The organism is Streptomyces sp. NPDC091209, from assembly GCF_044757755.1.
Taxonomy (GTDB): domain Bacteria; phylum Actinomycetota; class Actinomycetes; order Streptomycetales; family Streptomycetaceae; genus Streptomyces.
The window spans coordinates 194,191-624,096 of record NZ_JBIVVR010000003.1; the positions used below are offsets into that span (position 1 = coordinate 194,191).

A 429,906-nucleotide genomic window follows, 5' to 3' on the forward strand; every position below is an offset into this window, starting at 1 on the left:
ACGCCGTGCAGTTCGCGGGCCGCCTTCTCCAAGTCCTCGCTCACGCGGGTGAATCCGGCGCGGGCGATCACCCGCTGGGACGCGGCGTTGTCCCGGTGGATGGCGGCGAACAGGAGCTTGACGTCGTCGCGGGCCAGGGCCTGTTCGGAGAGGGCGCGCAGGGCCTCGGTCGCGTAGCCCCGGCCCCGGGCGTCCTCCGCGAGGTCGTAGCCGACCTCGGCGCGTCCCTCCTCGTCGGGCACGCCGTGGAAGCCGATCCCGCCGACCGCCCGGCCGTCCTCGCGCCGTACGAGCACGAACATCCCCCATTCAGGCCGGTGCGCCCCCTCCTCGTACGCGCTCACGATCATCCCCGCGGCGTCCCGCGTGCCCTGGAACGGACCGCCCTCGATCCACTCGAAGCCCCCCGTGCCGCCCGCGCGCAGATCGGCGGCGGCGGCCGGGGTGACCCCCTGGAGGGTGAGCCGCTCGGTGTCGATCACCAGGTTGTTGTTCCAGCGCCACTCGGCGAGGGGTTCCCGGCCCGGCAGGTCACCGCGCCCGGTGGCCCACAGGAGCGTGCCCCACGGGGCGTCGGGTTCGGGCCTGACGTGCGGGAAGATCCGGGTGAGGACCCAGGCGCACAGCTCGTCCGGCGGGCTGTACGGCAGGCCCAGTCCCTCGGCGATGTCGTGCGTGTGCAGCAGCACCTCGGTGACCCCCATCGCGGCGAAGCCCTCGCGGTTCGCGCTGCGGAAGGGGTACGGGTGGAAGGCCCGCACCTCGCGCGGTGTCGTCCGGACGGCGGCGGCGAGCAGTCCGCCGGTCGCCTCGATCACGTCGACGACTCCCGCGTTGCCGGTGCCCTCGTCCAGCGTGATGCCGAACGGCACGTACGCGGTGGTGGCCCGCCCGGCCAACTGCCCGGCGTACGCGATGAGATCACTGGCGATGTGCTCGGCGGTCCGCCGGCAGCTCCACGCCAGCCGTCCCGCCCGCACGCCGTCCCAGTCCCGCCCGGCCGCCGGCCGCAGCAGCCCGGCACAGCTCGCGACGGCTTCTTCCACCCGGTCCCCACCCATGTCTGTCATGCGGCCGAGAATAGGACGGATCACGCCTTGGAACGTACGGGATTCCTCGCCGATCCCCCCTTGCCCACGACCCTTGAGCCCGGCGTACGGCGGTCCGGTCGCAGCGCGACGAGGGCCAGGCCGATGGCGGCCACGTTCAGCGCCGCGCCCGCCCAGGCGGTGGCCGGGTAGCCGAGCCCGGCGTCGATGACGGTGCCGCCGAGCCAGGGACCCGCGGCGTTGCCCAGGTTGAAGGCGGCGGTCGTGGTGGCGGCGGCCAGGGTGGGGGCGGCCCCGGCGACGTCGAACATCCGGGCGTTCAGGGCGGGGGCGGTACTGAAGCAGGCGACCCCGAGCAGGAAGGAGAGCAGGACGGCGGCGACGGCGTACCGCCCGAGGAAGGCGAACGCGACGAGGACGGCGGTGTCCGCCGCCATGCCGGTGATCAGCATCCTGAACAGGTGGGCGTCGGTGAACCGGCCGCCGAGCGTCGTCCCGATGACCGCGCCCACGCCGAACAGCGCCAGCACGGTCGGGACCCAGCCCTTGTCCAGGTGGGCGACGTCGGTGAGCAGCGGGGCGAGATAACTGAACGCGCAGAAGACACCGGCCGCGGTGAGCGCGATCGTGCCGATGGCCAGCCAGACCCGCCGGTCGCGGTAGATGAGCAGTTCCCTGCGGAGCCGCGGCCGTTCGGCGGGGGGCGGAATGGGCGGGACGAGGGTCACGATGCCGACGAGCGCGACGGCGGAGGCCGCCCCGACGGCCCAGAACGCGGCCCGCCAGCCGAGCCCCTCGCCGAGGAAGGCGCCCGCGGGCACGCCCAGCACGTTCGCGATCGACAGGCCGCCGATCATCACGGCCAGCGCCCGCGCCCGTGAGGTCACCGGCACCATCGCGATGGCCACGGCCGCGCCGACCGCCCAGAAACCCGCGCAGGCCAGGGCGCTGACGACCCGGGACACGAAGAGCACGGCGTAGCCCGGCGCCAGGGCTCCGGCCACCTGGCCGAGCCCGAAGACCGCGATCAGGGCGACGAGGGTGGTCCGCCGGGGCAGGCGGAGCGTGGCCACGGCGAGCAGCGGCGCACCGACGACCATGCCGATCGCGAACGCCGAGATCAGCAGACCCGCCCGCGGGATCGTCACGCCCATGTCGTGCGCGATGGGCTGCAGCAGCCCGGACAGCATGAACTCACTGGTGCCGAGGGCGAAGACGGACAGGGCGAGGATGTAGACGGACAGGGGCATGCGGGGGCGGTCGGCCGCGGGCGTCGCGGAGGGGCCGGAGGCGGAGGGGCCGGGGGCGACGGATGGTATGTCCGGCTTCAGAGGTCCAGGACTCGGGGGCATACCTCCTTCGTACGGGGTCCGGAGCCCGCCGTCGAACCCTTTCCGTCAGGGCCGGCCTCAGACCTCGGTCAGACCCGCCAGCTCGTCGCCCATGTTCCGGTGCGCCGGCCGCGCCCACTCGCGTTCTCCGTACGGTGTCCTGAACAGCCTCGGCAGGTCGAGGAGTTGACGCAGCACGGCCGCCCGGCCCGCGCGGAAGGCGTCGTCGGGGACGAACGCGTACTCCTCGCGGACGGCGGCGGTGTAGGCGGCGTACGCGGCCGGGGGCGACGCCAGGATCGCCAGGTCCGCGTCGCACAGGACGGCGCCATTGGTGTCGTCGTCGGCCGGGTCGTGGGAGACGGTGAGCCGGACGAGCCGGGCGACCTCGGCCGTCCGGTCCGCGCGGACACCCAGCTCGGCCAGCGCGCGTTCGGCGAGCCGGGCCGAGCGTTCCTCGTTCTCCGAGCGGTCCGGGAGGTACACGGCGTCGTGGAACCAGGCGGCCAGACGCACGGCGGCCGGATCCTCGGCACGCTCGCCGTGCGCCTGCAGGAGGTCGATGTGGTCGAGGACCGCGAGGAGATGGCCGGTGGTGTGGTACCGGCGCTGCGGTTCGGCCCAGCGGTCCAGGAGGTTCGCCGCGTAGGGTCCGGGCGCGGGGCCGGACCCGGCGTCGCCGTCACGGGCGGCCAGCACGGTGTCCGCCCAGCGCTTCGTCAGCTCCGCGTGGGCCGGGTGGCGGTTGCTCTCTGCTGCCATGCCGCCATTGTCCCCGCCCCGGGACGGCCGCCGACGCCGGCTCAGGGGCGAACGGGGTGTGGTGCCCCGCTGTCGTCCGGGCCGGGGCGGGTCCGTGAGCGGAAGGTGCGGCGGTAGGCGTCCGGAGGAACGCCGACCGTACGGTTGAAGTGCCGGCGCAGCGTCGTGGCGGTGCCCATGCCGGTGGCCGCCGCGATGGTGTCGACCCCGGCGTCGGTGGTCTCCAGCAACTCCTGGGCGTGGCGGATCCGTTGGGTCAGCAGCCATTGCAGCGGGGTGGTGCCGGTCACCGACCTGAAGTGGCGGCCCAGGTTGCGTGAGCTCATCCGTGCCCGGCGGGCCAGGTCCTCCACGGTCAGCGGACGGTCCAGCCGCTCGATGACCCAGGGGAACAGTTCGGCGAGCGGGTGGTGGTCCGGGGCGGGCACCGGGGTGGTGACGAACTGGGCCTGGCCGCCGTCCCGATGGGGTGGCACGACCAGATGGCGGGCGACGGTGTTGGCGACCGACGAGCCGTGGTCGAGGCGGACGAGGTGAAGGCACAGATCCATGGCGGCGGCCTTGCCCGCGGAGGTGAGCACACGGCCGTCGTCCACGTAGAGGACGTCCGGATCCACCGTCACCCGGGGATGGCGGGCGGCCAGCTCACGGGTGTGCGCCCAGTGCGTGGTCGCGCGCCTGCCGTCCAGCAGACCGGCGGCGGCCAGGACGAACGCGCCGGTGCACAGGGAGGCCACGCGCGCGCCCGCCTCGTGGGCCGCGCGCACCGCGTCGACCAGGGCGGCGGGCGGCTCCCGGTCGATGTCGGCCCAGCCCGGGACGATCACCGTGTCGGCGCGCGGGAGTTCGTCGAAGCCGTGGTCGGGCTCCAGCCGGAACCGGCCGGCCCGCACGGACTTCGGCCCGCACAGCGCGAGGTCGTACCAGGGTCCCGTCACGGCGGCCGGGGCGGAGCCGAAGACCTCGCAGGCCAGGGCCAGTTCGAAGTGCAGCATCCCGTCGGTGACGGCCAGCGCGACAGAGGTCATGTCCGGAATTGTACGGGGCATGTCGTTCCGGACACTCGTGCGGGACGACCGCCCTCGACAGGATGTCCGTGACGGATCAAGGCAGTTCACTTCGAGCACGGGGGAGAACCCATGGAGTCGGGGCAGGCGGTGACGGTGTTCGGCGCGTACGGGCACACCGGACGGTTCGTCGTGGCGGAACTGCTGGAGCGCGGGTTCGTCCCGGTCCTCTCCGGCCGCGACGCCGGGAAGCTGAAGGAACTGGCGGCCTCGCACCCCGGACTCGACGTCCGTCCGGCGTCGGTCGACGATCCGGCCTCGCTCGACCACGCGCTCGCCGGTGCGGCGGCTGTCGTCAACTGCGCCGGACCGTTCGCCACCACGGCCGCCCCGGTGATCGAGGCGGCCCTGCGCGCGGGGATCCCGTACGTGGACGTGGCGGCCGAGATCGAGGCCAACCTCGACACGTTCACGCGGTTCACGGAACGCGCCCGTGCCGCGGGAACGGTGATCGTCCCGGCCATGGCCTTCTACGGCGGCCTCGGCGACCTGCTGGCCACCGCCGCGATGGGCGAGTGGACGGCGGCCGACGAGGCGCACATCGCGTACGGGCTGAGCGGCTGGCACCCCACCGCCGGGACGCGCGCGGCGGGCGCGGTCTCCCGAGAACGGCGCGGCGGCCGGCGCGTCCGTTACAGCAACGGGCAGTTGGAGTACCGCCGGGACGCCCCGCCCACCCTGGAGTGGCCGTTCCCCGAACCGACGGGTCCGCGGGCCGTCATCGGGGAGTTCTCGATGGCCGACGTGGTCACCGTGCCCAGCCACCTCGCCGTCCCCGAGGTGCGCACCTACATGACCGTCGAGGCGGCCGGGGAACTGGCGGCCCCGGACACCCCGGCGCCGCGTGCGGTCGACGAGCGCGGGCGGTCCGGGCAGACCTTCGTCGTCGATGTCGTCGTGCGCTCCGGGGGCGCCGAACGGCGGGCCGTGGCCCGGGGCCGGGACATCTACGCCGTCACCGCGCCGCTCGTGGTGGAAGCGGTCGGCCGTGTCCTCACGGGCCGGACCAGGACGGTCGGTGTCGCCTCCGCCGGGAAGATCTTCGACGCCCCCGACTTCCTCCGCGCCCTGTCCCCGCACATCTCCTTCGAACCGCGCCCGTAGCGGGCACACACCTCTCACTCTTCTCACGCCCGACGGTCGGATCCGAACAAGCGCCTCGGGCGACGACAGGTCCTAGCGTGGAGTCATGATTCCTGGAGACGCACACGATGTACGGGACCCGGAACTGCCCGGTCTGCTCCTGCGCACCGAGCGCGACGCGCTGATCCCGCTGTTGCGGGCCAGGCCGGAGGGCGACTTCGCGCGTCCGACGGCCGGGTGTCCGGCGTGGACGGTACGGGACGTACTGGCGCACTGCTCGGCCGCGCTGACGCGGGTCGTCGAGAGCCGCTTCGAACCCGGGGCCTTCTCGCCCGAGGCCAACGACCGCGACATCGCCGAGCGCGGCGACTGGCCGACGGCGAGGGTCGTCGACGAGCTGGAACGCGGGATGACCGAGGCGGGCCCGGCGATCGCCCGCGCCGGGGGTGTCCTCGACGCGGTCGCGTTCGGTGAGTGGGTCCATGCCGGGGACGTGCGCGAGGCGTTCGGGGAACCGGGCGCCTACGAGGGCGCGGGACTTCCGCACGCCCTCACGCTCCTGGTCCGGGTCAGCCGGGAACGCGACCATGTGCCGCTGCACGCGGACCTCGACGACCTCGACGACCCCCTGCGCCTGGGCGGCGTCCCCGGCGACCGGCCCCCGGCCCGCTACATCGGCGGCGCCGCGACCCTCGTACGCCTCTGCTCGGGGCGGCCGGTCGCGAAGACGACGGCGTACGAACTGGTGGGGGCGCGGCAGGAAGAGCTCAACCTGTTCGGCTGAACGGCGAAGCCGCCTCGGTGGGCCGGAGGGGAAAACCCTCGACGGCCCCTCCACTCGTCGTGATCTTCTCGCGCCCCCGCTGCCGCCCGCGTACTCTTGGATTGGACTAGACCTATAGCGGCCCAAGGGAAGAGGTCCGATGAGCGAGCGGAAGAGCGCAGTCCTGGAGGTGATCGCCCTCGGCGTGGAGGACGCGGTCGCCGCTCAGGCCGGCGGTGCGGACCGGCTGGAGCTGGTCACCGACATGGCGGCCGACGGGCTGACCCCGTCGGTGGAGACGTTCGCCGGGATCCGTGCCTCCGTCGACATCGCCCTGCGGGTGATGCTGCGTCTGTCGGACGGCTTCGCGGCGGGCGGCGCGCGGGGCGTCGACACGCTCGTACGGGTCGCGGGGGAGCTGCGGGACGCGGGCGCGGACGAGTTCGTGCTCGGCTTCCTGGACGAGCAGGGCGGACCCGACCTGGCCGCCGTGGAGCGGATCGTCGACGGACTGGACGGTTGCCGCTGGACGTTCCACCGCGCGATCGACCGCGCCGCCGACCGCGACGCCCTGCGCAAGCAGCTCGCGGACCTGCCCGGCCTCGACGCCTATCTGACCGCCGGGTCCCCGACGGGCGTCGACGACGGGCTGTCCGTCCTCGCGGCCGAGTCCGCCCGCCGCGGCGAACCGGGATACGAGCCGCGGATCATGGTCGGCGGCGGTCTGCGCCTCGACCATGTGCCGGGGCTGCGCGCCGCGGGCCTGGACGCCTTCCACATCGGCGGTGCGGCACGTCCGGGCGGCTGGACGGGTCCTGTCTCGGCGGCGGCCGTACGGGAGTGGCGGACCGCCCTGGACGCGTAGGCCCCCGGCCCCCCTTCGACGTGTTGGGGCGTCTGCCCCTTTCGACGCGTAGGGCGTCGGCCTCTTTCGACGGGTAGAGCGGCGCCCCCTCGACGCGTGGGGCGCCGACTCCCTGTGACGCGTGGGGCGGCGGGGCCCCCGGCGTGTGGGACGGCATCCCCTTGTGCCGCCGTTCCCCGGTGCGCCGTCCGTCCAGCCGCCCGGCCGCCCGCCCGCCGGCCCGTCAGGCCGGATCGGTCGCTCGGGTCGGCGCGGCTCTGCCGGTCGGGTCGGCGCGGCTCTGCCGGTCAGGTCGGGCCGGTCGGGCCGGTCGGGCTCGGGCGGCTCAGGTCAGCTCGGCCGGGAGCGGCGCCGCGTGTGTCACGATCAGCCCCGAGACGGCACGGGTGAGCGCCACGTACAGGCGGCGCAGGCCGGTGCGCTCGTCCGGTTCGCCGTCGACGACGGCCCGCGGCTCGTCCAGGACCACATAGTCGTACTCCAGGCCCTTGGCGAGCGAGGCCGGCACCAGGGTCAGCCGGGTCTCGGCCGTCGTCTCCTCGCCGGGGCCGAGATACGTCCGGCCGGCCGCCGTCAGCGCCTCGGCGAGCACCGGGATCCGGGCGTCCGCGGCGATCAGCCCGACCGACCCCTCGTGGCCCAGCAACTCCTCCACCGCGCCCACCACTTCGGCGTCCGCCGTGCTCGCGCGGACCTCGAAGAAGCCCGGGTTCTCCCGCACCGACGCGACCGGCGTGAGACCGGGCGCGATGTGCGGCAGCAGCCGGGACGCGTAGGTGATGACGTCCGTGGGGACGCGGAAACCCGCCGTCAGCTCCTCGACGACGGCGTCTCCCTTGCCCAGGTGACCGAGGGCCTCCTCCCAGCTCCGGGTCGCCCACGGGGTCGTCCCCTGCGCCAGGTCCCCGAGCACGGTCGCCGACCCCGTCGTGCAGCGCCGTCCCACCGCGCGGTACTGCATCGGGGAGAGGTCCTGCGCCTCGTCGAGCACCACATGGCCGAGGGAGTGCGTGCGCTGGACCAGGTCCGTGGCCTCGTCGATCAGCACGGCGTCGGCGGCCGACCACTTGGCGGACTTCACGCCGCGCACCGGCTTCGCCCACAGGATCAGCTTCTGCTCGCCCTCGTCGAGCAGCTCCTCCGCGTGCTCGGCGAGGAACTCCGCGTCGGTCAGCAGCCGGAGCACCAGCTTCGCCGGGTCGACCGGCGGCCAGATCGCCTTGACGGCGGCCTTCACGGCGGCGTTGCGGGCGACGGCGTCCTGCACCCGGTCGTCCGGGGCCTCACCGGAGCGCTCCATCTGGACCAGCACGGCGTGCGCGATCCGCTGCGGAAGGGCCTGGTGGGCGGCGCCGTACCGGATGTCCCGGTCGAGCAACTCCCTGACGATCTCCTCCAGTTCGTACGCCGGGACGCGCCAGCGCCGCGATCCCCTGATCACCATGACCGGCTCGGTCGGGAGGGTCACGTGCGAGCGGACGGCCCGGCGCAGCAGCTCGGCCATCCGGGCGTCGCCCTTGAGCACGGCCGCGGGCGCCTCGTCGCTGCCGCGCACCTCGACATGCGCGACCAGATCGTCGACGGTCGCCTGCTTGACCTCCAACTCGCCCAGGGCGGGCAGGACTTGCTCGATGTAGTGCAGGAAGGACTTGTTCGGCCCGATGACCAGGGTGCCGGTGCGGGCGAGCCGCTCCCGGTGCGCGTACAGCAGATACGCGACGCGGTGCAGGCCCACGGCGGTCTTCCCGGTGCCGGGGCCTCCCTGCACACAGACCGAACCGGACAGCCCGGACCGTACGATCTCGTCCTGCTCCGGCTGGATGGTCGCCACGATGTCGCGCATCGGACCGACGCGCGGGCGCTCGATCTCCTGCTGGAGCAGCTTGCTGGTGGCCGCGGCCTCGGCCGGGTCGGAGAGGTGCTCGTCCTCGTAGGCCGTGAGGTCGCCGCCGGTGTAGCCGAAGCGGCGGCGCAGCCCGACGTCCATCGGGTCCTTCTTCGAGGCCCGGTAGAACGGCTGCGACACCGGCGCGCGCCAGTCGATGACCATCGGGTCGCCGCCGGCGTCGTGGACATGCCGACGCCCGATGTAGAACCGCTCGCCCTCCGCGCCCTCCGCCCGGTCGGAGCCCGGGGCGTGCAGATAGTCGAGCCGTCCGAAGAACAGCGGGGTGTGGCTGAGGTCGGCGAGGGCCTTGATGCGCTCGCCGATCTGCCGGTGCAGCACCTCGGCGTTCACCCAGTTCGCGGTGACGTCGCGGATGTCGAGGTTCTCCGCGTCCTCGCGCATCGCGCGGAGCGCCGAACGGGAGTGGGAGAGGTGGGCGCGCTCGCGGGACAGGGGATCGTCGGACTCGGACGGGGCACCGGACGGGCGGCCGTCGGACAGGGTGGACACGGGGAATTGCCTCCGGGGAAACCTGCTGCGGGAGTGCTTCGAGTGCTTCGGGAGTGCTCGTGGTGACGCCGATCGTGGATCTCTGCGGATTTCGTTGGGAATCCGTACAGAATCCGTGCGGAATCCGGTGTGATTCCAGGTGCCGTCCGGTTTCCGGCCGGGCGGCGGCACTCCGTGAAGGGAGGCGGGCAAGAGCGAAGATTCTAGGCGACGGGTGGAAGCCGGGGCCAACGGATTTTCCGCTGGATGACTGCCCTGTCGGGGTCGGGCATCCGGGGACCCTAGGGGTCGGTGTCCGTCGTGGGGTGTACGGCGGGGGGCCCGGAGCCGTACCTGGGGGGTGGCGAGGTTCGGTCCGAAGACCGACGCCATTCGGAGTATCGGTGCGCACCATGGAGATATGAGTGCAGCCACTTTCACCCAAGGTCCTGCCCATCCCGGGCCTGTCGCGCGTGGCGCGACGGCCGTCACCTCTGTCCACCATCGTCACCGCCTCGGCGACGCCGTGCGCGCCGTCAAGGTGTTCGCGCGAGCGGCTCTCGGGGTCGTCCTGCTCGGCGAATACGGCGAAGAAGCAGGTGTCCGCCGCCACTGACGCGTACGCCCGCTTCTTCTCGCCGGTGCCCTGACGCCGGTGCCCTGACCCTCGCTACGGGACCGCCCCTGTCCCCACCTGACGCCGATCCCCGCACACCTCTCGGGGCACTCGCGGCCCCGGCCCGCCCAGCACGGCTGAACCGCCCTCCCGCCGCATACGCCGGTGACCTGCCCTCGAACCCCCGCCCCGGTGAGCCGTAGCCCGGTCCAGAGCCGGTGGGCCGCATCTCGCCGTACGCCGGTCCAGAGCCGGGGGCCGCATCTCGCCGTTCTCCGGTGAGCGGCCTCGGGCCCCGCGCCGGTGGGCCCCAGGCCGGTCCAGTGTCGGTGGGCCGCCTTCCCGGTATCCGGGGCTTAGTCCGCCCCGCGCCTCGCTGGGCCGTAGGCCCGTCCAGTGCGGCTGAGCGGCATCCCGGCCGGTACGACGGTGACCTGGTCCCGGGGCCTCGTGCCGACGCCCGGTGCGCCCGCTCAGCGCCGCCGGGCGGGCCCCGCGGAACGCCGGCGCCCGCCCCTCCGCCTCCCGGTGGTGAGCCGTACGCCGGGAGACGGAGGGGCGGGCGGCGTCACCGGCTCACGGTCGCAGCACCCCGCCCGGGGTTGTGGGCCGGCCACCCCTGGGGGCTAATCCGTGTCGGTCAGGAGTTCGTCGGCGTCCAGGATCCGGTAGGCGTAGCCCTGTTCCGCCAGGAAGCGCTGGCGGTGGGCGGCGAAGTCCTGGTCGATCGTGTCGCGGGCGACCACGGAGTAGAAGTGGGCCTGGTGGCCGTCGGCCTTGGGGCGCAGAACGCGGCCCAGGCGCTGGGCCTCCTCCTGGCGGGAGCCGAAGGTGCCCGAGACCTGGATGGCCACCGTGGCCTCCGGCAGGTCGATGGAGAAGTTGGCGACCTTCGACACGACGAGGACGCTGATCTCGCCCTCCCGGAAGGCGTCGAACAGCTTCTCCCGCTGGGCGTTGCTGGTCTCGCCCTTGATGACGGGCGCGTTCAGATGCTCGCCCAGCTCGTCGAGCTGGTCGATGTACTGGCCGATCACGAGGATCTGCTGACCCGCGAACCTGCGGACCAGCGCCTCGGTCACCTTCCGCTTGGTCGCGGTCGTCGCGCAGAAGCGGTACTTCTCCTCGGCCTCGGCGGTGGCGTACGCGATCCGCTCGGAGTCGGTGAGGTTCACCCGCACCTCGACACAGTCGGCGGGCGCGATGTAGCCCTGCGCCTCGATCTCCTTCCAGGGCGCGTCGAACCGCTTGGGCCCGATGAGCGAGAAGACGTCCGACTCGCGCCCGTCCTCCCGCACCAGCGTGGCGGTCAGCCCCAGCCGGCGCCGGGCCTGGAGGTCGGCGGTGAACTTGAAGACGGGAGCGGGCAGCAGATGGACCTCGTCGTAGAGGATGAGGCCCCAGTCGCGGGAGTCGAAGAGTTCCAGGTGCGGGTAGACGCCCTTCCGGCGGGTCGTCAGCACCTGGTAGGTGGCGATCGTGACCGGGCGGATCTCCTTGCGCGTACCGCTGTACTCGCCGATCTCCTCCTCGGTCAGCGAGGTCCGCTTCACCAGCTCGTGCTTCCACTGCCGGGCGGAGACGGTGTTCGTGACGAGGATGAGCGTGGTCGCCTTGGCCTGCGCCATGGCACCGGCCCCGACGAGCGTCTTGCCCGCGCCGCAGGGCAGCACGACCACACCGGAGCCGCCGTGCCAGAAGTTCTCCACGGCCTGCCGCTGGTAGGGCCGCAGCGCCCAGCCGTTCTCGTCGAGCTCGATGGCGTGCGCCTCGCCGTCGACGTACCCGGCGAGGTCCTCGGCCGGCCAGCCCAGCTTCAGCAGGGTCTGCTTGATCTGGCCGCGCTCGGAGGGGTGCACCGCCACGGTGTCGGCGTCGATCCGGTTGCCGACGAGCGGGGCGACGCGCTTGGAGCGCAGCACCTCTTCGAGGACGGGCCGGTCGGTGGTGGTGAGGACGAGGCCGTGGGCCGGATGCTTGCTCAGCGTGAGCCGTCCGTAGCGGTCCATCGTCTCGGCGATGTCCACCAGCAGCGCGTGCGGGACCGGATAGCGGCTGAACTCCACCAGCGCGTCCACGACCTGCTCGGCGTCGTGCCCGGCGGCCCGCGCGTTCCACAGGCCGAGCGGCGTCACCCGGTAGGTGTGGATGTGTTCGGGCGCCCGCTCCAGCTCGGCGAAGGGGGCGATGACCCGACGGCAGGCGTCGGCCAGCTCGTGATCGACTTCGAGCAGAAGCGTTTTGTCGGACTGGACGATGAGGGGTCCGTTCACACCCGTCCCTTTCTGCGTGGCGGCACCCGGCGCGGATGCTCGGCCAAACGTCCAGTGTGCCCTACCGGCGGGTGATCACGGCTGGTCGTCGGCCAGCTCCGCCACCCCCGTGACCCGGTGCAGCGGATAGGTGCGGACCTCGTCCGCCGTGTGGTCGTACGCCGTGACGAAGCCGCCCTCGACCCGGATGGGGGCGATGACGCGCTGGCTGGCGGCGCCCTCGGCGTTCACATAGCCGATCCACACCGCCTCGCCCGTCATGACGGCGGCCTGCATCGTCGCGAGGGTCTCGGCGGAGCTGGTGCGGGGCAGCCCGCCGTCGCCGGGACGGCCGGCGGCCGGGTCCTCCTTGCGCGGGGCGGTGGAGGCGAGGTCCCCGGCCCGGATCGCGCGGACCGCGGCGCCGAGGAGGGTGGCGTCGGGCACCGGCGGGCCGTCCGGGACGGGCTCCGGGGCGGTGCGCGGCGGGGTGCGGTGGGCGTGCGCCCGGCTGATCAGGACGTCACCCTCCGCCGACTCGGCGGCGGGCGCGAACCCCATCGACCTGAGCCCGGTGAGCAGGCTCGCCGGATCGGTCTGCCCGGCCAGCACCGTCGGAGCGATCCGCCGCAGCCCGAACTCCTGCGACCGCTTGTCGGCGAGGATCTCGTTGAGCACGGCCTCGTCGTCGCAGCGGACGTACGCCGACGCCGCCCCGATCCGCAGATGGCCGTGCCGGCGCGCCATGTCGTCGATCAGATAGGCGAGCGGCTGCGGGACCGGCGTACGGGAGTGGGCGGCGAGGAAGGCGTGCAGGTCGGACGCCGAACGGCCCGCGTCGAGCGCCCGGCGCACCGAGCCCGGCGTGAAGCGGTAGACCGTCGCCCCGCCCTTGGACTCGATGTCCGCGAGCACCCCGAGCGTGTCGGCCAGCGGGCGCTCCAGGGGGCCGGGCGCGACCGCCGTCAGGTCCGCCTGCAGCAGGACGTGGTCGAGCGGCTCGGGCAGCAGCGGAGCCAGCAGCCCGGCGGCTCGGGCGGCCGCCGCGGCCCGCTCGGCGGGGGAGTGCGGCACGGGGGCGGTCACGGGGTGGTGCCGCTTGTGGGCGGGGAGCCTGTCACCCGGTCCGGACGGCTCCGTGCCCTTCGCGGCCGTCGTCGACGGCAGACCCAGCAGCGCCCGCCCCTGCGCGGACAGCGCGCCCCGGCCGGTCACCCCGAGCAGCTCCGACTCGGACAGCGTCCAGCGGGCCAGCCGGGCGCGCAGGTCGTCCGGCGAGGGCCGGGCAGCGCGCGAGGGCCGTTCCCAGTGCAGCCGGGCGAGGAGGGAGTCCGTGGCGGGCGAGGACCCCTCGGGCAGTTCGGCGAGCAGGGCGAGGACGCGGTGGCGGACCTCCGGCGCCGCGGAACGGTCGAGACCGGGGCCGAGCGCCGAGAGCGTACGGTCCTTCGCGTCCCGGCCGCCGATCAGACCCGTCGTGCGGGTCGCCGCGAGCCACGCCGAGGCGAGCCGCGCCCAGCGCTCCGCTGCGGGCAGCTCCAGCCACGCGTCGTAGGCCGGCGTGGCCGCGTACCGTTCCTCGGCCTCGCCGTCCGACGCCACCAGGCCCGCCGCGTAGGCGAGTTCCACCCAGAACGCGGCGATCGGCTCGGAGACGTCGAGCGCCACCGCCGTCCGCTTCAGGTCCCGCACACTCAGCCCGCCCGCGCGCAGCACCGGGGGACCGCCCTCGTGCCAGTCCTTCAGCAGTTCCTCGACGGTCGCCAGGGTCGTGTACGCCTGACCGGCCGCGGCGGCGTCCACAACCTGTGGACGGTGGGGCGCGGCGGCCTCGACCGCGGGCGCCAGCGGCTCCGTCACCCGGTGCGCGCGGCCGGCCCGCAGATGCAGGGCGACCTCCCGGGGCAGCACGACCGTGCCAGGACCCGTCGACAGCAGCAGCCCCCGCCCGATCAGCCAGCGCAGATGCGCCGCGGGTTCGGCCGTCACCTGCCCGTACGGCGGCCCCCACACCAGCCGGGACAGCACCTCGATCGCCTCGGCGGGCGCCTCGTCGAGCAGCGCCGACATCCGGATCCGGTCGGCGAACAGGGCGCTCAGCGAGGCCACCGCCGACACGGAGTCATGGGTGGACGCCAGGCCGGCCGTGGCCACGATCTCCTGGATGCGTCCCGGCGACATGCCCGCCGTGGCCTCGCCGACCGTCGGCCCGAGCCCCGTCGGGGACGGGTGCTGCGGCGACGGGGCGAGCAGCTCGCGTGCCGTCCGCACGAGCCGGAGGCGGTCGTCGCCACCCCAGAGGAGCGCCTGCTCGCGCAGGGTCCCGAGGGCGTGCGGGAAGGCCGCCGTGACCGTGGGGTCGGCGTCGTCGCCGGCCAGCAGCCCGAGCAGTTCGTCGTACGTCGCCGGTTCCCCCGCCACCGCCAGCGCCTCCGCCGTGTGCAGCGTGAAACGGTCCAGACGCTCCAGGGCACGGACGACCGACGCTCGCGTGCCCGCCCGGGTGGCGAGCTGGGTGAGATCCGTGGGCACGGGGGTGATCAGGTCCGGCCGGGACCGCAGCAGGGCGGACAGCGAGGCGTCGTCCCGCGCGCGGAGGGCTTCCGCCAGGGACCGCGGGGCGGTCGTCTCGGGGCTCATCCTGTCAACGGTAGCGGGTGGCACCCTCCCCGGGCCCGGCCCCCGGCCCGTGGAGCGTCCGACGGCCCCGCGGCCGGGGCGGGCGGTGACGGTCGTACGGCTGCCCGAGCCCCGGGCGGGTCGCTCCCGCACACGGAAAAACCGGTACCTTCGTCACCGCGGGGTATCCAACGCACCGGCCCCGGAGGGGACTTCGTGGGGATCGAGAGCGACCAGCTGGTCTTCGACTATCTGAGCCGGGTCGGCGACCTGGCCCAGCAGCGGCAGTTGCCGTCGGGCACCCGGATGCGCCTGGTTTCCGAACTGCGCGGCGAGATCGACCGCCGCCGGGCGAAGGCCGCCGTCGACAGCCCGGCCGCCGTCCGCCGCATCCTCGACCGCCTCGGCAGCCCCGACGAGATCGTCGCGGCGGCCGGACAGGGCGTCGGCGGCACCGCGGCCGGTACCCGGACCTGGGCCGAGGTGCCCGCCCAGCGCGCCGCCGCCGAACCGGAGGAGCGTCCCAAGGGACTGCGCCGCGTCGTCCCCCGCCCGCGCCCTTCGCAGGAGCGGCCCGCCGAGGGCGCGGGGGCCGACACGCCGTCCCCGCCCCACCTGGCGAGCGCCCGCGAACTGGGCGACAGCGCGACCCGGCCGGACTGGTGGCGCTCGACCGACAGCCCCTTCGGGCTCGGCGACAGCGTGCCCGGGTTCGTCGGCGGCGTGGAGATCCCCGAACTGCTCAGGCCGCCCCCGGGGGACAAGGACCGCGCGGCCGAGGAGGACGCGAACCCGGCCAAGGAGACGGCGGCACCGGGCCCCGAGGACGAACCGGCGGCCGAGGCCGCCGTCGGGCGCCGCTTGCGCCGCCGCCTCCCGCGCCTGAGCGGCTACACCAACCCGCTGCTCCTGCTCGCCGCCGCCCTCCTCGTCGCGGGCGCCGTCCTCGGCAACTGGTTCGCGCTCGGCCTCGGCTGGCTGATCGCCTACGGCTCGCGCCGGCTGAGCCGCGCGGAATCGAAGTGGGCCGTCCTCGTCCTGCCGGGGCTGTCCGCCACGGCCGGCCTCGTCTGGCTCTGGGGCCGTACGAACGGCCGCTGGGGCACCCCGATCGCCGAGGGCCACATGAACGACGCGATGGCCCAGACCTGGCCCTGGGTCGTCCGCGGCGCGGCTGTCACCTCGGCCCTGTACGTGGTCTGGCGCTCCCAGCGGGGCCGCTGACGCCCGGCGCCCCGGAACGGCCGGACCGGCGCCGCGGAAAAGCGCTGGACCGGGCGCCCGGCGGCCTGGGCACAATGGCCCATATGACGTCTCCCGCGCTGACCGTCGGCTTCGACCTCGACATGACCCTGATCGACTCCCGGCCCGGGATCCACGCCTGCTACGAGGCGATCTCGGCGCGGACCGGGACGTACATCGACGCGGATCTCGTGGTCACGCGGCTCGGGCCGCCGCTGGAGGACGAGCTCGTCAACTGGTTCCCCGCCGAGGAGGTCCCGGCGATGGCCGACCTCTACCGCGGGATGTACCCCACGTACGCGATCACCGGCACGCTCGCGATGCCCGGCGCGCGCGAGGCCGTCGCGGCGGTACGGGCGGCGGGCGGCCGCACGGTCGTCGTGACCGCGAAGTGGGAGCCCAACGCCAGGCTGCACCTGGATCACCTGGGCATCGACGCGGACGAACTCGTCGGCAACCTGTGGGCCGAGCAGAAGGCGGTGGCCCTGCGCGAGCACGGCGCGAGCGTGTACGTCGGCGACCACACCGGCGACGTACGCGGCGCGCACACGGCGCGGGCGTACGCCGTGGGCGTGGCGACCGGGCCGTGCGACGCCGAGGAACTGCGCGCGGCGGGCGCGGACGTCGTCCTCGGCGATCTCACGGAGTTCCCGGCCTGGCTGGAGAACTACCGGTGAGGGCATGACGGCGCCGACACCGGTCCGTCGGAACGACCGCTGTCGGGGGCGCGCCGGGAACCCGCAGGGCGCGGGCCGGGCGGGTGCCGGGAACGAGCGCCGTCAGGAACGGGCGGCGCGGGCCCGGCGGCGGCCCTGCGCGGCGGACTGGAGCACGCCCGCCGCGGCCAGCAGGAATCCGACGCCCATGAGCATGCTCAAGCCGAACATGTAGAACGGGAAAGGTTTCGTACCGAGCAACAGCGGTGCCACGGTGACCAGTGTGGCCAACGCTCCGATGAAGAACACGATGGCACCGGCACGGATCAGCCGGTCACCGGCTTCGGGGGAATTCGCTTGGGTTTTGTCACGCACCCGACCAGGGTAGTTCCCTGCGCGAAGGAACAATCCAGCGACGTCTTGTCACGAGCCGACGGACCATTAGCCTTGGTACCGGCGGGTCGGCTGACCCGCTCTAGTGCTATCCAGAGGCGTTTTACGGGCGGTTGCCCCCGCAACCACCCGAGCCGTTCCAGAGAAGTTCCCGACGAGTACGAGGACGAGGACAGACGTGCCCACCGGCAAAGTCAAGTGGTTCAATTCCGAGAAGGGCTTCGGCTTTCTCTCCCGTGACGACGGCGGCGACGTCTTCGTCCATTCCTCGGTCCTGCCCGCCGGAGTAGACGCCCTCAAGCCCGGCCAGCGCGTCGAGTTCGGCGTCGTGGCCGGTCAGCGCGGCGATCAGGCGCTTTCGGTGACCCTTCTGGAGCCGGCTCCCTCGGTCGCGGCGGCCCAGCGCCGCAAGCCGGACGAACTGGCCTCCATCGTCCAGGACCTGACGACCCTGCTGGAGAACATCACGCCTTCCCTGGAGGGGGGCCGCTACCCCGACAAGGCCTCCGGCAAGAAGATCGCCGGACTGCTGCGCGCGGTCGCCGACCAGCTCGACGTGTGACCCTCCGTCAGCGGCCCCCGACCGGCCGCTGAGGAGAATTCGGAAAGGTCCGGAAGGGAAATCAGGGGAAGTCCAGCGCGTTCGGGCCGAGGGGTGGCACCAGTCCCTCGGCCGCCGCGCGCGTGAGCAGTCCGCGGACCGCCGCGTATCCGTCGTCGCCCAGATCGGCCGTGAACTCGTTGACGTACAGGCCGATGTGCTGGTCCGCGACGCTCGGGTCCATTTCCTGCGCGTGTTCCAGGACGTAGCCGCGGGACGCCTCGGGATCGTCCCAGGCGGCGCGGACCGAGGTCCGGGCGGCGTCGGCGAGCTCCCGGAGCCGCTCCGCGCCCAGCGACCGCCTGGCGATGATCGCGCCCAGCGGGATCGGCAGCCCGGTGGTCCGCTCCCAGTGCTCGCCCAGGTCGGCGAGCTTGTGCAGCCCGTAGTTCTGGTACGTGAAACGCGCCTCGTGGATGACGAGCCCCGCGTCGACCTTCCCGTCCCGTACGGCCGGCATGATCTCGTGGAACGGCATGACCACGATCTCACCGACCCCGCCGGGAACCGTCTCCGCCGCCCACAGCCGGAACAGCAGATACGCCGTCGACTTCTCGCTCGGCACGGCGACGGTACGACCCGTCAAGTCGGCACCGGCCTCCCTCGTCAGCACGAGCGGCCCGCAGCCCCGCCCCAGCGCGCCGCCGCACGGCAGCAGCGCGTAGTCGTCGAGGACGTACGGCAGCACGGCGTACGACACCTTCAGCACGTCGAACTCGCCGCGCTCGGCCATGCCGTTGGTGATGTCGATGTCCGCGAAGGTCACGTCCAGGGCGGGCGCGCCCGGGACCCGGCCGTGTGCCCAGGCGTCGAAGACGAAGGTGTCGTTGGGGCAGGGCGAATAGGCGATCCGCAGGGCTTCGGCGGATTCAGTGGGTGCGCTCATGCGGGTTCCAACTCTCCAGGACGGGCCACAGCTTCCCGAATGCCTCGGTGAGGGCCGCGAGGGCGTCACCGATGCGCCACGCGGCGCGGTCGCGCGGGCCGACGGGATTGGACACCGCGCGGATCTCCAGCACCGGCACGCCGTGCGCGCCGGCCGCCTCGGCGACCCCGAACCCTTCCATCGCCTCGGCGAGGGCCCGGGGATGCCGGGCGCGCAGTTCGGCGGCGCGGGCGGCGCTGCCGGTCACGGTCGACACCGTGAGGACGGTTCCGACCCGTCCACCCGTGACGGCCGCGACCCCTCGTACGAGTGAGGCCGGTGGGCGATGGCTGACGGTCCCGAAGCCGAGCTCGGTGACCGGGAGGAAGCCTTCCGGCGCCTCGGCGCCCAGGTCCGCCGCCACGATGTCGTCGGCGATCACGAGCGATCCCACGGGCGCGCCGGGCTGGAATCCGCCGGCGATGCCCGCGCAGACGACGAGGCCGTAGGGCGCGCCGTCGAGGGCGGCGGCGGTCAGCGCCGCGGACACGGAGGCGGCGGCGAGGCCGGGGCCGACACCGGCGGCGAGCAGATCGAGCCCACCGAGCCGGTGGAGCGTCGCCCCCGGAAGCCGTATCGCGTGCGCCGTGCCGGACGAGGCCGCGGCCACCGCTTCCCTCTCCACGGAGACGGCGGTGGCCACGAGCACCCTCGGCCCGGCGGCGGTGATCAGTTGTCCGAGTCCTTCTTGAACTTGAACGACCACAGGCCGGTGACGGTCTTGTCGCCCTCCTTGACGGAGACGAGCGTCGAGCTGCCGGTGGCGCCGTACTGCTGGTTGAAGAACACGCTGCCCGGAATGGTCAGGTACGTCTTCTTGGTGCTCTCGGGCAGGAGCTGCTGCCCGTTCATCAGGATCGTCCAGCCGTTGTCCGCGATCTTCGGGTCCACGCCGAACCGCACGGTCGCGTCGGGGTCGACGTCGATGGACTTGATGTCCTTGGACCGCAGGCAGGTCGTCAGGTCCGCGGTCTTCACGGCGTTGCCGTCGTTGTAGCAGTCGGCCTCGGAGCTCACCGACTTCGTTCCGACCGTGACGGTGGCCATCGGTGTCGGCTTGTCACAGGCGGACAGGGCGAGGAGTCCGGCGGAAACGGCGCCGACCGTGGCGACGGCGCGGCGACGGCGCGCAGCGCGTTGTCCATTAGCGGCTCTGCCGCGGGGCAGGGAGGTCATGGCCGAAGGCTATCGGGCGCGCCCACCCGTGCCCCCACGTGGGGTGCGGCGTGCCGTGTGAGGCCCCCGCGCGGCTCAGGAGGCGCGCTGCCGGGCCGATCCGCCGCGTCGTGCCACGGAGAGCAGCCCCCGCACGGTCGTCAGCCACCCGACGGCGACGATCCCGGCGGCCACGGAGAGGCCGAGCGGGCCGTTGAGCGGCATCGCGATACCGATGGCCCCGCCGAGGACCCAGGCCATCTGGAGCAGTGTCTCGGAGCGGGCGAAGGCCGAGTTCCGGACAAGTTCGGGGACGTCGCGCTGGATCAGTGCGTCCAGGGACAGCTTGGCGAGGGCCTGCCCGAACCCGGCGACCGCGGCGAGGCACGCCACCATCAGAGTGCCGAAGAAGAGCGCCGCCAAGATCGCGGCGGCCAGTACGAACGCCACCACCGTCACGATGATGATCTCGGGGGCGCGCTGTTTCAGCCAGGCTCCGACGGCCGTGCCGAGCGCGTTGCCCACGCCCGCCGAGACGACCACCAGGCCGAGCGAGACCGCCGCGCTCTTGCCGCTGAGCGGGTGCTCGCGCAGCAGGAAGGCGAGGAAGAAGATCAGGAAGCCGGACAGACAGCGCAGCGAGGAGTTGGCGCCGAGGGCGTGGGTGACGGCCGTCCCCACGGTCCGCAGTCCGGGGCGCGGGGGTTTCTTCAGGTGCGGGCCGTGCAGATGCTCCTCGTCGGCGGCGAGCAGCGCCTTGTCCTCGCCCTTGGCCGAGTCGACCTTGGGCGGCAGCGAGAACGACAGGAACGTGCCCCCGATGAAGATCGTGAAGGCGCCGTAGAGCGGATAGCGGGCCCCCAGCGTCTGGAGCAAGGCGGCGATCGGCCCGGCCACACCGGTGGCCAGCAGCCCGCCCAGAGTGACCCGTGAGTTGGCCTTGACCAGGGAGAACGTCGGTGGCAGAAGCCGGGGCACGACCGCACTGCGCACCACGCCGTACGCCTTGGAGGCGACGAGCACGCCGAGTGCGGCGGGGTACAGCTCGAAGGTTCCGCTGACGACGGCCCCCGCCAGCATCAGCGCGAGCATCGCCCGGGCGAGCATCGAGCCCGCCATCGCGGCCCGACGGCCGTGCGGCAGACGGTCCAGCAGCGGGCCGATCACCGGGGCGAGGAGGGCGAAGGGCGCCATCGTGATGCCCAGGTAGAGGGCGACCCGGCCGCGGGCCTCGTCGGTCGGAACCGAGAAGAACACGGTGGACGCCAGCGCCACCGTGATCATGACGTCGCCCGCGCCGTTCACCGCGTGCAGCTCGATCAGTTTCCCGAGGCCCGACTCGCCCGCGCCGTGCGCGTGGGTCGCCTTGCGGATGCCGCGCGCCGTCCGGGTGACCGGGAAGTGCAGGGCACGTCCCACCGCACGGACGGACCCGGTCACCCGGCCCGATCCGCCACTCCGGTTACTCCCCTTGGCGCCACCGATACCGGTTGCTCCCTGGGGCGACCTTGCGGATGCCACTCCGTCATAGTGCCCCGAGTTCGGGGTGCGTAGTGCGGTTACCGCGCGTATGGGGGCCGAGTGGGCGCCGAGCGGATCACTTTTCGGCGGGGGGAGACGGGCGGGGGTCGAGGCGGATCACTTTTCGGCGGGGGGAGACGGGCGGGGGTCGAGGCGGATCACTTTTCGGCGGGGGGAGACGGGCGGGGGTTGAGGCGGACCGCTCTTTGGCGGCGGGGGAAGACGGGTGGGGGGTTAGGCGGACCACTTTTCGACGGGGCGAGACGGGGCGGGGCTGGGCGGATCACTTTTCGACGGGGTGAGACGGGTGGTGTGGGTGGGAAACTTTTGGCGCGGAGCGCCGGAGAAATCGCCGCGGAGCGGCAAAGATCCCGGCGCGGAGCGCCGAAGACGCCCGCCGGTGTGGGCCCAGGGGCCAGGAGAAGGTAGCGTGCGTAAAGCGCCTGCGGCGATTGTTCTCGGCCGCGCGCCTCTCGGCCATCCCGCAGAATGGATGGCGTAGGTGCGCCCGAGTGCGATCGGGCGCGGACGTCGACGCGGCCCACCGGTCCGCTCCGTCCGCACCCCCGCTGAGGATGGGCGCACCCGTGAGACGGCGTAGGAGAGAAGCGATACCTGTGAGCGCAGCGACAACGCGAAGCCGCACCCCGGACCGTCTGTGCGCCGAGGCCGTCGACCTCGCCCGCGCGGCGGCCGAGGAAGCCGCCCATCCCGGCATCGTCGGCGAGCACCTCGGTCTGGTCTCCGAGGGGGACCGCGTTGTCACGCACTACTTCGAGTGCAAGGAACCCGGGTACCGCGGCTGGCGCTGGGCGTCGACCGTGGCCCGCGCCTCCCGGGCGAAGCTCGTCACCCTCGACGAGACGGTGCTGCTGCCCGGCACGGACGCGCTGCTGGCCCCGGAGTGGGTGCCGTGGAGCGAGCGGCTCCGCCCCGGCGACATGGGCCCCGGGGACCTGCTGCCCACGGACGCCGAGGATCTCCGGCTGGAGCCGGGCTACTCCGGCGAGGACGAGCCCGCGCCGAACTCCGCGGTCTCCGAGGACATGGCCGAGCTGGTGGAGGCGGAGGACGCGGAGGTGACCGCGGGTACGCCCGCGAACCTGCCGATGGCCCCGCGCCGGGGCTCGATCGCGTCCGTGGCCGAGGAATTGGGGCTGCGCCGGGCCCGGGTGCTCTCCCGGTACGGGCTGCATGTCGCGGCCGACCGCTGGGAGGACTCGTACGGACCCAAGACGGCGATGGCGCAGGCCGCGCCGGCCTCGTGCGTGAGCTGTGGCTTCCTGAATCGCATCGGGGGCTCGCTCGGACAGGCGTTCGGTGTCTGTGCGAACGAGTTCTCGCCGGCGGACGGGCGTGTGGTGTCCCTGGCGTACGGGTGCGGGGGGCATTCCGAGGCTGCGGTCATGCCGACGCCTCCACGGCCGCCGCTTCCCGTGATCGACGAGACCCAGGTGGACCCGTTCCCGCTGCGTCCGTCCCCGGACTCGGGCTCGGTCCCCGTGACCCCGGACGAGTCCACAGCGGAGCTCGGCCACTCGTAGCCCCCGAGGCGGCGGCCCTCCCTGCCCGGGCCTTTCCCTCCCGGGGGCCGCACCTCGGCACAGCCACAGCCTTCTTTCGCCCCCTCCGCCCCCAAGGTCTCGGCTTCGCTCGACCAGGGGGGACCCCCGTCGCACCTGGGGCTCCGCCCCAGACCCCGCTCCTCGAACGCCGGAGGGGCTGAATCTTGCCCCGCGCCCGAGGATTGGGCCGGAGGGGCTGGATCTTGCGCCCGAGGGGTGGGCCGGCGGGGCTGAATCTTGCGCCCGAGGTGTGGGGCGGCGAGGTCGGACCCTGGCCCTGCGGCCGAGGGGCGGCACGCGGCGGCGGGAGCCAGGGAGAGCGCGCGGTACCTTCGTGCCGCGACCCGGTGCAGCATTCGCGGTCGCGTCAGGCGAGAGGGAGAGTGAACCCGTGAGTAAGTTCGTGCGGCCGGCTGCCGAGGGTGCGGACCCGTTCGGTACGGCGCGCCTGCGCCGCGGCGTACTGGACGCCTGGGCGACCAGCCCGGCCCGGTTCCGCGAGGACGCCAACGCCGAGGAGGACCTCGTCCTCGGCGGGTACCGCGACCGGCTCGTCGTGGAGCTCGCCCAGAACGCCGCCGACGCGGCGGCCCGCGCCGGCACCCCGGGCCGGCTGCGCCTCACCCTGCGCGACGGCGTCCTGGTGGCGGCCAACACCGGCGCCCCCCTCGACGCGGCCGGTGTCGAGTCACTCGCCACCCTCCGTGCCTCCGCGAAGCGGGACGCGGCCGACACGGCCGTGGGCCGTTTCGGTGTCGGCTTCGCCGCGGTCCTCGCCGTCACGGACGAGCCCGCCGTCGTCGGACGCCACGGCGGTGTCCGCTGGGCGCTCGCCGAGGCCCGCGATCTCGCCGCCGGCACCGCCGGGAGCAGCGCCGGCCTCGGTGACGAGATCCGCCGGCGGGACGGCCATGTGCCGCTGCTGCGGCTGCCGTTCGCGGCCGAGGGCACCGCCCCGGACCCGTACGACACCGCCGTGATCCTGCCGCTGCGCGACACCGCCGCCGAGGACCTGGCCGAGCGTCTCCTGCGCACCATCGACGACGCTCTCCTGCTCGCCCTTCCCGGCCTGGAGGAAGTGGTCGTCGAGATCGGCGACGCCGAGATCCGCACCCTGCGCCGCGCCGCCGCCGAGCACGGGGCCGTCATCGACGACTCCCGCGACGGCGTGACCCGCTACCGCACCCTCGACCGGCACGGCCCCCTCGACCCCGCCCTGCTCGCCGACCGTCCGGTCGAGGAGCGGCTGCGCCCGCACTGGTCCGTGACCTGGGCCGTCCCGGTCGACACCGAGGGAGCCCCGGCCCGCCCGCGGACCAGCCCCGTCGTGCACGCGCCGACACCCAGCGACGAGGCCCTCGGCGTGCCCGCGCTCCTCATCGCCTCCCTCCCGCTCGACACCACCCGGCGGCACGCCGCCCCCGGCCCGCTGACCGACTTCCTGGTGGAGCGCGCGGCGGACGCCTACGCCGAACTCCTCGCCGACTGGCGGCCGGTGGACACCGGGATCATCGACCTGGTGCCCGGCCCGCTCGGCAAGGGCGAGCTGGACGGCGCCCTGCGCCAGGCGATCCTGGACCGGCTGCCGCGCACCGCGTTCCTGCCGCCGGCGGTCCCCCCGGAGCGGATGCCGGCCGCCGACACCCCGGACGACTGGCCCGACAGCAGCCCCGCGGAGAACCCCGTCGCCCTGCGGCCACGTGACGCCGAGGTGGTGGAGGGCGCGGGCGCCGACACCGTCCGGGTGCTCGCCGAGGTGCTGCCCAGCCTGCTGCCCGCCGGGCTGGAGCGGCGGGTGGAACTGCGCACGCTGGGCGTCGCCCGGGTTCCGCTCACCGAGGCCGTGGACCGGCTGGCCGGTCTGGAGAAGGACCCGGAGTGGTGGTACCGCCTGTACGACAGCCTGGCCGGGGCCGACCCGGACCGGCTGTCCGGACTGCCGGTCCCGCTGGCCGACGGCCGTACGACGATCGGGCCCCGCCAGATCCTGCTGCCCACCGCCGACGGGTCCCTGGTGGCCCCCGACACCCTCGCCCGGCTCGGCCTCAAGGTCGCGCACCCGGACGCCGCCCACCCGCTCCTGGAGAAGCTCGGCGCTCTCCCGGCCTCGCCCCGCGCGGTGCTCACCACCCCGCAGGTGCGGGCCGCGGTGGCCGCCTCGCTCGACGACGAGGGCGGGGCGTGGGACGAGGACACCCCGGACGCGGAGGAACTGGCGGACACCGTTCTCGCCCTGGTCCGTGACGCCGCGCTCGAACCCGGCGACGAGCCCTGGCTCGGCGCGCTCGCGCTGCCGGACGACGAGGGCGAACTCGTGCCCGCCGGTGAACTCGTGCTGCCCGGCAGCCCGTTCGCCCGGGTCATGCGCGAGGACGAACTCGCCTTCGTCGAACCCGAGTTGGCCGACCGCTGGGGTGAGCAGCCGCTCGCCGCCTGTGGCGTCCTCGCGGGCTTCGCCCTGGTGCGTGCCACCGACGTCGTCCTCGATCCGGACGAACTGGAGCCGCGCGACGGGGACTTCGCCGAGCCCGACGACGCGGGTCTGCTGGACGCGGTGGACGTGTGGTGCGAGGACGTCCTGGACCGGCTGCCCGATTCGCCGGTGCCGCCCGTCGCCACCGAGATCGTCGCCGTACGGGATCTGGACCTCGTCGACGACGACCGGTGGCCCGAGGCGCTCGCGCTGCTGGCCCAGCCGCCGCTGCGGGACGCCATCACCCAGCAGGTGCGCATTCTGCTGCCGGACGGCACGCACGAGATCGTCCGGCCGTACACGGCTTGGTGGCTGCGCGGACATCCGGTGCTCGACGGGCGCCGGCCGGCCGGTCTGCTCGCCGCCGGCGGTGATCCGCTGCTGCGCGGTCTGTACGACGAGGCCGACGCGACCGGCTTCGACGACGAACAGGTGCTGCGGGCACTCGGCGTCCGTACGTCCGTGGCCGCCCTCCTCGACGAGCCCGGCGGCGCCGCCGAACTCCTCGACCGGCTCGCCGACCCGGACCGCGAGGTCTCCGGCTCCCAACTGCACGCTCTTTACGGCGCGTTGGCCTATCTGGACCCCGAGCAGGTGACACTGCCGGACGAGCTGCGGGCCGTCGTGGACGGCGAGGTGCGGGTCGTGGACGCGGCCGACGCGATGGTCGTGGACTCACCGGATCTGCTGGCCTTCACCGACGGGGTGCCGCTGCTGCCGGTGCCGCCGTCGCGGGCCGCCGAACTCGCCGAGCTGTTCCAGGTGCGGCGGCTCAGCGAGTCGGTCACCGGAGAGGTGACCTCCGAGGGCACCGAGCACGACGTACCGGAGTCCGTACGGGTCCTGCTGGGCCCCGCGACCCCCGCCTCGTACGTCGAGCACGAGGAGCTCGTGGTCGACGGCACCGAACTCGACTGGCGCCGCACCCGCGACGGGGTGCTGCACGCGGCCACCCTGGAGGGCGTCGCCGCCGGTCTCGCCTGGTCGGCGGGCCAGTGGCCGCGCCGCTTCGAGGTCGCGGCGCTGCTGGAGGACCCGTCGCGCACCGAGGAACTGGCCCGGGACCGCTGGTTCGACTGATCGAGGTTTTGGCACGTTTGTCCGGCCCTGGGGCGTCCGGGGCCGGGCTTTTCCCTTGGTTGCGTCATCGGTATGCAACGCAAACCTAAAAACTACGACTCGTTCGCAACATCCGTACAACCAGTCGCACCTCTCGCGAATCTCACTCCGTGAGTCAACAGACTCAGTGATCACTTGGGTCCCGTGCTGACGACGAGCCGTGAGGAACGACCACCGCCGGGACCCCCTTTCTCCACTTGGGGAACCCCATGCGTATACGAGCCACCGTGGCCGCCGTCACCGGCGCCCTGGCCCTCTCCGCTCTCGCCGTGCCGGCCGCGCAGGCCGCAGGCAACCCGGTGTCCGGCGTCACCTTCTCCAGCGTCGTGATCAACAGTGGCAAGAACATCGTGGTCGGCGCCTCCGCGCAGGTCACGGTCAGCGCGACCTACACCGTGACGCACCCTTCGAGCGTCAGCGCGAGCTCGTTCGACAGCGGTCCGGTGCTCTACCGCGGTACCACGATCACCTCGCCGACCGACCTCATCATCGGCGACGACGCCGGCGTCTGCACCGCCTCGTCCACCACCGTGCTCAAGTGCACGGCCAAGCTCCAGTTCCGTCCGGCCGCCTCTGACGACACCGATGATCTGTTCGACGCCCAGGCCGGTGCCTGGAAGGTCGGTGCGCTCGCCGTCGACAAGGCCGGCAGCAACGCCAAGTGGCAGGGTGACCTGGGCGCCAAGAACGTCCAGCGTCTGTCGAAGCTGACGGTCAACGCCGCGCCCGAGCCGGTCAAGAAGGGCAAGACCATCACGGTCACCGGCGCCCTGACCCGCGCGAACTGGGACAACGCCAAGTACCAGGGCTACGGCACCCAGTCGGTGAGCCTGCAGTTCCGCAAGGCGGGCAGCAGCACCTACACCACGATCAAGACGATCAAGACGGACAGCTCCGGCAACCTGAAGACGACCACGACGGCCACCGCCGACGGTTACTTCCGCTACAGCTTCGCGGGCACCACGACCACCCCGGCCGTCAGCGCCGCGGGTGACTACGTCGACGTGCAGTAGTCCATGAGGTGACCAGAAATCCCCGGCCCGAGGGCCGGGGATTTCTGGTTTCTCACCCCGCCGCGACGCCGGGGCATCGGCCGCGGAAAGAATTCATCTCCCGTACAACCTTTTGTGCGCCCGGGTGATCTTCTCTTCCGAGTCAACAGACTCCACCATCACTTGGCCCCGCGTGAAGACGAGCCGTAAGGAACGACCACCTCCGGGGCCCCTTTCTCCACTTGGGGATCGCATGCGCATACGTGCCACTGTGGCCGCCGTCTCCGGCGCCCTGGCTCTCTCCGCCTTCGTTGCGCCGGGCGCCCACGCCGTCGGCTCCGCCGACCACCGCGCGGACATCGCCAAGGTGCAGGAAGCCGCCCGCGCCGCCTCCGGCAAGACCCCGTTCACGGCTTCCACGGGCGCCACCACCGGCACGCCCTACGCGCTCGACCTCTCCTTCTCGAACGTGAAGGTCAACAACGGCAAGCCGATCGTCGTCGGCACCACCAACAAGGTCACCGCTCCGGTCACCTTCAGCGTCAAGCACGGCGCCGACGTCGACATCACCGCCGACGACTTCCTCCTGGACGTCGAGCTCTACCGCGGCAGCTACGACAACCCGGTCAACATCCTGGTCGGTGACGACTTCCCGTCCTGCACCGAGACCTCGACGACCACCGCCACCTGCAAGTCCACCATCGACGTCTACCCGGACTACGACCTGGTGTCCAACGCCGACGCCACCACCTGGAAGGCCATCGGTCTCGGCATCGCCTTCAACGGCGTGGACCCGAGCGACCCGAACGCCGACCTGAGCAAGGTCGGCTACATCGACCAGGACGCGCTTCTCACCACCCGGCTCCAGCGCTACTCCAAGCTGACCGTCAACGCCGCGCCGGAGCCCGTGAAGAAGGGCAGGACCGTCACGGTGACCGGCAAGCTGTCCCGCGCCAACTGGGAGGACCTCGCGTACCACGGCTACACCGGCCAGTCGGTGAAGCTGCAGTTCCGCAAGAAGACCAGCAGCACCTACACCACGATCAAGACGATCAAGACGGACGGCACGGGCAACCTGAAGACGACCACGACGGCCACCGTCGACGGTTACTTCCGGTACAGCTTCGCGGGCACCGTGAGCACCCCGGCCGTCAACGCCGTGGGTGACTACGTCGACGTGCAGTAACCCCTGAAGCAAGCCCCCGCGCGGGAGCTGAGGCACCCCCGTCCGGGGAGCTGACGCAGCTCCCCGCGCGGGGGCCGACACACCCCCTATGCGGGAACGCGGCGGTCGACCCACCTCCACAGGAACTCCAGGACGGCCGCCGCCACCACCGAGATCAGTACCGCGACCCACGGCATCGCCTCGCCGACCAGCTTCAGCGCGAAGAAGTGCTGCAGCTTCGGCACCACGAGCACCAGCACGAACGCCCCGCCCATCGAGGCGACGAGGCAGATCCGCCACCAGGTGTAGGGCCGGGCGATGATCGCCAGCACCCACATCGAGACCAGGAAGAGCGTCAGCGTCGCGGCGCTCGTCTCCGCCTCCAGTGATCCGCCTCCCGTGTAGTGGTGGCGCGCGATCAGATACGTCACGAAGGTGGCCACGCCCGCGACGACCCCGCCCGGGATCGAGTACCGCATCACCCGCCGCACGAAGTGGGGCTGGGCCCGCTCCGTGTTGGGGGCGAGCGCGAGGAAAAACGCCGGGATACCGATCGTCAGCGTGGACAGCAGGGTCAAGTGGCGTGGCAGGAAGGGGTATTCGACCTGCCAGCACGCCACCAGGACGGCCAGCAGCACCGAGTAGACCGTCTTCACCAGGAAGAGCGTCGCGACCCGGGTGATGTTCCCGATGACCCGGCGGCCCTCCCCGACCACCGAGGGCAGTGTCGAGAAGCTGTTGTTGAGCAGCACGATCTGGGCCACCGCGCGGGTCGCCTCGGACCCCGAGCCCATGCTCACCCCGATGTCGGCGTCCTTCAGGGCCAGGACGTCGTTCACGCCGTCGCCGGTCATCGCCACCGTGTGCCCGCGCGACTGCAGGGCGCCGACCATGTCCCGCTTCTGCTGCGGGGTGACCCGCCCGAAGACCGTGCCCTGCTCCAGGGACTCCGCCATCTCCTCCGGCCCGTCCGGCAGCCGGCGGGCGTCCACGACCTCGCCGGTGAGCCCGAGCTTGGCGGCCACCGCGCCCACCGACACCGCGTTGTCGCCGGAGATCACCTTGGCCTTGACGCCCTGCTCGGCGAAGTAGCGCAGGGTGTCGGCCGCGTCCGGGCGCAGCCGCTGCTCCAGCACGACCAGCGCGGCGGGCCGAGCGGCCTCCGCGACGCCGGGGTCGTCGAGGTCCTTGGTGGTCTTCGCGAGCAGCAGCACCCGCAGCCCGGCCTCGTTCAGCCGCTCCGTTTCGGCCAGCGACGCGTCCCCGTCGGGCAGCAGCACGTCGGGAGCGCCGAGCAGCCAGGTGCTCGACTCGCCGTTGCCCTCGCTGAAGCCGGCGCCGCTGTACTTGCGGGCGGAGGAGAAGGGCAGAGACTGGGTGCAGCGCCACTCCTCGCTGTCCGGATAGGCGGCGATGATCGCCTGGAGGGAGGCGTTCGGCCGCGGATCCGACTCGCCGAGCGCGCCGAGGACCCTGCGCAGATACGACTCGTCGGCGCCCTGGAGCGGCCGTAGCTCGGTGACGTCCATGCCGCCCTCGGTGAGGGTGCCGGTCTTGTCGAGGCAGACGGTGTCGATGCGGGCGAGGCCCTCGATGGCGGGGAGTTCCTGCACGAGGCACTGTTTTCGGCCGAGGCGGATGACGCCGATCGCGAAGGCGACGGAGGTGAGCAGGACCAGCCCCTCGGGGACCATCGGCACGATCCCGCCGACGGTCCGCGCTATGGAGTCCTTGAAGCCGTGCTGCTTGACGACGAGCTGGCTGATGACGAGGCCGATGGCCGTCGGGATCATCATCCACGTCACGTACTTGAGGATCGTGGAGATACCGCTGCGCAGCTCGGAGTGGACCAGCGTGAACCGGGAGGCCTCCTCCGCGAGTTGTGCCGCGTACGCCTCCCGGCCCACCTTGGTCACCGTGAAGGCGCCGGTGCCCGCGACCACGAAGCTGCCGGACATCACCGCGTCGCCCACGTGCTTGACCACGGGGTCGGCCTCACCGGTCAGCAGCGATTCGTCGATCTCCAGCCCGTCGGCCTCCGCGCAGGTGCCGTCGACGGCGACCTTGTCGCCCGGACCGATCTCGATGAGGTCCCCGAGGACGATCTCCGACGCTCTGACCTCGGCGGCGACCCCGTCCCTGCGGACGGTCGGTTTCACCTCGCCGATCACCGCGAGCGAGTCCAGGGTCTTCTTGGCGCGCCACTCCTGGACGATGCCGATCCCGGTGTTGGCGATGATCACGTAGCCGAACAGGCTGTCCTGGAACGGCGCCACGAACAGCATGATCAGCCAGAGCACGCCGATGATCGCGTTGAACCGGGTGAACACGTTCGCCCGGACGATCTCGCCCACCGTGCGGCTGCTGCGCACCGGGACGTCGTTCACCTCTCCGCGCGCGACCCGCTCGGCCACCTCGGCGGCCGACAACCCCTCGGCCCGCCGGGAGGCGGGTATGGGCACGGGGTGCACAGGATCGAGTTCGGCGCCCGCGTCGATGTGGGTCATGCATTCGACGGTACGTGCGGATATGCGGCTTCACCCGCCGAGTGCGCCAAAGTTCCGACCTGGGGAGGACCGAGGGCGGCGGGGAATGCTGCCGTGGGTGGAGACGAGGCCCCTTTACTCCGTCACGGGGGCGGTGCTGGAGCCGGCGGCGTGGGCGCGCTTGATCGCGGCGTCCCGCCTGCGGACGTACCAGATACCGATCAGTCCGAGGCCCGCGCCGGCCAGACAGGTCCACAGCCACCACAGGTGTCCGTGGTCGTCGAACCAGCCGTAGAACGGGAGCTGCACCAGGAAGAGGACGAACCAGAGGATCGTGCCGCCCGTGATGGTGGCGACGACGGGGCCCTCCAGGGGCTCCGGCGCCTCGTGCTTGGGGGTCCACTTCGCCATGTGCACAGCTTACGAGGGTCGGCGACCGGTTGTGTCCGCACCCGCTCTCCCTTGTGCGGCATGGGTCTACGCGCATGTACGGCATGGGTCTACGCGCGGAGATAGCGATTTCTTACTCATATGTTCATACTGAAACCGTCCGAGTCTGGCCAGTTGTATTCGTAGAAAACACCAACAGCGACCTGGGGGAACCTGCTGGTGAGCGACCACTGACCGGGCTCGATCACGTTCCCCGTCCCCCTGCACGCTTGAGGACCCGCATGTCCACCTCGGCCGCCACCAAGGCCCCCGCCCCGCAGGAGCCGGAGTCCCGGCCCACGCAGAGCACCCTCGACCGCTACTTCAAGATCTCCGAGCGGGGCTCCAGCCTCCCGCGCGAGATCCGCGGCGGTTTCGCCACCTTCTTCGCGATGGCGTACATCATCGTGCTGAACCCGATCATCCTGGGCAGCGCGAAGGACATGTACGGGCACCACCTCGACAACGGGCAGCTCGTCACCGCGACCGCGCTGACCGCCGCCTTCACCACGCTGCTCATGGGCGTCATCGGCAACGTGCCGATCGCGCTCGCGGCGGGCCTCGGCGTGAACACGGTCGTCGCCCTCCAGCTCGCGCCCCGGATGTCCTGGCCGGACGCCATGGGCATGGTGGTCCTCGCGGGCTTCATCGTGATGCTCCTGGTCGCCACCGGTCTGCGCGAGCGCGTCATGAACGCGGTGCCGCTCGGCCTGCGCAAGGGCATCGCGATCGGCATCGGCCTGTTCATCATGCTGATCGGCCTGGTGGACTCCGGCTTCGTCACGCGCATCCCGGACATCGCCCAGACGACGGTCCCGCTCCAGCTCGGCACCGACGGTCACCTGCACGGCTGGCCCGTCCTGGTCTTCGTCCTCGGCACGCTGCTCACCCTCGCGCTGATCGTGCGCAAGGTGCCCGGCGCCATCCTCATCTCGATCGTCACCATGACGGTCGTCTCGGTGATCATCAACGCCGTCACCACCGTCCCGTCCTGGGGTCTGACCACCCCGAAGTGGCCCGGCAACCCGGTCGCGAGCCCGGACTTCGGGCTCATCGGCCAGTTCAGCCTCTTCGGAGGCTTCGCCAAGGTCGGCGTGCTGACCGGCATCCTCTTCGTCTTCACCGTGCTGCTGTCGTGCTTCTTCGACGCGATGGGCACGATCATGGGCATCAGCGACGAGGCCAAGCTGACGGACGCGCAGGGCAACATGCCCGGCATCAACAGGGTCCTGTTCGTCGACGGCATCGCCGTCGCCGCGGGCGGCGCCTCCTCCTCGTCGGCCACCACCTGCTTCGTGGAGTCCACGGCCGGCGTCGGCGAGGGTGCCCGCACGGGCTTCGCGAACGTGATCACCGGCGCGCTCTTCGCCGTCGCCCTCTTCCTGACCCCCGTCGCCACGATGGTCCCGTCCCAGGCCGCCACTCCCGCGCTGATCGCGGTCGGCTTCCTGATCATGTCCCACTCGGTCAAGGAGATCGACTGGGCGGACTACACGATCGCCATCCCGGCCTTCGTGACGATGATGTTGATGCCGTTCACCTACTCGATCACGAACGGCATCGGGATGGGCTTCATCACCTTCGTCGTGCTGCGCCTGGCGGCGGGCCGCGGCCGTGACATCCCGGTCGCCATGTACGTGGTGTCGGCGGTGTTCACCTTCTACTACCTCATGCCGGCCCTCGGCCTGACCTGATCGGTGGCAGCGGTACGGGTACGCGGTCTCACGTGACCCCGTAGAACTTCTCCGTCTCCTCGACGGCGGTCTGGAACCGCTCGTCGAAGTCGTCGCGAATGAGCGTCCGGACCACATAGTCCTGGACGCTCATTCCGCGTTTCGCGGCATGTTGTCGGAGCCGGTCGAGCAGCTCCCCGTCGATGCGCAGGCTGAGCACGCTGGTCCCCATGGAGTCGAGGGTCGCCGCTTCCCGACCGGATCCGGGTCACTTTCCGGCGCGATCTCACTCATATGAGTGATCCCGAGGGTGGATGGCGCAATTCACCGGCACCCCATTGTTCTTTAGCGAGGGTAATGAGTTACGCTAAAGAACATGCCTGACCTCACCCATGGCGACGACGAGGCCGCCGTGAACGCCTTGCGCTCCGCAGTGATGCGGTTGTCGCGTCGACTCAAGCACCAGCGGGTCGACGAGTCCTTGAGCCCCACCGAGATGTCGGTGCTCGGCACCCTCGCCCGCTGCGGCAGTGCCACGCCCGGCGAGCTCGCCCGCAAGGAACACGTGCAGCCGCCGTCGATGACCCGCATCGTCGCGCTGCTCGAAGCCAAGGGGCTCGTCAGGCTGGAGCCACACGCCGAGGACCGGCGCCAGAAGGTCGTGACGCAGACCGACAAGGCGGAGGCGATGCTCGAAGAGAGCCGCCGCAAGCGGAACGCGTTCCTGGCCGGACTGGTCGAGGCCCTAGACGAGGACGAATGGGCCAAGCTCCGCGAAGCCGCCCCCGTCCTGGAAAAGCTCGCGCACATCTGACCGACGGCGGCCCTCTTTCGCTCCCCGATCCCGATCCCGGTCCGGATCACCGGTCACGACTCTGATCGCTGATCTCGGTCCGGATCACTGCTCTCGGTCCGGATCGCCGATCTCGGTCCGGATTACCGGTCACTGGCCGGATCACCGGTCTCGGCCGGGATCACTGCTCTCGGTTCGGATCACCGGTCTCGGCCCGGATCACTGCTCTCGGCCCGGATCACCGGTCTCGGAGCAACGGAGGGTCCGCCCTTCCCCGCAAGCGCCGACGCCCCCCCATGACGCCGACGTCCACGATCGCACTGGAGGCGAGCCCTTTTGAGTACGGGACCCGGAGCACACTCCGCCCCCGCACCAGCCACCCACGACCCCACAGCCGCCCGCGACTCCCCCCGCTCCTCCTCGATGTTCAGCTCGCTGAGGATCCGTAACTACCGACTGTTCTTCCTGGGCCAGGTCGTCTCCAACACCGGCACCTGGATGCAGCGCATCGCCCAGGACTGGCTGGTGCTGAGCCTGACCGGCTCCTCCGCCGCGGTCGGCATCACCACCGCGCTCCAGTTCCTGCCGATGCTGCTCTTCGGGCTGTACGGCGGTGTCCTCGTCGACCGTCTCCCCAAGCGCCCCACGCTGCTGGTGACCCAGACGGCGATGGCCCTGACCGGCCTCGCGCTCGCCTTCCTCACCCTCTCCGGCCATGTCCAGGTCTGGCACGTCTATCTCGCCGCCTTCGCCGTCGGTATGGCCACCGTCGTCGACAACCCGGCACGCCAGTCCTTCGTCTCCGAGATGGTCGGCCCCGGCCAGCTTCAGAACGCGGTCAGCCTGAACTCGGCCAACTTCCAGTCCGCGCGGCTGGTCGGCCCCGCCGTCGCGGGCCTGCTGATCACAGGCGTCGGCACCGGCTGGGCCTTCCTCCTGAACGGCCTGTCGTTCGTGGCACCCATGGCGGGCCTGCTGCTGATGCGGGCCCGTGAACTGCACGTCGTCGAGCGGGCGCCGCGCGCCAAGGGCCAGCTCCGCGAGGGCCTCCACTACGTCGCGGGCCGCCCCGAACTGATCTGGCCGATCGTCCTCGTCGGCTTCATCGGTACCTTCGGCTTCAACTTCCCCGTCTGGCTGTCGGCGTACGCGGACGACATCTTCCACTCGGGCGCGGGGGGCTACAGCCTCTTCAACACGCTGATGGCGCTCGGCTCGCTGGCCGGCGCGCTGCTCGCCGCCCGGCGCGGCACGGCCCGGTTGCGGGTCCTGATCGCGGCGGCGGTGGCCTTCGGCGCGCTGGAGGTGGTGGCGGCGATGGCCCCCACGCTCTGGCTGTTCGCGCTCCTGATGGTCCCGATCGGCATCTTCGGACTGACGGTGAACGTCACCGCGAACACCTCGGTCCAGATGGCCACCGACCCGGCCATGCGCGGCCGTGTCATGGCGCTGTTCATGATGGTCTTCGTGGGCGGCACACCGTTGGGCGCGCCGCTGATCGGCTGGGTCACCGACGTCTACGGCCCCCGGGTGGGCTTCGCGCTCGGCGGGCTGGTCTCGATGGCCGCGGCGACGACGATCGGTCTCGTCCTGGCCCGCCTGGGCGGCCTGCGGGTCTCCCTCGGCTGGCACCACGGACGGCCCCGGATCCGCTTCGTCCCGCGCGTACCGAGCGAGGAGCAGCTCGTCACCGCCGTATGACAGGCATGACAGGCACCGCCCCGGAGGCGGTCGGTCCGCTCACGCGGCCGACCGCCTCACGCGTACCCGGGGCTGCCTCACGCGTGCCCGGAGCCGTCTCACGCGTCCCCGGGGAAACGACCGGGGCGGCGGCCGGCCGGGTCGCATACTCCCGTGTGCTGATCGCCGTTCCCTGGAAGGCTGGCCCCATGAGACTCTTCGCGGCGGTACTGCCCCCTGTCGACGCGGTGCGTGAACTCGCCCCGGAAGTGGACGCGTTGCAGCGGATGCCGGGTGCGGACGCGTTGCGCTGGACGGGCCGCCCCGGCTGGCACTTCACCCTCGCGTTCTACGGGGAGGTGGCCGACGACATCGTCCCGGACCTCGCGGAACGGCTGCTGCGGGCCGCCCACCGCACCGCCGCGTTCCCGCTGTCCCTGCACGGCGGCGGGCACTTCGGCGGGCGTGCCCTGTGGGTGGGGGCGGCGGGGGACCTGGAGACCATGCGGCTGCTGGCCGACCGGGCCGAGGCCGCGGGCCGCAAGGCGGGCGTCGAGATGGAGGAGCACCGCCGTTACCGGCCGCATCTGACCGTGGCCCGCAGCCGCGACTCCGCGGACTTCAAGCCGTATGTCGCCGCCCTGGACACCTTCGCCGGAAAGCCCTGGACGGTGGGTGAGCTGTGTCTCGTCCGCAGCAACCTGCCGGTGTCGGGAGTGCCCGGTGAGCAGCCCCGATACGAAACGGTGGTGAGCCGGCCGCTGGGGGCGGGCGACGGGACCGCCCCGGCGGCCGGTTAACCTCGATGACGTGAACCCGAAGACCCGTAACCGGATCATGGCCTGCGTGCTCGTGCTGATGTTCTTCGTCGTGGCCATGGCGGCGGCGGTCAGATAACGACCGCCACCGCCGGACGCCGATAGCGGTCGGACAGACGACCGCCGGATGCCTGCAGCGGTCGGACGGACGACCGCCGGATGCCTGCAGGTCGGACAGTGACCGCCTCCGCCGCCGGACGCCGGGGAGCGGTCGGACGGACGACCGCCGCCGCCGGACGCCGGGAGTGTTGCCTGGTTACCAGGCGAACGCCTCGGGGGACGGTCCCGGTCCCGGGAAGATCTCGTCGAGCTCCTCCAGGACCTCCTCCGACAGCTCCAGCTCCACCGCGCGCAGCGCCGACGCGAGCTGCTCCGCGGTGCGCGGGCCCACGATGGGACCGGTGACACCGGGACGGGTCAGCAGCCAGGCCAGGGCGGCCTCTCCGGGCTCCAGACCGTGCTTCTCCAGCAGATCCTCGTACGCCTGGATCTGGGCGCGTACGGTCGTGTTGGCGAGCGCGTCGGCGGCCCGGCCGCTCGCCCGTCGGCCGCCCTCGACCTCCTTCTTGATCACACCGCCCAGCAGCCCGCCGTGCAGCGGGGACCAGGGGATGACACCGAGCCCGTACTCCTGGGCGGCCGGGATGACCTCCATCTCGGCGCGGCGCTCGGCGAGGTTGTAGAGGCACTGCTCGCTGACCAGGCCGATGGTGCCGCCGCGGCGGGCGGCGATCTCGTTGGCCTGGGCGATCTTGTAGCCGGGGAAGTTGCTGGACCCCACGTAGAGGATCTTCCCCTGCCGTACCAGGACGTCGATCGCCTGCCAGATCTCCTCGAAGGGAGTGGACCGGTCGACGTGGTGGAACTGGTAGACGTCGATGTAGTCGGTCTGCAGGCGCTTCAGGCTCGCGTCGACCGCCCGCCGGATGTTCAGGGCGGAGAGCTTGTCCTGGTTGGGCCACGGAGCACCCTCGGCGCCCATGTTCCCGTACACCTTGGTGGCGAGGACCGTCCGCTCCCGGCGGTCGCCGCCCTGCGCGAACCAGTTCCCGATGATCGATTCCGTACGGCCCTTGTTCTCGCCCCAGCCGTACACGTTCGCCGTGTCGAAATAGTTGATGCCGGCGTCCAGCGCCGCGTCCATGATGGCGTGGCTGTCGGCCTCGTCGGTCTGCGGCCCGAAGTTCATCGTGCCGAGGACGAGCCGGCTGACCTTGAGCCCCGTGCGTCCGAGCTGTGTGTACTTCATGGCTCACCAGCCAACGGCGTGGAGTGCGCTCTAGGCAAGAGCGGGGCGGGTGACGGCACGGGAGGGGACAGCCCTCAGCCGCGGGGAAACGCGCCGGTCTCGACGGTCAGGCCGACCGACGTATCGGTGAGGTCCACGGCGTCACCGAAGGCGATCTTCGTCTCGGTCGTGTAGTCCCCGTCCTTGGGCTGGGTGAACAGGTGGCACCTGCCCTGGTAGGGGTCGATGATCAGATAGACGGGGATCCCGGCGAGGGCGTAAGTGAGCCTTTTGGGGCCGTAGTCATTGTCGGCGGTCTTCTTGGAGATCACTTCGGCGACGAATTCCACGTCTTCGTACCGCCAGCGCCCCTGGGGGTTCCTCTCCGCTCCGTCGCGGACCTTCGCCACGTCCGGGGCGAAGCCGTTCAGCTCGCCGGGGAAGTCGATGCGTACGTCCGAGAGGACGTTCACATCCATACCGAACCCGTCCTCCAGAAGCCGCACGATCCGGCGGATGATCTGCCAGTGGGTGTCCCGCTGAGGCGTCATGAAAATGTTTCCCCCGACGATCTCGACCTTGTAACCCTCGGGGACGGGCATCTTCTCCAGAGCCTCGAACATGACGTCGAGCGTGAGCCCGGGAAGGCTGTCGATGCTGTCGGCCATCTCGATCCTGTCTTCAAGGACGGTCATCGTGGCACTCCTCCCCGGCCGCGACCCGGTCGAGTGCAGCCGTGCGGAACAACGATACGCACGGTGACCGGGCAACGCCCTTTTTCGGTCAGGCCTGTTGGGCCGTGTACGGCTCGCCCAGGTCCCAGGCCTGGTACATCGCCTCCGCGAAGCCCTCCGCGATCTTGTGCTCGCCGCTCGCGCTGGGGTGGGTGCCGTCGTACGTGTCGAAGGTGACGTCGTACGAGGCGGGCGGGGACGCGAGCAGCAGCGGGGAGCGCGGCTCGTCGAGGTCGGCGACCGTCTTGGCGAGCAGTTCGTTGAACGCGGCGACCTCGGCGGCGAAGGGCGCGTCGGACTCGGCGCGGACGTTCGGTATCACCGGCAGCAGGACCATGCGGACGCGCGGGTTCGCGGCGCGCGCCTCCGCGACGAAGGCGCGGGCGTTGTCGGCGGTCTGGACGGCGTTCGTGTAGAAGCCGAGGTCGATGAGACCGAGGGAGACCAGCAGGACGTCGGCGCGCTGCGCGCGGACCGCCTCGCGGATCAGCGGGGCCATGTGCAGCCAGCCCTCGCCCCAGCCGGCCAGGTGGGCGCGGGGGAACTCCGGGTCCGCGTACTCGTACGAGTCGGGGGACTCCGTCGCCTTGTCGTAGAGCGTCTCGCGCGGGCCGACGATCTTGAACGGGCCCTGATACGTCGCGCGCAGGTGCTGCCACATCCGGTAACGCCATGTGTGTTCGCCCGCGCTACCGATCGTCATGGAGTCGCCGACGGGCATGAACCTGAGCATCCGCTCATCATGGACGATCGGCCGGGGTGCCATGAGCCGTGAGGGTGTGAGGCTGGACACTCCCTCGGGGGGCCGGCCGGTGGGGTCCGAGAGGCCCCGGGGCGACCGAACGGGCCGGTGGGACGGCGGGCTTGGGGCGGGCGCCGACGTGAACGGACCGGCGGGATGGCAGGCTTGGGCCATGCGCCGATCGCCCTCGTTCGTGTCCGGAGCCGCCGCCGGAGCCCTTGCCGGAGCCGCCCTCGCCGTCGCCCTCGCGGCGCCCGCCCTCGCCGACGGCGGGGACGGGGGATTCACCATCAAGGACCCCCGGATCAAGGAGTCCAGCGGCCTCGCCGCCTCGCGCATCCACCCGGGCGTCTACTGGACCCACAACGACAGCGACGACGGGCCCTACCTGTACGCCGTCGACAGCAGGACCGGCCGGACCGTCGCCACGATCACCATGAGCGGGGTCGGCAGGCCCCGCGACGTCGAGGCGATCTCCCTCGGCCCCGACGGCGACCTGTACGCCGGCGACATCGGCGACAACCTCGGCGGCAAGTGGGACCACGTGTGGATCTACAAGCTCCCCGAGCCCAAGGTGCTCAAGGACCAGACGATCCGTGCCACCCAGTACGTCGTGAAGTACTCCGACGGCCCCCGCAACGCGGAGGCGCTGATGGTGCATCCCAAGACCGGGCGCGTCTACATCGCCGACAAGAACGAGGACGGCGGCCACCTCTACGAAGGCCCCGCCCAGCTCTCCGCGAGCGGCACGAACATCTTCAAGCCCGTCGCCACCATCGACCTCTGGGTCACCGACGGCGCCTTCTCCCCCGACGGCCGCCAACTCGCCGTACGCGGCTATTTCGGCGGCATCGCGTACGCCTGGAACGACGGCCGGATCAAACGCCAGGGCCGCCTGAACGTGCCCCTCCAGGGCCAGGGCGAGTCCATCACGTACACCCCCGACGGAACGAAGCTCATGTACGGCAGCGAGGGCACGGACAGCCCCGTACAGCCGGAGGACGCTCCCGGTGCCGCCGGTTCCGGCTCCAAGTCGCCCTCCGCGAGCGGCGGTTCCGCCGCCGGGGACGGGGGCGGCGGAGTCGGCGGCGGGCTGAAGGTCGGTGCCATCGCGGTCGCGGCCCTCTTCGCCGTGGTCTTCGGCCTCAAGAGGCTGCTGCGCCGCGACCGATAGGCGCACCTACGGCTGAGGGGCGTCCGGCACGCTCGCGCGCCGGACGCCCCTCAACTCGTGGGAAGGGAACGGTTACAGCTTCTCGATCACGTAGTCGACGCACCGCGTCAGCGCCTCGACGTCCGCCGGGTCGATCGCCGGGAACATGGCGACGCGGAGCTGGTTGCGGCCGAGCTTGCGGTAGGGCTCGGTGTCGACGATGCCGTTGGCGCGCAGGACCTTGGCGACGGCGGCGGCGTCGATCTCGGCGGCGAAGTCGATCGTGCCGATGACCTGGGAGCGCTTCGCCGCGTCCGTCACGAACGGGGTGGCGTACTTGCTGTCCTCGGCCCAGCGGTACAGGCGGGTCGAGGAGTCCTTCGTCCGGGCCGCCGACCAGGCGAGGCCGCCCTGGCCGTTGATCCACTCGAGCTGCTCGTTGAGCAGGAAGAGCGTGGCGAGGGCCGGGGTGTTGTACGTCTGGTTCTTGCGGGAGTTGTCGATCGCCGTGGGCAGCGAGAAGAACTCCGGGATGTGCCGGCCGGAGGCGTGGATCCGCTCGGCGCGCTCGATCGCGGCCGGGGAGAACACGCCGATCCACAGGCCGCCGTCGGAGGCGAAGGACTTCTGCGGGGCGAAGTAGTAGACGTCGGTCTCGGCGATGTCGACGGGCAGGCCGCCGGCGCCGGAGGTGGCGTCCACCAGGACGAGGGAGCCCTCGTCGGCGCCCGCGACCCGCTTGATCGGGGCGGCGACACCGGTCGAGGTCTCGTTGTGGGTGAAGGCGTAGACGTCGACGCCCGCCTCGGCGACCGGCTCGGGGTGCGTGCCCGGGTCGGAGGAGACCACGGTCGGCGCGGCGAGCCACGGGGCGAGCTTGGCCGCCTTCGCGAACTTGGAGGAGAACTCGCCGAACGTGAGGTGCTGCGACTTGTTCTCGATCAGGCCGTGCGTCGCGACGTCCCAGAACGCGGTGGAGCCGCCGTTGCCGAGGACCACCTCGTACCCGTCGGGCAGGGAGAACAGCTCGCTCACGCCCTCGCGCACCTTGCCGACCAGGTTCTTGACCGGGGCCTGGCGGTGGGATGTGCCGAGCAGGGAGCTACCGGTCGCGGCGAGCGCGTCCAGTGCCTCCGTCCGCACCTTGGAGGGGCCGGCGCCGAATCGTCCGTCGGCGGGCTTGAGGTCAGCGGGGATCTGGATATCAGCCACGTCGGGAGCCTAGCCGTTCCGGGAAACCTGGGCGAAACGTCGTCCGTCGGCTGAGACGGCGCGTTGACGCGGGTTGACGGTCACCGTCGCCGGAGGGACCGCGGCGGGCCCCTCCGGCGAGCTGCCGCTCCGTCAGGTCACTTCGTCAGGCGATCGGCCGCACGGGCGGCGCACGGGTGCCTCACGGGTGGCCGGCGGGCGGCTCACCTCATTCGGCGGTCAGCCGGACCGGCAGCTCGAACAGGTCGTTCTGCGTCACCACCGGCTTGTTGCGGAGCTCCGACACCGGGACGGCCAGGTCCAGGGACGGGAAGCGCTCGTACAGGGCCGGCAGGGCGACGCCCGCTTCCAGCCGGGACAGGGCCGCGCCGGGGCAGACGTGCGGGCCGTGACCGAAGGAGATGTGCCGGTTCTGGCCGGTGCGGCTGATGTCGAACTCGCCCGCGGTGGGACCGTGGGCGTTCTCGTCGCGGCCGATCGCGCCGTACGACACGATGAGCGCGTCGCCCGCCGGGATCACCTTGTCCCCGACCGGGACGTCCTCCGTCGCGAAGCGGATGAGGACGTGGGAGGTCGGGGTGGAGTGGCGCAGGGTCTCCTCGACGACCGCGGACCAGTCGGCCTCGCCGGACAGGACGAGGGCCCGCTGGTCGGGGTGGGCGGACAGGTTGACGACCGCGTTGACGATCAGGGAGATCGTCGTCTCGTGGCCCGCCGCGACCATGAGCTGCAGGGTGGAGACGATCTCCGCGTCGGTGAGGTGGTCGCCGTCCTCGGAGGCCAGGATCAGCGCGCTGGTCAGGTCGTCGCCCGGCTCGGCGCGCTTCGCCGCCACCGTCTCCGCCATGATCCCGGCCAGTTCGGTGAGCGTCGCGATGACCTCCGCGGGCGGGGTCTGCGTCGAGAAGAACTTCTCGAAGAGCACCTTGAGGCGCGGCAGGTGCGACTCCTCGATGCCCATGAGGTCGGCGATGACGTACATGGGCAGCGGGTAGGCGAAGTCGGCCTTCAGGTCGACGACTTCGCCGGTGAGGTTGTCGAGCAGACTCTCCGTCAGCTTCGCGATGCGCTCCCGCATCTGCTCCACCCGGCGCGGTGTCAGCGCCTGCGCCACGAGGGTGCGCATCCGCCGGTGGTCCGCGCCGTCCACGGTGAGCATGGAGCGGCCCGGGTTGGCGAGTCCGATCAGCGGCCAGTCGGGGGCGATCTCGCCGCGCTGCCAGGCACCCCAGACGTTGATGTCCTTCACCAGACGGGGGTCGGTGAGCAGCGCGCGCGCCTCGGCGTGGTGGGTGACCGCCCACACCGGCACACCGCCGGGCAGTTCGACGGCGGCGAGCGGCCCGGCGGCACGCAGCGCGGCGCTCTCGCCGTCCAGGTCGGTGACGAAGGGGTCCAGGACTATGCGGGTCTCTTCGGTACCGGTGGTCATGCGGGGGTGCCTCCAAGGGCTGAGGTGGGGGTGGTGCGGCATCCCGAGGGCAGGGGAAAGCCCCGGGCCCCGGCCGAACAGCGCGTCGGCCGGGCGCGACGGCGTCTCAGAGGACGGGTACGGGCGTGAACCGTACGGGCAGTTCGCTCAGGCCTCGCAGCCACGGGGAGGGGCGCCGGGCCAGCGACTCGGCGGGTACGGCCAGGTCGATGTCCGGCAGCCGGTCGAGCACGACCTCGATCCCGGTCCGCGCGATGACCTCCGCGACCTCCTGCGCCGGGAACGGGCAGCGGTGCTCCCCGTGGCCGAAGGAGAAGTGGGCGTTGTTGCCCCCGGTGAGCGCGGAACTGTCGGTGCGGACCTGGGGGTCGGAGTTGGCGCCCTGGAGGCCGAGCAGCAGCAGGTCGCCGGACCGGATGCGGCGGCCGCCGAGCTGGGTGTCGCGGGAGGCCCAGCGACCGGCCACGTTCTGGGTGGGGGTGTCCTCCCACAGCACCTCGTTCATGGCCTCGGGGACACTGTGCCGGCCGCCGAACAGCGAGGCGGCGAACCGCTCGTCGGTGAGCATCAGGCGCAACGAGTTGCCGATCCAGTCGGCGGTCGGCTGGTGACCGGCGGCCATCATGACCATCAGGTCCTGGACGATCTCCTCGTCGGTGAAGCCCGCGGTGTTCGCGAGCATGCGCGAGACCACGTCGTTGGCCGGGCGCTCCTTGCGGTCGGCGATCAGCTTGGCCATCGAGCCGGCGAGATGCTGCTGTCCGGCCAGCGCGCCCTCGCGCCCGTTGATCATGTCGTTCAGGGCGGTCACCAGCCCCGGACCCTGCTCGTCCGCGAAGCCGTAGAGCGTCGCGAGGACCCGTACGGGCAGCAGGGCCGCGTAGTCGCCGACGAGGTCCGTCTCGCCCTTGGAGCAGACCGCGTCGATCAGTTCGTCGGCGAACTTCTCGGCCTGGGAACGCAGTTCGAAGGCGTCCACGGCTTCGAGGGCGTCGCTGATCATCGCGGCGCGCTCGCGGTGGCGCTCGCCCACGGTGTAGAGGATGGAGGGCTGCTTGCGGCCGATCATCGGCAGCAGCGGCCAGTCGTCGGGGACGCGGTCCCACTGGCTCCACAGCTCCGAGTCCCGGCTGAACAACTGGGGATCGCCGGTCACTTGGTGCAGTTCGCGATAGCCGAGGACCAGCCACGCCGGGATGTCGCCGTCGAGGACGACCGGCACGACGGAACCGTGGTCGCGCCGCATCTCCCGGTACAGCTCGGCGGGTTCGGTCTGGAACCGCGGCCCGCCGAGGGGGACGGGCGCGGATGCGGTGGCGGGGGTCACAGCGCCAACTCCGGTGATTGAAGGGCGCCTTCCGCGGCTGCGGCGCCGTGACGGGCGTAGCGGGACTGGAGGTGCTCCACCAGCGTGATCAGCACCCGCTTGCTGGACTCCCGGGATCGGGCGTCGCAGTCGATGAGCGGCACGTGGGGGTCGAGGTCGAGGGCCTCGCGGATCTGCGCGGGGGTGTGCGGGGGCCCGCCGAAGTCGTTGCAGGCCACGATGAAGGGCGTGCCGTGGTGCTCCAGCCGGTCGATGGCGTACCAGGAGTCGTCGATACGACGGGTGTCGACCAGGACGATCGCCCCGAGCGTTCCGGAGAACAGCCGGTCCCACAGGAACCAGAACCGCTCCTGCCCGGGTGCGCCGAACAGGTACAGGATGTTGTGCGTGTCCAGCGTGATGCGTCCGAAGTCGAAGGCGACGGTGGTCGCGGACTTGCCGCGCACCTCGCTGATGTCGTCGACGGCCTCGCCGGCCTGCGTCATCGTCTCCTCGGTGTTGAGGGGACGTATCTCGCTGACCGAGCGGACCAGGGTCGTCTTGCCGACACCGAAGCCACCCACGATCACGATCTTGAGGCCGTTGTCGGCCGACGCGGACAGGGGCGCACGAGCGTCAGAGGTTACGGAGTCCAACGAGCACCTGCTCCAGGATGTCGGGATCGGGAAGACCGGAAGGAACAGTGGTGTGCGGGTGACGGGCGCTGACGCGGCCCGTGGAGAGCAGGTCGGAGAGCAGGACGCGGGTGATCGACACCGGCAGCCTCAGCTCCGCCGCGATCTCCACGACCGCCGTCGGCCGTTCGCACATCCGCAGGATGGCGGCGTGCTCGGACTGCATGCCCGCCGTCGGATCGCACTCGGCGACCACCAGGGTCACCAGGTCGAAGGGGGTGTCGGGCCCGGACCGGGTGCGCCCTCCGGTGAGGGTGTACAGCCGGTCGGGCGCGTCGTCCCTGCCAGGACGGCTCATGACGACCGGGGCGGCGAGGTCAGGTGCTCGCCGAGCTGTTCCACGAGTTCGCTCATGTTGTGCCCGACGAGCCCGGCGTCGGCGTCCTCGGAGGTGACGACGGCGAGATGCGCGCCGTCACCGGCCTCCACGATGAACAGCACCCCTCCGTAGAACTCGGCCATCGCCGAGCGCACGCCCCCGCTGCCGTCGCCGAACTCCACGGACGCGCCGTGGGACAGCGACTGGATGCCGGCGGCGATAGCGGCGAGCTGGTCGGCCTGGTCGACGGACAGCTCCGGAGTGCGGCACAGCTTCAGGCCGTCGCGGGAGAGCACGAGTGCGTGCCGGGCGCCCGGGGTGCGCTCGAGGAGGCCCTCGATGAGCCAGGTGAGCTTCTCGTCGGCGGTGATGGTGCCGGTCATGGGGTGGTGTCGCCTTCCGGGAGCGAGTGTGCGGTGGGGGTGGTGGAACGGGGGGAGGCGGCGGCGCCCTGCACGGCGGCGGCTTCTTCGCGGACGCCGTCCGTGTCCCGTACGGGATGCGCGTCCTCGGCTCGTACGCGGCCTTCGGCCCGAACGGGCTCCTCGGCTCGCGGGAGCTCCTCGGTTCGTACGCGGTCCTCGGCCCGCGTGCGGTCCTCGGGGCGTACGCGCTCTTCGTCCTGGGAGGGATCGTCGGCCGCCACGGGTTCGGGAGCGCTCGGCGCCGTGCCGCGCACCGCCTGGCGGAAGGTGCCGAAGCGGGCGGCCGACCGGGACTTGGGGTCGTCGCCGGTACGGGGTTCCGGGGCGGCCGGGGGCGTTGCGTGCGAGCGGCTGCGCTCGGCGTGGGCGAGGGTGCGTCCGCGGCGCCGCTTGGGAAGGCCGCCGGTGGACGCGGGACCCTGCTCGTGCCGGGGCGAGTCATGGGTCGGGACGGGGTCCGGGTCGAGGTCGTCGGCCGCGCGGGCGGCGGCGTACGACACGGGGGACGCGGAGGATTCCCGGGGCGACCGGGACTCCTGCGAGCCCTGCGAGCCGTGTGGGTCGTGCGACCACGGGGACTCCGGCGAGTCCTGGCCGGCCGGGGACCGCGGCGCGGAGGTGCGGCCGTCGACGGCCGCCGGGGCCGACACGACGGGCTCGGGCCCGGCCGGCAGCGGGGTCGTGCCGTGCGGGGCGTTCGCCGGGGTGAGGAGGTCCTGCGGGATCAGGACGAGAACGCCGGTGCCGCCGCGGGCGGAGGGCCGGAAGGACACCTTCAGGCCGTACTTGCCGGCCAGCCGGCCGACCACCGCGAGGCCGAGGCGGGTGCCGGTGAGTCCGCCGAGGTCGGACGCGTTGACGATGCCCCCGGTGACGGCGCGTTCGGCGCGCCGGAGCTGGACGTCGCCCATCACCAGTCCGCTGTCCTCGACGGAGACGATGACACCCGCCGGGACCTCCTCGACGTACACATGCACTTCGGCGGTGGGCGGCGAGAAGTTGGCGGCGTTGTCGAGGAGTTCGGCGAGTGCGTGCATGACGCCCTCGGCGGCGTGTCCGGCGACGGCCGCCCCGCTGGTGGAGTGGACGCGCACGCGCTGGTAGCCGCCGATGCGGCCCATGGCGCCGCGCAGGATCGACTCCATGACGATCGGGCGGGCCCAGCGGCGTCCCGAGCGCGCACTCGTCAGGACGGCGACGGAGTCGGCGAGGCGGCCCGCCTGCGCGGTGCGGTGGTCGAGATGCAGGAGGTCGGCGAGGACGTCCTCGTCGGAGTGCCGCTCCTCCATGGCCCGCAGGTCGGCGAGCATGCCGGTGGACAGCGCCTGCATGCGTGCGGCCGCGTTGGCGGTCGCCGCGACCGCGGCGGTCCGGTTGCTGTCGGCGTGCCGGGCGCGCTCGGAGAGTTCGGTGTTGAGCTCGGTGAGCCGGGTGCGCTCACCGATGAGCAGCTCCCGTTCCTCGGCGAACTCCTCGGTGAGGCGCGCGCGTTCGCGGGCCGCGGTCTCGGCCAGGCGGATCCGCTCCTGGGCCGCGGCCTCGGCCGCGCGGGCGCGGTCGCGGGCGGCCTCGTCGGCGATCCGGGCCCGTTCCTGGCCGAACTCCTCGGTCAGCCGGGCGCGTTCCTGCACGAGGCGGGCGGCGTCCTTGGTCACGTTGTCGAGGCGACGGAGCAGCAGTCGCTTGGTCTGTACGGCGCGGGCGGCCACCATGACGGCCGTGCACAGCAGCACCGCGGCGGCGCCGGTTCCCCAGGCGAGGGGAACGCGGGCCGGCTCGGGGGCCAGCAGGACGGCGGCCACCACCGCGACCGCGGCCGGGACGGCGACGGTCAGCGCGGCTATTGCCGTGGCGCGCGGGGTGGGTCGTTCGCCGGAGGGCAGGGGCGGGGTCATCAATCGGTCCTCGGTCGTGTTCCTGGGGGGAGAACGTGTCCTCGGTCGTGTCCTCGGTCGGTCCTGGGCGAGAAGCGACACCTGATGCTCAACTCGTCGTCACTATATGAGAGTTCGTGATCCGATTGGGAAGCTTCGGGAAGCGGTTTCATGATCGCCCCGGCATATCGGGGCCTTTCGGGTGCGCGGCCGAGCGGCCGGCGCGGGTGCCCGGCGGCATCCTGGAGACATGACGGATCTGGGTGGACGGCCGGAGGAACAGCCGGAGGGACGGCCGGAGGGATCGGCGGAGGAACCACCGCCGGGATCGGCGGAGGGACGGGCCGAAGGGCGGCCTGGGGGACGGGTCGAGGGGCGGCCTGAGGGGCGAGCCGAAGGGGGATCTGGGGGACGGGTCGAGGGGCGGCCTGGGGGACGGGTCGAGGGGCGGCCTGGGGGACGGGCCGAAGGGGGACCTGGGGGACGAGCCGAGGGGCGAGCCCGGGGGCGAACCGGTGGACGCCCGGGCGGACGGCTCGGCGGACCGTCCCGGGGTGGGCCGGAGTGGCTTCCCGAAGGCGCGCCGGAAGGGCTCGCCGGGGAACTGCGGTCCGAGCTGGCGAGAGCCGTGCGCGGTGAGGTCTCGTTCGGCGTGACCGCGCGGGCGCTGACCACCATGGACGCCTCCAACTACCGGCGCGTACCGCTCGGTGTGGTGGCCCCGCGCGACGCCGACGACGTCGCCGCGGCCCTCGCCGTGTGCCGCGCCCACGCGGTGCCCGTCGTGGCCCGCGGCGGCGGCACGTCGATCGCCGGACAGGCCACCGGCACCGGCGTCGTCCTGGACTTCACCCGCCACCTGAACCGGATCGTCTCGCTCGACCCGGACGCCCGTACGGCCGTCGTCCAGCCCGGTGCCGTCCTCGACCGGCTCCAGGAAGCCGCCGCCCCGCACGGCCTGCGCTTCGGCCCCGACCCCTCCACCCACGGCCGCTGCACCCTCGGCGGAATGATCGGCAACAACTCCTGCGGCTCCCACTCGGTCGCCTGGGGCACCACGGCGGACAACGTCCGGGAACTGTCGGTCGTCGGCGCGCGCGGCGCCACGCGCCGCCTCGGCCGGGACGGGCAGGGCGCCCCGGACGGCCTGCGGGCCCTGGTCGAGAGCGAGTTGGCGCTGCTGCGGACCGGCTTCCCGGACCTCCCGCGGCGGATCTCCGGGTACGCCCTCGACGCGCTCCTGCCCGAGCGGGGCGCGGACGTGGCCCGCGCCTTCTGCGGCTCCGAGGGCACCTGGGGCATCCTCACCGAGGCGGTCGTACGCCTGGTCGAGGCACCCCGCGCGCGGGCGCTGGCCGTCCTCGCCTACCCCGACGAGAGCGCCGCCGCGGACGCCGCCGCCGGTCTGCTGCCGCTGGGGCCGCTGACCGTCGAGGGGATGGCCGCCGATCTCGTACCCGCCGACGCCGGGCTGCCGCGCGGCGGGGCCTGGCTGTTCGTGGAGACGGGCGGCGGATCGCCCGCGGAGGCACGCGCGCACGCCGACACGATCGTGCGGGCGGCGGACGTACAGGACGCCCTGGTGGTCACCGACCCGGCGGGACAGCGGGCGCTGTGGCGGCTGCGGGAGGACGCGAGCGGCACGGCGACCCGGATCCCGGACGCCGGGGGCGGCCCGCCGCCGGGCCCGGGCCGCGGGCTCGGCGGCGAGGCCTGGCCCGGCTGGGAGGACTGCGCGGTGCCGCCCGCCCGGCTCGGCGCCTACCTGCGGGACTTCCGGGCCCTGCTCGTGGCCCATGGCCTGCGCGGAACGCCGTACGGGCACTTCGGCGACGGCTGCATCCACGTCCGGATCGACTTCGACCTGATCTCCACGGCGGGCGTCGCCCGCTTCCGGCGCTTCTCCGAGGAGGCCGCCCACCTCGTCGTCTCGCACGGCGGCTCCCTGTCCGGCGAGCACGGCGACGGGCAGGCGCGCGCGGAACTGCTGCCGGCGATGTACGGCACCGAGATGGTCCGCGTCTTCGAACGGGCCAAGGACCTCTGGGACCCGGACGGCCTGCTCAACCCCGGCATGCTCGTCCGCCCGGACCGGCTGGACGAGAACCTGCGGTTCGCGGTCCTGCCGCACCGACCGGTGGACGTGGAGTTCGGCTATCCGGCGGACGGCGGCGACTTCTCGGCCGCGGTGCGCCGCTGCGTGGGTGTCGCCAAATGCCGTACGGCGTCGGTGCCGGGCGGCGCGGACGTCATGTGCCCCTCCTTCCGGGCGACCGGCGAGGAGGAGCACTCCACGCGCGGGCGGGCCCGGCTGCTGCACGAGATGCTCGCCGGCGAGATCGTCACCGACGGATGGCGCTCGACGGAGGTCCGCGACGCGCTGGACCTGTGCCTGTCGTGCAAGGGATGCAGGTCCGACTGCCCGGTCGGCGTGGACATGGCCACGTACAAGGCCGAGTTCCTCCACCACCACTACGCTGGCCGCCGCCGGCCCGCCGCGCACTACGCCCTGGGCCGGCTGCCCTTCTGGCTCTCGGCGGTGGCCCGCACCCGCTCGGCACGGCTCGTCAACTCCCTCGCTTCCGTGCCTCCGTTGGCAACCCTCGCCAAGCGCCTGGCCGGTATCGCGCCCGAACGGGAGATCCCGCGGCTGGCACCGGAGACGTTCAGCCAGTGGTGGTCGACCCGGTTCCGGGACCGGGTGCGGACGTACGTACGCCAGAGGCGGCGGGCCGGGGCGGACGGTCCCGGCGAGAGCGGCCGGCGGGGCGGCGGGAACGGGGAGCGGCGGGACGCGGACGAACTGTTCCCGGGCTTCGGCGGGAGGACGGTCCTCCTGTGGCCGGACACCTTCACCGAACACCTCGAACCCTCCGTCGGACGCGCGGCCGTCCGGGTCCTGGAGGCCGCGGGACTGGCCGTGCTGCTGCCGCCGAGGACGGTGATGCGGCACGGACCCATCGGCGACGGCGTCACCCGGGGACCCCTCCGCGTCAGCACGCTGCTGCCGCGCCGCCGCCACCGCGTCTGCTGCGGACTGACGTACGTCTCGACCGGCCAGCTCGCCCGCGCCCGCGCCGTGCTGCGCCGCACGCTCGACCTCATGGAGCCCTACCTCGCCATGGACGATCTCCCGGTCGTCGTCCTGGAGCCGAGCTGTGCCGCCGCGCTGCGCACGGACCTGCCCGGGCTGCTGCCCGACGACCCGCGCGCGGCGCGGCTGGCGGCGGCCGTGGCGACCTTCGCGGAGGCCCTGGAACGGTACGCGCCGGGCTGGACCCCGCCCCGGCTGGACCGCCCGGCCGTCGGCCAGACGCACTGCCACCAGCACGCGGTCCTCGGCGACGCGGCGGAACGCCGGCTGCGCGACGCGGCGGGCCTGACCGGCACCCTCGCCGGGGGCTGCTGCGGCCTCGCGGGCGACTTCGGCTTCACGAAGGGCCACCAGGAGGTGTCACGGGCCTGCGCGGAGGAACAACTCCTCCCGGCGGTGCGGGACGCCGACGACTCCGCGGTGATCCTGGCCGACGGCTTCTCCTGCCGCACCCAGTTGGCCCACCTGAGCGACCGGCGGGGCCGCCACTTGGCGGAGGTACTGGCACAAGCGCTGGAGACCGGTCCGCGGGACGGCGGGCCCGCGGGACCCGCGTAAGTACGCTGGCGATTCCACCGGCTTGAGGACTTCGAGGAGCAACGAGTATGACCCTCCGCCTGCAGGCGATCACCCGTGACGAGCACCTCGCGTTCGTCCGCTCGCGGCCCTCGGCCAGCCATATGCAGGTGCCGTCGTGGGGCGACGTGAAGCCGGACTGGCGGGCGGAGAGCCTCGGCTGGTTCGACGGGGACGGACGGCTGCAGGGGGCCGGTCTCGTGCTGCTGCGCCCGCTGCCGAAGGTCAAGCGGTACCTCGCGTATCTGCCCGAGGGTCCCGTCATCGACTGGCACGACCCGGACCTCGCCGAGCGCTGGCTCCGGCCGATGCTGGCGCATCTCAAGTCACGGGGCGCGTTCACCGTGAAGATGGGCCCGCCCGTGATCGCGCGCCGCTGGAGCGCGGACGCGGTCAAGACGGCCATCGCCGATCCGGCGGCACGGCGGCTCGGCGAGGTGACGGCGACCTCGTACGAGCCGGGTGCCGCCGAGATCGCCGACCGGCTGCGGGGCATGGGCTGGCGGCGGACCGAGCCGGGCGGCGAGGACGGCTTCGCCGCCGGACAGCCGCGCTACGTCTTCCAGGTCCCCTTCGCCGGACGGTCCCTGGACGAGATCCACAAGGGGCTCAACCAGCAGTGGCGGCGCAACATCAAGAAGGCCGACAAGGCCGGCGTCGAGGTGGTCCGGGGCGGCTACGACGACCTGCCCGCGTTCTACGAGCTCTACGCGGAGACGGCGGAACGCGACCGTTTCATCCCGCGCCCGCTGCCCTACTTCCAGCGGATGTGGACCTCGCTGACCGCCGAGGACCCCGACCGCATGCGGCTCTATCTCGCCTGCCACGACGGCGACGTCCTCGCCGCCGCCACCATGCTCACCGTCGGCGGCCACGTCTGGTACTCCTACGGTGCGTCCACCGGCCGCAAGCGCGAGGTGCAGCCCAACAACGCCATCCAGTGGCGCATGATGACCGACGCCCACGCGCTGGGCGCCGCCGTCTACGACTTCCGGGGGATCACCGACACCCTCGACGAGACCGACCACCTCGTCGGCCTCCTCCGCTTCAAGGCGGGCGCGGGCGGCGAGGCCGCGGAGTACCTCGGGGAGTGGGACTTCCCCATCAACAGGGTGCTGCACAAGGCACTCGACCTGTACATGGCCCGCCGCTGACCGCCTGACCGCCTGACCGCCCGACCGGGTGACCCGCCGTCGCCCGCCGGGCGGGGCGAGGGGCCGCTAAGCGTCCAGGTCCGCTTCGAGCGGCTTGGCCTTCCCGCGGCCCACCTGCGTACGCACCGCGCCCATGCTCGCCGCGATGACCAGGGCGATCGCGAGGGACTCGGTGAGGGAGAGGGCCTGGTCCAGGACGAGGAAGCCGGCGACGGCGGCCACGGCCGGTTCCAGGCTCATCATGATGGCGAAGGTCGCGGCGGGCAGGCGGCGCAGGGCGAGGAGTTCCAGGGTGTACGGGAGCACCGAGGAGAGCATGGCCACCGCCGCGCCCAGGGCGACCGTCGCCGGGACGAGGAGCCTCGAACCCGACTCGACGATCCCGAGGGGCAGGAACGCCACCGCCGCGACCACCATGGCCAGGGCGAGACCGTCGGCCTGGGGGAAGCGCCGGCCCGTGCGCGCGCTGAAGACGATGTACGCCGCCCACATGGCGCCCGCGCCCAGGGCGAAGGCGACACCCAGGGGGTCGAGGCTGCTGAAGCCTCCGCCGCCGCCGAGCAGGAAGACACCGCCCAGGGCGAGGCCCGCCCAGAGCAGGTTCACGGCGCGGCGGGAGCTGAGGACGGAGAGCGCGAGCGGGCCGAGGACTTCGAGCGTGACGGCCGTGCCGAGCGGGATGCGGGCGACCGACTGGTAGAAGAGGCCGTTCATCGCGGCCATGGTGAGGCCGAAGACGACCACCGTGCTCCAGTCGGCGCGCGAGTGCCCGCGCGCCTTCGGGCGGCAGACCAGCAGCAGCACGATCGCGGCCACCAGCAGCCGCAGTGTCACCACGCCGAGGGCGCCCACCCGGGGCATCAGGCTCACCGCGAGAGCCCCGCCGAACTGCACCGAGATCCCGCCGGCGAGCACCAGGCCCACCGGCCCGAGGGCACCACGTCGGCCGGGAGCGCCCGTGGTGGCCGCGGGCGCGCCGGCCGCGGGTGCGAGGGCCGGGGCGGCCGAGGCCGGGGAGGACGGGGCGGCGCTGGGGGTGTTCACGGGGCCTGCCAGGGGGATCGACTCGGATTCGTTCATCGTGCTGCACCTGTCAGTCCAGAGTAATGGACTTGGTCAGGCGTGTGAACTTGTTATGCAACTGTCCCAGAGAAACGCGCGGAGCGCCCGGGTGTACTGCGGGCACGCCCGGGTGCACTGCGGGCGGGACGCCTCAGTGCGCTGCGTCGAACCCCGCGCCAGGAGTCGGCCCGAATTAATGCAAGCATGCTTGCTTGTTTCTTCGGGCACTGTCATGCTCCGAGCCACACACCGTCGTGTCCCGAGGGGAGCGCATCGTGTCCGACGCGTCGTCCGTGGTCGCCGTGATCGACGATCTGCACCGGGAGAGTGAGGAACTCGACCGGCTGGTAGGGGAGTTGAGCGAGAAGCAGTGGGCGCTCGGCACGCCCGCCGCGGGCTGGACCGTCGCCCACCAGATCGCGCATCTCGCCTGGACCGACCGGTCGGCCCTGCTCGCCGTCACCGACGCCGGGGCCTTCGCGAAGGAGGTCGAGAAGGCGCTCGCCTCACCCGACGGCTTCGTGGACGAGGGCGCGGAGACGGGCGCCGCCCAGCCGCCCGCCCTGCTGCTCGCCGGCTGGCGCGCGGGGCGGACCGCCCTGGAGACGGCCCTGCGCGCGGCACCCACGGGAACCAAGTTCCCCTGGTACGGCCCGCCCATGTCGGTCGCCTCCATGGCCACCGGGCGCCTGATGGAGACCTGGGCCCACGGACAGGACGTCGCCGACGCGCTGGGTGTGGTGCGCGAACCCACCGACCGGCTGAGGCATGTGGTCCGCATCGGGGTGCGCGCCCGTGACTTCGCCTTCGCCGTGCACGGCCTCGCCGCACCCGCCGAAGAGTTCCGCGTGGAGCTGGAGAGCCCCTCCGGAGAGGTGTGGGCCCATGGTCCGGCCGACGCCCCGCAGCGCGTCACCGGCCCCGCCCTCGACTTCTGCCTGCTGGTGACCCAGCGCGCCCATCGCGCCGACCTGGCCGTACGGGCGACCGGTCCCGACGCCGACCGCTGGCTCGACATCGCCCAGTCCTTCGCCGGCCCGCCCGGCGCCGGGCGCGAGCCCAAGGAGACCGACCGGTGACCGCGGGAGCCGCGAAGCGCCCCCTGCGCGTCGGAAACGCCTCCGGCTTCTACGGCGACCGCTTCGACGCGATGCGCGAGATGCTCACCGGCGGCCCGCTCGACGTCCTCACCGGCGACTACCTCGCCGAACTGACCATGCTCATCCTCGGCCGCGACCGGCTGAAGGACCCCGGACGCGGCTACGCCAAGACCTTCCTGCGCCAGCTGGAGGAGTGCCTCGGCCTCGCCCACGAGCGCGGTGTCCGCCTCGTCACCAACGCGGGCGGTCTCAATCCGGCCGGACTCGCCGACGCCGTGCGCGAGATGGCCGGGCGGCTCGGCATCCCGGTCCGCGTCGCCCATGTCGAGGGCGACGACCTCACGCACCGGTACCCCGGCAGCCTCGCCGCCCACGCCTATCTGGGCGGAGCCGGCATCGCCGCCTGTCTGCGCGAGGGCGCGGACATCGTCGTCACCGGGCGCGTCACCGACGCGGCGCTCGTCACCGGGCCCGCCGTGGCCCACTTCGGCTGGGGGCCGGACGACCACGACCGGCTCGCGGGGGCCGTCGTCGCCGGGCACGTCCTGGAGTGCGGCACCCAGGCCACCGGCGGCAACTACGCCTTCTTCGCCGACCACGATCCCGCGCGGCTGCGCCACCCCGGCTTCCCGCTCGCCGAACTCCACGAGGACGGGTCGAGCGTCATCACCAAGCACGACGGCACCGGCGGCCTCGTCGACATCGGCACGGTCACCGCGCAGCTCCTCTACGAGACGCAGGGCGCCCGGTACGCGGGACCCGACGTCACCGCCCGCCTCGACACGGTCGTCCTCACCCAGGAGGGCCCGGACCGGGTACGGATCGGGGGTGTGCGCGGCGAGGCCCCGCCGCCCACCCTCAAGGTCGGCCTCAACAAGCTGGGCGGCTTCCGCAACGAGGTCGTCTTCGTGCTGACCGGCCTCGACATCGAGCGCAAGGCGGAGCTCGTACGGACCCAGCTGGAGGCAGCCTTCGACACGGCGAGGTCCCGTCCGGCGGAGATCCGCTGGGACCTCGCCCGCACCGATCACCCCGACGCGCCCACCGAGGAGACCGCGAGCGCCCTGCTCCGGCTCGTCGTGCGCGACCAGGACCAGAGGGCGGTCGGCCGGGCCCTGAGCGGTGCCGCCGTGGAACTGGCGCTGGCGAGCTACCCCGGATTCCATGTGATGGCGCCACCTGGAGCGGGCTCACCCTATGGGGTCTTCGAGGATGTGTACGTCCCCCATGGCGCCGTGGACCACATGGCCGTCCTCCATGACGGACGCCGGATCGCCGTGCCCCCGGCCCAGGACACGCTCGTACTGGAAACGCCCGAGGACCCGCCCCTGCCCGAACCGCTGTCCGCGGGGCCGACCCGTCGGGCGCCGCTCGGGCTGGTCGCGGGGGCGCGCAGCGGGGACAAGGGCGGGAACGCCAACGTCGGCGTCTGGGCGCGCACGGACGACGCCTGGCGGTGGCTGGCCCATCACCTCACGACGGACACGTTCCGGGGTCTGCTGCCGGAGACCCGTGATCTGAAGGTCGTCCGTCACGTCCTGCCCAACCTGCGCGCCCTGAACTTCGTGGTCGAGGGCGTCCTCGGCGAGGGCGTCGCCTCCCAGGCCCGCTTCGACCCCCAGGCCAAGGCCCTCGGCGAATGGCTCCGCTCCCGTCACCTCGATATTCCGGAGGTCCTGCTGTGACCGTGCTTTCCTCCGCGCTGGACCTCAGGAGTCCCGAGTACGCGTCCCACCGCGCGACCATGCTCGGCAAGCTCGCCGACCTGGAGACCGAGCACGCCAAGGCGCTGGCGGGCGGCGGCGAGAAGTACGTCGCCCGGCACCGGAAGCGCGGCAAGCTCCTGGCCCGTGAGCGCATCGAGCTGCTGCTCGACCCCGACACGCCCTTCCTGGAGCTGTCACCGCTCGCGGCCTGGGGCAGCGACTACGCGGTGGGCGCCTCGCTCGTCACCGGTATCGGCGTGGTCGAGGGCGTCGAGTGCCTGATCACCGCGAACGACCCGACCGTGCGCGGCGGTGCCAGCAACCCCTGGAGCCTGAAGAAGGCGCTGCGGGCGAACGACATCGCGCTCGCCAACCGGCTGCCCTGCATCAGCCTGGTCGAGTCGGGCGGCGCGGACCTGCCCTCGCAGAAGGAGATCTTCATCCCCGGAGGCGCGATCTTCCGCGACCTCACCCGGCTGTCGGCGGCCGGAATCCCCACGGTGGCCGTGGTCTTCGGGAACTCGACGGCCGGCGGCGCGTACGTCCCCGGAATGTCCGACCACGTGATCATGGTCAAGGAGAAGGCGAAGGTCTTCCTCGGCGGGCCGCCCCTGGTGAAGATGGCCACGGGCGAGGAGAGCGACGACGAGTCGCTGGGCGGCGCCGAGATGCACGCGCGCGTGTCGGGCCTCGCGGACTACTTCGCCGTCGACGAGCGGGACGCGCTCCGGCAGGCGCGCCGGGTCGTCGCCCGGCTCAACCACCGCAAGGCGTACGGCGATCCGGCTCCGGCGGCGCCCCCCAAGTACGACGAGGACGAGCTCCTGGGGATCGTCCCGGGCGACCTCAAGCATCCGTTCGACCCGCGCGAGGTGATCGCCCGGATCGTCGACGGCTCGGACTTCGACGAGTTCAAGCCGCTCTACGGGACGAGCCTGACCACCGGCTGGGCGAGCCTGCACGGCTATCCGGTCGGCATCCTCGCCAACGCCCAGGGCGTGCTGTTCAGCGCCGAGTCCCAGAAGGCCGCCCAGTTCATCCAGCTCGCCAACCAGCGCGACATCCCGCTGCTCTTCCTGCACAACACCACCGGCTACATGGTCGGCAAGGAGTACGAGCAGGGCGGCATCATCAAGCACGGCGCGATGATGATCAACGCGGTGAGCAACTCGCGGGTCCCGCACCTGTCGGTGCTGATGGGCGCCTCCTACGGAGCCGGCCACTACGGGATGTGCGGGCGCGCCTACGACCCCCGGTTCCTGTTCGCGTGGCCCAGCGCCAAGTCGGCCGTGATGGGCCCGCAGCAGCTCGCGGGCGTCCTGTCGATCGTGGCCCGGCAGTCGGCCGCCGCGAAGGGGCACCCGTACGACGACGAGGCCGACGCGGCGCTGCGCGCCATGGTGGAGCAGCAGATCGAGTCCGAGTCGCTGCCGATGTTCCTTTCCGGGCGGCTGTACGACGACGGGGTCATCGACCCGCGCGACACCCGCACCGTCCTCGGCCTGTGCCTGTCCGCGATCCACACGGCGCCCTTCGAGGGCGCGCGCGGTGGCTTCGGCGTCTTCCGGATGTGAGGGATCTCGTGATTTCGAGTCTGCTGGTCGCCAACCGGGGCGAGATCGCCTGCCGGGTCTTCCGTACCTGCCGCGAGGCGGGGGTGCGCACCGTCGCCGTCCATTCGGACGCCGACGAGAACGCCCTGCACACACGTGTGGCGGACGCCGCGGTGCGGCTGCCGGGCGCGACGCCTTCGGAGACCTATCTGCGGGGCGATCTGATCGTGCGGGCCGCGCTGGAGGCGGGCGCGGACGCCGTGCACCCGGGGTACGGCTTCCTGTCGGAGAACGCCGGGTTCGCGCGGGCGGTGATCGACGCGGGTCTTGTGTGGGTCGGTCCTTCGCCGGAGGCGATCGAGGCGATGGCCTCCAAGACCCGGGCGAAGAAGCTGATGGGACTCGCGCCCCTGGAGCGCGTCACCGCCGGGGACCTTCCGGTCCTGGTCAAGGCCGCCGCGGGCGGTGGTGGGCGCGGGATGCGGATCGTCCGCGAACTGGAGCACCTGGACGCCGAGTTGGAGGCGGCCCGCGCGGAGGCGCTGAGCGCTTTCGGGGACGGGGAGGTGTTCGTCGAGCCGTACGTGGAGGGCGGCCGGCACGTCGAGGTGCAGATCCTGGCCGACGCGCACGGCACGGTCTGGCCGCTCGGCACCCGGGACTGTTCCCTCCAGCGGCGCCACCAGAAGGTCATCGAGGAGGCGCCCGCTCCCGGGCTCGGGGACGAACTCACGCGCACGCTGTACGAGTTGTCGGTGCGCGCCGCCCGCGCCGTGGACTACGTCGGCGCCGGAACGGTCGAGTTCCTGGTCGCCGACGGCACCGCGCACTTCCTGGAGATGAACACCCGCCTCCAGGTCGAACACCCGGTCACGGAGGCCGTGTTCGGGGTCGACCTGGTGGCCCTGCAGCTCCGGGTCGCGGAAGGGGAGCGGCTGGAGAGCGAGCCGCCGCCCGCACGCGGTCACGCCGTGGAGGCCCGGCTGTACGCGGAGGACCCGGCGGGCGCGTGGGCGCCGCAGACGGGCACCCTGCACCGGATCGCCGTCCCGGACGGCGTCCGCCTCGACACCGGGTTCACCGACGGGGACACGGTCTCCGTCCACTACGACCCGATGCTCGCGAAGGTCGTCGCACACGGCGCCACGCGCGCGGAGGCCGTGCGGAAACTGGCCGGTGCCCTGGAGCGGGCCACGATCCACGGTCCGGTCACCAACCGGGATCTCCTCGTCCGGTCGCTGCGGCACGAGGAGTTCACCGGGGCCCGGATGGACACGGGGTTCTACGACCGTCACCTCGCCGTGCTCACCGCGCCCGCCCCGGACCCGTACGCCCCGCTCGCCGCCGCCCTGGCCGACGCGCACGGCCGGTCCCGGTTCGGCGGCTGGCGGAACCTCGCGTCGCAGCCGCAGACCAAGCGCTACCGGATGCACGGCGAGGAGCACGAGGCCGCCTACCGGCACACGCGCGAGGGGCTCGCGGCCGACGGGGTGCGCGTGGTGCGCGCCGACGCGGGCCGGGTCGTCCTCGAAGTGGCCGGTGTGCGGCGGACGTTCGAGGTCACGCGGTACGCCGACGGCCAGGTCTTCGTGAACGCCACCGCGCTGACCGAACTCCCCCGCTTCCCCGATCCGGCCGCCGACCGGGCCCCGGGGTCGCTGCTCGCGCCGATGCCCGGCACCGTGGTCCGGGTGGCCGAGGGGCTGGCCGAGGGCGCCGCGGTGCGGGCCGGAGAGCCCCTGCTGTGGCTGGAGGCGATGAAGATGGAGCACAGGATCTCCGCGCCGACGGCGGGGACGCTCACCGCCCTGCACGCCGTGGTCGGGCAGCAGGTGGAGGTGGGCGCGCTGCTGGCCGTCGTGACGGAGGAGACGGCCCCGGGGGAGACGCCGGGCGAGGTGCCGGGCGACGACGCCCGGTGAGCGCGCGCCTCGCCGCCGGACCGCCGGGGCGCCGCACCGCACCACCGCGCGGGTGTCCGCCGCGCGGGCGCGAACAGCTACGTACAGCGACAGTCAGCCGAGTTCAGCCGCAGTTTTCCGTACCGAACCTCCGTACCGAGGAGCCGTCATGAGCCCTGTCACAGAGACCGATGAACACAAGGCGCTCCGTTCCGCGGTCGCCGCTCTCGGCAAGCGGTACGGCCGCGAGTACATGACCAAGGTCGTCGCCGAGGGCGGCCACCCCGACGAGCTCTGGTCCGAGGCGGGCAAGCTCGGCTACCTCGGGGTGAACCTCCCGGAGGAGTACGGCGGCGGAGGCGGCGGCATCGCGGAACTGTCCATCGTGCTGGAGGAGTTGGGCGCGGCCGGCTGCCCGCTGCTGATGCTCGTCGTCTCGCCCGCCATCTGCGGCACGGTCATCGCCCGCTTCGGCACCGAGGAGCAGAAGCGGCAGTGGCTGCCGGGTCTGTCGGACGGCACCCGCACCATGGCGTTCGGCATCACCGAGCCCGACGCCGGCTCCAACTCGCACCGGATCACCACCACGGCCCGCCGCGACGGCACCGACTGGGTCCTGACCGGCCGCAAGGTGTTCATCTCCGGCGTCGACATCGCCGACGCGACGCTCATCGTGGGCCGCACGGAGGACGCGCGCACCGGCAGCCTCAAGCCCTGCCTGTTCATCGTCCCGCGCGACACCGAGGGGTTCGGGCGGCGCCAGATCGACATGGAACTGGCCAGTGCCGAGAAGCAGTTCGAGCTGACGCTGGACGAGGTGCGGCTGCCGGCCGGCGCGCTCGTCGGTGGGGGAGAGGACGCGGGTCTGCTGCAACTGTTCGCCGGGCTCAACCCGGAGCGGGTGATGACGGCCGCGTTCGCGATCGGCATGGGCCGTTTCGCGCTCGCCCGGGCCGTCGAGTACGCGCGGGAGCGCACCGTCTGGAAGGCCCCGATCGGCGCCCACCAGGCCATCGCCCACCCGCTCGCGCAGGCCCACATCGAACTCGAACTGGCCCGGCTGATGATGCAGAAGGCGGCCTTCCTGTACGACTCGGGGGACGACATCGCGGCGGGAGAGGCGGCCAACATGGCCAAGTACGCGGCCGGAGAGGCCTGTGTACGGGCCGTCGACCAGGCGGTCCACACCCTCGGCGGCAACGGCCTCACGCGGGAGTTCGGCCTCGCCTCCCTGATTACGGCGGCGCGTGTGTCTCGTATCGCACCGGTCAGCAGGGAGATGATTCTCAACTACGTCTCCCACCAGACCCTGGGCCTGCCCAAGTCGTACTGAGCGCTCTAGGAGAAACCGTGTTCCGCAGCGAGTACGCAGATGTACCGGCCGTCGAGGAACCCATCCACGACGCCGTTCTGGGCCGCGCCGCCGAGCGCGGCGAGACACCCGCGCTCGTCGACGGCGTCGACGGCACCACGATCACCTACGGCCAACTCGACCTGTACCACCGGCGGCTGGCCGCCGCGTTCGCCGACGCGGGGCTGGTCAAGGGCGATGTGCTCGCCCTGCACAGTCCCAACACCATCGCCTTCCCGACCGTCTTCTACGGGGCCACGCGCGCGGGGGCGTCGGTCACGACCGTGCACCCGCTCGCCACGCCCGAGGAGTTCGCCAAGCAGCTGAAGGACTCGTCCGCCCGCTGGATCGTGACCGTCTCGCCCCTGCTGGAGGCGGCCCGGCGGGCCGCCGAACTCGCGGGCGGCGTACGGGAGATCTTCGTCTGCGACCAGGCGCCGGGGCACCGGTCGCTGGCCGAGCTGCTCGGCGGCACCGCGCCCGAACCGAGCGTCGACATCGACCCCGTCCAGGACGTGGCGGCGCTCCCGTACTCCTCGGGCACCACGGGCGTCCCCAAGGGAGTGATGCTCACCCACCGCTCCATAGCCACCAACCTCGCCCAGCTCGCACCGGTCATGCCGATGAACCCGGGCGACCGCATCCTCGCCGTGCTGCCGTTCTTCCACATCTACGGGCTGACCGCCCTGATGAACGCGCCCCTGCGGCAGGGCGCCACCGTCGTCGTGCTGCCCCGCTTCGACCTGGAAACCTTCCTCGGCGCCATCCAGGAACACCGCATCACCGGCCTGTACGTGGCACCGCCGATCGTCCTGGCCCTCGCCAAGCACCCGGCCGTCGCGGAGTACGACCTGTCGTCCCTGGAGTACATCGTCAGCTCGGCCGCACCCCTGGACGCCGCGCTGGCGGCAGCCTGTTCGGCCCGGCTGGGGCTCCCGCCGGTGAGCCAGGCGTACGGCATGACCGAACTGTCGCCCGGCACGCACGTCGTCCCGCTGGACGCCGAGAACCCGCCCCCGGGCTCGGTCGGCAAGCTCATCGCGGGCACCGAGATGCGCATCGTCTCCCTCGACGACCCGGACAAGGACCTCGGGGTCGCAGAGCCCGGCGAGATCGTCGTGCGGGGGCCCCAGGTCATGAAGGGCTACCTGGGCCGGCCCGACGCGACCGCCGCGATGATCGACCCGGACGGCTGGCTGCACACCGGCGACGTCGGGCACGTGGACGAGGACGGCTGGCTGTTCGTCGTGGACCGGGTCAAGGAGCTCATCAAGTACAAGGGCTTCCAGGTCGCCCCCGCCGAACTGGAGGCGCTGCTGCTCACCCACCCCGGCATCGCCGACGCCGCCGTCATCGGCTCCTACAACGAGGACAACAACGAGGTCCCGCACGCCTTCGTGGTGCGCCAGCCCTCCGCCGCGGGCCTCTCCGCGAACGAGGTCATGATGTACGTCGCCGAGCGCGTCGCCCCGTACAAGCGGGTCCGTCTCGTCACCTTCATCGACGCGATCCCGAGGGCGGTCTCCGGGAAGATCCTGCGCCGCGAACTGCGAGGCCTGTCATGACCGTCGTCCGCACGGCGCACGAGCGCGGCGTCACCACCCTCACCCTGGACTCGCCGGACACCCGCAACGCCCTGTCGGCCGTCCTGGTGGGCGAGCTGGCCGACGCGCTCACCCGCTGCGGCAAGGACGCCGACGTACGCGCGGTCGTCCTGACCCACACCGGGAACACCTTCTGCGCGGGCGCCGACCTGCGCGACCCCCCGCCCCCGGAGGCCTTCGTCGGTCTGCTGCGGCGGATCGTCGAGCTGCGCAAGCCCGTCGTGGCCCGGGTGGAGGGACACGTCCGGGCGGGCGGCCTCGGCCTGCTCGGGGCCTGTGACATCGCGGTGGCGGGCCCGGCGGCGAGCTTCGCCTTCACCGAGGTGCGGATCGGGGTCGCCCCCGCCGTCATCTCGCTGCCGCTGCTGCCCCGCGCCGACCCGCGCGCCCTCGCCCGCTACTACCTCACCGGCGAGCGGTTCGACGCCGCCGAGGCGGTCCGCACCGGGCTCCTGACGGTGGCCGGCGTCGACGTGGACGCCGTACTCGCGCCCGTTCTGGACGGGCTGCGCCGGGCCGCCCCTGAGGCTCTCGCCGAGACGAAAGCGCTGCTCACGGCTAAGGTGCTGGAGACCTTCGACCGGGACGCGGCGGACCTGACCGCGCTCTCGGCCCGGCTGTTCTCCTCCGCGCAGGCCCGCGAGGGGATGACGGCCTTCCTCGAACGACGGGATCCCGCATGGGTGGTGTGAGCGCGACGGACCACGCGGCACGTCCTCCGCACGTCCCCAAACAGGACCGCAGCCGGGCCACCCGGCAGCGGCTCCTGGCCGCCGCGGTGGCCTGCCTCGCCGAACACGGCTGGGCGGGCTCCACCGTCTCCGTCGTCGCCGAGCGCGCCGGGGTGTCCCGGGGCGCCGCCCAGCACCACTTCCCCACCCGCGAGGACCTCTTCACGGCGGCGGTCGAGTACGTCGCCGAGGAACGCTCCACCGCCCTGCGCGCCCTCTTCCCCGACGGCCCCGCCGACCGGCGTGTCGTCGTCGCGGCCCTCGTCGGCCTGTACACCGGGCCGCTGTTCCGCGCCGCCCTGCACCTGTGGGTCGCGGCCTCCAACGAGGACCAGCTCCGTTCCCGGGTGACCGAGCTCGAAGCCCGTGTCGGCCGCGAGAGCCACCGCATCGCGGTGGACCTGCTGGCCGCGGACGAATCCCGGCCCGGGGTGCGCGAGACCGTGCAGGGCCTGCTCGACATGGCACGCGGCCTCGGTCTCGCGAACCTGCTCACCGACGACGCGGCACGCCGGGAGCGGGTCGTGGCCCAGTGGGGAGCGATCGTGGAGGAGGCACTCGGCTGAGCGGCAGCGGGCTCCCGGGCTCGTCCGGCCATCAGGGGCGGAGGGGTTGTCCGGCGGTCAGGGGCTGAGGCGGCGGGGGCCTCGTCCGGTGGTCAGGGGCTGAGGCGCTCGATCCGCCAGCTCCCGTCGGGCTCGGCCGTGTAGCGGAGCCGGTCGTGCAGGCGGTTCTCGCGGCCCTGCCAGAACTCGACCGTCTGCGGGGCGATCCGGAACCCGCCCCAGTGCGGCGGCACCGGCACCTGCTCCCCCTCCGGGTAGCGAGCGCTCAACTCCGCGTACGAGACGTCCAGTTCGGTGCGCGAGGAGATGACCGTGGACTGCGTGCTCGCCCAGGCGCCGAGCTGGGAGCCGTGCGGGCGGGTGCGGAAGTACGCGGCGGTCTCGTCCCGGCCGGTGCGCCGCGCCGTCCCGGTGACGATGACCTGCCGGGCCATCGGGTGCCATGGGAAGAGCAGCGAGATGTACGGGTTGCGGGCCAGCTCCTGGGCCTTGCGGGAGTCGTAGTTGGTGTAGAAGACGAAGCCCTGCTCGTCGTACTGCTTGAGCAGCACCGTGCGGGAGCTGGGCCGGCCCTCGGCGTCCGCCGTGGAGACGACCATCGCGTTCGGCTCGTGCACGAAACCGTGCACCGCGGCCTGCGCCGCCTGCTTGAACCAGCGGGAGAACTGCTCCATGGGGTGCGCGGCGAGATCGCCCTCGTCGAGGCCCTCGGCGCGATAGTGCGCCCGCATGGCCGCGGGGTCTGCGGCGATCTCCTCGTCCGCGGCCTCGGCGGCCTCGGCCGCGGCCTGGATGATGGGCTCGGTCGTGGATTCGTCCGGGAAACGATCGTTCACGCGGTCATCCTGCCGTATCGCGGCTCGCTTCCGGGGGCGGGTGTGCTTCATCACGCCATGGCACTCAGTGCCGCGTGCTCTCCCCAAAGGTGGCACTCGGAGATATCGTGCTGGTGCCGTTCCGGTTGGAGGACCAGCCGTACGGGGCATCACCGGGGTGACCGCTTTCGGACCGCGAGTCGGCGGAGACTGTCCGAAGAGCATTCGGGAGTCTTCGTGGAACGACCGTGGAACCGGCCGGCGAAGCGCCTGAACGTCGACCGTCGCCCCTGCAAGGGCACAGGGTCCAAGGGCACAGGGTCACCCCTGCGAGAACACGGGGTCACCCCCACCCCGACAACACCATCCGTCGCACACATCACGAGGAGCCGCCTGATGTCCGACTTCGTACCCGGACTCGAAGGAGTCGTCGCGTTCGAGACGGAGATCGCCGAACCGGATAAGGAGGGCGGCGCTCTCCGGTACCGGGGCGTCGACATCGAGGACCTCGTCGGCCATGTCTCCTTCGGCAACGTCTGGGGACTCCTCGTCGACGGAGCCTTCAACCCCGGTCTGCCGCCCGCCGAGCCGTTCCCGATCCCCGTCCACTCCGGCGACATCCGTGTCGACGTGCAGTCCGCGCTCGCCATGCTCGCCCCCGTCTGGGGACTCAAACCCCTCCTCGACATCGACGAGCGGCAGGCCCGCCACGACCTCGCCCGCGCCGCCGTCATGGCCCTGTCGTACGTCGCCCAGTCCGCCCGCGGCCAGGGCCTGCCGATGGTCCCGCAGCACGAGATCGACAAGGCCCACTCCGTCGTCGAGCGCTTCATGATCCGCTGGCGGGGCGAGCCCGACCCCAAGCACGTCGCCGCCGTCGACGCCTACTGGACCTCGGCCGCCGAGCACGGCATGAACGCCTCCACCTTCACCGCGCGCGTGATCGCCTCGACGGGCGCGGACGTGGCCGCCGCGCTCTCCGGCGCCGTGGGAGCCATGTCGGGTCCCCTGCACGGTGGCGCCCCCTCCCGCGTCCTCGGCATGATCGAGGAGATCGAGCGCACCGGGGACGCCGACGCCTACGTCCGGCACGCCCTCGACAAGGGCGAACGCCTGATGGGTTTCGGCCACCGCGTGTACCGCGCCGAGGACCCGCGCGCGCGGGTGCTGCGCCGTACCGCCCGCGAGCTCGGCGCCCCCCGCTTCGAGATCGCCGAGGCCCTGGAGAAGGCCGCCCTCGCCGAGCTCCACGCCCGCCGCCCGGACCGTGTCCTCGCGACGAACGTCGAGTTCTGGGCGGCCATCGTCCTCGACTTCGCCGAGGTCCCGGCGCACATGTTCACATCCATGTTCACGTGCGCCCGTACCGCGGGCTGGTCGGCGCACATCCTGGAGCAGAAGCGCACCGGCCGCCTGGTGCGCCCCTCCGCGCACTACGTGGGACCGGGCACCCGGAGCCCCCAGGAGATCGAGGGATACGGGGACATCGCGCACTGACCCGCGACCGACCCGACCGAGCGCACCGGCCGGGGGCGACTCCGCGCACCGGCACCGCGTCCGCCGCCGCTCATCACGCGGGAGCGAGCAGCTCCGCGTGGTGGCGGGCGGCGACGAGCGGGTGCGCCCGCAGCTTGCCCTTCAGTTCGTTGAAGCCGTACTCGGCGAAGAGCGGATTCGACGGATCGTCGGTGACGCCGGGCGCGGCAGAGGCATGCGGGAAGGGCAGCGGCTCGATCCGCGCGTCGAGGCGCGGGTTGTAGAAGAACGGCACCGAGAACCGCTCCGTGGCCCCGGCCGGGCTCACCACCCGGTGGTTGGTCGCCACGAGATATCCGTTGGTGGCGACCTCCAGGAGCTCGCCCAGGTTGACCACGAAGGCGCCCGGCAGCGGCGGCACGTCGTGGAAGAGACCGTCCTCGCGCTGCACCTGAAGGCCGCCCACCCGATCCTGGAGCAGCAGCGTCAGGAACCCGTAGTCCTTGTGCGCGCCCACGCCCTGGTCGGCGCCGTCGCCCGCGTTCCCCGGATACCGGACCAGCTTCAGATGCGGATGCGCCCGCTCGCCGAAGACCGGGTCGTAGAAACCGGCGGGGCCCCCGACGGCGGTCAGCAGCTCACGCAGCAGCCGCTCGGCGACCGCGCTCAGCCGCTCGATCCAGGCCAGCGCCGCCGTCCGCAGCTCCGGCAGCGCGGCCGGCCACTGGTTCGGCCCCTGGAGCCACCAGTACGCGGGCTCACCGGGACCGGGTGTCCGCGCGGGCCGCTCGGCGCCTATGTCGAGCTGGTCCCGCCAGTCCCGGCTGCCGCCGGTCCGCTCGTCACCCGTCCGTGTGTACCCGCGGAAGTGCGGCGAGCCGGTGTTGTCGAGGGCCAGCCGGTCGGCCTCGGGGAGCGCGAAGAACCGGTGCGCGGCCCGCAGCAGCGCGTTGGTCTCGGTCTCGCTCACCCCGTGCCCGATGAGCTGGAAGAACCCCACGTCGTGGGCGGCGCTGTGCAACTGGGCGTGCAACAGCGCCCGCGCCTGCGGGCCGCGGTCGGCCGCGGAGAGATCGATGATCGGCAGCTGCTGGTACGAGGGGAAGTGCCGCCCGTTCGGGGCAGGCGTGGAAGACGTGTTCGTCGTCATGAGATGCGTCCGCGGGGTGTACGGGTGCCCGGACGGCCGCCAGGGGTGGGGCGGGGGCCACGGGTGCCAGGTGAAGGAGAGCGGTGCGAAGGGGGCTGGGTCAGGCGGAGCGCCGACAGCCCATGCTCGTGACGCGCAGGAAATCCACGTGGCGGCGTCGGACGAGCATCGGAAGCATGGCCACAGCGTACTGCCGCCCCCGCGATCCCTCTGTGACCTGGGTCACTCTCGCCGGGGATCCGTCCGTCGAACGCGAACGACCCGCGAGCTCGGGTCCCTCCGCCTGGCGGCGACGGGGCCGGCCGGACGCACCGGCGAGCTCGCGGGTCGGGTGACTGCGTTGGATTGGGCCGGCTGCATGCACATCACACATGCTGGTCCGGCGCCGAACCGAGTCCGACAACGGGCCGCTAGCCCGCAGCCACCTCGTATGTCCGGGTTTCCGTCATGAGCCGAACCACCTCCTCTCCTACGTGAGGAGCACTCTAGGAAGACATCCCCGGGAGCCTCAAGCGATTTATCGAGGGTGATTTCCGGAGAGCGGTTCTCGGCGAGGCGATGTGCCGAGACGTGTGGGGCGGGGGGCTCCTGGGGCGGGCGGGGCGGAAATCCGGCGTACAGCGATTTCCTCCCATCTTCGGGGAACGAGGTGTGGGCTCGGTCACGTTCGAGTTGAATGGTGACGAGTGAGTGAACTGTCGCGTCGTACACGCGGACGCAGCCTGCAGGGGGTCCAGGTGAGTGCTTCCCGGCGTAGTGGGACCACCGACGAGCTGGGGCCGGACGAGCCCGAGCGGGACGGCTCGGATCTGCTTGCCGCGCTGCTGGACGGCATGGACGCGGCGCTGTGCGCCTTCGACGCCGACAGGGTCCTCACCCACTGGAACCGCGAGGCCGAGCGCATTCTCGGATGGACCGCGGCCGAGGCCGTGGGGCGCCGCGGATTCGCCGGCTGGGCCGTGCGGACCGCGGACGCCGAGGAGGTCGAGGCCCGGCTGATGTCCGCCATGGCGGCCCCCGGCCGCCAGGTCCACGAGTTCGCGCTCCTCACCAAGGACGGCGGCCGGGTGCTCGTCCGCACCCAGTCCGCCGCCGTCCGCGGCCCGGACGGCAAGCCGGCCGGGGTGTACTGCGCCTTCAGCGAGGTGCACACACAGATCGACCTGGAACGCTCGATCGCCCTGAGCGAGGCACTCTTCGAGGACGCCGCCTGGGGCGTGGTGCTGGTCGACGCCGACCTGCGGCCCGCCGTGGTCAACGCGCACGCCGCCCAGGCCCTCGGGACGGGCCGCACCTCCGTCCTCGGCCGGCCCCTGGGCGAGCTGCTCTCCCAGGGCGTCGAGGAACTGGAGAGCGCCCTCACCCACGTCCTGTCCGAAGGCGCGCCGCCGGCTCCCGCGGAGATGTGGGTGAGCGTGCGCACGCCGGAGGGCGAGAAGCGGCGCTGCTGGCTCAGCGGCTTCCTGCGGCTCGCCTCGCCGCTCGCGGAGGAACCCGTACCGCTCGGCGTCGGCTGGCTCTTCCAGGACGTGACCGAGGCCAAGCAGACCGAGCAGGAGGCGGCGCTGCTGCGCTTCCGCGCCAACCAGCTCCACCGCGCCGCGCGGGCCGCGGCCGAGTGCGAGGACCCGGGCGAGGCCGCCGCCGTCCACCTCGACTTCGCCCTCGCCGGCTTCGCCGATCACGCCTTGGTCGACCGGGTGGCCGGGGGCCCGCTCGCGGACGGGGAGCGGCCCGCGCGGCTCGTCCGGACGGTCGCCACGCCCGCCGGGTCGCCCGGACCGAGCCACATCACCGGGAAGGCCGGACTGCCCCTGCGCTACGGGGAGGGGCACCCCGCGCTCCAGTGCGTGGAACGCGCCGGTTCGGTACGGGCCGACGCGGCCGCCGCCGACGCCGAGCAGGCGCGCGAATGGGCCCTCGCCCGTCAGTGGCCGCGGGACTCCGTGCACGCCCTGTGCGCGGTGCTGCGCAGCCGAGGGCGGACGCTGGGAGTCGTGACGTTCCTGCGGAGCGCGGGCCGCAACCGGTTCGAGCGCATGGACGCGATGTACGCGGAGGACGTGGCCGTACGGATCGCGATGGCCCTGGACCTGGAGGAGCTGACGGGGAAGCCCTGAGGACGTCCCCGCGGCCCCCGGAGCCGGTGGACGATCGAGACCACCGGCGCCGGTAGAAGCTCGGTGCGGGTGGGCGGTCGGGATCCTCGGGGCCGGTAGAAGCTCGGTGCGGGTGGGCGGTCGGGTCCCTCGGTGCGGGTGGAGCCTCGGGGCCGGTGGGCGGTCGGGATCCACGGGGCCGGTGGACCCTCCGTGCAGGTGCCGCAGCGCGGTCCTCAGCGCCGGTAGAAGATCCGGTCCCCGTACTCCGTCATGACCCGGCCGTTCCACTCGTGGCCGCCGTCGACGTTGCCCGAGCGGAGCAGGGGCGGTTCGATGCCGCGGTCCGCCAGGGCGCCGGCGGCGGTGGCCATCACGGCCTGCAGCAGGGCCGAGGTGACGACGGTCGAGGCGGGGGCGAAGGGTGCCTCGATGGAGTCCACGGTGAGTTCCGCGTCGCCGACCGGGATCCGCGAGTCGAGAACGAGGTCGCAGTGGTCCTTGAGGTAGGTGCCCGACACATGCCGGGAGGTCGTCTCGGTGGTGTAGGCGACGGAGGTGACGCCGATGACCTTCACCCCCAGGGCGTGGGCGTTCATGGCCATCTCCACCGGGAGCGCGTTGCGCCCGGAGAGCGAGATGATCACCAGCAGATCGCCGGAGCGCAGCGGGCTGGAGTCGAGGACCGCGCTCGCCAGACCGTCGACCCGCTCCAGGGCGGACCCCAGCGTCGCGGGCATGACGTCGACGCCCACCACCCCCGGCACGGCGAGCAGGTTCATCAGGGCGAGGCCGCCCGCACGGTAGACGATGTCCTGCGCGGCGAGAGAGGAGTGCCCGGCGCCGAAGGCGAAGAGCCTCCCGCCGTCGACGACGGTGTCGGCGATCAGGGTCCCGGCCGCCTCGATCTCCCCGGCGTCCTCGTCCCGTACCTGCCGCAGCAGGCCGATCGCGGCGTCGAAGAACTGCCCGGCCAGCTTGCTGTCGCTCATCGGCGAAGCCCCTTAGAAGTCACGTCGGCGTGGACGTCTCGTCGGCGTCGGATCGGTGCGGGGCGGGGGGACGGCTGAACCGGTCGCCCCGGTGCGGCCGTACTCCCGTCGTGTCGCGGATCACGTTGCGGTCTGGACCAGTGCCCTGTCAATACGGCCTCCGGAGGCACCGCCGAACACGGCGGCCGGGGAGCGTGCGGGCCGGTCGGGCCCCGTGTCCGCGGGGATTCCAGGGCAATCGGCACCAAGCGGTTTCAACGGCTAGGCACGGTTGTCAGTGCTATGCGTCAGAATTGAGTTCAGGGCCAGCGCACACGCCGGTGGGCCATCGAGTCTCCGGCAGAGCTAATCGAGGGGCACGAATGTCCGGACTGATCGACACCACGGAGATGTATCTCCGCACCATCCTCGAGCTGGAGGAGGAAGGCGTTGTCCCGATGCGCGCCCGGATCGCGGAGCGGCTCGACCAGAGTGGCCCGACGGTGAGCCAGACCGTGGCGAGGATGGAGCGCGACGGTCTGGTGGCGGTGGCGAGCGACCGGCATCTGGAACTCACCGACGAGGGGCGGCGGCTGGCCACGCGTGTCATGCGCAAGCACCGCCTCGCCGAGTGTCTGCTCGTCGACGTGATCGGCCTGGAGTGGGAGCAGGTGCACGCGGAGGCCTGCCGCTGGGAGCACGTGATGAGCGAGGCGGTGGAGCGGCGCGTGCTGGAGCTGCTGCGCCACCCGACCGAGTCGCCGTACGGAAACCCGATCCCGGGCCTGGAGGAGCTGGGTGAGAAGGACGGCGCGGACCCGTTCCTGGACGAGGGCATGGTGTCGCTGGCCGAGCTGGACCCGGGTCTGGACGGCAAGACCGTGGTCGTACGGCGCATCGGTGAGCCGATCCAGACGGACGCGCAGTTGATGTACACGCTGCGGCGGGCGGGAGTGCAGCCCGGCTCCGTGGTCAGCGTGACCGAGTCGGCCGGCGGGGTCCTCGTGGGCAGCGGCGGCGAGGCCGCGGAGCTGGAGGCCGACGTTGCCTCCCACGTGTTCGTCGCCAAGCGCTGACACCACCGGCGGCCGTACCGGCGGCCACGCCACCGGCAACCCCGCCTCCGGGGACGCGTCCGGTACGGCCACTTCCGGCAAGGCCACTTCCGGTGCGGGCGCTTCCGGCAAGGACACTTCCGCTGCGGGCGCGTCCGGTGCGGCCACTTCCGGTGCGGGCGCGTCCGGTGCGGGCGCGTCCGGTAGGGCCACTTCCGGTGTGGGCGCTTCCGGTACGGCCACTTCCGGTACGGCCACTTCCGGTGCGGGCGCTTCCGGTGCGGGCGCGTCCGGTACGGGCGCTTCCGGTACCGGTTCCTCCGGTATCAGTGCTTCCGGTGGCCGGGCCTCCGGAAGGTGTGCTTCCGTTGGTCGCAGCATCGGTAGTCGCGATTCCGGTAGCCACACTTCCGGAAGGCGCACTTCCGGTAGCCGCGCTTCCGGATTCTGAGCTCTTTCTCCGTCCGCGCTTCCGGTGCCCGCGAGGGGCAGCTCCCGGACGCCGGCCGAGGGGTCGGCGGTCGCTGACCTCGACGTCGGCGTCCGGGCGCTCGCCGGACACCGTGGGGCGCACCCGGTCCGCCGCACCCCAGGCGTGTCAACTGCTGTGACGGCAGAGGCAGTTGTGATGCTTTCGCGACCTGGCCGATACGAAGATTCAGTGTGCGGAATCGCAGCGCCCGGACCGTTTGCGTGCGAGGCTGTCGCGTGAGGCATATGACCTGAGGGCTCTTGACCGTGTCCGAGAGCGATGGTGCGCGGTCGGGGAGGGGGCGTAAGGATGTGCCGCAGATGTGGAGAGGGCCCCGGCGCCATTCGGCGCCGGGGCCTGTCCTCCCCTGTGCTGACCCGGAGCCCCGAGCTCCCAGGGTCATTCCCCTCGGACCGTTTTCCCCGAGCGGTCCGCCTCCCGCAGAAGATCTCCCCCCGCCGACGGCGGTCAATCCTTGCGGGCGGTCACTCGAACGAGGGGTGTTGCGGGCAGAAAGGCCAGTTTCGAAACCCCATTCGATAACGTGGCGATGTGGCGGGAGTACATATAGGGACACCGGGCAGCACAGCAGGAGCAGCGGCAGGAAGCGGTACGAGTGGACCGGCCGGTACGAGCGGGAGCGAGCCGGTCCGAGCGAGCTAGGGGGGTGCCATTACCGATGGTGCGGCGCATCGACGTGACGGGAGCGGGCGGTGTTCGCCTCGCTGCCTGGGAGTTCGCCGATCCTCCCAAGAGCGACCAGCCGAGGGCCTCCGAGGCGCCCGGCGTGCTGTTACTGCACGGTCTCATGGGCCGCGCCTCCCACTGGGCGTCCACCGCCCGCTGGCTCTCCGAGCGGCACCGCGCCGTCGCCCTCGACCAGCGAGGACACGGCCAGAGCGACAAGGCCCCGGAGGCCGAGTACACCCGTGAGGCCTATGTCGAGGACGCCGAGGCGGCCCTCGACCAGCTCGGTCTCGGACCGGCCGTCCTCGTCGGGCACGCCATGGGCGCGCTGACCGGCTGGCAGCTCGCCGCCAAGCGTCCCGATCTCGTCCGCGCCCTGATCATCTGCGACATGCGGGCCTCGGCGCTGGGTGCCGCCTCGCAGCGCGAGTGGGAGGACTGGTTCAAGGCCTGGCCCGTCCCCTTCGCCACCCTCGCCGACGTACGGAAGTGGTTCGGCGAGGACGACCCCTGGGTGGAGCGCCGCAACTCCTCCCGCGGCGAGTTCTACGCCGAGGTGATGCACGAGTCCTCCGACGGCTGGCGCCCGGTCTTCGAGCCGGAACAGATGCTCAAGTCCCGCCAGACATGGGTGTACGACGCCCACTGGGAGGAGCTCGCCCAGGTCCAGTGCCCCGCTCTGGTCGTACGGGGCCTCGACGGCGAGCTCGGCCGGGCGGAGTCCCAGGAGATGGTCCGGGTCCTGCCGCGCGGCCAGTACGCGGAGGTCGCCGACGCCGGCCATCTCGTCCACTACGACCAGCCCGAGGCGTGGCGCGCCGCCATCGAGCCCTTCCTGGACGGCGTGCTCACCGGCTAGGACCCGTCCTGGAACCGGCGCGGCCGGTGCGCGTTCAACCCTTGCTGACCGCCGCCAGGATCTCCGGCAGCCGCTGGGCCGTCCGCGGGGCCGCCAGCCGGAGCCCGAGCAGCGTGATCAGCGCCCCGTAGACGGCCCCCACGGGCAGCAGCAGCCAGCTCCACCGGTCCCCGTCCGCGCTCACGTTCAGCCAGATCGTGAGGGCGATGACGGGGGCGGCGAGCAGGGCGGCCGAGACCATGCCGCCGAAGATGGCGATCCAGGCGAGCCCGGCCTGACCGGGGGCCACGTTCTTGTAGCCCTCCTGGGGGATGGAGTACGGGAAGCGCGCGGAGGACCAGGCGCCGGTCGCCAGCATCGCTCCGAGCAGCGCGAAGGACAGGCCGAGCACCTCGGGCAGCTTCTCCCACGCGCCGAGCAGCCCGCTCGTCACGACGGTCACCAGCGTCGCGTACGGCAGGGTGATCACCAGCAGGGCCAGAGCCCGCCCGCGCAGTTCGACGTACGCGTCGCGGGTCGAGGAGATCGTCAGCGCGACCATCCAGAACGCGGACGTGTCCTGCCCGAACTGGTTGTACATCTGGATCCCGAGCATCCCCGCGGCGAAGCACGCGAAGTAGACCGAGCCGGTGCCCTGGAGCGCGTTGAACACCGGCACGATCAGCCCGATGGCCAGCGAGGTCACCCACGCCGCCTTGGTCTTCGGATCGCGCCACACGTACCGCAGGCTGCGCTCCATGACCGTGCCGGTGCGCCCGGCCGGCAGCAGCCGCGCGAACCCCGACGAGCCGCGCTCCCGGCCGGCGGGCTCCGCGGCCTGCAGCGTGGACCCGTCGGGCGAGGTCATCAGCCGGGTCAGATGACGGGACCAGAGCGCCAGCAGCCCCGCCAGGGCGGCCGCGCACAGCGCGAGCTGGACGATCCCGGCCCCGTACGATCCGCCGCTCACCGAGTCCACGGCGCCGATCGCCGACGCGGGCGGGATCCAGCGCAGGACGTCCGTGACCGGGTCCAGCTTCGACAGTCCGCCCGCCGAACCGAGCCGCTGCGCGCCGAAGTTGACCAGCTGCGCGCCGACCGCGACGACCAGTCCGCTGAGCACCGCCAGATCGCGGCCCTTGCGGCTGGACAGCAGCCGGATGTTGGCGGCCGCGACGGCCCGTGCGAGGGCCACACAGACCAGCAGGGCGAGCGCGAGGGCGACCACCGCCGTCGCGTACGCCGCCGCCCCGTGCGCGACCGCGATCACCGAACCGAGCAGCAGACAGAACGTGAAGAGCGGTCCGACGCCGACCAGCGAGGCGGTCAGCAGCGCCCGGACGAGCGGCCGCGGCCGCAGGGGCAGCATCACCAGCCGCGTCGGATCGAGTGTCTCGTCGCCGCTGGGGAAGAACAGCGGCATCACGGCCCAGCCGAGCGCCAGGACCGCCACGAGCAGGACGCCGACGGCGGTGGCGTGCGCGTTGCCGCGCAGCGCGATCAGACCGATCAACTGGAGCGCGGCGAAGAGCAGGACGAGCACCGTGGACACGATGAACGCGGCCCGCCGCCCGGCCGACTGCCGCAGGCCGTTGCGCAGGAGCGACAGCTTCAGACGTACGACGACGGGGGTGATCGACGCGGCGGAGACGCCGGTGCCGGCGCTCACCGGGGAGCCCCGCCGCCCAGCCAGTCCAGGTCGGCCGTGGTGCCGCGGCCGTGCGCGCCGACCAGTTCCAGGAAGGCCTGCTGGAGCGAGGGCGCGCCGCCGCGTACGTCGGCGAGCGGGCCGTGCGCGCGGATGCGTCCGGCGGCCATGACGGCGACCCAGTCGCACAGCGACTCGACCAGCTCCATCACATGGGAGGAGAAGACGACGGTGGCGCCGGACGCGGTGTACCGCTCCAGGACACCACGGATGATCTGCGCGGAGACCGGGTCGACGCCCTCGAACGGCTCGTCGAGGAAGAGGACTTCGGGGTTGTGGAGGAGTGCGCAGGCCAGACCGATCTTCTTGCGCATGCCGGTCGAGTAGTCGACGACGAGTTTGTGCTGCGCGCCCGCGAGGTCGAGGACGTCGAGGAGCTGGGCGGCCCGCTTGTCGACCTCGGCACCCGGCAGACCCCGCAACCGGCCGGTGTACCCGAGCAGTTCGCGCCCGGAGAGCCGCTCGAAGAGCCGGAGCCCCTCGGGCAGCACGCCGATCCGCGCCTTCACCTCCACCGGGTCGCGCCACACGTCGTGGCCGACGACCTCGACGGTGCCGTCATCGGGCCTGAGCAGCCCGGTCACCATCGAGAGGGTGGTGGTCTTGCCGGCCCCGTTCGGCCCGACCAGCCCGATGAACTGCCCAGCGGGCAGCTCCAGATCGATCCCGGCCACGGCGACCTGCTCCCCGAACCGCTTCCAGAGCCCCCGCACACGTACGGCGGGCACGCCGCCGTCCTTCGCTCCCTCGCTCATACAGGCACCCTAAGCGCCTACGGCCGCCCGCTACCTGTCCCTGCCGGTCTCCGCCGATCTCCACGGAGCCCCGCAGATCGCTGTGCGGCCCTCCGCGGACCTCCACAGATCACCGCGGACCCCCGCGGACCTCCACAGATCACTGCGGACCCCCGCGGCCCTCCACCGATCTCTGCGGACCCTGCGGATCTCTGCGGACCTCCCCGAACCCCCGCGTACCTCTACCGATCCCGTCCGCAGGCGTAGGCCAGCGGCGAGATCAGCTCCTCCGCGTCCGGCAGCCAGCGGTTGGCGGGTGTCGGACGGCAGGCCCACTGCACGGCGCCCCGGGAGCCGAACCGGGTCGGCGGCGCGGCGACGTAGGCTCCCTCGCCGAGCGCGACCAGATCGAGCGAGGCGGGCGTCCAGCCCAGCGTCCTTACCAGATCGGGGACCTTCGCCGCGCCGCCGGGAAGCACGAAGAAGTGCATGCGCCGGTCCGGTGTGCAGGTCACAGGACCGAGGGTGAGCTCCATCCGCTCCATGCGGGCGAGCGCCAGGAACCCGGCCGTCTCGGGCACGTCGATCGCGTCGAACGTACGCCCGGTGGGCAGCAGGATCGACGCCGTCGGCCGCATCGACCAGAGCCGGCGCGCGACGGTCGCGCTGCCCGTCGCCCGGGTCGCCCAGTCCTCGTGCGCAGGATGAGCGCCGGGCGCGGCACAGGCGGGCTCACCGCAGGAGCAGAGCTGCACCCCGCCGACCGATTCCAGCCAGGTGCCGGGGAACACGTCCCAGTGGCGTTCCTCGGCATAGCGCACGGCGGCTTCCTGCAGCGATTCGCCACGCTGCCGGGGGATCTGCGCGAACTCGGTGCCTGCGATGGTCTCTTCCACGTGGATCTCAACTCCGGCGTCCACCTCGGGTTACGGGGGACACGCGCGCGGGGGAGGAGCATCGTTTCCCCGCCTGGGGCGCATGGATGCACGTGTGGGGGCGCGCAGGGGGAACGGCAGCCGGTCATGGGTAATCAGGGGTGGGGTCGGGCAACCGCCCTTACCCCGGCAATCCTCACATGTCCCGCATCTTCGGCATGTCTGCGGGGCATTGATCTTCCTGGCCGGCTTCTTTCGGTGTTCGGCCGTGAGGACACGTCAACTCGGTGCGTGGGCAGGCACCGCAGCCACAGGGGGTACGCCATGGCCGCAAGGTCTCTCATCGCCAGGCAGCCGAACGAGCGACTGCAGGCACTCATCGCGGAAGCGGGCTGCTCGAACGCCGGGCTGGCCCGCCGGGTCAACATGTGCGGAGCCGAGCACGGACTCGATCTGCGCTACGACAAGACCTCCGTCGCGCGCTGGCTGCGCGGTCAGCAGCCGCGGGGACGGGCTCCGGCGATCATCGCCGAGGCGCTCGGCCGCAAGCTCGGCCGGACGGTCACGATCGACGAGATCGGCATGGCCAACGGCAAGAACCTGGCGTCCGGCGTCGGTCTCCAGTTCTCGCCGACGATACTGGGCGCCATCGAGCAGGTCTGCGAGCTGTGGCGCAGCGACGTGGGGCGACGGGACTTCCTGTCCGGGTCGTCCGTCGCCGCCTCCGCCCTCGTCGAGCCGAGCCGCGACTGGCTGATCTCGTCGCCGGACTCGCAGGTCGCCCGTTCGGCGGGCCCGCGCGTCGGGCTCTCGGACGTGGCGGCGGTCCGCGCGATGACCCAGGCCCTCGTCGGCCTCGACCACCAGTACGGCAGCGGGCATGTGCGCCCGGTCGTCGTGCACTACCTGAACAGCGTGGTCTCCGGGCTGCTCGCCGGCTCCTACCGGGAGGCGGTCGGACGCGAACTGTTCGCCGCCGTCTCCCGGCTGACGGAACTCGCGGGCTACATGGCCATCGACACCGGTCAGCCCGGGCTCGCCCAGCGGTACTACATCCAGGCGCTGCGGCTCGCGCAGGCGGCCGGCGACCGCGGGTACGGCGGCTACGTCCTCGCCGCGTCCATGAGCCACCTGGCCGCCCAGCTCGGCAACCCGCGCGAGATCGCGCAGTTGGCGCGCGCGGCCCAGGAAGGGGCGCGCGGGCGGGTGACACCGCGGGCGGAGTCGATGTTCCACGCCGCGGAGGCACGCGGGCACGCGCTGATGGGCGACGCGCGCGCCGCGCAGGTGGCGTCCGGGCGGGCCGTCACGGCGCTGGAGAACGCCGACGAGGCCTCCGGGGACGACCCGACGTGGATCGCGCACTTCGACGAGGCCTATCTGGCCGACGAGTTGGCCCACTGCCACCGGGACCTCGGCCAGGCCGAGGCCGCCGCGCGGTGCGCCGAGGAGTCCCTGGCCGGCCATCCCGAGTCGCGGGCCCGACGCCGGGCGATCGGCTACGTCCTGCTGGCCACGGCACAGGTCCAGCAGCGCGAGGTGGAGCAGGCCTGCCACACCGGCCTGCGCGCCGTCGAACTCCTCGGCACCCTCCGTTCCAACCGCGGCGCCGAGTACCTGGAGGACCTGCAGCAGCGACTGGAGCCGTTCCAGGACGAGGCCGTGGTGCGGGAGTTCGGGGCGCGCATGGAGTTGCAGGCGGCGGCGTGAACGTACGCGTGGGACACGTGGGTTGAGCGTGTGCCGCCCGGAGCGGCCGGACCGGTGCGCGTCCCGCTGGGGGGCGCACACCGCGTGCGCCCCACGCGGACCGGGCTCCGTGCGCGCCAGGCGCGTGCGCTCCGGCGTGAGAGCTTGGCGTGAGGGGCCGGGGAGTCGTCCGGGAGCGGTGACGCGAGCGCGGGGTCCCGGCGCGGGTGTGATCATTTCTGTTCCGCGCCTTCGGGACCCGTGCGTATGAACATATGACCCCTGACGGTGTGAACACCCGGAAAACGAGGGCACTCTGAGCGAGGGAAGTGAAATACAGCGCATTCGGGGGCGGTTTCGTTACCCGTGTCACACGGTGCGAAGGTCACCGCAGGTGCTGCGTAGCAGTGGGTTGTGGGGACCCGGTAGCGTGAGCCGATGATTCCGAAGGTCCCCCATTCGTAGGAGTCCCGGTGACGCAGAGTGGACAGGGCGAGGAGCCCTCGGCGCGGCCCGCGCGCGAAGGCATCGTGCTGCCCTCCGACGGTGGCGAACCGCTGCTGCCGGGTACGACGGGTGACCGCGTGACCCCGGCGGGCGCTCCCGCCTGGGGCGGGCAGTGGGGCCCCGACCGGTCGGCCGCCCCGGCCCCGCAGCCCGGTGACGGCTGGGGTGCGCCGGTGAACGGCACCCAGTCGTGGGGCGCCTCGGCGTCCTCCGAGTCCCAGGGCTGGCCGGCCCCGGACCCGCACGGCGCACAGCAGGCGCAGGGCTTCGCCCAGCAGGGCTCCGGATCCGGACCGCTGCCGCCCGAGAGCGCGCAGTCCTCGGCGTACGGCGCCCAGAACGGCTATGCGCCGGGGGCGCACGGCTCCCACGCGGCCGCCGGATACGAGGGCTACGGCACCTACGGGGCCCCGGAGCAGCAGGGCGTGCCGCTGCCGCCCGGCGGCGAGGACGGGGCGACCCAGTACATTCCTTACATACCGGCCGCGCCGGGTGGCGACGACGGGGCGACCCAGTTCATCCCGCCCGTGGCCGCCGCGCCGGACGACGGTGCGACCCAGTACATACCGCCGGTGGGACCGGGCGCGCTGCCGCCGGAGATCCGGCCCGAGGCCGCTCAGTACCTCGGGCAGACGCCGCAGGGCGGTTCCGGCGGATCGCTGCCGCCCGCCACCGCGTCGGACGCCGACGCCACGCAGTACATCCCGCCCGTGCCCGCGCAGCCCTCCGGGGCCTACGGGATGCAGGCAGGCGGCCCGGAGGAGCGGCAGCCCCCGGCGGAGTTCGACAATCTCTTCCGCAGTGAGCCGGAAATCGCCGGGTCGACGCAGATGCTGCCGCGTATCGACGCGGCCGCGCCGCAGGCCCCGCGCGGGGCGGGCGACATGTACGGCGCGCAGTCCGCGCCGGGTGCGCCCGGCGGCAGGGCCGCCGCACGGCGTGGTGGCCCGTCCGACGGTGACGGGGCGGGCGGGGGCGGCGGCGGGCGCTCACGCGTCCCGGTGATCGCGGCCGTCGGCATCGGCATCATCGTGCTCGGTGTCGGCGCCGGCGCCCTGCTCAGCGGCGGCGGAGGCGGCGGCAACGGCGACACCGGCAAGACGGTGGCCGCGACCGCGCCCGCCACGCAGGGTTCGTCGGCGGCCGCCGGTGACCCGGTGAAGGCGCAGGCCGTCGAGCTGGACAAGCTCCTCGCGGACAGCACCAGCAGCCGTGACTCGGTGATCAGCGCCGTGGCGGACGTGAAGGTGTGCAACAACCTCGACCAGGCGGCCGGCGATCTGCGGGACGCGGCCAAGCAGCGCGGTGAGCTGGTCACCCGGCTCTCCTCCCTCGCGGTCGACAAGCTGCCGAACCACGACGAGCTGGCCGCCGCCCTCACCGACGCCTGGAAGGCCTCCGCGGCCGCGGACAACCACTACGCGGCCTGGGCCGACCAGGTCAAGAACGACAAGAAGGGCTGCCACAAGGGTCACGGCCGCACCACCGGGCAGACCCAGGCGGGGAACGTGGCCAGTGGCACGGCCTCCGCGCAGAAGGAGAAGGCCGCGAGGCTGTGGAACTCCATCGCGTCCAGGTACGGACTGACGCAGCGGACCCGCACCCAGCTCTGACCCGCCCGGCTGTGACCGCCCGGCTGTGTGACCCGCCCGGCTGTGACGCGTACGCGGCTGTGAACCACCCGGCTGTGACCCGCGCCTGGCTGTGACGGCACGAAAGCCCGGCTCCCTCGCTGAACGGCGGGGGAGCCGGGCTTTGTCGTGGTCGCTGTCCTGGTTCCGGGTGGCCGGGGCGGGAGGAGCCCGCCCCGACCGTGGGCGGGTCCGCCCGCGATGTCCGTCCGGCCGACCGGCCGGCTATCCCGCTTGCGCCAGCGTCTTCTCCATATTGATGAACCCGCCTCGCTGCGCCGTCAGTTGACCGTCGCGAATGACCTGGAAGGTGACATCGGTGTTGACGAGGCGCGCGAAGTCGCCGGTCGAGGTCAGGTCGTCGAAGCGCCAACTGAGCGTCGGTGTGAGCCCGCCCGTGGTCACCTTGAGACCGTTGTCGAGCTCGTGTCGGATGGTGAGCGACGAGACCTCGCCCGCGCCGAGCGACTCGATGACCTTCTTCAGCACGGTGTAGGCGATCCAGGTGGTCTGCACTCCGGCGTCGGCCGGATCGATCCGGTTGTCGCCGAAGGCCTGCTCCTTGATCACCTTGCGCATCTCGTTCCAGCGCGCGTCGTTCACGGTCGGGTACCAGCCGGTGACGTACGAGCCCTCGTAGGGGCCCGACTTGCCGCCGGCGGCGTCGATCTGCGACTGGTCGATGCTGCTGATGACGGTGCCGGTGTGCACCTTCGGGTAGTCCGTGCTGTCGCGCCGGAAGGAGTCCATGAAGGTGTTGGTGTGTTCACCGAGCGCGGGGACCACGCAGCCCTGCTCGGTCGCGTCGGAGGTCGCGTGCTGGAGCGCCAGGCGCGTCGGCACGGAGTACTCGGTGGCGTCCTCGGCCGCCCGCTGGTCGGCGACCGGGGCGTGGCCCAGCACCTTCAGGCCGGAGTTGAGCAGCACCGGCAGCTCATCGCCGGCGATGGTGTCGGGACGGATGAGCGAGACAGGACCGCAGTTCTTGCCGAGCTGCTCGCCGAGGCCCGCCAGCAGGGCGGGCTGGCCGCCGTTGACGGGATAGGAGACGGGGCTCGTGAACTCGTCGTCGGTGACGCCGAAGCCCCCGATGTAGGGGATGCCCGCGCTTTCCAGCGGGGACAGGAACGAGCGGCTGTGCTGGCTGTAGGAACCCACGACCGCGACGACCTTCTCGTCGGCCGCCCGCTCGGCGCAGTGCGCGGCGGCGACCGAGTCGTTGTGGTCGTTGCAGGTGAGGACCTCCAGCTTGCGGCCGTTGATGCCGCCGTGGGCGTTGACCCAGCGCGCGTAGGCCTTGGCCAGCGCCGGCATCCCGGGCTTGTTCGTTGCGTTGGTCTTCTCCGGTGCCCAGGTCATTACTTTGACGGGGCCATCCCCGGAGCCCCCCGTGGCACCAGGGATGACCCCGCATCCGACGGCAACCGACGCGCACGCGACCAGCGCGCTCGCGTACAGCAGCTTGGCCTTGCGGGGCCGGGGCGTGGGGGAGGTGGTGCGAGTACGTCGCCTACCGGTCATGGACATGCACGATTCCCCCACACGAAAAACCTTTGTGTGACCCGTGGTCGACACCGGGTGACGTAGAGGTGAATTGCAGGGGCCGATGAACTGTTTTTCACAGGGAACGTACGATCGGTGACCGTGCAAGACTCGGAGAACTCTTCCCGTCGCGGTCGTCGCTCATCCACCATGGGCGGCATGCCACTGAACGACATGCCTTGGTGGCGCTGGCGCAGCAATGTGCGCTCCGCGCTGCACATGCTTTCCGACCCGGCCTTCCAGCGAGACGTCTGGCTCGCCGGCGTCGACGGATACGGCGACGTCACCGACGCGGTGTACCGCCTGGTGGAGGACACCTGGCTGGACAACTGGTCGGCCGAGAAGTACGTGGGCACGATCTTCCGGGACTCCCAGGAGGCGGCCCTCGTGGACAGCGCCGTCCTGCGGGTCCTGCGGATCATGCACCAGGTCGGACCCGACGCGCCCGTCTCCGCCTATCTCGACCACCAGGCGTGGCCCGACGCCCTGCAGGCCGCGCGCGCCGCGCACGTACGGCTGGCGTCGAGCGACGGCGAGGACCCGGACGCGCCGCCGCGCACCCTCGAGGTCCTGCGCATCCTGACGCGGTCGGCCTAGCGGTTCGACCGGCGGCTCGACCCGTGGTTCGACTGACGCGTGGTCCGGTGATCGACCGCGTGGTCGGTCCGGTGATCGGCGCGGCCCTCGGCGACCCTCGGTCCTGCGGTGGCCGGGGCCGTCCGTGGCGCGCTCGTGCAGTGCTCCCGGGACGTGGGCGCGGCACCGGCCGGGCGGCCGGGGGTGCCCCCGGGGCGTCCGCGTGGCGGGACGGCACTCCGCCGCGGGCGCCTGGTATGGGACCCTGTCCCGCATGAATGAGCCGTCCGTCCGCGGGACCGCGCCCGCCTCCGAGCAGTACGTCCTGACGCTCTCCTGCCCCGACAAGCAGGGCATCGTGCACGCCGTGTCGAGCTACCTGTTCATGACCGGCTGCAACATCGAGGACAGTCAGCAGTTCGGCGACCACGACACGGGTCTGTTCTTCATGCGCGTCCACTTCTCCGCCGAATCCCCGGTGACTGTGGAGAAACTGCGTGCGAGTTTCACAGCGATCGGCGACGCCTTCCACATGGAGTGGCAGATCCACCGGGCCGAGGACCGGATGCGGGTCGTCCTCATGGTCAGCAAGTTCGGCCACTGCCTGAACGACCTGCTCTTCCGCGCGCGGATCGGTGCGCTGCCCGTCGACATCGCCGCAGTGGTCTCCAACCACACGGACTTCGCGGAGCTCGTGGGGTCGTACGACGTGCCCTTCCACCACATCGCGGTGACGAGGGACACCAAGGCCGAGGCCGAGGCGCAGCTCCTGGAGCTGGTGCGCGAGAAGGGCGTCGAGCTGGTCGTCCTCGCCCGCTATATGCAGGTCCTCTCGGACGACCTGTGCAAGCAGCTCAGCGGCCGCATCATCAACATCCATCACTCCTTCCTGCCGAGCTTCAAGGGCGCCAAGCCGTATCACCAGGCGCACGCCCGAGGGGTCAAGCTCATCGGCGCCACCGCGCACTACGTGACCGCCGACCTGGACGAGGGCCCGATCATCGAGCAGGAGGTCGAGCGGGTCGGCCACGACGTCACCCCCGACCAACTGGTCGCGATCGGCCGTGACGTGGAGTGCCAGGCGCTGGCCCGCGCGGTGAAGTGGCACGCGGAACGCCGCATCCTGCTGAACGGGCGCCGGACGGTCATCTTCGCGTGACGCCGTGACGCCGTGACCGCGTGACCGCGTGGTCGTCCGGCCGTCCCGGACCCGCCTGACGGCGTACGGCCGCAAGGGCATGCGGGCATGCGGGCATACGGGCACTCAGGCGTACGAGCCCAGAGGTGTCGGGCGGTCGTGGCGTCGCCGCCGCCGCGGCCGCGTTACATCCGGCTCAGTGACGCCGCCGCGAACAGCACGTCCCTGATGGCCTCGCGGTCGCCGTCCTGTCCGGCGGCCGCCTCCTCCGGGGACACGTGGCCCGCGGCCAGGCGGCAGAATTCCACCCCGTCCAGCGCGACATGGGCCACCTCGCGCTCGGCGGAACCGACGGCGCCGGGCGAGTCGAGCGGGATGAGCCACTCCCCGCCCCCGGACCCCTCGATCTCCAGGCGCAGGCTCCGCCCGGGAGCGCCCGCCGCGACGAGATGCCGGGCCGGCGGGACCGACAGCCCGGCACGGCGCCGCTCGGCGAGCGATACGGGCAGCATCCGCGCGGCCAGGTCGATCATCCGGTGGAGATGCCGGGGAGCGGGCGGTTCGTACGGGTAGTCCACGGCGTCGGCGATGTCCCCCGCGTGCACCCAGCACTCGAAGGCGCGGTCCAGCATCGAGTCGCTGAGCGGCAGTTCGAACCCGCCGTACGCCACGGTGAGTCCTCCGGAGGCCTCTTTGTCATCGGCCGCGCCCGCGTGGGAGGTGCCTCCCTCCACGAAGGACACCGTCCGGACGATGGTGTGGCTCTGCTCCCGCCAGGGCCCGCGCACGGACCGGGTGGGCGGGACGCGCGAGGCACGCCAGTACGCCTCGGTGCGATCCTGCGGTGTCGGCCGCCGGGCGTCGGCCCCGCCGAGCGGGTCGTCCAGACCGAGCGCGACGGCGACCAGTCCGTCGACGCTCAGCAGATGGGCGATGACCCCCGCGACCGTCGTACGGCGGCTCACCGGCCCGTCGCCCTCGAACCAGCGCAGCCGCACGGGCGCGTGCCATTCGGAGCCCCCGATGTCCTGGAGCAGGGCGTCGAGGCGGGCGGTCTCCGCGTCGTACGGAGCGGCCCACTCGGGCACCGGGATGCGCGGTGGGCGCCGGCCCAGGCAGCTCGTCAGGACGCGGGTGCGCAGCGTCGGGTCCAGGTCGAGGCTCTCCGCCGGGTGCAGCAGGCCGACCGCCTCGCGCAGGCGCAGCGCCTCTTCCGCGCACGAACCGCAGTGTCCGAGGTGCTCCTCGACGGCCGTCGTCTCGTCCGCCGAGCAGGCGGCCAGCGCCCACGCGCCCAGCAGTGACTTCAGGACACGGTGTTCGAGGAGGAGCGGCGCCGGGCCGGGGGCGGCGGCCGGTTCGGGCAGCGGCAGTCCGGTGTCCTCCACGGAGGCCCGTGGCGGCGGTATGCGCGGGGGACCGCCCGGCCGTGGGTCGGCGGCACCGCCGCCGCCCACGTCCTCATGCCCGTCCTCATGCATCCCGCTGTGCCCGTCCTCGTCCACGTCCTCATGCACGCTTCCGTGCCCGTGCCCGTGCCCGTGCCCGTGCCGGTCCTCGTGCCCGTGCCCGTCCATGTCCTCGTGCACGCCCTCGCGGTCCTCGTGCACGTTCTCGCGCCCGTCCTCGTCGTCGGACGACGCGAACCGGTCCGTTCCCTCGGTCACCGCGCGCCCCCGTACTCCGGCGGCGCGCCGGTGGGCCCGGTGTCATGGGCGGTGGACAGGAGCTGCAGGCCGAGGCGGAGCCGGCGGCGGGCCTCGTCCTCGGTGACGCCGAGATCGGCGGCGGCCTGGCGGTAGTCGCGGCGCTGGAAATACGCCAGTTCCAGGGCCGTCCGCAGCGGGGTGGGCATGGACGTGACGATGTAGTCGGCGCGGGCGGCGACGGACGCGCTGCGCACCTTGCGCTCCAGCTCCTCGGCGGTGCCGTCGCCGCCCTGGGCGAGCGCGGCGGTCTCGGTGGCGCGCAGGCGCTGCACGGCCAGGCGGTGCGTCAGCGCGGCCACCCAGGAGCGCAGGGGACCCTGCTTCGGGTCGTACGTCTCCGGGTTCTCCCAGACGTGGGCGAACACCTCACGGGTGATCCCGTCGGCGGCACGCTCGTCCCCGAGCACGCGATGGGCCAGACCGTGCACGAGCGACGCGAATCGGTCGTAGAGCTCACCGAGCGCGGCCGCCTCCCCGCGCGAGAGCCGCTGTTGCATCTTGCGGTCCCAGCGGGGCGGTGCGTCCTGCGTCGCCATACGGCCCCCTCACCCCTGGTCGTGCCCGGCGCCCGTCCGTGTGTCTGCGTGTCCGTGTATCCGTGTATCCGTGTGTCTCTGTGTCCGGCCGGTGTCCTGTCCGTGTCCCCTGCCGCTGTCCGGTCATGCGGTGCCGCTGTCCAGCCTGTGCTCGACTGCTGTCTTGAATGTAGTCGGCACGTCCGACAACGCACGCCCCTTTGCGTCAATGTGCGCCCCTGGGCAGGCCATGAATGGTAGGGGTGCGTCACTTCCACCCCTGGATCTGACCGCAAGTGGTCGTACGCGACCGAAAGAGAACCCTCGTGAAGCATTTTCGACCGTAGACAGTCGTTTCTTCCTGGCGGGATCCGTGTTTCATGGAACTACGGCGGGGCAGCCGCGCTGGAAGGAAGCGTACGGAGTGCTTCCGTTTCTGCTGGGCGAGGCGAGCGAGAGGCGTGGCGGTGACGCTCAAGGTGACCGACGTGACCGACGTGACCGACGGCGAAGGCGGCGCGGGCGGCACGGGGAGAGGGAGTACGGGTCCGGGCGCGGTGGGCCGCCTGGAGGACGCGTGGGCCGTGCTGCGGGTGTCGGGCGAGCTCGACCTCGTGACGTCGCCGGCGCTGCGCCAGAGCGTGCACGACGTGGTGGCCGCGGGCCGGCACAGCATCGTCCTGGACCTCTCCGAGGTGGTCTTCTGTGATTCCAGCGGTGTAGGCGTCCTGATCGCCGCCCGCCGTCTGATGAGGTCCTGCCGGGGGCGGCTGCGGCTGATCCTGCCCGCCCAGGGCGCGGCCGACGGCTCCCACGTCAACCGCGTCCTCGGGGCCCTCGGCGTGCGCCGTCTCTTCGACGTGTACCCGGACGTCGACGCGGCCGTCGACGAGGAGTCCCGCCCGCTGTCGGCCTGACGGGCCGGTCCCCCTCGCCCCGCCCTTGCCCGGAGTGACGTCCCCTGTTCACTGCGCGACGCACCGCCACGCTGTTGTTCCAGAATTTTTGCGGTCTTGGTACAACCGTCGTTTCCGGCTCCCCGGGCCGCCCGGGCGTCGTACGCTCCGTCCCAGATGAAGTGCAGTCCGGCCGAGGCCGGCTGAGTAGTGAGGCGGTCCGAAGACACCATGGTCAGTACCGAGTACGAGCGCAGGATTGCCGCCCGGTTCGCCGGCTTCGACCAGGACGGCAACGGCTACATCGACCGGGAGGACTTCAACGCCGCGACCAAGGCGCTTCTCGCCGAGTTCGGTACGACGGCCCGGTCGGACAAGGGCCAGGCCCTGTACATCGGAGCCGAGGCGTTCTGGCAGGGCATGGCCGGAATAGCGGACCGGGACGGCGATCAGCGGATCACCCGCGAGGAGTTCGTGAGCGGCGCCGTGAAGCGGCTGCGCGACAACCCGGACCGGTTCGCCGAGATCGCCCGCCCCTTCCTGCACGCGGCCCTCGCGGTGGCGGACACCGACGGGGACGGCGCGGCCACGGTCGAGGAGACCGCCCGCGTTCTCAGGGCCCTCGGAGTGGGTGACGACATCGCCGCCACCGCGGCCGCCGCCCTGGACGCGGACGCCGACGGACGGATCGGCGAGACGGAGGTCGTGAGCGCGTTCGCCCGCTACTTCACGGTCCCGGAGTAGGACAGCCGCTCGGTCCGGTCCGGCTGACCGCTGACTCCGGCGGACCGCTCGCCCGAACCGGCCACTGATCCGGTCCGGCGGTCCGCTGACCCCGGGGCGGTCCGCTGACCCCGGGCCGATCACTGGCCCCGGGCCGATCGCCGACCCCGGGCCAGCCGCCCACCAGGGCCGGCCGTTCACCCGGGCCGACCCCGTGAGGACCGGCCCGGCTGCTCGGCCGGCCGGGTCTCACCCCGAGAAGCGCTCCCTGAGCCGGTACTTGAGCACCTTCCGTAGCGTCTCGTTGCGCGGAAGGGCGTCCACGACCTCCAGTTGCTCCGGCAGCTTGTGCACGGACAGCCCTTCCCCGCGCAGATACGAGGTCACCGCGGCCAGCGTCAACTCCGCTGCCCCCGGTGGCTGTTCGACCACCGCGCAGACGCGTTCCCCGCGCTCGGCGTCGGGCAGTCCGATCACGGCCGCGTCCCCGACCGCCGGGTGCCGGTGCAGCAGGTCCTCGATCTCCTTGGCGGAGATGTTCTCGCCCTTGCGGATGATGATGTCCTTCACCCGCCCGCTGAGGACGAGGTGCCCTGTTTCGGTCAGATGCCCGACGTCCCCGGTGATCAGGAACCCGTCCCCGTCGAACGCCTCCGCCGTCTGCGCGGGGTCCAGATACCCCCGGCACACGGCCTCACCCCTGAGCCGTACGTCCCCGTCGACACCGCACGGCCGGGAGGCTCCCGCCGCGTCCACGATCCGTATCTCCATGCCCCGCGGGGGCCTGCCCTCCGTGGTCGCGAGGTTCTCCGCCGAGTCGTCCGGCGCGCCCATCGTGATCATCGGGACCTCGGTCATCCCGTACCCGTGGGTGAGCTGCACGCCCATCTCCCGGACGACGGAGTGATAGACCTCGGGCGGCTTCGGGGCTCCGCCGCCCGCGAGCAGCCGCAGGGTGGGAATGACCGGCTCGCCGGGCCGCTTGCGCTGTTCGGCGAGGAACATCGAGTAGAACGCGGTCGACCCGCCCGCCACCGTGACGCCGTGCCTGCGGTAGTCCTCCAGCGCGGCGGGCAGCGCGAAGTGCTCGAACAGCACGGCCGGGAAGCCGTACAGCAGCAGCATCACCGTGTAGTCGGGGCCGGCGATGTGCGCGTAGGGGAAGGCCATCGAGCCCACGTCGTCGGCGGACAGCCGCAGCGCGTGGGCGAGGCACGATCCGCCCGCGATCAGTGAACGGTCCGTGTGCAGCACGCCCTTGGGGTCGGAGGTGGTGCCCGAGGTCCAGTAGATCCAGCGGACGGAGGTGCCGTCGGCGGGTGGGGCGGGCAGCACGGCGGGATCGCCGTCCGGCAGCGTGCCGTACGCCTCGAAGACGTTCTTCGCGCCGAGCCGGCGCGCCATCGCGGTGTGGTCGAAGCCACGCCACTCGCCCGGCACGGCGAAGTACTCGGCCTTCGACTCCCGCAGCGCGAAGCCGACTTCACGGTCGCGGTAGAAGGGGATGACGGGCGACTGGACGGCGCCGATACGGGCCAGCGCGAAGGACAGCAGGGCGGTCTCGATCCGGGTGGGGAGCTGCCAGGCGACCACCGTGCCGGGGCGTACGCCCTTGTCGTGGAGGCCCGCCGCCACCCGCTCGGAGCGGTCGCGCAGCTCGCCGAAGGTCAGGGAGCGGTCGTCCTGGAGCAGGACGGGCCGGTCGGGGGTGAGGTCGGCCCGGCGGGCGACCAGTTCCCACAGCGTGCGCGCGGAACTCAGGGCGTGTGCGGTGTCGTTCACTTCGCCCCCTTGTGGTCGTTCACATCAACCCCCTGTGGTCGTGCACTTCGGCGCCCGAAGCTGACGGGCAGTCAGATCGTGCGCAGAGCGTAGGGCCCGCCGCCTTGTCGGTCCATAGGCGCGGAGCTAGCCTGCTTCCGAACAGAGATCTGACGACCCATCAGATACGTCGTGGGGGAACCCGCGGACGGACCCGTACGCAGGCGGAGGGGACCATGACCGAACTGCCCCGCATCATCAGCGTCGACGACCATGTGATCGAGCCCGCGCACCTCTTCGAGACCTGGCTGCCGCGAAAGCACCGGGAGCGCGGTCCGCGGCCGCTCACCGCCGGGATCGGCGAACTCGCCTACGTCGCGGGCAAGTACCAGATCACCATGGACCCCGACGGCCCGCCGACCGACTGGTGGATCTACGAGGACCTCAAGTTCCCGTACAAGCGCAACATCGCCGCCGTCGGCTTCGACCGCGACGAGATGACACTGGAGGGCATCACCCGCGCCGAGATGCGGCCCGGCTGCTGGGACCCCGTCGAACGCCTCAAGGACATGGACCTCAACCATGTCGAGGCCAGCCTCTGCTTCCCCACCTTCCCGCGCTTCTGCGGCCAGACCTTCGCCGAGGCCCACGACAAGGAAGTCGCCCTGGCCTGCGTGCGGGCGTACAACGACTGGATGGTCGAGGAGTGGTGCGGCGACAGCGGCGGCCGGCTGATCCCGCTGTGCCTGATCCCCCTGTGGGACATCGACCTCGCGGTCGCCGAGATCCGCCGCAACGCCGCCCGGGGCGTGAAGGCCGTCACCTTCTCCGAGATCCCCACCCACCTGGGCCTTCCGTCCATCCACTCCGGCCACTGGGACCCGTTCTTCGCGGTCTGCCAGGAGACGGGGACGGTCGTGAACATGCACATCGGCTCGTCCTCGCAGATGCCCGCCGCGTCCCCCGACGCGCCCCCCGCCGTCCAGGCCTCCCTGTCCTTCAACAACGCGATGGCCTCGATGATGGACTTCCTGTTCAGCGGCGTCCTGGTGAAGTTCCCGCGCCTCAAACTCGCCTACTCCGAGGGCCAGATGGGCTGGATCCCGTACGCCCTGGAGCGCGCCGACGACGTCTGGTCGGAGCACCGCGCCTGGGGCGGGGTCAGGGACCTGATCCCGGAGCCGCCGTCGACGTACTACTACCGGCAGATCTTCTGCTGCTTCTTCCGTGACAAGCACGGTGTGGCGTCCCTGGACGTCGTGGGCCGCGACAACGCCACCTTCGAGACCGACTACCCGCACGTCGACTCGACCTTCCCGCACACCAAGGAGGTCGCCCTCGACCATGTGAAGGGCCTCGACGACGAGACGATCCACAAGCTGATGCGCGGCAACGCCATCCGCATGCTCGACCTGGACCTGTAGTGGACCTGGCGTACACGCCCGAGGAGGAGGAGTTCCGCGCGCGTCTGCGAACGTGGCTCGCCGGGGTCCTGCCGACGCTGCCGCCGAAACCGTCCCCGGACGACTGGCCCGCGCGACGGGCGTACGACCTCGGCTGGCAGCGCAGGCTGTACGACGCCGGGTACGCGGGTCTGCACTGGCCCGTCGACGCCGGCGGCCGGGGTGCCACCCCGACCCAGCACCTCATCTACCTGGAGGAGACGGAGAGGGCGGGTGCCCCCTATGTGGGGGCCAACTTCGTCGGGCTGCTGCACGCCGGACCGACCATCGCCTCCGAGGGGAGCGCGGAGCAGCGGGCGCGCTGGCTGCCGCCCGTGCTGCGCGGCGAGGAGGTCTGGTGCCAGGGCTTCAGCGAACCGGACGCCGGCTCGGACCTCGCGGCGCTGCGCACGCGCGCGTGGCGGGACGGCGACGACTACGTGGTGAGCGGGTCCAAGATCTGGACCTCCCACGCCGAGGTCGCCGACTGGTGCGAGCTGCTGGTGCGGACGGACCCCGCCGCCCGCAAGCACCGGGGCATCACCTGGCTCGCGATGCCCATGGACGCGCCCGGGATCACCGTCCGGCCGCTGCGGACGCTCGCGGGCTCCACCGAGTTCGCGGAGGTCTTCCTCGACGAGGTGCGCGTCCCGGTCGCCCACCGCGTCGGCGCCGAGAACGACGGCTGGCGCGTGACCATGGTGACGCTGTCCTACGAGCGCGGCACCGCCTTCGTGGGCGAAGTGGTCGCCTGCCGACGCGTCCTGGCCGAGGTCGCGCGCGAGGCCCGGAAGAACGGCCGCTGGGACGACACCGTGCTGCGCCGCCGCCTCGGCCGTCTGAACGCCGAGTTCCGCGCGCTGTGGCGGCTCACCCAGTGGAACGTCAGCGAGGCCCAGGGAACCGGGGGAGTGCCCGGCGTCGGCGGTTCGGTCTTCAAACTGAGCTACTCGCACGCCCGCCAGGAGCTGTTCGACGCCGCCGCCGAGGTCCTCGGCCCCGAAGCCCTGGACCTGGGACGGGAATGGACCCTGGACCGGCTGTCGTCCCTGTCGTACACGATCGCGGCCGGCACCTCGCAGATCCAGCGGAACATCGTGGCCGAGCGGATCCTCGGCCTTCCCAGGGGGAGGTGAGTTCGGAAAATGGACTTCCGACTCACGGACGATCAACGGGCGTTGCGGCAGGGGATACGGGAGCTGCTGGAGGGCCGGTTCGGGCGGGAGGCGCTGCGCGCGGCCGTCGACCGCGCGGACGGGAGGGTCGGGAGCGGCCGGACGGCGGACGGGAAGCGCGCGGCGGAGGGCCTCCCGGCCGTCGACCGTGGGGACGGGAAGGCCCGCACGACGGAAGGGAAGCGCGCCGGGGGCGGCGCCCGTGTCCTCGACCGGGACCTGTGGCGCGAGCTGGGTGCGGCGGGGTTCTTCGCGCTGCGCCTGCCCGAGGCCGAGGGCGGCGTCGGACAGGGTCTCCCGGAGGCCGTGCTGGCCTTCGAGGAGGCGGGGCGGGTGCTGCTGCCGGGCCCGTTGATCGCCACGCATCTCGCCGCGGGCGCCGTCGCCGGGGCGGCCACCGGCGAGACGGTCGTGACGTCCGTCGACGGCGGACTCGTGGAATGGCTGGACGACGCCGACGTCGTCCGCGGGAACGCCGGTGGAGCCGAGCCGCTGGCCTCGGTGGACCCGCTGACCCCGCTGCACCGGCTGCCCGTCGGCACCGGACGGCGGCCCGAGGACGGAGCACTCCGCGCCCCCCGGACGCCGGACGCGCCGCTCGTGTCCCTCCTGACCGCCGCCGAGCAGCTCGGCAGTGCCGCCCGAACCTGCGGGACGGCCGTGCAACACGCCCGGACGCGGGAGCAGTTCGGGCAGCCGATCGGGGCCTTCCAGGCGGTGCAGCATCTGTGCGCGGACATGCTCGTACGGGTCGAGGTGGCCCGTGCGGCCGTCTACGCCGCCTCGGTCACCGCCGACCCGGTGGACATCGCGGCGGCCCGGCTGCTCGCCGACGAGGCCGCCGTGCGCGGCGCCCGCGACTGCCTTCAGGTGTATGGCGGCATGGGTTTCACCTGGGAGTCCGATGTCCACCTGCATCTGAAGAGGGCGTGGATCCGCGCCTGTCGCGCCGGTGGCGCCGCGCGGAGCGAGGAGGAGTTGGCGGACGACCTGACGGCCGGGACGGCCTAGCGGCCGCTGTCCTGGGATGTCACGGGAGGAACGGGGGCGGATGTCACGGATCGTGGCAGACCGGAATCACGGAGCGTTGAGACCGGGTTGTGTCCTAGGCGTGACTTGTCACGGCCTGGAGTCGGCGCCGGGCTCCGGTACCTTGTGTGGGATGCGAGTGGTTCTGAGGCTGAGCCATCCCGGTGTTGCCCCAGAGGCCGCGCCGAACCCGGCGATGCGCGCCGCTCGCACGGCAGGGCGGACCCCCGCACCTGCCTGTTCGACTCCCCGTGGCGAGCGTCGCACAGTATGCCGCACGCGTACTCCTTCGCGCTGGAATATGCCCGAAGCGCTTGTTGGGGTGACTGTACGTCAACCATGCTGTCTCGCAAGGGAATCACGTTCCGTGATCCTTGTTCTGGCCATGCAGAAAATGGCTACGATCGTGGCCCTTGTGAGGCGCGAGGCGATGTGTCCGCCGGTTCGGATGGTGTGAGCGGTGCAGGTGCTTCAAGTGCAGCTGGAGATCCGGCCCGACCCCGCAGAGGTGGGGCGAGCCCGGCAGTGGGCCCGTTCAAGGCTCGCGGGGTCCGGGATAGAAGCCGATGAACCACTCGCCGAGACGCTGATCCTGCTCGTCTCCGAGCTTGTCACGAACGCCGTGGTGCACACCGGGTGTCCGGCCGTGCTGCGCCTTTGTCTGCCGGGTGGTGCCGGGGCTGCCACCGTGCGCCTCGAAGTGGCCGACTCCAGCGCCCGGCCGCCCGTCCCCCGCCACGCCGAGGGCGACGAGACCAACGGCCGCGGCCTGGAACTGGTCGACGGGCTCGCGGACCGCTGGGGCTGGAATCCCGAGGGCGCCGGCAAACGCATCTGGTGCGAGGTGGACCGCTGCGCCTCGGGCGCCGCGCAGGACGCCCCGTACGGCGCTTACGGGGGTTTCGCGTACGAGGCGGTCTAGTGGCGCCCGGTCGGCCACTCCCGCGTGCGTGCCGTGCCTGCCGTCCGGCACTCCCGTGTGCGTGCCGTGCCTGCCGTCCAACACTCCCGTGTGCGTGCCGTGCCTGCCGTCCAACACTCCCGTGTGCGTGCCGTCCATGCCGTCCGGCGCTCCTGTGTTCGTGCCGTGCCTGCCGTCCGAAGCGGCCGGGGCCGGTCCGGTCGCCCAGGTGATGCCGCCTCCGTCGTGACAGTGCCCTGTGAGGGGCGGTCGGGGTCGATTCGGTCCGGCCGCTGACGGATTCCGCCCTTGTCGGCGCGCGTAGGTCGCGCCGGGCGGACCGACTCTTCCCGCGCGCGTGGCGCGCCGGGCGTCTTCCGCCCCCTGCGGCGCGACGCGTTCGCGTGTGTCCCCCTGTGTCCGGCGCAGCCCAGCCCAGCCCGGCCAGCCCAGCCCGGCCCGGGTCGTGGACGACGGGCGCGCGGTTTTGTGCATGTATGCACGAAACCTCTGTACACGGCCGCGGTAGTGGCCGAATGCGCCGTGCCGCGCTTCCGTACGCGCTGTCTCAAATGGTGTGAAGCGCCATAAATCCCCGAGCGGGTGTTGACGTGGCGTGTCCGTTTGATCACGCTTGTGTTCAGCGATTCGCCGCGAGGGGACGACGAGGGTTCCGGTGACGGGGGCCCTCGGCGAGTGTGGGTCGCGATTCGGCGTCGGCTCCCCCACGGCCAGGGGGGGCGGGGCGGGTACGCCGGAGGCGGATGGCGGCGCGCGGTGCCGTGCCCGGGGTGAGGTCGGGGGACCTCCCGGCCGGGCGCAGTCGAGAGTGGGGGAGGCGCGCCGCCAGCCGGCCCTCGGAGAAGCGTCCCCTGGATGACCCTAGAGAAGTGCCACGGGGGCCACGGGTGTGCCGGTGCCGCCGACGAAGGGTTCCGGCATCGCCGACAGCAGGAACGCGTACCGGCTTTCTTGTCCACAGGCTGTGGACAACTCTTCGAGATTCCAGTTCTGGCCCTGCAACATCCCCATTTCGACCAGATCGAGTGCATGTACGGGCAGCCACAGGTCCTCGATCTCGGGCGGGAAGATCTCGAACGTCAGGGTGTCGTTGGCGACCGCCGCGACATCGCGCGCATGGAACCACTCCGGGGTACGCACCGACAGGCCGGGCGACGGATACCCGTACCCGTGCTTGTCGCCCGCCAGGTACACCTGGATCTGCCCCGTCCGTACGAGCACGATGTCGCCCGCCCGGACCCGCGTGCCCGCCAACTCCTCCGCCGCGTCCAGATCTTCGGGGGTGACCGCGTGTCCGCCGGCCAGGCGGTGTTCGCCGCGCGCCCGCGCCACGTCGAGCAGGACGCCGCGCGAGACGATGTGCCGCGGCTTGTCGATCCCGCTGAACTCGGCGCCGCCGTGCGGGGTGACGGTGGAGGCGGGGCGCCCGTTGTAGAGCTTGCCGGAGTGCGAGACATGGGTCAGCGCGTCCCAGTGGGTGCCCGCCTGGAGGCCCATGGTCACGGAGTCGTCGCTGCACGCCACCGTTCCGGGGCCGAAGATCTCCTGGTTGATCTGCACCATCGCGTGCAGCGGATTGACCCGCCCCGGGATCATCCCGGTCTGCACGCCGTCCTGCTGGAGCGGGAGGGCGAGCGGCACGCGGCGCCCGGTCCGCACGGCCGCCGCGGCTTCCCGGACCACCTCGTCGGTGATGAGGTTCAGTGTTCCGATCTCGTCGTCGGCCCCCCAGCGCCCCCAGTTGTTCACGCGCTTGGCGATCTCGTGGAACTCCGGATGAAGCGTCGGCAGCGACATGAGTCCTCCCCGGGGGCTTGTCTCCAGGTATCTGACGGGTCGTAGAATCCGAGTTGAATCTAACGGACCGTCAGAAACTGCGGGAAGGGGCCGGGCGTGGGGAACTTCTTGGCGGGCAAGGTCATCGCCGTCACGGGCGCGGGACGGGGGATAGGCCGGGCGGTCGCCCTCGCCGCGGCGGCCGAGGGCGCGCGCGTCGTCGTCAACGACTACGGCGTGTCCGTCGAGGGCGCCGAACCCACGAGTTCGGTCGCCGACACCGTCGTCAAGGAGATCGAGGCGGCCGGCGGGGAAGCGGTCGCGGTGGCCGACGACATCTCGACGATGGCGGGCGGGCAGCACGTCGTCGACACCGCCCTCGCGGCGTACGGGCGGCTCGACGGCGTGGTCTGTGTGGCCGGCATCCTGCGCGAACGCATGCTCTTCAACATGTCCGAGCAGGAGTGGGACCCGGTGATCGCCACCCACCTCAAGGGCACGTTCACACTCTTCCGGGCCGCCTCGGCGGTGATGCGCAAACAGGGCTCGGGCACACTGATCGGCTTCACCAGCGGCAATCATCAGGGGTCGGTCGCGCAGGCCAACTACAGCGCGGCGAAGGGCGGAATCATCTCGCTCGTGCGCAGCGCGGCCCTCGGACTGCACAAGTACGGGGTCACCGCGAACGCGGTCGCGCCCGTCGCCCGTACCCGCATGTCGGCGAACGTGCCCATGGAGCTGAAGGAGATCGGCGAGCCGGAGGACGTGGCCGCGCTCGTGGTCTACCTGCTGTCGGACCGGGCCCGCGAGGAACGCGTCACCGGGCAGGTCTACACGATCGCCGGACCAAAGATCGCCGTATGGGCCCAGCCCCGTGAACTGCGCGCCGCATACGCCGAGGGCCCCTGGACCCCGGAGAGGATCGCCGACTTCCTGCCCGGCACGGTGGGCGTCGATCCGATGCCGCTGCTGGAACAACTGGAGTCGATGGCACGGGCGGCGGCGCAGAAGACACGCCCCAACGCGTGAGTCCGGCCCATGAGTCCGGCCCATGAGTCCGTCGTATGAGTCTGGCCCATGAGTCCGTCGTATGAGTTCGGTGCATGAGTCCGTCGTCGGGTCCGGTGGGAGGAGAGCGCGTGGATTTCGCATTCGGTCCGCAGGACCAGGCCTTCCGGCGCGAGGCGCGGGCCTGGCTGGAGGAGCGCCTGGCCGGCACACCCGCGTGCCGCGACTGGGAGCGGGAGCTCGGGCGGGGCGGCTGGATCGGGCTCGGCTGGAACGAGGACGGGTACGGGAACCGGCGCGCGGACCTGACCCAACAGGTCGTGTGGGCCGAGGAGTACGCCCGCTCGAAGGCGCCGGCCAGGTCCGGCCACATCGGTGAGAACCTGCTCGCCCCGACGCTCATCGCGCACGGGACGCCGGAACAGAAACGCCGCTTCCTGCCGCCGATCGCCCAAGGCCGTGAGCTGTGGTGCCAGGGGTACAGCGAACCCGGCGCGGGCTCGGACCTGGCGGGCATCCGGACGAGTGCCGTACAGGAAGCGGGAGTTGGCCCCTCCGGGGCGTTCCGGGTCACGGGGCAGAAGATCTGGACCTCGCTCGCCCACGAGGCGGACTGGTGCTTCGTGCTCGCCCGTACGGAACCGGGGTCCGCCCGCCACCATGGCCTCTCCTTCCTGCTCCTCCCCATGGACCAGCCGGGCCGCGTCGAGGTCCGTCCGATCCGTCAGTTGACCGGCACGAGCGAGTTCAACGAGGTGTTCTTCGACGGGGCGGTGGCGCGGGCCGAGCACGTGGTCGGCGGCGCTGGGAACGGCTGGCGGGTCGCCATGAGCCTGCTCGGATTCGAGCGCGGGGTCTCCACGCTCGCCCAGCAGATCGGCTTCGCCGAGGAGTTGGGGCGCGTGCTGCGGACGGCCGTCGAGACGGGAGCGGCCGCGGATCCCGTCGTACGTGACCGGCTGGTGCGTCTGTGGGCCGAGTTGCGCACGATGCGATGGAACGCCCTGCGCACACTGGGCAGTTCGGGAAGCCCGGGGGATGCCGCGGCGCCGAGTGTGGCGAAGTTGCTGTGGGGCGGCTGGCATCGGCGGCTCGGTGAGCTGGCGATGCAGGTGCGGGGGGCCGGCGCGGCGGTGGGCCCGGCGGACTGGTCGGCCGCGCTGTCGTACGAACTCGACGCCGCCCAGCACCTGTTCCTCTTCAGCCGGGCCGACACGATCTACGGCGGCTCGGACGAGATCCAGCGCACGATCATCGCCGAGCGCACGCTCGGCCTGCCGAAGGAACCACGGGGCTAGCCGCGACCCGCCCGGGGTACGGCCCCGGGTCAGGGCCCCGGTACGGCCTCGGTAGGGCCAAGGAACGGCCCGACAGAGTGCAGGTCAGTTCGGTACAGCCCAAAGAAGGGCCCAGAAGGGCCTGGAAGGGCCCGAAACAGCCCGGTACAGCTCAGCAACTGCCCGGTACGGCCCAGGAACAGCCCGGGGTGGCCCGGGAAGAGGGGAGCTGGCGCGATGCGAGGCGTGATCTTCGACGGGAAGCGGACCCAGGTCGTGGACGATCTGGAGACCGGGGACCCAGGACCCGGAGAGGTCCGGGTGGCGATCTCCGCGGCGGGGCTCTGCCACAGCGATCTCTCCGTGGTGGACGGGACCATCCCCTTCCCCGTCCCTGTGGTGCTCGGCCATGAGGGCGCGGGCGTGGTGGAGGCCGTGGGCGTGGGAGTCACCCATGTCGAACCCGGCGACCATGTGGCGCTGTCCACCCTCGCCAACTGCGGGACCTGCGCCGAGTGCGACCGGGGGCGGCCCACGATGTGCCGCAAGGCGATCGGCATGCCGCGGCGGCCGTTCACACGGTCCGGGGAGCCGCTCTACCAGTTCGCCTCCAACTCGGCCTTCGCGGAACGCACGGTGGTGAAGGCGGTGCAGGCGGTCCGGATACCGAAGGACATCCCGCTGACGTCCGCCGCGCTGATCGGCTGCGGGGTCCTCACGGGCGTCGGAGCGGTCCTGAACCGGGCCCGGGTCGACCGCGGCGACACCGTCCTCGTCATCGGCACGGGCGGGATCGGCCTGAACGTCATCCAGGGCGCGCGGCTCGCGGGCGCCCTGCGGATCGTCGCCGTCGACTCCAATCCGGCCAAGGAGGCCGTGGCCCGTCAGTTCGGCGCGACGCACTTCCTCACCTCGACCGACGGGGTCAAGGACATCCTCCCCACCGGCGCCCAGCACGCCTTCGAATGCGTCGGACGCGTCGAACTCATCCGCCAGGCCGTCGACCTGCTCGACCGGCACGGCCAGGCGATCCTGCTCGGCGTCCCCCCGGCCACGGCCGAGGCGTCCTTCCTCGTCTCCTCGATGTACCTCGACAAGTCCATCCTCGGCTGCCGCTACGGCTCGTCCCGTCCTCAGCGGGACATCGCCCTGTACGCCGAGCTGTACCGCGAAGGCCGGTTGCTCCTGGACGAGTTGGTGACGGCCACGTACCCGGTCGAGGACTTCGAGAGGGCGGCCGAGGACGCGCACGCGGGGAAGGTCGCGAGGGCGGTGCTGACCTTCTAGGGCGGCGGTTCGGGCAGCGCTCAGGGGGGCCGTCGGGACGTGCGCCCGGGAGCCGGCAGGAGAATCGGCAGGGGAGTCGGCAGGGGAATCCGCCGGGACGTCATGTCCGCGCGGAGGTGAGGGAGTTCCCTCCGTCGGCTCCGTCGGCTCCGTCGGCTCCGTCGGCTCCGTCGGCTCCGTCGGTCCTCTCGGCCGCCTCGGACCCGGTGCCGGACCTGAAAGTGCGCCGGTAGGTGGTCGGGGTGACGCCGAGGGTCGCCTGCAGGTGCTGGCGCATCGACTGGGCCGTGCCGAAACCGGCGTCGCGGGCCACCTGGTCGACGGACAGGTCGCTGGACTCCAGCAGGTGGCGGGCGTGTTCGACACGCTGCTGGGTGAGCCACTGCCCCGGGCTGACACCGACCTCCTCGCGGAAGCGCCGGGTGAAGGTGCGCACCGACATGGACTCCTGCTCGGCCATGTCACGGAGCTGGATCGGCTCGTGGAGACGGCCGAGCGCCCAGGCGCGGGCCGCGGTCGTGCCGGCCGACTGCGCCTCCGGCACCGGGCGCCGGATGTACTGAGCCTGGCCGCCGTCGCGGTGCGGCGGTACGACCGTACGGCGGGCCACCTCGTTGGCGACGGCGGCGCCGTGATCGCGTCGTACGAGATGCAGACACAGGTCGATCCCGGCCGCGACCCCGGCGGAGGTGAGGACGTCGCCGTCGTCGATGAAGAGCACGTCGGCGTCGACCTGGATCTGCGGGAAGAGCTGCTGGAAGTGCTCGGCGTGCATCCAGTGCGTGGTGGCCGGGCGGCCGTCCAGATACCCGGCGGCGGCGAGGACGTAGCTGCCGGTGCAGATGGAGACCAGACGGGTGCCGGGGCGGATGTGCGCGAGGGCGGCGACCAGCTCGGGGGTCAGTATGCCGTCCTGCTGGACGGGCCCCAGTTCGTACGACGCCGGGACGACGACGGTGTCCGCCGTGGCCAGCGCATCGGGTCCGTTGGCGACGAGGACGGCGTAGTCCGCGTCCGTCTCCACGGGGCCGGGCGGCCGGACCGAGCAGGTGACGACCTCGTACAGCGGCCGTCCGTCGGCGGTCCGCGCCTTGCCGAAGATGCGGTGCGGAATGCCCAGCTCGAAGGGGAGCAGTCCGTCGAGGGCGAGGACGACGACGCGGTGCGGACGGAACGTACCCGAAGTGGCCATGGTTCGATCCTATGGCCCGATCCTAATGAATGCTGTCCTACGGGCCAGTGGTTCGGTGGGGTCCGTTCCTCGAAGCTCTATGGCGTGACCCAGACAACCGAAGCCGCTCCGGCCCCGGAGGACTCCCGGCCCACCCGCCCCGCGGCCGCCCACCGCATCCACCGCGCCTGGTTCGTCGCCGCCGTCACCTTCGTGACGATCATCGGCGCCGCGGCCTTCCGGTCGTTGCCCGGACTGCTGATCGACCCGCTGCACCAGGAGTTCCACTGGTCGCGCGGCACGATCGGCGCGGCGGTCTCGCTCAACCTCGCGCTGTACGGACTCACGGCGCCGTTCGCGGCGGCGCTCATGGACCGCTTCGGCATCCGGCGTGTGGTGGCGTTCGCCCTGACCGTGATCGCGGTCGGCTCCGGGCTGACCGTGTGGATGACGGCGGCCTGGCAACTGCTGCTCTGCTGGGGCCTGTTGGTGGGTCTGGGCTCCGGTTCGATGGCGCTCGCCTTCGCGGCGACGGTCACCAACCGCTGGTTCACCGCGCGCAAGGGCCTGGTGACGGGCATCCTGACGGCGGCCTCGGCCTCGGGTCAGCTGATCTTCCTGCCGCTGCTGTCCTGGATCGTCACGGAGCACAGTTGGCGCCCGGCCGCGGTGACCGTGTCCCTCGCCGCCCTCGCGGTCGTCCCTTTCGTCTGGCTGCTGCTGCGCGACCATCCGGCCGACGTGGGCCAGATGCCGTACGGGGCGACGGAGTTCGTACCCAAGCCCGCGCCGGTGCGGGGCGCCGCCCGGCGCGCGGTGACCGTGCTGTCCTCCGCCGTCCGCACGGGCCCCTTCTGGCTGCTGGCCGGGACCTTCGCGATCTGCGGCGCCTCGACGAACGGCCTGGTCCAGACGCACTTCGTCCCCGCGGCCCACGACCACGGCATGCCCATCACCGCGGCCGCCTCACTCCTGGCGGTGATCGGTGTCTTCGACGTGGTCGGCACGGTCGCCTCGGGCTGGTTCACCGACCGCTTCGAGCCGCGCCGCCTGCTGGCGGTGTACTACGCCCTGCGCGGTGTCTCGCTGCTGTTCCTTCCCATGCTCCTCGCCCCGACCGTGCACCCGCCGATGATCTTCTTCATCGTCTTCTACGGTCTCGACTGGGTCGCCACCGTCCCACCCACCCTGGCCCTGTGCCGTGAGCAGTACGGCGAGGACAGCGCCATCGTCTTCGGCTGGGTCCTCGCCTCCCACCAGGTCGGCGCCGCGCTCGTCGCCTTCCTCGGCGGCTTCGCCCGCGACCACTTCGGCTCGTACGACGTGGTCTGGTACGCCTCGGGTGCCCTGTGCGCGGCGGCCGCGCTGATGGCCCTGGTGATCCGCCGCCGGCGGCCGACGGTCCCGTCGACCGGGACGGTGTCGCCGGCCACCGCCTGACGGGACCGACCGGGCGGCCGGGCGGCTCGATTCTTCCGGTCGGCTCGATTCTTCCGATCGTGTGGGAGGTGGCCGTGTCTCAGGCGGGGTGGGGGCGGCTGGCCGGGTCGCTGGTCGGGTGGGGCGGCCGACCGTGTCGCTGGGCGGATGAGGAGCCGGCCGTGTCTCTCGTCAGGTCAGGAATCGGCCCTTGTGGAAGAGCAGGGGCGGCACGTCCTCGTCGCCGCTCGTGCCCAGCGCGTCCACCCGGCCTACCACGATCAGGTGGTCCCCTCCGGTGTGCACCGCGTGGATCGTGCAGTCGATCCAGGCCGCGGTGCCCGCGAGACGGGGGGAGCCGGAGACCGGAGCGGCGTCGTGGACCACCCCGGCGAACTTGTCCGCGCCGCTCACCGCGAAGCCGCGGCACAGTTCGCCCTGGTGCGCGCCGAGGACGTTGACGCAGAAGACACCGGCGCGGGCGATGTGCGGCCAAGTGGTCGACGTACGGCCGACCATGAAGCAGATCAGCGGAGGGTCCAGCGAGAGCGAGGCGAACGACTGGCAGGCGAAGCCGGCCGGGCCCGACGGGTCCTCCGCGCCGGTGGCCGGTGCCGTCACCACGGTCACACCGGTCGCGAAGTGGCCCAGCACATGCCGGAATCGGGCCGGATCGACCGGCGCCCGCTCGTCCTCGCCGACCGCGCGCAGATCCGGGCGCGGCAACGCCTCGACGGGCCCCGCGACGGTGGGGGCCCCGGCCGACCTGAGGTAGCGGACGGCAGCGGCGGCCATCCCTGCGTGTCCCATCACGCCTCCCATTGAAGCTGACGGCATGTCAGATAGGAAGGGGTTCGCGAGACCGGGAGCGCGGCCGGGCGACAGGTCAGGAGGGGCGGACGCGTGCGGCCCGCCGAAGTGGAGGGGGCGGGGCCCGCCGGAACAGTTGAGCGGGAACCCCTGGCAACGGATCGTGATTCCCCCGCGTATCTTTCGCCCCATGGGGTCGGGAAGCTCCGGGAGGCGCACGCGCCCCCGGTCGACATGGACCGGCGTGGAGGTGAACCTCGCCGCGGCGATCTGCGCGGCGCAGTTCGCCGTCGCCGTCACCGTCCGGTGGGTCGGGACGTTCGACGACGACGACCATGGCGCGGGGACGGGCGGTGGCTTCGCCGCCGTCGGGCTGCTGTGCCTGCTCCTCTTCGGGCCGGCCCTGCTCACCGCCCTCGGGCTGCTGCACACGGTGACGTTCACGATGCCGGCGGCCACGCTCGCCCGGCTGGTGACCCGGCGCGCACCCGGCCCCGAGGGCGCCTGGCATCTGGCCTTCGTGCTGGCGCTCGGCACGCTCTGGGCAGCGCTCGCGGTCGTGGGCCTGGGCTTCGCGCCCGTCGGCGCCACGGTCCTGCTGATCGCCGTGTCCGGTGTCCCGCCGGCGTTGGGTGTCACCCGGATGCGGTGGCGCGAGCGCGTCACCGGACGCCCGTCGGACGGCGGGCGCGTCTGGCTCCGCCCGGCGCTCGCGGCTCTGGGGGTGTGCCTACTGGTCGTGGTGGCGGGCACGGTGGGCCTGGCCACCGGACTCATCCAGGAGTACGAGCCGCCGAAGCTCGGCACCGACCGGCTCACCGGCGTCTGGCGCGGCGATCACGGGTCCGTGCTGCGGCTGCGCGCCGACGGCCGGGCCGAGCTCACTTCGCTGCCCGCCCAGCCCGAGTTCGAGGATGTGGCCACCAAGGAGTTCACGCGCTGCGACGGCATCGGCACGTGGTTCCTCGACACGGGCGGCCGTTACGACCCGTACGCCGACGGGCCCGCGTCCGGGCGGCGGGACGGTGTCGTCGTCAGCGTCGGCGACTGCGGTCACGACACGTACTGGACCATCGGCGGCACCGAGGCCCACCCGGAACTCTTCGTCCTCTTCGGCGACCCCGACGCGGGCGACCTCCGCATACTGAAACAGCACTGAACGGGCGGCTTTTGCTCCGGCGGCCACCCCAGCTTCTGTGAGGCTCTCCCCGCTTCGTGCGGCCACTCTCACTTCTGTGAGGCTCTCCCCGCTTCGTGCGGCCACTCTCACTTCCGTGAGGCTATCCCCGCTTCCGTGCGGCCACTCTCACTTCTGTGAGGCTATCCCCGCTTCCGCGCGGTCGCTCCCGCTTCCGCTCTTCGTGAGGCCAAGTCCGGTGCTGTCCGGGCGTGTTCGTTCAGCGGCCCTCGTAGCGGGGGCTCCGTCGTTCCAGGAAGCTCGCCACCCCCTCGGTGGCGTCCCCCGTCGTCATGTTGATCTCCTGCGCCGCCGCCTCCGCCGCGAAGGCGGTGCCGCGGTCGGCGTCGAGAGAGGCGTTGACCAACTGTTTGGTGAGGGCGAGGGCGCGGGTCGGCCCGGCGGCCAGCCGCTCGGACCACTCACGCGCCGTCTTCTCCAACTCCTCCGGCGGTACGACCCTGTTGACGAGCCCGATCCGCTCGGCGTCCGCGGCGCTCAGCGCGTCGCCGAAGAACATCAGCTCCTTGGCCCGTTGCGGACCGACGAGCCGGGTCAGCAGATAGGCTCCTCCGCCGTCCGGTACGAGACCGCGTCGCACGAACACCTCGATGAACCGGGCGGGTTCGGCCGCCAGGACGAGATCGCACGCGAAGGCGAGATGCGCGCCGATCCCGGCCGCCGTGCCGTTGACCGCCGCGATCACCGGTTTCTCGCAGTCGAGGACGGCGGCGATCAGGCGCTGCGCGCCCAGCCGGATGGTGCGGGCGACGTCGCCGGCCACCCGCTCCCCGGCGGGCGGACCGCCCCGCAGATCGGCGCCCGCGCAGAACCCGCGGCCGGTCGCCGTGATGACCACGGCCCGCACACCGGGGTCGGCGGACGCCGCCGCGAGCAGCTCGATCACGCGCTCCCGCTGGTTCCAGGTGAGCGCGTTCATCGCCTCGGGGCGGTCGAGGGTGATCCACGAGACGGCGTTGTCAGTGGCGTGCCGTATCAATGAGTCGATGGACTTTTCGGTTGATTCATGGGATTCGGGAGCTTCACGGGACGCACGGGGGGAGTCGGTCATGGGGGTGCTCCGTTTCGTACGGGGTTGCGGGCGGGTCTGCCAGGCCGTGCGCATGGCCTGGTCGGCGCGTCTCCGCGGGCCGGTGCGTGCTCGTCCCGGAGTCGGAGTGGGGGTCGGAGCGCGTGTTCGCGGCGGCTCAGCGGCACATCACCAGTGCGTCCAGCGCCACCGCGCCCTGCCCGCGCGGCAGCACCATCAGGGGATTGATGTCGAGCTCCGAGATGTCGTCCCCGAGTTCGAGCGCCATGCGCTGGACCCGGATCACGACCTCGACCAGCGCGTCCACGTCCACCGGCGGACCCCCGCGCACCCCGTCGAGGAGTGCCCGCCCCCGCAGCTCGGACAGCATGGCCCGCGCCTGGTCGTCGCCGAACGGCGGCACGCGGACGGCGGCGTCGCGCAGCACCTCGACGAGGACCCCGCCGAGCCCGACGGTCACGGTCGGCCCGAAGAGATGGTCGTGCGTGACGCCGACGACCATCTCGACGCCCCGCTCGACCATCTGGCACACGAGGACGCCGTCGAGGGTGATGCCCTCGTAGCGGGCGATGTCGGTCAGCTCGCGATAGGCGTCGCGGACCTGGCTGGCGGAGGTCAGGCCGATCTTGACCAGGCCGAGTTCGGTCTTGTGGGCGATCTGGGCGCCGGAGGCCTTCATGACGACCGGGTAGCCGACCTGGCTCGCCGCCCGAACGGCCGCCGCCGCGCTGGTCACCAACTGCTCGCGCGGTACGCGGATCCCGTACGCGCGCAGCAGCTGCTTGGCCCCGTGTTCGCTGAGCTGCTGACCGGGGCGCATCAGGGCCTGTGCCTTGCGGAAGGAGGGCGACGGGGTGCGCGGGGCCTCGTCGAAGGGCGAGCGGTAGGCGGCGGTGAACCGCGCGTGTTCGAGGTGGGCGCGGACGGCGGTGATGCAGTTGGAGAACGTACGGAAGGTGGCGACCCGGGACGACCCGAGCAGCGTCTCGCGATACGCCGTCTCCGTGCCGACCGGCGATCCCCACACCACGCACACCAGCTTGTCCGTCTGTTCCGCCGCGTCCACCAGATCCTGCGCCAGCTTGTCGCTCATGGGCGGGAAGGGCCCGGTGATCGGGCAGATCAGCACGCCGACGGCGGGGTCGGCGAGCATCGCGTCGATGATCTTCCGGCCGCGCCAGTCGCCGACCGGGTGACCGCCGTTGTCGACCGGGTTGGCGACGTTCAGGTAGTCGGGTATCCAGGTGTGCAGTTCGGCCTGCTTGGCGTCCGAGAGGACCGGCAGGTCAAGACCCGCCGCGCTCGCCAGGTCCGCGAAGTGCGCGCCCGTGCCGCCCGAGATCGAATAGACGACGACACCGTCGGCCCGCGGTGCGCGGGCCCGCGCCAACAGGGCAGCGGTGTCCTGGAGTTCGTCGAGTCCGTCGACGCGGATCACGCCGTACTGCCGCATCGCCGCGTCCACCACGGTGTCGGCGCCGGTCAGCTTTCCGGTGTGCGACGCGGCGGTGCGGGCGCCGGTCTCGGTGCGGCCGACCTTGACGGCGACGACGGGCACTCCGCGGCGGGCGGCGCGGTCGGCCGCTAGCAGGAAGGAGCGGCCGTCCTTGAGCCCCTCGACGTAGCAGGCGATGGCGCCGACCTCGGGCCGTTCGGAGAAGTAGGAGATGAAGTCGGCGGTCTCCAGGTCGGCCTCGTTGCCGGTGGGTGCCCAGTGGGAGAGGCGGACGCCCAGTTGCTGCATCGCGAACACGGGCCGCCCTTGGTGGCCGGACTGGGTGATGAGGGCGACCGCGGGGCCGTCGAGGTCGTCGCGGAAGTTCTCGAAGGCGTTGAGGTTGGTGTTGGGGCCGAGCAGCCGCAGACCGGAGCGGCGCACGGCGGCGGCGAGCCGGGTCTGTGCGGCGGCGCCCTCGGTCCCGGTCTCGGCGAACCCGGACGCGAACGCGACCGCGAACTTGACCTTGGCCTCGGCCAGTTCCCCGATCACCGGAAGGGGGTCGCCGACGAGGAGCACCGCCAGATCCACCTGCTCCGGCAGGTCCGCCACGGAAGGGAGGCACGGCAGGCCGAAGACGGACCGGCGGGTGGGATGGACCGGGTGCAGCCGGGCGCCGACCCGGTCGGCCCAGCCGATCAGTTGCCGGGTGATCCCGGTGTTCGGCCGCCCCTCGGCGTCCGAGGCACCGATCACTGCCACGGACTCGGGGCGGAAGAAGCGGTCCAGATCGGGTACGGCGGCGTACAGCGGGCGACCGCTGACGTCCAGGTCGTCGACCTCGGCCGGCCGTCCGTGCACGACCGGGGAGGGCTGCTCGCCGCAGGCGATGACCCGGGCCCGGCGGGAGTCGGTGGTGAGGGTGCCGTGGGTTGATCCAAGCATCGGTCCGCCCGCTCCTGTGTGACAGCCAACTGTTAACTGACGCAGTGTCAGATTACGCAACTGACGCCGTGTCAGGAACCGTTGTGCAGGGGTGGGCTTCTGTTAGGTACCCGGCGGGGGGTCTGGCCTACCGTGATCCCGTCCGGTGGGTGGGCCCGTGCCGGTACATCCGCGGTCCCGTCCGGTGGGGGGTCGGGGCCGCGCCGGTACATCCGCCCGCATCCGGACGGATCCCGGCGGCGTTGCGAAGTGGGCGTGGGTGCTGATCCGTCCGGCCTGCGGGCATGTGATGTACCGGCACGTCCCCTCCCGTGCGCTCCCGGGTGCGGGTGCGTCGTGGTGGCCCACCACTTCAGCCTCGGCCGGGGCGAGATTCAGCCCCTCCGGACCGCCTTTCGGGTGTGGGGAGGTCCCAGTTCCTGGGGCTGCCTTCGGGGGAAGGGAAGTCCCAGCCCTCCGGCGTCTGAGGAGCGGGGGCTGGGGCGGAGCACCAGGGGTGATGGGGGTCCCCCTGGTCGAGCGGAGCCGAGGACTTGGGGGAGGGCTGGGGCGGAGGGGGTGAGGGAACCCGTGTGGGTCTCAGCGGGTGGGCTGGGGGGTGGGTTCGGTCTTCGAGGTGTGGCGGGATACGGCCTTCGCGATCTTCTCGGCGTCGAGGGCGAGTTCGCGGAACATGCCGCTGATGGGGTTGGTGAAGCCGGTGAAGTACAGGCCGGGCGCGTTCTTCGGGGTGTGTCCGCCGTGCACGACCGGGTGCCCGCGGCCGTCGAGCACGTCGAGGTGGCCGACCATGCCTTCCAGGGCTCGCAGGTATCCCGTCGCGGCGATCACCACGTCGGGGTCGATCCGGCTCCCGTCGGCGAGGACGGCCTTGTCGTCCTCGAACCCCTCCACCGCGGCCACGATCTCGACCTTCCCCTTGCGGACGGCGTCGATGAGGCCGACGTCCTGGACGGGGATGGAGCCCTCGTTGACGCGGGAGTAGAGCCCGGTGCCGGGGCGGGGCAGCCCCTGCGCCGCCAGGTCGGGCACGCTCAGCCTCGCCATCGGCCCGGCCAGCCCGTCCACGAGGCGCACCGGCAGCCGCCGTACGACAATGCCCGTGAACTGCGCGGCCCAGCCGGCCGTCGAGCGGCGCACGATGTGCGGCGCGGTGCGCACGGACAGCCGGACGCGCGAGGCACCGCCCTCGACCAGGTCCACGGCGATCTCGGCGCCCGTGTTGCCGACGCCGACGACGAGGACGTCACGGCCCGCGTAGGGGGCGGGGTTGCGGTATGCGCCGGCGTGCAGCAGCTCGCCGGTGTAGGCGTCGCGGCCGGGCCAGTCGGGGACGCGCGGGGTGTGGTTGTAGCCGGTCGCGACGACCACCGCGCTGCCGGTCAGTTCACGGCCGCCGGTGGCGTGCAGCAGCCAGCCGTCACCGCCCGGGGCGGGCTCGATGCGCGAGACCTCGACACCCGTGACGATCTCCAGCTCGTGGTGCTCGGCGTACTTCTCCAGATAGCGCACCACGTTGTCGCGGGACACCCATCGCCCGAACGAGCGCGGCATCGACAGCCCCGGCAGCGCGGACAGCCGCCGGGTGGTGTGCAGGTGCAGCCGGTCGTAGTGGCCCCGCCAGGACGCGCCGACCTGGTCCGCCTTCTCCAGTACGACAGCTCGTACGCCCCGGGCGCGCAGCGCGTACGCCGCCGCGAGCCCCCCGGGGCCGCCTCCGATCACGTACACGGGGCGGTCCTCGTGGGACGGCACCGTGCGGGGGGTCGTGGAAGCAGTCGAGTCGGCCATAGCGCGAGCGTAATCACGACTTTGCTTGATAGGTCTCGGTCAAGACCGGAATCGGTTGCGAACTGGTCACGACTGTGGGAGGGCTGCGTGCGACTGGTGGCGTAGGTCACTTCAGTGTGGTGGAGGTGTGCGAAAAGCGCGTTATCGCCGCAGGTGAGCGCCGGGGTGTACGCCTTGTGCGGGAGCGCGGAAGCGGACCCGCGTGACCCTCTGGAGGGTTCGAACGGGGGTGGGCCGATGGAGGGCCCGAGGGGTACTGCCCGCCTGCGGGCGCCGGCCTCTTGCGCGGGGGCCCCGGGGGGTCGAAACTGACGTTCCGTCAGATTCGGCGGCTCTGCGGGAGGTTCGGCCATGGACACGATCTGGCTCGGCGGGGCGGAATGGCTGGCCGTGCTCCGTATCGGGCTCGGGCTGTGGTGGCTGGAGAGCTGGCGCCACAAGGACAAGAAGGGCTGGTTCGAGCGCGGGACCGGGATCGCCTGGGCTGCGGATGTCGCGTCCAAGCACCGGTGGAACGCCGTACGGTCCGGTTTCGACGCGGTCGTCGCACCGCGCCCGCGGACGATGGCGTACGTCGTCGTGTACGCGGAGCTGGCCCTCGGCCTCGGGCTGGTGGCCGGACTGCTGACACCCGTCGCCCTGGTCGCGGGCCTGCTCCTCAACGTCCTCTACTTCACCCTCATGATCCACGACTGGGCGGAACAGGGGCAGAACGCGATGATGGCGCTGGTCTCCGCGGTCTGCCTGTTCGCGATGTCCTGGCAGACGTGGTCCCTGGACGACGCGCTGGGACTCTTCCGGTGAGCTCCGCGGGGGCGATGGGGGCCGGCGACGGGTTCGACGTGCCCGAGGGTGACGCCTTCACCCGGCCGTACTGGGACGCGGCGGCCGAAGGGCGGCTGCTGATCCGGCACTGCGCGGCCTGCGACCGCGTCCACCACTACCCACGGGAGTTCTGCCCGCACTGCTGGAGCGAGGACGTGGGCTGGCGCCCCGCGAGCGGGCGCGCCGCGCTCTACACCTGGTCCGTCGTCCACCGCAACGATCTGCCGCCGTTCGGCGAGCGGGTGCCGTACGTCGCCGCCGTCGTCGACCTGGCGGAGGGTCCCCGGATGATGACCGAGGTGGTCGGGTGCGAGGAGACGGCCCTGCGGATCGGGATGAGGCTGTGGGTGGCGTTCCGGGCGGGCGTCCCCGTGTTCCGGCCCGAACCGCGTCACGCGCCGGAGACCGACTCCGTCCGGTTCGGACGCTGACCGGGAGCCGGGCCGCCGCGGGGTTCTTCCGGGAGCCCGGTCCGTCAGGGGAGTGACCTCCGGGCGTGAACGGGTTTGAATGGCGGGATGTCCGACGTCCATGAACAGTTCGCCGTCCATCCCTTCCCCGAGCTGGCAGGCCTCGGTCTGCTGCTGCGCCCCTGGGACCCGGAGTCCGACGCCGATGTCTCGGCGTATCTGCGCGGGCTGGCCGATCCGGAGTTCCAGCGCTGGAACACCCCGCTCACGTTCGTCCGGGACATCGACACGGCCCGTGCGGCGCTCGGGAGGCGCGTCGCCGCCGCGACGAGCGGCACCGGGGTCTCCTTCTGCGTCACCGACGCCGAGAGCGGCGAGACGCTGGGCCACATCGGTGTCAACGAGATCGACCACGTGATGGGCTGCGCCCGCGTCGGCTACTGGGTCCTGCCGGACGCCCGCGGCCGTGGGGTCGCCACCCGCGCCCTCACCCTCGCGGCCCGCTACGGCTTCGTCGACCTCGCCCTGCACCGCCTCGACCTCGGCCACGCCGTGGGCCACGAGGTGTCCTGCCGGGTCGCCGAGCGCTGCGGATTCCGGTACGAGGGGACCCTGCGCGGCGCGATGTTCGAGGCGGGGCGCCATGACGCGTTCCGCGACGTCCACCTGCACGGCCGGCTGGCGACGGATCCGGACCCGGCGCCGGCTCGTTGAGGCCGGGGAGCGGGCCGAAGGGCAGCGGAAAAATCGGAGGCACGGCGCGGTGGGCGCACGGGATCATCGGACATGACCTCCACCTTGGCGTACGACTGGCAGCTCACCCGTGACCTCGACGCGTTTCTCGGCCGGGCCGGAGACTTCCTCCGGTCACGGCCGGCGCAGCACACCGTCGCGCTGACCGTGACGGACGCGCTGCGCCGGCGGGGCATGGACGGGTTCGGAGGGAGCGCGCCGGTCTTCGGGTTCCTGGAGCGGGACGGGGCGGTCACGGCGGCCTTCTTCCGTACGCCGCCGTACCGGCTGAACCTCACGCCGCTGGACGAGCGGGACGCGGACACGCTCGCCGCGCTGCTCGCGGACGCGGAGATCGAGGTGCCCGGTGTCTCCGCCGACACCGACACCGCGGCGGCCTTCGCGGCGGCCTGGCGGCGGCGGACCGGAGCGACGGCCGCGCTGCTGCGCGGCGAGCGGCTGTACCGGCTCGGCGACCTGACGGCGCCCGAGCCCGCGCCGGCCGGCCGGGCCAGGGTCGCGGGCGAAACCGACCGGGACCTGCTCGCCCGCTGGTACACGGAGTTCGCCGAGGCGATCGGTGAGGGCGCGCACCGTGACGGCGGCGCCTGGGCCGACGAGCGGATCTCCTACGGCGGCATCACCCTCTGGGAGACCCCCGACGGCACCCCTGTCGCCATGGCGGGCGCGACACCCCCGATCGCCGGACAGCTCCGCGTCGCTCCCGTCTACACCCCGGCCCATCTGCGCGGACGGGGGTACGCCGGTGCCGTCACCGCCGAGGTGAGCCGCGCCGCGGTCGCCGCCGGCCTCCAGGAGGTGCTGCTCTTCACCGACCTCGCCAATCCGACCAGCAACGGCCTCTACCAGCGCATCGGCTACCGCCCTGTCTCGGACTTCGCGGCGTACGACTTCACGTAGGACCAGACGTACGACTTCACCTTCACCTTCGCCTACACCTTCACGTACGACGGCGGGTGCGAGGGCGCGTGTCACGGCCACAGCAGCTCTGTGTCCCAGCCGGTGTCCGCGCGGCGGTAGACGAGCCGGGCGTGGCGTCGGCGGGCGTCACCCTGGAAGAACTCGACTTCGTCCGGGTGCAGGCGGTAGAGGGTCCAGGTGGGGGCGGGGGAGTGCGGGGCGCGTTCGGCCCGTTCCCAGGCTGCGTCCGACGCCCGGTCCAACGCCGCCCGGGACGGCAGGACGTCGCTCTGGTGACCCACCAGGGCGGCGGCCAGAGCCCCGGTGGACCGGGCGTGCAGGTCCGCCTGGCCCTCCTCGGGCGGCGCGACCGTGACGGGGCCCCGGAGCCGGATCTGGCGACCCTGCGCGGGCCAGTAGAAGCCGAGGGCGGCGTACGGCCGTACGGCGAGCTGGCGTCCCTTGCGGCTCGTCACGTGCGAGGCGAACGCCCAGCCCCGGTCGTCCGCGCCGTGCAGCATCACCGTCCGGACGTCGGGCAGCCCGTCCTCGCCGGCCGTCGCCAGCGACATCGTGTGCGGCTCGGTCTGCCCGGCCGCCACCGCCTCCGCGAACCACCGGGTGAACAGGGCCAGCGGGTCCGCGGGCGCCTCCTCCGGCGCGAAGCCGGGCAGCTCCGTGTCCCACACCCGCAGCGATCTCAGCAGCTCATGAAGATCCGGTTCCATGGCTTCGAGTATCACCCCCGCCCCAGCACCACCGTCCCCGAGGAGCAGAACCAGCCCCCCGTGCCGGACGCCACCGCCAGCTCGGGCAGGGTGCCGTCGGGGCGCCGTACCTGCCGTTCCTCCGGCACCTCGCCGCGCAGCTGACGTACGGCCTCCACCAGCAGGAACAGGCCGCGCATTCCGGGGTGCTGGGCCGACAGGCCGCCCCCGTCGGTGTTCACCGGCAGTTCCCCGCCCACCAGGAGCCGCCCCTTCGCCGCGTCCACGAAGGCGCCGCCCTCGCCCTTGGCGCAGAAGCCGAGGTCCTCCAGGGTCACGAGGGTCATGTAGGTGAAGGCGTCGTAGATCTCGGCGAGGTCGATCTCGGCCGGGCGGACGCCGGCGCGTTCGAAGGCGAGCCGGCCGCTCACCGCCGCCGGGGAGACGGTGAAGTCCGCCCACTCGGACATGGTGGTGTGGGAGGCGTGCTCGCCGGTGCCGAGCACCCACACCGGGGTCGTACGGCAGTCGCGTACGTACTCCTCGGCCGCCAGCAGCACCGCCGCGCCGCCGTCGGAGCGGATGCAGCAGTGCAGCTTGGTGAAGGGGTCCGCGATCATCGGCCCCGACAGGACGTCGTCGACGGTGACCGGGGCGCGGAACATCGCCTCCGGGTTGTGGGCCGCGTTCGCGCGGGCCTGGACGGCGACCGAGGCGAGCTGTTCGAGCGTGGTGCCGTAGGTGTGCATGTGGCGGCGGGCGGCCATCGCGTACTTGGCGACGAGCGTGTGGCCGTACGGCACCTCGAACTGGAGCGGGCCCCGGGCGCCGAAGGACAGGTTGCCGGTGCGGCGCCCCGCCTTGATGTCGGCGCGGGCGGTGGAGCCGTAGACGAGCAGGACGGCGTCGGCGTGGCCCGCCGCGATGGCGTCGGCCGCATGGGCCGCCATGACCTCCCAGGTGGAGCCGCCGACGGAGGTCGAGTCGACCCATGTGGGCCGCAGCCCCAGGTACTCGGCCACCTCGACGGGTGCGAGGGTGCCGAGACCCGCCGACGCGAAGCCGTCGATCACCGAACGGTCGAGACCGGAGTCGGCCAGCGCGCGGCGCGCGGCCTGGGCGTGCAGCGCGTACGGGGTCGCCTCGTCCACGCGGCCGCAGTCGGACAGGGCTGTGCCGACGACGGCGACCTTTCGACGGCTGTGGCTCCGGGTGGCGTGCGTCATGAATCTGACGGTACATCAGACAACTGCCCCGCCGGGAGGTGGTCGCACCCCTGTGCATCTGGAACCCGGCGACCTAACATGACGGCCCGTCAGATCGTGGCTCCGCCGCCTGGCTGTCCGGCCGCACGGCTGTCCCACCCGGCTGTCCCACCGCCCAGCCGTCCCACTGTCCGACGAGGGAGGAGCCCGCCCATGGATGCCCGTCTCACCGCGGAGCAGGAGGAAATCCGCCGCACGCTGCGGGAGTTGCTGGTGAAGCGGTGCGGTCCGGAGGAACTGAGGGCCGCCGAGCGGACCCCGGCCGGTTACGACCCGGCGCTGTGGGAAACCCTCGCGCGACAGCTCGGGCTGCCCGGACTCGCCCTCCCCGAGGTGTACGGCGGTGTCGGTTGCTCGGTGACCGAACTCGCCCTCGCCTGCGAGGAGTCGGGCCGGGTCCTCGCCCCCTCGCCGCTGCTGTCCACCGCCGTTCTCGCCGCCCCGCTGATCCTGGACCTCGGCACCGAGGCCCAGCGTGCCGCCCTGTTGCCGCCGCTGGCCTCGGGCGCGCTGACCGCCGCCCTCGCGGTGCCCGGCACGGGCCTGGCCACCGCTCTCGGGTTGGTCGGCGACAACCGTGGCGACTGGGCCGGCGGCGGACGTGCCGGGGGCGTCCAGGCGCGCCGTGCGGAGGGTGCGTGGCGGCTCTACGGGCAGGCGGCGCAGGTGCTCGACGGACACAGCGCCGGGCTGCTGGTGGTGGCCGCGCACACCGGCGGGTTCGCGCGGTCGCGGACGCTGCTGTTCCTGGTGAGAGCGGGCGCCGACGGGATCGTCCGCGTACGGCAGACGTCCTTGGACGCGACCCGGCCACAGGCCCGGATAGAACTACGGAATGTGGAAGCCGAGTTGCTCGGCGAGGAACAGGCCGACGTGCCCGCCGCGCTGGCCGGCGTCGGGGACGCCGCCGCCGCCGTCCTCGCCGTGGAAGCGGTGGGCGCCGCCGACCGCGCGCTGGAACGGACCGTCGAACACGTACGCCGTCGTGAGCAGTTCGGGCGGCCGATCGGTTCCTTCCAGGCGGTCAAGCACCGGCTCGCCGACGTGTACGTGGGCGTGCGGTCGGCGCGCTCGGCGGCTTACTACGCGGCGTGGGCCACCGGGACGGGCGGCGAGCGGGTGGGCGGGCTCGCGCTCGCCCAGGCACTGGAGTCGCTGCGCGTGGCCGCCTCCGAGGGCATCCAACTGCACGGCGGCATCGGCTTCACCTGGGAGCACGACGCCCATCTCGCCTTCAAGCGAGCGTCCGGCGACGAACTGCTCTTCGGCCCCGTGCACCGGCTGCGCGCGCACGCCGCCGATGTCGCGCGTCTCTTCGACGGCGGAGAGGTGAGGGTCTGATGGCGGCGGCCAGGCGTTCGCGTACGAGGGGCGGCGCGAGGAGGGGCGCGGGGAGCGACACGGGGAGTGACGCGGGGACCGGTACGGGATCGGGTACCGGATCCGGTACGGGGTCCGGCGCCGGCGGGAGGGCGGGTACGGGGACCGGGGCGAGAAGGATGCCCGGTGTGCGGCTGGTGCAGAGGGTGTCCTCCACCCGGACCTTCGCCAGGGTGGCCCCTCATCTCATCCCGGCGCTCGACCGCGCCGTGCACCGGCTCACGCGCGGCAAGGTGCTGCTCAGCGCCCAGATGCTGCCGGGGGTCGTCCTCACCGCGCGCGGCGCCAAGAGCGGCCTGGAGCGCCGTACCCCCCTGGCGTGCATGCCGGAGCGCGAGGCGTCGGGTGCGGTGCGGGGGACCGGCTCGGGTGAGGCGGCGGGGGTCGGCTCGGGTGGGGCGGCGGGGACCGGCTCGGGTGAGGTGCCGGGGACCGGCTCGGGTGTGGTGCCGGGGGTCGGGTGGATTCTCGTCGGGTCCAATTTCGGGCGTACGGACCATCCCGCCTGGACCGCGAACCTGCTCGCGCATCCCGACGCCGTCATCAACTGGAAGGGCGAGGACATCCCCGTGACCGCCCGGCTCCTCACGGGAGAGGAACGGGCCGCCGTCTGGAAGACGGCCCTGGCGTTCTGGCCGCCGTACGCCGCCTATCAGGCCCGGGTGGACCGGGAGATACGGCTCTTCAGGCTCGTGCGCCGACCGGTGCCAGCCGATGCCGCGGAAGGCCGGTTCCGGTCCGGCTGAACGCACGGTTCGCACGGTTCGGCCGGTTTGCCTGGTCGGCCCGGTCGGTCCTCCTCGCCCGTACAGCGCAGCGGGCGGCAGTTCACCGGAGTGTTCCTCCGGAGTGAACTGCCGCCCGCATGACAGGAGCTGGGGCGTTCGGATGCGGGAATCTACTTCGTCGGCTTCTTCCCGGTCACGCCCAGATACACCAACAGCGCGAGATTCGGCTTGAGTTCCGCCTGTTTGACGCCCCAGGACTGGAACCCCTTCTGGTGCGAGGCCACCGCCGCGAGCATGGCGACAAGGGAACCGGCCATCGCGGCCGGGTTCACGTCCTTGTCGACCTTGCCCTTGGCCTGGAGGTCGGTGACCGAGTCCGTAAGGGAGTTGTTCACGGAGTTCAGGATCTTCATGCGGATCTTGTAGAACCGCTTGTCGCCCTCGGCGGCACCGAGATCGACGACTCGAAGGATCGCGTCGTTCTTCCGCCAGAACTCCAGGAAGCCGTCGACGAGTTCCTGCGCGGTCTGCCAACCGGCCTTGCCGACCCAGGAGCGGCCTTCGAGCAACTGGGTCAACCCAGCGCCCTCGGCGGCCATTTGCTCGGCAATCTCCAGGACGGCGCCTTCGACGTCCGGGAAGTACTGGTAGAAGGTCGCCGGTGAAGTGCCTGCCTTCCGGGCGACGTCAATGACTTTGACATCCCGGTAGGGCGAGGAGCTCAGCATCTCGCTGAGGCAGTCGAGCAGCTTCTGCCGGGTCGCCTGCCCACGTCGTCCGGCCACGCGGCCGTCGACGGTACGCACTTGTCCTGTCATGCCGTCAGCTTACCGAGGGGTGATCGGAGCGCGATTCGGCCGACTGCAAATGGGGTGCGGCCGTACGGCGCGGGGGTTCAACGGGGTTCAACGAGGGGTTCACCAGGGCCCCGGAGGGGTTCTCCGGTGCCCCCGGCGGAGGACCGCGCGCACCCACGTGAACCCCCGGCAACGGTTCACGTGTTCCGGTGCGATGCCCATCGACGGTTCGAGTGCTGCCACGCGGCCCCCGGAAAAGGCCGCTCGCCTTCCCGGGAGCCGCGCGGGAGGAGACGCTCGCCTTCCCGGGGCCGCCAGGGAAGGCCGCTCGCGTTCCCGCCCGCTCCGAGGGGACGGTTTCCCGGACTTCGCGCCCGCTCCCCGGGGAAGGCGGCCCGCGTTCCCGCCTGCTCCGGGGGAACGATTCCTGGACTTTCCGCCCGGCCCCGACGAGGGGTTCCCGGACTTTCCCGCCCCGCTTCCGGCCCCCCGGCTCCCTGCCCCGGCCCCTGCCCCGGCCCCGAGAACCGGTCCCTGGACTTTCCGCCCGGCCCGGAAAGGGTGGCTCACGCTCCCGTGCACCCCCCCCGGAAATGGCGCGCGTGTTCCCCCGCGGGCCCCTGAGCAGGGGCGGGGCGTCACCGGAGCAGGTGCGCATGCCCTGCGGGATGCGGAAAGGGCCGTTAGCTTGGCCGCATGGCCGAATCAGCCGTTGTCGCCGCGTTCTCCGAGGGTGTGCCCTGCTGGGTCGACGCACAGCTCCCCGACGTCGAGGCGGGCAAGCGCTTCTACGGCGAGCTCTTCGGCTGGACGTTCCCCGAGGAGTCCGGCCCGGAGGGCTGGGCGGAGCTGGACGGCGAGCCGGTCGCGGCGCTCACGCCCAAGCGGGACGGGCGGATGCCCACCGTGTGGACGGTGTACTTCGCGACCCCGGACGCCGTGGCGCTCGTCCGGCGGATCAGGGAGGCGGGCGGCCAGATCATCACCGCGCCCGCGCCGGCCGGACCGTCGGGCGCGCTGGGCACGGCCGCCCTCGCCACCGACCCGGAGGGCGCCGTCTTCGGGCTGTGGCAGCCCGGCACCCACGCCGGCTTCGCCAAGCGTCACGAGCCGCGCACGTTCTGCTGGGCCGAGCTGTACGCGCGCGACACCGCGGCCGTCGACCGTTTCTACGGAGCCCTGTTCCACGACGCCCTGTTCGGACCCGACGCGACCCCGGATTTCGGCCGCGTCCCCGTGTCGGGTGTCTTTCCGGCCGAGATGCCTCCCCACTTCCTCGTCCATTTCGGGGTCGAGGACTGCGAGGAGACACTCGGGACGGTGAACCGGCTCGGCGGCCGGGTCCAGGTGACACCCTTCGACACGTCGTACGGGCGGGTGGCCGTCGTCACGGACAATCAGGGTGCGTCGTTCGCGGTACTCGAACGATGAAGACGCCCCGGCCGGCCGTGACATCGCTTCGGCGGTGACGACGCTTCACCGTTGACGTCGCTTCGACGGTGCAGGTGGAAACGCTTCTGCGGCGGGGTGCGGCCCATCGAGGCCCGGGGGCGTGTCCGATGGAAGTGAGGGACGGCACTTCCGGGGGTGCGGGGCGGGGTACTTCTGGGGTGAGGGGCGCATTTCCGCCCTGAACCGTCGAGCCCCGGCGGGCGTACTTCTGCCGGGACGGTTGTTTTGTCACGAGACACCCCGATCCGCCCCCGGGTTCGCAACAGGCGGCTCGGCCAGGAAGAATCGGGGTGCGTGCCGCCATGGCGGTGCGGTGGTGAGACGCTGCACTGGGCCGCGTTCATACGTGGATGACGCGACCCGTACGGGGAGGTGGCAGGCAAGTGGTGGATCAGCTGACGCAGCACGATCCGCGCCGGATCGGGCCGTTCGAGGTGCTGGGACGGCTGGGTGCCGGCGGCATGGGGCTGGTCTATCTCGCGCGCTCGGCTTCCGGCCGGCGCGTGGCGATCAAGACGGTCAGAACGGAGCTCGCCGAGGACCAGTTGTTCCGGGTCCGCTTCTCGCGCGAGGTCGAGGCGGCCCGCGCCGTGTCGGGCTTCTACACGGCCGCCGTGGTCGACGCCGACGCCCGCGCCGCGGTGCCGTGGCTGGCCACCGCCTACGTGCCCGCGCCCTCACTCGAGGAGATAGTGAATGAGTGCGGGCCGCTCCCGGCCCAGGCCGTGCGCTGGCTGGCGGCGGGTGTCGCGGAGGCGCTGCAGTCGATCCACGGAGCGGGACTCGTCCACCGCGACCTGAAGCCCTCGAACGTCCTGGTGGTCGAGGACGGGCCGCGTGTGATCGACTTCGGTATCGCGTCCGGCGTCTCGAACACCCGCCTGACCATGACCAATGTCGCCGTCGGCACCCCCGCCTACATGTCGCCCGAGCAGGCGAAGGACTCGCGCAGTGTCACCGGTGCGAGTGACGTCTTCTCGCTCGGCTCGATGCTCGTCTTCGCGGCCACCGGGCACGCCCCCTTCCACGGCGCCAACCCCGTCGAGACGGTCTTCATGCTGCTCCGCGAGGGCCCGGACCTCGAAGGTCTCCCGGACGAGCTGCGCCCGCTCATCGAGTCCTGCATGCAGATGGACGCCACGGCCCGCCCCAACCCCGCCGACCTCCAGGCGCAACTCGCACCCCATCTCTTCGGCTCCGGCTCCGACGACAGCGGTACGGCGTCGGCGTGGCTGCCCGAGCGGGCGGTGGGCCTGATCGAGACGCGCCGAGGCGGCCGTCCCCCGGTCAAGCCGCCGACCGGGGGGAGCGGACGCAGCGGCGGGGGCCGCCCGGTGGTCCCTCCGCCCCCTTCGCACGCCCCGGTGCCCGTGGGCGCGCCCGACACCGGCCCCGTGCGCCTCGCGGGCGCCCCGGTGCCCATCGGTCCCGGCCCGCGGGTCCTGGACGCCCGCGCGGCGGCCGTGAAGGCGCCGCCCCCGGAGGCCGGGCTCGCGGCGTCCTGGTCCCGGCCGCGCATCGGCGTGAACGGAGCCGAACCGGCGCCCGCGCCCCCGGCGCTCGACGCGTCGGCCGGCTGGCGCCCCTGGCGCTTCCGTATGTCGAACGACGTCTGGGGCACTCCCTCGGTCGCCGGCGACCTCGTCTACGTCACCTCCTTCGAAGTCCACGCCCTCGACGTGGCGACCGGCCGCCGCCGTTTCAAGACCCGTGACGTGGCGTGGTCCATGGCGGTGGCGGACGGCCGCATCCACGCCTCCGACGGGCCGACGCTGTTCGCGCTCGAAGCCAGGGAGGGCGCCGATCTCTGGCGCCTGTCCACCGACGCCTGGGTCTACTCCCTGCAGGCCGACCGCGGAACGGTCGTCACCGGCACACGCGGGGGCGGCATCCAGGCGTGGGAGGCCTCCAACGGCCAGAAGCTCTGGGAGATCAGCGGCGGCCAGACCGACTTCGAGTCCCCGGAGTCCGGTCCGGTGATCCACGACGGCACGGTGTACGTCTGGAAGGACGCGCGGCTGCGCGCGCTGGAGGCCCGTACGGGCGAGGAACGCTGGTCGTACCCGATCGGCGACGCGGCCTCCTGCGGCGGCGTACCGGTCCGCATGACCCACGCGCCCGACGGCTACGTCTACATCGCCGCCGGCACCCGCGTCCTCGCCGTCGACGTGGCCAGCGGTCACGTCCGCTGGCACTTCGAGGCCCCGGCCGTCTTCCTCTGCCCGCCCACCTTCGCCCCGGGCCCGGCGGTGACGGGCGGCGGTGTCTACCTCGCCGACTACCTCGGCACGGTGTACGCCCTCGACGCGACCGACGGCCGCGACCGCTGGCGCATCGCGACCGAGTCCCGCGCCTCCACTGAGCCGGTCCTCGTGGCCGCCGGACACGTCCATGTGGGCAGCGGCAAGGGCCTGTACACGCTGGACGCCGTCACCGGCACCCCGAAGTGGCGCTTCCAGGCCGGGGGCGACCTGGTCGGCGCGCCCGCGGTGGCCGAGGGCCGTATCCACTTCGGCTCCACGGACCATCTCCTGTACACCCTGAAGGCCGACGACGGACGGCTGCGCTGGAAGCTGGCCACCGGAGGCGAGATCACCGGGGCGCCCGTGGTCAAGGACGGCGTCGTGTACGCCTGCAGCAAGGACCGCTGCGTGTACGCGCTGGACGCGGAGAAGGGGACCGGGACGGCCCGCACGACGTGAGAGGGGCCGTTCGGCCCTGGTCGGAGCGCGTGCGGCGGTCGTGAGTAAGGTGACGGCATGTACACGCGGGGGCGCAGGCTCAGATTCACAGTGGTGTCGGCGATGGTCGTGCTGGCCCTGACCGGCTTCTCGTCGGGCCGGGGCCACAAGATCCGCAGCCACGACAGCGGCGGCGGGGGCGGTTGCAGCAGTTCCCGCCAGGACCACGACAGTTCGTCGTCGTCGACGTCGGGCGGCAGCTCGTACGGCAGCGGTTCGTCCGGCAGCGACCTGTACGGCGGCTCGTCCGGCTCCTCCAGTTCGCCCGGCGGTGACGCGTACGGCTCCGGTACGAGTACCAGTGGCAGCGGCGGCGGTACGTACCGTTCGCGGCCCACCCACCGTTCGACCCCCACGGCGTCCTCCTCCGCCACCGCCGAGGCCCCGAAGGACGGGACCGCGGTGCTCGTGCACTGCGCGAGCGAGGAGGACCCGTACACGACCGTCGAGGTCAGGAATCCGAACGGGCGCGAGGTTCTCTTCACCGTGAAGGTCGGCTACAAGGACGAGACCGGCTTCACCATGGCCGACTCCACCAGCCAGGTGTCGGTGCCCGCGAAAGGCAAGGCGACCGTCCGGATGGCCGCTGCCGGCACGGGGGTCGTGGACCGGATCGATCACTGCGAGGTCGATCCCCGGGCCACTGCCGACCGGTGACCTTCCGCGGGGCTCACCGCGTCCGGAACCCGCCCGGGCGCCGCGCCGCGAAGAGCTCCGCCTGACGGTCGCCCGGCAGGTTGCCGAGGGAGACGAGCTGCGGGGCGTGCGCGAGGGCTGCCGCTCGGGTGGCCTCCTGTGCCTGCCAGAGCGCCCGTACGGTCCCCTGGACGGCCTCGGACGGGTAGGACGCGATGACGGCCGCACACGCTATGGCCGCCGCCAACGCCTCCCCCGGCGCCGTGAGTTCGGACACCAGCCCGACCTCGTACGCCCGCCGCGCCGAGATCCGTTCGGCGGTCCCCATGAGCGCCATCCGCGCCACCTCCCCGGACGGCATCCGCTGTGCGAGGTAGACGGACTCGTACGCGCTGACCATGCCGTACGTCGTGTGCGGGTCGAAGAAGGTCGCCTCCTCGTCGGCCACCACGAACTCCGACTCGCCCAGCAGATAGAAGGCGCCACCGCAGGCGATCCCGTTCACGGCGGCGATCACCGGCTTCCACAGGTCGTTCGCCTTCGGCCCGATCGCGGCGAGCGGATCGTCCACCATGTACGGGGAGCCGGGCTGCGGCACCTGGGCGCTCCGGTCGATGCCGGTGCAGAAGGCCCGCCGTCCCGCGCCGGTGACGACGAGCGCCCGTACGGTGTCGTCGAACCGGAACTCGCGCCAGGCGGCGACCAGTTCGGCGGCCGTCGCGAGGTCGATGGCATTGAGCCGGTCCGGCCGGTCGAGCGTGAGGACGGCGACACCGGCGTCCTTGTCGACGCTCACGCGGAGCCCCTCGCCTCCGGTCCCGCCGCCCGGCCCGCCTCCCGCCCCTCCCGCGCCGGCACGGGCCTCGCCCGCGCGGTCCGGGCGAGCTCCTGACCCGTTGCTGTTTCCGTTCCCGTTCCCGTTCGCGTCCTCGGTCACGCCCGCTCCAGGACCCAGCGCGGGACGGTGACGCCGTTCACCTCGGTGAACACCGCCTGCACCCGCGATCCGATCCGAATCCGTTCCGGTGCGACGGAGTCGATGGGTTCGTCCGGGCCGCTCACCAGATTTCCGACCAGCCGGATCCGTGGCGCGTCGGCCAGCTCCACCACGATCGCGTTGTACGGGGCCAGCTCCGCGTAGGCGGGAAGGAGCGGCGGATGGGGGACGACGTACGACCAGATCCGGCCCCGCCCGCTCATCCTTCGCCACTCGTTCGCGAAGGAGTGGCAGTGCGGGCAGCAGGGGCGTGGCGGAAAGCGGAGCTCACCGCAGGCGGCGCAGGACTGGACGCGCAGTTCACCCCGGGCGGCGTACCGCCAGAAGGGCCTGCCGTCGTCGTCGAGGACGGGCGACAGAAGGGACTCGTCCGGCCCGGCGTCCTCGGCCCTCCCGGCCTTCTCCGTGATCCCGGCCACCTCGGTCATCCCAGCCACCTTCGTCGTCCCGGTCACCTTGGTCACCTTGGTCATCTCGGTCGGCTCGGCCATCTCGGCTCCTCAACTCCTCAGCAGGAGCGCGGAGGTGGGGACCCCTTCCCCCGCTGTGACCAGGCAGGTGGCCGCTCCCGGCACCTGCGCCGTGCTCGTGCCCCGCAACTGCTTCACGCCCTCGTTGATGAGGTTGAAGCCGTGCACATAGGCCTCGCTGAGTCCGCCGCCCCCGGTGTTGACGGGCAGCCGTCCGCCGATCTCCAGCGCGCCGCCCTCCGTGAAGGCCGCACCCTCGCCCCGCCCGCAGAAGCCGTATCCCTCCAGCGAGAGGGGGATGAGAGGGGTGAACGCGTCGTAGATCTGGGCCACGTCGACGTCCTCGGGCGTGAAGTCGGCGTGTTTCCACAGGTGTCGGGCGGCGGTCCAGGCGGGGCCGGTGAGCGGGTCGTCGTTCCAGTAGTTGACCATGCCGTGGTGCTGGGCGGGCAGGCCCTGGGCCGCGGAGTGGACGTACACGGGCCGCCGCCGGCAGTCGCGGGCCCGCTCGGCGGAGACGATCACACAGGCCAGCGCGCCGTCCGTCTCCAGGCAGTTGTCGAAGAGGCACAGGGGCTCGCTGATCCAGCGGGAGGTCATGTACATCTCGCGGGTCAGCGGGCGCTCGTACATCATCGCGGCCGGGTTCTGGTTGGCCCGGTTGCGGCAGGCCAGCGCCACGTTGAAGAGATGGTCGCGGGTCGCCCCGTACTCGTGCATGTACCGGCGGGCGAGCATCCCTATCTCGTCGGCGGGCCGCAGCAGCCCGAAGGGGCGCGTCCACTGGGCCGGGGTGGGGAGCTGGACGGCCGTGTTCTTCCAGGGGCGCGGCCCGCTGCCCCGCTTGCGCGAGCGCCAGGCCACGCCCACCGTCGCCTGACCGGTGGCGACGGCGGCGGCGAGGTGCGCGACGGTGGCGCAGGAACCGCCGCCCCCGTAACCGACCTTGCTGAAGAAGGTGAGGTCGCCGAGCCCGACGGCCTTGGCGACCTCGACCTCGTCGGTCTCCTCCATGGTGTAGGAGGCGAGCCCGTCGACCTCGGCGGGCGCGATGCCGGCGTCGTCCAGGGCGGCGAGGATCGCACGGCAGGCCAAGGTCTTCTCGGACTCGGGGAGTTGCCTGGCGAAGGGGGTCTGCCCGATTCCGACGACGGCTGTGGCGTCCTTGATCCCTGGCATGGGTGACCTCCGCGCACATTCCCGGCTGCTGACAGGTCGTCAGGCTACAGCTAATCTGACGGTCAGTCAGCTAGTGGTGCTCGGGCGGGAGGTGCGCGATGCGCGGTGACCTGGAGTGGGGCGGCGTCCCGGGACTTGTACGGTTTGCGGCGGCCCGTTTCGCGGACCGCGAGGCGGTCGTCGAGGGCCGGACGCGCATCTCCTACGAGGAGTTGGGCGCCCGTGTGGAGCGTGCCGCGGCGGCCTGCGTGGCGGGCGGCGTCGGGGTCGGCGACCGCGTGGCCGTCTGGGCCCCGAACACCCTCGACTGGATCGTCTCCGCCCTCGGCGCGGTGTCCGCGGGCGCGGTCCTCGTCCCCCTCAACACCCGCTTCAAGGGCGCCGAGGCGGTGTACGTACTGGCCCGGAGCCGGGCGAAGCTGCTGTTCGTGACGGGAACGTTCCTCGGCACGTCGTACGTGGCGTCGCTGCGCCGGGCGGCGGGGGAGCCCCGGGAAACGGGTTCCGGCGAAGGCCCCGGCGCCGGGGCTGACACCGGCCCCGACCGCGGAACCGGCCCGCTCCCCGGCCTGCCGCACCTGGAACAGGTGGTGGTGCTCGCGGACGACGCCCCGGCCGACTTCCGTGCCTGGAAGGACTTCCTGGCGGACGGGGAGGGCGTGGGCGCGGACGACGTGCGTCGTCGCGGCGCGGCCGTGTCCGGCGCCTCCCCCTCGGACATCATCTTCACCTCGGGCACCACGGGCCGGCCGAAGGGCGCCCTGATCACCCACGCGCAGACGCTGCGCGGCTACGGGATCTGGAGCGACCTCGCCGGGCTGCGCGAGGGCGACCGCTATCTGATCGTGAACCCGTTCTTCCACACCTTCGGCTACAAGGCCGGGATCATCGCCTGTCTGATGCGCGGGGCGACGATGGTGCCGCAGCCCGTGTTCGACGTGGACACGGTGCTCGCGAACGTGGCCGCGGAACGCATCTCCGTCCTCCCCGGCCCGCCCACCCTCCACCAGTCGCTGCTGGACCACCCGTCCCGGGACACGTACGACCTCTCGGCTCTGCGCCTGGTCGTCACGGGCGCGGCGGTGGTGCCGCTGCGTCTGGTGGAACGCCTGCGCACGGAACTCGGCGTGGACACGGTCCTGACGGCGTACGGGCTCTCCGAGGCGAGCGGCATCGTCACGATGTGCCGCAGGGGGGATCCGCCGGCGGTGATCGCCTCGACCTCGGGCCGGGCGATCCCGGACACCGAGGTACGGGTGGTGGACGCCTCGGGAGCCCCGGCGGCCCCCGGCTCCCCCGGCGAGGTCCTGGTCCGCGGTTTCAACGTGATGAGCGGCTACTTCGAGGACCCCGAGGCGACCGCGGCGGTCATCTCCGAGGACGGCTGGCTGCGCACCGGCGACGTGGGCGTCCTCGACCCCGGGGGCAACCTCCGCATCACCGACCGGATCAAGGACATGTTCATCGTCGGCGGCTTCAACGCCTACCCGGCGGAGATCGAGCAACTGCTCGGCCTGCACCCCGAGGTCGCCGACGTGGCGGTCATCGGCGTACCGGACAGCCGGCTCGGCGAGGTCGGCAGGGCCTACGTCGTCCGCCGCCCGCACTCCACGCTCACGGCCGGCGACCTGATCACCTGGTCCCGCCGCGAAATGGCCAACTACAAGGTCCCCCGCACGATCGAGTTCGTCCCCGAACTGCCACGGAACGCGAGCGGGAAGGTGGTGAAGGGGGAGCTGCGGCAAGGGAGTTCATGAGACCGGGGCGTTTCCCCCGGCCCGGCCGGGGGCGAGAGGTCCCCCCGCCCCCGGCGTCATGACCTCGGACACACGGCGGCCGCGACGGCTCCCCCTCCGCGCCGCCGCGGCCGATCCCCGTGTGGTGTAAGTCCGCCCCCCCCGGGATGGGACTTAGACCGGCTCGTCCGTCACGTGGGTGTTGTCCGGAGTGGCGTCGCCGTCGGTCGCGCTCAGCGGCCTGATCGGGCTGCTCGTCACGTGGGTGTTCATCGGCGTGATCTCCTCGCCGTCCTCACCGCCCGTGACGTGCGTGTTGTCCGGCTCGGCGATCGGCTTCTCGGTCTCGCTCATGGTGCTGCCTCCCCTGTGGTGGTTCTTTTCTGGGACTGTGGGGCCCGCCCGGCCATTCCCCCGAGGACGGCCGGACGGGCCACTCGGGTCGCCAACCCTAGACTGTGGGTCCGGCGACCACTCCGGCGGTCCGTGTGCCCCCCGACGCGACGGATCGACAACAGAGAGACTGCCGGGCGGCGATAAACGAACGATGAACGACCGCCGCACCTATGCGGCGACGGGAGTCAGGAGCGCGCGCACCTCGGCGGTCTCCGGCGAATCCAGCTTCTCGTAGATCTCCAGGGCTTCGCGCCAGCAGACCTGGGCCCTGCCGGACTGGCCGATTCCGTTCAGTGCTTTGCCCAGTACGGTCAGTACGTTGCCCCGGCGCCATTCACCGCCGATGCCGCGCAGGACCGTGAGCGCCATCTCGGCGTTGCCGGCCGCCCGGGCCGACTGGCGGGCATCCAGGTCGACCTCCGCCAGCCGGCAGAGGGCCATGCCCTCCCACAGGCGCTGACGGCTGTCGCGGAAGACCCGCAGTGCTTCTTCGAGTTCGGCCGTGGCGTCGGTGTGGCGGCCGCTCTTGCCGAGGGCCATCCCGAGCGCATAGCGGCCGTTGGCCACGCGAAGGGAGTGGCCCAGCGTCTCGTAGATCTCGGTCCCCTGGCGGGCGAGCACGACAGCGGTGTCGGCGCGCCCCGTCGCGAGGTGGAGCCGCGACAGGTTGCACAGGGGGCTCGCCGACCCCGCCAGGTCACCGCAGCCGCGGAACTCCTCGATGGCTCGGCTGAAGTACCCCTCGGCGTCGGTGTAGCGCTTCTGGTAGAACGCGATGCTCCCGAGGATGTTCGCCGCCCAGCAGCAGGGCAGCGGATCGGCGGACGCCTCGGCGAGCCGGAGTGCCTCCTTGGCCTCCCGGTACGCCTGGTCGAACACCCCTGAGAACAACAGCGCGTTGCTCAGGACGACGCCCGCCCTGCCCACCGCGTGGGTGTCCGAGGCCGCGCGGGCAGCGTCCCGCAGAGCGGTGGCCGCCGCCTCGTACTCCTTCGAGTTGGCCCCCGACTCGGCGAGGTCGACCGCCGCCCACAGGAGATCGATCGCGCGACGGAGCGTCGGCGCCCCCGCCGACTGCCGTACACAGGCGAGAAGGGGTACGGCCTCCGAATACAGCCAGTCCCACGATGCCTGCCGGTTCGCGAAGGACAGGCCCGGGTGGGCCGTCGGCTCCAGATGGTCCACCAGCCGGTCCCCGGGCCGTTCGATCGCGTACACCCCCGCCGCCGTGCTCAGGTAGAAGTCCAGCAGCCGCGACATGGCCGCGGCCCGCTCGCTGGGGGGCTGCTCGTCGCGTTCGGCGCAGGAGCGCGCGTAGAGGCGTACGAGGTCGTGGTAGCGGTAGCGGCCGGGGGCCGCCGACTCCAGGAGGGAGGTGTCCACGAGGGACTCCAGGAGGTCCTCGGTGGCCTCGGCCGGGAGGTCCAGCACCGCCGCCGCGGCCGCCAGCGAGATGTCCGGGCCGTCGGCGAGGCCCAGCAGGCGGAAGGCGCGGGCCTGGGCCGGCTCCAGCTGGCCGTAGCCGAGCTCGAAGGTGGCCTTGACGGCCAGGTCGCCGGCCTGGAGTTCGTCCAGCCGGCGGCGCTCGTCGCCGAGCTTCGCCGCGAGCACCGACACCGTCCAGGTGCGGCGGGCGGCGAGCCGGGACGCCGCGATACGGATGGCGAGCGGCAGGAAACCGCACGCCGCGACCACGTCGAGGGCGGCCTCCCGCTCGGAGGCGACCCGCTCCTGGCCCACGATTTTCGTGAAGAGCTGCAGCGCCTCCTCGGGAGACATCACGTCGAGGTCCACCAGATGGGCTCCCGCCAGGTCCACCATCCGTATGCGCGAGGTCACCAGGGCGGCGCAGCCCTCGGTGCCGGGCAGCAGCGGGCGTACCTGGGCGGCGTCGCGGGCGTTGTCCAGCAGGACCAGGACGCGGCGGCCGTCGAGGACGGAGCGGTAGAGGGCCGAGCGTTCCTCCAGTGAGTCCGGGATGGCCGAGTCCGCCGTTCCCAGGGCCCGCAGGAAGGCGCCGAGGACCGTCTCCGGCTCGGCCGCCCGCGATCCGGCGCCCTGCAGGTCGACGTACAACTGCCCGTCGGGGAACGCCCCGCGGGACTGGTGGGCGACATGCACCGCGAGTGTCGTCTTGCCCACGCCCCCGATGCCCGCCAGCGCCGAGACGGCCATGACCCGGCCCGCGTCGGACGATGCCGAGGCGAGGACGTCGCTCAGTTCCTGCACGAAGGACGCCCGGCCGGTGAAGTCGGTGACCGTCGCGGGGAGTTGGGCCGGGCGGACGGGGGCGACGGTGGGCTCCGCCTTCGGGGCGGAGGGTTCCGCGAGGCCCGGGTCCGCCTGGAGTATGCGCTGCTGGAGCTCCTTCAGGCCCTGCCGCGGGTCCACCCCCAGCTCGTCGGCGAGCAGCCGCCGGGTGTCCGCGTACACGGCGAGGGCTTCCGCCTGGCGGCCGGAGCGGTACAGCGCCAGCATCAGGAGTTCACGCAGGCGTTCGCGCAGCGGGTGCGCGGCGGTGAGCGCCGTGAGTTCGGAGACCGCCTCCGCGTGGCAGCCCTGCTCCAGGTCCATGTCGAGGCAGGATTCGAGGAGTTGCAGCCGCCATTCCTCCAGGCGGGCCCGCTGTGTCTCGGCGTGGGGGCCGGGGATGCTGGCGAGCGGTTCGCCGTCCCACAGGGCGAGGGCGTCCCGGAGCAGGTCGCGGGCGCGCGCCAGATCGCCCGAGCCGCGCGCCTTCTCGGCGTCCGCGGCGAGTTCCTGGGCGTTTACGTGGTCGAGCGCACCCTCGCGCAGGGAGCGGATCGCGTAGCCGCCGGACTCGCTCACCAGGACTTCGGCGCCGAGCGTCTTGCGCAGGCGTGAGGCGTACGTACGCAGGGCGGCCAGCGCCTGGGACGGCGGCTCGTCGCCCCACAGGGCGTCGATGAGCTCGGATGCCGTGGCCGTGCGGCCGTCGCGGAGCAGCAGCGCGGCCAGCAGGGCGCGTTGCTGCGGGGACCCCGCCGGAAGCGGGTCGTCCCCGAGCCAGGCGCGCACCGGTCCGAGCACGCTGAAGCGCAACGCCGCGGGCTCCTCCGAGCCCGGGTGCCACTGCTTCGGTACTCGCGGCACACCGTCCATCGCTGTCCCCCTGCCGAACTGTCAGTACAACGAGGCCAGTTTGCCTTGTTCATGGCGGATGCGTCAGCCGTGCGAGACAGCGATCACAGGGTGCCGCCGGACAGGGCACACGGTCCTCACACAGACCCCTCACACATCGGCGGGAATTCCTCCGTCCGCCACCGCCGACGGTACCGGCCGGCGAGGAGCCGGCGAAGCTCCGACGGGGAGTCGACGGAGAGCGGACAGAGAGCTGACGGGGCGTCAGATCGGCGCTACCGTGGCCCGTATGGAGACCACGGAAACCGCGCAGAGCCCCTCGGTGGACGCCGGGACCGCCTTCCCGAGGATCATCTCGGTGGACGACCACACGGTCGAACCCCCCGGCGTCTGGCGGGACCGGCTGCCCGCGAACTACCAGGACGCCGGGCCCCGCATCGTCCGCGCGCCCCTGAAGGAAATGACCTTCCTGGGCGGGAGGTTCGCCCCCGTCATGGGCGCACCGGGCGACGACGGTCCCGTCGGGGACTGGTGGGTCTACGAGGACCTGCACCGGCCCCTCACCCGCCTCGACACGGCCGTCGGCTACGACCGCGACGAGATCAGGCTCGAGATCATCACGTACGAGCAGATGCGCCCCGGCTCGTACGACGTACCGCAACGGCTGGCCGACATGGACGTCAACCATGTCCAGTCCGCCCTGTGTTTCCCCACCTTCCCCCGTTTCTGCGGGCAGACGTTCACCGAGGCGACCGACCGTGAGCTGGGCCTTCTCGGGGTGCGTGCCTACAACGACTGGATGGTGGAGGAGTGGTGCGGGCCCGAGGCCCAAGGGCGCCTGATACCCCTCACGCTCGTACCGTTGTGGGACGCCCGGCTTGCGGCGGACGAAGTACGGCGCAATGCCGCCCGTGGCGTACGCGCGGTGGCCTTCTCCGAGATCCCGCCGCATCTGGGGCTCCCGTCCGTGCACACCGACGACTGGGACCCCTTCCTCGCCGCGTGCGACGAGACGGGCACCGTCATCGCCATGCACATCGGCTCCAGCAGCAGGATGCCGTCGACCTCCGCGGACGCGCCGCCCGCGGTCGGTTCCACGATCACCTTCGCCAACTGCTGCTTCTCGATGGTCGACTGGCTGATGAGCGGCAAGTTCGAGCGCTTCCCGAACCTCAAGGTGATGTACGCGGAGGGGCAGATCGGCTGGATCCCCTACATCCTCGAACGCGCCGACGTGGTGTGGCAGGAGAACCGCGGCTGGGGCGGGGTCGCCGACAAGGTCCACCGGCCGCCGTCCGAGCTCTTCACCGACCACGTGTACGGCTGCTTCTTCGACGACGCGTTCGGGCTGAGGAACCTCGACGCGATCGGCGTCGGCAACGTCCTCTACGAGACCGACTACCCGCACTCCGACTCGACCTGGCCGAAGTCGAAGGAGGTCGGCGAGGCCCAGATGGGGCACCTGGCCCCGGACGTCGTCGAGCGGATCGTGCGGGGGAACGCGATCGAGCTGCTCGGGCTGACGGCGGACGGGCTGTGGCCCGGGGGTGGCGCCGGTTGACGATTCGGGAACCCCCGCCGTGTTCCAGGGCAACCCTGCTGCCCTCGCGGGAGTCGTACTGGCGGCGGAGTGAGGATCTTGGCCTCTCCGTCGGGCAGTTGTTCCCTCACCGCAGGAGTTGGGTTCCCCATGAGAAGACGCACGTTCCGTTCTCGCCTCGGGCTCGTGGCCGCCGTGGCCGTCGCCGGAGCCGTCGTCGGCCCGGTGGGCGCGCACGCGGCCGGCACGGCGAGCGCCGGGGCGACGGGCGTGCGTGCCGACTTCAACGGCGACGGGTACGCGGACCTCGCCGTCGCCGCCCCCTGGGGCATGACCGGCGGGTACGGCAGTTCGGGATACGTGAGCGTCGTGTACGGCTCCTCGAAGGGGCTGGACACCCGGCACCGGCAGCTCATCAGCCAGGACACGCCCGGCATACCCGACACCGCCGAGACGGGGGACTCGTTCGGCTGGGGCCTGACCTTCGGCGACCTGGACGGCGACGGTTACACGGACCTGGTCGTCGGCGCCCCCGGCGAGGGGGTCGGGTCCGTGCGGCAGGCGGGCAGCCTGACCGTCGTCTGGGGCGGGAAGACGGGGCTGTCCGGCGGCAAGGTCGTGGCGACCGGCACCATGTTCGACCAGGTCGAGCCCCGACACGCCACCGTCGGCGACTTCAATGGCGACGGTCACCTCGACGTGGCCGCGGACAACCACCTGCTGTCCGGTCCGTTCACCCGCACCTCCGGTGCCGCGGCGACCGGGACCCTCACCTTCGACACCGACTACGAGACCGACAACCCCTACGCCATCGACGACGTCGCCGCCGGGGACGTCGACCACGACGGCATCACCGACCTCGTCGGGCTCGTCCACACCCCCGACGAGGAGGGGCCGGGTGTCGGCTACCGCGTCGAATACCTCCGCGGTACCCGGCAGGGGCCGAGCGCCCCGGTCGAACTGACGCGGGCCGACGGCACCCTGGTGCCCGGCGGCTCCAGCCTCGGCATCGGCGACGTGAACAAGGACGGGTACGCCGACCTCGTCATCGGGCGACCCGTCGGCGCCCGCGGTGAGGAATCCGTCGAGCCGGCGCGACTCGGCGGGCAGGTCGGCGTGGTGTACGGCTCGGCGAAGGGGCCCGACACCTCCCGTACGACGGTGATCAACCAGAACACGGTGGGCGTACCCGGAGTGTCGGAGAAGGGCGACGACTTCGGCCTGGGCATCTCGATCGGGGACGTCAACGGCGACGGGTACGCGGACGTCGCCGTCGGCACCCCGGGCGAGGCCATCGGCACGGTCGCCTCGGCGGGCGCGGTGGCAGTGCTGCGCGGCGGCGCGTCCGGTCTCACCGGCAGCGGCGCCGTGTCGTTCAGCCAGAACACCACGGGTGTGCCCGGTACCGCCGAGAAGGGCGACCTCTTCGGCGGATACACCGCGCTGGCCGACACCGACCACGACGGCCGTGCCGAGCTGTACGTCTCCGCGTACGGCGAGAACACCCTCACCGGCGTGGTCTGGGCCTTCCGCTCCACCAGCACCGGCCCGACCGCCTCCGGCTCGGTCTCCTTCGGGCCCGTGGGCTTCGGCGCGCCCTACAACAACGCTCACTTCGGCTACGGCTTCGCCCGCTGACGCACCCCACGGGCCCCCTCCCGGACAGCAGCCCCGGCGGACGTGTTCCGCCGGGGCTGCCCCTTGTCTGATGGGGCGTCAGCGACGACTATGTGCGAGTCCCATTCGATCTGACGGACCGTCAGTCACGGGCCGTCAGTCAGGCAAGGGGGTCGTCGTGCCCGTCCCGTCCGAGGAACGCCTCTCCTACGGCATCCAGCTCCCCGTCCAGTCGCAGAGCACCATCTACGCCGAGCCCTGGGAGGCGGACGCGGGCCCCGCCGACCTCGTCGGGATCGCCCGCGCCGCCGACCGCGCCGGGTTCGCCTACATCGCCGCCTGTGACCACGTCGCCATCCCGCGCCGTCTGGCAGCCGCGATGAGCACGGTCTGGTACGACCCCGTCGCCACCCTCGCCCATCTCGCGGCCGTCACCGAGCGCGTACGGCTGCTCAGTCATGTGGCGATCGTCGGGCTCAGGCATCCGCTCGTCACGGCCAAGCAGTACGCCACCCTCGACCACCTGTCGGGCGGCCGTCTGGTCCTCGGGGTGGGCGCCGGGCATGTGCGGGAGGAGTTCGAGGCGGTCGGGGCCGACTTCGAGCGCCGGGGCGCCGTCCTCGACGAGACGATCGACGCGCTGCGCGCCGCGCTCGGCCCGGACGAGTTCCCCGCCCACCACGGCAAGACGTACGACTTCGAAGGGCTCGGGCAGCGGCCGAGGCCCGCCCAGGAACGGATCCCCGTGTGGGTGGGCGGGTCCTCGCCCGCCGCCGTGCGCCGGGCCGCCCTGCGCGGCGACGGCTGGCTGCCGCAGGGCGATCCGCGCGACCGGCTGCCGGGCCAGATCGCCCGGCTCACGGCCCTGCGCGCCGAGGCGGGCATCGAGGAACCCCTGACGATCGGCGCCATCACCGAGCCGCTGTACGTGGGTGAGCCCGGCTGGGAGGTCGGGCGGCGCACGCTGAGCGGGCCGCCCGAGGCGCTGGCCGAGTCGCTGCGGGAGTACGGCGCGATGGGTGTGCACCAGATACAGGTGCGGTTCCGCAGCCGGAGCCGCGCCGAACTCCTCGACCAGATCACGGCGTTCGGTGCGGACGTCGCGCCCCACCTCACCTAGGGAGTCAGCGCATGGGCAAGCTGGACGGGCGGGTCGTCCTCATCACCGGAGCGGCGCGCGGGCAGGGCGAGCAGGAGGCGCGGCTCTTCGTGGAGGAGGGCGCGCGGGTGGTCGTCGCGGACGTGCTCGACGACCAGGGGGAGGCGCTCGCCAAGGAGATCGGCGCGCACTACGTCCACCTGGATGTGAGCCAGGAGGACGACTGGGCCGCCGCGGTGCGGTCCGCGCGGGCGGCCTACGGGCGGATCGACGGGCTGGTCAACAACGCCGGCATCCTGCGCTTCAACGAACTGGTCGACACCCCGCTGGCCGAGTTCATGCGGATCGTGCAGGTCAACCAGGTCGGGGTGTTCCTCGGGATCAAGACCCTCGCGCCCGAGCTCGCGTCGGCTGGCGGCGGCACGATCGTGAACACGGCCTCGTACACGGGGCTCACGGGCATGGCCTACGTAGGCGCCTACGCGGCGACCAAGCACGCCATCGTCGGCCTCACGCGGGTGGCGGCGCTCGAACTCGCGGCCAAGAAGATCCGTGTCAACGCCGTCTGCCCGGGAGCCGTCGACACGGCGATGAGCAACCCGGCGCAGCTCGACCCGGGCGCGAACACCGAGGAGGCTTCGGAGGCGCTCGACGAGCTCTACCGCAAGCTGGTGCCGCTCGGCCGGATCGGGCGCCCGGAGGAGGTGGCCCGGCTGGTCCTGTTCCTGACCGGCGAGGACTCCTCGTACATCACCGGGCAGCCGTTCGTGATCGACGGCGGCTGGCTCGCGGGCGTGAGTGTTCTCTGACGGTGCATCAGCTATTGACGCTCCATGCGCACGGTGGAACAGTCGGCTCAATCGATCTGACGGTACGTCAGATAACTGGATGGGGACGGTGAACCTCCTTGGAATTCGGGCTCTTTGTACAGGGATACGTGGGCAAGCGCGCCGAGACCGACCCGCTCGCGGAGCACAAGGCGCTGATGGAGGAGACCGAGTACGTCATCCAGGCGGACCAGTCCGGCTTCAAGTACGCCTGGGCGTCCGAACACCACTTCCTTGAGGAGTACTCGCACCTCTCGGCCAACGACGTCTACCTCGGCTATCTGGCGCACGCCACCGACCGCATCCACCTCGGCTCCGGCATCTTCAACCCGCTCGCCCAGGTCAACCACCCGGTGAAGGTCGCCGAGAAGGTCGCCATGCTCGACCATCTCACCGAGAACCGCTTCGAGTTCGGGTCCGGGCGCGGCGCCGGCTCGCACGAGATCCTCGGCTTCCTTCCCGGCATCACCGACATGAACTACACCAAGGAGATCTGGGAAGAGACCATCGCCGAGTTCCCGAAGATGTGGCTCCAGGACGAGTACGTCGGGTTCCAGGGCAAGCACTGGTCGCTCCCGCCGCGCAAGATCCTGCCCAAGCCGTACGGGAAGTCGCACCCCGCCATGTGGTACGCCGCCGGGTCGCCGCCCTCGTACTCCATGGCCGCCCGCAAGGGCCTCGGGGTGCTCGGCTTCAGCGTGCAGAAGGTCTCCGACATGGAGTGGGTCCTGGAGCAGTACAAGACCGCCGTCGTGAACGCCGAACCCATCGGGGACTTCGTCAACGACAACGTGATGGTGACCACCACCGCCATCTGCGCGCCCACCCACGACGAGGCGATCCGGATCGCGGTCGCGGGCGGGCTGCACTACCTGCCCTCCCTCGTCTTCCGCTACCACGACACCTTCCCGCGCCCCGAGGGCTTCCCCGTCTGGCCCGAGACGCTCCCCGAGTACAACGCCGAGTTCGTCGAACTCCTCATCGAGGAAGAGCTGTTGATCTGCGGAGACCCCGGCGAGGTGCTCACCCAGTGCAAGCGCTGGGAGCAGGCCGGTGCCGACCAGCTCAGCTTCGGACTGCCCGTCGGGGTCCCCAAGGAGGAGACGCTCCAGACGATCCGGCTGATCGGCGAGCACGTCATTCCGAAGATCGACACGGACCCGGTGCACCGCACGACCCGGTTCCGCCAAGCCGTCTAGGGGGTGCCTCCGCGATGCTCGACCACCTGATCAAGGGCGCGACCGTCGTGGACGGGACGGGCGCGCCCGCGTACACCGCTGACGTGGGGCTTCGGGACGGCCGTATCGCCGTGATCGGCACGGTCACCGAGCCGTCCCGGACGAGCGAGGACGCGCACGGGCTCGTCCTCGCCCCCGGATTCGTGGACCCGCACACCCACTACGACGCCCAGCTCTTCTGGGACCCGTACGCCACCCCGTCCCTCAACCACGGCGTCACCACGGTCGCGGGCGGCAACTGCGGGTTCACGCTGGCCCCGCTGAACCCCGCGCGTCCCGAGGACGCCGACTACACCCGCCGCATGCTGTCCAAGGTCGAGGGCATGTCCCTGGTCGCCCTGGAGGAGGGAGCGCCCTGGAACTGGCACAGCTTCGGGGACTACCTCGACGCCCTGGAAGGCCGGATCGCCGTCAACGCGGGCTTCATGGTGGGCCATTGCGCGCTGCGCCGCTACGTGATGGGCCCCGACGCGGTGGGCGGACAGCCCACCCCGGAACAACTCGCGGACATGCTGCGGGTGTTCCACGAGGCCATGGACGCCGGGGCCTGGGGCCTGTCCACCACCCAGTCCTCCACGCACTCCGACGGCGACGGCAGGCCGGTCGCCTCCCGGCATGCCGGACCCGCCGAACTGCTCGCCCTCGCCCAGGCCGTGGGGGAGCACGAGGGCACCCAGATCGAGGCGATCGTGGCCGGCTGCCTCGACCAGTTCAGCGACGCCGAGATCGATCTGTTCGTGGAGATGAGCGCGGCGGCGGGCCGCCCGCTCAACTGGAACGTCCTGACGATCGACGCCGCCGTCCCCGAACGCGTCCCGCGCCAGCTGGAGGCGAGCGAACGCGCCCGCAAGTCCGGCGGCCGCGTCGTCGCGCTCACCATGCCGATCCTCACCCCGATGAACATGTCGCTCGGCACCTTCTGCGCGTTGAACCTGATCCCGGGATGGGGCCCGATTCTCGGCCTGCCCGTACCGGAACGCATCGCGAAGCTCGGCGACCCGGAGGTCCGCGCCGAGATGCTGCGCCGCGCGGACAGCAAGGAGGCGGGCGTCTTCCGGCGGCTCGCCGACTTCGGCCGGTACGTCATCGGCGACACCTACAGCGCCGCGAACGAGGGCCTGACCGGGCGCGTGGTGCGCGACATCGCCGCCGAGCGCGGCCAGGAGCCCTTCGCCTGCCTGGTGGAGATCTGCGCGGCCGACGAACTGCGGACGGTCCTGTGGCCCATGCCCACCGACAACGACCCGGACTCCTGGGCGCTGCGCGCCGAGACCTGGCGGCACGAGGACGTCCTGCTCGGCGGCTCCGACGCGGGCGCCCATCTGGACCGCATGTGCGGGGCCCCGTACACCACCCGGTTCCTCGGCGACTGTCTGCGCGGACGCCGGCTCGCCTCCCTGGAACAGGCGGTGAAGATGCTGACGGACGACCCGGCGCGGCTGTTCGGGCTGCGCGACCGCGGCCGTGTCGAGGTGGGATTCCATGCGGACCTGGTGCTCTTCGACCCGGAGCGGATCGACGCCGGCAAGGCCGTCCTGGTGCACGACCTGCCGGGTGACAGTCCGCGCCTCGACTCCCGGGCGATCGGGGTGCGGGCCGTGTGGGTCAACGGGGTCGAGTCGATCCGGGACGACGTCGTGACCGGCGCCGTACCGGGCAAGGTGCTGCGGTCGGGCCGCGACACCCGGACGGTGAGCACCCGGTGACCGGCCTCGACGGGAAGGGCTCGGAGAGCACCGGGCAGCGGCTGTTCATCGGCGGATCATGGGTGCCGCCGGACAACGGGTTCTACGAGGTGATCGACCCGGCGACCGAGGGGGTCGTCGGACTCGCACCCGAAGCCTCGCGGGCCCAGGTGCACGCGGCTGCGGCAGCGGCCCGCGAGGCCTTCGGTTCCTGGTCGGGCACACCCGCCGAGGAGCGGGCCGCCGTCCTCGCGCGGGCGGCGGACCTCATCCAGCGCGACTTCGTGCCGTACGCCGCCCTCGCGCAGGCGGAGAGCGGCGCCACCACCGGGACGGCGCGCGGCATGCAGGTCGGGGTCGGGGTGGCCCGCTTCCGACGCTACGCGCGGCCCGAGCCGGTCGAGAGTCCGCTGCCGCCGCAGATCAACGAGGCGGGCCCGTTCGGCGGGGCCGCCGTGATGGGCGCGCTCGCCGTGCGCCAGCCCGTCGGCGTGGTCACCTGCATCACCTCGTACAACAACCCGTGGGCCAATCCGGCCGGGAAGATCGCCCCCGCCCTCGCGATGGGCAACACGGTGGTGGTGAAACCGGCCCCGCAGGACCCGCTGTCCGTGTACCGGATGGCGGAGGCGCTTCAGGCGGCGGGTGTGCCGCCGGGCGTGGTCAACGTGGTCAGCGGCTCGACGGCGGAGTCCGGCGAGGCCGCGGTCGACTCCCCGGACGTCGACATGGTGAGCTTCACCGGCTCGACGGCGGTCGGGCAGCGGATCGCCGAGGTGTGCGGGCGCGGCATGAAGCGCCAGCTCATGGAACTGGGCGGCAAGGGTGCGGCGATCGTCTTCGACGACGCGGATCTGGCCTCGGCCGTGTCGGGCATCGGCACGACCTTCTCCTTCTACAGCGGACAGATCTGCACGGCGCCGACGCGGGTGCTGGTTCAGCGGGGTGCGCACGACCGGCTGGTACAGCAACTGGCCGCCTACGCCGGGCACCTGAAGGTGGGCGATCCGCGCGAGCAGGGCACGGTGGTCGGTCCGGTCATCTCGGCGGCCCACCGCGACCGCGTCGAGTCCTATGTCGAACTCGGCCGCAAGGAAGGCGCGCGGGTGGTGTCAGGCGGCGAACGGCCGTCCCTCCCAACCGGGTTCTACGTCGCCCCCACCCTCCTCTCCGACTGCACACCGGACATGAGGGTCGTCCGCGAGGAGATCTTCGGCCCGGTCGTCGTCGTCCTGCCCTTCGACGACGAGGAGGAGGCGGTCGCCCTCGCCAACGACTCCGACTACGGCCTCATCGACTACGTCTGGTCCGGCGACGTGGCCCGCGCCTTCCGCGTCGCCCGCCGGCTCCGCGCGGGCGGAGTCGGCGTCAACACCGTCGGCCGCAACATGGAGGCCCCCTTCGGCGGCTTCAAGAGGAGCGGCGTCGGCCGGGACGTGGGTTCGTACGCCCTGCACGCGTACAGCGAGGTGCAGGCGATCGTCTGGCCGGGGTGAGGTGTTCAGCCGTGTGGCCGGGGTGAGGTGTTCAGCAGCCTTCTACGTGTTCGCCAGTCCGAGGAAGCGCAGGACCGCGAGCACCCGGCGGTGGTCGGCGTCCGCCCTGGGCAGGTCGAGCTTGGTGAAGATGCTGTTGATGTGCTTGGCGACCGCGCTCTCGCCGATCACGAGTTCGGCCGCGATCCCGGAGTTGGACCGGCCGCCCGCCATGAGCTCCAGCACCTCGCGTTCGCGCGGCGTCAGCCGGTCGAGGGGATCGCTGTGGCGGCGCGTCAACAGCTGTGAGACGACCTGCGGGTCCAACGCGGTGCCTCCCGCTGCCACCGTGCGTGCCCACAGCGCCGCCGGCACGAAGTAGATCCATGGCAGCGCCAGGACCAGCAGCACTCCGAACTGGATCGCGATGCCGACGGAGTGAAACGCGATGGCGCGCCCCATGCCCCCGAACGGCCTTCGCAGGAAGCCCGGTTGCCACGTCCTGAAGTGCATGACCGAACAGTAGAACCGCTGGTTGCCGCCAGGCCATGACGTTTCTGCCCGGAGCCGGGGTGCACTTTTCTTCACCTCAGGTCGGGGTACCTGGGTGACTGACGACGCCTGGGTGCACGGCGGAGGCTGGAGACCGTGAAGGGGAGAGCGCGGCGCGGGAAGGGGAGCGAGAGCATGCGACAACTTGCCTTGCAGGCGGAGGAGTTCGCAACCGAAGGCAGCGAGGGCGCGGAGTGCTTTCCGCTGCACGGCCATGCCGGGCCGGACTTGTCGGACCCGTCGGATCTGTTGAATCCCTCGGACCCGTCGGAGCGGGAGGCGGCCGGGGCTGAGCTTGGTTCGCGGCTGGTCGGTTGGGCCGGGTGGCTGCTGGTCGTGTGCGGGCTCGCTCTGCTGCCCTGGCTGTACGTGCTGGCGACCGGGCTGCCGGACACCGCGAGCGCGGCACACTGGCCGGTCACCTGGGTGGGTCTCGACACGCTGGAAGCGGCCAGTCTGATCGTCACCGGCGTCCTCGCTGTCCGCGACGACCGGCGGCACCCTTTGGCGGCCACCATGACCGCCACGCTGCTCGTGATCGACGCCTGGTTCGACACCACGACCGCGGCGGCGGGGAGCGACCTCGCCGCGGCGGCAACGATGGCGCTCTGTGCCGAGCTTCCGCTGGCCGCGCTGTGCGTGTGGCTGGCGGTCCGGGTGATGGGGCAGCGGGCATGAGACCTGAACGCCGTGCCGGACCCGGATCGACGATCGGCCTCGGCCGACGATCGTTCGAAGAAGACCGATGCGCCGCGTAACAACCAGCCCGACCATCCCTGGCACTCTGTGCGGTCGAGGCTTGCGTGGGAGCCCCCTGGCTGCCGCCTGGTGGCTATCGCGACCCCGGCGAACCTGTGCGGTCGCAGCGCTAGAGATCGAAGACGGCTCGGAGGCCGATCTCGACGGCTTCCATGACCCGTTCGTCGACCGGGCCCAGGTCGTCGGTGAAGCGTGGGGCCGAGAGGGTGCGGAACTCGCCGAGCACGACGGTGCCCGAGGAGGGGGCGCCGACCGGGATGTCGACAAGGGTCGCTTCGCGTACCTGCTGCGGGTAGACGAGTACGCAAGTGGCCGTCTTGTTCTGCGCGTTGAGGGCATCGGAGGAGATCACCAAGACGTGCGCGGGACCTCCGGCGAACGACAGCTCGTAGACGTGGCCGCGCTTCACCTGCCCGCCACCCGCGCCCAGCGCTCCAGCGTGTCGTCCTCGCTCTCGGCCGGCTCCGCGGCGGTGGTCACTATGCCCGCCTCGGCCCGCAGCCGCGCGGACTTCTCCAACTCCTCGGCGAGCATCTCCCGGCGCAGTATCCGCGCGGTGTACGCGGAGGCGTTGCCCTTGGCCTTCACGAAGGTGGCCACTTCGTCGGGCAGACTCATCGTCATGTTGACCGTCATGCCGACATCATACGGCGAATATGACGGTGGGTACGGGGATCGCGTCGACGCGATCAACCCGAGCGATTCCGGGGTGCGTCCACGCCGGTAGCGTCGCTACGGTGTGAGTGTTAGCGTTGCTCTCATCGGGATGGTGAACGCCGCTGCCCCGGCCGAGACAAGGAGCAACGCCATGAGTGAGCAGCCGAGCACCTCCCCGCGCGTCGCGATCGTCACCGGAGGGTCCCGCGGCATCGGCCGTGAGAGCGCCGAGCGGCTGGCCCGTGAGGGATACGCCGTCGTCGTGAACTACGCGGGCAACGAGGCCGAGGCCGACAAGGCGGTCGCGGCGATCGGCGAGGCGGGCGGGAAGGCCGTCGCCTTCCGCGCCGACGTCGCCGAGGAGGCGGAGGTCGCCGCCCTCTTCGACACCGCCGAGAAGGCCTTCGGCGGCGTCGACGTCGTCGTCCACGCGGCCGGTGTCATGACCCTGGCCCCGCTCGTCGACCTCGACCTCGACGCCCTGGACCGGATGCACCGCACCAACATCCGCGGCACGTTCGTCGTCGACCAGCAGGCCGCGCGCCGGCTGCGCCCGGGCGGCGCGATCATCAACTTCTCCAGCTCCGTACTGGCTCTCGCGATCCCCGGCTACACCGCGTACGCCGCCACCAAGGGCGCCGTCGAGGCCATGACCCTGATCCTCGCCCGCGAGATGCGCGGCCGGGACATCACCGTCAACGCGGTGGCACCCGGCCCGACCGCCACCGCCCTCTTCCTGGACGGCAAGGACGAGGAGACCATCGCGCGGATGGCCGCCCAGTCGCCCCTGGAGCGGCTCGGCACCCCCGAGGACATCGCCTCCGTCGTCGCCTTCCTCGCGGGCCCCGGAGGCCGCTGGGTCAACGGCCAGGTGCTGCGCGCCAACGGCGGCATCGCCTGACGCCGCCCGTTCCGCCCGCAGCGCCGAAGATGTCAGGATCACCGCCATGAGCGACAGCACGAACCCCGGCGCAGCCCCCGTGACCACCCGGGCGCGCATCCTCGCCGTGGCCGCCGAACTGGTCGCGAAATCCCCGGACGGAGACGTCTCGACCCGGGCCGTGTGCGAGGCCGCCGGAGTCGGCGCACCCGCGCTCTACCGCCACTTCGGCGACAAGGAGGGCCTGCTGTCGGCCGTCGTCGACCACGGCTGGGAGCGCTACCTCGCGGTCAAGCGGGAGCGCCATCCCGGCACGGACCCGGTCCAGGACCTGCGTGACGGCTGGGACGGTCACACCGAGTTCGCCCTGCGGAACCCGAACCTCTACCGCCTGATGCACTCCCCGGCGATGCGCACCCCGCCCGCCGCGGCCCTGGAGGCCCACCGGATCCTCACCGCCGACCTGCGCCGCGCCGCCGAACAGGGCAAGCTGCGGCTCGCCCCCGAACTCGCCGCGCAGATGATCATGTCCGCCAACGTCGGCGTCTGCCTGATGCTGGTCTCCCGCCCGGCGACCTTCACGGACGAGACCCTGTCGCGCCGCGTACGGGACGCGGTGCACGTCTCCGTCTTCACCCCGGACGCGACCGCTCCCGAGCCGCGGACGGCCGGCTCCGCGACCTCCACCGTCCCGGCCACCGCGACCCGCCTCGGCGCACAGTTCCGCCAGAACCCGAGCCCCGCCTTCACCCCCGGCGAGGCGACCCTGCTCACCGAATGGCTGGACCGCCTGTCCAACTCGGGCTGAGGCCCCGGTCGAGGTCCGTCACTTGGACATGATGAAGCGCAGGGCGAAGCCGGAAGCGGTCGTCCAGTAGGTGACGAGCTGACTCCTGTCCGCGTACAGCGTGCTGACGGGCATGGGGACGTCGATCGGGTTGCCCGCACTGCTGCCGGGCCGGCTGCCCTGGAGGCCGAGGGTGATGCTCTTCGCCTCGTACTCGCCCGTGGTGCCGCTGCTGACGAGCAGAGCGGCGTATGCCTCCTGACCCGGGGAGAGGGTGACGGGCACTCCCGGGGTCCCGTCGCTGTCCTTGATCACGGGGGCCGTGAACCGGGCATCGGCACCCAGCCGCACGAGGGGGTAGCGGTAGAGGTTGCACTTCTTGTCGCTCGCGTTCTGCACGGTGAGGACCAGGTGCCTGGCATCCCTCTCCTCCACGACGGACACCCCGAGCTCCTTCTGGGAGCAGGCGACGATCGCCTCCTTGCCGCCACCGCCAGCGCCCGCGGTGCCACCACTGAGGCCGGTGCCGCTGCTGCCCGTTGTGCTGGTGCTGCCCGCGGTGCCGGTGCTGCTCGCGCCCCCACCGCTGCCCGTGCCGCCCCCACCGCTGCCGGGCCCATTACTGCCCGCGTCGCTCGAAGCACCGACCGGCTCCGCCGAAGCCGTCGCACTCGGCTGGGCCGAGGGCTCGGAGCTGTCCGAACCCCCGGCCGCGCCCGCGCCGCACGCCGTGGTCGCGAGCAGCGCCGCTGCCGCCGCGGCCCCGAGGGCGTAGGGCTTCCAGCCCCTGGGGCTCTTGTGGTTCCTGCGGGCAGGGGTATTCATGGTGTCCCGTTCCCTTGTCGATCCGTAGAAGAGGTCGCGTGCGCCGGCGGTCGGCACTCCGGACCGACGGACAGGGGTGTCCCCTGTGGACGGGCGGGCCGGGGTGGTGTGGCGCTGCCGGGCGGACGACCTGCTCGGCCGGTGCGACAGCCACAGCATGGGATTCCTCGTGGGCCTGGGACAACAGCAGCCCGTCAACCTGCGACGATGGGACCATCCCACCCCCGATGACCTGCGGAAACGCGGAAGCCTGGGATGCCTTTCCGGGATGCGAGGACCCCAGCCGCCTCACCCCCGCAGATCCACCCGCACCGTCAGCAGCCCCGCCCCGATGAGCCGTACCGCCGCGCTGTTGCCCCGGGGCAGGGTGCGCAGCCGGGCCACCGGGTCGTCGTCCGGGAGGAGGTGCGCCGTGCCCTCGTGCCAGCGGCCGTGGAGGCGGACCCGCACCCTCGGGTCCGCCTGGATGTTGCGTACGTACTGCGACCGTTCCCCGAACTCCGAGACCAGCCAGAAGGTGTCACCGACGCGGCGGCCACCGAGTGGGGTGCGCCGGGGCCGGCCGGAGACACGGCCGGTGGTCTCCAGCAGCGTCTGGAACGGCATCCGGCGCGCGAGCGGGTTGACGAGGTGCCGCTGAAGGGCGGTCGTGCCGCGGAATCTGAGATCGGTGAGACGGGCCATGGTCGGTGGGGCTCCTGTCCGGGCTGGTGTGTGGCACAAGGGAGTTGTTTCAATGGTCCCCGATGTCGCGCGACAGGAGCAGGTGGCTGCGGATGCGGGTTGTGACCTGGAACCTCTGGTGGCGGTTCGGGCCATGGGAGGAACGGCAGAAAGCCATCCTGGCCGTGCTGCGCGAACTGCAACCCGACGTCGTCGGGCTGCAGGAGGTGTGGGAGTGCGGCGGCCAGAACCTCGCCGGGTGGCTCGCGGACGAGCTCGGAATGCACTGGACCTGGGCGGCTTCCGATGCCTCGGACCGCTGGCAGCGGCGGATCGGGGACCCCACGGTCGACGTCGGCAACGCCGTGCTGAGCCGCTGGCCCGTGGTGGGACAGGAGGTGCTGCGGCTGCCCGCCCCCGAGGAGTTGTACGACGGACGGCTCGCCCTGCACGCCCGCCTGGCCACGCCCACCCACGAGGTGCCCTTCTTCACCACCCACCTCACCTCGGCCATCCACGCCTCGGGCGTACGCCGCGAACAGGTCACCGCCCTCGCGGAGTTCGTCGCCGCGCACCGGGGCGGCACCGACTTCCCCCCGGTCGTCACGGGTGACTTCAACGCCTGGCCGGACTCCGACGAGATCCGCCTGTTCGGGGGATACAAGACGGCCCCCGTGGTTCCCGGACAGGTCTTCCTCGACGCCTGGGAGTACGCCGACCCGACGGCACCCTGGGCCACCTGGGACCCGGCGAACGCCCATGTCGGCCCGTACAGTCCCGCCGCACGTATCGACTACGTCCACGTCGGCCCGCCCGGCCCCGGCGGCCTCGGGCACGTCCGGTCCGTACGGCGGGCCGGGGACGGGCCGGTAGGCGGGGTATGGCCCTCGGACCACACGGCCGTCGTGGCCGACCTGTCCCTCCCCCCGGGCGGTCGGGACACGACCTGAGGCCCTTCAGCAGCGGTTGTTGCTCTTGAGTGCTCGCAGAAGGGCGTCGAAGGCGGCCGGGGTGGTCGAGAGTATGGAGTGGGCGGGGTCGGCGCTTTCGGTGAGGTGGACCGTTTCTGCGGTGGTGGTCGCGGAGAGGCCGACATGGAGGCAGGCGTCGCCTTCCTGGCAATGAGACGACTTCTGCCAGGTGGTGGCGACGTGCAGGCACGCCTCGCCCTGGGCGCAGTAGGTCGACTTCTGCCAGTCCTGAATTGACATGGGTGGCTCCTCTAGAGGTCTTGGGCGATGGCGTGGATGAGATCGCGGGACTTCTCGGGGCTCAGGGCGGCGTCCTCGACGACGTCGAGCAGGTTCCGGTATTTCTCCAAGAGTGCCTCGGCGTCCAGCAACACGGGACCGTGGAACTGGTCGAGTTGTGCTGTGTCGAGCTGAGAGACGGGCCCGTACAGGTAGTTGATGGACTGGCCCGACCCAGGAAACGCTCCGACCTCGAAGGGAAGCACCCGCACGGTGATGTGCTCGCGCTCGCTCATGTAGAGCAGGTGCTGTAGCTGGGCGCGAGTCACCTCCCGTCCGCCGACACGGATGCGCAGGGCCGCTTCGTGGATGACGGTCCGGTACGAAATCGGGTCGGGACGGTAGATGACGTCCTGCCGCATGATGCGGTGCGCGACGCGGTGTTCGATCTCCGGGGGAGTGGGGGCGGGGATCACGTGGCGGAAGATCTCGCGAGCGTGCTCACGAGTCTGGAGCAGCCCCGAGATGTGGGTGGTGTAAGCCGTGCGAACGGCAGTGGCGTGATATTCCAGTTCGGCGAGGTCGAGCAGTCCTGAAGGCAGGGTCTCGCGGAACGCCTCCCACCAGCCTCGCGTCTTGTCCGTCGCCATCTCGACCAGGGCTTCGACGAAGGCCTGATCGGGGCACGAGTACAAGCGGGCCAGGGACCTGATGCGGTCGGGGCTCACGCCGAACCGTGCCACTTCGACGTTGGAGAGCTGTCCTTGGCTCGTCCCGAGGGCGCGCGCCGCCTCGGTTGACGTCATGCCCGCGCGCTCGCGCATCTTGCGCAGCTCTACGGCCAGGCGAATTCGCCGTGCCGTGGGGGCAGGCCGTGCGGTCATGCGAACTCCTCAGGCACGCAAGTCCAGTTGAGCCGTCACCCACACGAGGGAAGTCGGGCAGGATCATCTCGAACTCGCGCAAATTTCATTTGCGGGAGCCGTATCTTCGTATGCAGGCGCCCCGCCCAGAAGCACCCCGTTCGACGGAGCGGCCAGGTCACTGGGCACCGGAAACGAAGAGTCAAACCCCTCTCGTGATCGGAGACTTCCGATGGCCACCGTATCGCCGCCCTGGGCCTACACCCTCCAACTCCCGCACGATCCCCGCGCCCCCGGTATCGCCCGAGCCACCCTCCGTACCGTCCTCGCCGCCAGCGACCTCACGGCGCTCACCCCCACCGCGGAACTCCTGGCGTCCGAACTGCTCACCAACGCCCATCTGCACACCCGGGGTCCGTACGCCCTTCGCGTCCTCTCGACCGAGCCCGACCGGCTGACGGTCGCCGTCTGGGACACCGACCCGAGAGTCCCGCCCGGCTACGGCGACACCCGCGTCCCCGTAGCCCCGGCGGAAGCCGAACACGGGCGCGGCCTGCACCTCGTACGGGCCTGCGCCGACACGTGGGGGGTGTCCGTGCTGCGCGAGATGGGCGCGTCGAGAGGCGGGAAGCTGTTGTGGGCGGAGTGCGGGGGCGGGCCGGGCACCCGGTGAACTGAAGCCAAGACCGCAGGCCGGTGTCCGGTCGGTTAAGAGCAGGGAAATCAAGGTCGCCCGCGAGAACTGAGTGGAATTCCGCTACAACCCCCGCCCGGGGCGCGGTGTCCAAACGTGTGAACCAGAAACAACAGCAGCCCCGCACGTAGACGCGGGCTCACGACTTGGTCACCGATCACCGATCACCGACCGCTGACCGCCGTGACGACGGTGGCAGCGGTGACGGTGAATTCACCGGCGCTTTCTTCGTCGGGCCTGAACATCACTGATTCCGCGAAGGGTTATTTCCGCATGCGCACGTTAAGGACTATTGCCTCCGCCGCCTCCCTCGCCCTCGCCCTCGGCGGAGGCCTGTTCGCGGCGTCCACCGCCCAGGCGGCCACGGCGAGTTCGGCCTCGCTCACTGCCTCCGGCGGCGCGGTCTGGTACTCGGCCGGCGCCGGACAGGCCAACAACCTGACGGTCACCGCGAAGTACGTCGACCTCGACCCCTCGGCATACGGTGACGACGTCGTCCTCACCTTCCGCGACAAGTTCGACATCACGATCTCCACGAACGTGTGCAGATATCCGTCGGCAGCCAACCACAAGGTCGCCGAGTGCACGGTGGACGCCGACGACTCGGACCGATACGGCGCCGATCTCGGGGACGGCAACGACACCGCGACGGTCACCGACGCGTTGGCCACGATCTACGGCGGCAAGGGCAACGACGTCATCAAGGGCGACTCCGGCGCCGTGCTCTTCGGGGGCGACGGCAACGACCGCATCGACGGCGGTGGGGGCCTGTACGGCGAGGGCTCGTTCGGCGGGGCGGGCAACGACACGATGACCAACTGCGAGACCGGGTGCGCGGGAGGGTCCGGCAACGACAGTCTCACCGGCACCGCGACGGGGCAGGACTCGAACGGCCTGTTCGGGGAGGACGGCGACGACGTCATCCACGGCGCCGCCGGTGCCGATGTCCTCGACGGCGGTAACGGCAACGACAAGCTGTACGGCGGCAGCGGCAACGACAAGATCTCCGGCGGTAGGGGCAACGACACGGTCTACGGCGACAGCGGCAACGACAAGATCTACGGCAACAGCGGCAACGACCTGCTGCACGGCGGCACGGGTACCGACACGCTCTCCGGCGGCCCGGGAACCGACAGGGTCTACCAGAACTAGAACCAGAGCCGGCACCAGCACAGCGCCGGAGCCCGAACCAGCCCCAGCCCCAGATCAACGAGAACTCAGGGCCCGCAGGGGCGGGCGTGAGGGAGCACGGTCTCCCTCACGCTCCCCTTGGGCTACGCCCCCAGGAAGATCGGGTTGGTGAACGCCGCCAGTGCCCCGGGCACCGGTCCCGCCGCCGTCTCGTGGCGCAGCTCCGCCCGTACGTACGCCGCGTACTGCGCCGTCGTACGCCATTCGACCGTGCCGGAGCCCGCGACCGGCAGGGGGTCGCTGGTGAACAGCAGGCCCTGGTCGGTGACGAAGCGGACCGTGCAGCGCGGGGCGCCGGCGGCCTCCAGGCGGACGGTGACCGGGGTGTCCGGGGCGACCCTCAACCGCTCCCCGATGCCCGCGTGTTCGCCCTTGGCGCCGGACACCGTGAAGGAGACGGAGACGAGCTTCGACTCGGCGACGTAGGAGCGGCCCGCGCGGATTCCGTCCTGGATGGCCTCGCGGGTCAGGTCGTCGGCGAGGACGACCGTCTGCGGGCTGCCGACCGGGTCGGGGGCGCGGTGCGCGTCGCTGTTGCCCATCGCCGGGAGCCAGTCGTGGCCCCCGCGCACGGAGGCGACCAGCATGTTGTCCCAGTCGGCGAGGGCGACCTCGTCGTCGGGGGTGTACGGGCCGTTCCACACCTCGACCGCGTCCGCCTCGCCGAAGCCGAACTTCCAGCCGCAGCCGACGCAGGTGGCGTGCGGATGCGCGGGCACCACGAGACCGCCGGCAGCGCGGATACGGCGCGCGAACCGGCCGAACCGGTTGTCGCGGGCCCGGTAGCGCCAGTCGACGAAGGTGCCGGGCTCCGTGCCGAGCGCCAGCACGTGCCCGTTGCGCGTGGTGACCTCCTCACCCAGCATGATCAGCAGATCGTCGCCCGCCTGGTCCGCCCAGTACGGGTGCGAGGCATGCGTGTTGTGGTCCGAGGAGTTGATGAAGTCCAGGCCCGCCGCCCGCGCCAGTTCCGCGATCTCGGCGGGGGTGCGGCGGCCGTCCGAGTACCAGGAGTGCAGATGGCAGTCGCCGCGGTACCAGGCACGGCCGCGGCCCTTGGCGCGCGAGGGCGGGTACACCGGCTCCGGGGTCGCGGCCCCCTTGCCGTACGTCAGCGTGATGGTGCCCTCGTACGCCAGTCCCTGCGGTGCCACCGTGTACGGGCCGAGCGCGATGTGCCAGGTGCCGGGGCGGACCGGGCCGCGGATGTAACCGGGGGTCGCGTCGTCGGAGCGGATGAAGAACTCCGTGCGCGCGCCACCCGACCAGCCCCGGAAGCCCCGGCCGCCCAGTTCGGTGCCGTGCTCGTCGAAGATGCCGATGTCCAGGGCGTTGCCCGCGGTGCCGGCCGGCACGGACGGCCTCTCGTAGGTGTAGGAGACCTTGATCTCCGCGACCCCGGCCGGTACTTCGACCGGGAGGTACACGAAGTCGGGGGAGCCGGTGGGGAGGGTGCCGCGCACCGTCCTCGTCTCCTGGTTGTCCGCCGCTTCCGCGTTCGCACCGCTGGGGAAGGTCACGCTCCCCAACGTAAGCGCGGCAGCCGCTCCCGTCACGAACAGCGCGCGTCTGCCGATGCCGTGGTCGTCCTCGCACATTCCGATACTCCCGGGGGTGTCGAGCGTGACAGTGACATGAGGGGTGACACGAGTGGTGCGAAGTGCCACGGACCACCATGGGAGAAGGCTGTGAACGGCGGTGCACACCAGGGGAATCGGCGGCTTTCGGGGAGAACGACAGATGCCGCTCCGCGCGCCGTCGACGCCGTGCCCTCGCGAAGGCCGTGCGGTCCGAATGGGGCAGGCCCGGCGATACCTGATCACCTCGACCGTATGCTCGAAGGATGACGACCTCCGCTACGGGCGCGACTCCCGGATCCGGGCCGACGGCGAACTCCATGCGGCGTGCGCTCAGGCGTGCGCGGGACGGCGTCGCGCTCGACGTGACCGAGGCGGCGGTGCTGCTCCAGGCCCGCGGCACGGACCTCGACGACCTGACCGCCTCCGCCGCGCGGGTGCGGGACGCGGGCCTGGAGGCGGCCGGCCGGCCCGGCGTCATCACGTACTCCAAGAGCGTCTTCATCCCGCTGACCCGGCTGTGCCGCGACAAGTGCCACTACTGCACCTTCGTCACCGTCCCCGGCAAGCTGCGCCGGGCCGGCCACGGGATGTTCATGTCCCCGGACGAGGTCCTCGACATCGCCCGCCGGGGTGCCGAACTCGGCTGCAAGGAAGCCCTGATCACCCTCGGCGACAAGCCGGAGGACCGCTGGCCCGAGGCCCGCGAGTGGCTGGACGCGCACGGGTACGACGACACGATCGCGTACGTACGGGCCATCTCGATCCGCATCCTGGAGGAGACGGGCCTGCTGCCGCACCTCAACCCGGGTGTGATGTCGTGGACCGACTTCCAGCGGCTGAAGCCGGTCGCCCCGTCGATGGGCATGATGCTGGAGACCACGGCGACCCGCCTGTGGTCCGAGCCCGGCGGCCCGCACCACGGCTCCCCGGACAAGGAGCCCGCCGTCCGGCTGCGGGTCCTGGAGGACGCCGGCCGTTCCTCGGTCCCCTTCACCAGCGGACTGCTCATCGGCATCGGCGAGACCTACGAGGAGCGCGCCGACTCCCTGTTCGCGCTGCGCCGGATCTCCCGGGCCTACCACGGCATCCAGGAACTGATCATCCAGAACTTCCGCGCCAAGCCGGACACCGCGATGCGCGGGATGCCGGACGCGGAGCTGGACGAACTGATCGCCACCGTGGCCGTCGCCCGGCACATCATGGGGCCGGCCGCCTGCCTCCAGGCGCCGCCCAACCTGGTCGACAGCGAGTACGGGCGGCTCATCGGCGCGGGGATCGACGACTGGGGCGGGGTCTCGCCGCTGACCATCGACCACGTCAACCCGGAGCGCCCCTGGCCGCAGATCGAGCTGCTGCGCGAGCGGTCGGCCGAGGCGGGCTTCGAACTCCGTGAACGCCTGTGTGTCTACCCGGAGTTCGTGCAGCGCGGCGAGCCCTGGCTGGACCCGCGCCTGCTCCCGCACGTACGGGCCCTGGCGGACCCGGAGACGGGCCTCGCGCTCCCGGACGCGGTCGTGGAGGGCCACCCCTGGCAGGAGCCCGAGGAGGCCTTCACGTCCTCGGGGCGCACCGACCTGCACCGCACCATCGACACCGAGGGCCGCACCGGCGACCGCCGCGACGACTTCGACGCGGTGTACGGGGACTGGGAGGCGCTGCGGGAGGCCGCCGCCCCCGGCATGGTGCCGTCCCGCATCGACACCGACGTCCGTTCGGCGCTGGCGACTGCGGCCGACGACCCGACGAAGCTGACCGACGACGAGGCGCTCGCGCTGCTGCACGCCGACGGCCCGGCGCTGGACGCCCTGTGCCGGATCGCCGACGACGTCCGCAGGGCGGCGGTCGGCGACGACGTCACGTACATCGTCACCCGCAACATCAACTTCACCAACGTCTGTTACACCGGCTGCCGTTTCTGCGCCTTCGCCCAGCGCCGCACCGACGCCGACGCGTACACGCTCTCCCTGGACCAGGTCGCGGACCGCGCGGCCCAGGCCTGGGACCTCGGCGCGGTCGAGGTGTGCATGCAGGGCGGCATCCACCCGGACCTGCCCGGCACCGCGTACTTCGACATTGCCAAGGCGGTGAAGGAACGCGTCCCCGGCATGCACGTCCACGCCTTCTCCCCGATGGAGGTGGTGAACGGCGCGACCCGCACCGGCCTGTCCATCCGCGAGTGGCTGACGGCGGCCAAGGAGGCGGGCCTGGACACCATTCCCGGCACCGCCGCGGAGATCCTGGACGACGAGGTGCGCTGGGTCCTGACGAAGGGCAAACTGCCCGCGGCGACCTGGATCGAGGTCGTCACCACGGCCCACGAACTCGGCATCCGCTCCTCCTCCACCATGATGTACGGCCATGTCGACCAGCCGCGCCACTGGCTCGGCCACTTCCGCACGCTCTCCCGCATCCAGCAACAGACCGGCGGTTTCACGGAGTTCGTGACCCTCCCCTTCATCCACACCAACGCTCCCGTCTACCTGGCCGGCATCGCCCGCCCCGGCCCGACGACCCGCGACAACCGGGCGGTCATGGCGATGGCCCGCCTCCTGCTGCACCCGCACATCCCCAACATCCAGACGAGCTGGGTCAAGCTCGGCACCGAGGGCGCCGCCGAAATGCTCCGCTCCGGCGCCAACGACCTCGGCGGCACCCTGATGGAAGAGACCATCTCCCGCATGGCGGGCTCCAGTTACGGCTCCTACAAGTCCGTCAAGGAACTGATCGCGGTAGCCGAAGCCGCAGGCCGCCCGGCCAAGCCCCGCACGACGGTCTACGGCGAGGTCCCGGAGGAACGCCAACGGGCGGCGGCCGCCTCGGACGGCCACCTGCCGGAGCTGCTGCCGGTGCTGGAGTAGCCGACGCCGACGCACCGGACCGACTCGCCTGTCTTTTCGAGTGAGTTGAGCCAGACTGGTGAGGCCGGAGCGTGGTGCGCCGGGAGATCGGAGAAGGTGGCGGATGCCTGGGGCGCGGTCGTCGGTGCCGTCGATGCAGGAGTTGATCGAGGCGCGCAGGCGGCTCGCGTTCGTGGGGCGGGGGGCCGAACGGGCCGCGTTCGTGGCGAACTTCGACGTGCCGCCGCAGGACCCGGGGCGCCGGTTCCTGTTCCATGTCCACGGAAACGCGGGCGTCGGAAAGACCTTTCTCGTCAGGGAGTTGGCGCAGCTCGCCCGGGAGGCCGGGGCGCTGACCGCGTACGTCGACGAGAGCACCAGCAGTGTGCCCGAGGCGATGGAGGTGATCTGTGCGCAGTTCGCCCGCCAAGGACGCCGGTTCAAGGATCTGGAGCGGTTGCTCGCCCACCATCGCGAGCGGCGCCGTGAAGCCGACTCGGTGACGGCCGACGCCCCGCCCGGGGAGCCCTCCGCCGCCGGGACGGCCCTGGCGCGGGCGGGCCTCGTGGGGATCGGCATGGTGCCCGGCATCGGCCCGTTCGCAGGAGCCGTCGACCCGGCCCGGCTCGCGGGCGCGGCCGACCAGGTACGGGCCGGGCTCGGCGCGCATCTGCGCGGCGGGGACGACGTGCGTCTCGTCCTGTCGCCCGAACTCGTCCTCACTCCGGTCCTGTTGGAGGAACTGGCCAGGGCCGCCACCCGCTTCCCGCGCCAGGTCCTGTTCTTCGACACTTACGAGCGCACCGGTCCGTTCCTGGACGCCTGGCTGCACGCGACGATGGCCCGCCACGACCACGGCGCCATGCCCGCGAACGTCGTGGTCGTGACCGCGGGCCGGAACCCGCTGGACCGCCACCGCTGGGGAAGCTGCGGCGGCTCCGTGGCCGAGCTGCCGCTGCTGCCGTTCACGGAGGAGGAGGCGCGGCAAGTGCTCGCGGACCGGGGCGTGGTGGCCGAACCGGTCGTCGAGGAGATCCTGCGCCTCACCGGGCGGCTGCCGGTCCTCGTCTCGACGCTCGCCCAGACCCGCCCGGCCGATCCGGACGACGTCGGCGACCCGAGCGCGACAGCAGTCGACCGCTTCCTGAAGTGGGAACACGACCCGGTGCACCGGGCCGTCGCCCTGAACTGCGCGTTCCCCCGGCGTCTTGACGCCGATGTCTTCCGGGCGGCGGCGGACCGCCCGGACGAGGAGGCCGACGCCCTGTTCGACTGGCTGCGCGGGCTGCCCTTCGTCACCGAACGCGGCGGCGGGATCCAGTACCACGACGTCGTACGGGCGCCGATGCTGCGCTCGCAGCGGCTCCGTTCGCCACGCGGCTGGACCGAACGGCACAACCGGCTCGCCGGGACCTTCGCCCGGTGGCGGCGGGAGGCCGAAGGCGGACGGGACGGCGACGCGTTGTGGGCGGACGACGGATGGCGGGGACTGCGGCTCGCCGAGTCGTACCACCTGCTCTGCGCGGCGCCCCGGACCGCGCTGCCGCTGGTGCTGCGCGATGCGGTGGACGCCTGCGACACGGGTGACGTTCCCGCCCGGCAGTGGGCGCAGGCGCTGGCGGAAGCGGGGCGGGACACCGACGCGGAGGCACCGGCCCGGTGGGGGAGCGAGCTGGCGCGGGCGCTGGAAGAGGGTGGGCGGGCCGCGGCCCTGGAGCTGTTGCTGAACCGCGCCGGGTTCGACGCGCCCGCCGAGGCATACGCCCGCTCGGTGCGCGGCAGCGTCCTGCGGCACAGCGGGGCGTACGAGCGGGCGCTCGCGGAGTTCGACCGGGCGATCGGGCTCGACCCCGGGCAGGCCCGCGCCTACCGCAGCCGCGGCATGACCCGTGCCGAGTCGGGCGACTACCCGGCCGGGATCGCCGATCTGGACCGGGCGCTCGCCCTGGACCCGGACGACGGCCGGTCCTACGCCGTCAGGGGCGAGTACCACCGGGTCCTCGGCGCGTACGACGCCGCCCTCGCCGACCTGGACCGGGGGATAGCGCTCGATCCCGCGCGGGACTTCGCCTGGGCCTCCCGGGGCGCCACCCGGCTGAGCCGGGGCGACCTCGACGCCGCCCTCGCCGATCTGGGCCGGGCGCTGGAACTCAAACCGGACTACGGATGGGCGCTGGCCCGCCGCGCCCGGGTGTGGCGGGCCCTGGGGGAGGACGCCCGCCAGATGGCGGATCTCGACCGGGCCGTCGCCCTCCAGCCCGACTGGGCGTGGGGAGCCTGCGAGCGAGGAGACGCCCTCCGCGCGGCGGGCCGTCACGCGGAGGCCCTGGCCGCCTACGACCGGGCCGTGGAACTCGACCCGGCGTACGCGTCGGCGTACGCGAGCCGCGCCGTCTCCCGCAGCGAACTGGGCCGCCACGAGGAGGCCCTCGCGGACCTGGACCGGGCCCTGGAACTCCGGCCCGGCTACGCGTGGGCGACGAGCCGGCGGCCGGAGATCCTGGCCCGCGCCCGTGCCAGCCGTCCCGGCGATCACCCCCAGGGCTGAACCTCACCGACTCCGACGGCGCCCGGGGTTCCGGCGGTGGAGCGTCAGCCGCCTACGGCAGAGGCCCCCGGCCCGACGACCGCACCCATGGAGCCGGGTCCCACGAGGATGCCCGTCTCCTCGCGACGGCCCGACCCCGCGGCGGGGAATCGGGGAATGCCTCCGCAGAGCGCCCAAACCTGACCACTTGGGGCTACTGGGACCACAATCCGTATATGGATCCGCACCCTCAACCGACCGTTCCTGTTCGATTACAGTGCTGAGCTGTCGGTCGTAGGGACGGTGCCTCAGGAGGTCTCGGTGGGTACGACAGCCGGTGCCGTCTGGGGCCGTGGGGAGCAGCAGGACTTCCGCAGCCGGGTCCGCGGGACGCTCCTCGGCGCGGCCGTCGGCGACGCCCTGGGCGCCCCGCTCGACGGGCTCTCCCTGGACGCGATCCGGGAGGCGCACGGCGCGCAGGGCCTGCTCGACCTGACCCCCGCGTACGGCCGGCGCGGCGCCGTCACGCACCTCACCCAGCTCGCCCTGTTCAGCGTCGACGGGCTCGTCCGCGCCCAGGTGCGCCGTGACACCGGCGCCTGGCATCCGCCGTCCGACGTGCACCGCGCCTACCGCCGCTGGGCGGCCACCCAGAGCGACTGGGGGCCCGACGAACGCCGCAAGGACGACGGCTGGCTGGCCCGCGAGGAGTGGCTCTACGCCCGCCGCGACCCGGCCACGGCCTGTCTGCTCGGCCTCGCCGACGAGATCATGGGCACGCTGGACGCGCCCAAGAACCCCGGCGAGCGGGGCCCCGGGGCCGCCGCCCGCTCCGCGCCCTTCGGGCTGCTCGTGGGCTGGGAGCCGCAGCTCGTGATGCAGCTCGCCGTCGAGTGCGCCGCGCAGACCCACGGCCACCCCTCGGCCTACCTGACGGCGGGCGCGTACGCCGCGATCGTGCACGCGCTCGCTCGCGGCGAGACCCTCGACGCGGCCGTGCAGCAGGCCCTCGCGCTGCTCGCGACCCGCCCCGGGCACCAGCCGGTCGCCGACGCGCTCCAGCACGCGCTGGGCGCCGTACGGCAGGGAATGCCCTCACCGGCCCGGGTTCAGGAACTCGCGGGGGACGGTTCCGCCGAGGGCGCGCTCGCCGTCGCGGTGTACTGCGTACTGGTCGGCGAGGACATTCGCCACGGGCTGTGCCTCGCGGTGAACCACGGTGGGCCCTCCGCCGTCACCGGCGCCCTCGCCGGCGGTCTGCTGGGCGCCCTGCACGGCGAGACGGCCCTCCCGCCGGCCTGGCTGGCCGAACTGGAGGGCCGTCCCACGATGCTGGTCCTCGCGGACGACTTCGCGATGGAGATGACCCAGGGACCCGCGCTGCACGGGCCCGCGGGCTCCTCCCCGGGCTGGCTCGCCCGCTACCCACGCGCCTGAGCCGTCCCGGTCCCGATCCGTACGCCCTGGCCGTACGCCCGATCCGTACGGCCCCGCCCTTACAGTCCTTCCAGTCCGTCCAGTCCGGCTAGTCCGTCACCGGAGTGCCCACCACCTCGTCCGGGGCGCCCGCCGGGGCCGGGACCGCCGCGGCGGCCGATCCGTCGTCGTCCGTGTTGATCATTTCGATGATCGCGTCCCGCTCCGGGGTGTCCTCGGGCTTCAGCAGGCCGATGAGGATGTACAGGACGAGCGAGATGGCCATCGGGACGGAGACCTGGTACTCCAGCTTCACGTCCGTGCGCTGGGAGAAGTCCAGGTTGTAGTTGACGAGGAAGAAGGCGAGCAGACCGCAGGCCCAGCTCGTCAGCGCCGCCGTCGGGCCGGACTTACGGAACGGCCGCAGCAGGCCCAGGATGAACGGGATCGCGATCGGTCCCATGAGCCCCGCCACCCACTTGATGACGATGGTGATGATGTCCTTGAACGTGGGGGAGTTGACCTGGGTCGCCACCGCCATGGAGAAGCCGAGGAAGGCGACGGTGGTGACACGGGCCGCGATGAGCCCCGCCCGGGTGTCCCAGGCGCGCGCGGTCCTGGAGAGCACCGGCGCCACGTCCCGCGTGAACACGGCCGCGATGGCGTTCGCGTCCGAGGAGCACATGGCCATCGTGTGCGAGAAGAACCCGACGACGACCAGGCCCAAAAGCCCGTGCGGCAGGAGCTGGTCGGCCATCAGGCCGTACGCGTCCGAGCCGTCCGGCTTCTGCGCCGTGACGAGGAGCGGCGAGAGCCACATCGGGATGAACAGGACGACCGGCCACACGAACCACAGTCCGGCGGAAAGGAACGCCGACCGGGTGGCCTCCTTGGCGTTCTTGGTGGCCATGTAGCGCTGGGCCTGGTTCCACATGCCGCCGTTGTACTCGAAGAGCTTGATGAACAGGTACGCGATGAAGAACACCGTCAGGTACGGGCCGGCGAACCCGTTCGCGTGACCGTGCAGCTTCGGCGAGTCCAGCGCCTTGGAGAGACCGCCCTGGTCGGAGATCTTGTTCAGCGCGATGATCAGCATCGACAGGCCGGCCAGCAACTGGATGACGAACTGGCCGAGTTCGGTCAGCGCGTCCGCCCACAGCCCGCCGATCGTGCAGTACACCGCCGTGATGCCACCGGTGATGATGATGCCCTGGGTGAGCGACACGCCCGTGAAGACGCTGAGCAGGGTGGCGATGGCCGCCCACTTCGCTCCGACGTCCACGATCTTCAGCAGGATGCCGGACCACGCCAGCGCCTGCTGGGTCTGCACGTTGTAGCGGTCCTTGAGGTATTCCAGCGGTGAGGCGACGTGCAGCCGCGAGCGCAGCCGGTTGAGCCGGGGCGCGAAGGCCTTGGCGCCGATGGCGACGCCGATGGCGATGGGCAGTGCCCAGGTCACGTACGAGGTGATGCCGTAGGTGTACGCGATGCCGGCGTAGCCGGTGAACATCACCGCGCTGTAGCCCGACATGTGGTGCGAGATGCCGGACAGCCACCACGGCATCTTGCCGCCCGCGGTGAAGAAGTCGCTGACATCGTCCACACGCTTGTGGGACCAGAAACCGATCGCGGTCATCACACCGAAATACGCGACCAGGACGGCCCAGTCGAGACCGTTCATGTTGCCCCCTCCAGGGGTCCGCCTTGTGAACCTGCAGATACCGGACGGCACTTCGCCAGTACGCGTGGTTCCCCCTGCCCGAGCGAAGCCGGGAGTTCGGGGGGAGGGCGGCGCCCCCGTGCGGGCGCGGGGACTTCGGGGATTGAACCGCTGGTCCGACCGGCCGGTCAAGACCTCGCGCGGTCATAGATATGAACACAGATCAGAAAGCAGAACGATTTTGCTTCTACTTTACCGGTCGGGCGGTTGTCGCGCCCGTGACGTGGACCACACCATGAGCGGGCACTTCGTCAGACCCACAACAGCAACGACACGTCGACAGCCGTACGGGATGCGGGTCCCGTGCGCCTGGGAAAGGAGTCGCGCCGGCCGTACCGCCTACCGCATGAGTTCGCCCGCGTTCACGAGCAGGGACTGCCCCGTGATCGCCCGCGCCCGGTCGGACGCCAGGAACACCGCGGCGTCCGCGACGTCCCCGTCGGTGGCCAGCTCGGGCAGCGCCATCCGCTCGGTGAGCCGCTTCAGGACGTCCGCCTCGGGCACCTGCTCGGTGTACGCCGTGAACTGCACGTACGCCTCGACGGGAGGGCCCCACATCCAGCCGGGCAGCACGGTGTTGACCCGGATCCGGTGCGGACCGAGCTCCCGCGCCAGGGAGTACATGGCGCTCGTCAGCGCCCCCTTCGAGGCCGCGTACGCCGCCTGCCGCACCTGGCTCGGCGCGGCGACCGACGACTGGGTGCCGATGATGACGACCGAACCGCCGCGCTCCTTCAGTGCGGGCAGGCAGGCGCGGGTCATCCGGAGCGTGCCGAGCAGGTTCACATCGATGACCGACTGCCAGGTCGCGAAGTCGGCGTCCTCCAGGCCGCCGAAGTAGCTGTCCCAGGCGGCGACATGGACCGCCGCGTCGATCCGCCCGAAGCGTTCCACCGCGAGGGCCGCCAGCGCCTCGCACTGCCCCTCGTCGGTGATGTCCGTCGCGCGGAACGCCGTGTGCGCGCCGTCCGGGTCCAGTTCGGCCGCCGACTTGGCGAGATTCGCCTCCGTGCGAGCCCCCAGCGCCGCGTTGCCCCCGTCGCGCACCACGGCCGCCGCGACCTGATGACCGAGTCCGGCTCCGACGCCCGAGACGACGACGGTCTTTCCCGCGAGCAGTGACATGTGAGGCCTCCCCCTGTGTGCGGCCCGGTCCGCCTCCGGCGCGCCTTTCGGCCCACTCGCCCCGACGCGACTCTGGCGCATTGTCTGACGGAGCGTCAGAGTATGGGCGTCCGGCGGAGGAAGGAAGTCCCGCGCACGTTCCACCGAGGAAGGGGTTCGTCATGTCGGAGGAGACCCGCAGCGAGACCTACGCGGAACTGGCCGCCCTCGGCCCGTACGGCGTCCACCCGGGCCATGCCCTGATCACCATGGTCGAACCGCACCCGGGCCACGAGTACGCCTACAACCGTTGGTACGAGGACGATCACTACTACGCCGGCGCGATGGCCATGCCCTGGATGTACGCCGGACGCCGCTGGGTGGCCACCCGCGATCTCCAACTGCTGCGCTACCCGGAGAAGTCGGCGGTCGCCCAGCCGGTCACCGCGGGCTGCTACCTCTCCACCTACTGGGTCACCGACGGCCGCTACGACGACCACATGAAGTGGACCGTCGGCATCAACAGGCGGCTGAACCGCGACGGCCGCGTCTACCAGGACCGTACGCACGTCTTCACGGCCTTCCAGGACCACGAGGCCACCGTCTACCGTGACGGCGCCGCCGGACCCCGGGACTTCCATGCCCTCGACCATCCCTACGCGGGGCTGGTGGTCGAGGTCGTCGACGCTGAATCCGCCTCCCGGCGAACCGAGTTGCTGGAGTGGCTGCGCTCGCGCCATCTTCCCGGGCGACTGGCAGGCTCGCCCGCCGCCCTCGTGACCCTCTTCCGGCCGACCCCGCTCCCCGGCGACCGGATGACCTACGTCAAGCAGGTCGAAGGTGTGGATACGCGGCTGACCCTGCTGTGGTTCCTGGAGGCGGACCCGCGCGACTGCTGGGAGGCGTGCTTCACGGGCCTGGACGGGGCCGTGGCCGAATCGGGTCTGGGGCGGGTGGAGTTGGTGGCCCCGTTCATCCCCACGGTGCCGGGAACGGACATCTACGTGGACCGGCTGCGCTAGAAGGGTGCCGAACGGCGAGTGAGCCGAAGGGGCGCGCCGGTGTCGAGAAGCCGAGCGCGCGGAGGCCCCGACGAAGGAGGGGTCGAGCACGGTCGGCTTCTCGACACCGGCTTCTGCGCCCCGGAGGCGAACCGAGCCTCAAAGAAAAAGGGCCGAGCCCCCTCGGCCAGGACGGCGGGCCGGTCGAGAGGGCTCTGTTTGTGGAGCGTATGAAGTTGTTTCGGGTCATGGTGGGGTCAGACGAGGTCGGAGGACCCTCGGCTCACCTCGGCCACGAAGGTGTTCCACGCATCCGCGGGAAACGCGAGCGTGGGCCCGGCGGGGACCTTGGAGTCCCGTACGGCCATCGCCGAGAGGACCGGGGACTTGACCTCGACGCAGGCGCCGTTGCCGGTGGAGTAGGAAGACTTGGTCCACGTGTCGGTGGCACCCTGCTGAATTGCCATGATCGCTCCAGAAAACAGTCGTTCTTCGGTGAGTTGCCGCCAACGAAGCCGTCGGCGGACTGTCACCGGACTGCGGATCCGTCAGGAGACCCGCGGTCCGGATCGCGCCAACGTTGTTGCTCGGTGGCGTGATCGACGCTACTCGCCAACATCGGCTGGCGAAGCGACTATTCACTCGACTGGATGGCATATTCCATAGGGGTCTTCCATGCCGGGGCGGCGACAGTGTAAAGTCCGGCCGCTCATCGGCGGGGGTGGCCTCGCGAGGCCACCCTCCCCGGCACCTCAGCGCGCGTAGTCCTTCGCGATGTCCGCGATGAACTGGCGTGACTGCTCCACGTTCAGGGCCTGTGCCCGCAGGTGCTCGTACATCACGCTGTACTTCTGGACGTCGTTCGCCTTCTCCAGGTACAGGTCGCTGGTCACTCCCTCGATGTAGACGACGCTGGAGTCGGCCGCGTCGGGGAACTCCAGGATCGCGTACTGGCCGTTCAGACCCGGGTGCGCGCCCATGTCGAAGGGGATCACCTGCACGGTGACGTGCGGCAGTTGGGACTGCTCGACGAGGTACTCCAACTGCTCGCGCATCAGGGAGCGGTTGCCGACGGCGCGGCGCAGGGCGGACTCGTCGAGGACGGTCCACAGGCGCAGCGGGTTGTCCGGGGCGGAGATTCGTTCCTGCCGCTTCAGCCGCACCTGGACGCGCTTGTCGATGTCGGCGGGCGCGGTCTCCGGCAGCGCCCCCGCGATCAGCGCCTCGGCGTACTGCCGCGTCTGCAGCAGACCGGGGACGACCTGCGGGTCGTACACGCGCAGGCTCGCCGCGTCGGTCTCCAGGCCGATGTAGACGCTGTACGGGATGTCGCCGAAGGAGTGCCACCAGCCCTGCTGGCGCGAGTCCTTGGCCATCTGCATCAGGGAGTCGACGATCCGGTGGTCCTCGACCTCGTAGACCCCGCACAGATCGCGGACGTCGCGCTGGCTGATACTGCGCCTGCCGTTCTCCAGGCGGCTGATCTTCGACTGCGAGACCAGCAGACGCTCGGCGACCTCTTCGGCCGTCATGCCTTTGAGTTCGCGGAGCCGGCGCAGCTCCTGGCCCAGCCGGCGCCGCCGGACGGTGGGATTGACACTTGACGCCACGGGACGTGCACCTCCGGCTGCGGGCCTGTACTTTGCGTATCTGCTGTTGAGCAGATTGCCACCAAGGTGCTTTCTACCGCTGGGAAACGGCGTATATGCGCCGGGTGGGCGCAAGTTCGCGGATTCGGCGTGTATATGCGGCCGTGCGTCGCGCTCGTGAGGCCCGTGAACTCCCGGTAGAAACCCGGGAGATCGCCGATGGAGCCCAGCGGTTGCCGAGGCGGGCGCGGTCTCCCCGGAGTCGGGCCGTCCTGGAATGCGGTCGCGCGGGGCGCTGGGGCCGTGTCGTCGTCCGGACGTACGGTCTCAGCCACCCCGCGCGAGCCGGCGGCTCCCGAACCGGATCATGGGGACTGCGGTGCGGCGCTCATGTCGTGCGGCGGTGCGGGTGCTGCGGGTACTGCCGGCAGTGCGGTGGTGCGGGCCGCCGTCGGGCTGCGGCTCAGTGCACCACGGCGCGCGCCATCGAACCATGACGCGGTTGCATCGGAACACCGCGCGCGGTCTCCGGTGCGGACCTGACTCCGGCGGTGGCCGGACGGCCTGCCGGTGCCGGGTTGCGGCGTGGCTGTGCGGCCACACCGTTCTGAACGTCCATCACGGCGTGCGCCACGAGGCCGCCCATCGGGTCGTGCCTGATCAGGTCCCGCAGCCGGGAGCGGGACGAACGTCCCTCGTTCCCCGGATACAGGTGCTTGCCGAGACCGACCGCATGGGCCAGCGCGGCGAGCGCCGCGGTCCGCGGGTCCGGCGGGACGCCGGTGCGGATCGCGTTGTCCAGCCGGGTTCTGATCTCCCGGCTGATATCCGTGTCCGTCGCTTGATAGCGAGTCGTCGGAAGCACCCCGCACATCTGACCGGCCACGGCATGGACCATGCCGCACCTCTCCAGATGCGAAAGGTAGGTCTGGCGAAGCCCCAGGCGGGGTCCGCCAATCCAGTTGACCGCGCGTACGGGTGCTCCGCGTCGGCGAAGCAGTTCCAACGCACAGTCCAGTGTTGGATCTCCGGTCGGCCGTGGCACCACCACGGCGATACGATCCCCGTCTGGGGCTATCCGTCCGGCCAGCGCCAGCTCCACTAGCTGTGCTCCGGCCAGACCGAGGTCGAGCGACTGCGGCTGCGCGGTGGTACCCGTGGTCGGGTCCAACGCCAACAGCAGAAGCTCCTCCGGAATTGTTCTGCGGCTCTTGCCCATCCATGCCTCCCCGCGTGGATGAATGACAGGGTGACCCCTCTCACATTGGTCTGTCGAGGGCGCGTGACCGGTATATGAGGGAACCGGCAGGTATGTCGTTCTCGTCTACCGCAGGGGTCAAGCCCGCACACAGGACACTGGTACATGGTTCGGACAGCGGCGTCCGGGCGGCGGTTCAAGGGTTTGACGGTTCGTTTCGGCGCGCGGAGGGCGTGCGCCGCATGGAGGAGGCATCGGTGGCGGGCGAGTCCCCCGACAGGTCGAAGCAGCACGAGTCGTCGGCGTCGTCGGCGGAAGCGACGCCGGTGACCCCGGCGTCGGTTCCGAGTCCGGCGCGGGCGGGCGCTCCGGCGTCGACCCAGAGCTCGGCTTCGGCCGACCCCCGCATGGCGATGGCCCGTGAAAGGGCCGCCACGGTACGGGTGGATCAGGCGACGGCGGTGTTCTCCACGAAGGCGCTGTCGGCGGAGGCCTCACGCACGGCGGACGTCTCCCGTCCGGCGGAGGCGTCCCGCACGGCGGAGTCCGAGCGGACCCCGGAGTCCGCCGACGACGCGGGCGCGGTCGGCGGCGGGAGCGCCGAGCGTGACACCCGGCTGCGCGCGGCGGTGGCCGCGTGGGTCGCCGGATCGGACGAGCCCGCTCCGGCGGACGCGACCGACACCGACACCGACGCCGGCACCGGATCCGCGGGCGGTGACGGACCCGAGGGTGACGACGGGGCCACGAACGACGCCGAGGACACCGGCGACGTCGACGCGGTCGACGCGGCCACGGACGACACGGTCACGGACGCGGTCACGGACGACGCCGAACCGACCGGGGACGCCGAGGACGGCGACGCCGAGGTGGAGTCCGCCGAGACCGTGACATTCAAGAGGGCCGAGGGCACCTCCGACGCCTCTGAGCCCTCCGACGCCTCAGACAAGGCCGACGAGGCGTCCGTGGCGGCCGACACGGACGAGGAGGCCGCCGCCGAACCCGCCGCCGACCTCGACAGCGACACCGACGAGGAGCCCGAGGCCCGCCAGGAGCCGGAAGCCGCTCCCGGCGAGGCTCCCGCGGCGTACGAGCCCGAGGACGAGCCGGAGCCCCGGGACGAGCCCGTCACGGCGTCCACGCAGGACGCCGCCCCCGTGTCCGAGCCCGAGGGCAAGTCCAAGACCGCGCCCAAGAGCCTGCCCGGCAGCGGCAGCGGCAGCGACTCTGACTCCGTCGACGAGACCTCGGACACGGTGACCGAGGAGACCTCGGACCCCGGGACGGACGAGATCTCCGACACGGTGACGGACGAGATCTCGGACACGGTCTCCGACGAGACCGCCGACGAGACCGCCGACGCGGCGACCGACCCGGACCCCGCCCCCGAACCCTCCGTCGATCAGCCCACCGCCGTCTTCAAGGCTCCGCGGCCCCCGGCCGTGGACCAGCCCACCACCATGCTCAAGCTGGGCGACGCCGCCCGGCGTCCGGCCGGCGGAAAGCCCGCCACCCGACCGGCGGACGAGGCAGCCGCCAAGACCGGTGAGAAGTCCGCCGACGAGCCCGGTGCCAAGCCCGCCGGTACCCCCGCGCGCACCAGCAAGTTCGTCCCCCTCAACCGGCTCGACGACTTCGCCCCTCCGACGCGGCCGAAGCCCACGCCAGGGGCCGCCGAGAAGCCCACGCCCGCCGAGAAGCCCACGCCCGCCGCGAAGCCCGAGCCCGCCGCGAAGCCCACGCCCGCCGTAAAGCCCACGCCCGCCGTAAAGCCCGAGCCCGCCGCGAAGTCGGCTTCCGCTCCCGCGCCGGGGACCACCAAGCCCGCGCCGGGGACCACCAAGCCCACCCCGGGGAGCACCGACAAGCCCGCCCCGGGGAGCACCGACAGGCCCGCGGCGGCCACCGCGGCGATCCGGCAGGTCGGCCCCGAGCGCACCACCCAGCTTCCGCTTCCGCCGAAGCCCCCGCTGGACCTGCTGGCCGAGCTGACCAACACGCCGCCGCCGCCGCAGACTCCGGTCCGGACGCTCGTGCGGCGGGTCAAGATCTGGACGCCGCTGGTCCTGCTGCTCGCGGTGATCTTTGCAGTCGCGCAGGCCTTCCGTCCGCTGCCGACGCCGGGTCTCACGCTCAGCGCCGACCCCACGTACACCTTCGGCGGCGGCACCCTCGACCTGCCCTGGCCCGGCCAGGGCCAGTCCGCGATCGAGGTGGACGGCGTGGGCAGCCTCGGGACCGACGGCAAGCAGACCCCGTCCCCCACGGCGAGCGTCGCCAAGATCATGACGGCGTACGTGATCCTTCAGGAGCACCCGCTGAAGGGGAACGAGGACGGCGAGAAGATCACCGTCGACCAGCAGGCCGAGGACGAGTCGAAGCTCCCGGACGAGTCGACGGCGGCGATGTCGAAGGGCCAGCAGTTCACCGAGCGCCAGATGCTCCAGATGCTGATGATCCCCTCCGGCAACAACGTGGCGCGGCTGCTGGCCCGCTGGGACTCCGACAACGCGGGCTTCGTCGCCAAGATGAACGCCGCGGCCAAGGACCTCGGCATGACGAACTCGACGTACACGGACCCGAGCGGTCTGCAGAAGACGACGGTCAGCACGGCCACCGACCAGATCAAGCTGGCCAAGAAGGTCATGAAGAACGACGTGTTCCGCAGCATCGTCGGGATGGCCAGCGCGACGATCCCCGGTCTGGACAAGCAGATCTACAACAACAACGACCTGCTGGTGCAGCAGGTCGGCGTGATCGGTCTGAAGACCGGTTCGTCGACGCCCGCGGGCGGCAACCTGGTGTGGGCCGCGACCAAGACCGTGGACGGCAAGACGCAGACGATCTACGGCGCGGTGATGAACCAGAACGCCGGCACCGGCAAGGTCTGGGACAGCCTCCACCTGGCGCTCGTCAACAGCCAGAAGCTGATCGACAAGGTCCAGAAGAGCCTGATCTCCGCCACGGTGGTGAAGAAGGGCCAGGTCGTCGGTTACGTGGACGACCAGCTCGGCGGCCGGACCCCGGTCGTCGCCACCAAGAACATGACGGCGGTCGGCTGGCCCGGTCTGAAGACCGAGCTGAGGATCGGCGAAGGCGGGACGGCGGTCCCGCACACCGGCAAGGCGGGCACGGTCGTCGGCGAGCTGAAGGTCGGCGACGGTTCCAGCGACGCCGTGACGATCCCCGTCGCGCTCCAGTCCGACCTCGCCGAGCCCGGCCTCGGAGCGAAGCTGACCCGGGTCGGCTGAGCGGACACGCACACCAACGCACACCGATGACGTACGCGCGCACGCATCGGTGACGTACAGCGGGGAGCGGCACCCGCACCGCACTCCGCCGGACGGCGGCCCACTCGGGCGCCGTCCGGCGGAGTGCGTGCTAGCGTCGCGCTCATCGGGGCTGCTCGCGAGCCGCGGGTCCCGGCCCAGAACGGACAACGGGACACGGAGTACCTTGCAGTGGCGACAGCGGAGCCGACACACGCCGACGACGCCGATCCGGACCCGGGGACGGGCCCGCGAATACCGCTGCACGGCAGCACGCGCGAGGCGGTCCGTGACGTAGGAACGGACGGAGCCGGTCCCGGTGGCGACGCCGAGGGGCCTGGTGGCGACGCCCAGCGTCCCGGTGGTGCCGGGCCGATCGCGTCGGGCGCCGCCGAGCCGCTGGACCTCTTCCACCGCTATCCCGTCCTTCTCTGCACCGCCCTCGCCGGCGTGCTCCACATCGTGTGGTTCTTCACTTTCGCGAACAGTGGTGGTGACCTGGCGGCGCAGGACGCCTGGGCGGAGTTCGTCGGCCGGCACCCGGATTCGGCGTACAACCTCGCCTGGTACGGCGGAATGCACCCGGTCTCGTACAGCGTGGTGTCGCCGTACCTGATGTCGGTCCTCGGCGTCCGCACGACGATGATGATCGCCGGGACGCTCTCGGCCGGCCTGCTGACGCTGATCCTCGTCCGCAGCCGAGCCGTCCGTAACCCGGCGGCTCCGGCGGTCGCGGGTGTCTTCGCCCTGCTCTGCAACGCCATCTCGGGCCGTGTGACGTACGGCCTCGGCACGATGTTCGCGCTCGGGGCGGTCGCCGTCGTGTTCTGCTGGCCGCACCGCTGGCGCTACAAACGCTGGGCGAAGGCCCTGTGCGCGGCGCCGCTCGCCGCGCTCGCGACGGCCGCCTCGCCGGTCGCCGGACTGTTCGTGGGCCTGCTGGCGGTGGCCCTGTTCCTCGAGAAGCGCCGCCCCGGCGCTTACGCCCTCGGCATCGCTCCGGCGGTCGTGGTCGCGCTCTCGGCCTGGCTGTTCCCCTTCTCGGGCACCCAGCCGATGACCTTCTTCTCGGTACTCGGGCCGCTCGCCTGCGCCGTCTCGGTCTGCTTCCTGGTCCCCAAGGAGTGGACGACGGTACGGATCACGTCGGCGGTGTACGGCCTCGCGGTGCTCCTCGTCTGGCTGATCAGCTCCCAGATCGGCTCGAACATCACCCGCCTGGCCATGCTCTTCGCGGGCGTCGCGCTGATCGCCGCACTGCCCTTCGCCGTGCCGAAGTCACGCAAGTGGTACGCCATCGTCGTCGCCTTCGTCGGATTCACCGGATGGATCGGCTTCAAGACGGTCGACGACATCGTGCACACGACCCCGGCGGCGTCCTGGGCGCGTGAGCTGGCCCCGCTCGTCAACCAGCTCCAGCAGGTGAACGCCGAGAAGGGCCGCGTCGAGGTGGTCCCCGCCCGCTCGCACCGCGAGGCGTCCGCCCTCGCCCCGTACGTCAACCTGGCCCGCGGCTGGAACCGTCAGGCCGACATGGAGCGCAACCCGCTCTTCTACGACGACACGCTCAACTCCGCGAACTACCACGAGTGGCTGCAACGCTGGGCCGTCCACTACGTCGTGCTGCCCAAGGGCGAACCGGACGGCGACGGCGGCCAGCGCGAACGCGAGCTCGTCCAGCGGGGCATGCCCTATCTCCGGCAGATCTGGGGCGACGCCAACTGGCAGCTCTTCACCGTCACCGACCCCACCCCGCTCGCCGAGCCGCACGCCGTGGTCGACCTGGCCGAACAGGGCGAGCTGACCATCGAGGTGAAGGAGGCGGGCCGCATCCTCATCCGCATCCCGTACTCGCCGTGGCTGAGCATCGTCGACGCGGACGGCAAGAGCCTGAAGCCGCCGCAGGAGACGAAGGCGTCGAAGGGCCGTCCGGACGGCACCCCGAAGACGTACGAGAACCTCAACGGCTGTCTGATGCCGACGCAGGAGACCGCGGCGGGCGACACGTGGACGGAGCTGCTCGCCCCGAAGCCGGGCACCTACCGGCTCGCGGCGCCGTACCAGCTCCCCCGGGGAACCCCCTGCCCGGAGGAGCTCCGCTGAGCCCCACGCCAGTGCCGTAACGAGCCCTAGAACCGCTCGAACGGCCCGCAGTACGACAGGCCGGCTCCCTCGGGACACCCGTCGCGGAAGAACCGGACGAGCAGGTCGCAGAAGTCCTCGGGCCGCTGAAGATGGGCCAGATGGCCGCACTCCGCGATCGTGGTGAAGCACGCGCCCGGCAGGTCCGCCGCCACGGAGCGGACCAGGTCGGGCGTGGTGAGCGTGTCGTGCTCGCCGGTGAACACGAGATACGGAACGGTCGGGACGGGCGCCCGCCGGTACCACTCGTGGGCCAGCAGCCGCCGGTTCCGCTCGACCGTCACCGCGACATCGCGCGGGGTCTGCGCCGCGAACTGCTGGTACATCAGCCGGGTCAGCGCGGCGTGCTTGCGTACGGTGCGGTCGCCGGGCGGCGGCACGAAGCACCGTACGAACTCCTCGGCGGTCTCCTCGACGCGCCCCTCCTCCAGGAGCCGCACCCAGCCCACCAGCGCCTCGGCGAACCAGGCGGGAATGTGGTCCGACATCCCCTGTACGGCGACCCGGCGCAGCAGCTCCGGATACCGCTGGGCGAGCCGGAGCCCGACCGCCCCGCCGTAGCACCCCGCGTAGAGGTTCACCGGGCCGAGCGCCAGCTCGCGCAGCATGTGTCCCGCGCACTCGGCGAGGAAGTCGATCCCGTGCTCGGCGGGCAGGAAGTCCGCGTCCCCGAACCCGGGCAGATCCACCGTGACGAGGGTCCCGAGCTCCCCGAGCCACCGTTCGTGCCGCATCCACGAGTAGCGCGTCTGGTCCGACCCGCCGAGCACGAGCAGCGGCTCCGTGACGGGGGTGCCGTGCCGGGCGACCCGGGCGGTGTACGCGTAACCCTCCCACCGGAGCCGGTGCTCCGCCACTTCCGTGGCTGCCCCGCCTTCCGGCGCCGGGGCGAGAACGTTGACCGAGGAAGCGACAGAAGGCACAGCGAACTCCCGAGAGGGGACGAGACCACCGAAACTCCCACTCGTACACGGCCACCCGGTGCGGAGCCCGCAATGTCATACGAAGGTGGGCGCTGCACCACACGAAGGTGGGCGCGGCGCGGCAGACGCGCCACGCCGTCGCCTCAGGTCACGTCACTTCGGTTCGCTTCACTTCGCCGAGAACGTCTCTTCCGCAACACCGGGAGCGTCACTTCACGTCACCGGGAGCGTCACCTCACTTCACGGGGAACGCCACATCGCACACCGCGTCCTCGGGCCCGGCCGCGTCCCAGTCGGCGAAGTAGATCTCCCGGCACGGGCCGTCGACGGACAGCCCCCGCTCGGTGACCCAGCTCTCGACCGCCTCGAAGGCGGCGAGGATCTGCGGGTGGGCGACCTGGGCCTTGGTGATGCGGACATAGGCGATCCGCCGGGCCGGCTCGACCCTGACCTCGGCCCCGGTGGCCCGACCCCGCCGCTCGGCCCAGGCCCGCGCGGCGGCCTCGTCGGCGACCGGCACACACGCCTCCGCCGGCCCGTCGCTCTCCACGCCGACCTCGGCGTAGTACACGACGAAGGGCGGCCCCGTGACACCCCCGGCCTCCCGGGCGCCCTCCTCCAGCCGCCCCAGCGAGCCGGGGATCCACACCGGCAGCTCGGGCGCCAGGACGTGCCGCTTCTCGGCCAGCACGACCCGCTCGGGCACCTCGGCGGTCTCGACGACGAACTTCTCGTACATATCGGAACTCCTCCCGGAAAGACGTCCACGGAGGAAGTCGGCGAGCGCCCGCTGCGAGGCGAACCGCGCCTCGGCACCGTCCCAGTACGCGGCGAGCAGCGCGGCCGCGTCGGCACCTGGCGCCTCCACCACGTCCGCGATCCGCGCCAGCGGCATGTCGAGCTGGCGCAGCAGCGCGACGAGCCGGGCCCGTTCGGTCTGCTCGGCGCGGTAGTAGCGGTAACCGCTGACCTCGTCGACGTACGCCGGGGGCAGCAGCCCCAGCCGGTCGTACAGCCGCAGGGCCTTCGCCGAGAGCCGCGCCCGCGAGGCGAACGCGCCGATGGTGAGCAGGTCCTTGTCCACCCTGTCATCCTCCGTCACCGGGCGCCTTCCGCCCGGTGACAGGGACGCTGCCCCTTGCCCCAGGGGCAAGGTCAACCGCAGGGCTCGGCCGACGGCCTTCCCTGCCGTGGAGACGAGCTCAGCCGATCGCCTTCTCGACCGCGGAGACGACCTCCGCGGACTCGGGCTCGGTCTGCGGGGAGAAACGGCCGACGACCGTGCCGTCCCGGCCGATCAGGAACTTCTCGAAGTTCCAGCGGATGTCGCCGGAGTGCCCCTCCGCATCGGCGGTGCCCACCAGACGCTCGTACAGCCCGTGCCGCGCGTCGCCGTTCACCTCGACCTTCTCGGTCATCGGGAAGGTCACGCCGTAGGTCGCGGAGCAGAACTCGGCGATGTCCTCGGAGCTGCCGGGCTCCTGGCCGAGGAACTGGTTGCAGGGCACGCCGAGGACGGTGAAGCCCTGGTCGGCGTAGCGCGCGTGGAGCTGCTCAAGGCCGGCGTACTGCGGGGTCAGACCGCACTTGGAGGCCACGTTCACGATGAGGACGGCCTTGCCCGCGTACTGGGACAGATCGGCGGAGCCCCCCTGGAGGGCCCCGATCTCGACGTCGAGCACAGAGTTGTCAGTAGTCATGAGCGGATGCTAACTCCGGTAGGTGACGGGTCCGCCGGTCCCGTCGTTCCGTCCGTCCCGCTGCGCTGTGACAAGCACCTCACCGGCGGCCGTCCGCGAGTAGAGCACCGACCGTCCCGCCCGCCGCCGCTCCACGAGCCGCGCGTCCAGCAGCACCCGCAGATGCCGTCCGACCGACCCCAGCCCCTGCCCGGTCACGGCGACGAGCTGACTGGTGGACAGGGGGGAGTCGAGGAGGACGAGGACACTGGCGCGGGCGGTCCCGAGGAGCGTCCCGAGACTCTCCGGTACGACCGCGGCCCGCACGTCGGCCAGCGCTCCCGCGCAGGGGTAGACCACGGCGTAGCGGCGGGACTCCTCCCAGCACACCCATCCGGCCTTCGGCGTGACGGGCACGAAGACCAGCCGGGCGCCGGAGATCTCGCGCGGCGGGTACTCGTGGAGGTTGACCTGCAGCCGGTTGTCGCCGAGCCAGCGGGTCCCCGGCCGCAGCCCGTCCAGCGCCGCCGCCCAGCCGCCCTGGCTGAGCTGCGCGGTCCGCGCCACCACATCGGCCTCCAGGACGCGCCGCCGCCGTTCCCAGTCGAGACGTACGGACTCCTCCCAGACGGCGGTGAGCAGCACGGCGGCCCGCTCGGGCAGATCGTCGCGGTCCGCGAGGCCGGCGGGCAGCGGTCCGCCCACCGAGCGGGCGAGATGGGCACGGGCGTCGTGGGGCGAGGTCTCCCGCACCCGGGCGACCTCGGCCTCGAAGGTCTCGTCGCCGTACGGGGTGGGGGTCAGGAAGTCGGCGATCCAGGCCCGTCCGAGCCCGCAGCGCACGAGCAGCGCGGTGACGGGGTCGGCGGCCAGCCGTTTGCGGTACGCGGGCAGGTGGACGCCGAGCCAGGCGCGCTCGCCGGGGTGTGTGGCGGTTCCCGCGTGCAGCATCTTCAGACAGGCGAACGTCTCGGCGAGCGGCGACAGCACGAAACGGCTCCCGGCGAGCGTGTCGGCGTTCACCTGCCACCAGCCCATCCCCGCACCCCTTTCCCGGCCCCCTGCTTTCCCGGCCCTCTGCGCGATCCTCCGCCCGGACCCTGCTCGGGCGTCACGCCCAGGTTTCAGGTCGCCAGGCCTCAGGTCGGGCCCCACGCCGGGTCCGCCACCGGACGCCTCGCCGGACTGCTTCCGCACCCCGTCCGCCGGGTTCACCGGACGGCTCGCGGGACCTCACGTACGCGCACCCGGTCTTCCGGCCACCCGGTTCACGGGCCGCTCGCCGGATGTCCCGCACCCCGTCCGCGGGATTCACCGGACGTTTCGCTCCTGCGCGAAACAATATCGACCGCCCGTGCGGCCCTCCAGACTCCGCGCATGCGCAGCTACTCCGAGCTCTTCCGCACGCGGGAGTTCACCCCGCTGTTCCTGTCCTCCTGTTTCAGAACCGCCGCCTCGACGGTGAGCGGTCTGGCCCTCGGCACCCTGGTGTTCCGGGCGACCGGCTCGCCGCTGCTCACCGCGCTGAGCATGTTCGGTCCCTCGCTCGCCCAGATGGTCGGCGCGACCACCCTGCTCTCGGCCGCCGACCGGCTGCCGCCGCGCGCGACGGTGGCGGGCATCGCGCTGGCCTTCGGGCTCGGCACGGCGGCCCTGGCGACCCCCGGCCTCCCGGTCTGGGCGATCTTCGCCGTACTCCTGCTCCTCGGGCTGATCCAGTCCCTCGGTGGCGGGGTCCTGTGGGGCCTGCTGAACGAGATCCTCGCCAAGGAGGGCTATCTGCTGGGGCGTTCGGTGTTCAACATGATGAGCGGGATCGCCCAGATCACCGGATACGCGACCGGTGGCGTCCTGGTGGCCCTGCTGTCCCCACGCGTCACGCTCCTCCTGGCGGCCGGGCTGTACCTGGCGGCGGCCCTGACCGCCCGGCTCGGCCTGACACCCCGCGCACCCCGCGCCCTGGGCCGCCCGTCCATCGCCCGGACCTGGAGCACGAACGCGCGCCTCTTCTCCTCACCGGAACGCCGCACCCTCTATCTCCTGCTCTGGGTGCCCAACGGCCTGGTCGTCGGCTGCGAATCGCTGTACGTGTCGTACGCGCCGAGCCGGGCCGGCGCCCTGTTCGCCTTCGCGGCACTCGGCATGTTCGCCGGGGACGTGACGACCGGCCGTCTGCTGCCGCCCCGGGTGCGCGCCCGGCTGGGCATCCCGTTCCTGCTGCTCCTCGCGACCCCGTACCTGCTCTTCGCCCTCCGCCCGAGCGTGACCGTGGCGGCCGTCCTCGTCGCCGGCGCCTCGATCGGCTTCGGTTCGAGCCTGATCCAGCAGGAACGCCTGGTGGCCCTGATCCCCGACGAACTCAGCGGCCACGCACTGGGACTTCATACGGCGGGCATGCTCACCATGCAGGGCGTGAGCGCGGCTCTGGCGGGCGGAATCGCCCAACTCGCCTCGCCCGGAACGGCGATGACGGTGATGGCCGCCGCCTCGATCACCGTGACGCTGTCCCTGGCCCCCTTGCCGCTCCGCCATCGAGCCGCCCCTCCGGAACGTCAACGACCGGAGCCGTCCGCACCAAGAGGACGGCAATCAGAGGTGAACTCTCCCTGAATCGAAGAAAGTTGTACGACAGGGGTCACAACTACCCCTCCCTCACCGGTGTCGAACGGGACGCCTGGGCGCACACGCACATCCAGCGCTCAGAACTCCATAGGTCCAGGACTCCAGGACTCCAGAACTCCTGAAGTCCTGAAGTCCTGAAGTCCTGAACCGCAGGGCCGCCAGGCAGCCGAGCAGCGGTACCGAACCCACCGATCCCACCGAGGGGAACCATGTTCAGTCGTCGTACCACCACCGTCCCGAAAGTACTGGCGCTCACCGCAGTCACGGTTGCCGTGGCCGCGGCGCTCGCCGCCCCGACGGCGAGCGCCGCTACCACTTCGAGCGCCACGGCGGTCTCCACCGGCAAGAAGCTGTACTACACGGCAGCCGTCGGCCAGACGAACCACCTGAAGATCTTCTGGAGGTTCGGCACGACCGACCCGGACACCCACCTGACGAACTACACCTTCACGTTCGACGACACCGTGCGGATCTCCCTCGGCACGGGCTGCGTCCGTCCCTCCTCGGGCGACACCACCCAGGCGGTGTGCACGGTCACCGGGTCCGGCAGCGGGCCTTCCGATGATCCCTACGGCCTGATCGTCAATCTCGGAGACGGCAACGACACGGCGAGGGTCGACTACGACAACCTCGTGTACTCCCGCATCTACGGCGGGACCGGCAACGATACCCTGACCGGCGGCCTCCGGGATGTCCTCTACGGCGAGGACGGGAACGACCACCTGTTCGGGGGTGGCGGCGCCAGCGCCCACAGCGACGGCGCGTTCGGCGGTGCGGGCAACGACATCCTCAGCTCCTGCGGCTACATCTGCCACGGCGGCACCGGCAACGATGTCCTGTACGGCGGAACCGAGGACGAGGGCATCTACAGCTACGACGGCAACAGCCTGTACGGCGACGACGGCAACGACACGATCTACGGCAACTCGGGCACCGACCTCCTCCAGGGCGGCCGCGGCAACGACAGCCTGCACGGCGGCACCGGCGCCGACAAGATCTACGGCAACAGCGGCAACGACCTCCTGCACGGAGACGCCGGCAGGGACACCCTCTCCGGCGGCCCGGGAAGCGACCGGGTCTACCAGAACTGAGGAGGCGGGGGCTGGGCGGGCGTCGGCGGGGGCGATGCCCTCCGCGCGGCGCGGACCCCAGCCCCTGTCCCGCGCGGAGGCGGGTCTCGGCGGAACCGGGGGCGTATCTCCCGCGCGGAGGCGGGTCTTGGCGGGACCGAGGGGCGTATCTCCTGTGCGGAGGCGGGTCTTGGCGGGTCTGGGTGGGGCCTAGGGGCTTGCTCCCGCGGAGACGGGTCTCGGCGGAGCCGAGGAGCGACGGGAACCGTCAGCGGTACAGCCTCTTACGCACCCACGGAAGCCCCGCCGCGCCACCCAAGACAGCCATGTACGCCGTGAGCGGCCCGTCGTTCAGCAGGAGCCCCGGCGAGGCGATGACGGCGACGATGAGCAGCCATCCACAGCCCGCCACCACAAGATCCGCCGCGTCATGACGACGCCCCCCGTCCTCCATCGCAGCCCAACTCCCTTGTGTCCGCACGCCGGAAACCCCTCCCGCGCCGCGGAGGACGACGCCCGATCCCTCCTGGGCGGGGCCAACCTCTGTGCCGGTGACTGTAGATGACCTCAACGACAGTGACCCGGTGGTCGGCCGGTGGCCGGAGGTATCGAGCCAGCGTACGAGGCCTTCCGCAGGCGCCGGTGTGCCTCCGCGCGCTCTGTCCGGCACGACGCGGCGAGTGGAACGATCTCGATGCTCGGCACCGGCAGGGGAACGCCTTTGGCCGTCGTGGAGAGGTGTGCGGCAGCGAGTGGATGTTTGCTGGTCCGAGAAGGGCGTACACCACTACGAACGGTAAGGGGCTGGACATGGCGATGGTGATGTCGATGCACTGGGCGGGAGTCACACCGGAGCAGTACGACACGGTGCGGGACGCGGTCGACTGGGAAAAGGTCCCGGCGGCCGGCGGTCAGATGCACGTGGCCTGGTTCGACGCCCAGGGGCTGCACGTCACCGACGTCTGGGAATCACAGGAGGCGTTCGAGGCATTCTTCGCCGAACGGCTCGCCCCCGCGATCCAGAAGGCCGGTATGACCGGCGCACCCGACACCGCCTTCAGTCCGCTCCACCGGCGCTTCATCGCCCCTGACATCAGCGGTGCCGCGTAGGGAGCGCGGCGAGCACGACCCCGGAGCGCAGGACGCGTTCCGTCGGAACGAGGGTTCCGGTCGGCCGCGGGACCCGAGACCCGCGGCCGATCCTGTGCTGAACCGCCCGCACCCCGTTTTGGCACAACTCCGGATCGGTGTGCCACGGTTCGACCATGAGCAACGACTACGACCGCATCCGCACAGGCATCGAGTTCATGACCGCCTACGTCTCCGGAAACGACATGATGACGGCCTACGTCGTCGAGCGGCGACGGGAAGACCCCATGGCGGCCGAGACGTTGATGGACGGCTCGGCGGCGTTGTGCGCGCTGCTGCTGCGGAAGATGGCGAAGGACACCGGCCAGACCGAGCACGCCATTCTGCAGGAGCTGGCGCGTGGCATCTACCGGCACGAGCAGAAGTCCGAGGACTGACCGGACGGCTGCCGCACACCGGTGGGGGAGGGCCGGTGCTCGGCCCTACGGCGCTACGGCCCTTCGGCGGCCTGCGGTGACAGCGGGAGACGGGCGACGACGCGGGCGCCGTACGGGTGGGGCTCGGCGGTGAGGGTGCCGTTGTGGTGGGCGGCGATGTCACGGGCGATGGCCAGGCCCAGGCCGGCCCCGCCGAGGTCGCGGCTGCGGGCGTCGTCCAGACGTGTGAAGCGCTCGAAGATCCGGTCGAGGTCTGCCTCCGGAATGCCGGGTCCGTCGTCGCTCACCTCCAGCACGGCCGTGTCCGTGGCCTGATCGGCGCGCAGGGTCAGCTCGATGCGCCGGTCCGCATGGCGCTGCGCGTTGTCGAGCAGGTTGGTGAGGAGTCGGGTGAGCCGGCTGCTGTTGCCCTCGATGGTGACGCCGGTCTGCAGTCCGGCGTCGACCGGGATCCGGTCGCCGTGCCGAGCGGCGAGGGTCGTACGGCACAGGTCGGCCAGATCCAGCGGACCGCTCTCGACGGGCTCGGCCGCGTCCAGCCGGGCCAGGAACAGCAGGTCGGCCGCCAGATCCTGGAGCCGTACGGTGTCCTCCAGGACCTCGCTGACCAGATCCGGCCACAGCGCCGGGTCCGGGTGGGCGAGGGCGACCTCCAACTGGGTCCGCAGGACCGTGATGGGGCTGCGCAGTTCGTGCGAGGCGTCGGCGATGAACCGGCGCTGGCGTACGACCGCCTCCTCCAGCCGGTCGAGGGTGACGTTCATGGTGCGGGCGAGGCGGGCGACCTCGTCCTGGGAGTCCGGCACCGGCACCCGGCGGTGCAGCGCGTGCCCGGTGATCTCGGCGACCTCGGACCGTATGGCCTCCACCGGACGCAGCGCCCGGCCGGTCACCCACCAGGTGACCAGGGCGACCGTGGCCAGCAGCAGCGGGGCGCCGATGCCCAGCGCGACGGAGGTGGTCTCGTCCGCCTGGTCCGCGTCCCGCAGCGAGGTGCCCGCGTACACGGTGAGCGTGCCGCCGGGGGCTCTGGTGGTGACCGCGACGATCCGCTGACGGTGTTCGTCGTGGAACGGCTCGCCGGACCAGGTGGCGCGCAGTGTGCCCTCGTCCGGGCGGACATGGCCGACGGGCGGCCGCCCGGTGAGGTTCTGGCTGGCGGCCACCACGCGGCCTTCGGCGTCCACGACCTGGATGAAGTCGGCGCCGTGGGTGAGGGGCAGCAGGTCCGGGAGCTTGCCCTGGGCGGCCAGCCGCCCCACGGTGTCCGCCTGCTGGGCGGCGGCGTCCTTGGCGGTGCGCTGGAGGTTGGCGTGCACGATGCCCAGGAGCGCGAAGGAGGCCGCGGTCAGCGCGAGGGCGACGACCGCGGTCGCCCCGAGCGTCGCCCGGGCACGTACCGATCCGGGCCACAGGCGTCGTGCGAGCCGCGTCGCGTCGCGGCGCAGGCGCAGCCCTCGGCGCCGGGCCGAGGCCAGGATCTCGCCGCGGCGGGGGAGGAAGCGCCTAGCCACCGTTGGCCGCCAGCCGGTATCCGGCGCCTCGGACGGTCTCCAGGGCGGATCGGCCGAACGGGGCGTCGATCTTGCGGCGTACGGCGCTGACGTGGACCTCGACGAGATTGAGGTCCGCCTCGAAGGCGGAGTCCCAGACGTGCTGGAGGATCTCGCGCTTCGTCACCACCTCGCCCGCGCGCCGGGCGAGGTACTCCAGGATGGCGAACTCCCGCGTGGTGAGCCGTATCTCGTTGCCGTCGCGGCTGCAGGTGCGGCGCGCCGGGTCGATCACCAGGTCGCCGAGCTCCAGGGTCGGAGGGAGCCGGCGGCCGGTGCGACGGTGGAGCGCGCGGAGCCGGGCGACCAGGACGACGTAGGAGAACGGCTTGGACAGGAAGTCGTCGGCACCGGTGTCCAGCGCCTCGGCCTCGTCGTACTCGCCGTCCTTGGCGGTGAGCATCAGGATCGGCGTCTCGCTCCCGACCGCGCGCAGCTTGGCGCAGACCCGGTAGCCGTTGAGGCCGGGCAGCATGATGTCGAGCACGATCACGTCGTAGCTCTGCTCCAGGGCGAGCCACAGCCCGTGGTTCCCGTCGTGGGCGACATCGACGGTGAAACCCTCGGCTGTGAGACCTCGCTGCAGGGCGGCGGCCAACCGCCTCTCGTCCTCCACCACCAGTACACGCACGGAGTACAGCCTCGCATGCCGCCCGGGCGGTGGCTGAAGACGCCTTCAGCCACCTTCAGCCTGGCTTCAGCAACGATGTTCCAAGCTGACCGCAGAAGCCGGTATCAGGCCGGCCGACGCGATCAGGAGCCCGAGCATGTCCCAGCCCGTCCCACCGGAGCAGTCCGAGTCCACGCCGGCCGAGCCGTCCCGCAAGCGCCTGCCGCGCCTGCCGAAGCTCGGGCGGAGCCGCTGGCTGGCACTCGGCGTCGGGGTCGTCCTGCTGGGCGGAGCCGTGGTCGGCGCCGCCGCGGTCGCCGAGCACGACCGCGGCGAAAGGGGCGACCGCATGCGCGTCGAGGCGGTGCCCGGCTGGAAGGGCGGCGGCGAGCGCCGCGTTCGCGGCGAGGGCGGTTTCAAGATCGAGGATTCCAGGACGCGTCAGAACTCCGAGAGCGGCCAGGACGACCAGAACGGCGAAAGCGGTCTCGCGCCCGCGCCGGTGCCGGCGGTGTCGGCCGCCAAGGCGATCGACGCGGCCGGCAAGGCCGTACCCGGTGGCAAGCCGGACGCGCTGCGCGTGGTGGTGCAGCAGGGCGGTGGAAGCGGCTGGGAGGTCGAGGTGCTGGGCACCGACGGCGTGCGGCACCTGGTGACCCTCGACGGCGCGACCGGCACGGTGACCGGCAACACCGTCGCGTCCGCCGCCCAGACCGCCGGACGCTGAACAGCCCGACTCCGCTGACACCCCGGTGAGTCCGGCCACGACTCCACCCGGACGCAGTGCGACGCGAGTGGCCCGGACCCGAAACCGCCGAAGGGCCGCCCCAGGAGGAACCCCTCCCGGGCCGGCCCTTCGGCTTGCGCCCCACCAGGATCCGAACCCGCGCCCCACCAGGATCCGAACCCGCGCCCCACCAGGATCCGAACCCGCGCCCCACCAGGATCCGAACCCGCGCCGTGGCGCCACCGCCACCGCCACCGCGCCCCGGCGCCACGGCGTCGCCGGGGACACCTCCGCAGCGATCGGCGCGTGGATGAACAGCCGCTTGGCAAGGGGCAGTTCCTGTATTCGTCGGAACGACCAGCACCGTGGTCTGCGCCACCGCCCACCTGAGCGGCGTACGTCTACCGCTCTTTCCCCCGCATCGCCGACTCCACCGGAATCCGCGTCGTCCGACTCCACGACGCTCGGCACAGCGACCCTGCTCACGGAGGCCGGAGCCGCACCCCGCGCGGTGACGGAGATTCTCGGGCACTCGCAGATCAGCATCACCATGGACGTGTACGTACACGCACGTCGTGCAGGACACCCAGCGCGAGGCCATGAGCCACATGGACCGGCTGCTCAGGAATCGGCCCGGTCGTCAGGAACCGTGCCCGTTGATGTCAGTACAGGATGCCGAAGGGCACCTACGGAGATCCGTAGGGCTGATGTACGCCTCTGTCTGGCGTCGTTGATGTCGGCTGTGGATGTCAGACTCAGTTTGCTGACGCCTGCCCACGGTTCTGAAATTCCTCGCGGCCGACGTCGGGCCGGGAGCCTTCCCGGCGCTGCACCTGCCTGGCCGCATTCCGCACCGCAAGAGAGTTGAGTACGCGTACTCATGTGCATCACCACCGGTCTCGGAACCATGCAGCCATGACGAAGACCGCTTTAGCGCCGGAACGCCGACGCCCCTGGTCGCACCGAACACCCCTGGGCCCGGACCTTGCTCTCGCGATCCCGCTGTTCCTGGTGGGGACCGCGTGGCTGGTGATGGACTGGGTGCTTGGTCTCGGCATGGAGGTATGGGCCGCGCAGGGCGACCAAGCGCAGATCGACACTGCCAGCCTCGCGTTCATGGGTAGGCTGCGGGTGCTGCTGATCACCGTACTTGTTTTGGCAGTTCTCGCGGGACTCTTCCGTGCCCCTTGGACGGTGATCGCGCACCTGACGGTGGCTCTCCTGGCCGCCGGGGTGCTCGGGGATGTGCAGCAACAGTGGGATCACGACCATGCTCCGCCAGCTGGGTGCATCCGCTACAGCTCGAACTGCTGAAACAGCCAGCGGCTCGGGCCACGCTGTTGCCTGTTACTGACGCACTCGATATCCAATGCACCAGTTTGACCCACCGAGATTCACGCGGGCGCTACCGCCGAACGTGGACTTGTGAGCCTGGACCGGCCACTGCCGTCAATCGGTGCCGTCAAAGGCCCCGGACCATGATCGGTCCGGGGCCTCTTCCCTGGTGCCCCCGGCAGGATTCGAACCTGCGACACCCGCTTTAGGAGAGCGGTGCTCTATCCCCTGAGCTACGAAGGCCGGGATCTGTCGGAATGCGTGTCTGGAAGTCTGCCGAGATGGACGGACTGCTCAGGCCTGCTTGGCGACAGGTCGTGGTGGCAGCCCGTGAGGGCGTAGCCACCGCAGTCAGTGTAGCGGGTGGTACCTGATCCGAGGGCGGAGAGATATGCGCGCTGGCTCGGGCGGCGAGCGCGTGGGTGATCTTGGCTCGGGTGACGGAGTCGCTCAGTGGGGCGTAGCCGATGTAGATCGGCAGGGGCCGCGTCGGCCCGTAGGCGGGGACTCTCCGCCAAGGCTCCTGCAACAGTCCGATCGTCGGATACGCGAAGGCGTCCCGGGGTGATATGTCACTGTGCGCCCGCGTGTTCGGCCGGACGGAAGGACCGTGGCGGAGTCGAAAACCGGCCATACTTTGCCGGACGAACACAGACCGCACTCCACCTCCTGGGCGCAGGGGCACCTAGAAGATCCATGCGCCGCCGGGCCACCGGGACCCCGACTGCGGACTGTTGGGCGACAGGAGGTTTCACGCCAGCGCCCTCGTCGGCGTATCGAATCTCTGTACGGATCCGGTTATGTCTGCATAAGGTGGCGCCGCGCATGGCGCGGAACCTGACCAGTTCCGTGTTCGCGCACGTCATTCAGCGACCGGGGGAACACTGTCGCTCACGGGGATGAGTTGCGTCGCCATGCCGCTATGCCGGCTCGGCGCGTGTATCGATGCGGTTGGTCCAGCCTGCTTCTGAGCACCCCTCAGGAGCAGATCACCGCTCTCAAGCCGTTCGGCCGTTCCTCGGGTTCGTACCCCCCAGTGAACGCAGAAAGGGATGCCTTCTTGCACCCCAGACCATGGTTCCGGCTGCCCGCAGCACGAAGATCGCGAAAGGTCACCTTCGCCGTCACCTCGGCAGCCGCGCTGGCCGTCCTGGCCGCTCTCGCGGTACAGCCCGGCTCGATCGGGCCGAACACCGAGCCGGTGGCCGACTCCTACCCCTGGTACGACGACACCGCCGCTGAGCAACTGCGCCAGGACCAGTGCCTCATGGCCGACGTACTGCGCCTCGGTGGCCCGTCGATGGCCGCGGCCGCGCAGGACGGCCTCAACCAGACTTCGGACAAACTCCACGTCCTGGCCGACCGCAAGAACTGGGAACGAACACCGCTCGCCGTCGCGTACAACAACGACCGCGACGCGGCGGCCAAGGAGATGGACACCCTTTCGGCTCAGCGGGATGCCTGGCAGAAGCCTCTGGACGGTCTTGCTACTCCCGGCGGATTCACCGACACCGACTTCCACTGGCCGCCCGACGGCGACAAGAGCTTCTACTCCCAGACCGGTCTGTCCGCCTGGGTCGCCGACCGGTTCTGGAAGACCGACTCCGACTTCTACGACGACGCCACCCCGAAGGCCGACGACAAGACCCTCAAGGCCGTCGATCACGTGGGCGACCCCCTCTACGGGAAGGACCCCGATCCCACCGGGACGACGTCGGCGGAGTGGAATCGCGCGCTCGCCGAGCGCAGTGCCTTTCAGTGGATGCACGGGGGCCCGGCGACGAACGCCGGCGCGGACGACGCCCGTCTCTTCCTGTCCTCCGGCGGGTTTCCGCACACCGCGCCGCAGCCGGGCACGCCGGAGTACCGCATCGCCGTCGAGGATGTGAAGTCCCGCTTCGCCGCGTGTGGTTGGCGGGATCCGATCGACCCGGACGGCGTGCTGGGCGACGTCACCTCCACGGCGGCCGACGAGTGGCAGCGGGAGGTCACTTCGCAGGCCGCGCAGCGCAACCAGATCCTGGGCGCGAACAAGGACGTGGTCAACGCCCTTTCCAAGGGCGCGAAGGCTTTGAGCGACATGCTGGGCCAGTCCTGGGACGCCGACCGTCTCACCCGGTGGCAGGACTACTGGATGCCGGGCGGTCTGGGCTGGGTGGGCGACAGCCCCACCGTCATCGAGGTGCACGCCGCGAAGGACAAGTGCCTCGACGTCCAGGGCGCCAAGAAGGACAACGGCACGCCGGTCCAGGTGTATACGTGCAACGGCACCGCAGCGCAGAAGTGGGTGCTCCTGGGCAGTGAGGACAAGCTGCACCTGCAGAACGTCAACTCGCTCAAGTGCCTGGACGTGGCGGGGAACAACACGGCGAACGGCACGACCATCCAGATCTCGTCGTGCAAGGAGTCCACGTCGCAGACCTGGTCGTCCGAACTGCGCGGTGCCACCAGCCTGAAGAGTGTCGGTACGGGCAAGTGCCTGGACCTGCACACCTTCGACAACGGCAACGACGCCAAGCTCTACACCTGCAACGACACCCCTGCGCAGCAGTTCGACATCAAGCCGTCCGGCCACAACGGCACCGGACAGCTGGACTACCCGGACAAGGCGCAGTTCACCAAGGCGACGGCCGGTATCGCCGCCGCGCAGGTCGCCGCGAAGAAGCAACTGGCTGTCCTGAAGGCGCAGCTCGCTGCCGCGCAGAAGGCCTCGACCACCTCGGACACGGCGGTCCAGGCCGCCTACGGCGTCGCCGACACCAACGGCGCGCCGCGTGGTCGTGGTCTGCTGGTCGGGCAGCAGAAGGACCAGGTCACGCAGGGTGCCGCCGCCGCTCTGGCGGCGTTGGAGAAGGCCGGTGAGACCGCCGAGGCGGCCACCCGCGCCTCCGCCGGGGACAGCGCGACCATCGCGCAGCGTGCGCTGGCGCAGGCGGCGCAGTCGAAGGCGGAGTTCCGCAAGAAGGCCGCCGAGACGGCCGAGTTGCAGGCCAAGGCCGCCGCCGACGCGGCCAAGGTGCACCGGGACAACGCCAAGAAGGACAAGGAGACCGCGCAGGCCCAGCTCACCGACGCGCTGAAGGCCGAGGGCGACGCCAAGGCGGCCGCCGCCGACGCGCACGCCAAGCGGCTCGCGGCCGAGGCCGAGGAGAAGACGGCCAAGGCGGAGAAGGAGACGGCCGCCGTCAAGCGGGCCGAGGCCGCCGAGCACCGCAAAAACGCCGAGTCCCAGGCGACGACGGCGAAGGACGCCAAGGACAGGGCGGAGGCCGCGGAGAAGACCGCCGGGGACCGGCGCGACGACGCGGTCAAGGCGAAGGACCACGCCAAGTCCCTGCGGGACGACGCCTGGGACGCCGAACAGAAGGCTGACGCGACCCGCGCCAAGGCCGACGCCAAAGAGGCGTACGCCGACTCCCTGGATTCCGGTGACGCGGCGACCGCCGCCCGCGCCGCAGCGAACGACGCCGACAAGGCGGCCGACGACGCCGAAACCGCCGCGGGCAAGGCGCGCTCCGAGGCCGACGCCGCCACCCAGGCGGCAGCCGACGCGGACGCCGCGGCCACCCGCGCCGAGGCCGCCGCCAAACGCGCCCGCTCCGACGCCGACGCCGCCCAGGCCGACAAACTGAAGGCCGACGCGGCGGTCAAGACCGCCACCAGCGCGGTCGCCGACGCCATCAAGGCATCCCAGGACGCCTCGACCGAGGCCAAGACCGCGGTCAAGCTCGCCGACGAAGCCGAACAGCACGCCAAGGACGCCAAGACCCAGGCGGACACCGCCAACACGGAGGCCGCCAAGGCACTCGCGGCGTCCGCCAAAGCCGCCGGCTACGCCTACGTCACCGCCCAGGCCGCAGTCGACGCCGGCGCAGCCGCCAAACGGGTCGCCGACCCGGCCAACGACGCCATCCAGCTCGGCTCCCCCTACGCCGACAACGACTCCGCCGCCGCCCTGGTCGTCCTGACCGGACAGGGCTCGAAGACGATCGCCGACCAGCAGCAGGCCGTCGCCGACGCCCACGCCAAGAACGCCGCCGCCGAGGCCCAGGCCGCCAAGAACCTCGCCGACCAGGCCAAGGGCGACACCAAGGAGGCCTACCAGCACGCGGCCAACGCCGCCGGCCACGCCGCCGACGCCCGCACCTACTCCAAGGACGCCCTCGGCTACGCAGCCGGCGCCGCCAAGGCCGCAGCGGCAGCCTCAGCGTCCCTGGCCCGCACCATCGACTACGACCAGCAGGCCACCACCGACGCAGCCGCCGCCGACAAAGCCGCCGGCAACGCCGAGGGCTACGCCAAGGACGCCCGCGACAGCGCCGACGCCGCCGAACTCGACGCCGCAGCCGCCCGCTCCGCCGCCACCCAGGCCGAACAGGACGCCAAGGACGCCCGAGCCGCCGCCACCCGCGCCGACACGGCCGCGACCGAGGCCGAACAGGCGGCGAAGGACGCCGACAAGTACGCCAAAGAAGCGCAGGAGGCCGCCGATAGGGCCGAGAAGGCGGAGAAGGCGAAGCAGATCAACGACGGAACCGTTCCCGACGAGAACGGCCACTTGATCGGCAACGTGTTCTACGTCGTCGACCACATCGAGAAGACCGCCGATCCGGAGGTCATCAGCAAGACCGACGGCTGCGACGGCTGGATCGACAAGCTCTTCTACAAGGGTGACTGCACGATCACCTCGAAGATCAAGTACAAAGAGGTCGTCGACCTGTATCTGTGCAGTGCCCAGGGCATCGACCCGCAGAAGCTCATGTGTCCGACCGAGGCCACGACGTATCTCGGCGAGGTGCGGACCAAGGAACTGTCCCAGAAGGTCACACACACCATCACGATGGCGGAGTTCCAGGCGAACATCGATCCGGTCGACATCCTCTTCGGCAGCTGGATCAAGTGCGCCCAGCTCATGCCCGGTGGTGAGAGAGGAAGCGTGGGCGGCTGCGCCTGGGCCGCCTTGGACGTCGCAAGCCTGTTCGCCGGAAAGATCATCAGGCCCATCGCGGACGCCGTCAAAGCAGCCGACGCCGCTGCGAGGACCGGCATCGGATTCGCCGACGCGTGGAAAGCCCTGCGCGCGCTCCCCTTGACCGAAGAGGCCATCGAGGGCATCGGGGCGAAAATCCTCAACGAGGTCATCGGATGGTGCACCAAGAAGAAGCCTCTCCGCGCGGCGGTCGCGAGCAGCAACGATCCCTGTGTGGGGATGATCTCTTACGGAAGCACCGATATTGCCCACATGGCATACGAGGCCAGAAAGGCAGCCGGAATCACCACTGGCCGAAATGTGGCGGTCGCCAGGGTTCCAGGGTGGAACAACCCTAAAACCGGTGACTTTGTCGTCGGCTTCAGTAAGGGGGGTGGTTACCACTCAGAGAACCATATCCTGGACCAGTTGACGGCCAAGAATTTCAAGCCGACCCAGATTACGGAGCTGTACAGCGAACGAACCCCCTGTCCGGCGTGCGGACCCATGCTGGATGATGTGCTCACCCCGGGAACCCCAATAACCTGGTCCATCCCTGACGGACCAGGTTCCGGGGACCTCCTGTGGGAGATGATGAGGAAGTTCGAGGGGAAGGCATTCCTTCGATCCGCAGAACAGTCCGACGAAAAGTAGGAAAGTAGTTGGGTGTGGCGGGCGCCCTTGCGATGCCTGCCACACCCCGCTGAACAGAGAAGAAGGGTCATGTCCGAGTACGGTTTTACTCGCGCACCCAACACGGTTCTCGTTGTCCGGAATGAGTTGGCGAGACAGGTGGTTGGGGCGCTCCAGCGCGCTGGCCTGCCCGCCTTCCTCGAAGAAGAAGCCGGGACAACGGATCGGTCGGGCGCTGTAGTCCGTGTAGATCCCGACGCTGAAACGGCTTCGGCTTCTGTATCCGTAGGCTGGAGATGCGACCCTGGCATGGTCCGGGCGGCTGTGGACAGTCTTACCACCGGTGGCCCTGATGCGCCGGCCGTCCGTTACCCCGGAACGATCGGGCAGCACATGCAGAGTGCGCTGATCAAGATTCTGCTGTCGGCGGGCATCATCGCAACGTTGGAGAACGACGCTATGAACCCAGAACACGTCCTCGTGTTCGGAAGGATGTCCGACCTGCCAACTGCGTTGAGACCCACCTTCGTTCCACCGGGGACTTAGACCGACCGGCAAATGGTGAGGCCGCTCGTCGGCTGAGGGGCGACGTGAGACAGGCACGGACTCTGCGTGATCATGGAGTTCTCTACGCTCAGTGATCACACGGAGGACCCGTGCCTGCGGTGCCATCTTGCCTGCTCGAACCCCTGTGGGACCAGTTCGCCGTTCTCCTGCCGGTGCGGGAGGGGTTCTCGGTGAGCCATCCGCTGGAGTGCCATCGCCGCCGGGTCCCGGATCGCGTCGTGTTCGAACATGTCGTTCTGGCTCTGGTCCACGGCTCGGGATACGAACGGATCGCGAGCCCGGGATGTTCGGACCGCACCAAATACGCCGAAGAAGCCCAGGAAGCCGCCGACAGAGCCGAGAAGGCGGAGAAGGCCAAACAGATCAACACCGGAACCGTCCCCGACGGGAACGGCGGCACGATCGGCAAGATGTTCTACGTCGTCGACCACATTCAGAAGGTCGGCGATCCGGAGGTCACCAAGAAGACCGACGGCTGCGACGGCTTCATCGACAAGCTCTTCTACAACGGCGACTGCACGATCACCGTGAAGATCCGGTACATCCAGTTCCTCGACCTCTACATGTGCACCGCGGAGGACCTGGATCCGCAGAAGTATAAATGCCCCTCCGAAGCGACGCTGTACCTGGGCAAGACCCAGACCAAGGAACAGTCGCAGACGGTCACGCACACCATCACGATGGAGGAGTACCAGAGGGGCGTCGACCCCGTCGACATCCTCTTCGGCAGCTGGATCAAGTGCGCCGAGAAATTCAGCTCTGGTTTCCAGGCCGGCAGCTGGACCGGATGCGCCTGGGCGGGCCTGGACGTCGCGAGCCTGTTCGCGGGCAAGATCCTCGCGCCCCTCGCCAAGGCGTTGCGCGCCGTGGACGCCTCGCTCGTCACCGGCGTCGGCATCCGGGACACCTTCAACGCCCTGAGGGCCCTGGACGAGCTCGACCCGGCGGCCCTCAACCGCATCGAGAAGACGGCCAAGATCAGCGCCACCTTCGCGCACGACACGGACCACTTGGTGCGGATCGTCCTCGCCGGCGGCAGCAGCATCACCAGCACCCCTGGTCACCGTGTCCATGTCGTCGGTCTCGGCTGGACCCACGTGAACGAGTTGCACCAGGGTGACCGGCTGCGCTCACCCGACGGCGAGACGCACTCCGTCACCGCTCTGCGGGACCTGACCGATACGGCACCGCGCCAGGTGTACGACCTGACCGTCGACGGACTGCACACGTTCTACGTGCGCTCCGAGGGACGGCACGCCGCTGACCTGCTGGTCCACAACTGCGTGAACCTCGCCGACGAGACGCGCTTCCCGGAATCGCAGGCGCACACGCTCTCGAAGCACGTCAACCGGACTGCCGGGCAGGCCGTCGCCGACGCTCAGGAGAACCTGCGCAACAACTTGGCCCCGATCAGCACGGTGTGGACCAACGCCGAGATCGCCCAGCAGGCCGTGGACCGGGTCGTCTCCCAGTACTTCTTCCCCAACGGCACGCGGAGGGCGGCCAGTTTCGAGGCACTGGACAACTTCCTGAACAAGCGGGGACAGCGGCGTTCCTCTCCAGGAGCACATCGGCGAGGAACGCCGTCCCGGGACGTATTCGTCCACAACTGCCTGAACCTGGTGATGGGTGAGGGACCCCATGCCGCCACTGAAGGGGGCAGCTGAAGCAACTCGGGGTGCTCGGGGCGAGGGCAGGCCTCGGGGCAAGAGGGTGATCCGGGTGGGGAGTCCTGGTATTTTTCGCTCACGACGGGCGGTCCGCTGGCCGGTCGGTGCGCACAAGCCGACGCGTTTTGAAAACCAGGGTGGGCCGTTTGGTGGCTCTGCGCGCTAAGGCGCTGACCTGGGCCTCAACGGTTTTCGACACATCCCACGAAGGCGGGGATCTGTCGGAAAACGTGTCTGAAAGTCTGCCGGGATCGGCGGACCGCTCAGGCTTGCTTGGCGACAGGTCGTGGTGGCAGCCCGTGAGGGCGTAGCCACCGCGGTCATTGTAGCGGGTGGTGCCTGATCCAAGGGCGGAGAGATGCGCGCACTGGTTCAGGCGGCGAGCGTGTGGGTGATCTTGGCTCGGGCGACGGAGTTGCTCAGTCAGGCGTAGCCGATGTGGATCAGCAGGACCGCGTCGGGCCCGTAGGCAGCGACTCTCCTCCGAGGCCCCTCCAACGGCCCGATCGCCGGATACGCGAAGGCGTCTCGGGGTGATCTGTCACTTCGTGCCTGCGTGTTCAGCCGGACGGACAGACCGTTCCGAACGCTCACGAATGGGCCGGGCGACTCAGTCCGTCAGACCTCGGTGCCGAGGTGAGCTCCGTCCGTGATCACCGTCGTGCCTGCCGCCACGGCCGGCAGGTCTGACTCGCGCCAGACATGCGCGTCCGCCTTGTTGCCCGAGAGGGCCGGGCGTCTGACGTCTCAACCATGCTGTTCAGGGGCCTCGTTGGTCATCTGTCCTGCCGCACTCGACCTGCCCCATTCGCTCGTGGAGTGGGTCACCGTGCTCGTCCGGGCTGCCGAGGCGTGCCCCGGCACGGGCTGAGGGCCGGGCGGGTCAGGTGGAGCATGCGGGTCAGCCACTGGTCCCCTGTTTCGCGGAGGGAGTGGGGGCCGGACCGGCGTGGCTGGTGGGGGAGCGGTGGGGTGCTGGAGGAAGAGGGGTCGGTGGGGAGGCGGGGCAGGGCCGTGGTGCCGGTGATCATCGACAGCATCAGGACGGCGGCCGCGCGGACATCGACGTCGGGGAGCAGGGAGCCGTCGTTCCGTGCCCGGCTCAGGGTTCTGTGCAGCGCGCCGAGCCAGTTCAGGCGACAGTGGATCGACGGGTCGTCGGGGGTTCGTATCTCCTGGGTCAGACGGGCGCCCGCGCGGACGGTCACGTCGGTCTCGAGGAGGCCTACGAGGGTGTGGGCCATGGCGGTGGCGATCTCGAAGGCCGGAGTCTCGCGCCGCGCCAGCCTCACGAGTGCGGCGGCCGACGTGGCGCAGGCCTCCGCCTGGACGGCGCGGGCGAGATCCGACTTGGCCGCGAAGTGGAAGAACAGGGCGCCCTTGGTGACCTGCGCGCGTTCACTGATCGAGGACAGGGTGGCGCGTTCGTAACCGGACTGGTCGAACACGGTCGAGGCGGCCCGGATCAGGTTGCGCCTGGTCCGCTCGGATCTCTCCTGCTTCACCACGACGCGACCACCCGGACGCTCCTTGTCGTTCGGCTGCTGTTTGTCCTGCCGCAAGCGACGCTAGGAACCTGCTTTTGGATCTGTCAACGGGGCCGGGTCGCGCAGATCATCTTCACGCCATGCTGGCAGTTCCCCTATGAGCGCTGCTGGTTGGCGGGAAAAGGTGGGCGGGAAGGGGGAGGGGCAGAGGAGTTGAGGTAGGAGCCGAGCAGGAGCAGGAGCAGGAGCAGGAGGGGGAGTTGGAGTTGGAGTTGGGGCAGGGGCCGGTCGGAGTGGGAGGCTTGAGAACTCGGTCGCTCCGGCGGTCCGTTCAGCTCAACTGCACCCGTCCGAAACGGTCCGCGATGTGCAGGTCCGCCTCGATGCGGGTCGCCGTCGCGTGAAGTTCGGGCAGCACGTCGCTGACGCAGGCCTCGGCGGTACGGCGACTGCTGTGCATGGCGACGTTCACCGCGGCCACGACCCGTCCGCCGCGGTCGCGCACCGGAACGGCGATGGACCGCAGACCCTGCTCCAACTCCCCCTCGACCATGGCGTATCCGGCCTTCCGCACCCGGTCCAGTTCGGCCCTGAACCGCTCCGGGTCCGTGATGGTCCGCGGGGTCAACGAGGGCAAGGGGATCGATGCGGTCGATGCGGTCGATGCGGTCGAAGGGGCCAGGGGTGTCGACGGCGGCAACCGGTTGGGCGCACCGTCGTCCAGTACGGCTGCCGCGCGGGTCTCCGGAAGATCGGCCAGGATCACCCGGCCCAGAGAGGTGGCGTACGCGGGCAGCCGGGTGCCGACAGCGACGTTGACGCTCATGATCCGACGGGTGGAGACGCGCGCGGTGTACTGGATCTCGTCGCCCGTCAGCACCGCGAGCGACACCGAGTCGTGCAGCCGCTGGGAGAGTTCGGTCAGATGCGGGGCCGCGATCTCGGGGAGCGAGGTCCGTGAGAGTGGCGGGAAGCCGAGCCCCAGGACGCGCGGGGTGAGCCGGAAGACGCGGTCGTGCGTGGTGACGTATCCGAGGTGTTCCAGCGTGATGAGGGCGCGGCGAGCGGTCGCGCGGGCGAGTCCGGTCGCCTGGGCGACCGCGGTGAGGGTCAGTTCCGCGCGGCCCTCGCCGAAAGCGGTGATCACCGTCAGCCCCCGGGCCAGCGACTCGATGAACTCCCGCCCCAGTTCCTGCTTGGAGGCGCCGGTCCAGTCGGCGAGCCCGGAGGGGGTGGCGATGGTCCCCGCCGTCCCCGCGCCGACTCGCCCGTCACCCTCCGCGAACGGCTCGGCGCGTTCCGGCGTCGGCTCCCGGTCCAGGGCCAACGCCCGTTCCATCTCGGCCACGGCCGTCCGCAGACGCGGCAGCAGCGCCTCCCGAAGGCCGTCGGCGTCGTGCCGGCTGGTGTGGCTCACCACGTTCACCACGCAGGCGATCCGCCCGGCCTGCCGTACGGGCATCGACACGGCGACCAGGCCCGGTTCGATCAGCTGGTCGTCCAACGCCCAGCCCACTCTGCCCGCTTCGGCCGTCCGCTGTTCGAAGTCGTCGCCGAGGGTGGGGAGTTGGGCGGCCGGAAGGGCGGTGGTGTCCGCCCCTCCCTCGTACGGTCTGCTCCGGGCCGGTACGGCGGGGAAGCCGCGGTCCTCCGGATCGGCCGCGCGGCGCTCCCGCCAGTGCGTCCACTCCCGCTCGCTCCACTCGGAGGCGAACAGGGGTCCCGGAGCGGTGCGTTCGGCGGGGAGCAGGTCGCCGATGCGGAAGCTCAGGGACATCGCGCGGCGCCGGGTCGCCTGGTGGATGAAGCGGATGCCGTCCCGGTCGCCGACGGCGAGGGACACCGACTCGTCGAGTTCGTCGGCCAGCGCGTCGGCGTGCGCGTCCAGGAGCCGGGGAAGCCGGAGCGCGGCGAGATAGGCGTTGCCGAGTTCCATGAGACGGGGGGCCAGTACGGCGTCCCGGCCGTCGAGGCGTACGTAGCCCATGCGCGCGAGGGTCACCGTGATCCGGTCGACCGTGGACCGCGCGAGCCCCGTGGCCCGTTCGAGGCCGCTCAGACTGGACACCCCGTCCGCCTCGGTCAGCCGCCGCAGTACGGCGATCCCGCGGATGAACGGCGTGACCGCCTCGTCGGGCACCCCGGCCCCGGCGGCCGTGAGCCCCCCACGCGACGACGTGACGTTCGGGGGCGCGACGTTCGACGGTGTGGGACTCGACGGTGTGGGGCTCGATGGCATGGGCTCTCCGATGCGGCTCTCAGAAGAGTCACCGTTCGGCGGATCTCGGATGAGCCACCGTGTGGCGGGTCTCAGATGAGCCACGTTAGTGCTTGCCCGGCCGCCGAAGCAGGTCGGCCGCTTCCCGGCACGCGGCACGGGCACCGGTACGCCGCGCCTACGCCTTTTCGTCCGACGATCGCCCGGCCGCCAGTCCGGCGGTCAGCGGACGGTGCGGCGGTCAGCGGCGCGTCACGTACACCCGGTACTTCCCCCCGGCGTCCGCCGACGCGACCTGGACGGTGACCCCGGCCTTCGCGTCCTTGAAAGTCTCACCGGGGGAGTAGGGCGCGTCGGAGAGCTCGGCCTGGACGTTGGGAGAACGGGTGCAGCCTCCGCTGTCGCGATGGGAGTCGAACACCGTGATGGGCCCGTTCCCGGTGTCCACGTCCGCGTCGACCTTGTAGACGAGGATGCCGGGATGGCAGACCGCGGAGTCGTTGCCGGCGTGGGTGCGCAGCTCCAGGACGTACCCGCTTCGGACGCTGGTGGGTATGACGACCAGTTTGGGGCCGCCGCGCACGGCCAGCGGGGTCAGCGTGTACTCGCTGGTGCCGTGCGCCGCCGCGCAGCTGACCTGGGAGGTGTCGAGCCAGCCGAGTTTCCACTTGTGCCAGCCCAGGAGGTCGTTGTCGGCCCCCCAGTCCTCGCTCATGATGTCCCAGTGCCCCACCGCGCCGCCGCCGTCCTGGGTGTAGAGGTCGGGCAGGCCGAAGGTGTGGCCGTTCTCGTGCGGCAGAACGCGGTAGCCCGTGTCGGCGTAGGAGCCCGAGCCGTCGTCCTGGCGGCTGTAGACGAAGGACGCGTTGGCGACCGGGACGCCGTCGGCGACCGGCGCCTCGGTGTTGCCGGCGAAGGTCACGGACAGCACGGTGTCCAGTGCGGAGGGCCCGGCGTTCGGTGTGACCAGCACGTTCAGGATGTCGTACGAGCGGAAGTCGACCTCGGGATCGGCCGCGGCCACGATGTCCTGGACCAGTTCGCGGTACCCGGGGTCGAAGGGCGCGCCGCGTTCTATGCCGTACGCCCTGAAGGGCTTGGGCATGCGCAGCCAGTGCCGGACGGGGGCCTCGGGCCGGTAGTCGAGGCGGCCGTAGGAGGCGGTGCGGAACCATTCCTGCGTCTTCGGGAAGAACTCGTCGTACCGGTCGAGAGCGCTGCCCCTGCCGGGCGCGTCGGAGAAGTCGACCATCAGGGTCAGGGCCCGGAGAGTGCCGGTGGAGCGGGCGTAGCCGGGGGCGGTCGGGATGCCTTCCCCCATCTGGACCCCGGACGGGCCGTTGATCATGCAGGGGCCGAGCGCCGTGGAGCGGGCCAGCGCGGTGGAGCCCGCCGTGGCGGAGCCGACCGTCAGGTGTCCGGTGCCGGCGGAGGTGCTGACCGCCAGCGTCAGAACGGTCACCGTGGCGAGCGCGGCCACACGGCGCGGGCGTATCCGGCGGCTGGACGGCTGCATGCGGGGCCCTTCGCTCCACGGCAGCCACCGGTCTCCGACTGCACCCTTTCGATCACCCTGAGTCGCCGACGCGCCGGGCGCGCGCTGGATGGGCCCGATCGGGTTTATCTCCGGGAGGCCCTGAAACGGGTTCCGCCGGGAGGGCGTGACGGGGTCACTCGGGCTCCGGGAGACAGGACGGGAGCCTTGTGGAAGCCGGGACAGCGACGCCCGGAGATGCGCAGGGCGACGCCCGGAGAGACGTGGAACCACTATCCGGAGAAGCGCGGAACCGCTGCCCGGAGAAGCGCGGAGCCGCCGTCCGGAGGAACGCGGAGCCGCCGTCCGGGGGAGCGTGGAACCACCGTCCGGAGCACCCCGGGACAACCCCGGGGCGACCGGACCACCGACTCCCCAGTAATGTGATGCAGGTCACACAATTCTCGTCCGGGCCGGGAAATAACCGGGGATCGTTTCCCCGTTTAGCCATACGTCCGAGCGAAACGGGGAGCGAATCCCCGGATCGCACTCAAGCTCCGAGATGCTTCGAGGAGTACGCCGTGGAGACCGCAACCCCCGTGCAGCGTCGAGTGGCCCGGCCCCGTGCCGATGCCCTGCGCAACCGGGAGCGGATCGTCGCCGCCGCCCGCGAGATGTTCGTCGAGTTCGGTGCCGAGGTGCCGTTCGACGAGATCGCCCGCAGGGCAGGTGTCGGCAACGCCACGGTGTACCGCAACTTCCCCGACCGCGACGCCCTCGCCCGCGAGGTCGTGTGCTCGGTGATGGACCGCACCTCGGAGTGGGTCGAGGAGGCGCTCGCCGCAGGCGGTGACGCCTTCGAGTCGCTGAGCGGCTTCGTGCACTTCGCCGCCGACGAGCGCATCGGTGCCCTGTGCCCGATGCTCTCCGAGAGCTTCGACCAGAACCATCCCGACCTGGTCGCCGCGCGCGACCGGATCACCGATCTGCTGCAGCAGCTGATGGCCCGCGCGCGCGAGGCCGGACAGCTGCGCCCCGACGTCGAGCTGGGCGATGTGATGATCGCCGTCAGTCAGCTCACCAGGCCGCTGCCCGGCACCGCGTGCCAGGGCATCGACCGCTTCGTGCACCGTCATCTGCAGCTGTTCCTGGACGGTATGCGGGCTCCGGCCCGCTCCGAACTGCCCGGAGTGGCCGCCAACCTGGAGGAACTGCGACGAGTGTGACCGGTGCCGGAGCGGCAGCCGAAGCGATCGGTCGATGGGCGACCGATGAGCCCGGCGCCCGGCGACAGTCAGAACTCGTAACCCGAACTCGTACTCGATAACGCACAACTCGACGCCCGTGCAGCCCGTACGCCTCGTACGGCCCGTACGTGTCACACGCGAGGCGCACTCGTCATCAGGGACGAGCCGCGCCGAGGCGCTCCCGGCCGTCACCGTCGACGAGCCGTCCCCTTTTCACTGAATTTTTCGCTACGAAGTCCCGGAGTGGGTACCCCCATGTCTGAAACACGAACCGCCAAGGCTGTCCCGGACCCAGCGTCCGACGCGCACAGCAACCGCTGGAAGGCGCTCGTCTTCATCGCGCTGGCCCAGCTGATGGTGGTGCTCGACGCCACCATCGTGAACATCGCGCTGCCCTCCGCCCAGCAGGACCTGGGTATTTCGGACGGCAACCGGCAGTGGGTCGTCACGGCCTATGCCCTCGCCTTCGGCGGTCTGCTCCTCTTCGGCGGCCGTATCGCCGACCTGTGGGGCCGTAAGCGGGCGTTCGTCGTGGGCCTGATCGGCTTTGCCGGGGCCTCCGCGCTCGGTGGCGCGGCGCAGAGCGGCGGGATGATGTTCGGCGCCCGCGCGCTTCAGGGTGCGTTCGGCGCGCTGCTCGCGCCCGCCGCGCTCTCGCTGCTGGCCGTGATGTTCACCGACGCCAAGGAGCGCGCCAAGGCCTTCGGCATCTACGGTGCGATCGCCGGTGGCGGCGGCGCCGTCGGCTTCATCCTCGGTGGTGTCCTCACCGAGTACCTGAACTGGCGCTGGACCTTCTTCGTCAACATCCCGTTCGCGATCATCGCGGCCGCGGGCGCGTACTTCGTCATCCGTGAGCCGAAGGGCGGACGCAACCGTTCGCCGCTCGACATCCCCGGTGTCGTCCTGTCCACCCTCGGTCTGGTCTCCCTCGTCTACGGCTTCACCCGCGCCGCGTCCGACGGCTGGGGCGACTCCATGACGATCGGCCTGTTCGTGGCCTCGGCCCTGCTGCTGGCCGCGTTCGTCCTCACCGAGTCCAAGGTCAAGGCCCCGCTGCTGCCCCTGCGCGTCATCACCGAGCGCAACCGCGGCGGCGTCTACCTCTCCCTCGGTCTCGCGATCATCGCGATGTTCGGCACCTTCCTCTTCCTCACGTACTACCTGCAGATCGTGAAGGGCTACTCGCCGATCTCGACCGGCTTCGCCTTCCTGCCGATGATCGCGGGCATGATCACGGGCTCCACACAGATCGGCGCCCGTCTGATGACCCGGGTCGCGCCGCGGCTGCTGATGGGCCCCGGCTTCCTGGTCGCCGCGGTCGGCATGCTGCTGCTCGCGCAGCTGGAGATCGGCTCGTCTTACGCGGCCCTGGTGCTGCCGGCGATGCTGCTGCTCGGCCTCGGCATGGGTACGGCGTTCATGCCCGCCATGTCGCTGGCCACGCACGGCATCGAGCCGCGTGACGCCGGTGTCGCCTCCGCGATGGTCAACACCTCGCAGCAGGTCGGCGGTGCGATCGGTACGGCCCTGCTGAACACGATCGCCGCCTCCGCGACCACCGCCTACATCAAGGACCACATGGCGGGCGCCGGCACCAAGGCGCAGCAGCAGCTCGTCCAGGCGGAGGGCATGGTGCACGGCTACAGCAACGCGATCTGGTTCGCCGTCGGCATCCTCGTGGTCGCCGCGGCAGTCGCCTTCACCCTGATCAACACCGGCCGTCCGGACGCCTCCGTGGTCGTCGGCTCCGGCACGGGCGAAGGCGCGCAGGACGAGCTGAAGGTGCCGGTCATCGCGCACTGACGGCTCTCGCTCACTCCGGGCACTTCGCGTACGGACGCGGGGTGGGGACGCCTGGTCCGTACGAGTCCGGGGACTGCCCCGGCTCCCAGCACAGGGAGCCGGGGCAGTCCCTTGTCCGGGTGTCCGGGCTCCCTGGGCGATCGGGGGTCTCGCGCAGCCGCTTCCCGCGTGAAGCGAGGGCCTAGCGCAGCCAGGGAAGATCCGCGCCCGCGTCCTTCGGCTGGAGTCCCTCGGCGATGATCCGCATGGCCTCGCCGAAGGCCTTCTGCTGGTCCGGGCCGAGCCGGTCGAACAGGGCCTGACGTACGGCGGCCACATGGCCCGGCGCCGTGCGCCGCAGGACTTCGTGACCGTCGTCGGTCAGGACGGCGAACTGCCCCCGCTTGTCGGACGGGCAGTCCTCCCGGCGCACCCAGCCGCTCTTCTCCAGACGGGCGATGGCGTGCGAGAGCCGGGAGCGGGTGATCTTCGCGTTCATGGCCAGTTCGGTCATCCGCAGCCGGCGGTGCGGTGCCTCGGCGAGCTGCACGAGCAGCCCGTAGTAGATGTGCGGCATGCCCGCGTCGCGCTGGAGCTGGCGGTCGAGGTGGTCCTCCAGGAGGGTCGTCGCGTGCATGTACGCGCGCCAGATGCGCTGTTCCTCGTCGGTGAGCCAGCGCGGCTCTTCAGCGGGAGCGGGTGCCGTGTTCATGTACTCCACTGTACGAGCCCATCCTTGAAACTTAAACGAACCAGTCGTAGTCTCGTATTCAAGAACTTGAGACTTTAAGCAACTGCTTCAAAGGTCAAGCACTGCCGCCGTACGATGGAACCCTCTGGAGGGAGCCGCCATGTCCGCAGCCACCGAGGGGCGCCCCGCACCGGAGCGCATGCCCGCCCTCTATCTCAGTCATGGTGCCCCGCCGCTCGCCGACGACCCGGTCTGGCCCGGACAGCTCGCCGCCTGGTCCGCCGACCTGCCCCGCCCCAAGGCGATCCTCATGGTCTCCGCCCACTGGGAGGAGGCCCCGCTCGCGCTCGGCGCGACCGAGTCGGTCCCCCTCGTGTACGACTTCTGGGGCTTCCCCGAGCACTACTACCAGGTGACGTACGCCGCCCCGGGTGCTCCGCGGCTCGCCGAATCCGTACGGAAACTGCTGCGTACGCCCGGTACGCCGGTGCAGGACATCCCGGACCGCGGACTCGATCACGGCGCCTACGTCCCCCTCGTGGAGATGTTCCCCGAGGCCGACATCCCGGTGCTCCAGATCTCCCTGCCCACGCTCGATCCGGTCCGGCTGTTCGACATCGGCCGGAAGCTGGCGCCGCTGCGCGACGAGGGCGTGCTGATCGTCGGCTCCGGCTTCTTCACCCACAATCTCGCGGCCCTGCGGCACATCGGCGAGGGCGTCCCCACCTGGTCGAGCGAGTTCGACGACTGGGGGCACCGCGCCCTTGAGGCCGGTGACGTGGACGCGCTGCTCGACTTCGAGCGCAAGTCCCCGGCGGGCCGTCTCGCTCACCCGCGGACCGAGCACTTCGCCCCGCTCTTCGTGACCATGGGTGCCGCGGACGCCTCCGGCGAGCTGGACGCGCAGCGGTCCGTGATCGACGGATTCTGGCTGGGGATGGCGAAGCGGTCGGTGCAGTTCGGCTGAGTGCCTTGCCTTCCTGAATCAGGGGCGACCCGAGTGTCAGCGGGTGAGTTCCTTCTCGTACCAGGCGACGTCCCAGTAGCGGCCGAACTTGCGGCCGACCTCCCGGTAGGTACCGACGTGCTGGAACCCGAAGCGTTCGTGCAGCCGCACGGACGCTTCGTTGGGCAGGGCGATGCCCGCGTAGGCCCGGTGCAGGTCCTCGGTCGCGAGCGCCGCGAACAGGGCTTCGTAGAGGAGCGTGCCGACGCCCCGGGCCACGGCGTCCGGGGCGACGTAGACCGTGACCTCGACGGAGGTCGCGTAGGCGGGCTTCACGCGAAAAGCGCTGGATGTGGCGTACCCGAGAATCCCCTGTGAATCCGTGTCCGTGGCAACCATCAGGCGGTGCGGTCCGTCTTCAGGGTGGGAGAGCAGCCAAGGACGACGTTCTTCCGGCGTGAAGACGCCGGTGTCGAATGTGATGGGTGTCTCACGTACGTAGTGGTTGTAGAGGTCCGTGAGCGCGTCGAGGTCGGCTGCGGTTCCCGGCCTGACCTGCACATCTGTACGTTCTGACCTCATCAGCCCTCCCGTGTGGTGCGACAGGGTACTGCATGATCAGAAAAATCAAGGTGCGGGTTGGGAATTCTGTCCTGATTCCAGTCGTTGTTTCCATCAGATGCCGGGCACCCGGGAGGGTGAAACCCGATGTCCAGGACCACCCGACAGCCCACCACGCAAGGGAGCACGCATGGCAACCCGTGCCGTCGCCCGTCGTAAGTCCGCCACCGGCGGGACCGCCGACGCGGCACGCAGTGTTCGCGCCGGAGGCGGCGAAATCGCCGACCGCGACCTGGTCGGCATGTACCTCGACGAGATCGCGCGAACACCGCTGCTCGACGCCGCCAAGGAAGTCGAGTTGTCCCAGGTCATCGAGGCGGGTGTGTTCGCACGGCAGATCCTCGACGGCGAGGCGGAGGCCAAGGTGGACGCGTCCCGCGAGGAGCTGGAGGCGCTGGTCGCCGACAGCGAGCGCGCGAAGGACGTCTTCATCCGCTCGAACCTCCGGCTGGTCGTGGCCGTGGCGCGCCGTTACCCGCGCAGCGGCCTGCCCCTGCTCGACCTGATCCAGGAGGGGAACGCCGGCCTGGTGCGCGCGGTCGAGAAGTTCGACTACCGCAAGGGCTTCAAGTTCTCGACGTACGCCACCTGGTGGATCCGGCAGGCCATCACCCGTTCCATCGCCGACCAGTCGCGCACGATCCGCCTCCCCGTCCACCTGGTCGAGGAACTGGGCAGGATCCGCCGCGTGCAGCGCGAGTTCAACCGTGAGAACGGGCGGGAGCCCGAGCACACGGAGATAGCCACCGAGCTCGGTTCGACGCCGGAGCGCGTGGGCGACGTGCTGGACTGGGCCCGCGACCCGGTCTCGCTGAACATGGCGGTGGACGACGAGGGCGAGACCCAGTTCGGCGACCTGCTGGAGGACACCTCGGCCGTGTCGCCCGAGCAGTCGGTTCTCACGCTGCTGCGCAGCGAGGAACTGGACGACCTGATCGGCCACCTCGACCAGCGCACCGCCTCCATCATCAAGATGCGGTACGGCATCGAGGACGGCCGGGAGCGCACGCTCACGGAGGTCGGCAAGGAGCACGGGCTCACGCGCGAGCGCATCCGCCAGATCGAGAAGCACGCCCTGCTCGAACTGAAGAAGCTGGCACGCGACACCGGATTCGACGCGGCGGCGTAGCGACAAAGACGCGGCGGCCCGGCGACGGAGGGACAGCGCGGGGACGTACGGGGCGAGGCGGGTGAGCGGGGTGAGTGGGCCGTACGGGTTCATTCACCGGGAAGGCTCGAAACCCGCCCTGCCCGGTCCGCGCACGGGCACGCCCGCCACGTTGGCCACAAGTCGACCAGACATGGCCATGTAAGGCCGCTTCAACCTGCTGGGCTCTGGGAACAAAACTTCCGGGTCCACGCTTCAGGACCCCGTCCGGGCGGAGGTACACCGCCCCATAGAGCCGAGTCCCGACGCACACCCCCCCCCGCGCCGGGACTCTCCCAGAGCCGAGCTTCGGCGCCTCCCCCCCTGGCGCCGAAGCTCGGCTCCACTTCTGTGTCGGGGGGCGGGTTCCGCTCCGGGGCGAGCCGACGGTTCGAGTCGACCCGATCCACCCGATCCAGCCGAGGACGCGCGCGGTGGGGTTTTCCGGGCAGGACAGGGGCGGGCCACCCCGAACCTGAACCCCGGGGTGACCCGGATGGCAGATTCTGCCACAGCGGCATAATCTGCCGTCCCCGACAGACCGGGCGGTGTCACCGGCCCGCGGAGCCCCGCCGGCCGTCACGTTCCGTCAGTCTGCGGCACTCCCCCCGCCCGGCTCAGTCGTGCACCCAAGTCCCTTACGTAATCCACCAGTTCTCTCGGCTCCCGGACCGTGAACTCGCAGCCGACCATCGCGATCCGTACCGCCAGCCATTCCACCGAGTCACTGGCGGAGGCGCGCAGGCGGCAGCGGTGCTCGTCGATCGGCTCGGGTGCGCCGACCCATGAGGGCACCCGAGCCGCGACGAACTCGGCCGGTGCGCCGAAGGTGACTTCGAACGCGTACGTCTCCTGACGCCGGTACATCGACTGCCGCAGGAATTCGGCGGCGTTCCCGGTGGGCAGGTCGCGGGGTGCGAACCTGGCCCCCGTCGCGAAGGGCTCGGTCACCCGGTCGACGCGGAAGGTCCGCCAGTCCTCACGGTCGAGGTCGTACGCGACGAGGTACCACCGCCTGCCGGTGGAGACCAGCCGGTAGGGCTCGGTCAGCCGCCGCGAGGGCGTTCCGTCCCCCGAGCGGTACGCGAACCGCAGCCGCTCCCCTCCGGCGATGCTCGACGCCATCACGGTCAGCGTCTCGGGCGCGATGCTCGCCCCGTCTCCGCTGGTCAGCGGTGTGGTCGCGGCCTGGAGCGTGGACACGCGATGACGCAGCCGGGACGGCAGCACCTGCTCCAGCTTGGCGAGGGCCCGTACGGAGGCCTCGTCCACGCCCGCGACGGCGTGCCCGGCGCCGGCCCGCAGGCCCACCGCGATGGCCACGGCCTCCTCGTCGTCCAGGACGAGCGGCGGCATCGCCTTGCCCGCCACCAGCCGGTAGCCGCCGTCCGCGCCCTTGGTCGCCTGCACCGGATAGCCCAGCTCGCGGAGCCGGTCGACGTCGCGGCGGACCGTGCGACGGGACACCCCGAGGCGCTCGGACAGCTCGCCGCCAGGCCATTCGCGGGGCGTCTGGAGGAGGGAGAGGAGCTGGAGAAGCCTGGCCGGTGTATCGGTCGTCATGTTGTCCAGGGTGCCGCACAACTAGGACATGATCTGACCTAATGGGGCCTTACCTTTACGGCATGACCTCCACCGACACCTCTGAGACAGCTCTCAGCAGCCCGACACCCGGCGCGGCGGCCGACCGGCGGCGCTGGTTCGCCCTCGCCATCGTGATGACCGCGGCCTTCATGGACCTGGTCGACGTCACGATCGTCAACATCGCGATCCCGTCGATCCAGCGGGACGCGGGCGCCACGTTCAGCCAGATCCAGTGGATCACCGCCGGCTATGCGCTGGCCTTCGCCGCGGGACTCATCACCGGTGGGCGGCTCGGCGACATCTACGGCCGCAAGCGGCTCTTCCTCCTCGGCATTGCCGGTTTCACGGTCGCGTCGGCGCTGTGCGGCTTCGCGGCGAACCCGGAGATGCTCGTCGCCTCGCGCATTCTGCAGGGCGCCATGGCCGCGATGATGGTGCCGCAGGTGCTGTCGATCGTGCACGCGACCTTCCCTGCGCACGAGCGCGGCAAGGTCTTCGGCCTCTTCGGCGCGATCGTCGGTCTGGGCGCGGTCTCGGGTCCGCTCCTCGGCGCACTGCTCATCGAGTGGAACCTCTTCGGCCTGGAGTGGCGGCCGATCTTCCTCATCAACCTGCCGGTCGGCATCGTCGCGCTGATCCTGGGCCGCCGCTTCATCAGCGAGTCCAAGGCCCCGCGGGCCCTCAAGCTCGACCTCGTCGGCGTCGCCCTCGTCACGCTCGGTCTGCTGATGCTGCTCTACCCGCTGACCCGCGGCCGTGAGCTGGGCTGGCCGCTGTGGGGATACGCGTCGATGGCCGGCTCCCTCGTCGTCTTCGCGGCGCTGGTGGCGTACGAGAAGCGGAAGACGGCGCGGGACGGTTCGCCGCTGGTCGAGCTGTCGCTGTTCAAGGTGAAGAGTTTCGCGGCGGGCATCGCCGTGCAGACCGTCTTCGGTATCGCCCTCGGCATCTTCTTCCTGGTCTGGACGATGTACATGCAGTTCGGGCTGGGCTGGAGCGCGCTGCGGGCGGGGCTGACCGGCGTGCCGTTCTCGATCGCCGTCTCGGCCGCGGCGGGCATGTCCGTGCAGCTGCTGGTTCCGCGTTTCGGACGCAAGGTGCTCCAGGCGGGCGCCCTGCTCATGGCGCTCGGAGTCCTGCTCTACATCTGGGAGTCCGACCGGTACGGCATGTCCATCGCCTCCTGGCAGATGGCCCTTCCGCTGGTGGTCATGGGCGCGGGCATGGGCTTCATCGTCGCACCGCTGACGGACGCGGTGCTCTCGGAGGTCCCGCGTGAGCACGCGGGCTCGGCGTCGGGCCTGATCAACACCGTGCAGCAGATGGGCAACGCGCTCGGCCTCGGCCTGGTCTCGGTCGTCTTCTTCGGCGAGATCAGCGACCACCTGACCCGCGCCCAGGTGGGACCGGCCTTCGCCAACGCCTTCGAGCACGCGCTGGGCTGGGTGGCCGCGGTGCTGGCCGTCATCTTCCTGCTGATGTTCGCCCTGCCGAAGCGGCCGGCACAGCACGTGGAGGGCGCGCAGGACGAGACGGACACCCAAGTCCAAGACCAGAACCAGGATCAGGATCAGAGCCAGAACCGGAACCAGAATCCGGACCAGGGCTCGAACGACGGCCCGAACGAGGGTCCGAACCAGGACCGGAAGCCGGAATTCGTCGGCTGATCCCTGGCCGGTCCGCCATCACCCGCGCGACGCGGAGGTCCGAACCGGAAGGGGCCCCGGCACCTCAGGTGCCGGGGCCCCTTCCGGTGTCAGCCCAGTCGTGCCGCGCGTCGTTCCATCGCGTTCCGGGCCGCGTCCTCCGTCGCGTACACCTCGCACATGTGCCGCCGGTCGGGCGTCGCCGTGTGCTCGACCTCCCACAGGGAGATCTCCTGCCCGTCGCGCAGCAGGAACGCGTGCTCGTAGAGCGAGAAGCACAGCCCGGCCTGACCGGCGCGGCAGGGGCGTCCGAAGGCCTGGGTGATCTGGTGCGCGAACGCCTCCCGGAGCAGGAGGGTCGTGAGGTCGGCGTCCGGCCGGTCCGGATTCTCCGCGCGCCGCAGAAGCCGGCGCGCGTGATCGGCGGAGTCGTCGGGCACGTAGGTGTGGCGCGGCTCGGGGATCGACGACAACTGCACGAACACGGGCAGCTCGAAGTCCGGCGCGTCCGGCGGGAGAGGGAGCCGGGCCGTGGCGGCGCGCAACTCCTCCTCGTCGACGTAGACCTCGTGCTGTGCGTCACGCCCGGTCGCCGTGTTGTGCACAAGCTCCCACAGCGTGACGGCGGAACCGTCGGCGAGCAGCCATGTGTGCCGGTACGTCTCCCGGTGCAGCCCCGCGCTGTGGTGCGCGGAGTGCAGCGAACTGTCGTGCGCCAGCGCGCAGTCGAGTCGCCGTATCGCCTCGTCGGGCAGCTCGAACGAGTTCAGGGCGCGGCCCAGAAGTCGTTCGAGATGCTCCTCCGGAGACTCGGGCGACTCGGGTGGTTCGTACGCTGCCGTCTCGTACGGAACGCTCAAGGTTTCTCCCGGCGTTGCTGCATGTCACCTTGTGGGTGCATACCGTAGCCCCTCGGTCGGACATCATGTCCGCGAACCGAGAAAACGTACGGACGGAAAACGGGCGGGCCGAGCGGCGAGTTCCCGCGCCGCTCGCACGGACGTCAAAAGACCCTCGTCAGACGGCACTTCCGGCGGTGCGCGCGCTCCGCGAAAGGATCCAGCCGCGGAGCACATTGTCCGGCACGACGGTCTTGTCGGACCGGTCCCCGACCGCTACGACGCCCCCGGCGGGCGAGTCGCGATCCGTGCCGGTGCGCGGAGAGCGCGAACGGCGGCACAACGGCTTCCCGCCGCCGCAAGCCGAACGCCCTCCCCCCTGAGCACCCTCCCTCGTCGAACACCGTCACCCATCCGAACACCCTCACCCATCCGATGCCATCACCCATCCGAACGCCATCACGTGGAGGAACCGGGACGATCATCCAACTGGCCTTCCCCGTAGAGCTCTTCGTAGGACGGCCAGGTCCCGCCCGGCCCGTCCACCGACTCCGCGGCGCGTACGGCGCGCACGATCGCGCGCGTCACCAGGTCCGCGCCCGCCGCGAGGATCTCGTTGAGCGCCAGGGGATTCCCGGCGGCGAGCTGCCGGGCGCCCGTGGCCAGCGCGAACACCGTGTCCCCGTCGTTCAGCAGATGCACCGGCCGTACGGCCCGCGCGATGCCGTCGTGCGCGGTCCCCGCGAGCTTCTGCGCCTGCGCCCGCGTCAGATCGGCGTCGGTGGCGACGACGGCGAGCGTGGTGTTCAACGGCGGCGGCGCGTTCCTCGCGGCGGCCTCCGCGAGCCGCAACCGGGCGGCCTCGCGCACCGGAGCGGACGGACCCGCGGTCCGTCCTCGCGTCAACTCCCCGTACAGCGCCCCCGTTTCCGGTTCGACCACCGAACCCGCCGCGTTGGCCACCACCAGCGCGGCCACCGTGATGCCCGACTCCAGTACGGCACCAGCCGTCCCGACCCCGCCCTTGAGCTGTCCGACCACCGCCCCGGTGCCGGCGCCCACACCTCCCTCCCGCACCGGCGCGCCCAGGGCGCTCGCGTCGGCCGCCTCGACCGCGGCGCGCCCGGTGCCGGCGTCCGGCCGTGACCGGAAGTCACCACCACGCCCGAGATCGAAGACGCAGGCGGCCGGCACGACGGGCACGACGTGCGCCGGGTCCGGACCCACCCGCACTCCGCGCCCCCGCTCCTCCAGCCACGCCATCACACCGGACGCCGAGTCCAGCCCGTACGCGCTGCCGCCGGTCAGCACGACCGCCTCGATCCTCTGCACGAGGTTGCGCGGATCGAGCGCGTCCGTCTCCTTGGTGCCGGGCCCGCCGCCGCGCACGTCCACGGCGGCGATCACCCCTCCCTCGGGAGCGAGCACCACCGTCGTCCCAGTGAGCCAACCGTCCCCGGTACGCGTCGCGTGTCCCACCCGCAGACCCGCGACATCTGTCAGAGCCTCAACTGTCATGCGCCCAGTGTTCCCCGGCCGCGGACCCCGGCAGCGACAGCGTGTATGCCCTGGCGCCGACTAGGACGGCGTGCCGCCCTTCCCACGCGCCGACTCGGACGGTGTGCCGCCCCTTCCGCGCGTCCGTGTCGGCTTCCTACGTGCCTCTTGTGACGCCACCCGCGGCTTCCCGCGGCACCATCCGCGTCCTCATCACCACCCCGACCGCCACGGCCAGTGCCGAGACGATGCCCGCGGCGAGTACGGCCCAGTCGCCCAGGAAGGTGCACAGGATCACGAGCAGCGCGGTGGTCGGCAGAACGAGCTGCTGGGCGATGCCGACCTTGAAGTGCCGGGAGTGCAGCGCCCAGACGGCGAGGAAGTACAGCGCGGTCGGCAGCGTCACCGCGGCGGACGCCGAGAGCGCGGAGATGTGCGCCGTGCCGACCGTCTGCTCCACCGCGACCTCCAGACCCGCCCCGATCGCGGCAGCCGAAGCGAAGATCAGATAGTGGCCGTATCCCCACAGGAAGGCCTGCCCGTTGGACCGCAGATGCCCGTGGATCGGCACCGCGAAGTAGATCCACCAGGCGGAGAACACGATCAGCAGCCCACCCGCGGCGATGGGCAGCAGCTCGCCCAGCGCGTCGTGCTCGTCGACGGCCGACTTGACCGCGACGGTGGCGGCGGCGACGGTCTCGCCCAGCACGATGATCGTGAACAGTCCGTACCGTTCGGAGATGTGGTGCGGATGCCAGGACGTGGTGAAAGCCTTCTCCGCGAACACCGGGACGCACAGCTCCGCGACAGCCACCACGAGGAACACCCAAGGGCGGCCCGGCTCCGGCACGAACAGCAGGCCGAGCCAGCCGACCTGGCACAGCAGTACACCGCCCGCGTACCGCAGGGCCATGGTTCTCTCGGCTCCCTCGGTGGACCGCGCCACCCGAAGCCATTGCGCGATCATCGCGAACCGCATGATCGCGTAGCCCAGCCAGACGACCAGGAAGTCGTGGCTCTCGAACGCTTTGGACACCCCGGCCGCGAGCACCAGGACACCCGAGATCTGCACCAGCGTGACGATCCGGTAGAGAACGTCGTCATTGTCGTAGGCCGACGCGAACCAACTGAAGTTCATCCAGGCCCACCAAATGGCGAAGAAGATCATCGCGTAGTCGAGGATGCCCTCGCCCGCGTGCCCTTCCGCCACGGCGTGCACCAGCTCTGCGCCCGCCTGGGCGATGGCCACCACGAAACACAGGTCGAACAGGAGCTCCAGCGGCGACGCGACCCGGTGCGCCTCGTCGCGGCCGCGGGCGGTCATTCTGCGCAGCGGCCGGTGGCCCGCGGGCCGTGGTGTCGCGGCGGGTTCCGGAGTGGGACGGGACGTCATACGGCCAAGCACAGCAGAAAAGCGCCGCACATTCTTGTGGATGCGTTCACAAGCGCTTCTGGGGTCCGAGGTCCGACGAGATGCCAGGTCAGAGGTGTCACGGGAATCCGAACCCGCCGGACCGGAGGGCCTTCGGCGCTGCTCGCGGCGATCCGGTGCCGGGTCCCTCGTGGAGGCCCCGGGCCGCCCACCCGAGCCCGGTGGTCGCGCGTCCGCCGTGGCGGCGAGTCGCCCGACCGGATCCGGGTGGGCCGTAGGGCTCGCGGCGTACCCTTGGGGCATGAGTCCCGCCCCCGCCCCCGAACCGCGCGATCCGAAGTCGGCACTGGTCTTCGACGATCCGCTGAGCCAGCAGTCCTCGGACGATACGGACCGTGGGTGGGGTGAGCGGGCCGACAGCACCGGTGACAGTGCCGCCGACCTGAAGCGCTTCCTCGACGAGAAGCCGCCCCACCACCTCTGAGTCCGGCCCCCGGATTCACGGCTCCTGGATTCCAGTCTCCCGCTTGCCCGGATTTCGGTCCGGCTCCCGGATCCCATCTCTCCGGTCTCGCGACCCCTGGAATCCCGGCCCCTGGAATCCGGCCCCCCGGTCCTCTGACCGCTGGGCTCCGGGCCCCCGGTCTCCCGGCGTCGGCGCTCCCCTGGTTTCCGGGTTGGCGCCCACGGCTTCGCCGTCAGTACTCGCGGCGTCCCGGACCGCGCTGGGCGACCAGCGCGTCGCGGATCTCCTTCAGCACCTCCAGCTCGGACACCTCGATCACCTCGTGCGTGCCTTCCTTCGCCTTCTGGCGAGCCGCCTGCCGGGCCAGGAACTTGGCCATCGGCAGCACCATCAGGAAGTAGACGACGGCCGCGGTGATCACGAAGCTGAGCGTGGCGCCCAGCACCGAGCCCCACATGAGGCTGATGCCGGTGGCGGTCGTGCCGCTGCCTCGGCACGGGCTCTCCAAGCAGGAGCTGTAACTGTCGAGGTTCTTCGTACCGACAGCACCGACCAGCGGGTTGATGATCCCCTTCACCACGGAGTTGACGATGTTGGTGAAGGCAGCGCCGATGACCACGGCGACGGCCAGGTCGATGACGTTGCCACGCATCAGGAAGGCCTTGAAGCCCTCCCACACGCCGGGCTGCTTGTTTACGCTCACTAGGAGGCCCCTCCGCACAGGTTGTGGAACAAACAGCTCCGCAACCTACGGCAGGGCCTGTCGGGCCAATCCAACTGGGTCGCTCGAACGAGGGACTTGACACAGTTTCGGCACTCATCGCAGCGTCACCGCCAGCCGTGATGTGGTGCCGGCACCGGCCAGCCGTGCGGCCGTCGCGCGTGGGACGGAGAGGACGACCAGCGCTCCGGTGTCGGTGGCGCCGACGTCTGGAACACCCGTGACCCGCGCCCCGTTCGCGACCACCCGTACCTTGCCGTCGCTGTCCGCTGCGACCACGTCGACCCGGTCACCGGGACGCAACAGGCTCACCGTGGCGCCGTCCGCGATCCGGACCGGCGCCCTCACCGTCTCGACCGCGCCCGGGCCCCGTACCGGCGCCGAATCGGGGGTTGGGGCGGACGCGGATGCGGCAGGGGTCGCGGACGTCGGATGTCCGCGCGCCGGCTCGGCGTCACCCGGGCCGGCCGCCACGAGGGCGGCCGCCGTCGTCGCCAGGCAGGCGGCGACCGCCCGCCTCCTGTGCCGGGCGAGAAGGCGTGGCCGGTAGCGCCCGCCCCGCACACGGACGGGCGCGAAGTGCGGCACCTCGCAAGTAGGAGGCGCGTCCGCGCCGGGCGGGCGGATGAGGGGAGAGAGCTGTGCCATGGTGACCACCACCTGCGACGAGGAATCGGCTTGCGATCCCACGATGAGGTCTCGCGGCGAAGCCCGTCGGCGTCCGTGGATCACCGAGGGATTGTGGACAACTCCCTCACCCGAACGGGAGGCTCCGCCCGTGTTCCGGGCCGAGGATCCCCGCCGCCACGACGGCGGGGCCAGGGCGACGGCGAGTGTCACAGGTCCGGCCAGGGTCACCGCGACGGCGAGGACCACCGCGGTGGCAGGGTCACGGCGACCGCCCCAAGGCCCAGGTGCCTGCCGCCTGCCGCCTGCCGCCTGCCGCCTGCCGCCTGCCGCCCTCCGGGATCGGGATCGGGATCCGGATCGGACGCGGCAGGACGGGACGGGGCGGGACGAGAGTCCGGTCAGGGCCCGGTGGTCGTAGTGGCGGCCGTCGTCACGGCAGCTCGAAGCCCGGATCCATCCCGCCCAGGGCCGTCGTGCACAGGCAGTCCCGCGCTCCGTTCGTCGGCAGTGCCGCGACCGCGTCGAAGAGCACGCCCCGCAGCCGGTCCACGTTCGCCGCGAACACCTTCAGCACCTCGTCGTGGGAGACGCCCTCGCCGGTTTCGGCCCCGGCGTCGAGGTCGGTGACCAGCGTCAACGACGTGTAGCAGAGCTCCAGTTCACGGGCGAGAGCGGCCTCGGGGTGCCCGGTCATGCCGACCACCGACCAGCCCTGCGCCTGATGCCAGAGCGATTCGGCCCGGGTGGAGAACCGCGGACCCTCTATGACCACGAGGGCGCCGCCGTCCACCGGCTCCCAGTCCCGTCCGCGCGCCGCTTCCAGGGCGGCCGCGCGTCCGACCGGGCAGTACGGGTCGGCCAGCGACACGTGCACCACGTTCGGCACCGAGCCGTCCGGCAGCGGCAGCCCGTCGAAGTAGGACTGCGGCCGTGACTTCGTGCGGTCCACGAACTGGTCCGGAACGAGCAGGGTTCCGGGCCCGTACTCCGGCCGCAGTCCGCCGACGGCGCAGGGGCCGAGGATCTGGCGGGCGCCGACGGAGCGCAGGGCCCACAGGTTGGCCCGGTAGTTGATGCGGTGCGGCGGCAGATGGTGGCCGCGGCCGTGGCGGGGGAGGAAGGCGACCCGCCGGCCGGCGATCTCGCCGAGGAACAGGGAGTCGCTGGGCGGCCCGTAAGGGGTGTCCACCTGCAGCTCGGTCACGTCGTCGAGGAAGGAGTAGAAGCCCGAGCCGCCGATGACACCGATCTCGGCCAGAGCCGTCGACTGCTCCCCGGCCGGGGTCTGTGGGTTCTCCGTGTTCGCCATGAACGGCACCCTAGCCGGACGGGGGAACGCCGAGGACCCCGTCGTCGTACGACGACGGGGTCCTCGGGAAACGAGCTGGTGGGGCCTCACGGAGACGGCCGCCCGGAACGGGTGTCCCGGCGGACCGAGGAGGCCCTAAGCGGCGGAGCTGCTGGACGAGCCGGTGCCCGAGGACTTCGCGTCCGAGGACGACGACGTGGACGTCGACGACGAGGACTTCGAGTCCGACGAGGACGTGGACGTCGACGGCTTCGAGGCCGGCGAGCTGCTCGACGAGGAGCCGCGGCTGTCATTGCGGTAGAAGCCGGAGCCCTTGAAGACAATGCCGACGGCCGAGAACACCTTCTTCAGGCGGCCGCTGCAGTCCGGGCATTCGGTCAGGGCGTCATCGGTGAACTTCTGCACCGCCTCGAGGCCCTCGCCGCACGCGGTGCACTGGTACTGGTAGGTCGGCACTTGTCTTCCTCCTGGCACTCTCACTCAGTGAGTGCTAACGACGGTCCATACTGACGTATTCCGCGAGATCAGTCCACTGTCACCGGCACGCGGTGACCGACGCCACGTGCGACGGCACGGGTCGGGGCCTGTGTGGCGAGGCGTGAACGAAGTGACACCAGGGTCGCCAGAGCCAGTGCCGTACCGGCCATCGGCACCAGGAATCCGGCACCGTCCCAGAGCCTGTCCTCCAGTTGTCCGGCGACCGTGACGGCCGCGGCCTGGCCGAGCGCGACGGCGCCGGTGAGCCAGGTGAAGGCCTCGGTGCGAGCGCCCTGCGGAACCAGGCTCTCGACCAGGGTGTAGCCGGTGATCAGGGTCGGGGCGATGCACATACCGACGACGAGACCGAGGCCGGCGAGCACGATCACCGAGTTGGCCGCCCACAGTCCGGAGGCGGCCAGTGCGAGGGCGGCGTACCCGAGGACGAGCCGTCGCTGCGGGGCCACCTTCCAGGCGACGGCGCCGCAGACGATGCCCGAGAGCATGTTGCCCGCCGCGAAGACGCCGTACAGGACACCGTTCAGGCCGGGCTCGCCGATCGACTCGCTGTACGCGGCCAGTGAGACCTGCATGCCGCCGAAGACCGAGCCGATGCCCAGGAAGGTCATGATCAGGACGCGCACTCCGGGGATCCGCAGAGCGGAACCGTGTTCCACGCGCGCGTGCCCGTCGAGGGCGACCGAGGGCTGTGTGCTCTTCTGCGCGGCGAACAGCAGTCCGCCGATCAGGGTCAGCGAGGCCTCCGTCAGCAGGCCTGCGGCGGGGTCGACGGCCGTGCACAGCGCCGTGGCGAGCAGGGGGCCGAAGACGAAGGTCAGCTCGTCCGTGACGGACTCGAAGGCCGCCGCGGTCGGCATCAGGGGTGAGCCCTGAAGCTTCACGCCCCAGCGGGCGCGCACCATGGGGCCGACCTGCGGCACCGAGGCGCCGGTCGGTACGGCGGCAACGAAGAGCGCCCACAAGGGGGCGCCCGTCAGCGCGAGCACGGTCAGGGAGAAGCCGGACACGGCGTGCACGAGGACGCCGGGCAGCAGGACGGCCCGCTGTCCGTGCCGGTCGGCCAGGCGCCCGGTGAACGGCGCGAACAGTGCCATGGAGACACCGGTGACGGCGGCGACCGCGCCGGCCGCACCGTACGAACCGGTGGTGTGCTGCACGAGCAGCACGATGGAGATCGTCAGCATGGCGAACGGCTGGCGTGCGGCGAAGCCGGGGAGCAGGAACGTCCAAGCGCCGCGGGTGCGCAGCAGCTGTCCGTATCCAGGACGGGAGGTGACCGTGGATGCCACGGCCCGTGCCTTTCTGCCGCCTGGTAGCGCGCCCGTGCGGGGGGCGCCGAGAGCTGTCCTCTTGCGCGGATCTGCGGTAGATACCGGCGTCTCCTGCGGGAGGACGTCACGGCCGCCATACGGTCGCGCCAGCTCTGCGTCAGGCAGAGTTGGTTCGATCAAGGTGTGCCTTCATCGTACAGGGGGCGGGTGTCGCCGCACCTGTGAAAATGAGCACCACGAGATCGCGCGCCTGTGAATGCCCCGCCGCGCTTCGTAAGGTCTCGTTCGTTATCTCGTAAGAAGCGCGTCCGGTGTCCCGTGGCAGACCGTCCGGCGTCGCGTCACAGGCCTGTTCGGTGCCTCGTCCGGTGTTCCGTCCCGCCGTCACCGCTGCCGAGCCAGTCGGCGAGCTTGCCGCCCTGGCCCACCGCGCGCAGTCGCCTCTCGGCCGCGTCCCGGACCGGGTCGGTCGCCACCACCAGTAGTTCGTCGCCGAGCCGCAGCACGGTCGTGGGCATCGGTACGAAGGACTTCGCGTCGCGGACGACGAGGGTGACCGCCGCGCCCGGGGGCAGTCGCAGCTCGCCCACCTCGACACCGTGCATCCGTGACCCCATGGGGATCGCGACGGACAGCAGATGGCCGCGCAGCCGTTCCAGGGGCGCCGATTCGATGCCCAGGTCGGCGGCTCCGGGGGACTCTCCGAGACGGAGTTTGCGGGCCAGCCAGGGCAGGGTCGGGCCCTGGACGAGGGTGTAGACGACGACCAGGACGAAGACGATGTTGAAGATCCGCTTGCTCTCGGCGATGCCGCTCACCATCGGGATCGTCGCCAGGATGATGGGTACGGCGCCGCGCAGCCCGGCCCAGGACAGCAGCACCTGCTCCTGCCACGGGATGCGGAAGGGCAGCAGTGCGGCGACGACGCTCAGCGGCCGGGCCACCATGGTCAGCACCAGGCCGATGACGAGCGCGGGCCAGACGTCGTCGCCCATCTCGTGCGGGGTGACCAGCAGGCCGAGCAGCACGAACATGCCGATCTGGGCGATCCAGCCGAGCCCCTCGGCGAAGCCGCGCGTGGCGGGCCAGTGCGGCAGCTTCGCGTTGCCGAGCAGCACGGAGGCGAGGTAGACGGCGAGGAAGCCACTGCCGTGCGCGAGCGCCCCGGCGGCGTACGCCACGACCGCGATCGCCATCACGGCGATGGGGTAGAGGCCGGAGGCCGGCAGCGCCACGTGCCGCAGCGCGTACGCGCCCAGCCAGCCGACCGCGAGGCCGACGGCGGCGCCGATGGCCAGCTCCAGCGCTATCTCGCCGAGCAGCACGTACCAGTGCTCGACCGGTCCCGCGGTGGAGAACGCGACGACGAGGATGACCACCGGGGCGTCGTTGAAGCCCGACTCGGCCTCCAGGATGCCCGTCACGCGCGCGGGGAGGGGGATCTTCCGCAGCACCGAGAAGACCGCGGCGGCGTCCGTCGACGAGACGACCGCCCCGATGATGAGCGCCTGCCGCCACTCGAGACCGATCAGGTAGTGCGCGGCCGAGGCCGTGACACCGACGCTCACCGCGACGCCCACCACCGCCAGCGAGGAGGCCGCCGGCAGGGCCGGTCTGATCTCCTTCCACTTCGTGCCGAGACCGCCCTCGGCCAGGATCACGACCAGGGCCGCGTACCCGATGACCTGGGTCAGCTCGGCGTTGCTGAAGTGGATGTCGCCGACTCCGTCCTGGCCGATCGCGACGCCGATCCCCAAGTAGACGAGCAGCGTGGGAAGCCCGCTGCGTGAGGAGATCCGGACCGCCGCCACCGCGAAGAGCAGGACGAGCGAGCACACGAGCAGGAGCTGGTTGAGGTGGTGGACAGTCAGGGGCTGTTCCTTTCTCGCCGATCCGGTCGCGCCGAGGGCGGTCTCCGGATCCGAGCACCGGAAGCCGGCCACTTCAGTGCAAGTACTTCGTTACCTTACCTAACTCTTGACGCTTTCTTGACGTTCCCGGAGGCAAGATCGAACGGTCGTGCTTCCCGGTTTCCTACTCCGCGTCAAGGCGCGGTTGGCCCTGCGCCTATGGTTGCCCCAGCACTCCAGGACCGCCTGCCGCTCGCGTTAGGACAGCAAGGACAGCGATGCCCCCCAACACCACCGCCTCTTCCGGCCAACAGCCCGGCAAGCCCGGCAGGAAGAAGGGGCGCAAAGCCCGACTGTTCTTGATTGTCCTGGTTCTCGCCATCATCGGAGGCATCGCCTTCGGCGCGTACTGGAGCATCAGCACGGTGCGCGCCTCCTTCCCGCAGACCAAGGGCTCCATCCAGCTCGACGGCCTGTCGGGGCCGGTGACCGTGCAGCGCGACGGCAACGGGATCCCGCAGATCTACGCCTCGTCCGACGAGGACCTGTTCATGGCCCAGGGCTTCGTCCAGGCGCAGGACCGGTTCTACGAGATGGACGTGCGCCGTCACATGACCTCGGGCCGGCTGTCCGAGATGTTCGGCGAGGGGCAGGTCAAGAACGACGAGTTCCTGCGCACGCTGGGCTGGGACCGGATCGCGAAGCAGGAGTACGACACCAAGCTGTCGGCCTCCACGAAGAAGTACCTGCAGTCGTACGCCAAGGGAGTCAACGCCTATCTGAAGGGCAAGAGCGGCGAGGACATCTCCCTGGAGTACGCGGCCCTCGGCTTCACCAACGACTACACGCCGACCCAGTGGACCCCGGTCGACTCGGTGGCCTGGCTCAAGGCGATGGCCTGGGACCTGCGCGGCAACATGCAGGAAGAGATCGACCGTTCCCTGATGACGAGCAGGCTCGGCCCGAAGCAGATCGCCGACCTGTACCCGGAGTACCCGTACAGCCGGAACAAGCCGATCGTCCGGACGGGCTCGTACGACAGTGCCACCGGCACGTACAGCCCGACCGGCAGCACCTCGGCGACTGCGGCGGGCACGGGGCTCACGGGCAACACCGCGGCACCCACCGGGTTCCAGAGCCAGCTCTCGGGGCTCTACAAGGTCCTCGACGGCCTGCCCACGGCGGTCGGCGTGAACGGCAACGGCATCGGCTCCAACTCCTGGGTCGTCGCGGGAAGCCACACCATCACCGGCAAGCCGCTGCTGGCCAACGACCCGCACCTGTCGGCGTCACTGCCGTCGGTCTGGTACCAGATGGGCCTGCACTGCACCGCCGTCTCCGCCAAGTGCCAGTACGACGTCACCGGCTACACCTTCGCGGGCATGCCCGGAGTGGTCATCGGCCACAACGCGGACATGGCCTGGGGCATGACCAACTCCGGGGTCGACGTCACCGACCTCTACCTGGAGAAGATCACCGGCGCGGGCTACGAGTACGACGGCAAGGTGCTCCCCTTCACGACCCGCAAGGAAACGATCAAGGTCGCGGGCGGCACGCCCAAGACGATCGTCGTCCGGCAGACCGACGACGGAATGCCGCTGCTGTCCGACCGTGACGACGAACTCGTCCAGGTGGGCAAGAAGGCCACGGTCGACGCCGGGGCGCCCGACCGCGGCGACGGCTACGCGATAGCGCTGCGCTGGACCGCGCTGGACGCGGGCAACACCATGGACGCCGTGTTCGAGATGGACAAGGCGTCGAACTGGAACGAGTTCCGCAAGGCGGCCGCGTCCTTCGAGGTGCCGTCCCAGAACCTGGTCTACGCGGACGGCGCCGGCGCGAGCGGCAACATCGGCTACCAACTGCCGGGCAAGATCCCCACCCGCGCCAAGGGCGACGACGGCTCGCTCCCGTCGCCCGGCTGGGAATCCAAGTACCGCTGGACCGGCTACATCAAGCAGGCCGAGCTGCCCTACGAGTACAACCCCAAGCGCGGCTACATCGTCACCGCCAACCAGGCGGTCGTCGACCCGGGCAAGTACCCGTACACGCTCACCACGGACTGGGGCTACGGCACCCGCAGCCAGCGGATCACCGACCTGATCGAGACGAAGACCAAGGGCGGCGCCAAGCTCTCGACCGACGACATGCGCCAGATGCAGCTCGACAACAGCAGCGAGATCGCCAAGCTGATCGTGCCCAAGCTGCTCAAGATCGACGTGGCCGACAAGGACGTCCGCGACGCGCAGAAGCTCCTGGAGGGCTGGGACTACACCCAGGACTCCGACTCCGCCGCGGCCGCCTACTTCAACGCCACCTGGCGCAACATCCTCAAGCTCGCCTTCGGCAACAAGCTGCCCAAGGAGCTGCGGGTCAAGGGCCAGTGCCTGTGGGTCGACCGGGTCGACACCACCGGTCCCGCGGACGAGGACCAGAAGGTGCGCGAGTGCGGCGAGCGCGACGCGGACCAGGCGCAGCCGGACGGCGGCGACCGCTGGTTCGAGGTCGTCCGCAAGATCCTCGACGACGAGAACAACGACTGGTGGAAGTCGCCCGCCACCCGCACCGACAAACCGACCCAGACCCGGGACGAGCTGTTCGCGCGGGCCATGACGGACGCCCGCTGGGAGCTGACCGCCAAGCTCGGCAAGGACATCGACACCTGGAGCTGGGGCCGGCTGCACCGCCTGTTCCTGAAGAACCAGACCCTCGGTACCGAAGGCCCCGGCTTCCTGCAGTACATGCTCAACCGGGGCCCCTGGAACCTCAGCGGCGGCGAGGCGACGGTCAACGCGACCGGCTGGAACGCGGCGGGCGGCTACGGAGTGGTCTGGGTCCCCTCGATGCGGATGGTCGTCAACCTCCAGGACCTCGACAAGTCCAAGTGGATCAACCTCTCGGGTGCCTCGGGGCACGCCTACAGCGCTCACTACACCGACCAGACGGAGATGTGGGCCAAGGGCGAACTCCTGCCGTGGGCCTTCACCAAGAAGGCCGTCGACAAGAAGACCGCCGACACCCTGGTCCTGAAACCGTGACCCTCCGACGGGCGTCGAGGTCCTGACCCCCTGAAGCCGGTGCCTGACGGAAGTGGGGCGCCCCCCCCCCCGGGGGGGCCCCCCCCCCGCCCCCGGCCCCCCCCCCCCCCCCCGCCCCGCCCCCCGCCCCCCCCGGGGGGGGGGGCCCCCCCCCGGCCGGGGCGCGGGGGGGGCGGGGGGCCCCCCCCCGGCGGGGGGGGCGCCCCACTTCCGTTCTCCGTTCCCCGGCCCGCCGTCCGTCAGCGGAAGCGGCGCACGCCGGAGGGGGTCACCACCGCGTGGACGGGCCGGTCGTGCGCCTCCGCCGGGACCCGCTGGACGACCTCGGTGTCGTACAGGAGCACCACCAGCGCGGGATCGGCGCCCGAGCGCTCCAGGCGGGCCAGCACGCGGTCGTACGAGCCTCCGCCGCGACCCAGCCGCATCCCGCGCGCGTCGACGGCGAGACCGGGCAGCAGAACGGCGTCCGCGTCCTGGACGGCCGCCGGCCCCAGCCGCTCGCCGGCCGGTTCCAAGAGGGCCATCTTCCCGCCGTGTTGGATCCGCACGAGGCAGTCCGCCCCGGTGTACGCCCCCCAGTCCAGATCGTTGTCCGGCAGCAGGACCGGCAGGAGGACGCGCACCCCGCGTGCGCGGAGCGCGTCAAGGAGCGCGAGGGTGCCCGGTTCGCTCCCCACGGAGACGTAGGCGGCCACCGTCCGGGCGTGCGCCAGTTCGGGCAGCTCCAGGGCGCGGGCGGCGAGAGCGGCGGCCGTTTCCCGTACGTCATCGGCCGTCAACCCATTTCTCACCAAGAGGAACCCTCGCCGCAACATTCGCTTGTCAGGCTCTGGTTCAGGTCGGACGTGTCTCACAGGTGACTCCTGTAGTTCTCTTAATCCGCTCATATGACAGCGAATTAACCGGAGCCACAGATTCTTCACATAGCCACCGGTTATGGTTGCGGACATGACTGAGTCACACCCCAGGATCACCAAGGCTGTCATTCCGGCGGCAGGCCTCGGCACCCGGTTTCTGCCGGCTACCAAAGCCACTCCCAAGGAGATGCTTCCGGTCGTCGACAAGCCGGCGATCCAGTACGTGGTCGAAGAGGCCGCGTCGGCGGGTCTTGACGACGTCCTGATGATCACGGGCCGCAACAAGCGCCCCCTCGAAGACCACTTCGACCGCAACTACGAGCTCGAATCGGCACTTCAGAAGAAGGGCGACGCGAGCCGCCTCGCCAAGGTCCAGGAGTCCAGCGACCTCGCGACCATGCACTACGTGCGCCAGGGCGACCCCAAGGGCCTCGGCCACGCCGTCCTGTGCGCCGCCCCGCACGTCGGCCACGAGCCCTTCGCCGTCCTCCTCGGTGACGACCTGATCGACCCCCGCGACCCCCTGCTCGCCCGCATGGTCGAGGTCCAGGAGCGGCACGGCGGCAGCGTCATCGCGCTCATGGAGGTCGCGCCCGAGCAGATCCACCTCTACGGATGCGCCGCCGTCGAGGCCACCGACGAGGACGACCTGGTCAAGGTGACCGGACTGGTCGAGAAGCCGGACGCGGCGGACGCGCCCAGCGGCTACGCCATCATCGGCCGCTACGTCCTCGACCCGCACATCTTCGACATACTGCGCAAGACCGAGCCCGGCCGCGGCGGCGAGATCCAGCTCACCGACGCCCTCCAGCAGCTCGCCTCGGACGAGAAGGTCGGCGGCCCCGTGCACGGCGTCGTCTTCAAGGGCCGCCGCTATGACACCGGGGACCGAGGCGACTACCTGCGTGCCATTGTCAGACTCGCATGCGAACGTGAAGACCTGGGCCCGGACTTCCGGACCTGGCTTCGCAGTTACGTAGCCGAGGAGATGTAGGGACTTTGAGCAGCGCCGTGACCCGCACCACCGGCCAGGATCACCTCTGGTCGGTGGACGACCACCTGGAGGACATCCTCACGACCGTCCGTCCCCTCGAACCCATCGAGCTGCAACTCCTCGACGCCCAGGGCTGCGTCCTGGTCGAGGACGTCACGGTGCCGGTCTCCCTGCCGCCGTTCGACAACAGCTCGATGGACGGGTACGCGGTCCGGGTCGCGGATGTGGCGGGCGCGAGCGAGGAATACCCGGCGGTCCTGACCGTCGTCGGCGATGTCGCGGCAGGCCAGGCCGAGCAGCCCTACGTGGGCCCCGGCCAGGCCGCCCGCATCATGACCGGCGCCCCGCTGCCGCCCGGGGCCGAAGCCGTCGTCCCCGTCGAATGGACGGACGGCGGACTCGGCGAGGGCCCGGTCTCCGGGATGCGCGCGCACAGCGCCTCCCCCGAGGGCTCCTACGGACAGGTCCACGTCCACCGCCAGGCCGAGGCACGCGCGCACGTCCGCGCGAGGGGCAGCGACGTGAAGGCGGGCGACCGCGCCCTCGAAGCGGGCACCGTCCTCGGGCCGCCGCAGATCGGCCTGCTCGCCGCGATCGGCCGCGGCACCGTGCGGGTTCACCCCCGCCCGCGCGTTGTCGTCCTGTCCACCGGCAGCGAACTCGTCCAGCCCGACGAGGAGTTGAGCGCCGGCCAGATCTACGACTCCAACAGCTTCGCCCTGTGCGCGGCCGCGCGCGACGCGGGAGCCATCGCCTACCGGGTCGGCGCGGTCGCGGACGACGCCGAGACGCTGCGCTCGACCATCGAGGACCAGCTCGTCCGCGCGGACCTGCTGGTCACGACCGGCGGAGTGAGCGTCGGCGCCTACGACGTCGTCAAGGAAGCGCTCTCCTCGGTCGGCGACGAGGACGAGGCGGGCAGCGGCATCGACTTCCGCACCCTCGCCATGCAGCCCGGCAAACCCCAGGGCTTCGGCTCCATCGGCCCCGACCACACACCGCTGCTCGCCCTCCCGGGCAACCCCGTGTCGTCGTACGTGTCCTTCGAACTCTTCGTGCGCCCCGCGATCCGCACCCTGATGGGGCTGCAGGACGTCCACCGGCCCACGACCAGGGCCACCCTTTCCACGGACAAGGCACTGACCTCTCCGAAAGGCCGCCGCCAGTTCCTGCGCGGGACGTACGCGGACGGCGCCGTGACGCCCGTCGGCGGAGCGGGATCCCACCTGGTCGCGGCCCTCGCGCACGCCGACGCGCTGATCGTCGTCCCCGAGGACACCACCTCGGTCGAACCCGGCGCCGAGGTCGAGGTCGTCCTGCTCGGCTGAGCGGCCGGACGGTGCCGACGTCCGCCGGCGGACCCCCGGATCGTGCAGGGGGCGCACAGCTCCTTACTGAGGCGTAGCGGTGGACGGACGGGCGGTAACGTGTCGCGCACACCAGGCCCACGCGCCGCACCGCGACGGGCCCTGACCGGGAGCGCCCACGCACATGACTGTTCCGTCCCGGGGGGAGACCTCCGGACCCCCTGTGCAGGACCGACTGACACACCTCGACGAGGTCGGCGCCGCCCGCATGGTCGACGTGTCCGGGAAGGACGTGACCGCCCGCACCGCGCGCGCGAGCGGCCGTGTCCTGGTCTCGCCGCACGTCGTGGAGCTGCTGCGCGGCGAGGGGGTCCCCAAGGGTGACGCCCTCGCCACCGCGCGCATCGCGGGGATCATGGGAGCCAAGCGCACGCCCGACCTGATCCCGCTGTGCCACCCGTTGTCGGTGTCCGGTGTCACGATTGACCTGTCGGTCGCGGACGACGCCGTCGAGATCCTCGCCACCGTGAAGACCACCGACCGCACGGGCGTCGAGATGGAAGCCCTCACCGCGGTCAGCGTGGCGGCCCTCACCGTGATCGACATGGTCAAGGCTGTCGACAAGGGGGCGGTCATCACGGACGTACGGGTGGAAGAGAAGACAGGCGGGAAGTCGGGCCACTGGAGCCGGGCATGAGCGGCGACACCGTCCTCGGCGGTGCCCTCCCGGCGCCCTACAGCGCCCTGGTGGTCACGGCCTCCAACCGCGCCGCCGCCGGCGTCTACGAGGACAAGGGCGGACCCCTGATCACCGCCGGCCTCGCGGGGTTCGGGTTCGCGGTCGACGGGCCGTGGGTCGTCCCCGACGGGGACCCCGTGGAGGCGGCGCTGCGCGCCGGAGCCGAGGCGGGCTACGACGTCATCGTGACCACCGGCGGCACGGGCATCTCGCCCACCGACCGCACCCCCGAGGCGACCTCGCGGGTGCTCGACCACGAGATCCCGGGCATCGCGGAGGCCATCAGGGCGTTCGGAAGGGACAAGGTGCCGACGGCGGCGCTCTCGCGCGGGCTCGCCGGAGTCGCCGGAGGGACACTGATCGTCAACCTGCCGGGCTCCACCGGCGGGGTGAAGGACGGACTGGCCGTTCTCGAACCCCTCCTGATCCACGCCGTCGACCAGATCCGCGGCGGCGACCACCAGAGACCCAGCGGCAGTGGGGGTGCGAGCTGAACAGCCCATCCTGGCCGGTCGAGCTGGTGGACGGCGATGTCGTCCTCCGGCCGATAAGGCTGCGCGACCAGCGGGCCTGGCGCGAGGTGAACCGGCGCAACCGTGACTGGCTGCGCCCCTGGGAGGCGACCATCCCGCCGCCCACCCCGAGCGGTCCGATCGCGCACCGGCCGACGTACCGGCAGATGGTCCGGCACCTGCGCGCCGAGGCCAACGCGGGCCGGATGCTGCCCTTCGTGATCGAGTACCAGGGGCGGCTGGTCGGCCAGTTGACCGTGGCCGGGATCACCTGGGGCTCGATGTGCTCCGGGCACGTCGGCTACTGGGTGGACCAGTCGGTGGCGGGCCGCGGAGTGATGCCGACGGCCGTGGCGCTGGCGAGCGACCACTGCTTCCGCACCGTCGGACTGCACCGCATCGAAGTCTGCATTCGCCCCGAGAACGGGCCCAGCCGCAGGGTCGTGGAAAAACTCGGATTCCGCGAGGAAGGGCTGCGCCCGCGCTATCTCCACATCGACGGCGCCTGGCGGGACCATCTCGTCTTCGCGCTCACCGCGGAGGAAGTGCCCGAGGGGCTGCTCGCGCGCTGGCGCCGGACGCGTTCGGTGCCGAACCGTCCGGGTCAAGAGGGATCGGAGCAGGCCGGTTCGCAGAACTCGGGCAAGCCCGGCAACACCGGGAAATGAAATAGGTGTTCGAAAATGATCGGCGGACGATCGCGTCAGGGCATTAAATTCGCGCTCGCGGCGGCCTGCTGATCGCATCGGTCACAAAAAAAGCTCGAAATATCAGCCGGATCGGGCGACACACCGGCTCAATTGGCAGATGGCCTCACACAAACCCCTCTACCGTGTGAGGCGTGAGCAGCAGCGGCCTGATCTACGCAGTCATCGTCGGGGCCTGGGCCGCCTACTTGGTGCCGATGTGGCTCCGTAGGCAGGACGAGCTCAACGAAGCCCGTCCGACGGAACGCTTCAGCACCGCCATCCGGCTGCTGTCCGGACGGGCGGGCATGGAGCGTCGATACGCCAAGGACCTGCGCGCGCGCTCCGCCGAGGAGGAGGAGCCCAGCGCCGACCCGGACGACGTCACCGATTCGGTGGACGTCCGGGCCTTCGCCGTGCCTCCGGCCCGGCCCCAGGCGGCGGCCCAGCACCGTCCGCACGCACAGGAACGGGTTCAGGTGCCGGAGCCGGCCCAGACGGAGCAGAAGCCGGGGGCACGCGCCGGCCGGGAGAGCGGCACCTTCGAGACCTCGGGTGCCGCCCGGTCCGTACCGCACCAGTCCGGCCCGTCCGCGTCCGCGCCGAGACCCCCGGCCAAGTCCGCGCCCCAGCAGGCCGCGTCGTCCACGCCGGGCGCACGCCGGGCGGTCTCGGCAGAGGCCGCAGCGCGGGCCCGGCGTACGAAGGTCCTCGCGCGCCGTCGGCGTACGACGGTCCTGCTGTTCCTCGCGTTCACATTCGGCGCGATCGTGGCGGCCGTCGGCGGGCTCGCGTTCCTGTGGGCGCCCGGCGTACCGGCCGTGATGCTGAGCTCGTACATCGTGCATCTGCGCGCCCAGGAGCGACGGCGCTTCACCTACACCATGGACCGCCGCCGGGCCGAGGCCGCGGCGCAGCGGCTCCGGGAGCGGCAGCCTCGCCGGCGGACGTCCGTCGAACCCGGGGCGGACGCACCGGAGGAGGGCCCGGGGTCCGACACCGACCCCGGCCTCTCGGCGCTCGCCGCCGACCGCCGCGCCCTCGTCGAGCAGACCGACCACGCCGAGTGGGTCGACCAGCAGCGCGAGCGCCAGTGCGGGCCGGCTCAGGGGGACAGCTGGGACCCGGTGCCGGTTCCGCTGCCGACCTATGTCACCGCGCCGGTCGCGCCCCGGGCCACGTCCAGCGTCGACCTCGGGGCGCCGGACGCCTGGAGCTCCGCGCGGTCCAGCGCGGTCGAGCCGAGCGTGTCCGAGACCGAGCTTGCCGACGAGGAACTCTCGGACGGTTCGGACGGCGCCGAGGCCGCGGACGACACGCGCAGCGACGCCCGCCGCGCGGCGTCCGCGCGGCGCGCCCGCGAGCGCGGCCGTACGCCGCTGTTCGACCAGTACGAGGACGGGGAACGGCCCCGCGCGGCCAACGAGTGACGGGTGTGCCGACGGGTGCTCGCGAGGGCCTGGCTGACCAGCCCGGAACGGATTTCCGAGCACCTCGATCGGGATGCTAGAGTTTCACTCGTTGCAAGGGCCTGTGGCGCAGTCTGGTAGCGCACCTCGTTCGCATCGAGGGGGTCTGGGGTTCAAATCCCCACAGGTCCACCGCAGCCAAGAGGCCCGTTCCCATCACTGGGAGCGGGCCTCTTGCCTTGCCCTGGAGCCGACGGTGACAACTCCCGTCGGTGGCCCCGGAACCGGTGGTTCGGTCGGTCAGTGTCCGACGGTGAGGGCCCAGCGAACGCCGGACGGGGCCGTCACGGTCACCGTCCCGGGGGCGTGGCGGTGCCCGCGCTCGAGATCCAGTCGGTTGAGGACGCCGCTGACCTTTCCGGCGGCGCACGCGACCGGGAAGCTCAACCCGCCCGGTTCCGCCGAGACCTTCAGCGTTCCCCGGCCCTCGCAGTTCACGGCGATCCACAGGGTTCCGGGCCCGATTCCGCCCGGTACGTCGATCTCCTCGTTGCCGTGGCCGTTCGCGACCTTCGCGACGACCCCGCCGTCGTGTAGGTCCGGAGCCTCGGTGACGGACTCGCCGGGCAGGTACTGGACGGGGTCGGAGGCCGGAGACTGCCTCGGGGAGGACGTCGGCGAGGAAGCGGGCGACGAGGCCGGCGGCGGCGACAGTTCGGGGTCGGGCTCAGCGGAGCCGCCCTGGCCGCCGGTGCAGCCGGTCAGGGCCAGCGCGGCGGCCAGCCCTCCCGCCGCCGCGCTCGCTCTCAGCCGTACGTTCCGTAAGGGTCGGGTCGTCGACATCGGGTCGGCCTCCAGGCGCGCTCGGTCCGTCGGGGCGCCTCCGGATGAACACCGCCCCGATGACTAGAGGGCTTTGGCGTAACAAAGGCTCAGTTCGTGGAAGCGGTAGTAGCCGAATTTGGCGCACGGCTCGTAGCCGCTCGACGCGTAGAGGGCGACCGCCTCGGGCTGCTTGGTGCCGGTCTCCAGGACCATGCGGACGCGGCCGGCCGCGCGGGCGTCGTCCTCCAGCGCCGCCAGCATGCGCCGGGCGAGGCCGAGGCCGCGGGCCTCGGGGACCACGTACATGCGCTTGAGCTCGGCGTCTCCGTCCGAGTAACCCTCGTCGTTCTCGTCCTGCGTGCGCCAGCCGCCCGTGGCCACCGGGCGGTCCCACTCGTCGTACGCGATCAGATAGAGGCCCAGCGGCGGGTCGAACATCCGCGCGTCCAGATGCGTGGCGTCGCCGTCGTCGCCGTAGCGCTCGGCGTATTCGGCCTGAACCTGGTCGTTGAGCTTGATCGCGTCGGGGTGGTCGAAAGGGACCGGGCGAAAATTCATGCGATTTACCGTACATCTATGCGGTGAATGATCGAGTTCGGGCCGGTGGCACCGATTAAGTATGGTGCCCGGGTGCCGACCGCGACCTCCGTCAACCTGCCCGAAGGGCGAGTGCTTTGCTAACGGTGACCTCTGTGAATGTGAACGGACTCCGGGCCGCCGCGAAGAAGGGCTTCGTGGAGTGGCTCGCGGGGACCTCCGCGGACGTGCTGTGTCTCCAGGAGGTGCGGGCCGAGCCGGGCCAGCTCTCCGCGGAGGTCCGCGCGCCCGAGGGCTGGCATGTCGTGCACGCCCCAGCCGCCGCCAAGGGGCGCGCGGGTGTGTCCCTTTACACACGCCGCGAGCCCGACCGCGTCCGGATCGGCTTCGGCTCCGAGGAGTTCGACTCCTCCGGACGGTACGTCGAGGCGGACCTGCCCGGTGTCACCGTCGCGAGCCTCTATCTGCCCTCGGGCGAGGTCGGGACCGGGCGGCAGGAAGAGAAGGTCCGGTTCATGGGGGAGTTCCTCGCCCACCTGAAGGGACTCAGGGAGCGGGCCGCCGCCGACGGGCGCGAGGTCGTCGTCTGCGGCGACTGGAACATCGCCCACCAGGAGGCCGACCTCAAGAACTGGCGCGCCAACAAGAAGAACTCCGGCTTCCTGCCCGAGGAGCGGGAGTGGCTGGGGCAGGTCCTCGACGCGGGTGACGGCGGGTACGTCGACGTCGTACGGGCCCTGCACCCGGACGGCGAGGGACCGTACACGTGGTGGTCGTACCGGGGGCGGGCCTTCGACAACGATTCGGGATGGAGGATCGACCTCCACGTCACCACCCCCGGGCTCGCGGGCAAGGCGGTCAAGGGCTTCGTGGAGCGCGCGGCGACACACGAGGAGCGCTGGTCCGACCATGCGCCGGTCACGGTGGTCTACGACCTCTGAGTCGCCGCCCGTCCATTGCCTCCGGGCGGATCCGGTCGCGGTGACGGTGTCGCCTAGGCCTGGGGGTCCTGGTGGTCCGGTGGGCCCTCAGGGTCCCGAGGAGCCCGGAGTCGTCGGTCCAGGGCCATCGACAGTTCCGCTTCCACCACGCTCTTCGCCAGCGGGCGCAGGCGTTGGAGGTCGTCGGGGGTGCGGTTCTCGGTGAGGACCAGGGTGGTGAAGAGCTCGGCGAGTGCCTCGGTGTGGTCGCGTACGCGGCGGGCCGCCGTCAGGACGTCGGCGAGCGGTATGCCCTCGCGGACGAGGGCGGCCGAGACGTCGAGCAGGCGGCGGCTGATGTGCACGATCTCGCCGCCGTCCGTGCCGAGATAGCCGAGGTCGAGCGCCGCGGCGAGGTTCTCCGGGGTCGCCTGGCCGGCGAACACGTCGGCCAGTTCCTCGGGGGAGAGGCGGACCGGGGTCTCCTCGGTGGGCTCGCCGAGACCGAGCAGTTCGCCCACGTCGCGGCCGTGGTCGAAGGCCTCGGCCAGTTCCGCGATGCCGTTCAGGGTGTGGCCGCGTTCCAGCAGCGCCGAGATGGTGCGCAGGCGGGCCAGGTGGGTGTCGTCGTACCAGGCGATACGGCCCTCGCGCCGGGGCGGAGGTATGAGCTTGCGCTCCCGGTAGAAGCGCAGGGTGCGCACGGTGATGCCGGCCGCCTCGGCCAGTTCCTCCATGCGGTACTCGCGGCGGCCGGGTTCCGGCGCGGACCGGTCGGCGCTCGCGAGCGGGCCGGAGCCGGGCTCCGGGGCCTCGCGCGGGCGCCCGTCCCGTGGTCGCGTGCCGGACGCGTCCGGTGGTCGCGTGCCGGTCGTCCGCGTCTCGGGGTCCCGTGCTCGCGCCCCGGCGCCCCGCTTTCCTGATCCCTCGGCCACGTCCGCACCCTACGTCGTACCCCCGGTAACTTTCCCGGTCGCGACCCCTACCCATGAGTACGAAGCTGCTCTACCCTCCCGATTGTGCCAGTGTTCACTGGCAGGGTCCTGCGGGCTAGGGAGGCGCCGGGATGACCGAGCACGAGCATGTACGGGTGGCGGTGATCGGGTCCGGGTTCGGCGGGCTCGGGGCCGCCGTGCGACTGCGCCGCGAAGGGATCACCGACTTCGTGGTCCTGGAGCGGGCCGGCGGTGTGGGCGGCACCTGGCGCGACAACAGCTATCCCGGGTGCGCCTGTGACGTCCCGTCGCACCTGTACTCGTTCTCGTTCGCGCCCAACCCCGCATGGCCGCGCACCTTCTCCGGACAGGAGCACATCCGCGCGTACCTGGAGCACGTGGCGGACGTCTTCCGGCTGCGGCCGCACCTGCGGTTCGACTCCGAGGTCAAGATGATGACCTGGGACACGGAGACGCTGCGCTGGCGGATCGAGACGAGCGGCGGCTTCCTGACGGCGGACGTCGTGGTGTCCGCGACGGGCCCGCTCTCCGACCCCAAGATCCCGCACATCCCGGGCATCGACACCTTCACCGGCAAGGTGTTCCACTCCGCCCGCTGGGACCACGACTACGACCTGAGCGGCAAGCGCGTCGCCATGGTCGGCACCGGGGCCTCGGCCATCCAGATCGTGCCCGCGATCCAGCCGGACGTCGCCCGGCTGACCCTCTTCCAGCGCACCCCGCCCTGGGTGATGCCGCGGGTCGACCGGGCCATCAGCGGAGCGGAGCGGTGGCTGCACCGGCGGCTTCCGTTCACGACGCAGGCCAGGCGCGGACTCCTGTGGGGCATCCGGGAACTCCAGGTGCAGGCGTTCACCAAGCGGCCCGATCAGCTGGGCGTGGTCGAGCGGCTCGCCAGGCGGAACATCGCGCGCGCCGTCAAGGACCCGGCGCTGCGGACGAAGCTGACGCCCGACTACCGGATCGGCTGCAAGCGGATCCTGCTGTCGAACGCCTACTATCCGGCGCTCACCCGGCCGAACGTGGACGTCGTGGCCTCCGGACTCGCCGAGATCGACGGCTCCACGCTGATCGCCGCCGACGGCACCAGGGCCGAGGCCGACGCGATCGTGTTCGGGACCGGGTTCCACGTCACCGACATGCCGATCGCCGAGCGGGTCGTCGGGGCGGACGGCAGGACGCTCGCGCAGGCGTGGGAGACCGGCATGAAGTCGCTGCGCGGTGCCACCGCCGCCGGGTTCCCCAACTGGATGACGATCATCGGACCGAACACCGGGCTCGGGAACTCCTCGATGATCCTGATGATCGAGTCCCAGCTGAACTACATGGCCGACTTCGTACGGCAGTTGGACGTGCTCGGGGGCCGCGTGGCGCTCGACGCGCGGCCCGCCGCCGTGGACGCGTGGAACGACCGTGTGCAGGAACGCATGAAGCGCACGGTGTGGAACACCGGTGGCTGCACGAGCTGGTACCTCGACGCCAACGGCGTCAACACCACCGTATGGCCCGGTACGACGACCGAGTTCCGGGGCGCCACGCGCCGCGTCGACCTCGGGGAGTACGACGTGCTGCGCGTGGCCGGAGCGGAGCCGGCGGCCGCACCCGGCGTCGCGCCCGAGCCCCGGACGAAGAGCACCCGTGAGAAGAAGGTCGAGGCAGACGCGTGAGCCGACTGACGCACGAGGCGCTCGGGGCGTACGCGCCTCCCGTGCCGGCACGGGAACTGATCGCGCACTCCGCGGACGGCGCGCGACTGCACGTCGAGGTGCACGGCCCCGAGGACGCGCCCGCCGTCGTCCTCGCGCACGGCTGGACCTGCTCGACCGCCTTCTGGGCGGCCCAGATCCGGGACCTCGCAGCCGACCACCGGGTCATCGCGTACGACCAGCGGGGGCACGGGCGCAGTCCGGCGAGTGAGGCGTGCAGCACGAAGGCGCTCGCCGACGATCTGGAGGCGGTGCTCGCGGCCACGCTCGCGCCGGGCGAGAAGGCCGTGCTCGCGGGGCACTCCATGGGCGGCATGACCTTGATGGCGGCCTCGGCGCGGCCGCGGTTCAGGGAGCACGCGGCGGCGGCGCTGTTGTGCAGCACGGGGAGCACCCGGCTGGTCGAGGAGTCGCGGGTGCTGCCGTTGCGCGCCGGGCCGCTCCGGACGCGGGTGACCGGGGCCGTGCTCGGCTCGCGCGCGCCACTCGGACCCGTCACACCGCTCGCCAGGCGGATCCTCAAGTACGCGACCATGGGCCCCGGTTCGTCTCCCGTCATGGTGGACGCGTGCGCGCGGATCGTGCACGCCTGTCCGCGCGCCGTGCGCCACGCCTGGTCGGCCGTGCTCGCCACCCTCGATCTCGAGGCGGGGGTACGGGAGTTGAGGGTGCCGACGGCGGTGATCGCGGGCGCGGTGGACCGGTTGACACCGGTGGTGCACGCGCGGGCCCTGGTCGCGACGCTGCCGAACTGCGTCGGCAGTACCGAAATGCCGGGGCTCGGCCATATGACTCCGGTGGAGGCGCCGGAGCTGGTGACCGCCCGGATACGGGAACTCGTCACCACGTACATGCAGGCCGCCGGGGGACAAAAGGCCGCAGCCGACGCGGAGATCGCCGCAGAGATCGCCGTAGAGGGCGCGGAGAACGCAGGAATCGCGGAGACCGCAGAGATCAAGGAGGGCGCATGAGCAAGGTGAGCCTGGAAGGGCAGGTCGCCGTCGTCACGGGGGCCGCGCGCGGCGTCGGCGAGCTCCTCGCGCGCAAGCTCTCCGCGCGCGGGGCGAAGGTCGCGCTGGTCGGTCTGGAGGCGGACGAGCTGAAGCGGGTCTCGGAGCGGCTGCACAGCGAGAGCGACCACTGGTACGCCGATGTCACCGACCACGAGGCGATGGCGCGGGTGGCCCAGGAGGTCGAGCAGCGGTTCGGCACGGTGGACATCGTCGTCGCGAACGCCGGTGTCGCGAGCGGGGGTCCGTTCGTGGACTCCGACCCCGTCGCCTGGCGGCGGGTGATCGAGGTGAACCTGATCGGATCGGCGGTCACCGCGCGGGCGTTCCTGCCGGCACTGCTGGAGAGCCGGGGGTACCTGCTGCAGATCGCGTCGCTGGCCGCGATCACTCCCGCTCCCATGATGTCGGCCTACTGCGCCTCCAAGTCGGGTGTGGAGGCGTACGCGCACAGTCTGCGCGCCGAGGTCGGCCACCGGGGCGTACGCGTCGGCGTGGGGTATCTGTCGTGGACCGACACGGACATGGTGCGGGGCGCCGACCAGGACGAGGTGATGCGGGAGTTGCGGCAGCGGCTGCCGTGGCCGTCCAACAAGACGTATCCGCTGGGTCCGGCCGTCGACCGGATCGTGGCCGGGATCGAGCGCCGCTCCAGCCATGTGTACGCCCAGTGGTGGCTGCGGGGGATGCAGGGGATCCGGGGGTATCTGCCCGGGGTCATCGGGGCGGTCGGACAGCGCGAGATGCGGCGGTTCGAGCCGCGCCTCGGCAGCGTGCGGACGGGGCTGGTCGGGGCGGGCGGGGCGGCCGACGAGGAGGAGCGGAAATCGTCGGCTCCGTAGGCCGGCCGGAGGCGCTCCGGGGGATCCGGGGCGTCTCCGGGATGTGTCCCACCGGCGCTTCTCACGGTGAGTGACTGACCGAAATGCGTGCTCTGTTCCTGCGTGTCAGTCTGGTCGAGGCCCGGACTTCCCCACTCACAAGGGGGGTCGAGGGCCGAATCCCTCACCCGCAACAGGAGTGAATCTCATGAGCATGCAGGACCAGTTCAAGGACAAGGCCGAGCGGATGAAGCAGCAGGGCAAGAAGAAGACGCGCCCCGAGGGCCGGCAGGACGAGGCGAGCCGCCGTGCCCCGGCCGGCCGCGACGGTGCCCCGGCTCGTGACGGCGCGATGCCGGACGCGGAGCGTGCTCAGCGGGAGGCTCAGGACCGCTTCGACCAGGACTACGACGCCTGATCGTCGCACCTGCTCGGCCTGAATGGGGTGCCCCTTTCCGAGGGGCACCCCATTCGCGCGTCCGCCGCCCGCCCGGCACCCGCCTGGCAGGAACGCGGCCCGAGCCGCGGGTGGTCGGTCCGTTCGTTCCGGTCCGTTCGTTCAGGTCGGTTCGGGTGCACGTCAGTTCGCTCGCGGGGGGAGCTTCGGTCGTGTTCTGTCGGGCACGTTCGAGTGGTCCGGCGGGGAGGCCGCGGGATGGGTGCGGAGCAGGTCCAGGGCGAGCTGGATGGCGTCGTCCAACTGGGCGTGACGGCCCTCCGCCCAGTCGAGCGGGGTGCGCAGGATCTCCAAGTCGGGGGCGACGCCGTGGTTTTCGACGGACCAGCCGTACGCGTCGAACCAGGCGGCGTTCATCGGCACGGTGATGACGGTGCCGTCGCCGAGGCGGTGCCGGCCGGTCATGCCGACGACTCCGCCCCAGGTGCGCTGCCCCACCACCGGGCCCAGTTTGAGCAGTTTGAAGGCGGCGGTGATCATGTCGCCGTCGGACGACGTCGCCTCGTCGGCCAGGGCCACCACCGGGCCGCGCGGGGCGTTGGAGGCGTACGACACCGGCTGCGCGTCACGTGTGAGGTCCCAGCCGAGAATCGTGCGGGTCAGCTTCTCGACGACCAGTTCGCTGATGTGGCCGCCCGCGTTGCCCCGCACGTCGACGATGAGGGCCGGGCGTGAGACCTCCATGCGCAGGTCGCGGTTGAACTGGGCCCAGCCCGAGCCGCCCATGTCCGGGATGTGCAGATAGCCGCAGTGGCCGCCGCTCAACTCCCGTACGACCTGGCGGCGTTTGGCCACCCAGTCCTGGTAGCGCAGCGGGCGTTCGTCGATCAGCGGGACCACGGCCACCCGGCGTGAGCGGCCCTCGCCCTCCGCCGGGGTGAAGGTCAGCTCCACCGTCGTACCGCCCGCGCCCGCGAGCAGCGGATACGGGCCGGCGACCGGGTCCACCCGGCGCCCGTCGACATGGGTCAGGACCGCGCCCTCGCGGATACCGGTGCCGGCCAGCGGTGAGCGTGCCTTGGAGTCGGACGAGTCCCCGGGCAGAATCCGCTTGAGCATCCAACTGCCGTCACGGCAGACGAAGTTGGCGCCGAGCAGGCCCTGCCAGCGCTGGTAGTGGGGCGGACCCTCGTTGCGGCGCGCGGCGGTGACGTAGGCGTGCGAGGTGGCCAGTTCGCCGAGGACCTCGCGCAGCAGGTCCGCGAACTCGTCCGGGGAGGCGACCCGTTCGACCAGCGGGCGGTACTGCTCCAGGATCGCGTCCCAGTCGAGGCCGCACATGTTCGGGTCCCAGTAGTAGGCGCGGATGATGCGGCCGGCCTCCGCGTACGCCTGGCGCCATTCGGCGGGCGGGTCCACCTCGTGCAGGATGCGGCGCAGGTCGATCCAGACGGTCGAGTCGCTGTCGCCGGACTCGGTGGAGGGGACGGCGCGCAGATCGCCCTCGTCGACGACGACGAGCCGGGAACCGTCGCCGCTCACCGCGAACCAGTCCAGATGGTCGACGAGTTCGGACTTCTTCGCCTTGGTGATGTTGAAGAACTCCAGGGTCGGACGGCCGGTCGTGTCGTCCGGGTTGGCGAACGTCTCGCCCAGCGCGCCGGAGATCGGCCAGCGCAGCCAGACCAGGCCGCCGCCCGAGACGGGGCGCAGCGCCGAGTACTTGGAGGCGGTGACCGGGAAGGGCGTCACCCGGCTTTCCAGGCCTTCGAGTTCGACGGTGGTCGTGCTGCCGTCGCCCGACCCGTCCTCGACCGGGTCGAGGCCCCCGGCGACCGGCCGCCCGTCCGGGTTCAGCGCGAACGGGGAAGGCGTGGCGGAGGACAGCGGGACGAGGTAGGGACGGCAGCCGAGGGGGAAGGACAGGTCCCCGGTGTGGACGTCGTACACCGGGTCGAAGCCGCGCCAGGACAGGAAGGCCAGATAGCGGCCGTCCCACGTGAAGACCGGATTCTCGTCCTCGAAGCGGCCGTTGGTGACGTCGACGATCAGGCGGTCCTTTATGCGGGCCATCTTGATCTGCCGCAGCGAGCGCCCGATCCCGGGGTGGGACCAGGTCAGCCACGCGCCGTCCGGAGAGAAGGCGAGGTCCGTCACCGGGCCGTTGATGGAACGGATGAGCTCGGTGACCTCGGCTTCCCCGGATTTCGTGCTGGAGGCGTCTTCGGTCTCCGTCTCGGAGGTGTCGCGGGACTTCGTGCTGGAGGGGTCTTCGGTGTCCGTTTCGGAGGTGTCGCGGGACTTCGTGGCGGAGGGGTCTTCGGTGTCCGTTTCGGAGGTGTCGCCGGACTTCGCGGCGGAGGCGTCTTCGGTCTCCGTGCCCGAGGCGTCCTCGGACTCCGTGCCGGAGTTGTCGGCGGACTCCGTGTCGGAGATGCCGGCCGATTCCTCCGTCGCGTCGAGCAGGAGCAGGCGTCCGTCGTTCGAGGCGATGGCGAGACGCTCGCCCTGCGGGTCCGACACCAGCTCCTGTACGCGGCCCAGCCGCCCGGAGGCGAGGCGGCGCGGCTCGCGGGCGCCGGTCGCGCGCGGCAGGTAGGCGATCTCGACGGCGTCCTCGCCCTCCGCGTCGGTGACATAGGCGATCTGGCCGCCCGAGCCGAGCATCTCCGGGAGCCGGACCCGTACGCCCGGGGTGTCCGCGATGGTGCGCGCGGGGCCGTCGCGGTGGGTGAGCCAGTACAGGCTGCCGCGTACGACGACGGCGCTGGCCCGTCCTGTCTCGTCGACGGAGATGCTGTCCACGTGCTGGGCGGCGGGCACCGGGTACGTACGCCGCCCCGCCCGCGGACCGCCCAGGACGACGTCGAGACGGCGGGGGACCGACTCGGGGGACAGGTTGTCGACGATCCACAGATCGCCCGCGCACTGGTAGACGACCCGGGTGCCGTCCGACGACGCGTGCCGGGCGTAGAAGGCGTCGTGGTCGGTGTGCCGGCGCAGGTCGGAGCCGTCGTACGCGCAGGAGTAGAGGTTGCCGACGCCCTCGTGGTCGGAGAGGAACGCGATGCGCCCGCCGACGAACATCGGGCAGGCGAGATGGCCTTCGAGGCCGGAGACCAGTTGCCGGCCGTGCAGCCAGATACGGCCCGTGGCCCCGCCCCGGTAGCGCTTCCAGGCGGCCGGTTCGTGCGGCGGGGTGCCGGTGAGCAGCAGGGTCCTGCGCTCGCCCTCGACGTCGGCGACCCCGATGTCCGAGACCGGGCCCCAGGGCAGCTTGCGGCCGGGGTCGCCGTCGGTGGCGACGGAGTAGGCCCAGGTGAAGTACGAGAAGGGCTGGCCGTGCGAGGCGACGGCGAGGATGTCGCCGTCGGGGGACCAGCCGCACACCTGGGTGTCGGCGCTGCCCCAGTAGGTGAGCCGGCGGCCCGGTCCGCCGTCCACCGGCACCAGATGGATCTCCGGGACGAAACTGCGCCAGCTCGTGTACGCGATGTGCCGGCCGTCGGGGGAGAACCGGGGGTGGCCGACCTTGGTGCGGTCGACGGTGAGCCGCCAGGCGCGCCCCCGGCCGTCGAGCGGGGCCAGCCACAGATCGTCCTCGGTGACGAAGCACAGCCGGTCGCCGCTCAGGTGCGGGAAACGCAGATAGCCGGGGGAGTTCTCGTCCGTGGTCGCGTTCTCGTACTCGTCGCTCACCTCCCCATGCTTTTCCGCTGGACGGGCCCCGGCAACTCGTGGAACCGGGGGCGCGTTGTGGGGCAGGGGCGCTCCCGGGAATACGGGAGGTGTACGCGGGGCGCGTTCAGGAACACATGCGCCCCACCTGCCCCGGCCGCCGGCATGCCGTAACCACCCGCTCCCCGGCGTGACCCAGCACACGTACGAAACGGTTTCGTTTCGCTGGTGTGGGGAGGTATCTTCAGAGGCATACGAAGCATGGCTCCCAAGCGGGATCCGAAGCGGGAGAGGTGAGTGGGATGGCTGAAGCCGCAACGGCGCGTCGCAGTCGGATCACACCCGAGCGTGAGGCCGAGCTGTACACGGCCGTGCTCGACCTGCTTCGGGAGGTCGGGTACGACGCCCTCACGATGGACGCCGTCGCGGCCCGTACCCGTTCCAGCAAGGCCACCCTCTACCGCCAGTGGGGCGGCAAGGCCGAGCTCGTCGTGAAAGCGCTGCGGCACCAGAAGCCGCTGAAGTTCTCCGACATGGACACCGGGAGCCTGCGGGGCGACTTCCACGCGCTCGCCCTCCGGCAGGACGACTGCCAGATGGAGCAGGACTCCGCGCTGATGCGGGGCCTGGCCATGGCGGCGCACTCGAATCCGGATCTGCTGAAGGCGTTCCGGGAGTGGCTGATCGAGCCGGAGCTGGAAGAGCTGCGCAGGGTCCTCCAGCGCGGTGTCGACCGAGGCGAGATCCGTGCCGACAACCCGGCGATGCAGTACGTGATGCACATGCTGATCGGCGCCTTCGCCGCCCGAACCATGATCGACGAACTCCCGCCGACGCAGGCCTTCCTGCATTCGTATGTCGACGCCGTGGTCCTCCCCGCTCTCGGCGCCTGACGTCCCACGCCCTCATCTCCTTCCCTCTTCCACCCCCACGGACCCACCCCCTACGGAGTCATCTCTGTAGTCGCACCTGACGCGCCGCTCACGTCGTCGGGCTGATCCCCCCTGCCCCCACTCGGGTGATCACACCAGCCCCTGTCCTTCCACGACCTGACCGGGAGTACGCCCTCGTGGCCACATTCCTCTACAAACTCGGCCGACTCGCCTTCCGGCGACGGCATTTCGCCGCCCTGATCTGGGTGGCACTGCTGACGCTCGCGGGTGTCGGCGCCGCCTCCGCGCCCGTCGCGGGATCGTCCTCCTTCTCGATCCCCGGCACCGAGGCGCAGAAGGCCTTCGACCTGCTGGAGAGCCGCTTCCCCGGGATGAGCGCCGACGGAGCGACCGCTCGGGTCGTCTTCAAGGCGCCCTCCGGCGAGAAGATGGCGGACAAGGAGAACAAGGCGACGGTCGAGAAGGCCGTCGAGGTGCTCGGCACCGGCTCCGAGGTCACCTCCGTCACCGACCCGTTCAAGGTCCACGCCGTCAGCAAGGACGGATCGATCGCGTACGCGTCGGTGAAGTACAAGGTCTCCGGCATGGAGCTGAAGGACGCCTCGAAGGACGCGCTGAAGGCGGCCGCGCAGGACGCGCGGCACTCCGGACTCACCGTCGAGGTGGGCGGTGACGCGCTCCAGGCGACGCCCGAGACCGGTTCCAGCGAGGTCATCGGCATCGCGATAGCCGCGGTCGTCCTCGTCATCACCTTCGGTTCCCTGATCGCGGCCGGGCTGCCGCTGCTGACCGCGCTGATCGGCGTCGGCATCGGCGTCTCGACGATCACCGCGCTCGCCAGCGCGCTCGACCTCGGCTCCACCACCTCCACCCTCGCGATGATGATCGGCCTCGCGGTCGGCATCGACTACGCCCTCTTCATCGTCTCCCGCTACCGGGCGGAGCTGGCCGAGGGCCGCGAACGCGAGGAAGCGGCCGGACGGGCCGTCGGCACGGCGGGCTCGGCGGTGGTCTTCGCGGGACTGACCGTCGTGATCGCGCTGGTCGGGCTGTCGGTCGTCAACATCCCGATGCTGACGAAGATGGGTGTCGCGGCGGCGGGCACGGTCGCCGTCGCCGTCCTCATCGCGCTGACCATGATCCCGGCGTTGCTCGGGTACGCGGGCCGCAGGGTCCAGCCGGCCGGCAAGAAGAGCAGGCTCCTCGGCGGCGGCCGAGCCGCCAAGAAGGCGGGCAAGCCCAACATGGGCACCCGCTGGGCGAGCTTCGTCGTCCGCCGCCCGCTCGCCGTGCTGCTGCTCGGTGTGGTCGGCCTCGGCGCGGCGGCGGTCCCGGCGGCCTCGCTCCAGCTGGGCCTGCCCGACGACGGTTCGCAGCCGACGTCCACCACGCAGCGGCGCGCCTACGACCTGCTCTCCGACGGCTTCGGGCCCGGCTTCAACGGCCCGCTGATGGTTGTCGTGGACGCGAAGGCGAGCGACGCGCCCAAGACGGCGTTCAGCACGGTGCACGACGAGATCAAGGGCCTCAAGGGTGTCGTGAGCGTGAGCCCGGCGGCGCCCAACAGGGCCGGTGACACCGCGATGATCACGGTGATCCCCGACTCGAAGCCGTCCTCCGTCACGACCGAGGACCTGGTCCACACCATCCGCGGCGGCGGCGCCGGCATCAAGGCCGAGACGGGCGCGACGGTGCTGGTCACCGGCTCCACGGCCATGAACATCGACTTCTCGCAGAAGCTCAACGACGCGCTGATCCCGTATCTCGCGCTCGTGGTCGGTCTCGCCTTCCTGCTGCTGATCGTGGTGTTCCGCTCGATCCTCGTCCCGCTGAAGGCGGCCCTCGGCTTCCTGCTCAGCGTGATGGCGGCCCTCGGCGCGGTCGTCGCGGTCTTCCAGTGGGGCTGGCTGTCCTCTCTGATGGGCGTCCAGGAGACCGGCCCGATCATGTCGATGATGCCGATCTTCATGGTGGGCGTCGTCTTCGGACTGGCCATGGACTACGAGGTGTTCCTCGTGACGCGTATGCGAGAGGCCTACGTCCACGGGGAGAAGCCCGGCCAGGCGATCGTGACCGGGTTCAAGCACGGCGCACGGGTCGTCACGGCGGCCGCGGTCATCATGATCGCCGTGTTCTCCGGATTCATCGGGTCGAGCGAGTCGATGATCAAGATGATCGGCTTCGGCCTCGCCATCGCCGTCTTCTTCGACGCGTTCATCGTGCGGATGGCGCTCGTCCCGGCGGTGCTCGCGCTGCTGGGCAAGAGGGCCTGGTGGCTGCCGAGGTGGCTGGACCGCGCGCTGCCGAACGTGGACGTCGAGGGCGAGGGCCTGCGCGCGCTCGACGAGAAGTCGCGCGAAGAGGACCGCGAACGGGAGCTCGCCGGAGTCTGAGCCTCGGCCCGGAGACCTCCGGGACCTCTGCTTCCGGGACCGCTTCGAGGCCTCCGAAACCTCGGAGGCCCCGGAGTCGGGAGGGCCTCCACGAGGACATCGGTGAGACCTCGCCGGTCCTGCGGCGAGGCACCGACGAGTGATCAGTGAGCCACCGGGGTGGCGGCCGTGTACGTACGACGGAGAAAGCGCATGAGCGCCTTCGTGTCGAGCTGCACGACCGCCACCCCTTGCGCCGAGTGGAATTCCAGGACGGCTTGGACGCGGCCGCACGGCCAGATGCGGATGTCGCCGTCGCTGACGGGGACGCGCAGTCCCTGCTCAAGGAGTTCGCGCTCGAAGACCCACTCGTGGGGGCCGGGCAGCGTGATGTGCACCTGGCGGGGGTCGGTCTCCGGGTCGTACCGGAGAGCCACCGGGACGGCCCGGTGTTCGTCGTCGGCGGAGTCGGCGGTGTCGGTCACGATATGAGCGCGTGCGTATTGTTCGACGGCGTGCATGAACCGACTCCTTACGCTGCGTTACATGTGCGGAAGCTGTGAATTCCGTCACCATTCCAATGTCGCACATCTCGCGGAAACCGCTCTCCGGCCCCCGGTGACCGCTCTTCGGGGAACGCCTGCCCAGTCGTGGCGGGTGCATGTGTGCGGCGGGTGCATGCGTGGGGCGGCGGTCGCACGCCCCCGCGATCGGTTCGCGCCGTCGCGTCCGTCGGCTCGTCCTCGTGAACTGCTCCTGCCCGCACGGCCGTCGGCAGTTGTCGGCGCGGCTATTCGTGAGCACTTCGCTCTTGCAAGTCGTTCGCAACAAGGCACTATCATCGAACGGTGCATGTGCCTGACGGATTCATCAACGCCCCGGTCTCCGCCGCCACAGGCGTGGTCGCCGCCGGCGCCATCGCCGTGAGCCTGCGGGGTGCCCGCCGTGAACTCGACGAGCGGACCGCGCCGCTCGCCGGCCTGGTCGCCGCCTTCATCTTCGCCGTGCAGATGCTGAACTTCCCGGTCGCCGCCGGGACCAGCGGACATCTGCTCGGCGGTGCCCTGGCGGCGATTCTCGTCGGCCCCTACACAGGTGTCCTCTGCGTCTCCGTCGTCCTGCTCATGCAGGGCATCCTCTTCGCCGACGGGGGCCTCACCGCGCTCGGCGTCAACATCACCGACATGGCGATCGTCACCACGGTCGTGTCGTACGCCCTCTTCCGCGGCCTGGTGAAGGTGCTGCCCCGCAAACGGCGTTCGGTCACCGTGGCGTCCTTCGTCGCCGCGCTGCTGTCCGTTCCGGCGGCCGCCGTCGCCTTCACCCTGATCTACGCGGTCGGCGGCACCACCGACGTCGCCATCTCCAAGGTCGCCACGGCGATGATCGGCGTCCACGTCCTCATCGGCATCGGCGAGGCCGTGATCACCGCGCTCACCGTCGGCGCCGTCATCGCCGTACGACCCGATCTCGTGTACGGCGCCCGCGGCCTCCAGCAGCGGCTCAAGCTGCGGGTCGGCGGCGAACTGGTCGACGCTCCCACGGCCGCCGCCCCCGTCGCGGCCCGCTCCTCGCACCGCAGGGTGTGGATCACCGGCCTGGTGACCTCCCTCGTCCTCGCCGGATTCGTCAGCTTCTACGCCTCCGCGAGCCCCGACGGCCTGGAGAAGGTCGCCAAGGACAAGGGCATCGACACCCGGACCGGGAAGCACGCCACGGGTGACTCGCCGCTCGCCGGATACGGGGTCAAGGACATCTCCGACGCCCGGGTCTCCGGCGGTCTCGCGGGGGTGATCGGCGTCGGCGTCACCGTCGTGGCGGGCAGCGGCGTCTTCTGGGCGGTCCGCAGACGACGTACGTCCGACACCTCGCCCACGTCCGTGCCGGAAGGCGTCTGAGGTGGGGGCGGGGCACACGCACCGGCTCTACCGGCACGGGCACTCGCCCGTCCACGCGCTTCCGCCGCACACCAAGCTCGCCGCGGCCTTCGCCTTCGTGGTCGTGGTCGTGTCCACCCCGCGCGAGGCGATGTGGGCGTTCGCGCTGTACGCCGTCCTGCTCGCGGCGGTCGCCCGTCAGGCCCGGGTGCCTGCGGGCGTCCTGCTGAAGCGGCTGCTGATCGAGATCCCGTTCGTCGCGTTCGCGGTGCTGATGCCGTTCGTGGCGGAGGGCGAGCGGGTGGACGTGCTGGGACTGTCCCTGAGCGTCAACGGCCTGTGGGGCGCCTGGAACGTCCTCGCCAAGGGCACCCTCGGCGTCGCCGCCTCCGTCCTGCTCGCCTCCACCACCGAACTGCGGGAACTGCTCCTCGGCCTGCAACGGCTGAAGCTCCCGCCGCTCCTCGTGCAGATCGCCTCCTTCATGATCCGCTACGGCGATGTCATCACCGACGAGATGCGGCGCATGCGGATCGCGCGGGAGTCGCGCGGCTTCGAGGCGAGCGGAATGCGGCACTGGGGGGTGCTCGCGAAGTCGGCGGGCGCCCTGTTCATCCGCTCCTACGAGCGCGGCGAGCGCGTGCATCTCGCCATGGTGAGCCGGGGCTACACCGGTTCGATGCCCGTCATCGACGAGGTGACCGCGTCCCGGGCGCAGTGGTCGTACGCCCTCGCCCTTCCGTTCGCCGCCCTTGTCGTATGTCTGTTGGGATGGACGCTGTGATGTCTGCTGGAACGACGGGGGAGACGGCTGTGGGGACGCCGGGGGAGACGGACGGTGTGCCGGCCTCGCTGGAGGTCTCCGGGCTCGCCTTCGCCTACCCGGACGGGCACCAGGCCCTGTTCGGCGTCGACTTCGCCATCGGGCGCGGCGAGCGCGTCGCGCTGCTCGGCCCGAACGGCGCCGGCAAGACCACCCTCGTCCTGCACCTCAACGGCATCCTGACCGGCGGCGCCGGCACGGTGACGGTCGCCGGACTCCCGGTCGGCAAGCGGCACATGGCGGAGATCCGGCGCAAGGTCGGCATCGTCTTCCAGGACCCGGACGACCAGCTGTTCATGCCGACCGTGCGCGAGGACGTCGCCTTCGGTCCGGCCGCAGCGGGCATGAAGGGCGCCGAACTGGAGGCCCGCGTCCGTACGGCACTGGAGCAGGTCGGCATGGAGGCCTTCGCCGACCGTCCGCCGCACCATCTGTCCTTCGGGCAGCGGCGCCGGGTCGCCGTCGCGACGGTGCTGGCGATGGAGCCGGAGATCCTCGTCCTCGACGAGCCCTCCTCCAACCTCGACCCCGCCTCCCGGCGTGAACTCGCCGACATCCTGCGCTCGTTGGACGTCACCGTCCTCATGGTCACCCACGATCTGCCGTACGCCCTCGAACTGTGCCCCCGCTCCCTCGTCCTCAGCGACGGAGTGATCGTCGCCGACGGCGGGACCGGCGCCCTCCTCTCGGACGGCGAGCTCATGCGCACCCACCGTCTGGAGCTGCCCTTCGGGTTCGACCCGCGCTCCGTGACAATGGGGGCGTGACGAAACAAGAGGACGTCGGGCCGCCGGCCGGGTCGCTGCTGCTCGACGACCAGCTGTGCTTCGCGCTGTACGCCGCCCAGCGTGCCGTGACCGCCGCGTACCGCCCGCTGCTGGAGGAGCTCGGCCTCACCTACCCGCAGTACCTCGTGCTGCTGGTCCTCTGGGAGCGCGGCGAGACCACGGTCAAGGAACTGGGCACCGCCCTGCACCTCGACTACGGCACGATGTCGCCGTTGCTCAAGCGGCTGGAGTCGGCGGGGCTCGTACGCCGTGAGCGCTCGGCGCACGACGAACGCTCCGTGCGTGTCGCCCTCACCGGGCGCGGCGAAGTGCTCAGGGAGCGCGCGGAGGAGGTGCCGCAGGCACTGCTGACGGCGACCGGCCTGAGCGAGGCCGAGGTCACGCGCCTCCGCTGGGAGCTGCGGCGGCTGACGGAACGCGCGGAGGACGCGGCGGCGCGGGGCCGCTGACCCGCGCGGGAGATCGCGGCGGCGCGGGGCCGCCACTCCTTGCCGAGCCACGGACGGCCCCGTTCGCCGTTCGCCCGGACTTTCCACCCTGTTCGCCCAGGCTTCCCGTCCCTGGTCACCCGGGTTCCCGGCCTCCGGTCACCCTGGCTTCCCGCCCCTGGGCATTCCGGACTCCCATACCAGCCGGTACCTTGTGCACGATGTACTTGTGTACTCCTGTGTTGTCCGCCCTGGGGGAGGTCCTGCCGTGATCGACGGCGCCGTTGTCGACACCCGTCCGACGAAGATCATGTATGTCGCCGAGGCCACCGCGCACGGCGGCCGGAACGGCTTTGTGACCAGCCAGGACGGGCAGCTCGACCTGAAGGTCGCGATGCCGCCCGCCCTCGGCGGCGACGGGAACGGGACGAACCCGGAGCAGTTGTTCGCGGCCGGGTACAGCGCCTGCTTCCACAACGCGCTGGTGCTGGTGGGCCGCCGCGCCGGCCTCGACCTCTCCGGCTCCACGGTCGCGGCGAAGGTCGGGATCGGCCCCAACAAGCAGCGCGGCTACGGACTGGCGGTCGCGCTGAGCGTCTCGCTGCCCGTCGTCGACGAGGACGTGGCCACGAAGCTCGTGGACGCGGCGCACGAGGTCTGTCCGTACTCGAACGCCACCCGCGGCAACATCGAGGTCACGATCCTGCTGGGCTAGGGGGCCTAGGAATCGGAGGCCGCGGACGCGTGTTCCACTCACTGCTGGAACTTTGACAGCGGTGAGGCGACAGGGAGCGCGGGCGTGGACGTGAACGGCACAGTGGCCGAGGGCTTCGAGCCGGTCAGGGAGGCGTTCGCGGCCAACTTCGCGACGCCGGGGGACCGGGGCGCCGCCGTCACCGTGTACCGCGACGGGCACAAGGTCGTCGACCTGTGGGGCGGCGCCCGTGACGTCGACGGCAGCGGGCCCTGGGAGCGCGGCACCGCGCAGATCGTGCGCTCCGCGACGAAGGGCGTCGCCGCCGCCGTACTCCTGCTGCTCGCCCAGCGGGGACAGCTCGACCTGGACGCGCCGGTCGGCGCCTACTGGCCCGAGTACAAGGCGCACGGAAAGGAGCACACACGGGTCCGGCATCTGCTCGCGCACCGGGCCGGAGTGCCCGTCCTCGACCGTCCGCTCAGCCCCGCCGAGGCCGCCGACCTCGACCTCGCGGCCGCGGCGGTGGCCGCCCAGACGCCGGCGTGGCAGCCCGGGGCCGAGCACGGGTACCACGCGCAGACGTACAGCTGGCTGACGGGCGAGCTGGTCCGGCGGGTGACCGGGCGCACGATCGGCCGGTGGATCGCGGACGAGATCGCCCGGCCGCTGGGCCTGGACCTGTGGGTCGGGCTTCCGGAGACGGCGGCCGGCCGGGTGGGGCGGGTCGCGCAGGTCGAGGCGCCGTCGGCACCCGGTGTCCTCAAGACCCGCCCGAAGCGGGCGGTCTCCGAGGCGTACGCCGACCGGGACAGCCTGACCCGGCGCGCCTTCGGCGCGATCACCCCGATGCCCGACGAGAACGATCCCGCCTACCGCGCGGCCGAACTCCCCGCCTCGAACGGCATCGCCACGGCCGACGGCCTCGCCCGCTTCTACGCCGCGCTGATCGGCGAGGTGGACGGCGTACGGCTGTTCACGCCGGAGACGGTGTCGGCCGCGCGGACGGAACAGTCCGCCGGACCCGACCGGATCCTGGTCGTCAACACCCGGTTCGGCCTCGGCTACATGCTCCACGGCGGAGCCTCGCCGCTGCTGTCCCCGGGCTCCTTCGGCCACCCCGGCCGCGGCGGCGCCCTCGGCTTCGCCGACCCCGAGTCGGGCATCGCCTTCGGATACGTCACCAACACCTTCCGTACGAGCGTGACGGCGGACGCGCGGGCGCAGGCGCTGGTCCGGGCGGTGCGGACGGCCGTCACCGCGTAACCGCCGCACCACGTCCCGCCGCCCGATGCCGTCGGCCCCGGTCGAGGCTCAGGAGCGGAAGTCGGTCATGGCGGTGGCAAGGATGCCGGTGAGGCGGCCGGCGAGCCGAGGCCGACGTACTCCGTTGCCGCGTCGGCAGCTTCACTCCGGTCGGCGATGCGCGTCATCGCCCCACGGCGGTGGAAAAGGTCGCAGGGCAAACCGAGACGATCAGCTCTCGAAGCTTCTCGATATACAGGCGTACGTTCTTGGAGGCGATGTCCGTGTCCGGGTGGCGGCATGCGATCCACAGTCCCTCGTGCAGCCGGTTGACCCAGGCGCACACCTGATCGCCGTACGACACACGGAGCAGCCCGTACGCTTTCTGCTCGCTCCAGCAGGCCGAACCAGGATTGAGGCGGGCGTCCATATACGAGACGATGGAGTACAGGTCGGGTGATGTGGGGCGGAAGTCCTCGCCCAGGAGGCGCAGTACCCGGGCCAGTGGGATGCGTGCCAACGACCGATTGGCGTGCAACTGGGCCCGGACCGAGGCGAGCGCGGCGTCGAAGTCCCGTGCCGCGGGTACTTCGATCGGCGCGCCGCCGACATACCAGCCCACGGAGTCCGACCACGTGGACTTCAGTCGGGTGTGGAACGGCACGACCGTGCGGTAGACCGGGTGCCCACCGATTTCGTGGACGATCAGACTGGTTGCGGCCAGGACGCCCACCAGGCTGCCGCCGTAGGGCCGGCAGTACGTCTCGAACGCCGCGGCCGCGTCAGCGTCGACGAGCGGCTCGCGCATGAGCTTCTGGACGGGCAGAACGTCGCCGGGCCGCAGGCCCAGATCGACAGGGAACTCCGGAAGCCTTCCGTCGCACCGGCCGATGAACTCACGCCAGCGCGTGACGATGGCGTGGGTGTCGTCGATGGCGTTCGCGTTCGCCCGCTCCTGCTCGCAGAAGTCCACATAGCTCGCGACCGGTGTGGCGGTGAGGGGCTGCCCCGCGGCATGTGCCGTGTACAACTCCCGCACCTCGTACGGGATGCGGTGCAGCGAGTAGGCGTCGACGTTGGTGTGGTCAAATGCCAGATACACGCTGGTGGAGTCCTCGCGGACGACCGCCGCGTAGATGAGGTTGGGCCAGCCGAGAGCATCTGCCGCCTTGTCGAAACGGTCCTGCAAATGCTCGGCCAGCAGGTTCGCATCGGCGAAGTCGCCCACCACTTCGCGGTAGAGCGTGACGTCGTCCTGGTCGAGAGTGAACCGGCGCATCTCGTCGCCCGACCATCTGAACCCGCTGCGCAGCGTCTCGTGCCGCAGTGTCCAGCCGCGTAGGGCCTGTTCCAGCGCGTCGAGGTCGACCTGGCCGGGCAGGTCGAAAGCCGTACCGATCCAGGTCGGCACGAACAGGCCCCCCTCGCGCACCGACCGCGCCGTTCTGATGTGTGATTCCTGGATGTACGCCGGCGGCCGCGGATCCGTCGGCAGCACCGTCGCGGCCGCGACGGTCGCAGGGCTGAACCCCCACTCCACAAGCCGTCCAGGGCGGACTTCGCAGCGCTGAATATCAGAAATTCGCACAGTGGCGTCTCCTTGTCGGAAAACACAGGCTTGATCAACGTGGACTCGTATGCGAGCGCCGTCTGCCGTGTCGCCTGCAAATCAGCAGAAGGTGTGGCGCGTCGAACGGTGAAGCGACCCCTCCATCGCCCCGCATTCAACGGCCGTGCGATCGCGGTTCGTCCGAGACGTCTGCACGGCCGCGGTCGCCTCTTCGCCGCGACCGCCATGACAAGAGCAACGAGCAACCAGACCGACAGTCACATGATCGACGGCATCTGTCGGGCCCTTTTGCACAGCACAGCGACTTGGAAGGCGGCACGCCATAACTCTGCTGCCTTTCCAGCGTTTGCAGATGTGCGGGTGAGTGCCCGCAGTGATGTTAGGAAGGTAGAGATCCATGAGACGGGCTACTCGAAACCGTTTGCTCGCCGTTGCCGCCGCGTCCAGCGCGATGGCTGTGGCTTTTCCCGCGTCCTCCGTCTTCGCAGCCGATGGTGCTGACGCCGGGGCTACGGCGGCCGGTTCGCCCGGGGTGCTCTCCGGGAACACCATCCAGATTCCGTTGTCCGCGGCGCTGAACCTCTGCGGCAACACGGTGGACGTCGTGGGGCTGCTCAACCCGGCCGTGGGCAACGTGTGCAAAAACAACAAGGACACGGCCAAGGCCGACGGTGCGGAAACCAAGGGCGGATCGGACAGGTCAGGCGAAGCCTCGGCCGATGGCCGAGTCAAGGACTCGCCCGGGCTGATCTCGGGCAATGGTCTGCAGCTCCCGGTCGATCTGCCGGTGAACGTTTCCGGGAACAGTGTCAACGCGGTCGGCGTGGGTGACCCGGCGTTCGGCAACCGGTCGGTCAACGGCGGTGAGCACGCTCACCCTCACGTCCACCGAACAACTCCGGCTCCCACGCCCTCGGTTCCGACGCCCCCGGCGTCACGAATCCCGGCTCCCCGGCATGAGGCCGTTCCGGACGCCCCGGACACGGCGACACCCACACTGGCCCACACCGGAGCGGATCTGACGGTCCCGGCCCTCGCCGGCGGCGCCGTGTCCCTCTTCGCTGGTGCGGTCCTGTACCGCCGCTTCCGCCCAGGCCGCTGACCCCGACGCCCGTACAGCCCCATCGAACGTGTTTGGTGGGGCCCAGGCGTCCTGCCGGTGCCTGTCCGCCCTCCGCGCCATGGCATCGACGTGAGCGCCTCGCCACTGGAGCAAGGGTCAAGGCCCGGTGTGCGGGACACGGCCGGAGGCTTGACACCCCCTCGTACCCACCAGGAAAAACGGAGGCGGCGCGAACGCTTCATGCGTTCACGCCGCCTCTGTGCAACCCGATGCAGAGATGGTGTCGGCCAAATCGAAAAGGTATGCAGGTAAAAGACCTTGTGCCACCGGCAGACGCAGTGGCACCGCGCCGACGGAGGGCGCGAGCGGCAGGTCGGTCAGAGCGCCCGGTTGTTGCAACCCATGTCGGAACCGAGATGGCTCTGCTGTGCGCCCGCGGCGCCTTCTCCGTTCAGCAGGTTACCGGCCACGCCGGTGAGGGCGCCGACGCTGCCGAGCACCTCGATGTTCATGTCGTGCGACCGGCACTCGACGCCCTGCGTGATGTCGATGCTGTCGCCGTCGTGGCCCCGGTCGCCGTATGCGGAAGCGGTGTTGGCACCCAAAGCGCCGACACTGCCGATGAGGGCGCTCAGAAGAACTACCTTGTGCAACTTGCGCATGTGAAGCTCCTTGGAGGAAGTGCGGGGATCTGACCTGTCGAGTCAGGACCGCGGATGTGCAGGGGGCGGGCTGTCAGCCGAGTCGGGGAAGTCCCAGTTGTCCGACGGGAGGGGCCGCGATCTGCCCGAGGGCGACCGGAGCCAGTTGCGGTGCGCTCTCAGGCGTGATCGTCGGGTTGACGAGCGGGTTCACCTGAGGGTTGAGCTGCGGGTTCACCTGGGGGGCGACAACCATCGGGGCCTCCGAGTCGAGTACCTGGGGTACGGCGACCTGCGGGGCCACTTGGGGCATGACCTGCGGCATGACCTGCGGCACGACCTGTGGCGGGGCGGCCTGCGCCGGCTGTGCGGGTGCGGCCTGCGCGAACTGTCGCGGTGCGGCCTGTTGCGGGTTCGACGAGCTGGAGGCCTGGGCCGTTCCCTGCGATGAGGCCGAGGCCGAGGCGTAGCCGGTCTGCTGTGATCCTGACGGGGCGGCCTGTGGGGCTGGTTGGGCAGCCGCGGCCGGAGCAGCCGGCTGATCCGGAACCGATGCCGGGGTGGTACTGAGGCGCCCCTCCGGTGAGTTGGCATAGCTGCCGCCGGCACCGATGCCGGCCAAACCGCTGGCCGCTGCGACGACGAGCGCGGCCTTGTGAAGCTTCCGCATGAAACCCTCGGCCCTTCGTTACCTGAGAAGTAAGTCCATTGCATTCAATGCGGTCACGCGTGCATTTTGGTGCGTCACTCGCATCGCGCCGGAGGCTACGGTTATCTCGAGGAGCACGCGGACTTCGTATCGGAGCTGGCAGCGGATCCTCCACCTGTCCATGGTTTACGGTCGCTGCCCTCACCTCCGGGGAACGAGGTTTCGGCGCCGTGGTTACGGCACTCGACGGGTCGTCACCCGTTTGCCGTCTGCCGACCCGGGCGTCACGGCTCGCACGTCGCATCAAATGGGTGACCACACCCCAACGCCCGTTGCGAGTCCGTGTTTTTTTCGTTCCCCACGGGGCGATAGGGATGGCCCATCGCAGCCGAATGGAGCAGCAAGGGCAGCGAAGACTGCGCTGCTCCATCCGCACATTAGCTTCCGTGCACAGGTCAATTGAAGAGCCGAGGAACTCCATGCGTATGCTTCACAAGATCGCGCTCGTCGCCGCGACAGCCGGCGGCCTGGCCGGTGTAGGCGCCGGCCCCAGCTCAGCCGCCACCTCGTTGGCCCCCAACGGCGTTGCGCCGCACCCGGTTTCGCAGCCCGACGCCCAGGCAGCCTCGGCGTCCTCCGCTCAGGCGACCACGCAGACCTATGGCTCGCCGGCTCCGCAACAACTGGCACCGTCGCGTGGCGCTCAGGTTTCCCCGCAGCTCAGCCCGCAGCTGAATCCGCAGCTCAGCCCGCACATCTCTCCTGAAGCGCCGCAGAAGCAACAGGGCGATTCGGCGGGGCAGGCCAACCTGTTCCGTCCGTACCAGGAGTGCAGCCCGCAGGCCCTGCTCGATGCGAACGTCCCGGTTGCCCTGCTCGCCTCATCCCAGACCCATGGCATTGAGTGCACCCAGGCCAACAGCCAGACGAACTCCTTCGCCAACGTGCAGCAGCACTGACGGACGACCACGTCGACGCCGGTCAGAGGCGGCGGACGATTGGGACCGGCTCGCCCCGCGTCACGCTTTCGGTGCTTCCTCGGCGACATGAAGCCAAAGTGTTGTCCTTTTCACGGCGTTTGTCGCTAATGTTCTACCCGTAACCGCGATCTACCCACAGATCGCAAAAACTCACCCCCACACGGAGATGAAATGCGCAAGCTTCGCAACGTTGCGGTCCTGGTCGCTGCCATCGGCAGCATCGGGCTCGTTGGCGGTACGGCCTACGCCGGTGGTCACGGCGAGGGCGGCGGCGACCAGTTCAGCGTCACGCAGAGCTCCAACTGCAAGTCGCACGACCTGAACCTCGACGTCCTCGGCCAGGTCGGCGTGCTGAACGGCCTGCTGGGCAACGCCCTCAACGGCGAAGGCAACCCGGGCGCCCAGTCCACCTCCCTCGGCTCCACCATGGGCTGTAACAACAGCGCCTTCTGAAGTCCCCTCAGGCGTAAGTAAAGACGCCGAACCATGAACGGTCCCGGCACTGGGCCTCAGGCAAAGTGCCGGGACCGTTTTGCGTGCGCCAAACCACTTCCGAGGCGGCGCAGCGTGGCGCCGACCCCTTCCGGGCACTCCGTTCTGGCGCCGTTGAACTCTTCGCGTCACATGGAGGCGATCCCTCGCAGATCGCCTTCACCTCACCTTTTTCTGGAGATGACATGCGCAAGCTCCGTACAGCCGCTGTCCTGTTGGCCGTCCTCGGAAACGTCGGACTTCTGGGCGCCAGCGTCGCCCACGCGGATCAGGGCTGGGACCAGGGCGGCGACAGCTTCACCATCTCGCAGCACAGCGCCTGTGAGTCGCACGACCTGAACCTCGATGTCCTCGGTCAGGTCGGCATCGGCAACGGGCTGGGCGGCAACCTGCTGGGTGGCGAGGGCAACCCGGGGGCCCAGAAGACGTCGCTGGGCTCATCCGCGGGCTGCAGCAACCGGTTCAACGGCTAAGACTCACCATGAACGACCTGTGGGCGAGTGACTCATTGACCTGCAAGGTCACGTCTCAAGCCCGCGGTTCGGCTGTCTGCAAGCCCTGAGCTCGGGGTTTCGGGCCTGCCGTCGAAACGGTCCCGAACATGCCGATGGGTTTGCCAGAGTTCCGAACACAGCAGCGGCCTTCGCCTGATCCTGTGCTCCGTCACGGAAGCACGGGATCAACGCGAAGGCCGCTGCTGTGAGGCCCAGTTGTGAAGCAGTCGCGGGTCCGCTGGCAGGAGGACCGGGTGGGTCACGTCGTAGCCGGCATCGAAGACGACCGGGAAACGAAATGCTGGTCCGGGAACCCTTCCCCGGACCAGCATTTTCCGTGAGCGCTCAGCTGCCGAAGTGCAGCTTCTTGAACCCGTCAGGCAGCTTGGCCGTGTTGGAACACTCCACAACCGGCCCCACTTTGGCAGGTTCGCTTTCGTTTCCCAGGAGTTGGTCCTGCTGCGTGACCACGTGCGGCCGGTCTGTTGTCGAGCACTGCTGGTCCTGCTTCATGACGTGCGTGCCGTCCTTGTCGATGTACGTCTCATTTTTCTGAACGCACACGACGTCCTTCTGCGCGGTGCTGGGGCAGGCGCCTGGGTTTCCCTCGGCATGCGCAGCGCCGAGGCAGATGGCGGCGAGGCTTCCGGCGAATGCGGCGACGGCCGCAGTCCTCTGCGAAAAGAGCATGTGGTGCATTCCTTTGTGGTGAAGAATCGGACACTCATTTATTGACCGGCGTTGCCCGCGCCGAGAAAGTCAGGCAATTGAATCTTTGTCCGCCGGAAGGATGGTTGTAGCCCGGACGCGAACTCGGCGTCCGGGCTACCTGCGCCACGGGGTGTCACTCAGCGCACCGCTCGGTCCGTATCCCCGACGCTGAGTGGGGCCGCGGCGGGCCTTGACTCAGAGCTCTCGCTCTTAGTCGTTATCGCCCTAGGCCTGCGGCTGGTCCTGCGTCTGCGGCTGGTCCTGGGCCTGCGGCTGGTCCTGCGTCTGCGGCTGGTCCTGGGCCTGCGGCTGGTCCTGCGTCTGCGGCTGGTCCTGGGCCTGCGGCTGGCTCTGGGCCTGCGGCTGGCTCTGGGCCTGCGGCTGGTCCTGGGCCTGCGGCTGGCTCTGGGCCTGCGGCTGGCTCTGGGCCTGCGGCTGGTCCTGCACCTGCGGCTGGCTCTGGGCCTGCGGCTGGTCCTGCACCTGCGGCTGGTCCTGCACCTGCGGCTGGCTCTGGGCCTGCGGCTGGTCCTGGGCCTGCGGCTGGCTCTGGGCCTGCGGCTGGTCCTGGGCCTGCGGCTGGCTCTGGGCCTGCGGCTGGCTCTGGGCCTGCGGCTGGTCCTGCGCCTGCGGTTGGGCCTGCGGCTGGTCCGGGGCCTGCGGTTGGCTCAGAGCCTGGGGCTGGTCCTGCACCTGCGGCTGACTCTGCGTCTGCGGCTGGCTCTGCACCGGGGCCTGCTTCTGCTCCTGGCCCTGCTCCTGCGGCTGGAAGTAGTAGCCACCCCCGCCGGCCACGGCGTTGGCGGACGAGCTGGCGACGGCGGTGACCGGTACAGGCGCGCTGTCGTTACTGTCGGCGAAGCTGATGCCGGCGCCGACGGCGGACAGTCCCGCAAACGCCGCCGCTACGACCACGGCGCGCTGAAACTTACGCATGGATGACCCTTTCTGACCCGGGCATACCGCCCGGAATGACCAATTGCGTAAACGTAAACACGTCGGTCGTAGGCAATAGGGGATTTGTGCCCCTATGTCGCGCCGGAGCCCCGTACGGGGTAGCGCGTCAACGAGGCCGTAGGGCAGGGGCCGGCCACCGTGCTCCTCAGGGGGCGAGGGGGTCGGGCAGTTCCGGCTTCCCGCCAATCGGCCGAGGCGCTCCGGACGTGGCGGGCGAACAGGTCACCCGAGGGCCGAGTTGCGTCGTGCCGTTGCCCATGGGGGAGGGCACCGTCACGGACTGCACCGGCATGCAGGTCTCCTGATGGGGAATGGCGCCTTGCCCGGTGCTCTTACCTTCGAAGTGCTGCACACAGACGACGTCCCCCTGGGGGCTCCGAGTGCAAGGTGCAGGGCCTCCCGCGGCGTGCGCGTAGGTGATGCCCATGGACATCACGGCGAGCCCGCCGATGAGCCCCGAGAGGGCCGCGATCTCTTTCCTGCTGAACATTTGATGCGTGTCCTTTGTACGGGCGCCCCGGGCGCCGCTCCCTCACGATCGGCCGCGCCGCAGGCGTGGTCCGCGACACTGAGCCTTTTCCAACGTTCCGCGTCGGCTGGACGGTTGGCCTGACGGGCGGATGAAGCTGCTGGTGATGGTGAACGTGTGGGGCCTGGCCGACCCGAGGGGCCGTCTGCTCCGGACTTCACCGGCCCCGTCCAAGCGGCCTTCGTCCTCCATCCGGCCGGCTCGCACCGAGATCAAGGCGGCCGGCTGCCGGCATTCGATCCCTTCGGGTTGACCCGAAGGGATCCGGTACCGACCGTCGCGATGATGACGTCGCTGACCTCAGCCGGTGAAGGCGCGGTTGTGCTGGCCGCAGGTGGTGTCCAGGGTCTGACCGAAACCGAGCACTCCGATCGGGATGTCGTTCTCCGACACCGTCTGAGGGCTGCACTCCTGGTACGGGCGGTAGACGTCCACCGCCCGCGGTCCGTTGTCATGGGTGTCGGCGGCAGCCGTTCCGGCACAGGCGGCGGACAGGCCACCGGCCGCCACTGCCGCTGCGATCACGATCTGCTGAAACTTAAGCATGGAACCCTCGGTTCTTCGGTACTTGCACATGATGGCTAGTTGCCTAGCGTGACCGGATGAACACTAGCAGTAGCGTCTCGTCGGTCGGCGCGCGAAGGTCGTATGTGTCCTACGGAGGAGCCGGGCTCGACGTGGACACCAAGTGGCGCTGCAGAAGGACGCTTTGCCATTCGGCATACGGTATGGGTGCGCCGCGGACGAGGGTCCGGCACGGCAAGCGGTCGCATCAACTCAACTGTCCGGAGCGAGAGTTGGGGCTTGCGGGCTCTTGACTCGCTGCCTTGCGCTCTCGGCGTCAGGATGATGCCGAGGCGGGTGCGATCAAACGAGCGGCGCAAGCGGGGGTAGTTGGGGTCGCCGACGGGACGCTGTGAGGCGTCCACCGTCGGCGATCGGCGTGAAGTTGACGAGCTTGTCCTCGACGCGGTGCGCGAGCGCGTTCCGGCCGGCGTGGGTGACCGCGAAACGCGGCACGGCCGCGGTGCGGAGCGGTGTCAGGCGATGGGCTCGCGCACGTCCACCAGCGTGCCGTCCGCGTGGGCGATCAGGCTCTTCGGGTCCATCGGGAAGACGGTGAACGGGGTGCCCGCCGAGGCCCACACCGTGTCGTGGCCGAGCAGTGAACGGTCCACCAGGACACGGGTCTTCGTACGGTGCCCGAAGGGCGGCACGGCGCCGGGCCCGTACCCGGTCGACTCCCGTACGAGGTGGGCCCCGGCCCGGGTGAGCTTCCCGGCGCCCAGCTCCCGCCGTACGAGCTCCATGCCGACGTGTGCCGAGCCGTCCAGGAGCACCAGCACCGGGACCCCGTCCGCCGCGAAGAACAGCGACTTGCAGATCTGGCTCGGCTCGCAGCCGATCGCCGCGGCGGCCTCGGCGGTGGTGCGGGCCGTGTCGGGGAAGCGCCGGACCCGTCCGATCACCTCGCCGAGACCCATCTCCCGCAGGGCCTCGGCGAACAGGGGGTGGGCGGCGTCTGCGGAGGACCGCTCATCGCCGGAGTTCTCATCGGTGTCGTTCATACGCAGCACGCTAGCGGTCGGTGTACACGCCACGCGACCGGGCTCCGACCGGGCTCCGCGCGGGGCATCGGGGCATCGGGGCCCTTCCGGGACCGCGAGGGTTTCCAGGAGTCGGCTGTTTCCGGGTGTCAGCCGCCCGAGCCGGCCTTCAGGAGGGCTGCCACGATCGGGCCCGCCGTGGTGCCGCCGTGGCCGCCCTCCTGGACGACGCCCGCTCCCGCCAGGTCGCCCTTCCAGGCCGTGAACCAGCCGTTGGGCTGCTCCTGGTTGTCGACCTCGGCGGAGCCGGTCTTGGCGCCGAAGTCGGGGCCGAGGCCGGCCATGGCCTCGGCGGCGGTGCCGGCGGAGGCCGTGTACTGCATGACCTCGCGCAGTTGGGCGAGCGTGGTCGCGGACAGGGTGCGGGACGCCGTGGCCAGCGTGCGGTGATCGACCGACGCGGCGACCAGGTAGGGCTGGTGGAAGCCGCCGGACTGGACGGTGGAGGCGACGGACGCCATGTTCAGCGGGTTCATGCGGACCCCGCCCTGGCCCATCAGCGACGCGGCCATCTGGGCGGCGCTCTGTACCGGCACCGAACCGTCGAACGACGGCACGCCGATGGCCCAGTTGTTCCGGCTCAGCCCGAAGACCTGCTGGGCCTGCTTGGTCAGATCGTCGTTCTGCAGCTTCTTCGCCTGCGTGATGAAGGCCGTGTTGCAGGACCGCGCGAAGCTCGCCTTGAACGTGCCGTTCTTGATCTCGAAGTCGTCGTCGTTGTGGAACTTCCAGCCGCCGTACGTCGCCGTCTTGGGGCAGGGGTGCGGCTTGTCGGGGGAGGCCAGGCCCTTCTCGAAGAGCAGCGACGCGGTGATGACCTTCATCGTGGAGCCGGGCGCGAGGGAGCCCTGGAAGGCGGTGTTGAAGCCGTGGTCCGTGTTCGCGACGGCGATGATCTCGCCGGTCGAGGGGCGCATCAGGACCACCGACGCCTTCGGCTTGGCGGCCACCAGGCGCTCGGCCTCCGCCTGGAGGGTGGGGCTGAGCGTGGTCTGCACGGTGCCCGGCGTTCCCGCGCTGAGTGTCACGAGGGTCTTGTCGGGGGTCTTCTGGGCGCCCTTGGCCGCGGCCTTGCGGACCACGCGCAGCTCGATACCCGCCTTGCCGCCGGCCGTCTTGCCGAACTTCTCGCGCAGTCCGTCGAGGACCGTGCCCAGGGAGGGGTACTTGGCGACGGTCAGCTCGCCGCCGTGGCGGTCGAGGGCGGTGATGGGCGGTGTCCCGGCCTCGCCGGTCACCAGGCGGTCGCCGTCCTGGAGGTCCGGGTGCACGACGGACGGCTTCCAGCCGACCAGCACCACACCGTCCTTGGCCCGGCGCACGACCGTCAGCTTCGACGTGTACTCCAGCGGCTTGGTCCTGCCCTTGTAGCTGACGGTGGCCTTGACGGTGAACGGTACGTCGGCGCCCGACGGCTTGCCGCGCGTCAGGGTCACGCCGCTGAGGTGGGCGTCCTTGCCGAGGCCGGTCAGCGTGGTCGTGGCGGCGGCGGAGTCGTCGGTCGCCGCGGCCGCCCGGGTGGCATCACCGCTCTGCCAGGCGGTCAGGAAGGCGGTGGACGCCATGCTGATCTCGGCCGCCGAGGGCGGGCCCGTCTCGACGGCCTTGCGGGTGGTGGCCGTGGTGCCGTCCTCGGCCGCCGCGCCACTGCCGTACAGGCTGTAGGCGCCGAACGCCCCGCCGACGACGGCCACGGCGATCACCCCGCCGAGTACGGCGGGCTGCTTCGTCTTCCGTCGCTCGGCGACGCGCCTTCTCTTGCCCACAGCTTCCCGTCCTCCGCCGTCCCCTGATGCCCCGTGATGCCCTCGCGCCCCTTGCTCCTCAACGAGGAGCACCACCCTAGGGTCCCGTTCTGTGAGGAGTGACTTCAGCCGCCTGTTCGTAGCACAGCTGCGACGATCGGGCCGGCCGCCTCTCCGCCGTGACCGCCCTCCTGGGTCATGGCGGCGGCCGCCATGTCGTTGCGGTATCCGGTGAACCAGCTGTTGGACTTGGCCTGGCCGTCGACCTCCGCGGACCCGGTCTTGGCTCCGACGCTGCCGCCGAGCCCGGCCATCACCTGGGCCGCGGTGCCGCTGACGGCCGTGCGGTTCATCATCGCCCGCAACTGCGCGACCGTACCGCTGGACAGGCCCTTCGCGGTGGCCAGTTCACGGTCGTCGAGGGAGCGCGGCACGATGAACGGCTGCCGGAAGGCGCCCGTCATCGCGGTCGCCGTCACCGACGCCATGTTCAGCGGGCTCATCTGGACCTGGCCCTGGCCGATCATGTTGGCCGCCGTGTTCGGGCCGCCGGAGGCGGGCACCGAGCCGTCGAAGGACTCGATGCCGGTCTTCCAGTTGTTCTGCCCGAGTCCGAAGCGCTGCTCGGCCTCGTTGGTCAGCGAGTCGACCTTCACCTCGTCCGCGTACTTCACGAAGGCGGTGTTGCACGAGCGCGCGAAGCTGTCGGAGAGCGTGGCGTTCTCCTGCGGCTTCATGCCCGTGAGGTTGTGGAAGGTCTCGCTCTGCCAGGTCGCGGTGGGCGGACAGGGCGCGGGGCCGTCGGCCGTGGTGATGCCGTTGTCGATGAGGGTCGCCGCGCTGATGATCTTCATCGTTGAGCCGGGCGCGAGCTTGCCGAGGAACGCGGCGTTGAAGCCGTCCGCGCGGTGGTTGGCGACGGCCAGCACCTCGCCGGTGCTCGGCTTCACCGCCACCACGGAGGACTCGGCGAACCGGGTGACCGCCTTCTCGGCGGCGGCCTGCGCGTTCGCGCTGAGCGTCGTGCGGACCTTGCCCGCCCGCCCTTCGGCGAGGGTGACCAGGGTCGTGTCGCCGCCCTCGGTTGCGTGCCGGATCGCCAGTTCGATGCCGGGCGAGCCGCCCGCCGAGGCGCCGTACTTGTCGCGGAGCGCGTCCAGGATCGGACCCAGGGACGGGTACTTCTCCTTCGTCAGGACAACGTTGTTCCGGTCCACGGCCTCGATCGCCGGGCTCGCCGACTCGCCCGTGACCAGGGTGTCCCCGTCCTTCAGTTCCGGGTGGACGACGGACGGCTTCCAGTCGACCAGCGCCTTCCCGGTGGTCTCCCCGCGGACGACCGTCAGTTCGGAGTCGTACGCGAAGGGCTTGCTCTTCCCGTCGTACGACACCGTCGCCTTGACGGAGAACGGCACGGTCGCCCCGGACGGCGCGCTCGGCGTGATCCGCACGTCGGTCAGATGCGCGTCGTCGCGGTAGCCGGCGAGCAGCCCCTCGGCGTTCGACGCGTAGTTCGTGTACGCGGCCGCCTTGGCCGCGTCGCCCTTCTCCCAGGCCGCGAAGAACGCGCGGCTGGCTTCCTTGACCTCGGCGCCGCTCGGCGGCCCGGTCTTCACCGGAGCGGGCCCGGCGGTGCCCCCATTCCCGCCGTCCCCGCTGACCGAGGTCACCACGTTGTAGGCGCCGTAACCGGCGCCGCCCACCATCACCGCGAACACGCTGCCGATGACGGCAGCCCTGGCCCCCTTGCGCATCGCGCGATCCCTCCCCGTGAACCCTCCCCTGAACTTCTGAACGCGTTCAGAAAAGCCGGTTCACCCAGCACTCTAGGCGCGCGTGGGGCCCCTGGTGCGGACCTTCGCCGAATCGTTAGCCCTAGGCGATGAACCACATCCATGAATGTTGTTCATGGATGTCGACTCCGCAGCTCTACCGGTCCGATGAACACAACGAGGGCGCGGCGGTTCGCCGCGCCCTCGTTGTGTATCGGCCGAATTCAGACCCAGGTATCGAGCCACATCCGCGACCGCCACTGGTCGATCGGGATGGCCGTGCCCGTGTACAGGGGCCAGAAATAGATGAAGTTCCAGGTGATCAGGAGGACCAGGACTCCCGCTCCCACCGCGCCGACGACGCGGCGGCGTTCTCCGGAGCCGGGTGGGCCGAGGATGGCGCCGATCATCATCGTCACGGCGAGGCAGAGGAACGGCACGAAGACGACGGCGTAGAAGAAGAAGATCGTGCGCTCCTGGTACATGAACCAGGGGAGGTAGCCGGCCGCCACGCCGCAGGCGATGGCGCCCGCCCGCCAGTCGCGGCGGAAGGCCCAGCGCCACAGCACGTAGACGATCGCGAAGCAGGCGGCCCACCACAGCAGCGGGGTGCCGAGTGCCAGCACCTCACGGGCGCACTTGTCGCCCGCGTTGGCGGGGCAGCCGTCCTTGCCGGGCAGCGGGGACTCGTAGAAGTACGAGACCGGGCGGCCGAGGACGAGCCAGCTCCACGGGTTGGACTGGTAGGTGTGCGGCGACACCAGCCCGACGTGGAACTTGTAGACCTCGTGCTCGTAGTGCCACAGGCTGCGCAGCCAGTCCGGGAGGAAGGTCCAGTTGCCGCCCTTGCCGTCGGTCACGGCCCAGTTGCGGAAGTAGGCGCCCTTGCCGTTGTCCGGCGACAGGATCCAGCCGGTCCAGGAGACCAGGTACACGGCCAGGGCGACCGGGACGGTCGCCAGGAACGTGATGCCCGTGTCGCGCGCCAGAGCGGCCCCCAGATACGGCCGCCGGGCTCCCGCGACCCGGCGCGAGGCCCCGTCCCACAGGACCGCCATCGCACAGAACGCGGCCAGGACGTACAGCCCGTTCCACTTGGTGCCGATGGCCAGGCCCAGCATCAGGCCCGCCGTCCAGCGCCAGGGCCGCCACCCCAGACGGGTGGTCTCGGCGGCGTGCGCGTCCGGGTGGGCGACCCCGTCCGTGTCGACGGGCAGCGCCGCCGCCAGCCTGGCCCGCGCCTTGTCGCGGTCGACGACCAGGCAGCCGAAGGCCGCCAGTACGAAGAACATCAGCACGCCGTCGAGCAGCGAGGTGCGGCTCATCACGAAGTGCAGACCGTCCACCGCCATCAGCGTGCCCGCGAGGCAGCCGAGGAAGGTGGAGCGGAACAGCCGCCGCCCGATCCGGCACAGCAGCAGCACCGACAGCGTGCCGAGCAGCGCCGTCATGAAGCGCCAGCCGAAGGGGTTGAACCCGAACATCCACTCGCCGAGCCCGATGACGTACTTGCCGATCGGCGGGTGCACGACATAGGCGGCGTCGCTCGGGACCCGCACATGCCCGTTGCTGCTGAGGATCAGGTCGTTGGCGTCCTTCGACCAGTTGACCTCGTAGCCGCGGTGGAAGAGCGCCCAGGCGTCCTTCGCGTAATACGTCTCGTCGAATATCACCGCCTTCGGGCTGCCCAGGTTCCAGAACCGCAGCAGCCCGGCGAGCAGGGTCACCAGGAGCGGCCCCACCCAGCCCGACCAGCGGTTGAATCGGTCGGCGACCTCCTGACGCAGCCCGAGAGCGGCCCACATTCCGGGGCCGGGCTCGGCGTACGGCGGTACGAGCCGGTCGCGCACATCACTTCTGGGCGGCGTCGTGTAGCCGAATCGGCGCAGCCGCTGCTGCCACGACGGCCGCTGCGCTGCGGCCTGGCCCTGCCGGGTGTCCGTGGAGGACGCGGTACTGGTCACCGCGCCATCGTAGGGAACAGGTCTGTGGGAGTCCCGTGCATGGGCCCCTTCCGGTCGGATGAGCTTGTCGGGCCGCGCCCCTGCGAGGATGGAACCGTGACAGGAATCCTTGTGTTGGCAGGCACCCCCATCGGCGACATCTCCGACGCGCCGCCACGGCTCGCCGCGGAACTGACCGGAGCAGATGTCGTCGCCGCCGAGGACACCCGCAGGCTGCGCCGGCTCACCCAGGCCCTCGGCGTCCAGACGACGGGGCGTGTCGTGTCGTACTTCGAGGGGAACGAGGCCGCCCGGACCCCGGAGCTCGTCGAGGCGCTCGTCGGCGGGGCGCGGGTCCTGCTGGTGACCGACGCCGGGATGCCGTCCGTGTCGGACCCCGGCTACCGGCTGGTCGCGGCGGCCGTCGAGAAGGACATCAAGGTCACCGCCGTACCCGGCCCGTCCGCCGTGCTCACCGCGCTGGCGCTGTCCGGCCTGCCCGTCGACCGCTTCTGCTTCGAGGGCTTCCTGCCCAGGAAGGCGGGCGAGCGGCTGTCCCGGCTGCGGGAGGTCGCCGAGGAGCGCCGGACGCTCGTCTACTTCGAAGCCCCCCACCGGCTCGACGACACCCTCGCCGCCATGGCGGAGGTCTTCGGCACCCAGCGGCGCGCCGCCGTCTGCCGCGAACTGACCAAGACGTACGAGGAGGTCAAGCGCGGCCCGCTCGGCGAGCTGGCCGCCTGGGCCGCCGAGGGCGTCCGCGGCGAGATCACCGTCGTGGTCGAGGGCGCCCCCGAAAAGGGCGCCGAGGAACTGGACGCGGGCGAGCTGGTGCGCAGGGTGCAGGTGCGCGAGGAGGCGGGGGAGCGGCGCAAGGAGGCCATCGCCGCCGTCGCCGCCGAGGCCGGAGTTCCCAAGCGGGACGTCTTCGACGCGGTCGTCGCGGCGAAGAACGCCGCGCGAAGCGGACCATAGAAGGGCAAAGGACTATCGTGAAAAGCAAAGATCAGGCCGCGTAACAGGAGCCTTCCGACAAGGAAAGGCCAAAACGACTCCAACACTCGGCAGGCCGGATGCGTTCGCGCCGGGAGAAGCGTCCACTGGACGAAGGGACGTACCCGTCCCTCGCCTTCGGCGAATCGATGGAATTCAGGGGGAATTCCGTCGACGGAGGTGCTTGTCCAGCGGACAAGAGGAGCTGGCATGAGTGAGATGGCAGGACGGACCGGCGGTATCGCCGCTGGTCAGGTCACCGAACAGACCGGGCATCGCGGCACGGCGACGGCAGTCGTTCACGAATCGTATTCTTTCGCCTGCATGCGCTGCGGGCACGGCTGGGAACAGTCGTACGAGATTGAGCACCACCGCGACGCGGAAGGCGGCGAGTACGTGGTGTACGTGGCGAACGGCCATGTCGTGCCGTCGCCTCTCAGCCGGCCCACCTGCCTGAACTGCGACAGCCACGTGGTGCGCATCATGCGCGCCGGTCAGGTGTCCTCCGTCCTCGACTCCATGCACTCCATGACGCACAGCCGGCACCGTCCGGTGCCGCGACAGCCCGAGGACGGCCCGGAGGGGGAGACGCCGGGCGGATCGTCCGACGCCCCGAAGGAACCGCACCACTGGCATCTGTCGGACCTGCTGCACCCGTTCCAGCACCGCCGGGCGAGCTGACCGGGACGGCCTCCCGGCTCCCCGCGAGGTGAGGCCGGGCATGCCCCCTTCGTAGGATCGGGGCATGCCTTCCTCCGCTTCCGACGCCTCCGGCAAGAACGCCGCGCCGCCGCTCCCCGAGCCCCTGCGGGTTCCCGTGGCCGACTCGCACACCCATCTCGACATGCAGTCCGGCACGGTCGAGGAGGGTCTCGCCAAGGCCGCGGCGGTCGGTGTGACGACGGTCGTCCAGGTCGGCTGCGACGTGAAGGGCTCGCGCTGGGCGGCCGAGACGGCGGCCGCGCACGACGCCGTCCACGCGACCGTCGCCCTGCACCCCAACGAAGCGCCCCGCATCGTGCACGGCGACCCTGGGGGCACCTCCCAGCCCCCTGGGGCTGGGGGAGGCTCGTCCCGCCAAGGGGCCCGGCGGCCGGGCGGCGACACCGCGCTGGACGAGGCGCTCGCCGAGATCGACGCTCTCGCCGCCCTCCCGCACGTCAAGGGGGTCGGCGAGACCGGCCTGGACCACTTCCGCACCGGGCCCGAGGGCAAGGAGGCGCAGGAGCGCTCCTTCCGCGCCCACATCGAGATCGCCAAGCGGCACGGCAAGGCCCTGGTCATCCACGACCGCGACGCCCACGCCGACGTCCTGCGCATCCTGCGGGAGGAGGGCGCCCCGGAGCGGACCGTGTTCCACTGCTACTCCGGCGACGCCGACATGGCCGCCGTGTGCGCCCGCGCCGGCTACTTCATGTCCTTCGCCGGCAACATGACCTTCAAGAACGCCCAGCCGCTGCGCGACGCGCTGGCCGCGGCCCCGCTCGAACTCGTCCTCGTCGAGACCGACGCGCCCTTCCTGACCCCCGCGCCGTACCGCGGACGGCCCAACGCGCCGTATCTCATTCCGGTCACGGTGCGCGCCATGGCCGCGGTGCGGGGGATCGACGAAGACACGCTGGCGACCTCGATCTCCGCCAACACCGCGCGGGCGTTCGATTACTGACACGTAACGGTTCCCGGGGTTTTCCCCGGCCGGAGAGGGGTCTTCCGCGAAGGAGTGTCGCGACACAGCGTAGCCGCGTTGCTTGGGAGAGTGACGACCGCTCCGCTAGGTTCTGGTCGCCCGATCCGGACCCTGGAGCGTGTCGTCGTGAGCAGCTCGCGGTACGAGCAGTACGAGACGTACGGACCGACCGGTGGCGCCGAGGCCACCACCGTCGTCATCGGTGTCACCGACACCGAGTCCGACACCGTCGCCGAGGCCGTGGCCCCCGCGTCCGCCGCGGCGGACCCGCACGGCGCGTCCGGTGCGTCCGGTGCGTCCGGTGCGTCCGGTGTATTCGGCGCGTCCGGTGCGATGGGCGCGCCTTTCGTGTCCGGTCCCGGTCACGGGGAGTACCTCGGTCACGGGGAGTACCCCGACTGCGAGGGGCACCCCGACTACGAGGGGCACCCCGGCTATGCGGGTCACCCCGGCCACCCGAGCTGCTCCGGCTACGAGGCGTACGAGGGGTACTCCGGATACGCGAGCTCGTACGGCTACGGGGCGAGTCCGCGTCACGAGCCGTACGGGCAAGCCCCTCCGGATCCTTACCGCCCGGCCTACGAGACGCGACCTCCCGGACCCGAGGTGCCGGACACGCCCGTGGCACCGGGAGTACCCGGCCCACCCGGTAGGCCGGGAGCACCCGGCGCCCCCGGTGTGCCGGGAGGAGCGACCAGCCCACCCGGTGTGCCCCGTGTGCCCGTGTCGTCCGAGGCGCCGACCGAACCCCGGCTGCAGCGTCAGCAGGCCGACACACTGGTCGTCGCGACCCCCGTGAGCGGCGGCCCGGGTGGCCCGGACGGCTTCGGGGACGGTGACCGGCGTGACGCGGGGCGCGCCACGGGCGGGCGGGCCGAGGCGCGTCGAGCGGCCCGGCGCAGACGCGTCCCCGAACGCCCCGAATCCCTGCGCCGACTGCTCCCGCAGGCCCTGGTCGTGGCCTTCCTGGCCGGCGGAACCTCCGCGTTCGTCGCCAACGACAAGGCCGTCGAGCTCAGCGTCGACGGCAGACCGCGCACGCTGCACACGTTCGCGGAGGATGTGACGGAACTGCTCGCCGACGAAGGCGTGAAGGTGGGCGCGCACGACATGGTCGCGCCCTCCCCCGGCACCGCCCTCGCCAACGGGGACGAGATCGCGGTGCGCCACGGCCGCCCGGTGCACCTCACCCTCGACGGGGAGCGGCGCAGGGTGTGGACGACGGCGCACACCGTGGAAGGGGCGCTCAGTCAGCTGGGGGTGCGCGCCGAGGGCGCGTACCTGTCGACCTCGCGCTCGCAGCCCATCGGGCGCGCGGGCCTGGCGCTCGACGTGCGGACCGAGCGCGCGGTCACGGTCATGGCCGACGGCCGGGCCCGGACGATCCGCACGAACGCCGCGAGCGTCGCCGAGGCCGTCCAGGAGGCGGGGATCACCCTGCACGGACAGGACATGACCTCCGTGCCCGCCGCGAGCTTCCCGCGGGACGGGCAGACCGTCACCGTCCTGCGGGTCACCGGGGCCAAGGAGGTCCGCGAGGAACCGATTCCGTTCGAGGTGCGGCGGGCGGAGGACTCCTCGCTGTTCGAGGGCACCGAGGTCGTCGAACGCCCCGGCCGGTACGGAGCGCTGCGCATCACCTACACCCTGCGCACCGTCAACGGCGTCAAACAGAGACCGCGTCTCGTCGGCTCCGAGGTGGTGCGCAGGCCGCAGAACCAGCTCGTCAGGGTCGGCACGAAGCCGCATCCCCCGGCCACCGGCGGCGCCGACCACCTGAACTGGTCCGGCCTCGCCGCGTGCGAGTCCGGCGGCCGGCCCGCCGCCGTGGACCCCTCCGGCACCTACGGCGGCCTCTACCAGTTCGACGCCCACACCTGGCACACCCTCGGCGGCAGGGGGCGTCCCCAGGACGCCTCCGCCGCGGAACAGACCTTCCGGGCGAAGAAGCTGTACGCGCGCCGGGGGACGACTCCCTGGCCGCACTGCGGGCCACGGCTGCACGGCTGAGGCCCGACCCCCCGTACCCTTGGCTCGTGACCAGCCCCACCTCCGACGCCCTCCTGGGCCCCGCCGAGATCCGCGAACTCGCGGCAGCCCTCGGCGTACGGCCCACCAAGCAGCGCGGCCAGAACTTCGTGATCGACGCCAACACGGTGCGCCGCATCGTGCGGACCGCGGAAGTGCGGCCCGACGACGTGGTCGTGGAGGTGGGTCCCGGCCTCGGTTCGCTGACGCTCGGCCTGCTGGAGGCCGCCGACCGGGTCGTCGCCGTAGAGATCGACGACGTCCTCGCGAGCGCGCTCCCCGCGACGGTCGCCGCGCGCATGCCGGAGCGGGCCGACCGGTTCGTGCTGGTGCACTCGGACGCGATGCACGTCCGGGAACTGCCGGGCCCGCCCCCGACCGCGCTCGTCGCGAACCTCCCGTACAACGTCGCCGTGCCCGTCCTGCTGCACATGCTCGACACGTTCCCGACCATCGAGCGCACCCTCGTGATGGTCCAGGCGGAGGTCGCCGACCGGCTCGCCGCCCCGCCCGGGTCCAAGGTGTACGGCGTGCCGTCCGTGAAGGCGAACTGGTACGCCGAGGTGAAGCGGGCCGGCTCCATCGGGCGCAATGTCTTCTGGCCGGCGCCCAACGTCGACAGCGGACTCGTGGCGCTCACCCGGCGCGCCGAGCCGATCAGCACCACCGCCACGAAGAGCGAGGTGTTCGCCGCGGTGGACGCCGCCTTCGCCCAGCGGCGCAAGACGCTGCGCGCCGCCCTCGCCGGGTGGGCCGGTTCGGCGCCCGCCGCCGAGGCCGCGCTCGTCGCCGCCGGGGTCTCCCCGCAGGCCCGCGGGGAGTCGCTGACGGTCGAGGAGTTCGTCCGTATCGCGGAGAACCGCGGCGGGACGAACGGCGGGGACACCAAGGGCGCCCGCCGCTACCCCGCCGCGAACGCCGGTGACGGCGGCGCCGAGAACGAGGAGACGACCCAGCCGTGACGGAGACGGTGACGGTACGCGTCCCTGCCAAGGTCAACGTCCAGCTCGCGGTCGGCGGCGCACGCCCCGACGGCTTCCACGGCCTGGCCAACGTGTTCCTCGCGGTCGGCCTCTACGACGAGGTGACGGTCACCGCGGCGGACGGACTCCGCGTCACCTGCGCGGGCCCGGACGCCGGCCAGGTGCCCCTCGACCGCACGAACCTCGCGGCCCGCGCGGCCGTCGAACTCGCCCGCCGGTACGGCATCGACCCGGCGGTCCATCTCCACATCGCCAAGGACATCCCCGTCGCCGGCGGCATGGCCGGCGGCAGCGCGGACGGGGCCGGCGCGCTGCTGGCCTGCGACGCGCTGTGGGGCACGAACGCCTCGCGCGACGAACTCCTCGACATCTGCGCCGAGTTGGGCAGCGATGTGCCGTTCTCCCTGGTGGGCGGGGCGGCGCTCGGTATCGGACGGGGCGAGCAGCTCCGCGCCCTGGAGGTCGGCGGGACCTTCCACTGGGTCTTCGCGATGGCCGAGCGCGGGCTGTCGACCCCCGCGGTCTTCCGGGAGTTCGACCGGATGAACGAGGGCGTCCGCGTCCCGGAACCGGTCGCCTCGCAGGACCTGCTGGACGCCTTGGCGAAGGGGGACGCGGGCGCCCTCGCACGCACCGTCTCCAACGACCTCCAGCCCGCGGCCCTCTCCCTCTTCCCGGCCCTCGCCGACACCCTCGCGGCGGGCCGCGCCGCGGGAGCCCTGGCCGCGCTCGTCTCCGGCTCGGGCCCGACCACGGCGTTCCTCGCCCCCGACGCGGAGTCCGCGAAGACGATCGCCGGGGCCCTGCTCGCGTCGGGCACCTGCCGTTCGGCCCGCGTCACCCAGAGCCCGGCGCCCGGCGCGACCGTGCTCTGACCCCGGTCCGAGGCCGGTCCCGCATCGCCCCGCCGGTGACGCCGTACGGTGAGGCGCCGGCCGTACGGCGTCACCGCCGCCCGGGGTACGCGGGCGAGTGCCCGGCCCCCACGGATGCGGGGCCGGGACCGGTCCGCGTACGGCACGGCTCGGCGCCCGCGTCGCGCGGACTACCCTTGAGGGTCGATCGTCCCCCTTGTTCAGGAGAGAAATGGCCGTCAACCTGGTCAATGTCGAGTCCGTCAGCAAGGTGTACGGCACCCGTGCACTGCTCGACGGAGTCTCCCTCGGCGTCAGCGAGGGCGACCGCATCGGCGTGGTCGGCCGGAACGGGGACGGCAAGACCACCCTGATCCGCATGCTCGCCAAGCTGGAGGAGCCCGACACCGGCCGTGTCACGCACTCCGGCGGCCTGAACGTCGGCGTGCTCACCCAGCACGACTCGCTCGACCCCACGGCCACCGTCCGCCACGAGGTCATCCGTGACATGGCCGACCACGAGTGGGCGGGCAACGCCAAGATCAGGGACGTACTGACGGGTCTCTTCGGCGGTCTCGACCTGCCCGGGTTCCCGCAGGGCCTCGACACCGTGATCGCCCCGCTCTCCGGTGGCGAGCGGCGCCGTATCGCGCTGGCGAAGCTGCTCATCGAGGAGCAGGACCTGATCATCCTCGACGAGCCCACCAACCACCTGGACGTCGAGGGCATCGCCTGGCTCGCCAAGCATCTGGCCGTGCGCCGTTCCGCGCTGGTCTGCGTGACCCACGACCGGTGGTTCCTCGACCAGGTCTGCACCCAGATGTGGGACGTGCAGAAAGGCGCGGTGTACGAGTACGAGGGCGGCTACACCGACTACGTGTTCGCGCGGGCCGAGCGCGAGCGCATCGCCGCGACCGAAGAGGTCAAGCGGCAGAACCTGGTCCGCAAGGAGCTGGCCTGGCTGCGGCGCGGGGCGCCCGCGCGTACCTCCAAGCCGCGCTTCCGCGTCGAGGCCGCCAACGAGCTGATCGCCGATGTGCCGCCGCCCCGCGACAAGAGCGAGCTGATGAAGTTCGCCGGTACGCGGCTCGGCAGGACCGTCTTCGAACTGGAGGACGTGACCGTGCAGGCCGGGCCGAAGGTGCTGCTCAAGCACCTGACCTGGCACCTCGGCCCCGGCGACCGGGTCGGGCTGGTGGGCGTGAACGGCGCGGGCAAGACCTCCCTGCTCCGGACCCTGGCCGAGGCCGCCCGCAGCGACGGCGACCAGCAGCCCGCCGCCGGCCGGATCGTCACCGGCAAGACCGTCAGGCTGGCCTACCTCTCCCAGGAGGTCGCCGAACTCGACCCCACCTGGCGGGTCCTGCAGGCCGTCCAATCCGTCCGCGACCGCGTCGACCTCGGCAAGGGGCGCGAGATGACCGCGGGGCAGCTCTGCGAGACGTTCGGCTTCAACAAGGAGAAGCAGTGGACGCCGGTCGGAGACCTCAGCGGTGGTGAGCGCAGGCGGCTCCAGCTCCTGCGCCTGCTGATGGACGAGCCCAACGTCCTCTTCCTCGACGAGCCCACCAACGACCTCGACATCGAGACCCTCACCCAGCTCGAGGACCTCCTCGACGGCTGGCCCGGCTCCATGATCGTGATCTCCCACGACCGCTTCTTCATCGAGCGCACCACGGACAACGTGTTCGCGCTCCTCGGCGACGCCACCCTGCGGATGCTTCCGCGCGGTATCGACGAGTATCTGGAGCGGCGCAAGAAGATGGAGGAGGTGGCCGCGGCCGCCGTGCTCGCCGCCGCTCCCGCCCCGGTCAAGGCCGCTTCCGCCGCCGACGCCCGCGCCGCCAAGAAGGAACTCCAGAAGATCGAGCGCCAGTTGGACAAGATGTCGGAGAAGGAGTCCAAGCTGCACGCCCAGATCGCCGACAACGCCACCGACTTCGGGAAGGTCGCGCAACTCGACTCCGAGTTGCGCGATCTGGCGGGGGAGCGCGAGGAACTGGAAATGCGCTGGCTGGAGCTGGCGGAAGACGCGTGACCGCAGGGGCCCACGCCCCTCGTCGAGCCCGCGGTGCCTCCCGGGGCGCGGAGGCACCGCGCGGGTGCACGCCCGCTCGGCGCGCACGGCCCGTCAAAGGGCGCGGAACTTCCGCCAGGCGCCCCCGAGTTGGCGATCGCGCCCCCGGATCACGGGATCGCGCCCCTCGCCACGGCATCCCCCGCCCCTGCCCGCGGAACCCCGCACAGCGTTGATCCCCCGTTGCCCGCCCGGCGTGACGGGCGCGTGAAGGCGCGTAACGACGGCATCACAGCCCGGTTCTCCCTTGGGTACAGGGCGCGCACCGACCCCCTGCCCGCGCCCCCCAAAGTGATAGAAAGAGCGGTCTGAGAACAGTCTGAGAACCACCGGACGGGGCGCGAACCCAGCGCCGCCGGTGGGGCGCAACATCAGTGAAGAGGGGGACGCGCTGATGAGTCAGCCGCCGAGTCATCCGCCGCAGGGCGGTTTCGGAGCACCGCAGGACCAGCCGCCGACGGGCGGTGCCGACACTCCGCGGGACCCGCGGTCGCAGGGTGGCTTCGGCGCACCCCAGGGCGCAGCACAGGACGCACCGCAGGGGCCGCCGCCCGGTGCGCCGCAGGGCAATCCGCAGGACCCGCGTTCGCAGGGCACGCCCCCCGCGCCTCAGGGCACGCCCCCCGGCACGCCCCCCGCGCCTCAGGGCGCGCCGGCTCCTCCTGCGCAGCCGCCCCAGGCGCCCGCGCCCCCGTACGCTCCGCCCGCCGGGCCTCCGCAGCCCGGCTACGGATACCCCCAGCAGCCCGGCCCCTACGCCCAGCCCGGCCCTCATGCCCAGCCGGGCCCGTACGGCCAGCCGCAGCAGCCGGGCCCGTACGGCCAGCCGGGTCCCTACGGGTACGGGCAGCAGCCGGGGTACGGGTATCCGCCCCAGGCGGCGTACCCGGGCGCGCCCGGTACCCCGCCGCCCGGCGGTCCGGGCGGGGGCTCGAAGAACCCGTTCCGGGGCAGGCCCGCGCTCGTCGTCGCCGCCGCGGTGGCCGGACTGCTCGTCGTCGGCGGCACCGTATGGGCCGTCACCGGCGGTGGCGACGGCGGGAAGAAGCCCGTCGCGCGGCAGAGCCCGAGCCACAGCCCGACCGCGTCCGTCTCGAACGCCCCGGTCAACCCCGGAGACGGCAGCGGCGACGGCGGCCAGGACAGCGAGAACCTCAACGCGGGCCGCAAGGCGGGCGAGGCGAGGGTGCTCTGGTACAAGTCGGCACCCGACGCCCCCGGCGCGGGCGCCGACGCCGCCGGGATGTGGATCACCGGCAGGACGGCGGTGAAGACGGCCTACAAGCAGGTCTTCGCGTTCAACGTCGGGGACGGCAGGCCCACATGGGCCGCGCTGACGTTCCCGCAGAAGATCTGCGCGGTCACCCCGCAGAAGACGGCCGACGACAAGGTCGTCATCGCCTACATGAGCAGCGCCGCCAGCAGCGCCAAGTGCAACCAGCTCCAGCAGATCGACCTGAACACCGGCGCCAAGGGCTGGAGCGGGACGGTGGCGGACGGCTCCCTGTTTGACAGTGCGATATCAGTCGAAATGTCCATCAGTGGCCACACGTTGACGGTCGGCCGGTCGATGTCGGGAACGGGGTACGACGTCTCCAGCGGCAAGAAGCTGTGGGACAAGGAGAAGTACGGCGCCGGCTGCTACCCGGCGGGATTCGCGGGCGGCTCGAAGCTGCTGGCCGTCTCGTCCTGCGGGGCCGGCAGCGACACCGAGCACGACGAGGTGCAGGAACTGGACCCGGCCACCGGCAAGCCCAGGTGGACGACGAAGATCCCCAAGGGCTGGCGGGTCGAACGCGCCTACTCCGTGGACCCGGTGGTGCTCTACCTGACCAACGAGGCGAAGAAGACGGTGAACATCACCGTGCTGAAGGACAACGGCGGCCTGCGCTCGCAGCTCAAGAGCGACGACGGCTTCGCGCCCGAGTGCGGCTTCGCGATCCTCAACCGCGACCTCACCGGCTGCTTCGGCGCTGTCGCCGACGCCGACACCCTCTACCTGCCGACCGAGGCGAAGAGCGGCCCCAACGAGGTCGTCGCGTTCAGCCTGGCCACCGGCAAGGAGAAGTGGCGCGTCAAGTCCCCCGCGGACGCGGCGATGATGCCGATGAAGACGGACGGCAGCCACCTCATCGCCTACGTCGAGGCGTCGTACGACGGTGGCGGCCGCATCGTCTCGGTTCCGACGGCCGGCACCCGTCACCCCCTCACCACGCTGCTCCAGAACCCGCAGGGCACCGCGAACATCGAGACCGGCTTCTACTCGAAGGCGGTCGACTACGTGGACGGACGCTTCTACATCTCCACCACCCGGCTGACGGGCAATGACCAGGCGAAGGAGAAGCTGATGCTGGCCTACGGCAAGTGACCGACGCCCACCACCCGTTCCGTCGTTCTCCGCACGCGTACAGGCCCGCCGTCCCTTCGCATTCCGAGGTATTCACGTCATGACCCAGCCGCCCCCGCCACCGCCGAACGAGCCCCCGCAGGGCTTCGGCGCCCCGCAGGACCCTTCCCCGAGCTCTCCGCCGAGTTCGAGCGGGGGAGACCCCGACCCCGGCGGTTTCGGCGCCCCCAAGGATCCGCCGCCCGGCGGTTTCGGCGCCCCGCAGGACCCTCCCGCGGGCGGTTTCGGCGCGCCCGCACCCCCGCCGCCCGCGCCGCCCGCCCCGGGCCCCGGCTACGGCTATCCGCAGACGGCTCCGCCCGCCGCCCCGCCGCAGCAGCCGTACGGCTACCCGCAGACGCCGCCCCCGGCCCAGCCGGGCTACGGCTACCCGGCCCAGCCCGGCTACGCCTACCCGGGTCAGCCGCAGCCCCCGTACGGCGCCCCGGGCCAGCCCCAGTCCCCGTACGGCTACCCGCAGCCCCCGACCATGCCGATGCAGCCGCAGGCTCCTCAAGGAGGCGGTGGCGGGCGGAAGTTCAACAGCCAGGTGGTCATCATCGTGGCGGCCGTGGTGGCCGTCGCGCTGATCGTCGGCGGCGGCGTCCTGTACTCCCAGCACTCCAAGGGCAAGGGCGACAAGCACAACTCCGCGGGATCCAGCGGCGGTACCGGCGGCAAGGGCGGTGACAGCAAGGGCGGCGGCACCACCCGTTCCAACGGCAAGGAGAAGGTGCCGGCCAACACCAGTTCCACGCCGCTGTTCCAGATCCCCGCGCCGGCGGTGGCCAAGGACATCACGAGCGTGACCACGGTCGGCTCCTGGCTGACCGACAAGGTGTACGCCAAGACCGGCATCGCCGAGATCAACGGCTACGACCCGGATTCCGGCGCCAAGACCTGGACGATCAAGCTCCCCGGCCCGGTGTGCCAGGCCAGCCGGCACACCACGGACGCCGACCGCACGGCGGTCATCTACGAGCCGGCCATGCCCACCAAGGCGCACCCCTCGCACGGGTGCAGCCAGCTCGCCGCCATCGATCTCGACGCCGGTGCGAAGCTCTGGACCCGGACGATCAAGTCCGCCGACCAGCCGATCAACCTCGACAACGTGACGGTCAGCGGGAACACGGTCGCCGCGGGCAGCACCAGCGGGGGCGGCGCGTTCGACATCTCCACCGGAAAGCCGCTGTGGGCGCCTAAGGCGGCCGACACCTGCTACGACGCCGGCTACGGCGGCGGCGCCAAGCTGGTCGCGGTCCGCAAGTGCGGTGAGTACGGCAGTACCCGCCAGCTCCACATCCAGACCATCGACCCGAAGTCCGGGAAGGTGATCTCCGAGTACAAGATGTCGCCCGGCATCGAGTACGCCAGCGTCGTCTCCACCGACCCGCTGGTGGTGGCCGCCGACGTCGGCGACACCGCCGGTGACGGCAGCGGTATCTCGGACTTCTTCTCCGTCGACAACAAGACCGGCACGCTGCGGTCGAAGATCTCGGCGCCCGGCAAGACCTACGCGGCCCGCTGCGACGGCATCACGAGGATCGAGTACTGCTCCGGGATCGCCGTCGGCAACGACAGGCTGTACATCCCGACGGAGGAGCACGACGGCACCGGCGACTACAGCCGGACCAACGAGATCGTGGCCTTCGACCTGGCCACCGGGAAGCAGACCGGCCAGCGCGGGGACGCGGGTGACGGCTACACCATCACCCCGCTGCGCATGGACGGAACCAACCTCCTCGCGTACAAGCGGCCGCCGTACGACAAGGGCGGCCAGATCGTGACGATCGACGGGACCTCCTTCAAGGAGACCGTGCTCATGGAGAACCCGGCGACCCAGTCGACGCGTGACGCGGAGGCGAGCATGCTCCCGGAGTACGCGGAGATCCTCTACGGCGACGGCCGGCTGTACATGTCCCAGGTCTACGCGGACAAACCGACCTCCGCGAACGACAAGGCGTACCTGGCGATCGCCTTCGGAACGAAGTAACCAGGTACGGCGATCATCTTCGTAAGAATGCGGTGATCGTTCTCCGAATGAATTCGCCGGGCGGCAAACATCGGGTGCGGCCCCGTCCCTGCTCAGGGGCGGGGCCGCACGCGTACCCCTCATCACTCCCTATTGGGAGAGATTTCGATATTCCGGGGCACTTCTCTCCAGTAGGGGAAGCGCAACGTCGAACAAGCGTGTAGCTTCCGGGGGATGGAGAGCCGGGGGGCTCCTAATCCACGGGGAACCAGTGGGGATGCTTGGGGGGACTGGGGGGTTGCCTGATGGGAGTGCGGCTCATGGTGGTCGACGACCACCGACTGCTCGCCGAGGCGTTGGCCTCGGCATTGAAGCTGCGCGGGCACCGGGTGCTCGCCGCGGCAGCGCCCGCCGCGGGGGCGGCGGAGCTGGTGATCACACGCGCACCCGAGGTGTGCCTGATCGGTACGGCGACACCCGCCGAGCCGGGGATCTTCGACCCGGTGGTGCGGATCAAACGGGAGCGTCCCCAGGTGGCGGTCCTGGTGCTCGGCCCGGTACCGAACCCGCGCGGGATCGCCGCCGCGTTCGCCGCCGGCGCCTCCGGTTACGTACGCCATGACGAACGCATAGAGGGTGTCGAGCGCGCGATCATGAAGGCGAGGGCGGGCGAGGCGGCCGTGGCCCCGCAACTGCTCCAGGGTGCCTTCAGCGAACTGCTCAACCCCGCCGCCCAGCCCGACGACGAGGGCCAGCGGCTGCTCCAGATGCTGACACCCCGCGAGGTGGAGGTCCTGGTGCGGGTCGCCGACGGCGAGGACACCCGGCTCATCGCGGCCGGCATGGGCATCGCGCCGTCCACGGCCCGCACCCATGTCCAGCGGGTCCTGATGAAACTGGGCGTGGGCTCCCGCCTCGAAGCGGCGGCACTCGCGGCCCGCACGGGCCTCCTGGACCGGGCGGGCCCGCTCCCGGCACCACAGGGGGGACTGGACAACTCCCTCTGAGGCGTACGGGGTTCGCGGGGCTGCGGGCCCAGGGGGCTGGGGCCACGGGGGCTGCGGGCCCACGAGTCTCCGGCTCCACGGGCACGGGGAGCTGCGGGCCCAGGGGTCTGTGGCTCTGCGGGCCACGGGGGATACGGCTCCGCGGGTCTGCGGGCCCACAGGTCTACGGGCCAGGGGCCCCGGGGGCTGCGGGCCCACGAGTCTTGGGCTCCACGGGCCACGGGCTCTGCGGGCCAGGGGGGCCACGGGGTCCGGGGCTACGAGGAGGGGGGCTTGCCCTCCTCGAAGCTCGCGAAGTACGCGGCGGCCATGTCCTCGTCCCCGTGGCCGAGGGCGCGGGCGCGGCCGAGGCGGTCGGCGGTGGCCTCGGCGATGTCCAGACGCACGCCGTACCGCTGCCCCGCCCGCACGATCAGGCGGGCGTCCTTCTCGGCGGTGGTGACGGCGAAGCTGGCCGGGGACAGCCGGTCCTCCAGGACGAGGGCGGCCTTCGCGTGCAGATAGCCCATGTCGAGCGGTCCGCCGGCGATGAGGTCGAAGAAGTCCTGCGGGTCCACGCCGAGGCCCTTGGCCAGGGCGAGGGCCTCGCCGGTCGCGGCGGTGGCGGCGAGGACCCAGCTGTTGGCGACGAGCTTGAGCCGGGTGGCGCTGCCCGCCGAGCCGTCCTCGCCGGTCCACACGGTACGGGCGCCGACGGCGTCGAAGACGGGCGCCACGGTGTCCCGGGCCGCGCTCGGACCTGCGGCGAGCACCGTCAGCTGTCCGGACTCGGCGGGCGCGCGCGTCCCGAGGACGGGCGCGTCGAAGAAGACGAGTCCGTGCGCGCGGGCGAACTCGGCGAGCTCGCCGAGTGCCTCGGTCCCGGTGGTCGTGGACTGGACCCAGACGGCCCCGGCGCGCAGCCCGGGTGCCGCCCGGCGCATGACGTCGAGGACGGCGGGGCCGTCGTAGAGCATGGTCAGGACGACATCGGCGCCCCGCACTGCCTCCTCCGGGGTGTCCGCGAGGTGCGCGCCGTCGGCGGCCAGCGGCTCGGCCTTGGCACGGCTGCGGTTCCAGACGCGGACACCGTGGCCGGCCCGGGCGAGGTTGCGGGCCATGCCGGCCCCCATGATTCCGGTGCCGAGGACGCTGACGTTCAGTTTGTCGGTCATGGGGTCAGCTTCCCCCTCCGGGTGGGGAGAGCCAGGCATCACATACGGACGTGTTGCTCGATGTCCTCCCGGAACTCGGTGAGCGCCTGGGCGGTGAGGGAGGGACGGGTGTCGGCGATCGCCGTGAGGTAGTCCTCGGTGTCGGCCGGTGCGCCCCGGCGGTCGGTGACTTCGCGTTCGAAGGCTGCCTGGGAGCCCTTGAGCGCGGCGAACTCGATGTCGGCGGGGGTGAACATCTCGCTGGCCGCCACCAGCCGGCGCAGCTCGACCCCGTCGGCGGCGGGGCCGAGGTAGCGCCGCCAGATCGCTTCCCTGGCGGCCGGATCGGGGGGACCGACCGGGATGACGTAGTCGAACCGGCCGGGGCGCAGGAACGCCGGATCGAGGGAGCGGACGGAGTTGGTGGCGCAGATCAGCAGGCGGTCGTCGTGATCGCGGAAGCCGGGGATCAGCTTGAGCAGTTCGTTGGTGACTCCGTGGCCCGGGTCGACGGCCGCGCCGGACCGTACGCCGGCGATCTCCTCGACTTCGTCGATGAACAGGAGAACGGTCTCCAGCCCGGCCAGATCGGTGAACGTCTCCCGCAGTGAGGTGGCCAGGCTTCCGTCTCCCGCGGCGAGCCGGGAGGGGAAGAGTTCCACGAACGGCCACTCCAGCCGGGAGGCGACGGCCCTGGCGAAGCTGGTCTTGCCGGTGCCCGGCGGCCCGAAGAGAATGACTGCCTTAGGCGGCCTCACCCCGTACCGGTCGGCCAGCGCGGGCTCGGCCAGCGGCAGTACGATCCGCCGCTCGATGGCTTGTTTCTCCCGTTCCATCCCGGCGAGAGAACTCCAGAGTCCCTGGGGCTGGACCCGCCCGCCGAGCTCCGCGAGGAGACCGGCGTCGCTCGCGCCGAGATGCTCGACCTTCTCGTAGAAGACGAGCCCCTCGCGGGTCCGGTAGCCGGAGTTCTCCAGGGCCGCGGTGCCGGTGGCCTCCGGGGCGAGCAGCGCGCCGATCCGGCGGATCCCCTGCTCGCGCAGCCGCCGCTCCAACTCGGCGATCAGGGCGCTCCCGATGCCACGGCTGCGCCAGTTCCCGGCGAGGGCTACCAGCGTGATCCAGGCCCGGTCGCCCTGGGCCTGCGCCACGGCCATGCCCACCAGGTCGTCGCCGACTACCGCGACCACCGCGGGGCCGCCGGTCCGGGCGGCGGCCATGACCTCGGACACGGGGAACACGGGAGGCGCGTCGTCCCTCTGCCGGTCCTGGTCCCAGATCTGGATGGCACGGTCGAGATCGTCGTCGCGGAAGTCCCGCAGTCGCCACGTCGGCATCATCGCCACCTCGCCGAGTACCCATTCTCCGCGCAGATCGGATCAGCGGCGACCGGGCGGCCCGGTCGCCACCGGAGGCGTGATCAGCCGTGACTCCGCCGCTCAGACCGCGGGTGCGCCGAGTCCGCCGGACTTTATGTGGCGAAGGAGTTGGGCGAGGGGGCCGGGGGCGGTCGAGAGGTGGGTCGCTGGGGCGTCGCTCTCGCGGAGGTGGATGGTGCGAGGGGTGGCGGCGAGTTCGACGCAGTTGTTGCCGTCGCCGCTTCCCGAGAAGGACGACTTCTGCCAGTTGTCGGGGGTGATCACGGCGGGCCTCACAGTTCCTTCGTCAGCTGGTGGATGAAGTCGCGCGAGCGTGTGGGTTCGAGGGATACAGCCTCCACCATATGGAAGAGCGTTCGAAAGGTGCCGAGTTGGGCCTCGGAGTCGATGAAGCCCGCACCCTGAGGTGCGTCGCGTACGGCTGTGTCCAGCTTGGGTACGGCACCGCCCACGTACATCATCGCGTTCGTGGCTCCAGCGAAGCCGTCGAGCTCGAACGGGATGACGCGCACGGTGATGTGGTCCGCTTCGGAGAATTCCAGAATGCGGGCGAGCTGGGTCCGAGCCTCTGCCCGTCGCCGACCCTGATGCGCAGGGCCGCCTCATGGATCACCACGTCGTACGGGGTGGGGGCGGGGTCCACGATGACCGCCTTGCGTTCCATTCGGTGGCGGACGCGCAACTCAAGCTCGCTGAAGGGTAGTTCGGGGACTCGGTACGAGAAGACGGCGCGTGCGTAGTCCTCCGTCTGGAAGAGGCCGGGGACGTGCAGGAACTCCACATCGAGCCGATATGCGGCATGGTGCTCCAGCTCGGCGAGGTCTAGGAAAGGCGTGGGCAGCAGGCCCCGGTACTGCTCCCACCAGCCTCGGGTCCGATCGGTGGCCATCGCCGCCAGTGCCTCGACCAACTCCTCGTCCGCGCAGGAGTAGTGAGCGGCGAGACTGCGTACCCGCTCTTCGCTCACCCCCGCGATGCCGGACTCCATCTGGCTCATCTGGGCGGAGTCGGACCCGACCAGTGCGGCAGCCTCGCGCGCCTTGAGTCCTGCGGCCTCACGCAGTTTCCGCAGTTCGATGCCCAGGCGCTCCTGGCGTGCGGTCGGCTGCCGTCTGCGCGGCATGGCTTCCTCCCTCGCCCCAACTGGCTTGGGGCAGTGACTCCTTCGAGGGGAAGATTACTGACCCTGCACGGCCTGATCCGTCTCGCGGACGTCGCCGAGCTGCCGGCGGCGGAGCTGGTCTCCAACGCCGTACGGCATACGAAGGGGCCCGCGGCCCTGCGGCTGCGCTGGCGGGCCGGGGTGCTGCGGATCGGCGCGTGGGACGCGAGCCCGGTGCCACCGCCGTACGACCCGGCGGCAGCCCCCCGACGCGGAGGCGGGCCGGGGTCTCGTCCTGGTGCGGGCCTGCGCCGACGACTGGGGCTGGCATCCACTGCGGCAGGGCGGCGACACCGGCAAGTACGTGTGGTGCGACCTCGCCGCGGCGTAGTCGTTGATCACGTCGGGGCGCCTGGTGGATTCCCGGGCGAAGGAGATTTGGAGGGACCTGATGGCTCCGGTGAACTACTTCTTCCGGAATCCGGTCGCTGATCAGCTGAGGGACGAAGGACGCGTCGAAGGGCGTATCGAGGATCGCATCGAGATGATCCTGAGGATCATGGAGTTGCGTGGCATCGAGGTGTCCGGCTCCGTCCGGCTTCGCGTACAGGCGTGCTCCGACCTGGAGCAGCTCAAGGCGTGGTCGGAGCGGGCCGTCCACGCGACCGACCCGGCCGACCTGTTCACCCCCGAGCGGCCCGAGTAGCCCGATAGCTACCAAGGGCCGGAGTCCCCACAGCGAACCCCGGCCCCGGGCAAGGGTGTTACTCCGCCGTCGGCGGAGGGTGTTCCTCGGCCGGTGGCTCCGTCACCGGCAACGGCCGCAGCCACAGCCACGCCAGGAAGAACAGGCCGAGGGCGAGCATGCCGAGGCCGGTCCAGAGGTTGATGTTGATGCCGCCCGCCTTGGCGAGGTCGGCGTCGGAGGCCGTGATGCCGGCGATGGTGACGATGACGCCGTAGATCACGAACAGGCCGCCGATGATGCGGCGGATGTCGAACAGGCGAGCCGCGGTCGCGGACTTCTTCTCAAGGTCCGAGACCTCGCGCTGCGCGTCGTCTTCCGAATAGTCGGACATGGTTTCTTGATTCTCCCTCGTCGGAACGGGTCGGGACTCGTCAGAACGAGATCGAGAACGGGATGTAGCAGGCGGCGGCCAGGATCATCGCGCCCCAGCCCAGCAAGGCGGGCCTGCGGTACCAGGCGTCGTCGCCGGGGGCCGGCGGCTCGGCCATGCCGGGGGACACCGTGCCGTAGACCAGGCCCTGCAATTCCTTCGCCGGCTTCGGGGCGGTGAAGAGCGAGACCCCCACCATCACCACGCCACCGGCCACGAAGGCGACGATCGCGGAGACGAAGTTGGCGCCCTGGTCGGAGGGGAAGCCGATGATGTCCTGCTTGTAGAGGACGAAGTAGTTCACCATCGCGGCCGTCGTGCCGGCCAGCAGGCCCCAGAAGCCCGACTTCACCGACGCCCGCTTCCAGAACATGCCGACGATGAAGACCGCGAACATCGGCACGTTGAAGAAGGAGAACAGCGTCTGGAGGTAGCTCATGATGTTGGAGAAGGACGAGGCCAGGAAGGCCGTGCCGATCGACGCCAGGACGCCGATCACCGTGATGAGACGCCCGAAGCGGACGTAGTAGGAGTCCTCGCGGTCCGTCACCACGTACTTCCCCCAGATGTCCGTGGTGAACACCGTGTTGAAGGACGAGACGTTGGCCGCCATGCCCGCCATGAAGGCGGCCAGCAGGCCGGTCACCGCGATGCCGAGGACACCGTTCGGCAGCAACTCCTGCATCAGGTACGGGATCGCGTCGTTGTACTGGAGATCCGAGCCGGCCGTGCCGATCTTCGGGACCAGGACGGCCGCCACCAGACCCGGGATCATCACCAGGAAGACGATGAAGATCTTCGGGTAGGCAGCGATGAGCGGGGTCCGCTGGGCCGCGGAGAGGTTCTTGGCCGACAGCGCCCGCTGCACCTCGGCGAAGTTCGTCGTCCAGTAGCCGAAGGACAGCACGAAGCCGAGACCGAGCACGATGGTCAGCCAGTTGGCGCCGAGCGGGTTGGCGCTGCCGATGCCCGTGCCGCCCCAGGCCGTCGTGAAGTCGGCGCCGTGGGTCTTGTCGAGGGAGTCCGTCAGACCTCCCCAGCCGCCCACCCGGTTCAGGCCGAGCACGGTGATCGGGATGAGCGCCGCGAGGATCACGAAGAACTGGAGCACCTCGTTGTAGATCGCGGAGGAGAGACCGCCGAGGGTGATGTACGCGAGGACGAAGAAGCCGGCGACCACGATCGCCACCCACTGCGGCCAGCCGAGCAGGGCCTCGACCACGATCGCGAGCGAGTAGAGGTTGACGCCGGCGATGAGGACGGCGGCGAAGGCGAACAGGATCGAACTCAGCAGGTGCGCCCATTTGTCGAAACGCAGCAGCAGGAACTCGGGCACCGAGCGGACCTTGGAGCCGTAGTAGAACGGCATCATCACCAGGCCCAGGAAGACCATCGCCGGGATGGCGCCGATCCAGTACCAGTGCACGGTGTAGACGCCGTACTGCGCGCTGTTGGCGGCCATGCCGAGGATCTCGGTGGCGCCCAGGTTGGCCGAGATGAAGGCCAGGCCGGTGATCCAGGCGGGCAGTGAGCGCCCGGACAGGAAGAAGTCGAGGCTCGTCCTCACCGAGCGGCGGGCCGCGAAGCCGATGCCCAGGACGACCACGAAGTAGATGCCGAGGATTGTGTAGTCGAGTGCGTTCGTGGGGAGTCGCAGCTCGGCGGCGAGCAGGGTGCCCGCTTGGGGCGGATGTGTGGGGGACTGCATCAGAACTCGCTTCGTCGCATGAACCTATCGGACCGGAATCTATGCCTCCGCATTCAATAAATGCACCCTCCCGATGGTGACCTTTGTTTGATTGTGACGTTGACTGTCGTGGTGGCTTGTGGTTTGTTGTGTTCGGTTATGTTTGAAGGTTTGATCGGGTGCTGATGGGGAGTCCGACTGTGAAGAAGACCTCGACCCGGCTCGCCGACGGTCGTGAGCTCATCTATTACGACGCGGTCGACGACCAGGTGCGCGACGCCGTGGACCGGCGCCCGCTCGACCCGACCGTCACCACCTCGGAGGTGCGCCGCGACCCGCTGCTCGGCGACTCGGTGGCGATCGCCTCGCACCGTCAGGGGCGCATCTACCACCCCCCGGCGAACGAGTGCCCGCTGTGCCCGTCCTCCGGCGACCGGCTGAGCGAGATCCCCGACTCCTCGTACGACGTCGTGGTGTTCGAGAACCGCTTCCCCTCGCTGGCCGGCGACTCCGGCCGCTGCGAGGTCGTCTGTTTCACCTCCGACCACGACGCGTCCTTCGCGGATCTGACGGAGGCGCAGGCCGGTCTCGTCCTGGAGGCGTGGACGGACCGCACCGCCGAACTGTCCCATCTGCCCTCCGTCCAACAGGTCTTCTGCTTCGAGAACCGCGGCGCCGAGATCGGCGTGACACTCGGTCACCCGCACGGGCAGATCTACGGCTACCCCTTCACCACCCCCCGTACCGCACTGATGCTGCGCTCGCTCGCCGCGCACAAGGAGGCGACCGGCGGGCAGAACCTGTTCGACGAGGTCGTCGCCCGCGAGCTGGCGGACGGCTCGCGCGTCGTCCTGACGGGCGAGCACTGGGTCGCCTTCGTCCCGTACGCCGCCCACTGGCCGTACGAGGTCCACCTCTACCCGCGCCGCCGTGTGCCGGACCTGCTCGGCCTCGACGAGGACGCGCGCACAGAGTTCCCCCAGGTCTATCTGGAACTCTTGAGGCGCTTCGACCGGATCTTCGACGGACCGGACGGTGGGAAGGAAGAGACGGAAGGGAAGGAAGGGGCGGGCGAGCCGCCGACGCCGTACATCGCGGCGTGGCACCAGGCTCCCTTCGGCCCGCTGGAGGAGTTCGAGGGCGTCAACCGCGACGACTTCGCTCTCCACCTCGAGCTTTTCACCATTCGCCGCACTTCCGGCAAGCTGAAGTTCCTCGCGGGTTCCGAGTCCGGCATGAACGTGTTCATCAACGACGTGCCGCCGGAATCCGCGGCTCAGCGACTGCGAGAGGTAGCGAGTACATGAGTGGGAAGTATCTGGTCACGGGTGGAGCGGGCTATGTGGGCAGCGTGGTCGCGCGCCACCTGATCGAGGCGGGCCACGAGGTCACCGTCCTCGACAACCTCTCGACGGGATTCCGCGAGGGCGTGCCCGCCGGTGCCGCGTTCATCGAGGGCGACATCCGCGACGCCGCCAAGTGGCTGGACCCCTCGTACGACGCCGTCCTGCACTTCGCCGCGTTCTCGCAGGTCGGCGAGTCCGTGGTGAAGCCCGAGAAGTACTGGGACAACAACGTCGGCGGCACCATGGCGCTGCTCTCCGCGATGCGCGAGGCGGGCGTGCGCAAGCTCGTCTTCTCCTCCACGGCCGCGACGTACGGCGAGCCCGAGACCACCCCGATCGTCGAGTCCGCGCCGACCCGGCCCACCAACCCCTACGGCGCCTCCAAGCTCGCCGTCGACCACATGATCACCGGCGAGGCCGCCGCGCACGGGCTCGGTGCCGTCTCCCTGCGGTACTTCAACGTGGCCGGCGCGTACGGCGAGAGCGGCGAGCGGCACGACCCCGAGTCGCACCTCATCCCGCTCGTCCTCCAGGTCGCGCAGGGCCGCCGCGACGCGATCTCCGTCTTCGGCGACGACTACCCGACGCCGGACGGCACGTGCGTGCGCGACTACATCCACGTCGCGGACCTCGCCGAGGCGCACCTGCTCGCGGTCGAGGCCGCCACCCCGGGCGAGCACCTGATCTGCAACCTCGGCAACGGCAACGGCTTCTCCGTCCGCGAGGTCATCGAGACCGTGCGCCAGGTGACCGGGCACCCGATCCCCGAGGTCGTGGCACCGCGCCGCGGCGGGGACCCGGCGGTCCTCGTCGCCTCGGCCGAGACCGCCCGGGAGCGGCTCGGCTGGAACCCGTCCCGCGCGGATCTCGCGGGCATCGTCGCGGACGCGTGGGAGTTCGCACAGAACGTAGCGAAGGGGTAGCAGTGGATCAGGTGGGGGTACGTGAGGGCTTCGAGGAGCTGTACGGTGCCGCGCCCGAGGGCGTCTGGGCGGCACCGGGCCGGGTCAACCTGATCGGCGAGTACACGGACTTCAACGAGGGGTTCGTGATGCCGCTCGCGCTGCCGCACACGGCGGTCGCTGCGGTGTCCCGCCGGTCCGACGGGGTGCTGCGGCTGCACTCGGCGGACATCGACGGACCGGTCGTCGAACTGCGCGTCGACGAGCTGGTGCCCCGCTCGGACACCGGCTGGGCCGCGTACCCGGCGGGTGTGGTGTGGGCGCTGCGCGAGGCGGGCCACGCCGTCGGCGGCGCGGACATCCATCTGGCCTCCACGGTCCCCACCGGCGCCGGACTGTCCTCCTCGGCGGCCCTGGAGGTCGTCACGGCCCTCGCCCTGGACGACCTGTACGGACTCGGGCTCAGCCGCCCCGAACTGGCCCTCCTCGCACAGCGCGCCGAGAACGACTTCGTCGGCGTGCCGTGCGGGGTCATGGACCAGACGGCGTCGGCCTGCTGCACCGAGGGTCACGCCCTGCACCTCGACTGCCGTGACCTGTCGATCCGCCAGGTCCCCTTCGACCTCGCCTCCCAGGGCCTCGAACTCCTCGTCGTCGACACCCGGGTGAAGCACGCGCTCGGGGACGGGGCGTACGCCGAGCGGCGCGCGGGCTGCGAGGAGGGGGCCAGGCAGCTCGGCGTCTCCCATCTGCGTGATGTCGCGTACGAGGAGCTCGACGCGGCCCTCGCCCGGCTCTCCGACGAACGCGTCCGCCGCTACGTCCGCCATGTCGTCTCCGACGACCACCGGGTGGACCGGGTCATCGCCCTGCTCGACGCGGGCGACGTCCGGGCCATCGGGCCGGTCCTGACGGACGGTCACGCCTCGCTCCGCGACGATCTGCGGATCTCCTGCCCCGAGTTGGACCTCGCGGTGTCGACGGCGAACGCCGCCGGTGCGCTGGGGGCCCGTATGACGGGCGGGGGCTTCGGCGGCTCCGCCGTCGTGCTGGTCGAGTCCACCGACGTGGACGGCGTCACCAAGGCGGTGACGGAAGCCTTCGCCGCGGCGGGCTTCACGGCACCCCGGGTGTTCCCGGCCGTTCCCTCGGCGGGGGCCCGGCGTATCGGCTGACCCCCGGGCTTGTTTCGCCCCCTCCGCCCCTTCCCGTCCCTGCTCGGGGGCTCCGCCCCCGGACCCCCGCTCCTCAAGCGCCGGAGGGGCTGGAACTCACGCCGGAGGGGCTGGAACTGGAGGGGCTGAATCCTCAGGGGCCGAGCGGTCGCTTCGTCAAGGTGTACTCCGTGATCCCCGGCGGGTAGTCGGGGATCACGCACACCACCTCGTACCCGTGCTTCCGGTAGAAGTCCGGGGCCTGGAAGTCCCACGTCTCCAGCCGGGCGGCGGTGCAACCGCGCCCGGTGGCGGCCCGTTCGGCCTCGGCGAGGAGCCGGGTGCCGAGGCCCGCGCCGCGGTGGCGGGCGTCGACCCACAGGTACGTGATGTGGAGCCAGGCCGTCCAGGTGTGGCCGGCCAGACCGCCGGCCAGGGCGCCGTCCTCGTCCAGGGCCCAGATGTGGAGCGGGAGTTCACGCTCACCCGGGGTCCCGCGCAGCGCGCGCAGCACCGGGGACGCCGCCGTGTTCGTGTCCAGCAGTCGTCTGCGGAGCAGATCCCGACGGTCTTTGTCGTCTCCTGTCTCGATACGAAACATACGGCTCACCATAAACGTGCTGGCCAACCAGTTCTGCGAATTACCTTCCGCTCCCGGCCCCCGGCCGTACCCTGATGAACAGTGCCGGTGGGGGCCGGTGCTGATCAGGGGGCGAGACAGTCGGGTACGACGCCCGAAGTGGGGGTAGCACTTCCAGCACGGCGGCGGCCGTGCGGCGGCGGCACCTCGGATTCCGGGTCGCAATCGGGCTCGGGATCACTTCGGGCGCCGTACCCGTACGGACCGTCCCCCGACAGTGGGGGTTTCTGTGGTTCGCATCCGAGTACTGGTCGTCGACGACCATCGCATCTTCGCCGAGTCGCTCGCCGCCGCTCTCGCGGCCGAGCCCGACGTCGACGTGTCCGCCGCGGGCAGCGGTCCCGCCGCGCTGCGCTGCCTGGAGCGCGCGGCGGCCGAGGGCCGCCGTTTCGACGTGCTGCTCGTCGACGCGGACCTGGGCGGCAATCTGCCCGGCATGCGTCCGGCGGTGCCCGTCCAGGAGAGCAACGAGGACGGTCTGGTGGACGGCATCTCGCTCGTCGCCGGGGTGCGCTCCGGCCAGCCGGGCGTACGGATCGTCGTCCTGGCCGAGAAGGACGATCCGCGCCGGGCCGCGCTCGCCCTGCAGGCCGGCGCCTCGGGCTGGGTCGCCAAGGACTGCTCGCTGTCGCGACTGCTCACCGTCATACGGGGTGTGCTGCGCGACGAGACCCATCTGCCGCCCGCCCTGCTCACCGGGGTGCTCCGGGAACTCACGGCCGCGCGCAAGCACCGGACCGAGAGCGAGCGGCTCGTCGAGTCGCTGACGCCCCGGGAGCGCGAGGTGCTGCGGTGCATGGTCGCGGGGCTCGGGCGCAAGGCGGTGGCGGAGCGGCTCTTCCTCTCCCCCCACACCGTCCGCACCCATATGCAGAACGTTCTCGGGAAGCTCGGTGTGCACTCCACCCTCGCCGCCGTGGCACTGGCCAGGCGCGCCGGGGTCGGACCCGTCGACCTATCCGGGGATGTTGTCGAACGGGGCGGTCAACTGGCGTAGCAGCCCGGCCAGTTCACCGCGCTGTGCCCGGCTCAGCTCGGCGAGGATCGCCCGCTCCTGGTCGAGCAGACCAGCCAGCGCCTGGTCGGCGCGGTCGCAGCCCTCGTCCGTGAGGCGGACGAGCACGCCCCTGCGGTCGCTCGGGTCCGGGAGGCGTTCCACCAGACCCTTCTTCGTCAGACGGTCGATGCGGTTCGTCATCGTGCCCGAGGTGACGAGCGTCTGGGTCAGGAGTTGTCCGGGGGAGAGCTGGTACGGGGATCCCGCGCGCCGCAGCGCCGTCAGGACGTCGAACTCCCAGGGCTCCAGGCTGTGCTCGGCGAACGCCAGCCGGCGCGCGCGGTCCAGATGCCGGGCCAGCCTGCTCACCCGGCTGAGCACCTCGAGCGGTTCCACGTCGAGGTCCGGGCGCTCCCGGCGCCACGCAGCGACCAGCCGATCGACCTCGTCCTCCATGACGATCAGTGTAGTGGTTGTGTCGACATGAAGTCTCTTGATATGGAGTCTCTCGTTGTAGAGTTTCTTGATGTAGAGCATCTTGATGTGAAGTCTCTTGACGTCGAGATGTAATCCCTGTGAGGCTGGAGACCTGAACGGTCCGGCCACCGCCGCCCCTTCCCGCGGTCCGCGACCTCTCCGCCGACGTTCGAGGAGGCCCCCATGGCTGCCACCACTCCCACCTGGGACCCCGGTCAGTATCTGCGCCACTCCCGGCACCGAGCCCGCCCCTTCGCCGACCTCCTCGCCCAGGTCGGAGAACTCCCCGGCGACCCGGCCCGCATCGCCGACCTCGGCTGCGGCCCCGGCAACGTCACCGCCCAGCTCGCCGGCCGCTGGCCCACCGCCCGCATCACCGGCTACGACAACTCCGCCGACATGCTCGCCCGGACCGAGGAGCACGCCGGTCCCACGGCCGGCGGCGGACGCCTCGACTTCGCCCACGCCGACCTCACCGACTGGGCCCCCACCGAGACGTACGACCTGATCACCTCGAACGCCGCGCTCCAGTGGGTGCCGGGACACCTGGAGTCCTTCCCCGGCTGGCTCGACGCGCTCGCGCCCGGCGGCACCCTCGCCTTCCAGATGCCCCGGAACACCGACGCCCCGCTGCACGTCCTGCTGCGCGAACTCGTCGCCTCCCCGCGCTGGAAGGGCCATCTCGGCGACACCCCGCGCCGCACGGACTCGGTCCACGACCCGCTCGTCTACCTGGACCGCCTGGAGAACCTCGGCTGCCGTACGGACGTCTGGGAGACGACGTACCTGCAACTGCTGACGGGCCCGGACCCGGTGCTCGACTGGGCGAAGGGCACCGCGCTGCGGCCCGTTCTGACCGCCCTCGCCGGCGATCCCGAGGCCCGGGACGCCTTCGTCGCCGCCTACCGGGACCTGCTGCGAGACGCCTACCCGGCGCGGCCGTACGGCACGGTCCTGCCGTTCCGCCGGCTGTTCGCCGTGGCCCGGAAGGAGGCCTGATGCTCGCCGCCCTCGACCATGTCCAGCTCGCCGCCCCGCCGGGCTCCGAGGACCGCCTGCGCGCGTACTACGTCGGCGCCCTCGGCATGACTGAGATCCCCAAGCCGCCCGTCCTCGCCGCGCGCGGGGGCTGCTGGTTCCGGGCGGGGACCGTCCACCTGCACCTCGGGATCGAGGACTCCTTCCGTCCCGCGAAGAAGGCCCACCCCGGACTGCGCGTCACCGGCATCGAGGCCTGCGCCGCACGGATCGCGGCCGCCGGCGCGCCCGTCACCTGGGACGAGGAGCTGCCCGGCCACCGGCGCTTCTTCTCCGAGGACCCGGTCGGCAACCGCCTCGAATTCCTGGAGCCGCTGGTCCGCGCATGATGAAGGCCCCCGGGGAGCTCAGCTCCCCGGGGGCCTTCCGTTCCCCTCGCGCGGGCCGCCCGGAACAGGACCGGGAGAGTGCGCCCCGGCCCTCAGGCCTTGCGATGCCCTATCAACCGCGGCTTCGGCTCCAGACCGTCCAGACCGTGCCAGGCCAGATTCACCAGATGCGCGGCCACCTCCGCCTTGCGCGGCTTGCGGACGTCCAGCCACCACTGGCCCGTCAGCGCGACCATGCCCACCAGGGCCTGGGCGTACAGCGGTGCCAGCTTCGAGTCGAAGCCGCGGCTCTTGAACTCACGGCCCAGGATGTCCTCCACCTGGGTGGCGATGTCCGAGATCAGCGACGCGAACGACCCCGTCGACTGGGGGATGGGGGAGTCGCGGACCAGGATGCGGAAGCCGTCCGTGTACTCCTCGATGTAGTCCAGGAGGGCGAACGCGGCCTGCTCGCACAGCTCGCGCGGATGACCCGCCGTCAGCGAACTGGTCACCATGTCGAGCAGCCGGCGCATCTCGCGGTCCACCACCACCGCGTACAGACCCTCCTTGCCGCCGAAGTGCTCGTAGACCACCGGTTTGGAGACACCGGCCTTCGCCGCGATCTCCTCCACCGACGTGCCCTCGAAGCCCTTGGCCGCGAACAGGGTGCGGCCGATCTCCAGCAGCTGCTGACGGCGCTCGGCGCCGGTCATGCGGGTGCGGCGCGCACGCCGCGGCTTTTCACTGCTGCTCGGGGTGCTGCTGGAGTCGGTCGCCACGCCGTCAATCATGCCGCTTCAGCGGTTTCCGTCTTGCGTCGGGAGCTGTTCCCGTCGTCGCTGCGGCGGGAATCGATACGCGAGCGGGACGGCCAGCGCACGTCGTACGCCCAGCCGAGCTGCTCGCACCAGCGGATGATCCGGGCCGAGGAGTCGATCTGACCGCGGTCCACACCGTGCCGGGCCGACGTCGGGTCGGCGTGGTGCAGGTTGTGCCAGGACTCGCCGCACGAGAGCACCGCCAGCCACCACACGTTGCCCGAGCGGTCACGCGACTTGAACGGGCGCTTGCCGACCGCGTGGCAGATCGAGTTGATCGACCAGGTGACGTGGTGCAGCAGCGCCACCCGGACGAGGGAGCCCCAGAAGAATCCGGTGAACGCGCCCCACCACGACATCGTCGCCAGTCCGCCGATCAGCGGCGGCAGAGCGAGCGAGAGCAACGTCCAGACGATGAACTGACGCGAGATCGCCCGGATCACCGGGTCCTTGACCAGATCCGGCGCGTACTTCTCCTGAGAAGTCCGCTCCTCGTCGAACATCCATCCGATGTGGGCCCACCACAGGCCCTTCATCAGCGCCGGAACCGTCTCGCCGTAGCGCCACGGCGAGTGCGGGTCACCTTCCGCGTCGGAGAACTTGTGGTGCTTGCGGTGGTCGGCGACCCAGCGCACGAGCGGGCCCTCGACCGCCATGGACCCCGCGATCGCGATCGCGATCCGCAAGGGAGTCTTCGCCTTGAAGGAGCCGTGCGTGAAGTAGCGGTGGTAGCCGATCGTGACGCCGTGGCATCCCAGGTAGTAGAAGAAGACCATCAGGCCGAGATCCAGCCAGCTCACCCCCCAGCCCCAGACCAGCGGCACCGCCGCGAGCAGAGCCAGGAACGGGACGGTGATGAAGAGAAGAAGAGTGATCTGTTCGAGTGACCCCTTCTTCTCGCCGCCGAGGGTCGCGGCGGGGAGCGAAGTGTCGTCGTCGTCCGCCCGCGGGGCGTCGTCGATCACATCGGAACTCGTGGTCATGGGCGTCCCCTGTGGGGTTCGAGGGTGGGGGAGGGCGGGGAAGGGTGTCCGGGTGCGAACCCAGGGTGCCCCCGTCGTCCAACGGGAATACCTACGGGTCCGTAACCTACGGCGTCGTAAGTATGTCAGCGCGTAGCCCGGCGGCAAGAGCCCGTGAGCCTGCGCGTCCGAGGGGACACCTATCCTTGGTATCGGTCGGACAGCGCGGTCCGTTCTGATTTCTTCCCGGATGCCACCTCCCTGAGCGGCACCCGCCGCGCGCGGTCGCCACCCGGGTTCCCTCCCAGACGAGCTTCAGACGAGATTCACCACTCTTCGCACGAGCTTCAACACTGCAAGGAGCCGCACCTGTGAGCAGTGCCGACGACCAGACCACGACGACCAGCAGCGAACTGCGCGCCGACATCCGCCGCCTGGGCGATCTGCTCGGTGAGACCCTCGTCCGGCAGGAGGGCCCCGAGCTCCTGGAACTGGTCGAGAAGGTCCGCCGCCTGACCCGCGAGGACGGCGAGGCCGCCGCCGAGCTGCTGCGCGGCACCGAACTGGAGACCGCCGCCAAGCTGGTCCGCGCCTTCTCGACCTACTTCCACCTCGCCAACGTCACCGAGCAGGTGCACCGCGGACGCGAACTGCGCGCCAAGCGCGCCGCCGAGGGCGGCCTCCTCGCCCGAACGGCCGACCGCCTCAAGGACGCCGACCCCGAGCACCTGCGCCAGACGGTCAAGAACCTCAACGTGCGCCCGGTGTTCACCGCCCACCCCACGGAGGCGGCCCGGCGCTCGGTCCTCAACAAGCTGCGGCGCATCGCCGCGCTCCTGGAGACCCCGGTCATCGAGGCCGACCGCCGCCGCTACGACACCCGCCTCGCCGAGAACATCGACCTGGTGTGGCAGACCGACGAGCTCCGGGTCGTCCGCCCCGAGCCCGCCGACGAGGCACGCAACGCCATCTACTACCTGGACGAACTGCACGCCGGCGCGGTCGGCGACGTCCTGGAGGACCTCACCGCCGAACTGGAGCGCGTCGGCGTCGTCCTCCCGGACGAGACCCGGCCCCTCACCTTCGGCACCTGGATCGGCGGCGACCGCGACGGCAACCCGAACGTCACCCCCGACGTCACCTGGGACGTCCTGATCCTCCAGCACGAGCACGGCATCAACGACGCCCTGGAACTCATCGACGAGCTCCGGGGCTTCCTGTCGAACTCCATCCGCTACACGGGCGCGACGGAGGACCTGCTGGAATCCCTCCAGACCGACCTGGAGCGCCTGCCGGAGATCAGCCCCCGCTACAAGCGCCTCAACGCCGAGGAGCCCTACCGCCTCAAGGCCACCTGCGTCCGGCAGAAGCTGGAGAACACCAAGCTCCGCCTCGCCAAGGGCACGCCCCACCAGGACGGCCGCGACTACCTCGGCACCGCCGAACTGCTGCGCGACCTCAAGCTCATCCAGACCTCGCTGCGCGAGCACCGCGGCGGCCTGATCGCCGACGGCCGCATGAACCGCACCATCCGCACACTGGCCGCCTTCGGTCTCCAGCTCGCCACCATGGACGTACGCGAGCACGCGGACGCCCATCACCACGCCCTCGGCCAGCTCTTCGACCGCCTCGGCGAGGAGTCCTGGCGCTACGTGGACATGCCGCGCGACTACCGCGCCAAGCTCCTCGCCAAGGAACTGCGCTCCCGGCGCCCGCTCGCCCCGACCCCCGCGCCGCTCGACGCCGCCGGCCACAAGACCCTCGGCGTCTTCGAGACCGTCAAGAGAGCCCTGAAGATCTTCGGGCCCGAGGTCATCGAGTCGTACATCATCTCGATGTGCCAGGGCGCCGACGACGTCTTCGCCGCCGCCGTCCTCGCCCGCGAGGCCGGACTGCTCGACCTGCACGCCGGCTGGGCGAAGATCGGCATCGTGCCGCTCCTGGAGACCACCGACGAGCTCAAGGCCGCGGACACGATCCTGGAGGACATGCTCTCCGACCCCTCGTACCGCCGTCTGGTGGCGCTGCGCGGGGACGTCCAGGAGGTCATGCTCGGCTACTCCGACTCCTCCAAGTTCGGCGGCATCACCACCTCGCAGTGGGAGATCCACCGCGCCCAGCGCCGGCTGCGCGACGTCGCCCACCGCTACGGCGTCCGCCTGCGCCTCTTCCACGGCCGCGGCGGCACCGTCGGCCGCGGCGGCGGCCCCTCGCACGACGCGATCCTCGCGCAGCCCTGGGGCACCCTGGAGGGCGAGATCAAGGTCACCGAGCAGGGCGAGGTCATCTCCGACAAGTACCTGGTCCCCTCGCTGGCCCGCGAGAACCTGGAACTGACGGTCGCCGCCACCCTCCAGGCGTCCGCGCTGCACACCTCGCCCCGCCAGTCCGACGAGGCGCTGGCCCGCTGGGACGCGGCCATGGACCTCGTCTCCGACGCCGCCCACTCCGCCTACCGACGGCTCGTCGAGGACCCCGACCTGCCGACGTACTTCCTTGCCTCCACGCCGGTCGACCAGCTCGCCGACCTGCACCTGGGCTCGCGGCCCTCCCGCCGCCCCGGCTCGGGCGTCTCGCTCGACGGACTGCGCGCCATCCCGTGGGTCTTCGGCTGGACCCAGTCCCGGCAGATCGTGCCCGGCTGGTTCGGCGTCGGCTCAGGCCTCAAGGCACTGCGCGAAGCGGGCCTGGACACCGTGCTCGACGAGATGCACGAGCAGTGGCACTTCTTCCGGAACTTCCTCTCGAACGTCGAGATGACCCTCGCGAAGACCGATCTGCGGATCGCCCGCCACTACGTCGACAGCCTCGTCCCGGACCACCTCAAGCACGTCTTCGCCACCATCGAGGCAGAGCACGAGCTGACCGTCCGCGAGGTACTGCGCATCACCGGCGGGGAGAAGCTGCTCGACACCCACCCGGTGCTCCAGCAGACCTTCGCCATCCGCGACGCCTACCTGGACCCGATCTCCTACCTCCAGGTCGCCCTCCTCAAGCGCCAGCGCGACGGGGCCGCGGCCGGCCAGGCGGCGGACCCGCTGCTCTCGCGGGCCCTGCTGCTGACGGTCAACGGTGTGGCGGCGGGACTGCGCAACACCGGCTGAGCGGACCCTGAGCACACCGGAAGGCGCCCTCCGCGCTCGTACCCGTACGAGCGCGGAGGGCGCCTTCACGCGTCCACGCGAGCGCCCGCGGGGCTGCCCCAGCGAGGTGCCTCTAGTGCTGCGCCTACAGGACTGCGCCCACGGGACTGCGCCTACAGGACTGCGCCCACAGGACTGCGCCCACGGGACTGCGCCTACAGGGCCAGGAAGGCGGCCGTCAGCAGGGTGATCCCCGCGCCCGCCATCAGCCAGGCCACGCGGGTCAGCCGCAGACCGCCCGCGACCACCACCGAGGCGAGCAGCAGGGCGCCCGCGAACGGGACCCAGGCGTACAGCAGGCCGGCCGGACCGCTGCGCACGACCTCGTCGCTGCCGGGCTTCACCGTGACCGTGTACGTCCGGCCCTTCTTCACCGCCACCGACTGATCGATGACCACACGGGCCCGCGCCCGCGAACCCGGCGACACCGGCGTGTAGGGCCCCGTGCACACCTCGCCCGAGCACGCCCGCACGGCGATCGTGCCCTGCTCCCGGCCCTTGCTCAGCATCACGTGCTGCGCGGTGCCCCAGGAGGCCCAGACACCCGCGATCAGGATGAGCCCGGTGACCAGTCCCATCGCCGCGAGCTGCCCGAACCGCAGCGCCGCGTACGCGCTCTGACTGGAGGTGACGGCACGCATGGCGGGGATCATTGGCCATGGCCGCGCGCTCGGTCAACTCCGGTGGGGGACAAGTCGGCAGTTGTGCGCGTACATCGACCGTCCGGCCGTCGTGCGCGGCCCTCCCCGGCCGTCCCCCGCGGGCTCCCGGGCCGTCCCTCAGGAGTTGTACGTGCTCTGGGCCCGCTCCAGGCCCTCGATCACCAGGCACTCCGCCGCGTCCGCCGCCCGGTCCACGAAGTAGTCCAGTTCCTTGCGCTCGGCCGACGCGAAGTCCTTCAGCACGAAATCCGCGACCTGCATACGGCCCGGCGGGCGCCCGATGCCGAACCGCACCCGGTGATAGTCCGCGCCCATCGCCTTCGTCATGGACTTCAGCCCGTTGTGGCCGTTGTCGCCGCCGCCCAGCTTCAGCCGCAGCACCCCGTAGTCGATGTCCAGCTCGTCGTGGACCGCCACGATGTTCGCCGTCGGCACCTTGTAGAAGTCCCGCAGCGCGGTCACCGGGCCACCCGACAGGTTCATGTACGACATCGGCTTGGCCAGGATCACCCGGCGGTTCGCCGGACCGGGCGGACCGATCCGCCCCTCGATCACCTGTGCCTGCGCCTTGCCCGCCCGCTTGAACTTCCCGCCGATCCGCCCGGCCAGCAGATCGGCCACCATGAAGCCCACGTTGTGCCGGTTCATGGCGTACTCGGGGCCAGGGTTGCCGAGGCCCACGATCAGCCAGGGCGCGTTGGCGTCGGTCGTCACGTCCGTGTCTCCCATGTGTCCGTGATACGCGGCAGCCGCCGCTCCCGACAGGAGCGGCGGCTGACACGGATGAAGATTTCCGGGGGGATCAGGCCTCGGCGGCCGCGTCGCCGGACTCGCCCTCGGCGGCCGGCTCCTCGGCCTGCGCCGACAGGACCTGGATGACGACCGCGTCCTCGTCGATCGCCAGCGTGGTGCCCTTGGGGAGCTTGATGTCCTTGGCGTGGATGGAGGCACCGGCCTCCAGGCCCGCGATGGAGACGGTGACCGACTCCGGGATGTGGGTGGCCTCGGCCTCGACCGTCAGGGTGTTCAGCACGTTCTCGACGAGGAAGCTGCCCGGGGCCAGCTCGCCCTCGGTCTGCACGAAGACCTCGACGATGACCTTCTCGCCGCGCTTCACGAGGAGCAGGTCGACGTGCTCGAGGTGGCCCCTGATGGCGTCGCGCTGGACAGCCTTCGGGATCGCGAGCTCGGTCTTGCCGTCCAGGTCGAGGGAGAGCAGGACGTTCGGCGTACGCAGGGCGAGAAGCAGCTCGTGGCCCGGCAGCGTCACGTGGACCGGCTCGGTGCCGTGGCCGTAGACGACACCGGGGACCTTGGCCTCACGGCGGATGCGGCGGGCGGCGCCCTTGCCGAACTCGGTACGGGCTTCGGCGGCGAGCTTGATCTCGGACATGTCCACTCCTCGTAGAACTTGGGGAAAGAGGTCACCCGGCCAAAACATCGGCCTGCTACGAAGAGCGCGTCGATAACGGACCGCCGTACCCGCTTCTGAAAGCGGTACGGCCTCCCTCGCCGAGCAACTGTGACAGCTTACGGGGCGGGGAGGCCGTACATGAAATCGATCTAGGCGACCGGTGGAACCGAGGGTCAGTGCTCCTCGAACAGGCTCGTCACCGAGCCGTCCTCGAAGACCTCGCGCACCGCGTTCGCGATCGTCGGCGCGATCGAGAGCACCGTGATCTTGTCGAGCTCCAGCTCGCCCGGGGTGGGCAGGGTGTCCGTGAAGATGAACTCGCTGACCTTGGAGTTCTTCAGACGGTCGGCCGCCGGGCCGGAGAGCACGCCGTGCGTGGCCGTCACGATGACGTCCTCCGCGCCGTGCGCGAACAGCGCGTCGGCCGCGGCGCAGATGGTGCCACCCGTGTCGATCATGTCGTCGACGAGCACGCAGACGCGGCCCTTCACGTCGCCGACCACCTCGTGGACGGTGACCTGGTTGGCGACGTCCTTGTCGCGGCGCTTGTGCACGATGGCCAGCGGAGCGTCGAGACGGTCGCACCAGCGGTCGGCGACCCGCACCCGGCCGGCGTCCGGGGAGACGACGGTGAGCTTGGACTTGTCGACCTTGGCGCCCACGTAGTCCGCCAGGATCGGCAGCGCGAACAGGTGGTCCACCGGACCGTCGAAGAAGCCCTGGATCTGGTCCGTGTGCAGATCGACCGTGAGGATGCGGTCCGCGCCGGCCGTGCTCATCAGGTCCGCGATCAGACGCGCCGAGATCGGTTCACGTCCGCGGTGCTTCTTGTCCTGCCGCGCGTAACCGTAGAAGGGCACGATCACCGTGATGCTCCGGGCGGAGGCCCGCTTCAGAGCGTCGATCATGATCAGCTGTTCCATGATCCACTTGTTGATGGGAGCCGTGTGGCTCTGCATCAGGAAGCAGTCGGCGCCGCGGGCGGACTCCTGGTAGCGGATGTAGATCTCGCCGTTCGCGAAGTCGAAGGCCTTGGTCGGGACAACCCCGACACCCAGCTTGTGGGCGACCTCCTGGGCAAGCTCGGGGTGGGCGCGGCCGGAGAAGAACATCATCTTCTTCTCGCCGGTCGTCTTGATCCCGGTCACAGCACTGTCTCCTCAGAGGTCTTCTCAGTGGGCGTGAGAGGTCTTCTCAGCTGGGTTGCGAGAGGGCGTCTCAGCTGGGGTGCGGGTGTGCACTTATCACGGTACGCCGTCCCGGACGTCCCGCTTTCCGGTCAGGCTTCGCCGTCCGGCTCCCGGGAAGCGGTCTCCGCGGCCTTCGCCGCCGCGCTTCCCGGACGCTTGCGGGCCACCCAGCCCTCGATATTCCGCTGCTGGCCACGGGCCACGGCCAGTGAGCCGGGCGGCACGTCCTTGGTGATGACCGAGCCCGCCGCGGTGTACGCGCCGTCCCCGACCGTGACAGGAGCCACAAACATGTTGTCCGAACCCGTACGGCAGTGCGAGCCGATCGTGGTGTGGTGCTTGTCCTGCCCGTCGTAGTTCACGAAGACGCTGGCGGCGCCGATGTTCGAGTACTCGCCGATCGTCGCGTCACCCACGTACGACAGGTGCGGGATCTTCGTGCCCTCGCCGATCGTCGCGTTCTTCGTCTCGACGTACGTACCGACCTTGGCCTTCAATCCGATCCGCGTCCCCGGACGGAGATACGCGTACGGTCCCACGTTGGCCTGCGGTCCCACCTCGGCGGTGTCGGCCACGGTGTTGTCGACCCGGGCGCCGGCGCCGACCCGGGTGTCCTTCAGACGGCAGTTGGGCCCGACCTCGGCACCCTCGGCCAGATGCGTGGCGCCCTGGAGCTGCGTCCCCGGGTGCACGATCGCGTCCTGCTCGAAGGTGACCGTCACGTCGACCCAGGTCGTCGCGGGGTCGATGACGCTGACGCCGGCCAGCATGGCCCGGGTGAGCAGCCGGTCGTTCAGGATGCGGCGCGCCTCGGCGAGCTGCACGCGGTTGTTGATACCGGCGATCTCGCGGTGGTCGGCGGCGACGGCGGCACCGACGCGGTGACCGGCCTCGCGCAGGATCCCGAGGACGTCCGTCAGGTACTCCTCGCCCTGGCTGTTGTCCGTGCGCACCTTGCCGAGCGCGTCGGCGAGGAGCTGTCCGTCGAAGGCGAAGACGCCCGAGTTGATCTCACGGATCGCGCGCTGCGACTCGCTCGCGTCCTTGTGCTCGACGATCGCGGTGACCGCGCCGCTGGCACCGTCCCGCACGATGCGGCCGTAGCCGGTGGCGTCGGGGACCTCGGCGGTCAGCACGGTGACGGCGTTGCCGTCGGCGCTGTGCGCCGAGGCGAGCGCGAGCAGGGTCTCGCCGCTGAGCAGGGGGGTGTCGCCGCAGACCACGACGACGGTGCCGTCCACGCCGTCGCCCAGCTCTTCGAGGCCCATCCGCACGGCGTGCCCGGTGCCGTTCTGCTCGGCCTGGACCGCGGTCCGGACGCCCGGGTCGATCTCCGCGAGGTGCCCGACGACCTTCTCGCGGGCGTGGCCCACCACGACGACCAGGTTCTCGGGGTTCAACTCGCGCGCTGCGGCGAGCACATGGCCGACGAGGGAACGTCCGCAGATGTCGTGCAGGACCTTGGGCGTGGCCGATTTCATACGGGTGCCCTCACCCGCTGCGAGAACGACGACGGCTGCCGGGCGATTGGCGCTCACGGGTTTGCCCTTCGGCTTCGGATGGCTGGGGGGTGGACATCCGCAGGATACCGGGGCGAATCAGGAGGCATGTGGGAGAGGGCCCTGATAGAGCTGTCAGGGCCCGAACCAAGGTCTGGTGTGCTGTGGCTCCCCCGCAAGGATTCGAACCTTGTCCTACTGGTACCAAAAACCAGTGTGCTGCCGTTACACCACGGGGGATGGCCCTTGAGACCTTACCCGAGTCGGCTCTGGGTATGGGCCACGATTCCGCCCCACCAACCTTCGATGCGGCAGTAGAGCTCGGCCCCTTGCAGAACCCGGATGACGAGGCAACCGCGGTACCCGGCGCCGACGTTCTTGCGGACAGTCTTGGGATTGTGTTTCTTGAGTGTCGTCGGCTGGAGGGCGGCGGCGTCGATGTCGACGAGGTCGGCCCAGTACTGCTCGGCGGTGGCCACATCCGCGGATTCGTGGATCATGACGCGGAAGCGCAGCCGTTCTCGCGGCACGTCCAGCAGATCCAGCCATGCGAGGTAGACCTGGATCACTCCGGGGTCGCTGTTGATGAAGATGACGGATTCCCGGCGCTGGTACGGCTTGCTCTTCTGTCCCTCGGCCCAGTAGAGGGCCACTCCTGCCATGAACAATTCCCGGTCGGACAGTTCCCCGACGGACTCGGCGGCCTGCCGCTTGGTTCCCTCGCGTACCTGATCCTGCTCGGCGCGTAGCCGTGCGAGTCCCGCGTTCATGCGGGCCCGCTGCTCCTCCGGCGTGCAGCGGGGTTCCGGATGGGGCAGATCCCGTACCCAGAGTGATACGGAACTCTTCGAGCAGCCCAGCTCCGTCTGGATCTCGCCGTATGTCCAGCCCTGCCCTCGCAGCTCACGCGCCCTCGCCCGCAGGTCGTCCTTCGCGTTCGGGCGCTTCGTCCACTCTGGGGGTGGCTCGCCCGCGACGAGGCGTTGGAGAGTCTCCTTGTTGTGGACCTGGAGTTCGTCCCTGATCTGCCGGAGGCTGAGCCCCGCCCCGCGTAGAGAGATCGCCTGCTCTCGTAGCGCTTCGAAATCCGCGTACTTGCCGAGTGAATGTGCCATAGGCGTACCATCCGGGCGGAATGAGGCGTTCCGGTGTCGAACGGTGAGCGATTCAGTAGTTCGAGGGATATCGGCAGGTTTCGCTTCTGTTCGATGGCGGGGTGTGGTGTAGGCCAGTAGGCAAAACTCACCGGAAATGGGCCGGGGGGCGACCGTAGGCTGGAGGCATGACCACGACGGGGGAAGAGCACACCGCGGCCGGGACCGGGCCGTGGTGGTGGGTCGGATGGCGCGGTGCGGTGCTGGACGCGGGGCTCGCTCTTGCGTCCGCGGTCGAGTGCGGCGGCGAGGGGGTCCGCTTCGCGCACGACGCGGGACTGCCCGCCCCGGTGGGCGTCGCGTTCGGGACGATCGCCGGGTCCGTGCTCCTGGTGCGGCGGAAGTGGCCGATCGCGGTCGTCCTGGTGTCCATCGCGATCACGCCCGCCCAGATGGGCTTTCTGATGGGGCTCGTCGGGCTCTACACGCTCGCCGCTTCCGAACTGCCGCGGCGCATCATCGCGGCGCTGGCGGGGATGTCCTTCGCCGGCATGCTGATCGTCACGTTCGTCCGGGCGCACCAGGGCGTGGGGCGCGGGGACGTGTCGATGGGGGACTGGTTCGTCCCGTTCGCCTCCCTCACCACGGCGATCGGGATGACCGCGCCGCCCGTGCTGCTCGGGCTGTACATGGGGGCCAGGCGGCGGCTGATGGAGAGCCTGCGGGAGCGGGCGGACTCGCTGGAGCGGGAGCTGCAACTGCTCGCGGAGCGGGCGGAGGAGCGGGCGGAGTGGGCGCGCAACGAGGAGCGCACCCGGATCGCGCGGGAGATGCACGACGTGGTCGCGCACCGCGTCTCCCTGATGGTGGTGCACGCGGCGGCCCTTCAGGCGGTCGCGCGGAAGGATCCCGAGAAGGCCGTGAAGAACGCCGCCCTGGTGGGGGACATGGGGCGTCAGGCGCTCACGGAGCTGCGGGAGATGCTGGGCGTGCTGCGCACGGGCGGGCTGGACGCGCGGGTGCCGTCGGTGCCGTTGGCGGCTGTGGGGGTGGCCGCGGCTGCCGCCGCCTCGCGGGCGGCGGGCGACTCCGGGGCCGGTGAAGGGCCGAGTCTGGCGGAGATCGACGAGCTGATCGGGCAGTCGGCGGCGGCGGGGATGGTCGTGGCGCTGTCGGTCGAAGGGGACCTGCGCGCGTACGCCCGGGAGATCGAGCAGACCGCCTACCGGGTGGTGCAGGAGGCGTTGACGAACGTCCACAAGCACGCGGCGGGGGCGAAGACGTACGTCCGGCTGGCGCATCGGGTGTCCGAGATCGCGATGCAGGTGGAGAACGAGTGTCCGCCGGAGGCGGGGGCGGGGTCGCCGGTGCGCCTGCCCAGCGGGGGGAACGGGTTGCTGGGGATGAGGGAGCGGGTGGCCGCTCTGGGGGGTGTGTTCGTGTCGGGGCCCACGGACGCGGGTGGGTTCCGGGTGTCGGCGGTGATCCCGGCGTAGCCCTCCGGGCCGTCTCCGGGTGCCGGGTGCGTGGTGCGTGGTGCTCGGTGGCGGGTTCGTGTTCGGCGTTCGGGTGCGTCGTGGGTCGGGGCCGCGCCGGTACATCCGCCCGCATCCGGACGGATCCCGGCGGCGTCGCGAAGTGGGCGTGGGTGGCGATCCGTCCGGCCTGCGGGCATGTGATGTACCGGCACGTCCCCTCACGCCGGATCCCGGCTGCGGGTGCGTCGTGGGGGTCCTTCCGGCCCCGGCCGGGGAGAGTTCAGCCCCTCCCGCCCGCTGTTCGGGCGCGGGAAGGCTTCAGTCCCTCCGGCGTTTGAGGAGCGGGGTCTGGGGGCGGAGTCCCAGGGGTGATGGGGGTCCCCCTGGTCGAGCGAAGCCGAGACCTTGGGGGAGGGCAGGGGCGGAGGGGCGAAGAGAACCGGCCGGGGTCAGGTCGCGGTGAGGCGGGGTGGTGCCGTGCCGGTGAGGAGGGTGGTGAGGGCGGCGTCGATGTGGGGGCCGAGATACCAGTCGCCGGTGTGGTCGAGGGTGTAGACCCGGCCCTCGGCGTCGATGGCGAGCAGCGCGTGGGAGTCGGACTCCTCGCCGAGAGGGCAGACCTCGGTGTCGAGCGCACGCCCGAGATCGCCGAGGGTGCGTGCCATGTGCAGCCCGTGCAGGGGGTCGAGATGGAGCAGGGCGGGGGCGAGTTGGCGCCCGGGTCCCTTGGCGCCGACGCGCAGCCCCCCGAACTCCGCCCATGCCTCGACCGCCGCGGGGAACACGGCGTGCCGGTGGCCGGCCGGCGACGCGTGTCCGCGCAGCTCGTCGGCCCAGTACTCGGCCTGCTTTATGTCCCAGCGTCCCGGCTGCCATCCCGCCGAGCGCAGTGCGGCGTCCACGGGTTCGGGGAAGCGTGACGTGGGTCCCCCTTGTCCGGGAGGGGAGAAGAAGCTGGGGGAGGAGCGTTCGGAGTGCATCTGCCCTTCGTTCGTCGAGGGTCGGGACATCGGCGTCGCGGGACGCCGTCACAAGTACGTATGCGGGAAAGGGGGAGTTCAGGCGTCCGGTGCCGCCGGGTCGACGACGCGTACGCCGAAGTGGTCGCTGAGCGCCGTGCAGGAGCGGCAGGGCGCGGCGAAGCTGCCGTGCAGCGGGTCGCCGTCCTCGCGGATGCGGCGCGCGGTGAGCTTGGCGCCCTTGAGGGCCTTGCGGGCCTCGCCGTTGGTCAACGGTTTGCGGATGGCGCGCCTGCTGCGTTCCGCGTCGACGGTCGCGATGTGCCGGGAGATCAGGATGGCCTCGGCGCAGCGGCCCGTGAAGCGGTCGCGCTGCACGTTCGTGAGGGTGTCGAGGAAGTCCTGGACCAGTGGGTGAAGAACGGGTGGCTGGTCGCCGCGGGCGGCCGTGCCGGTGAGGGTGGCGCCGCGGACGGAGAGGGCGGCGGCGACGGTGGGAAGTATGCCGTCGCGGCGGTACAGCAGGGTGGGGGCGTGCAGCGCCTCGGCGCTGCTCCACCCGACCCGGGGGTCCCCGGACGTGCCCGTATGCGTCGCGTTCATGATCGTTTTTCCCTCCCGTGCATCCCCCGGTGCGGAGACAGACTGCCAAATGCGGTGGCTGGAGCGGTAGCTGGGGCGCCGCGACACGCCAGGTCTTCGGCTTACGGTCACGGCGGGGTGACGGCTGGTCACGGAACCGGAGGCCCGGTGACCGGTGTCGTACAACCGAATAGGCTGTCGACATCCGCGCTCCATCCAGCTACTGAGAACGCCGCAGGGGGCAACCGCCATGACGACAGGTCGGCTCGGGCTGGGGACACCACCCAGCCGCCAGGCTGGGGGACACGGCGCGCCGCCGAACGCGGCCTACGCCGGGCAAGTCGTGCACTTCCCGGATCCGGTCCGGGCCGCACGCCATCCCAGAGGCGTGCGGATCGACGAGCGCGGTTATCCCGACTTCTCGCTCTACGCGCGTGCCGCGGCGGAGATCGCCGAGCCCCCGGAGGGTTTCGGCGTCGACGAGTTGCGGCTGACGGACTACGTCTCCGCGAACGCCGCTCTCGCCGCGTCGGGGCACGATCTGTGGGACACCATCGCGCCGGTGGCGACGCCACACGGCTGGACGTGGCATCACGTGGCGGGCACCCGGCGGCTGGAGTTGGTGCCGGTCGAGGTGAAGGCGCTGCTGCGGCATCACAGTGGTGTCGCGACCACGGCCGTCGACCATTCCAAGCGGGGGACGCGGCCGTTGCAGGAGACGCGGCCCGCGCACTTCGGGCTGCCGAAGTCCTCGGTCGCGGTGACCGAGCAGCAGGTGCTGGGGGTCGAGGAGGACCTCGGCTACCGACTGCCGGGCGCCTATCGGTCGTTCCTGAAGGCGGCGGGCGGGTGCGCGCCGGTCGGCGCGGCGCTCGACGCCGAGCTCGGACTGCTGGTGGACCAGCCGTTCTTCACCGTGCGCGACGAGGCCGCCGTCAACGACCTCGTGTACGTCAACAAGTGTCTGCGCGACCATCTGACCAAGGACTACCTCGGTGTCGGTTTCGTGCAGGGCGGTCTGCTGGCCGTGAAGGTGAAGGGCGACCGGATCGGATCGGTCTGGTTCTGCGCGTTCGACGATGCCCGTGACCAGGACGCCTGGGCGCCGGCCGAGCGGGTGCAGCGGCTTCTGCTGCCGTGCGGTGACGACTTCGACCAGTTCCTGTCCCGGCTCGCCGGCGAGCCGCCGGAGCTGGAGACGGTGGCGAATCTGATGGTGGACGGCGGGTTCGCGTACGCCGTGCCCGTCTCTTCGGCGGCTTCGGCGTCGTCGGTGTCTTCGGTGGGGGAGTGAGGTTGCGATGGTGACCTTCGCACAGGCGCAGGAGCGCGCGGAAGAGTGGATCAACGGGGACGTGCCCGGGTACCAGCACCGCGAGGTGCGGGTACGCGAGTTCGAACTCGGTTTTGTCGTATGGGCGGAGGACCGGGCCGAGGGCCCGCGTTCCGACGGGGGCGCGCAGCGGCTCGTCATCGCGCGGGACAGCGGGGAGGCCACGCTGTGGCCCGCGCTGCCGGTGGGTGAGGTCATCCGCCGGTACGAGGAGGAGTACGGGGCACCGGACGCCTCCCCCGAACCGGCGCCGGCGCCCGCGGCCCGGGTCGACCTGAATCAGACGTCGTTCCTGCTCAGCCCCCCGGAGTGGCTGCAGGAGGCCGCGGACCGGATGGGGATCCCGGACCGGCGTACGGGGGCGGGACCGTCCGCCTCCGACGGGGCGGGGTCGCGTCCGGCCGCCGCCGCGAACGGGGCTTCCGGGGGCGGGAGTTCACTTCCGGGCGCGCCCGGGGATTCCGGGGGGCACGGAATACCGTCCACGCCGGGAGCGCACGCCGCTTCCCCGGCCGCGGCGGCGTACTCCGCGACTCCCGCGCCGGGCGTGCCGTCGGCTCCCGGTGGGGCCACGCCGTGGCCGGCCGCCGCGACCGACGACGACGAGGTCAGCGGTCCCCGGGACGCGAGGCCGGACGTTCCCGCCGACGCGACCCCGTGGGCGGGGACGGACACCAACGCCGATCCCGGCGACGACCGTTCCGTACCGCTGCCGGCGACCGTGTTCGCGCCGCCGCTGACCGACGCCGACGATTCGCGCACCCCGCCGCCCGCCACGGCGCACGCCCAGACCGCGATGATCTCCGGGGGCAGCCGACTCCCGCGTACGACACTGTCGCCCGTGGCCGGTGACCCGAACTCCCCCGCGCCGTCCGGTTCTTCACCGGGGCACGCTCTGCCCGGCGGTCCGCCGCCCGGCGCGTCTTCGTACGGGTATCCGCAGGGGCCCGGCGCGCAGGGCCCGCCGCCCGGCGCCTCCGCCTACGGCTATCCGCAGGGCCCGGGCGCGGGTCCGGGCACACCGCCGCCCGGTGCGCCCGTTCCCGGTGGCCCGCAGGGGACGCCTCCGCCGGGTGCGCCCGCGTACGGCTTCCCGCAGGGCCCGGGCACACCGCTGCCGCCCACCGCCCCGTCGCGACCGCTGCCCCCGAACGCCGGTGACATCGCCGACGCCGCGACCAGCAAGGCGCAGGCGCCGCCCCGAGGGGCGCGCGGCGGCGGGGCGACCGCTCCGCATCCGCCGGGCGTCCCCGGGATGCCGGGGGCGCGGCCGGACAGTCCGCCGCCGCCGACCGGGCCGGGCGCCCCGGGTGCGCCCGCGGGCGGATACGTGCCGACGCAGCTCGTCTCGCAGCTCGGGCCGGACGGGCCCGAGGGTGTTCCCGGTGCGCCCCAGCAGCCCGCCGCCACGCCTCCGGGCGGTGGAGTCCACCATGCCGCCACGATGCTGGCGGGGCCCGCGGTGGGCGGGCCCGGCGCTCCGCAGCCGCCCGGTGCCCCCGGTGGGCCCGGCGCCCCGGACGCGCCGTGGCAGCAGGCCGGTCCCGGTGTGCCGAACCCGCCGGGCGCCATGCCTCCGGGGGAAGCGCACCACGCCGCGACGATGCTGGCCGGGCCTCCGGTGGGCGGACCAGGCGCTCCGCAGCCGCCCGGTGCTCCTGGGATGCCCGGTGCTGCTCCCGGTGCGCCGCAGCCTCACGGGGGCACGCCTCCCGGCGGGGTGCACCATGCGGCGACCATGTTCGCCGGGCCTCCCGTCGGGGGCCCGGGTGCGCCGCCGCCTCCGCAGGTCCCCGGCATGCCGCTGGGCGCCCCTCAGCCGTTGCCCGGCCAGCCCATGCCCGGCCAGCCGATGCCCGGTCAGCCGATGCCGGGGCAGCAGCCGCCCGCGTACGGCTATCCGCAGACGGGGCAGCCGACCGTCGGGCCCGGCTATCAGGCCGTGCTGCGGTACCGGGCGCAGGACGGTTCGGAGCAGCAGCTCATCCGGCGGTCCGCGCCGGGCACACCGCATCCGGAGTGGCAGATCCTGCACGAGCTGCGCGCGATGAACGTGCCGCCGCAGCAAGTGCTGGAGTTGCACACGGAGTTGGAGTCCTGTGAGCTGCCGGGCGCGTACTGCGCGCGGATGATCAGGGAGACCTTCCCGCAGGCGCGGATCACGAGCATCGCGCCGTACGGCACCGATCACGCGAGCCGTCAGCAGGGAATGCATCAACTCCTTGCGCATCAGGGCGAGTTGCATCAGGTCGCGGACGGTCCGGCCCGTCCGGCGCCGGTACGGGCGCCGATCCCGCCGGTGCATCCGTCGCCGCCGATCCCGCCGGAGGCGATCGGTCAGGAACTGGCGGCCGCGTTCGGGCCGGGGATGTTCCGGTTCGACCAGGCGGCCGTGTCGCGGCAGGGCGTGCCCGACATCGTGGCGCACACCCTGGTCGTGGCCGGGCTGCCGGTCGACATGGGACCGTTCTTCTGGGCACAGGCCCAGCCGGGCCGTCCGGTGCCGACGCTCGCCGAACTGGCTCAGGAGCGCGGGGTGGCGGCCTCTCAGGACGCGGGCTCGTACCTCGTCATGGGCAGCGACTTCGGCAAGGCGATCTGCGTCCAGTACGGCACGGCGAACATCGTCGCCGTGCCGGTCGAGGCCGGCCCCGGGGGCGCTCCGGTGCCGCCGCAGTTCGTGAACACCGGTCTGCCCGAGTTCGCGCGCTGTCTCGCGCTGCTCGGCCGGATGTGGCGGCTGCGGTTCGGTCTCAACCAGGAGCAGGCGGGCCGCTGGACCGTCGACTTCCAGGCGCAGCTCGCCTCGCTCGACCCGGCGGCGCTCGCCTCCCCGGAGAGCTGGTGGTCGGTCCTGCTGGAGGAGATGTGGGACGGCTTGCTCTAGCGGCGACCCGGTAGGGGAACGGCGGGACGGCCAGGACGACGGCAGGACGACGGCAGGACGGATGAGGCGCTCGACCCGGACGACGGGTCGGGCGCCTCGTTCGTTCGTACGGGTGGCGTGTTCGTTCGTGCGGCGCGGCCGTCCCGACCGGTGGCGTGTGTGTCCCGCGCGCCGGTGGAGGGCGCCGGCGGGAGGGCCGTACGAAGGCGGAACCCCCTCCTGTCCGGGCGTCCTGACGGCGTCGGGTCGTCAGCGTGCCTCGGGCCGCTGACCTCAAATGACAGGCGTAGGGCCCGTCTCCGCCCGAATGGACGGGCGGAGTGTCGCGTTATGAACACTTCCGTGCGATCCATCAAGATGTGCGCGAAATCGTCTTTTCGTGTGTGTCGGGCGGAGAGGGGTCCAAGGATGAGCAGCACACCGGTGTCGCAGCACGGCTTCGTGGCCGTACGCGGACGTGGCTACCGTCCCGAACAGGTCGACGCGTACGCCGCGGCGCTCTCCCGGGGCCGCGACGCCGCGTGGGAGCGGGCCGCCCGGCTCACCGTGCTGGCGAGGGACATGGAGGCAGAGGCGGAGCGGTTGCGGGAGGCCGTGACGCGGCTCGCCCCGCAGACGTACGAGGAGCTCGGCGAGCGGGCGCGGCGGATCTTCCAGCTCGGCGAGGAGGAGGCCGAGGCCCTTCGGGAAGAGGCGCGGCGCGCGGCCCGTTCGGAGGCCGAGGAGGCCGCGGCCGCGGGGCGCGAGGTGCGGGAGGCGGCGCGGGCGTACGCCGACGGGGTGCGCGACGAGGCGGAGGAGTGGGCTTCGCGGCGGCTTCTCGAGGCGCGTGCCGAGGCCGACGCGGTACGGATCTCGGCGCGGCGGGAGGTCAAGGAGAAGCGCGGGGAGGTGCTGACCGTGCTGCGCGAGGTGCGGCGCCGGACGGAGGCCCTGGTCACCGAACAGGAGGCGGAGCACACCGCGCGGTGGGCGGAGGCCGAGCGGGCCGACGCCGAGCGTGAGGCCGCGTCGGAGGCGCGGCATCTCGAACGCGCGGAGCGCGCCGAGGAGTCGCTCGCCCGGGCCGCGAGGGCCCTCGCCGAGGCGAAGGAGTCGGACCGGCACCGGCAGGAGGACGCGGCGGCGCGGGCCGCCGAGGTGCTCGCCGAAGCGCGGGTCCTGGAGGAACGGGTCGCCCGGGAGACCGAGCGGGTGCTGCGCGAGCACGGGGAGCGGTGGGATCACGTACGGGCCCACATGGACCACGTACGAAGCAGCCTCACGTCCCTCACGGGGCGGGCCCCGGCCGAGTAGCCCCGCTCCGCGGGCCCGCACCCCCCGCTCCGCGGCGGGTCGCTTCGCCGCTCCGCGGCGGTTTCCCACCCGCCCAGCCCGTCTCGCCCGGTCAAGAGGGCGCCCCCTCGCCCCCCTCAAGCCCCTTCACCGCCCCCTCCGTATCGCCCCCGCCAGAATCCATGTCTCCACCGCCTCGTACTGCCTTCGCTGTACCTCCGCGGTGCGGCGTCCCGAGACCATCGTTCCGATCCAGCCGTAGGCGAACCCCAGGGGGATCGACACGATGCCGGTCGTGGTGAACGGGAACCAGTTGAAGTCGGCGTCCGGGAACGCGGCGGCGGGGGAGCCGGAGACGAGGTTGGTGCCGGGCATGAGGACGAGGACGGTGAGGGTGCCGCCGATGAGGGTGGCGAGCAGGCCGGTGCGGGTGTAGCGGCGCCAGAAGAGGCTGTAGACCAGCGCGGGCGCGATCGCGGAGGCGCCGATGCAGAAGGACAGGGTCACCAGCGGCTGCAGGCTGCGGTGCTGGGCGAGGGTGGCGAGCAGGATCGCCGGTGCCCCCACCGCCAGCGCCGAGACACGGGCGAGGAGCATCTCCCGGCGCGGGGAGAGTTCGTCGTCGTGGCGACGGCCCCGGAAGAGCCGGCTGTGCGCGAACACGTCGTGGGCGAGGGAGTTGGCGCAGGCCAGGATCATCCCGGCGACGGACGCGAGCAGCGTCAGGAAGATCGCTGTCGTCACGGTGGTGAACAGGAGGGTCTCGGCGGTGGAGACGGAGGCACCGAAGACGGCCCTGGAGCCCAGCAGATAGGCCGTGTTGCCCTGCGGATCGGCCGCCGCGATGCCGGCGCGCCCGACCATGGCCGTGGCGCCGAAGCCGATGACGCTGACGATCAGCACGAACAGGGCCACGCACGGCACCGCCCAGGACAGCGACCGGCGCACCTGGCGGGCACTGTCCGCCGTGTACATGCGCATGGTGATGTGCGGGAGGCAGGCGCCGCCGAGGACGACCGTCAGCTCCGAGGTGATCATGTCCAGGCGGGGGCTGGCGCCGCCCGCGAACTGGAGGCCGGAGCGCAGGAAGGCGTCTCCCACGCCGCTGTTCCCGGCGGCGGCGGCCAGCAGGGTGCCGGGGTTCCAGTCGAAGCGCTGCAGGACGAGCACGGCGACCACCGCGCCCGAGCCGAGCAGCATCACGATCTTCAGGATCTGGATGAGGGCGGTGCCCTTCATGCCGCCGATCGCCGCGTAACTGATCATCAGCGCGCCGAGGCCGATGACACAGCCGGTCTTGAGGGAGTCGCCGGAGAAACCGAGGATGAACGCCAGCAGGTCGCCCGCGCCCGCCAGTTGGACCAGCATCAGGGGCAGCAGCGCCACGATGGTCACCGCGCAGGCCGTGTTGCGGACGGCGCGGCCCGGCGTCCGGCGCGCGAGCGCGTCGCCCATGGTGAACCGGCCCGCGTTGCGCAGCGGTTCGGCCAGCAGGAACATCAGCAGCATCAGGGAGAGGGCCGTGCTCAGGGCGAGGACGACCCCGTCGTAGCCGGCCAGCGCGATGACACCGCCGGTGCCGAGCACGCTCGCCGCGGAGATGTAGTCCCCGGCGATCGCGAGGCCGTTGCGCATCGGGGAGAGCGATCCGTAGCCGGTGTAGAACTCGTCCAGGTCGTCGCGGTCCGGGCCGGTCATCACGCACAGCAGCAGGGTGATCGTGGCGACGGCCGTGAACGCCACCAGCGACATGGCCTGCGCGGAACTGGTGAACCCCGTCATCGTGCCGCCTCCCGCTTCGCGTCCAGTTCGGTCTGCTTGCGGATCCGGTCCGCGATCGGGTCGACGCGCCGGCGCGCGGAGTGCTCGTACAGCCAGATGGCCAGGCAGGTGACGGGGACCTGGAGCAGGCCGAGCAGCAGGCCGGTCGACAGTCCGCCGGACACCGTGCTCGTCATCAGCGACGGCGCGAACGCCGACAGGATGAGGAAGAGGGTGAAGTAGCCGAGCGCGGTGAGGGTCGCGACCCGCCGTTGCCGGCGGTAGGCGCCGCGCAGGAGCCTGATGTCGCTGTGCTGTCCGAGGGGCGGGTGGCGGGGCATCCGCCGTCGCGGGGGCTCGGGGGACCGGGGCGGCGGCTGCCAGGGGTACGTCAGCCGGTCGGGAGCGGGAGCGGGAGCGGGGGCGTCGCCGGGCGGCGGATATCCGGCGTGCTGGGGGTGATGGGCTTGGCGGGGGTAGTCGGGTTGCTCGTCGTAGGGCGGGTTCGGCTGGTACGGCTGCCGGTACAGGGGGTTCCGGGGAGGCTGGGGCGGCGGGTACTGCCGTTGGTACGGGCGCTGCTGACGTGGCCTCGGGTGCTCGGGGGACGAGAACGGGTCTGGCATCCCGGTTCTCCTTGCGTGGCTCGGGTCCGGTGCGGGACCGCAGGGAGCTGGGGGGTGAGCAGCGCACGCTACTCGTAGGTAGCGGGAGTGCGCGACTGTTTCAACGAACTGGGCGGTCGGTATGCGCTTACTTCGGTGACCTGGGGTGTTACCCGCGTTCACCTGTGGAGTTTCCCTGGAGCCGCCCTGGAGGTTCCTCGGGGTTCACGTGTGGGAAGCGAGTGCTCCCGAGTGACGGATGGGGGCGAGGTTTCGCGTCGCGGCCGGTGCCGCGGGTGGGTTCCCGCACCGAGGTCGAGGCGCCGGGCGGGACCTCGGGCCGCGGTCAGTGCGTGGGGTCCGCGGACTCCGTGGACTCCTTGAGCACCGGGAAGCGGCGCGGTGCGACGAACAGCAGGACCAGGAAGGCGAGGGCGGCGGCACCGGCGGCGCCCAGATAGACGGCGTGGACGGCGTCGGCGACCGCGTGGCGCAGCCGTCCCGCCGGAGCGCCCGAGTCCAGCGCGCGGGTCACCGCGTCGAGATCCCCAGCACCGCCGAGCCGCGCGGCCAGCACTCCGTTGGCGACGGCGCCGAACAGGGCGGCGCCCAGGGTCTGTCCGGTCTGCCGGCAGAACAGGACGGAGGCGGTGGTCGTCCCGCGTTCGGCCCACCCGACGGTGGACTGGACGCCGATGATCAAGGGGAGCTGGAAGAGCCCGAGCGCGCCGCCCAGCAGCAGCATCAGCAGGGCGGGCTGCCACGGCTCGCCCGGGTAGGGCAGGAGGGGGAAGGCGAGCAGGAGCAGGCTCGCCGTGCCGATGCCAAGCACCGCGGTGTTGCGGAAGCCTATGCGGCGGTAGACGTGCTGGCTGAGCGCCGCGGACACCGGCCAGCTCAACGTCCATACGGAGAGCACGAATCCGGCGGCTACCGGGGCGAGGCCGAGGACCGCCTGCGCGTAGGTGGGCAGGAAGACCGTCGGCGCGACCATGAGCAGGCCCAGCGCCCCGAGCGCCAGGTTGACCGCGGCGATCGTCCGGCGGCGCCACACCCAGCCCGGGATGATCGGCTCGGCGGCCCGCCGCTCGACGGCCACGACGACCGCGACCAGGCCGAGGCCGGTGCCGAACAGGGCGACCGAGGGGGCCGAGAGCCAGTCCCAGGCGACACCGCCCTGCACCAGCGCGGTCAGCAGGACACCGCCGCAGGCGAACACCGCGAGGGCGCCCGCCCAGTCGATCCGGGGCCGCCGGGTGAGCGGGGCCCGCTGCGGTTCGCGCAGATGACGGACGATCAGCCACAGGGCGAGGGCGCCGACCGGCAGATTGACGAGGAAGATCCACCGCCAGTCGGCGTACGCCGCGAGGACTCCGCCCAGGGCGGGACCCGCGATGGCCGAGGTCGCCCACACCGTGGACAGCTTGGCCTGGATCTTCGGGCGCTCCCCGAGCGGGTACAGATCGGCGGCGAGGGTCTGCACGGTGCCCTGGAGGGCGCCGCCGCCCAGGCCCTGCACGACGCGGAAGGCGATGAGCGCGGCCATGTTCCAGGCGGTGGCGCAGAGCAGTGAGCCGAGGAGGAAGACGGCGGCGCCCGCCACGAGGACCGGTTTGCGGCCGAAGGTGTCGGAGAGCTTGCCGTAGACGGGGAGCGTGACCGTGACGGCCAGCAGGTAGCCCGAGAACAGCCAGGAGAAGACGGAGAATCCGCCGAGGTCGCCGACGATCTGCGGAACGGCGGTGGACACGATGGTGGAGTCGAGCGCGGCGAGGCCCATCGCCAGCATGAGCGCGGCGACGACGGCACGGCGGCGCCGGGTCTCGGCAACGGTCGTGCGGGGAGGGTCTTCCCGCACGACCGGTATCTCGGTGTCACCCTCGCCCACGGGATTCCTTCCCCCTGCATCTATCCGCCGGGAACAGCTTCCCACTTGAGCCTCACGCCGGGGGAGGGTGGAGGCTGTGCGGGCCCCGGGGTGGAGCCGACCCCTAGGAGTTGTCCACCGACGGGTGGAGGACCCCTAGGGGGATCTCCGTACCAGGGCTCGGGGAGGGTTCGTCCCGCCGGAGGACGAGACGGGGCGGGGGGCGTCCTTAACCTGGCTTTACGCCGTCGGGGGCGCGCTCCGGTCGTACGGACCGCACCCGCGGGGGTGGGGTTTTCCCCAGCAGAAGACGGGGCCGTGCACCAGCGCGTCCGACCCCCTCGCGGCACCAGACTTACGGACGTGGCCGACGTACCGCGTCCCAACGGCGCGGACCTCCGCGGCCGTCGCACCCGCTCAGACACTTTCGACGACCAGCAGTTTCCCCTGCTGACCGACTTAGGAGACATACCGTGACATCGGCTGTAAGCATTCCCAGGCACGAGGGCACTGGAGGGCGTACGGCCGTCGCGGCGCGGGCGCGTCAGGTCGTCAAGGCGTACGGGTCCGGCGAGACCCGCGTCGTCGCCCTCGACCAGGTCGACGTGGACATCGCGCGGGGCCGGTTCACCGCGATCATGGGCCCCTCGGGCTCCGGCAAATCCACCCTGATGCACTGCCTCGCCGGGCTCGACACCGTCACCTCCGGCCAGATCTTCCTCGACGAGACCGAGATCACCGGACTCAAGGACAAGAAGCTGACGCAGCTTCGCCGGGACCGGATCGGCTTCATCTTCCAGGCGTTCAACCTGCTGCCGACGCTGAACGCCCTGGAGAACATCACGCTCCCGATGGACATCGCTGGCCGCAAGCCCGACCGGGCGTGGCTCAACCAGGTCGTGGAGACCGTCGGTCTCGCGGACCGGCTCAAGCACCGCCCCAACCAGCTCTCCGGCGGCCAGCAGCAGCGCGTCGCGGTGGCCCGGGCACTGGCGGCCCGCCCCGAGATCATCTTCGGTGACGAGCCGACCGGAAACCTCGACTCCCGGGCCGGCGCCGAGGTGCTGGGCTTCCTGCGGCGCTCGGTCGACGACCTGGGCCAGACCATCGTGATGGTCACGCACGACCCGGTGGCCGCCTCGTACGCGGACCGCGTGCTCTACCTCGCGGACGGCAGGATCGTCGACGAGATGCACCAGCCGACGGCCGACCAGGTCCTCGACCGCATGAAGGACTTCGACTCCCGCGGGCGGACGTCATGACCGTCCTCAAGACCTCGATGCGCAACTTCTTCGCGCACAAGGGACGCATGGCGCTGTCCGCCGTGGCGGTCCTGCTGTCGGTGGCCTTCGTCTGCGGCACTCTCGTGTTCACCGACACGATGAACACGACGTTCGACAAGCTCTTCGCGGCCACCTCCTCCGACGTGACGGTGCTGCCGAAGGCCGCCAAGAGCGACGACACCCCGCAGAACGGCAGGCCCGAGTCGGTGCCGGCCTCCGTGCTGGCGCAGACGAAGCGGACGGACGGCGTCAAGTCCGCCGAGGGCGCGGTCAGTTCGCTGAACGTGACCGTCGTCGACAGCCACAACAAGAACATGGGCTCCACCACCGGCGCCCCGACCATCGCCGGCAACTGGACGCGCAACGACCTCCGTTCCACGGAGATCAGCTCCGGCCACGCCCCCCGCGGACCGGCCGAGGTGATGGTCGACGTCGACACCGCCCACAAGCACCACCTGAAGCTGGGCGACGAACTGCGCACCATCGCGGTCACCGGTGACTTCAAGGCCAGGATCGTCGGGATCGCCACCTTCAAGGTGACCAACCCCGGTGCCGCCGTCGTCTGGTTCGACACGGCCACCGCCCAGCGCGAACTGCTCGGCTCCACCGGCCGGTTCACCCAGATCAACGTCACCGCCGCGCCGGGCGTCTCCGACGCGCACCTCAAGGGGAACATCTCCGGCGCGCTCCACGGGTCGTACAAGATCCAGACGCAGAAGGAGAACGCCGACGAGAACCGCCAGGGCGTCGGCCAGTTCATGAACGTCATCAAGTACGCCATGCTCGGCTTCGCCGGGATCGCGTTCCTGGTCGGCATCTTCCTGATCATCAACACCTTCTCGATGCTGGTCGCCCAGCGCACCCGCGAGATCGGCCTGATGCGCGCCATCGGCTCCTCCCGCAAGCAGGTCAACCGCTCGGTGCTGGTCGAGGCGCTGCTGCTCGGCGTCGTCGGCTCGGTCCTCGGCGTCGCCGCGGGCGTCGGCCTCGCGGTCGGCCTGATGAAACTCATGGCGTCCATGGGCATGGACCTCTCCACGCGTGACCTGACCGTCAAGGCGGCCACCCCGGTCATCGGCATGCTCCTCGGGGTCGTCGTCACCGTCCTGGCCGCCTATCTGCCGGCCCGGCGCGCGGGCAAGGTCTCCCCGATGGCCGCGCTGCGTGACGCCGGCACCCCGGCGGACGGCAAGGCCGGTCTCGTCCGCGGACTGATCGGCCTGGCCCTGACGGGTGCCGGAGCGTTCGCGCTCTACTCGGCGGCCACCGCCCACAAGGCGAGCGACGGCTCACTGGTCCTCGGCGCGGGCATCGTCCTCACCCTGATCGGCTTCGTGATCGTCGGCCCGCTGCTGGCCGGCGGCGTGGTCCGGGTGTTCAGCGCCGTCCTGCTGCGGATGTTCGGCCCCGTGGGCCGGCTCGCCGAGCGCAACGCGCTGCGCAACCCGCGCCGCACCGGCGCCACCGGCGCGGCCCTGATGATCGGCCTGGCGCTGGTCGCCTGCCTGTCGGTGGTCGGCTCGTCCATGGTGGCCTCGGCGACCGACGAGCTAGACAAGTCGGTCGGCGCGGACTTCATCGTCCAGGGCCAGCAGCGGATCGTGCCGCAGGCCGAGAAGGCCATGGAGGCGAGCCCGGGCCTGGTCCACGTCACCCGCTACAAGGACATCGCGGCGAAGCTGACCTCGCCCGACGGACAGGCCGACAACGCCGGGATCACCGCGGCCGACCCGTCGTACGCCCAGGACCTGCGGCGCAAGACGACCGCCGGCGACCTGGCGGCCGCCTACGGCGAGAACGCCATGTCGGTGGGCTCGAAGTACGCCAAGAAGCACGGCGTACGGATCGGCGACAGCATCACCGTCGCCTTCAAGGACGGCGCCACGGCCAAGCTCAAGGTCGCGGCCATCACGGACGACGACGTCGCCATCGACCACGAGGTCCGCTACACCAGCATCGAGACGATGAAGAAGTACCTGCCCGCGAGCAGGATCCCGCCGAACGAGATCATGTTCGCCAAGGCCAAGCCCGGCCAGGAGAAGCAGGCGTACGCGGCCCTGAAGAAGTCCATGGAGCCGTACCCGCAGTACCAGGTCCGCGACCAGACGGACTACAAGCAGCAGCTCAAGGACCAGGTGGGCCAGCTCCTGAACATGGTCTACGGCCTGCTGGGCCTGGCGATCGTGGTGGCGATCCTCGGTGTGGTGAACACCCTGGCGCTGTCGGTCGTCGAGCGCACCCGCGAGATCGGCCTGATGCGCGCCATCGGGCTCTCCCGCCGCCAGCTCCGCCGGATGATCCGCCTGGAGTCGGTCGTCATCGCCCTCTTCGGCGCCCTCCTCGGGCTGGGCCTCGGGATGAGCTGGGGCGCCACCGCCCAGAAACTCCTCGCCCTGGAGGGCCTGAAGGTTCTGGAGATCCCCTGGCCGACGATCATCGGGGTCTTCATCGGCTCGGCCTTCGTGGGTCTGCTGGCCGCTCTGATCCCGGCGTTCCGGGCGGGCCGGATGAACGTACTGAACGCGATCGCCACCGACTAGCCGCTCGGCGCGCGGTCGAACGAACGGTCCACCGCGTACGGGGGTCGCGGTGGACCGGACGGGCCCGGCCTGAGGAGAGTCACTCTCCTCGGACCGGGCCCACGGTCCGTTCCGTTCCGGTCCGTTCCGTTCCGTTCCGTTCCGTTCCGTTCCGTTCCGTTCCGTTCCGGTCCGGTCCGGTCCGGTCCGTTCCGTTCCGTTCCGGGCCGTTCCGTTCCGGGCCGGACGCGGAGCACCGCCCGGGTCCTGCCCGGGCCTCGGCCGTTCCTGCCCGGTTCCTGCCCGGTCGTGACCGGTTCCTGTCCGGGTCCCGGTCGTCCCCGCCCGTTCCTGCTCGGGTCCCGCCCGGGCCTCGGCCGTCCCCGGCCGTTCCCGGGGCGCGTGGTTCCGGTCGTGGACTGTGGTGGAGCGGCGGCAGAACGGTGCCGGGGGTGCCGCCGAGTGGCGACGGGCTGTGCCGCCGGGATGTGCGGCGGGTCGCGGAACGGGACGGGGGCCCTCGGCGGACGGTCACGCGCGAGGGGGCGCGGAGTCGTAGGCTGGATGCCCCCGGCCCGTCCCACGTGTCGGGCGTCTCGCGTTGCCCACTCCCCGGGATGGAAGCCCTTCATGAGCCTGCACGGTCTGCTCGACGCCGTCGTCAAGGACGCCGCCCTCACGGAGGCGGTGAAGGCCGCCGCCGACGGCAACCGGATGCACATCGACCTGGTCGGCCCACCGGCGGCACGCCCGTTCGCCGTCGCCGCGCTCGCCCGCCAGACCGGCCGTACGGTGCTGGCGGTGACGGCCACGGGCCGCGAGGCCGAGGACCTGGCCGCGGCCCTGCGCTCCCTGCTCCCGCCGGACGGCGTCGCCGAGTACCCGTCCTGGGAGACGCTCCCGCACGAGCGGCTCTCACCCCGCTCGGACACCGTCGGCCGGCGCCTCGCCGTCCTGCGGCGCCTTTCCCACCCGCGCCCCGACGACCCCGAGACCGGCCCGGTGTCCGTCGTCGTCGCTCCCATCCGCTCGGTCCTCCAGCCACAGGTCAAGGGCCTGGGCGACCTGGAGCCGGTCGTCCTGCGCACCGGCCTGACCGCCGACCTGGGCGAGACCGTCGCCGCGCTCGCGGCAGCCGCCTACTCCCGCGTCGAACTCGTCGAGAAGCGCGGCGAGTTCGCCGTCCGCGGCGGCATCCTGGACGTCTTCCCGCCCACCGAGGAACATCCTCTGCGCGTGGAGTTCTGGGGCGACGACATCGAGGAGATCCGCTACTTCAAGATCGCGGACCAGCGCTCCCTGGAGGTCGCCGCACACGGCCTGTGGGCCCCGCCCTGCCGCGAACTGCTGCTCACGGAGGACGTGCGGGCACGGGCCGCGGCCCTCGCCGAGGCCCACCCGGAGCTCGGCGAACTCCTCGGCAAGATCGCCGAGGGCATCGCCGTCGAAGGCATGGAATCGCTCGCCCCGGTCCTCGTCGACGACATGGAACTGCTGCTGGACGTCCTGCCCGAGGGCGCGATGACCGTCGTATGCGATCCGGAGCGGGTACGGACCCGGGCCGCGGACCTGGTGGCGACCTCGCAGGAGTTCCTGCAGGCGTCCTGGGCGGCCACGGCCGGGGGCGGCGAGGCACCCATCGACGTCGGCGCGGCCTCCCTGTGGTCCATCGCGGACGTACGGGACCGGGCGCGCGAGCTGGACATGATGTGGTGGTCGGTCTCGCCGTTCGCCGCCGACCTGGACCTCACGGACGCCTACGCCGGGGGCGTGGGGGACACCCTCAAGCTGGGCATGCACGCCCCCGAGACCTACCGGGGCGACACCGCCCGCGCGCTCGCCGACACCAAGGGCTGGCTGGCCGACGGCTGGCACACGGTCTACGTCACCGAGGCGCACGGCCCGGCGGCCCGCACCGTCGAGGTGCTGGGCGGCGAGGGCATCGCAGCCCGCCTGGACATCGACCTCACCGGGATCGGCCCCTCCGTCGTACACGTGGCCTGCGGCTCCATCGACTACGGCTTCGTCGACCCGGCACTGCGCCTCGCCGTCCTGACGGAGACCGACCTCTCCGGCCAGAAGGCGGCCGGCAAGGACGGCGCCCGGATGCCGGCCCGCCGCCGCAAGACGATCGACCCGCTGACCCTGGAGACCGGCGACTACATCGTGCACGAACAGCACGGTGTCGGCCGCTACATCGAGATGGTCCAGCGCACCGTCCAGACCGCGACCCGCGAATACCTCGTCGTCGAGTACGCCCCCGCCAAGCGCGGCCAGCCCGGCGACCGCCTCTACATCCCCACCGACCAGCTCGAACAGATCACCAAGTACGTCGGCGGCGAGGCCCCGACCATGCACCGCCTGGGCGGCGCCGACTGGACCAAGACCAAGGCGCGCGCCAAGAAGGCGGTCAAGGAGATCGCCGCGGACCTGATCAAGCTGTACTCGGCGCGGATGGCCGCCCCGGGACACGCCTTCGGCGCCGACACGCCCTGGCAGCGCGAACTGGAGGACGCCTTCCCGTACGCGGAGACGCCCGACCAGCTCACGACGATCGCCGAGGTCAAGGAGGACATGGAGAAGACGGTCCCGATGGACCGCCTGATCTGCGGCGACGTCGGCTACGGCAAGACGGAGATCGCGGTCCGCGCCGCGTTCAAGGCGGTGCAGGACGGCAAGCAGGTCGCGGTCCTCGTCCCCACGACCCTGCTGGTGCAGCAGCACTTCGGCACGTTCTCCGAGCGCTACTCGCAGTTCCCGGTGAACGTCCGCGCCCTGTCCCGCTTCCAGACGGACACCGAGGCCAAGGCGGTCCTGGAGGGGCTGCGCGAGGGCTCGGTGGACCTCGTCATCGGCACCCACCGCCTGTTCTCCTCCGAGACCAAGTTCAAGGACCTGGGCCTGGTCATCGTCGACGAGGAACAGCGCTTCGGCGTCGAGCACAAGGAGCAGCTCAAGAAGCTCCGCGCCAACGTCGACGTCCTCACGATGTCCGCGACCCCCATCCCCCGTACGCTCGAAATGGCCGTGACGGGCATCCGCGAGATGTCCACCATCACCACCCCGCCGGAGGAACGGCACCCCGTGCTGACCTTCGTCGGCCCGTACGAGGAGAAGCAGATCGGCGCGGCGATCCGCCGTGAACTCCTGCGCGAGGGCCAGGTCTTCTACATCCACAACCGGGTCGAGTCCATCGACCGGGCGGCCGCCCGCCTCAGGGAGATCGTCCCGGAGGCGCGGATCGCCACGGCCCACGGCCAGATGGGGGAGCAGGCGCTGGAGCAGGTGGTCGTCGACTTCTGGGAGAAGAGGTTCGACGTGCTGGTCTCCACGACGATCGTCGAGTCGGGCATCGACATCTCGAACGCCAACACGCTGATCGTGGAGCGCGGCGACAACTTCGGCCTGTCGCAGCTCCACCAGCTCCGCGGCCGGGTCGGCCGCGGCCGGGAACGCGGCTACGCCTACTTCCTGTACCCGCCGGAGAAGCCCCTCACGGAGACGGCCCACGAGCGGCTCGCGACGATCGCCCAGCACACCGAGATGGGCGCGGGCATGTACGTGGCGATGAAGGACCTGGAGATCCGCGGCGCGGGCAACCTGCTCGGCGGCGAACAGTCGGGCCACATCGCCGGAGTCGGCTTCGACCTGTACGTACGCATGGTGGGCGAGGCCGTCGCTGACTACCGCGCCTCCCTGGAGGGCGGGGTGGAGGAGGCGCCGCCGCTGGAGGTCAAGATCGAGCTGCCGGTCGACGCGCACGTCCCGCACGAGTACGCGCCCGGCGAGCGGCTGCGCCTCCAGGCGTACCGCTCCATCGCCGCCGCGAACACGGAGGAGGACGTCAAGGCCGTACGCGAGGAACTCGTCGACCGCTACGGCAAGTTGCCCGAGCCCGTCGAGAACCTGCTCCTCGTGGCGGGCCTGCGGATGCTCGCGCGCGCCTGCGGGGTCGGCGAGATCGTCCTCCAGGGAAACAACATCCGCTTCGCGCCGGTGGAGTTGAGGGAGTCCCAGGAGCTGCGCCTGCAGCGCCTGTACCCGGGAACCGTCATCAAGCCGACGGCCCACCAGGTCCTCGTCCCCCGTCCGAAGACCGCGAAGGTGGGCGGAAAGCCGCTGGTGGGACGGGAGTTGCTCGGCTGGACCGGGGAGTTCCTGGCTTCGATCCTCGGGTCCTAGCGGTTCCCTCCCGTACCGAGTGCCTGGTCCTGATCAAAGCCGCTGGGGGCGGAACAGCATGTCCGTCAGGGCGAGGAAGACCTCTTCGGGGTCCTCCTCGCCCACCTGGCCGTCCAGGTTGTGGCTGATCAGGAGCGTGGCGAAGCCGTGGGCCAGGGACCAGGCCGCGATACCGGCGAGTCGGGTGTCGGGGCCGCGGCCCTCCGAGGGGAGCGCGGAGACGGCGGCGCGCAGCCGTACGCCCGCGAGCGTCCGGGCCGTCGTGAGCTCCAGGTCGTTCTCCCGGAGCAGCTCCGGGGAGAACATGACCTGGAAGTGGGCGGGATGCTCCCGCGCGAAACGCACGTAGCGCACGCCCGCCTCGCGCAGGTCGGCCGCGTCGTCGAGCGCCGTCGCCAGGAGCCCGAAGCCCTCCGCCGCGATGGCCGTGAGCAGGCCGACGCGGTCCTTGAAGTGGTGGGCCGGGGCGGCGTGCGAGACGCCCGCGCGGCGGGCCAGATCGCGCAGGCTCACCGCGGAGGGTCCCTCGACGGCGATGACGTCGAGAGCGGCACCGAGGATGGCGCGGCGCAGGTCCCCGTGGTGGTAAGGACGCTCGGAGCCGCCGGTCTTCGCGGGATTCATGACAGAAGCCTACGCCGAATCTAGTCGTTGACAAGTTCAGCCGCCTCGGGCAATCTTGGCAGTGTCAAGTTGCGAGCCCGTCGACACGTGACGAGAGTGAGGGGTGGGGTCATGTCCGGGAGTGTGAGCGGGGCGAGTGGGACCGGCCGGGCAGGGGTCGCGGAGGAAGGGGCGCCGGGCGCGGAGGCGCCGACGGCAGGTGCGGGCGTCGACCTCGGCGGGGTGCGCCGGCTCTGGCATCTGCTGGAGCCCCTGCACGCCGTGCTGTACTACGCGCCGGAGGCCTTCGAGGAGGCGGCGGCGCTCGGATACGGGACCGAGGAGCGCTGGCCCAGCTACTTCCCCTACCGTGCGGCGCCGTTGGGGGCCGTCGGCAGCGGGCGAGTGGCCTCCGCCTTCTACAGCTTCAGTCCGCGCATGGTGCACGAGCACATCGACTCGGCCTGGCGGACGGCGAGTCCGGAGCACGTGCTCGCGGCGCGGGAGCGGTCCGTCGACCGGGCCTACCGCGCGATATTCGGCGACCGCGTCACCGCTCCCGAACTCGCCGAGGCCGCCGCGCTGGCCCGCCGCGCCGTCGAGGCGGCGAACACCGCGGGGCGCCAACTCGCCGCGGCGAACGCCGAGTTGCCCTGGCCCGAGGTCCCTCACCTCCAGTTGTGGCACGCGGCGACGATCCTGCGCGAGCATCGCGGAGACGGCCACCTCGCGGCCCTGCTCGTCGCCGGCCTGGACCCGGCCGAGTCACTGGTCTCCTTCGCCGCGATAGGGGCGGCGTCCGTGGAGCGTTTCGAGAGCCGTGGCTGGAGCCCCGAGGAGTGGACCGCGGCCAGGGACCGTCTGCTCGCCCGGGGCCTGGTCGACGAGGACGGCATAGCCACGGACGCCGGCCGTCAGCTGCGCCGCCAGGTCGAGCACGACACCGACCGTCTCGCCGCCGACCCCTGGATGTCGCTGGGCCCGGACGGCGTCACCCGCCTCGCGGACCTGCTGGGCGAGTTCTGGGTCGCGGTGCTGAGCTCGGGGCTGCTGCCGTCGGAGACGACGCTCGGGATCGGGAAGGTCTGACCGAAGGGTCTGACTGCGGCGACGGCGACCGGCCGGAGGGCGTCACGGCGTGGGGGCGGCGCGACGGCACGCGTATGCCTGGGCGACGGTGCGGAGGCGGCGCGACGGCACGCCCCTGCCTTGGCGACAGTGCGCGCGGGGGCGGTGCGGGAAGGGGGAGGGGGAGGGGGAGGAGGGAGGGGGCCCCGAACGACTCCTCTGCCCCACCCGGCGGGGATGCCGCGATGGGGCCGGAAGGGGAGGCGCTTCTCGTCTCGCTACGGCTAGGGCTGTCCCGGCCGGTCGCGGTCACGGTCCATCCCCATCGCGCCTTCGGCCTTCTGCTGCGCGTCGTCGACCTTGTCCGTGTACTTGTCGCCGGTCTTCTTGTTGACCTGCTTCTCGGCGGCATCGGACATCTGTCCCGCCTTGTCCTGTGCCGCACGGTTGCTCTTGAACCTGTCGAAGATGCCCATCCAGAGCTCCTTCCGGGGTGACTCACGACCGACGATACGCCCGGCGTGCGCCTCTTGCCCATTGATGTCTGGTATGGCCGTGGAATGGCGGCCGTTACCTTGGGCAGACGGGAATCACGTCCGATCTGGGCGGACCCGGGGAGGCGAAGGGGAGGGGCGCTGTGCTGCGTCTGAGGGGTGGGGCGGCGGCTGCCGCAGTGGTGGTGTTCGTCATCGGCGCCGGAGTGAGCGGCTGCAAGAAGGACGCCTTGGGTTCCGCGGGACCGCGGGAGACGGCGAACGGCAGCGGTGGCGCCGCCTACGCCGCCGTGGACTCGCTGGCCGTCAAGGGGCGCGCGCCCAAGACCGGGTACACGAGGGAGCGGTTCGGCACGGCCTGGGCCGACACCGACGCGAACGCGTGCGACACCCGTGACGACATCCTCAAGCGGGACCTGAAAGAGGTGAAGCTCAGCGACGGCAAGTGCAGGGTGTCCCGCGGAGTTCTCGAACCCGATCCGTACGGCGGCCAGGACGTCACCTTCGTCCGCGGGCGCAGCCTGGTCGACATCGACCACCTCGTCGCGCTCTCGGACGCCTGGCAGACGGGCGCCAAGTACTGGGACGCGAGCAAGCGGATAGCGCTGGCCAACGATCCGCTCAACCTGCGTGCCGTCGGCGCGAGCGCCAACCGCAGCAAGGGCGACGGCGACACCGCGACCTGGCTCCCGCCCAACAAGGCGTACCGCTGCACGTACGTCGCCGCGCAGGTGGCGGTGAAGAAGAAGTACGGACTCTGGGTCACCAGCGCCGAGAAGGCGGCCATGAAGAAGGTCCTGGGCGCGTGCCCCGGCCAGAAGCTGCCCGCGGGCGGCAACCCGACCGAGGCGCCGAAGAGGTTCCACGCGAAATGACCCGGACCGCGCCCCGCGAAGGGCAGCGGGGGCCACGGCCGTCCATGCCGCTGCCCCCGCTGCCCCAGGCGTGGCGCGGAATCGGACGAGGGGGCGAAGCCGTGGGCTCGCCCCCTCACCCCTTCATGGCTGTCAGGCGGACGGGTTGACCACTACTTCGGCCGAGTTGTTCGTGGTGTCCGGATCGAAGGACAGGGACGCGCCGCCGGAGTAGGGCCGTGCGACGACTCGACCCGTCGCGTCGGGGACGACCCGGTCGATGCGCAGCTCGAACGGGAAGCTGACGTCCAGGTCGGGCGTGGTCCACGTCGGCAGGGTGCAGGCGTAGTGGACGACGTCGGGGGTGTCGCCCGGTGTCCTGGTGGTTCGGCAGGTGCGGGGCACGGACGTGGCGGTGGTGCCTTCCGGGAGATAGAAATCGATCGCGACGAGCGGGTCACCGGAGGTGACGTCACCGACCCAGGCCGGGCCGTTGTTGACGAAGCGGAAGGCGGTGGTGACGGTGTCGCCGACCGCGCCGCTCACCTCGGTGCCCTTCATGGCGAAGTCGGCGGTGTTGTCGGCGTCGATGTGCCACGTGCGGCTGTTGTCCGAGCTGTCGAGGTCGGCGGTGGCTTCGTCGGCGGGCTGGACGCTGTAGTCGAGCCGTTCGTGCAGCGCGTGGCCGGTGACGCCGAGCCGCAGCGGTTCCGGCAGCTCCACCGTGGCGCCGGGCGCGACATCGGTGTCGAAGGAGCACGCCACGTACGTGAATCCGCTGGTGTCCGGTCCGGTGTAGGTGCACTGCGGGTAGCGGGTGACGACGTCGAGTCCGTACGTCGCCCACATGTCCACGCGGAAGCCGTGGGCGGTCTCGTTGCCGGTGTTGGTGACGGAGAACGGCACGGTCAGGCTGCTGCCGGGCGCGACGCCGGTGACGTCCTGCGGGGCACCGATGCCGAGGTCCTGACCGGAGCCGACGGTCACGAAGGTCTCCGCGCTCTGCCAGGCGGTGAGCGTGCCGTCGGGTCCGCCGGTGGCCTCGGCGGAGTACTCGATCGCGCCTTGCGCTCCCACGGCGGCGTCGGTGGTGGCCCGCACCTTCAGATGCACCGTCGGGTTGTAGCGGTTCGGCACGTCGCCGGTGTCGCACACGGCGACGGTGCCGGCGTCGTCCGGCGTGCAGTTGTCGGGCCAGGAGACCTGGGCGACACCGGCGAGCCCGGAGACGTCGACGGTCAGCCGCCCTTCGATCACGGTGGTGTCGCCGTGGATCAGACCGATGGCCAGCGATCGGTACTGCGCCGCACCGCCGTCCGGGGCGACGGTGACCGTCGATTCCCCCGGTGCCTGGATCTCCAGGTAATCGTTCTGCGCCGCGTCGGCGAAGGCGACCCCACTCCCGAGACCGGCGAGGACCAACGCCCCCACCGCTCCGGCACATACCCCGCGGCGCAGCACACGCCCGACGGAGACAGAACTCATTGCATCCCCCAGATGGGACAGAAGAACCCCGGCGAAGTAGCCATCGCCGGACGGGAGTTCGACTCTTCAGTGGGACGGAAGGTTGCGGCTGAGGGGTGTGGTGCGTGGTTCGGTTCTGAGAACGGATCGGGGCGCGGGCGGGGTCAGGCAGCCGGTTGTCGATCTTGATCGTGTGAAGGACCGTCTATTCCGGATCCTGCGGTCCCCGCACGGCCCGGAACGTCCCCGCCGCGGTGAACGCGTCGGCGATCGGCGCGATGAGCGAGGCGAAGCGGCGGGCACCCGTATCGCCGATCGGCGCCCACAGCGCGGCGCAGTGCTCGTCCGTTTCCACCTCGATCCGCTCCCGCGCCGCGCGGCCGGTGTCGGTGACCGTGCCGTCGGGGCCGAGCCAGCCGCGGGCGGTGAGACGTGCCGTCGCCGCGTTCCACTCCTCGTCGTCCCACTTCCGGGTCGCTCGCGCGAGAGCTGTCGGGAGGCGGCCCGTCGCGGTGTGCAGGACGAGGCAGTCGCATGGCCCGAGGTCGTTGCCGGCGAGCACGACGAGATGGGCGTCACCGCGCCACTCTCGTACCACCGTGATCTGCTGCCACAGAGCGACGAGAGGATCGGGTGGAGACCCGACCGAGGCGTTCGCGGCGGCCAGCACCTTGCCGGCGTAGTCGGCACCGGCGACGACCGGGTCGATCAGCGAGCGTGCCTCGGCGAGCCGGTCGTCCGTCAGGCGCACGTCGACGCGCCGCATCGCCCGTCCGGCGGCCGAGAAGCGGGCGGCCTGCCACCGCTCGGGCGGCGCGGTGTCCCACACGCCCGCCATGGCCCGCACCGCCCGCGGGCTGAAGTTGTAGAAGGCCGCGAGCGTGACCTGCCACGGGACCGCGCCCATCGCGGCCGAGCGGAACGCCAGATACGCCCGCCCGCGGTCGCTCACGCCGAGCTCGGCCGCCTCCTGGGCGCTCTCGGGGGCGAGATAGATGAACAGATGGGCGGCGCTGACGGCGCGGCTGACGTCGCGGACGGCGTTCAGGTCCATCGGGCCGTCGCCGGGGCGGGCGGAGCCGGGAAGGTCGTCGAGATGCGTCACGGTCGTCTCTCCGGGAAGTCGGGCGGCACTGTCGGGCGGACGTCTCGGCAGCGGCGACCAGGCGGCGCGGCCATGGGGCCGCAGGGGCGACGGAAGGGCACCGGCGCCGATGGCACCCCCTCTCCAGTAAATCGACAGTAACATGAATAATCGATTTTCTTAGAGATCGTCTATGCTGACGTCATGACTGGCACGCCTCGCGACTCCGCTTCCCCCGGGAAGCAGATGCTTTCCGAGCAGGTCTACGCACACCTGCAGCGCGCGATCATGCGCGGGGACCACGCCCCTGGTGACGCTCTCAAGCCGCAGGATCTCGCCAGGGAACAGGGCGTGAGCCTGGCCGTGACGCGTGAGGCGCTCGTACGGCTGGTCGGCGAGGGGCTCGCCGACCGGCTGCCCAACCGCGGGTTCGTCGTCCCGTCCTTCTCCGACCACCGCTGGCAGGAGATCGCGGAAGCCCGCCGGACCATCGAACCGGTCATGCTGCGCATGTCCATCGAGCGCGGCGACATCGACTGGGAGGCCCGCGTGCGGGCCGCCCACCACCGCCTGGCCCGCACTCCGGCGTACGCGCCGGAGGAGGGCGAGTACTACACCGGCGCTTGGGCCGAGGCGCACAGGGTCTTCCACCGCACGTTGCTGGAGGGGTGCGGCAACCGCGCGCTGCTGGAGACCTTCGACCGGTTGTGGACGGCGAGCGAGCTGGCCCGCCGCTGGTCGGCGCACCGCAATCCCGACCGGGACGGCCTCGAGGAACACCGCAGGCTGGAGGAGGTGGCGCTGGCCCGCGACGCCGACACCGCAGCCGCGGTCCTCGTTCAGCACCTCACCCTGACCGCGGCCGCTCTGACCGACGATTCAGGTCGGGCCACCTAGGCTCACGCCACTGCGGCGAGAACGCGGTGGGAAGCTGTCCAGCTCGAACCGGCCGTAGGGGTTCACCGCGGAGAGCTCCTCGTGTCCCGGAATGGGTCGGGAGTGTCAGTGGCCGTTCCGGCTTGGCGGGGTGTCAGCCGAGCGTGAGCAACAACCTGGACAGCGTGCGGAGTTCGTCGTCCGGGTGGTCCTGGCCCGAGAAGGGGGAGTCGGTGACGAGGCGCTTCGGGGAGGAGACGAAGGAGCGAAGGGTGTCGCGGAGGTCCTCCGGGGCCCGGCCGATGACGGCGAGGGCCTTGAGGGCGCTGAGGCCGACCGGGGTGGTTCCGACCAGCTCGGCGAGGACGGGGACGGCGCGGTCCGGGGATCCGGTGATCCAGTGGTGGGCCTTGGCGGCGGCCTCGCGCGTCCAGTCGCCGCGGGCCTCCAGCAGGGGCTCGATGCGAGGGAGCAGCGGAGCCGCGGCGCTGCCCATCGGCTCCAGTCCGCTCAGGTACCAACTGGTCCGGCCCCCGGACGACAGCAGCGCCTCATAGGTGCGAAGCGCCGTGTCGGGGTCACCTGTCACCTGGTAGTGGGCCACGGCCGCCGACGCCCTCAGTGAGGAGTCGCTGCTCTGCGTGGCGTCTCGCAGCAGGTCGGTGATCTCCGGCGTACGGATGCTGTTGGAGCCGAGTTGGCGGGCGGCGACGATGGCCGCTCGACGGGTTCTGAGGCAGTCGACCAGTTCGGGCTGGGCCGCGCGGGCCGCGGTGCCGAACGGGGCCAGGGCCTGCACCAGGGCGATCCCGTCGTTCCCGGTCGCGCCCGCGGCCAGCTCGCGGCGGATCAGAGGTATCAGCTGGTCGGCCGCTTCCGGGAAGCGCCGCGCCGCCGCTGCGAGCAGCCGGGCGGTGGGGCGTTCGAGCACCAGTTCCAGCGCCCGGGGATCGCGGGAGTGCACCAGCGCGAGCAGCGCGGGTTCGGCGGCCTCGCCGTCGCCACGGGCGTACCGGTGGAGTCCGTCCCGGAGGACGGCGTCCGGCTCGGGCAGGACCTCGACCCAGTAGCCGATCGTACGGAACAGGGCGGTGGGTCTTCCCTGGTGGGGCAGCGCGGCCGGCAGCAGGTCCAGCACTTCGCGCTCGCGGTCGCGCCACTTCTCGGCGATCCCCTGGGCCAGCCAGGAACCGCGTGAGCCGATGTCTCCGGCCGCGATCCAGCGGGCTGCCACGGTGAGGCCGACGTCCGGATCCTGGGTGAGCAGGCGGGTGAGCTGCTCTTCCTGGGTGGTGGTGTCCGACCAGGGGAAGTCGTCCTCCCCGGGGTCGGGTTCGGCGCCGTCCTCGGCGAAGACTTCTACGAGTTCGGGCGCGTACGGAGGCCCGGACCGTTCGGCGGCCAGCTGGGCCGCCGCGAGCCTCACCTCCGGCAGCGGGCTGTCCAGGGGCTCCAGCACCCGGCCGAACCGGTTCAGGACGACCAGAGCGTCCGCCCGTACGGCCGGGACGGGGTCGTCGGCGTAAAGAGCGTCGACCTGCTCGACGGCCAGGACCCACGGCTTGTACGGGAGCAGATCGGCCACGGCCGCGACCACCCGGAGCGCCGCCCGGCGTACCCCGCGCTCGGGGTCCCCGAGGCACGGCAGCAGATCCGGGAGCACCTCGCAGAGTTCCGCGCAGACCGCGGCGGCATCGCTGCCGGGCCAGTGCGGCGATTCGACGGCGGCGGGGGCGTGGTCGGCGAGGACGGCGAGCAGCATCAGAAGTTCGTCGCGCTTGCCCGGCGCGTGCAGCACGGCGTGGGCGAGGAAGGGGACGGCGGGTGCCGACGCCTGGTAGATCGTGCCCTGGTGATGGATGTTGCCGTAGAGCTCGTAGACCGCCTCGTCGGCCGCTTCCGCGTCGTCCTCGTAGAGCGCCCGGATCAACTCGGGTACGTCCTCGGCGGGGCCGTAGGCGTGGGTCAGGTCGGACCACCGGACGTCGTCCAGCTCGGCCGGAGATCTCATGCGCACGCTCCTCTGCTGATCAGGTGCGCAGACCATATCGACCGCCTCTGACAACGGTCCGAGCCGCTAGTCGTGCGTCGGCCGCAAGGCGGCTATCAGGGCGCCGAGTTGGCGAGGCCCGGTGGCGAGGACCGTCTCCGGGGCGTCGCTCTCGCGGAGGAGGATCGTTCCGGTGGGGGTGGTGGCGACGTAGACGCAGTCGGATCCGTCCGGGCTGAACGAGGATTTCTGCCAGGCGGATGAGGTTATGGCGGGCACCATTCACAGGCTCCGGATGATGTTGTTGACGAGGTCTCGTGTGGCTGCGGGCTTGAGAGCGACGGTTTCCATGCGGTCGAGGATAGTTCGGTACTTCGTCAACTGGGCTTGGGCGTCAAGGAAGTCGCAGCCGTGGTGGGTGTCGAGCTGCACGGTGTCGAGGTGAGGGTCGGTGCCGTGTACGTAGTTGATCGACTGTCCGTTTCCGGGGAAGCCGCCGCAGGTGTAGGGGATCACTCGGAACGTGATGTGGTCCTCCTCGCTCAGGGTGAGCAGGTGGGACAACTGTTCGCGGGCGGTTTCCGGTCCGCCGTACTGGATGTGCAGGGCCGACTCGTGGAGCAGCGCGGTGTACGGCGGGGGACTCGTGCGGTGCAGGACCGTCTGGCGCTTGATGCGGTGGGAGAGCCGGTGCTCGATCTCGTAGGCGCGGAAAGCGGGAACGGCCTCCCGCAGCATCGCCCGGGTGTGGTCCGGAGTCTGCAACAGGGCCGGGATGTGGATGGCCAGTGCGACCCTCAACTCTGAGGCGTGGTGCTCAAGTTCGGCGAGGTCGACGAGGTCGGGAGGCAGGTGGTCCCGGTACTCGTCCCACCATCCTCTGGTGCGCCGTCCTGTCATCGCCGTCAGGGCGTCGAGCAGCGACTCGTCCGCGCAGTCGTAGGTGCGTGCGATGGCGCGTACGCGGTCCGCGCTCACCGGGTAGCGGCCGGCTTCGATCATGCTGAGCCGCGCCTGCTGCAAGCCCAGACTGCCCGCCGCGTCGGTCGAGGTGAGTCCGGCGTGCTCGCGGAGCTTGCGCAGTTCGATGCCGAGACGTCGTTGCCGCAGAGTGGGGGTGTTGGTGGGCGGCACTGCCGTTCCCTTCGTCGGACGACGGATCGGCTGCGGTCCCTCACATGAGTGAACCCGCCGGGATTATCACGTTGAAGGTAGCAGGGCTATCACTTTTAGCCCTACGGTTGTGATGTTCAAGCCGCTCAACTCGCCCCGCCCATAAGCCGGAAGCGCATCGCGCTGCCCCGCGGCACTCACGTGCGTACGGGTAAGTACCCCGCGACATGCCACCGCCCCGCCGGGCCAGTGGAGCGAACCCGAATACCCCCACCGCAGGAGGCGTTCATGGTCACCGTATCCCCGGAGAAGTCCGATGCGTCCCCGTCTTGGGCGTACGCCCTCCAGTTGCCGCACGATCCGCTCGCGCCGCGCGTCGCCCGGGTCACGCTCAGGGCTGTGCTGAACGGTCACGGGATGGAGCGCATCGCCGATACGGCGGAGTTGCTGGCCTCGGAACTCGTCACGAATGCCTACCGGCACTCCGCCGGGCCCGCGATGCTGCGGCTCCGGGCTCTCGGGGGCGGCCGTCTGCGGGTCGGTGTCTGGGACGCCGACCCGCACATCCCGCCCCCGTTCGACAAGCGGCACGGCACGCCGCGTCCCGTGCCGGCCGAGGCGGACGGCGGGCGGGGGCTGTTCCTCGTATGCCACTACGCCGACGCCTGGGGCGGATACGCGCTCGGCGACGATCTGTTCGGCAGGAGCGGGAAGTTGCTGTGGTGCGAGGTGGGGCCGCCGTGGGAGGCGGCCCCACGGTGTGTCAGCGCGTGACCGGCGGGGCCCCGGCGAACACATGGCCGTCGGCGCGGGTCCGGACCGGGAAGTCGACCTTGAGGGAGCCCTCCTGGCCCTCGATGGTCAGGTGGGTGACCATCTTCAGGCCGAGGAAGGACCTCCTGGCCGCGGTCGCGGTGATCTACAGGATCCGGCACGGCACCCGGCGAGGCTGATCCTCACGGAACCCGCCGGAGACGGACTCGGCGGTACCCGCCGGGGACGAACCGTCTGGGGTCTCGGCCCCGACGCATGCCGGGCGTCAGCGCATGTAGGGGTTGCCGGGGGCCTGACCCGGCCAAGGGGCCGGAGCCGGGCCCGCGCCGGCCAGGGCGTTCCGCGGAGTGGGTTTGTCGAACAGCGGGCCTGTCAGCAGCAACACGGCCACGGCCAGGGTGGAGAGGGCGACCAGGCCCAAGGCCGTATTTCCCCTGTCCGCCGGGATGTTCGCCAACGACAGTGACCCCACCTCGTACAGCGCGAACGAGGCGAAGGCGCCCCAGTCGGACCCTCGCCCCCGGCGGATCGCCACGTACAGGAAAGGTACCCACACCAGCAGGCCGCACGATCCGACCGCCAGAACCGACCACGCCAGTCGCTGGAACCAGCTGGCTTCCAAGCGCTTGTCCATCACACACCCCCGAAGACCCTGTGCCCCCCGAGAAGACTCCCGGGCTCCCGAGAAACCACTCGGGGGCGTCATGCTCCCATCCGAGGGGTCACGCGTGCGCGTGTTCGCCCTTCAGGGACGTCACGATCCGGTCGGCCAGCTTCTTCGCCGTGGCCGCGCCGTTGTCCTTTCCGTCCGTGGACATCACCGTGACGAGGTCGGTTCCGGCGCGCACGGCGATGAGGGTCGTGCCGTTCGCCCAGTCGCTGTTGGTCAGGGTGATCGTGTACGCGCCGTCGCCGAGACCGGAGGTGTCGGAGCCCGCGACCTTCACCTTGGTGTGGCTGTCCGGGTCGCTGTAGTCGGCGCAGCCGGCGATGACCTTCTTCAGGTTCGCCAGTACGGTCGCCGCGCTCGTGCCCCGGTAGGTGTCGACCTGCTGGGCGATGTCCTCGGACGTGTTCTTGCTGACGTAGTCGTTCTGGGCGAAGGAGACGCCCGAGTCGCCCGTGACCGCTATCCAGTTGGTGCCGCCGAGAAGGGTGCAGTCGGGCTTGGCGGCGGGGGCGGAGCTCGGCTCGACGTACATGGAGCCGGAGTCCCGGGCGTTGCTGGGGTCGACGGCGAAACCGGCGGCGAAGAAGGAGGCGGGCGCCAGCGCCTTCTTGAGCTGCGCGCCCGTCAGCAGACCGGCGTTGGGGTCCTTGGGCTTCGTCGCCGTGGCGGACGAGGACGAGGTACCGGTCGCGGAGGCGCAGGCCGTCAGGGCGAGCGGCAGGACGGCGGCGGCGAGCAGCGCCTTGGCCGCGCGGGAGGGATGACGCATCGGGATCTGTCCTTCGAAGGTGAGGTCGGAATGGGCCGGGTGCCCGTCGGGCAGGGCTTTCGGGTGCGCGACTCCGAACGGCCACAGGCCGGGCGGAGTCGAAGCGGTGTGGTGCGGTGTGGTGCGGTGTGGTGCGGTGTCGTGCGGTGCCCTGTACCGCGGCGCGTCCGGCGGGCGGGACGGTGTGTACGGGCGGGGTGTGCGGCGGCCGGTCAGCGAGTCTTCTTCCAGTCCCCGCAGCCGGACGTGTGGAAGAAGGTGTCCTTGGCGCTGATCGTGACGACGGCCGTGCCGGTGATGCCGCCGTTCGCGATCGGCGAGTCCAGGCCGTGGCCTGTGTCCGCAGCGCGTTCCCAGTGGCAGGAGCCGTCGGTGCCGCCGGTGGTGCGATAGGTGCCCGGCTCGATGTCCCGGCCGACCCGGAAGTCGCCGTCCCCCGCGAACGCGGCCTTTTCCTTTTCGGCCGCATCGGCCGATCCGGTGTGCTGCCGGGTGCCGGGCTGTGGAGTCGTGGACGCCGAGCCCTTGCCGGTGCCGCCCGGGTGGCCAAGTCCGCGGCTGTGGCCGCCGGCGTTCGCCGAGACGACACCGATGACGACGAGGCCCACAGTGGCACTCAGCGCCGCCCTGCCCTTCATCCCCACGACGGTTCCCTCCCCCTGGCGGGCGCCTCGGTGGCAGCCGCTCGTTCGCTGGGTCAATAAGACCAGAGCGTGTGAATCGAGTCAACACGATTCACGAAGTCTCTTGTGTGCACAGTGTGAACGGGTAGATCTTGCCTACGTCGGTATGCTCGACACCACACAGGGACGAGTCGGGACGAGAGGAGCGGAGCGAGTGCAGGACAACGCGACCGAGGTGACCGCCGCCGGAATCGCACGGCTGGCCGGCGTCGGCCGCGCGGCCGTGAGCAACTGGCGCCGTCGCCACGCCGACTTCCCCAAGCCCGTCGGCGGTACGGAGACCAGCCCGTCGTTCGCGCTCGCCGAGGTCGAGGCCTGGCTGCGTCACCAGGGCAAACTCGCCGAAGTGCCGTTGCGGGAACGCGTGTGGCAGCAACTCGTCGGACACCCCGAGGGCCCGGTCACCGCACTCACCCACGCCGGCTGCGTGCTGCTGCTCATCCATGACCGGCCGACGGTCTGGCTGGAGGTGAGCGCCGGCTCCGACGAGCGCCTCGCCGCGCTGCTGCCGGCCGCGCTGGAGCAGGAGGCCGTCCTGCGGTTCGGCCGGGTGCGAGCCGAACGTGGCGTTCACGCCGGAGTGGACGCGGAGCAGCCGTCGGCTGTGAATCGACCGGTAACTGTGAACACTCCAGAAGTCCCTTCAGGAGGATCGGCAGCCCCGCACGCCCCGGCCGTCCCTGACACCCCCGCCGCCCTCGGGGTGCCCCTCCCCACCGGCCCCCAGCTGCTGCCCTCCATCCCTCTCCTGCGCGGCGCGGCCGAGCTCGCCGCCGAGCTGGGCGCCCGCCATGCCTTCGAGTTCCTGCTCGGGCGGTACCTCGACGCCAACCCGCGCCAGTTCACCACCACCCCCACCGAACTCGCCCGCCTCATGGCCGACCTCGCCGGCCCCGCCCGCACCGTCCTCGACCCGGCCTGCGGCACCGGTGCCCTGCTGCGCGCTCTCGACGCCCGCCCGGGCCAGGAGCTCAACGCCCAGGACAGCGTCCCCGAACTCGCCGTGCTCACCCTCCTCCGGCTCGCCCTGCACGGGCGGGCCACCGTGCGGGCGGCCGTCGGCGACAGCCTGCGCGCCGACGCGTTTCCGCGGCTGCGCGCCGACACGGTCCTGTGCCACCCCCCGTTCAACGAACGCAACTGGGGCCATGACGAACTGGCCTACGACCCCCGCTGGGAGTACGGCTTCCCGGCCCGCGCCGAGTCCGAGCTGGCCTGGGTGCAGCACGCGCTGGCCCGGCTGCGGGACGGCGGCACCGCCGTCCTGCTCATGCCGCCCGCCACCGCCTCCCGCCGCTCCGGACGCCGTATCCGCGCCGACCTGCTGCGCCGCGGCGCGCTGCGGGCCGTCGTCGCCCTGCCGGTCGGCGCGGCACCCCCGTACAACATCCCCCTGCACCTGTGGGTGCTGCGCCGGCCCGAGAAGGCGCCCGGCCGGCCCGAGGTGCTGCTCGCCGACGCCGGGCAGTTCGCCGGCGAGGGGCGTGGCGGTCCCGACTGGCAGGCCGTCAGGGACGTCGTGCTCGACGCCTGGCGGGCCCACGACCGGGACGGCACCCTCCCGGAACGGCCCGGTCTGGCGCGTTCCGTTCCCGTCATCGAACTCCTCGACGACGACGTCGACCTCGCCCCGGCCCGCCATCTCCCGCCCCCGGCGGCGGCCGACGGCGCCGAGCAGCTCGTAGCCGTGCGCGCGTGCCTCGACGAGACGTTGCGGCTGACCACCGGTCTCACCCCGCCCCCCGCCGTGACTGAGCGGCCCGTCCGCTGGCCGCTCACCACCGTCGGCGAACTCGCCCGCGGGAGCGCCCTGGTGATGCGGACGGGCGGAAACGGCGGTCACGCGCGTGTGCCCGTCCTCACCGACCACGACGTGCTCGCCGGCACCGGCCCCTCGGGGACACTGCCCGAGACCGACGAGGAAGCCGTGCTGACGGAGGCGGGCGACGTGGTCGTGCCGGTGCTCGGCGGCGGCTCGGTGGTCCGGGTGGTCGACGGCACGACGGAGGGCGCGGTCCTGGGGCGCAACCTCGTGCTGCTGCACCCCGATCCCGCGGCGCTCGACCCGTGGTTCCTCGCCGGGTTCCTGCGAGGCACCGCCAACAACCGCCAGGCCAGCAGTTACGCGTCCACCGCCACCCGGCTCGACGTGCGCCGGCTGCAGTTGCCCCGGCTCCCGCTGGACGAACAGCGGCGCTACGGCGCCCGGTTCCGCGCGCTCGACGAGTTCGAGCGGGCGCTCAGGCACGCGGGCCGGCTGGGGGACCAGCTCGTACGCGGCATGTACGACGGGCTGACGGACGGGACGGTACCCCCGGGCTGAGACCCCGCGCGCTCCGCCCGCGCCCCGGCCCGCGTGCTCCGGCTCCTCCAGGACCAGGCTGCCCGTCCCCGACGCCACCTGCGGCGTCGTACGAGGTGATCAGTTCGACAACGTCTCGGTACAACCCTGGACCGGTCGTCCGTGTCGGCCTATACGCTCGAACTCCTATCGAACCCAGGCCCGGGAGCAGTCATGTACGGCCACGGCGGGACGCCACCCATCCGCGGCGCGGTGACCGTCATCGCGTTGCGTGTTCTGTTCTCCGTCGCAGGGCTCCTGTCGTGCGGTCTGTTCGCCTGTCTTCCGCTGTTCCAGGTGGCGCTCCGGCGCGGGCGGTGGTTCGACTGGATGGCGGCCTGGGTGACGCTGCCCGTGTCCATCGGCCTGCTCGGGATCGTCGGTACGCTGCCGGAGAGCGACCCCTGGGACGATGTCGCGCTGACCGGATCAGTGGTCCTCAGCGCCGGCAGTGTCGCGTACTACCTGGTCAGCGACATCCGCTTCCACCGTGCGTGGCGGCGGTCCACGCGCCACGCGCCGTTCCACGTGCAGACCGCCCACGGGCCGTACGGCTATCCGCAGCCCGTGCCGCCCGCCCCGCCGTACCCGGCTGTCCTCATGTCGCAGCCGCAGCCTCCCGTGTCGCAGCCTCAGCCGCAGCTCTCCGTACCGCAGCCGTACCTGCCGGACGCGCCGATGCCCCAGCCCCCGCCGCGGCGAGTCCCGCCCGCCCGTATCGACCAGGTGCGCGCCGAGCTCGACGAACTCAGCGACTATCTGCGCAAGCATGAGGACCAGCGGTACGGCGAACACGAGGGCGGACGGTGACCGCGGCGGCCGGACGCGTCGTCGCCGGCCGGTACGAACTGGCCACGCTCATCGGGCAGGGCGGCATGGGCCAGGTCTGGACGGCCTACGACCAACGGCTCGACCGGCGCGTCGCGGTGAAGCTGCTGCGCCCCGACAGGGTCGTCGGCCAGGATGCCGACGAACTGCGCCGCCGCTTCGCGCGCGAGTGCCGGGTGACCGCCCAGGTCGACCACCCCGGACTGGTCACCGTGCACGACGCGGGCAGTGAGGGCGAGGAGCTGTTCCTCGTCATGCAGTACGTCGACGGCGCCGACCTCTCCGACCACCTCGCCGAACACGACCCCTACCCGTGGCAGTGGGCGGTCGCGGTCGCCGCGCAACTGTGCGCCGTATTGAGCGCCGTGCACGCCGTGCCGATCGTCCACCGTGACCTCAAGCCGCGCAATGTGATGGTGAAGCAGGACGGCACGGTGACCGTTCTCGACCTCGGCGTCGCCTCCGTCATGGACACCGACACCACCCGCCTCACGCGCACCGGCTCCCCCATCGGCTCGCCCGCCTACATGGCGCCCGAGCAGGCGATGGGCGGCGCGGTCGGCCCGTACACCGACCTGTACGCGCTCGGTGTGCTGATATACGAACTCCTCAGCGGCGACGTGCCGTTCACGGGCTCGACGGCGCTCGGGGTGTTGCACCGGCACCTGTACGAGCCGCCGCCGCCGGTACGCCGGCTGCGCCCCGAGGTCCCGGAGGCGCTGGAGCACCTGGTGCTGCGCCTGCTCGCGAAGGACCCGCAGCACCGGCCCGCCTCCGCGCAGGACGTGTACGAGGATCTGGCGCCGCTCCTGCCCGCGCGCGGAACCCCCACCGGGGCCCCACTCGACCCCACGCGCCCCTTCCTGCGCCCGCACGCCCCCTGGCCGGACCGTGCGCGCACGCCCGCACCCCGGCCCGCCCCCGTCGTGCGGGACGCCGGCAAGCCCGATGTCGCCGGCGCCGTCGACGAGGTGAAGCGCCTTCTGGGCGAGGGCCGCATCACCCAGGCCGTCGACGTCCTCGGCGCGATCCTGCCCACCGCCGCACAGCAGCACGGCGAGCACTCCCCGGTCGTACGCACTCTGCGCAAGCAGTACGCGGCCACGCTCATGGACGACGGCCAGTACCGGCGCGCGCTGCCCGAACTGCGCCGCCTCGCCGACGAACGCGCCGCCGAGGCCGGCCGGGCCGACCCCCAGTCCCTGCGCTATCGCTACGAATCCGCCCAATGCCTGGAGCAGTTGGGCGAACCGGCGGCGGCGCTCGCCGAGTACCGCGCCCTGCTGCCGTACTACGAGAACCAGTACGCGGCCGGCGACCCGGAACTCGCCTTCGACGTCCGCCGCCGCATCGGGCACCTGCTGCTGGCGCTCGGCGACCGCGGCGCCGCCCACGACACGCTGGCCCGGCTGCTGCACGACGTGGAGCACCTGCACGGCCCCGGACACCCGCTCGCGGCTGAGATCCGGGGGGCATTGCAATGGCTGGGGCAGGTGCGTGGCTAGATTTTGCCGTGCCCTGAGAGAATCTTGTGACGTTCCAGGGGCTTTCTTTCCCGAACGGGCATGCGTGTCCAGTTAAGTTGCGCTCTATTTCGTGCCGTGTGCGCCTCCTGTGCGCCGCGTGCGCTGTCGTCGCACAACCAGCCGGTACCACCGGCACAACCAGGGGTGGGTTCACATGTCCGACCATCGTCAGTCGCGGAAGCGCCGGTACATCACGTGGGGGGCGGCCGGTGTCGCCGTCGTCGCCGGTGCCGGTATCGCCGCGCAGACCTCCATGGCAGCGACGACCTGGCCCGCGCAGAAGACCTTCACGGGCCGCGCCTTCGACACCTGCGCCGCGCCCTCGCTGACCGCGATGAAGGCCTGGCACACCGGTTTCTACGGAGCGGCGGCCGTGTACATCGGCGGCAAGAACCGCGGATGCGCCCAGCCCAACCTCACCGCGTCCTGGGTGAAGTCGGTCAGCACGCTGGGCTGGAAGCTCATCCCGCTCTACGTCGGCGCCCAGCCGCCCTGCCAGACCGGGAGCAGCCCCGAGAAGCTCACCGCCTCGACCGCCGCGTCCATGGGCGCGGCCGACGGCGCGGACGCGGTCGCCAAGGCCACCGCCCTCGGGATGAAGGCCGGCAGCCCGGTCTACCTCGACATGGAGTCGTACGTCATCACCGACAAGGCCTGCAACGACGCCGTGCTGACGTACGTGCGCGCCTTCGACAAGACCCTGCACGCCAAGACGTTCCGCACCGGCTACTACGGCTTCACCAGCTCCAGCGCCAAGGCCGTCGCGACCGCGACCGACAAGACGGATCTGCCGGGCAACCTCTGGTACGCGCTGTGGGACAAGACGAACACCACGACCACCGACTGGCCGTGGAACGCCACCCAGTTCACCGGCCACAGCCGCGCCCACCAGTACATGGTCAACAGCAAGGAGACCATCGGCGGCACCACGATCACCGTGGACCGCGACGCCTGGGACGCGCCGGTCGCCATCACCGGCTGACGGACTCGACCCGGGTGATCGGCCCGTCGTGGTCACCCGTACGGGCGGACCGTGGGCGTTCCGGGAGGCGGGGAAGCCGCGACGGTGCCTGAAGTCGTGGTGAATCGTTGGTCGAATGGCTGGCCGAGAGGCCGGCCACTGCCTACCATCGATCACCGCAAGACTTTGTGCACCGTCGCACAATCTCCTCGGGAGGCTTCCTTGCACCGCCGCCGTCGCACCGCGCTCGTCCTCTCCGCCGCGATCGTCGCCGCGGCCCCTCTGCTCACCGGCTGTGGCAGCGACGCCCATCCGGGCGCCGCGGCTGTCGTCGACGGCCGCCGGATCACCGTCGCGCAGCTGGAGGGCCGGGTGAACGAGGTGCGCTCGGCGCAGCGGGCCGCCAGCAAGGACGACGCCCAGTACGAACAGGTCGTCGCCAACACCGGCACCCTCACCCGCGACACCCTGCACGGCATGGTCCTGGACCAGGTGCTGGACCGGGCGGCGAAGAACGCGGGTGTGACCGTCACCCGCAAGGACTCCCAGCAGATGCGGGCGGCCCTCGAACAGCAGGCGGGCGGCTCGAAGGCCCTGGAGGCGGCCTGGCTGTCGAACTACGGCGTCGCGCCCAAGCGCCTCGACGACAGCCTGCGCACCGAGATCGAGGCCCGGAAACTCGCCGCCGCGCTCGGTGTCGACATGAACACCACCGACGGCAAGGCCACCTTCTGGAAGGCGATGTCCGCCGCGTCAAAGGAGCTCCACGTCGACCTCAACCCGCGCTACGGCGCCTGGGACGTCCAGAAGAGCAGCCGCGTCGACGCGAAGACGCCGTGGCTGCGGGACGTGTCGTCGGCGGGGACCCAGCAGCAGCCCGCGTAACCACTCCTGGCCCGCCCCGGCCGGGGCGGCCTGTGGACAACTTCGGGGGTGTCCGTGGCGTGGGTTACGTTCGAGGGGTGAACGCAACCAGTGAACCGACGGGGGCCGCTCCGGGCAGTGCGCGGACCGCCGCCGACGCGACCGCGGCCGATGTCACCACCGTCGGCGCGACCGCCGTGGGCGTGACCGAGGCCGACCCCGATCCCGCCCCTGACCCCGGACGTATCGTCCTGCTCACCACCAGCCACCGTGTCGCGCCCGGCCTGTTGTCCTGGCCGGCCTGGCAGGCCCTCCACGGCGCCGACCAGGTGCTGTGCGCGGACCCCGCGCACCCGCAGGTGCCGTATCTGCGCGAGGCCGGGATCAGAGTCGACGAGGCGTCCCCGACCGCGCGGGAACTGGTCGACGCGTGCGTCGGCGGCCGCTCGCTGGTCGTCGTCGCCGGCGGGGAGGGCGAACCCCGGCTCACCGACGGTCTGGCCCGGCTGGCGGGCTCCGGCCGCATACGGATGCCCGATCTGGAGCTGCTCCCCGCCTCCTACGACCTGCCGGGCGCCCGGCTCCTCGACCTCGTCCAGGTGATGGACCGCATCCGCGCCGAGTGCCCCTGGTCGTCCCGGCAGACCCACCAGGGCTTGGCGAAGTACGGCATCGAGGAGGCGTACGAGCTCGTCGAGGCCATCGAGGAAGGCGACCGGGACGAGCTGCGCGAGGAGCTCGGCGACGTCCTGCTCCAGGTCGTGTTCCACTCCCGGATCGCCGAGGAGCACGAGGAGGCCCCCTTCTCGATCGACGACGTGGCGGGCGGCATCGTGGCCAAGCTGATCCACCGGCACCCCCATGTCTTCGGCGACGAGACGGCCACGACGCCCGAGGAGGTCAAGGAGCACTGGCTGCGCACCAAGGCCGAGGAGAAGCGGCGCACCTCCGTCACCGAGGGCGTCCCGCTGGGCCAGCCGGGCCTTGCCCTGTCGGCCAAGTTGTCGTCCCGGGTGCGTACGGCGGGACTCGACGTCCCGCTGCCCGAGGGGGAGGGCGTGGGGTACGAACTGCTGGCGATGGCCGTGCGCGCCGAGGCCGAGGGCATGGACCCGGAGGCGGCGCTGCGCGCGGCGGCACGGACGTACCGGGACGCGATCCGCGCGGCGGAGGAGGAGGGGGAGCCCGGCGGGGCCTGAGTCACGTTGCCGGGGTGCGGCCTGTCGGGTTGTGCCAGGTCGGTGGAGGGCGGTCGAGCAGCCACTCCGCCGCTCCCACCGGGCGGGGACGGCTTTCTCCGGTCGGCGGGAGCGGATCGTGGAAGACGCGCTCGGCGGGCGCGCCGAGAGAGGGAAGGGTCTCGCCGACCTCCTCGACGAGATCGGGCGGGCCGGCGACATAGACGTCGTGCCGGGTCCAGCCGGCCCGGTTGCCCAGCGCGGTGAGCAGCCGTTCGGTCGCCTGGCCCTTGGGGCGGCCGGGCGCGGGGGTGATGTAGGTGACGGCGAGCTGGGGGAGCCTGGCCCGCAGGCGTTCGACGGTGGGCCGGTCGTAGAGGTACGCGATGTCGCGGGCGACGAGGAACAGCCGGGCCTCGTGGGCCGGTTCGAGCTGTTCCAGCAGGGCCTTCACCGGGGCCCAGCCCGTGCCCGCCGCGATGAGGGTGAGGGGCCGGTCGGCCGGCGTCCGCAGGGTGAGGCCGCCGCCGGGTGCGCCCAGCCGCAGTACGTCGCCCACGCGGGTCCGCCGGACCAGGGCGGTGGAGAGCACACCGTCCTCGACGCGGCTGATGTGCAGGTCGACGGTGCGGTCGGCACGGGGTGCGTTGGCCAGGGAGTAAGGACGCCAGACGCACGGCAGGTGGGGCACGCTGACGCTGACGTACTGGCCGGGGGAGTAGGTGAGCCGTTGCCGTGGCCGCAGGGTGAGGACGACGAGGTCCTCGCCGTGCCGGGTGCGGGAGACGACCTCCGCGTCCCACCAGGGGGGCTCGCCCTGGTGCTGGGCCTCCCAGGCGCCGTGCTGCATGAGCTGGGCGATCACCCCGTACGCCTCGCCCCAGGCCTTCTCGGCCTCGGCGCTCCAGGCCGAGCCCGCGACGACAGCGAACGCGGCGATCAGGCTCGCGCCCACGGCCGCGTAGTGCTCCGGCTGGGTCAGGTATTTCCGGTGGTCGCGCCCGAGATCCCGCAGATACCGTGGCAGGTCCGGATCGTCCAGTCCGTCCATGACGAACGTGAGCGCCGCGAAGAGCCGGTCCCGCTGCCGTTCCATGTCCTGCGGGAGGTCCGCCGGAAACAGCGCGCGGAGCTCCGGGTTGTGGCGGAAGAGGTGCGAGTAGAAGTACTTGACCGCGAACTCGGCCCGTCTTTCCACGACCGCGAAGCTGGATCTGAGTATTTCGGGGTCCACTGCGTGAATGTAGGGAGGTGCCGAGAGGCGGAGTCAAACAGCCGGCCATGTCAGGACAGCCTGGGGTGAAAGGGGCGGGGGAGGTCTCCGTCGCCGTCGCGCACTCCAGGTGCGGCCCGTGACGGTGGCTGATCGCCGGTCGGCCCGGGGTCCCCGGCCTCCTGCGGATACGGTCGAGGAGTGACCGAGCACGAAGCCTCCGCCAGCGCCGCCCCCGAACTCTTCACCTGGGAGTTCGCCACCGATCCCTACCCGGCCTACGCCTGGCTCAGGGAGCACGCGCCCGTGCACCGTACCCGGCTGCCCAGCGGGGTGGAGGCCTGGCTCGTCACGCGGTACGCCGACGCCAAGCAGACGCTCGCCGACCAGCGGCTGTCCAAGAATCCCGCGCATCACGACGAGCCCGCGCACGCGAGGGGCAGGACCGGGATTCCCGGGGAGCGCAAGGCGGAGCTGATGACGCATCTGCTGAACATCGATCCGCCGGACCACACCCGGCTGCGGCGGCTCGTCAGCAAGGCCTTCACGCCCCGGCGGGTAGCCGAATTCGCCCCGCGGGTGCAGGAGTTGACGGATCAGCTCATCGACGACTTCGCGGCCAGGGGTTCGGCCGACCTCATTCACGAGTTCGCCTTCCCGCTCCCCATCTACGCGATCTGCGACCTGCTCGGCGTCCCGCGCGAGGACCAGGACGACTTCCGGGACTGGGCGGGGATGATGATCCGGCACGGCGGCGGGCCGAGGGGTGGGGTCGCGCGGTCCGTCAAGAAGATGCGCGGGTATCTCGCCGAGCTCATCCATCGCAAGCGCGAGGCGCTGACCGCGGAGCCCGCGCCCGGCGAGGACCTCATCTCCGGGCTCATCCGCGCCTCCGACCACGGCGAGCACCTCACCGAGAACGAGGCCGCAGCCATGGCCTTCATCCTGCTGTTCGCCGGATTCGAGACCACGGTCAATCTCATCGGGAACGGGATGCACGCCCTCCTCACCCACCCCGGGCAGCGGGCCCGGCTGCAGGCCTCCCTCGCGGCCGGGGAAAGCGGGCTGCTGGAGACGGGCGTCGAGGAACTCCTGCGCTACGACGGGCCCGTGGAACTGGCCACCTGGCGGTTCGCGACCGAGGACGTGCGGATCGGCGGGCAGGACATCGCGGCCGGCGACCCCGTGCTCGTGGTCCTCGCCGCCGCGGACCGCGACCCCGAACGCTTCGAGCGGCCGGACACCCTCGATCTCGCCCGGCGTGACCTTCAGCACTTGGGCTACGGCCACGGCATCCACTACTGCCTGGGCGCCCCGCTGGCCCGTCTGGAGGGGCAGACCGCGCTCGGTACGCTCCTCAACCGCCTTCCCGACCTGCAACTCGCCGGGGAATCGGCCGATTTGCGCTGGCGCGGCGGGCTCATTATGCGTGGATTGCGCACGCTTCCTGTGGAGTTCACCCCGGTCAAATAGTCCTTGATCGGTTCATCGCCGACCCTTCGGAACGCCTGTCGACGGGGTTCTTCCGAATACCGGAAAGGGCACCCTTCCGGCTACCGGAACGTGACGATCCATCAAATCTGTGATCTTCACGTGATCTGTACTGCATCGACTTGTAACCAGCGACGGAGTGCGGCTACCTTCACCCATCAACGCGGCACCTGCGCTTCTTACTTCACAGGAGCCGCGCTGCTCCCCCGTTGTCACGCGAAAGGCTTCCGCATGCTCTCCGGGAACGGCCGTCACCGTCGCCCTCGTCAGGCCCCAGCTCTCGTCGTCGCCGCAGGGGTGACCGGATCGGCCATCGTCATCCCCTTGCTCGCCGCGTCGGGGGCGAGCGCGGCCGACGGGACCACCTGGGACCGGGTGGCGCAGTGCGAGAGCGGTGGCGCGTGGAGTGCCGACCAGGGCAATGGGTACTACGGCGGGCTCCAGCTCGACCAGGCGGACTGGGAGGCGTACGGCGGTCTCGCGTACGCGCCGAGAGCCGACCAGGCCAGCCGCTCGCAGCAGATAGCCGTCGCCGAGAAGCTGCTCGACGACCGGGGTCTCGCGGCCTGGCCGACCTGTGGACCGCTCTCCGGGCTCAGTGAGGGCTCGGCCGGGGTCCCGGTCGACACCGGCGTGGTCGGCGGCTCGTCGGCCGCCGGAAGTGACGCCGATTCATACGTTTCAGCCGGTTTGTCTACTTCGACCAGCTCGACCTCTTTGTCGAACTTGACCGGTTCAACCGATTCGGGTGACTCCTCGGGTGTGACCGGCGGTGCCGCGAAGCCTGATGTCTCGCCGAGTCCCAGCGCCTCGGGTCAAGCGGCCGGCAAGAGTGACGAGTCGGGCAAGTCGGCTCAGAAGGGCGCCTCTTCGGGCACCTCCGACGCCGCGAGCGCGGGAACCGGGCGGCATCGCGGCGCAGACGCCACCGGGAGCGCGACCGGCAGTCCCGCCGACAGCGCCACGGGGTGGTACGCGGCGAGCACTCCGAGCGCTCCGAGTCTCCCGAGTGCCTCGAGCGACACCGTCGACAACTCGTACGGCAGCACGAATCTCTGGAACGTTCCCGACGTCCTCGGCCTCGAAGACGGATATGGCGACCAGTCCGTCGCGGACAGTGCGTCGGCCGACGCCGGTCCCGGCCTCGTCGTCCCTGGTCGGAGCATTGCCGTCATTGCCGAAACGGTGCAGAACTAGCGGGAGTTCGCGTCACGATTCACTAGGGAATGTCCGGTTTGGTGCGAGTGAGACATGAGTCTCAGAAGCCCTGATCGTCTTTGATATTCCGCCGATCGACTGCTTACGGTCGTGACCGCTCGCCACAGCGGGCTCCGACGGTCGCAACGCCGAATCCTGCCAGCGGCCGTACGGGAACAGTCGTCGCGTCATGCGCCGTAGGCAGGAGCGGGGGACCCAAGGTAGGTGCCGGTCCCGGGAGTTGAGAGACACCCGGGAACGGCTTGGGGTTAAGTCGCGTGCCGGACGTCCTGGAGACAGGGCTGAAGGCGCGCGGCCGGGCAACTCAACCGGCCCGAACCCGACAGCTCACCTCGCAGGCGTCGGTGAGGGGATCACTCCATGCTGTTTTCCAGCAAGGGCAAGCACCGTCGTCCGAACAAGGCCACCCGCGTCGCAGCGCTCGCCGGTGTCACCGGTGTCGCCATCGCCGCCCCGCTGATGGTGGCCGGCAACGCCTCCGCCGCCACCGCCTCCGAGTGGGACGCCGTCGCCCAGTGCGAGGCCGGCGGCAACTGGTCGATCAACACCGGCAACGGCTACTACGGCGGCCTGCAGTTCTCGTCCTCCACCTGGGCCGCGTACGGCGGCACCGCCTACGCCTCGACCGCCGACCAGGCCTCGAAGTCGCAGCAGATCGCCATCGGTGAGAAGGTCCTCGCCGCGCAGGGCAAGGGTGCCTGGCCGACCTGCGGCACCGGCCTGTCGAGCGCCGCGTACAGCGGTGGCACCACGACTCCCTCGACCCCGTCGACCTCCTCCGGCTCCTCGTCGTCGAGCGGCTCGCAGAGCGCCACCACCACCCGTACGACGGATCAGGCCGCCTCCCGTTCCGCGGAGCGCCCCGCCGCCCAGAAGACCGTCACCACCCCGACCGGCAAGAAGGTCAAGAAGGGTGACGGCGAGTACAAGGTCGTCAAGGGTGACACCCTCAGCTCGATCGCTGAGAAGAAGCACGTCAAGGGCGGCTGGCAGAAGCTGTTCAAGCTGAACAAGGACATCGTCGCCGACGCCGACTTCATCTACCCGGGCCAGCAGCTGCACCTCCGCTGAGCGCGGCCGCACGCCGGGCCCGACGGGGTCGCCTTCGGCGGAGGGCGACCGTGGTCCGGGCCGTGCGCGGCGTCGCCCCGGCTGAACAGCAGCTCCCTCGCAGGCCGGGCCTTCGTGCCGAAGGCCTGGTGAGGGCCCCCGTCCCCACGGGCTCCCCGCTCCGGTGCTTGTTCCCCCGCATGCACCGGAGCGGGGTTTTTCTTTTCTTTTTTTGTTCCGTTCAGGAACAATATGTACGCTCACTTCTGCTCAAGGGGTGGTCGATCGGCTGGCCGATCCCCCTGGGCCGGATAGGCTCATCCCGCGGGGCTGCCAAGCCCCGCATACCCGCGTCACATCCCAGAAGGAGATGCTCGTGCCGTCCATCGACGTCGTCGTAGCCCGGGAAATCCTGGACTCCCGAGGCAACCCCACGGTCGAGGTCGAGGTCGGCCTCGACGACGGCAGCACGGGTCGTGCCGCCGTTCCGTCCGGCGCCTCCACCGGAGCGTTCGAGGCCATCGAGCTTCGCGACGGTGACCCCAACCGTTACCAGGGCAAGGGTGTCGAGAAGGCCGTCCTCGCCGTCATCGAGCAGATCGGCCCGGAGCTCGTCGGCTACGACGCCACCGAGCAGCGCCTGATCGACCAGGCGATGTTCGACCTGGACGCCACCGACAACAAGGGCTCGCTCGGCGCCAACGCCATCCTCGGCGTCTCGCTCGCCGTCGCGCACGCCGCCTCCGAGGCGTCCGACCTGCCGCTCTTCCGCTACCTGGGCGGCCCGAACGCGCACCTGCTGCCCGTTCCGATGATGAACATCCTGAACGGCGGGTCGCACGCCGACTCGAACGTGGACATCCAGGAGTTCATGATCGCCCCGATCGGCGCGGAGTCCTTCTCCGAGGCCCTGCGCTGGGGCACCGAGGTCTACCACACCCTCAAGTCCGTCCTGAAGTCCAAGGGCCTGTCCACCGGCCTCGGCGACGAGGGCGGCTTCGCCCCGAACCTGGACTCCAACCGCGCCGCGCTCGACCTCATCCTCGAGGCCATCAAGCAGGCCGGTTACGTCCCCGGCGAGCAGGTCGCGCTCGCGCTCGACGTCGCCGCGTCCGAGTTCTACAAGGACGGCAAGTACGAGTTCGAGGGCAAGTCCCGCTCGGCCGCCGAGATGACCGAGTACTACGAGGAGCTCGTGGCGGCCTACCCGCTCGTCTCCATCGAGGACCCGCTCTTCGAGGACGACTGGGCCGGCTGGAAGGTCCTCACGGACCGCCTCGGCGACAAGGTCCAGATCGTCGGCGACGACCTGTTCGTCACCAACCCGGAGCGCCTGGCCCGCGGCATCGAGGAGGGCACCGCCAACGCGCTGCTCGTCAAGGTGAACCAGATCGGTTCGCTGACCGAGACCCTGGACGCCGTCGAGCTGGCCCAGCGCAGCGGTTACAAGTGCATGATGTCCCACCGCTCCGGCGAGACCGAGGACGTCACCATCGCCGACCTGGCCGTCGCCACCAACTGCGGCCAGATCAAGACCGGCGCCCCGGCCCGCTCCGAGCGCGTCGCCAAGTACAACCAGCTGCTGCGCATCGAGGAGATCCTCGACGACGCCGCGGTGTACGCCGGCCGCTCGGCGTTCCCGCGCTTCAAGGACTGACCCCGCACGGCTCAGGAAGCGTCCTCCGTACGTCCCCGCACCCGGTCCCGTACCGTGTGCGGGGACGTACGTGCGTGACGGGCCCGTGCGACGGGCCGGTACTGGGGAGGCGGGACTCATGGCCGTGAAGGACCGGGACCGGTTCTCCACCTCGACGAGGCTGAAGCTGCTCGGTGAGCAGACGGCGGCCCGGGTCTACCGCTCCCAGACCAAACGGCAGGCGCGCCGCTCCCGGCTGACCGGCCGGGCCGCGCTGCTCGCCCTGGTCCTGTGCTCCCTGATCGTCGCCCTCGCGTACCCCATGCGGCAGTACGTCTCCCAGCGCGCCCAGGTCGCCGACCTGGAGCGGCAGCAGGAGCAGGCCCGGCAACGGGTCGAGCAACTGCGCGACCTCAAGGCACGCTGGCAGGACGACGCGTACGCGAAGCAGCAGATCCGGCAGCGGCTGCACTATGTGATGCCGGGCGAGACCGGCTACGTCGTGATCGACCCGGACGCGGCGAAGCAGGCCCGCGCCGAACGGGGCACCGCAGACCGCCCCTGGTACACCAATGTCTGGGACGGCGTGGACAAGTCCGACGCCGCCGACCAGTGACGACCCATGAACTGACCAGAAAGACACGTGACTCACGGCATGGAAACGCCTCCGCCGACCACCCCGCGCACCGAGCCCACCGACGCCGACGTCGAGGCCTTCAAGCAGCAGCTCGGCAGGCCGCCGCGCGGGCTGCGCGCGATCGTGCACCGCTGCCCCTGCGGTCAGCCGGACGTCGTGGAGACGGCGCCCCGCCTCCCCGACGGGACGCCGTTCCCGACCACGTACTACCTGACGTGCCCGCGGGCGGCGTCCGCGATCGGGACGCTGGAGGCCAACGGGGTCATGAAGGAGATGACCGACCGGCTGGCCACCGACCCCGAGCTGGCCGCGGCCTACCGCGCCGCCCACGAGGACTACATCGCGCGCCGTGACGCCATCGAGGTCCTGGCGGGCTTCCCGAGCGCGGGCGGCATGCCGGACCGGGTGAAGTGCCTGCACGTCCTGGTCGCCCACTCGCTGGCCGCCGGGCCCGGCGTCAACCCGCTCGGCGACGAGGCCATCGCGATGCTGCCGGAGTGGTGGCGCAAGGGCGCGTGCGTGACGCTCCCCGGACCGCCCACCGGTGAGGGGTGGCAGGTCGAGACGACCGGAGAGGGCGCCGACGCCGGCTACTTCGCCGTCGAGCCCGTCGAGTCGGCTGAACCCGGCTCGCCGGGTGAGTCCGCCGCGTCCGGCGAGGACGGCCGGTGACCCGCGTCGCCGCCGTCGACTGCGGTACGAACTCCATCCGGCTCCTGGTGGCCGACGCCGACCCGCGCACGGGCGAACTCACCGACCTGGACCGGCGGATGACCATCGTCCGGCTGGGCCAGGGCGTCGACCGCACCGGCCGGCTCGCCCCCGAGGCGCTGGAGCGGACCTTCGCCGCCTGCCGCGACTACGCGGCCGCCATCAAGGAGCACGGCGCCGAGCGGCTCCGCTTCGTCGCCACCTCCGCCTCCCGGGACGCCGAGAACCGGGACGACTTCGTACGTGGGGTGCTGGACATCCTCGGCGTCGAGCCGGAGGTCATCACCGGGGACCAGGAGGCGGAGTTCTCCTTCACCGGCGCGACCCGGGAACTGGCCGGGCGCGACGACCTCGCCACGCCCTACCTGGTGGTGGACATCGGCGGCGGTTCGACCGAGTTCGTCGTCGGCGCCGACCGGGTGCGCGCGGCACGCTCCGTGGACATCGGCTGCGTACGGATGACGGAACGTCACCTCGTGCACGACGGCGTGGTGACCGACCCGCCCACCGCCGGGCAGGTCGCGGCCATGCGCGCCGACATCGAGGCCGCCCTCGACCTCGCCGAGGAGACGGTCCCGCTGCGCGAGGCACGCACCCTGGTGGGGCTGGCCGGCTCGGTCACCACGATCGCGGCGATCGCCCTGGACCTCGCCGAGTACGACTCCGAGGCGATCCACCACTCGCGGGTCTCCCTCGCCCGCGTCCGGGAGATCACCGAGTGGCTGCTGCGCTCCACGCACGCCGAGCGCGCGGCGATCCCCTCGATGCACCCGGGCCGGGTGGACGTGATCGGCGCGGGCGCCCTCGTGCTGCTCTCGATCATGGAGCGGACCGGGGCCGAGGAGGTCGTGGTCAGCGAGCACGACATCCTCGACGGGATCGCCTTCAAGGTGGCGGAGGATGCCGAGGCGGGCCGGCGGGGCGACTGACACGGGCCGGCGCGCCGACGCGCCGAGAGCGGACGTGGGGCGGCCCCGGTACCTCTTTCCCGAGGGGACCGGGGCCGTCCGTCTTTCCCGAGGGGACCGGGGCCGTCCGGGGTCCGCCGGGGGCCGCCGGGGGCTCTGGACGCGCTGTCCGGCGGCGTCGCGGGGGCGTGGTCCCGGTCTCGTTTCGCTACTGATCGGTAGCCTCGGCTGAGCGTGTCGGATAACGTATGAGCGTGTCCGAGGGGGCGCGGAACCCCTCCCGCGCGGCCCCGCGGAGAAACTTCGTGAAGTTCTTCACAAGGAAAAAGCCCCTGCCGGGCGAGGAAAGGGCCACTTGGGCCCTTTCGCAGGCCTCGGGCGGTCCGGCAACATGCTCAACGGAGCGTTGCGGCCGTGTTTCCGGGTGGTGAAACACGGGTGTGGTCCGCTGGGCCGAATGGCTTGGAGTGCAGCTCACGCGGTGTTGACAACGGTACGAACCGCACGGTGGTCTCCCCCGCCTGCCATGACCTTGATCACGCGGGCCGCGGAGTGTAGCAGAGGCCCTGCCCAAGCTTGTGAAGGGGCGCACGAGCGACCCCCCTGAAGCGGGTGGATACTCGATGGCATGAGCACCACGGAGCGTCCCAGGATCCTCGTAGTAGGCGGTGGGTACGTAGGCCTGTACGCAGCTCGGCGCATCCTCAAGCAGATGCGCTACGGAGAGGCGACCGTCACGGTCGTCGATCCCCGGTCGTACATGACCTACCAGCCCTTCCTCCCCGAAGCCGCCGCCGGCAGCATCTCCCCGCGGCACGTCGTCGTCCCGCTGCGACGTGTACTTCCCAAGGCGGAGGTCCTCACCGGCCGGGTCACCACCATCGACCAGGACCGCAAGGTCGCCACGGTCGCCCCCCTCGTGGGCGAGGCGTACGAGCTGCCTTTCGACTACCTCGTCATCGCGATGGGCGCGGTCTCCCGCACCTTCCCGATCCCCGGCCTCGCCGAACAGGGCATCGGCATGAAGGGCATCGAGGAGGCCATCGGCCTGCGCAACCACGTCCTCGAGCAGCTCGACAAGGCCGACTCCACCACGGACGAGGACGTCCGCCGCAAGGCGCTGACCTTCGTCTTCGTGGGCGGCGGCTTCGCCGGCGCCGAGACCATCGGTGAAGTCGAGGACATGGCCCGCGACGCGGCCAAGTACTACAGCAGCGTGTCCCGCGAGGACATGCGCTTCGTCCTCGTCGACGCCGCGGACAAGATCCTCCCCGAGGTCGGCCCCAAGCTCGGCCAGTACGGCAAGGAGCACCTGGAGAGCCGCGGTGTGGAGATCTACCTCTCCACCTCCATGGACTCCTGCGTCGACGGCCACGTGGTGCTGAAGAACGGCCTCGAGGTCGACTCCAACACGATCGTGTGGACGGCCGGCGTCAAGCCGAACCCCGTTCTCTCCCGCTTCGGTCTGCCGCTCGGCCCGCGGGGCCACGTGGACACCCAGACCACCCTCCAGGTGCAGGGCACGGACTACATCTGGGCCGCGGGCGACAACGCCCAGGTGCCGGACGTCGCCGCCCGCAAGGCCGGTGTCGAGAACGCCTGGTGCCCGCCGAACGCCCAGCACGCGCTGCGTCAGGCCAAGATCCTCGGCGACAACGTGATCTCCGGTATGCGGGGCTTCCCGCAGAAGGAGTACGCGCACGCCAACAAGGGCGCGGTGGCCGGTCTCGGCCTCCACAAGGGCGTCGCGATGATCGTCCTGGGCAAGACGAAGATCAAGCTCAAGGGCCGTCTCGCCTGGTACATGCACCGTGGCTACCACGGTCTGGCCATGCCGACCTGGAACCGCAAGATCCGCGTCTTCGCGGACTGGACGCTCGCGATGTTCCTCAAGCGCGAGGTCGTCTCGCTCGGCGCCATGGAGACTCCTCGCGAGGAGTTCTACGAGGCCGCCAAGCCGGCTCCGGCCGCGGCCGCCCCGGCGCCCGCCGCCAAGACCGAGGAGAAGGCCAAGGCCTCCTGACCTCCGGTCACCGAACGCCCCGAAGGGGCCGCCCGCCATCCGTGGTGCGGGCGGCCCCTTCGGCGTTCCCCCGGCCCGCACCCGTGGACGGCGGGAGACGCCGTGCGGCGCGGCGCGTGAAGGGGTGAGTGAGGCGGGGCGGGTGAGGCGGGGCGGGTGAAGCGGGGTGCGGGAAGCCCGGACGTAAAGCGTGGCGCGTACACGTGTTTTGCGAATCTGTGACGCGGAGGGGGGACTGCGCGCTGAGCGGGTAGATGTTTACGTGGTGTCGGAGCGTTCGGGAGTGTTGTCTCGGAGGTGTACGCCATGCAGGACGCCGCGCCGCGGCTCAACAGCCTTGTCGAACAGTTGCTGGGAGCCCCGCTCCCGTTGCGCATCCGCGCCTGGGACGGTTCGGAAGCGGGTCCGCCCGGGGCACCGGCGCTCGTCGTCCGCAACCGGCGGGCGCTGCGCCGTCTGCTGTGGAAACCGGGCGAGTTGGGGCTCGCCCGCGCCTGGGTCTCCGGCGACCTGGGTGTCGAGGGCGATCTGTACACCGCCCTGAACCTGATCTCCGGGCTCGTCTGGGAGCGCGGCGAGGACGCGCGCGGGCTGGGGGAGGCGCTGCGCGATCCGGAGGTGCGCGCCGCGGTGCGCGGGCTGGTGAGGATGGGCGGGCTGCCGCTGCCGCCCGCCCCGCCCCCCGAGGAGGTGCGTGGACGCCATCACCTGCACACCAAGCGCAGCGACCGACGGGCCATCAGCCACCACTACGACGTCGGCAACGACTTCTACGAGATCGTCCTCGGCCCGTCCATGGTCTACTCGTGCGCCTACTGGCAGGAGGGTGGCACCCTGGAGGAGGCCCAGCACGACAAGCTCGAACTCGTCGCCGGGAAGCTGGGTCTGAAGCCCGGTCAGCGGCTCCTCGACGTCGGCTGCGGGTGGGGCTCGATGGCCATCCACGCCGCCCGCGAGCACGGCGCGACCGTGGTCGGGGTGACGCTGTCGCAGGAACAGGCCGCGTACGCCCGTAAGCGGGTCGCCGAGGAGGGTCTGACCGACAAGGTGGAGATCCGGGTGCAGGACTACCGGGACATCACCGACGGGCCCTACGACGCGATCTCCTCCATCGGTATGGCCGAACACGTCGGCGCCGAGCGCTACCTGGAGTACGCGGAGGTGCTGAACCGTCTCCTCGCGCCTGGTGGGCGGCTGCTCAACCACCAGATCGCGCGGCGGCCGCAGCGTGACGAATCGACGTACTCCGTAGACGAGTTCATCGACGCCTACGTCTTCCCCGGCGGCGAACTCGCGCCCCTGGGGACGACCGTGACCCAGCTCGAACGGGCCGGGTTCGAGGTGCGCGACGTCGAGGTCATCCGCGAGCACTACGCGCTCACCCTGCGCCGCTGGGTCGCCAACCTGGAGGCCGGGTGGTCCCGTGCCGTCCGGCTCACCGGCGTCGGCCGGGCGCGCGTCTGGCGCCTGTACATGGCGGCCAGCGCGGTCGCCTTCGAACGCAACCAGATCGGCGTCAACCAGGTCCTGGCGGTCAAGACCCCGGACGCGACCGGCTCGTCCGGGATGCCGTTGCGGGCGAGGACCTGGAACTGACGGGCGGCGAAGGGGAGTAGAGGCGGAACGTACGGAAAGGGGGGTCCCGTTCCGGTGGGAACGGGACCCCCCTTGCGGTGCGGTCCGCCGGCCGTCGCTCCGGCCCGCGGACCGCCCGGTCACTCCGACTTGATCGCCGTCAGCATGTTCAGGCGGGCCGCCCGGCGGGCCGGCCACAGCGCCGCGAGGACGCCGACGGCCGCCGCGAGGAGGAGGAAGACCGCCATCCGGCCCCAGGGCACGACCAGTTCGTACGTCGGCATCCTGCTGCCCAGCAACTGGCCGGCCGCCCAGCCGAAGAACACACCCAGACCGACGCCGAGGACGCCGCCGAAGAGCGAGATGACCAGGGACTCCAGACGGACCATCCGCTTGACGCCCTGACGGTCCAGGCCGATCGCGCGGAGCATCCCGATCTCCTGCGAACGCTCGAAGACCGACATCGCGAGGGTGTTGATGACACCGAGGACAGCGACGATGACCGCCATCGCCAACAGGCCGTAGAGCATGTTGAGCATCAGCGTGAACGCCTTCGCGATGCTGTTGGAGATGTCCTGCTTGTCCTGGACCGTGATGGCGGGGTTGTCGCCGAGGGCCTTCTCCAGCTTGTCCTTGGTCGCGGCGGACGCGCCGTCGGACGTCTTCAGCACGACCTGCATGTCGGTGACGTCGCGCTGGTGCGGGGAGAGGGTGGCGTTGTCGATCATGATGCCTCGGACGACTTCGTTGGCCTCGTACACCCCTGCGACGGTCAGGTTCTCCTTCTTGCCGTCCTCGTAGGAGACCGTGAAGTCCGAACCGGCCTTCCAGCCATGGGGCGTGGCGGTGTCCGAGTCGACCACCACGCGTGTGCCGCCGACCCGGAACGCGCCGTCGGTGACGGTGAGGTCGGTGAGCCTGCCGATGGCCGCGCCGTTGACGCCGGTCAGGAACTCGGTCCGGCGGTCGATGCGGGCGGGGGCGTTGCGCAGCGAGCTGATGTCGGTGACCCCGTCGACCGCGGCGAGCTTCTTCTCGACGTCCGGGGAGAGGGAGATGCCGTTCGCCATCGACACCATGTAGTCCGCCTTGATCGCCGAACTGGCCATCCTGTCGATCGACTTCTGCAGACTGCCCGCCATCACCGTCATACCGGTGATCAGGGTGAGGCCGATCATCAGCGCGGAGGCGGTGGCGGCCGTACGGCGCGGGTTGCGCACCGAGTTCTGCCGGGCCAGCTTGCCGGAGATCCCGAAGACCCGCAGGACGGGAGCCGCCGCGGCGATCATCGGACGGGACAGCAGCGGGGTGAGGACGAAGACGCCGATGATGAGCAGCACCGCGCCGAGACCCATCGGGGCCTGGCCGTCCGAGCCGTCCATCGTCGTGGCGTAGAGGACCACGGCGACACCCGCGGCCGCGAACAGGGCACCGATCGTGTTCCGCAGGACCAGGGACTTCGTCGTCGCCTTCGCGTGGACGCTGCTCATCGCGGCGACCGGCGGGATCTTCGCGGCGCGGCGGCCCGGCAGCCACGCGGCGAGCATCGTGATGAGGACGCCCACGAGCAGCGCCGTGGCGACCGTGCCGGGCGAGACGACCAGCGGGCCGTCCGGCACCGTGGCGCCGAGCGTGCCCATCAGGGAGCGCATTGCGGCACCGATGCCGATGCCCGCGGCGAGCCCGCCGAGCGCGGCGACCGCGCCGACCACGAACGCCTCGATCAGCACCGAGCGGGTGACCTGGCGGCGGGAGGCGCCGACGGCACGCAGCAGAGCCAGCTCCTTGGTGCGCTGGGCGACCAGCATCGTGAAGGTGTTGGCGATGATGAACGTGCCGACGAACAGCGCGATCCCGGCGAAGACGAGCAGGCCCGTCTTCATCCCGCTCATCGCCGAGGAGATCTGCTCGGCCTGGTCGTCGGCGAGCTTCCGGCCGGTCGTCGTCGAGGCGACGTCCTTCGGTACGACGAGGTCGAGCGCGTCGCGCAGCGCGGTCTGGCCGGTGCCCGGCGCGGCCTTCACGTCGATCTCGTCGTAGGAGCCGACCGAGTGGAACAGCCGCTGTGCGGTCGCCGTGTCGAACAGGGCGAGGCTGCCGCCCGCGGCCACGTTGCCGTCGTCGGTGGTGAACACGCCGGTCACGACGGGCTGGAGGACGGGGCCGTCGACGGACAGACGCACGGTGTCGCCGACCTGGTAGCCGGCCCGCCTCGCGGTCTCGGCGTCGATCGCGACCTCGCCCGCGCCGTGCGGAGCGTGCCCGGCCGTGAGCGGGTAGCGGGGGTCCTTCCCGCCGTCCTTCCCGCTCCAGTAGTTGCCGCCCTGCGACTGGAAGCCGCCGCCGATGAGCTTTCCGTCCTTGTCGGCGATGGCGGTGAAGCCGTTGACGACGCCGATCACGGACGCGGCGCCCGGCACCCCGGCCGCCCTGTCGAGCAGCGGCCGGGTCAGCTTGTGCGTCCTGCCGACGGTGTCGCCCGTGTCCGCCGCGCTCTGCGGACGGATGGCGACGTCGACCTGGCCGAAGCCCTTGGCGGAGCTCTTCTGATAGGCGTCCGAGATGGTGTTGGTGAAGACCAGGGTCCCCGACACGAACGCGACGCCGAGCAGAACGGCGAGCACGGTCATCAGGAGCCTGGCCTTGTGCGCGAATACGTTGCGCAAGGCGGTACGGAACATGGGTCTTCTCAGTCCAGGGGTCGCGGGCGGGCGCGGGAAGCCACGGGCCGGCGGGCGGAGGGCGCGGGAGGCCACGGGGCGGGCACGGGGAGCGTGCGGCAGTGCGCAAAGGCGCGGAGAGGGCGGGAGGCCACCCGGGGCGCGGAACGCCGGGTGTGGGCCGTCCGGCGGGGTGTCAGCTGGTGCGGGCCTTGCCGTCGGACTCGGGGGTCCGGGGGTTTCCCCCGAGATTTCGCATGAGGTCCAGAACGGAGTCGGCGGTCGGCTCGTACACCTCGTCGACGATGCGTCCGTCGGCGAGGAAGACGACCCGGTCCGCGTAGGCGGCGGCCACCGGGTCGTGCGTCACCATCACCACGGTCTGGCCCAGTTCCCGTACGGAGTTGCGCAGGAAGCCGAGGACCTCCGCGCCCGAGCGGGAGTCCAGGTTTCCGGTCGGCTCGTCGCCGAAGATGATGTCGGGGCGGGAGGCGAGGGCGCGGGCGACGGCGACACGCTGCTGCTGGCCGCCGGAGAGCTGGGAGGGGCGGTGGCTCAGCCGGTCGGCGAGGCCGATCATCTTGATGACCTTGTCCAGCCACTCCTTGTCGGGCTTGCGGCCCGCGATGTCCATCGGGAGGGTGATGTTCTCCAGGGCCGTCAGGGTCGGCAGCAGGTTGAACGCCTGGAAGATGAAGCCGATCTTGTCCCGGCGCAGCCTGGTGAGCTGCTTGTCCTTCAGGGAGCCGAGTTCGGTGTCACCGATGCGCACCGAGCCGGTGGAGAAGGTGTCCAGTCCCGCGACACAGTGCATCAGCGTCGACTTGCCGGACCCCGAGGGCCCCATGATCGCGGTGAACTCGGCCTGCCGGAAGTCGACGGTGACCCGGTCGAGGGCGATCACCTGGGTCTCGCCCTGCCCGTAGACCTTCGACAGTTCCATGGCGCGGGCTGCGACCGCGGTGCTTGTGCCGGCGAGGGGAGTGGTGGTCACGGGAGGGTGCTCCTGTCGGGACGACGACGTTGATGGGGACGTGTTCCATCGTCCGTGCCGATCCGCGCGGTGTAGTCACCCGCTGTTCCGGTTCCGGAGGCAGCCTGCGGTCGGACCGGGAGCGGTTCCGTCATACCTGGGGATGACGGAACTCCCCTGAGGGCCGTCGGGGTCGGGGGGTGCCGAGGACCTCCGGGGATCCCTCGCACGGAGCGCCGCGGAGGTCCATGGACCGCGCGTCGCGCGGCGGTTCTCCCGGTTCGCGGCCGGGGACCCAGGCCGCGGCTCGTCCCGACCTTGTTCGGACGGTGAAATTCCGTCAATTCGTGTACGCGGGCTCGCCGCGTCCGAAAGGCTGTTGGCAAGTGCTGACGGCCTGTACCGCGTGCTGATGCACCATCAGGCATCAATAAAATAAGACAACATCGGTCCGCACGCCCGCTGTTCGGGTTACGCGCCCCGATAGGCTCGGAACCTCGATGCGGAGCCCATGGTCTGCCCGGATGGTGGAATGCAGACACGGCGAGCTTAAACCTCGCTGCCCCTCGCGGGCGTACCGGTTCAAGTCCGGTTCCGGGCACTTCCCGCACCTGCGACGCAGGACGCGGGCCACAGTCGGAACCCTCCGAGCGTGGCCCGCCGGCTGCAGTTCCGCTCGCTCTCACGCCCCCTCGCTCGGGCGCTGACGGGTGTCCCCGATCGTTGACACTGGTTCCCCGACGGCGGAGACTCGCGGGGCCAGACAGGTGAAGGAAAATTCACTGGGCGAACATCGAGAGGGAGGGGTGGGCCGATGCGTACCACTGTGGGGATCGTCGGGGCCGGGCCGGCCGGGCTGTTGCTGGCCCGGCTGCTGCATCGCGCCGGGATCGAGTCCGTGGTTCTGGAGAGCCGGGACCGCGCCTATGTCGAGCAGCGGCAGCGGGCCGGGATCCTGGAACAGGGGACGGTGGACGTGCTGCGGGCCGCCGGAGCCGGGGAGCGGATGGACCGGGAGGGGCTGCGGCACGACGGGATCGAGCTGCGGTACCGGGGGAAGCGGCAGCGGATCGACTTCCCGGCGCTCACCGGCGGGCGCTCGGTGATGGTGTACGCGCAGACCGAGGTGTGCAAGGACCTCATCGCGTTGCAGCTCGCGGAGGGCGGGCCGCTGCTCTTCGGGGCCGAGGCGCTGGCCGTCGAGGGGGCCGAGGGCGACCGGGCCCGCGTGCGGTTCCGGCACGAGGGGCGCGAGGACGTACTCGAGTGCGACTACGTCGTCGGCTGCGACGGCTTCTGGGGCGTGGCCCGCCGGGCCGTGCCCGCCGCGCTCTCCCGCACCTTCGAGCGCGCGTACCCCTTCGGCTGGCTGGGCATCCTCGCCGACGTCCCGCCCTCGCACGACGAACTCGTCTACGCCCGCCACGACCGCGGCTTCGCGCTGCTCAGCATGCGTTCGCCCACCGTCTCCCGCCTCTACCTCCAGGTGCCCGAGGGGACGGACGCCCACGCGTGGAGCGACGAGGAGATCTGGGACGAGCTGGAACGGCGCCTGGAGACCGCCGACGACTGGCGGCTGCGACGCGGCCCCGTCACCGCCAAGTCGGTCACGCCCATGAGGAGTTACGTCCACGAACCGATGCGGCACGGCCGGCTCTTCCTCGCCGGCGACGCCGCCCACATCGTGCCGCCGACCGGCGCCAAGGGCCTCAACCTCGCCGTCGGCGACGTCGTCACCTTCGCCCGCGCCCTGGTCCACCTCAGGGACACCGGATCGGCCGAGCGGCTCGACGCCTACTCCGAGACCTGTCTGCGCCGGGTCTGGCAGGCCGAGCGGTTCTCGTACGACATGACGGCCCTGCTGCACCGCGACCCCGCCGCCACCCCCTTCGAGGACCGTGTCCAGCTCGCCCGCCTGGAGCGGATCGCGACCTCGCGCGCGGCCGTGACGGACCTCGCGGAGGCCTACACGGGCTTTTCGCTCGATGAACAGGAATGAACGGCCGTGCAGGGAAGAGCTCCGCGAAGCCGATGTCACCGCCGCTGGTGTCACGGCTTCGTACCAGTGCGGGCGTGCCGGGGGGCACACGCGTACGGTGGCACAACGAGGGAAAGATCCTCCTCAAGCACTAGGGTCATTCCTTTGCCTACCCATTACTCTTGAGCCAAGGTCACGAGGGTGGCCATGGAGGAGCGAAATGAGGAGCAGTAACCCGGTCTTCTCGCGACGGGGGTTCAGCCGCGACAACGGCTACGCGGGCTTCAACGCGGCGCCGCAGGCCGGGGGACCCGCTGTCGGCACGCAGGGGAACCCGTACGCCCAGCAGGGCGGCAACCCCTACGCGCAGAACCCGTACGCGCAGCAGGACCTTCAGTACGGCGCTCCGCCGCAGGCCCCGGTCGCCACCGGCCGGATGACGATGGACGACGTCGTCATGCGTTCGGCCATGACGCTCGGCACCGTCGTCGTCGGCGCCGTTCTCGCCTGGGCGCTGCTGCCGGTCTCCACCACGAGTTATGGCCTGGCCATCGGCTCCGCGCTGGTCGCCTTCGTGCTCGCGATGGTGCAGTCCTTCAAGCGCGCCGCCTCGCCCGCGCTGATCATCGGGTACGCCGCCTTCGAGGGCGTCTTCCTCGGGGTCATCAGCGAGATGTACAACGCGCGGTGGCACGGCGCCCCGTTCCAGGCGGTGCTCGGCACCATGGCGGTCGCCGGCGCCACCCTGCTCGTCTACAAGGCGGGCTGGATCCGGGTGACCGCGCGGTACGCGCGCATCGGCCTGACCATCGCCATCGCCTTCATCGTCGTCATGGCGGTGAACCTGCTGCTGGTCGCCTTCGGCGTCGCTCCGGACGGCGGACTGCGCAGCAGCGGTCCGCTCGGCGCGATCGTCGGCATCCTGGCGATCCTGATCGGCGCGTTCTTCCTGACCCTCGACTTCAAGCAGATCGAGGACGGCATCACCTACGGAGCCCCGAAGGAGGAGGCATGGCTGGCCGCGTTCGGCCTGACCATGACCCTCGTGTGGATCTACGTCGAGATGCTGCGGCTGGTCGCCATCTTCAGCCGCGACTAGCGGCGCCGACGGCGGGACAGGCCGTCCTGTAGGACCTGAAGGGCCCGCGAACCACCGGTTCGCGGGCCCTTCGTCGTCGGGTGCCGGTCGTCTCGGTGGTGCGCGCTCACAGCAGTTTGCGCGCGGCCCTCCTCAGGTCGTACTCATGGATGATCGCTTTGGCGTGGCCGTACGCGAGATCGTGCTCGGCGCGGAGCCAGCTGACCTTCTCCTCGAAGCGGAAGAGGGCGGGTCCTTCGTCGACGGTGCGGAGCCAGTCGGAGATCTCACGACCGGTGCAATGAGGGATGCGGGCGAGCAGGTTGCGATGGGTCTCCTCGGAGAAGACTTGGGACATCGGCGCCTCCGAACGCAAAGGGGATGTAAGCCGGTCCTTCACGCCACCGTGCCTGAGGGTTGGGTTGTTGGCAACAGTCCCGCCGCTGCGCGTAGTCTCGCGGCGTGCTGGATACGACGCCGTTGACCCGTGCCGTGGACCATTTCGCCGACCGGTTGCGGGCCGCACCGCAGAGCCGCCTGCAACGAAGTGCCGCGGCGGAGGCGCTAGGGCTGGCCAGGGAGTTCGCACTGCGCACCCAGCGGGTCGAGGACCCGCCGGGGGAACCCCGGGAGATGCCCGACGCCGGGATGTTCGCCGCCGCCGACCAAATCACGGTCGCCGCGCACGACTTCGCCCTCGTACTGAAGAACGAGGAGGAACTCGCGGAAGCGGTCACGCTGGTGGCGGAGGCACAGAAACGCGCCGGGGTCTGATCGGCTGATCGACTCCGGCGCGGTTGCCCGGCCCCTTCGGTGTGCCGGCCCCCTGGCTTCGGGGGCGCGGGTCACCGCGAGGCGGTGCGGGTCACAGGGACGCTATGACGCGGTCCGCCAGGATGTAGACGTTCTCCTCGCCGAAGGCGAAGGTCAGGGCGTACGCGCCGGAGACGCCGGAGCCGCCGAGCAGGACCGGGGTCTGACCGGCCTCCAGAGCCGCGGCGAGCCGCTTCGCGGTCTCGCGGTGGCCCGGGGTCATGCACAGGGTCGTACCGTCGGCGAAGACGTAGACGTCGAGGGTGCCGAGCGGGCCCGGGCGGACGTCCGCCAGCTCCGTGCCGGACTCGGCGAGCTCCTCCAGACAGGCCACCGTGCGCTCGTGGTCGTTGACCACGGGTGACTGGACGGGAACGAAGTCCGGGTGCGAGGGGTGACGGCGGCGAGCCGCGGCGAGCTCCGGGGAGTCGCCGGCGGTACCGGTCTGGAGGAACTCCTCCAGATCCGTACCGGCCTCGGTCACCGGCTCCAGGCCCACGAGGTCCGAGTGGCGCGGCAGGAACAGCTCACTGTCCGGCAGGCCGAGCAGCGAGGGCGCGTCGGAGGCGTCACGCGCCTCCTGCGCGGCCCAGAAGGCCCGCGCCTCGGCGAGCTCCCGCTCCCGCTCGTCGGCGAGCGCCTCGGCCACGGCCATACGTATCTCGTCCGCGTCGGCGGCTCCCCGCGCGGCGGGCACGAGACCTCGCGCGGCACCGGCGCGGCCCTCGGCGAGTTCACTGTGCAGGGCTGCGACCTGCCGACGCAGACTCTGCAGGGTGTGCAGAACGGCGACGCCCACGGCCGCGGTGGCGGCGGTGGTGAGCAGCAAAGCAATCGGCATGGCGCTCACTGACGTACTCCCGGTTCAAAGTCGGCCCCCGACTTCCTACATCAGCTTGAAGGGCGAACCATCAAACTGTCAGTGCGTAACGTCACGAATAGGACAGGACTTTGGGCCTCGGGTTTAGCTGCACAACGGCTCTGACCTGCGGAAATGGCCGCCCGAAGGGACAAAGGTCACATCTTGGGGTGGATTGGATCACAAATCGGCCCAGAGGCCCGGTGGTTACGGGCTTCTGGGCCGATTCGTTCACGCTGGGTTCAACTCCCGTCACGGGAACGGGTCGCCGCTGTCAGCTCAGGCGCTCGATGACCATCGCCATGCCCTGGCCGCCGCCGACGCACATGGTCTCCAGACCGAACTGCTTGTCGTGGAACTGGAGGCTGTTGATGAGCGTGCCGGTGATGCGGGCGCCGGTCATGCCGAAGGGGTGGCCGACGGCGATGGCGCCGCCGTTCACGTTCAGCTTGTCCAGCGGGATGTTCAGGTCGCGGTAGCTCGGGATCACCTGGGCGGCGAAGGCCTCGTTGATCTCGAACAGGTCGATGTCGTCGACGGTGAGGCCGGCGCGGCGGAGCGCCTGCCTGCTCGCCTCCACCGGGCCGAGGCCCATGATCTCGGGGGAGAGGCCGGTGACACCGGTCGAGACGATGCGCGCGAGCGGGGTCAGGCCGAGCTCGCGGGCCTTCGTGTCGGACATGATCACGAGGGCGGCGGCGCCGTCGTTCAGCGGGCAGCAGTTGGCCGCGGTGACCATGCCGTCGGGGCGGAAGACCGGCTTGAGGCCCTGGACGCCCTCCAGCGTCACACCCGCGCGCGGGCCGTCGTCCTTGCTGACGACCGTTCCGTCCGGGGTCGTGATCGGGGTGATCTCGCGCTCCCAGAAGCCGTTCTTGACGGCTTCCTCGGCGAGGTTCTGCGAGCGCACGCCGAACTCGTCCATGTCCTGGCGGGTGACGCCCTTGAGGCGGGCCAGGTTCTCGGCGGTCTGGCCCATCGCGATGTACGCGTCCGGGACCAGGCCGTCCTCGCGCGGGTCGTGCCACGTCGACCCCTCCGACTGCGCGACCTCGAGCGTGCGGGCCTCGGCGTCGGCGAAGAGGGGGTTGTGGGTGTCCGGCATGCCGTCGGAGGTGCCCTTGACCGAACGCGACACCATCTCGACTCCCGCCGAGATGAAGACGTCGCCCTCGCCCGCCTTGATGGCGTGCAGGGCCATGCGGGAGGTCTGCAGGGAGGAGGAACAGTAACGGGTGATGGTGCAGCCCGGGAGGTGGTCCATTCCCATCTGCACGGCCACGATCCGGCCGAGGTTGTGGCCCTGCTCGCCGCCGGGGAGGCCGCAGCCGAGCATCAGGTCGTCGATGAGCTTCGGGTCCAGCTCGGGGACCTTGGCGAGGGCGGCCTCGATGATCGTGGCGGTCAGGTCGTCGGGGCGCACGTCCTTCAAGGAGCCCTTGAAGGCACGGCCGATCGGGGAGCGGGTGGCTGAGACGATCACGGCTTCGGGCATCACGGCTCCATTGGCGTACGGGAAGTGTGCAGGGCTGGTTGGGAAGTTACCCGTACGTACCGTCGAGGTCACCGGTCTTGGTGTGTGACACCGGACGCACTTTTCTAAGCGCTTGCTTTTCTCTGGCGGGGGCGCCTTTTGCGGGGGGCCCGTTGCACGGGGCGCTTGCCGAGGGGTGAGCCCCCTCTTGGGCCGGCCTTTCTGGGGCTCTGCCCCAGACCCCGCTCCTCAAACGCCGGAGGGGCTGGATCCGGGCTCTGCCCTGTCCCCGTTCCTCGAACGCCGGAGGGGCTGTATCTGGGCTCTGCCCTGTCCCCGCTCCTCAAGCGCCGGAGGGGCTGAATCCGGGCTCTGCCCTGTCCCCGTTCCTCGAACGCCGGAGGGGCTGTATCTGGGCTCTGCCCTGTCCCCGCTCCTCAAGCGCCGGAGGGGCTGATCTTTCGCCGGCCGGGGATGGATTTCGGTTCCGCTCCTCGGGTGCCCGTTCCTCGAACGGCGGAGGGGCTGGTCTTTCGGCGGTCGGGGCTGGTCCTTGGCCGTCCGGGGGCTGGACCTCGGTTCCGCTCCTCGGGTGCCCGCTTCTCTGATGCCGGTCGGGGTGACGGACTCAGGGGCGCGGGGAACTGCGCGACCAGCCCCCACGCGCCCGAGCCCACGCACCCACCCCCGGGACCGCCCCCGGAGCCGGGGCCCACGCCCCGGAACCCGGGATCGCCCCGGAACCGGGGATCGGCCCGGAACCGGGGATCGCCCTGGAACCGGGGATCGGCCCGGAACCGGGGATCGCCCTGGAACCGGGGACCGGCCTGGAACCGGGGATCGGCCTGGAACCGGGGATCGGCCTGGAACCGGGGATCGGCCCGGAACCGGGGATCGGCCCCCTCCCCGGGAGCCGTCCGTCCTGGGAGGCGTCGGTTCCGGGGGCGGGTCAGTTGGAGGGGGTCGGGGCCGGGTCTGTCGCCGGGAGGCGTTGGCGGCGGCGGCGTTTGAGGAGGGCCCAGGGGCCGCGGGGGCCGGTGGGCATGGCGGCGGCGACCTCGGTGCCGGGCTCGGAGGCGGCCTCCGCGGCCGCACGGGCGACCGGCAGGAATCCCTCGTGCCGCGAGACGTCGGGACGCTCCTCCTCGGCCGGCCAGAGGCCGAGCGCCGCGCAGACCGTGGGCAGGAGGGCCATGGCCGCCGTGGCGTACCCCTCCGCCGAGGGGTGGTAGTGGTCCGGGCCGAACAGCTCGCGCGGGTTCGCCTCGAACTCCGGGCCCAGCAGGTCGCCCAGCGACACCGTGCGGCCGCCCTGCTCGACCGTCCCGATCGTCTGGGCCGCGGCGAGCTGGCGGGACGCGCGCCGGGCCAGCCAGCGCAGCGGCTGCTGGACCTGCTCGACCGTGCCCAGGTCGGGACAGGTGCCGACGACCACCTCCGCACCGGCCGTGCGCAGCCGGCGTACCGCCGCCGACAGGTGACGTACGGAGCGCGTCGGCGGCATCCGGTGCGTCACGTCGTTCGCCCCGATCATGATCACGCAGATGTCGGGCAGCCGGGAGGTGTCCGTGAGGGCGAGCGCGACCTGGCGGTCCAGGTCGTCCGACTGGGCGCCCGGCAGCGCCACATTGCACAGCTCCACCGGCCGCTCGGCCACCGCCGCGAGTCCGGAGGACAGCAGCGCGCCCGGTGTCTGGCGGGCCCGCCGCACCCCCTGGCCCGCGGCCGTCGAGTCGCCGAGCATGATCAGGCGCAACGGGGGGTCGTCGGCGGAGGCACCGGTGTAGTCGTACCCGTAGAGACCGTCCGCGCGCGGGGCGTAGGGAGCGTGCCCGTTGCCCACATGCCGCTTCGCGAGCTGCACCTCGGCCAGCACCAGGCCGACGGCCGCCGCGCCCACCAGCCCGACCCCGCCCCCGCCGTACGCCGCGCCCGCAGCGATCCGCCGGGCCACCCTCGCCCTAGACAAGCTCGACATCCGTCGCCGCCACCTCCTCGTAGCCGTACAACCACTGCTTGCCCCGAAGAGCGGGTGGGCCAATCTCAACGGCGCGTGAACGGCCGTTCAGGGCCGTAGGCTGACGGGACCATTCCTGTTGAAAACGCAGCTCCGGAGACAACGGTGCAATTCCACGACTCGATGATCAGTCTCGTCGGCAACACCCCGCTGGTGAGGCTCAACAACGTGACCGCGGGCATCCAGGCGACCGTCCTGGCGAAGGTCGAGTACTTCAACCCCGGCGGATCCGTGAAGGACCGCATTGCCATGCGCATGATCGAGGCCGCGGAGGAGAGCGGCGCCCTCAAGCCAGGCGGCACGATCGTCGAGCCGACCAGTGGGAACACTGGTGTGGGGCTCGCCATCGTGGCGCAGCAGAAGGGGTACCACTGCATCTTCGTGTGCCCCGACAAGGTCTCCACCGACAAGATCAACGTGATGCGCGCGTACGGGGCCGAGGTCGTGGTCTGCCCCACCGCCGTCGACCCGGAGCACCCGGACTCGTACTACAACGTCTCCGACCGGCTGGTCCGGGAGACCCCCGGGGCCTGGAAGCCCGACCAGTACTCCAACCCGAACAACCCCCTGTCGCACTATCACTCGACCGGCCCCGAGCTGTGGGAGCAGACGGAGGGGAAGATCACCCACTTCGTGGCGGGTGTGGGCACCGGCGGCACGATCTCCGGCACCGGCCGGTATCTGAAGGACGTCAGCGACGGGAAGGTACAGGTCGTCGGCGCCGACCCGGAGGGGTCCGTGTACTCCGGCGGTTCGGGCCGGCCCTACCTCGTCGAGGGCGTCGGTGAGGACTTCTGGCCGACCGCGTACGACCGTTCGGTCGCGGACGAGATCGTCGCCGTGTCCGACAAGGACTCCTTCCAGATGACGCGCCGGCTGGCCAAGGAGGAGGGCCTGCTCGTCGGCGGCTCCTGCGGCATGGCCGTGGTCGCCGCGCTGCGCGTCGCCGAGCGCCTCGGCCCCGACGACGTGGTGGTCGTGCTGCTCCCCGACAGCGGGCGCGGCTACCTCAGCAAGATCTTCAACGACGAGTGGATGGCCGACTACGGCTTCCTGGAGGACACCGGCCCGAGCGCCCGGGTCGCCGACGTGCTGAACGACAAGGCGGGCGGTGTGATCCCCTCGCTCGTCCACATGCACCCGGAGGAGACCGTCGGCGAGGCGATCGAGGTGCTGCGCGAGTACGGCGTCTCGCAGATGCCGATCGTCAAGCCGGGCGCCGGTCACCCGGACGTGATGGCCGCCGAGGTCATCGGCTCGGTGGTGGAGCGCGAGCTCCTCGACGCGCTGTTCACCAAGCGGGCCTCCCTGGAGGACCCGCTGGAGAAGCACATGTCCTCGCCGCTGCCCCAGGTCGGTTCCGGTGAGCCGGTCGCCGACCTGATGTCCGTGCTCGGGCGCGCCGACGCGGCGATCGTGCTCGTCGAGGGCAAGCCCACCGGTGTCGTCAGCCGGCAGGACCTCCTCTCCTTCCTGGCCAAGGGCGGCACCAGGGCGTGACGGCCGGGGCCCGCGGGAAGGCACCGGGGGCGACGGAGGGTGACCAGGTGGGCGCCGGGCGGTGGGCCGGGGCGCACGGGTGACGGTCAGGGGCCGCGCCTGGCGCACAACGTTCGGTCGCACGGGTCCGGCGCAGGATATTTGTTCGAAGTGTCGGATCCGTGTGGATCTTTCGGCTCCGGCCGAGGTGAACTTCGCGGAAGTGGTACGAGCGCGTCACGTCCGCGCAGCACCCGCTTAACACGGGTCCGGCACATTAGTGGGTGTCGGCAGGGCGGGAGCGGCTCCCCGCCCCGGCCGACGACAGAACGGCGCCAAGGACCTCCGGAGCGGCTCCCGGACCTCCATGGACGCCTAGGACGCGTAAGCCCGGTCCTGACCCGGCTGCCGCGTCCCTCGCGGGGACCGCCGTCGTCCCGCCCCCCGGTATCGGGGGTGCGGCGGTCCCCGCGCAACACGTCGAAGGGCCCGGCACTCGTCGCGAGTGCCGGGCCCTTTCGTGCGTCGTACGGGGCCGCGCGGACCCCCGTTCCCCGGTGCGGGCGTCCGCGCCGGGGAACGGGCGGGGCTTCGCGGCGGCGCCTACTCCTCCCAGTCGGACTCCGGCCGGGGCTTGCGGCGGCCGAAGAAGCCCGGGGAGAGGCGCGCCGCCTGCACCACGTTCACTCCGACGATGCCGACCCAGGCGACGAGCAGGCCGGGCAGGTGCGCGATTCCGCCGCCGATCGCGGACAGCGGGACCGCGAGGACGAGCGAGACGATCCCGAAGCCGAAACGCTCGCCCCAGGAGTCGGACGACTGGGATGCGCGCGCGCCGCGCGCCACCACCATCTGCTGTTCGGCGAGCTGACGCCGCACCCGGCGGTCGACGGCGCCGTCGAGGCGCTGCTCGACCTTCTCCAGGAACGAGTCGACCAGCGCGGACTCGTACTCGTCGCCGAGTTCCCTGCGCGCGTGCAGGGTGGCGTTGAGTTCCTTCTTCAGTTCCGCGTCGTCATGGCGGGCTTCCATACCGGTCATGCCTTTCACGTTAGGCAGCCGAGGTCCGCGGGGCACTGGGGATAGCCCCCCTGTTGCGGCTGGGCCGAGCCCCCGGAAGGTGCCCCTTGCCCGGTCTGCATATCGTCATGCAGAGTTCTCGGTACCTGAATAGAAAGGTGTGCGCGTGGTGTCGTCTCGGATCATGGACACGTCGTGTGCGGTGACGCCTCCGGGCGACGTCGCGCTCGTGGTCCTGGACGGCCGCGGCACCGGTGTCGACGACGTCGTACGGCTCGCCGATGGCGCCGCGCGGCCGGTTCCCGGCACGGACGCGATGAAGCGGGTCGAGGAGTCCTGGTGCGCCGCCCGGCAGATCGCCGCCACCGGCCGCGTCTACGGCCGCTCCACCGGCGTCGGCGCGAACCGGAACGAGGACGTGCCCACCGAAGCGGCCGCCGGCCACGGCCTGCGCCTGCTGCGCAGCCACGCCGGTGCCATCGGCGAGGAACTGCCCGCCCGACAGGTCCGGGCGATGCTCGCCGTCCGCGCGAACCAGATCCTCGCGGGCGGCGCGGGACTGCGGCCCACCGTCGTGACGGCGCTGTGCGAGGCGCTGGAGAGCGGCGCCCACCCGGTCGTCAACGAGTTCGGCTCGGTCGGCACCGGGGACATCGCCGCCGAGGCCCAGCTGGGCCTCGCCCTCGCGGGGGAGCACCCCTGGAGAGGCCCGGACGGCTCGCCGGCCCGGGCCGGCGAGGGCCTCGCTCCCGAGTCGCAGACGCTCGACAACAACGACGCGCTCGCGCTCATCAGCAGCAACGCGCTCACCCTCGGGCAGGCCGCGCTCGCGCTGCACGAACTGCGCGGGCTGATCGGCGCCACGCAGGTCGTCGCGGCCCTGTCGCTGCTGGCGGTCGACGGGTCCCACGAGGCCTACGCGGCGCCCGTGCACGCCGCCCGGCCGCACCGGGGGTCCGTCGAAGTGGCGCGCCGGATGCGGGAGTTGATCGGTGCCGCGGACCGGCCCACGCCACCGCTCGGCCGGATCCAGGACCCGTACGGCTTCCGCTGTCTCCCGCAGATCCACGGCCCCGCGCACGACGCGGCGGACGCGCTGGAGGCGGTCCTCGCCGTGGAGATCAACGCCGCCGCGGAGAACCCCCTCATCTCCCCCGAGGACATGGCCGCCTACCACCACGGCGGCTTCTACCAGGCCCAGCTCGCCCTCGCCCTGGACCACTTCAGGCTCGCCGTCACCCAGGTGGCCCGGCTGTCCACCTCCCGCCTGTCCACCCTCAACGAACCCGTCTACACCCGGCTGCGCCCCTTCCTCGCCGACCACGAACCGGCCTCGTCCGGCGTGATGATCCTGGAATACGCGGCCGGTGCCGCTCTCGGTGACCTGCGGGCCTTCTCCGCACCCGCCTCGCTCGGCCACGCTGTACTCTCCCGGGGCGTCGAGGAACAGGCCAGCTTCGCCTCGCTCGCCGCCCGCCAGACGCTGCGGGCCTGCGGTGCGTACCGTCTCGTCGTCGGCTGCGAACTGGTCGCCGCGGTACGGGCGCTGCGCCAGCGCGATCTGCGGCCCGACCCGGAGCTGCCGGCCGGGCGGGCACTGGAACTGGCCGAGGAACTGCTCGACGCGGAGCAGGCCGACCGGCCGCTCACGGACGACGTGACGGCGGCCGCCGCGCTGCTCGACCGGTTCACGGACATCTGGAGGGGGAGCACGTCATGAGCACGGGCAGCGACAGGGCCGGCGGCAGCGACAGGAACGGGGGCGGAGACAGGAGCGGGGGCCGAAGCGCCGCCGTGGACGGGAACGGGAACGTGGACGGGAAGGCGAACGGGAACGGGAACGGGAACGGGAACGGCCGGGCGATGAGGGGCGGTGGCGTGGAGAGCGACACGGGCGTGAGCGACACGGCTGTGAGCGACAGTCCCGCCGGGCGGCTCCAGACCCTCTTCGAGGGGCACCGGCTCACGCCGACCCAGCGCCGCATCGCCCACAGCATGGTGCGGCGCGCCGCCGACGTGCCGTTCCTGTCCAGCGTGGAACTCGCCGAACTCGCCGGCGTCAGCCAGCCCTCCGTCACCCGCTTCGCGGTCGCCCTCGGCTTCGACGGCTACCCGGCCCTGCGCAAGCACCTGCGCGAGGTCGCGCCCGCCGAACCGGCCGCCGACACCGCCTCGTACAACGAGTACCAGCAGGCCGTCGAGGCCGAGATCGAGAACCTGCGCCACCTCGCCGCGGTGCTCGCCGATCCACGTCCGGTCGCGAGGGCGGGCCGCCTGCTGGCCGCGTCCCGTCCGCTGCCCGTCCTCGGGCTGCGCGCCGCCGCCTCCCAGGCCTACGGCTTCGCCTACTTCGCCGCCAAGGTGCACCCCGACGTGCGGCTGCTGCACGAGGGCGGCACGATGCTCCAGGACCGTATCGACGCCGCCGTCAGGGCCGGGGCCACGGCCCTGCTGTGCTTCGCGCTGCCCCGGCACCCGCGCGAGGTCGTCGACGCCCTCGGCTACGCGAAGGAGGCCGGGCTGACCGTCGTCACGGTCGCGGACTCCGCGTTCGCGCCGGTGGCGAAGGTGTCCGATCTGCTGCTCCCCGCCGCCGTCGGCACCGGCCTCGCCTTCGACACGGCGTGCGCGCCGATGCTGCTGGGCCGCGTTCTGCTGGAGGCCATGTGCGACGACCTGCCGGACGCGCAGGCGCGGTTGGAGCAGTTCGACGCGCGGGCCGCGGTGCGGGGACTGTTCGTCGAGTAGGCGCCGGAGCACGGATTCGGGCGTTTCTCAGACTCGTCTCACCTTCCGTGGCTAGCCTGCGCGCCCAGAGACACACGGGCGCGGCGGCGGTCGGCGACGTACCCGTGGGCGTGGAGACGCTGAGACGGGAGGCGGACAGTGAAGCGCGGAGGACAGGGACTGGCCCGGGTGGCCGTCGTGGTGCGGGCGGGAGCCGCGCCGCTGTGGTGGTGCGGGGTGCTGGCCGCCGGGATCGGGGTGGTGCTTCCCGGACTGACCGGGCGCAGGATCGGCGTCCTGGCGGGGGCCGCGCTGTTTCTCGTCACGGCGGCCGTGGTGCCGTACTGGCGCGGGAAGCGGTACGCCGCCCTGGTCCGCTCAGCGGCCCGGGCCGGTAAGCACGATGTGCTCCAGGACCGTGCCGTGACGGTGCGCAACTGGCGCCGGGGCCACCGCTGGTGGCTGCTCCTCGCCTTCGCGGCCGCGCTGGGCAGTTCGCTCGCCGTGCCCGCGGCGGGCGGCATGCTGCTCGCCGGCGCGGGCGTCGGACTGTGGCTGAAGGCCGGCCGGCTCGGGCGCCTGGAACGGGCCGAGCAGGCGCTGATCTGGGTACGTGTCGACTGGCTCGGCCCGCGCGCCGGTGCCCCCGTGGGCAAGCCGGTCCGGGCCGTCCGGGCCACCGGAGTGGCGGCGGGCGACGCCGCGCCCGGCGGGGCGCGGCGTCGCTGAGCGGAACGGAACTAAACCTCCAGGTCGGTCTCGATCCGCTTGAGCTGGTGCCGGGCCATCGCCAGGTTGGCCCGCTTCTGGTCGAGCACCAGGTACAGGAACAGGCCGTTCCCGCCGCGGCCCTTCATCAGCCTGATCAGGTGGTACTGGTCGGAGAGCGTGATCAGGATGTCCTCGATATCGCCCTTCAGGCCCAGGTGCTCCATGGTGCGGAGTTTGGCGCGGACGACGTCCGTGTTACCGGCGGCCGCGACGGTGAGGTCGAAGCTCTTGCTGCCACCGATCGTGCCCAGCGCCATTCCGCTGGTGTAGTCGACGAGGGCGGCTCCGGTCGCGCCCTCGATGGACGCCAGTGCCTCTTTGAGCGCGGTCTCGGTGTTCGTCATGGTGCTGTGCTCCTTCAACTCTCTGATGTTCTCGGGTGGTTGGTGGCTGGGGTAGAAGTGGGGCGCGCGGCGGTCGTGCCGCGCGCCGTGCGAGTGCGCGACGTGCCCGGCGAGGGCTTCGCGGACGTCTTGGGCGGGTCGGCGGCCAGCTCGCCGCGCGCGGTGGCGGCGTCGACGAGCTCCCCGATCCGGGTGCCGGAACGCCGCCCCTCCAGGTGCAGCCGGCCGACATTGACCCGGTCCTGGGCCAGCAGCGTCAGGACGGCGGAGCCGCCTGCCGCGTAGGTCGCCACATAGCCGTGCACGCCGCGGACCAGCAGCTCACGCAGATCGCCGTGTCCGGTGGTCTCGGCCATCCGTATGGCGACACCCAGTGCGGCCGCGGTGAGCGCGGCCAGGCCGTCCGGCTCCACACCGGGCGTGTCGTGGGCGAGGACGAGACCGTCGGCGCTGGCCGCGAGCGCTCCGGTCAGCTGGGGCACACGGGCCCTCAACCGATGGAGTTCGTCGAGGACTTCGGGTTCCGCCGCCATCAGCAGTCTCCTCTCGGCACGCTGTCGTAGCGCGCGGATCACAAGGCCTCCCGCGGGTTGGGACTCACAAGGCCTCCAGCGCGTCTCTGAGTCGTCGCAGCAACGCGACGTCGGGATCGTTGGAGGTCTGGGTGAGCACGCTGGGCGGGGGGAGCGGCTGCGGTGGCGGAGCGGCCGTCACGAGTCCGGCGGCGGCGAGCCGGCGCAGGTCGACGAGCGTGTGGAAGGCGGGCCGCCCCAGCGCGAGGGACACGTCCGCCGCCGTGCGGACGCCGTCCACCCGGCCGAGGACGGCCTCCTGGCGCAGCGGCACCGTCGGCCCGGCGGCGAGCAGGGCGCGCCGGAGCGGTGCGGTGTCGGTCGCCGGGTCGGGCCATATGCGGTGCAGGAGTTCGCGCCGGCGCACCGTCTCGCGCTCCAGCGCGGCGACGGGGACGGGGCGGAGCGGGCCGAACCAGTGCGCGGCGCCGTAGCGGAAGCGGCTCGGGGTGCTGCTCGGCCCGAGCACGAAGTAGGCCGCGTCGTACAGGGAGCCCAGGTGGCACAGTTCCAGCGCGCCCTCCGCGATCCACCCGCTGTCGATCAGGAACCGGCCGACCCGGCGGCGTGCCCCGGCCGCGGCGACCGCCTCCCGCCACACCTCGGCGTCCAGTACGCCGCGGACGGAGAACAGCACGTCGAGCCCGGGTGTGGCGGGGCTCTCGGCGTGCACGACCTCGCCGTCGGCGAGGTAGAGGGTGCCGCGCTCGCGGATGAGGACGCCGGTGGCCCGCTCGTCGGCGAGCCGGCCGAGCATCGGCGAGACGCCGCCGGCGGCGCTCGGTGCCGTGTCCCGCACCGGGAGCCGGGGCGGAGGAGGGGTCCTGACCGTGGTCATACGAGCACCAGCCGTCCTGCCATCTCGCCGAGCCGGATGCGGGCCAGGGCCAGATTGCCGTCCGAGCGGCCCAGCCACAGGTGCAGGAACACGCTGCTGTCGAAGGTGGTCCGGACGAAACGCAGGACGTGGTAGCTGTCGCGGTTGCTGATGATCAGGTCTTCGATCGGGGTCTCCTGGTCGGACCACTCCGACCAGTCGGAGCCGTCCTTGGGGGCGAACGAGCGGTTCTCCGCGGCCAGCCGGGCCAGCTCGGCCGCCTCCGCCGCGGTCGTCTCGTGGTCGTCGCCCGGCGCGTCGCCCACCGTCCCCAGGGCCAGGCCGCTGGTCCAGTCGACCACCGAGGCACCCCGCGCACCGGGCAGTGTCATGGCTTCCAGCAGGCACTCGTCGATTCCGGGCACCGTGTCTCCCCTCCCGCCAAAGGGTTCGGCCGAGTGACGCCGAAGTTACGCACTGTGTGCACGGGAAGGGAGTGATCGGGCATTTTCCTGTGGAACATGCCCGCGATGACTAAGGTGGGTCAACTGACCACATTCTCCGGCGCACCGACAGTGCCCGTGGGCGGTTTGTGCTGCCCTGGGGGGTGTGGCAGAGGCGCTCGCGGGTGCGATGGGGCGCACGGAGCGTCGCGTGCGCCCCGAGGTCTCACGGGGAGGGCGGTGGCTACAGCGCGATGAGCGACGGCCCGTGCGCGCCGCCCGACTCCGCGACGATCTCGTCGAGGGTCTGCGGCTCCCGTGCGACCGCGAAGCGCACGCCGCCCGCGTCGTCGTCGCCGGCCGGTGCGAAGCCGTAGACGCCGGGCCGGGCAAGGGAGTTGTACGCGTAGTGGTGGGCGAAAAAGTACGCGCCGGTGTCCAGCGCGGCCACGTGGTCGCCCGGTTCGAGCAGCGGCAGCGCGCGGCCCTCCGCCAGCAGATCGCCCGCGAAGCAGGCGGGGCCCGCGACGTCCTGGACGACGTCCGGCCCCGTCCTGGGCCGGCCCTTCGCGTCGTACGCGGCGATCCGCAGCGGCCAGGCCGCCGGCGCGTAGACCGTACGGGTCGCCACCTGCACCCCGGCATGCGTGACCGCGATCGCCCGGCCCCCGGCGGACTTCGTGTACTCGACCCGCGCCAGCACCGTCCCGTGCTTGGCCAGCAGTGACCGGCCGAACTCCGTGACCAGCCCGTACCGCCCGTCGAACAGTCCGGGCGCGACCTCGGCGAGCAGCCGCGCGTACCGCGCGTACGTCGGTGTCGTCGCGTCGGAGCCGAAGTCGACCGGCAGCCCGCCGCCGATGTCGATCGTGTCGACCTGCCGCCGCCCGACGTGCCGGTTGATCTCCTCCGCCAGCGCGTACGTCTCCGCCACGCCCCGCGCCAGCAGGGAGAGCGGCATGCCCTGTGATCCCGAATGTGCGTGCAGCCGGGTGAGCCAGGGGCGGTCGGCGTACGCCCGCACGATCCACGCGCGGGCCCCCTCGTCCCGCAGCGCGACCCCGAACTTGGAGGTCGCCGTCGCCGTGGACAGCGCCTCGATCGACCCCCCGCCGACCTGCGGGTTCACCCGGATTCCGATGGGGGAGCCGGTGGCCGCCGAGCGGACGACGGCGTCGATGCGCTCCAGCTCCTGCTTGCTGTCCGCGTTGACCGCGATGCCCAGCTCCAGAGCCTCGCGCAGTTCGGCGGCCGTCTTGGCCGGCGAGTCGAGCACGGTCCGCGCGGGCGGGATTCCGGCGGTCCGGGCGAGCGCGAGCTCTCCGGGGCTCGCCACCTCCGCGCCGATGCCCTGCTCGCGCAGCAGCCGCAGTACCGGCACGAGGGGGGTCGCCTTCACCGCGAAGGCGTGCAGCACCGGAGTGCCGGGTGCGGTCACCGCGTCGAAGGCGGCGTGCAGCGCGGCGGCCGAGGCCCGGATGCCGGGGACGTCGAGGAGCGCGACGATGGGGTGGTCCGGGGTGAGGAGGCCCTGTTCCACGGCGGCCCGCACGGCGTCGTCCCGCCGGGAGACCCGCCCGGAGTCCGCCTCGGCCCCCGGCTCGCGGTCCGAGGCGACCCCGCCGCTGTCCCTGCCCCCGTCCGCCGTCCGGCCCTCATCCCCGTCCACTGCCCGACCCCGTTCGGATTCGGCCCCGTGATCCCGTTCCCCGGCCGCCCCTCGTCCCCTGTCCCTGTCCCCCGTCCGGTCCCTGTCCCTCGTCCGGTCCCGGTTCCGGTTCGTCGTCCGGCCGTCCATCGCCGCCCGCCCCTCGCCCGCCGCCCCCTCGCCGTCCGCCGCCGTCCGGCCCCCGGCCGCCCCTCTGCCGTCCGTCCGCTCGTCCTCATGCGCCCTCGCGTCGCCCGAAGGCGTCCTCGAAGCTCCTGCCGAAGGCATCGCAGCCCCACTCGCCCCGTCGCCCGCCGGTTCCCCTGCCCTGTCCATGTCTGCGCCCATACGTCCCAGCCAAACATCCGTGAGGAGCGCGCGCGGGGCCGTGCATCTATTGACTAGCTCTATTCAAAGAGCCAGGATGTGAATATCTACAGCAACAGTTCGCTAGGAGGCAGACCATGTCAGGACCCCGCCCCGTCCGAGCGCCGCGCGGTACGGAACTGAGCGCCCTGGGATGGCAGCAGGAAGCCGCCCTGCGGATGCTGCAGAACAACCTCGACCCCGAGGTCGCCGAGCACCCCGACAAGCTCGTCGTCTACGGCGGCACCGGCAAGGCCGCCCGTGACTGGCGTTCCTTCGACGCCATGGTCCGCACGCTGCGCACGCTCAAGCAGGACGAGACGATGCTCGTCCAGTCCGGCCGTCCCGTCGGCGTCATGCAGACCCACGAGTGGGCCCCGCGCGTCCTCATCGCCAACTCCAACCTGGTCGGCGACTGGGCGAACTGGGAGGAGTTCCGGCGCCTGGAGGCCCTCGGCCTCACCATGTACGGCCAGATGACCGCCGGTTCCTGGATCTACATCGGCACCCAGGGCATCCTCCAGGGCACCTACGAGACCTTCTCCGCCGTCGCCGCGAAGAAGTTCAACGGCACCCTGGCCGGCACCATCACGCTGACCGCCGGTCTCGGCGGCATGGGCGGCGCCCAGCCGCTCGCCGTGACGATGAACGACGGCGTCGCGATCTGTATCGACGTCGACCCGCGCGCCATCGAGCGCCGCATCGAGCACCGCTACCTGGACGTGAAGGCCGACTCCCTGGAGCACGCCCTCCAGCTCGCCGTCGAGGCCCGCGACCAGCGCAAGCCGCTCTCCATCGGCCTGCTCGGCAACGCGGCGGAGCTGCTGCCGCGGATGCTCGCCGAGGGCGCGCCCATCGACATCGTGACCGACCAGACCTCGGCCCACGACCCGCTCGCCTACCTCCCCGTAGGCGTCGACTTCGACGACATGGCCGACGCCGCCGCCAAGGACCCCGCCGGCTTCACCACCCGCGCCCGCGAGTCCATGGCCAGGCACGTCGAGGCCATGGTCGGCTTCATGGACGCCGGCGCCGAGGTCTTCGACTACGGCAACTCCATCCGCGGCGAGGCCCAGCTCGCCGGCTACGACCGCGCCTTCGCGTTCCCCGGCTTCGTCCCCGCCTACATCCGCCCGCTCTTCTCCGAGGGCAAGGGCCCCTTCCGCTGGGCGGCCCTGTCCGGCGAGGCCTCCGACATCCACAAGACGGACAAGGCGATCCTCGACCTTTTCCCGGAGAACGAGTCGCTGCACCGCTGGATCAAGCTGGCCGGCGAGCGCGTCCACTTCCAGGGCCTGCCCGCCCGTATCTGCTGGCTCGGCTACGGCGAGCGCGACAAGGCAGGCGAGCGCTTCAACGACATGGTGGCGTCCGGCGAACTCGCCGCTCCCCTCGCCATCGGCCGCGACCACCTCGACTGCGGTTCCGTCGCCTCCCCGTACCGCGAGACCGAGGCCATGCTCGACGGCTCCGACGCGATCGCCGACTGGCCGCTGCTGAACGCCATGGTGAACGTCGCCTCCGGCGCCTCCTGGGTCTCCATCCACCACGGCGGCGGCGTCGGCATGGGCCGCTCCATCCACGCGGGCCAGGTCTCCGTCGCCGACGGCACCAAGCTCGCCGGCGAGAAGATCCGCCGCGTCCTGACGAACGACCCCGGCATGGGCGTCATCCGCCACGTCGACGCCGGCTACGACATCGCCGAGAACGTCGCCGACGAGCGCGGTGTGCGCATCCCGATGCGCGAAGGCGACGAGGGCGGCACCGCGTGACGTTCCACAGCATGTGGGCGGAGCTGCTGCCGATCGGCCGCAGCTCCGCCTCCGGCGGCTACCGCCGGTTCGCCTGGACCGGGGCCGACACCGACTGCCGCGCCTGGTTCCGGCAGCAGGCCGAGTCCCGCGGGCTCACCTACGAACTCGACCGCAACGGCAACCAGTGGGCCTGGCTCGGCGACCCCGCCGCGGGGGACGCCGTGGTCACCGGGTCCCACCTGGACTCCGTGCCCGACGGCGGTGCCTTCGACGGCCCCCTCGGTGTCGTCTCCTCCTTCGCCGCGCTCGACGAACTCCGCGCCCGCGGCGTGGAGTTCACCAAGCCCCTCGCCATCGTCAACTTCGGCGACGAGGAGGGCGCCCGGTTCGGCCTCGCCTGCGTCGGCTCCCGGCTGGCCGCCGGCCGGCTCACCGTCGAGCAGGCGCACCGGCTGACCGACGCCGACGGCATCACCCTGCCGCAGGCAATGGAGCGCGCCGGGTACGACGCCGGCACCATCGGCCCCGACCCCGAGCGGCTCGGCCGGATCGGCGCCTTCGTCGAACTGCACGTCGAGCAGGGCCGCGCCCTCGACATCGGCGGCGACCAGGTCGGCATCGCCAGCGCCATCTGGCCCCACGGCCGCTGGCGCTTCGACTTCCGCGGCGAGGCCAACCACGCCGGCACGACCCGGCTCGTGGACCGCCACGACCCGATGCTGCCCTACGCCGAGACCGTCCTCGCCGCACGCCGCGAGGCCCGGCTCGCGGGCGCCGTCGCCACGTTCGGCAAGATCGCCGTCGAGCCGAACGGCGTGAACGCCATCCCCTCCCTGGTGCGCGGCTGGCTCGACTCCCGCGCCGCCGACCAGGCGACCCTCGACACGGTCGTCACCGGCGTCGAGAAGGCGGCCCGCGCGTACGCGGACGCGCAGGGCGTCGAACTCGACGTGGTCCGCGAGTCGTTCACCCCCGTCGTCGAGTTCGAGCACGCCCTGCGTGACGAACTCGCCCGCATCCTGGGCAAGGAGCGGGACGCCGTGCTCAGCGTCCCCGTTCTCGGGACCGGGGCCGGACACGACGCCGGAATCCTCTCCGGCACCGTCCCGACCGCCATGCTGTTCGTACGCAACCCCACGGGCGTCTCGCACTCCCCGGCCGAGTACGCCGCCGAGGACGACTGCGTGGCCGGGGTGACCGCACTCGCCGACGTACTCGAAGGGCTGGCCTGCAGGTGACGCAGACGTACTGGCTGGAACACGCCTGGCTCGACACGAACGTCGAGCCGGGCGTCGCCGTGACCGTGTCCACCGGCGGCTCCGGGGCCGGCCAGGACGGCCGCGTCACCGAGGTCCGCACCGGCGTCGACACCCCGCCGCCGGGCGCCGAGATCCTCCGCGGACTCACCCTCCCCGGTCTCGCCAACGCCCACTCGCACGCCTTCCACCGCGCCCTGCGCGGCACCGTCCAGGTCGGCTCCGGCACCTTCTGGACCTGGCGCGAGCTCATGTACTCCTTCGCGGACCGGCTGACCCCGGAGACCTACCAAGCGCTGGCCCGCGCGGTGTACGCGGAGATGGCGCTCGCCGGAGTCACCGCCGTCGGCGAGTTCCACTACGTGCACCACGCCCACGACGGCACCCCCTACGCCGACCCCAACGCCATGGGCGAGGCCCTCATCGCCGCCGCCGCCGACGCCGGGATCCGCATCACCCTGCTCGACACGGCCTATCTCTCCTCCGGCTTCGGGCAGCCGCCCAACTCGCACCAGCGGCGCTTCTCCGACGGCACCGCCGACGCCTGGGCGGAACGCTCTTCACTTCTCAAGGACCGGGATCACGCACGGATCGGTGCGGCGATCCACTCCGTACGGGCCGTGCCCGCCGGACAGCTCGCCACGGTCGCGCGCTGGGCCGAGGAGCGGCGCGCCCCGCTCCATGTGCACCTGTCCGAGCAGACCGCGGAGAACGAGGCCTGCCTCGCCGCCCACGGCCGCACGCCCACCCGGCTGCTCGCCGACCACGGGGTGCTCGGCCCGCGCACCACCGGAGTCCACAACACCCACCTCACCGACGAGGACATCGCCCTGCTCGGCGGCTCCGGCACCGGCACCTGCATGTGCCCGACCACCGAACGCGACCTCGCCGACGGCATCGGCCCCGCCGTCGCCCTGCAGCGCGCGGGCTCACCCCTCTCGCTCGGCTCCGACAGCCACGCCGTCATCGACCTCCTCGAAGAAGCCCGCGCGATGGAGCTGAACGAGCGGCTGCGCACCCGCACCCGCGGTCACTGGACGGCCGCCGCCCTGCTGCGCGCCGCCTCCGCCGACGGCCACGCGGCCCTCGGCTGGGACGACGCGGGCAGCATCGAGACGGGCGCGCTCGCCGACTTCACGACGATCGCCCTCGACTCGGTCAGAACAGCGGGACCGGTGCCGCGCCTCGGCGCCGAGACAGCCGTATTCGCGGCCACGGCGGCCGATGTCCGGCACACGGTGGTGGCGGGACGGCACGTCGTACGCGACGGCGCGCACACGCTCGTACCGGATGTGCCGGCAGCTCTCGCGGACGCCGTCCAGGCCCTGCGCTCCTGATATCCGGACCCGGGCGCGACCTCGCGTGCCCGGCACCCCCCACCAGCAGTCCCGCCACCCCTGAGGACGCCATGAGCAGCACGACCGTCATCACCAACATCGCCAGTCTGGTCACCAACGATCCCTCCCAAGGTGACGGATCCCCGCTCGGTCTGATCCAGGACGCGGCCGTCGTCATCGACGGAGACCGCGTCGCGTGGACCGGTGAATCAAGCAAAGCACCCGCCACTGACAACCGGGTCGACGCCGGTGGCCGCGCGGTGATCCCGGGCTTCGTCGACTCCCACTCGCACCTGGTCTTCGCCGGGGACCGCACCCAGGAGTTCAACGCCCGGATGTCCGGGCGGGCGTACAGCGCGGGCGGCATCCGCACCACCGTCGCCGCCACCCGCGCCGCCTCCGACGAGGAGCTGGAGCGCAACCTCACGCGCTATCTGCGCGAAGCCCTCCGCCAGGGCACCACGACCTTCGAGACCAAGTCGGGCTACGGCCTGACCGTCGAGGACGAGGCCCGCGCCCTGCGCATCGCCGCCTCGCACACCGACGAGGTCACCTACCTCGGCGCGCACATCGTCCCGCCCGACTACGCCGACGACCCGGCCGGCTATGTCGCCCTGGTGACCGGCGATATGCTCGACGCCTGCGCCCCGTACGCCCGTTGGGTGGACGTCTTCTGCGAGAAGGGCGCCTTCGACGGCGACCAGGCCCGCGCGATCCTCACGGCCGGCAAGGCGAAGGGCCTGCACCCCCGCGTGCACGCCAACCAGCTCTCGTACGGCCCCGGAGTCCAGCTCGCCGTCGAGCTGGACGCGGCGAGCGCCGACCACTGCACCCATCTGACGGACGCGGACGTCGACGCCCTGGCGAGCGGCGACACCGTGGCGACCCTGCTCCCCGGCGCCGAGTTCTCCACCCGCGCCGAGTGGCCGAACGCTCGCCGGCTCATCGACGCGGGCGTCACGGTCGCGCTGTCCACCGACTGCAACCCCGGCTCGTCCTTCACGTCGTCCGTGCCCTTCTGCATCGCGCTCGCGGTGCGGGACATGCGGATGACCCCCGACGAGGCCGTGTGGTCGGCGACCGCGGGCGGCGCGAAGGCCCTGCGCCGGGACGATGTCGGCCGTCTCGCGCCGGGCGCCTATGCGGACCTGGCCCTGCTGGACGCCCCCAGCCATGTCCACCTGGCCTACCGTCCGGGCGTCCCGCTGGTCACCGGCGTCTGGCGGCGCGGCGCCCGCGAGGTCTGAGAACCCGGGGGTCCGTGGGCCCGCTGCCCGTTGTCCGTTGTCCGCCGCCCGTTGTCCGCCGCCCGCTGCCCGTTGTCCGCCGCCCAAGGGCGACGGGCCCGACGGGGCCGACGGGGCCGAACGCGGTCCGGGGGCGCGGGGCGAGACCCGGTGCCGTCCGCGCGGGGCGAACCCGGTGCCGTTCGGCCGCGCGGGGCGAAGCCGGTGCCAGGCGCGCGCGGGGCGAACCCGGTCCGAGGTGTGCGGGCCGAATGCGGGTCGAGTCGTGCGGGGCTGACGGGTCCGACGGGTGAAGGGGCCCGTCAGGCGGTGCCCGCGCGCCAGCGCTGGCCCGTGCCTCCGTTCAGCGGTATCAAGGACAGTCCGTTGTCGCCGTCCGGCGTGACCGCCGTCTCGATGGCCACGGCCGGACGGATGACACCGTCCCCGTCCACGGTGAACCGCAGGTTGTCGCCGTTGTCGCCGTCGAGCGAGGAGCACTCCCAGATGCCCACGCCGTTGTCGACGGAGCCACGGCTGTCCAGGCAGAAGCTGTCGTCGGCGGCCGACCGGAGGGAACCGCTGTCGCTGTCGACGCGCCAGCGCTGGGTGGAGGACGAGGAACAGGGCGCCGTGACGACGTCCGTGCCCTTCGTCAGATCGCCGTCGCGGATGTCCAGGCACAGGCCCGAGGCGACGTTCACGACCTGGGCGTAGGCGCTGCCCGGCGCGCGGAACACGACGGTGGGGGTCGGTTTCGGGCCGGGTGACCTCGGCGGTGCCGAACTGTGGGCCGGGGAGGGCGACGCGGAGGTGGCCGAGGGAGAGGGCGAGGCCGACTGCGTGGGGGCCGACGGCGTGACCGGGACCGTGGCCGTGACGGTCACCGGAGGCGGGCCCGACGGCGTGGAGACCGAGCCCGCCGCGTCCGTGGAGGGCGTGCCGCCCGAGGAGAGCAGCAGGAACAGGACCGGCGCCAGGGCCACGCCGAGCGCCGCCGCCGAGGTCAGGACGAACCGGCGGGACGGCGGCCAGGGCAGCACCGACGCCCGTGACCCGGTGCGGAGTTCCGGCGGAACGGGCCCGGCCCCGGACACCTCGTTCGTGACGTACGCCGTACCCGCCCACGGCAGCAGGCCCTCGGCCAGGGCGGAGCGCGGATGGTCGCGCAGGGCGGTCAGTTCCCCGTAGGCGGTCGAGCAGTACGCGCAGCGGGCCATGTGGGCGTGCAGGTCGGTGCTGGAGCGCGGGTTGTCGGGCCGCACCGACTCCTCGATCAGCCGGCGGAAGTCTCCGCAGCGCGGATCGTCGGAGGCGGCCAGCCGGTACTTCACACAGGTCTGGCCCAGGGACTGGAGCGCCTGGTCGGTGCCGTACGTGACGTCCTCGATGGTCAGGCCGAGCAGGACCGCCGTCCGTTCCGCGGGCTCGCGCTCCACGACCGCGTACCAGATGAGGCCCTGGGCGCGGGACGGAAGGGACCGGAAGGCCGGGAGCAGGGACGGTACGGGACCGTCGGGGCCCGCCGTGCTCAGGACGAGGAGCAGACCGGGGTCGAGGCCCGCGGCGCGCTGGTCCCGGGCCCATGAGGCGGCCACCCGCCCGGTCAGCAGCAGGAGTTGGTGCCGCCACGGGACGTTCGGGTCGATGCCGCGCGCCGTCTCGCGGGCCGCCAGGGTGAAGGTCTGCGCCGCGAGCTGTTCGGCCCCGGACTCGCCGGTGGTGCACAGCCGGGCGTAGGCGAGGACCGAGGCACGGTGGCGTGCGCGGAGTTCCTGGAGGGCCGTGTACGCGGTCGCGGTGCCGGCGCGCAGCAGCTCGGTCAGCCGTGCGTCGGACGCCTCCGCGGGCAGTCCGTCGCCCTCGGCCGCGCTGCTTCTGTCGGCCGGGTCGCCCTGCGTCATGTTCGTCCGCCTCCCCGCACCTGGTGCGTGCTCGTCCCGTCCTGACGTACCGGCCAGTTTGGGATGCCCATAGTGGCGGGGTTGGTCTTTTGGGGAAAGAGTTGAAGAGCGGATTCCTCGCGGAGCGGCGCCGAACCTCCCTGTGCGGCACAGAAGTTGCCTGCGGCACCGAGGTGCCTGGGCAACACCGAGGTGCCTGGGCGGCACGGAGGTTGCCTGGGCGGCGCGGAGGCTCTCCGAGGAGCGGGGCGGGTGGCCGGGAGGCGAGCGGGACGACGGGAGAGGGGACGGCGGAGGGCGGAGGGCGGAAGCCGAGCGGTCCGGTGCCCGTGGGGCGCCGGACCGCTCGGATGCGCGGCCCCGCGGGCCGCGAAGCCCTGTCACTCCTCGACGGTCAAGCCCTTCCGGAGTCGCACGAGAGTGCGCGACAGCAGCCGGGAGACATGCATCTGGGAGATGCCGAGTTCGTCGCCGATCTCGGACTGGGTCATGTTCGCCACGAACCGCAGCGAGAGGATCTGCCGGTCGCGCTGCGGGAGTTCCGCGATCAGCGGCTTGAGGGACTCCACGTACTCGATGCCTTCGAGCCCGTTGTCCTCGTAGCCGATGCGGTCCGCGAGCGCGCCCTCGGAGTCGTCCTCCTCCGGCTGGGCGTCCAGCGAACTGGCCGTGTAGGCGTTGGACGCTGCCATGCCCTCGACGACCTCGTCGTTGCTGATCCCGAGCCGTTCCGCCAGCTCGCCCACGGTCGGGGCGCGGTCGAGGCGCTGGGCCAGTTCGTCGCCGGCCTTGGCCAGGTCGAGCCGCAGCTCCTGGAGCCTGCGGGGCACCCGCACCGACCAGGAGGTGTCGCGGAAGAAGCGCTTGATCTCGCCGATGATGGTCGGCATCGCGAAGGTGGGGAACTCGACGCCGCGGCTCAGCTCGAACCGGTCGATCGCCTTGATCAGGCCGATGGTGCCGACCTGGATGATGTCCTCCATCGGCTCGCTGCGGGAGCGGAAGCGGGAGGCGGCGAACTTCACCAGCGCGAGGTTGAGTTCGACGAGTGTGTTGCGGACGTACGCGTGGTCGTGCGTGCCCTCTTCGAGGGACTCGAGTCGCGCGAAGAGTGTCTTGGACAGAGCCCGTGCGTCCACCGGCCCCACCTCGTCGTACGGGGGGATCTCCGGAAGTCCGGCGAGTCCGGTGAGTCCGTCGACTCCGTCGGTTCCGGTTCCGTCGACGTGCTCCAGGGATTCCGGAGAAGGTGTCGACGTCGCCGTCCGGGTCTGCGATGCGTCGAGCCGGGGTGACATGGTGTCCTCCATCGTTCTCGGCATATGGCCGCCGATGCCAATACGTGCACTGCGGTGTGCGGCGCCTCCAAAGCCGGCCGGGTCGGATAGCTGTCTCTCTTAGCCCTATCCGGTTTCCCGAACCCGCCGCAAGTGTCCTCTGTGGTGAAATGTCCATTTTCGGGGGGTTGTTCGGGTGACGGGTGTCGTAGAGAAGGCGTAGTGTTCGAGTGCGTACATCAGCAGTCGCGACGCTCGAAAGAGAGACGGCATGGACCGCGGGACGGTCGGCAGCGCACAGTCGGGCCGGCTTCTTGTCGAGGTGCGGGAAGAGGGCACAAGTGCCGTCGTGACCCCCGCGGGTGAGCTCGATCACCACACGGCCGATTTGTTGCGTGAGCCACTCGAGGACTGCCTCGAAAAGGGGTACGCGCGACTTGTCGTCGACTGTTCCCGGCTGGAGTTCTGCGACTCCACCGGGCTCAATGTGCTGCTCGGCGCCCGGCTGAAGGCCGAGGCCGCGGGGGGTGGGGTCCACCTGGCCGCGATGCAGCCGGTGGTGGCCCGCGTCTTCGAGATCACCGGGGCGGAGGCCGTCTTCACCGTCCACGACACGCTCGAGGCGGCCCTGTCCGACTGATCCGGCGAGCCTTCGGTCATGATGCCGCCAATGTCCCAGATGCCCCTGCGTGACCGACGCGTTACTCGCGTCACAGGTTCCGTGCCGAATAAATGGGTGTTCGGACGGTTCCGTCGGGCAGGAGACATCCTGGATGCGTCGGCGGCGCGTGTGCCCGCGGCGGGCGCGGCGGAAGTCGTTGATCCGCGAGCGGCGAAAGTCGTTGATCCATCCGTACTGAGCACTGCTTACTGAGTACTGCGTACTGAGTCTTGAGAGTCTTGAATCGTGAACCGGTGAATCGGTGAGGTGAAGCGCTGATGAGCACCACCCGGCCTTGCTCGCCGGGCGACCGCGGCCCGGAGTCGGGCGACGGCGGCGCTTCCGCGGTGTCCGCGCGGAGCGTGGCGCCCGTGGACGGCGCGACGCCCGTCGACGGCGCCTCCCCGGCCGGCGCGGCCCCCGCGCCCGTCGGCCGCCAGGCCCGCAGGCTGAGCCTCGACGGCGAGAGCGGCGTCGTGCCGCTCGCCCGCGACTTCGCCCGGCAGGCGCTGTACGCGTGGGGCTGGCTGCCCGCCGCGAGCGCCGACCGGCGGGCGGCCGCCGAGGACGTCCTGCTGGTCGTCTCCGAACTGGTCACCAACGCCTGTCTGCACGCCGAGGGCCCGGACGAACTCCGGATCTCCTGCGACAACAAGGTGCTGCGCATCGAGGTCTCCGACCGGGGGGCCGGTCAGCCCGCCCCGCGCACCCCGCACCGCGCCGGGCGCCCCGGCGGCCACGGCATGTTCATCGTGCAGCGGCTCTGTCTGGACTGGGGGGTCGTGCGGATGTCAGGAGTCGCCGGCAAGACGGTCTGGGCGGAACTCGGCGCCCCCGCGTAGACCTCCGCCCCACTCGTCCCCGGCATGGACCGCTGGCCGACCCGGCTCCTGACCGCTCGGCCCCGGCCGACTCGCCCCGCCGGGTCGCCCGGCACCGCCCTGTTCCGCCTGCGGCCCGTCACCGCCCCCTCGGTCTGCGGCCCGCTGAGCGCGGCCCCGTTCGGCCCTGGCCGACTCGCCCCGCCGGTCCGCTTGGCCGGCTGGCCGGCTTGCGCGGTCTGCGGCCTGTAAGGCGCCGCTCCGCTCGGCTCTCGCCGACTCGCCCCGCCGCTCCGCTCGGCCCCCGTTCGGCCCTGGCCGACTCGCCCCGCCGGTCCGCTTGGCCGGCTGGCTGGCTTGCGCGGTCTGCGGCCTGCAAGGCACCGCTCCGCTCGGCTCTCGCCAACTCGCCCCGCCGCTCCGCTCGGCCCCCGTTCGGCCCTGGCCGACTCGCCCCGCCGGTCCGCTTGGCCGGCTGGCCGGCTTGCGCGGTCTGCGGCCTGCAAGGCGCCGCCCCGCTCGGCTCTCGCCGACTCGCCCCGCCACTCCGCTCGGCCCCCGCCGACTCACCCCGCCGGGTCGCTCGGCGGACTCGCCCCGCCGATTCGCTCGGCCGGCTTCCCCGGCCAACTCGCCCCGGCCGCCGCGCTCGCCCGTCCGGGCGGCTGTCCGACAGCGCTCGCGAACCGCCCTTCGGGCTCGCCTTCGGGCCGCTCGCGCGACCGTCTTCGCGGTCTGCCTACTCGGTGGCCCGGCCGCCGCTCTCCCGGCCACCCCCGCGAACCGCCCTCGGGGGGCTCGTCGTTCCGGAGCGCCACATGTGCCCGGCCTCCGGGCTCGTTGTTCCGGGCCGTCTCCTCGCCCCGCCTCCCGGTCTGCCCTTGCGGAGGGCCTCCGCGAACCACCCGTCGGTTCGCGGAGGCCGGAGCGTCTTCGTGAACCGACGGGTGGCTCGCGAAGAGGCTCCGGCATCCCGGGTGGTTGTCCCGGACGGAGACCGGGCGTTCTTGTGAACTGCCCGTACCGCACCCGCCTTTGGTTACCCGGGGTTCGAATCCTTCTTCGTGCGGCACCCGGTGTGCGCCGGATCCCCACGGATCCGGCGCGCACTTTGTCTTCCCTCCACAAGTCACCGGGCGTACCTTGACGGCCGATCTGATGTTCCGTCAGAAATCGACGAGGATGCCGTCGGAGTGAGGGGCAGGCCCGTGTCGTACCGGACGTACCAGAAACGAACCGCCGCGCTCGCGTTCGCCGCGGCCCTGGCCGGCTCGGCGGTGCTGATGGCCGCCCCCGTAGCCCAGGCCGCCGTGGTGGACGTCAACTACCAGTGCAAGACACCGATCGGCGACAAGAGCGCCGTCTCGCCCATCGACATCAAGGGCGTCAAGAGCGGGAGCACCTACAAGCTCACCATGTCCTGGCAGAAGGGTGTCTCCTCCAGCCCGGTCGAACTCGGCAAGGGCGCGATGACGCCGAGCGCCGTCATCAAGGTGGGCGGCGCGGACAGCGGCACGGTGGCGGTCAGCGGACCGGCCAACGCGGCCGCCATCCCGGCCAACACCCCCATCAAGATCAATGACTTGAGCGGCACCTACACGCCGAAGAAGTCCGGCAAGGTCACCTTCACCGCGGGCGTCCTCACCATCAAGGCCCTCGGCACCACGACCACGTGCACCCCCTCGAACAGCCCGGGTCCCTCGCTGACCCTCGACGTCACGGCCGCCGGCGGTTCGGGATCGTCGACCTCGGGTTCCTCCGGTTCCAGCGGGACCCAGAGCGGCACCGACTCCGGTGGTTCCCTCCCGCAGACCGGCCCCGAGGACTCCGTGATCGCGCTCGGCACCCTCGGCGGCACGGTCCTGCTCGCGGGCGCGGCGGGCGTGCTGTGGCTGACGCGCAGGCATCAGGCGGTACGCCGCTGACCTCCCGCACCACGACCTGGAGCCGCCGCATGCCGTACGCACTCCCCGCTGCCCGCGTGCTGGGCCTGACCCTGGTGCTGCTGAGCGCGGCACCGACGGCCCTGGCCGCCGAGGGCTGGTCCGTCGTGCCGGCCGCGGGCGGCGCGGCCGACGGGCGGCCCTCCGTCTATGCGGAGGGCCCGCCCGGCACGGTCCTCCAGGACTCCGTGTCCGTGCTCAACCCGGGCGCGCGGCCCCTCACCGTCACGCTGCGCGGGGCCGACGCGGACGACACCGCCGACGGCGCCTTCACCGTGCGCGAACGGCCGACGGACACGGGCGCGTGGATCGCCTTCGCCGGACAGGCGGGCGGCCGCCGGACCGCCGTGCGAGACCTGTCCGTACGGGTGCCCGCGCACACCCGCGCCGACGTGCCGTTCACCATCGGCGTCCCGTCCGGCGCGGCGCCCGGCGACCATCCCGGCGCGATCGTCGCGGGCGACGGCCGCCGCACCTCGCTGGTCCGCGTCCAACTCCGGGTGGCAGGACCGACGTTGTCGGCGCTGACCGTCGAGCACGTCAGGGTGGGCGGTGGACGGATCTCGTACGAGCTGGTCAACCGCGGAACCACGGTCCTCGCCCCGCGGCTCGCCGTGCGTGCCGACGGGGTCCTCGGCACGCTGCTCGACCGCGCCCCGCGCCCGCTGCCCGTCGAACTGCTGCCGGGCCGCCGGGTCACGCTCCACGAACCGTGGACCGGCCCCCCGGCCCTCGACCTGGCCGACGTGCGGCTGACGGTGACGGCCGCGGGCGGCGCGCACGCGACCGGGACCGCGTCGGTCCGGTTCGTGCCGTGGTGGGCGCCGGCCGGGGCCGGGGGCGCCCTGGCGGCGGTGGGCGCCTTCTTCGTCGTACGGCGTCGGGGGCGCCGCGGGGTGCGGGGGCCCTGCCGTCGCGGGCGTCCTGCGGGAGACGGCGAGGCCACTGAACAGCCCCGGGTGGAAGTCGAGTTGACGGGAGCGGTGTCGTGAGCGTCCTGAGCGGCAAGATGCGGACGGCGGCGCTGGGGGCGGTGCTGGCGCTCGTCCTGGTCCCGTTGGCGGGGGCGGCCTCGGTGTTCCCGGCCTCCGCCGCCGGGAAACCGAGCGTGACCTTGTCCAAGTCCGAGGCGGGGAGCGGCGGTTCGGTCACCGTGGCCGGCAGCGGATGGCGGCCCGGGGTGCTGCTCATGATGCTGATCTGCGGACAGTCGGTGCCCTCGCGCGGGGTGATCGGCGGCACCAACTCCTGCGCCAACGCCGACGGACGGGCCGTCACCACCGACGCCAAGGGCGGCTTCAGCAAGAACCTGCCGGTCGCCGAGCCGCCCAAGCCGTGCCCCTGTGTGGTGCATGTCGCCACCGTCACGGGTGAGAAGGCCGAGGCGGACGCCATCTTCATGGTGGCCGGCCACCCGGTCGAGCCGTTGCCGAAGGAGGAGGGCGGAGGCCGGCTCTCGGTGCTGACCGACACCCGGCTCGACGGGTCGAGCGGTCTGCTGACCTGGTTCGGATCGCCTCCCTCGCGCACCCTCGTCTTCACGGTCGGCAATGTCGGCACCGCCCCGGTGAAGAACCCGGTCTTCCAAGTCGGCACCTCCCACGGGGTGTTCGCCCCGCAGTGGGAGGAACAGCAGTGGCGCGGCAGCATCGCGCCCGGCCGCAAGGCGCAGATGAGGCTCCCGGTCGAACTGTCGGCCGGGGCGCACGGCGACTACACGATCTCGCTGAAGTACGGCGGGAAGGTCCTCGCCGAGCAGCCGTGGGGCGTGGGCCGCCCCTGGGGCGTCACCGTCTTCTGGATCCTGCTCTGCGTGGTCGTCCCGGCCGCGGTGTTCCGCGCCGGGATGGCCGTGGTGGACCGGGTACGCCCGCGCAGGTCGACCGGGCGGGCCGGCCGGCACCGGGGTGTCCGGCTGACCGAGCTCACGCTGCGTCTGCCCAAGGCGAGCCCCGCCCCACGGACGCCGGCGGACGCCTCGGCCTCCCCGGTCCCGGCCCTGCCGTGGTTCACCCCGGACAACGATCCGGGGACCGCGGCGAACGGTCAGCTCTCCGCACCGCAAGAGAACGGTCCGACGACACAGACGAGAAAGGGACCCACGTGAGCAGGCAACGGAGAGTGGTACCGGCCGGCGGCCGAAGGGCGGGCGCGGCCGGGGTCGCGCTGATGCTCGGCGGTGCGGGCATCCTGCTGGGGGTGGCCGCCGCCCCGGCGCAGGCCGCCGAGGTGTCGTACGCGACGGAATGCGTGCCGCCCTCGATCTCCGGGCTGCCCCCGGTGGAGGGCACCACCAAGGTGGAGATCACCGCGCCCGCCGAGGCGAAGGTGGGCGACGAGGTCACCATCACCTGGAAGTTCACCCAGGCCGCCTCGAAGAACCCCGATGTCCTCGATCTCGACGCGAACACCGTCAAGCCCACCGGGACGCTGAAGGCGGGCGGAGCTCAGACGGCCGACATCGCGATGGAGGGGCCGCGGACGAACCCCGCGATCCCCAAGAACAGCGCCATGAAGCTGTCCGACATGACGGGCAAGCTGAAACTGACGACGGCGGGCGATGTCACGCTCACCCCGGACGCGTACAACATCAATGTCAGCAAGCCGATCTCCACCGACACCAAGTGCACGCCCAAGGAGACGGTGAACTCCTCGGCGACCATCAAGGTGACGAGCGGCGGCGGGACGGGCGGTACCCCGACGCCGACCCCGACCCCGACGCCCACTCCGACCCCGAGCGGGTCGGTCACCCCGTCGCCGAGCGGCAGCGGGACCGACGGCGGCAGTGACACCGGCGGGTCCGGCAGCGGGCAGACCGACTTCACGGGCAAGGAGGTCTCCGTCCCCTACGCCTGCAAGACGCCCATCGGGGACAAGAACGCCACCTCCCCCGTGCAGATCAACGCCAAGAAGAACGGCGGGAGCTACGACCTCACCGTGCAGTTCAAGAAGTCCGTGATGGACAGCCCGGCCGACATCCCCGCCGACTCCGTCAAGCCGTCGATGGAGGTGGTCCTCGGAGGCGCCGACAAGGGCACCGTGCATGTCGAGGGCCCCGCCAATTCAGCGCCGATCAAGTCCGGCGACCCGATCGAGGTCCCCGACCTGACGGGCACCTACAAGCCGGGCGCGACCGGTTCGTCGACCCTGTCGCCGGGTGTGCTGACGGTGATGGCCCTGGGTACGACGACGACCTGCACCCCGACCTCGTCGGCGGTGTCCCTGACCCTGGACACCTCGCAGCAGGCGAGCGGCGCCTCGGGCGGCGGGTCCACCTCGTCCGGCTCGGGTTCCGCCGGTACGTCGTCCAGTGGCGGCCTGGCGGAAACGGGCTCCGACAGCCACAGCGCGCTCAAGGCGCTCGGACTGGTGGCCGGCACGGTCATCCTGCTCGGCGGCGCGGTCTTCACCTTCATGCCGGGCCGCCGGACACGCTGATCCCGGTCCGCGCTCCCCGGTCCGGTCCTTCCGCGGCCGCCCGCCGGCCGTGGAAGCAGCGAAGGGCCGCCGCACCGAACGGTGCGGCGGCCCTTCCCCGTGTCGTGGGACCGACGTCAGTGGACGTCGCCCATGAGCGTCTTGACCTTCTTGCGGTACATCCACACCGCGGCGCCGGCGATCACGGCGAGCGTGGCCTCCAGCGCGACGATGCCCGTCTTGTTGAGGTCGACGTTGGCGATGGAGAGCAGACCGGTCGTGGCGTCACCGGCGGTGACGGCCAGGAACCAGACACCCATCATCTGGGAGGCGTACCTCGCCGGAGCCATCTTCGTGGTGACGGAGAGGCCGACCGGGGAGAGCAGCAGTTCACCGACGGTCTGCACGAAGTAGATCGCCACCAGCCACATCGCGGCCGCCTTGTGACCGCCCTCGGCGATCGTCAGCGGGGCCAGGAAGAGGAAGAACGACGCGCCGATCAGGATGAGACCCGAGGCGAACTTCGTCGCCGTGCTCGGCTCCTTGCCGCGCTTGTTCAGCCACAGCCACGCCCAGGCGAAGACCGGGGCGAGCGCCATGATCATGACCGGGTTGACGGACTGGTACCAGGAGACCGGGAACTCCCAGCCGAAGATCGTGTTCTTGGCGGACTCGTCGGCGAAGATCGACATCGTCGAGCCGCCCTGGTCGTAGATCATCCAGAAGACGGCCGCGGCGACGAAGAACCAGATGTACGCGGACATCTTCGACTGGTCGGCACGGTCCAGGGACTTGTCCCGCTTGATGCGCCCGATGACCATGACCGGGATGACCAGACCGGCGATCGTGATCGGGACCAGCAGCCAGTTCAGCGTGTAGTGGCCCGAGAAGCCGACGATCGCGTAGAAGACGACGGCGACAGCGGCCCACAGCGCGGACTTGCGCAGCGTCGCCTTCTTCTCCTCGGCCGTCAGAGGCGTGGGGACCTCGTGCGAGCGGGCGCTGAGGTGACGGCCGCCGAGCAGGTACTGGGCGAGACCCAGCGCCATGCCGAGCGCGGCGAGGGCGAAGCCCAGGTGCCAGTTCACGTTCTCACCGACGGTGCCGATGATCAGCGGAGCGGCGAAGGCGCCGAGGTTGATGCCGACGTAGAACAGCGTGAAGCCACCGTCACGGCGCGCGTCGTCCGGGCCTTCGTAGAGGTGGCCAACCATCGTGGAGATGTTGGCCTTCAGCAGACCGGAACCGATCGCCACGAGGCCGAGGCCGCCGTAGAAGGTGCCGGAGGAGGGCAGAGCCAGCGTGAGGTGGCCCAGCATGATGATCACGCCTGCGACGGCGACCGTCTTGCGGGGGCCGAGGACGCGGTCGGCGAACCAGCCGCCCGGCAGGGCGAGCAGGTACACGAGGGAGAGGTACACCGAGTAGATCGCGGTCGCGGTGGCCGCGCTGAGGTGAAGACCGCCCGGTGCCACCAGGTACAGCGGGAGCAGTGCCTTCATGCCGTAGTAGGAGAATCGCTCCCACATCTCGGTCATGAAGAGAGTGGCCAGTCCGCGGGGGTGGCCGAAGAAGGTCTTCTCGGAACCGGGGGTTCCCGGAGTCACCGAGTCCTTCGTCAGGCTGGACGCCATGGTCGTTCCTTGCTGGTCTGGGACGCGCTGTTGGGGGTCCCCCGCGCTCGGGTGCAACCGAGAGCCCGGGAGAGTCACGCGCCCATGAGGGACGGCCGGCACCGGCGGGAGTTCGGCGTCCGTCCCCACGCCCACGGGGAGTCCGCTCCGGATTGCGAAGCGGCGGACGGCGACCACCGGGATCCACGCCCGTCACGCATCAGTGCGTGGGGGCCCGGCCACAGGTCTTCCTTCGAGGCTGGCTGACACCAGCCCGCACACAGAAGGGACCTTCAGCAACAAGTGCGCGCCAAAGGTCCCGATGCAGTGCTTGAGGCGTCTGGTCACCATACGACATGGCAATGCGGCATATGGAAGGACTTGAGACATGGATCACAGGCAATCATGGAACCGCAGACGATCATTCGAAGGTGTAATCCAGGATCGCATCCCACACCCACAGGTAAGAAACACCCGGATGGAGGGTGTGAATCACGGAGGCGGATCACTGCCCGGGCGTCGTCCGCGGCGGACTACCATCACCCCATGACCCGTGTACTGCTCGCCGAGGACGACGCGTCCATCTCGGAGCCGCTGGCCCGTGCCCTGCGCCGGGAGGGTTACGAGGTCGAAGTCCGCGAGGACGGACCCACCGCGCTCGACGCCGGAATGCAGGGCGGTGTCGACCTGGTCGTCCTGGACCTCGGACTGCCCGGCATGGACGGCCTGGAGGTCGCCCGCCGGCTCCGAGCCGAGGGCCACACCGTGCCCATCCTCATCCTGACCGCGCGCGCCGACGAGGTGGACACCGTCGTCGGCCTCGACGCGGGCGCCGACGACTACGTAACCAAGCCGTTCCGGCTCGCCGAACTTCTCGCCCGGGTCCGGGCGCTGCTCCGGCGCGGCGCCGCCGAGCCCCAGCAGCCGCCCGCCACCCACGGCGTGCGCATCGACGTCGAGTCGCACCGCGCCTGGATGGGCGACGAGGAACTCCAGCTCACGGCCAAGGAGTTCGACCTCCTGCGGGTCCTGGTCCGGGACGCCGGCCGCGTGGTCACCCGTGACCAGCTCATGCGCGAGGTCTGGGACACCACATGGTGGTCCTCCACCAAGACCCTCGACATGCACATCTCCTGGCTGCGCAAGAAGCTCGGCGACGACGCGGCGAACCCCCGCTACATCGCGACGGTACGAGGGGTCGGCTTCCGCTTCGAGAAGAGCTGAGGCTCCGCCCGGCCGGGCACCCGGGCCGGGCAGGCTTTCCGGAATCCCGGGCCCGCCGTCGTCCGGGCCGGGTGCCCCGGCGTCCGCGGTGTGCGGGCCCGCCGGAGGACTTCGGCCATGCGGGCGGGCCGGCCTTCCCGGCGGGTGCCGGAATCGCGGCTGGTACCGGCCTTCCGGACAGGCGCCCGCCGGTGCCACCGCGGAGGCCGGCACCCCGGCGGCCCGACGGGGAGTCCCGCGGAAGGTACCGGCGGGCCGAGGCGGTGAACCCGGCCCACCACCCCGTGCGCGGGGCGCCGGCACCGAGGCCGCGGCCCGTGCCGGAGCCGCGGGCGCGGGACACGCGGCGGGTGGCGACGGGGAAAACCGGGCCCCCGGCCCTGCGTCCCGCTCGGGCCGGAGCGGCGAACGTGCACACTGGTCCCGGTACAGCCATCTGCCCGGAGGGCCCCGTGCGTCGCCGTCTGATCCAGTCCACCCTCGCCGTCGTGCTCGTGGTGATCGCCGTCTTCGGCGTCTCCCTCGTCATCGTCGAGACCCGCACGATCAGCAACAGTGCCCAGGAGCGCGTGGACTCCGAGGCGCTGCGGCTGGCCAGCATCGTGGACAGCCGCATCCTCGGCGACGAGAAGATCACCGACGAGACGTTCAAGAACCAGGTCACCGACCGGCGCTACGCCGTGATCAGGATTCCGGGCCGCGACCCCATCGAGGTCGGCAGCGAGCCCACCGGCGACGTCATCCAGTACACCGCCAAGGGCGAGTCGGGCGAGACGATCACCGTCCAGGAGCCCCGCTCCTCGGTGACCAAGGAAGTCGGCCGCACGCTCCTGGTCATCGGCGCCGTCGCGCTGCTCGCGATCATCGCCGCGGTCCTGCTCGCCGTACGCCAGGCCAACCGCCTCGCCTCCCCGCTCACCGACCTCGCCGAGACGGCGGAACGGCTGGGCTCGGGCGACCCCCGGCCGCGCCACAAGCGGTACGGCGTCCCCGAGCTCGACCGGGTCGCCGACGTCCTGGACGGCAGCGCCGAGCGCATCGCCCGGATGCTCACCGCCGAGCGACGCCTCGCCGCCGACGCCTCCCACCAGCTCAGGACGCCCCTGACGGCGCTCTCCATGCGGCTGGAGGAGATCACCCTCACCGACGACCCCGACACGGTGAAGGAGGAGGCGACGATCGCCCTGACGCAGGTGGAACGCCTCACGGACGTGGTCGAGCGACTGCTCACCAACGCCCGCGACCCGCGTATCGGCTCCGCGGTCTCCTTCGACCTCGACGAGGTCATCAAGCAGCAGCTCGAGGAATGGCGCCCGGCCTACCGCAGCGCCGGGCGCGCGATCGTCAGCTCCGGCAAACGCCATCTGCAGGCGGTGGGCACCCCGGGCGCGGTCGCCCAGGTGCTCGCGGCGCTGATCGAGAACTCCCTCATGCACGGCGGCGGCACAGTCGCGCTGCGCACCCGCGTCACCGGCAACCAGGCCGTCATCGAGGTCACCGACGAGGGGCCCGGCGTTCCCACCGACCTCGGCGCCCGCATCTTCGAGCGCACCATCAGCGGCCGCAACTCCACGGGAATCGGTCTCGCCGTCGCCCGCGACCTCGCGGAGGCCGACGGAGGCCGTCTGGAGATGCTCCAGGCCCAGCCCCCGGTCTTCGGCCTGTTCCTGTCGCGGACCCCGCTGAAGCGGCCGCCACGGCTCCCGGAGGACGACGAGGAGCGGACGGTCAGATGACCGACGCGGGCCCCGCCCCCGACTGCCTCAGTTGGCGCGGGCCCGCGGGCGGCGCGTCTCGGGCTCGGAGTCCTGGTCCAGGAACGATTCGGCACTGGCCACCGCTTCCCGGGCCGGAAGCGCCCGGAACACCCAGGTGCGGTACGACCAGAAGCGGAAGAGGGTCGCGACGCCGATGCCGACGAACTTGAAGACGTTGCTCTGCAGCGGGCTGTCCCAGCCGAAGCCGTAGGTCGCCGCGTACAGGACGCCGTTCTCGATGAACAGTCCCACCACGCTGAACAGCAGGAAGAGCGTCAGCTCCTTGGTGCGGCCACCCCTGTCGCGGTCCCGGTAGGTGAAGTAGCGGAACCCGACGTAGTTGAAGACGATCGAGACGACCGTGGCGATGACACTGGCCCGCACGACCTGCAGGCCCGTGAGGTGGCGTACGAGGTTGAAGACGATCAGGTTGACGAGAAGCCCCGCACCGCCCACCGCGCCGAACTTGGCGACCTCACGGAAGAGAAGATCGAAGCGGCGTCGAACCGCGCTGCGAGGCCCCGATTGAGGCCCCGATGAAGCACTGCCCATGATGTCGCCAGCCCCCGTCGGGTCATGTTGTCCGCTGTGTCGGTGGAAGTTGGTGGATTACTCCAACCAGCCCATGCTAACCAGCGCCCCCGTTCGGTGCCTGTGCATGTGCTCACAGGTAAGAAAAGACGCGGTCAGCGGCAGGGAAAATCGGGCTTATCGCCGCGGAAATCGGCCACCGTGGCGCGGCCGATACTCTTGGAGCGTGACGTTCCCGGTAGTCGGCATGGTCGGCGGGGGGCAGCTCGCTCGTATGACACACGAGGCGGGCATCCCGCTCGGCATCAAGTTCAAGCTCCTCAGTGACACTCCTCAGGAGTCAGCGGCGCAGGTCGTCGGCGATGTCGTCGTCGGCGACTACCGCGACCTCGACACGCTGCGCGCCTTCGCGCGGGGCTGTGACGTGATCACCTTCGATCACGAGCACGTCCCGACCGAGCACCTGCGGGCCCTGGAGGCGGACGGCATCCCCGTCCGGCCGGGCCCCGACGCGCTCGTGCACGCCCAGGACAAGGGCGTGATGCGCGCGAAGCTCGACGAGATCGGTGTGCCGTGCCCACGGCACCGCATCGTGACCGACGTCGAGGACGTCGCCGCGTTCGCGGCCGAAGGCCTCGCCGAAGGGGCCGAGGGCGACGGTTTCCCGATCATCCTGAAGACCGTCCGCGGCGGCTACGACGGCAAGGGCGTCTGGTTCGTCCGCTCCCTGGAGGAGGCCGCCGACCCGTTCCGCGCGGGCGTCCCCGTCCTCGCCGAGGAGAAGGTCGACTTCGCGCGGGAGCTCGCGGCGAACGTCGTCCGCTCCCCGCACGGCCAGGCCGTCGCGTACTCCGTCGTCGAGTCCCAGCAGGTCGACGGCGTCTGCGACACCGTGATCGCCCCGGCGCCCGGCATCGCCGAGGAGCTGGCCCTGGAGGCACAGGAGCTGGCGCTGCGCATCGCCAAGGAACTCGGCGTCGTCGGCCACCTGGCCGTCGAGCTGTTCGAGACCCGCGACGGACGCATCCTCGTCAACGAGCTCGCCATGCGCCCGCACAACTCGGGCCACTGGACCCAGGACGGCGCGATCACCTCCCAGTTCGCCAACCACGTCCGCGCGGTCCTCGACCTCCCGCTCGGCGACCCGCGCCCGCGCGCCCGGTGGACGGTCATGGCGAACGTCCTCGGCGGCGACTACCCCGACATGTACTCCGCGTACCTGCACTGCATGGCCCGCGACCCGCAACTGAAGATCCACATGTACGGCAAGGACGTGAAGCCCGGCCGTAAGGTCGGCCACGTCAACACCTACGGCGACGACCTGGACGACGTCCTCGATCGCGCCCGGCACGCAGCCGGCTACCTGAGAGGCACGATCACCGAATGAGCCCCGTTGTAGGCATCGTCATGGGTTCGGACTCCGACTGGCCGGTCATGGAGGCCGCCGCCCAGGCGCTGGACGAGTTCGAGATCCCCTACGAGGTGGATGTCGTCTCCGCGCACCGCATGCCGCGCGAGATGATCGCGTACGGCGAGCAGGCCGCGGAGCGTGGGCTCAAGGCGATCATCGCGGGCGCGGGCGGCGCGGCCCATCTGCCGGGGATGCTGGCGTCCGTCACCCCGCTGCCCGTCATCGGTGTGCCCGTCCCGCTCAAGTACCTCGACGGCATGGACTCGCTGCTCTCCATCGTGCAGATGCCGGCCGGCGTGCCCGTCGCGACCGTCTCCGTCGGTGGCGCCCGCAACGCCGGTCTGCTGGCCGCCCGGATCCTCGCCACCCACGACGAGGAACTCCTCGGCCGGATGCGGGAGTTCCAGCAGGAACTGAACGACCAGGCCACCGAGAAGGGCAAGCGACTGCGCGCCAAGGTCGAGGGCGCCGCCGGCGGCTTCGGCTTCGGGAAGTGACGCGGATGTCCACGTCCTCCCCGGCGGAGTCCTCCCTGCCCTCGCTCGACCGTGCCCGCGCCCTGCTCGACGAGTTCCCCGTCGTCGACGGGCACAACGACCTGCCCTACGCCCTGCGCGAGCAGGTCCGCTACGACCTCGACGCCCGTGACATCGCCGTCGACCAGAGCGCCCACCTGCACACGGACCTGGGCCGGCTGCGCGCGGGCGGCGTCGGCGCCCAGTACTGGTCGGTGTACGTCCGCTCGGACCTGCCGGGCGCGCTCACCGCGACGCTCGAACAGATCGACTGCGTGCGGCAGTTGATCGACCGTCACCCGACGGACCTGCGGGCCGCGCTGACCGCCGCCGACATGGAGGCGGCGCGCGCCGAGGGCCGTATTGCCTCCCTCATGGGCGCGGAGGGCGGTCACTCGATCGACAACTCCCTCGCCGCCCTGCGCGGGCTGTACGCGCTCGGCGTCCGCTACATGACCCTGACCCACAACGACAACATCGCGTGGGCGGACTCGGCGACGGACGTTCCCGTGGTGGGCGGCCTGTCGTCCTTCGGCCGTGAGGTCGTCCGGGAGATGAACCGCGAGGGCATGCTCGTGGACCTCTCGCACGTGGCCGCGACGACCATGCGCGACGCCCTCGACACCTCCGCGGCGCCGGTGATCTTCTCCCACTCCTCGGCACGCGCGGTGTGCGACCATCCGCGCAACATCCCGGACGACGTGCTGGAGCGGCTGCCCGCCAACGGGGGAGTGGCGATGGTGACGTTCGTGCCGAAGTTCGTGCTCCAGGCGGCCGTCGAGTGGACCGCCGCGGCCGACGACAACATGCGCGCGAACGGCTTCCACCCCCTCGACGCCACCGCCGAGGGCATGAAGGTCCACCGTGCCTTCGAGGAGGACAACCCGCGCCCCATCGCCACGGTGTCGACGGTCGCCGACCACCTCGACCACATGCGCGAGGTCGCCGGCATCGACCACCTCGGCATCGGCGGCGACTTCGACGGCACGGCGTTCACCCCGGCCGGACTGGACGACGTCTCCGGCTATCCGAACCTGATCGCCGAGCTCCTCGACCGGGGCTGGTCCTCCACCGACATGGCCAAGCTGACCTGGCAGAACGCCGTGCGCGTGCTGGGCGCGGCCGAGGACGTGGCCCGCGACCTCCAGTCCCGCCGGTCGCCGTCGAACGCGACGCTGGAACAGTTGGACTGCTGACTGCTGACTGCTGAGGCTGGGACCATGGCTGCGGCTATGGCTATGGCTTACGGAGCTTCACGGCTCCGGGGTTCTCGAAGGCGTCCGGGCGACCGCCCCGGGCGCCTTCGGCGTGCCGACCGCCCCGGGCGCCTTCGGCGTGCCGACCGTCCGGGCGCCTTCGGCGGGCGCCCGAGACCGGCGCCGGGTAGCTTCCGGCCCGCGCGCTCCGAGTACCCCGAACGCCGCGTCTCAGCCGGCGCAGAGACAGAACGGGTGCCCCGCGGGGTCGGCGTACACCCGGAACGTACGCGACCTGTCCTCGGTGTCCAGCGGTGTCGCGCCGAGCGCGAGCACCCCCTTCTCCGCCACGTCGAGGTCCTCGACCTTCAGGTCCAGATGGAACTGCTGCGGGCCCTCGGGCGAGGGCCAGCGCGGCGGTACGTGCCCGGGCGCGGCCTGGAACGCGAGCTGCTGACCGCCGGGCACCTCCAGGTCGACCCAGTCGGTCTGGTCCGTGATGGCGCCTCCGAGCACCCCGGCGTAGAACTCGGCCAGCGCGCGCGGGTCGGGACAGTCCAGGACGACGACGTCCAGCTTGGCGAGAGCCATGACTTCCTCCGTGGGATCTCCAGCAACACCTGTGAATGACGAGTTACCTGTAAACCGCTTCAAGAAGTAACGGTTACTGCATGCTCCCGCATTGGAGGTAACGTCGCAAGCATGAATGACCGAGCGCCCGCACCCGGCGGTCTGGCCCTGATCGAGGCCCTGGTGAACACCCTGGACATCGAGTCGGGCGCCGACTCCCTGGACACGCCCGAGGGGCTGGCGCGGTTCGGCCTGGCGGCGGCCGAGGCGGAAGGGGCGCGCGAGCTGCGCGAGTCGCTGCGGGCGGTGTGCCTCGCGCACGCGGGGCATCCGGCGCACCGGAAGGTGACCCCTCTCGGGGAACTCCTCGCCCGAGCGCCCCTGCGGGTGACGGTCGACGAGGACGGCGGTGCCGCGCGCCTGGTCCCCGCCACCGGGGCGACCTCCCCGGCCGCCTCCCCGGCTTCGGTGGCCTTCCCGGCCCCCGTGTCCTCCTCGCCCTCCGTGGCCTCCTCGGCCCCTCTGGCCTTCCGGATCGCCGCGGCGATCGCCGAGTCGCTGGTCGACGACACCTGGCCGCGGCTGAAGGCCTGCGAGGCCCCGACCTGCCACTGGGCGTACTACGACCGCTCGCCGGCGGGACGCGGCCGCTGGTGCTCGATGTCGGTCTGCGGGGCGCGCGCCAAGATGCGCCGCTACCGCGCGAAGTAGGACCCGTCCGCGAAAACCCGGCGGAACGCCGGAGGAGATCCTGGCGGCACCCGGCACCCGGCATCCGGCATCCGGCATCCGGCATCCGGCATCCAGCACCCCGTAGGTCGGACCGGGAGCCGAGCCGGGAGCGGGCCGGAAGCCGCACGGAAGCCGCACGGAAGCCGCACGGAAGCCGCACGGAAGCCGCACGGAAGCCGGACGGGAGCCGCACGGAGTCCGGAGGTCTCGGGGCACCGCACAGCGAAGTGGTGCAGAATGCAACCGACGCCGGTCCGGCCGACTGAGCCTCGGCCGGACCGGCGTCGTCCGCGACAGACCTCGGCCGGTGCCCCGACGGGCGCCGGCCGATGGCGTGGATCAGGCCGTGGGCCGCCCCATCGCCCGGTACGTCCAGCCGGCCCGGCGCCACGTCTCCGGGTCCAGCGCGTTCCGCCCGTCCAGCAGCACCCGGGACGTGGCCGCCTCGCCCAGCACCGCCGGGTCCAGCTCGCGGAACTCGCGCCACTCCGTCAGATGCAGGACGACATGGGCGCCCCGTACGGCCTCCACGGCGGAGTCGGCGTACCCGAGCGTCGGGAAGAGCCGCTTGGCGTTCGCCATGCCCTTCGGGTCGTAGACCGTGACCTGGCCGCCCTGGAGGTGGATCTGCCCGGCGACGTTCAGCGCCGGGGAGTCGCGTACGTCGTCGGAGTCGGGCTTGAAGGTCGCGCCGAGCACGGCGACCCGCTTGCCGAGAAAGGAACCGCCGCCGAGCGCCTCACGGGCCATCTCCACCATCTGGCCGCGGCGCCGCATGTTGATGGTGTCGACCTCGCGCAGGAAGGTCAGCGCCTGGTCCGCGCCCAGTTCACCGGCGCGTGCCATGAAGGCGCGGATGTCCTTGGGCAGACAGCCGCCGCCGAAGCCGATCCCGGCCCGCAGGAACTTCTTCCCGATCCGCTCGTCGTGCCCTATGGCCTCGGCCAGCTTGGCGACGTCACCGTCGGCGGCCTCGCAGACCTCGGCCATCGCGTTGATGAAGGAGATCTTGGTGGCGAGGAAGGAGTTGGCGGACGTCTTCACCAGCTCGGCGGTCGGGAAGTCGGTCACCACGAAGGGCGAACCGGCGGCGACCGGCGTCACGTAGACCTCGCGCAGCAGCTTCTCGGCGCGCTCGCTGCGCACGCCCACGACGATCCGGTCGGGGTGCAGCGTGTCGTTCACGGCGAAGCCCTCACGCAGGAACTCGGGGTTCCAGGCCAGCTCCGCGTCCTCGCCCGCGGGGGCGAGCTCGCCGAGCAGGGCGGCCAGCCGAGCCGCCGAGCCGACCGGCACGGTGGACTTGCCGACGACGAGGGCGGGACCGTGCAGATGCGGTGCCAGCGACTCGAAGGCCGCGTCGACGTACGACATGTCGCAGGCGTACTCGCCGTGCTTCTGGGGCGTGTTCACACAGACGAAGTGGACGTCGCCGAAGGCCCCGACCTCGGCCCAGTCCATGGTGAAGCGCAGTCGGCCGGTGGAGCCCTCGATCCCGGCCACGTGCTTGCGCAGCAGCTCTTCGAGACCGGGCTCGAACATCGGGACCTCGCCCCGCTGGAGCATCTCGATCTTCTCCGGCACCACATCGAGCCCGAGAACCTCGAAGCCGAGCTCGGCCATGGCCGCGGCGTGGGTGGCGCCGAGGTAGCCGGTGCCGATCACGGTGATCTTGAGGGCCATGGGTGCTCCTGAGGTGTGCGGCGTCGGTGCGCGCCTGAGCATAGTCGGGGCGTCGGGGAGCGCTTTCACGGGCAGTTTTACCCCTGTCGCCAAGCTCACGTATCCGTCTGGCGGGCAGGCACTTAAAATTTGTGTTACTTAACGGTAGTTAGCGCAGCCAGCACAGCATCACTTGGAGCGTGAGAGACCTTGGCCGGATCGGCTGATTTCGACCTGTACCGCCCGTCCGAGGAGCACGACATGCTCCGGGACGCGATCCGCTCGCTGGCCGAGGCGAAGATCGCGCCGTACGCCGCAGCGGTTGACGAGGAGGCCCGCTTCCCGCAGGAGGCGCTGGACGCCCTGGTCGCCAACGACCTGCACGCGGTGCACGTGCCCGAGGAGTACGGCGGCGCGGGCGCCGACGCCCTGGCGACGGTCATCGTGATCGAGGAGGTGGCCCGCGTCTGTGTGTCCTCCTCCCTGATCCCCGCGGTGAACAAGCTGGGCTCGCTGCCGGTGATCCTCTCCGGCTCCGAGGACCTGAAGAAGAAGTACCTGGGCCCGCTCGCCAAGGGCGACGGAATGTTCTCGTACTGCCTCTCCGAGCCGGACGCCGGTTCGGACGCGGCCGGCATGAAGACGAAGGCCGTGCGCGACGGAGACTTCTGGGTCCTGAACGGCGTCAAGCGCTGGATCACCAACGCGGGGGTCTCGGAGTACTACACGGTCATGGCGGTGACCGACCCGACGAAGCGCTCCAAGGGCATCAGCGCGTTCGTCGTCGAGAAGTCCGACGAGGGCGTGTCCTTCGGCGCGCCGGAGCGCAAGCTCGGCATCAAGGGCAGCCCGACCCGCGAGGTCTACCTCGACAACGTCCGCATCCCCGCCGACCGCATGATCGGCGAGGAGGGCACCGGCTTCGCGACCGCCATGAAGACGCTGGACCACACCCGCGTCACCATCGCGGCCCAGGCCCTCGGTGTCGCCCAGGGCGCCCTCGACTACGCCAAGGGCTACGTCAAGGAGCGCAAGCAGTTCGGCAAGCCGATCGCCGACTTCCAGGGCATCCAGTTCATGCTCGCCGACATGGCCATGAAGATCGAGGCCGCCCGCCAGCTCACGTACGCGGCCGCCGCCAAGTCGGAGCGCGGCGACAAGGACCTCACGTTCCAGGGCGCCGCCGCCAAGTGCTTCGCCTCGGACGTCGCCATGGAGGTCACCACGGACGCCGTCCAGCTCCTCGGCGGCTACGGCTACACCCGCGACTACCCGGTCGAGCGCATGATGCGCGACGCGAAGATCACCCAGATCTATGAGGGCACGAACCAGGTCCAGCGGATCGTGATGGCGCGCAACCTGCCGTAGCACGCGGCCTGTCGGCGGCGGATCGACAGCAGAGGGGAGAGGCACCGGAATGGTGCCTCTCCCCTTTCGCTGTTCCCGCCCCGGGTCTCACGGCCGGACCGGCGACCGGCGACCGCACGGAGCGGTGGCCCGATTCGCCGGCAACGGCGCGTGGAGGTGGGTCAGTTGCCCGACACCGTGACCGTCTCGTCGTTCTTGAGCTCGTTCACCAGCGTCTTCATCTTCGCCTTGTCCCAGACGAGGTTGCCGCCGACGGAACCGGATATCGGCATGTTCATGGACTTGCCGTCACCGCCGGTGACGCCCTTCATGGCCCAGAACATGTCGGCCAGGTCCCACAGGCTCATGTCCTTGTCGACGACCAGCGAGTCGAGGCCCGCGCCCATCGTCGGGTAGAGCTTGAAGGGGTTCAGGACCGTCGAGGGCGTAGCGACCTGGTGGGCCAGCGCGGACAGGAACTTCTGCTGGTTCTTGGTGCGCTGCAGGTCCGACGCGGCGAACGCGTGCCGGGTACGGACGAAGGCGAGGGCCTGCTCGCCGTTCAGCGTCTGCTTGCCCGCCTTGAAGTCGGCGCCGGAGTACTTGTCCTTGAAGCCCTGGTCGAGGGTCATGTCGACCCCGCCGACCGCGTCGACGATGCCCGCGAACCCGGCGAAGCCGATCTCCACGTAGTGGTCGATGTGCAGGCCGGTGTTGTACTCGATGGTCCTGACCAGGAGCGTGGGGCCGTCGAACGCGTAGGCCGCGTTCAGCTTGTTCTGGCCCAGCGGGCCCTTGATCTTGCCGGACTCGGAGCCCTGGAACTTCGGGATCGTGACGTTCGAGTCACGCGGCAGCGACAGCAGCGTCGAGCCGTTGCTCCCGGTGTGCAGGATCATCATCGAGTCGGTGCGCTTGCCCTCGGCGGAGCCGGTGTGCAGCTTCTTCTTGTCCGCGGCGGTCAGACCGGCGCGGCTGTCGGAACCGACGATCAGGTAGTTCGTGCCCTGGCCGGTCTCCGGCCGGTCTATGACCTTGGAGAGATCCACGTCACGGTGCAGCTTGGAGTCGGCCCAGAAGTACGTGCCTACGGAGACCACGACCAGTGCGGTGACCAGCGTGATCGCGGTCCACTTGATCCGGCGCCGCCAGTTCGGCGCGGGGCGCCGCGGGTACGCGCCGCCACCGCCCGGACCCTGCGGACCACCGGGCCCGTTGGGATTCCCGTACACATGGCCGCTGTTGTAGCCGGAGTCGTACCCGTTGTCGTAGCCCTGGCCGTTGTCGTAGCCCTGACCGTCGACGTACGAGGGCTGCCGGGGGACCCCGCCGCCGTACGGCGGAGCGTCCTGGCCCGGAGCGGGTGAGGCCGGCCCGCGGCGGACCTGTCGCATGACGCGGGCGCTCTCAGGCTGTGCGCCTGCGCTGCCGCGTCCATAGCGGTTGCCGCGGTTGTCGCCGGGCCACCCGCTTCCACCCTCGGACTCGCTCGGACGGGAGGTGCCCCCAGGCCAATCGTTCATGCGGACCAGTGTGCCGTTCTCCCGTAGGAGTCTTACAAGAGAGCCGGGAGATCTGGGTCACGCCTGTTGCAGAGCTGATGCAAAGCGACGGCCGTGCGCCCCGGCATAAGGTGGAGGACATGACAGACCAGGCTCCCAACCCGGAATCCGATATACCGGGCAAGCCGACCTCGGCGTCCCGGACCACCCTCAGCCACATCATGTCCCACAACGACACGAACCTTCTGGGTTCGGTGCACGGTGGAGTGATCATGAAGCTGGTCGACGACGCGGCGGGCGCGGTGGCCGGGCGGCACTCCGGAGGGCCCGCCGTCACCGCCTCGATGGACGAGATGGCCTTCCTGGAACCCGTCCGCGTGGGCGACCTGGTCCATGTGAAGGCCCAGGTCAACTGGACGGGACGTACCTCGATGGAGGTCGGTGTCCGGGTCCTCGCCGAGCGCTGGAACGAGTCCACGCCGGCCCAGCAGGTCGGCTCGGCCTATCTCGTCTTCGCCGCCGTCGACGCCGACGGCAAGCCCCGCCGGGTTCCGCCGGTCATCACCGAGACCGAGCGGGACGAGCGCCGCTACCAGGAGGCGCAGATCCGCCGCACCCACCGGCTGGCCCGCCGCCGCGCCATCTTGGAACTCCGCGAGAAGCGCGCCGCGGAAGGCCTCGACGACTAAGTCGCGTCCAGGTCTCGCCGACCGGGTCTCCACGCCCCACGCCCCACGCCCCACGCCCCACGCCCCACGCCCCGGGTCACGGACAGGCCGCTCGGTCTCCCGCGACGACGGGCACCGACGGGGTCACGGACAGAGCACCTGGTCTCCCGTCACCACCCCGAACTCCCCCTGATACGGGTCCTCCGCGCGTACCCGCGTGACCCGCTTGAAGTCCGTACCGGCGATCACCTTCAGCAGCGGGCCCTGCCCGGGGACCGCGAGCAGCTCGGAACCGGGCAGCGCGGCCGCGAGGGACTTCGCCGAGCGGTCCCAGCGGGGGTCGTACGCGACGACGGTGCGTCGGACCGTGCGGTCCTGAGCCGTGGCGGGCCGGCCCGTCGTCTTGAACCCGGTGGCGGCGAGCGCTCCGTCGACCCGCTGGCCGAGACCCGTCGTGGCGGTCCCGTTCTCGACCTGGACCCGGATCTGCTGCGGGGCCACCGCGACCCGGACGGTCCGGGGCCGCGGGGCCCGGGGCGTCGAGAGCGGCTTGTCGTCGCGCAGCGCCTCGAAGAGCTTCCTCGACTTCGCGTCGTCCCATTTCAGGGTCGAGCCGATGCCCTTGACGGCGTAGGCCATCTGTCCGATCGGCACGGTCGTGAACTCGGAGGAGGACGGGGAGAAGTTCCGCATCGCCCGGCCCAGATCGAGCAGTTCGTCCGTGCCGAAGCCCTTGTCGGCCCGTACCGAGCCGAGCACCGCCCGCGTCACGTCACGGAACTTCATGGGGTTCAGCAGCACCCCGGACGACGTGGCCTGTCCGACGAGCGCCGCCAGGAAGCGCTGCTGGCGCTTCATCCGGCCGAGGTCGGAGGAGCCGTCGGTGTGCCGGGACCGTACGTACTGAAGGGCCTGTCCGCCGCCCAGCAGATGCGAGCCGGCCGTCAGGTCGAGGCCGGTGTACCTGTCCTTCAGCGGCTGGGCGGTGCAGATGCGGACGCCGCCGAGCACGTCCACCGTCTTCATGAAGCTGGTGAAGTCGACCTCCAGGTAGTGGTCGATCTTCACGTGGGTCATGTTCTCGACGGTCCGCACGGTCAGGGTCGGGCCGCCCTCCGCGTACGCCGCGTTCAGCTTGAGGGGGTGGGCGCCGTGCCGTTCGCCGGTGACGGCGTCGGTGTGCGCGGGCGCCTCGGCGTAGGAGTCGCGCGGCAGGCTGACGATGCTGGCGCGCTCCCGGTCCTCCGAGATGTGCACGATCATGACCGTGTCGGTGCAGTGGCAGGGCGCGCCGCCGAGCCGGTACTTCCGCCGCTCCGCCTCGGTGATCTTCTCCCGGCCGTCGGTGCCGACCAGCAGCAGATTCATGCCGTGGCCGCCCTCGGGCCGGTTCTTCATGTCCTTGAACGGGTCGACCCGGGCGATGTCCGCGTCCAGGCTGCTCAGCACCGCGTGCCCGATGCCCGCCGAGGCGAGGACCACCACGGAGACCGTGGTCACCGCCCGCATGGCCCAGCGTGGCTTCTTGCGCCGTACGGGGCGTACGGGGCGCACGGGACGTCCGTCGGAGCGCCGGGTGGGGCGCTGTCCGGGAGACGGCCGCGGGGGGCGCTGTGGGCGGACGGGGGAGCGGGGCGGCGTGGGCAAGAGGGACACCTCCGCGAGGCTGGACGGGGGAGGGAAGCGTTCCGCGGGGCCGGACGGGGCCGCGTTCCGCTGGGCGTGGGGATCCGTGAGCACGGTAGGCCCATACGATCTGCGGCCCGGTCCTTACGCCGGGCGGCGCGCGACCGTGTCCCCCGTTCGCGGTAACGTGAGCTCCGATGAGCGAGAAGTCTGACGTGCGGTCTCCCGCCGTTTCTGTGATCATGCCCGTCCTCAACGAGGAGCGGCATCTGCGCGGGGCCGTCCAAGCGATCCTGGCGCAGCGGTACGACGGCGAGATGGAGGTGGTGATCGCCCTCGGCCCCTCTGCGGACCGGACGGACGAGATCGCCGCCGAACTCGTCCGTGAGGACCCGCGGGTCCACACCGTGCCGAACCCGACCGGCCGGACCCCCGCGGCGCTGAACGCCGCGATCAAGGCGTCCCGGCATCCCGTCGTCGTGCGCGTCGACGGGCACGGCATCCTCTCCCCGAACTACATCGCCACCGCCGTACGGCTCCTGGAGGAGACCGGCGCGCAGAACGTCGGCGGCATCATGCACGCCGAGGGCGAGAACGACTGGGAGCACGCCGTCGCCGCCGCCATGACGTCGAAGATCGGCGTGGGCAACGCGGCCTTCCACACGGGCGGCGAGGCGGGCCCGGCCGAGACCGTGTATCTCGGGGTGTTCCGGCGCGAGGCACTGGAGCGGCAGGGCGGTTACAACGAGGAGTTCATCCGCGCCCAGGACTGGGAGCTGAACTTCCGGATCCGGGAGGCGGGCGGGCTCATCTGGTTCTCGCCCGAGCTGAAGGTGTCCTACCGGCCGCGGCCGTCCGTCAGGGCGCTGGCCAAGCAGTACAAGGACTACGGCCGCTGGCGGCACGTCGTCGCCCGCTATCACGAGGGCTCCATCAACCTGCGCTACCTCGCACCGCCGACCGCCGTCGTCGCGATCGCGGCGGGCGTGGTCGTCGGCGCCGCGGTGACGCCCTGGGGCTTCGTCGTCCCGGCCGGCTATCTCGCGGCCATAGCGCTCGGCTCGCTGCCCGCGGGCAAGGGGCTGTCGGCGAAGGCCCGGCTCCAGATCCCCGTCGCCCTGGCCACGATGCACATGTCGTGGGGCTGGGGCTTCCTCACCAGCCCGAAGGCGCTGGCCAGGAAGGTCATCGCGTCCCGGCGCCCCGCGGTCCTCAGCAGTTCCGACTGAGCCCGCCCGGCTGCCTTTGAGGCCGCTTCCGGCCTCGACAGAAGCCGCCCGTACATGAGTTGGGCCCCTCTCGACTTCGAGAGGGGCCCAACCGCCGTTCGCCGCCGGGCCTACGACCAGGTGTAGTTCGGGTCGACGTGCATGCACTTGCCGGTCTTCAGCTCGTCGGACGACGGCGTCGAGTCGTCCGCCGCGGGTGCCGTGTACTTCGTGCCGTCCCGCCAGTCGGCTCCGACGACCAGCGTGACCCCGGAGACGTCCGCCGACTTCTGCACCGCGTGCGTCGGAATCCCGAGGGACTTGGCGACCCGCAGGGCGTCGCCCTCCAGATCGGCGCTCGGGTAGCGGATCAGCGTGGTCGCCTCGGCGGTCGCGGCCGACAGGTCGGCCCTCGACTGCGTGAAGCCCTTGCCGACGAGCAGTTCGGTCACCGCGCTCGCGCGTCCGGGCACCGGCGCCAGCGCGCTGGTGCGCGTGCCGTTCTGCACCTGCACCGCGATCTTGTCGTCCGCCGCGGCCGGATCCGACGTCGTCTTCTCGGCGGGGGTCTTCTTCTTGTCCTTGCCGTCCAGCGCGATGTCCTCGCGCAGCAGCCGCCAGACCTGGTCCGCGGCCGTCGCCTTGGGCAGCACCCGGTTCCCGTCGCTGGAGTACACCCACGGCATGGTCATCATGTTGATGCGCTTCGCCGGGACCTTCTTCAGCTCTTTGCTCAGGTCGTAGAGCTTGGTCACCGTGCCCAGGCTCTGGTCGACGGTCAGCGCGTTGGTGGCCGTCTCCGCGAGGCTCCGCAGCTTGCCCGGGTTGCTCAGGGTGGCGTTCTCGCGGAGCTGGGCCACCATCGAGTTCATGTACTGGTGCTGGGCCCTGGTCCGGCCTATGTCGCTGCCGTCCTCGAAGCCGTACCGCGTCCGCAGCCACTGCAGGGCCTGCTTGCCCTGGACGAACGTCGTGCCCGCCTTGAGCTTCAGCCCGGAGCCGTGACCGGTGGAGGTGTGCGAGTAGATGTTGGCGTCCACGCAGACGGGGACACCGCCGATCGCGTCGGCCATCGAGACCACACCCGCGAAGTCGACCATGATGAAGTGGTCGATGTGGATGTCGGTCAGCTTCTCCCAGGTGGCGACCGTGCAGCCGGGGCCGCCGCGGCCCAGCGAGTCGTTCGTCATCGTGAGCGACGTGCTCCCGGCGTACGTCTTGCCGGTCTTCGGGTCGGTGCAGTTGGGAATCTGCAGCAGCGTGTCGCGCGGCATGCTCACGACCGACATGTTGCTGCGGTCCGCCGACAGGTGCAGCAGCATCTGGACGTCCGCGCGGGCCGGTGTGTTGAACGTGTCCTTGGCGCCCCCGAGCTTCTGGTTCTCGGCGGAGTTCCGGGCGTCCGAACCGATCAGGAGAATGTTCAGCGGGGTCTGGCCCGCCGCGTTCGGTTTCGACTTGGCGGCGCGGTCCTTCGCGTCGCCGATGTTCAGGTCGTCCTTCTTGAGGTTGCTGTTCAGGTGCTGGTAGTAGAGATAACCGGCACCGGCGGTGCCGAGTATCAGGACCGCCAGAACCATCGCCGACCAGCGCAGTATTCGACGTCTGCGACGCGGGCGGCCCTCGTCCCCGTGGCGCCCTCCGTCTTTGCCCCCGCCGTGCCGGCCCTGCCCCTGGAGGCTGAGCGGCATGGTGTCGTCGGCCGGACGGACACCGTCACCGGCGCCACCGGGCCGGGCGCCTTCGTCGTCCGCGGTACGGACGGGCTCGCCGCCCTCCTCGTACATGCTGTCGTCCCAGCCCAGTTCGCCGGCTTGCGGGACACGAGGTCGTGCTCCCTCCCCACGCACACTGCTTTGCGCCATCTCTCAGCCTCTCCCCACCCAGCGCCTGACAAACGGGTCCGTCGCACGCCCGGGCCGGGACGCTTTCCCGCCCGGCCGGACGCTCCTCGCGTCCTGTAGGACGCTCGACGGACCCGTTAGGTCACTTCGCGCACACCGTTTTGTCCGCCGTGGACTTCTCCACGTCCGGCGCCTTCGCCGGAGCGCTCAAGGACACTCCCGCGCCCTTGAAGTCCTTGCCCAGGGTCAGCACGATCGCGGGCAGCCCCTGTGAGTTCTTCTCGCTCTTGCCGGGCTTCAACGCCGCACCGGACAGCCCCATCAGATCCGCCAACTTGCGTGCCTGGTCGGCCTGGTCGGGAGAGTACTCCAGGGTCGTCTTGCTGAGGGTTTCCGGAGCGTTACCCAACTGGCTGGACTTGAGCACGCCCTCAGTGTTCTGCAGCCAGTTAAGAGTTTCCTGTGCGGAGCCGGCCTGGGCGCCGCCGTTGTAGATGTCGACGCGGATGTCGGAGGCGGCGGAACGGGAGCCCTTGAGGCGGGCGGCCACCGCGGCCTTCTCCTTCTTCTCCTTGGCCTTCACCGCGCTGAAGGAGACGTCGTTCCGGATCGCGTCGAAGACCGGCTGGGCCACTCCCGGCTTGACCACGACCGTGGCGTGGACCTTCTCGGCGGGATTGTCTATCACCGGGACCGTGGTGAAGGTGATGTTCTTCGGCGGCACCTTCTTCAGCTCCAGGGCCATGTCCTTGAGCGTGCTGACGCTGCCGATGCCGGTGTCCACGGTCAGCGCCTTGGTGGCCGCCTCGGCCAGCGTGATCAGCTTGGCGGGGTTGGTGAGCGTGTCGCTCGAACTCATCTTGCGCATCAGGGAGCCGATGAACTGCTGCTGCACCTTGATGCGGTCGAGGTCGCCCGCGTTGCCGAAGCTGTGCCGGGTGCGGACGAAGGCGAGGGCCTGCTCGCCCTCGATGACGTGCTTGCCGGCGGAGAGCTTGAGGTGCGAGTTGGAGTCGTCGACGTTCTTGGCGAGACAGACCTCGACACCGCCCACCGCGCTGGTCAGCGTCTTCACCGCGTTGAAGTCGGCCATCATGAAGTGGTCGACCGTGATGCCGGTGACCGCTTTGACGGTGTCCATCGTGCAGCCCGGGTTCCGGCCGTCCTGGCCGAGACTCGTGTTGAAGCGGACGTTGTCCGTGCCCGGAATGATCTTCTCGGTGCCGTCCGGCTGCTTCGACTTGCAGTCGGGGATGTCGACGATGAGGTCGCGAGGAATGCTCATCGCGGTCGCGTTCGTCCGGTCCTTGGAGACGTGCAGCAGGATGTTCGTGTCGGCGTGCCCGACGCTGCCCTTGTCGCCATAACCCGTGTTGCCCGCACCGGTGCGCTTGTCGGTGCCGATGATGAGCAGGTTGAAGGCCTCGTCCTTGCTGAAGCCGCTCTTGCCCGAGCTGCCGACGTCCGTCGTCTGGACGTTGCCCTCGAGGTGCTTGAGATAGGCGTAGGCGGCGGCCGAGACAGCCACCAGGACCAGCGCCATGATGCCGCCGGTCCAGAGCAGTATCTTCTTCGCCTTCGATTTCTTGGGCGGTTTGTTGCGCCCGCGCCGGCGCCCCGGAAGGGGTTCCGGCGGCTCACCGCGCCGACGGCGCGGCCCCGGCACATCGGTGCCCGGTGCGTCACGTTCCCGTCCCGGTGCGTCACGTTCCCGGCCCGGCGCCGCGCGATCCCTGCCCGGAGCGCTTCGGGTGCGCGCCGCGGCGGAGGGTGTACCCCTCCGCGGTCGCGGCACTCCCGACTGCGCTCCGGAAGGGGTCAGTCGCAGTTCGTATTCACCGGTGTTCGGGTTGAGCACCCACTGGTCTGCGGGGTCGATGTTGTCCGCCCGCCCACGGCCTTGCGCGTCCACGGTTGTCTGAATCCTCCGTCGGGGCCACGCGGCGCCCTTTCCCCCTCAAAAAGGCGCTCGGGTCTCGGTCAAGCAGTGCGCGACCCCCAGGAAGAACCTCGTGGCCGGGTGCACCGGGATCGCTCACACTATCCGCCCGGTTCAGCGTCGAGCGACGACCGTGACAAATTCAACTTCCCTACAACCGGGCAATCCGCCCCATATTCAGAGAGTTCTTAGCTCAGCTGTTCCCCACCTTGGCGCGTGCTTTACCCGCAAGCGTCCTGAGCCGCCGTGTTACCCCGGAAAGTCGGTACCGGCCGGGGTGTCGCGGTGAGGCCGGTAACCCCTATTGCCATCGACATTCCGTCGCGGGACGACTCCTCTTCGTAGTCGCGGAAGGCGTTGCGGTACAGACTTACGGAATGCGGGGATTGGCCCTGGGCCGGCCGCTGGGGCGGTTCCTTCGCGACGGCCACCGGCCGGTCCGCGCGCAGTCGCGCGAAGAGCCGGGCCGCCTCGGGCTCCACGAGCTGATCGCGATTGGCGTCGAGGACGTAGGACGTCCGCGGGACCGTCAGGAACTGCATGCTCTGTGGGGGAACGTCACGCAGTCCGCGCACCAGGTCGTACAGACCGCGCAGGCTCGCGAGCCCCGGGTCGGTGGTCAGTGACGAGGTGGCCGCGTCCAGGACCGGGTACAGCTTCGCCGGGTTGAGCAGGACGTCGTCGCTGCGCACCTTGTTGACCAGCGCGCCGAGGAACTTCTGCTGGCGGTCCATGCGGTCGGTGTCGCTGCCGTTGCCGATGCTCTTGCGGGCGCGGACGTAGCCGAGCGCCTGCTCGCCGTTGAGTACGACCCTGCCCGCGGGCAGCCTCAGCTTCGCCGCCTTGTCGTCGATCGGCTTCCTCAGGCACACCTCGACGCCGTCCACCGCGTCGACCATGTCCTTGAAGCCATGGAAGTCCACCACCATGTGATGGTCGACACGGATGTTCGTGAGTTTCTCGACGGTGCGGATCGTGCAGGCCGAACCGCCCACCTGGAAGGCGTAGTTGAACATCGCGAACATGGGCTCGGTACGGGTGCCGTCCGGGCGCCGGCAGCCCGGCACGTCCACCATCAGGTCGCGGGGCAGCGACATGGCGGTCGCGCTGTGCCGGTTCGCCGAGAGGTGCAGCAGGATCGTGGTGTCGGACCGTTCCGTCCCGGAGTCGCGGCCGTACTTCTTGTTCCCGGATCCCGCGCGCGAGTCCGAGCCGATCAGCAGGATGTTCTGCGCGTCGCGCACCAGCGCGGTGGGCCGCTCCCTCTCGTACCGGGCGAGCTCGGCGGCCGCGTCGTTGTCGGCCTTGATGTTCCCGTTCAGCTTCTCGTACGCGGCCCAGCCGACCCCCACGGCGCCGAGGACCACCACGGCCACCCCGGTGGCCGTGTAGCGCAGCCAGCGCCGCCTCCGTCGTACGCTCCCGGCCCCGGTGGGCGACGCTCCCGGCCCCGGCCCCTCCGGGCGTCCGGAGGGGGTGCCCGCGGTGTCGCTCACCTGCGAACCACCACCCCTCACGGTGTACGAGCATGTCCGGCTGCTCCTACGACCATGTCCCGGAGCGGCCGGTGAGGGGGGCCGGTGATGGGCCGAACGGGGGACGGGCCCGGCACGGGCGGCGCCCCCGGCGGGCCTCCGTCCGGGCGATGCTCCCCGTGGGACCCGCCGGGGCGACGGCTCTCAGCGGGCCGTCGCGGTCACCCGCTCGCTCTCGATCCGGCGGGCGAGCGAGTCGTCGCCCGCCTGGTCGAGATTGCGGCACAGCACCACGGACCCGCCGGTGGCGAGCGGCGCGTACAGCCCCGCGGCCAGGCCCTCCCAGGTGTCGTACGGGAGTGCCGACAGGATGCGTGAACCGGGTCCGGTCAGATCCAGCGCGGGGGCATCGGTGCGGGCCTGCTCCACGACCTCGGCGCCGGTGTACGCGGCCCCGGCGACGATCAGCGCCCGCTCCTCGGGATCGACCGGCGCGTACGGCGCGAACCGGTCGCCCTGGCTCGGCACCTCCACGGCGTAGTCGGCGTATCCCGCGGGCGGCGTCGGGAAGCGGCGGCCGAGCGGCGCGAGCGAGAGGGCGATGCGCTCACCGGAACAGGCGAGCCCGGCCTCGAAGTGCCCGGGGCCCGCGACGACGTGGTCGGCGGCGGCCGGGTCGCCCCCGACATCCGCGACGACGCCCACCGAGGAACAGGCGAGCAGCCACACCGCGGTCTGCCAGTGCGCGGGCAGCAGCAGCGCGACCCGCTCGCCGGGCTCGGCGGACAGCTCTCCCTGGAGCAGGTTGGCGGTCTTGGCCACCCAATTGGCGAAGGTGGCCACGGACAGTTCGACCCGTTCGCCCGTCGCGTCGTCGTAGAAGGTCACCAGAGGACGCGCCGGGTCCTCGGAGAGCGCGGATCGCAGCAGGTCGGCGGGGGTGCGGTCGGTGGCTTTCACGCGCGCAAGCGTACGCGGGGGCGCCGCGCGGCACGGACCGAGCGCGCCACCGGTTCGGCGGAGCGCGTCCCGACGGTCCGTCAATTCCGCGATGGACAGATATGTATGACTATGTCCAGGATCAGGAGCATGCGTGGATTCCTTGCTTCCTCGGTCGGCGTCACCTGCGCGGCCGCTCTCGCCCTTCCGCTCGTCCTGCCCGCCTCCCCGGCACAGGCCGGGCCGTCGGCGGTGACATCCGAGGCCGCCGCTCCCGGCAGCACCCAGTCCCTGCCCCTCGTCCCGCTCTCCGGTGACCGGGTCCTCGGTCCGGCCGCACCGGAACAGGGCCTCGCCCGCCGGAACGTACGGCCGTTCTCCCTGGTCGGCGTCGTCTGGGACGACCCGAACAGGGAGCTCGACGGCCGTGTCCAGGTCCGCACCCGAACGGCCGGTACCGGCCGCTGGTCGGGTTGGCAGGACGTCGAGACCCACAACGACGAGCACGCCGCCGACCCGGACACCCCCGAGGGCGCCTCGCGCCGGGTGCACGGCTCCACCGCCCCCCTGTGGGTGGGCGACTCGGACGGCGTCGAAGTCCGCGTCGCCGCGGCGCGGGCCGCGAGGGAGGCCGCGGACAGTCCGCGGGAGGGCCTGCGGGAGAGCCCGGGGGAGGAACCCGTGGCCGCCCCGGCGGACTCCCGGCTGCCCGGCGGCCTGCGTCTCGAACTGGTCGACCCCGGCGGGGATCCCCCACGCCCGGACGCCCGGACGGCCGGACGGGCCGGGGGCGCGCCCGCGGGAGTGCGCGCGAAGGGCGTGCGCCCAGGCGCGTCGGGCGGTGGCATGGGCGCGGGCGCCACCGAGATCGCCGCGCTCTCCCGGGAGGAGACCGAGCGGACGTACTTCCCCGACGGCATGGCCGAGCGGCGCGCGACGCCGTACATCGGCCCGCGCCCGCGCATCGTCACGCGCCGTGGCTGGGGCGCGAACGAGAACCTGCGCGAACGCGGCTTCGTCTACACGAAGTCGGTCAAGGCGGCCTTCGTGCACCACACGGCGTCGGGCAACAAGTACAGCTGTTCGCAGGTTCCTTCGATCATCCGCAGTATCTACCGCTACCACGTGGTGAGCAGCGGCTGGCGCGACATCGGCTACAACTTCCTCGTCGACAAGTGCGGAAACATCTACGAAGGCCGGGCCGGAGGCGTCGCGAAGGCGGTCATGGGCGCCCACACCCGCGGGTTCAACACGAACAGCATGGGGATCGCCGTGATCGGCAGTTTCGGCAGCACGAAGCCGACCGAGGCCGCGCTCAAGGCCATCGCCCGGCTCACGGCATGGAAACTCGGCCTCTACGACGCCGATCCGCGTGGCAAGACATACCTGAAGTCGGCCGGTGGCAATCTCTACCGAAAGGGAAAGAACGTACGACTGAATGTGATCTCCGGCCATCGGGACGGGTTCGCCACGGAGTGCCCCGGAAGGCTCCTCTACGGCAAGCTCGGCTCGGCCCGGACGACGGCGGCTCTCTACCAGGGCCGGTAGTCAGGACCCGGAACCGGCCCGGCGGAAACGGTTCGGCCGGGCCGGCTCCGGCAGAGATCACCTGAAGTCGCGACAGAGGCCCGTCGACGGACACCGCACGGCCATCGAAGGCGCCATCGAACGGTCTGCATACACTGGCTGGCCGAAAGACAGTTCGGCCGGTCCCGGCAGGAAGCAGAGACGACAGGTGACAGAAGCGATCCTCCTGGTCGGCGGCAGAGGCACCCGGCTGCGCCCTCTCACGGTGCACACGCCCAAGCCGATGGTTCCGGCGGCCGGGGTCCCCTTCCTCACGCACCAGCTGGCGCGGGCGCGCGCGGCGGGCGTCGAGCACATCGTGCTGGCGACCTCCTACCTCGCCGAGGTCTTCGAGCCGTACTTCGGTGACGGTTCCTCACTGGGCCTCCACATCGAGTACGTCACCGAGGACGAGCCGCTCGGCACGGGCGGCGCCATCCGCAACGTGGCGTCCCGGCTGCACTCGGGCCCCGACGACCCGGTCCTGATCTTCAACGGTGACATCCTCACCGGCCTGGACATCCCGGCCCTGGTGGCGACCCACGAGACGACGGGCGCCGACGTCTCCCTCCACCTCACCCGGGTGGAGGACCCGCGCGCCTTCGGCCTGGTGCCCACCGACGCCACCGGGCGCGTCACGGCCTTCCTCGAAAAGCCGCAGACCCCCGAGGAGATCGTCACCGACCAGATCAACGCGGGGGCGTACGTCTTCCGCCGTTCGGTCATCGACACGATCCCCGAGGGCCGCCCGGTCTCGGTCGAGCGCGAGACCTTCCCGGAGCTCCTGGCCACCGGCGCCCACCTCCAGGGCATGGTGGACTCCACCTACTGGCTGGACCTGGGCACCCCGCAGGCGTTCGTCCGCGGCTCAGCCGACCTGGTGCTCGGCCGCGCCCCGTCCCCGGCCGTCCCCGGCCGCTGCGGCGACCGTCTGGTCCTGCCCACGGCCACGGTGGCCCCCGACGCCAAGCTCACCGGCGGCACGGTGGTCGGCGAGGGCGCCCGCATCGGCGAGGGCGCCCGGATCGCCGGCAGCACCGTCCTGGCCGGCGCCGTCGTCGAACCCGGAGCCGTCATCACCGACTCCTTCATCGGCGTCGGCGCCCGCATCGGCGAACGCACCCTCCTCACCGGCACGGTCATCGGCGACGGCGCGGTCGTCGGCCCCGACAACGAACTCCGCGAGGGAGTCCGCGTCTGGTGCGACGCCCGCATCCCGGCCGCCACCCTGCGCTTCTCGTCGGACCAGTAGAGAACCTGCGCGGGAACCCCGGGGGCCGATTCCCGGTTCCAACACCTGCGCAAGCCCCCGGAGGGGCCGGAACCAGGTTCCGGCCCCTCCGGCCCCTCCGGCCCCTCCGGCGCGCTTCCAGCCCCTCCGGGAACTTCGTCATGTGCCGCGTACTTCTCGGCCGCGGGGCAATTTTCAGCCCCTCCGGCGTTCGAGGAGCGGGGTCTGGGGCGGAGCCCCAGGTACGGGAAGGGCAGGGGCGGAGGGGGCGAAAACCTGCCGGACGGAGGAGGACGCGAGCCGCGGGCGCCCACACGCGGAAGCCACACTTGCCCGGAGCCGGGCGGAACACGGACCCGGAAGCCGGAAGCCGGGAGTCGAGAACCGGGGGCGGGGCGCCGAGCGCCGGGGACGGCAGGCGGAGACGGCGGACGCCGGGGCCGCCTACAGCCGCCCGATGTCCCCGCGGGGCATCTTCGGCGTGCGCCGCGGCGGCGTACGCCCGGCCAGCAGGATCAGCCGAGCGGCCCGATGCCGCTGCCCGGCATAGGGCTCCAGCAACTCCAGCATGACGGAGTCGTCCGCGTCCCGGTCCCCCGCCAGCGCGTACCCGACGATCCCCGGCAGATGCAGATCCCCCACGGTCACGGCATCCGCCGCGCCATGACTGCGCTGGACGACTTCCGCGGACGTCCACGGCCCGACCCCGGACACCAACTCCAGCCGCCGCTGCGCCTGTTCGGGACCGAACCCGACGGCTTCCTCCAGCCGCGCGGCGACCCGCACGGCCCGCAGGATCGTGGAGGCCCGCTTGTCGTCGACCCCGGCCCGGTGCCACTCCCAGGACGGGATCAGGGCCCACGTCCGTGACGCCGGCATGACGTACATCCGCTCGGGCGCGGGTCCCGGCGCGGGCTCGCCGAACTTCCGGACGAGCAACCGCCAGGCCCGGTACGCCTCGTCGGTGGTGACCTTCTGCTCCAGGACGGACGGGATCAGGGACTCCATCACGAGCCCGGTCCGCACCAGGCGCAGGCCGGGCCGCCGGTGCCGGGCGAGCGCGACGAGCCGGTGCCGTGGCTCGAAGGCGTCGGGATCGTCTCCGGCGCCGAGCAGGTCGGGGAGCCGGTCGAGCAGCCACTCGGCCCCCGGCCCCCAGGCCTCGCCCCTGACCACTCCGCCCCGCGGAGCGACCCGTAGGGTCCCGGGCCCGGCGGGCGTACGGCTGGTCCGCCACACGGAGCCGTCGGGTGTGGTCCGGAACGTCGGATCGCCCGGTCCGCGGCGCAGGGGTCCGAGTACGAGCCCGAGATCGAGGGGCCCGTCGGGCGTCCAGGTACGAGCGCGTCCGGGCTCGGCCGTCTGGCGGGGCAGTCCACCCGGCACCACGACATGGCCGCCGCGCACGGTCGTACGGGTCGGCCGGGGAGCGAAACGTCCAGACACGAATGAGGTCCTAGGGATACTCGGGGCGTCCTACGAGAGTAGGCGCTCCCCCCTGGCCGAAGGCACCCCACACCTCACCGAACCCCACCATGCGGCCCGGACCGCCACCCCGACCGACCAGCGCCCCGCGCCGAACGCACCAGACTGGCGCCCGCGACCGACCGATCGAGCGGGCCACCTTCCAAACGGATCAGCGAACCTCACCACGGCGGTCCGGACCTGCGCCCTGACCGACCAGCGCCCCACGCCGAACGCACCACACCGGCGCCCCCGACCGAACAGCGAACCTCACCGCACGGTCCGGACCTGCGCCCCCGACCGGTCGGCGAACCACGCCGACCGGCCCGGGGCGGCGCCCCCGGACCTGTCAGCGCACGGCGCCGAACGTTCCGGACCCTTCGGCGAGGGACCGATCAGCGGACCTCGACGAAGTCGGCCGCGTCCCGCTGCGGCCGGGTCCTCGGCTCCTCCGCCGCGTGGCCGACGGCCACGGCCCCCATCGGGTCCCAGTTCTCCGGCAGCTCCAGCACCTCGCGGACGACATCCCGGCAGAACATCGTCGACGACACCCACGCGGAGCCCAGCCGCTCCCCGGCCAGCGCGACCAGGAAGTTCTGCACGCCCGCCCCGGTGGCGACCACGAACATCTCGCGCTCGGCGCCGTCCCGCCGTACGTCCCCGTACGTGTGTGACCCGTCCATGACCAGGCACGGCACCACGAGATACGGCGCCCCGCGCAGCACGTCACCCCGGCGGACCCGCTTGGCGATGGACTCCTCGCTCTTCCCGTCGCCCCGCAGATCCGCGATCCACGCGTCCCGCATGGCGTCGAGCAGCCGTGTCCGCGACGCGGCGGACTCCAGCAGCACGAACCGCCAGGGCGTGGTGTGGTGCGGCGCGGGGGCGGTCACCGCCGCGGCGACCGCACGGCGTACGGCACCGGGGTCGACGGGCTCGCCGGTGAAGGCCCGTACGGTACGCCGCTGGGTGACCGCCTCCCGGACGGCTTCCGAGGTGCCGAGCCGGAACATGTCGTCACGGGCGTCGCGCACCATGGCCCGCGCCCCCGTGCCGTCCCCCTCGGTCACCAGGTGCGCGAGCCCGCGCACGACGGCGACGGGGAGCCCGGAGGCCTTGCCCTTGACCAGGTCACCGGCGGCGGCGAGCTCGTCCGCCGTGGCGACGACGGTCGCGCTGAGCGGATTGCCGTGCGTGTCGGTGCCGCCCCGCAGATCGTCGAGCACATGGACGCCCGCGGCGCCGATGGCGACATCGGTGAGCCCGGTGCGCCAGGGCCGCCCGAAGGTGTCCGTGATCACGACGCCGACGTCGACGCCGAGGGTGTCACGCAGTCCCGCGCGGATCGCGTACGCGGAGGCGTCGGGGTCCTCGGGCAGCAACAGCACTGTCCCGGCAGGGGTGTTGGAGGCGTCGACCCCGGCGGCGGCCATCACGAGCCCCTGCCGGTTCTCGACGATCCGCAGCGGGCCGCGCCGCGCCACGACCCGGACGGTCTCGGCGTCGATGGCGGCCTCGCGGTCGGTGGCCTCGACCGTCCGGCCCTCGGCCTTCGACACGATCTTGGACGTGACGAGGAGTACGTCCCCGTCGACGAGACCGGGCTCGGCGGCCGCGATGAGCTTCGCCAGGTCGTCCCCCTGACGCACCTCGGGAAGTCCGCCCAGCGCCCAGACCCGGTAGCCCGCGTCGGCGGGCCGTCCCGGGTCTTCCCCGCCGGTGTGCCGTCCCGCGCGCTCCGCGTCGCCGGACACCGCCGCGTCCATGGAGTTCATGACGTCCGTACCTCCTCCGCCAGCGTCAGCGCCTCACGCGCCATCCGCGCCGTGGCGTCGAGGTCGGACATCATCAGCGGTACGGCCCGGCAGCGGATGCCGGCCTCCTCGACGCGCTCCACGGCGGAGGCGTCCACCGTGTCGACGAGCCAGCCGTCGAGGAGCCCCGAGCCGTAGTGCTCGGCGACCGCGGCGGCGGTGGACTCGACGCCCACCGCGGCCAGCACCTTGTCGGCCATGCCCCGCACGGGCGCGTCGCCGACGATGGGGGAGAGGCCGACGACCGGGACGCCCGCCTCGGCGATGGCCTCCCGGATGCCGGGCACGGCGAGGATGGTGCCGACGGAGACCACGGGGTTGGACGGCGGGAAGAGGATGACGTCCGCCTCGGCGATGGCTTCGAGCACCCCGGGAGCGGGCTTCGCCTGCTCGGCGCCGACCGGCACGATCGCCTCGGCCGGCACGGAGGCCCGCAGCCGGACCCAGTACTCCTGGAAATGGATCACCTTGCGCTCGCCCGCCGCCCCGGCCGGGTCGCCTTCCGGCAGCGTGACGGCGACATGGGTCTCGACCCGGTCGTCGGACATGGGGATGAGGCGCACGCCCGGCTTCCACCGGTCGCACAGGGCTTCCGTGACGGCGCTGAGCGGATAGCCCGCGCCCAGCATCTGTGTCCGCACGATGTGCGTCGCGAAGTCGCGGTCGCCGAGCCCGAACCACTCGGGCCCGACCCCGTAGGCCGCGAGCTCCTCCTTCAGGTGGAAGGTCTCGTCGGCCCGCCCCCAGCCCTGCTCCTCGTTGATGCCGCCGCCGAGCGTGTACATCACCGTGTCGAGGTCCGGGCAGACCTTCAGCCCGAAGAGATGGATGTCGTCGCCGGTGTTGCCGATGACCGTAATGTCCGCGTCCGGCACGGCCCGCTGGAGACCACGCAGGAACCGGGCACCACCGATACCGCCTGCCAGAACCACAATGCGCATGGGGTTCAGTCTCGCAGGCGGGTACGACAACGCGTCAGCCGGTTACGAGACCTCGGCGACGTCGGGCCCGTGGTCCGGCGCGAACGCGTCACACGGTTTCGGCTACGGCGCAACGCGCCGCGTGCATCGGCATCTCGGTAAGGCCCGGGTAATAGACGTGCAGGCTGACGGCCGGTTCGAGCGAGTCGTTGACGACCTCGTGGACATACCCGGGCGCGAAGACGCGCTGCGCTCCGGCGTTCAGGGCGCGCGTGCCGCGCTCGGTGTGCTCGGTCAGCGCGCCGTCCAGGACGGTCAGTACGCCGGAGGAGCCGCCGTGGTCGTGCGCCCCGCTGCCCTGTCCGGGCACCCAGGACAGGAGCCACGCCTCGTAGCCGGGCCCCGTGCGCAGCCGGTGGTACCAGCGCGAGGCGGCGTCGTACCGGACGAGGTGTTCCCACTGCGAGCGGTCGGCGGCGATGGAGCGCGCCAGGCCGACGAACTCGGCCACGGTGGAGGGGTGTTCGCGCGGCGGCTGAAGCAGGTGGGGGACTTCGAGGATGTCGCCGGCGATCTGGAGGTCGCTGTCGCTGTTCATGGATGCGGTGGTTCCTCGGCGGAAGAGTGCTGGGGTGTCGCTGGCCGTTTCCGCCCGGGTCACGAGCGGGGATTCCGCCCGGGTCACGGGGGGAGGGGAGCCCTGGTGCGGGCGGTGGCCCCGGTGGGGGCGGGGATTTCGCCTCAGTGGCGGCGAGGCAGCCGGAGCGCGGTAGGGCTCAACAGCTGGAACAGCAACAACAGCTACAGCGAACGTGGGCAGCACCGAGGGACCCGGCGGTGCGGGTCGAGGTGGATGCCGAGTTCGCGAACATGCCCACAAGGACACCGGTTCACACCTCGACTGTCAACTGCATGTCCGGTATGTGGAAGATGTTTCACCTCATCCGGTTCATCTGGCAGGCGAAAGGTTTGTTCAGGAGCCTCCCCGGACACATGGCGCACAACCGGGTGAACAAACCTCGCCGCGGCCCCGTGATCTAAATGTGATCAGATTCGCTTCGGGGTCCGCGCCGGAACGAGATCGAACTCCTGGACGTCCTCCTCCGTGAGGGGGAGGGCGTCTGACCTGGACCTCTTGGGCTGTCGGGGTTTATGCCGATTTGAACACTTTCCGCAAAGCCTTGGTTCCGGAGAGTGAATAAGGGGCCCAATAGCAGATCTCGGCTTGACTGGCCCGGATCGGCACACTTGTAATTTCACTCGTGTCGTTCAGCCGAAATCGGTAACGGCAGCATCACGGGGACGCGAAAGACAGACGAGGGGCGCACATGACCGAGCTGGTGCAGCAACTGCTGGTCGACGACGCGGACGAGGAACTCGGCTGGCAGGAGCGCGCGCTGTGCGCCCAGACCGACCCCGAGTCCTTCTTTCCCGAGAAGGGCGGCTCCACCCGCGAGGCCAAGAAGGTCTGCCTCGCCTGTGAGGTCCGCTCCGAGTGCCTCGAATACGCGCTCGCCAACGACGAGCGGTTCGGCATCTGGGGCGGTCTGTCCGAGCGCGAGCGGCGTCGCCTGAAGAAGGCCGCTGTCTGAAAACGGTCGCACGGAAAAGCGGACGCGGAACAGTAGTCCACACACGTGGGTGCCGCCGACCAAACGGCACACACTCTTACGTAAGGAACGGCCCGGCGCAGGTGGGTTATCCACAGGCGGCGGGCCGTCGTCCTGCTCAGCCGTTAGTGTGGGCCCTCGTCCGAGACGTCCCGCTGTCCCCGCCGGACACAGACGTCCACCGCAGTCCATCGAACCGGGGCCCGTACCTCGATGTCCGTGCACAGCCATTCGGCAGCCCGTAACGACGCCGCTGCCGCCCCTGAGTTCCCGCGCCACGTCGTGACCGCGGTGCTCGTCTCCCACGACGGCGCCCGCTGGCTGCCCGAGGCGCTCGCCGGGCTGCTCGGCCAGGACCGCCCCGTGCAGAACGCGGTGGCGGCCGACACCGGCAGCGCGGACGAATCCGCCCAGCTGCTCACCGAGGCGCTCGGCGCCGACCGCGTGCTGCACCTGGCACGGCGCACCGGCTTCGGCCAGGCCGTCGAGGAGGTGTCCCGCACCGCCGCCGAGCTGACCCCGGACGACCTGCCCTACCTCAAGCGTCCGAGCGGCTGGGACCCCGTCACCCGCACCTGGCGCGACGACGCCTACGACATGCCGGACCTCCCGCACGGCGAACCCGAGCAGTGGCTCTGGCTGCTGCACGACGACAGCGCCCCGGAGCCCGACGCCCTGGCCCAGCTCCTGCGCGTCGTGGAGAACGAGCAGGAGATCGGCCAGGACGTGGCCATCGTCGGCCCCAAGCTCCGCGGCTGGTACGACCGCAGGCAGCTCCTCGAAGTCGGCGTCACCATCGCCAACTCGGGCCGCCGCTGGACCGGTCTGGACCGCCGCGAGCAGGACCAGGGCCAGCACGACCACGTCCACCCCGTGCTGTCCGTGTCCACCGCCGGAATGCTGATCCGGCGCGATGTCTTCGAGGAGCTCGGCGGCTTCGACCGCCGGCTGCCCCTGATGCGTGACGACGTCGACCTGTGCTGGCGCGCCCAGGCCGCCGGGCACCGTGTCCTCGTCGCCCCGGAAGCCGTCGTACGGCACGCCGAGGCGGCCTCCCGCGAGCGCCGCGCCGTCGACTGCGTGGGCCGCACCTCCGCGTCCCCGCACAAGGTCGACAAAGCGGGCGCCGTCTACACCCTCCTCGTCAACGCCCGCACCGCGCAGCTCCCCTGGATCCTGATCCGGCTCGTCCTCGGCACCCTGCTGCGCACGGTCGCCTACCTCGTTGGCAAGGTCCCCGGACAGGCCGTCGACGAGATCCGCGGCCTCCTGGGCACCCTGCTGCGCCCGGAGCGGATCATCGCCGGGCGGCGCAGGCGCGGCCGCCCGCAGGTCGACAAGGGTGAGCTGCGGGCCCTGTTCCCGCCGCCGGGCGCCACCGTGCGGGCCACCCTGGAGCAGGTCGCCGGCAATCTGACGAGCGACTCCGACGCCGACATCACCACGGGCGCCGGACGGCACGGAGGCGCCGTCGAGTCCGGACCCGGCGGCGACGACGGCGACTTCCTGGAGATCGAGCAGTTCGCCCGGATCAAGCGCATCGCGCGCAACCCCGGCCCGATGCTGTTCCTGGTGCTCCTGTTCGTCTCGCTCCTCGCCTGCCGCCAACTGCTCGGCGGCGGAGCCCTCGCGGGCGGCGCGCTGCTGCCCGCGCCCGCCGACTCCTCCGAACTGTGGGCGCGCTACCTCGACGGCTGGCATCCGGTCGGCGCGGGCTCCACCCAGTCCGCCCCTCCCTACCTCGCGATCGTCGCGCTGCTGGCCTCCGCGCTCCTCGGCTCCACCGGGCTCGCGGTCACCGTGCTCCTCGTGGGATCCGTGCCGCTGGCCGGCTTCGCCGCGTACTTCGCCTCGCGCCCCCTCGTCGAGTCCCGGCTGCTGCGCGCCTGGGCCTCCGTCGCGTACGCCTTCCTGCCGGCCGCCACCGGCGCGCTCGCGGGCGGCCGCATCGGCACCGCCGTCCTCGCGATCCTGCTGCCGCTCATCGCGCGCGCGGGCATCGCGGCGAGCGGTCTCGCACACGGCTCCCGGGCGCGCGGAAGCTGGCGCGCGACCTGGGCGTACGCCCTGCTGCTGACGTTCACGACGGCGTTCACCCCGATCGTGTGGCCCATCGCGCTGGTCCTCGGCATCGCGCTCCTCGTGGTGCGCCGCAGGGAGATCCCCGCCTACGGACCGCGTTTCCTGGCCCAGCTCGGCACCCCGCTGCTGGTTCTCGCGCCCTGGTCGCTGACCCTGCTGCCGTTCGGCTTCTTCAAGCAGGCCGGCCTGGACTACGGAGCCGGCGCGGCCACCCCGCTCGACCTGCTCAGCGCCAGCCCCGGCGGGCCGGGCACGGTCAGCGGGCTGATGCTCTTCGGCATCGTTCTCGCCGCGCTCGCCGCCCTGCTGCGCTCCGAGCGCCAGGCCGGGATCCGGACCGCGTGGGTCATCGCCGTGGTGGCGCTCCTCTTCGCGGTCCTGTCCAACCGTTCCACCTGGGCAGGACCCGCGACCCTCGTCTACGGCCTCGCGCTGCTTGCCGCCGCCTCCGTCGGCTCGGACGGGGCACGCGCGCGTGTCGCCGAACAGAGCTTCGGCTGGCGCCAGCCGGTGGCCGCGCTCATCGCCTTCGCCTGCGCCGCGGGCCCGCTGCTCGTCGCCGCCGGATGGATCATCCGCGGCGCCGACGGACCCGTGGAGCGCCGTGACCCGGTGCAGGTGCCCGCGTTCGTCGCCGAGGAGAGCGGCACCCGCGACCAGGCCCGCACCCTCGTCCTGGACAGCCCCTCGGCCGCCCAGGTCGCCTATGTCCTCGTCCGCGGCTCCGGCGCCCGTCTCGGCGACGCCGAACTCGCCGCGGCGGACGGCGAGAACAAGAAGCTCGACAAGGTCGTCGCGAACCTCGTGGCGGGCTCCGGAGCCGACCAGGCCAACGAACTCGGCGGCTTCGCCGTGCGCTACGTCCTGGTCCGCAAGGGCGCGCCGCGCGAGGTGAGCCGCGTCCTGGACGCCACCACGGGCCTGACCCGGCTGAGCCAGCAGGACGGCAGCGCCCTGTGGCGCGTCGACCAGCAGGTCTCGCGCGCCGCGATCGTCCCCGCGTCCGGCGACCCGGAGTCCATCGCCGCCGGACCGGTCGAGGTGCACACCACGATCCCCGCCGGAGCCGACGGCCGCGTCCTGCGGCTCGCCGACAGCGCCGAAGCGGGCTGGACGGCGACGCTGGACGGCAAGCCGCTCACCCGCACCACGGTCGACGGCTGGGCCCAGGGCTTCCAACTGCCTTCCAGCGGCGGCAGGCTGGATGTCACCTTCGACGCCCCGCTGGGCCACACCGCCTGGCTGTGGGCCCAGGGAGCGCTCGCCCTCGTCCTCGTGGTGCTCGCCCTCCCCGGGCGGCGCCGGGACGTCGACGACGACCTCCCCGAGGAGCAGGTCGTGCCCGCCCAGGACATGACGGGCGACGGCCGCCGTGCCCGCCGCCTGCGTGCCCAGGCCGAGGCGGAGGCGGAGTCCGAGGAGTCGGACGAGGACCTCGACGGCGAGTTCCCGGCGGACACGGAAGAGGACGAGGACGAGGACGAGGAGATCCCGGCCGGAGCCGTCCCGCACCAGCAGGCGTACGGCGAATGGGACAGCCCGAGCTACACGAACGCCGAGTACGACACCTACGGCGGCGAGCGGTACGACGGGCAGCAGCAGTACCCGGCGGGCGGCTACGAGCAGCCGTACCAGGCGGACCCCTACCAGGGCGGCCAGTACGACCCGTACGCCTACGGCGGCACCGCGGCGTACGACCAGAACTACGGCCAGGGCTACGACGCGAACGGCCAGGCCTACGACACCCGGGGCCAGGGCTACGACACGGGCGACCAGGGCTACGACCCGGCGTACGACCCCACACGGCCCCCGCACGGCACCGACAGTGAGCGCCCCGACGGGAGCCATCAGTGAACCGCACCACCCTGTCCCTGATCGCCGCTGCGACCGCGCTCGCCGCCGTCACCGGCTTCGCGACCCTCAAGGCGCCGGACGCGTCCCACGACAGCGCGGCCGGCACGGCCGCGCGGTTGCCCGTGGAGCGCACCAGCCTGCTCTGCCCGCAGCCGAGCACCTCGGACATCGCCGACACCGCCTATACGTCCTTCACACCCGTCGTGGAGGGCGCGAGCGGCAGCGGCAAGGCCCAACTCCAGGCGGCCACCGAGGAGTCGGCGGACTCCACGGCCGGCAAGAAGAGCGCGGGCAAGACCGCGAAGCCCGTCGTCCAGCCCAAGGATCCCGGCAAGCCGGCGTCCGGAACCACCTCGGGCGCCGAGGCGCCCGCCTTCGTGGGCCTCGCGTCGGGCAAGTTCGCGCCGGGCTGGACGGTTCAGGAGACCACGGAGGTCGCCGCGGGCAACGGGCGCGGCCTGCTCGGCACCAACTGCACCGCCCCCGACACCGAGTTCTGGTTCCCGGGCGCCAGCACCGCCTCGGCACGCACCGACTTCGTGCATCTGACCAACCCGGACGACTCCGCCGCCGTCGTCGACATCGAGCTGTACGGCAAGGACGGCACGCTCAAGTCCACGGTGGCCGACGGGATCACGGTCCAGCCGCACGCCAGCGAGCCGATCCTGCTGAACACGCTGACCGGCGACGCGCAGACCGACCTCACCGTGCATGTGACGGTCCGCAGCGGTCGCGTCGGAGCCGCTGTCCAGGCACTGGACGACAAGACCGGCGGCGACTGGCTGGCCGCGGCCGCCGATCCCGCGGGCAGCCTCGTCATGCCGGGTATCCCCAAGGACGCCACCTCGGTGCGCCTCGTCGCCTTCGTGCCCGGCGACACGGACGCCGACCTGAAGGTGCGCCTCGCCTCGCCCTCGGGGCTGATCACCCCGGCCGGGAACGAGACGCTGCACGTGAAGGCCGGCATGACCTCCGCCGTCGACCTCGGGGACCTCACCCGTGGCGAAGCGGGCTCCCTGGTGCTCACGCCCACCGGCTCCTCCGTGCCGATCGTCGCCGCCCTGCGGGTGGTGCGCGGCAAGGGCGCCGATCAGGAGACCGCGTTCATTCCGGCCACCGCCCCGGTCGGCGCGCGCGCGACGGTCGCGGACAACAAGGCCAAGGGGTCCACGCTCGCCGTGACCGCCCCCGCCGGGGGAGCCACGGTCCGGGTCACGGCGTCAGCGGGCAGCCAGGGCGGTACGGCCGTCTCGAAGACGTTCACCATCAAGGGCGGGACCACCGAGAACGTCGCGGCACCCGTCCCGAGCGGTCTCAAGGGCACGTACGCCCTCACCGTCGAGCCGGTCTCCGGAGGCCCGGTCTACGCCTCCCGGATGCTCGCGGTGACCCAGGAAGGCGTTCCCGGCTTCACCATCCAGAACCTCCCGGACGACCGCGGAACGGTCTCGGTGCCGGAAGCGCGGCAGGACCTCTCGGTGCTGCTCAAGCAGTGACCCAGGACCGGTGATCGGTCCCGGGTCTGCTTCATCGTGGTCCGATGGTCCGGGTCCGGGCGGGCCTGGTCCGGTAGGTCGGAGTCGGTGCGGGTTCCGTCGGTCCGGGTCCGGTCGGTGCGAGTCGGTCCGGTCCGATCGGCCGGAGTCAGATCGGCCGGAGTCCGATCGGACCCGTCCGGTCCGTTCTCAGTCCTCGCCGTAGCGTGGATCGACCGTCTCCGGTGTCAGGCCCAGCAGTTCGGCGACCTGTTCCACGACGACCTCGTGCACCAGGGCGGCGCGCTCGTCGCGTCCCTTGGTGCGGATCTCGACCGGACGACGGTAGACGACCACGCGCGCGGGATGCCCCTCGCGCGCCGCGATCGTGCCGCCCAGAGGCACCGCCTCGTCGCTCCAGCCCTCGCCCGAGCCCTCCAGGCGGGGGACTTCGAGGACCATGAAGTCGATGTCCGCGAGCTGCGGCCAGCGTCGCTCCAGCCGCTCCACGGAGTCCTGGACCAGGTCGGCGAAGACTTCGGCACGGCTCGCGGCGAGCGGTACCTGGGGCGGCGCAACGGGGCCGCGCATGCCCCTGCCGTGGCGGTCACGACGACGGGGACCGGCTGCTGCGGCACGGGGCGGTACGGGGTTGTCCATCACTGACGAAGAGTAGTCCCCGACCGGCCCGGCCGCCCGGCCTCACGCGCCGGTCGCCGCCGGGCGGGCGGACCGACGGCACCCGGCCCGGCAGGTGTTCCGGATGACACCCGATGGCACTGGATGACGCCCGATGACCATTCCAGCCAAGATTGGGCTCGATTCCGTATCCCTCCAAGACCGTCTCTGACATGGCAATTGACATGATTCGCACTAAGTGGTGACCGGATTCAGGTCTGTTCGGCATCCTGAGGCCCGATGTCGCCCCAGGTCAGGGTCCGATGCCCGGAAAACGGTGTGGGCCGTCTCACACCACGACACGGTGGGGTGACCTGGGGGAGAGTCGTCGCGGCCCGCTCAAGAGTGCGGTACCGTCCAACATCGTGAGCCTTGTACGTCGCTGTTCGCGCACCGCTTGCGGCCGTCCCGCCGTCGCGACGCTGACGTACGTCTACGCCGACTCGACCGCGGTCCTCGGCCCGCTCGCCACCTACGCCGAACCCCACTGCTACGACCTGTGCGCCCAGCACTCCGAGCGCCTGACCGCGCCGCGCGGCTGGGAGGTCGTCCGGCTCGCCGACTCCTCCGGTCCGGCCCGCCCCAGCGGCGACGACCTGGAGGCGCTGGCGAACGCGGTGCGCGAGGCGGCCCGTCCGCAGAAACGTGCCGCGGAGGCCGGCGGCAGTGCCCGCTCGGTGGACCCGATGGAGGTCGCGCGCCGCGGCCACCTGCGGATTCTGCGCTCCCCCGACAACTGAGCACCGCTCCACCGGCTCGCACCCCGCACCCTGGCCGTTCCGCGCCGCGCTCTTCTCGCCGCGCCCCTCTCTCCGGTCCGCAGTTCGCCGTAGTGCCGTGCGCCCACCGCCCGTTCCCCGGGGGCCGGTTCCACCGAGCGGCGCGCACCCGTTGACGTGAAGTTGTCGCGGACGCGACGATTCCGAATGCCGTGAGAAATCGCTTTCCGCATCACGGAATCCGGAGAGGCGTCCCTGTACGTCCAAGAGCTGCGACCCGTCGCCGACTCGCTCGGCCTGTCCGCCCGCGTGGCCGCCCTGCCCCTCCTCGTCGTGCCGGTCCTGCTCGGCGGCGTCCGCCTGAAGGCCCATGTGGCGGGCCTGACAGGCCTTCTGGCGGCCTCGCTGGTCGCCTGGCTCGCGTACGGCATGCCGGTGGGTCGGACGCTCTCCAGCGCCACCCAGGGCGCCGCGTTCGGTCCCTTCCCCATCCTGCGGATCGCCGTCAACGCCCTGTGGGTGTACCGGATGACGGTCCGCACCCGCCATTTCGACATCCTGCGCCACTCGTTCGGGCGGCTGTCCGACGATCCGCGCATCCAGGCACTCGTGTCGCCTTCTGCTTCGGCGCCCTCCTCGAAGCCCTCGCCGGCTTCGGCGCCCCGGTCGCGATCTGCATCGGTGATGCTGGTCGCCCTCGGCTTCGACCCGGTGCGCGCGGTGGTCGTCGCGCTCGTCGCCAACACCGCGCCGGTCGCCTCGGCGCGATGGCCACACCGGTCGTGCCCCTCGCCCAGGTCACAGGCCTGCCACTGGATTCCGTCGCCTCGATGGTGGGCCGGCAGACCCCGCTGCTCGCGCTGGCCGTGCCCCTGGTCCTCGTCGCTCTGTTCGACGGCGGGCGCGGACTGCGGGACACCTGGGTGCCCGCCCTGGCGTGCGGAGTGGCCTTCGCCGCCGTCCAGTTCGCCGCCTCGAACTACGTCTCCGGGCAACTCGCCGACATCGGCGCCTCCTTGGCCGGTGCCGCCGCCCTGATCGCCGTACCGCACGCGCGCGTGCCCGCCGCCGAGTCCGTACGGGCGTCGGTCCTGACCGGCACGCGCAGCGAGGAACTCGACGAGCAGGATCCGCCCCGCGAAGTCGCCCGCGCCTACGCCCCGTACGCCCTGATCGTCGCGGTCTTCTCCCCTCTTCGGCGCTCTCCAGGTGAGCGCCGCCCGGGAGTCGGGGTGCCGCCCGAACTCCTCGCCGCCGCCAACAGTTCGGGCGGTGTCCTCGGCAAGATGATCTCGCCGCAGAACCTGACCATCGCCTACGCGGCCGTCGGGCTCGCCGGCCGCGAGGGCGATTTGCTGCGCAAGGTGCTGCCCTGGAGCCTCGGACTCCTGCTCCTCATCTGTCTGATCGTGGTGGGCCAGAGCACGGCCGTCCTCTCCTGGATGCTGCCCCGAGAGGACTCCGGCCACCGCGCCCGGCGTGCCGGGACGGTCCTGGACGCTGTCCCGGGTCGGGCGGGTTTCCCCCGGATGACGGAGACCGTTCCGCACGTCACGGATGCGCTCCACTCGGGCTCGGCACCGCCCGCTGTCAGCCCGGACGGGTAGTTTGGGGTGACCGAAGTGGACTTCTGGAGGGTTGGCCGTGACTGCTGATCTGTCGCAGCTCGTAAAGGCGTACGACGTACGCGGGGTGGTTCCGGACCAGTGGGACGAGCCGCTCGCCGAGTTGTTCGGCGCCGCCTTCGTCCAGGTGACCGGAGCGGACGCCATCGTGATCGGGCACGACATGCGGCCGTCGTCGCCCGGACTGTCCCGCGCCTTCGCGCGCGGTGCGGCGGCGCGCGGGGTCGACGTGACCGAGATCGGCCTGTGCTCCACGGACCAGCTCTACTACGCCTCGGGCGCGTTCGGCCTGCCGGGCGCCATGTTCACGGCCTCGCACAACCCGGCCCAGTACAACGGCATCAAGATGTGCCGGGCGGGCGCGGCCCCCGTCGGCCAGGACACCGGCCTGTCCGAGATCCGCCAACTCGCCGAGTCCTGGCTCGACTCCGGTGCCCCGGGCTCGGATGCCACGCCCGAAACGATCACGCGGCGGGACACGTTGGAGGATTACGCGGCGTACCTGCGCTCCCTCGTCGACCTGACCTCGATCCGCCCCTTGAAGGTCGTCGTCGACGCGGGCAACGGCATGGGCGGACACACCGTCCCGACCGTCTTCTCCGGCCTGCCGCTGGAGCTCGTGCCGATGTACTTCGAGCTGGACGGCACCTTCCCGAACCACGAGGCCAACCCGCTCGACCCGGCGAACATCGTCGATCTCCAGAAGCGTGTCCGCGAGGAGGGGGCCGACCTCGGCATCGCCTTCGACGGCGACGCCGACCGCTGCTTCGTCGTCGACGAGCGGGGCGAACCGGTCTCCCCGTCCGCGATCACCGCACTGGTGGCCGCGCGCGAACTCACCAAGCACGGCGGCGGCACGGTCATCCACAACCTCATCACCTCCTGGTCCGTGCCGGAGGTCGTCCGCGAGCACGGCGGCACCCCGGTCCGCACCCGCGTCGGCCACTCCTTCATCAAGGCCGAGATGGCCACCTCCGGCGCGATCTTCGGCGGCGAGCACTCCGCGCACTACTACTTCCGCGACTTCTGGAACGCCGACACCGGCATGCTGGCCGCCCTCCACGTCCTCGCCGCCCTCGGCGGCCAGGACGGTCCGCTCTCAGGGCTCGTCGCGGAGTACGACCGCTACGTGGGCTCCGGCGAGATCAACTCCACCGTCGACGACCAGGCCGCCCGCCTCGCCGCCGTCAGGGCCGCCTACGAGGGCCGCGAGGGCATCGCCATCGACGAACTCGACGGTCTGACGGTCACCGCCGAGGACGCGTGGTTCAACGTCCGCCCCTCCAACACCGAGCCCCTCCTCCGCCTCAACGCGGAGGCCCGCGACGAGGCCACGATGACGAAGGTGCGGGACGAGGTCCTGAAGATCATCAGAGGCTGAGCCCCGCACGGCCGGACCGGAGACCCGATATCGCCGACCGGGAACGGCCCGGCGGCCGTGCCCGTCGGAACCGACGGGCACGGCGCCCTGCGGGCACGGCGCCCTGCGGGCACGGCGCCCTGCGGGCACGGCGCCCTGCGGGCACGGCGCCCTGCGGGCACGGCGCCCTGCGGGCACGGCGCCCTGC

General features: G+C 71.4%; 351 protein-coding genes, 4 tRNA genes, 8 pseudogenes and 1 riboswitch (1 of these 364 only partly in view). Of the genes and pseudogenes, 198 read left to right on the plus strand and 165 right to left on the minus strand.

Annotated features, from left to right (window positions below; all coding sequences use genetic code 11):
• From ACIQRL_RS11085 to ACIQRL_RS11100, 4 genes are all read right to left on the minus strand, one after another.
• Positions 1–1,046, minus strand: partial view of a GNAT family N-acetyltransferase gene (locus ACIQRL_RS11085; protein WP_401330802.1) — the 5' portion only. The gene continues 37 nt to the left of window position 1, outside the view; only the first 1,046 of its 1,083 coding nucleotides appear in the window; its start codon is at positions 1,044–1,046; the stop codon falls past the left edge of the window.
• A gap of 44 nt (positions 1,047–1,090) precedes the next feature.
• Positions 1,091–2,299 (minus strand): Cmx/CmrA family chloramphenicol efflux MFS transporter, encoded by a 1,209-nt coding sequence (locus ACIQRL_RS11090; RefSeq protein ID WP_401329973.1) that lies wholly within the window; start codon positions 2,297–2,299, stop codon positions 1,091–1,093.
• A gap of 159 nt (positions 2,300–2,458) precedes the next feature.
• On the minus strand, positions 2,459–3,142 hold the full coding sequence (locus ACIQRL_RS11095; RefSeq protein WP_401329975.1) for a hypothetical protein: 684 nt from the start codon (positions 3,140–3,142) through the stop codon (positions 2,459–2,461).
• A 41-nt stretch (positions 3,143–3,183) separates the two neighbouring features.
• Positions 3,184–4,170: a GlxA family transcriptional regulator gene (locus ACIQRL_RS11100; RefSeq protein WP_401329977.1), complete on the minus strand. Its 987-nt coding sequence runs from the start codon at positions 4,168–4,170 to the stop codon at positions 3,184–3,186.
• 111 nt (positions 4,171–4,281) lie between these two features.
• Between ACIQRL_RS11100 and ACIQRL_RS11105 the strand changes: the two genes are divergently transcribed.
• The 3 genes from ACIQRL_RS11105 to ACIQRL_RS11115 all read left to right on the plus strand — a co-directional run bounded on the left by ACIQRL_RS11105 (position 4,282) and on the right by ACIQRL_RS11115 (position 6,920).
• Positions 4,282–5,313, plus strand: coding sequence for a saccharopine dehydrogenase family protein (locus tag ACIQRL_RS11105; protein WP_401329979.1), 1,032 nt, complete (start codon positions 4,282–4,284; stop codon positions 5,311–5,313).
• An 85-nt stretch (positions 5,314–5,398) separates the two neighbouring features.
• Complete coding sequence (locus ACIQRL_RS11110; RefSeq protein ID WP_401329981.1) at positions 5,399–6,076, plus strand: maleylpyruvate isomerase family mycothiol-dependent enzyme; 678 nt, start codon at positions 5,399–5,401, stop codon at positions 6,074–6,076.
• A 139-nt stretch (positions 6,077–6,215) separates the two neighbouring features.
• A complete protein-coding gene (locus tag ACIQRL_RS11115; protein WP_401329983.1) occupies positions 6,216–6,920 on the plus strand; it encodes a copper homeostasis protein CutC in 705 nt (234 codons plus the stop codon).
• 325 nt (positions 6,921–7,245) lie between these two features.
• Here ACIQRL_RS11115 and ACIQRL_RS11120 read toward each other — a convergent pair whose 3' ends face one another.
• Complete coding sequence (locus tag ACIQRL_RS11120; protein WP_401329985.1) at positions 7,246–9,318, minus strand: HelD family protein; 2,073 nt, start codon at positions 9,316–9,318, stop codon at positions 7,246–7,248.
• Between the two features lie 400 nt (positions 9,319–9,718).
• Between ACIQRL_RS11120 and ACIQRL_RS11125 the strand changes: the two genes are divergently transcribed.
• On the plus strand, positions 9,719–9,913 hold the full coding sequence (locus ACIQRL_RS11125) for a hypothetical protein (protein ID WP_401329987.1): 195 nt from the start codon (positions 9,719–9,721) through the stop codon (positions 9,911–9,913).
• A 626-nt stretch (positions 9,914–10,539) separates the two neighbouring features.
• Here the strand turns inward: ACIQRL_RS11125 and ACIQRL_RS11130 are convergent.
• Positions 10,540–12,186, minus strand: a complete 1,647-nt coding sequence (locus tag ACIQRL_RS11130; RefSeq protein WP_401329990.1) for a DNA repair helicase XPB — start codon at positions 12,184–12,186, stop codon at positions 10,540–10,542.
• Between the two features lie 75 nt (positions 12,187–12,261).
• On the minus strand, positions 12,262–14,805 hold the full coding sequence (locus ACIQRL_RS11135; RefSeq protein ID WP_401329992.1) for a helicase-associated domain-containing protein: 2,544 nt from the start codon (positions 14,803–14,805) through the stop codon (positions 12,262–12,264).
• A 195-nt stretch (positions 14,806–15,000) separates the two neighbouring features.
• Here ACIQRL_RS11135 and ACIQRL_RS11140 point away from each other — a divergent pair, with 195 nt between their 5' ends.
• Both ACIQRL_RS11140 and ACIQRL_RS11145 read left to right on the plus strand, forming a co-directional pair.
• On the plus strand, positions 15,001–16,008 hold the full coding sequence (locus ACIQRL_RS11140) for a hypothetical protein (RefSeq protein WP_401329995.1): 1,008 nt from the start codon (positions 15,001–15,003) through the stop codon (positions 16,006–16,008).
• A gap of 74 nt (positions 16,009–16,082) precedes the next feature.
• Positions 16,083–16,703 carry an HAD family hydrolase gene (locus tag ACIQRL_RS11145; protein WP_401329998.1) on the plus strand — a complete coding sequence of 207 codons (621 nt, stop codon included), beginning with the start codon at positions 16,083–16,085 and terminating at the stop codon, positions 16,701–16,703.
• Positions 16,704–16,805: 102 nt separating this feature from the next.
• On the opposite strand, the gene ACIQRL_RS11150 is transcribed toward ACIQRL_RS11145, so the two are convergent.
• The gene (locus ACIQRL_RS11150) at positions 16,806–17,057 is read right to left on the minus strand and encodes a hypothetical protein (RefSeq protein ID WP_037624209.1); all 252 of its coding nucleotides are present in this window, start codon (positions 17,055–17,057) and stop codon (positions 16,806–16,808) included.
• Positions 17,058–17,253: 196 nt separating this feature from the next.
• Here ACIQRL_RS11150 and ACIQRL_RS11155 point away from each other — a divergent pair, with 196 nt between their 5' ends.
• Positions 17,254–17,637 carry a cold-shock protein gene (locus ACIQRL_RS11155; RefSeq protein ID WP_401330000.1) on the plus strand — a complete coding sequence of 128 codons (384 nt, stop codon included), beginning with the start codon at positions 17,254–17,256 and terminating at the stop codon, positions 17,635–17,637.
• A 61-nt stretch (positions 17,638–17,698) separates the two neighbouring features.
• Here ACIQRL_RS11155 and ACIQRL_RS11160 read toward each other — a convergent pair whose 3' ends face one another.
• From ACIQRL_RS11160 to ACIQRL_RS11175, 4 genes are all read right to left on the minus strand, one after another.
• Positions 17,699–18,562, minus strand: a complete 864-nt coding sequence (locus tag ACIQRL_RS11160; RefSeq protein WP_401330003.1) for a 1,4-dihydroxy-6-naphthoate synthase — start codon at positions 18,560–18,562, stop codon at positions 17,699–17,701.
• A complete protein-coding gene (locus ACIQRL_RS11165; protein ID WP_401330804.1) occupies positions 18,546–19,244 on the minus strand; it encodes a futalosine hydrolase in 699 nt (232 codons plus the stop codon). The genes ACIQRL_RS11160 and ACIQRL_RS11165 overlap by 17 nt, the downstream gene beginning before the upstream one ends.
• Positions 19,245–19,270: 26 nt before the next feature.
• Positions 19,271–19,777: a DUF2771 domain-containing protein gene (locus ACIQRL_RS11170; protein ID WP_401330006.1), complete on the minus strand. Its 507-nt coding sequence runs from the start codon at positions 19,775–19,777 to the stop codon at positions 19,271–19,273.
• A 75-nt stretch (positions 19,778–19,852) separates the two neighbouring features.
• Positions 19,853–21,277, minus strand: a complete 1,425-nt coding sequence (locus tag ACIQRL_RS11175) for an MFS transporter (RefSeq protein ID WP_401330008.1) — start codon at positions 21,275–21,277, stop codon at positions 19,853–19,855.
• Positions 21,278–21,894: 617 nt separating this feature from the next.
• Between ACIQRL_RS11175 and ACIQRL_RS11180 the strand changes: the two genes are divergently transcribed.
• The 4 genes from ACIQRL_RS11180 to ACIQRL_RS11195 all read left to right on the plus strand — a co-directional run bounded on the left by ACIQRL_RS11180 (position 21,895) and on the right by ACIQRL_RS11195 (position 28,612).
• Entirely contained in the window at positions 21,895–22,821 is a 927-nt protein-coding gene (locus ACIQRL_RS11180; RefSeq protein ID WP_401330009.1) for a DUF3027 domain-containing protein, read from the plus strand.
• A gap of 412 nt (positions 22,822–23,233) precedes the next feature.
• Complete coding sequence (locus ACIQRL_RS11185) at positions 23,234–26,395, plus strand: sacsin N-terminal ATP-binding-like domain-containing protein (RefSeq protein WP_401330012.1); 3,162 nt, start codon at positions 23,234–23,236, stop codon at positions 26,393–26,395.
• A 248-nt stretch (positions 26,396–26,643) separates the two neighbouring features.
• Positions 26,644–27,447, plus strand: coding sequence for a hypothetical protein (locus ACIQRL_RS11190; RefSeq protein ID WP_401330013.1), 804 nt, complete (start codon positions 26,644–26,646; stop codon positions 27,445–27,447).
• 232 nt (positions 27,448–27,679) lie between these two features.
• On the plus strand, positions 27,680–28,612 hold the full coding sequence (locus ACIQRL_RS11195) for a hypothetical protein (RefSeq protein ID WP_401330015.1): 933 nt from the start codon (positions 27,680–27,682) through the stop codon (positions 28,610–28,612).
• A gap of 86 nt (positions 28,613–28,698) precedes the next feature.
• On the opposite strand, the gene ACIQRL_RS11200 is transcribed toward ACIQRL_RS11195, so the two are convergent.
• Positions 28,699–31,098: a cation-translocating P-type ATPase gene (locus ACIQRL_RS11200; RefSeq protein ID WP_401330017.1), complete on the minus strand. Its 2,400-nt coding sequence runs from the start codon at positions 31,096–31,098 to the stop codon at positions 28,699–28,701.
• A 114-nt stretch (positions 31,099–31,212) separates the two neighbouring features.
• Complete coding sequence (locus tag ACIQRL_RS11205) at positions 31,213–31,488, minus strand: DUF2530 domain-containing protein (protein ID WP_401330020.1); 276 nt, start codon at positions 31,486–31,488, stop codon at positions 31,213–31,215.
• 260 nt (positions 31,489–31,748) lie between these two features.
• Between ACIQRL_RS11205 and ACIQRL_RS11210 the strand changes: the two genes are divergently transcribed.
• The gene (locus ACIQRL_RS11210; RefSeq protein WP_401330023.1) at positions 31,749–33,200 is read left to right on the plus strand and encodes an NCS2 family permease; all 1,452 of its coding nucleotides are present in this window, start codon (positions 31,749–31,751) and stop codon (positions 33,198–33,200) included.
• A 28-nt stretch (positions 33,201–33,228) separates the two neighbouring features.
• Here the strand turns inward: ACIQRL_RS11210 and ACIQRL_RS11215 are convergent, their stop codons facing one another.
• Positions 33,229–33,411, minus strand: a complete 183-nt coding sequence (locus tag ACIQRL_RS11215) for a ribbon-helix-helix protein, CopG family (RefSeq protein WP_103551026.1) — start codon at positions 33,409–33,411, stop codon at positions 33,229–33,231.
• 144 nt (positions 33,412–33,555) lie between these two features.
• On the opposite strand from ACIQRL_RS11215, the gene ACIQRL_RS11220 reads away from it, so the two are divergent.
• From ACIQRL_RS11220 to thpR, 3 genes are all read left to right on the plus strand, one after another.
• Positions 33,556–33,993, plus strand: a complete 438-nt coding sequence (locus tag ACIQRL_RS11220) for a MarR family transcriptional regulator (RefSeq protein ID WP_328669735.1) — start codon at positions 33,556–33,558, stop codon at positions 33,991–33,993.
• A 315-nt stretch (positions 33,994–34,308) separates the two neighbouring features.
• On the plus strand, positions 34,309–35,673 hold the full coding sequence (locus ACIQRL_RS11225; protein WP_401330027.1) for an MFS transporter: 1,365 nt from the start codon (positions 34,309–34,311) through the stop codon (positions 35,671–35,673).
• A gap of 188 nt (positions 35,674–35,861) precedes the next feature.
• Positions 35,862–36,452 (plus strand): RNA 2',3'-cyclic phosphodiesterase, encoded by a 591-nt coding sequence (gene thpR / locus ACIQRL_RS11230; protein WP_401330030.1) that lies wholly within the window; start codon positions 35,862–35,864, stop codon positions 36,450–36,452.
• 274 nt (positions 36,453–36,726) lie between these two features.
• Here thpR and ACIQRL_RS11235 read toward each other — a convergent pair whose 3' ends face one another.
• The 3 genes from ACIQRL_RS11235 to ACIQRL_RS11245 all read right to left on the minus strand — a co-directional run bounded on the left by ACIQRL_RS11235 (position 36,727) and on the right by ACIQRL_RS11245 (position 39,165).
• On the minus strand, positions 36,727–37,719 hold the full coding sequence (locus ACIQRL_RS11235; protein ID WP_401330033.1) for an aldo/keto reductase: 993 nt from the start codon (positions 37,717–37,719) through the stop codon (positions 36,727–36,729).
• A gap of 74 nt (positions 37,720–37,793) precedes the next feature.
• Positions 37,794–38,393, minus strand: a complete 600-nt coding sequence (locus ACIQRL_RS11240; RefSeq protein ID WP_401330034.1) for a Uma2 family endonuclease — start codon at positions 38,391–38,393, stop codon at positions 37,794–37,796.
• Between the two features lie 88 nt (positions 38,394–38,481).
• Positions 38,482–39,165 carry an SGNH/GDSL hydrolase family protein gene (locus tag ACIQRL_RS11245; protein ID WP_401330037.1) on the minus strand — a complete coding sequence of 228 codons (684 nt, stop codon included), beginning with the start codon at positions 39,163–39,165 and terminating at the stop codon, positions 38,482–38,484.
• A gap of 181 nt (positions 39,166–39,346) precedes the next feature.
• Between ACIQRL_RS11245 and ACIQRL_RS11250 the strand changes: the two genes are divergently transcribed.
• Positions 39,347–40,348: a WD40 repeat domain-containing protein gene (locus ACIQRL_RS11250; protein ID WP_401330040.1), complete on the plus strand. Its 1,002-nt coding sequence runs from the start codon at positions 39,347–39,349 to the stop codon at positions 40,346–40,348.
• 72 nt (positions 40,349–40,420) lie between these two features.
• Here the strand turns inward: ACIQRL_RS11250 and serC are convergent, their stop codons facing one another.
• From serC to ACIQRL_RS11285, 7 genes are all read right to left on the minus strand, one after another.
• Positions 40,421–41,539, minus strand: coding sequence for a phosphoserine transaminase (gene serC / locus ACIQRL_RS11255; protein WP_401330043.1), 1,119 nt, complete (start codon positions 41,537–41,539; stop codon positions 40,421–40,423).
• A 208-nt stretch (positions 41,540–41,747) separates the two neighbouring features.
• The gene (locus tag ACIQRL_RS11260; protein WP_401330045.1) at positions 41,748–42,971 is read right to left on the minus strand and encodes a cytochrome P450; all 1,224 of its coding nucleotides are present in this window, start codon (positions 42,969–42,971) and stop codon (positions 41,748–41,750) included.
• Between the two features lie 106 nt (positions 42,972–43,077).
• On the minus strand, positions 43,078–44,298 hold the full coding sequence (locus ACIQRL_RS11265) for a cytochrome P450 (RefSeq protein ID WP_401330048.1): 1,221 nt from the start codon (positions 44,296–44,298) through the stop codon (positions 43,078–43,080).
• Positions 44,295–44,933 carry a GTP-binding protein gene (locus tag ACIQRL_RS11270; protein WP_401330051.1) on the minus strand — a complete coding sequence of 213 codons (639 nt, stop codon included), beginning with the start codon at positions 44,931–44,933 and terminating at the stop codon, positions 44,295–44,297. The genes ACIQRL_RS11265 and ACIQRL_RS11270 overlap by 4 nt, the downstream gene beginning before the upstream one ends.
• Positions 44,914–45,270 (minus strand): DUF742 domain-containing protein, encoded by a 357-nt coding sequence (locus tag ACIQRL_RS11275; RefSeq protein ID WP_401330053.1) that lies wholly within the window; start codon positions 45,268–45,270, stop codon positions 44,914–44,916. Before ACIQRL_RS11275 ends, ACIQRL_RS11270 begins: the two co-directional genes overlap by 20 nt.
• Positions 45,267–45,674, minus strand: a complete 408-nt coding sequence (locus ACIQRL_RS11280; protein ID WP_401330056.1) for a roadblock/LC7 domain-containing protein — start codon at positions 45,672–45,674, stop codon at positions 45,267–45,269. The genes ACIQRL_RS11275 and ACIQRL_RS11280 overlap by 4 nt, the downstream gene beginning before the upstream one ends.
• Positions 45,671–47,611 carry an ATP-binding protein gene (locus tag ACIQRL_RS11285; RefSeq protein WP_401330059.1) on the minus strand — a complete coding sequence of 647 codons (1,941 nt, stop codon included), beginning with the start codon at positions 47,609–47,611 and terminating at the stop codon, positions 45,671–45,673. Before ACIQRL_RS11285 ends, ACIQRL_RS11280 begins: the two co-directional genes overlap by 4 nt.
• A 655-nt stretch (positions 47,612–48,266) precedes the next feature.
• Here ACIQRL_RS11285 and ACIQRL_RS11290 point away from each other — a divergent pair.
• Together ACIQRL_RS11290 and ACIQRL_RS11295 are read left to right on the plus strand one after the other, a co-directional pair.
• Positions 48,267–51,242 carry an FAD-binding and (Fe-S)-binding domain-containing protein gene (locus tag ACIQRL_RS11290; protein WP_401330806.1) on the plus strand — a complete coding sequence of 992 codons (2,976 nt, stop codon included), beginning with the start codon at positions 48,267–48,269 and terminating at the stop codon, positions 51,240–51,242.
• Positions 51,243–51,289: 47 nt separating this feature from the next.
• The gene (locus ACIQRL_RS11295; RefSeq protein WP_401330061.1) at positions 51,290–52,414 is read left to right on the plus strand and encodes a lipid II:glycine glycyltransferase FemX; all 1,125 of its coding nucleotides are present in this window, start codon (positions 51,290–51,292) and stop codon (positions 52,412–52,414) included.
• 66 nt (positions 52,415–52,480) lie between these two features.
• Here the strand turns inward: ACIQRL_RS11295 and ACIQRL_RS11300 are convergent, their stop codons facing one another.
• On the minus strand, positions 52,481–53,458 hold the full coding sequence (locus ACIQRL_RS11300; RefSeq protein WP_401330808.1) for an EamA family transporter: 978 nt from the start codon (positions 53,456–53,458) through the stop codon (positions 52,481–52,483).
• A 293-nt stretch (positions 53,459–53,751) separates the two neighbouring features.
• On the opposite strand from ACIQRL_RS11300, the gene ACIQRL_RS11305 reads away from it, so the two are divergent.
• The 8 genes from ACIQRL_RS11305 to ACIQRL_RS11340 all read left to right on the plus strand — a co-directional run bounded on the left by ACIQRL_RS11305 (position 53,752) and on the right by ACIQRL_RS11340 (position 63,988).
• Positions 53,752–54,555 carry a TIGR03084 family metal-binding protein gene (locus ACIQRL_RS11305; RefSeq protein WP_401330065.1) on the plus strand — a complete coding sequence of 268 codons (804 nt, stop codon included), beginning with the start codon at positions 53,752–53,754 and terminating at the stop codon, positions 54,553–54,555.
• Positions 54,552–56,261 carry an acyclic terpene utilization AtuA family protein gene (locus ACIQRL_RS11310; RefSeq protein WP_401330068.1) on the plus strand — a complete coding sequence of 570 codons (1,710 nt, stop codon included), beginning with the start codon at positions 54,552–54,554 and terminating at the stop codon, positions 56,259–56,261. Before ACIQRL_RS11305 ends, ACIQRL_RS11310 begins: the two co-directional genes overlap by 4 nt.
• On the plus strand, positions 56,258–57,856 hold the full coding sequence (locus tag ACIQRL_RS11315; protein WP_401330071.1) for an acyl-CoA carboxylase subunit beta: 1,599 nt from the start codon (positions 56,258–56,260) through the stop codon (positions 57,854–57,856). The genes ACIQRL_RS11310 and ACIQRL_RS11315 overlap by 4 nt, the downstream gene beginning before the upstream one ends.
• An 8-nt stretch (positions 57,857–57,864) precedes the next feature.
• Positions 57,865–59,757, plus strand: coding sequence for a biotin carboxylase N-terminal domain-containing protein (locus tag ACIQRL_RS11320; RefSeq protein ID WP_401330074.1), 1,893 nt, complete (start codon positions 57,865–57,867; stop codon positions 59,755–59,757).
• Between the two features lie 148 nt (positions 59,758–59,905).
• A complete protein-coding gene (locus tag ACIQRL_RS11325; RefSeq protein ID WP_401330076.1) occupies positions 59,906–61,069 on the plus strand; it encodes an acyl-CoA dehydrogenase family protein in 1,164 nt (387 codons plus the stop codon).
• A 17-nt stretch (positions 61,070–61,086) separates the two neighbouring features.
• On the plus strand, positions 61,087–62,652 hold the full coding sequence (locus tag ACIQRL_RS11330) for a 4-coumarate--CoA ligase family protein (RefSeq protein WP_401330079.1): 1,566 nt from the start codon (positions 61,087–61,089) through the stop codon (positions 62,650–62,652).
• On the plus strand, positions 62,649–63,383 hold the full coding sequence (locus ACIQRL_RS11335) for an enoyl-CoA hydratase family protein (protein WP_401330082.1): 735 nt from the start codon (positions 62,649–62,651) through the stop codon (positions 63,381–63,383). Before ACIQRL_RS11330 ends, ACIQRL_RS11335 begins: the two co-directional genes overlap by 4 nt.
• Positions 63,371–63,988 (plus strand): TetR/AcrR family transcriptional regulator, encoded by a 618-nt coding sequence (locus tag ACIQRL_RS11340; protein WP_401330085.1) that lies wholly within the window; start codon positions 63,371–63,373, stop codon positions 63,986–63,988. Before ACIQRL_RS11335 ends, ACIQRL_RS11340 begins: the two co-directional genes overlap by 13 nt.
• Positions 63,989–64,080: 92 nt before the next feature.
• On the opposite strand, the gene pdxH is transcribed toward ACIQRL_RS11340, so the two are convergent.
• Positions 64,081–64,719, minus strand: a complete 639-nt coding sequence (gene pdxH / locus ACIQRL_RS11345; RefSeq protein WP_401330810.1) for a pyridoxamine 5'-phosphate oxidase — start codon at positions 64,717–64,719, stop codon at positions 64,081–64,083.
• Between the two features lie 480 nt (positions 64,720–65,199).
• On the opposite strand from pdxH, the gene ACIQRL_RS11350 reads away from it, so the two are divergent.
• Positions 65,200–66,300, plus strand: coding sequence for a citrate synthase 2 (locus ACIQRL_RS11350; protein ID WP_401330088.1), 1,101 nt, complete (start codon positions 65,200–65,202; stop codon positions 66,298–66,300).
• A gap of 73 nt (positions 66,301–66,373) precedes the next feature.
• Here the strand turns inward: ACIQRL_RS11350 and ACIQRL_RS11355 are convergent, their stop codons facing one another.
• Positions 66,374–67,429, minus strand: a complete 1,056-nt coding sequence (locus ACIQRL_RS11355; RefSeq protein WP_401330091.1) for an isopenicillin N synthase family dioxygenase — start codon at positions 67,427–67,429, stop codon at positions 66,374–66,376.
• A 737-nt stretch (positions 67,430–68,166) separates the two neighbouring features.
• Here ACIQRL_RS11355 and ACIQRL_RS11360 point away from each other — a divergent pair.
• Positions 68,167–69,549 (plus strand): PAS domain-containing protein, encoded by a 1,383-nt coding sequence (locus tag ACIQRL_RS11360; RefSeq protein WP_401330093.1) that lies wholly within the window; start codon positions 68,167–68,169, stop codon positions 69,547–69,549.
• A 215-nt stretch (positions 69,550–69,764) separates the two neighbouring features.
• Here ACIQRL_RS11360 and ACIQRL_RS11365 read toward each other — a convergent pair whose 3' ends face one another.
• Complete coding sequence (locus ACIQRL_RS11365; protein ID WP_401330096.1) at positions 69,765–70,520, minus strand: SIS domain-containing protein; 756 nt, start codon at positions 70,518–70,520, stop codon at positions 69,765–69,767.
• Between the two features lie 362 nt (positions 70,521–70,882).
• On the opposite strand from ACIQRL_RS11365, the gene ACIQRL_RS11370 reads away from it, so the two are divergent.
• Both ACIQRL_RS11370 and ACIQRL_RS11375 read left to right on the plus strand, forming a co-directional pair.
• Complete coding sequence (locus tag ACIQRL_RS11370; protein ID WP_261701816.1) at positions 70,883–71,575, plus strand: metal-dependent transcriptional regulator; 693 nt, start codon at positions 70,883–70,885, stop codon at positions 71,573–71,575.
• 1,130 nt (positions 71,576–72,705) lie between these two features.
• Entirely contained in the window at positions 72,706–73,572 is an 867-nt protein-coding gene (locus tag ACIQRL_RS11375) for an alpha/beta fold hydrolase (protein WP_401330098.1), read from the plus strand.
• Positions 73,573–73,606: 34 nt separating this feature from the next.
• Here ACIQRL_RS11375 and ACIQRL_RS11380 read toward each other — a convergent pair whose 3' ends face one another.
• The 3 genes from ACIQRL_RS11380 to ACIQRL_RS11390 form a co-directional block, all read right to left on the minus strand.
• Positions 73,607–75,220 (minus strand): transporter, encoded by a 1,614-nt coding sequence (locus ACIQRL_RS11380; RefSeq protein WP_401330101.1) that lies wholly within the window; start codon positions 75,218–75,220, stop codon positions 73,607–73,609.
• Complete coding sequence (locus tag ACIQRL_RS11385) at positions 75,217–76,014, minus strand: ABC transporter ATP-binding protein (protein ID WP_401330104.1); 798 nt, start codon at positions 76,012–76,014, stop codon at positions 75,217–75,219. Before ACIQRL_RS11385 ends, ACIQRL_RS11380 begins: the two co-directional genes overlap by 4 nt.
• A 221-nt stretch (positions 76,015–76,235) precedes the next feature.
• Positions 76,236–76,889 (minus strand): bifunctional DNA primase/polymerase, encoded by a 654-nt coding sequence (locus tag ACIQRL_RS11390; protein WP_401330106.1) that lies wholly within the window; start codon positions 76,887–76,889, stop codon positions 76,236–76,238.
• Between the two features lie 303 nt (positions 76,890–77,192).
• Here ACIQRL_RS11390 and ACIQRL_RS11395 point away from each other — a divergent pair, with 303 nt between their 5' ends.
• Together ACIQRL_RS11395 and ACIQRL_RS11400 are read left to right on the plus strand one after the other, a co-directional pair.
• Positions 77,193–78,578 carry a transcriptional regulator gene (locus ACIQRL_RS11395; protein ID WP_401330109.1) on the plus strand — a complete coding sequence of 462 codons (1,386 nt, stop codon included), beginning with the start codon at positions 77,193–77,195 and terminating at the stop codon, positions 78,576–78,578.
• Positions 78,579–79,030: 452 nt separating this feature from the next.
• The gene (locus ACIQRL_RS11400) at positions 79,031–80,677 is read left to right on the plus strand and encodes a hypothetical protein (RefSeq protein WP_401330111.1); all 1,647 of its coding nucleotides are present in this window, start codon (positions 79,031–79,033) and stop codon (positions 80,675–80,677) included.
• A gap of 243 nt (positions 80,678–80,920) precedes the next feature.
• On the opposite strand, the gene ACIQRL_RS11405 is transcribed toward ACIQRL_RS11400, so the two are convergent.
• Positions 80,921–82,216: an ABC transporter substrate-binding protein gene (locus ACIQRL_RS11405; protein WP_401330113.1), complete on the minus strand. Its 1,296-nt coding sequence runs from the start codon at positions 82,214–82,216 to the stop codon at positions 80,921–80,923.
• Positions 82,217–82,333: 117 nt separating this feature from the next.
• Between ACIQRL_RS11405 and ACIQRL_RS11410 the strand changes: the two genes are divergently transcribed.
• Entirely contained in the window at positions 82,334–82,834 is a 501-nt protein-coding gene (locus ACIQRL_RS11410) for a hypothetical protein (protein WP_351859976.1), read from the plus strand.
• Between the two features lie 253 nt (positions 82,835–83,087).
• Positions 83,088–83,972: a formyltetrahydrofolate deformylase gene (gene purU / locus ACIQRL_RS11415; protein WP_401330116.1), complete on the plus strand. Its 885-nt coding sequence runs from the start codon at positions 83,088–83,090 to the stop codon at positions 83,970–83,972.
• A 164-nt stretch (positions 83,973–84,136) separates the two neighbouring features.
• Here purU and ACIQRL_RS11420 read toward each other — a convergent pair whose 3' ends face one another.
• Positions 84,137–85,432 (minus strand): zf-HC2 domain-containing protein, encoded by a 1,296-nt coding sequence (locus ACIQRL_RS11420; RefSeq protein ID WP_401330812.1) that lies wholly within the window; start codon positions 85,430–85,432, stop codon positions 84,137–84,139.
• 182 nt (positions 85,433–85,614) lie between these two features.
• Positions 85,615–86,196: a sigma-70 family RNA polymerase sigma factor gene (locus ACIQRL_RS11425; RefSeq protein WP_401330119.1), complete on the minus strand. Its 582-nt coding sequence runs from the start codon at positions 86,194–86,196 to the stop codon at positions 85,615–85,617.
• A gap of 536 nt (positions 86,197–86,732) precedes the next feature.
• Here ACIQRL_RS11425 and ACIQRL_RS11430 point away from each other — a divergent pair.
• Together ACIQRL_RS11430 and ACIQRL_RS11435 are read left to right on the plus strand one after the other, a co-directional pair.
• Complete coding sequence (locus tag ACIQRL_RS11430) at positions 86,733–87,092, plus strand: STAS domain-containing protein (protein WP_401330814.1); 360 nt, start codon at positions 86,733–86,735, stop codon at positions 87,090–87,092.
• A 210-nt stretch (positions 87,093–87,302) separates the two neighbouring features.
• Complete coding sequence (locus ACIQRL_RS11435; RefSeq protein WP_401330121.1) at positions 87,303–87,815, plus strand: EF-hand domain-containing protein; 513 nt, start codon at positions 87,303–87,305, stop codon at positions 87,813–87,815.
• A gap of 228 nt (positions 87,816–88,043) precedes the next feature.
• Here ACIQRL_RS11435 and ACIQRL_RS11440 read toward each other — a convergent pair whose 3' ends face one another.
• Entirely contained in the window at positions 88,044–89,576 is a 1,533-nt protein-coding gene (locus ACIQRL_RS11440; protein WP_401330124.1) for a class I adenylate-forming enzyme family protein, read from the minus strand.
• 215 nt (positions 89,577–89,791) lie between these two features.
• On the opposite strand from ACIQRL_RS11440, the gene ACIQRL_RS11445 reads away from it, so the two are divergent.
• The 4 genes from ACIQRL_RS11445 to ACIQRL_RS11460 all read left to right on the plus strand — a co-directional run bounded on the left by ACIQRL_RS11445 (position 89,792) and on the right by ACIQRL_RS11460 (position 94,123).
• The gene (locus ACIQRL_RS11445; RefSeq protein ID WP_401330127.1) at positions 89,792–90,979 is read left to right on the plus strand and encodes an amidohydrolase family protein; all 1,188 of its coding nucleotides are present in this window, start codon (positions 89,792–89,794) and stop codon (positions 90,977–90,979) included.
• Entirely contained in the window at positions 90,979–92,133 is a 1,155-nt protein-coding gene (locus ACIQRL_RS11450) for an acyl-CoA dehydrogenase (RefSeq protein ID WP_401330129.1), read from the plus strand. Before ACIQRL_RS11445 ends, ACIQRL_RS11450 begins: the two co-directional genes overlap by 1 nt.
• 9 nt (positions 92,134–92,142) lie before the next feature.
• The gene (locus ACIQRL_RS11455) at positions 92,143–93,183 is read left to right on the plus strand and encodes an acyl-CoA dehydrogenase family protein (RefSeq protein ID WP_401330132.1); all 1,041 of its coding nucleotides are present in this window, start codon (positions 92,143–92,145) and stop codon (positions 93,181–93,183) included.
• A 478-nt stretch (positions 93,184–93,661) separates the two neighbouring features.
• Positions 93,662–94,123 carry an ATP-binding protein gene (locus ACIQRL_RS11460; RefSeq protein WP_401330134.1) on the plus strand — a complete coding sequence of 154 codons (462 nt, stop codon included), beginning with the start codon at positions 93,662–93,664 and terminating at the stop codon, positions 94,121–94,123.
• Between the two features lie 861 nt (positions 94,124–94,984).
• Here ACIQRL_RS11460 and ACIQRL_RS11465 read toward each other — a convergent pair.
• Complete coding sequence (locus ACIQRL_RS11465; protein ID WP_401330137.1) at positions 94,985–95,920, minus strand: cyclase family protein; 936 nt, start codon at positions 95,918–95,920, stop codon at positions 94,985–94,987.
• Between the two features lie 96 nt (positions 95,921–96,016).
• On the opposite strand from ACIQRL_RS11465, the gene ACIQRL_RS11470 reads away from it, so the two are divergent.
• From ACIQRL_RS11470 to ACIQRL_RS11480, 3 genes are all read left to right on the plus strand, one after another.
• Positions 96,017–96,928: an SDR family oxidoreductase gene (locus ACIQRL_RS11470; RefSeq protein WP_401330139.1), complete on the plus strand. Its 912-nt coding sequence runs from the start codon at positions 96,017–96,019 to the stop codon at positions 96,926–96,928.
• 110 nt (positions 96,929–97,038) lie between these two features.
• The gene (locus tag ACIQRL_RS11475; RefSeq protein WP_401330140.1) at positions 97,039–98,205 is read left to right on the plus strand and encodes an acyl-CoA dehydrogenase family protein; all 1,167 of its coding nucleotides are present in this window, start codon (positions 97,039–97,041) and stop codon (positions 98,203–98,205) included.
• 216 nt (positions 98,206–98,421) lie between these two features.
• Positions 98,422–99,471, plus strand: a complete 1,050-nt coding sequence (locus ACIQRL_RS11480; RefSeq protein ID WP_401330143.1) for a Zn-dependent alcohol dehydrogenase — start codon at positions 98,422–98,424, stop codon at positions 99,469–99,471.
• Between the two features lie 100 nt (positions 99,472–99,571).
• Here the strand turns inward: ACIQRL_RS11480 and ACIQRL_RS11485 are convergent, their stop codons facing one another.
• Positions 99,572–100,663, minus strand: coding sequence for a GlxA family transcriptional regulator (locus ACIQRL_RS11485; RefSeq protein WP_401330145.1), 1,092 nt, complete (start codon positions 100,661–100,663; stop codon positions 99,572–99,574).
• A gap of 84 nt (positions 100,664–100,747) precedes the next feature.
• On the opposite strand from ACIQRL_RS11485, the gene ACIQRL_RS11490 reads away from it, so the two are divergent.
• On the plus strand, positions 100,748–102,082 hold the full coding sequence (locus ACIQRL_RS11490) for an MFS transporter (protein WP_401330148.1): 1,335 nt from the start codon (positions 100,748–100,750) through the stop codon (positions 102,080–102,082).
• 171 nt (positions 102,083–102,253) lie between these two features.
• Here ACIQRL_RS11490 and ACIQRL_RS11495 read toward each other — a convergent pair whose 3' ends face one another.
• Positions 102,254–102,871 (minus strand): flavin reductase family protein, encoded by a 618-nt coding sequence (locus tag ACIQRL_RS11495; protein WP_401330151.1) that lies wholly within the window; start codon positions 102,869–102,871, stop codon positions 102,254–102,256.
• Positions 102,872–103,061: 190 nt separating this feature from the next.
• Between ACIQRL_RS11495 and ACIQRL_RS11500 the strand changes: the two genes are divergently transcribed.
• A complete protein-coding gene (locus ACIQRL_RS11500; protein WP_401330153.1) occupies positions 103,062–104,030 on the plus strand; it encodes a hypothetical protein in 969 nt (322 codons plus the stop codon).
• A gap of 238 nt (positions 104,031–104,268) precedes the next feature.
• Here the strand turns inward: ACIQRL_RS11500 and ACIQRL_RS11505 are convergent, their stop codons facing one another.
• The 3 genes from ACIQRL_RS11505 to ACIQRL_RS11515 all read right to left on the minus strand — a co-directional run bounded on the left by ACIQRL_RS11505 (position 104,269) and on the right by ACIQRL_RS11515 (position 109,273).
• Positions 104,269–105,120: an enoyl-CoA hydratase/isomerase family protein gene (locus tag ACIQRL_RS11505; RefSeq protein WP_401330156.1), complete on the minus strand. Its 852-nt coding sequence runs from the start codon at positions 105,118–105,120 to the stop codon at positions 104,269–104,271.
• 136 nt (positions 105,121–105,256) lie between these two features.
• Positions 105,257–107,482: an acetate--CoA ligase family protein gene (locus ACIQRL_RS11510; protein ID WP_401330159.1), complete on the minus strand. Its 2,226-nt coding sequence runs from the start codon at positions 107,480–107,482 to the stop codon at positions 105,257–105,259.
• Between the two features lie 579 nt (positions 107,483–108,061).
• Entirely contained in the window at positions 108,062–109,273 is a 1,212-nt protein-coding gene (locus ACIQRL_RS11515) for a flavin-containing monooxygenase (RefSeq protein WP_401330161.1), read from the minus strand.
• A gap of 351 nt (positions 109,274–109,624) precedes the next feature.
• Between ACIQRL_RS11515 and ACIQRL_RS11520 the strand changes: the two genes are divergently transcribed.
• From ACIQRL_RS11520 to ACIQRL_RS11535, 4 genes are all read left to right on the plus strand, one after another.
• Positions 109,625–110,077, plus strand: coding sequence for a DoxX family protein (locus ACIQRL_RS11520; protein WP_401330163.1), 453 nt, complete (start codon positions 109,625–109,627; stop codon positions 110,075–110,077).
• A 14-nt stretch (positions 110,078–110,091) separates the two neighbouring features.
• Positions 110,092–110,529 (plus strand): Zn-ribbon domain-containing OB-fold protein, encoded by a 438-nt coding sequence (locus ACIQRL_RS11525; protein ID WP_401330816.1) that lies wholly within the window; start codon positions 110,092–110,094, stop codon positions 110,527–110,529.
• An 87-nt stretch (positions 110,530–110,616) separates the two neighbouring features.
• The gene (locus ACIQRL_RS11530) at positions 110,617–111,222 is read left to right on the plus strand and encodes a GNAT family N-acetyltransferase (RefSeq protein WP_401330166.1); all 606 of its coding nucleotides are present in this window, start codon (positions 110,617–110,619) and stop codon (positions 111,220–111,222) included.
• Between the two features lie 72 nt (positions 111,223–111,294).
• On the plus strand, positions 111,295–112,161 hold the full coding sequence (locus ACIQRL_RS11535) for a GNAT family N-acetyltransferase (protein ID WP_401330169.1): 867 nt from the start codon (positions 111,295–111,297) through the stop codon (positions 112,159–112,161).
• A gap of 71 nt (positions 112,162–112,232) precedes the next feature.
• Here ACIQRL_RS11535 and ACIQRL_RS11540 read toward each other — a convergent pair whose 3' ends face one another.
• Both ACIQRL_RS11540 and ACIQRL_RS11545 read right to left on the minus strand, forming a co-directional pair.
• On the minus strand, positions 112,233–112,889 hold the full coding sequence (locus ACIQRL_RS11540; RefSeq protein WP_401330171.1) for a pyridoxal 5'-phosphate synthase: 657 nt from the start codon (positions 112,887–112,889) through the stop codon (positions 112,233–112,235).
• An 11-nt stretch (positions 112,890–112,900) separates the two neighbouring features.
• Positions 112,901–114,094 carry a thiolase C-terminal domain-containing protein gene (locus ACIQRL_RS11545; RefSeq protein ID WP_401330173.1) on the minus strand — a complete coding sequence of 398 codons (1,194 nt, stop codon included), beginning with the start codon at positions 114,092–114,094 and terminating at the stop codon, positions 112,901–112,903.
• A gap of 192 nt (positions 114,095–114,286) precedes the next feature.
• Between ACIQRL_RS11545 and ACIQRL_RS11550 the strand changes: the two genes are divergently transcribed.
• Together ACIQRL_RS11550 and ACIQRL_RS11555 are read left to right on the plus strand one after the other, a co-directional pair.
• Entirely contained in the window at positions 114,287–115,474 is a 1,188-nt protein-coding gene (locus ACIQRL_RS11550) for an acyl-CoA dehydrogenase family protein (protein ID WP_401330175.1), read from the plus strand.
• Positions 115,475–115,632: 158 nt separating this feature from the next.
• A complete protein-coding gene (locus ACIQRL_RS11555) occupies positions 115,633–116,259 on the plus strand; it encodes a nitroreductase/quinone reductase family protein (RefSeq protein WP_401330176.1) in 627 nt (208 codons plus the stop codon).
• 152 nt (positions 116,260–116,411) lie between these two features.
• Here the strand turns inward: ACIQRL_RS11555 and ACIQRL_RS11560 are convergent, their stop codons facing one another.
• Positions 116,412–117,059 carry a TetR/AcrR family transcriptional regulator gene (locus tag ACIQRL_RS11560; RefSeq protein ID WP_261701778.1) on the minus strand — a complete coding sequence of 216 codons (648 nt, stop codon included), beginning with the start codon at positions 117,057–117,059 and terminating at the stop codon, positions 116,412–116,414.
• A gap of 675 nt (positions 117,060–117,734) precedes the next feature.
• On the opposite strand from ACIQRL_RS11560, the gene ACIQRL_RS11565 reads away from it, so the two are divergent.
• From ACIQRL_RS11565 to ACIQRL_RS11575, 3 genes are all read left to right on the plus strand, one after another.
• Positions 117,735–118,469 carry a VOC family protein gene (locus ACIQRL_RS11565; RefSeq protein ID WP_401330179.1) on the plus strand — a complete coding sequence of 245 codons (735 nt, stop codon included), beginning with the start codon at positions 117,735–117,737 and terminating at the stop codon, positions 118,467–118,469.
• Positions 118,470–118,873: 404 nt separating this feature from the next.
• Complete coding sequence (locus ACIQRL_RS11570; RefSeq protein ID WP_401330181.1) at positions 118,874–121,192, plus strand: PQQ-binding-like beta-propeller repeat protein; 2,319 nt, start codon at positions 118,874–118,876, stop codon at positions 121,190–121,192.
• Between the two features lie 57 nt (positions 121,193–121,249).
• Complete coding sequence (locus ACIQRL_RS11575; protein ID WP_401330182.1) at positions 121,250–121,888, plus strand: hypothetical protein; 639 nt, start codon at positions 121,250–121,252, stop codon at positions 121,886–121,888.
• A gap of 13 nt (positions 121,889–121,901) precedes the next feature.
• Here ACIQRL_RS11575 and ACIQRL_RS11580 read toward each other — a convergent pair whose 3' ends face one another.
• The 3 genes from ACIQRL_RS11580 to ACIQRL_RS11590 form a co-directional block, all read right to left on the minus strand.
• Positions 121,902–122,663 carry an enoyl-CoA hydratase/isomerase family protein gene (locus ACIQRL_RS11580; protein ID WP_401330185.1) on the minus strand — a complete coding sequence of 254 codons (762 nt, stop codon included), beginning with the start codon at positions 122,661–122,663 and terminating at the stop codon, positions 121,902–121,904.
• A gap of 137 nt (positions 122,664–122,800) precedes the next feature.
• Positions 122,801–123,292 carry a Zn-ribbon domain-containing OB-fold protein gene (locus tag ACIQRL_RS11585; RefSeq protein WP_401330818.1) on the minus strand — a complete coding sequence of 164 codons (492 nt, stop codon included), beginning with the start codon at positions 123,290–123,292 and terminating at the stop codon, positions 122,801–122,803.
• Positions 123,293–123,364: 72 nt separating this feature from the next.
• A complete protein-coding gene (locus tag ACIQRL_RS11590; RefSeq protein ID WP_401330188.1) occupies positions 123,365–124,513 on the minus strand; it encodes a lipid-transfer protein in 1,149 nt (382 codons plus the stop codon).
• A 98-nt stretch (positions 124,514–124,611) separates the two neighbouring features.
• On the opposite strand from ACIQRL_RS11590, the gene ACIQRL_RS11595 reads away from it, so the two are divergent.
• Positions 124,612–126,270: a fatty acid--CoA ligase family protein gene (locus ACIQRL_RS11595; RefSeq protein ID WP_401330190.1), complete on the plus strand. Its 1,659-nt coding sequence runs from the start codon at positions 124,612–124,614 to the stop codon at positions 126,268–126,270.
• Positions 126,271–126,423: 153 nt separating this feature from the next.
• Here ACIQRL_RS11595 and ACIQRL_RS11600 read toward each other — a convergent pair whose 3' ends face one another.
• On the minus strand, positions 126,424–126,603 hold the full coding sequence (locus ACIQRL_RS11600) for a hypothetical protein (protein WP_401330192.1): 180 nt from the start codon (positions 126,601–126,603) through the stop codon (positions 126,424–126,426).
• 210 nt (positions 126,604–126,813) lie between these two features.
• Positions 126,814–129,768 carry a BTAD domain-containing putative transcriptional regulator gene (locus ACIQRL_RS11605; RefSeq protein ID WP_401330195.1) on the minus strand — a complete coding sequence of 985 codons (2,955 nt, stop codon included), beginning with the start codon at positions 129,766–129,768 and terminating at the stop codon, positions 126,814–126,816.
• A 268-nt stretch (positions 129,769–130,036) separates the two neighbouring features.
• Here ACIQRL_RS11605 and ACIQRL_RS11610 point away from each other — a divergent pair, with 268 nt between their 5' ends.
• The 7 genes from ACIQRL_RS11610 to ACIQRL_RS11640 all read left to right on the plus strand — a co-directional run bounded on the left by ACIQRL_RS11610 (position 130,037) and on the right by ACIQRL_RS11640 (position 139,249).
• Positions 130,037–131,308 (plus strand): amidohydrolase family protein, encoded by a 1,272-nt coding sequence (locus ACIQRL_RS11610; RefSeq protein WP_401330198.1) that lies wholly within the window; start codon positions 130,037–130,039, stop codon positions 131,306–131,308.
• A 129-nt stretch (positions 131,309–131,437) separates the two neighbouring features.
• Entirely contained in the window at positions 131,438–132,925 is a 1,488-nt protein-coding gene (locus ACIQRL_RS11615) for an FG-GAP-like repeat-containing protein (protein WP_401330201.1), read from the plus strand.
• Between the two features lie 157 nt (positions 132,926–133,082).
• On the plus strand, positions 133,083–134,024 hold the full coding sequence (locus ACIQRL_RS11620) for an LLM class F420-dependent oxidoreductase (protein ID WP_401330204.1): 942 nt from the start codon (positions 133,083–133,085) through the stop codon (positions 134,022–134,024).
• An 11-nt stretch (positions 134,025–134,035) separates the two neighbouring features.
• On the plus strand, positions 134,036–134,812 hold the full coding sequence (locus tag ACIQRL_RS11625) for an SDR family NAD(P)-dependent oxidoreductase (protein ID WP_401330206.1): 777 nt from the start codon (positions 134,036–134,038) through the stop codon (positions 134,810–134,812).
• A 98-nt stretch (positions 134,813–134,910) separates the two neighbouring features.
• The gene (locus ACIQRL_RS11630; protein ID WP_328554948.1) at positions 134,911–136,029 is read left to right on the plus strand and encodes an LLM class flavin-dependent oxidoreductase; all 1,119 of its coding nucleotides are present in this window, start codon (positions 134,911–134,913) and stop codon (positions 136,027–136,029) included.
• 14 nt (positions 136,030–136,043) lie between these two features.
• On the plus strand, positions 136,044–137,774 hold the full coding sequence (locus ACIQRL_RS11635) for an amidohydrolase family protein (protein ID WP_401330210.1): 1,731 nt from the start codon (positions 136,044–136,046) through the stop codon (positions 137,772–137,774).
• Entirely contained in the window at positions 137,771–139,249 is a 1,479-nt protein-coding gene (locus ACIQRL_RS11640; RefSeq protein ID WP_401330213.1) for an aldehyde dehydrogenase family protein, read from the plus strand. The genes ACIQRL_RS11635 and ACIQRL_RS11640 overlap by 4 nt, the downstream gene beginning before the upstream one ends.
• 42 nt (positions 139,250–139,291) lie before the next feature.
• Here the strand turns inward: ACIQRL_RS11640 and ACIQRL_RS11645 are convergent.
• Positions 139,292–139,582, minus strand: a pseudogene (locus ACIQRL_RS11645) (response regulator transcription factor); the annotation flags it as partial.
• Between the two features lie 333 nt (positions 139,583–139,915).
• Between ACIQRL_RS11645 and ACIQRL_RS11650 the strand changes: the two are divergent.
• Positions 139,916–140,458 carry a hypothetical protein gene (locus tag ACIQRL_RS11650; RefSeq protein ID WP_401330216.1) on the plus strand — a complete coding sequence of 181 codons (543 nt, stop codon included), beginning with the start codon at positions 139,916–139,918 and terminating at the stop codon, positions 140,456–140,458.
• 190 nt (positions 140,459–140,648) lie between these two features.
• On the opposite strand, the gene ACIQRL_RS11655 is transcribed toward ACIQRL_RS11650, so the two are convergent.
• Entirely contained in the window at positions 140,649–140,948 is a 300-nt protein-coding gene (locus tag ACIQRL_RS11655) for a type II toxin-antitoxin system PemK/MazF family toxin (protein ID WP_401330218.1), read from the minus strand.
• The gene (locus ACIQRL_RS11660) at positions 140,945–141,175 is read right to left on the minus strand and encodes a hypothetical protein (RefSeq protein ID WP_401330221.1); all 231 of its coding nucleotides are present in this window, start codon (positions 141,173–141,175) and stop codon (positions 140,945–140,947) included. The genes ACIQRL_RS11655 and ACIQRL_RS11660 overlap by 4 nt, the downstream gene beginning before the upstream one ends.
• Before the next feature lie 172 nt (positions 141,176–141,347).
• On the opposite strand from ACIQRL_RS11660, the gene ACIQRL_RS11665 reads away from it, so the two are divergent.
• Both ACIQRL_RS11665 and ACIQRL_RS11670 read left to right on the plus strand, forming a co-directional pair.
• Positions 141,348–142,097, plus strand: coding sequence for an SDR family oxidoreductase (locus ACIQRL_RS11665; protein ID WP_401330224.1), 750 nt, complete (start codon positions 141,348–141,350; stop codon positions 142,095–142,097).
• Positions 142,098–142,143: 46 nt separating this feature from the next.
• Entirely contained in the window at positions 142,144–142,884 is a 741-nt protein-coding gene (locus tag ACIQRL_RS11670) for a TetR/AcrR family transcriptional regulator (protein WP_401330227.1), read from the plus strand.
• 18 nt (positions 142,885–142,902) lie between these two features.
• Here ACIQRL_RS11670 and ACIQRL_RS11675 read toward each other — a convergent pair whose 3' ends face one another.
• Together ACIQRL_RS11675 and ACIQRL_RS11680 are read right to left on the minus strand one after the other, a co-directional pair.
• On the minus strand, positions 142,903–143,688 hold the full coding sequence (locus ACIQRL_RS11675) for a DUF4232 domain-containing protein (RefSeq protein ID WP_401330230.1): 786 nt from the start codon (positions 143,686–143,688) through the stop codon (positions 142,903–142,905).
• Positions 143,689–143,976: 288 nt separating this feature from the next.
• The gene (locus tag ACIQRL_RS11680; protein ID WP_401330233.1) at positions 143,977–144,372 is read right to left on the minus strand and encodes a nitroreductase/quinone reductase family protein; all 396 of its coding nucleotides are present in this window, start codon (positions 144,370–144,372) and stop codon (positions 143,977–143,979) included.
• Positions 144,373–144,464: 92 nt separating this feature from the next.
• Between ACIQRL_RS11680 and ACIQRL_RS11685 the strand changes: the two genes are divergently transcribed.
• Positions 144,465–145,301 carry an endonuclease/exonuclease/phosphatase family protein gene (locus tag ACIQRL_RS11685; RefSeq protein ID WP_401330236.1) on the plus strand — a complete coding sequence of 279 codons (837 nt, stop codon included), beginning with the start codon at positions 144,465–144,467 and terminating at the stop codon, positions 145,299–145,301.
• A 6-nt stretch (positions 145,302–145,307) separates the two neighbouring features.
• Here ACIQRL_RS11685 and ACIQRL_RS11690 read toward each other — a convergent pair whose 3' ends face one another.
• Complete coding sequence (locus ACIQRL_RS11690; protein ID WP_401330238.1) at positions 145,308–145,562, minus strand: DUF397 domain-containing protein; 255 nt, start codon at positions 145,560–145,562, stop codon at positions 145,308–145,310.
• An 11-nt stretch (positions 145,563–145,573) separates the two neighbouring features.
• Complete coding sequence (locus tag ACIQRL_RS11695; RefSeq protein ID WP_401330241.1) at positions 145,574–146,425, minus strand: helix-turn-helix transcriptional regulator; 852 nt, start codon at positions 146,423–146,425, stop codon at positions 145,574–145,576.
• 211 nt (positions 146,426–146,636) lie between these two features.
• On the opposite strand from ACIQRL_RS11695, the gene ACIQRL_RS11700 reads away from it, so the two are divergent.
• Together ACIQRL_RS11700 and ACIQRL_RS11705 are read left to right on the plus strand one after the other, a co-directional pair.
• The gene (locus ACIQRL_RS11700) at positions 146,637–147,077 is read left to right on the plus strand and encodes an ATP-binding protein (protein ID WP_401330244.1); all 441 of its coding nucleotides are present in this window, start codon (positions 146,637–146,639) and stop codon (positions 147,075–147,077) included.
• Between the two features lie 294 nt (positions 147,078–147,371).
• Positions 147,372–148,250, plus strand: a complete 879-nt coding sequence (locus tag ACIQRL_RS11705; RefSeq protein WP_401330247.1) for a calcium-binding protein — start codon at positions 147,372–147,374, stop codon at positions 148,248–148,250.
• A gap of 122 nt (positions 148,251–148,372) precedes the next feature.
• On the opposite strand, the gene ACIQRL_RS11710 is transcribed toward ACIQRL_RS11705, so the two are convergent.
• The gene (locus ACIQRL_RS11710) at positions 148,373–149,887 is read right to left on the minus strand and encodes a CehA/McbA family metallohydrolase (RefSeq protein ID WP_401330250.1); all 1,515 of its coding nucleotides are present in this window, start codon (positions 149,885–149,887) and stop codon (positions 148,373–148,375) included.
• A gap of 245 nt (positions 149,888–150,132) precedes the next feature.
• On the opposite strand from ACIQRL_RS11710, the gene ACIQRL_RS11715 reads away from it, so the two are divergent.
• The 3 genes from ACIQRL_RS11715 (at position 150,133) to ACIQRL_RS11725 (ending at position 156,670) form a co-directional block, all read left to right on the plus strand.
• Positions 150,133–152,727 (plus strand): bifunctional FO biosynthesis protein CofGH, encoded by a 2,595-nt coding sequence (locus ACIQRL_RS11715; RefSeq protein WP_401330253.1) that lies wholly within the window; start codon positions 150,133–150,135, stop codon positions 152,725–152,727.
• A gap of 103 nt (positions 152,728–152,830) precedes the next feature.
• Positions 152,831–155,254: a tetratricopeptide repeat protein gene (locus tag ACIQRL_RS11720; protein WP_401330256.1), complete on the plus strand. Its 2,424-nt coding sequence runs from the start codon at positions 152,831–152,833 to the stop codon at positions 155,252–155,254.
• Positions 155,255–155,554: 300 nt separating this feature from the next.
• Positions 155,555–156,670 carry an ADP-ribosylglycohydrolase family protein gene (locus ACIQRL_RS11725; RefSeq protein ID WP_401330259.1) on the plus strand — a complete coding sequence of 372 codons (1,116 nt, stop codon included), beginning with the start codon at positions 155,555–155,557 and terminating at the stop codon, positions 156,668–156,670.
• An 88-nt stretch (positions 156,671–156,758) separates the two neighbouring features.
• Here ACIQRL_RS11725 and ACIQRL_RS11730 read toward each other — a convergent pair whose 3' ends face one another.
• A complete protein-coding gene (locus ACIQRL_RS11730; RefSeq protein WP_401330262.1) occupies positions 156,759–158,330 on the minus strand; it encodes a sodium:solute symporter family protein in 1,572 nt (523 codons plus the stop codon).
• A 378-nt stretch (positions 158,331–158,708) separates the two neighbouring features.
• Complete coding sequence (locus tag ACIQRL_RS11735) at positions 158,709–159,494, minus strand: SDR family oxidoreductase (protein ID WP_401330265.1); 786 nt, start codon at positions 159,492–159,494, stop codon at positions 158,709–158,711.
• A gap of 161 nt (positions 159,495–159,655) precedes the next feature.
• On the opposite strand from ACIQRL_RS11735, the gene ACIQRL_RS11740 reads away from it, so the two are divergent.
• On the plus strand, positions 159,656–160,495 hold the full coding sequence (locus ACIQRL_RS11740) for a hypothetical protein (protein WP_401330268.1): 840 nt from the start codon (positions 159,656–159,658) through the stop codon (positions 160,493–160,495).
• A 236-nt stretch (positions 160,496–160,731) separates the two neighbouring features.
• Here the strand turns inward: ACIQRL_RS11740 and ACIQRL_RS11745 are convergent, their stop codons facing one another.
• The 3 genes from ACIQRL_RS11745 to ACIQRL_RS11755 form a co-directional block, all read right to left on the minus strand.
• Complete coding sequence (locus ACIQRL_RS11745; protein ID WP_355847342.1) at positions 160,732–160,941, minus strand: DUF397 domain-containing protein; 210 nt, start codon at positions 160,939–160,941, stop codon at positions 160,732–160,734.
• A gap of 285 nt (positions 160,942–161,226) precedes the next feature.
• Entirely contained in the window at positions 161,227–162,084 is an 858-nt protein-coding gene (locus ACIQRL_RS11750) for a helix-turn-helix transcriptional regulator (protein WP_261709516.1), read from the minus strand.
• Between the two features lie 442 nt (positions 162,085–162,526).
• Positions 162,527–163,282, minus strand: coding sequence for a GPP34 family phosphoprotein (locus ACIQRL_RS11755; RefSeq protein ID WP_401330272.1), 756 nt, complete (start codon positions 163,280–163,282; stop codon positions 162,527–162,529).
• A 221-nt stretch (positions 163,283–163,503) separates the two neighbouring features.
• Between ACIQRL_RS11755 and ACIQRL_RS11760 the strand changes: the two genes are divergently transcribed.
• Positions 163,504–166,512: a D-alanyl-D-alanine carboxypeptidase gene (locus tag ACIQRL_RS11760; RefSeq protein ID WP_401330275.1), complete on the plus strand. Its 3,009-nt coding sequence runs from the start codon at positions 163,504–163,506 to the stop codon at positions 166,510–166,512.
• 210 nt (positions 166,513–166,722) lie between these two features.
• Positions 166,723–168,633 (plus strand): MFS transporter, encoded by a 1,911-nt coding sequence (locus ACIQRL_RS11765; RefSeq protein WP_401330278.1) that lies wholly within the window; start codon positions 166,723–166,725, stop codon positions 168,631–168,633.
• A 26-nt stretch (positions 168,634–168,659) separates the two neighbouring features.
• Here ACIQRL_RS11765 and ACIQRL_RS11770 read toward each other — a convergent pair whose 3' ends face one another.
• The 4 genes from ACIQRL_RS11770 to ACIQRL_RS11785 all read right to left on the minus strand — a co-directional run bounded on the left by ACIQRL_RS11770 (position 168,660) and on the right by ACIQRL_RS11785 (position 172,312).
• Entirely contained in the window at positions 168,660–169,595 is a 936-nt protein-coding gene (locus tag ACIQRL_RS11770) for an alpha/beta fold hydrolase (protein ID WP_401330281.1), read from the minus strand.
• 235 nt (positions 169,596–169,830) lie between these two features.
• On the minus strand, positions 169,831–170,697 hold the full coding sequence (locus ACIQRL_RS11775; RefSeq protein WP_401330284.1) for a MerR family transcriptional regulator: 867 nt from the start codon (positions 170,695–170,697) through the stop codon (positions 169,831–169,833).
• A gap of 100 nt (positions 170,698–170,797) precedes the next feature.
• A complete protein-coding gene (locus ACIQRL_RS11780) occupies positions 170,798–171,295 on the minus strand; it encodes a glutathione peroxidase (RefSeq protein WP_401330287.1) in 498 nt (165 codons plus the stop codon).
• Positions 171,296–171,304: 9 nt separating this feature from the next.
• Positions 171,305–172,312, minus strand: a complete 1,008-nt coding sequence (locus ACIQRL_RS11785; protein WP_401330289.1) for a winged helix-turn-helix domain-containing protein — start codon at positions 172,310–172,312, stop codon at positions 171,305–171,307.
• A gap of 339 nt (positions 172,313–172,651) precedes the next feature.
• Between ACIQRL_RS11785 and ACIQRL_RS11790 the strand changes: the two genes are divergently transcribed.
• Positions 172,652–173,884, plus strand: a complete 1,233-nt coding sequence (locus ACIQRL_RS11790) for an MFS transporter (protein WP_401330292.1) — start codon at positions 172,652–172,654, stop codon at positions 173,882–173,884.
• A gap of 221 nt (positions 173,885–174,105) precedes the next feature.
• Positions 174,106–174,987, plus strand: a complete 882-nt coding sequence (locus ACIQRL_RS11795; protein ID WP_401330295.1) for a calcium-binding protein — start codon at positions 174,106–174,108, stop codon at positions 174,985–174,987.
• A gap of 247 nt (positions 174,988–175,234) precedes the next feature.
• Here ACIQRL_RS11795 and ACIQRL_RS11800 read toward each other — a convergent pair whose 3' ends face one another.
• Positions 175,235–175,420: a hypothetical protein gene (locus tag ACIQRL_RS11800; RefSeq protein WP_401330297.1), complete on the minus strand. Its 186-nt coding sequence runs from the start codon at positions 175,418–175,420 to the stop codon at positions 175,235–175,237.
• A 356-nt stretch (positions 175,421–175,776) separates the two neighbouring features.
• Here ACIQRL_RS11800 and ACIQRL_RS11805 point away from each other — a divergent pair, with 356 nt between their 5' ends.
• Both ACIQRL_RS11805 and ACIQRL_RS11810 read left to right on the plus strand, forming a co-directional pair.
• Positions 175,777–176,076 (plus strand): hypothetical protein, encoded by a 300-nt coding sequence (locus tag ACIQRL_RS11805; RefSeq protein ID WP_401330300.1) that lies wholly within the window; start codon positions 175,777–175,779, stop codon positions 176,074–176,076.
• Between the two features lie 155 nt (positions 176,077–176,231).
• The gene (locus ACIQRL_RS11810; protein ID WP_401330302.1) at positions 176,232–176,492 is read left to right on the plus strand and encodes a hypothetical protein; all 261 of its coding nucleotides are present in this window, start codon (positions 176,232–176,234) and stop codon (positions 176,490–176,492) included.
• 53 nt (positions 176,493–176,545) lie between these two features.
• Here ACIQRL_RS11810 and ACIQRL_RS11815 read toward each other — a convergent pair whose 3' ends face one another.
• Both ACIQRL_RS11815 and ACIQRL_RS11820 read right to left on the minus strand, forming a co-directional pair.
• Positions 176,546–177,907: a sensor histidine kinase gene (locus ACIQRL_RS11815; protein ID WP_401330820.1), complete on the minus strand. Its 1,362-nt coding sequence runs from the start codon at positions 177,905–177,907 to the stop codon at positions 176,546–176,548.
• A gap of 91 nt (positions 177,908–177,998) precedes the next feature.
• A complete protein-coding gene (locus ACIQRL_RS11820) occupies positions 177,999–178,676 on the minus strand; it encodes a response regulator transcription factor (RefSeq protein ID WP_401330305.1) in 678 nt (225 codons plus the stop codon).
• A gap of 136 nt (positions 178,677–178,812) precedes the next feature.
• Here ACIQRL_RS11820 and ACIQRL_RS11825 point away from each other — a divergent pair, with 136 nt between their 5' ends.
• The 3 genes and pseudogenes from ACIQRL_RS11825 to ACIQRL_RS11835 all read left to right on the plus strand — a co-directional run bounded on the left by ACIQRL_RS11825 (position 178,813) and on the right by ACIQRL_RS11835 (position 180,696).
• A complete protein-coding gene (locus ACIQRL_RS11825) occupies positions 178,813–179,382 on the plus strand; it encodes a PepSY domain-containing protein (protein WP_401330308.1) in 570 nt (189 codons plus the stop codon).
• Positions 179,383–179,781: 399 nt separating this feature from the next.
• Positions 179,782–180,116: pseudogene (locus ACIQRL_RS11830) on the plus strand (tyrosine-type recombinase/integrase); the annotation flags it as partial.
• A gap of 181 nt (positions 180,117–180,297) precedes the next feature.
• Complete coding sequence (locus ACIQRL_RS11835) at positions 180,298–180,696, plus strand: DUF6234 family protein (protein ID WP_401330310.1); 399 nt, start codon at positions 180,298–180,300, stop codon at positions 180,694–180,696.
• A gap of 188 nt (positions 180,697–180,884) precedes the next feature.
• Here the strand turns inward: ACIQRL_RS11835 and ACIQRL_RS11840 are convergent.
• A tRNA-Arg gene (locus ACIQRL_RS11840) sits at positions 180,885–180,960 on the minus strand.
• An 817-nt stretch (positions 180,961–181,777) separates the two neighbouring features.
• On the opposite strand from ACIQRL_RS11840, the gene ACIQRL_RS11845 reads away from it, so the two are divergent.
• The 5 genes and pseudogenes from ACIQRL_RS11845 to ACIQRL_RS11865 form a co-directional block, all read left to right on the plus strand.
• Positions 181,778–186,340: a ricin-type beta-trefoil lectin domain protein gene (locus ACIQRL_RS11845; protein ID WP_401330313.1), complete on the plus strand. Its 4,563-nt coding sequence runs from the start codon at positions 181,778–181,780 to the stop codon at positions 186,338–186,340.
• 69 nt (positions 186,341–186,409) lie between these two features.
• The gene (locus tag ACIQRL_RS11850) at positions 186,410–186,865 is read left to right on the plus strand and encodes a hypothetical protein (protein WP_401330315.1); all 456 of its coding nucleotides are present in this window, start codon (positions 186,410–186,412) and stop codon (positions 186,863–186,865) included.
• Positions 186,866–186,975: 110 nt separating this feature from the next.
• Positions 186,976–187,185, plus strand: a pseudogene (locus ACIQRL_RS11855) (IS5/IS1182 family transposase); the annotation flags it as partial.
• Between the two features lie 381 nt (positions 187,186–187,566).
• On the plus strand, positions 187,567–188,553 hold the full coding sequence (locus ACIQRL_RS11860) for a polymorphic toxin-type HINT domain-containing protein (protein ID WP_401330822.1): 987 nt from the start codon (positions 187,567–187,569) through the stop codon (positions 188,551–188,553).
• A gap of 481 nt (positions 188,554–189,034) precedes the next feature.
• Positions 189,035–189,198 (plus strand): annotated as a pseudogene (locus ACIQRL_RS11865) (hydroxymethylbilane synthase); the annotation flags it as partial.
• Here the strand turns inward: ACIQRL_RS11865 and ACIQRL_RS11870 are convergent.
• The 4 genes and pseudogenes from ACIQRL_RS11870 to ACIQRL_RS11885 all read right to left on the minus strand — a co-directional run.
• Positions 189,184–189,279, minus strand: a pseudogene (locus ACIQRL_RS11870) (IS5/IS1182 family transposase); the annotation flags it as partial. The pseudogenes ACIQRL_RS11865 and ACIQRL_RS11870 overlap by 15 nt on opposite strands.
• A gap of 101 nt (positions 189,280–189,380) precedes the next feature.
• The gene (locus tag ACIQRL_RS11875) at positions 189,381–190,118 is read right to left on the minus strand and encodes a ScbR family autoregulator-binding transcription factor (protein WP_401330318.1); all 738 of its coding nucleotides are present in this window, start codon (positions 190,116–190,118) and stop codon (positions 189,381–189,383) included.
• 256 nt (positions 190,119–190,374) lie between these two features.
• A complete protein-coding gene (locus ACIQRL_RS11880; protein ID WP_401330320.1) occupies positions 190,375–192,282 on the minus strand; it encodes an IclR family transcriptional regulator C-terminal domain-containing protein in 1,908 nt (635 codons plus the stop codon).
• 220 nt (positions 192,283–192,502) lie between these two features.
• The gene (locus ACIQRL_RS11885) at positions 192,503–193,777 is read right to left on the minus strand and encodes a M6 family metalloprotease domain-containing protein (protein ID WP_401330323.1); all 1,275 of its coding nucleotides are present in this window, start codon (positions 193,775–193,777) and stop codon (positions 192,503–192,505) included.
• A gap of 539 nt (positions 193,778–194,316) precedes the next feature.
• Here ACIQRL_RS11885 and ACIQRL_RS11890 point away from each other — a divergent pair.
• Positions 194,317–194,961 (plus strand): TetR/AcrR family transcriptional regulator, encoded by a 645-nt coding sequence (locus ACIQRL_RS11890; RefSeq protein WP_401330325.1) that lies wholly within the window; start codon positions 194,317–194,319, stop codon positions 194,959–194,961.
• Between the two features lie 276 nt (positions 194,962–195,237).
• Positions 195,238–196,788, plus strand: a complete 1,551-nt coding sequence (locus ACIQRL_RS11895; RefSeq protein WP_401330327.1) for an MFS transporter — start codon at positions 195,238–195,240, stop codon at positions 196,786–196,788.
• Positions 196,789–196,969: 181 nt separating this feature from the next.
• Here ACIQRL_RS11895 and ACIQRL_RS11900 read toward each other — a convergent pair whose 3' ends face one another.
• Entirely contained in the window at positions 196,970–197,479 is a 510-nt protein-coding gene (locus ACIQRL_RS11900; RefSeq protein WP_401330330.1) for a MarR family winged helix-turn-helix transcriptional regulator, read from the minus strand.
• Positions 197,480–197,618: 139 nt separating this feature from the next.
• On the opposite strand from ACIQRL_RS11900, the gene ACIQRL_RS11905 reads away from it, so the two are divergent.
• Complete coding sequence (locus ACIQRL_RS11905; RefSeq protein WP_401330333.1) at positions 197,619–198,425, plus strand: dioxygenase; 807 nt, start codon at positions 197,619–197,621, stop codon at positions 198,423–198,425.
• A 36-nt stretch (positions 198,426–198,461) separates the two neighbouring features.
• On the opposite strand, the gene ACIQRL_RS11910 is transcribed toward ACIQRL_RS11905, so the two are convergent.
• Positions 198,462–198,986, minus strand: coding sequence for a GNAT family N-acetyltransferase (locus ACIQRL_RS11910; protein ID WP_401330336.1), 525 nt, complete (start codon positions 198,984–198,986; stop codon positions 198,462–198,464).
• A 169-nt stretch (positions 198,987–199,155) separates the two neighbouring features.
• On the opposite strand from ACIQRL_RS11910, the gene ACIQRL_RS11915 reads away from it, so the two are divergent.
• Positions 199,156–200,154 carry an RNA polymerase sigma factor RpoD/SigA gene (locus ACIQRL_RS11915; protein WP_401330339.1) on the plus strand — a complete coding sequence of 333 codons (999 nt, stop codon included), beginning with the start codon at positions 199,156–199,158 and terminating at the stop codon, positions 200,152–200,154.
• A 597-nt stretch (positions 200,155–200,751) separates the two neighbouring features.
• Here the strand turns inward: ACIQRL_RS11915 and ACIQRL_RS11920 are convergent.
• Positions 200,752–201,735 carry a helix-turn-helix transcriptional regulator gene (locus ACIQRL_RS11920; protein WP_401330342.1) on the minus strand — a complete coding sequence of 328 codons (984 nt, stop codon included), beginning with the start codon at positions 201,733–201,735 and terminating at the stop codon, positions 200,752–200,754.
• 62 nt (positions 201,736–201,797) lie between these two features.
• Between ACIQRL_RS11920 and ACIQRL_RS11925 the strand changes: the two genes are divergently transcribed.
• Positions 201,798–203,423, plus strand: coding sequence for an MFS transporter (locus ACIQRL_RS11925; RefSeq protein ID WP_401330345.1), 1,626 nt, complete (start codon positions 201,798–201,800; stop codon positions 203,421–203,423).
• Between the two features lie 89 nt (positions 203,424–203,512).
• On the opposite strand, the gene ACIQRL_RS11930 is transcribed toward ACIQRL_RS11925, so the two are convergent.
• The 3 genes from ACIQRL_RS11930 to ACIQRL_RS11940 all read right to left on the minus strand — a co-directional run bounded on the left by ACIQRL_RS11930 (position 203,513) and on the right by ACIQRL_RS11940 (position 207,131).
• On the minus strand, positions 203,513–204,262 hold the full coding sequence (locus tag ACIQRL_RS11930) for a DUF6227 family protein (RefSeq protein ID WP_401330348.1): 750 nt from the start codon (positions 204,260–204,262) through the stop codon (positions 203,513–203,515).
• A gap of 438 nt (positions 204,263–204,700) precedes the next feature.
• Entirely contained in the window at positions 204,701–205,759 is a 1,059-nt protein-coding gene (locus ACIQRL_RS11935) for a P1 family peptidase (RefSeq protein WP_401330351.1), read from the minus strand.
• Positions 205,760–205,895: 136 nt separating this feature from the next.
• Positions 205,896–207,131, minus strand: a complete 1,236-nt coding sequence (locus ACIQRL_RS11940) for a low temperature requirement protein A (protein ID WP_401330353.1) — start codon at positions 207,129–207,131, stop codon at positions 205,896–205,898.
• Positions 207,132–207,411: 280 nt separating this feature from the next.
• Between ACIQRL_RS11940 and ACIQRL_RS11945 the strand changes: the two genes are divergently transcribed.
• The gene (locus tag ACIQRL_RS11945; RefSeq protein ID WP_401330356.1) at positions 207,412–207,594 is read left to right on the plus strand and encodes a hypothetical protein; all 183 of its coding nucleotides are present in this window, start codon (positions 207,412–207,414) and stop codon (positions 207,592–207,594) included.
• A gap of 214 nt (positions 207,595–207,808) precedes the next feature.
• Here the strand turns inward: ACIQRL_RS11945 and mscL are convergent, their stop codons facing one another.
• The 6 genes from mscL to ACIQRL_RS11975 form a co-directional block, all read right to left on the minus strand.
• Positions 207,809–208,279 carry a large conductance mechanosensitive channel protein MscL gene (gene mscL / locus ACIQRL_RS11950; protein ID WP_401330358.1) on the minus strand — a complete coding sequence of 157 codons (471 nt, stop codon included), beginning with the start codon at positions 208,277–208,279 and terminating at the stop codon, positions 207,809–207,811.
• 114 nt (positions 208,280–208,393) lie between these two features.
• Positions 208,394–208,945: a hypothetical protein gene (locus tag ACIQRL_RS11955; protein ID WP_401330361.1), complete on the minus strand. Its 552-nt coding sequence runs from the start codon at positions 208,943–208,945 to the stop codon at positions 208,394–208,396.
• A gap of 412 nt (positions 208,946–209,357) precedes the next feature.
• The gene (locus ACIQRL_RS11960; RefSeq protein ID WP_401330363.1) at positions 209,358–210,236 is read right to left on the minus strand and encodes an S-methyl-5'-thioadenosine phosphorylase; all 879 of its coding nucleotides are present in this window, start codon (positions 210,234–210,236) and stop codon (positions 209,358–209,360) included.
• Positions 210,237–210,371: 135 nt separating this feature from the next.
• A complete protein-coding gene (locus ACIQRL_RS11965; protein WP_401330366.1) occupies positions 210,372–210,692 on the minus strand; it encodes an FmdB family zinc ribbon protein in 321 nt (106 codons plus the stop codon).
• 68 nt (positions 210,693–210,760) lie between these two features.
• Positions 210,761–212,023, minus strand: a complete 1,263-nt coding sequence (locus ACIQRL_RS11970) for an MFS transporter (protein ID WP_401330368.1) — start codon at positions 212,021–212,023, stop codon at positions 210,761–210,763.
• Between the two features lie 323 nt (positions 212,024–212,346).
• Positions 212,347–213,948, minus strand: coding sequence for a potassium/proton antiporter (locus tag ACIQRL_RS11975; RefSeq protein WP_401330371.1), 1,602 nt, complete (start codon positions 213,946–213,948; stop codon positions 212,347–212,349).
• A 185-nt stretch (positions 213,949–214,133) separates the two neighbouring features.
• On the opposite strand from ACIQRL_RS11975, the gene ACIQRL_RS11980 reads away from it, so the two are divergent.
• Complete coding sequence (locus ACIQRL_RS11980) at positions 214,134–216,893, plus strand: penicillin acylase family protein (protein WP_401330374.1); 2,760 nt, start codon at positions 214,134–214,136, stop codon at positions 216,891–216,893.
• Between the two features lie 239 nt (positions 216,894–217,132).
• On the opposite strand, the gene ACIQRL_RS11985 is transcribed toward ACIQRL_RS11980, so the two are convergent.
• Positions 217,133–217,708, minus strand: coding sequence for a 5-formyltetrahydrofolate cyclo-ligase (locus ACIQRL_RS11985; RefSeq protein ID WP_401330377.1), 576 nt, complete (start codon positions 217,706–217,708; stop codon positions 217,133–217,135).
• Positions 217,709–217,841: 133 nt separating this feature from the next.
• Between ACIQRL_RS11985 and galU the strand changes: the two genes are divergently transcribed.
• The 7 genes from galU to ACIQRL_RS12020 all read left to right on the plus strand — a co-directional run bounded on the left by galU (position 217,842) and on the right by ACIQRL_RS12020 (position 223,589).
• Positions 217,842–218,744, plus strand: coding sequence for a UTP--glucose-1-phosphate uridylyltransferase GalU (gene galU / locus ACIQRL_RS11990; protein WP_401330380.1), 903 nt, complete (start codon positions 217,842–217,844; stop codon positions 218,742–218,744).
• A gap of 5 nt (positions 218,745–218,749) precedes the next feature.
• A complete protein-coding gene (gene glp / locus ACIQRL_RS11995) occupies positions 218,750–220,072 on the plus strand; it encodes a gephyrin-like molybdotransferase Glp (protein ID WP_401330383.1) in 1,323 nt (440 codons plus the stop codon).
• A 163-nt stretch (positions 220,073–220,235) separates the two neighbouring features.
• Positions 220,236–220,748, plus strand: coding sequence for a cyclic pyranopterin monophosphate synthase MoaC (moaC, locus tag ACIQRL_RS12000; protein ID WP_401330386.1), 513 nt, complete (start codon positions 220,236–220,238; stop codon positions 220,746–220,748).
• Positions 220,745–221,284 carry a molybdenum cofactor biosynthesis protein B gene (locus ACIQRL_RS12005; RefSeq protein ID WP_401330389.1) on the plus strand — a complete coding sequence of 180 codons (540 nt, stop codon included), beginning with the start codon at positions 220,745–220,747 and terminating at the stop codon, positions 221,282–221,284. Before moaC ends, ACIQRL_RS12005 begins: the two co-directional genes overlap by 4 nt.
• Positions 221,285–221,310: 26 nt before the next feature.
• On the plus strand, positions 221,311–221,970 hold the full coding sequence (locus tag ACIQRL_RS12010) for a GNAT family N-acetyltransferase (protein WP_401330391.1): 660 nt from the start codon (positions 221,311–221,313) through the stop codon (positions 221,968–221,970).
• Positions 221,971–222,143: 173 nt separating this feature from the next.
• On the plus strand, positions 222,144–223,418 hold the full coding sequence (glpR, locus tag ACIQRL_RS12015; RefSeq protein WP_401330394.1) for a gephyrin-like molybdotransferase receptor GlpR: 1,275 nt from the start codon (positions 222,144–222,146) through the stop codon (positions 223,416–223,418).
• 97 nt (positions 223,419–223,515) lie between these two features.
• Positions 223,516–223,589: transfer RNA gene (locus tag ACIQRL_RS12020), tRNA-Ala, on the plus strand.
• A 108-nt stretch (positions 223,590–223,697) separates the two neighbouring features.
• On the opposite strand, the gene ACIQRL_RS12025 is transcribed toward ACIQRL_RS12020, so the two are convergent.
• Entirely contained in the window at positions 223,698–224,240 is a 543-nt protein-coding gene (locus ACIQRL_RS12025) for a hypothetical protein (protein WP_401330397.1), read from the minus strand.
• A 63-nt stretch (positions 224,241–224,303) separates the two neighbouring features.
• Entirely contained in the window at positions 224,304–224,780 is a 477-nt protein-coding gene (locus ACIQRL_RS12030) for a GNAT family N-acetyltransferase (RefSeq protein WP_401330400.1), read from the minus strand.
• A gap of 116 nt (positions 224,781–224,896) precedes the next feature.
• Here ACIQRL_RS12030 and ACIQRL_RS12035 point away from each other — a divergent pair, with 116 nt between their 5' ends.
• The gene (locus ACIQRL_RS12035; RefSeq protein WP_401330403.1) at positions 224,897–225,700 is read left to right on the plus strand and encodes an exodeoxyribonuclease III; all 804 of its coding nucleotides are present in this window, start codon (positions 224,897–224,899) and stop codon (positions 225,698–225,700) included.
• Between the two features lie 53 nt (positions 225,701–225,753).
• Here the strand turns inward: ACIQRL_RS12035 and ACIQRL_RS12040 are convergent, their stop codons facing one another.
• Positions 225,754–226,416, minus strand: coding sequence for a MerR family transcriptional regulator (locus tag ACIQRL_RS12040; RefSeq protein ID WP_401330824.1), 663 nt, complete (start codon positions 226,414–226,416; stop codon positions 225,754–225,756).
• Positions 226,417–226,745: 329 nt separating this feature from the next.
• On the opposite strand from ACIQRL_RS12040, the gene ACIQRL_RS12045 reads away from it, so the two are divergent.
• The 4 genes from ACIQRL_RS12045 (at position 226,746) to ACIQRL_RS12060 (ending at position 230,590) form a co-directional block, all read left to right on the plus strand.
• Positions 226,746–228,302, plus strand: coding sequence for a flavin-containing monooxygenase (locus ACIQRL_RS12045; RefSeq protein ID WP_401330406.1), 1,557 nt, complete (start codon positions 226,746–226,748; stop codon positions 228,300–228,302).
• The gene (locus ACIQRL_RS12050; RefSeq protein WP_401330409.1) at positions 228,299–229,312 is read left to right on the plus strand and encodes an alpha/beta fold hydrolase; all 1,014 of its coding nucleotides are present in this window, start codon (positions 228,299–228,301) and stop codon (positions 229,310–229,312) included. Before ACIQRL_RS12045 ends, ACIQRL_RS12050 begins: the two co-directional genes overlap by 4 nt.
• The gene (locus tag ACIQRL_RS12055) at positions 229,309–230,193 is read left to right on the plus strand and encodes an SDR family oxidoreductase (RefSeq protein WP_401330412.1); all 885 of its coding nucleotides are present in this window, start codon (positions 229,309–229,311) and stop codon (positions 230,191–230,193) included. The genes ACIQRL_RS12050 and ACIQRL_RS12055 overlap by 4 nt, the downstream gene beginning before the upstream one ends.
• 187 nt (positions 230,194–230,380) lie before the next feature.
• Positions 230,381–230,590, plus strand: coding sequence for a hypothetical protein (locus ACIQRL_RS12060; protein ID WP_401330414.1), 210 nt, complete (start codon positions 230,381–230,383; stop codon positions 230,588–230,590).
• Between the two features lie 162 nt (positions 230,591–230,752).
• On the opposite strand, the gene ACIQRL_RS12065 is transcribed toward ACIQRL_RS12060, so the two are convergent.
• Entirely contained in the window at positions 230,753–234,268 is a 3,516-nt protein-coding gene (locus ACIQRL_RS12065; protein ID WP_401330416.1) for a S41 family peptidase, read from the minus strand.
• 281 nt (positions 234,269–234,549) lie between these two features.
• Here ACIQRL_RS12065 and ACIQRL_RS12070 point away from each other — a divergent pair, with 281 nt between their 5' ends.
• The gene (locus ACIQRL_RS12070) at positions 234,550–235,140 is read left to right on the plus strand and encodes a TetR/AcrR family transcriptional regulator (RefSeq protein WP_401330419.1); all 591 of its coding nucleotides are present in this window, start codon (positions 234,550–234,552) and stop codon (positions 235,138–235,140) included.
• A gap of 176 nt (positions 235,141–235,316) precedes the next feature.
• Entirely contained in the window at positions 235,317–237,533 is a 2,217-nt protein-coding gene (locus ACIQRL_RS12075) for an MMPL family transporter (protein WP_401330422.1), read from the plus strand.
• A gap of 143 nt (positions 237,534–237,676) precedes the next feature.
• Here the strand turns inward: ACIQRL_RS12075 and ACIQRL_RS12080 are convergent, their stop codons facing one another.
• Positions 237,677–238,033, minus strand: a complete 357-nt coding sequence (locus ACIQRL_RS12080; protein WP_365876645.1) for an SsgA family sporulation/cell division regulator — start codon at positions 238,031–238,033, stop codon at positions 237,677–237,679.
• Positions 238,034–238,360: 327 nt separating this feature from the next.
• Between ACIQRL_RS12080 and ACIQRL_RS12085 the strand changes: the two genes are divergently transcribed.
• The 6 genes from ACIQRL_RS12085 (at position 238,361) to ACIQRL_RS12110 (ending at position 243,388) form a co-directional block, all read left to right on the plus strand.
• Positions 238,361–239,410, plus strand: a complete 1,050-nt coding sequence (locus tag ACIQRL_RS12085) for an energy-coupling factor ABC transporter permease (RefSeq protein ID WP_401330425.1) — start codon at positions 238,361–238,363, stop codon at positions 239,408–239,410.
• 1 nt (position 239,411) lies between these two features.
• Positions 239,412–240,173: a cobalt ECF transporter T component CbiQ gene (cbiQ, locus tag ACIQRL_RS12090; RefSeq protein WP_401330428.1), complete on the plus strand. Its 762-nt coding sequence runs from the start codon at positions 239,412–239,414 to the stop codon at positions 240,171–240,173.
• Positions 240,173–240,979: an energy-coupling factor ABC transporter ATP-binding protein gene (locus ACIQRL_RS12095; protein WP_401330431.1), complete on the plus strand. Its 807-nt coding sequence runs from the start codon at positions 240,173–240,175 to the stop codon at positions 240,977–240,979. The genes cbiQ and ACIQRL_RS12095 overlap by 1 nt, the downstream gene beginning before the upstream one ends.
• Positions 240,976–241,449, plus strand: coding sequence for a MarR family winged helix-turn-helix transcriptional regulator (locus ACIQRL_RS12100; RefSeq protein ID WP_401330433.1), 474 nt, complete (start codon positions 240,976–240,978; stop codon positions 241,447–241,449). Before ACIQRL_RS12095 ends, ACIQRL_RS12100 begins: the two co-directional genes overlap by 4 nt.
• 289 nt (positions 241,450–241,738) lie before the next feature.
• Entirely contained in the window at positions 241,739–242,143 is a 405-nt protein-coding gene (locus ACIQRL_RS12105; protein ID WP_401330826.1) for an organic hydroperoxide resistance protein, read from the plus strand.
• A gap of 84 nt (positions 242,144–242,227) precedes the next feature.
• Positions 242,228–243,388: a serine hydrolase domain-containing protein gene (locus ACIQRL_RS12110; protein WP_401330436.1), complete on the plus strand. Its 1,161-nt coding sequence runs from the start codon at positions 242,228–242,230 to the stop codon at positions 243,386–243,388.
• Positions 243,389–243,551: 163 nt separating this feature from the next.
• Here ACIQRL_RS12110 and ACIQRL_RS12115 read toward each other — a convergent pair whose 3' ends face one another.
• On the minus strand, positions 243,552–244,955 hold the full coding sequence (locus ACIQRL_RS12115) for a condensation domain-containing protein (protein ID WP_401330439.1): 1,404 nt from the start codon (positions 244,953–244,955) through the stop codon (positions 243,552–243,554).
• Between the two features lie 433 nt (positions 244,956–245,388).
• Here ACIQRL_RS12115 and ACIQRL_RS12120 point away from each other — a divergent pair, with 433 nt between their 5' ends.
• On the plus strand, positions 245,389–246,039 hold the full coding sequence (locus ACIQRL_RS12120; RefSeq protein ID WP_401330828.1) for a chaplin family protein: 651 nt from the start codon (positions 245,389–245,391) through the stop codon (positions 246,037–246,039).
• 338 nt (positions 246,040–246,377) lie between these two features.
• Here ACIQRL_RS12120 and ACIQRL_RS12125 read toward each other — a convergent pair whose 3' ends face one another.
• Entirely contained in the window at positions 246,378–246,662 is a 285-nt protein-coding gene (locus tag ACIQRL_RS12125; protein WP_401330442.1) for a hypothetical protein, read from the minus strand.
• A gap of 73 nt (positions 246,663–246,735) precedes the next feature.
• Positions 246,736–247,311, minus strand: coding sequence for a hypothetical protein (locus tag ACIQRL_RS12130; protein WP_401330445.1), 576 nt, complete (start codon positions 247,309–247,311; stop codon positions 246,736–246,738).
• A 464-nt stretch (positions 247,312–247,775) separates the two neighbouring features.
• Between ACIQRL_RS12130 and ACIQRL_RS12135 the strand changes: the two genes are divergently transcribed.
• The 3 genes from ACIQRL_RS12135 (at position 247,776) to ACIQRL_RS12145 (ending at position 249,235) form a co-directional block, all read left to right on the plus strand.
• On the plus strand, positions 247,776–248,249 hold the full coding sequence (locus tag ACIQRL_RS12135) for a hypothetical protein (RefSeq protein WP_401330448.1): 474 nt from the start codon (positions 247,776–247,778) through the stop codon (positions 248,247–248,249).
• Positions 248,250–248,441: 192 nt separating this feature from the next.
• Complete coding sequence (locus ACIQRL_RS12140; RefSeq protein ID WP_326787257.1) at positions 248,442–248,723, plus strand: hypothetical protein; 282 nt, start codon at positions 248,442–248,444, stop codon at positions 248,721–248,723.
• Positions 248,724–248,947: 224 nt separating this feature from the next.
• Positions 248,948–249,235, plus strand: coding sequence for a hypothetical protein (locus ACIQRL_RS12145; protein ID WP_401330451.1), 288 nt, complete (start codon positions 248,948–248,950; stop codon positions 249,233–249,235).
• A gap of 366 nt (positions 249,236–249,601) precedes the next feature.
• Here the strand turns inward: ACIQRL_RS12145 and ACIQRL_RS12150 are convergent, their stop codons facing one another.
• From ACIQRL_RS12150 to ACIQRL_RS12180, 7 genes are all read right to left on the minus strand, one after another.
• The gene (locus ACIQRL_RS12150) at positions 249,602–249,946 is read right to left on the minus strand and encodes a hypothetical protein (RefSeq protein ID WP_401330454.1); all 345 of its coding nucleotides are present in this window, start codon (positions 249,944–249,946) and stop codon (positions 249,602–249,604) included.
• A 246-nt stretch (positions 249,947–250,192) separates the two neighbouring features.
• The gene (locus tag ACIQRL_RS12155; RefSeq protein ID WP_401330458.1) at positions 250,193–250,903 is read right to left on the minus strand and encodes a hypothetical protein; all 711 of its coding nucleotides are present in this window, start codon (positions 250,901–250,903) and stop codon (positions 250,193–250,195) included.
• 850 nt (positions 250,904–251,753) lie between these two features.
• The gene (locus ACIQRL_RS12160; RefSeq protein WP_401330461.1) at positions 251,754–251,999 is read right to left on the minus strand and encodes a hypothetical protein; all 246 of its coding nucleotides are present in this window, start codon (positions 251,997–251,999) and stop codon (positions 251,754–251,756) included.
• A gap of 494 nt (positions 252,000–252,493) precedes the next feature.
• Entirely contained in the window at positions 252,494–253,021 is a 528-nt protein-coding gene (locus ACIQRL_RS12165; protein WP_401330464.1) for a YbaK/EbsC family protein, read from the minus strand.
• A 128-nt stretch (positions 253,022–253,149) separates the two neighbouring features.
• Positions 253,150–254,826, minus strand: a complete 1,677-nt coding sequence (locus tag ACIQRL_RS12170) for a penicillin-binding transpeptidase domain-containing protein (protein WP_401330467.1) — start codon at positions 254,824–254,826, stop codon at positions 253,150–253,152.
• A 104-nt stretch (positions 254,827–254,930) separates the two neighbouring features.
• Positions 254,931–256,559 (minus strand): penicillin-binding transpeptidase domain-containing protein, encoded by a 1,629-nt coding sequence (locus ACIQRL_RS12175; RefSeq protein ID WP_401330470.1) that lies wholly within the window; start codon positions 256,557–256,559, stop codon positions 254,931–254,933.
• 242 nt (positions 256,560–256,801) lie between these two features.
• Positions 256,802–258,541 (minus strand): dolichyl-phosphate-mannose--protein mannosyltransferase, encoded by a 1,740-nt coding sequence (locus tag ACIQRL_RS12180; RefSeq protein ID WP_401330472.1) that lies wholly within the window; start codon positions 258,539–258,541, stop codon positions 256,802–256,804.
• A 96-nt stretch (positions 258,542–258,637) separates the two neighbouring features.
• On the opposite strand from ACIQRL_RS12180, the gene rsmI reads away from it, so the two are divergent.
• The 10 genes from rsmI to ACIQRL_RS12230 all read left to right on the plus strand — a co-directional run bounded on the left by rsmI (position 258,638) and on the right by ACIQRL_RS12230 (position 272,507).
• Positions 258,638–259,495, plus strand: coding sequence for a 16S rRNA (cytidine(1402)-2'-O)-methyltransferase (gene rsmI, locus ACIQRL_RS12185; protein WP_401330475.1), 858 nt, complete (start codon positions 258,638–258,640; stop codon positions 259,493–259,495).
• Between the two features lie 228 nt (positions 259,496–259,723).
• A complete protein-coding gene (locus ACIQRL_RS12190) occupies positions 259,724–260,194 on the plus strand; it encodes a hypothetical protein (RefSeq protein ID WP_401330478.1) in 471 nt (156 codons plus the stop codon).
• A 64-nt stretch (positions 260,195–260,258) separates the two neighbouring features.
• On the plus strand, positions 260,259–261,179 hold the full coding sequence (locus ACIQRL_RS12195) for a TatD family hydrolase (protein ID WP_401330481.1): 921 nt from the start codon (positions 260,259–260,261) through the stop codon (positions 261,177–261,179).
• A gap of 627 nt (positions 261,180–261,806) precedes the next feature.
• A complete protein-coding gene (locus ACIQRL_RS12200; protein ID WP_401330830.1) occupies positions 261,807–263,210 on the plus strand; it encodes a ubiquitin-like domain-containing protein in 1,404 nt (467 codons plus the stop codon).
• 26 nt (positions 263,211–263,236) lie between these two features.
• Positions 263,237–264,190: a 16S rRNA (adenine(1518)-N(6)/adenine(1519)-N(6))-dimethyltransferase RsmA gene (rsmA, locus tag ACIQRL_RS12205; RefSeq protein ID WP_401330483.1), complete on the plus strand. Its 954-nt coding sequence runs from the start codon at positions 263,237–263,239 to the stop codon at positions 264,188–264,190.
• Entirely contained in the window at positions 264,187–265,086 is a 900-nt protein-coding gene (locus tag ACIQRL_RS12210) for a 4-(cytidine 5'-diphospho)-2-C-methyl-D-erythritol kinase (protein ID WP_401330486.1), read from the plus strand. The genes rsmA and ACIQRL_RS12210 overlap by 4 nt, the downstream gene beginning before the upstream one ends.
• A 211-nt stretch (positions 265,087–265,297) precedes the next feature.
• Positions 265,298–267,103, plus strand: coding sequence for an ABC-F family ATP-binding cassette domain-containing protein (locus ACIQRL_RS12215; protein ID WP_401330488.1), 1,806 nt, complete (start codon positions 265,298–265,300; stop codon positions 267,101–267,103).
• A 433-nt stretch (positions 267,104–267,536) separates the two neighbouring features.
• The gene (locus ACIQRL_RS12220) at positions 267,537–269,510 is read left to right on the plus strand and encodes a PQQ-binding-like beta-propeller repeat protein (protein WP_401330491.1); all 1,974 of its coding nucleotides are present in this window, start codon (positions 267,537–267,539) and stop codon (positions 269,508–269,510) included.
• A gap of 79 nt (positions 269,511–269,589) precedes the next feature.
• On the plus strand, positions 269,590–271,521 hold the full coding sequence (locus tag ACIQRL_RS12225) for a PQQ-binding-like beta-propeller repeat protein (protein ID WP_401330493.1): 1,932 nt from the start codon (positions 269,590–269,592) through the stop codon (positions 271,519–271,521).
• Between the two features lie 284 nt (positions 271,522–271,805).
• A complete protein-coding gene (locus tag ACIQRL_RS12230; RefSeq protein ID WP_401330496.1) occupies positions 271,806–272,507 on the plus strand; it encodes a LuxR C-terminal-related transcriptional regulator in 702 nt (233 codons plus the stop codon).
• 257 nt (positions 272,508–272,764) lie between these two features.
• Here ACIQRL_RS12230 and ACIQRL_RS12235 read toward each other — a convergent pair whose 3' ends face one another.
• The 4 genes and pseudogenes from ACIQRL_RS12235 to ACIQRL_RS12250 form a co-directional block, all read right to left on the minus strand.
• Complete coding sequence (locus ACIQRL_RS12235; RefSeq protein ID WP_401330498.1) at positions 272,765–273,661, minus strand: NAD(P)-dependent oxidoreductase; 897 nt, start codon at positions 273,659–273,661, stop codon at positions 272,765–272,767.
• Between the two features lie 38 nt (positions 273,662–273,699).
• Positions 273,700–274,977 carry an ATP-binding protein gene (locus ACIQRL_RS12240; protein WP_401330500.1) on the minus strand — a complete coding sequence of 426 codons (1,278 nt, stop codon included), beginning with the start codon at positions 274,975–274,977 and terminating at the stop codon, positions 273,700–273,702.
• A 102-nt stretch (positions 274,978–275,079) separates the two neighbouring features.
• Positions 275,080–275,283: a DUF397 domain-containing protein gene (locus ACIQRL_RS12245; protein WP_401330503.1), complete on the minus strand. Its 204-nt coding sequence runs from the start codon at positions 275,281–275,283 to the stop codon at positions 275,080–275,082.
• Between the two features lie 8 nt (positions 275,284–275,291).
• Positions 275,292–276,142, minus strand: a pseudogene (locus ACIQRL_RS12250) (helix-turn-helix domain-containing protein).
• Here ACIQRL_RS12250 and ACIQRL_RS12255 point away from each other — a divergent pair.
• Positions 276,125–276,512: pseudogene (locus tag ACIQRL_RS12255) on the plus strand (ATP-binding protein). The pseudogenes ACIQRL_RS12250 and ACIQRL_RS12255 overlap by 18 nt on opposite strands.
• Before the next feature lie 60 nt (positions 276,513–276,572).
• Positions 276,573–276,827: a hypothetical protein gene (locus ACIQRL_RS12260; RefSeq protein ID WP_401330505.1), complete on the plus strand. Its 255-nt coding sequence runs from the start codon at positions 276,573–276,575 to the stop codon at positions 276,825–276,827.
• A 58-nt stretch (positions 276,828–276,885) separates the two neighbouring features.
• Here ACIQRL_RS12260 and ACIQRL_RS12265 read toward each other — a convergent pair whose 3' ends face one another.
• Both ACIQRL_RS12265 and ACIQRL_RS12270 read right to left on the minus strand, forming a co-directional pair.
• On the minus strand, positions 276,886–277,200 hold the full coding sequence (locus tag ACIQRL_RS12265; RefSeq protein ID WP_401330508.1) for a hypothetical protein: 315 nt from the start codon (positions 277,198–277,200) through the stop codon (positions 276,886–276,888).
• Positions 277,201–277,240: 40 nt separating this feature from the next.
• Positions 277,241–278,947, minus strand: a complete 1,707-nt coding sequence (locus ACIQRL_RS12270; RefSeq protein WP_401330511.1) for a sodium:solute symporter family protein — start codon at positions 278,945–278,947, stop codon at positions 277,241–277,243.
• A 179-nt stretch (positions 278,948–279,126) separates the two neighbouring features.
• On the opposite strand from ACIQRL_RS12270, the gene galT reads away from it, so the two are divergent.
• Genes galT through galK form a run of 3 tightly spaced genes read left to right on the plus strand, consistent with a single transcriptional unit; the run spans position 279,127 to position 282,349 of the window.
• Entirely contained in the window at positions 279,127–280,233 is a 1,107-nt protein-coding gene (gene galT / locus ACIQRL_RS12275; RefSeq protein ID WP_401330513.1) for a galactose-1-phosphate uridylyltransferase, read from the plus strand.
• On the plus strand, positions 280,230–281,195 hold the full coding sequence (gene galE, locus ACIQRL_RS12280; RefSeq protein WP_401330516.1) for a UDP-glucose 4-epimerase GalE: 966 nt from the start codon (positions 280,230–280,232) through the stop codon (positions 281,193–281,195). Before galT ends, galE begins: the two co-directional genes overlap by 4 nt.
• Positions 281,196–281,206: 11 nt before the next feature.
• Positions 281,207–282,349, plus strand: coding sequence for a galactokinase (gene galK / locus ACIQRL_RS12285; RefSeq protein ID WP_401330832.1), 1,143 nt, complete (start codon positions 281,207–281,209; stop codon positions 282,347–282,349).
• Between the two features lie 133 nt (positions 282,350–282,482).
• Here the strand turns inward: galK and ACIQRL_RS12290 are convergent, their stop codons facing one another.
• Positions 282,483–282,941: a GNAT family N-acetyltransferase gene (locus ACIQRL_RS12290; RefSeq protein WP_401330833.1), complete on the minus strand. Its 459-nt coding sequence runs from the start codon at positions 282,939–282,941 to the stop codon at positions 282,483–282,485.
• Positions 282,942–283,197: 256 nt separating this feature from the next.
• Here ACIQRL_RS12290 and ACIQRL_RS12295 point away from each other — a divergent pair, with 256 nt between their 5' ends.
• On the plus strand, positions 283,198–283,965 hold the full coding sequence (locus tag ACIQRL_RS12295; RefSeq protein ID WP_401330518.1) for a LuxR C-terminal-related transcriptional regulator: 768 nt from the start codon (positions 283,198–283,200) through the stop codon (positions 283,963–283,965).
• Here ACIQRL_RS12295 and ACIQRL_RS12300 read toward each other — a convergent pair.
• The gene (locus ACIQRL_RS12300; protein WP_261703948.1) at positions 283,924–284,421 is read right to left on the minus strand and encodes a MarR family winged helix-turn-helix transcriptional regulator; all 498 of its coding nucleotides are present in this window, start codon (positions 284,419–284,421) and stop codon (positions 283,924–283,926) included. The genes ACIQRL_RS12295 and ACIQRL_RS12300 overlap by 42 nt on opposite strands.
• Positions 284,422–284,625: 204 nt before the next feature.
• On the opposite strand from ACIQRL_RS12300, the gene ACIQRL_RS12305 reads away from it, so the two are divergent.
• Both ACIQRL_RS12305 and ACIQRL_RS12310 read left to right on the plus strand, forming a co-directional pair.
• Positions 284,626–285,441, plus strand: a complete 816-nt coding sequence (locus ACIQRL_RS12305; protein ID WP_401330521.1) for a trans-aconitate 2-methyltransferase — start codon at positions 284,626–284,628, stop codon at positions 285,439–285,441.
• Positions 285,441–285,809, plus strand: a complete 369-nt coding sequence (locus ACIQRL_RS12310; RefSeq protein WP_401330524.1) for a VOC family protein — start codon at positions 285,441–285,443, stop codon at positions 285,807–285,809. The genes ACIQRL_RS12305 and ACIQRL_RS12310 overlap by 1 nt, the downstream gene beginning before the upstream one ends.
• Before the next feature lie 92 nt (positions 285,810–285,901).
• On the opposite strand, the gene ACIQRL_RS12315 is transcribed toward ACIQRL_RS12310, so the two are convergent.
• Positions 285,902–286,582 carry a TetR/AcrR family transcriptional regulator gene (locus ACIQRL_RS12315; protein WP_361683917.1) on the minus strand — a complete coding sequence of 227 codons (681 nt, stop codon included), beginning with the start codon at positions 286,580–286,582 and terminating at the stop codon, positions 285,902–285,904.
• A complete protein-coding gene (locus tag ACIQRL_RS12320; protein WP_401330527.1) occupies positions 286,579–287,592 on the minus strand; it encodes an acyl-CoA desaturase in 1,014 nt (337 codons plus the stop codon). The genes ACIQRL_RS12315 and ACIQRL_RS12320 overlap by 4 nt, the downstream gene beginning before the upstream one ends.
• A gap of 350 nt (positions 287,593–287,942) precedes the next feature.
• Between ACIQRL_RS12320 and ppc the strand changes: the two genes are divergently transcribed.
• On the plus strand, positions 287,943–290,675 hold the full coding sequence (gene ppc / locus ACIQRL_RS12325) for a phosphoenolpyruvate carboxylase (protein WP_401330530.1): 2,733 nt from the start codon (positions 287,943–287,945) through the stop codon (positions 290,673–290,675).
• A gap of 194 nt (positions 290,676–290,869) precedes the next feature.
• Here ppc and ACIQRL_RS12330 read toward each other — a convergent pair whose 3' ends face one another.
• From ACIQRL_RS12330 to ACIQRL_RS12360, 7 genes are all read right to left on the minus strand, one after another.
• A complete protein-coding gene (locus tag ACIQRL_RS12330) occupies positions 290,870–291,367 on the minus strand; it encodes a hypothetical protein (protein WP_401330533.1) in 498 nt (165 codons plus the stop codon).
• A gap of 126 nt (positions 291,368–291,493) precedes the next feature.
• Positions 291,494–292,105: an aminoacyl-tRNA hydrolase gene (gene pth, locus ACIQRL_RS12335; protein ID WP_401330536.1), complete on the minus strand. Its 612-nt coding sequence runs from the start codon at positions 292,103–292,105 to the stop codon at positions 291,494–291,496.
• Between the two features lie 73 nt (positions 292,106–292,178).
• Positions 292,179–292,769 (minus strand): 50S ribosomal protein L25/general stress protein Ctc, encoded by a 591-nt coding sequence (locus tag ACIQRL_RS12340; RefSeq protein ID WP_401330539.1) that lies wholly within the window; start codon positions 292,767–292,769, stop codon positions 292,179–292,181.
• Positions 292,770–292,963: 194 nt separating this feature from the next.
• Positions 292,964–293,938, minus strand: coding sequence for a ribose-phosphate diphosphokinase (locus tag ACIQRL_RS12345; RefSeq protein WP_401330541.1), 975 nt, complete (start codon positions 293,936–293,938; stop codon positions 292,964–292,966).
• A gap of 131 nt (positions 293,939–294,069) precedes the next feature.
• Positions 294,070–295,518 (minus strand): bifunctional UDP-N-acetylglucosamine diphosphorylase/glucosamine-1-phosphate N-acetyltransferase GlmU, encoded by a 1,449-nt coding sequence (glmU, locus tag ACIQRL_RS12350; RefSeq protein ID WP_401330544.1) that lies wholly within the window; start codon positions 295,516–295,518, stop codon positions 294,070–294,072.
• A gap of 126 nt (positions 295,519–295,644) precedes the next feature.
• Positions 295,645–295,719: transfer RNA gene (locus ACIQRL_RS12355), tRNA-Gln, on the minus strand.
• A gap of 14 nt (positions 295,720–295,733) precedes the next feature.
• Positions 295,734–296,594 carry a hypothetical protein gene (locus ACIQRL_RS12360; protein ID WP_401330547.1) on the minus strand — a complete coding sequence of 287 codons (861 nt, stop codon included), beginning with the start codon at positions 296,592–296,594 and terminating at the stop codon, positions 295,734–295,736.
• A gap of 167 nt (positions 296,595–296,761) precedes the next feature.
• Here ACIQRL_RS12360 and ACIQRL_RS12365 point away from each other — a divergent pair, with 167 nt between their 5' ends.
• A complete protein-coding gene (locus ACIQRL_RS12365; protein WP_401330549.1) occupies positions 296,762–298,069 on the plus strand; it encodes a sensor histidine kinase in 1,308 nt (435 codons plus the stop codon).
• A gap of 431 nt (positions 298,070–298,500) precedes the next feature.
• Here the strand turns inward: ACIQRL_RS12365 and ACIQRL_RS12370 are convergent, their stop codons facing one another.
• A complete protein-coding gene (locus ACIQRL_RS12370; RefSeq protein ID WP_401330552.1) occupies positions 298,501–299,031 on the minus strand; it encodes an SUKH-3 domain-containing protein in 531 nt (176 codons plus the stop codon).
• A 78-nt stretch (positions 299,032–299,109) separates the two neighbouring features.
• Positions 299,110–299,613, minus strand: a complete 504-nt coding sequence (locus ACIQRL_RS12375; protein WP_401330555.1) for a YwqJ-related putative deaminase — start codon at positions 299,611–299,613, stop codon at positions 299,110–299,112.
• A 229-nt stretch (positions 299,614–299,842) separates the two neighbouring features.
• Between ACIQRL_RS12375 and ACIQRL_RS12380 the strand changes: the two genes are divergently transcribed.
• The 3 genes from ACIQRL_RS12380 (at position 299,843) to ACIQRL_RS12390 (ending at position 305,108) form a co-directional block, all read left to right on the plus strand.
• On the plus strand, positions 299,843–300,886 hold the full coding sequence (locus ACIQRL_RS12380; RefSeq protein ID WP_401330558.1) for an SMI1/KNR4 family protein: 1,044 nt from the start codon (positions 299,843–299,845) through the stop codon (positions 300,884–300,886).
• Between the two features lie 7 nt (positions 300,887–300,893).
• On the plus strand, positions 300,894–303,812 hold the full coding sequence (locus ACIQRL_RS12385) for an SUKH-4 family immunity protein (protein WP_401330561.1): 2,919 nt from the start codon (positions 300,894–300,896) through the stop codon (positions 303,810–303,812).
• Positions 303,813–304,220: 408 nt separating this feature from the next.
• Positions 304,221–305,108, plus strand: coding sequence for a cellulose-binding protein (locus ACIQRL_RS12390; RefSeq protein ID WP_401330563.1), 888 nt, complete (start codon positions 304,221–304,223; stop codon positions 305,106–305,108).
• A 126-nt stretch (positions 305,109–305,234) separates the two neighbouring features.
• On the opposite strand, the gene ACIQRL_RS12395 is transcribed toward ACIQRL_RS12390, so the two are convergent.
• From ACIQRL_RS12395 to ACIQRL_RS12405, 3 genes are all read right to left on the minus strand, one after another.
• Positions 305,235–306,869 carry a cation acetate symporter gene (locus ACIQRL_RS12395; protein WP_401330565.1) on the minus strand — a complete coding sequence of 545 codons (1,635 nt, stop codon included), beginning with the start codon at positions 306,867–306,869 and terminating at the stop codon, positions 305,235–305,237.
• Positions 306,866–307,243 carry a DUF485 domain-containing protein gene (locus ACIQRL_RS12400; protein ID WP_401330835.1) on the minus strand — a complete coding sequence of 126 codons (378 nt, stop codon included), beginning with the start codon at positions 307,241–307,243 and terminating at the stop codon, positions 306,866–306,868. Before ACIQRL_RS12400 ends, ACIQRL_RS12395 begins: the two co-directional genes overlap by 4 nt.
• Positions 307,244–307,799: 556 nt before the next feature.
• A complete protein-coding gene (locus tag ACIQRL_RS12405; RefSeq protein ID WP_401330837.1) occupies positions 307,800–309,311 on the minus strand; it encodes an MFS transporter in 1,512 nt (503 codons plus the stop codon).
• A 482-nt stretch (positions 309,312–309,793) separates the two neighbouring features.
• Here ACIQRL_RS12405 and ACIQRL_RS12410 point away from each other — a divergent pair, with 482 nt between their 5' ends.
• From ACIQRL_RS12410 to mfd, 3 genes are all read left to right on the plus strand, one after another.
• Positions 309,794–310,582 (plus strand): ABC transporter ATP-binding protein, encoded by a 789-nt coding sequence (locus ACIQRL_RS12410; RefSeq protein WP_401330568.1) that lies wholly within the window; start codon positions 309,794–309,796, stop codon positions 310,580–310,582.
• Complete coding sequence (locus ACIQRL_RS12415; RefSeq protein ID WP_401330570.1) at positions 310,579–313,143, plus strand: ABC transporter permease; 2,565 nt, start codon at positions 310,579–310,581, stop codon at positions 313,141–313,143. Before ACIQRL_RS12410 ends, ACIQRL_RS12415 begins: the two co-directional genes overlap by 4 nt.
• Positions 313,144–313,752: 609 nt before the next feature.
• Entirely contained in the window at positions 313,753–317,304 is a 3,552-nt protein-coding gene (gene mfd, locus ACIQRL_RS12420; protein WP_401330572.1) for a transcription-repair coupling factor, read from the plus strand.
• Between the two features lie 33 nt (positions 317,305–317,337).
• Here mfd and ACIQRL_RS12425 read toward each other — a convergent pair whose 3' ends face one another.
• Positions 317,338–317,928 (minus strand): TetR/AcrR family transcriptional regulator, encoded by a 591-nt coding sequence (locus ACIQRL_RS12425; protein ID WP_401330574.1) that lies wholly within the window; start codon positions 317,926–317,928, stop codon positions 317,338–317,340.
• 111 nt (positions 317,929–318,039) lie between these two features.
• On the opposite strand from ACIQRL_RS12425, the gene ACIQRL_RS12430 reads away from it, so the two are divergent.
• Positions 318,040–318,996 (plus strand): hypothetical protein, encoded by a 957-nt coding sequence (locus tag ACIQRL_RS12430; RefSeq protein WP_401330577.1) that lies wholly within the window; start codon positions 318,040–318,042, stop codon positions 318,994–318,996.
• Between the two features lie 263 nt (positions 318,997–319,259).
• On the opposite strand, the gene ACIQRL_RS12435 is transcribed toward ACIQRL_RS12430, so the two are convergent.
• Positions 319,260–319,451, minus strand: coding sequence for an antitoxin (locus ACIQRL_RS12435; RefSeq protein WP_401330578.1), 192 nt, complete (start codon positions 319,449–319,451; stop codon positions 319,260–319,262).
• A 161-nt stretch (positions 319,452–319,612) separates the two neighbouring features.
• On the opposite strand from ACIQRL_RS12435, the gene ACIQRL_RS12440 reads away from it, so the two are divergent.
• Entirely contained in the window at positions 319,613–320,344 is a 732-nt protein-coding gene (locus tag ACIQRL_RS12440) for an HNH endonuclease family protein (protein ID WP_401330580.1), read from the plus strand.
• Positions 320,345–320,476: 132 nt separating this feature from the next.
• Here the strand turns inward: ACIQRL_RS12440 and ACIQRL_RS12445 are convergent, their stop codons facing one another.
• Positions 320,477–321,808, minus strand: coding sequence for a hypothetical protein (locus ACIQRL_RS12445; protein ID WP_401330583.1), 1,332 nt, complete (start codon positions 321,806–321,808; stop codon positions 320,477–320,479).
• A gap of 184 nt (positions 321,809–321,992) precedes the next feature.
• Positions 321,993–322,841, minus strand: coding sequence for a hypothetical protein (locus ACIQRL_RS12450; protein WP_401330839.1), 849 nt, complete (start codon positions 322,839–322,841; stop codon positions 321,993–321,995).
• A 234-nt stretch (positions 322,842–323,075) separates the two neighbouring features.
• Here ACIQRL_RS12450 and ACIQRL_RS12455 point away from each other — a divergent pair, with 234 nt between their 5' ends.
• Positions 323,076–323,768 carry a GntR family transcriptional regulator gene (locus tag ACIQRL_RS12455; protein WP_401330586.1) on the plus strand — a complete coding sequence of 231 codons (693 nt, stop codon included), beginning with the start codon at positions 323,076–323,078 and terminating at the stop codon, positions 323,766–323,768.
• Between the two features lie 133 nt (positions 323,769–323,901).
• On the opposite strand, the gene ACIQRL_RS12460 is transcribed toward ACIQRL_RS12455, so the two are convergent.
• The 3 genes from ACIQRL_RS12460 to ACIQRL_RS12470 form a co-directional block, all read right to left on the minus strand.
• Positions 323,902–325,758 (minus strand): hypothetical protein, encoded by a 1,857-nt coding sequence (locus ACIQRL_RS12460; RefSeq protein WP_401330589.1) that lies wholly within the window; start codon positions 325,756–325,758, stop codon positions 323,902–323,904.
• A gap of 66 nt (positions 325,759–325,824) precedes the next feature.
• On the minus strand, positions 325,825–326,019 hold the full coding sequence (locus ACIQRL_RS12465; RefSeq protein ID WP_401330592.1) for a DUF397 domain-containing protein: 195 nt from the start codon (positions 326,017–326,019) through the stop codon (positions 325,825–325,827).
• Entirely contained in the window at positions 326,020–326,871 is an 852-nt protein-coding gene (locus tag ACIQRL_RS12470; RefSeq protein WP_401330594.1) for a helix-turn-helix domain-containing protein, read from the minus strand. It lies immediately after the preceding gene.
• Positions 326,872–327,138: 267 nt separating this feature from the next.
• Here ACIQRL_RS12470 and ACIQRL_RS12475 point away from each other — a divergent pair, with 267 nt between their 5' ends.
• A complete protein-coding gene (locus ACIQRL_RS12475; RefSeq protein WP_401330596.1) occupies positions 327,139–327,624 on the plus strand; it encodes an ATP-binding protein in 486 nt (161 codons plus the stop codon).
• Between the two features lie 265 nt (positions 327,625–327,889).
• Here ACIQRL_RS12475 and ACIQRL_RS12480 read toward each other — a convergent pair whose 3' ends face one another.
• The 3 genes from ACIQRL_RS12480 to ACIQRL_RS12490 all read right to left on the minus strand — a co-directional run bounded on the left by ACIQRL_RS12480 (position 327,890) and on the right by ACIQRL_RS12490 (position 329,701).
• Entirely contained in the window at positions 327,890–328,258 is a 369-nt protein-coding gene (locus ACIQRL_RS12480; RefSeq protein WP_401330597.1) for a hypothetical protein, read from the minus strand.
• 88 nt (positions 328,259–328,346) lie between these two features.
• Entirely contained in the window at positions 328,347–329,063 is a 717-nt protein-coding gene (locus tag ACIQRL_RS12485) for a hypothetical protein (RefSeq protein ID WP_401330600.1), read from the minus strand.
• 212 nt (positions 329,064–329,275) lie between these two features.
• On the minus strand, positions 329,276–329,701 hold the full coding sequence (locus ACIQRL_RS12490; protein ID WP_401330603.1) for a hypothetical protein: 426 nt from the start codon (positions 329,699–329,701) through the stop codon (positions 329,276–329,278).
• A gap of 199 nt (positions 329,702–329,900) precedes the next feature.
• Here ACIQRL_RS12490 and ACIQRL_RS12495 point away from each other — a divergent pair, with 199 nt between their 5' ends.
• The 6 genes from ACIQRL_RS12495 (at position 329,901) to ACIQRL_RS12520 (ending at position 337,465) form a co-directional block, all read left to right on the plus strand.
• Positions 329,901–332,069, plus strand: coding sequence for an N-6 DNA methylase (locus ACIQRL_RS12495; protein ID WP_401330605.1), 2,169 nt, complete (start codon positions 329,901–329,903; stop codon positions 332,067–332,069).
• A 192-nt stretch (positions 332,070–332,261) separates the two neighbouring features.
• Positions 332,262–332,897, plus strand: coding sequence for a hypothetical protein (locus ACIQRL_RS12500; protein WP_401330608.1), 636 nt, complete (start codon positions 332,262–332,264; stop codon positions 332,895–332,897).
• Positions 332,898–332,935: 38 nt separating this feature from the next.
• Positions 332,936–334,420 (plus strand): protein kinase, encoded by a 1,485-nt coding sequence (locus ACIQRL_RS12505; RefSeq protein WP_401330841.1) that lies wholly within the window; start codon positions 332,936–332,938, stop codon positions 334,418–334,420.
• 175 nt (positions 334,421–334,595) lie between these two features.
• On the plus strand, positions 334,596–335,423 hold the full coding sequence (locus tag ACIQRL_RS12510; protein ID WP_401330611.1) for a glycoside hydrolase domain-containing protein: 828 nt from the start codon (positions 334,596–334,598) through the stop codon (positions 335,421–335,423).
• Positions 335,424–335,624: 201 nt separating this feature from the next.
• Complete coding sequence (locus ACIQRL_RS12515; RefSeq protein WP_401330614.1) at positions 335,625–336,287, plus strand: SurA N-terminal domain-containing protein; 663 nt, start codon at positions 335,625–335,627, stop codon at positions 336,285–336,287.
• Between the two features lie 176 nt (positions 336,288–336,463).
• Positions 336,464–337,465 (plus strand): nucleoside triphosphate pyrophosphohydrolase, encoded by a 1,002-nt coding sequence (locus ACIQRL_RS12520; protein WP_401330843.1) that lies wholly within the window; start codon positions 336,464–336,466, stop codon positions 337,463–337,465.
• Between the two features lies 1 nt (position 337,466).
• Here the strand turns inward: ACIQRL_RS12520 and ACIQRL_RS12525 are convergent, their stop codons facing one another.
• The gene (locus ACIQRL_RS12525; protein WP_401330617.1) at positions 337,467–338,678 is read right to left on the minus strand and encodes a globin domain-containing protein; all 1,212 of its coding nucleotides are present in this window, start codon (positions 338,676–338,678) and stop codon (positions 337,467–337,469) included.
• Between the two features lie 180 nt (positions 338,679–338,858).
• Here ACIQRL_RS12525 and ACIQRL_RS12530 point away from each other — a divergent pair, with 180 nt between their 5' ends.
• From ACIQRL_RS12530 to ACIQRL_RS12570, 9 genes are all read left to right on the plus strand, one after another.
• The gene (locus ACIQRL_RS12530; RefSeq protein ID WP_401330619.1) at positions 338,859–340,130 is read left to right on the plus strand and encodes a cytochrome P450; all 1,272 of its coding nucleotides are present in this window, start codon (positions 338,859–338,861) and stop codon (positions 340,128–340,130) included.
• A gap of 315 nt (positions 340,131–340,445) precedes the next feature.
• Entirely contained in the window at positions 340,446–341,345 is a 900-nt protein-coding gene (locus ACIQRL_RS12535) for a transglycosylase family protein (protein WP_401330622.1), read from the plus strand.
• 183 nt (positions 341,346–341,528) lie between these two features.
• Positions 341,529–341,722: riboswitch (cyclic di-AMP (ydaO/yuaA leader) on the plus strand.
• A gap of 4 nt (positions 341,723–341,726) precedes the next feature.
• Positions 341,727–342,437, plus strand: coding sequence for a transglycosylase family protein (locus ACIQRL_RS12540; protein ID WP_401330624.1), 711 nt, complete (start codon positions 341,727–341,729; stop codon positions 342,435–342,437).
• Positions 342,438–342,786: 349 nt separating this feature from the next.
• Complete coding sequence (gene eno, locus ACIQRL_RS12545; RefSeq protein ID WP_261703999.1) at positions 342,787–344,073, plus strand: phosphopyruvate hydratase; 1,287 nt, start codon at positions 342,787–342,789, stop codon at positions 344,071–344,073.
• Positions 344,074–344,191: 118 nt separating this feature from the next.
• Positions 344,192–344,668: a septum formation initiator family protein gene (locus ACIQRL_RS12550; RefSeq protein WP_401330628.1), complete on the plus strand. Its 477-nt coding sequence runs from the start codon at positions 344,192–344,194 to the stop codon at positions 344,666–344,668.
• Between the two features lie 39 nt (positions 344,669–344,707).
• Positions 344,708–345,361 carry a DUF501 domain-containing protein gene (locus tag ACIQRL_RS12555; protein ID WP_401330630.1) on the plus strand — a complete coding sequence of 218 codons (654 nt, stop codon included), beginning with the start codon at positions 344,708–344,710 and terminating at the stop codon, positions 345,359–345,361.
• Complete coding sequence (locus ACIQRL_RS12560; protein WP_401330633.1) at positions 345,358–346,329, plus strand: exopolyphosphatase; 972 nt, start codon at positions 345,358–345,360, stop codon at positions 346,327–346,329. Before ACIQRL_RS12555 ends, ACIQRL_RS12560 begins: the two co-directional genes overlap by 4 nt.
• A 607-nt stretch (positions 346,330–346,936) precedes the next feature.
• On the plus strand, positions 346,937–348,331 hold the full coding sequence (locus ACIQRL_RS12565) for an NAD(P)/FAD-dependent oxidoreductase (protein WP_401330636.1): 1,395 nt from the start codon (positions 346,937–346,939) through the stop codon (positions 348,329–348,331).
• A 306-nt stretch (positions 348,332–348,637) separates the two neighbouring features.
• Positions 348,638–349,927 carry a class I SAM-dependent methyltransferase gene (locus ACIQRL_RS12570; protein WP_401330638.1) on the plus strand — a complete coding sequence of 430 codons (1,290 nt, stop codon included), beginning with the start codon at positions 348,638–348,640 and terminating at the stop codon, positions 349,925–349,927.
• Positions 349,928–350,046: 119 nt separating this feature from the next.
• Here the strand turns inward: ACIQRL_RS12570 and ACIQRL_RS12575 are convergent, their stop codons facing one another.
• Both ACIQRL_RS12575 and ACIQRL_RS12580 read right to left on the minus strand, forming a co-directional pair.
• The gene (locus ACIQRL_RS12575; RefSeq protein ID WP_401330641.1) at positions 350,047–352,587 is read right to left on the minus strand and encodes an ABC transporter permease; all 2,541 of its coding nucleotides are present in this window, start codon (positions 352,585–352,587) and stop codon (positions 350,047–350,049) included.
• A 175-nt stretch (positions 352,588–352,762) separates the two neighbouring features.
• Positions 352,763–353,560 carry an ABC transporter ATP-binding protein gene (locus ACIQRL_RS12580; protein WP_401330643.1) on the minus strand — a complete coding sequence of 266 codons (798 nt, stop codon included), beginning with the start codon at positions 353,558–353,560 and terminating at the stop codon, positions 352,763–352,765.
• Between the two features lie 497 nt (positions 353,561–354,057).
• On the opposite strand from ACIQRL_RS12580, the gene ACIQRL_RS12585 reads away from it, so the two are divergent.
• The 3 genes from ACIQRL_RS12585 to ACIQRL_RS12595 all read left to right on the plus strand — a co-directional run bounded on the left by ACIQRL_RS12585 (position 354,058) and on the right by ACIQRL_RS12595 (position 356,616).
• Positions 354,058–354,140: transfer RNA gene (locus tag ACIQRL_RS12585), tRNA-Leu, on the plus strand.
• Positions 354,141–354,353: 213 nt separating this feature from the next.
• Positions 354,354–355,538, plus strand: a complete 1,185-nt coding sequence (locus tag ACIQRL_RS12590; RefSeq protein ID WP_401330645.1) for a 4-hydroxybenzoate 3-monooxygenase — start codon at positions 354,354–354,356, stop codon at positions 355,536–355,538.
• Between the two features lie 199 nt (positions 355,539–355,737).
• Positions 355,738–356,616: a Bax inhibitor-1/YccA family protein gene (locus ACIQRL_RS12595; RefSeq protein ID WP_401330648.1), complete on the plus strand. Its 879-nt coding sequence runs from the start codon at positions 355,738–355,740 to the stop codon at positions 356,614–356,616.
• A gap of 106 nt (positions 356,617–356,722) precedes the next feature.
• On the opposite strand, the gene ACIQRL_RS12600 is transcribed toward ACIQRL_RS12595, so the two are convergent.
• Positions 356,723–356,953 (minus strand): DUF4287 domain-containing protein, encoded by a 231-nt coding sequence (locus ACIQRL_RS12600; RefSeq protein WP_103550712.1) that lies wholly within the window; start codon positions 356,951–356,953, stop codon positions 356,723–356,725.
• A gap of 104 nt (positions 356,954–357,057) precedes the next feature.
• Between ACIQRL_RS12600 and ACIQRL_RS12605 the strand changes: the two genes are divergently transcribed.
• Complete coding sequence (locus tag ACIQRL_RS12605) at positions 357,058–357,369, plus strand: hypothetical protein (protein ID WP_401330651.1); 312 nt, start codon at positions 357,058–357,060, stop codon at positions 357,367–357,369.
• A gap of 91 nt (positions 357,370–357,460) precedes the next feature.
• On the opposite strand, the gene ACIQRL_RS12610 is transcribed toward ACIQRL_RS12605, so the two are convergent.
• From ACIQRL_RS12610 to ACIQRL_RS12620, 3 genes are all read right to left on the minus strand, one after another.
• Complete coding sequence (locus ACIQRL_RS12610; RefSeq protein WP_401330654.1) at positions 357,461–358,258, minus strand: hypothetical protein; 798 nt, start codon at positions 358,256–358,258, stop codon at positions 357,461–357,463.
• 283 nt (positions 358,259–358,541) lie between these two features.
• Complete coding sequence (locus ACIQRL_RS12615) at positions 358,542–359,762, minus strand: acetyl-CoA C-acetyltransferase (RefSeq protein WP_401330657.1); 1,221 nt, start codon at positions 359,760–359,762, stop codon at positions 358,542–358,544.
• A gap of 928 nt (positions 359,763–360,690) precedes the next feature.
• The gene (locus tag ACIQRL_RS12620; protein ID WP_401330660.1) at positions 360,691–361,719 is read right to left on the minus strand and encodes an SGNH/GDSL hydrolase family protein; all 1,029 of its coding nucleotides are present in this window, start codon (positions 361,717–361,719) and stop codon (positions 360,691–360,693) included.
• 144 nt (positions 361,720–361,863) lie between these two features.
• Between ACIQRL_RS12620 and ACIQRL_RS12625 the strand changes: the two genes are divergently transcribed.
• Positions 361,864–363,258, plus strand: coding sequence for a cystathionine beta-synthase (locus tag ACIQRL_RS12625; RefSeq protein WP_401330663.1), 1,395 nt, complete (start codon positions 361,864–361,866; stop codon positions 363,256–363,258).
• A 582-nt stretch (positions 363,259–363,840) separates the two neighbouring features.
• Here the strand turns inward: ACIQRL_RS12625 and ACIQRL_RS12630 are convergent.
• A complete protein-coding gene (locus tag ACIQRL_RS12630; protein WP_401330666.1) occupies positions 363,841–364,278 on the minus strand; it encodes a hypothetical protein in 438 nt (145 codons plus the stop codon).
• 163 nt (positions 364,279–364,441) lie between these two features.
• Between ACIQRL_RS12630 and ACIQRL_RS12635 the strand changes: the two genes are divergently transcribed.
• From ACIQRL_RS12635 to ACIQRL_RS12645, 3 genes are all read left to right on the plus strand, one after another.
• On the plus strand, positions 364,442–365,977 hold the full coding sequence (locus ACIQRL_RS12635; RefSeq protein ID WP_401330845.1) for an aromatic amino acid ammonia-lyase: 1,536 nt from the start codon (positions 364,442–364,444) through the stop codon (positions 365,975–365,977).
• Between the two features lie 143 nt (positions 365,978–366,120).
• Entirely contained in the window at positions 366,121–367,005 is an 885-nt protein-coding gene (locus ACIQRL_RS12640; protein ID WP_401330847.1) for a MurR/RpiR family transcriptional regulator, read from the plus strand.
• A gap of 138 nt (positions 367,006–367,143) precedes the next feature.
• Positions 367,144–367,713: a hypothetical protein gene (locus tag ACIQRL_RS12645; protein WP_401330668.1), complete on the plus strand. Its 570-nt coding sequence runs from the start codon at positions 367,144–367,146 to the stop codon at positions 367,711–367,713.
• Between the two features lie 11 nt (positions 367,714–367,724).
• On the opposite strand, the gene ACIQRL_RS12650 is transcribed toward ACIQRL_RS12645, so the two are convergent.
• The 5 genes from ACIQRL_RS12650 to ACIQRL_RS12670 form a co-directional block, all read right to left on the minus strand.
• Positions 367,725–368,099: a hypothetical protein gene (locus ACIQRL_RS12650; protein ID WP_261704015.1), complete on the minus strand. Its 375-nt coding sequence runs from the start codon at positions 368,097–368,099 to the stop codon at positions 367,725–367,727.
• Positions 368,100–368,113: 14 nt separating this feature from the next.
• Positions 368,114–368,632 (minus strand): roadblock/LC7 domain-containing protein, encoded by a 519-nt coding sequence (locus ACIQRL_RS12655; protein ID WP_401330671.1) that lies wholly within the window; start codon positions 368,630–368,632, stop codon positions 368,114–368,116.
• A 64-nt stretch (positions 368,633–368,696) separates the two neighbouring features.
• Positions 368,697–369,509, minus strand: coding sequence for a transcriptional regulator (locus tag ACIQRL_RS12660; protein ID WP_401330674.1), 813 nt, complete (start codon positions 369,507–369,509; stop codon positions 368,697–368,699).
• Positions 369,506–369,913 (minus strand): hypothetical protein, encoded by a 408-nt coding sequence (locus ACIQRL_RS12665; protein ID WP_261704018.1) that lies wholly within the window; start codon positions 369,911–369,913, stop codon positions 369,506–369,508. Before ACIQRL_RS12665 ends, ACIQRL_RS12660 begins: the two co-directional genes overlap by 4 nt.
• 262 nt (positions 369,914–370,175) lie before the next feature.
• Complete coding sequence (locus ACIQRL_RS12670; RefSeq protein WP_401330848.1) at positions 370,176–371,729, minus strand: diaminopimelate decarboxylase; 1,554 nt, start codon at positions 371,727–371,729, stop codon at positions 370,176–370,178.
• 314 nt (positions 371,730–372,043) lie between these two features.
• On the opposite strand from ACIQRL_RS12670, the gene hutU reads away from it, so the two are divergent.
• From hutU to hutI, 4 genes are all read left to right on the plus strand, one after another.
• Positions 372,044–373,717: a urocanate hydratase gene (gene hutU, locus ACIQRL_RS12675; protein WP_401330677.1), complete on the plus strand. Its 1,674-nt coding sequence runs from the start codon at positions 372,044–372,046 to the stop codon at positions 373,715–373,717.
• Positions 373,714–374,937, plus strand: coding sequence for an allantoate amidohydrolase (locus ACIQRL_RS12680; protein WP_401330680.1), 1,224 nt, complete (start codon positions 373,714–373,716; stop codon positions 374,935–374,937). Before hutU ends, ACIQRL_RS12680 begins: the two co-directional genes overlap by 4 nt.
• Entirely contained in the window at positions 374,934–376,292 is a 1,359-nt protein-coding gene (locus ACIQRL_RS12685) for a formimidoylglutamate deiminase (RefSeq protein ID WP_401330683.1), read from the plus strand. The genes ACIQRL_RS12680 and ACIQRL_RS12685 overlap by 4 nt, the downstream gene beginning before the upstream one ends.
• 71 nt (positions 376,293–376,363) lie before the next feature.
• Positions 376,364–377,539 (plus strand): imidazolonepropionase, encoded by a 1,176-nt coding sequence (gene hutI / locus ACIQRL_RS12690; protein WP_401330686.1) that lies wholly within the window; start codon positions 376,364–376,366, stop codon positions 377,537–377,539.
• A gap of 302 nt (positions 377,540–377,841) precedes the next feature.
• On the opposite strand, the gene ACIQRL_RS12695 is transcribed toward hutI, so the two are convergent.
• Together ACIQRL_RS12695 and ACIQRL_RS12700 are read right to left on the minus strand one after the other, a co-directional pair.
• Positions 377,842–379,422 (minus strand): ricin-type beta-trefoil lectin domain protein, encoded by a 1,581-nt coding sequence (locus ACIQRL_RS12695; protein ID WP_401330688.1) that lies wholly within the window; start codon positions 379,420–379,422, stop codon positions 377,842–377,844.
• Positions 379,423–379,802: 380 nt separating this feature from the next.
• Positions 379,803–380,732: an RNA polymerase sigma factor SigF gene (locus tag ACIQRL_RS12700; RefSeq protein ID WP_401330691.1), complete on the minus strand. Its 930-nt coding sequence runs from the start codon at positions 380,730–380,732 to the stop codon at positions 379,803–379,805.
• A 238-nt stretch (positions 380,733–380,970) separates the two neighbouring features.
• Here ACIQRL_RS12700 and ACIQRL_RS12705 point away from each other — a divergent pair, with 238 nt between their 5' ends.
• The 6 genes from ACIQRL_RS12705 to ACIQRL_RS12730 all read left to right on the plus strand — a co-directional run bounded on the left by ACIQRL_RS12705 (position 380,971) and on the right by ACIQRL_RS12730 (position 387,562).
• Positions 380,971–381,339: an STAS domain-containing protein gene (locus ACIQRL_RS12705; protein WP_401330693.1), complete on the plus strand. Its 369-nt coding sequence runs from the start codon at positions 380,971–380,973 to the stop codon at positions 381,337–381,339.
• A gap of 299 nt (positions 381,340–381,638) precedes the next feature.
• Positions 381,639–382,202, plus strand: a complete 564-nt coding sequence (locus tag ACIQRL_RS12710; protein ID WP_401330696.1) for an ATP-binding protein — start codon at positions 381,639–381,641, stop codon at positions 382,200–382,202.
• 1,187 nt (positions 382,203–383,389) lie between these two features.
• Entirely contained in the window at positions 383,390–384,106 is a 717-nt protein-coding gene (locus ACIQRL_RS12715) for an LPXTG cell wall anchor domain-containing protein (RefSeq protein WP_401330699.1), read from the plus strand.
• 29 nt (positions 384,107–384,135) lie between these two features.
• Positions 384,136–385,116: a hypothetical protein gene (locus ACIQRL_RS12720; RefSeq protein WP_401330702.1), complete on the plus strand. Its 981-nt coding sequence runs from the start codon at positions 384,136–384,138 to the stop codon at positions 385,114–385,116.
• A 17-nt stretch (positions 385,117–385,133) separates the two neighbouring features.
• Entirely contained in the window at positions 385,134–386,231 is a 1,098-nt protein-coding gene (locus tag ACIQRL_RS12725) for a hypothetical protein (protein ID WP_401330850.1), read from the plus strand.
• 62 nt (positions 386,232–386,293) lie between these two features.
• The gene (locus ACIQRL_RS12730; RefSeq protein WP_401330852.1) at positions 386,294–387,562 is read left to right on the plus strand and encodes a hypothetical protein; all 1,269 of its coding nucleotides are present in this window, start codon (positions 386,294–386,296) and stop codon (positions 387,560–387,562) included.
• 116 nt (positions 387,563–387,678) lie between these two features.
• On the opposite strand, the gene ACIQRL_RS12735 is transcribed toward ACIQRL_RS12730, so the two are convergent.
• Complete coding sequence (locus ACIQRL_RS12735) at positions 387,679–389,175, minus strand: oligopeptide:H+ symporter (protein ID WP_401330705.1); 1,497 nt, start codon at positions 389,173–389,175, stop codon at positions 387,679–387,681.
• A gap of 525 nt (positions 389,176–389,700) precedes the next feature.
• Between ACIQRL_RS12735 and ACIQRL_RS12740 the strand changes: the two genes are divergently transcribed.
• Positions 389,701–390,378: a response regulator transcription factor gene (locus ACIQRL_RS12740; protein ID WP_018566970.1), complete on the plus strand. Its 678-nt coding sequence runs from the start codon at positions 389,701–389,703 to the stop codon at positions 390,376–390,378.
• A 452-nt stretch (positions 390,379–390,830) separates the two neighbouring features.
• Positions 390,831–392,114 carry an ATP-binding protein gene (locus ACIQRL_RS12745; protein ID WP_401330709.1) on the plus strand — a complete coding sequence of 428 codons (1,284 nt, stop codon included), beginning with the start codon at positions 390,831–390,833 and terminating at the stop codon, positions 392,112–392,114.
• A 27-nt stretch (positions 392,115–392,141) separates the two neighbouring features.
• Here ACIQRL_RS12745 and ACIQRL_RS12750 read toward each other — a convergent pair whose 3' ends face one another.
• Positions 392,142–392,687, minus strand: coding sequence for a GtrA family protein (locus ACIQRL_RS12750; protein ID WP_401330712.1), 546 nt, complete (start codon positions 392,685–392,687; stop codon positions 392,142–392,144).
• Positions 392,688–392,892: 205 nt separating this feature from the next.
• Here ACIQRL_RS12750 and ACIQRL_RS12755 point away from each other — a divergent pair, with 205 nt between their 5' ends.
• From ACIQRL_RS12755 to ACIQRL_RS12765, 3 genes are read left to right on the plus strand one after another with little or no spacing between them, the layout of a single operon-like run.
• Positions 392,893–394,053, plus strand: coding sequence for a 5-(carboxyamino)imidazole ribonucleotide synthase (locus tag ACIQRL_RS12755; protein ID WP_401330715.1), 1,161 nt, complete (start codon positions 392,893–392,895; stop codon positions 394,051–394,053).
• Positions 394,050–394,574, plus strand: coding sequence for a 5-(carboxyamino)imidazole ribonucleotide mutase (purE, locus tag ACIQRL_RS12760; protein WP_401330718.1), 525 nt, complete (start codon positions 394,050–394,052; stop codon positions 394,572–394,574). Before ACIQRL_RS12755 ends, purE begins: the two co-directional genes overlap by 4 nt.
• Positions 394,575–394,609: 35 nt before the next feature.
• Positions 394,610–395,788, plus strand: a complete 1,179-nt coding sequence (locus ACIQRL_RS12765; protein ID WP_401330854.1) for a dipeptidase — start codon at positions 394,610–394,612, stop codon at positions 395,786–395,788.
• A 231-nt stretch (positions 395,789–396,019) separates the two neighbouring features.
• Here ACIQRL_RS12765 and ACIQRL_RS12770 read toward each other — a convergent pair whose 3' ends face one another.
• The gene (locus tag ACIQRL_RS12770) at positions 396,020–396,379 is read right to left on the minus strand and encodes a VOC family protein (RefSeq protein WP_401330721.1); all 360 of its coding nucleotides are present in this window, start codon (positions 396,377–396,379) and stop codon (positions 396,020–396,022) included.
• Between the two features lie 111 nt (positions 396,380–396,490).
• Between ACIQRL_RS12770 and ACIQRL_RS12775 the strand changes: the two genes are divergently transcribed.
• Entirely contained in the window at positions 396,491–397,069 is a 579-nt protein-coding gene (locus ACIQRL_RS12775) for a CGNR zinc finger domain-containing protein (RefSeq protein ID WP_401330724.1), read from the plus strand.
• Between the two features lie 360 nt (positions 397,070–397,429).
• Here ACIQRL_RS12775 and ACIQRL_RS12780 read toward each other — a convergent pair whose 3' ends face one another.
• Positions 397,430–398,773: a UDP-glucose dehydrogenase family protein gene (locus ACIQRL_RS12780; RefSeq protein ID WP_401330727.1), complete on the minus strand. Its 1,344-nt coding sequence runs from the start codon at positions 398,771–398,773 to the stop codon at positions 397,430–397,432.
• Positions 398,774–398,962: 189 nt separating this feature from the next.
• Here ACIQRL_RS12780 and ACIQRL_RS12785 point away from each other — a divergent pair, with 189 nt between their 5' ends.
• Positions 398,963–400,120 (plus strand): acyl-CoA dehydrogenase, encoded by a 1,158-nt coding sequence (locus ACIQRL_RS12785; protein WP_401330730.1) that lies wholly within the window; start codon positions 398,963–398,965, stop codon positions 400,118–400,120.
• A gap of 161 nt (positions 400,121–400,281) precedes the next feature.
• Here ACIQRL_RS12785 and ACIQRL_RS12790 read toward each other — a convergent pair whose 3' ends face one another.
• On the minus strand, positions 400,282–401,622 hold the full coding sequence (locus tag ACIQRL_RS12790) for an LCP family protein (RefSeq protein WP_401330732.1): 1,341 nt from the start codon (positions 401,620–401,622) through the stop codon (positions 400,282–400,284).
• 119 nt (positions 401,623–401,741) lie between these two features.
• Between ACIQRL_RS12790 and ACIQRL_RS12795 the strand changes: the two genes are divergently transcribed.
• A complete protein-coding gene (locus tag ACIQRL_RS12795) occupies positions 401,742–402,290 on the plus strand; it encodes an acyl-CoA thioesterase (protein ID WP_401330734.1) in 549 nt (182 codons plus the stop codon).
• A gap of 123 nt (positions 402,291–402,413) precedes the next feature.
• Here ACIQRL_RS12795 and ACIQRL_RS12800 read toward each other — a convergent pair whose 3' ends face one another.
• Positions 402,414–403,778 carry an LCP family protein gene (locus tag ACIQRL_RS12800; RefSeq protein WP_401330856.1) on the minus strand — a complete coding sequence of 455 codons (1,365 nt, stop codon included), beginning with the start codon at positions 403,776–403,778 and terminating at the stop codon, positions 402,414–402,416.
• 314 nt (positions 403,779–404,092) lie between these two features.
• On the opposite strand from ACIQRL_RS12800, the gene ACIQRL_RS12805 reads away from it, so the two are divergent.
• Positions 404,093–405,124 (plus strand): glycosyltransferase family 2 protein, encoded by a 1,032-nt coding sequence (locus tag ACIQRL_RS12805; protein ID WP_401330736.1) that lies wholly within the window; start codon positions 404,093–404,095, stop codon positions 405,122–405,124.
• 110 nt (positions 405,125–405,234) lie between these two features.
• Here the strand turns inward: ACIQRL_RS12805 and ACIQRL_RS12810 are convergent, their stop codons facing one another.
• The 4 genes from ACIQRL_RS12810 to ACIQRL_RS12825 form a co-directional block, all read right to left on the minus strand.
• A complete protein-coding gene (locus tag ACIQRL_RS12810; protein WP_401330738.1) occupies positions 405,235–406,968 on the minus strand; it encodes an LCP family protein in 1,734 nt (577 codons plus the stop codon).
• 121 nt (positions 406,969–407,089) lie between these two features.
• Complete coding sequence (locus tag ACIQRL_RS12815; RefSeq protein ID WP_401330740.1) at positions 407,090–408,859, minus strand: LCP family protein; 1,770 nt, start codon at positions 408,857–408,859, stop codon at positions 407,090–407,092.
• Positions 408,860–409,107: 248 nt separating this feature from the next.
• Positions 409,108–410,382, minus strand: coding sequence for an LCP family protein (locus tag ACIQRL_RS12820; protein ID WP_401330742.1), 1,275 nt, complete (start codon positions 410,380–410,382; stop codon positions 409,108–409,110).
• A 183-nt stretch (positions 410,383–410,565) separates the two neighbouring features.
• Complete coding sequence (locus ACIQRL_RS12825; protein ID WP_401330744.1) at positions 410,566–411,321, minus strand: TIGR03089 family protein; 756 nt, start codon at positions 411,319–411,321, stop codon at positions 410,566–410,568.
• A 129-nt stretch (positions 411,322–411,450) separates the two neighbouring features.
• Between ACIQRL_RS12825 and ACIQRL_RS12830 the strand changes: the two genes are divergently transcribed.
• Positions 411,451–412,848 (plus strand): peptidoglycan recognition protein, encoded by a 1,398-nt coding sequence (locus ACIQRL_RS12830; protein ID WP_401330746.1) that lies wholly within the window; start codon positions 411,451–411,453, stop codon positions 412,846–412,848.
• A gap of 187 nt (positions 412,849–413,035) precedes the next feature.
• Positions 413,036–414,118: a sugar phosphate nucleotidyltransferase gene (locus tag ACIQRL_RS12835; RefSeq protein ID WP_401330748.1), complete on the plus strand. Its 1,083-nt coding sequence runs from the start codon at positions 413,036–413,038 to the stop codon at positions 414,116–414,118.
• Positions 414,119–414,541: 423 nt separating this feature from the next.
• Here the strand turns inward: ACIQRL_RS12835 and ACIQRL_RS12840 are convergent, their stop codons facing one another.
• The 4 genes from ACIQRL_RS12840 to ACIQRL_RS12855 form a co-directional block, all read right to left on the minus strand.
• On the minus strand, positions 414,542–415,543 hold the full coding sequence (locus ACIQRL_RS12840) for a DNA-3-methyladenine glycosylase family protein (RefSeq protein ID WP_401330750.1): 1,002 nt from the start codon (positions 415,541–415,543) through the stop codon (positions 414,542–414,544).
• A 413-nt stretch (positions 415,544–415,956) separates the two neighbouring features.
• Positions 415,957–417,327 (minus strand): coenzyme F420-0:L-glutamate ligase, encoded by a 1,371-nt coding sequence (locus ACIQRL_RS12845; protein ID WP_401330858.1) that lies wholly within the window; start codon positions 417,325–417,327, stop codon positions 415,957–415,959.
• Between the two features lie 5 nt (positions 417,328–417,332).
• Positions 417,333–418,316 (minus strand): 2-phospho-L-lactate transferase, encoded by a 984-nt coding sequence (gene cofD, locus ACIQRL_RS12850; RefSeq protein WP_401330752.1) that lies wholly within the window; start codon positions 418,314–418,316, stop codon positions 417,333–417,335.
• Positions 418,317–418,404: 88 nt separating this feature from the next.
• Positions 418,405–418,893 (minus strand): cysteine dioxygenase, encoded by a 489-nt coding sequence (locus ACIQRL_RS12855; protein WP_401330754.1) that lies wholly within the window; start codon positions 418,891–418,893, stop codon positions 418,405–418,407.
• A 730-nt stretch (positions 418,894–419,623) separates the two neighbouring features.
• On the opposite strand from ACIQRL_RS12855, the gene ACIQRL_RS12860 reads away from it, so the two are divergent.
• The 3 genes from ACIQRL_RS12860 (at position 419,624) to ACIQRL_RS12870 (ending at position 425,337) form a co-directional block, all read left to right on the plus strand.
• Positions 419,624–419,887 (plus strand): WhiB family transcriptional regulator, encoded by a 264-nt coding sequence (locus ACIQRL_RS12860; protein WP_003975777.1) that lies wholly within the window; start codon positions 419,624–419,626, stop codon positions 419,885–419,887.
• 231 nt (positions 419,888–420,118) lie between these two features.
• A complete protein-coding gene (locus tag ACIQRL_RS12865) occupies positions 420,119–423,841 on the plus strand; it encodes a glycosyltransferase (protein ID WP_401330756.1) in 3,723 nt (1,240 codons plus the stop codon).
• Positions 423,838–425,337 carry a DUF5719 family protein gene (locus ACIQRL_RS12870; protein ID WP_401330758.1) on the plus strand — a complete coding sequence of 500 codons (1,500 nt, stop codon included), beginning with the start codon at positions 423,838–423,840 and terminating at the stop codon, positions 425,335–425,337. Before ACIQRL_RS12865 ends, ACIQRL_RS12870 begins: the two co-directional genes overlap by 4 nt.
• Before the next feature lie 189 nt (positions 425,338–425,526).
• Here the strand turns inward: ACIQRL_RS12870 and ACIQRL_RS12875 are convergent, their stop codons facing one another.
• A complete protein-coding gene (locus ACIQRL_RS12875) occupies positions 425,527–425,976 on the minus strand; it encodes a metallopeptidase family protein (protein WP_401330859.1) in 450 nt (149 codons plus the stop codon).
• A gap of 281 nt (positions 425,977–426,257) precedes the next feature.
• On the opposite strand from ACIQRL_RS12875, the gene ACIQRL_RS12880 reads away from it, so the two are divergent.
• From ACIQRL_RS12880 to ACIQRL_RS12895, 4 genes and pseudogenes are all read left to right on the plus strand, one after another.
• Positions 426,258–426,734 carry a DUF3499 domain-containing protein gene (locus tag ACIQRL_RS12880; protein ID WP_401330760.1) on the plus strand — a complete coding sequence of 159 codons (477 nt, stop codon included), beginning with the start codon at positions 426,258–426,260 and terminating at the stop codon, positions 426,732–426,734.
• Between the two features lie 312 nt (positions 426,735–427,046).
• A pseudogene (locus tag ACIQRL_RS12885) lies at positions 427,047–427,840 on the plus strand (L-lactate permease); the annotation flags it as partial.
• A gap of 159 nt (positions 427,841–427,999) precedes the next feature.
• Positions 428,000–428,320, plus strand: coding sequence for an L-lactate permease (locus tag ACIQRL_RS12890; protein WP_401330861.1), 321 nt, complete (start codon positions 428,000–428,002; stop codon positions 428,318–428,320).
• Between the two features lie 37 nt (positions 428,321–428,357).
• Positions 428,358–429,719: a phosphomannomutase/phosphoglucomutase gene (locus ACIQRL_RS12895; protein WP_401330762.1), complete on the plus strand. Its 1,362-nt coding sequence runs from the start codon at positions 428,358–428,360 to the stop codon at positions 429,717–429,719.
• The last annotated feature ends 187 nt before the right edge of the window (positions 429,720–429,906 follow it).

Excerpts from the sequence above, each read along its gene's own strand:
- ACIQRL_RS11660 (WP_401330221.1), bottom strand. The coding sequence starts at position 141,175 with ATGACGGTCAACATGACGATGAGTCTGCCCGACGAAGTGGCCACCTTC.
- ACIQRL_RS12775 (WP_401330724.1), top strand. The coding sequence starts at position 396,491 with ATGAATGACCGAGCGCCCGCACCCGGCGGTCTGGCCCTGATCGAGGCC.
- ACIQRL_RS11835 (WP_401330310.1), top strand. The coding sequence starts at position 180,298 with ATGACGAAGACCGCTTTAGCGCCGGAACGCCGACGCCCCTGGTCGCAC.
- ACIQRL_RS11910 (WP_401330336.1), bottom strand. The coding sequence starts at position 198,986 with ATGAGGTCAGAACGTACAGATGTGCAGGTCAGGCCGGGAACCGCAGCC.
- ACIQRL_RS12510 (WP_401330611.1), top strand. The coding sequence starts at position 334,596 with ATGTCCGACCATCGTCAGTCGCGGAAGCGCCGGTACATCACGTGGGGG.
- ACIQRL_RS11425 (WP_401330119.1), bottom strand. The coding sequence starts at position 86,196 with ATGGCGACGCAGGACGCACCGCCCCGCTGGGACCGCAAGATGCAACAG.
- ACIQRL_RS12195 (WP_401330481.1), top strand. The coding sequence starts at position 260,259 with ATGCCTTCCTCCGCTTCCGACGCCTCCGGCAAGAACGCCGCGCCGCCG.
- ACIQRL_RS12360 (WP_401330547.1), bottom strand. The coding sequence starts at position 296,594 with ATGGCACATTCACTCGGCAAGTACGCGGATTTCGAAGCGCTACGAGAG.
- ACIQRL_RS12450 (WP_401330839.1), bottom strand. The coding sequence starts at position 322,841 with ATGGACCTGAACGCCGTCCGCGACGTCAGCCGCGCCGTCAGCGCCGCC.
- ACIQRL_RS11465 (WP_401330137.1), bottom strand. The coding sequence starts at position 95,920 with ATGTCGCTGCCGACGCTTCATCCGGAGTTCCACGAGATCGCCAAGCGC.
- ACIQRL_RS12445 (WP_401330583.1), bottom strand. The coding sequence starts at position 321,808 with ATGAGTTCTGTCTCCGTCGGGCGTGTGCTGCGCCGCGGGGTATGTGCC.
- ACIQRL_RS12230 (WP_401330496.1), top strand. The coding sequence starts at position 271,806 with ATGGGAGTGCGGCTCATGGTGGTCGACGACCACCGACTGCTCGCCGAG.
- ACIQRL_RS11565 (WP_401330179.1), top strand. The coding sequence starts at position 117,735 with ATGGCCGAATCAGCCGTTGTCGCCGCGTTCTCCGAGGGTGTGCCCTGC.
- ACIQRL_RS12620 (WP_401330660.1), bottom strand. The coding sequence starts at position 361,719 with ATGTCGAGCTTGTCTAGGGCGAGGGTGGCCCGGCGGATCGCTGCGGGC.
- ACIQRL_RS12340 (WP_401330539.1), bottom strand. The coding sequence starts at position 292,769 with ATGTCCGAGATCAAGCTCGCCGCCGAAGCCCGTACCGAGTTCGGCAAG.
- ACIQRL_RS11595 (WP_401330190.1), top strand. The coding sequence starts at position 124,612 with ATGCGCGGTGACCTGGAGTGGGGCGGCGTCCCGGGACTTGTACGGTTT.
- galU (WP_401330380.1), top strand. The coding sequence starts at position 217,842 with ATGACTGAGTCACACCCCAGGATCACCAAGGCTGTCATTCCGGCGGCA.
- ACIQRL_RS11205 (WP_401330020.1), bottom strand. The coding sequence starts at position 31,488 with ATGGCGAAGTGGACCCCCAAGCACGAGGCGCCGGAGCCCCTGGAGGGC.
- ACIQRL_RS11350 (WP_401330088.1), top strand. The coding sequence starts at position 65,200 with ATGTCCGACTTCGTACCCGGACTCGAAGGAGTCGTCGCGTTCGAGACG.
- ACIQRL_RS12670 (WP_401330848.1), bottom strand. The coding sequence starts at position 371,729 with ATGGACGGCCGGACGACGAACCGGAACCGGGACCGGACGAGGGACAGG.
- ACIQRL_RS11915 (WP_401330339.1), top strand. The coding sequence starts at position 199,156 with ATGGCAACCCGTGCCGTCGCCCGTCGTAAGTCCGCCACCGGCGGGACC.
- ACIQRL_RS11385 (WP_401330104.1), bottom strand. The coding sequence starts at position 76,014 with ATGAGCGAGGGAGCGAAGGACGGCGGCGTGCCCGCCGTACGTGTGCGG.
- ACIQRL_RS12600 (WP_103550712.1), bottom strand. The coding sequence starts at position 356,953 with ATGTCCCAAGTCTTCTCCGAGGAGACCCATCGCAACCTGCTCGCCCGC.
- ACIQRL_RS12575 (WP_401330641.1), bottom strand. The coding sequence starts at position 352,587 with ATGTTCCGTACCGCCTTGCGCAACGTATTCGCGCACAAGGCCAGGCTC.
- ACIQRL_RS11625 (WP_401330206.1), top strand. The coding sequence starts at position 134,036 with ATGGGCAAGCTGGACGGGCGGGTCGTCCTCATCACCGGAGCGGCGCGC.
- ACIQRL_RS11370 (WP_261701816.1), top strand. The coding sequence starts at position 70,883 with ATGTCCGGACTGATCGACACCACGGAGATGTATCTCCGCACCATCCTC.
- ACIQRL_RS11340 (WP_401330085.1), top strand. The coding sequence starts at position 63,371 with ATGGGTGGTGTGAGCGCGACGGACCACGCGGCACGTCCTCCGCACGTC.
- ACIQRL_RS11810 (WP_401330302.1), top strand. The coding sequence starts at position 176,232 with ATGAGCAACGACTACGACCGCATCCGCACAGGCATCGAGTTCATGACC.
- ACIQRL_RS12315 (WP_361683917.1), bottom strand. The coding sequence starts at position 286,582 with ATGATTGACGGCGTGGCGACCGACTCCAGCAGCACCCCGAGCAGCAGT.
- ACIQRL_RS11760 (WP_401330275.1), top strand. The coding sequence starts at position 163,504 with ATGGAGGAGGCATCGGTGGCGGGCGAGTCCCCCGACAGGTCGAAGCAG.
- ACIQRL_RS12640 (WP_401330847.1), top strand. The coding sequence starts at position 366,121 with ATGAGGGGCGGTGGCGTGGAGAGCGACACGGGCGTGAGCGACACGGCT.
- ACIQRL_RS12055 (WP_401330412.1), top strand. The coding sequence starts at position 229,309 with ATGAGCAAGGTGAGCCTGGAAGGGCAGGTCGCCGTCGTCACGGGGGCC.
- ACIQRL_RS12810 (WP_401330738.1), bottom strand. The coding sequence starts at position 406,968 with ATGGCGCAAAGCAGTGTGCGTGGGGAGGGAGCACGACCTCGTGTCCCG.
- ACIQRL_RS12880 (WP_401330760.1), top strand. The coding sequence starts at position 426,258 with ATGCCCGGAAAACGGTGTGGGCCGTCTCACACCACGACACGGTGGGGT.
- ACIQRL_RS12380 (WP_401330558.1), top strand. The coding sequence starts at position 299,843 with ATGACGACAGGTCGGCTCGGGCTGGGGACACCACCCAGCCGCCAGGCT.
- ACIQRL_RS12860 (WP_003975777.1), top strand. The coding sequence starts at position 419,624 with ATGACCGAGCTGGTGCAGCAACTGCTGGTCGACGACGCGGACGAGGAA.
- ACIQRL_RS12305 (WP_401330521.1), top strand. The coding sequence starts at position 284,626 with ATGGCTGCCACCACTCCCACCTGGGACCCCGGTCAGTATCTGCGCCAC.
- ACIQRL_RS11215 (WP_103551026.1), bottom strand. The coding sequence starts at position 33,411 with ATGGGGACCAGCGTGCTCAGCCTGCGCATCGACGGGGAGCTGCTCGAC.
- ACIQRL_RS12465 (WP_401330592.1), bottom strand. The coding sequence starts at position 326,019 with ATGGTGCCCGCCATAACCTCATCCGCCTGGCAGAAATCCTCGTTCAGC.
- ACIQRL_RS11455 (WP_401330132.1), top strand. The coding sequence starts at position 92,143 with ATGGACTTCCGACTCACGGACGATCAACGGGCGTTGCGGCAGGGGATA.
- ACIQRL_RS12125 (WP_401330442.1), bottom strand. The coding sequence starts at position 246,662 with ATGCGCAAGTTGCACAAGGTAGTTCTTCTGAGCGCCCTCATCGGCAGT.
- ACIQRL_RS11705 (WP_401330247.1), top strand. The coding sequence starts at position 147,372 with ATGCGCACGTTAAGGACTATTGCCTCCGCCGCCTCCCTCGCCCTCGCC.
- ACIQRL_RS11160 (WP_401330003.1), bottom strand. The coding sequence starts at position 18,562 with ATGAGCGCACCCACTGAATCCGCCGAAGCCCTGCGGATCGCCTATTCG.
- ACIQRL_RS12240 (WP_401330500.1), bottom strand. The coding sequence starts at position 274,977 with ATGCCGACGTGGCGACTGCGGGACTTCCGCGACGACGATCTCGACCGT.
- ACIQRL_RS12225 (WP_401330493.1), top strand. The coding sequence starts at position 269,590 with ATGACCCAGCCGCCCCCGCCACCGCCGAACGAGCCCCCGCAGGGCTTC.
- ACIQRL_RS11495 (WP_401330151.1), bottom strand. The coding sequence starts at position 102,871 with ATGGGACACGCAGGGATGGCCGCCGCTGCCGTCCGCTACCTCAGGTCG.
- ACIQRL_RS11525 (WP_401330816.1), top strand. The coding sequence starts at position 110,092 with ATGGGGGCCGGCGACGGGTTCGACGTGCCCGAGGGTGACGCCTTCACC.
- ACIQRL_RS11480 (WP_401330143.1), top strand. The coding sequence starts at position 98,422 with ATGCGAGGCGTGATCTTCGACGGGAAGCGGACCCAGGTCGTGGACGAT.
- ACIQRL_RS12070 (WP_401330419.1), top strand. The coding sequence starts at position 234,550 with ATGGCTGAAGCCGCAACGGCGCGTCGCAGTCGGATCACACCCGAGCGT.
- ACIQRL_RS12430 (WP_401330577.1), top strand. The coding sequence starts at position 318,040 with ATGTCCGGGAGTGTGAGCGGGGCGAGTGGGACCGGCCGGGCAGGGGTC.
- ACIQRL_RS12845 (WP_401330858.1), bottom strand. The coding sequence starts at position 417,327 with ATGGACGCGGCGGTGTCCGGCGACGCGGAGCGCGCGGGACGGCACACC.
- ACIQRL_RS12805 (WP_401330736.1), top strand. The coding sequence starts at position 404,093 with ATGAGCGAGAAGTCTGACGTGCGGTCTCCCGCCGTTTCTGTGATCATG.
- ACIQRL_RS11920 (WP_401330342.1), bottom strand. The coding sequence starts at position 201,735 with ATGACGACCGATACACCGGCCAGGCTTCTCCAGCTCCTCTCCCTCCTC.
- ACIQRL_RS11530 (WP_401330166.1), top strand. The coding sequence starts at position 110,617 with ATGTCCGACGTCCATGAACAGTTCGCCGTCCATCCCTTCCCCGAGCTG.
- purU (WP_401330116.1), top strand. The coding sequence starts at position 83,088 with ATGAATGAGCCGTCCGTCCGCGGGACCGCGCCCGCCTCCGAGCAGTAC.
- cofD (WP_401330752.1), bottom strand. The coding sequence starts at position 418,316 with ATGCGCATTGTGGTTCTGGCAGGCGGTATCGGTGGTGCCCGGTTCCTG.
- ACIQRL_RS11850 (WP_401330315.1), top strand. The coding sequence starts at position 186,410 with ATGTCCGAGTACGGTTTTACTCGCGCACCCAACACGGTTCTCGTTGTC.
- ACIQRL_RS11940 (WP_401330353.1), bottom strand. The coding sequence starts at position 207,131 with ATGACGTCCCGTCCCACTCCGGAACCCGCCGCGACACCACGGCCCGCG.
- ACIQRL_RS12330 (WP_401330533.1), bottom strand. The coding sequence starts at position 291,367 with ATGATCCCCGCCATGCGTGCCGTCACCTCCAGTCAGAGCGCGTACGCG.
- ACIQRL_RS11260 (WP_401330045.1), bottom strand. The coding sequence starts at position 42,971 with ATGACCACCGGTACCGAAGAGACCCGCATAGTCCTGGACCCCTTCGTC.
- ACIQRL_RS12415 (WP_401330570.1), top strand. The coding sequence starts at position 310,579 with ATGACCGTCCTCAAGACCTCGATGCGCAACTTCTTCGCGCACAAGGGA.
- ACIQRL_RS12705 (WP_401330693.1), top strand. The coding sequence starts at position 380,971 with ATGGACCGCGGGACGGTCGGCAGCGCACAGTCGGGCCGGCTTCTTGTC.
- ACIQRL_RS11510 (WP_401330159.1), bottom strand. The coding sequence starts at position 107,482 with ATGCTTGGATCAACCCACGGCACCCTCACCACCGACTCCCGCCGGGCC.
- ACIQRL_RS11190 (WP_401330013.1), top strand. The coding sequence starts at position 26,644 with ATGCGTATACGAGCCACCGTGGCCGCCGTCACCGGCGCCCTGGCCCTC.
- ACIQRL_RS11195 (WP_401330015.1), top strand. The coding sequence starts at position 27,680 with ATGCGCATACGTGCCACTGTGGCCGCCGTCTCCGGCGCCCTGGCTCTC.
- ACIQRL_RS12150 (WP_401330454.1), bottom strand. The coding sequence starts at position 249,946 with ATGCTCTTTTCGCAGAGGACTGCGGCCGTCGCCGCATTCGCCGGAAGC.
- ACIQRL_RS11555 (WP_401330176.1), top strand. The coding sequence starts at position 115,633 with ATGCCCGGTGTGCGGCTGGTGCAGAGGGTGTCCTCCACCCGGACCTTC.
- ACIQRL_RS11955 (WP_401330361.1), bottom strand. The coding sequence starts at position 208,945 with ATGGCACAGCTCTCTCCCCTCATCCGCCCGCCCGGCGCGGACGCGCCT.
- ACIQRL_RS12300 (WP_261703948.1), bottom strand. The coding sequence starts at position 284,421 with ATGGAGGACGAGGTCGATCGGCTGGTCGCTGCGTGGCGCCGGGAGCGC.
- ACIQRL_RS11520 (WP_401330163.1), top strand. The coding sequence starts at position 109,625 with ATGGACACGATCTGGCTCGGCGGGGCGGAATGGCTGGCCGTGCTCCGT.
- ACIQRL_RS11600 (WP_401330192.1), bottom strand. The coding sequence starts at position 126,603 with ATGAGCGAGACCGAGAAGCCGATCGCCGAGCCGGACAACACGCACGTC.
- ACIQRL_RS11695 (WP_401330241.1), bottom strand. The coding sequence starts at position 146,425 with ATGACCGCACGGCCTGCCCCCACGGCACGGCGAATTCGCCTGGCCGTA.
- ACIQRL_RS11805 (WP_401330300.1), top strand. The coding sequence starts at position 175,777 with ATGGCGATGGTGATGTCGATGCACTGGGCGGGAGTCACACCGGAGCAG.
- ACIQRL_RS11790 (WP_401330292.1), top strand. The coding sequence starts at position 172,652 with ATGCGCAGCTACTCCGAGCTCTTCCGCACGCGGGAGTTCACCCCGCTG.
- ACIQRL_RS11650 (WP_401330216.1), top strand. The coding sequence starts at position 139,916 with ATGCGACAACTTGCCTTGCAGGCGGAGGAGTTCGCAACCGAAGGCAGC.
- ACIQRL_RS11220 (WP_328669735.1), top strand. The coding sequence starts at position 33,556 with ATGCCTGACCTCACCCATGGCGACGACGAGGCCGCCGTGAACGCCTTG.
- ACIQRL_RS12800 (WP_401330856.1), bottom strand. The coding sequence starts at position 403,778 with ATGCGGGCGGTGACCACGGTCTCCGTGGTGGTCCTCGCCTCGGCGGGC.
- ACIQRL_RS11780 (WP_401330287.1), bottom strand. The coding sequence starts at position 171,295 with ATGACTACTGACAACTCTGTGCTCGACGTCGAGATCGGGGCCCTCCAG.
- ACIQRL_RS12700 (WP_401330691.1), bottom strand. The coding sequence starts at position 380,732 with ATGGAGGACACCATGTCACCCCGGCTCGACGCATCGCAGACCCGGACG.
- ACIQRL_RS11720 (WP_401330256.1), top strand. The coding sequence starts at position 152,831 with ATGCCTGGGGCGCGGTCGTCGGTGCCGTCGATGCAGGAGTTGATCGAG.
- ACIQRL_RS12660 (WP_401330674.1), bottom strand. The coding sequence starts at position 369,509 with ATGACCACGGTCAGGACCCCTCCTCCGCCCCGGCTCCCGGTGCGGGAC.
- ACIQRL_RS11610 (WP_401330198.1), top strand. The coding sequence starts at position 130,037 with ATGGAGACCACGGAAACCGCGCAGAGCCCCTCGGTGGACGCCGGGACC.
- ACIQRL_RS12235 (WP_401330498.1), bottom strand. The coding sequence starts at position 273,661 with ATGACCGACAAACTGAACGTCAGCGTCCTCGGCACCGGAATCATGGGG.
- ACIQRL_RS11325 (WP_401330076.1), top strand. The coding sequence starts at position 59,906 with ATGAGCCCTGTCACAGAGACCGATGAACACAAGGCGCTCCGTTCCGCG.
- ACIQRL_RS11740 (WP_401330268.1), top strand. The coding sequence starts at position 159,656 with ATGTCGGAGGAGACCCGCAGCGAGACCTACGCGGAACTGGCCGCCCTC.
- moaC (WP_401330386.1), top strand. The coding sequence starts at position 220,236 with ATGACTGTTCCGTCCCGGGGGGAGACCTCCGGACCCCCTGTGCAGGAC.
- ACIQRL_RS11755 (WP_401330272.1), bottom strand. The coding sequence starts at position 163,282 with ATGGGCAAGAGCCGCAGAACAATTCCGGAGGAGCTTCTGCTGTTGGCG.
- ACIQRL_RS12650 (WP_261704015.1), bottom strand. The coding sequence starts at position 368,099 with ATGACGAACACCGAGACCGCGCTCAAAGAGGCACTGGCGTCCATCGAG.
- ACIQRL_RS11145 (WP_401329998.1), top strand. The coding sequence starts at position 16,083 with ATGGCCCATATGACGTCTCCCGCGCTGACCGTCGGCTTCGACCTCGAC.
- ACIQRL_RS11545 (WP_401330173.1), bottom strand. The coding sequence starts at position 114,094 with ATGACGCACGCCACCCGGAGCCACAGCCGTCGAAAGGTCGCCGTCGTC.
- ACIQRL_RS12550 (WP_401330628.1), top strand. The coding sequence starts at position 344,192 with ATGGCCGTGAAGGACCGGGACCGGTTCTCCACCTCGACGAGGCTGAAG.
- ACIQRL_RS12040 (WP_401330824.1), bottom strand. The coding sequence starts at position 226,416 with ATGGAGGAACTGGCCGAGGCGGCCGGCATCACCGTGCGCACCCTGCGC.
- ACIQRL_RS11945 (WP_401330356.1), top strand. The coding sequence starts at position 207,412 with ATGAGTCCCGCCCCCGCCCCCGAACCGCGCGATCCGAAGTCGGCACTG.
- ACIQRL_RS12005 (WP_401330389.1), top strand. The coding sequence starts at position 220,745 with ATGAGCGGCGACACCGTCCTCGGCGGTGCCCTCCCGGCGCCCTACAGC.
- ACIQRL_RS12390 (WP_401330563.1), top strand. The coding sequence starts at position 304,221 with ATGAGCAGCACACCGGTGTCGCAGCACGGCTTCGTGGCCGTACGCGGA.
- pdxH (WP_401330810.1), bottom strand. The coding sequence starts at position 64,719 with ATGCGGGCGCACTATCGCGCCGAGGGCCTCGACGAGGGCGATCTCGCC.
- ACIQRL_RS11245 (WP_401330037.1), bottom strand. The coding sequence starts at position 39,165 with ATGCTCAGGTTCATGCCCGTCGGCGACTCCATGACGATCGGTAGCGCG.
- ACIQRL_RS11685 (WP_401330236.1), top strand. The coding sequence starts at position 144,465 with ATGCGGGTTGTGACCTGGAACCTCTGGTGGCGGTTCGGGCCATGGGAG.
- ACIQRL_RS12795 (WP_401330734.1), top strand. The coding sequence starts at position 401,742 with ATGACAGACCAGGCTCCCAACCCGGAATCCGATATACCGGGCAAGCCG.
- ACIQRL_RS12455 (WP_401330586.1), top strand. The coding sequence starts at position 323,076 with ATGACTGGCACGCCTCGCGACTCCGCTTCCCCCGGGAAGCAGATGCTT.
- ACIQRL_RS11295 (WP_401330061.1), top strand. The coding sequence starts at position 51,290 with ATGACCCTCCGCCTGCAGGCGATCACCCGTGACGAGCACCTCGCGTTC.
- ACIQRL_RS11110 (WP_401329981.1), top strand. The coding sequence starts at position 5,399 with ATGATTCCTGGAGACGCACACGATGTACGGGACCCGGAACTGCCCGGT.
- ACIQRL_RS11435 (WP_401330121.1), top strand. The coding sequence starts at position 87,303 with ATGGTCAGTACCGAGTACGAGCGCAGGATTGCCGCCCGGTTCGCCGGC.
- ACIQRL_RS11985 (WP_401330377.1), bottom strand. The coding sequence starts at position 217,708 with ATGTTGCGGCGAGGGTTCCTCTTGGTGAGAAATGGGTTGACGGCCGAT.
- ACIQRL_RS11665 (WP_401330224.1), top strand. The coding sequence starts at position 141,348 with ATGAGTGAGCAGCCGAGCACCTCCCCGCGCGTCGCGATCGTCACCGGA.
- ACIQRL_RS11100 (WP_401329977.1), bottom strand. The coding sequence starts at position 4,170 with ATGACCTCTGTCGCGCTGGCCGTCACCGACGGGATGCTGCACTTCGAA.
- ACIQRL_RS11355 (WP_401330091.1), bottom strand. The coding sequence starts at position 67,429 with ATGACGACGAACACGTCTTCCACGCCTGCCCCGAACGGGCGGCACTTC.
- mfd (WP_401330572.1), top strand. The coding sequence starts at position 313,753 with ATGAGCCTGCACGGTCTGCTCGACGCCGTCGTCAAGGACGCCGCCCTC.
- ACIQRL_RS11880 (WP_401330320.1), bottom strand. The coding sequence starts at position 192,282 with ATGCCATCGAGCCCCACACCGTCGAGTCCCACACCGTCGAACGTCGCG.
- ACIQRL_RS11710 (WP_401330250.1), bottom strand. The coding sequence starts at position 149,887 with ATGTGCGAGGACGACCACGGCATCGGCAGACGCGCGCTGTTCGTGACG.
- ACIQRL_RS11895 (WP_401330327.1), top strand. The coding sequence starts at position 195,238 with ATGTCTGAAACACGAACCGCCAAGGCTGTCCCGGACCCAGCGTCCGAC.
- ACIQRL_RS11715 (WP_401330253.1), top strand. The coding sequence starts at position 150,133 with ATGACGACCTCCGCTACGGGCGCGACTCCCGGATCCGGGCCGACGGCG.
- ACIQRL_RS11135 (WP_401329992.1), bottom strand. The coding sequence starts at position 14,805 with ATGAGCCCCGAGACGACCGCCCCGCGGTCCCTGGCGGAAGCCCTCCGC.
- ACIQRL_RS12095 (WP_401330431.1), top strand. The coding sequence starts at position 240,173 with ATGTCTGCTGGAACGACGGGGGAGACGGCTGTGGGGACGCCGGGGGAG.
- ACIQRL_RS11505 (WP_401330156.1), bottom strand. The coding sequence starts at position 105,120 with ATGACCGACTCCCCCCGTGCGTCCCGTGAAGCTCCCGAATCCCATGAA.
- ACIQRL_RS12730 (WP_401330852.1), top strand. The coding sequence starts at position 386,294 with ATGCTCGGCGGTGCGGGCATCCTGCTGGGGGTGGCCGCCGCCCCGGCG.
- ACIQRL_RS12030 (WP_401330400.1), bottom strand. The coding sequence starts at position 224,780 with ATGAATTTTCGCCCGGTCCCTTTCGACCACCCCGACGCGATCAAGCTC.
- ACIQRL_RS12025 (WP_401330397.1), bottom strand. The coding sequence starts at position 224,240 with ATGTCGACGACCCGACCCTTACGGAACGTACGGCTGAGAGCGAGCGCG.
- ACIQRL_RS11485 (WP_401330145.1), bottom strand. The coding sequence starts at position 100,663 with ATGGCCACTTCGGGTACGTTCCGTCCGCACCGCGTCGTCGTCCTCGCC.
- ACIQRL_RS12220 (WP_401330491.1), top strand. The coding sequence starts at position 267,537 with ATGAGTCAGCCGCCGAGTCATCCGCCGCAGGGCGGTTTCGGAGCACCG.
- ACIQRL_RS12105 (WP_401330826.1), top strand. The coding sequence starts at position 241,739 with ATGTATGTCGCCGAGGCCACCGCGCACGGCGGCCGGAACGGCTTTGTG.
- ACIQRL_RS11700 (WP_401330244.1), top strand. The coding sequence starts at position 146,637 with ATGGCCACCGTATCGCCGCCCTGGGCCTACACCCTCCAACTCCCGCAC.
- ACIQRL_RS12710 (WP_401330696.1), top strand. The coding sequence starts at position 381,639 with ATGAGCACCACCCGGCCTTGCTCGCCGGGCGACCGCGGCCCGGAGTCG.
- ACIQRL_RS12740 (WP_018566970.1), top strand. The coding sequence starts at position 389,701 with ATGACCCGTGTACTGCTCGCCGAGGACGACGCGTCCATCTCGGAGCCG.
- ACIQRL_RS11125 (WP_401329987.1), top strand. The coding sequence starts at position 9,719 with ATGAGTGCAGCCACTTTCACCCAAGGTCCTGCCCATCCCGGGCCTGTC.
- ACIQRL_RS11240 (WP_401330034.1), bottom strand. The coding sequence starts at position 38,393 with ATGACCGTCCTTGAAGACAGGATCGAGATGGCCGACAGCATCGACAGC.
- ACIQRL_RS12555 (WP_401330630.1), top strand. The coding sequence starts at position 344,708 with ATGGAAACGCCTCCGCCGACCACCCCGCGCACCGAGCCCACCGACGCC.
- ACIQRL_RS12140 (WP_326787257.1), top strand. The coding sequence starts at position 248,442 with ATGCGCAAGCTTCGCAACGTTGCGGTCCTGGTCGCTGCCATCGGCAGC.
- ACIQRL_RS12590 (WP_401330645.1), top strand. The coding sequence starts at position 354,354 with ATGCGTACCACTGTGGGGATCGTCGGGGCCGGGCCGGCCGGGCTGTTG.
- ACIQRL_RS11735 (WP_401330265.1), bottom strand. The coding sequence starts at position 159,494 with ATGTCACTGCTCGCGGGAAAGACCGTCGTCGTCTCGGGCGTCGGAGCC.
- ACIQRL_RS11690 (WP_401330238.1), bottom strand. The coding sequence starts at position 145,562 with ATGTCAATTCAGGACTGGCAGAAGTCGACCTACTGCGCCCAGGGCGAG.
- ACIQRL_RS12290 (WP_401330833.1), bottom strand. The coding sequence starts at position 282,941 with ATGGTGAGCCGTATGTTTCGTATCGAGACAGGAGACGACAAAGACCGT.
- ACIQRL_RS11795 (WP_401330295.1), top strand. The coding sequence starts at position 174,106 with ATGTTCAGTCGTCGTACCACCACCGTCCCGAAAGTACTGGCGCTCACC.
- ACIQRL_RS12370 (WP_401330552.1), bottom strand. The coding sequence starts at position 299,031 with ATGCACTCCGAACGCTCCTCCCCCAGCTTCTTCTCCCCTCCCGGACAA.
- ACIQRL_RS12375 (WP_401330555.1), bottom strand. The coding sequence starts at position 299,613 with ATGAACGCGACGCATACGGGCACGTCCGGGGACCCCCGGGTCGGGTGG.
- ACIQRL_RS11935 (WP_401330351.1), bottom strand. The coding sequence starts at position 205,759 with ATGACAGTTGAGGCTCTGACAGATGTCGCGGGTCTGCGGGTGGGACAC.
- ACIQRL_RS11290 (WP_401330806.1), top strand. The coding sequence starts at position 48,267 with ATGGACGCCTCCAACTACCGGCGCGTACCGCTCGGTGTGGTGGCCCCG.
- ACIQRL_RS12540 (WP_401330624.1), top strand. The coding sequence starts at position 341,727 with ATGCTGTTTTCCAGCAAGGGCAAGCACCGTCGTCCGAACAAGGCCACC.
- ACIQRL_RS12750 (WP_401330712.1), bottom strand. The coding sequence starts at position 392,687 with ATGGGCAGTGCTTCATCGGGGCCTCAATCGGGGCCTCGCAGCGCGGTT.
- ACIQRL_RS11825 (WP_401330308.1), top strand. The coding sequence starts at position 178,813 with ATGTCCCAGCCCGTCCCACCGGAGCAGTCCGAGTCCACGCCGGCCGAG.
- ACIQRL_RS12130 (WP_401330445.1), bottom strand. The coding sequence starts at position 247,311 with ATGCGGAAGCTTCACAAGGCCGCGCTCGTCGTCGCAGCGGCCAGCGGT.
- ACIQRL_RS12570 (WP_401330638.1), top strand. The coding sequence starts at position 348,638 with ATGCAGGACGCCGCGCCGCGGCTCAACAGCCTTGTCGAACAGTTGCTG.
- ACIQRL_RS11090 (WP_401329973.1), bottom strand. The coding sequence starts at position 2,299 with ATGCCCCTGTCCGTCTACATCCTCGCCCTGTCCGTCTTCGCCCTCGGC.
- ACIQRL_RS12865 (WP_401330756.1), top strand. The coding sequence starts at position 420,119 with ATGTCCGTGCACAGCCATTCGGCAGCCCGTAACGACGCCGCTGCCGCC.
- ACIQRL_RS11980 (WP_401330374.1), top strand. The coding sequence starts at position 214,134 with ATGCCCCCCAACACCACCGCCTCTTCCGGCCAACAGCCCGGCAAGCCC.
- ACIQRL_RS11590 (WP_401330188.1), bottom strand. The coding sequence starts at position 124,513 with ATGCCAGGGATCAAGGACGCCACAGCCGTCGTCGGAATCGGGCAGACC.
- ACIQRL_RS11730 (WP_401330262.1), bottom strand. The coding sequence starts at position 158,330 with ATGAACGGTCTCGACTGGGCCGTCCTGGTCGCGTATTTCGGTGTGATG.
- ACIQRL_RS11900 (WP_401330330.1), bottom strand. The coding sequence starts at position 197,479 with ATGAACACGGCACCCGCTCCCGCTGAAGAGCCGCGCTGGCTCACCGAC.
- ACIQRL_RS11445 (WP_401330127.1), top strand. The coding sequence starts at position 89,792 with ATGACCGAACTGCCCCGCATCATCAGCGTCGACGACCATGTGATCGAG.
- ACIQRL_RS12160 (WP_401330461.1), bottom strand. The coding sequence starts at position 251,999 with ATGCTTAAGTTTCAGCAGATCGTGATCGCAGCGGCAGTGGCGGCCGGT.
- ACIQRL_RS12365 (WP_401330549.1), top strand. The coding sequence starts at position 296,762 with ATGACCACGACGGGGGAAGAGCACACCGCGGCCGGGACCGGGCCGTGG.
- ACIQRL_RS11250 (WP_401330040.1), top strand. The coding sequence starts at position 39,347 with ATGCGCCGATCGCCCTCGTTCGTGTCCGGAGCCGCCGCCGGAGCCCTT.
- ACIQRL_RS12655 (WP_401330671.1), bottom strand. The coding sequence starts at position 368,632 with ATGGCGGCGGAACCCGAAGTCCTCGACGAACTCCATCGGTTGAGGGCC.
- ACIQRL_RS11285 (WP_401330059.1), bottom strand. The coding sequence starts at position 47,611 with ATGACCCCGCCCCTGCCCTCCGGCGAACGACCCACCCCGCGCGCCACG.
- ACIQRL_RS11405 (WP_401330113.1), bottom strand. The coding sequence starts at position 82,216 with ATGACCGGTAGGCGACGTACTCGCACCACCTCCCCCACGCCCCGGCCC.
- ACIQRL_RS12890 (WP_401330861.1), top strand. The coding sequence starts at position 428,000 with ATGATCTCGCCGCAGAACCTGACCATCGCCTACGCGGCCGTCGGGCTC.
- ACIQRL_RS11680 (WP_401330233.1), bottom strand. The coding sequence starts at position 144,372 with ATGGCCCGTCTCACCGATCTCAGATTCCGCGGCACGACCGCCCTTCAG.
- ACIQRL_RS11860 (WP_401330822.1), top strand. The coding sequence starts at position 187,567 with ATGGAGGAGTACCAGAGGGGCGTCGACCCCGTCGACATCCTCTTCGGC.
- ACIQRL_RS12320 (WP_401330527.1), bottom strand. The coding sequence starts at position 287,592 with ATGACCACGAGTTCCGATGTGATCGACGACGCCCCGCGGGCGGACGAC.
- ACIQRL_RS12790 (WP_401330732.1), bottom strand. The coding sequence starts at position 401,622 with ATGAACGATTGGCCTGGGGGCACCTCCCGTCCGAGCGAGTCCGAGGGT.
- ACIQRL_RS11605 (WP_401330195.1), bottom strand. The coding sequence starts at position 129,768 with ATGGACGGTGTGCCGCGAGTACCGAAGCAGTGGCACCCGGGCTCGGAG.
- ACIQRL_RS12045 (WP_401330406.1), top strand. The coding sequence starts at position 226,746 with ATGACCGAGCACGAGCATGTACGGGTGGCGGTGATCGGGTCCGGGTTC.
- ACIQRL_RS12475 (WP_401330596.1), top strand. The coding sequence starts at position 327,139 with ATGGTCACCGTATCCCCGGAGAAGTCCGATGCGTCCCCGTCTTGGGCG.
- ACIQRL_RS12500 (WP_401330608.1), top strand. The coding sequence starts at position 332,262 with ATGTACGGCCACGGCGGGACGCCACCCATCCGCGGCGCGGTGACCGTC.
- ACIQRL_RS12155 (WP_401330458.1), bottom strand. The coding sequence starts at position 250,903 with ATGCGTAAGTTTCAGCGCGCCGTGGTCGTAGCGGCGGCGTTTGCGGGA.
- ACIQRL_RS11105 (WP_401329979.1), top strand. The coding sequence starts at position 4,282 with ATGGAGTCGGGGCAGGCGGTGACGGTGTTCGGCGCGTACGGGCACACC.
- ACIQRL_RS12695 (WP_401330688.1), bottom strand. The coding sequence starts at position 379,422 with ATGACGCAGGGCGACCCGGCCGACAGAAGCAGCGCGGCCGAGGGCGAC.
- ACIQRL_RS11885 (WP_401330323.1), bottom strand. The coding sequence starts at position 193,777 with ATGCAGCCGTCCAGCCGCCGGATACGCCCGCGCCGTGTGGCCGCGCTC.
- ACIQRL_RS11275 (WP_401330053.1), bottom strand. The coding sequence starts at position 45,270 with ATGAGCCGTCCTGGCAGGGACGACGCGCCCGACCGGCTGTACACCCTC.
- ACIQRL_RS12395 (WP_401330565.1), bottom strand. The coding sequence starts at position 306,869 with ATGACGGGGTTCACCAGTTCCGCGCAGGCCATGTCGCTGGTGGCGTTC.
- ACIQRL_RS11960 (WP_401330363.1), bottom strand. The coding sequence starts at position 210,236 with ATGGCGAACACGGAGAACCCACAGACCCCGGCCGGGGAGCAGTCGACG.
- pth (WP_401330536.1), bottom strand. The coding sequence starts at position 292,105 with ATGGGAGACACGGACGTGACGACCGACGCCAACGCGCCCTGGCTGATC.
- ACIQRL_RS11515 (WP_401330161.1), bottom strand. The coding sequence starts at position 109,273 with ATGGCCGACTCGACTGCTTCCACGACCCCCCGCACGGTGCCGTCCCAC.
- ACIQRL_RS12265 (WP_401330508.1), bottom strand. The coding sequence starts at position 277,200 with ATGTCCGACTATTCGGAAGACGACGCGCAGCGCGAGGTCTCGGACCTT.
- ACIQRL_RS11210 (WP_401330023.1), top strand. The coding sequence starts at position 31,749 with ATGTCCACCTCGGCCGCCACCAAGGCCCCCGCCCCGCAGGAGCCGGAG.
- ACIQRL_RS12135 (WP_401330448.1), top strand. The coding sequence starts at position 247,776 with ATGCTTCACAAGATCGCGCTCGTCGCCGCGACAGCCGGCGGCCTGGCC.
- ACIQRL_RS11670 (WP_401330227.1), top strand. The coding sequence starts at position 142,144 with ATGAGCGACAGCACGAACCCCGGCGCAGCCCCCGTGACCACCCGGGCG.
- ACIQRL_RS12480 (WP_401330597.1), bottom strand. The coding sequence starts at position 328,258 with ATGGACAAGCGCTTGGAAGCCAGCTGGTTCCAGCGACTGGCGTGGTCG.
- ACIQRL_RS12630 (WP_401330666.1), bottom strand. The coding sequence starts at position 364,278 with ATGACCGGTATGGAAGCCCGCCATGACGACGCGGAACTGAAGAAGGAA.
- ACIQRL_RS12615 (WP_401330657.1), bottom strand. The coding sequence starts at position 359,762 with ATGCCCGAAGCCGTGATCGTCTCAGCCACCCGCTCCCCGATCGGCCGT.
- thpR (WP_401330030.1), top strand. The coding sequence starts at position 35,862 with ATGAGACTCTTCGCGGCGGTACTGCCCCCTGTCGACGCGGTGCGTGAA.
- ACIQRL_RS12485 (WP_401330600.1), bottom strand. The coding sequence starts at position 329,063 with ATGCGTCATCCCTCCCGCGCGGCCAAGGCGCTGCTCGCCGCCGCCGTC.
- ACIQRL_RS11800 (WP_401330297.1), bottom strand. The coding sequence starts at position 175,420 with ATGGAGGACGGGGGGCGTCGTCATGACGCGGCGGATCTTGTGGTGGCG.
- ACIQRL_RS12830 (WP_401330746.1), top strand. The coding sequence starts at position 411,451 with ATGCGTGGATTCCTTGCTTCCTCGGTCGGCGTCACCTGCGCGGCCGCT.
- ACIQRL_RS11365 (WP_401330096.1), bottom strand. The coding sequence starts at position 70,520 with ATGAGCGACAGCAAGCTGGCCGGGCAGTTCTTCGACGCCGCGATCGGC.
- ACIQRL_RS12175 (WP_401330470.1), bottom strand. The coding sequence starts at position 256,559 with ATGCGCAAGGGGGCCAGGGCTGCCGTCATCGGCAGCGTGTTCGCGGTG.
- ACIQRL_RS11635 (WP_401330210.1), top strand. The coding sequence starts at position 136,044 with ATGCTCGACCACCTGATCAAGGGCGCGACCGTCGTGGACGGGACGGGC.
- galE (WP_401330516.1), top strand. The coding sequence starts at position 280,230 with ATGAGTGGGAAGTATCTGGTCACGGGTGGAGCGGGCTATGTGGGCAGC.
- ACIQRL_RS12260 (WP_401330505.1), top strand. The coding sequence starts at position 276,573 with ATGGCTCCGGTGAACTACTTCTTCCGGAATCCGGTCGCTGATCAGCTG.
- ACIQRL_RS12725 (WP_401330850.1), top strand. The coding sequence starts at position 385,134 with ATGCGGACGGCGGCGCTGGGGGCGGTGCTGGCGCTCGTCCTGGTCCCG.
- ACIQRL_RS12425 (WP_401330574.1), bottom strand. The coding sequence starts at position 317,928 with ATGAATCCCGCGAAGACCGGCGGCTCCGAGCGTCCTTACCACCACGGG.
- ACIQRL_RS11560 (WP_261701778.1), bottom strand. The coding sequence starts at position 117,059 with ATGACAGGACAAGTGCGTACCGTCGACGGCCGCGTGGCCGGACGACGT.
- ACIQRL_RS11500 (WP_401330153.1), top strand. The coding sequence starts at position 103,062 with ATGGGGTCGGGAAGCTCCGGGAGGCGCACGCGCCCCCGGTCGACATGG.
- ACIQRL_RS11925 (WP_401330345.1), top strand. The coding sequence starts at position 201,798 with ATGACCTCCACCGACACCTCTGAGACAGCTCTCAGCAGCCCGACACCC.
- ACIQRL_RS12635 (WP_401330845.1), top strand. The coding sequence starts at position 364,442 with ATGGACACGTCGTGTGCGGTGACGCCTCCGGGCGACGTCGCGCTCGTG.
- ACIQRL_RS12565 (WP_401330636.1), top strand. The coding sequence starts at position 346,937 with ATGAGCACCACGGAGCGTCCCAGGATCCTCGTAGTAGGCGGTGGGTAC.
- ACIQRL_RS12595 (WP_401330648.1), top strand. The coding sequence starts at position 355,738 with ATGAGGAGCAGTAACCCGGTCTTCTCGCGACGGGGGTTCAGCCGCGAC.
- eno (WP_261703999.1), top strand. The coding sequence starts at position 342,787 with ATGCTCGTGCCGTCCATCGACGTCGTCGTAGCCCGGGAAATCCTGGAC.
- ACIQRL_RS11235 (WP_401330033.1), bottom strand. The coding sequence starts at position 37,719 with ATGAAGTACACACAGCTCGGACGCACGGGGCTCAAGGTCAGCCGGCTC.
- ACIQRL_RS12120 (WP_401330828.1), top strand. The coding sequence starts at position 245,389 with ATGGCTGTGGCTTTTCCCGCGTCCTCCGTCTTCGCAGCCGATGGTGCT.
- ACIQRL_RS12435 (WP_401330578.1), bottom strand. The coding sequence starts at position 319,451 with ATGGGCATCTTCGACAGGTTCAAGAGCAACCGTGCGGCACAGGACAAG.
- ACIQRL_RS11200 (WP_401330017.1), bottom strand. The coding sequence starts at position 31,098 with ATGACCCACATCGACGCGGGCGCCGAACTCGATCCTGTGCACCCCGTG.
- ACIQRL_RS11335 (WP_401330082.1), top strand. The coding sequence starts at position 62,649 with ATGACCGTCGTCCGCACGGCGCACGAGCGCGGCGTCACCACCCTCACC.
- ACIQRL_RS12460 (WP_401330589.1), bottom strand. The coding sequence starts at position 325,758 with ATGAGATCTCCGGCCGAGCTGGACGACGTCCGGTGGTCCGACCTGACC.
- ACIQRL_RS11170 (WP_401330006.1), bottom strand. The coding sequence starts at position 19,777 with ATGACCTCCCTGCCCCGCGGCAGAGCCGCTAATGGACAACGCGCTGCG.
- ACIQRL_RS11280 (WP_401330056.1), bottom strand. The coding sequence starts at position 45,674 with ATGACCGGCACCATCACCGCCGACGAGAAGCTCACCTGGCTCATCGAG.
- ACIQRL_RS11535 (WP_401330169.1), top strand. The coding sequence starts at position 111,295 with ATGACCTCCACCTTGGCGTACGACTGGCAGCTCACCCGTGACCTCGAC.
- ACIQRL_RS12385 (WP_401330561.1), top strand. The coding sequence starts at position 300,894 with ATGGTGACCTTCGCACAGGCGCAGGAGCGCGCGGAAGAGTGGATCAAC.
- ACIQRL_RS12780 (WP_401330727.1), bottom strand. The coding sequence starts at position 398,773 with ATGGCCCTCAAGATCACCGTGATCGGCACCGGCTACCTCGGCGCCACC.
- ACIQRL_RS12770 (WP_401330721.1), bottom strand. The coding sequence starts at position 396,379 with ATGGCTCTCGCCAAGCTGGACGTCGTCGTCCTGGACTGTCCCGACCCG.
- ACIQRL_RS12875 (WP_401330859.1), bottom strand. The coding sequence starts at position 425,976 with ATGGACAACCCCGTACCGCCCCGTGCCGCAGCAGCCGGTCCCCGTCGT.
- ACIQRL_RS12215 (WP_401330488.1), top strand. The coding sequence starts at position 265,298 with ATGGCCGTCAACCTGGTCAATGTCGAGTCCGTCAGCAAGGTGTACGGC.
- ACIQRL_RS11420 (WP_401330812.1), bottom strand. The coding sequence starts at position 85,432 with ATGCATGAGGACGGGCATGAGGACGTGGGCGGCGGCGGTGCCGCCGAC.
- ACIQRL_RS12310 (WP_401330524.1), top strand. The coding sequence starts at position 285,441 with ATGCTCGCCGCCCTCGACCATGTCCAGCTCGCCGCCCCGCCGGGCTCC.
- ACIQRL_RS11095 (WP_401329975.1), bottom strand. The coding sequence starts at position 3,142 with ATGGCAGCAGAGAGCAACCGCCACCCGGCCCACGCGGAGCTGACGAAG.
- ACIQRL_RS12165 (WP_401330464.1), bottom strand. The coding sequence starts at position 253,021 with ATGAACGACACCGATGAGAACTCCGGCGATGAGCGGTCCTCCGCAGAC.
- ACIQRL_RS11375 (WP_401330098.1), top strand. The coding sequence starts at position 72,706 with ATGGTGCGGCGCATCGACGTGACGGGAGCGGGCGGTGTTCGCCTCGCT.
- ACIQRL_RS11615 (WP_401330201.1), top strand. The coding sequence starts at position 131,438 with ATGAGAAGACGCACGTTCCGTTCTCGCCTCGGGCTCGTGGCCGCCGTG.
- ACIQRL_RS12735 (WP_401330705.1), bottom strand. The coding sequence starts at position 389,175 with ATGGCGTCCAGCCTGACGAAGGACTCGGTGACTCCGGGAACCCCCGGT.
- ACIQRL_RS12190 (WP_401330478.1), top strand. The coding sequence starts at position 259,724 with ATGAGTGAGATGGCAGGACGGACCGGCGGTATCGCCGCTGGTCAGGTC.
- ACIQRL_RS12855 (WP_401330754.1), bottom strand. The coding sequence starts at position 418,893 with ATGAACAGCGACAGCGACCTCCAGATCGCCGGCGACATCCTCGAAGTC.
- ACIQRL_RS12080 (WP_365876645.1), bottom strand. The coding sequence starts at position 238,033 with ATGCACGCCGTCGAACAATACGCACGCGCTCATATCGTGACCGACACC.
- ACIQRL_RS11675 (WP_401330230.1), bottom strand. The coding sequence starts at position 143,688 with ATGAATACCCCTGCCCGCAGGAACCACAAGAGCCCCAGGGGCTGGAAG.
- ACIQRL_RS11585 (WP_401330818.1), bottom strand. The coding sequence starts at position 123,292 with ATGACCGAGGTGGCCGGGATCACGGAGAAGGCCGGGAGGGCCGAGGAC.
- purE (WP_401330718.1), top strand. The coding sequence starts at position 394,050 with ATGAGCCCCGTTGTAGGCATCGTCATGGGTTCGGACTCCGACTGGCCG.
- ACIQRL_RS11550 (WP_401330175.1), top strand. The coding sequence starts at position 114,287 with ATGGATGCCCGTCTCACCGCGGAGCAGGAGGAAATCCGCCGCACGCTG.
- ACIQRL_RS11395 (WP_401330109.1), top strand. The coding sequence starts at position 77,193 with ATGGCCGCAAGGTCTCTCATCGCCAGGCAGCCGAACGAGCGACTGCAG.
- hutU (WP_401330677.1), top strand. The coding sequence starts at position 372,044 with ATGTCAGGACCCCGCCCCGTCCGAGCGCCGCGCGGTACGGAACTGAGC.
- ACIQRL_RS11575 (WP_401330182.1), top strand. The coding sequence starts at position 121,250 with ATGTACACGCGGGGGCGCAGGCTCAGATTCACAGTGGTGTCGGCGATG.
- hutI (WP_401330686.1), top strand. The coding sequence starts at position 376,364 with ATGAGCAGCACGACCGTCATCACCAACATCGCCAGTCTGGTCACCAAC.
- ACIQRL_RS11785 (WP_401330289.1), bottom strand. The coding sequence starts at position 172,312 with ATGGGCTGGTGGCAGGTGAACGCCGACACGCTCGCCGGGAGCCGTTTC.
- ACIQRL_RS12490 (WP_401330603.1), bottom strand. The coding sequence starts at position 329,701 with ATGAAGGGCAGGGCGGCGCTGAGTGCCACTGTGGGCCTCGTCGTCATC.
- ACIQRL_RS11115 (WP_401329983.1), top strand. The coding sequence starts at position 6,216 with ATGAGCGAGCGGAAGAGCGCAGTCCTGGAGGTGATCGCCCTCGGCGTG.
- ACIQRL_RS12720 (WP_401330702.1), top strand. The coding sequence starts at position 384,136 with ATGCCGTACGCACTCCCCGCTGCCCGCGTGCTGGGCCTGACCCTGGTG.
- ACIQRL_RS11745 (WP_355847342.1), bottom strand. The coding sequence starts at position 160,941 with ATGGCAATTCAGCAGGGTGCCACCGACACGTGGACCAAGTCTTCCTAC.
- ACIQRL_RS11540 (WP_401330171.1), bottom strand. The coding sequence starts at position 112,889 with ATGGAACCGGATCTTCATGAGCTGCTGAGATCGCTGCGGGTGTGGGAC.
- ACIQRL_RS12145 (WP_401330451.1), top strand. The coding sequence starts at position 248,948 with ATGCGCAAGCTCCGTACAGCCGCTGTCCTGTTGGCCGTCCTCGGAAAC.
- ACIQRL_RS12270 (WP_401330511.1), bottom strand. The coding sequence starts at position 278,947 with ATGCAGTCCCCCACACATCCGCCCCAAGCGGGCACCCTGCTCGCCGCC.
- ACIQRL_RS12060 (WP_401330414.1), top strand. The coding sequence starts at position 230,381 with ATGAGCATGCAGGACCAGTTCAAGGACAAGGCCGAGCGGATGAAGCAG.
- ACIQRL_RS11905 (WP_401330333.1), top strand. The coding sequence starts at position 197,619 with ATGTCCGCAGCCACCGAGGGGCGCCCCGCACCGGAGCGCATGCCCGCC.